At 58.2% G+C, this 461,373-nt stretch carries 419 protein-coding genes, 4 tRNA genes and 2 other RNA genes (2 of these 425 cut by a window edge); 182 read left to right on the top strand and 243 right to left on the bottom strand.

Annotated features, from left to right (window positions below; translation table 11 throughout):
- The 5 genes from G6N80_RS17320 to G6N80_RS17300 form a co-directional block, all read right to left on the bottom strand.
- On the bottom strand, positions 1-132 hold the beginning of the coding sequence (locus G6N80_RS17320; RefSeq protein WP_246251430.1) for a GNAT family N-acetyltransferase. It extends 333 nt beyond the left edge of the window; the window shows 132 of its 465 coding nt (coding positions 1-132); the start codon lies at positions 130-132; its stop codon lies beyond the left edge, outside the window.
- Positions 133-154: 22 nt separating this feature from the next.
- On the bottom strand, positions 155-985 hold the full coding sequence (gene panB / locus G6N80_RS17315; protein ID WP_165135593.1) for a 3-methyl-2-oxobutanoate hydroxymethyltransferase: 831 nt from the start codon (positions 983-985) through the stop codon (positions 155-157).
- Complete coding sequence (gene panC, locus G6N80_RS17310) at positions 985-1,857, bottom strand: pantoate--beta-alanine ligase (protein WP_062554248.1); 873 nt, start codon at positions 1,855-1,857, stop codon at positions 985-987. The genes panB and panC overlap by 1 nt, the downstream gene beginning before the upstream one ends.
- Positions 1,858-1,970: 113 nt before the next feature.
- Positions 1,971-3,332, bottom strand: a complete 1,362-nt coding sequence (locus G6N80_RS17305; RefSeq protein WP_165135590.1) for an extensin-like domain-containing protein — start codon at positions 3,330-3,332, stop codon at positions 1,971-1,973.
- A gap of 277 nt (positions 3,333-3,609) precedes the next feature.
- Positions 3,610-5,421 carry a methyl-accepting chemotaxis protein gene (locus G6N80_RS17300; protein ID WP_062554246.1) on the bottom strand — a complete coding sequence of 604 codons (1,812 nt, stop codon included), beginning with the start codon at positions 5,419-5,421 and terminating at the stop codon, positions 3,610-3,612.
- A gap of 305 nt (positions 5,422-5,726) precedes the next feature.
- Here G6N80_RS17300 and G6N80_RS17295 point away from each other — a divergent pair, with 305 nt between their 5' ends.
- Complete coding sequence (locus tag G6N80_RS17295) at positions 5,727-6,059, top strand: acyl-CoA thioesterase (protein ID WP_165137155.1); 333 nt, start codon at positions 5,727-5,729, stop codon at positions 6,057-6,059.
- Between the two features lie 12 nt (positions 6,060-6,071).
- Here G6N80_RS17295 and G6N80_RS17290 read toward each other — a convergent pair whose 3' ends face one another.
- Together G6N80_RS17290 and G6N80_RS17285 are read right to left on the bottom strand one after the other, a co-directional pair.
- Positions 6,072-7,259 carry a DUF1501 domain-containing protein gene (locus G6N80_RS17290; RefSeq protein WP_165135587.1) on the bottom strand — a complete coding sequence of 396 codons (1,188 nt, stop codon included), beginning with the start codon at positions 7,257-7,259 and terminating at the stop codon, positions 6,072-6,074.
- On the bottom strand, positions 7,256-8,704 hold the full coding sequence (locus tag G6N80_RS17285; protein WP_165135584.1) for a DUF1800 domain-containing protein: 1,449 nt from the start codon (positions 8,702-8,704) through the stop codon (positions 7,256-7,258). Before G6N80_RS17285 ends, G6N80_RS17290 begins: the two co-directional genes overlap by 4 nt.
- Before the next feature lie 275 nt (positions 8,705-8,979).
- Between G6N80_RS17285 and G6N80_RS17280 the strand changes: the two genes are divergently transcribed.
- Positions 8,980-10,986 (top strand): putative bifunctional diguanylate cyclase/phosphodiesterase, encoded by a 2,007-nt coding sequence (locus G6N80_RS17280; RefSeq protein WP_062554243.1) that lies wholly within the window; start codon positions 8,980-8,982, stop codon positions 10,984-10,986.
- A gap of 13 nt (positions 10,987-10,999) precedes the next feature.
- Here the strand turns inward: G6N80_RS17280 and G6N80_RS17275 are convergent, their stop codons facing one another.
- Positions 11,000-11,605 carry a class I SAM-dependent methyltransferase gene (locus G6N80_RS17275; protein ID WP_062554242.1) on the bottom strand — a complete coding sequence of 202 codons (606 nt, stop codon included), beginning with the start codon at positions 11,603-11,605 and terminating at the stop codon, positions 11,000-11,002.
- Between the two features lie 196 nt (positions 11,606-11,801).
- Here G6N80_RS17275 and uvrB point away from each other — a divergent pair, with 196 nt between their 5' ends.
- A complete protein-coding gene (gene uvrB, locus G6N80_RS17270; protein WP_165135582.1) occupies positions 11,802-14,864 on the top strand; it encodes an excinuclease ABC subunit UvrB in 3,063 nt (1,020 codons plus the stop codon).
- Between the two features lie 54 nt (positions 14,865-14,918).
- On the opposite strand, the gene G6N80_RS17265 is transcribed toward uvrB, so the two are convergent.
- Positions 14,919-16,091 (bottom strand): hypothetical protein, encoded by a 1,173-nt coding sequence (locus G6N80_RS17265; RefSeq protein ID WP_165135579.1) that lies wholly within the window; start codon positions 16,089-16,091, stop codon positions 14,919-14,921.
- 322 nt (positions 16,092-16,413) lie between these two features.
- A complete protein-coding gene (locus tag G6N80_RS17260; RefSeq protein ID WP_165135576.1) occupies positions 16,414-16,695 on the bottom strand; it encodes a hypothetical protein in 282 nt (93 codons plus the stop codon).
- Between the two features lie 1,432 nt (positions 16,696-18,127).
- Here G6N80_RS17260 and G6N80_RS17255 point away from each other — a divergent pair.
- A complete protein-coding gene (locus G6N80_RS17255) occupies positions 18,128-18,505 on the top strand; it encodes a hypothetical protein (RefSeq protein WP_165135573.1) in 378 nt (125 codons plus the stop codon).
- An 85-nt stretch (positions 18,506-18,590) separates the two neighbouring features.
- Positions 18,591-18,794, top strand: a complete 204-nt coding sequence (locus G6N80_RS17250) for a hypothetical protein (protein ID WP_062554237.1) — start codon at positions 18,591-18,593, stop codon at positions 18,792-18,794.
- Positions 18,795-18,799: 5 nt separating this feature from the next.
- Here the strand turns inward: G6N80_RS17250 and dusA are convergent, their stop codons facing one another.
- Positions 18,800-19,834 carry a tRNA dihydrouridine(20/20a) synthase DusA gene (dusA, locus tag G6N80_RS17245; RefSeq protein WP_165135570.1) on the bottom strand — a complete coding sequence of 345 codons (1,035 nt, stop codon included), beginning with the start codon at positions 19,832-19,834 and terminating at the stop codon, positions 18,800-18,802.
- Positions 19,835-19,917: 83 nt separating this feature from the next.
- Positions 19,918-20,490 (bottom strand): helix-turn-helix domain-containing protein, encoded by a 573-nt coding sequence (locus G6N80_RS17240; RefSeq protein WP_062554235.1) that lies wholly within the window; start codon positions 20,488-20,490, stop codon positions 19,918-19,920.
- A gap of 132 nt (positions 20,491-20,622) precedes the next feature.
- On the opposite strand from G6N80_RS17240, the gene G6N80_RS17235 reads away from it, so the two are divergent.
- The 5 genes from G6N80_RS17235 (at position 20,623) to G6N80_RS17215 (ending at position 25,597) form a co-directional block, all read left to right on the top strand.
- Entirely contained in the window at positions 20,623-21,825 is a 1,203-nt protein-coding gene (locus tag G6N80_RS17235; RefSeq protein ID WP_165135567.1) for a glycine C-acetyltransferase, read from the top strand.
- Between the two features lie 21 nt (positions 21,826-21,846).
- Positions 21,847-22,875, top strand: a complete 1,029-nt coding sequence (gene tdh, locus G6N80_RS17230; protein WP_062554233.1) for an L-threonine 3-dehydrogenase — start codon at positions 21,847-21,849, stop codon at positions 22,873-22,875.
- 173 nt (positions 22,876-23,048) lie between these two features.
- Positions 23,049-23,744 carry a fumarylacetoacetate hydrolase family protein gene (locus G6N80_RS17225; protein ID WP_062554232.1) on the top strand — a complete coding sequence of 232 codons (696 nt, stop codon included), beginning with the start codon at positions 23,049-23,051 and terminating at the stop codon, positions 23,742-23,744.
- 24 nt (positions 23,745-23,768) lie between these two features.
- Positions 23,769-24,296, top strand: a complete 528-nt coding sequence (locus G6N80_RS17220) for a gamma carbonic anhydrase family protein (protein WP_062554231.1) — start codon at positions 23,769-23,771, stop codon at positions 24,294-24,296.
- A gap of 101 nt (positions 24,297-24,397) precedes the next feature.
- Positions 24,398-25,597 carry a GGDEF domain-containing protein gene (locus G6N80_RS17215; RefSeq protein WP_082547152.1) on the top strand — a complete coding sequence of 400 codons (1,200 nt, stop codon included), beginning with the start codon at positions 24,398-24,400 and terminating at the stop codon, positions 25,595-25,597.
- Here the strand turns inward: G6N80_RS17215 and G6N80_RS17210 are convergent, their stop codons facing one another.
- From G6N80_RS17210 to G6N80_RS17200, 3 genes are read right to left on the bottom strand one after another with little or no spacing between them, the layout of a single operon-like run.
- Entirely contained in the window at positions 25,598-25,996 is a 399-nt protein-coding gene (locus G6N80_RS17210; RefSeq protein WP_062554229.1) for a Fur family transcriptional regulator, read from the bottom strand.
- A complete protein-coding gene (locus tag G6N80_RS17205) occupies positions 25,993-26,820 on the bottom strand; it encodes a metal ABC transporter permease (protein WP_165135564.1) in 828 nt (275 codons plus the stop codon). Before G6N80_RS17205 ends, G6N80_RS17210 begins: the two co-directional genes overlap by 4 nt.
- Positions 26,813-27,706: an ATP-binding cassette domain-containing protein gene (locus G6N80_RS17200; protein ID WP_246251429.1), complete on the bottom strand. Its 894-nt coding sequence runs from the start codon at positions 27,704-27,706 to the stop codon at positions 26,813-26,815. The genes G6N80_RS17205 and G6N80_RS17200 overlap by 8 nt, the downstream gene beginning before the upstream one ends.
- A gap of 98 nt (positions 27,707-27,804) precedes the next feature.
- Between G6N80_RS17200 and znuA the strand changes: the two genes are divergently transcribed.
- Positions 27,805-28,806 carry a zinc ABC transporter substrate-binding protein ZnuA gene (gene znuA / locus G6N80_RS17195; RefSeq protein ID WP_165135558.1) on the top strand — a complete coding sequence of 334 codons (1,002 nt, stop codon included), beginning with the start codon at positions 27,805-27,807 and terminating at the stop codon, positions 28,804-28,806.
- 76 nt (positions 28,807-28,882) lie between these two features.
- On the top strand, positions 28,883-30,088 hold the full coding sequence (zigA, locus tag G6N80_RS17190) for a zinc metallochaperone GTPase ZigA (RefSeq protein WP_165135555.1): 1,206 nt from the start codon (positions 28,883-28,885) through the stop codon (positions 30,086-30,088).
- 52 nt (positions 30,089-30,140) lie between these two features.
- Here the strand turns inward: zigA and G6N80_RS17185 are convergent, their stop codons facing one another.
- The 3 genes from G6N80_RS17185 to gndA form a co-directional block, all read right to left on the bottom strand.
- The gene (locus G6N80_RS17185; RefSeq protein WP_062554225.1) at positions 30,141-30,470 is read right to left on the bottom strand and encodes an RcnB family protein; all 330 of its coding nucleotides are present in this window, start codon (positions 30,468-30,470) and stop codon (positions 30,141-30,143) included.
- A gap of 175 nt (positions 30,471-30,645) precedes the next feature.
- Entirely contained in the window at positions 30,646-31,689 is a 1,044-nt protein-coding gene (gene mgrA, locus G6N80_RS17180) for an L-glyceraldehyde 3-phosphate reductase (protein ID WP_165135552.1), read from the bottom strand.
- Between the two features lie 108 nt (positions 31,690-31,797).
- Complete coding sequence (gene gndA / locus G6N80_RS17175) at positions 31,798-33,228, bottom strand: NADP-dependent phosphogluconate dehydrogenase (protein WP_062554223.1); 1,431 nt, start codon at positions 33,226-33,228, stop codon at positions 31,798-31,800.
- 192 nt (positions 33,229-33,420) lie between these two features.
- On the opposite strand from gndA, the gene G6N80_RS17170 reads away from it, so the two are divergent.
- Positions 33,421-33,834, top strand: coding sequence for an SRPBCC family protein (locus tag G6N80_RS17170; protein WP_165135549.1), 414 nt, complete (start codon positions 33,421-33,423; stop codon positions 33,832-33,834).
- Here G6N80_RS17170 and G6N80_RS17165 read toward each other — a convergent pair.
- The 7 genes from G6N80_RS17165 to G6N80_RS17135 all read right to left on the bottom strand — a co-directional run bounded on the left by G6N80_RS17165 (position 33,824) and on the right by G6N80_RS17135 (position 40,269).
- Positions 33,824-34,759, bottom strand: coding sequence for a lipid A biosynthesis lauroyl acyltransferase (locus G6N80_RS17165; protein ID WP_062554222.1), 936 nt, complete (start codon positions 34,757-34,759; stop codon positions 33,824-33,826). The genes G6N80_RS17170 and G6N80_RS17165 overlap by 11 nt on opposite strands.
- Positions 34,760-34,763: 4 nt before the next feature.
- Positions 34,764-35,792: a zinc-binding dehydrogenase gene (locus G6N80_RS17160; RefSeq protein ID WP_165135546.1), complete on the bottom strand. Its 1,029-nt coding sequence runs from the start codon at positions 35,790-35,792 to the stop codon at positions 34,764-34,766.
- Positions 35,793-35,857: 65 nt separating this feature from the next.
- Entirely contained in the window at positions 35,858-37,147 is a 1,290-nt protein-coding gene (locus G6N80_RS17155; RefSeq protein ID WP_062554767.1) for a beta-ketoacyl-ACP synthase, read from the bottom strand.
- 10 nt (positions 37,148-37,157) lie between these two features.
- Positions 37,158-38,363, bottom strand: coding sequence for a beta-ketoacyl-ACP synthase (locus tag G6N80_RS17150; protein ID WP_062554220.1), 1,206 nt, complete (start codon positions 38,361-38,363; stop codon positions 37,158-37,160).
- Between the two features lie 31 nt (positions 38,364-38,394).
- Positions 38,395-38,865, bottom strand: a complete 471-nt coding sequence (locus G6N80_RS17145) for a 3-hydroxyacyl-ACP dehydratase FabZ family protein (protein ID WP_062554219.1) — start codon at positions 38,863-38,865, stop codon at positions 38,395-38,397.
- 22 nt (positions 38,866-38,887) lie between these two features.
- Positions 38,888-39,172, bottom strand: coding sequence for an acyl carrier protein (locus tag G6N80_RS17140; protein ID WP_137137101.1), 285 nt, complete (start codon positions 39,170-39,172; stop codon positions 38,888-38,890).
- Between the two features lie 137 nt (positions 39,173-39,309).
- On the bottom strand, positions 39,310-40,269 hold the full coding sequence (locus G6N80_RS17135) for a nucleoside hydrolase (protein WP_165135543.1): 960 nt from the start codon (positions 40,267-40,269) through the stop codon (positions 39,310-39,312).
- A 189-nt stretch (positions 40,270-40,458) separates the two neighbouring features.
- Between G6N80_RS17135 and G6N80_RS17130 the strand changes: the two genes are divergently transcribed.
- Entirely contained in the window at positions 40,459-41,244 is a 786-nt protein-coding gene (locus tag G6N80_RS17130) for a TSUP family transporter (protein WP_062554766.1), read from the top strand.
- A 100-nt stretch (positions 41,245-41,344) separates the two neighbouring features.
- On the opposite strand, the gene cobU is transcribed toward G6N80_RS17130, so the two are convergent.
- The gene (gene cobU / locus G6N80_RS17125; protein ID WP_062554217.1) at positions 41,345-41,872 is read right to left on the bottom strand and encodes a bifunctional adenosylcobinamide kinase/adenosylcobinamide-phosphate guanylyltransferase; all 528 of its coding nucleotides are present in this window, start codon (positions 41,870-41,872) and stop codon (positions 41,345-41,347) included.
- Positions 41,873-42,341: 469 nt separating this feature from the next.
- Between cobU and G6N80_RS17120 the strand changes: the two genes are divergently transcribed.
- Positions 42,342-43,340, top strand: a complete 999-nt coding sequence (locus G6N80_RS17120) for a glycine betaine ABC transporter substrate-binding protein (protein ID WP_062554216.1) — start codon at positions 42,342-42,344, stop codon at positions 43,338-43,340.
- Between the two features lie 78 nt (positions 43,341-43,418).
- Positions 43,419-43,769 (top strand): hypothetical protein, encoded by a 351-nt coding sequence (locus tag G6N80_RS17115; protein ID WP_062554215.1) that lies wholly within the window; start codon positions 43,419-43,421, stop codon positions 43,767-43,769.
- A gap of 55 nt (positions 43,770-43,824) precedes the next feature.
- Here G6N80_RS17115 and G6N80_RS17110 read toward each other — a convergent pair whose 3' ends face one another.
- Positions 43,825-43,947: an entericidin domain-containing protein gene (locus G6N80_RS17110; RefSeq protein WP_137137243.1), complete on the bottom strand. Its 123-nt coding sequence runs from the start codon at positions 43,945-43,947 to the stop codon at positions 43,825-43,827.
- A 252-nt stretch (positions 43,948-44,199) separates the two neighbouring features.
- Here G6N80_RS17110 and G6N80_RS17105 point away from each other — a divergent pair, with 252 nt between their 5' ends.
- Positions 44,200-44,976, top strand: coding sequence for a formyl transferase (locus G6N80_RS17105; RefSeq protein WP_165135540.1), 777 nt, complete (start codon positions 44,200-44,202; stop codon positions 44,974-44,976).
- 386 nt (positions 44,977-45,362) lie between these two features.
- On the opposite strand, the gene G6N80_RS17100 is transcribed toward G6N80_RS17105, so the two are convergent.
- Positions 45,363-46,250 (bottom strand): LysR family transcriptional regulator, encoded by an 888-nt coding sequence (locus G6N80_RS17100; RefSeq protein ID WP_165135537.1) that lies wholly within the window; start codon positions 46,248-46,250, stop codon positions 45,363-45,365.
- A 180-nt stretch (positions 46,251-46,430) separates the two neighbouring features.
- On the opposite strand from G6N80_RS17100, the gene G6N80_RS17095 reads away from it, so the two are divergent.
- Positions 46,431-46,622 carry a hypothetical protein gene (locus tag G6N80_RS17095; RefSeq protein ID WP_156379139.1) on the top strand — a complete coding sequence of 64 codons (192 nt, stop codon included), beginning with the start codon at positions 46,431-46,433 and terminating at the stop codon, positions 46,620-46,622.
- Between the two features lie 162 nt (positions 46,623-46,784).
- A complete protein-coding gene (locus tag G6N80_RS17090; RefSeq protein ID WP_062554211.1) occupies positions 46,785-47,807 on the top strand; it encodes a GlxA family transcriptional regulator in 1,023 nt (340 codons plus the stop codon).
- 64 nt (positions 47,808-47,871) lie between these two features.
- Here G6N80_RS17090 and G6N80_RS17085 read toward each other — a convergent pair whose 3' ends face one another.
- The 3 genes from G6N80_RS17085 to G6N80_RS17075 all read right to left on the bottom strand — a co-directional run bounded on the left by G6N80_RS17085 (position 47,872) and on the right by G6N80_RS17075 (position 53,978).
- Positions 47,872-48,708 carry a response regulator gene (locus G6N80_RS17085; protein ID WP_165135534.1) on the bottom strand — a complete coding sequence of 279 codons (837 nt, stop codon included), beginning with the start codon at positions 48,706-48,708 and terminating at the stop codon, positions 47,872-47,874.
- 146 nt (positions 48,709-48,854) lie between these two features.
- Complete coding sequence (locus G6N80_RS17080; RefSeq protein ID WP_165135531.1) at positions 48,855-51,368, bottom strand: GcvT family protein; 2,514 nt, start codon at positions 51,366-51,368, stop codon at positions 48,855-48,857.
- Positions 51,369-51,515: 147 nt separating this feature from the next.
- Positions 51,516-53,978, bottom strand: coding sequence for a mechanosensitive ion channel family protein (locus G6N80_RS17075; protein ID WP_165135528.1), 2,463 nt, complete (start codon positions 53,976-53,978; stop codon positions 51,516-51,518).
- Between the two features lie 237 nt (positions 53,979-54,215).
- Here G6N80_RS17075 and G6N80_RS17070 point away from each other — a divergent pair, with 237 nt between their 5' ends.
- The gene (locus G6N80_RS17070) at positions 54,216-54,467 is read left to right on the top strand and encodes a GlsB/YeaQ/YmgE family stress response membrane protein (protein WP_062554207.1); all 252 of its coding nucleotides are present in this window, start codon (positions 54,216-54,218) and stop codon (positions 54,465-54,467) included.
- A 168-nt stretch (positions 54,468-54,635) separates the two neighbouring features.
- Here G6N80_RS17070 and G6N80_RS17065 read toward each other — a convergent pair whose 3' ends face one another.
- A complete protein-coding gene (locus tag G6N80_RS17065; protein WP_165135525.1) occupies positions 54,636-55,127 on the bottom strand; it encodes a heme-degrading domain-containing protein in 492 nt (163 codons plus the stop codon).
- Positions 55,128-55,366: 239 nt separating this feature from the next.
- On the opposite strand from G6N80_RS17065, the gene G6N80_RS17060 reads away from it, so the two are divergent.
- Positions 55,367-55,442, top strand: a tRNA-Lys gene (locus G6N80_RS17060).
- 308 nt (positions 55,443-55,750) lie between these two features.
- On the opposite strand, the gene G6N80_RS17055 is transcribed toward G6N80_RS17060, so the two are convergent.
- Positions 55,751-56,014 (bottom strand): DUF6074 family protein, encoded by a 264-nt coding sequence (locus tag G6N80_RS17055; RefSeq protein WP_062554205.1) that lies wholly within the window; start codon positions 56,012-56,014, stop codon positions 55,751-55,753.
- Between the two features lie 150 nt (positions 56,015-56,164).
- Positions 56,165-56,827: a thermonuclease family protein gene (locus G6N80_RS17050; protein WP_062554204.1), complete on the bottom strand. Its 663-nt coding sequence runs from the start codon at positions 56,825-56,827 to the stop codon at positions 56,165-56,167.
- A gap of 296 nt (positions 56,828-57,123) precedes the next feature.
- On the opposite strand from G6N80_RS17050, the gene G6N80_RS17045 reads away from it, so the two are divergent.
- Genes G6N80_RS17045 through glgB form a run of 3 tightly spaced genes read left to right on the top strand, consistent with a single transcriptional unit; the run spans position 57,124 to position 65,911 of the window.
- Positions 57,124-60,384, top strand: coding sequence for an alpha-1,4-glucan--maltose-1-phosphate maltosyltransferase (locus G6N80_RS17045; RefSeq protein WP_165135522.1), 3,261 nt, complete (start codon positions 57,124-57,126; stop codon positions 60,382-60,384).
- Between the two features lie 26 nt (positions 60,385-60,410).
- The gene (treS, locus tag G6N80_RS17040) at positions 60,411-63,695 is read left to right on the top strand and encodes a maltose alpha-D-glucosyltransferase (protein WP_165137152.1); all 3,285 of its coding nucleotides are present in this window, start codon (positions 60,411-60,413) and stop codon (positions 63,693-63,695) included.
- Positions 63,692-65,911 carry a 1,4-alpha-glucan branching protein GlgB gene (gene glgB, locus G6N80_RS17035; protein ID WP_165135519.1) on the top strand — a complete coding sequence of 740 codons (2,220 nt, stop codon included), beginning with the start codon at positions 63,692-63,694 and terminating at the stop codon, positions 65,909-65,911. The genes treS and glgB overlap by 4 nt, the downstream gene beginning before the upstream one ends.
- Before the next feature lie 58 nt (positions 65,912-65,969).
- Here the strand turns inward: glgB and G6N80_RS17030 are convergent, their stop codons facing one another.
- A complete protein-coding gene (locus tag G6N80_RS17030) occupies positions 65,970-66,266 on the bottom strand; it encodes a DUF6894 family protein (protein ID WP_165135516.1) in 297 nt (98 codons plus the stop codon).
- Positions 66,267-66,560: 294 nt separating this feature from the next.
- Here G6N80_RS17030 and G6N80_RS17025 point away from each other — a divergent pair, with 294 nt between their 5' ends.
- Entirely contained in the window at positions 66,561-66,812 is a 252-nt protein-coding gene (locus G6N80_RS17025) for a CrpP-related protein (RefSeq protein ID WP_156379136.1), read from the top strand.
- A gap of 322 nt (positions 66,813-67,134) precedes the next feature.
- Here the strand turns inward: G6N80_RS17025 and tig are convergent, their stop codons facing one another.
- Together tig and G6N80_RS17015 are read right to left on the bottom strand one after the other, a co-directional pair.
- The gene (gene tig / locus G6N80_RS17020) at positions 67,135-68,631 is read right to left on the bottom strand and encodes a trigger factor (protein ID WP_165135513.1); all 1,497 of its coding nucleotides are present in this window, start codon (positions 68,629-68,631) and stop codon (positions 67,135-67,137) included.
- A 159-nt stretch (positions 68,632-68,790) separates the two neighbouring features.
- Positions 68,791-68,875: transfer RNA gene (locus G6N80_RS17015), tRNA-Leu, on the bottom strand.
- A 608-nt stretch (positions 68,876-69,483) separates the two neighbouring features.
- Here G6N80_RS17015 and G6N80_RS17010 point away from each other — a divergent pair.
- Both G6N80_RS17010 and G6N80_RS17005 read left to right on the top strand, forming a co-directional pair.
- Positions 69,484-69,630: a DUF1127 domain-containing protein gene (locus G6N80_RS17010; RefSeq protein WP_082547150.1), complete on the top strand. Its 147-nt coding sequence runs from the start codon at positions 69,484-69,486 to the stop codon at positions 69,628-69,630.
- Between the two features lie 271 nt (positions 69,631-69,901).
- The gene (locus tag G6N80_RS17005; RefSeq protein ID WP_082547149.1) at positions 69,902-70,045 is read left to right on the top strand and encodes a DUF1127 domain-containing protein; all 144 of its coding nucleotides are present in this window, start codon (positions 69,902-69,904) and stop codon (positions 70,043-70,045) included.
- 142 nt (positions 70,046-70,187) lie between these two features.
- On the opposite strand, the gene G6N80_RS17000 is transcribed toward G6N80_RS17005, so the two are convergent.
- From G6N80_RS17000 to G6N80_RS16970, 7 genes are all read right to left on the bottom strand, one after another.
- Positions 70,188-70,415 carry a hypothetical protein gene (locus G6N80_RS17000; protein ID WP_165135510.1) on the bottom strand — a complete coding sequence of 76 codons (228 nt, stop codon included), beginning with the start codon at positions 70,413-70,415 and terminating at the stop codon, positions 70,188-70,190.
- 185 nt (positions 70,416-70,600) lie between these two features.
- A complete protein-coding gene (locus tag G6N80_RS16995) occupies positions 70,601-71,545 on the bottom strand; it encodes an NAD(P)H-dependent flavin oxidoreductase (protein WP_062554199.1) in 945 nt (314 codons plus the stop codon).
- A gap of 118 nt (positions 71,546-71,663) precedes the next feature.
- Complete coding sequence (locus G6N80_RS16990) at positions 71,664-72,029, bottom strand: nuclear transport factor 2 family protein (protein WP_062554198.1); 366 nt, start codon at positions 72,027-72,029, stop codon at positions 71,664-71,666.
- A 194-nt stretch (positions 72,030-72,223) separates the two neighbouring features.
- Positions 72,224-72,442 (bottom strand): hypothetical protein, encoded by a 219-nt coding sequence (locus tag G6N80_RS16985; protein WP_062554197.1) that lies wholly within the window; start codon positions 72,440-72,442, stop codon positions 72,224-72,226.
- Positions 72,443-72,818: 376 nt separating this feature from the next.
- Positions 72,819-73,754 (bottom strand): PhzF family phenazine biosynthesis protein, encoded by a 936-nt coding sequence (locus G6N80_RS16980; RefSeq protein WP_062554196.1) that lies wholly within the window; start codon positions 73,752-73,754, stop codon positions 72,819-72,821.
- A gap of 78 nt (positions 73,755-73,832) precedes the next feature.
- Positions 73,833-74,576 (bottom strand): NUDIX hydrolase, encoded by a 744-nt coding sequence (locus tag G6N80_RS16975; RefSeq protein ID WP_165135507.1) that lies wholly within the window; start codon positions 74,574-74,576, stop codon positions 73,833-73,835.
- Positions 74,577-74,651: 75 nt separating this feature from the next.
- Positions 74,652-75,878, bottom strand: a complete 1,227-nt coding sequence (locus G6N80_RS16970) for an aminotransferase-like domain-containing protein (protein WP_062554194.1) — start codon at positions 75,876-75,878, stop codon at positions 74,652-74,654.
- Positions 75,879-76,161: 283 nt separating this feature from the next.
- Here G6N80_RS16970 and G6N80_RS16965 point away from each other — a divergent pair, with 283 nt between their 5' ends.
- The gene (locus G6N80_RS16965; RefSeq protein ID WP_165135504.1) at positions 76,162-77,391 is read left to right on the top strand and encodes a GGDEF domain-containing protein; all 1,230 of its coding nucleotides are present in this window, start codon (positions 76,162-76,164) and stop codon (positions 77,389-77,391) included.
- Positions 77,392-77,684: 293 nt separating this feature from the next.
- Here G6N80_RS16965 and ilvC read toward each other — a convergent pair whose 3' ends face one another.
- Entirely contained in the window at positions 77,685-78,704 is a 1,020-nt protein-coding gene (ilvC, locus tag G6N80_RS16960) for a ketol-acid reductoisomerase (protein ID WP_062554192.1), read from the bottom strand.
- 41 nt (positions 78,705-78,745) lie between these two features.
- Positions 78,746-79,384: a TetR/AcrR family transcriptional regulator C-terminal domain-containing protein gene (locus G6N80_RS16955; RefSeq protein WP_156379177.1), complete on the bottom strand. Its 639-nt coding sequence runs from the start codon at positions 79,382-79,384 to the stop codon at positions 78,746-78,748.
- 242 nt (positions 79,385-79,626) lie between these two features.
- Here G6N80_RS16955 and G6N80_RS16950 point away from each other — a divergent pair, with 242 nt between their 5' ends.
- Positions 79,627-79,995 carry a DUF4087 domain-containing protein gene (locus G6N80_RS16950; protein ID WP_165135501.1) on the top strand — a complete coding sequence of 123 codons (369 nt, stop codon included), beginning with the start codon at positions 79,627-79,629 and terminating at the stop codon, positions 79,993-79,995.
- Here the strand turns inward: G6N80_RS16950 and G6N80_RS16945 are convergent, their stop codons facing one another.
- Positions 79,996-80,406 (bottom strand): winged helix-turn-helix transcriptional regulator, encoded by a 411-nt coding sequence (locus tag G6N80_RS16945; protein WP_376748621.1) that lies wholly within the window; start codon positions 80,404-80,406, stop codon positions 79,996-79,998.
- A 135-nt stretch (positions 80,407-80,541) separates the two neighbouring features.
- Here G6N80_RS16945 and G6N80_RS16940 point away from each other — a divergent pair, with 135 nt between their 5' ends.
- Positions 80,542-81,423, top strand: a complete 882-nt coding sequence (locus G6N80_RS16940) for an SDR family oxidoreductase (RefSeq protein WP_165135498.1) — start codon at positions 80,542-80,544, stop codon at positions 81,421-81,423.
- Between the two features lie 80 nt (positions 81,424-81,503).
- Here the strand turns inward: G6N80_RS16940 and G6N80_RS16935 are convergent, their stop codons facing one another.
- Complete coding sequence (locus G6N80_RS16935; protein ID WP_165135495.1) at positions 81,504-82,256, bottom strand: pyridoxine 5'-phosphate synthase; 753 nt, start codon at positions 82,254-82,256, stop codon at positions 81,504-81,506.
- A 244-nt stretch (positions 82,257-82,500) separates the two neighbouring features.
- Here G6N80_RS16935 and G6N80_RS16930 point away from each other — a divergent pair, with 244 nt between their 5' ends.
- Together G6N80_RS16930 and G6N80_RS16925 are read left to right on the top strand one after the other, a co-directional pair.
- Positions 82,501-83,181, top strand: a complete 681-nt coding sequence (locus tag G6N80_RS16930) for a MerR family transcriptional regulator (protein WP_165135492.1) — start codon at positions 82,501-82,503, stop codon at positions 83,179-83,181.
- A gap of 103 nt (positions 83,182-83,284) precedes the next feature.
- Complete coding sequence (locus G6N80_RS16925; protein WP_165135489.1) at positions 83,285-83,794, top strand: DUF4405 domain-containing protein; 510 nt, start codon at positions 83,285-83,287, stop codon at positions 83,792-83,794.
- A 128-nt stretch (positions 83,795-83,922) separates the two neighbouring features.
- Here G6N80_RS16925 and G6N80_RS16920 read toward each other — a convergent pair whose 3' ends face one another.
- The 4 genes from G6N80_RS16920 to nthA are packed head-to-tail and all read right to left on the bottom strand — an operon-like array spanning position 83,923 to position 86,702.
- Positions 83,923-85,047, bottom strand: a complete 1,125-nt coding sequence (locus G6N80_RS16920; protein WP_062554186.1) for an ATP-dependent DNA helicase — start codon at positions 85,045-85,047, stop codon at positions 83,923-83,925.
- A 44-nt stretch (positions 85,048-85,091) separates the two neighbouring features.
- Entirely contained in the window at positions 85,092-85,481 is a 390-nt protein-coding gene (locus G6N80_RS16915; RefSeq protein ID WP_165135486.1) for a nitrile hydratase accessory protein, read from the bottom strand.
- On the bottom strand, positions 85,468-86,127 hold the full coding sequence (gene nthB / locus G6N80_RS16910) for a nitrile hydratase subunit beta (protein ID WP_165135483.1): 660 nt from the start codon (positions 86,125-86,127) through the stop codon (positions 85,468-85,470). The genes G6N80_RS16915 and nthB overlap by 14 nt, the downstream gene beginning before the upstream one ends.
- On the bottom strand, positions 86,124-86,702 hold the full coding sequence (gene nthA, locus G6N80_RS16905) for a nitrile hydratase subunit alpha (RefSeq protein ID WP_165137150.1): 579 nt from the start codon (positions 86,700-86,702) through the stop codon (positions 86,124-86,126). Before nthA ends, nthB begins: the two co-directional genes overlap by 4 nt.
- Before the next feature lie 237 nt (positions 86,703-86,939).
- On the opposite strand from nthA, the gene G6N80_RS16900 reads away from it, so the two are divergent.
- Positions 86,940-87,785: an aldo/keto reductase gene (locus G6N80_RS16900; protein ID WP_165135480.1), complete on the top strand. Its 846-nt coding sequence runs from the start codon at positions 86,940-86,942 to the stop codon at positions 87,783-87,785.
- Positions 87,786-87,844: 59 nt separating this feature from the next.
- On the opposite strand, the gene G6N80_RS16895 is transcribed toward G6N80_RS16900, so the two are convergent.
- The 3 genes from G6N80_RS16895 to G6N80_RS16885 form a co-directional block, all read right to left on the bottom strand.
- On the bottom strand, positions 87,845-89,788 hold the full coding sequence (locus G6N80_RS16895; RefSeq protein WP_165135477.1) for a methyl-accepting chemotaxis protein: 1,944 nt from the start codon (positions 89,786-89,788) through the stop codon (positions 87,845-87,847).
- 249 nt (positions 89,789-90,037) lie between these two features.
- Positions 90,038-90,610: an acetolactate synthase small subunit gene (ilvN, locus tag G6N80_RS16890; RefSeq protein ID WP_062554181.1), complete on the bottom strand. Its 573-nt coding sequence runs from the start codon at positions 90,608-90,610 to the stop codon at positions 90,038-90,040.
- A 33-nt stretch (positions 90,611-90,643) separates the two neighbouring features.
- Positions 90,644-92,401 carry an acetolactate synthase 3 large subunit gene (locus G6N80_RS16885; RefSeq protein WP_062554180.1) on the bottom strand — a complete coding sequence of 586 codons (1,758 nt, stop codon included), beginning with the start codon at positions 92,399-92,401 and terminating at the stop codon, positions 90,644-90,646.
- Between the two features lie 492 nt (positions 92,402-92,893).
- On the opposite strand from G6N80_RS16885, the gene G6N80_RS16880 reads away from it, so the two are divergent.
- Positions 92,894-94,996 carry an ATP-binding protein gene (locus G6N80_RS16880; RefSeq protein ID WP_165135474.1) on the top strand — a complete coding sequence of 701 codons (2,103 nt, stop codon included), beginning with the start codon at positions 92,894-92,896 and terminating at the stop codon, positions 94,994-94,996.
- Here the strand turns inward: G6N80_RS16880 and miaA are convergent.
- On the bottom strand, positions 94,981-95,901 hold the full coding sequence (gene miaA, locus G6N80_RS16875) for a tRNA (adenosine(37)-N6)-dimethylallyltransferase MiaA (RefSeq protein ID WP_165137147.1): 921 nt from the start codon (positions 95,899-95,901) through the stop codon (positions 94,981-94,983). The two genes, G6N80_RS16880 and miaA, sit on opposite strands and share 16 nt — an antisense overlap.
- Here miaA and serB point away from each other — a divergent pair.
- Positions 95,900-96,790, top strand: coding sequence for a phosphoserine phosphatase SerB (serB, locus tag G6N80_RS16870; RefSeq protein ID WP_165135471.1), 891 nt, complete (start codon positions 95,900-95,902; stop codon positions 96,788-96,790). The two genes, miaA and serB, sit on opposite strands and share 2 nt — an antisense overlap.
- Positions 96,787-97,374: a GNAT family N-acetyltransferase gene (locus tag G6N80_RS16865; RefSeq protein WP_246251428.1), complete on the top strand. Its 588-nt coding sequence runs from the start codon at positions 96,787-96,789 to the stop codon at positions 97,372-97,374. The genes serB and G6N80_RS16865 overlap by 4 nt, the downstream gene beginning before the upstream one ends.
- A gap of 9 nt (positions 97,375-97,383) precedes the next feature.
- Here the strand turns inward: G6N80_RS16865 and G6N80_RS16860 are convergent, their stop codons facing one another.
- From G6N80_RS16860 to G6N80_RS16840, 5 genes are all read right to left on the bottom strand, one after another.
- Positions 97,384-98,898 carry a DegQ family serine endoprotease gene (locus G6N80_RS16860; RefSeq protein ID WP_062554175.1) on the bottom strand — a complete coding sequence of 505 codons (1,515 nt, stop codon included), beginning with the start codon at positions 98,896-98,898 and terminating at the stop codon, positions 97,384-97,386.
- Positions 98,899-99,115: 217 nt separating this feature from the next.
- Complete coding sequence (gene hflC, locus G6N80_RS16855) at positions 99,116-100,048, bottom strand: protease modulator HflC (protein WP_062554174.1); 933 nt, start codon at positions 100,046-100,048, stop codon at positions 99,116-99,118.
- Positions 100,045-101,163: an FtsH protease activity modulator HflK gene (gene hflK / locus G6N80_RS16850; protein ID WP_062554760.1), complete on the bottom strand. Its 1,119-nt coding sequence runs from the start codon at positions 101,161-101,163 to the stop codon at positions 100,045-100,047. Before hflK ends, hflC begins: the two co-directional genes overlap by 4 nt.
- Before the next feature lie 145 nt (positions 101,164-101,308).
- The gene (locus G6N80_RS16845; protein ID WP_062554173.1) at positions 101,309-101,848 is read right to left on the bottom strand and encodes a dihydrofolate reductase; all 540 of its coding nucleotides are present in this window, start codon (positions 101,846-101,848) and stop codon (positions 101,309-101,311) included.
- Positions 101,848-102,642: a thymidylate synthase gene (locus tag G6N80_RS16840; protein ID WP_062554172.1), complete on the bottom strand. Its 795-nt coding sequence runs from the start codon at positions 102,640-102,642 to the stop codon at positions 101,848-101,850. The genes G6N80_RS16845 and G6N80_RS16840 overlap by 1 nt, the downstream gene beginning before the upstream one ends.
- Positions 102,643-102,757: 115 nt before the next feature.
- On the opposite strand from G6N80_RS16840, the gene ssrA reads away from it, so the two are divergent.
- The 4 genes from ssrA to G6N80_RS16820 all read left to right on the top strand — a co-directional run bounded on the left by ssrA (position 102,758) and on the right by G6N80_RS16820 (position 104,444).
- Positions 102,758-103,135, top strand: a transfer-messenger RNA (tmRNA) gene (ssrA, locus tag G6N80_RS16835).
- A 132-nt stretch (positions 103,136-103,267) separates the two neighbouring features.
- On the top strand, positions 103,268-103,780 hold the full coding sequence (locus G6N80_RS16830) for an SspB family protein (protein WP_062554171.1): 513 nt from the start codon (positions 103,268-103,270) through the stop codon (positions 103,778-103,780).
- 21 nt (positions 103,781-103,801) lie between these two features.
- Entirely contained in the window at positions 103,802-103,996 is a 195-nt protein-coding gene (locus tag G6N80_RS16825) for a DUF4169 family protein (protein WP_062554759.1), read from the top strand.
- Positions 103,997-104,228: 232 nt separating this feature from the next.
- A complete protein-coding gene (locus tag G6N80_RS16820) occupies positions 104,229-104,444 on the top strand; it encodes a ribbon-helix-helix domain-containing protein (RefSeq protein WP_062554170.1) in 216 nt (71 codons plus the stop codon).
- A 22-nt stretch (positions 104,445-104,466) separates the two neighbouring features.
- Here G6N80_RS16820 and G6N80_RS16815 read toward each other — a convergent pair whose 3' ends face one another.
- The 4 genes from G6N80_RS16815 to G6N80_RS16800 form a co-directional block, all read right to left on the bottom strand.
- Positions 104,467-108,159: an AsmA family protein gene (locus G6N80_RS16815; RefSeq protein ID WP_165135468.1), complete on the bottom strand. Its 3,693-nt coding sequence runs from the start codon at positions 108,157-108,159 to the stop codon at positions 104,467-104,469.
- 73 nt (positions 108,160-108,232) lie between these two features.
- The gene (locus tag G6N80_RS16810) at positions 108,233-109,648 is read right to left on the bottom strand and encodes an FAD-binding oxidoreductase (protein WP_165135465.1); all 1,416 of its coding nucleotides are present in this window, start codon (positions 109,646-109,648) and stop codon (positions 108,233-108,235) included.
- 118 nt (positions 109,649-109,766) lie between these two features.
- The gene (locus tag G6N80_RS16805; protein WP_246251427.1) at positions 109,767-112,928 is read right to left on the bottom strand and encodes an efflux RND transporter permease subunit; all 3,162 of its coding nucleotides are present in this window, start codon (positions 112,926-112,928) and stop codon (positions 109,767-109,769) included.
- Positions 112,925-114,172, bottom strand: a complete 1,248-nt coding sequence (locus tag G6N80_RS16800) for an efflux RND transporter periplasmic adaptor subunit (RefSeq protein WP_165135462.1) — start codon at positions 114,170-114,172, stop codon at positions 112,925-112,927. Before G6N80_RS16800 ends, G6N80_RS16805 begins: the two co-directional genes overlap by 4 nt.
- 237 nt (positions 114,173-114,409) lie before the next feature.
- Between G6N80_RS16800 and G6N80_RS16795 the strand changes: the two genes are divergently transcribed.
- Together G6N80_RS16795 and G6N80_RS16790 are read left to right on the top strand one after the other, a co-directional pair.
- Complete coding sequence (locus G6N80_RS16795; protein WP_165135459.1) at positions 114,410-116,893, top strand: ATP-dependent helicase; 2,484 nt, start codon at positions 114,410-114,412, stop codon at positions 116,891-116,893.
- Positions 116,894-116,910: 17 nt separating this feature from the next.
- Positions 116,911-118,056, top strand: coding sequence for an amidohydrolase (locus G6N80_RS16790; RefSeq protein WP_165135456.1), 1,146 nt, complete (start codon positions 116,911-116,913; stop codon positions 118,054-118,056).
- 46 nt (positions 118,057-118,102) lie between these two features.
- Here G6N80_RS16790 and G6N80_RS16785 read toward each other — a convergent pair whose 3' ends face one another.
- Together G6N80_RS16785 and G6N80_RS16780 are read right to left on the bottom strand one after the other, a co-directional pair.
- Positions 118,103-119,491, bottom strand: a complete 1,389-nt coding sequence (locus tag G6N80_RS16785; protein WP_246251426.1) for a DUF2778 domain-containing protein — start codon at positions 119,489-119,491, stop codon at positions 118,103-118,105.
- 282 nt (positions 119,492-119,773) lie between these two features.
- Positions 119,774-121,000: a YeeE/YedE family protein gene (locus G6N80_RS16780; protein ID WP_062554162.1), complete on the bottom strand. Its 1,227-nt coding sequence runs from the start codon at positions 120,998-121,000 to the stop codon at positions 119,774-119,776.
- A 190-nt stretch (positions 121,001-121,190) separates the two neighbouring features.
- On the opposite strand from G6N80_RS16780, the gene pncA reads away from it, so the two are divergent.
- From pncA to G6N80_RS16765, 3 genes are all read left to right on the top strand, one after another.
- Positions 121,191-121,817: a bifunctional nicotinamidase/pyrazinamidase gene (gene pncA / locus G6N80_RS16775; protein ID WP_062554161.1), complete on the top strand. Its 627-nt coding sequence runs from the start codon at positions 121,191-121,193 to the stop codon at positions 121,815-121,817.
- A 73-nt stretch (positions 121,818-121,890) separates the two neighbouring features.
- A complete protein-coding gene (locus G6N80_RS16770; protein WP_062554160.1) occupies positions 121,891-122,601 on the top strand; it encodes an AzlC family ABC transporter permease in 711 nt (236 codons plus the stop codon).
- Positions 122,598-122,906 (top strand): AzlD family protein, encoded by a 309-nt coding sequence (locus G6N80_RS16765; RefSeq protein ID WP_062554159.1) that lies wholly within the window; start codon positions 122,598-122,600, stop codon positions 122,904-122,906. The genes G6N80_RS16770 and G6N80_RS16765 overlap by 4 nt, the downstream gene beginning before the upstream one ends.
- 6 nt (positions 122,907-122,912) lie before the next feature.
- Here the strand turns inward: G6N80_RS16765 and G6N80_RS16760 are convergent, their stop codons facing one another.
- A complete protein-coding gene (locus G6N80_RS16760) occupies positions 122,913-124,742 on the bottom strand; it encodes an aminopeptidase P family protein (protein WP_165135450.1) in 1,830 nt (609 codons plus the stop codon).
- A 277-nt stretch (positions 124,743-125,019) separates the two neighbouring features.
- Between G6N80_RS16760 and G6N80_RS16755 the strand changes: the two genes are divergently transcribed.
- On the top strand, positions 125,020-125,193 hold the full coding sequence (locus G6N80_RS16755; protein WP_062554157.1) for a hypothetical protein: 174 nt from the start codon (positions 125,020-125,022) through the stop codon (positions 125,191-125,193).
- Between the two features lie 29 nt (positions 125,194-125,222).
- Here G6N80_RS16755 and G6N80_RS16750 read toward each other — a convergent pair whose 3' ends face one another.
- Together G6N80_RS16750 and G6N80_RS16745 are read right to left on the bottom strand one after the other, a co-directional pair.
- Entirely contained in the window at positions 125,223-126,110 is an 888-nt protein-coding gene (locus tag G6N80_RS16750) for a 50S ribosomal protein L11 methyltransferase (RefSeq protein WP_062554758.1), read from the bottom strand.
- Between the two features lie 78 nt (positions 126,111-126,188).
- Positions 126,189-126,788, bottom strand: coding sequence for an SCO family protein (locus tag G6N80_RS16745; protein ID WP_062554156.1), 600 nt, complete (start codon positions 126,786-126,788; stop codon positions 126,189-126,191).
- Positions 126,789-127,280: 492 nt separating this feature from the next.
- On the opposite strand from G6N80_RS16745, the gene G6N80_RS16740 reads away from it, so the two are divergent.
- Entirely contained in the window at positions 127,281-129,230 is a 1,950-nt protein-coding gene (locus tag G6N80_RS16740) for a methyl-accepting chemotaxis protein (protein ID WP_246251425.1), read from the top strand.
- 3 nt (positions 129,231-129,233) lie between these two features.
- Positions 129,234-129,698 carry a chemotaxis protein CheW gene (locus G6N80_RS16735; RefSeq protein ID WP_062554154.1) on the top strand — a complete coding sequence of 155 codons (465 nt, stop codon included), beginning with the start codon at positions 129,234-129,236 and terminating at the stop codon, positions 129,696-129,698.
- 71 nt (positions 129,699-129,769) lie between these two features.
- On the opposite strand, the gene G6N80_RS16730 is transcribed toward G6N80_RS16735, so the two are convergent.
- The gene (locus G6N80_RS16730) at positions 129,770-130,291 is read right to left on the bottom strand and encodes a CreA family protein (RefSeq protein ID WP_082547145.1); all 522 of its coding nucleotides are present in this window, start codon (positions 130,289-130,291) and stop codon (positions 129,770-129,772) included.
- A gap of 293 nt (positions 130,292-130,584) precedes the next feature.
- On the opposite strand from G6N80_RS16730, the gene G6N80_RS16725 reads away from it, so the two are divergent.
- Positions 130,585-131,121, top strand: coding sequence for a GNAT family N-acetyltransferase (locus G6N80_RS16725; RefSeq protein ID WP_165135444.1), 537 nt, complete (start codon positions 130,585-130,587; stop codon positions 131,119-131,121).
- 58 nt (positions 131,122-131,179) lie between these two features.
- On the opposite strand, the gene ligA is transcribed toward G6N80_RS16725, so the two are convergent.
- Entirely contained in the window at positions 131,180-133,336 is a 2,157-nt protein-coding gene (ligA, locus tag G6N80_RS16720; RefSeq protein ID WP_165135441.1) for an NAD-dependent DNA ligase LigA, read from the bottom strand.
- Between the two features lie 300 nt (positions 133,337-133,636).
- On the opposite strand from ligA, the gene G6N80_RS16715 reads away from it, so the two are divergent.
- On the top strand, positions 133,637-134,200 hold the full coding sequence (locus tag G6N80_RS16715) for a cytochrome b (protein WP_165135438.1): 564 nt from the start codon (positions 133,637-133,639) through the stop codon (positions 134,198-134,200).
- Between the two features lie 8 nt (positions 134,201-134,208).
- Here the strand turns inward: G6N80_RS16715 and recN are convergent, their stop codons facing one another.
- The 7 genes from recN to G6N80_RS16680 form a co-directional block, all read right to left on the bottom strand.
- Positions 134,209-135,876, bottom strand: coding sequence for a DNA repair protein RecN (gene recN / locus G6N80_RS16710; RefSeq protein ID WP_062554150.1), 1,668 nt, complete (start codon positions 135,874-135,876; stop codon positions 134,209-134,211).
- Between the two features lie 40 nt (positions 135,877-135,916).
- On the bottom strand, positions 135,917-136,759 hold the full coding sequence (locus G6N80_RS16705) for an outer membrane protein assembly factor BamD (protein WP_062554149.1): 843 nt from the start codon (positions 136,757-136,759) through the stop codon (positions 135,917-135,919).
- A gap of 206 nt (positions 136,760-136,965) precedes the next feature.
- On the bottom strand, positions 136,966-137,919 hold the full coding sequence (lpxC, locus tag G6N80_RS16700) for a UDP-3-O-acyl-N-acetylglucosamine deacetylase (protein ID WP_062554148.1): 954 nt from the start codon (positions 137,917-137,919) through the stop codon (positions 136,966-136,968).
- 256 nt (positions 137,920-138,175) lie between these two features.
- Complete coding sequence (ftsZ, locus tag G6N80_RS16695; protein WP_062554147.1) at positions 138,176-140,026, bottom strand: cell division protein FtsZ; 1,851 nt, start codon at positions 140,024-140,026, stop codon at positions 138,176-138,178.
- 86 nt (positions 140,027-140,112) lie between these two features.
- The gene (ftsA, locus tag G6N80_RS16690; protein ID WP_062554146.1) at positions 140,113-141,444 is read right to left on the bottom strand and encodes a cell division protein FtsA; all 1,332 of its coding nucleotides are present in this window, start codon (positions 141,442-141,444) and stop codon (positions 140,113-140,115) included.
- Positions 141,441-142,361 (bottom strand): cell division protein FtsQ/DivIB, encoded by a 921-nt coding sequence (locus G6N80_RS16685; RefSeq protein ID WP_246718966.1) that lies wholly within the window; start codon positions 142,359-142,361, stop codon positions 141,441-141,443. Before G6N80_RS16685 ends, ftsA begins: the two co-directional genes overlap by 4 nt.
- Complete coding sequence (locus G6N80_RS16680) at positions 142,358-143,284, bottom strand: D-alanine--D-alanine ligase (RefSeq protein WP_062554756.1); 927 nt, start codon at positions 143,282-143,284, stop codon at positions 142,358-142,360. The genes G6N80_RS16685 and G6N80_RS16680 overlap by 4 nt, the downstream gene beginning before the upstream one ends.
- Positions 143,285-143,563: 279 nt before the next feature.
- Here G6N80_RS16680 and G6N80_RS16675 point away from each other — a divergent pair, with 279 nt between their 5' ends.
- On the top strand, positions 143,564-144,868 hold the full coding sequence (locus tag G6N80_RS16675) for an MFS transporter (protein ID WP_062554144.1): 1,305 nt from the start codon (positions 143,564-143,566) through the stop codon (positions 144,866-144,868).
- Positions 144,869-144,942: 74 nt separating this feature from the next.
- Here G6N80_RS16675 and murB read toward each other — a convergent pair whose 3' ends face one another.
- From murB to G6N80_RS16595, 16 genes are all read right to left on the bottom strand, one after another.
- Positions 144,943-145,917, bottom strand: a complete 975-nt coding sequence (gene murB, locus G6N80_RS16670; protein WP_165135432.1) for a UDP-N-acetylmuramate dehydrogenase — start codon at positions 145,915-145,917, stop codon at positions 144,943-144,945.
- A complete protein-coding gene (gene murC, locus G6N80_RS16665; RefSeq protein WP_165135429.1) occupies positions 145,917-147,329 on the bottom strand; it encodes a UDP-N-acetylmuramate--L-alanine ligase in 1,413 nt (470 codons plus the stop codon). Before murC ends, murB begins: the two co-directional genes overlap by 1 nt.
- Complete coding sequence (gene murG / locus G6N80_RS16660; protein ID WP_165135426.1) at positions 147,326-148,450, bottom strand: undecaprenyldiphospho-muramoylpentapeptide beta-N-acetylglucosaminyltransferase; 1,125 nt, start codon at positions 148,448-148,450, stop codon at positions 147,326-147,328. The genes murC and murG overlap by 4 nt, the downstream gene beginning before the upstream one ends.
- A gap of 5 nt (positions 148,451-148,455) precedes the next feature.
- Positions 148,456-149,610 carry a putative lipid II flippase FtsW gene (ftsW, locus tag G6N80_RS16655; protein WP_062554140.1) on the bottom strand — a complete coding sequence of 385 codons (1,155 nt, stop codon included), beginning with the start codon at positions 149,608-149,610 and terminating at the stop codon, positions 148,456-148,458.
- A 1-nt stretch (position 149,611) separates the two neighbouring features.
- Positions 149,612-151,018, bottom strand: a complete 1,407-nt coding sequence (gene murD, locus G6N80_RS16650) for a UDP-N-acetylmuramoyl-L-alanine--D-glutamate ligase (protein WP_165135423.1) — start codon at positions 151,016-151,018, stop codon at positions 149,612-149,614.
- A gap of 5 nt (positions 151,019-151,023) precedes the next feature.
- A complete protein-coding gene (gene mraY, locus G6N80_RS16645; protein ID WP_062554138.1) occupies positions 151,024-152,124 on the bottom strand; it encodes a phospho-N-acetylmuramoyl-pentapeptide-transferase in 1,101 nt (366 codons plus the stop codon).
- A gap of 27 nt (positions 152,125-152,151) precedes the next feature.
- Positions 152,152-153,579, bottom strand: coding sequence for a UDP-N-acetylmuramoylalanyl-D-glutamyl-2,6-diaminopimelate--D-alanyl-D-alanine ligase (locus tag G6N80_RS16640; protein WP_165135420.1), 1,428 nt, complete (start codon positions 153,577-153,579; stop codon positions 152,152-152,154).
- Positions 153,576-155,030 carry a UDP-N-acetylmuramoyl-L-alanyl-D-glutamate--2,6-diaminopimelate ligase gene (locus tag G6N80_RS16635; RefSeq protein WP_165135417.1) on the bottom strand — a complete coding sequence of 485 codons (1,455 nt, stop codon included), beginning with the start codon at positions 155,028-155,030 and terminating at the stop codon, positions 153,576-153,578. Before G6N80_RS16635 ends, G6N80_RS16640 begins: the two co-directional genes overlap by 4 nt.
- Before the next feature lie 64 nt (positions 155,031-155,094).
- Positions 155,095-156,834 carry a peptidoglycan D,D-transpeptidase FtsI family protein gene (locus G6N80_RS16630; protein ID WP_062554135.1) on the bottom strand — a complete coding sequence of 580 codons (1,740 nt, stop codon included), beginning with the start codon at positions 156,832-156,834 and terminating at the stop codon, positions 155,095-155,097.
- The gene (gene ftsL / locus G6N80_RS16625) at positions 156,834-157,307 is read right to left on the bottom strand and encodes a cell division protein FtsL (protein WP_062554134.1); all 474 of its coding nucleotides are present in this window, start codon (positions 157,305-157,307) and stop codon (positions 156,834-156,836) included. The genes G6N80_RS16630 and ftsL overlap by 1 nt, the downstream gene beginning before the upstream one ends.
- Positions 157,308-157,309: 2 nt before the next feature.
- Positions 157,310-158,335: a 16S rRNA (cytosine(1402)-N(4))-methyltransferase RsmH gene (rsmH, locus tag G6N80_RS16620; RefSeq protein WP_062554133.1), complete on the bottom strand. Its 1,026-nt coding sequence runs from the start codon at positions 158,333-158,335 to the stop codon at positions 157,310-157,312.
- Between the two features lie 14 nt (positions 158,336-158,349).
- The gene (gene mraZ, locus G6N80_RS16615; RefSeq protein WP_062554755.1) at positions 158,350-158,790 is read right to left on the bottom strand and encodes a division/cell wall cluster transcriptional repressor MraZ; all 441 of its coding nucleotides are present in this window, start codon (positions 158,788-158,790) and stop codon (positions 158,350-158,352) included.
- Between the two features lie 496 nt (positions 158,791-159,286).
- Positions 159,287-159,713, bottom strand: an RNA gene (gene rnpB / locus G6N80_RS16610) — RNase P RNA component class A.
- Between the two features lie 43 nt (positions 159,714-159,756).
- Entirely contained in the window at positions 159,757-160,947 is a 1,191-nt protein-coding gene (locus tag G6N80_RS16605) for an FAD-dependent oxidoreductase (RefSeq protein ID WP_165135414.1), read from the bottom strand.
- A 17-nt stretch (positions 160,948-160,964) separates the two neighbouring features.
- Positions 160,965-161,738: an N-acetylmuramoyl-L-alanine amidase gene (locus tag G6N80_RS16600; protein ID WP_165135411.1), complete on the bottom strand. Its 774-nt coding sequence runs from the start codon at positions 161,736-161,738 to the stop codon at positions 160,965-160,967.
- Positions 161,735-162,475, bottom strand: a complete 741-nt coding sequence (locus tag G6N80_RS16595; protein ID WP_062554130.1) for a J domain-containing protein — start codon at positions 162,473-162,475, stop codon at positions 161,735-161,737. The genes G6N80_RS16600 and G6N80_RS16595 overlap by 4 nt, the downstream gene beginning before the upstream one ends.
- A gap of 336 nt (positions 162,476-162,811) precedes the next feature.
- Between G6N80_RS16595 and G6N80_RS16590 the strand changes: the two genes are divergently transcribed.
- The 3 genes from G6N80_RS16590 to G6N80_RS16580 all read left to right on the top strand — a co-directional run bounded on the left by G6N80_RS16590 (position 162,812) and on the right by G6N80_RS16580 (position 165,949).
- Positions 162,812-164,023 carry a pyrophosphate--fructose-6-phosphate 1-phosphotransferase gene (locus G6N80_RS16590; protein ID WP_165135408.1) on the top strand — a complete coding sequence of 404 codons (1,212 nt, stop codon included), beginning with the start codon at positions 162,812-162,814 and terminating at the stop codon, positions 164,021-164,023.
- A gap of 66 nt (positions 164,024-164,089) precedes the next feature.
- Complete coding sequence (locus tag G6N80_RS16585; protein WP_062554128.1) at positions 164,090-164,719, top strand: hypothetical protein; 630 nt, start codon at positions 164,090-164,092, stop codon at positions 164,717-164,719.
- Positions 164,720-164,896: 177 nt separating this feature from the next.
- Positions 164,897-165,949, top strand: coding sequence for a transglycosylase SLT domain-containing protein (locus G6N80_RS16580; protein ID WP_246251424.1), 1,053 nt, complete (start codon positions 164,897-164,899; stop codon positions 165,947-165,949).
- A 78-nt stretch (positions 165,950-166,027) separates the two neighbouring features.
- On the opposite strand, the gene G6N80_RS16575 is transcribed toward G6N80_RS16580, so the two are convergent.
- Complete coding sequence (locus G6N80_RS16575) at positions 166,028-167,341, bottom strand: serine hydrolase domain-containing protein (RefSeq protein WP_246251423.1); 1,314 nt, start codon at positions 167,339-167,341, stop codon at positions 166,028-166,030.
- A gap of 139 nt (positions 167,342-167,480) precedes the next feature.
- On the opposite strand from G6N80_RS16575, the gene G6N80_RS16570 reads away from it, so the two are divergent.
- From G6N80_RS16570 to G6N80_RS16555, 4 genes are all read left to right on the top strand, one after another.
- Positions 167,481-168,728, top strand: a complete 1,248-nt coding sequence (locus G6N80_RS16570; RefSeq protein WP_165135402.1) for a BtaA family protein — start codon at positions 167,481-167,483, stop codon at positions 168,726-168,728.
- Positions 168,729-168,775: 47 nt separating this feature from the next.
- Positions 168,776-169,411 carry a class I SAM-dependent methyltransferase gene (locus tag G6N80_RS16565; protein WP_165137137.1) on the top strand — a complete coding sequence of 212 codons (636 nt, stop codon included), beginning with the start codon at positions 168,776-168,778 and terminating at the stop codon, positions 169,409-169,411.
- Positions 169,412-169,523: 112 nt separating this feature from the next.
- Positions 169,524-170,306: a glycoside hydrolase family 25 protein gene (locus tag G6N80_RS16560; RefSeq protein ID WP_165135399.1), complete on the top strand. Its 783-nt coding sequence runs from the start codon at positions 169,524-169,526 to the stop codon at positions 170,304-170,306.
- 165 nt (positions 170,307-170,471) lie between these two features.
- The gene (locus G6N80_RS16555) at positions 170,472-171,626 is read left to right on the top strand and encodes a lytic murein transglycosylase (protein ID WP_246251507.1); all 1,155 of its coding nucleotides are present in this window, start codon (positions 170,472-170,474) and stop codon (positions 171,624-171,626) included.
- A 535-nt stretch (positions 171,627-172,161) separates the two neighbouring features.
- Here the strand turns inward: G6N80_RS16555 and metF are convergent.
- The 4 genes from metF to ettA form a co-directional block, all read right to left on the bottom strand.
- Positions 172,162-173,061, bottom strand: a complete 900-nt coding sequence (metF, locus tag G6N80_RS16550; protein WP_062554123.1) for a methylenetetrahydrofolate reductase [NAD(P)H] — start codon at positions 173,059-173,061, stop codon at positions 172,162-172,164.
- Positions 173,058-174,077, bottom strand: coding sequence for an ArsR/SmtB family transcription factor (locus tag G6N80_RS16545; protein ID WP_082547143.1), 1,020 nt, complete (start codon positions 174,075-174,077; stop codon positions 173,058-173,060). The genes metF and G6N80_RS16545 overlap by 4 nt, the downstream gene beginning before the upstream one ends.
- Positions 174,078-174,205: 128 nt before the next feature.
- Positions 174,206-176,494: a methyl-accepting chemotaxis protein gene (locus G6N80_RS16540; RefSeq protein WP_082547142.1), complete on the bottom strand. Its 2,289-nt coding sequence runs from the start codon at positions 176,492-176,494 to the stop codon at positions 174,206-174,208.
- 248 nt (positions 176,495-176,742) lie between these two features.
- Positions 176,743-178,392, bottom strand: coding sequence for an energy-dependent translational throttle protein EttA (ettA, locus tag G6N80_RS16535; protein ID WP_062554122.1), 1,650 nt, complete (start codon positions 178,390-178,392; stop codon positions 176,743-176,745).
- A gap of 218 nt (positions 178,393-178,610) precedes the next feature.
- Here ettA and G6N80_RS16530 point away from each other — a divergent pair, with 218 nt between their 5' ends.
- From G6N80_RS16530 to G6N80_RS16520, 3 genes are all read left to right on the top strand, one after another.
- Entirely contained in the window at positions 178,611-179,582 is a 972-nt protein-coding gene (locus G6N80_RS16530) for an alpha/beta hydrolase (RefSeq protein ID WP_165135393.1), read from the top strand.
- An 80-nt stretch (positions 179,583-179,662) separates the two neighbouring features.
- Entirely contained in the window at positions 179,663-180,868 is a 1,206-nt protein-coding gene (gene caiB, locus G6N80_RS16525; RefSeq protein WP_165135390.1) for a succinate--glutarate CoA-transferase, read from the top strand.
- The gene (locus G6N80_RS16520) at positions 180,865-182,514 is read left to right on the top strand and encodes a thiamine pyrophosphate-binding protein (RefSeq protein ID WP_062554119.1); all 1,650 of its coding nucleotides are present in this window, start codon (positions 180,865-180,867) and stop codon (positions 182,512-182,514) included. The genes caiB and G6N80_RS16520 overlap by 4 nt, the downstream gene beginning before the upstream one ends.
- Before the next feature lie 45 nt (positions 182,515-182,559).
- On the opposite strand, the gene G6N80_RS16515 is transcribed toward G6N80_RS16520, so the two are convergent.
- Positions 182,560-182,958, bottom strand: coding sequence for a RidA family protein (locus tag G6N80_RS16515; protein WP_165135387.1), 399 nt, complete (start codon positions 182,956-182,958; stop codon positions 182,560-182,562).
- Between the two features lie 111 nt (positions 182,959-183,069).
- Here G6N80_RS16515 and G6N80_RS16510 point away from each other — a divergent pair, with 111 nt between their 5' ends.
- Complete coding sequence (locus G6N80_RS16510) at positions 183,070-183,666, top strand: TetR/AcrR family transcriptional regulator (RefSeq protein WP_062554117.1); 597 nt, start codon at positions 183,070-183,072, stop codon at positions 183,664-183,666.
- A 66-nt stretch (positions 183,667-183,732) separates the two neighbouring features.
- On the opposite strand, the gene G6N80_RS16505 is transcribed toward G6N80_RS16510, so the two are convergent.
- From G6N80_RS16505 to G6N80_RS16495, 3 genes are all read right to left on the bottom strand, one after another.
- Positions 183,733-184,074 (bottom strand): RidA family protein, encoded by a 342-nt coding sequence (locus G6N80_RS16505; protein WP_062554116.1) that lies wholly within the window; start codon positions 184,072-184,074, stop codon positions 183,733-183,735.
- Positions 184,075-184,121: 47 nt separating this feature from the next.
- A complete protein-coding gene (locus G6N80_RS16500) occupies positions 184,122-184,460 on the bottom strand; it encodes a protein tyrosine phosphatase family protein (protein WP_062554115.1) in 339 nt (112 codons plus the stop codon).
- Positions 184,461-184,536: 76 nt separating this feature from the next.
- The gene (locus tag G6N80_RS16495) at positions 184,537-185,376 is read right to left on the bottom strand and encodes a DUF4432 family protein (RefSeq protein ID WP_165135384.1); all 840 of its coding nucleotides are present in this window, start codon (positions 185,374-185,376) and stop codon (positions 184,537-184,539) included.
- Positions 185,377-185,564: 188 nt separating this feature from the next.
- Here G6N80_RS16495 and G6N80_RS16490 point away from each other — a divergent pair, with 188 nt between their 5' ends.
- Positions 185,565-186,974 (top strand): L,D-transpeptidase family protein, encoded by a 1,410-nt coding sequence (locus tag G6N80_RS16490; RefSeq protein ID WP_425503892.1) that lies wholly within the window; start codon positions 185,565-185,567, stop codon positions 186,972-186,974.
- A gap of 66 nt (positions 186,975-187,040) precedes the next feature.
- On the opposite strand, the gene G6N80_RS16485 is transcribed toward G6N80_RS16490, so the two are convergent.
- The 6 genes from G6N80_RS16485 to G6N80_RS16460 all read right to left on the bottom strand — a co-directional run bounded on the left by G6N80_RS16485 (position 187,041) and on the right by G6N80_RS16460 (position 194,493).
- Positions 187,041-187,757 carry a ParA family protein gene (locus G6N80_RS16485; RefSeq protein ID WP_165135381.1) on the bottom strand — a complete coding sequence of 239 codons (717 nt, stop codon included), beginning with the start codon at positions 187,755-187,757 and terminating at the stop codon, positions 187,041-187,043.
- Between the two features lie 218 nt (positions 187,758-187,975).
- Complete coding sequence (locus G6N80_RS16480) at positions 187,976-189,121, bottom strand: iron-containing alcohol dehydrogenase (protein WP_062554113.1); 1,146 nt, start codon at positions 189,119-189,121, stop codon at positions 187,976-187,978.
- Positions 189,122-189,127: 6 nt separating this feature from the next.
- Positions 189,128-190,507: an aldehyde dehydrogenase family protein gene (locus tag G6N80_RS16475; RefSeq protein ID WP_165135378.1), complete on the bottom strand. Its 1,380-nt coding sequence runs from the start codon at positions 190,505-190,507 to the stop codon at positions 189,128-189,130.
- Between the two features lie 92 nt (positions 190,508-190,599).
- Positions 190,600-191,970, bottom strand: a complete 1,371-nt coding sequence (locus G6N80_RS16470) for a glutamine synthetase family protein (protein ID WP_165135375.1) — start codon at positions 191,968-191,970, stop codon at positions 190,600-190,602.
- A gap of 72 nt (positions 191,971-192,042) precedes the next feature.
- Positions 192,043-193,617 carry an amino acid permease gene (locus G6N80_RS16465; protein ID WP_165135372.1) on the bottom strand — a complete coding sequence of 525 codons (1,575 nt, stop codon included), beginning with the start codon at positions 193,615-193,617 and terminating at the stop codon, positions 192,043-192,045.
- Between the two features lie 102 nt (positions 193,618-193,719).
- The gene (locus tag G6N80_RS16460; RefSeq protein WP_165135369.1) at positions 193,720-194,493 is read right to left on the bottom strand and encodes an N-formylglutamate amidohydrolase; all 774 of its coding nucleotides are present in this window, start codon (positions 194,491-194,493) and stop codon (positions 193,720-193,722) included.
- Positions 194,494-194,666: 173 nt separating this feature from the next.
- Here G6N80_RS16460 and G6N80_RS16455 point away from each other — a divergent pair, with 173 nt between their 5' ends.
- The 7 genes from G6N80_RS16455 (at position 194,667) to G6N80_RS16425 (ending at position 201,995) form a co-directional block, all read left to right on the top strand.
- Entirely contained in the window at positions 194,667-195,554 is an 888-nt protein-coding gene (locus G6N80_RS16455) for a MurR/RpiR family transcriptional regulator (RefSeq protein WP_062554108.1), read from the top strand.
- Positions 195,555-195,693: 139 nt separating this feature from the next.
- Positions 195,694-196,797, top strand: coding sequence for an ABC transporter substrate-binding protein (locus G6N80_RS16450; protein ID WP_210300710.1), 1,104 nt, complete (start codon positions 195,694-195,696; stop codon positions 196,795-196,797).
- 115 nt (positions 196,798-196,912) lie between these two features.
- The gene (locus tag G6N80_RS16445) at positions 196,913-197,803 is read left to right on the top strand and encodes an ABC transporter permease (protein WP_062554106.1); all 891 of its coding nucleotides are present in this window, start codon (positions 196,913-196,915) and stop codon (positions 197,801-197,803) included.
- Complete coding sequence (locus tag G6N80_RS16440; RefSeq protein WP_062554105.1) at positions 197,800-198,582, top strand: ABC transporter permease; 783 nt, start codon at positions 197,800-197,802, stop codon at positions 198,580-198,582. The genes G6N80_RS16445 and G6N80_RS16440 overlap by 4 nt, the downstream gene beginning before the upstream one ends.
- A gap of 13 nt (positions 198,583-198,595) precedes the next feature.
- Entirely contained in the window at positions 198,596-199,654 is a 1,059-nt protein-coding gene (locus G6N80_RS16435; protein WP_165135366.1) for an ABC transporter ATP-binding protein, read from the top strand.
- Positions 199,651-200,514 carry a protein phosphatase 2C domain-containing protein gene (locus G6N80_RS16430; protein WP_165135363.1) on the top strand — a complete coding sequence of 288 codons (864 nt, stop codon included), beginning with the start codon at positions 199,651-199,653 and terminating at the stop codon, positions 200,512-200,514. The genes G6N80_RS16435 and G6N80_RS16430 overlap by 4 nt, the downstream gene beginning before the upstream one ends.
- Before the next feature lie 605 nt (positions 200,515-201,119).
- On the top strand, positions 201,120-201,995 hold the full coding sequence (locus G6N80_RS16425; protein WP_165135360.1) for a hypothetical protein: 876 nt from the start codon (positions 201,120-201,122) through the stop codon (positions 201,993-201,995).
- Between the two features lie 177 nt (positions 201,996-202,172).
- Here the strand turns inward: G6N80_RS16425 and metH are convergent, their stop codons facing one another.
- Positions 202,173-205,940, bottom strand: coding sequence for a methionine synthase (gene metH, locus G6N80_RS16420; protein WP_165135357.1), 3,768 nt, complete (start codon positions 205,938-205,940; stop codon positions 202,173-202,175).
- A gap of 160 nt (positions 205,941-206,100) precedes the next feature.
- Between metH and G6N80_RS16415 the strand changes: the two genes are divergently transcribed.
- The gene (locus tag G6N80_RS16415; protein ID WP_165135354.1) at positions 206,101-207,348 is read left to right on the top strand and encodes an AGE family epimerase/isomerase; all 1,248 of its coding nucleotides are present in this window, start codon (positions 206,101-206,103) and stop codon (positions 207,346-207,348) included.
- Between the two features lie 46 nt (positions 207,349-207,394).
- Here G6N80_RS16415 and G6N80_RS16410 read toward each other — a convergent pair whose 3' ends face one another.
- The 3 genes from G6N80_RS16410 to G6N80_RS16400 form a co-directional block, all read right to left on the bottom strand.
- Positions 207,395-208,018 carry a DUF2799 domain-containing protein gene (locus G6N80_RS16410; protein WP_062554100.1) on the bottom strand — a complete coding sequence of 208 codons (624 nt, stop codon included), beginning with the start codon at positions 208,016-208,018 and terminating at the stop codon, positions 207,395-207,397.
- A 133-nt stretch (positions 208,019-208,151) separates the two neighbouring features.
- On the bottom strand, positions 208,152-211,040 hold the full coding sequence (locus tag G6N80_RS16405) for a hybrid sensor histidine kinase/response regulator (protein WP_165135351.1): 2,889 nt from the start codon (positions 211,038-211,040) through the stop codon (positions 208,152-208,154).
- 161 nt (positions 211,041-211,201) lie between these two features.
- A complete protein-coding gene (locus tag G6N80_RS16400) occupies positions 211,202-211,414 on the bottom strand; it encodes a hypothetical protein (protein ID WP_062554098.1) in 213 nt (70 codons plus the stop codon).
- Positions 211,415-211,829: 415 nt separating this feature from the next.
- Between G6N80_RS16400 and G6N80_RS16395 the strand changes: the two genes are divergently transcribed.
- Positions 211,830-212,060 carry a hypothetical protein gene (locus G6N80_RS16395; protein ID WP_062554097.1) on the top strand — a complete coding sequence of 77 codons (231 nt, stop codon included), beginning with the start codon at positions 211,830-211,832 and terminating at the stop codon, positions 212,058-212,060.
- Positions 212,061-212,179: 119 nt separating this feature from the next.
- Here the strand turns inward: G6N80_RS16395 and G6N80_RS16390 are convergent, their stop codons facing one another.
- Positions 212,180-212,974, bottom strand: a complete 795-nt coding sequence (locus G6N80_RS16390) for a polysaccharide deacetylase family protein (protein ID WP_165135348.1) — start codon at positions 212,972-212,974, stop codon at positions 212,180-212,182.
- A gap of 358 nt (positions 212,975-213,332) precedes the next feature.
- Here G6N80_RS16390 and G6N80_RS16385 point away from each other — a divergent pair, with 358 nt between their 5' ends.
- Entirely contained in the window at positions 213,333-213,536 is a 204-nt protein-coding gene (locus tag G6N80_RS16385) for a hypothetical protein (protein WP_062554095.1), read from the top strand.
- Between the two features lie 110 nt (positions 213,537-213,646).
- On the opposite strand, the gene G6N80_RS16380 is transcribed toward G6N80_RS16385, so the two are convergent.
- On the bottom strand, positions 213,647-214,402 hold the full coding sequence (locus G6N80_RS16380; protein ID WP_062554094.1) for an SIMPL domain-containing protein: 756 nt from the start codon (positions 214,400-214,402) through the stop codon (positions 213,647-213,649).
- 254 nt (positions 214,403-214,656) lie between these two features.
- On the opposite strand from G6N80_RS16380, the gene G6N80_RS16375 reads away from it, so the two are divergent.
- Positions 214,657-214,732 (top strand) — tRNA-Ile (locus tag G6N80_RS16375).
- Between the two features lie 192 nt (positions 214,733-214,924).
- Here G6N80_RS16375 and G6N80_RS16370 read toward each other — a convergent pair.
- The 6 genes from G6N80_RS16370 to G6N80_RS16345 form a co-directional block, all read right to left on the bottom strand.
- Positions 214,925-215,851 carry a DUF2971 domain-containing protein gene (locus tag G6N80_RS16370; RefSeq protein WP_165135345.1) on the bottom strand — a complete coding sequence of 309 codons (927 nt, stop codon included), beginning with the start codon at positions 215,849-215,851 and terminating at the stop codon, positions 214,925-214,927.
- 71 nt (positions 215,852-215,922) lie between these two features.
- Complete coding sequence (locus tag G6N80_RS16365; RefSeq protein WP_165135342.1) at positions 215,923-216,468, bottom strand: formyltransferase family protein; 546 nt, start codon at positions 216,466-216,468, stop codon at positions 215,923-215,925.
- Positions 216,465-217,286: a GNAT family N-acetyltransferase gene (locus G6N80_RS16360; RefSeq protein ID WP_246251422.1), complete on the bottom strand. Its 822-nt coding sequence runs from the start codon at positions 217,284-217,286 to the stop codon at positions 216,465-216,467. Before G6N80_RS16360 ends, G6N80_RS16365 begins: the two co-directional genes overlap by 4 nt.
- A gap of 339 nt (positions 217,287-217,625) precedes the next feature.
- Positions 217,626-218,924: an MFS transporter gene (locus tag G6N80_RS16355; RefSeq protein ID WP_062554049.1), complete on the bottom strand. Its 1,299-nt coding sequence runs from the start codon at positions 218,922-218,924 to the stop codon at positions 217,626-217,628.
- Positions 218,915-219,484, bottom strand: coding sequence for a 2OG-Fe(II) oxygenase (locus G6N80_RS16350; RefSeq protein WP_165135339.1), 570 nt, complete (start codon positions 219,482-219,484; stop codon positions 218,915-218,917). Before G6N80_RS16350 ends, G6N80_RS16355 begins: the two co-directional genes overlap by 10 nt.
- Positions 219,485-219,734: 250 nt before the next feature.
- Entirely contained in the window at positions 219,735-220,577 is an 843-nt protein-coding gene (locus G6N80_RS16345; protein WP_165135336.1) for a 2OG-Fe(II) oxygenase, read from the bottom strand.
- Between the two features lie 212 nt (positions 220,578-220,789).
- Between G6N80_RS16345 and G6N80_RS16340 the strand changes: the two genes are divergently transcribed.
- Complete coding sequence (locus G6N80_RS16340; RefSeq protein WP_165135333.1) at positions 220,790-221,668, top strand: LysR family transcriptional regulator; 879 nt, start codon at positions 220,790-220,792, stop codon at positions 221,666-221,668.
- A 217-nt stretch (positions 221,669-221,885) separates the two neighbouring features.
- Here the strand turns inward: G6N80_RS16340 and G6N80_RS16335 are convergent, their stop codons facing one another.
- From G6N80_RS16335 to G6N80_RS16310, 6 genes are all read right to left on the bottom strand, one after another.
- Entirely contained in the window at positions 221,886-222,272 is a 387-nt protein-coding gene (locus tag G6N80_RS16335) for a hypothetical protein (RefSeq protein ID WP_062554046.1), read from the bottom strand.
- 105 nt (positions 222,273-222,377) lie between these two features.
- On the bottom strand, positions 222,378-222,800 hold the full coding sequence (locus tag G6N80_RS16330) for a secondary thiamine-phosphate synthase enzyme YjbQ (RefSeq protein ID WP_062554045.1): 423 nt from the start codon (positions 222,798-222,800) through the stop codon (positions 222,378-222,380).
- A gap of 13 nt (positions 222,801-222,813) precedes the next feature.
- Positions 222,814-223,857: a DUF930 domain-containing protein gene (locus tag G6N80_RS16325; RefSeq protein WP_165135330.1), complete on the bottom strand. Its 1,044-nt coding sequence runs from the start codon at positions 223,855-223,857 to the stop codon at positions 222,814-222,816.
- Between the two features lie 125 nt (positions 223,858-223,982).
- Entirely contained in the window at positions 223,983-226,034 is a 2,052-nt protein-coding gene (gene rpoD, locus G6N80_RS16320) for an RNA polymerase sigma factor RpoD (RefSeq protein ID WP_062554043.1), read from the bottom strand.
- 395 nt (positions 226,035-226,429) lie between these two features.
- Positions 226,430-228,466 carry a DNA primase gene (dnaG, locus tag G6N80_RS16315; RefSeq protein ID WP_165135327.1) on the bottom strand — a complete coding sequence of 679 codons (2,037 nt, stop codon included), beginning with the start codon at positions 228,464-228,466 and terminating at the stop codon, positions 226,430-226,432.
- Between the two features lie 444 nt (positions 228,467-228,910).
- The gene (locus G6N80_RS16310) at positions 228,911-229,360 is read right to left on the bottom strand and encodes a GatB/YqeY domain-containing protein (RefSeq protein ID WP_156379170.1); all 450 of its coding nucleotides are present in this window, start codon (positions 229,358-229,360) and stop codon (positions 228,911-228,913) included.
- Positions 229,361-229,682: 322 nt separating this feature from the next.
- Here G6N80_RS16310 and carA point away from each other — a divergent pair, with 322 nt between their 5' ends.
- A complete protein-coding gene (gene carA / locus G6N80_RS16305; RefSeq protein WP_165135324.1) occupies positions 229,683-230,888 on the top strand; it encodes a glutamine-hydrolyzing carbamoyl-phosphate synthase small subunit in 1,206 nt (401 codons plus the stop codon).
- A gap of 70 nt (positions 230,889-230,958) precedes the next feature.
- Here carA and G6N80_RS16300 read toward each other — a convergent pair whose 3' ends face one another.
- Together G6N80_RS16300 and G6N80_RS16295 are read right to left on the bottom strand one after the other, a co-directional pair.
- Positions 230,959-232,347 (bottom strand): MATE family efflux transporter, encoded by a 1,389-nt coding sequence (locus G6N80_RS16300; protein ID WP_425503891.1) that lies wholly within the window; start codon positions 232,345-232,347, stop codon positions 230,959-230,961.
- 129 nt (positions 232,348-232,476) lie between these two features.
- On the bottom strand, positions 232,477-233,010 hold the full coding sequence (locus G6N80_RS16295; RefSeq protein WP_165135302.1) for a DUF2306 domain-containing protein: 534 nt from the start codon (positions 233,008-233,010) through the stop codon (positions 232,477-232,479).
- Between G6N80_RS16295 and G6N80_RS16290 the strand changes: the two genes are divergently transcribed.
- Positions 233,009-233,965, top strand: coding sequence for a LytTR family DNA-binding domain-containing protein (locus G6N80_RS16290; protein ID WP_210300708.1), 957 nt, complete (start codon positions 233,009-233,011; stop codon positions 233,963-233,965). The two genes, G6N80_RS16295 and G6N80_RS16290, sit on opposite strands and share 2 nt — an antisense overlap.
- Here the strand turns inward: G6N80_RS16290 and ypfJ are convergent.
- From ypfJ to G6N80_RS16275, 3 genes are all read right to left on the bottom strand, one after another.
- On the bottom strand, positions 233,960-234,868 hold the full coding sequence (ypfJ, locus tag G6N80_RS16285; RefSeq protein ID WP_062554036.1) for a KPN_02809 family neutral zinc metallopeptidase: 909 nt from the start codon (positions 234,866-234,868) through the stop codon (positions 233,960-233,962). The two genes, G6N80_RS16290 and ypfJ, sit on opposite strands and share 6 nt — an antisense overlap.
- Before the next feature lie 189 nt (positions 234,869-235,057).
- Positions 235,058-236,161, bottom strand: a complete 1,104-nt coding sequence (locus G6N80_RS16280) for a phosphatase PAP2 family protein (protein ID WP_062554035.1) — start codon at positions 236,159-236,161, stop codon at positions 235,058-235,060.
- Between the two features lie 118 nt (positions 236,162-236,279).
- On the bottom strand, positions 236,280-237,224 hold the full coding sequence (locus G6N80_RS16275) for a phosphatase PAP2 family protein (RefSeq protein WP_062554034.1): 945 nt from the start codon (positions 237,222-237,224) through the stop codon (positions 236,280-236,282).
- Between the two features lie 253 nt (positions 237,225-237,477).
- On the opposite strand from G6N80_RS16275, the gene carB reads away from it, so the two are divergent.
- Positions 237,478-240,960 (top strand): carbamoyl-phosphate synthase large subunit, encoded by a 3,483-nt coding sequence (gene carB / locus G6N80_RS16270; RefSeq protein WP_062554033.1) that lies wholly within the window; start codon positions 237,478-237,480, stop codon positions 240,958-240,960.
- A gap of 365 nt (positions 240,961-241,325) precedes the next feature.
- Here carB and G6N80_RS16265 read toward each other — a convergent pair whose 3' ends face one another.
- The 4 genes from G6N80_RS16265 to G6N80_RS16250 all read right to left on the bottom strand — a co-directional run bounded on the left by G6N80_RS16265 (position 241,326) and on the right by G6N80_RS16250 (position 246,502).
- A complete protein-coding gene (locus G6N80_RS16265; RefSeq protein WP_165135299.1) occupies positions 241,326-242,360 on the bottom strand; it encodes an alpha/beta hydrolase in 1,035 nt (344 codons plus the stop codon).
- A gap of 125 nt (positions 242,361-242,485) precedes the next feature.
- Positions 242,486-243,946 (bottom strand): UdgX family uracil-DNA binding protein, encoded by a 1,461-nt coding sequence (locus G6N80_RS16260; RefSeq protein ID WP_165135296.1) that lies wholly within the window; start codon positions 243,944-243,946, stop codon positions 242,486-242,488.
- Positions 243,946-245,178: a putative DNA modification/repair radical SAM protein gene (locus tag G6N80_RS16255; RefSeq protein WP_165135293.1), complete on the bottom strand. Its 1,233-nt coding sequence runs from the start codon at positions 245,176-245,178 to the stop codon at positions 243,946-243,948. The genes G6N80_RS16260 and G6N80_RS16255 overlap by 1 nt, the downstream gene beginning before the upstream one ends.
- A gap of 91 nt (positions 245,179-245,269) precedes the next feature.
- Positions 245,270-246,502, bottom strand: a complete 1,233-nt coding sequence (locus tag G6N80_RS16250) for a pilus assembly protein TadG-related protein (RefSeq protein WP_206531704.1) — start codon at positions 246,500-246,502, stop codon at positions 245,270-245,272.
- A gap of 365 nt (positions 246,503-246,867) precedes the next feature.
- Between G6N80_RS16250 and greA the strand changes: the two genes are divergently transcribed.
- The 3 genes from greA to G6N80_RS16235 are packed head-to-tail and all read left to right on the top strand — an operon-like array spanning position 246,868 to position 249,237.
- Entirely contained in the window at positions 246,868-247,344 is a 477-nt protein-coding gene (gene greA / locus G6N80_RS16245; RefSeq protein WP_062554028.1) for a transcription elongation factor GreA, read from the top strand.
- A gap of 19 nt (positions 247,345-247,363) precedes the next feature.
- Entirely contained in the window at positions 247,364-248,422 is a 1,059-nt protein-coding gene (locus G6N80_RS16240) for a glycosyltransferase family 4 protein (protein WP_165135287.1), read from the top strand.
- Positions 248,423-248,427: 5 nt separating this feature from the next.
- Positions 248,428-249,237 (top strand): glycosyltransferase family 25 protein, encoded by an 810-nt coding sequence (locus tag G6N80_RS16235; RefSeq protein WP_165135284.1) that lies wholly within the window; start codon positions 248,428-248,430, stop codon positions 249,235-249,237.
- A gap of 2 nt (positions 249,238-249,239) precedes the next feature.
- Here the strand turns inward: G6N80_RS16235 and G6N80_RS16230 are convergent, their stop codons facing one another.
- Complete coding sequence (locus G6N80_RS16230) at positions 249,240-249,707, bottom strand: Lrp/AsnC family transcriptional regulator (RefSeq protein ID WP_062554025.1); 468 nt, start codon at positions 249,705-249,707, stop codon at positions 249,240-249,242.
- Between the two features lie 250 nt (positions 249,708-249,957).
- On the opposite strand from G6N80_RS16230, the gene trxB reads away from it, so the two are divergent.
- The 4 genes from trxB to G6N80_RS16210 all read left to right on the top strand — a co-directional run bounded on the left by trxB (position 249,958) and on the right by G6N80_RS16210 (position 253,809).
- A complete protein-coding gene (gene trxB / locus G6N80_RS16225; RefSeq protein ID WP_165135281.1) occupies positions 249,958-250,932 on the top strand; it encodes a thioredoxin-disulfide reductase in 975 nt (324 codons plus the stop codon).
- A gap of 8 nt (positions 250,933-250,940) precedes the next feature.
- Positions 250,941-251,837, top strand: coding sequence for a LysR family transcriptional regulator VtlR (locus G6N80_RS16220; protein WP_062554743.1), 897 nt, complete (start codon positions 250,941-250,943; stop codon positions 251,835-251,837).
- A 519-nt stretch (positions 251,838-252,356) separates the two neighbouring features.
- Complete coding sequence (locus tag G6N80_RS16215; protein ID WP_062554022.1) at positions 252,357-252,653, top strand: ArsR/SmtB family transcription factor; 297 nt, start codon at positions 252,357-252,359, stop codon at positions 252,651-252,653.
- Between the two features lie 34 nt (positions 252,654-252,687).
- On the top strand, positions 252,688-253,809 hold the full coding sequence (locus G6N80_RS16210) for an alkene reductase (protein ID WP_165135278.1): 1,122 nt from the start codon (positions 252,688-252,690) through the stop codon (positions 253,807-253,809).
- Between the two features lie 49 nt (positions 253,810-253,858).
- Here G6N80_RS16210 and G6N80_RS16205 read toward each other — a convergent pair whose 3' ends face one another.
- The gene (locus G6N80_RS16205; protein ID WP_062554020.1) at positions 253,859-254,122 is read right to left on the bottom strand and encodes a DUF2188 domain-containing protein; all 264 of its coding nucleotides are present in this window, start codon (positions 254,120-254,122) and stop codon (positions 253,859-253,861) included.
- Positions 254,123-254,352: 230 nt separating this feature from the next.
- Here G6N80_RS16205 and G6N80_RS16200 point away from each other — a divergent pair, with 230 nt between their 5' ends.
- Both G6N80_RS16200 and G6N80_RS16195 read left to right on the top strand, forming a co-directional pair.
- Positions 254,353-255,426 carry a calcium:cation antiporter gene (locus tag G6N80_RS16200; RefSeq protein WP_425503932.1) on the top strand — a complete coding sequence of 358 codons (1,074 nt, stop codon included), beginning with the start codon at positions 254,353-254,355 and terminating at the stop codon, positions 255,424-255,426.
- Positions 255,427-255,654: 228 nt separating this feature from the next.
- Complete coding sequence (locus G6N80_RS16195) at positions 255,655-256,845, top strand: PQQ-dependent sugar dehydrogenase (RefSeq protein ID WP_244484730.1); 1,191 nt, start codon at positions 255,655-255,657, stop codon at positions 256,843-256,845.
- A gap of 60 nt (positions 256,846-256,905) precedes the next feature.
- On the opposite strand, the gene G6N80_RS16190 is transcribed toward G6N80_RS16195, so the two are convergent.
- A complete protein-coding gene (locus tag G6N80_RS16190) occupies positions 256,906-258,108 on the bottom strand; it encodes a pyridoxal phosphate-dependent aminotransferase (RefSeq protein ID WP_165135271.1) in 1,203 nt (400 codons plus the stop codon).
- A gap of 312 nt (positions 258,109-258,420) precedes the next feature.
- Here G6N80_RS16190 and G6N80_RS16185 point away from each other — a divergent pair, with 312 nt between their 5' ends.
- The 3 genes from G6N80_RS16185 to G6N80_RS16175 all read left to right on the top strand — a co-directional run bounded on the left by G6N80_RS16185 (position 258,421) and on the right by G6N80_RS16175 (position 260,717).
- A complete protein-coding gene (locus G6N80_RS16185; RefSeq protein ID WP_062554016.1) occupies positions 258,421-258,756 on the top strand; it encodes a hypothetical protein in 336 nt (111 codons plus the stop codon).
- Positions 258,757-259,174: 418 nt separating this feature from the next.
- Positions 259,175-260,086: a DMT family transporter gene (locus G6N80_RS16180; protein ID WP_165135268.1), complete on the top strand. Its 912-nt coding sequence runs from the start codon at positions 259,175-259,177 to the stop codon at positions 260,084-260,086.
- Between the two features lie 415 nt (positions 260,087-260,501).
- A complete protein-coding gene (locus G6N80_RS16175) occupies positions 260,502-260,717 on the top strand; it encodes a cold-shock protein (RefSeq protein ID WP_006725577.1) in 216 nt (71 codons plus the stop codon).
- A 103-nt stretch (positions 260,718-260,820) separates the two neighbouring features.
- Here the strand turns inward: G6N80_RS16175 and G6N80_RS16170 are convergent, their stop codons facing one another.
- Both G6N80_RS16170 and G6N80_RS16165 read right to left on the bottom strand, forming a co-directional pair.
- Positions 260,821-261,468, bottom strand: coding sequence for an MBL fold metallo-hydrolase (locus G6N80_RS16170; protein WP_165135265.1), 648 nt, complete (start codon positions 261,466-261,468; stop codon positions 260,821-260,823).
- Between the two features lie 70 nt (positions 261,469-261,538).
- Positions 261,539-261,730 (bottom strand): hypothetical protein, encoded by a 192-nt coding sequence (locus G6N80_RS16165; RefSeq protein ID WP_062554012.1) that lies wholly within the window; start codon positions 261,728-261,730, stop codon positions 261,539-261,541.
- A 329-nt stretch (positions 261,731-262,059) separates the two neighbouring features.
- Between G6N80_RS16165 and G6N80_RS16160 the strand changes: the two genes are divergently transcribed.
- From G6N80_RS16160 to G6N80_RS16150, 3 genes are all read left to right on the top strand, one after another.
- Entirely contained in the window at positions 262,060-262,527 is a 468-nt protein-coding gene (locus G6N80_RS16160) for a MarR family winged helix-turn-helix transcriptional regulator (RefSeq protein WP_082547129.1), read from the top strand.
- Between the two features lie 2 nt (positions 262,528-262,529).
- Positions 262,530-263,234, top strand: coding sequence for a response regulator (locus tag G6N80_RS16155; RefSeq protein WP_165135262.1), 705 nt, complete (start codon positions 262,530-262,532; stop codon positions 263,232-263,234).
- 100 nt (positions 263,235-263,334) lie between these two features.
- Entirely contained in the window at positions 263,335-264,687 is a 1,353-nt protein-coding gene (locus G6N80_RS16150; RefSeq protein WP_062554741.1) for an ATP-binding protein, read from the top strand.
- 13 nt (positions 264,688-264,700) lie between these two features.
- Here the strand turns inward: G6N80_RS16150 and G6N80_RS16145 are convergent, their stop codons facing one another.
- The 4 genes from G6N80_RS16145 to G6N80_RS16130 form a co-directional block, all read right to left on the bottom strand.
- Complete coding sequence (locus tag G6N80_RS16145) at positions 264,701-265,039, bottom strand: tRNA-binding protein (RefSeq protein ID WP_062554010.1); 339 nt, start codon at positions 265,037-265,039, stop codon at positions 264,701-264,703.
- 3 nt (positions 265,040-265,042) lie between these two features.
- The gene (proC, locus tag G6N80_RS16140; RefSeq protein ID WP_062554740.1) at positions 265,043-265,861 is read right to left on the bottom strand and encodes a pyrroline-5-carboxylate reductase; all 819 of its coding nucleotides are present in this window, start codon (positions 265,859-265,861) and stop codon (positions 265,043-265,045) included.
- Complete coding sequence (locus tag G6N80_RS16135; protein ID WP_062554009.1) at positions 265,861-266,361, bottom strand: type III secretion system chaperone family protein; 501 nt, start codon at positions 266,359-266,361, stop codon at positions 265,861-265,863. The genes proC and G6N80_RS16135 overlap by 1 nt, the downstream gene beginning before the upstream one ends.
- A gap of 416 nt (positions 266,362-266,777) precedes the next feature.
- Entirely contained in the window at positions 266,778-267,035 is a 258-nt protein-coding gene (locus G6N80_RS16130) for an accessory factor UbiK family protein (RefSeq protein WP_062554008.1), read from the bottom strand.
- Between the two features lie 223 nt (positions 267,036-267,258).
- Here G6N80_RS16130 and lgt point away from each other — a divergent pair, with 223 nt between their 5' ends.
- From lgt to G6N80_RS16100, 6 genes are all read left to right on the top strand, one after another.
- Positions 267,259-268,101 (top strand): prolipoprotein diacylglyceryl transferase, encoded by an 843-nt coding sequence (gene lgt / locus G6N80_RS16125; protein ID WP_062554007.1) that lies wholly within the window; start codon positions 267,259-267,261, stop codon positions 268,099-268,101.
- 18 nt (positions 268,102-268,119) lie between these two features.
- Positions 268,120-269,223: a class I SAM-dependent methyltransferase gene (locus G6N80_RS16120; protein ID WP_062554006.1), complete on the top strand. Its 1,104-nt coding sequence runs from the start codon at positions 268,120-268,122 to the stop codon at positions 269,221-269,223.
- Positions 269,224-269,448: 225 nt separating this feature from the next.
- On the top strand, positions 269,449-270,240 hold the full coding sequence (gene pgeF, locus G6N80_RS16115; RefSeq protein WP_165135259.1) for a peptidoglycan editing factor PgeF: 792 nt from the start codon (positions 269,449-269,451) through the stop codon (positions 270,238-270,240).
- Between the two features lies 1 nt (position 270,241).
- On the top strand, positions 270,242-271,396 hold the full coding sequence (locus G6N80_RS16110; protein WP_165135256.1) for a M24 family metallopeptidase: 1,155 nt from the start codon (positions 270,242-270,244) through the stop codon (positions 271,394-271,396).
- Between the two features lie 70 nt (positions 271,397-271,466).
- The gene (locus G6N80_RS16105; RefSeq protein ID WP_165135253.1) at positions 271,467-272,210 is read left to right on the top strand and encodes a hypothetical protein; all 744 of its coding nucleotides are present in this window, start codon (positions 271,467-271,469) and stop codon (positions 272,208-272,210) included.
- Between the two features lie 136 nt (positions 272,211-272,346).
- A complete protein-coding gene (locus tag G6N80_RS16100; protein WP_062554002.1) occupies positions 272,347-273,279 on the top strand; it encodes a ribose-phosphate pyrophosphokinase in 933 nt (310 codons plus the stop codon).
- A gap of 74 nt (positions 273,280-273,353) precedes the next feature.
- On the opposite strand, the gene G6N80_RS16095 is transcribed toward G6N80_RS16100, so the two are convergent.
- Entirely contained in the window at positions 273,354-275,426 is a 2,073-nt protein-coding gene (locus G6N80_RS16095) for a putative bifunctional diguanylate cyclase/phosphodiesterase (protein WP_165135250.1), read from the bottom strand.
- A 275-nt stretch (positions 275,427-275,701) separates the two neighbouring features.
- Between G6N80_RS16095 and G6N80_RS16090 the strand changes: the two genes are divergently transcribed.
- From G6N80_RS16090 to pth, 4 genes are all read left to right on the top strand, one after another.
- On the top strand, positions 275,702-276,304 hold the full coding sequence (locus G6N80_RS16090) for a 50S ribosomal protein L25/general stress protein Ctc (protein WP_062554000.1): 603 nt from the start codon (positions 275,702-275,704) through the stop codon (positions 276,302-276,304).
- A 255-nt stretch (positions 276,305-276,559) separates the two neighbouring features.
- Positions 276,560-278,935, top strand: coding sequence for an EAL domain-containing protein (locus tag G6N80_RS16085; RefSeq protein ID WP_062553999.1), 2,376 nt, complete (start codon positions 276,560-276,562; stop codon positions 278,933-278,935).
- A gap of 36 nt (positions 278,936-278,971) precedes the next feature.
- Positions 278,972-279,700, top strand: a complete 729-nt coding sequence (locus G6N80_RS16080; protein ID WP_244484703.1) for a substrate-binding periplasmic protein — start codon at positions 278,972-278,974, stop codon at positions 279,698-279,700.
- A gap of 109 nt (positions 279,701-279,809) precedes the next feature.
- A complete protein-coding gene (pth, locus tag G6N80_RS16075; protein WP_062553997.1) occupies positions 279,810-280,541 on the top strand; it encodes an aminoacyl-tRNA hydrolase in 732 nt (243 codons plus the stop codon).
- A 4-nt stretch (positions 280,542-280,545) separates the two neighbouring features.
- On the opposite strand, the gene clpS is transcribed toward pth, so the two are convergent.
- Complete coding sequence (gene clpS / locus G6N80_RS16070; protein WP_062553996.1) at positions 280,546-280,854, bottom strand: ATP-dependent Clp protease adapter ClpS; 309 nt, start codon at positions 280,852-280,854, stop codon at positions 280,546-280,548.
- Between the two features lie 248 nt (positions 280,855-281,102).
- Between clpS and ychF the strand changes: the two genes are divergently transcribed.
- A complete protein-coding gene (gene ychF, locus G6N80_RS16065; protein ID WP_165137125.1) occupies positions 281,103-282,206 on the top strand; it encodes a redox-regulated ATPase YchF in 1,104 nt (367 codons plus the stop codon).
- 84 nt (positions 282,207-282,290) lie between these two features.
- Here ychF and G6N80_RS16060 read toward each other — a convergent pair whose 3' ends face one another.
- On the bottom strand, positions 282,291-282,899 hold the full coding sequence (locus tag G6N80_RS16060; RefSeq protein WP_165135247.1) for a LysE/ArgO family amino acid transporter: 609 nt from the start codon (positions 282,897-282,899) through the stop codon (positions 282,291-282,293).
- Between the two features lie 93 nt (positions 282,900-282,992).
- Between G6N80_RS16060 and G6N80_RS16055 the strand changes: the two genes are divergently transcribed.
- Positions 282,993-283,898, top strand: a complete 906-nt coding sequence (locus tag G6N80_RS16055; RefSeq protein WP_165135244.1) for a LysR family transcriptional regulator ArgP — start codon at positions 282,993-282,995, stop codon at positions 283,896-283,898.
- 2 nt (positions 283,899-283,900) lie between these two features.
- On the opposite strand, the gene G6N80_RS16050 is transcribed toward G6N80_RS16055, so the two are convergent.
- Positions 283,901-284,980 carry a hypothetical protein gene (locus tag G6N80_RS16050; protein ID WP_165135241.1) on the bottom strand — a complete coding sequence of 360 codons (1,080 nt, stop codon included), beginning with the start codon at positions 284,978-284,980 and terminating at the stop codon, positions 283,901-283,903.
- Positions 284,981-285,306: 326 nt separating this feature from the next.
- On the opposite strand from G6N80_RS16050, the gene G6N80_RS16045 reads away from it, so the two are divergent.
- Both G6N80_RS16045 and G6N80_RS16040 read left to right on the top strand, forming a co-directional pair.
- On the top strand, positions 285,307-285,777 hold the full coding sequence (locus tag G6N80_RS16045) for a MaoC family dehydratase (protein WP_062554738.1): 471 nt from the start codon (positions 285,307-285,309) through the stop codon (positions 285,775-285,777).
- Positions 285,774-286,241 carry a MaoC family dehydratase gene (locus G6N80_RS16040; RefSeq protein WP_165135238.1) on the top strand — a complete coding sequence of 156 codons (468 nt, stop codon included), beginning with the start codon at positions 285,774-285,776 and terminating at the stop codon, positions 286,239-286,241. The genes G6N80_RS16045 and G6N80_RS16040 overlap by 4 nt, the downstream gene beginning before the upstream one ends.
- Before the next feature lie 11 nt (positions 286,242-286,252).
- Here the strand turns inward: G6N80_RS16040 and G6N80_RS16035 are convergent, their stop codons facing one another.
- From G6N80_RS16035 to G6N80_RS15990, 10 genes are all read right to left on the bottom strand, one after another.
- Positions 286,253-286,867, bottom strand: coding sequence for a LysE family translocator (locus G6N80_RS16035; RefSeq protein ID WP_165135235.1), 615 nt, complete (start codon positions 286,865-286,867; stop codon positions 286,253-286,255).
- A 56-nt stretch (positions 286,868-286,923) separates the two neighbouring features.
- Entirely contained in the window at positions 286,924-287,466 is a 543-nt protein-coding gene (locus G6N80_RS16030; protein ID WP_165135232.1) for an adenine phosphoribosyltransferase, read from the bottom strand.
- An 89-nt stretch (positions 287,467-287,555) separates the two neighbouring features.
- Positions 287,556-288,434 (bottom strand): cytochrome c1, encoded by an 879-nt coding sequence (locus tag G6N80_RS16025; protein WP_062553989.1) that lies wholly within the window; start codon positions 288,432-288,434, stop codon positions 287,556-287,558.
- Positions 288,435-288,456: 22 nt separating this feature from the next.
- Positions 288,457-289,728, bottom strand: a complete 1,272-nt coding sequence (locus G6N80_RS16020) for a cytochrome b (protein WP_062553988.1) — start codon at positions 289,726-289,728, stop codon at positions 288,457-288,459.
- Positions 289,729-289,739: 11 nt separating this feature from the next.
- Positions 289,740-290,318 (bottom strand): ubiquinol-cytochrome c reductase iron-sulfur subunit, encoded by a 579-nt coding sequence (gene petA, locus G6N80_RS16015; protein ID WP_062554737.1) that lies wholly within the window; start codon positions 290,316-290,318, stop codon positions 289,740-289,742.
- A gap of 392 nt (positions 290,319-290,710) precedes the next feature.
- The gene (locus G6N80_RS16010; protein ID WP_165135229.1) at positions 290,711-292,579 is read right to left on the bottom strand and encodes an ABC transporter ATP-binding protein; all 1,869 of its coding nucleotides are present in this window, start codon (positions 292,577-292,579) and stop codon (positions 290,711-290,713) included.
- 105 nt (positions 292,580-292,684) lie between these two features.
- The gene (locus G6N80_RS16005) at positions 292,685-293,722 is read right to left on the bottom strand and encodes an ABC transporter ATP-binding protein (protein ID WP_165135226.1); all 1,038 of its coding nucleotides are present in this window, start codon (positions 293,720-293,722) and stop codon (positions 292,685-292,687) included.
- Positions 293,719-295,284, bottom strand: a complete 1,566-nt coding sequence (locus G6N80_RS16000; RefSeq protein ID WP_425503930.1) for an ABC transporter permease — start codon at positions 295,282-295,284, stop codon at positions 293,719-293,721. Before G6N80_RS16000 ends, G6N80_RS16005 begins: the two co-directional genes overlap by 4 nt.
- Before the next feature lie 153 nt (positions 295,285-295,437).
- On the bottom strand, positions 295,438-296,445 hold the full coding sequence (locus G6N80_RS15995; protein WP_165135223.1) for an iron ABC transporter substrate-binding protein: 1,008 nt from the start codon (positions 296,443-296,445) through the stop codon (positions 295,438-295,440).
- 198 nt (positions 296,446-296,643) lie between these two features.
- Positions 296,644-298,503 carry an ABC transporter ATP-binding protein gene (locus G6N80_RS15990; RefSeq protein WP_165135220.1) on the bottom strand — a complete coding sequence of 620 codons (1,860 nt, stop codon included), beginning with the start codon at positions 298,501-298,503 and terminating at the stop codon, positions 296,644-296,646.
- Positions 298,504-298,903: 400 nt separating this feature from the next.
- On the opposite strand from G6N80_RS15990, the gene G6N80_RS15985 reads away from it, so the two are divergent.
- Both G6N80_RS15985 and G6N80_RS15980 read left to right on the top strand, forming a co-directional pair.
- The gene (locus G6N80_RS15985; protein ID WP_165135217.1) at positions 298,904-299,368 is read left to right on the top strand and encodes a tRNA (cytidine(34)-2'-O)-methyltransferase; all 465 of its coding nucleotides are present in this window, start codon (positions 298,904-298,906) and stop codon (positions 299,366-299,368) included.
- A 153-nt stretch (positions 299,369-299,521) separates the two neighbouring features.
- Positions 299,522-300,799 (top strand): hypothetical protein, encoded by a 1,278-nt coding sequence (locus G6N80_RS15980; RefSeq protein WP_165135214.1) that lies wholly within the window; start codon positions 299,522-299,524, stop codon positions 300,797-300,799.
- 143 nt (positions 300,800-300,942) lie between these two features.
- On the opposite strand, the gene G6N80_RS15975 is transcribed toward G6N80_RS15980, so the two are convergent.
- Both G6N80_RS15975 and G6N80_RS15970 read right to left on the bottom strand, forming a co-directional pair.
- Complete coding sequence (locus G6N80_RS15975; RefSeq protein WP_165135211.1) at positions 300,943-301,899, bottom strand: flagellin N-terminal helical domain-containing protein; 957 nt, start codon at positions 301,897-301,899, stop codon at positions 300,943-300,945.
- Between the two features lie 123 nt (positions 301,900-302,022).
- A complete protein-coding gene (locus G6N80_RS15970; protein WP_062553981.1) occupies positions 302,023-302,280 on the bottom strand; it encodes a hypothetical protein in 258 nt (85 codons plus the stop codon).
- A gap of 148 nt (positions 302,281-302,428) precedes the next feature.
- Between G6N80_RS15970 and hemF the strand changes: the two genes are divergently transcribed.
- The 3 genes from hemF to G6N80_RS15955 all read left to right on the top strand — a co-directional run bounded on the left by hemF (position 302,429) and on the right by G6N80_RS15955 (position 304,107).
- On the top strand, positions 302,429-303,343 hold the full coding sequence (gene hemF / locus G6N80_RS15965) for an oxygen-dependent coproporphyrinogen oxidase (protein WP_165135208.1): 915 nt from the start codon (positions 302,429-302,431) through the stop codon (positions 303,341-303,343).
- A gap of 93 nt (positions 303,344-303,436) precedes the next feature.
- A complete protein-coding gene (locus G6N80_RS15960; protein WP_062553979.1) occupies positions 303,437-303,709 on the top strand; it encodes a hypothetical protein in 273 nt (90 codons plus the stop codon).
- 197 nt (positions 303,710-303,906) lie between these two features.
- Positions 303,907-304,107 carry a DUF1059 domain-containing protein gene (locus tag G6N80_RS15955; protein WP_062553978.1) on the top strand — a complete coding sequence of 67 codons (201 nt, stop codon included), beginning with the start codon at positions 303,907-303,909 and terminating at the stop codon, positions 304,105-304,107.
- Positions 304,108-304,113: 6 nt separating this feature from the next.
- On the opposite strand, the gene G6N80_RS15950 is transcribed toward G6N80_RS15955, so the two are convergent.
- The 3 genes from G6N80_RS15950 to G6N80_RS15940 are packed head-to-tail and all read right to left on the bottom strand — an operon-like array spanning position 304,114 to position 306,643.
- Entirely contained in the window at positions 304,114-305,379 is a 1,266-nt protein-coding gene (locus tag G6N80_RS15950) for a CCA tRNA nucleotidyltransferase (protein WP_062553977.1), read from the bottom strand.
- Entirely contained in the window at positions 305,376-306,023 is a 648-nt protein-coding gene (locus G6N80_RS15945) for a CoA pyrophosphatase (RefSeq protein WP_062553976.1), read from the bottom strand. The genes G6N80_RS15950 and G6N80_RS15945 overlap by 4 nt, the downstream gene beginning before the upstream one ends.
- Positions 306,020-306,643: a DUF1285 domain-containing protein gene (locus G6N80_RS15940; protein WP_062553975.1), complete on the bottom strand. Its 624-nt coding sequence runs from the start codon at positions 306,641-306,643 to the stop codon at positions 306,020-306,022. Before G6N80_RS15940 ends, G6N80_RS15945 begins: the two co-directional genes overlap by 4 nt.
- Positions 306,644-306,817: 174 nt before the next feature.
- On the opposite strand from G6N80_RS15940, the gene G6N80_RS15935 reads away from it, so the two are divergent.
- From G6N80_RS15935 to G6N80_RS15915, 5 genes are read left to right on the top strand one after another with little or no spacing between them, the layout of a single operon-like run.
- Positions 306,818-307,831 carry an AAA family ATPase gene (locus G6N80_RS15935; protein WP_062553974.1) on the top strand — a complete coding sequence of 338 codons (1,014 nt, stop codon included), beginning with the start codon at positions 306,818-306,820 and terminating at the stop codon, positions 307,829-307,831.
- Between the two features lie 42 nt (positions 307,832-307,873).
- A complete protein-coding gene (locus G6N80_RS15930; RefSeq protein WP_062553973.1) occupies positions 307,874-308,788 on the top strand; it encodes a DUF58 domain-containing protein in 915 nt (304 codons plus the stop codon).
- On the top strand, positions 308,788-311,595 hold the full coding sequence (locus G6N80_RS15925) for a DUF4159 domain-containing protein (protein WP_165135205.1): 2,808 nt from the start codon (positions 308,788-308,790) through the stop codon (positions 311,593-311,595). Before G6N80_RS15930 ends, G6N80_RS15925 begins: the two co-directional genes overlap by 1 nt.
- Positions 311,596-311,604: 9 nt before the next feature.
- The gene (locus G6N80_RS15920) at positions 311,605-313,677 is read left to right on the top strand and encodes a hypothetical protein (RefSeq protein WP_165135202.1); all 2,073 of its coding nucleotides are present in this window, start codon (positions 311,605-311,607) and stop codon (positions 313,675-313,677) included.
- Complete coding sequence (locus tag G6N80_RS15915) at positions 313,678-314,097, top strand: GNAT family N-acetyltransferase (RefSeq protein WP_165135199.1); 420 nt, start codon at positions 313,678-313,680, stop codon at positions 314,095-314,097.
- A gap of 5 nt (positions 314,098-314,102) precedes the next feature.
- Here the strand turns inward: G6N80_RS15915 and G6N80_RS15910 are convergent, their stop codons facing one another.
- Positions 314,103-314,636, bottom strand: a complete 534-nt coding sequence (locus G6N80_RS15910; RefSeq protein WP_062554735.1) for a GNAT family N-acetyltransferase — start codon at positions 314,634-314,636, stop codon at positions 314,103-314,105.
- Positions 314,637-314,880: 244 nt separating this feature from the next.
- Here G6N80_RS15910 and G6N80_RS15905 point away from each other — a divergent pair, with 244 nt between their 5' ends.
- Positions 314,881-315,864, top strand: coding sequence for a glutathione S-transferase family protein (locus G6N80_RS15905; protein ID WP_062553969.1), 984 nt, complete (start codon positions 314,881-314,883; stop codon positions 315,862-315,864).
- Positions 315,865-315,866: 2 nt separating this feature from the next.
- Here G6N80_RS15905 and G6N80_RS15900 read toward each other — a convergent pair whose 3' ends face one another.
- A complete protein-coding gene (locus G6N80_RS15900) occupies positions 315,867-316,355 on the bottom strand; it encodes an NUDIX domain-containing protein (RefSeq protein WP_165135196.1) in 489 nt (162 codons plus the stop codon).
- 41 nt (positions 316,356-316,396) lie between these two features.
- Here G6N80_RS15900 and G6N80_RS15895 point away from each other — a divergent pair, with 41 nt between their 5' ends.
- The 3 genes from G6N80_RS15895 (at position 316,397) to G6N80_RS15885 (ending at position 318,737) form a co-directional block, all read left to right on the top strand.
- Positions 316,397-317,350: a metallophosphoesterase family protein gene (locus G6N80_RS15895; RefSeq protein WP_062553968.1), complete on the top strand. Its 954-nt coding sequence runs from the start codon at positions 316,397-316,399 to the stop codon at positions 317,348-317,350.
- A 77-nt stretch (positions 317,351-317,427) separates the two neighbouring features.
- Positions 317,428-317,901 carry a hypothetical protein gene (locus G6N80_RS15890; RefSeq protein ID WP_156379125.1) on the top strand — a complete coding sequence of 158 codons (474 nt, stop codon included), beginning with the start codon at positions 317,428-317,430 and terminating at the stop codon, positions 317,899-317,901.
- Entirely contained in the window at positions 317,901-318,737 is an 837-nt protein-coding gene (locus tag G6N80_RS15885; protein ID WP_165135193.1) for an anti-sigma factor family protein, read from the top strand. The genes G6N80_RS15890 and G6N80_RS15885 overlap by 1 nt, the downstream gene beginning before the upstream one ends.
- 53 nt (positions 318,738-318,790) lie before the next feature.
- Here G6N80_RS15885 and leuA read toward each other — a convergent pair whose 3' ends face one another.
- Positions 318,791-320,542, bottom strand: coding sequence for a 2-isopropylmalate synthase (gene leuA / locus G6N80_RS15880; RefSeq protein WP_165135190.1), 1,752 nt, complete (start codon positions 320,540-320,542; stop codon positions 318,791-318,793).
- Between the two features lie 335 nt (positions 320,543-320,877).
- Positions 320,878-322,062, bottom strand: coding sequence for a benzoate/H(+) symporter BenE family transporter (locus G6N80_RS15875; RefSeq protein WP_062553964.1), 1,185 nt, complete (start codon positions 322,060-322,062; stop codon positions 320,878-320,880).
- A 252-nt stretch (positions 322,063-322,314) separates the two neighbouring features.
- On the opposite strand from G6N80_RS15875, the gene G6N80_RS15870 reads away from it, so the two are divergent.
- Entirely contained in the window at positions 322,315-323,412 is a 1,098-nt protein-coding gene (locus tag G6N80_RS15870) for a carboxynorspermidine decarboxylase (RefSeq protein WP_165135187.1), read from the top strand.
- Positions 323,413-323,462: 50 nt separating this feature from the next.
- Positions 323,463-324,701 carry a saccharopine dehydrogenase family protein gene (locus G6N80_RS15865; protein WP_165135184.1) on the top strand — a complete coding sequence of 413 codons (1,239 nt, stop codon included), beginning with the start codon at positions 323,463-323,465 and terminating at the stop codon, positions 324,699-324,701.
- 67 nt (positions 324,702-324,768) lie between these two features.
- Here G6N80_RS15865 and G6N80_RS15860 read toward each other — a convergent pair whose 3' ends face one another.
- From G6N80_RS15860 to G6N80_RS15835, 6 genes are all read right to left on the bottom strand, one after another.
- On the bottom strand, positions 324,769-325,653 hold the full coding sequence (locus tag G6N80_RS15860) for a MerR family transcriptional regulator (RefSeq protein ID WP_062553962.1): 885 nt from the start codon (positions 325,651-325,653) through the stop codon (positions 324,769-324,771).
- A 171-nt stretch (positions 325,654-325,824) separates the two neighbouring features.
- A complete protein-coding gene (gene rpsU, locus G6N80_RS15855) occupies positions 325,825-326,061 on the bottom strand; it encodes a 30S ribosomal protein S21 (protein ID WP_062553961.1) in 237 nt (78 codons plus the stop codon).
- A gap of 26 nt (positions 326,062-326,087) precedes the next feature.
- Positions 326,088-326,375, bottom strand: a complete 288-nt coding sequence (locus tag G6N80_RS15850; protein ID WP_062554732.1) for a hypothetical protein — start codon at positions 326,373-326,375, stop codon at positions 326,088-326,090.
- A 209-nt stretch (positions 326,376-326,584) separates the two neighbouring features.
- On the bottom strand, positions 326,585-326,794 hold the full coding sequence (locus G6N80_RS15845) for a cold-shock protein (RefSeq protein WP_062553960.1): 210 nt from the start codon (positions 326,792-326,794) through the stop codon (positions 326,585-326,587).
- A gap of 338 nt (positions 326,795-327,132) precedes the next feature.
- Positions 327,133-329,004 carry a methyl-accepting chemotaxis protein gene (locus tag G6N80_RS15840; protein ID WP_165135181.1) on the bottom strand — a complete coding sequence of 624 codons (1,872 nt, stop codon included), beginning with the start codon at positions 329,002-329,004 and terminating at the stop codon, positions 327,133-327,135.
- A 456-nt stretch (positions 329,005-329,460) separates the two neighbouring features.
- A complete protein-coding gene (locus G6N80_RS15835; protein WP_165135178.1) occupies positions 329,461-330,048 on the bottom strand; it encodes an ATP-dependent Clp protease proteolytic subunit in 588 nt (195 codons plus the stop codon).
- Between the two features lie 190 nt (positions 330,049-330,238).
- Between G6N80_RS15835 and G6N80_RS15830 the strand changes: the two genes are divergently transcribed.
- Together G6N80_RS15830 and G6N80_RS15825 are read left to right on the top strand one after the other, a co-directional pair.
- A complete protein-coding gene (locus G6N80_RS15830) occupies positions 330,239-330,829 on the top strand; it encodes a HupE/UreJ family protein (protein ID WP_062553957.1) in 591 nt (196 codons plus the stop codon).
- A 108-nt stretch (positions 330,830-330,937) separates the two neighbouring features.
- Entirely contained in the window at positions 330,938-331,762 is an 825-nt protein-coding gene (locus G6N80_RS15825) for a DUF2076 domain-containing protein (protein ID WP_165135175.1), read from the top strand.
- 54 nt (positions 331,763-331,816) lie between these two features.
- Here the strand turns inward: G6N80_RS15825 and queF are convergent, their stop codons facing one another.
- The gene (queF, locus tag G6N80_RS15820; RefSeq protein WP_165135172.1) at positions 331,817-332,281 is read right to left on the bottom strand and encodes a preQ(1) synthase; all 465 of its coding nucleotides are present in this window, start codon (positions 332,279-332,281) and stop codon (positions 331,817-331,819) included.
- A 4-nt stretch (positions 332,282-332,285) separates the two neighbouring features.
- Entirely contained in the window at positions 332,286-333,194 is a 909-nt protein-coding gene (locus G6N80_RS15815) for a cation diffusion facilitator family transporter (RefSeq protein WP_062554731.1), read from the bottom strand.
- A 259-nt stretch (positions 333,195-333,453) separates the two neighbouring features.
- Between G6N80_RS15815 and G6N80_RS15810 the strand changes: the two genes are divergently transcribed.
- Complete coding sequence (locus G6N80_RS15810; protein WP_165135169.1) at positions 333,454-334,020, top strand: dual specificity protein phosphatase family protein; 567 nt, start codon at positions 333,454-333,456, stop codon at positions 334,018-334,020.
- Positions 334,021-334,081: 61 nt separating this feature from the next.
- Here the strand turns inward: G6N80_RS15810 and G6N80_RS15805 are convergent, their stop codons facing one another.
- Both G6N80_RS15805 and G6N80_RS15800 read right to left on the bottom strand, forming a co-directional pair.
- Positions 334,082-336,271: an anthranilate synthase gene (locus G6N80_RS15805; RefSeq protein WP_165135166.1), complete on the bottom strand. Its 2,190-nt coding sequence runs from the start codon at positions 336,269-336,271 to the stop codon at positions 334,082-334,084.
- A complete protein-coding gene (locus tag G6N80_RS15800) occupies positions 336,255-336,542 on the bottom strand; it encodes a hypothetical protein (RefSeq protein WP_165135163.1) in 288 nt (95 codons plus the stop codon). The genes G6N80_RS15805 and G6N80_RS15800 overlap by 17 nt, the downstream gene beginning before the upstream one ends.
- 62 nt (positions 336,543-336,604) lie before the next feature.
- Between G6N80_RS15800 and G6N80_RS15795 the strand changes: the two genes are divergently transcribed.
- On the top strand, positions 336,605-337,495 hold the full coding sequence (locus tag G6N80_RS15795; RefSeq protein WP_246251421.1) for an extensin-like domain-containing protein: 891 nt from the start codon (positions 336,605-336,607) through the stop codon (positions 337,493-337,495).
- A 20-nt stretch (positions 337,496-337,515) separates the two neighbouring features.
- Here G6N80_RS15795 and G6N80_RS15790 read toward each other — a convergent pair whose 3' ends face one another.
- Positions 337,516-338,661, bottom strand: a complete 1,146-nt coding sequence (locus tag G6N80_RS15790; protein WP_062553951.1) for a GGDEF domain-containing protein — start codon at positions 338,659-338,661, stop codon at positions 337,516-337,518.
- 224 nt (positions 338,662-338,885) lie between these two features.
- Positions 338,886-340,598 (bottom strand): formate--tetrahydrofolate ligase, encoded by a 1,713-nt coding sequence (locus tag G6N80_RS15785; RefSeq protein WP_165135160.1) that lies wholly within the window; start codon positions 340,596-340,598, stop codon positions 338,886-338,888.
- 460 nt (positions 340,599-341,058) lie between these two features.
- Between G6N80_RS15785 and G6N80_RS15780 the strand changes: the two genes are divergently transcribed.
- Together G6N80_RS15780 and G6N80_RS15775 are read left to right on the top strand one after the other, a co-directional pair.
- Complete coding sequence (locus tag G6N80_RS15780; RefSeq protein WP_062553949.1) at positions 341,059-341,784, top strand: helix-turn-helix transcriptional regulator; 726 nt, start codon at positions 341,059-341,061, stop codon at positions 341,782-341,784.
- Between the two features lie 41 nt (positions 341,785-341,825).
- Positions 341,826-342,293: a PAS domain-containing protein gene (locus tag G6N80_RS15775; protein WP_062553948.1), complete on the top strand. Its 468-nt coding sequence runs from the start codon at positions 341,826-341,828 to the stop codon at positions 342,291-342,293.
- A 69-nt stretch (positions 342,294-342,362) separates the two neighbouring features.
- Here the strand turns inward: G6N80_RS15775 and G6N80_RS15770 are convergent, their stop codons facing one another.
- The 3 genes from G6N80_RS15770 to G6N80_RS15760 form a co-directional block, all read right to left on the bottom strand.
- On the bottom strand, positions 342,363-343,523 hold the full coding sequence (locus tag G6N80_RS15770) for a DUF2333 family protein (protein ID WP_165135157.1): 1,161 nt from the start codon (positions 343,521-343,523) through the stop codon (positions 342,363-342,365).
- Between the two features lie 38 nt (positions 343,524-343,561).
- Positions 343,562-344,341 carry a hypothetical protein gene (locus tag G6N80_RS15765; RefSeq protein WP_165135154.1) on the bottom strand — a complete coding sequence of 260 codons (780 nt, stop codon included), beginning with the start codon at positions 344,339-344,341 and terminating at the stop codon, positions 343,562-343,564.
- A gap of 92 nt (positions 344,342-344,433) precedes the next feature.
- Complete coding sequence (locus G6N80_RS15760; RefSeq protein ID WP_062554728.1) at positions 344,434-344,886, bottom strand: pseudoazurin; 453 nt, start codon at positions 344,884-344,886, stop codon at positions 344,434-344,436.
- A gap of 210 nt (positions 344,887-345,096) precedes the next feature.
- Here G6N80_RS15760 and G6N80_RS15755 point away from each other — a divergent pair, with 210 nt between their 5' ends.
- The 6 genes from G6N80_RS15755 (at position 345,097) to aptA (ending at position 350,853) form a co-directional block, all read left to right on the top strand.
- Positions 345,097-346,047, top strand: a complete 951-nt coding sequence (locus G6N80_RS15755) for a choline ABC transporter substrate-binding protein (RefSeq protein ID WP_165135151.1) — start codon at positions 345,097-345,099, stop codon at positions 346,045-346,047.
- 170 nt (positions 346,048-346,217) lie between these two features.
- The gene (gene choW, locus G6N80_RS15750) at positions 346,218-347,063 is read left to right on the top strand and encodes a choline ABC transporter permease subunit (protein ID WP_165135148.1); all 846 of its coding nucleotides are present in this window, start codon (positions 346,218-346,220) and stop codon (positions 347,061-347,063) included.
- Positions 347,060-348,118: a choline ABC transporter ATP-binding protein gene (gene choV / locus G6N80_RS15745; protein WP_062553944.1), complete on the top strand. Its 1,059-nt coding sequence runs from the start codon at positions 347,060-347,062 to the stop codon at positions 348,116-348,118. Before choW ends, choV begins: the two co-directional genes overlap by 4 nt.
- A complete protein-coding gene (locus G6N80_RS15740) occupies positions 348,115-348,609 on the top strand; it encodes a HugZ family pyridoxamine 5'-phosphate oxidase (RefSeq protein ID WP_165135145.1) in 495 nt (164 codons plus the stop codon). Before choV ends, G6N80_RS15740 begins: the two co-directional genes overlap by 4 nt.
- A 360-nt stretch (positions 348,610-348,969) precedes the next feature.
- The gene (locus tag G6N80_RS15735) at positions 348,970-349,281 is read left to right on the top strand and encodes an ArsR/SmtB family transcription factor (RefSeq protein ID WP_062553942.1); all 312 of its coding nucleotides are present in this window, start codon (positions 348,970-348,972) and stop codon (positions 349,279-349,281) included.
- Between the two features lie 243 nt (positions 349,282-349,524).
- On the top strand, positions 349,525-350,853 hold the full coding sequence (gene aptA, locus G6N80_RS15730) for an omega-aminotransferase AptA (RefSeq protein ID WP_062553941.1): 1,329 nt from the start codon (positions 349,525-349,527) through the stop codon (positions 350,851-350,853).
- A gap of 42 nt (positions 350,854-350,895) precedes the next feature.
- On the opposite strand, the gene G6N80_RS15725 is transcribed toward aptA, so the two are convergent.
- Positions 350,896-351,888 (bottom strand): magnesium transporter CorA family protein, encoded by a 993-nt coding sequence (locus G6N80_RS15725; protein WP_062553940.1) that lies wholly within the window; start codon positions 351,886-351,888, stop codon positions 350,896-350,898.
- A 145-nt stretch (positions 351,889-352,033) separates the two neighbouring features.
- On the opposite strand from G6N80_RS15725, the gene G6N80_RS15720 reads away from it, so the two are divergent.
- From G6N80_RS15720 to ade, 3 genes are all read left to right on the top strand, one after another.
- A complete protein-coding gene (locus tag G6N80_RS15720) occupies positions 352,034-352,402 on the top strand; it encodes a hypothetical protein (RefSeq protein ID WP_165135142.1) in 369 nt (122 codons plus the stop codon).
- Positions 352,403-352,707: 305 nt separating this feature from the next.
- Positions 352,708-353,814 carry a branched-chain amino acid ABC transporter substrate-binding protein gene (locus G6N80_RS15715; RefSeq protein ID WP_165135139.1) on the top strand — a complete coding sequence of 369 codons (1,107 nt, stop codon included), beginning with the start codon at positions 352,708-352,710 and terminating at the stop codon, positions 353,812-353,814.
- Positions 353,815-353,926: 112 nt separating this feature from the next.
- The gene (gene ade, locus G6N80_RS15710; RefSeq protein WP_165135136.1) at positions 353,927-355,618 is read left to right on the top strand and encodes an adenine deaminase; all 1,692 of its coding nucleotides are present in this window, start codon (positions 353,927-353,929) and stop codon (positions 355,616-355,618) included.
- Between the two features lie 2 nt (positions 355,619-355,620).
- On the opposite strand, the gene G6N80_RS15705 is transcribed toward ade, so the two are convergent.
- Together G6N80_RS15705 and G6N80_RS15700 are read right to left on the bottom strand one after the other, a co-directional pair.
- Entirely contained in the window at positions 355,621-357,420 is a 1,800-nt protein-coding gene (locus G6N80_RS15705) for a M23 family metallopeptidase (protein ID WP_165135133.1), read from the bottom strand.
- Between the two features lie 97 nt (positions 357,421-357,517).
- Entirely contained in the window at positions 357,518-357,655 is a 138-nt protein-coding gene (locus tag G6N80_RS15700; protein ID WP_156379123.1) for a hypothetical protein, read from the bottom strand.
- Between the two features lie 214 nt (positions 357,656-357,869).
- On the opposite strand from G6N80_RS15700, the gene G6N80_RS15695 reads away from it, so the two are divergent.
- Positions 357,870-358,787, top strand: coding sequence for an AraC family transcriptional regulator (locus G6N80_RS15695; protein WP_062553935.1), 918 nt, complete (start codon positions 357,870-357,872; stop codon positions 358,785-358,787).
- Positions 358,788-358,897: 110 nt separating this feature from the next.
- On the opposite strand, the gene bglA is transcribed toward G6N80_RS15695, so the two are convergent.
- Positions 358,898-360,547 (bottom strand): beta-galactosidase BglA, encoded by a 1,650-nt coding sequence (gene bglA, locus G6N80_RS15690; RefSeq protein WP_165135130.1) that lies wholly within the window; start codon positions 360,545-360,547, stop codon positions 358,898-358,900.
- Between the two features lie 181 nt (positions 360,548-360,728).
- On the opposite strand from bglA, the gene G6N80_RS15685 reads away from it, so the two are divergent.
- The 3 genes from G6N80_RS15685 to G6N80_RS15675 all read left to right on the top strand — a co-directional run bounded on the left by G6N80_RS15685 (position 360,729) and on the right by G6N80_RS15675 (position 364,232).
- Entirely contained in the window at positions 360,729-361,640 is a 912-nt protein-coding gene (locus G6N80_RS15685; protein ID WP_062553933.1) for a sugar kinase, read from the top strand.
- 107 nt (positions 361,641-361,747) lie between these two features.
- Positions 361,748-362,797: a glycosyltransferase family 4 protein gene (locus G6N80_RS15680; protein WP_165135127.1), complete on the top strand. Its 1,050-nt coding sequence runs from the start codon at positions 361,748-361,750 to the stop codon at positions 362,795-362,797.
- A gap of 172 nt (positions 362,798-362,969) precedes the next feature.
- Positions 362,970-364,232: an APC family permease gene (locus G6N80_RS15675; protein ID WP_165135124.1), complete on the top strand. Its 1,263-nt coding sequence runs from the start codon at positions 362,970-362,972 to the stop codon at positions 364,230-364,232.
- 40 nt (positions 364,233-364,272) lie between these two features.
- On the opposite strand, the gene der is transcribed toward G6N80_RS15675, so the two are convergent.
- The 3 genes from der to G6N80_RS15660 all read right to left on the bottom strand — a co-directional run bounded on the left by der (position 364,273) and on the right by G6N80_RS15660 (position 367,223).
- Positions 364,273-365,709, bottom strand: a complete 1,437-nt coding sequence (gene der / locus G6N80_RS15670) for a ribosome biogenesis GTPase Der (RefSeq protein WP_165135121.1) — start codon at positions 365,707-365,709, stop codon at positions 364,273-364,275.
- A gap of 33 nt (positions 365,710-365,742) precedes the next feature.
- The gene (locus tag G6N80_RS15665; protein ID WP_062553929.1) at positions 365,743-366,423 is read right to left on the bottom strand and encodes a tetratricopeptide repeat protein; all 681 of its coding nucleotides are present in this window, start codon (positions 366,421-366,423) and stop codon (positions 365,743-365,745) included.
- A 314-nt stretch (positions 366,424-366,737) separates the two neighbouring features.
- On the bottom strand, positions 366,738-367,223 hold the full coding sequence (locus G6N80_RS15660; protein ID WP_165135118.1) for a type II toxin-antitoxin system PemK/MazF family toxin: 486 nt from the start codon (positions 367,221-367,223) through the stop codon (positions 366,738-366,740).
- A gap of 199 nt (positions 367,224-367,422) precedes the next feature.
- On the opposite strand from G6N80_RS15660, the gene G6N80_RS15655 reads away from it, so the two are divergent.
- Entirely contained in the window at positions 367,423-368,319 is an 897-nt protein-coding gene (locus G6N80_RS15655; RefSeq protein ID WP_425503890.1) for a polysaccharide deacetylase family protein, read from the top strand.
- A 42-nt stretch (positions 368,320-368,361) separates the two neighbouring features.
- Here G6N80_RS15655 and sbmA read toward each other — a convergent pair whose 3' ends face one another.
- The 4 genes from sbmA to G6N80_RS15635 form a co-directional block, all read right to left on the bottom strand.
- On the bottom strand, positions 368,362-369,639 hold the full coding sequence (sbmA, locus tag G6N80_RS15650) for a peptide antibiotic transporter SbmA (protein ID WP_062553927.1): 1,278 nt from the start codon (positions 369,637-369,639) through the stop codon (positions 368,362-368,364).
- A gap of 131 nt (positions 369,640-369,770) precedes the next feature.
- Positions 369,771-370,955, bottom strand: coding sequence for a YbfB/YjiJ family MFS transporter (locus G6N80_RS15645; RefSeq protein ID WP_246251420.1), 1,185 nt, complete (start codon positions 370,953-370,955; stop codon positions 369,771-369,773).
- A gap of 105 nt (positions 370,956-371,060) precedes the next feature.
- Positions 371,061-371,816 (bottom strand): type I methionyl aminopeptidase, encoded by a 756-nt coding sequence (gene map, locus G6N80_RS15640; protein WP_062553925.1) that lies wholly within the window; start codon positions 371,814-371,816, stop codon positions 371,061-371,063.
- 20 nt (positions 371,817-371,836) lie between these two features.
- Positions 371,837-372,901, bottom strand: coding sequence for an LLM class flavin-dependent oxidoreductase (locus G6N80_RS15635; RefSeq protein ID WP_062554727.1), 1,065 nt, complete (start codon positions 372,899-372,901; stop codon positions 371,837-371,839).
- Between the two features lie 359 nt (positions 372,902-373,260).
- Between G6N80_RS15635 and G6N80_RS15630 the strand changes: the two genes are divergently transcribed.
- Entirely contained in the window at positions 373,261-373,758 is a 498-nt protein-coding gene (locus tag G6N80_RS15630) for an invasion associated locus B family protein (RefSeq protein WP_062554726.1), read from the top strand.
- A gap of 127 nt (positions 373,759-373,885) precedes the next feature.
- On the opposite strand, the gene G6N80_RS15625 is transcribed toward G6N80_RS15630, so the two are convergent.
- Positions 373,886-374,512 carry a hypothetical protein gene (locus G6N80_RS15625; protein ID WP_062553924.1) on the bottom strand — a complete coding sequence of 209 codons (627 nt, stop codon included), beginning with the start codon at positions 374,510-374,512 and terminating at the stop codon, positions 373,886-373,888.
- A 140-nt stretch (positions 374,513-374,652) separates the two neighbouring features.
- On the opposite strand from G6N80_RS15625, the gene G6N80_RS15620 reads away from it, so the two are divergent.
- From G6N80_RS15620 to xdhC, 5 genes are all read left to right on the top strand, one after another.
- Entirely contained in the window at positions 374,653-375,429 is a 777-nt protein-coding gene (locus tag G6N80_RS15620; protein WP_062553923.1) for a 3-hydroxybutyrate dehydrogenase, read from the top strand.
- Positions 375,430-375,450: 21 nt separating this feature from the next.
- Positions 375,451-376,923 (top strand): xanthine dehydrogenase small subunit, encoded by a 1,473-nt coding sequence (xdhA, locus tag G6N80_RS15615; RefSeq protein ID WP_165135112.1) that lies wholly within the window; start codon positions 375,451-375,453, stop codon positions 376,921-376,923.
- Between the two features lie 299 nt (positions 376,924-377,222).
- Positions 377,223-379,559, top strand: coding sequence for a xanthine dehydrogenase molybdopterin binding subunit (xdhB, locus tag G6N80_RS15605; protein ID WP_165135109.1), 2,337 nt, complete (start codon positions 377,223-377,225; stop codon positions 379,557-379,559).
- 10 nt (positions 379,560-379,569) lie between these two features.
- On the top strand, positions 379,570-379,947 hold the full coding sequence (locus G6N80_RS15600; RefSeq protein WP_165135106.1) for an endonuclease domain-containing protein: 378 nt from the start codon (positions 379,570-379,572) through the stop codon (positions 379,945-379,947).
- 257 nt (positions 379,948-380,204) lie between these two features.
- Positions 380,205-381,014, top strand: a complete 810-nt coding sequence (gene xdhC, locus G6N80_RS15595) for a xanthine dehydrogenase accessory protein XdhC (protein WP_165135103.1) — start codon at positions 380,205-380,207, stop codon at positions 381,012-381,014.
- Here the strand turns inward: xdhC and G6N80_RS15590 are convergent.
- Positions 381,009-381,230 carry a hypothetical protein gene (locus G6N80_RS15590; RefSeq protein ID WP_165135100.1) on the bottom strand — a complete coding sequence of 74 codons (222 nt, stop codon included), beginning with the start codon at positions 381,228-381,230 and terminating at the stop codon, positions 381,009-381,011. The two genes, xdhC and G6N80_RS15590, sit on opposite strands and share 6 nt — an antisense overlap.
- Positions 381,231-381,357: 127 nt before the next feature.
- Between G6N80_RS15590 and G6N80_RS15585 the strand changes: the two genes are divergently transcribed.
- The 4 genes from G6N80_RS15585 (at position 381,358) to G6N80_RS15570 (ending at position 386,222) form a co-directional block, all read left to right on the top strand.
- Positions 381,358-382,314, top strand: coding sequence for a LysR substrate-binding domain-containing protein (locus G6N80_RS15585; protein ID WP_165135097.1), 957 nt, complete (start codon positions 381,358-381,360; stop codon positions 382,312-382,314).
- A gap of 113 nt (positions 382,315-382,427) precedes the next feature.
- Positions 382,428-383,672: a urate hydroxylase PuuD gene (puuD, locus tag G6N80_RS15580; protein WP_165135094.1), complete on the top strand. Its 1,245-nt coding sequence runs from the start codon at positions 382,428-382,430 to the stop codon at positions 383,670-383,672.
- A 1-nt stretch (position 383,673) separates the two neighbouring features.
- A complete protein-coding gene (gene guaD / locus G6N80_RS15575; RefSeq protein WP_165135091.1) occupies positions 383,674-384,981 on the top strand; it encodes a guanine deaminase in 1,308 nt (435 codons plus the stop codon).
- A gap of 95 nt (positions 384,982-385,076) precedes the next feature.
- Complete coding sequence (locus G6N80_RS15570; protein WP_165135088.1) at positions 385,077-386,222, top strand: alpha-hydroxy acid oxidase; 1,146 nt, start codon at positions 385,077-385,079, stop codon at positions 386,220-386,222.
- A gap of 67 nt (positions 386,223-386,289) precedes the next feature.
- Here G6N80_RS15570 and G6N80_RS15565 read toward each other — a convergent pair whose 3' ends face one another.
- From G6N80_RS15565 to G6N80_RS15520, 10 genes are all read right to left on the bottom strand, one after another.
- Entirely contained in the window at positions 386,290-386,964 is a 675-nt protein-coding gene (locus G6N80_RS15565; protein ID WP_165135085.1) for a hypothetical protein, read from the bottom strand.
- A 128-nt stretch (positions 386,965-387,092) separates the two neighbouring features.
- Positions 387,093-387,839 carry a metallophosphoesterase family protein gene (locus tag G6N80_RS15560; protein ID WP_165135082.1) on the bottom strand — a complete coding sequence of 249 codons (747 nt, stop codon included), beginning with the start codon at positions 387,837-387,839 and terminating at the stop codon, positions 387,093-387,095.
- A gap of 1 nt (position 387,840) precedes the next feature.
- Positions 387,841-388,197, bottom strand: a complete 357-nt coding sequence (gene uraH, locus G6N80_RS15555; protein ID WP_062553912.1) for a hydroxyisourate hydrolase — start codon at positions 388,195-388,197, stop codon at positions 387,841-387,843.
- Complete coding sequence (locus tag G6N80_RS15550; RefSeq protein ID WP_165135079.1) at positions 388,194-388,694, bottom strand: ureidoglycolate lyase; 501 nt, start codon at positions 388,692-388,694, stop codon at positions 388,194-388,196. Before G6N80_RS15550 ends, uraH begins: the two co-directional genes overlap by 4 nt.
- 6 nt (positions 388,695-388,700) lie before the next feature.
- Complete coding sequence (locus G6N80_RS15545; RefSeq protein ID WP_062553910.1) at positions 388,701-389,069, bottom strand: HepT-like ribonuclease domain-containing protein; 369 nt, start codon at positions 389,067-389,069, stop codon at positions 388,701-388,703.
- Complete coding sequence (locus G6N80_RS15540; protein WP_165135076.1) at positions 389,066-389,356, bottom strand: nucleotidyltransferase family protein; 291 nt, start codon at positions 389,354-389,356, stop codon at positions 389,066-389,068. The genes G6N80_RS15545 and G6N80_RS15540 overlap by 4 nt, the downstream gene beginning before the upstream one ends.
- 33 nt (positions 389,357-389,389) lie before the next feature.
- Positions 389,390-389,890 (bottom strand): 2-oxo-4-hydroxy-4-carboxy-5-ureidoimidazoline decarboxylase, encoded by a 501-nt coding sequence (gene uraD, locus G6N80_RS15535; protein ID WP_062554725.1) that lies wholly within the window; start codon positions 389,888-389,890, stop codon positions 389,390-389,392.
- Entirely contained in the window at positions 389,890-390,813 is a 924-nt protein-coding gene (gene puuE / locus G6N80_RS15530; RefSeq protein ID WP_165135073.1) for an allantoinase PuuE, read from the bottom strand. Before puuE ends, uraD begins: the two co-directional genes overlap by 1 nt.
- Positions 390,814-390,913: 100 nt before the next feature.
- Positions 390,914-391,621 carry a DUF1045 domain-containing protein gene (locus G6N80_RS15525; protein ID WP_165135070.1) on the bottom strand — a complete coding sequence of 236 codons (708 nt, stop codon included), beginning with the start codon at positions 391,619-391,621 and terminating at the stop codon, positions 390,914-390,916.
- An 84-nt stretch (positions 391,622-391,705) separates the two neighbouring features.
- Entirely contained in the window at positions 391,706-392,893 is a 1,188-nt protein-coding gene (locus G6N80_RS15520) for an NAD(P)/FAD-dependent oxidoreductase (RefSeq protein ID WP_425503929.1), read from the bottom strand.
- A gap of 13 nt (positions 392,894-392,906) precedes the next feature.
- On the opposite strand from G6N80_RS15520, the gene mnmC2 reads away from it, so the two are divergent.
- Positions 392,907-393,632 (top strand): tRNA (5-methylaminomethyl-2-thiouridine)(34)-methyltransferase MnmC2, encoded by a 726-nt coding sequence (gene mnmC2, locus G6N80_RS15515; protein WP_165135064.1) that lies wholly within the window; start codon positions 392,907-392,909, stop codon positions 393,630-393,632.
- Here the strand turns inward: mnmC2 and G6N80_RS15510 are convergent, their stop codons facing one another.
- Positions 393,633-397,280 (bottom strand): response regulator, encoded by a 3,648-nt coding sequence (locus G6N80_RS15510; RefSeq protein WP_165135061.1) that lies wholly within the window; start codon positions 397,278-397,280, stop codon positions 393,633-393,635. It abuts the gene before it with no gap.
- A gap of 371 nt (positions 397,281-397,651) precedes the next feature.
- Between G6N80_RS15510 and G6N80_RS15505 the strand changes: the two genes are divergently transcribed.
- A complete protein-coding gene (locus G6N80_RS15505) occupies positions 397,652-397,990 on the top strand; it encodes a hypothetical protein (RefSeq protein WP_062553903.1) in 339 nt (112 codons plus the stop codon).
- A 318-nt stretch (positions 397,991-398,308) separates the two neighbouring features.
- Positions 398,309-399,997, top strand: a complete 1,689-nt coding sequence (locus G6N80_RS15500) for a DEAD/DEAH box helicase (RefSeq protein WP_062554724.1) — start codon at positions 398,309-398,311, stop codon at positions 399,995-399,997.
- A 62-nt stretch (positions 399,998-400,059) separates the two neighbouring features.
- Here the strand turns inward: G6N80_RS15500 and G6N80_RS15495 are convergent, their stop codons facing one another.
- A complete protein-coding gene (locus tag G6N80_RS15495) occupies positions 400,060-400,941 on the bottom strand; it encodes a DMT family transporter (RefSeq protein WP_165135058.1) in 882 nt (293 codons plus the stop codon).
- Positions 400,942-401,237: 296 nt separating this feature from the next.
- Between G6N80_RS15495 and G6N80_RS15490 the strand changes: the two genes are divergently transcribed.
- The 5 genes from G6N80_RS15490 to G6N80_RS15470 all read left to right on the top strand — a co-directional run bounded on the left by G6N80_RS15490 (position 401,238) and on the right by G6N80_RS15470 (position 405,242).
- On the top strand, positions 401,238-402,650 hold the full coding sequence (locus tag G6N80_RS15490; protein ID WP_062553901.1) for a circularly permuted type 2 ATP-grasp protein: 1,413 nt from the start codon (positions 401,238-401,240) through the stop codon (positions 402,648-402,650).
- A 6-nt stretch (positions 402,651-402,656) separates the two neighbouring features.
- Complete coding sequence (locus G6N80_RS15485; RefSeq protein ID WP_062553900.1) at positions 402,657-403,598, top strand: alpha-E domain-containing protein; 942 nt, start codon at positions 402,657-402,659, stop codon at positions 403,596-403,598.
- Between the two features lie 36 nt (positions 403,599-403,634).
- A complete protein-coding gene (locus tag G6N80_RS15480) occupies positions 403,635-404,501 on the top strand; it encodes a transglutaminase family protein (protein ID WP_062553899.1) in 867 nt (288 codons plus the stop codon).
- An 84-nt stretch (positions 404,502-404,585) separates the two neighbouring features.
- Entirely contained in the window at positions 404,586-405,047 is a 462-nt protein-coding gene (locus G6N80_RS15475) for a hypothetical protein (RefSeq protein WP_165135055.1), read from the top strand.
- A 118-nt stretch (positions 405,048-405,165) separates the two neighbouring features.
- Positions 405,166-405,242 (top strand) — tRNA-Arg (locus G6N80_RS15470).
- Positions 405,243-405,316: 74 nt separating this feature from the next.
- Here the strand turns inward: G6N80_RS15470 and G6N80_RS15465 are convergent.
- The 3 genes from G6N80_RS15465 to arsC all read right to left on the bottom strand — a co-directional run bounded on the left by G6N80_RS15465 (position 405,317) and on the right by arsC (position 407,316).
- A complete protein-coding gene (locus G6N80_RS15465; RefSeq protein WP_062553778.1) occupies positions 405,317-405,631 on the bottom strand; it encodes a hypothetical protein in 315 nt (104 codons plus the stop codon).
- A gap of 85 nt (positions 405,632-405,716) precedes the next feature.
- On the bottom strand, positions 405,717-406,901 hold the full coding sequence (arsK, locus tag G6N80_RS15460; RefSeq protein ID WP_246251419.1) for an arsenite efflux MFS transporter ArsK: 1,185 nt from the start codon (positions 406,899-406,901) through the stop codon (positions 405,717-405,719).
- A complete protein-coding gene (gene arsC / locus G6N80_RS15455; RefSeq protein ID WP_165135049.1) occupies positions 406,894-407,316 on the bottom strand; it encodes an arsenate reductase (glutaredoxin) in 423 nt (140 codons plus the stop codon). Before arsC ends, arsK begins: the two co-directional genes overlap by 8 nt.
- A gap of 214 nt (positions 407,317-407,530) precedes the next feature.
- On the opposite strand from arsC, the gene G6N80_RS15450 reads away from it, so the two are divergent.
- From G6N80_RS15450 to G6N80_RS15430, 5 genes are all read left to right on the top strand, one after another.
- Positions 407,531-409,258 carry an ArnT family glycosyltransferase gene (locus G6N80_RS15450; RefSeq protein WP_165135046.1) on the top strand — a complete coding sequence of 576 codons (1,728 nt, stop codon included), beginning with the start codon at positions 407,531-407,533 and terminating at the stop codon, positions 409,256-409,258.
- Positions 409,259-409,474: 216 nt separating this feature from the next.
- On the top strand, positions 409,475-410,302 hold the full coding sequence (locus G6N80_RS15445) for an AraC family transcriptional regulator (protein ID WP_062553774.1): 828 nt from the start codon (positions 409,475-409,477) through the stop codon (positions 410,300-410,302).
- A gap of 75 nt (positions 410,303-410,377) precedes the next feature.
- Entirely contained in the window at positions 410,378-410,530 is a 153-nt protein-coding gene (locus G6N80_RS23580) for a DUF2256 domain-containing protein (protein ID WP_082547109.1), read from the top strand.
- Entirely contained in the window at positions 410,527-411,522 is a 996-nt protein-coding gene (locus G6N80_RS15435; protein ID WP_165135043.1) for an NAD(P)/FAD-dependent oxidoreductase, read from the top strand. Before G6N80_RS23580 ends, G6N80_RS15435 begins: the two co-directional genes overlap by 4 nt.
- The gene (locus G6N80_RS15430; RefSeq protein WP_165135040.1) at positions 411,522-411,956 is read left to right on the top strand and encodes a DUF3429 domain-containing protein; all 435 of its coding nucleotides are present in this window, start codon (positions 411,522-411,524) and stop codon (positions 411,954-411,956) included. Before G6N80_RS15435 ends, G6N80_RS15430 begins: the two co-directional genes overlap by 1 nt.
- Positions 411,957-412,133: 177 nt before the next feature.
- Here G6N80_RS15430 and G6N80_RS15425 read toward each other — a convergent pair whose 3' ends face one another.
- The 5 genes from G6N80_RS15425 to G6N80_RS15405 all read right to left on the bottom strand — a co-directional run bounded on the left by G6N80_RS15425 (position 412,134) and on the right by G6N80_RS15405 (position 415,856).
- A complete protein-coding gene (locus G6N80_RS15425; protein ID WP_165137113.1) occupies positions 412,134-412,823 on the bottom strand; it encodes an SDR family NAD(P)-dependent oxidoreductase in 690 nt (229 codons plus the stop codon).
- Positions 412,824-412,897: 74 nt separating this feature from the next.
- Positions 412,898-414,445, bottom strand: coding sequence for a cryptochrome/photolyase family protein (locus tag G6N80_RS15420; RefSeq protein WP_165135037.1), 1,548 nt, complete (start codon positions 414,443-414,445; stop codon positions 412,898-412,900).
- A gap of 72 nt (positions 414,446-414,517) precedes the next feature.
- The gene (locus G6N80_RS15415; RefSeq protein WP_062553770.1) at positions 414,518-414,748 is read right to left on the bottom strand and encodes a hypothetical protein; all 231 of its coding nucleotides are present in this window, start codon (positions 414,746-414,748) and stop codon (positions 414,518-414,520) included.
- Between the two features lie 3 nt (positions 414,749-414,751).
- Positions 414,752-415,093, bottom strand: coding sequence for a DUF2325 domain-containing protein (locus G6N80_RS15410; protein WP_062553783.1), 342 nt, complete (start codon positions 415,091-415,093; stop codon positions 414,752-414,754).
- A 331-nt stretch (positions 415,094-415,424) separates the two neighbouring features.
- Entirely contained in the window at positions 415,425-415,856 is a 432-nt protein-coding gene (locus tag G6N80_RS15405) for a hypothetical protein (RefSeq protein ID WP_165135033.1), read from the bottom strand.
- A gap of 233 nt (positions 415,857-416,089) precedes the next feature.
- Here G6N80_RS15405 and G6N80_RS15400 point away from each other — a divergent pair, with 233 nt between their 5' ends.
- The 3 genes from G6N80_RS15400 (at position 416,090) to G6N80_RS15390 (ending at position 419,289) form a co-directional block, all read left to right on the top strand.
- Positions 416,090-417,451, top strand: a complete 1,362-nt coding sequence (locus G6N80_RS15400; protein WP_165135030.1) for an NAD(P)-dependent oxidoreductase — start codon at positions 416,090-416,092, stop codon at positions 417,449-417,451.
- Between the two features lie 15 nt (positions 417,452-417,466).
- Positions 417,467-418,780: an NAD-dependent dihydropyrimidine dehydrogenase subunit PreA gene (gene preA / locus G6N80_RS15395; protein ID WP_062553767.1), complete on the top strand. Its 1,314-nt coding sequence runs from the start codon at positions 417,467-417,469 to the stop codon at positions 418,778-418,780.
- 320 nt (positions 418,781-419,100) lie between these two features.
- Complete coding sequence (locus tag G6N80_RS15390; protein ID WP_165135027.1) at positions 419,101-419,289, top strand: type II toxin-antitoxin system VapB family antitoxin; 189 nt, start codon at positions 419,101-419,103, stop codon at positions 419,287-419,289.
- A gap of 10 nt (positions 419,290-419,299) precedes the next feature.
- Here the strand turns inward: G6N80_RS15390 and G6N80_RS15385 are convergent, their stop codons facing one another.
- Positions 419,300-419,932: a TetR family transcriptional regulator C-terminal domain-containing protein gene (locus G6N80_RS15385; protein ID WP_165135024.1), complete on the bottom strand. Its 633-nt coding sequence runs from the start codon at positions 419,930-419,932 to the stop codon at positions 419,300-419,302.
- Positions 419,933-419,985: 53 nt separating this feature from the next.
- Positions 419,986-420,183 (bottom strand): hypothetical protein, encoded by a 198-nt coding sequence (locus tag G6N80_RS15380; protein ID WP_156379101.1) that lies wholly within the window; start codon positions 420,181-420,183, stop codon positions 419,986-419,988.
- A 40-nt stretch (positions 420,184-420,223) separates the two neighbouring features.
- Here G6N80_RS15380 and G6N80_RS15375 point away from each other — a divergent pair, with 40 nt between their 5' ends.
- Together G6N80_RS15375 and hydA are read left to right on the top strand one after the other, a co-directional pair.
- A complete protein-coding gene (locus tag G6N80_RS15375) occupies positions 420,224-421,477 on the top strand; it encodes a Zn-dependent hydrolase (protein WP_062553764.1) in 1,254 nt (417 codons plus the stop codon).
- A 31-nt stretch (positions 421,478-421,508) separates the two neighbouring features.
- Positions 421,509-422,963 carry a dihydropyrimidinase gene (hydA, locus tag G6N80_RS15370; protein ID WP_062553763.1) on the top strand — a complete coding sequence of 485 codons (1,455 nt, stop codon included), beginning with the start codon at positions 421,509-421,511 and terminating at the stop codon, positions 422,961-422,963.
- Between the two features lie 560 nt (positions 422,964-423,523).
- On the opposite strand, the gene G6N80_RS15365 is transcribed toward hydA, so the two are convergent.
- Positions 423,524-423,937, bottom strand: coding sequence for a cupin domain-containing protein (locus tag G6N80_RS15365; RefSeq protein ID WP_062553762.1), 414 nt, complete (start codon positions 423,935-423,937; stop codon positions 423,524-423,526).
- Positions 423,938-424,073: 136 nt separating this feature from the next.
- On the opposite strand from G6N80_RS15365, the gene G6N80_RS15360 reads away from it, so the two are divergent.
- The 7 genes from G6N80_RS15360 (at position 424,074) to G6N80_RS15330 (ending at position 433,306) form a co-directional block, all read left to right on the top strand.
- Positions 424,074-424,868, top strand: a complete 795-nt coding sequence (locus G6N80_RS15360; RefSeq protein ID WP_062553761.1) for an ABC transporter ATP-binding protein — start codon at positions 424,074-424,076, stop codon at positions 424,866-424,868.
- Complete coding sequence (locus G6N80_RS15355) at positions 424,855-425,745, top strand: ABC transporter permease (RefSeq protein ID WP_062553760.1); 891 nt, start codon at positions 424,855-424,857, stop codon at positions 425,743-425,745. The genes G6N80_RS15360 and G6N80_RS15355 overlap by 14 nt, the downstream gene beginning before the upstream one ends.
- Positions 425,742-426,608 (top strand): ABC transporter permease, encoded by an 867-nt coding sequence (locus G6N80_RS15350; protein WP_165135021.1) that lies wholly within the window; start codon positions 425,742-425,744, stop codon positions 426,606-426,608. Before G6N80_RS15355 ends, G6N80_RS15350 begins: the two co-directional genes overlap by 4 nt.
- Positions 426,609-426,633: 25 nt before the next feature.
- Positions 426,634-427,626 carry an ABC transporter substrate-binding protein gene (locus G6N80_RS15345; protein ID WP_062553758.1) on the top strand — a complete coding sequence of 331 codons (993 nt, stop codon included), beginning with the start codon at positions 426,634-426,636 and terminating at the stop codon, positions 427,624-427,626.
- Positions 427,627-427,945: 319 nt separating this feature from the next.
- On the top strand, positions 427,946-429,148 hold the full coding sequence (locus G6N80_RS15340) for an efflux RND transporter periplasmic adaptor subunit (protein ID WP_425503889.1): 1,203 nt from the start codon (positions 427,946-427,948) through the stop codon (positions 429,146-429,148).
- A 14-nt stretch (positions 429,149-429,162) separates the two neighbouring features.
- On the top strand, positions 429,163-432,498 hold the full coding sequence (locus G6N80_RS15335) for an efflux RND transporter permease subunit (RefSeq protein ID WP_165135015.1): 3,336 nt from the start codon (positions 429,163-429,165) through the stop codon (positions 432,496-432,498).
- A gap of 121 nt (positions 432,499-432,619) precedes the next feature.
- A complete protein-coding gene (locus G6N80_RS15330) occupies positions 432,620-433,306 on the top strand; it encodes a Crp/Fnr family transcriptional regulator (protein ID WP_165135012.1) in 687 nt (228 codons plus the stop codon).
- Here the strand turns inward: G6N80_RS15330 and aidB are convergent, their stop codons facing one another.
- The 16 genes from aidB to G6N80_RS15250 form a co-directional block, all read right to left on the bottom strand.
- Positions 433,307-434,134 (bottom strand): AidB family quorum-quenching N-acyl homoserine lactonase, encoded by an 828-nt coding sequence (gene aidB / locus G6N80_RS15325; RefSeq protein ID WP_082547107.1) that lies wholly within the window; start codon positions 434,132-434,134, stop codon positions 433,307-433,309.
- The gene (gene ureG, locus G6N80_RS15320; protein WP_062553754.1) at positions 434,131-434,748 is read right to left on the bottom strand and encodes an urease accessory protein UreG; all 618 of its coding nucleotides are present in this window, start codon (positions 434,746-434,748) and stop codon (positions 434,131-434,133) included. The genes aidB and ureG overlap by 4 nt, the downstream gene beginning before the upstream one ends.
- Positions 434,749-434,808: 60 nt before the next feature.
- Positions 434,809-435,480, bottom strand: coding sequence for an urease accessory protein UreF (locus G6N80_RS15315; protein ID WP_062553753.1), 672 nt, complete (start codon positions 435,478-435,480; stop codon positions 434,809-434,811).
- Positions 435,480-435,992 (bottom strand): urease accessory protein UreE, encoded by a 513-nt coding sequence (gene ureE / locus G6N80_RS15310; protein ID WP_062553752.1) that lies wholly within the window; start codon positions 435,990-435,992, stop codon positions 435,480-435,482. Before ureE ends, G6N80_RS15315 begins: the two co-directional genes overlap by 1 nt.
- Positions 435,993-436,136: 144 nt before the next feature.
- On the bottom strand, positions 436,137-437,849 hold the full coding sequence (gene ureC / locus G6N80_RS15305; RefSeq protein WP_062553751.1) for an urease subunit alpha: 1,713 nt from the start codon (positions 437,847-437,849) through the stop codon (positions 436,137-436,139).
- 67 nt (positions 437,850-437,916) lie between these two features.
- Positions 437,917-438,336, bottom strand: a complete 420-nt coding sequence (locus tag G6N80_RS15300; protein ID WP_156379100.1) for a lysozyme inhibitor LprI family protein — start codon at positions 438,334-438,336, stop codon at positions 437,917-437,919.
- Between the two features lie 28 nt (positions 438,337-438,364).
- The gene (locus tag G6N80_RS15295) at positions 438,365-438,670 is read right to left on the bottom strand and encodes an urease subunit beta (protein ID WP_062553750.1); all 306 of its coding nucleotides are present in this window, start codon (positions 438,668-438,670) and stop codon (positions 438,365-438,367) included.
- 10 nt (positions 438,671-438,680) lie between these two features.
- Positions 438,681-438,983 (bottom strand): urease subunit gamma, encoded by a 303-nt coding sequence (locus G6N80_RS15290; protein WP_062553749.1) that lies wholly within the window; start codon positions 438,981-438,983, stop codon positions 438,681-438,683.
- Positions 438,984-439,004: 21 nt separating this feature from the next.
- Positions 439,005-439,832, bottom strand: a complete 828-nt coding sequence (locus G6N80_RS15285; protein ID WP_062553748.1) for an urease accessory protein UreD — start codon at positions 439,830-439,832, stop codon at positions 439,005-439,007.
- Positions 439,766-440,971 carry a CE1 family esterase gene (locus G6N80_RS15280; RefSeq protein WP_165135009.1) on the bottom strand — a complete coding sequence of 402 codons (1,206 nt, stop codon included), beginning with the start codon at positions 440,969-440,971 and terminating at the stop codon, positions 439,766-439,768. Before G6N80_RS15280 ends, G6N80_RS15285 begins: the two co-directional genes overlap by 67 nt.
- A gap of 131 nt (positions 440,972-441,102) precedes the next feature.
- Positions 441,103-441,798, bottom strand: coding sequence for an urea ABC transporter ATP-binding subunit UrtE (gene urtE, locus G6N80_RS15275; RefSeq protein WP_062553780.1), 696 nt, complete (start codon positions 441,796-441,798; stop codon positions 441,103-441,105).
- A gap of 5 nt (positions 441,799-441,803) precedes the next feature.
- Positions 441,804-442,562 carry an urea ABC transporter ATP-binding protein UrtD gene (urtD, locus tag G6N80_RS15270; RefSeq protein WP_062553746.1) on the bottom strand — a complete coding sequence of 253 codons (759 nt, stop codon included), beginning with the start codon at positions 442,560-442,562 and terminating at the stop codon, positions 441,804-441,806.
- Between the two features lie 5 nt (positions 442,563-442,567).
- Positions 442,568-443,734 carry an urea ABC transporter permease subunit UrtC gene (urtC, locus tag G6N80_RS15265; RefSeq protein ID WP_062553745.1) on the bottom strand — a complete coding sequence of 389 codons (1,167 nt, stop codon included), beginning with the start codon at positions 443,732-443,734 and terminating at the stop codon, positions 442,568-442,570.
- Positions 443,731-445,344, bottom strand: a complete 1,614-nt coding sequence (urtB, locus tag G6N80_RS15260; RefSeq protein WP_246251500.1) for an urea ABC transporter permease subunit UrtB — start codon at positions 445,342-445,344, stop codon at positions 443,731-443,733. The genes urtC and urtB overlap by 4 nt, the downstream gene beginning before the upstream one ends.
- 289 nt (positions 445,345-445,633) lie before the next feature.
- Positions 445,634-446,923: an urea ABC transporter substrate-binding protein gene (gene urtA / locus G6N80_RS15255; RefSeq protein WP_062553743.1), complete on the bottom strand. Its 1,290-nt coding sequence runs from the start codon at positions 446,921-446,923 to the stop codon at positions 445,634-445,636.
- Between the two features lie 175 nt (positions 446,924-447,098).
- Complete coding sequence (locus G6N80_RS15250) at positions 447,099-448,964, bottom strand: hypothetical protein (RefSeq protein ID WP_165135003.1); 1,866 nt, start codon at positions 448,962-448,964, stop codon at positions 447,099-447,101.
- 465 nt (positions 448,965-449,429) lie between these two features.
- Between G6N80_RS15250 and G6N80_RS15245 the strand changes: the two genes are divergently transcribed.
- Both G6N80_RS15245 and G6N80_RS15240 read left to right on the top strand, forming a co-directional pair.
- Positions 449,430-452,813, top strand: a complete 3,384-nt coding sequence (locus G6N80_RS15245; protein WP_062553741.1) for a hybrid sensor histidine kinase/response regulator — start codon at positions 449,430-449,432, stop codon at positions 452,811-452,813.
- A complete protein-coding gene (locus G6N80_RS15240) occupies positions 452,806-453,729 on the top strand; it encodes a response regulator transcription factor (RefSeq protein ID WP_165135000.1) in 924 nt (307 codons plus the stop codon). The genes G6N80_RS15245 and G6N80_RS15240 overlap by 8 nt, the downstream gene beginning before the upstream one ends.
- A 45-nt stretch (positions 453,730-453,774) precedes the next feature.
- On the opposite strand, the gene G6N80_RS15235 is transcribed toward G6N80_RS15240, so the two are convergent.
- Positions 453,775-454,386, bottom strand: coding sequence for a hypothetical protein (locus G6N80_RS15235; RefSeq protein ID WP_246251418.1), 612 nt, complete (start codon positions 454,384-454,386; stop codon positions 453,775-453,777).
- Positions 454,387-454,640: 254 nt separating this feature from the next.
- Positions 454,641-455,756 carry a branched-chain amino acid ABC transporter substrate-binding protein gene (locus G6N80_RS15230; RefSeq protein WP_165134997.1) on the bottom strand — a complete coding sequence of 372 codons (1,116 nt, stop codon included), beginning with the start codon at positions 455,754-455,756 and terminating at the stop codon, positions 454,641-454,643.
- Positions 455,757-456,533: 777 nt separating this feature from the next.
- Between G6N80_RS15230 and G6N80_RS15225 the strand changes: the two genes are divergently transcribed.
- Positions 456,534-457,067, top strand: coding sequence for a chemotaxis protein CheD (locus tag G6N80_RS15225; protein ID WP_165134994.1), 534 nt, complete (start codon positions 456,534-456,536; stop codon positions 457,065-457,067).
- 199 nt (positions 457,068-457,266) lie between these two features.
- On the top strand, positions 457,267-457,812 hold the full coding sequence (locus G6N80_RS15220) for an AAA family ATPase (protein WP_062554860.1): 546 nt from the start codon (positions 457,267-457,269) through the stop codon (positions 457,810-457,812).
- A gap of 295 nt (positions 457,813-458,107) precedes the next feature.
- Here the strand turns inward: G6N80_RS15220 and G6N80_RS15215 are convergent, their stop codons facing one another.
- The 5 genes from G6N80_RS15215 to livM form a co-directional block, all read right to left on the bottom strand.
- Positions 458,108-459,223 (bottom strand): branched-chain amino acid ABC transporter substrate-binding protein, encoded by a 1,116-nt coding sequence (locus G6N80_RS15215; RefSeq protein WP_165134991.1) that lies wholly within the window; start codon positions 459,221-459,223, stop codon positions 458,108-458,110.
- 108 nt (positions 459,224-459,331) lie between these two features.
- Positions 459,332-459,685 (bottom strand): DUF6867 family protein, encoded by a 354-nt coding sequence (locus tag G6N80_RS15210; RefSeq protein ID WP_062555513.1) that lies wholly within the window; start codon positions 459,683-459,685, stop codon positions 459,332-459,334.
- Positions 459,686-459,710: 25 nt separating this feature from the next.
- Positions 459,711-460,439 (bottom strand): ABC transporter ATP-binding protein, encoded by a 729-nt coding sequence (locus tag G6N80_RS15205; RefSeq protein WP_062555514.1) that lies wholly within the window; start codon positions 460,437-460,439, stop codon positions 459,711-459,713.
- The gene (locus G6N80_RS15200; protein ID WP_165134988.1) at positions 460,439-461,308 is read right to left on the bottom strand and encodes an ABC transporter ATP-binding protein; all 870 of its coding nucleotides are present in this window, start codon (positions 461,306-461,308) and stop codon (positions 460,439-460,441) included. The genes G6N80_RS15205 and G6N80_RS15200 overlap by 1 nt, the downstream gene beginning before the upstream one ends.
- A protein-coding gene (gene livM / locus G6N80_RS15195; protein WP_376781753.1) for a high-affinity branched-chain amino acid ABC transporter permease LivM crosses the window boundary here: on the bottom strand, positions 461,308-461,373 show its final stretch. The gene runs 1,287 nt beyond the window's last position; the window shows 66 of its 1,353 coding nt (coding positions 1,288-1,353); its start codon lies beyond the right edge, outside the window — the gene reads right to left on this strand; its stop codon occupies positions 461,308-461,310. Before livM ends, G6N80_RS15200 begins: the two co-directional genes overlap by 1 nt.

The raw sequence follows: 461,373 nt of genomic DNA, 5'->3' as shown, positions 1-461,373 counted from the left end.
GGCCTCCTCAAGAGAATCGGCAACGCTCGCCACCATCCGCACCTGATCCGGTCGAAGACGCAGGTCGAGAAGCTTCGGCACAAGGTGAGCCGTGACTGGACAAAGCTGGATGATGGGCGGCTCAAACGGCACGGGTAGCGAACTCCTCTCTGAGTTAATCCGGTTTGCGCCGGGGCTGGAATGTGTGTTCCTCCGCCGGAAAGCTACCCTCCCGCACGTCGCGTGCATAGTCCGCCGCAGATTGCGAGACCAGAGCGCCGAGTTCAGCATAGCGTTTGACGAAGCGTGGCTTGAACGCATCGAACAGACCCAGCATGTCGTCACAGACCAGCACCTGCCCATCGCAAGCGGCGGAGGCGCCGATACCAATTGTCGGGATGGCCAGCGACTGTGAAATCTCTCGGGCAACCGGTTCGACAGTCCCTTCAATCACCACCGCAAATGCACCCGCTTGGGCAACCGCAGCAGCGTCGGCGGCGATCTTTGTCGCCTCTTCATCGCTATGGCCCAGCGCACGAAAGCCGCCGGATGTATTCACCATCTGCGGCATCAAGCCCACATGTGCCAGCACAGGCACGCCTCTGGTCGAGAGAAAATGAATGGTTTCGGCCATCTCCGCGCCGCCCTCGAGCTTGATACCATCGCAGCCAGTTTCCTGCAGAATGCGAACGGCGTTGCGATAGGCCTGCTCCTTCGATTCCTGGTAGCTGCCAAAGGGCATATCGACGATCACGCAGGCTTGGGCTGCACCGCGCATCACGGCCCGCCCGTGCGCGATCATCATGTCGAGCGTCACCGAGACGGTCGTCTCCATGCCGTACAGCACCATTCCGAGTGAATCGCCGACCAGCAAGAGATCACAGTGCGGATCCAGCATGCGCGCCATAGGCGTGGTGTAGGCGGTCAGCGAAACAATTTTCTGCTGGCCTTTCATCGCGCGAATGGCAGTGATCGTCTTGCGTCGAACCTTTGTCGGTGCGCTCATCAATGGGTATCCTCTGCACGAGAAACGGGAGCAATGACCCGGTTGTCCAATAGCCGTGTCGTTCCAAAGCGAACGAAGAGAGCAACGACCACCGCCTCATCGCTCAGGTCCGTCACGCGCTGCAGCGTGGTCGCATGGCGCACGGCCACCACATCCGGCTCGGCCAATGGTTCGCGCTTCAGGAATGCCGTGAGCTCCGCCTCCAGCGCCACGGGATCCTTCAGACCCTCGCGAACAAGCCGCTCGGCAAGGTCGAGCGCCCGCGGTACGATGACCGCTGCCTTCCGTTCGTCCTCGGTGAGATAGACGTTGCGCGACGAGCAGGCCAGTCCGTCAGGCTCGCGAACAGTGGCAACGGCAACCACCCGCACCGGCTGCGCCAGATCCTCGACCATGCGCCGAATGATCTGCACCTGCTGATAATCCTTCTCGCCGAAATAGGCGACATCCGGCTGAACAAGATTGAACAGCTTCGTCACGACGGTTGCCACGCCTGCGAAATGACCGGGCCGAACCTCACCCTCCAGCTGGCTGCCAATGGTCGGCACATCCACCACGGTCAGCATGGGGCTCGGATACATCTCGCTGACGTCAGGAGCAAAAAGAATATCGACACCAGCCGCTTCCAGCATCGCGCTGTCGCGGGCCAGATCACGGGGGTACTTGTCCAGATCCTCGTTCTTGCCAAATTGCAGCGGGTTCACGAAAATGGAAACGACGGTAGCACCGTTCTCGGCCTGAGAGCGCTCCACGAGCGTCATGTGCCCGACATGCAAATATCCCATGGTGGGAACGAAGCCGATCCTCCTGCCGTCGCCACGCAGAGCGCGGACAGCGGCCCGCAATTCCTCACGAGTCTTGATGATCTGCAAATTCCACTCCCGTCCTCACCCGTTGGCGGCCGGAACATGGCCGTCCGCCTTTGTTGCAGCGCGTTTATCGCAGGCGCCGCCGGAGTGAAAGATATATCAGCCGGGAATTCAGATCAGTCGCAGTATCGATTGCCGGAAGCACGACTGCGCAGATCGAAGTGGAAGTGGTTCCAGTGTTCGGCATTGCTGCCCGGACCGAGAACCGTGTTGAAATACTTGCAGCTATCGTCACGAACGGCCTTCAGCAGCGCTCCCTCGCGGAACGAGAACAGGCCCTTCTTTCGAACATCGATTTCGTGGCCGTTCTTCAATACGAACTTGCCGACATCGATGGCATTGCCGCGCGCATGCTCGGACATCGGGTTGTAGCGTTGGCGACTGTTGTTCATGCGACGGCAGGAATATCCGCCCATGGGCTCGATCTTGCCGATGCCGCTCCAGTAGCGAACGCGCGAGGATGGCACGAGCTCGTTCTTCACCCATTGGGCAAAGGCAAGCGTCGTCTGGCAATTGAGGGTCACGGCCGGTTTGACCTGCACGCCTCCGGAGAGGCCATAGAGCTCAACCGGATAGTCGATGCCGCAACTCGGGCCATCGGAAATTTGCGGCTTGTCCCGGTAAAGCACACCCATGCGCTTCAACTGGGCGCGGCAGCTCGCTTCGGATGCCGGCATGGGAGAGGCGTCGGTGCGGGAGGATTGCTGTGCGATTGTCGGGTTGCGCGGCATCAGCATCGCTACCTGCTGCGGCTCCGGCTCGATCCTGCTCGGGGCGACGACTGGACGGGAATCGCTCCAGCGGGGTGGAGTTGCGGCGAGATCGCCCCGCACCGGCTGTTGCACCCGCTTTGGCGCGAGCGAATTCTGCTGCGGCTGGTTTTGGAGATAGAGATCCTGCGCCGGTTGCACAGGCGCGCTTGTTGCATAGGGTTGCGCGCTTCGCTGGGTGGGCCTGTTGCGCTGGACAGGCGCATCGGTGCCGATGCCGTCCACGACAGGCTGCGAGGCATTGCCTTCCGCAATATCGTTATTCTGCTCCTCGGCAAGGCCAACCACATGCGGAGCAGGCTGTCCGCCGCCGACGCCAAGCGCCGCATCCATATTGACGCCATTGGCATCATAGGTCAGCGTGCCAAGGGTCTTTGGAGGCTCACCCATCTGACGGGGCTGTGTCATCGCCTCGTCGCTGTCAATCATGGGAAGACGCGCCTGACGCGTCGTTGCTGCGGGTGGCATGGGCTGCGCGGCGGATTCGTAGACAGTACCCACCTGCCCCACAGGCTGCTGGGCTGGCGCGGCATAGGCGTCCATGGAAGGCACCTGTTGAACCGGAACCCGTCCCGGCGGAATGGCGCTGACCCGCGTGCCACGGTCAATAGGTGCAGGCGGCACCAGCCCGTCTGCGGTGCAACCCACCAGCATCGTGGAGATCATCAGGAAGGCCACGGCCCTTCGGGTGTTCAAAGCATACGCCATACAAGCTGCTCACATTGGGAAACCGGGCCGTCGTCCTGAACGTGCAACGATCATCCAGGGCCATCGCGTGCCACCCTTGCCGGAATGCCACACCTCAAAATTCTAGGCACACAGGGTAAACAAAGACTTTCGAGATCGGGGTCTTTTCAGGGCAATATTGTAGCAACGACTGATGGAACCGCCTCAGACCTGAACGATCGTGTTTGGAAATCGCTCAAATGCCAAACGCCCGCTGCGGTTTCGCAACGGGCGTTCGTTTGGTCTCGATACTCGCTTATCAGGCGGCGCGGTGCATGCGCATGTCCTGTTGGCCAAGACGGAACCCGGAGAGCAGGCTCTGCAACTGGCGGCTCTGTTCTTCCAGCGTCTGGCTGGAGGCCGTAGTTTCCTCCACCATGGCAGCATTCTGCTGGGTCATCTGGTCCATATGGCTGACGGAGGTATTGATTTCCTGCAGACCCGTGGCCTGTTCGCGGGACGCTGTCGCAATTCCTTCGACCTGCGCATTCACCTGTTCGACAAGCTTGACGATCTCGACGAGAGCGTCGCCCGTGGTGCGAACCAGCGAGACGCCCGCCTCGACCTCATGGGCCGAATTCTGGATCAACTGCTTGATCTCCTTGGCGGCATTGGCAGAGCGCTGGGCAAGTTCGCGCACTTCCTGCGCCACCACCGCAAAGCCGCGACCTGCCTCACCCGCACGGGCCGCTTCCACACCGGCGTTGAGCGCCAGGAGGTTGGTTTGGAAAGCGATCTCGTCGATCACGCCGATGATCTGGCCGATACGGTTCGAGGAGTCCTCGATACGGCCCATGGCGGTGATCGCCTCGCTGACGATTTCGCCGGAGCGGCCGGCACTCTTCTTGGTTTCCGCCACCATGGCGCGGGCCTCCACGGCGCGCTCCGAAGCTGTCTTTACTGTCGAGGTAATTTCTTCCAGCGCCGCAGCCGTCTGTTCCAGGGCAGCAGCCTGTTGTTCCGTGCGGCGGGAAAGATTGTTGGTCGCATCGGAGATGTTGGCGGAACTGCTGTGGACAACGTGACCCGTTTCCGAAATCTGCTGTATGGTCGAGCGCAGCGAACTCACAGCAAGATTGAAGTCGTTGCGAAGCTTCGTGTAGTCCGCCCCGAGATCGTCAAGCGCGATGGAAAGATCGCCACGCGCAAGGGCTTCAAGTCCGTGCCCCAGCGCGCCCATGGCCCGCTGCTGGCCCTCGGCCGCCGCACGGATCTGGTGCGCAGACTGCTCCCGGTCCTGAGCAATGGCGCGCTGCTGTTCCGCATCGCGTGCCTGGAGTTCGGTGCGTTCATTGACCGCCGTGCGCAGAACTTCGATGGAATGCGCCATCTCGTTCAACTCGCGAGAAGCTGTGCCAATCTCGACAGCCACATTGGCTTCACCCTGTGCCATGCGGCCCAGAACCTGACGCATCGCGTTGATGGGCTTCGTAATGCCGCGCACGATGACATAGGCAGCTGCAGCCAGCACAAGCAGACCGACGCCGCAGACGATGCTGAAACGGATAGCCTTCTTCAGGAACAGCGCCTGCAGGTCGTCGACATAGACGCCCGTGCCGACAATCCAGCCCCAGGGCTCGAAACCGACGACATGCGAATACTTGCCGACCGGCTTGTCGGCGCCCGGCTTCGGCCAGTCGTAATCGACGTAACCTTGACCACCGGCCTTCACGGTCTTGACGAACTCGACGAAAAGAAATTTGCCGTTCGGGTCCTTGTTCTGCGTCAGGTCCGCACCGTTCAGTTCCGGCTTGATCGGGTGCAGGACCATGCGCGGATGCATGTCGTTGATCCAGAAATAGCCTGAACCATTGTCGTAGCGCATCGCGCCGATCACCCGCTTTGCCTCGGCCTGGGCCTGCTCGCGTGTCAGTTTGCCGCTCTTCTCCTGGTCGTAGGCAGCCTTCAGCAAGCTGATCGCATTCGCGTTCATCGCGGCAAGAGCCGATTTGCGTTCGGCCTCGACTGCTGAGTAACTTTGCATCAGACTGATGGCCATGGCAGAAATCAGGATAACCACTGCAAGTCCAACCAGCATGAATAGCCGCGTCGATAGACCGAATTTCTTCATGGAAGTACCCCATCTAAAAAAAATTTTACTCAAATTAGAAGCAGCTTATTACGGTTCGGTAAATTCCGAGCAAGACTCTTGTCATTCATCAAATCGCTACGGTTAAACGCTTCAATACTCTGACATTTTCCCCACTGGTATATTGCAGCGCAACACGTTCTGAGAGATTGTGAGTGCGGCACTCAAGCAGAATTCTGTATTTTATTGCACGCTACTTGCACATTCAGCATGAAGGGGACGACCGAGTGAGCGACACAAACGAAAATGTGAAGCCGGATGGCGAACTGACCTTGCGGACCCTTGCCATGCCCGGAGACGCCAACCCGGCGGGCGATATTTTCGGTGGCTGGGTCATGGCACAGATGGACTTGGCGGCCGGCATCCGGGCCGGTGAGCGCGCCCGTGGCAGGGTCGTAACCGCTGCAGTGAAGGAGATGGCCTTTCAGCGACCGGTCAAGATCGGCGACACACTCAGCATCTACACCTCGATTGAACGGATCGGACGAACGTCGATCACGCTGCATGTGGAAGCCTGGGCTATCCGATCACGGCACGGCATCACGGAAAAGGTAACGGAAGCAACCTTCATCATGGTTGCCATCGACGAAGCCGGACAGCCGGTTGCTGTGCCTGCCTGACAGGCGACATTATCAATTCGTCTTTACGAAAAGACTGCTGGGGTCGAAGCCGAGGCCAGGGAATACTTTCGCATTCAGGTTGGCAGCCGTGATCTCGAACTGCTGGAAAAGGAGTGCCGCCAGCAGTTCGCGAATGTCACGCGTGGGGGCCAGATCCCGCCCCTCGAACAATTGTCCTTCGGCCAGTCCCGGCCAATCGGCAAGAACGCGCCCTCCGGCAATCGCCCCTCCGGCAAGGAGGGCCGCGCTTGCTGTACCGTGATCCGTGCCGCCCATTGAATTCAAACGAAGCGTGCGACCGAACTCGGTTATGGCCACCACTGCGGTTTGTTGCCAGGCAGCCTCACCCATACCGGCCTGAAGGTGCAGAATTGCCTCGGTCAGAAGGCGCACTGCTTCTGCGAAACTCCGCTTCTGTTCCTGATGCGTATCCCAGCCGGCAAGAGAGAAGCTGGCGACACGATAATCCTCCGCCAGTAGCGAGCCGGCAAGTTTCGCCAGGTCTGCAATGCCTGTCATGCGCGCCTGCGGATTCACGATTGGCGGCAGCGGATCAAGATCGGACATGCCAGCACCCGCCTTGCCAAAAACTGGGTCAGTTTGAAACAGTGCCTGCAGACTGTTGATTTCGTCCTGAGCCAAGGGGAAATCGCTTTGTGTCGCCCAGACGTCGGTCTTGTTACCGCCCGTCATGATCAGTTCGACGCTGGTGGTTATGTCGACCGCTGCGCGCGAAGCCGTGCGAGGTATCAACGCAAGTGCTCGGTTCAACCAGCCGGTCCGTGATCCGCTTCCGATGGGATTTCCCGTTTCGATCACGTCTTGTGCCTCGAAATGGCTGGAGCGACCTCGATATGGACTGGCAATGGCATGCGCGAAGGACAGATGACCCGCTCTCCACAACGACATCAGACCAGAAGCCGCAGGGTGAAGACCAAAAAAGCCGTCGAGGTCGATCAATCCGCTCGCTGGCGTGAGGGCAAGGTCTGGACGCAGGACGCCGAGATTGGCATCGCCATAGGGCTGGACGAGGTCGACCCCATCCATGCCGCCGCGCAGCAGTATCACGACAAGGCGACGGTCGCCCGATGTCGCGGCTAGGCTGACATTCGGCAATAGGGATGAAGCCGCAGCAGCACCGAGTGATGCCAGAAAGCCGCGGCGTTTGAGCCGGAATTCGCGATTGGCCGCCATCGTCATCTCCGATTGAACTGCGGTGACGCCAGCACCATGGTCAGCCCATGCACTTTGCTGGGCGCTGCTGAAACAAGTTCCCGCGTTTGAGCACTGGCGAGATCGGCAAGCACCGTGTCGAGAAGCGCCAGCGGCGCCACATCGGATGCCAGAAGTCGCACCGCCATCCGCGCCCAGGCGACACGTTCGGCCAGATGACCCGGCATCAGCCAGCTCGCCGCATCGTCCGGAAAACCGGCCGGGCTTGGCGGCTCCCAGACAGGCTGCCCCATGCGACGCAGAGACTGGAGCGTCAGCAATCGCGCCACGCCCGGTTTTCGCCGTGGCGGCACCTTGCCATCCGGTGGCGGCACATCGTCACCGTCGCGATCATCATCAGCATTGACGAGTGCGTCGAACTCACCACCCTTCACGTCAAACGCGCGCAGGGCCGAGACCACGAATTCGAAAGGCGCCATGACTTTGCTGGCCTCCGGCGCGAAGGCTGCCGGATGCTCGAGCATTGCGCGATAGACCTCCGTCAGATTGCCGCCAGTCGCCTGCCAGCGCCCGATCATCCCGCTCAGCATGTCCGGATTGACCTCTTCGCTGATGAAGTGGCGAACGAGCTTGTTGCAGATGTGGCGGGCAGTTGCCGGGTGATTGGCGAGATCCGCCAGCATCTCCAGGTGATCAGACCCGTTGCGTGCACGGTCGCTATAGGATTTGCCGAGCAGGACATGGGCACCGGGCTCCGCCCGGCCTGGACGATTGCTGACTTCAAGGCTGCGGAGATCGAGGGACAGGCCGGTCAGGATCAACGCAGCGCCGTTGACATCGGCAGCGGTAAACTCCGCCTGATCTCCCAGAGAGTGCACTTCCAGTAGTTCCTGCGCCAGGCTCTGGTTCAGTGTCCCCCCGCTTCTCTCGGCGACCGGAGACTGCGGCCCGACGGAGGATGCCTGGTCAAGATAGATGAGCATGGCCGGATGCAGCACCGCCGCCTTCAGCAGGTCTCCAAAGTTGCCAGCGAGATTAGGCCGTATTGCCTCTGCCTCGAACAGCGGCGCAAGAAGTCGCATCTCGTAGGTCTTCGTCGCATTGATGGCGAAATGATTGACCCAGAAACTGGCCAGCCGTTCGAAGAACCCGTTTTCGGAGTAAACCGCCTGCGCGACACGCGACAGGGCATCCCGGCGCAGCAAGCGCTCCGCCTCCCGCTGCGTCTCCTGCCGGAGACCGGGATTGGGTCTGCCATCCTGCGCGGCGCGCGCCTCGACCGTTCGAACGGAGACAAGCCGACCCAGCGTTTCCCGACGCCCGAGGGCGCCCTCGCGTGGAAAACGCGGCACCGACTTCGACCCCTTCTGGAGCTGGAGCATCAGCGCATTGATGTCAGATGGAGGCGTCTCTCGCGGTTTCAGTCCATAGCAGAACCGTCTCGCGGCGATGGTCGAAAAGGAGGCGGCCATCCATAATCCTTGTAAAAATATGATTCTGAATCATCTTACATAGTCGAACATGTAACGGTGTTTGGAGTTGGGCAATACGACCATTTTCGGACACTTCGAGCACCAGGATATCGGTCCGGTAATAATCGATTAGCTTTCATTCGAACTTGTCCTGAAATCAGACATCCAAAATGGGCCACAGCCTCAGTCTTACAAGGGTTTGCCGCCCGCTTTTAAGAATATCTTATTGAGCATCTATTAGAAAACACGGTGATGTGAATATTCGGGTGTAGGCGATGCCGCGGAAGTCAGCAATCGAACAAAAGCCGTGTGACAGCCTGAATGCCGATGTGCGTCAGCTACAGGCACAAACTGTCTGGGCGCGCAGTGTGTCGACCGTGCTGACGAATGCGGGCATTTCTGCTTCGGCCTATGCGCTCATCTTCTTTCGGCAGGATACAGGGCAGGAAGGTATCTACTGGCTCGGGCTGATCTATCTGTCCCTGCTCTTCCGGTTCGGGATCTCGCGCTACATCAAGCATTTCGATCTGAACAGGAAAAATCCGGAAGCGAGCCTGTCGCTCATTACGCTGGGCTCCTGCTCGTCGGGCCTCGCCTGGGGCTCCCTCCCGTTTATTCTTCCCAATTTCAACGCCTTCAGCCTGGATGCGGGCCTGTATCTGATGATGCTTGGCATCTCGATCGGCTCTGTGCTGCTCGGGGTGGGCTATCGCTGGGTGTCCGTTGCCTTCTCCACGCCGATCCACCTCGCTGTCATCGTGTCGGTGGTCTCCACTGGCGGCATTTCGGGGATCATCGTCGCCCTGAACGTCGTCGTCCTCACCATCATCCTGCACAGAAGCTGTCAGAACAGCGAGAGATCGTTTCTCGAAAGCATTACCCGAAAGCTGGAAGCAACAGCGCTTGCGACATCTCTGACGGCAGCCCATTCGGAAATGCTGCAGGCCAACGCGCGACTGGAACTGCTCGCCAGCTGCGATCCGTTGACGGGACTTGCCAATCGCAGTGCCTTCAACTCGACGCTGGCAAACGCGATCCAGGAAGCCCGCGATACCGAAGGCAAGATCGGCTTGCTCGTCGTCGATCTCGACCGCTTCAAGCACGTGAACGATACGATGGGCCACAAGGCCGGGGATAGCTTGCTGACGGAGTTCGCCCAGCGCCTGCGCAATTCGCTACCGCCGGGCAACACGTTCATCGCGCGGCTGGGCGGCGACGAATTCGCCATAATCGTCACCGGTAACGATGCAGTTCTGGAAGCAACCCGCTCCGCAGACATCATTCTGCGTCAAGTCCGCAAACCATTCCTCCTCAGCGGTCAGAACTGTTCCGTCGGAACTTCGGTGGGGTTGGCGGTCTATCCCGATCACGCGACGCAGGCGGATGAATTATTCGTATCTGCCGATATGGCGCTCTATCGCTCCAAGGAGCAGGGACGCGGACGCTGGCGCAAGTTCGATCCGAAGCTGCGCATTGCAGCGGAGCGGCAGCGGCAGATCGAAGCCGATATTCTGGAGGCAATCGAGCAGCACAAGATCGAGGCATGGTTCCAGCCGCAGGTGTGTCTGCAGCGGGACATCATTCTCGGGTTTGAGGCGCTCGTGCGCTGGCACCACCCGACCCTCGGCTTCATTGCGCCGCCGGAAATCGTACAGGCCGCCTATTCGATCCAGGCATCCGACCGGCTGACCGGCGCCATTGCCGATGCGGCCTGCGCGATGCTCAAGCGTCTGCCAGAACTTGGCCTGCCCGAAGCAACCGTTGCAATCAACGTTTCGCCGCGCGAATTCGCCCTCTATTCCGTATCCGAGATGCTGGATGCCAAGGTGAAGCAGCACGGCATCAAGCCTAGCCTGCTCGAGATCGAGATCACGGAGGAAGCACTGCTCGATACCGTCATCGCCGGAGAGCAGTTGAAACAGCTGGAGAGATCAGGCTTTGCGCTGGCCGTCGATGATTTCGGTGCCGGACACTCCTCGTTGACACGCCTCATCGACCTGAAGGTTGATCGCCTCAAGATCGATCGCGGCATCACAACCGGCATTGCCGCCTCACCGCGCAACCAGGCCATCATTTCGGCCCTGATCCGGCTTGGCGAAGCGCTGTCCATGACCATTCTCGCCGAGGGCGTGGAAACGGAAGAGGAATCGAGAACCCTTCGCTCGCTCGGCTGCCAGATCGGCCAGGGATACCTCTTCTCGCGTCCGATGAATGCCCGCGCGCTGGAGGAATGGCTGCGCCATCCACGTGCACGCAGCCTTCCCAAGGCAGCCGTCGCCTGAAAGTAACTCCGCTCTACAACCGTTTCAGACAGTAGGAAAAGTGGGCGTCCGGCTCGACGGTCAGATATTCGAACTGCCAGCCATACTCGACGCAGAACTTGTTGACCGCCTGCACAACGCCATAGACCACCGGCTTGATGACATTGCCTGTACAGAAATCATGGCCGCAGATCCGCCCGTCACGCTTGACCTTCTGGTCGCAGAGAACAAGCTCGTTCCAGGTATTCGCATAGGAATGGTCGGTATCGATATAGACCCAGTCGAAGAAATGATCGGCAAATTCCGGCAGCATCTCGGTCGAGCCGCCAAGGTGCAGCAGCACCTGCTGTTGCCTGATCTCGCTGGCAAACATGCTGCTGACGCGCTCATAGCCTTCGTTGTAGCGCGTCAGATCCCAGGGATCGATCAGGTGCAGCTGAGCCGGACGGTTGTGATCCATGATCTCGCGCGAATAATCGCCAAAGGCGACGCCGATCTCCGCGACAATACCGCCATGGGGAAGCCGGTGAAGAAGCTCCGTACGGTTGGGAAGCAGACGGCAGTTTTCGGTGTGATGCAATGAAAGCATCGTGCGCGGCGTGCTGTTCTTCAGCTCGATGCGCTTCTCAAGGGAAAGCATGGGAAATGTGAACTCCGGAACGGGGAAGATTTGGCAATTCAGTATTTGCGTATAGCATCAAGTAACGCTGACCTCATATAGAGCGGCCCGATCAAAGATCAACGCGCCCGCTTGCGTCGCTACGGCTGTGAGCTGTTCCTAATTTGTTTCGCTGCCGCCCTTCCAATTTGGCAGGACTCTCGCCATATTCGCGAGCATGTCGAAAGCTCCGAAAAAATCCCCGCCCCAGAATTCCAGCAACGGTTTCGAGGAAGCGCCGCAGGCCGCTTTCGAAGGCGCCCCCCTGTCGGGCTCTTTGTCGGGCTCCGTGTCGGACTGGGTGAAACAGCTGGAAGCGGAAGCGGAGGCCTCTTCCGTCGAAACGCAGCGCGAAATCGCGTCCAAGGCGGGCAAGCACCGCAAGAAGATCGAGATTGCCGCGCGTGAGCAGGCCATCCGCGAGGCGAAGGAAGAAGAAGCCGCCCGAGCGAAGGAAGAGGCAGCCAGAGCGAAGCGCAGTGGCCAAGCGGCCGTGAGCACAAACAAAAAAACAACTTCACAGAAAACCTCCCGAGGCGTGTCCATCGGCGCGTCGTCCGATCCGAAAACGCGCGCCGCCGCCGGTCTCAATCCGGTCGCGGGCATGGATATGTCGCTGGAGGAGGCGCAAAGCCTAGCACCCGGGGCTGTGACCGCCACGGTCGATGCGCTGTCGAAGCTCATTGAAAGCGGCAATCCGCTGTTCAAGGATGGCAAGCTGTGGACGCCGCACCGTCCGGCCCGTCCGGCCAAGTCTGAAGGTGGCATTCCCATCCGCATGGCGTCGGAATATCAGCCGGCGGGCGACCAGCCCACGGCGATTGCCGATCTGGTGGATGGCCTGAACAGCGGCGAGCGAAGCCAGGTTCTGCTCGGCGTTACCGGCTCGGGCAAAACCTTCACGATGGCGAAGGTCATCGAGGCCACGCAGCGCCCTGCCGTCATTCTCGCGCCGAACAAGACGCTGGCAGCGCAGCTCTATTCGGAATTCAAGAACTTCTTTCCGGATAACGCGGTGGAGTATTTCGTCTCCTACTACGACTACTACCAGCCGGAAGCCTATGTGCCGCGCTCCGATACCTTCATCGAGAAGGAAAGCTCGATCAACGAGCAGATTGACCGCATGCGCCACGCCGCCACGCGCGCCATTCTGGAGCGTGACGACTGCATCATCATCGCCTCGGTCTCCTGCATTTACGGTATTGGTTCGGTGGAAACCTACACCGCCATGACCTTCCAGATGGAAGTCGGCGACCGTATCGACCAGCGGCAATTGCTGGCGGATCTCGTGGCCCAGCAATATAAGCGGCAGGACATCAATTTCGTGCGCGGTTCCTTCCGCGTGCGCGGCGATACAATCGAAATCTTCCCGGCCCACCTGGAAGATGCCGCCTGGCGCATCTCGCTTTTCGGAGACGAGATCGACTCGATCACCGAATTCGATCCGCTGACGGGCCACAAGACTGGCGACCTGAAGTCGGTGAAGATCTACGCCAATTCGCACTATGTCACCCCGCGCCCCACGCTGAACGGAGCGATCAAGGCTATCAAGGAAGAGCTGAAGCATCGTCTGGCGGAGCTGGAAAAGGCGGGACGCCTGCTGGAAGCGCAGCGACTGGAGCAGCGCACCCGCTACGATGTCGAGATGATGGAAGCCACGGGCTCCTGCAACGGCATCGAAAACTATTCGCGCTATCTCACGGGCCGCAGACCCGGCGAGCCGCCACCGACGCTGTTCGAATATATTCCGGATAACGCCCTGATCTTCATCGACGAAAGCCACGTCACCATCCCGCAGATCGGCGGCATGTATCGCGGCGACTTCCGCCGCAAGGCGACGCTGGCGGAATATGGCTTCCGCCTGCCCTCCTGCATGGATAACCGCCCGCTGCGCTTCGAGGAATGGGATGCCATGCGCCCGCAAACGGTGGCCGTGTCCGCCACGCCGGGAAATTGGGAAATGGAAGCGGCGGGCGGCGTGTTTGCCGAACAGGTCATCCGTCCGACAGGCCTCATTGATCCGCCGGTCGAGGTGCGCAGCGCCCGCTCCCAGGTGGACGATGTTCTGGGCGAGATCAAGGAAACCTCTCTCAAGGGTTACCGCACGCTGGTCACGGTTCTCACCAAGCGCATGGCGGAAGACCTCACCGAATATCTGCACGAACAGGGCGTGCGCGTGCGCTACATGCACTCGGATATCGATACGCTGGAACGCATCGAAATCATCCGCGATCTGCGCCTCGGCGCCTTCGATGTGCTGGTGGGCATCAACCTGCTGCGCGAGGGTCTGGACATACCAGAATGCGGCTTCGTCGCCATTCTCGATGCGGATAAGGAAGGCTTCCTGCGTTCGGAAACCTCGCTCATCCAGACCATTGGCCGCGCGGCCCGTAACGTGGATGGCAAGGTCATCCTCTATGCGGATAATGTCACCGGCTCCATGAAGCGCGCGATGGAAGAAACCAGCCGCCGCCGCGAAAAACAGATGGCCTATAACACCGAGCACGGCATCACGCCGGAATCGGTCAAGGCGCGTATTTCGGATATCCTCGATAGCGTCTACGAGCGCGATCACGTGCGTGCCGATATCTCCGGTACCGCAGGCAAGGGCTTTGCCGACGGCGGGCATCTGGTGGGCAACAATCTGCAGGCTCACCTCAATGCGCTGGAAAAGAGCATGCGCGATGCCGCCGCAGACCTCGACTTCGAAAAGGCCGCCCGCCTGCGCGACGAAATCAAGCGTCTCAAGGCCGTCGAACTGGCCTCCATGGACGATCCGATCGCCAAGGACGAGGCCAAGGCGCAGGAAGGCGTCAGACGCAGCGCAGAAGCCACGCGCCAATCCTTGGCACCGGAAGCAAGCAGCAGCTACTTCGCCAAGCCCTCCCTCGACGACATGGGGCCCGGCACCGATACGGCCAAACCGCTGTTCCGCAAAAACACTCTGGACGAAATGACGGTTGGCCGAACCGAAAAGCCCGTGCCCGGCAAACTGCCGGAGAAGCCGAGGCATGACAGAAGCCACGAGTCGATCTCCCCCCTTGAGGGGGAGATGTCCGGCAGGACAGAGGGGGGTAAGCCCCGCCACGCTCCACTTCTCGAAGGCCAGCCGGAACGTCTGAATTCAGACGACCCCCGCCCCCTCGTACGCGGCAAAGTCGGCGTCGGCTCCTACGAAGATCCGGGCGAACAAAAGCGCAAAAGCCGCACCAAGGGCAAGACCGGCAGACCGGGGCGGTGAAGCGCGCGATTGAGCAAATGACAACGTAGCGGTAATCTTTCAGAAAATGATTGCTTACTGTTTAGGTATATATGTTTCTTTAGCAGGTTCTTTACTGGCCGACGAGGTCACCAGCATCGGTTTCAGAAAATCGATATAAGAATTTTGAATAAAGAATCCTACCAAAACGCCTAAAATGGCCGCAACTACGATGGTTACGTTATTAGTTTTGGCCGCGCTTCTCTCCTTTATCGTAGATATAATATTTTTGTATGACCGAAGGGGAATGTCCTTCAATTCCTGTATGACACCTTCGTTTTTTACGGCCAAAAAAGATTCACCAAAGAGCTGCTCAATACTCTTAGATACGTCTCGACGATGTTGATCAAGACTTTGAATTGATGAATCTAATTGGTCAATATGTATCAAAGATCTATAAGCGTCAAATTTTACTCGCGAAAAAAATCCTGATACTCTGGGATTCTTGTCTTCATTTTCTAATTTAGTATCAATTTTATTAACAATACCTCTAAATGAGTCAAACATAATATTCCTTCTATTTATCAAATAATAATACAAAGAAATATCTTTTCTTATTCTATAAATAATGAAATCTTCGATCATTTCCTTGTTTACTGAAGTAGGCACATAAATGTCTATTCGATCATATCCGTACTGCTCACTGTAAATCAATTTCTCTACAGGTTCATCGTCAGAATGAACAAAAAAATCTCCATGGAACGGAGATGGACCCAACATACTAAACTGAATTTCAGCCGAGGTCCAATTGCGTCTGATATGTTTCCATATCATGCTAACTGCTATGGAAGGACTCTCCTCGAGGAGCTCTGGTTTTACGATTGCAATGGGCATCCCTTCATAATGAAAGAGTGTTACCTTAAAGTTTTCACTCCGAAGCGGCCCCCTCCAACCAGACAGCAATTCAACCTGGAGCCGATGAGGGATCATAATATTAAAGCTCAGAACACTATCACCTAGTGATGGATAAAGATAATAAAGATCCCCTATATCTCCCGCGGAATTCCCATCCAGGAACTGCAAACTTATCTCATCCTGAAATTCCGTAAATTTAACATCTTTGATCAAATTATCTCTACTGATGTAGTCTTGAACAAGACTTACATAATTAGGGAACCCTTTCGCACCTAGGTCAACCTTACACTGAAAATGAAAACAACCTACACCAAAAGAAGCTATTAGACGATCGGTGGCACCATCTTTGGCCATTAGAAATTCCCTTGAAAGTTTACCTAAGGTCGAAATATCAACTATTTCCCTAAGCATTTCCTAATTACGCGTAAACTCAGCATCATATATTTAAAGATCAATTTTAAATCGGAACCAAGAAAAATGGGTGGTTTTTCATTCAAACTGGCGATTCCGAGCAATTTTCCACACCAGCGAACTTCCACCCAACCTTCACCAAATCAACGACTTAGCGTTTTTCTATACACCACCCCAAAACCTGTTTTTCAATTTCCCGTTCCGCATTGCTAATACGAGCAGGCGTGCTGGCGATGCTGGGGCAGCGCTGTCGTACCCCCACTCCTCACTCTTCCCTCACCCCCAGCGCCACCACATCCACCGGCTGCACCCGCCCGTCCTCGATCACCCCACCGCGCGGCAGGTTAGCAGGCCAAATCCTTCTCGCGCCGTCGAAGCCACGACCGGCCACACGCCAGCGCCTTGCGCGTCCCTCGCGCCATCGCAGCAGCAGATGCAGAAGCCCCAGCACGAAGACCGGGGGCACGAGCAGCCATAGCGCCTTGATGATATCCGGCGAGGCGCGGAAGGTGGCGAGCAGGTCGGCAGCGAGATTGTAGTTGTCCATGGCTCAGGCGCCTCCCGGTCTACGCCCTTGATGCGCAGAGCGCGGGCAGCAAGGTGAGCAGGAACACACCCGCACGCCGCATCGCATCACACGCATCGTTTCAAACGGGGGAAGGCGCGCCAAAGACCAGTTTGCACAGGAGCGCCCAGCGATGCCGCATCGAAGATGAGGCAGCGGGAAACACCAAACCGGCCGCACCGGTCCCGCAATCGTTTCCGATTGGGGGCTGATGGAGCCGTGGCCTCTGGCGGCCGGGGAGTTAGAAAATCGCACGTAAACGACCGCCCTGACCTTTGGGTGCAAGCACCTTGGACATACGTCAGGGCCTCCCCAGCCATGGAGGGTGGAGAGCTTTATAGGGCAAGCTCAAGCACTCAGCCACCAACCAGTGACTGAGAGGGCATCTCATATCGCGGATGCCAGCCGTTACGTGAGGGGTTTCTATGCCCCGGAACCGGCCCGTTACTTCCGGTTCCGCAGCCAGCCTATGCCGCCGATGTTGCAGCTGCAATTACAAGATGTGGGGGATTTATTCCGTGCATGCGCATGCAAGCAGGCGCTTGACCTTTCGAAGCAAGTTCGGGCGATGCCGATATGGTGCGGACACCGCATACCCCCCTCTGTCCTGCCGGACATCTCCCCCTTGAAGCGGGGGAGATCGATTCGTGGTTAGCCCTTTGCTCCAGATCTTGCCCTATCGTGCTTAGCAAACCCCATCGACGGGAGATGGTGTACGAGCATCAGCCGTTCTGCCGATCTCCCCCGCTTCAAGGGGGAGATGTCCGGCAGGACAGAGGGGGGTTAAGCCCCGGATAAAGACTGTGCGTCGAGCACTCAAGTCCGATCCGACCCACCGACGTTCGAAAAAATCGTCGCCGTCTCCAATATTTTTTCACCCCTCACTCCGCCACCCTATTCCACTCATGTTTCACTCATACCGTTCCGCAACGGTTACACCAGCAGGCGTGCTGGCGATGCGGGACCGGCGCGGGTGTGAAGGGGTAGACGCAAAACCTTCACCTCCGGGTTCGCGGAAAATGGTCTCCCTCTGGCGACACGGGGGAAATGGCAGGGCTTCGGATCTAACCCTCCATTTCATCTCCGAACTGGCGCGTCAGGCGTGCCTGTGTGGCACACATGGGGAATGGTGTCGGGAAAGTCTGTCGGGTCAAGTCCGCCGGACCACCGGGAGCCGATAGGTTTCAACAAACCTTTCCGGCAGCCATTTCAGGCAGAGAGACCGAAGTCGCGGGCATAAACCGCTGAACGGGGCGCTGATAGGTGTCACCTTCTACTACCATATCGAGGCAGCTTTCAGTGCCCCGACCGAATACCCCGTATCCCGACAAGATACGGCCCGAACTGACCCTCACACCACGGGCAGGTTCTGCCGCGTGAACGAGCATGCGCGTCTTCAAAACAGGGAGCGACGATGGACGCTACAGTCAATAATTCCGACACGGATCAGAAAGAGCACACCATACGCAAGATCAGCGAGGCACTTGCCATGCCGCTTCTGAATTGCCGCAACCGTGAATGCCGCCGCAGGCTGGCGTGTTGCGGTCCGGAAAATGCCCTCCTACCGGTTTGCTGGTCCAGCATGCCGCGCAGCATGGGCGAACCATCTCTTGCATTTGGCGAAGGCGTTTTGGCACTGCACAACGCCTTCCTCCTGAAGCAGAAACAACCGGAATATCCGGCCAGGATTGATCCCGTTCAAATGGCGGTGGCGGAGAGCACTATTCGTGCCCTCATTCCTCGTCGGCAGTGGAAGCAGCTTCGACGCTGGTTCATTTCGCTCGGGCGTTGATCACGAATTGCTGATTGTTAAACGGCCATCAACCGGTTTTTGCGATACATCTTCCTAAGACAGCAGATACGCAGAAGGACTGAGAATGATCGGCTTCATCAACACGCACAACCAGCCCGTTTTCATCAATCCGGCGCAGGTGCTCTACGTGACCGTTTATGAAGCCGATGTCTCGATCATCGCCCTTGCCATGGCGGGTCAGGGCGGCAAGCCGCTTTCGCTCTATGTACGCGGCAGCGCCGATCAGGTTCAGCGCCGCATTGCCGGACAATTGCACGAGGATGTCTGAGCCGATCAACCGGCCAGTCGCTCTCCATCGGCCGTTGATCCCTTGGGACCGGCGGAGAGATCAACCGCTGCAAAAGCGGTGGCGATAAGCTCCGGGTCAGCACCCGGCTTTGTCGCCTCGGAAGACAGGATCTGGCGGAACCGTCGCGCACCGGCAAAGCCCTGGAACAGGCCCACCATATGCCGGGTGACATGGTGCAGACGCCCGCCGGAGGCGATCACCTCGTCCGCATAGGCCATCATCGTATCGCGAAGCGCCAGCCAGTCGAACTCCCGCTCCGGCTCTCCGTAGACTGCCGCATCGACACCCGTCAGCAACCCGGCATTCTGATAGGCAGCGCGGCCAAGCATCACGCCATCGACATGTTTCAGGTGCTCGCCCGCCTGATTCAAATCCTGAATTCCGCCGTTTATCCCGATGAAAACATTGGGATGTTCGCGTTTCATGGCATAAACCAGAGCGTAATCCAGCGGCGGAATTTCCCGGTTCTCCTTCGGGCTCAGCCCTTGCAGCCAGGCCTTGCGGGCGTGGATCCAGACGGCATCGCTGCCCGCCGCAATAACCTTGGCGAGGAAATCCGGCAGCACCGTTTCCGGCTCCTGATCGTCCACCCCGATGCGGCATTTCACCGTCACCGGCAGGTTCGTCACCGTCTTCATCGCCGCCACGCATTCGGCCACAAGGTCCGGCGTCTTCATAAGGCAGGCGCCAAAGGTGCCACTCTGCACCCGGTCGGACGGACAGCCGACATTGAGATTGATCTCGTCGTAAGCGAAGTCCGCCGCGATCTCCACCGCCTTCGCCAGCTTGGCCGGGTCGGAACCTCCCAGCTGCAGCGTCACCGGATGTTCTGCAGCATGGTGCGACAGCAGCCTCTCGCGCGGACCGTGGATGATCGCATCCGCCACCACCATCTCGGTAAACAACACCGCATGGCTCGACAATTGCCGGTGCAGATAGCGGCAATGTCGATCGGTCCAGTCGATCATCGGGGCGACTGCGAACAGCCTATGGCGGTTCAGATACTTGTCTTTCAACATGGGAGAAATTTCGTTCCAGCTCTCTTGGGCGCGCTACCCTCTACCACAGGATGCCGGAGGAAAGAACCCGCAGCATGACCCGCCTATTTATACAGAACCACCAGCAGTCCGCGCACGGTTTCGGTGCCTGCATTGGCAATGGCATGCGCCACGTCAGCGGGATAATGCGCGGTTTCACCCTCCTTGAGGACGACACTCACCGCGCCGCTCTGCACCTGGAATTCGCCATCCAGAGACGTGAAATGCTCGAAGGTGCCAAGCGTATGCGGATCACTTTCCAGCCTGCCGCCCGGCTGGATTTCCACCTCATACCATTCGGTCTGGCCCGCCAGTCTCGGCGGACCGAGTATCTTGAGCTGACAAAGCCCGTCAGCGCTTTGAATACGCGGCGTCAGGGTTCCGGTGGTAATCTCGATCTGCACTGTCTGTCTCTGGGAGGACGTCCCGCCGATCAATTCGGCAACATCGATCTCCAGCGCCTGCGTCAGGCTCCAGACGACGGCGAAGGTGGGATTTGCCTCGCCCCGCTCTATCTGGCTGAGCATGGATTTGGAAACGCCCGAGCGCAGCGCAAGCTGTTCCAGCGTCAGCCCCTTTCGCTTGCGCTCCTTCTGTACGGCAGGACCAATCTTGGGCGTTCGTTTCGACAAGGGCATCCTCGCATATCTTGAACCAGAATTCCTTTATATCGGAATTCGTTCACTATCAAAAGCGTCAATTTAAGTGGATCACTCTTGACAAACGATCCAATATAGTGAATTTTTCCGACATAACGGAATGGAGGATCCATGTCGCTCAAACTGGAAGATCACATCAGGCAGGTTCTGACGCAGATTGAGGCGGATGGCCTCTACAAGCGCGAACGCAACATCACCAGTCCACAGAGCGGCTCGATCACGATTTCGGCCGCTGGTGGTGACCGTCGCGTGGTCAATCTCTGCGCCAACAATTATCTCGGGCTGGCCGACCACCCTGAAATCATTGCTGCAGCAAAGCATGGGCTGGATGCATTCGGCTTTGGCATGGCGTCCGTCCGGTTCATCTGCGGCACGCAGACGCTCCACCGTGAACTCGAGCACACCATCGCCCGCTATCTGGGCAAGGATGACGCAATTCTCTTTGCCGCCTGTTTCGATGCCAATGGCGGTGTCTTCGAGCCGCTGCTCGAAGCCGAGGACGCGATCATCTCCGATAGCCTCAACCACGCCTCGATCATCGATGGCGTGCGTCTGTGCAAGGCCAAGCGCTTTCGCTTTACCAATGGCGACATGAACGAACTGGAAGATCGCTTGAAAGAGGCGGATCTGGCAGGCTCACGCTTCAAGCTGATTGTCACCGACGGCGTGTTTTCCATGGATGGCTATATCGCCAACCTGCCCGCCATCTGCGAACTGGCAGAACGCTACAACGCACTCGTGATGGTGGATGATTGCCATGCCACCGGCCATCTGGGTGAAGCAGGACGAGGAACGCCCACCCTCACCGGCGTTGGTCAGAAGGTGGATATTCTGACCGGCACGCTGGGCAAGAGCCTCGGCGGCGCCATGGGCGGCTATGTGGCCGCATCGCAGCCGATCATCGATCTCTTGCGCCAGCGCGCCCGCCCCTATCTCTTCTCCAACAGCCTTGCACCTGCCGTTGCCGCAGGTTCCATCAAGGCGATCGAGATTGCAGAACAGGCCGATGATCGGCGGATAACGCTGGCAGCCCATACGAAGCGTTTTCGCGAAGGCATGCAGGCAGCCGGGTTTGAACTGTTGCAGGGCGAAACCCCCATCATTCCCGTCATGCTGCACGAAGCACGGCTGGCGCAGGACATGGCGCGCGCACTGGATGAGCGTGGGGTGTTCGTCGCGGGTTTCTTCTTCCCGGTCGTGCCAAAGGGCAAAGCCCGCATTCGCACGCAGATGTCTGCCGCGCTGACGACACAAGACATCGATTTCGCCATCGCCGCCTTTACCGATGCCGGCAAGTCGCTCGGCATCATCTGATTTGTTTCTGGGAGATTACTCGTGAAAGCTCTTGTCAAAGCGCACGCTCAGCCGGGTCTCTGGCTGGAAGAGCGGCCAGTGCCCGAAATCGGACCGGACGATGTACTGGTCAAGATCCGCAAGACCGGCATCTGCGGCACCGACATCCACATCTATGCCTGGGACGAATGGGCGCAGAGAACAGTTCCGGTACCCATGGTGGTCGGCCATGAATATGCAGGCGAAATCGTTCAGGTCGGCTCGAATGTCCGCAATCTGCAGATCGGGCAGCGCGTATCGGGCGAAGGCCATGTCATCGGCATGAAAAGCCGCGCCGCGCGCGGTGGTCGTTATCACCTCGACCCGGAAACCAAGGGCATCGGCGTCAACATCCCCGGGGCTTTTGCCGAATATCTGGCACTGCCCGCCTTCAACGTCGTGCCGCTGCCCGATAGCGTCGATGATGAACTGGGCGCGATTCTCGATCCGCTCGGCAATGCAGTCCACACCGCCCTCTCCTTCGATCTCGTCGGCGAAGATGTGCTGATCACCGGCGCCGGGCCGATCGGCATCATGGCGGCGGCCATTGCCCGCCATGTTGGCGCTCGGCACGTGGTCATCACCGACATCAACCCCACACGCCTTGCGCTCGCGGGTGAGGTCGCGGATGTTGTCCCGGTCGATGTCAGCAAGGAAGATCTGCACGACGTAAAGGCCCGCCTAGGCATGAAGGAGGGCTTCGACATCGGGCTGGAAATGAGCGGCGCTCCGCCCGCTTTCGCGCAGATGGTCGATCATCTGGTCATGGGCGGCAAGATTGCCATGCTGGGCATTCCGGCACGCCCTGCGCCCGTCGACTGGACCAATGTCGTCTTCAAGATGCTGACCATCAAGGGCATCTACGGCCGCGAAATGTTCGAAACCTGGCACAAGATGCTTGCCATGCTGGAAAGTGGGCTGGATGTCCGCAAGGTCATCACGCACCGGATGTCCGCCAGCGAGTTCAAGACCGGCTTCGATATCATGCAGGGCGGCAATAGCGGCAAGATCGTTCTGGACTGGACGACCTGACGACGAACCCTCTCCTCCCGACTGATCGGTCGCGAAAGCGCAAATGCGTTCGCGACCGCATCCTGAAGTTCGCCGATGCAGGATTCTGCATCCTCGCATGCAGAATCAATTTCAGATCTCTGAAAAATGTCCTAAGCAAAACAGCACTGTAAAAGGCATTGAGGAGAGACACCATGACCGACGCGACCACAACCGTCATTCCGGCACCGCCGCTGACACTGCTACCGGTCAAGGGCTCCTCAGCCACCTTCCCAGTCCGCCGCGTATATTGCGTTGGCCGCAACTATGCCGACCATGCCATAGAAATGGGCCACGATCCTTCCCGTGAGCCACCGTTCTTCTTCCAGAAGAACCCGCAAAACCTCGTAACGGACGGACGTTTTCCCTATCCTCCCCTCTCGGAGGATGTTCACTTCGAAGTGGAACTCGTCATGGCGCTGAAAGCCGGCGGCGACAACATCGCGCTGTCGGACGCGCTGGACTGTGTCTGGGGTTACGGCGTGGGAATCGACTTCACCCGTCGCGATTTGCAGGCCGCCATCAAGAAGGCGGGTCGCCCCTGGGAAGCGGCAAAGGCGTTTGAAGCATCGGCTCCGGTTTCCGCACTCGTTCCCGTCGAAACGACTGGTCACCCGCATACAGGCGCCATCTGGCTCGATGTGAATGGAGAGCGCAAGCAAACCGGCGACATGGCGCAGATGATCTGGAAGCTGCCGGAAATCATCGTTGAACTATCGAAGCTCTTTACGCTGGCGGCAGGCGATATCATCATGACAGGAACCCCTGCAGGTGTTGGCCCGATCGTCAGAGGCGACCACATCGCCTGTGCCGCGGAAGGTGTCGCAGAGTTTTCTGTGACCGTCATCTGATCAAAGTCTGGGAGGACATCTGTCATGCCGATATATGCGCTGGGCGAATTCGAACCGAAGCTACCTGCATCCGATCGCTACTGGATCGCGCCCGGCGCGCATGTGATGGGCAAGGTCGATCTCGCAGAAGATGTCGGCATCTGGTTCGGTGCGGTCCTGCGCGGCGACAATGAATGGATCACGATCGGTGCTCGCACCAACATTCAGGAAAATACCGTGATCCACACAGACTGGGGTTCGCCGACAACAATCGGTGAAGACTGCACGATCGGCCATTCCGCCATCATTCACGGCTGCATTATCGGCAACAATTCGCTGATCGGGATGGGCGCCACAATCCTCAACGGTGCAAAGATCGGCAACAACTGCCTTGTCGGTGCCAATGCGCTTGTGACGGAGGGCAAGGAGTTTCCCGATAATTCGCTGATCGTCGGCTCGCCAGCCAAGGCTATCCGTACACTGGATGAGGCATCAGCGGCGAAGCTCAAAGCTTCGGCACTCAACTATACAGAGAACTGGAAGCGCTTTGCATCTGAACTAAAGGAGATTTAGCAATAGACGTCTGATTAAAATCATAAGAACAAAATTTACTTTTCCCGCTTAGCTTCGCCTCAAGCATAGGACCGCCGCTTGACGCGGACAGGTGGGAATCGATGATCGATACACGCTTTCAATTGGACGACAAACGTCCACTCAGATCGTTGGTGGATGAGGCGTTAGCCCAGGCCCCGCGCAAAATGCGTTTCCCCAAGGCGCTATCCCATTCCTACGGTGCCTATTCCGCCGAGATGAGATCCCGAAAGTCGCTGCCTGCCGCAGCCATCTGTCTTGCGCTCTTCAACTGCGGCCTGATTCTTGACTATAAATTCGCGTCCGGTCTGATCTGGCAGTTCTTCGGGATCCGTTTCTTTTGCACGACCCTGCCAATTCTTTTCGTGATCTGGGTCAGCAACCGGTTTCTGAACCATGTCTTCCGGGACTGGTCGATCGCAGCGAGCCTCGTCTGGGGCGCGGTCATGCTGAACGTTCTGGTCGAAATGCGCGGTTCGACGGCTGCTCACCTTGCGTTCAGCATCGGGCTCTATCTCATCGTCATCAATATCGTATTTCACCTCAGGCCGCGGGTGGCGACGACCCTGTCGGTCGGCGTGTGTCTGACCACCGTCCTGATGACATGGCAAAGAATGGTCAAGTTCGACGACCAGACAATCCTCGCCATAACGTTCCTGATCGCGGCCACGATCATTACCCTGCTTGCCAACTTCCGACATGATGCAACCATGCGGCACCTGTATCTGCTCATTCTGCGCGAACAGATCCGTACGCAGGACATGGAACAGGCAAACCAGGAACTGAGCGAAATTTCCTATACGGACGCTCTCACGGGTGTTTCAAATCGCCGCCGCTTCGACCTCGAGTTCGAACTCGCCTGCCGGAATGCGCGCGAACAGTACGGCGTCCTCGGATTGCTTCTAATCGATGTGGACCACTTCAAACGGTACAACGACACGCACGGCCATCCGGCTGGCGATGCGTGCCTGAAAGAAGTGGCCACACGAATTTCGGAGCAAACCCGCCGGGAACAGGATATCATCGCCCGCATCGGCGGCGAGGAATTTGCGATCATTCTGCGGGATACCAGTCCGGACGGTGCCGATCGCGTTGCATCCCGAATTCACGCGGCAATGCAGGCGCAGTGGCCTCAAGATCTGCCGCCCGTGACAGTCAGCATCGGCTTGGCCATCATGACGGGACCCTCAGCGACGTCCATCATGCAAGCAGCTGATACAGCGCTCTACGAGGCCAAGGAGCGCGGACGCAACCGTACCATCACCACGGCGCTCGCTGCCTGATCAATTGTTGCAGGCAGCGCAGAGCCCGCGTATCTCGATGGTGGTTTTCGAAGGTTTGAACCCCTTGCCGCGCGTCCACTGGTTCAGTTGATCATCGATTACATGATCATGAAACTCACTGACATGACCGCAGCTCTCGCAGATCGCGAAAGCCACTGTACCATGCGAGCAGCATGTATGTTCGCGATGCGCGCAGGCCACGAAGGAATTCAAGCTTTCCAGCCGATGCACCAGGCCAAATTCCAGCAGCTTTTCCAGCGCCCTGTAGACCTGCAACGGCGCCCGAAACCCATGATCTCGCAGCTTGTCGAGAATGGTATAGGCGCTCAGAGGCCCCTCGGATCGGGTCAGCACATCGAGCACCAAAGTCTGGTTCTTGGTGAGATTGACCGTACTCATCGGCGTCCTCCTGAAATGAGATCAGTCTGCGCTTCCCGACGACCGGGTCGCGGCAGCAGGCTGATGATGAAAAGAAGCAGGGCCGCAACAACGATAGATGGCCCCGAAGGCGTATCCTGATAAAGCGAACCGAACAGGCCGAGCACGACCGATACCGCACCAAAGATGGAGGCGAGAACCGCCATGCGTTCGGGGCTGCCGGCGAACTGGCGCGCCGTTGCGGCGGGAATGATGAGCAGCGCGGTGATCAACATGATGCCGACGATCTTCATTGCGATTGCAATGACCAGCGCCATCAGCAGCATGAAGCAAATCCGGGCCCGCTCCGGGTGCAGCCCCTCAGCCTCAGCCAGTTCATGGCTGACTGTAGAAGCGACCAGAGGCCGCCAGAGAAACACCAGGCTGACCAGCACCAGAGTACCACCGCCCCAGATCAACGCGATATCCATCCAGGTCACCGCGAGGATATCACCGAATAGATAACCGATCAGATCAATCCGGACCCAGGTCATGAACGCCACCATCACAAGGCCAATGGCGAGCGTCGAGTGAGACAGGATGCCAAGCAGCGAATCCGCTGAAAGTGCATGCACCCTCTGCAACAAAAGCAGCAGAAGAGAGACGGCTACAGCAACAGCGAATACGCTGATCAATAGATTGGCTTCCAGCAACAGGGAGAGCGCCACGCCCAGCAGCGCCGAATGTGCCATCGTATCGCCGAAGTAGGCCATACGCCGCCAGACAACGAGACAGCCCAAAGGTCCAGTTGTCAGCGCGAGACCCACTCCGGCCAGTAGAGCGCGAATGAAGAAATCGTCAAGCATGGCGATCCCCCACCAGGCCGGGCACATGGACGTGCTTGTGGTGGTGACTATGTTCATGACCGTGATGATGATCATGGCCGTCGTGATGATGTCCATCCTCGGGGTGGCAGTGGTCGGTGATGGTACCATCCCGATGCTGGACGCGCCCATCGGGCAGGTGTGTATGGTCATGTTGGTGATTGTAGAAGGCAATGCCGGGGCGGGACGCGCCGAACAATCGACGATAGTCCTCGCTCTGGCTGACGGCAGCAGGCGTTCCACGGCAACAGACATGGCCATTCAGGCATACAACCGTATCGGTGGCTGCCATCACCACATGCAGATCGTGCGAGATCATGAGGATGCCACAACCGGTCTTGTCCCTGATCTCGCCAATCAACTGGTAAAGCGCCGTCTCCCCGGCAAAATCCACGCCCTGAACGGGCTCATCCAACACCAGCAAGTCAGGATCTCGGGCAATCGCACGGGCAAGAAGCGCACGTTGAAATTCACCGCCGGACAGGTGCTGTACTTCCGCCTTCACAAGATGCGGGATCGAAACCGCATCCAGCGCCGCATCCAGCCTGTCCTTGCTCAGTGGCCCCGTAAGCCTCATCAGCCGTTCGACGGTTAAAGGCATAGTCCGATCTATGGCTAGCTTTTGGGGAACGTAGCCCACCTTGAGGCCCGCAGACCGCTGCACCTGCCCCTCGTCCGCCTTCAGAACGCCAATGGCAAGCTTTGCGGTTGTGGATTTGCCCGCTCCGTTCGGGCCGATCAATGTAACGATCTCGCCTTTACGAAGCGTGAGATCGATGCCGCGCACGAGCCACCGCCCTTGTCGGCGGATGCCCGCATTCGACATGGTCACGAGAATTCGATCGGAGGTGTCCGGCTCAGCCAGCATGAAAAATCCTGTTCTGGTGTTGCCCTCTGCTATTGCACACGTTATAGGGTAACACAATTCATGTAATAACATTACGTGACACATTCAAGGAGCCAGACATGAAGACTTCCCTCGCCGCCCTCTTTGCAACCGCTTCGGTTTTCGCCGCAAGTAGTGCTTTGGCAGCACCGGAGGTCGTGGTTTCCGTCAAGCCAATCCATTCTCTCGTCGCGGCGGTAATGGAAGGCGTTGCCGTGCCGAAGCTGATTGTGGAAGGTGCTGCCTCGCCGCATACCTTTACGATGAAGCCTTCGAACGCCCGTTCGCTTGAAAAGGCTGATGTGATTTTCTGGGTCGGAGAAAACCTCGAAACCTTCCTGGAGAAGCCGCTGGATGCTCTGGGCAAGAAGGCAACGGTCGTCGCGCTGTCGGAAGCTCCAGGCGTCGCAAAACTGAAGCTGCGCGAGGGCGGTACATTCGAGAGCCACGATCACTCGGACGAGGGTCACGATGACCATGCCGGCCATGATCATGCCAAGCACGACCATGACAAGCACGATCACGCTACAGAGGCCGGGCATGACGATCACGATCATGAAGGTTTCGACATGCATCTGTGGCTGGATCCCTCAAACGCCAAGGCGATGGTGAAGGATATTCAGGCGCGCTTGATCAAGGCCGATCCGGAGCACGTTGCGATCTACAATCGCAATGCTGTGGAACTTGAGAAAAAAATCGACGCCTTGGATCAGGAGATCCGCAGTGCGCTGGCGCCAGTGAAAGCCAAGCCGCTTTTGGTCTTCCACGACGCCTATCAGTATTTCGAGCATCACTATGACATCAATGTCGTGGGCTCGATCACTGTCAGCCCGGAAACCGTACCGGGCGCGGAACGGCTGAGCGAGATCCACAAGAAGCTGGCGTCGCTGAATGCCGTCTGCGTCTTCGCGGAGCCGCAGTTTCAGCCAAAGTTGATTGATGTCGTAACCGCAGGCACGAAGGCCAAGAGTGGCACTCTGGACCCTGAAGGCGCAACACTGAAGGAAGGGCCAGAGCTCTACTTCAGCCTCATGCGCAGCATGGCCAAATCCCTTGTCGATTGCCTGGGAAAAGACGCCTAACGATAGAGAGGGCGCTAACTGATGCGCCCTTTTTTGGAACTCAATATGTAATGTTATAACAAATAGGAATTCTGCGATGGATAATAGACTCCCCGTTACCGTCCTTTCCGGTTTTCTGGGCGCAGGCAAAACCACCCTTTTGAATCACATCCTCGCCAATCGCGATGGTCTTCGCGTTGCGCTGATTGTGAACGACATGAGCGAGGTGAATATCGACGCCAGTCTCGTACGCGAAGGTGAGGCCAATCTATCGCGCACGGAGGAACAACTGGTAGAAATGACCAATGGCTGCATCTGTTGTACGCTGCGCGACGACCTTCTGACCGAGGTGCGTCAACTGGCCGAGCAAAAGCGTTTTGACTACCTGCTGATCGAATCGACCGGCATTGCAGAACCGCTACCCGTCGCCGCTACATTTGAATTTCGCGATGAAGACGGCAACAGTCTTTCAGACGTCGCACGGCTGGACACGATGGTGACAGTGGTCGACGCGGCAAATCTGCTGAAAGATTATGGCTCCTCCGATTTTCTCGCAGACCGGGGAGAAACCGCAGGTGATGGCGACGATCGCACCCTGGTGGACCTTCTGGTAGAGCAGATCGAGTTCGCCGACGTCGTCATCCTCAACAAGGTATCTGCCGCGACGCCGGACGAGGTCGATGCCGCCTGCAAAATCATCAGCGGACTGAACCCTGTCGCAAAAATCATCGAGACCGATTTCGGTATGGTGGAGCCAAAGCAGATTCTGGGTACCGGACTGTTTGAATTCGGCAAGGCGGAAACCCATCCACTCTGGTTCAAGGAATTGCATGGTTTCAAGGACCATGTGCCGGAGACCGAAGAATACGGCATCCGCTCATTCGTCTACCGTCAACGCCGCCCCTTTGATCCAGAAAAACTGCACCGCTTCATCAGCAAGTCCTGGCCGGGTGTCATCAGGGCGAAAGGCTTCTTCTGGCTGGCGACAAGACCCTACCATGTTGGCGAGCTTTCACAGGCGGGAGCGATCATCAGGACGCAGAAACTCGGCCTCTGGTGGGATGCTGTGCCTCGTGAACAATGGCCGCAGGACAATGGTTTCCGCGATGGCCTTGCCCGCTATCTCGATCCAGTCTGGGGGGATCGTCGCCAGGAACTGGTGTTCATCGGTGCCGACCCGATGGACGAAGCCTGGATCCGGGCGGAACTGGACGCCTGCCTGCTGAAGGACAAGAGCTTCCAGCCAGACCGCTGGCGCGACCTGCCAGATCCATTCGCGAGTTGGTCTCCCAAGGCTGCGTAAGCGAAAGGCCGAGGCCGCCGCAGGATGATGCGGCGGCCCAGGTTTCCACGGGTCAGCGACCAGCAATGATGTTGGCAATAATGCCGCTGGTGACACCGATCAGCAGAAACTCATTGTTCACGCGAACCCAGTGATAGCCACGCGGGGGCGCCGAAAGACGATAGCGGCGGTAATCGCGGATTTCCGCCAGACGCGCCCGCTCAGCTCGCGAGAGCTTTTGTCCGCGATGCCAACGCTGTTTCTTGACGATCGTCCGCTTCTCGATCACGGTTCGCTCAACGGTTCTGGTGCGATCCGGACCGTGTCCGCGATGATCCTGAGCCTGTGCCATCGGTGCTGCCAGAATGGTGGCGGCGGTCAACAAGGTTACGATCGTTTTCATCTCAGCGTCCTTTCGTATGTTCGATGAAGCGAAAGTACGGCCGCAAAGATGAATGCGATATGAACTCATATATTACAAATAAGTAATGAAAACATGAACTTGCATTAACAAAACAGGTCGAGTTTATCGGGGCGTGCGACCCGAACAGGATCGGATCGCACAGCCAACAGTTCAATTACCGCGAAGGCCCTTCGCGCTCTGCCGATGCAGCCCAAAGGTTGATGTCGGCATCCTTCGCGAAGACCTCGATTTCGGAAAGTTCCGCCTCGGAGAAATCCGGCTTCTCGAGCGCCTTCACGCAATCTTCCACCTGCTCGGGACGGCTGGCGCCAATCAGCGCAGAGGTCACGCGGCCACCACGCAGCACCCAGGCAATTGCCATCTGCGCAAGTGTCTGCCCACGCTTTTCAGCAATGGCATTCAGCCCGCGCAGGTTCTCGATGTTGCGGTCATTGAGGAAAGCAGGCCGCAAGGATTTGCCCTGCGCGGCACGGCTGTCATCTGGAATACCGCCGAGATACTTGGACGTCAGCATGCCCTGCGCCAGAGGCGAGAACACGATGGAGCCAATGCCGAGATCGTCCAGCGTATTCAGAAGGCCATCTTCTTCCACCCAGCGATTGATGATGGAATAGCTGGGCTGGTGAATGAGACAAGGTGTGCCCAGATCCTTCAAGATTGCCGCAGCCTCCTGCGTCCGCTTCGAATTGTACGAGGAGATGCCGACATAGAGCGCCCTGCCCGACCGCACGATATGGTCCAGAGCACCGCATGTTTCTTCCAACGGCGTATCCGGGTCAAACCGGTGGGAATAGAAGATATCGACGTAATCGAGACCCATGCGCTTCAGCGACTGATCGCAGGAGGCGATGAGGTATTTTCGGCTTCCCCACTCGCCGTATGGACCCGGCCACATGTTGTAGCCTGCCTTGGACGAGATGATGAGTTCGTCACGATAGCCTGCGAAATCCGCTCTCAGGATCTCTCCGAACGCCGTTTCAGCGCTACCTGGCAGCGGGCCGTAATTGTTGGCGAGATCAAAGTGTGTGATGCCAAGATCGAACGCCTTGCGGCAGATATCACGCTTGCGCTGGTGCGGTGTGTCATCGCCGAAATTGTGCCACAGCCCGAGTGAAAGCGCCGGAAGCTTGAGGCCGGAGCGGCCACAGCGATTGTATTTCATACGGGAATAACGATCTTCAGCCGGTTGCCAGGCCATGATTTCTCCTCCGAATTGCAATTGGAAATGCGCGTAAAAGGCGGTTGGCGTTGATGCCAGAAAGAAAAACGGCAGGGCGCATCCTCTCCGCACCCTGCCATTCTTGTGTTACGCGTTGAGACCGCTGCCCCATGGACCGTGATGCTTGTCTACGCCGTCAACGCGATCGAAGCCGTGGGCACCGAAGAAGTCACGCTGCGCCTGAATGAGGTTGGCCGTGCCTCGGCCGCGACGGTAGCTATCGAAATAGGCAAGAGCCGAAGACAGCGCCGGCACTGGCAGACCAGACATGACCGCCGTGGAAACCACACGGCGAAGCGCGCCATCGGTTTCCTGTACCAGCTTCGAGAACGCAGGCGTTACGATGAGGTTTGCCGTGTCCGGATCCTTCGTGAAGGCGGACGTGATTTCGTCCAGGAACTGCGAGCGGATGATGCAGCCAGCGCGCCAGATGCGGGCAATCGTCGGCATCGGCAGGTTCCAACCATACTCCTTCGATGCCGCCGCCATGACGGCAAAGCCCTGCGCATAGGCACCGATCTTGGCGGCCAGCAGCGCATTTTCGAGATCATCCAGGAACGAAAGGCCGTCCGTGCTCGGCATGGCAACCGTCTGCGGCAGACCCAGGATTTTCTCAGCCGCCTCGCGCTCCACCTTCTGGCTGGAGAGAATGCGGCCAGCAACAGCAGCCTCAATGCCGGTTGCAGCAACGCCCAGATTCTGTGCCTCGATGACGGACCACTTGCCCGTACCCTTCTGGCCAGCGGCATCAAGGATCATGTCGACCATGGGCTTACCCGTCACCGGGTCGGTTGCGGCCAGAACCTTCTCGGTGATCTCGATCAGATAGGAATTCAGGCGCCCTTCATTCCAGCGACCGAAGACCTGACCGATCTCACTGGCCGAGAGCTTCATCCCGTCGCGCAGAATGCCGTAGATTTCGGCGATCATCTGCATGTCGGCATATTCGATACCGTTGTGGATCGTCTTGACGAAATGCCCTGCTCCGTCATTGCCGAGCCAGGCCACGCAAGGGTCGCCGTTGAACTTGGCCGAGATGGATGTCAGCACCTTCTCGACACGCTTCCAGCTATCCTCAGTGCCACCCACCATGATGGAAGGACCATGGCGTGCGCCCTCTTCCCCGCCGGAAACACCCATGCCGATGAAGGTCAGCGGGCTATCCTTGAGAGAGTCGAAACGACGGATGGTGTCGCGGAAATTGGCATTCCCTGCGTCGATCATGATGTCGCCAGCATCAAGATAGGGCTTCAGAAGCTCCATCTGCTGATCGACCGGCTCACCAGCCTTGATCATGATGATGATCGGGCGCGGCGGGCGGATGGCAGCAACGAATTCTTCTAACGTCTCGCAAGGAATGATCTGCCCCTGCAGGGCTCCGGCTTCGGCAAAGAACTTTTTCGTGGCCTCCGGGCTACGGTTGAAAACGGCAATCTTGTTGCCTTTTTCCGCGATGTTCAAAGCCAGGTTTGAACCCATAACGCCAAGACCAATAAGGCCGATTTCTGCCTGTTCCACGGACGAACCTCCATAAAGATTGGATGGGTGTTGTGGCACTCAGTTAGGTAATCGGCAAGGCAAAAGCCATGGCAAATCGATTAAATTTTCAGATACGAATGAACATGCATGGATCGTTTTAGCCTCGCACGGTGAACACTTGCCTTCATGAGGAAACGCACCATAAATCAGTGGGAGGAAGGAGAACAGATGATGCCGGTGCTTGAAGCAAAGGCGATCCATACATCCATCGAGCGAGACTGGAAGCGGGTCTATGACTTCGCTTGCAAGCCTGAGAACATGGCGCGGTGGGCATCGGGCCTTGGCAGCGGCCTACAGAATGCGGGAGACCATTGGTTGGTGGATGGTGGCCCGCTCGGTGAAATCAAGGTTCGCTTCTCCCCTCAGAATGAGCATGGGATAGTCGATCACTGGGTTGAGATGCCGTCCGGCATGATCGTCTACAATGCCTTTCGTATCGTACAGAACGGCGACGGTGCAGAGGCCATATTCCTGGTCACGAGACTGCCCGGCATGTCGGAGGAACAATTCGAACAGGATTCCCGCCATGTCGAGACCGATCTCGGCAATCTGAAGCGGATCATGGAAGCAGAGATCAGCGCTTGATGCTGTGCTTTATGTTCCAGCGATCGTGATACCAAAGCCACTGCTCCGGATGCTCCCGAACCCAGCTCTCCACCTTGTCGTTTAGGAGCTGGCCCGTGGCCTGAACATCGACGGCCCCTGTAGCCGTGCGTGGGATCTCGATCCGCGGTTCGATCTCCAGACGGTAGCGATTATCCGCCAAACGGATGCAGCGAGCGGGGTAGACCTCGCAATCGAACTGACGAACGAGCTTCGCCAACAGCGGGTTTGTCTGCACCGGATTGCCGAAGAAGCGTGTCATCAGGCCCTTCTGGAACTTCTGGTCCACCAGCACACCGATGCCCTTGCCCGCCTCCAATTGGCGCGCGAGCGCAAAGGAGGAACCCGCATGGGACGGCACAAGCTTGCCCATGCGCGCCGAGCGGAAGTTGAATACCTTTTCCGCAATGTATGGATTGTTCGGCGGACGGAACATCACCGTCACATTCAGGCCGAAGGCGGCACCTGCCACGGGAAGCAGTTCGAAATTGCCGGTATGCGCCGTAAAGACAATGAACGGGCGCGGATTGTCCCGAAGATCCAGAAACAGCGGAATACCCGATACCTCGATCCGTCCCGGCTTTTCCGCTGCCGGATCGAAGTCAAACAATCGATCGAGGAAGACGTACTCGGCTGCGAGCCTGCCCATATGGCCCCAGCTCGCCAGCGCGATATCAAGTCGCTCTTCCTCGGATTTTTCGGGAAAAGCATTGGCAAGGTTCACCAGCATCAGCTTATGGCGACCGGTCATCGGACCGATCTTGCGAACCAGCCAATCGGCAAAGCGAATGGCAGGATCCGCAGGCAGAAGCTTCAGCAGATTGAGAAAGCCGAACGTGATCTGCGCCAGAAACCACTGACGAAACTTCCGTGCGGCCAACACAATCCGGGTGATGAACATCTTCACCGGATCAATCCATCCGCAACACGATTTTCCCGAAGATCTGACGGCCTTCCATGCGCTCCAGCGCCTTGTCGATCTCGTCGAACGTCACTTCGGTATCAATCACCGGATGCACGATACCCCGCGCCATCTTCTGCATGGCGTTGGCCATGTTTTCCATGCGGCATCCAAAGGAGCCCAGTAGCTTCAGCTGTTGCTGGAACAGCATCATCAGATTGATATCGGTCGAAACACCGGATGTGGAACCGCAGGTCACCAGACGACCACCGCGCTTCATGCACAGCATGGAACCGGCCCAGGTGTCCTTGCCGACGTGTTCGAACACCACGTCCACGCCCTTCTTCTTCGTGATCTTGCGCACCACGCCTTCGAAACGGTCTGTACGATAGTTGATCACGTGATCGGCACCGAGCGCCTTGGCCTTCTCGATCTTGTCGTCGGAGCCAACCGTGGTGATCACCGTGCAGCCCATTTTCTTGGCCAGCTGGATTGCGGCGCTACCAATGCCAGATCCGCCAGCGTGAACGAGGATCGTCTCGCCCGGCTCCAGCTTGGCATTGTCGAACAGCATGTGCTCCACAGTACCGAAGGTCACAGGCGCAAGAGCCGCCGCGACAGCATCAACGCCCGGAGGCGCCGGGACCAGCTGGCGGGCCGGGATATTGATCTTTTCCTGGGCAAAGCCATCCAGATGGAAGCCGTGCACGCCCTGGACATGTTCACACAGGTTATCGCGACCCTCGCGGCACGGCTTGCAGAGGCCGCAAGTGCGCGCACCATAGACAGATACCAGCTGACCCGGCAGAACGTTGGAAACACCCGGACCGATAGATTCGACCACGCCGGAAGCTTCCGCACCGATGGTAAGCGGCATCTTGCGCTTGGCAAATGCCATGCCGCGCCAGCCCCAGACATCGATATGGTTCAGCGCAACCGCCTTGACCCGAAGCGTCACTTCACCCGGCGCCGGAGCGTCCGGCTCAGGGATGTCGGTTGCTTCAAGACGGCGATCATCGATCAGTTGCAAAGCGCGCATGAGATATTCCTTCGCCAGAAGGCGTCAAAACTGTTTGGGCAGAATAGCCTGAGTTGAACCGGCTTTTAGGCTGGCTCAGCCGTCATGACAAGACTTGCGTTCTGACCACCGAAGCCAAACGAATTGGAAAGCACGGCAGAAACCTGCTGATCGCGCTTCGTGTTCGGCACCACATCCAGAACGATGGCCGGATCCGGGTTCACATGGTTGATGGTCGGCGGCAGCGTTCCCGTCAGCATGGTCTGGATCGAGAACACGGCTTCCACCGCACCGGCAGCCGTCAGCGTATGGCCGATCATCGATTTGTTGGACGAACAAGGAATGCCGTCCTTCAAACGATCGCCGAACACCGCCAGCATCGCGCCGTATTCCATCTTGTCGTTTTCCGGCGTCGAAGTGCCGTGCGCATTGATGTACCCGATGCCGCTTTCATCCATGCCAGCATCTTCCAACGCAGCGCGGATTGTCGCGATGGCCGGCCCACCATCCGGTGAAGACCGTGTACGGTGGAAGTGATCGGCCTTTTCGCCGCAACCCTTCAGGATACCCAGAACCTTTGCGCCGCGCGCGACGGCGGATTCCAGCGATTCCAGAACAAGCGTTGCCGCACCTTCCGCGATGACGAAGCCATCACGATCCTTGCTGAACGGCTTGGACGCCTTTTCCGGCGGGTCGTTCTGCGTGGACAGGGCGGACAGCAGCGAAAAGCGAATCAAGGCTTCTGCACTCACAGATCCGTCAGTCGCAACCGTCAGCGCACGATCAGTCCGACCCTGGCGAATGGCTTCGACGCCAAGCTGGATCGCAGTTGCACCGGATGCACAGGCTGTGGACAGCGTGACCGGTAGACCGCGCGTGCCGAACATGTCGGAAAGGCGCTCTGAGATAGAACCGAATTGAACGGCCTCGAGAAAGGCCGGATCTGGCCGTTCACGCATGGCCGCCAGAAAACGATCATAGGCATCAGCTTCCGCCTGCGGCGGCGGCGCACGATCGGCAAGCTCGAAACGCGCATTCCATTCCGGCTCTACCGGTGGCGCTGCCAGAAAGAGCGGACCGTTGAAATCACCGGACAGGCCAGCCTGCGCCAGCGCTTCACGCGTCGTTTCGCGCGCAAAGGCAAACGACCGCTCAACAGCGTTTTCCCGCGGGATCTGGATGAAATCCACAGTACCGCTGATGCGGGTGGAGAGCCCCTCGGTCGGGAAGCGCTCGATCTTGTGGATGCCGGATTTACCGGAGGTCAGTGCAGACCAGTTATCCTGCAGCCCCTGACCCAGCGAGGTGATGACACCCATGCCGGTTACGGCGATAATGGGACGGCCCAGGTGATCCTTGAATGCTTTCGTGCTCATCATCGATTCCTCAACCGTTCGCCGAAAGGACGGCAAGTCCCTCGCCCCGGATATAACCGACCGTGGTCACCACAGCCTTTGCCGCGGCTCCCTGCATCTTCGTTTCGTGATCCGGATCGAAGGCCGGAATGGTGGCCTTGCCATCCAGCGCGAGTGCCGCAAGCGCCAGGCCAAGCGGGAACTGCGCTTCCATGGCATGTCCTGTCACGCCGCCAAACCCGCGAATGGCCGCGCCATTGAACGACGCCTCAAGCACTGATTTTTCGCGTGCGGCAAGATCGCTCATTCCAGTCGATCCAGAGAAAACGACCACGTCATCACCGAGCTTGGGCGCAACCTCCGCCGCAAGCCGTTGCAGCCGCTTTTCGAGACCACCATCGTCTCGCGATCCACGGTCAGCATCGATGGCATCGACAACCGCGTAGATATGCGCGCCACGCGCTTCAGCATACTGGCGGGATTCCAGAACGAGGAATGCGCCGACAGAGCCCATGATCATGCCGCCACCTTCGCTGCCATCTCGAGTCCAGAGCGGCTTCCATTCACCGGTCTGATGAGCGCGAATGCCTTCGACAAGCAGAATGATGTCGGCGCGCTCGGCCACGAAGGCACCGCCCACCAGCGAATGGGTGGACTGGCCGGACTTGATGCGATGATAGGCCGTTTCGACGGCGGAAATGCCCGCCGCCTCTTCGCCCATGAAGGTGCGGGATGAACCGGTGACCTTGTGGACGATGGAGATATTGCCAGCCAGAAGGTTGGAAAGCTGGGCAAGGAACAGCGTCGGACGAAGCTCGGTTGTCAGCTTCTCATTCAAAAGACGCTCGCGGTCGTTGCGCTTCAGCGCCTCATCAACGATCAGGCTGTCGACCTTGATATCACGCTCGCCGCCGCCGGCAGCCACGATCATATCCATCGTGCCGCAAGCTTCCGCGTTTTCCTTCAGACCTGCATCTTCCAGCGCAAGACCGGCGGCGAACACACCGAGACGCTGCCAGTTTTCCATCTGACGCTGATCACCGCGCTTGGGGATCTGCTGCGACCAGTCGATTTCCGGCATAGGGTGAACAGGATAAGGCTTGAAGCGCTCGCTATCCACCCGCGGCGGAAGAACTTCCGCGCCGGTCAGCAGGGCCACATGCGGCTCCTTGCCGACACCACGGCAGGTGACGATACCGACGCCGGTAATCACAACGTCATTGGCTGACTTGCTCATCTCAGGTTCAACCTTTCAGATGCGCATGCCCTTATTGGGCGGCAAGCGCACTCAACAGCCCAACTTCAGCGGCGCGCTTGCGCACGATGTCCGCAAGAGGCACTTCCTCAAATGGCATGGTGCGCAGCTTGAGCTGTGCATCGCAGACCTTCTTGCCGGCAGACGAAATCTTCGCCTTGGTCACGGCGTAGCCAGACCCTTCATGCTCCAGAAACGCCTCGATATCGAGAACCGCCTCAGGCTCAACGAATGTCCGCATCTTTGCGCCATCAACAGACATCAGGAATGGCATCGCTGCAAAATTGGAAGCGGCAAGAATCATGAAGCCGCTGGCCTGCGCCATGGTTTCAATCAGAAGAACGCCGGGCACGAGCGGCATTCCAGGAAAATGCCCCTCGAATACGGGGCTTTTCGCCGGAACGACGGACCGTGCCTTGAGCGTTTTGGATGACAAATCGACCGCTTCAACGCGGTCGATCATCTGGAAATATTCAAGAAGCATACGCTCCCTCAGCCAGGGCTTTTCAGCCCTTTGCTGCCCTCAGTTCGTCAATCTTGGCGCAGAGGTTTTTCAGCACGAAATACTCTTCCGTGGAAACCTTGCCTTCGTTGACTTCCTGCGTCCACTGCTCGAGCGGGATCTTGATGCCGAATTCCTTGTCGATCGCAAAAACGATATCGAGGAAGTCCAGGCTGTCGATGCCCAGATCGTCGATCGTGTGGCTTTCCGGCGTAATGGTTTCGCGGTCGATCTCGCTGGTTTCAGCGATGATGTCAGCGACTTTATCGAATGTAGCGGTCACGCTCATATCCTCTGAATTCTGTCAGTCAGGGTTCCACATAGGGAAAACCGACTGCAATGCCAATGGCCTGCTGAGTGCGGAGCAATATTTTGCACCGACACTGTTGCCTAAACATCAAATTGCACGGGTAATGAGGCAGCACCTCAGCCCGCAATGCCTTCCACCAAAGCCGCACGAATGACTTCGAGCACGGAATCCGGCTTTATACCTGTCGCAACTGTCTGGCTCGGCAGGTTATCCCACGCACTCGGCGGAAAACCACGCCCGTCCGGCTTCTGGATCGTCTGGCCATCGGCAATGCCGCCGCAGACAACCCGAATCGCACCTGTACGCGTCTCGAACAGATCCGGACGGACAAGATAGACGGCGGCACAACTATCGTGCACCACCATACCATCGCCGACACGACCTTTGTAGAACTCGATATAGAGCTGCGAGATATCCGACAGAAGCTTGACGTCCGAGCGACCGCTCTCAACCATCTTCGCCAGATAACCGCTCGTCATCACGGTCTTCATTGTGACATCGAGCCCGATCACGACCACCGGCCAATTTGCTGTCATCACCACATCTGCCGCTTCCGGATCGCCATGGATATTGGCTTCCGCCGCAGGCGAAACATTGCCGTTCACGTCAAAGGCGCCGCCCATGATGATGACCTGCTTGACCAACTGGGTAATGTCCGGGTCAGCCTCCAAGGCAAGAGCCAGATTGGTCATGCGTCCAACGGCGATGAGTGTAACCTCTTTCGGATGGGCGCGGACGGTATCGATGATGAACTGGTAGGCAGGGCGAGGATCGGCCTGGCGCGAAACGGCTTCCAGGACTGCAACATCACCGATTCCGTTATGTCCGTGAATGGCCGTCGGCCAATAGCTGCCGCCGCGTGCAGGATCGAATGTCTCGCCAGCCCCCTTGGCAACCGGAGCCGCGATATCCCAGGCTTCTGTCAGATAGAGCGCGTTCCGTGTCGTCAGTTCGATCGGCGCATTGCCAAAAACAGTCGTGACGCCAATCAGATCGATCTGAGGATGACGCGCCAGAAAAAGCAGCGCCATTGCATCGTCAATACCGGGATCCGTGTCGAAAATGACCTTGTTCATTTGATAATTCCTGAATTCGAATTTGCCAGCACAATAGCGTCGGCTGGTATCGGCGCAAGCATGTCATCTTGCAGACCTTCGCCTTTTACCGGCATTGTCCGCCGCAATTCCGTGAATGGACGATCTTGCGCCTGTGCTGATTGAATGACAGAAGGCGGCAACGCCCGCCTCAATCACCGAGCCATTCCCGTGCACGACATCGCCACTCACCTGCTGCTGTTCCTGTTTCTTGCCGCAATCGTCGCAGGATTCGTTGATTCGATTGCAGGGGGCGGCGGACTGATTACCGTTCCCTGCCTGCTTCTGGCAGGGCTGCCGCCTCTGGAGGCACTGGCGACGAACAAGGTGCAGGGGCCCTTTGGCGCGGCTTCGGCAACCATAGCTTATGCACGGAAGGGACATGTGAAGCTGTCGACACAGTTACCGATGGCGCTGATCGCATTTGCGGCCGGCGGCATCGGTGCACTCATCGCCTCGCATGTGCCGGGCAAGTTTCTGGGCGCAGCCATTCCGTTTCTTCTCGTCGGGATCGCGCTGTTCTTCGCGTTCAAGCCCAATCTCTCCGATCAGGATAGCACCCGCCGGATTTCACCCGCCGTCTTTGCCGTGACTGCTGTCCCCCTCGTCGCGCTTTACGATGGCGTATTCGGGCCGGGCGCAGGCTCGTTCTACATGCTGGGCTTCGTACTTCTCGCAGGTTTTGGAATGTTGAAAGCAACAGCCCATACCAAGCTGCTGAACCTCGGCTCAAACCTCGGTTCACTCGCAGTCTTCGCGATCAATGGAGCGATTCTCTGGAAGGTTGGTCTGCTGATGGGCGTCGGACAATTGATCGGCGCACAGATCGGCTCCAGTCTGGCAATGAGAAGCGGCGCAAAAATCATCAAGCCGCTGCTGGTCATCTCCTGCGTCGCACTCGCCACTAAATTGCTGGCAGATCCTACCCATCCAATCCGTGTCTGGCTGGGCATCTAAAGCATGGCGCGCAAAAGTAAGCAGCGGCTTTGCGGCAACGAAATGCGATAAAACAAAGACTTAAAGCGTGAGGAGCGAATCTGAAAGATCGCGACGCGCTTTAGCCCTTCATTTTCAGCGGAAGTCCGGCGGCGATGAAAAAGACGTCATCGGCCTTGGCAGCCAGCATCTGATGCAGGCGACCGGCATGATCCCGAAACTGTCGCGCCATGCGGTTGTCCGGCACAATGCCGAGACCCACCTCGTTCGAAACGAAAATGAAATGGCCTGCTCCAGCAGCGAGACTATCGATTAGGCGTGCACTTTCGAGTGAAACATCACGCTCGGCCATCATCAGATTGGTCACCCATAGGGTCAGGCAATCGACGAGAATCACGCGGTCGTCGGACTGTATGCCAGCGAGCGTTTCCACGAGGGCCATCGGCTCTTCATGCGTCGTCCAGTGCTCCCCGCGCTGTTCACGATGCAGCGCCACCCTTTCGCGCATCTCGTCATCATAGATTTGCGATGTCGCGAGATAGTGGCGATCAAGTCCAGACTGGAGAGCGACGTTTTCTGCGAAGCGGGATTTTCCGGAGCGGGCGCCACCAAGAACAAAAGTCACGCGGAACCGCGTCGATTCGGTCATTTATGTGTACCTAGAACGAAAACACCCGCGATTGGCTTACGAAAGCGGCACATTCGTAGCGAAAGAGGTTGCCGCCGGGCTCATCGTAGCCGATATCGCAGGTGTATTTGGAGATATGCTAGCACAACAAGCATGTTGTTCAAGGGGGCTTCACCATCGAGCCGCACCGAAGATTTGTTTGGCTCCGGTACGCACTACCTGCCGGAGCCTGAGCGGAAACGACCGCGTCAACTGCATAGCGTGCAAATCGTTACCGGCTGGTTATCAGCCAAAACAAACTTCCATCTTCATGGCCCAATCAGCCAAATGGTGCATCAGGATTTTGTGAGGCTTTATAAAAGAATTTATCAATTCGAGGTGAGACTTAGCCCAATTTGCTTTTGGTCAAGGCTGAATCAGGGCATTGTACAACCGCGATGGATAAACTCGACATTCTGCGATGAGCAGCAACAGAGGGAGTGATCAGGCAATGTGGTATGGTGCAACCGGCGCAAGCGCGCTCTTGGCCTACTTTGCATTTGCCGCTTCCGCTCAGGCTTCCGCGTGCGGCCGCGTCTCGATTGCGGAAATGAACTGGAATTCGGCTGCCATTGCCGCACAGGTCGACAAGCTCATTCTTGAAGCGGGTTACGGCTGCGATGTCGAACTTGTCGCAGGCGACACCATCCCGACGGTCAGAACCATGATCAACCAAGGCACTCCGGACATTGCTCCGGAACTCTGGGTCAATTCCGTCAATGCAGAACTTAACGAAGCCTATGCATCCGGCAAACTTGTGCAGGGGGCAGAGATCCTGGCCGATGGAGCCGTGGAAGGGTGGTGGATCCCGAAATATGTCGCGGATGAACATCCGAACCTGCGAACCATTGCTGATGCGCTGGCCAAGCCCGAGCTCTTTGCAGAAAACAGCGAAAGCCGACAGGGCGTTGTCCACAGTTGCCCTCCCGACTGGAGCTGCAGCATCACGACGCAGAACCTGTTTCGGGCAACGGGTGCGGAAAGCAAGGGTTTTTCCCTGAAGCCGGCAGGCTCAGCAGAGGAGTTTAACGCGGGTCTTTCCAGAGCTTTGAATGAGAAGCGCGGCTGGCTGGGTTATTATTGGGCGCCAACGGCTATTCTGGGCGAGCACCCCATGGTCAAGCTTTCGTTCGGCGTTCCCTTCGACCAGCTTGAGTGGGATGAGTGCACGTCCCGGGCCGGATGCGCCAATCCCAAGATCAATTCCTATCCCGTGTCCCAGGCCTTCACTATCATATCAAAGGGTCTGTCGGACCGCGCCCCTGACGTTACGGATTATCTGCGCAATCGCAAATGGGGCAACGCGACGATCAGCTCGTTGATGGCTTGGCAGGCTGAAAACAACGCCAGCAACCGTGATGCCGCCCTGCACTTCCTTCGCCAGAACCTCGATATCTGGACCAGATGGGTTCCGGTTTCAGTTTCGGACAGGATAAAGCCAACCCTATAGGAGCGATATGTTGAGGCCGTGGATCGTTCGCCGTATCCTTCGCTTCGATTCGGCAAAGAATGCAGACGGAACATATTCATGAGCACTGTGGCGCCCATTGGGAACCGTGAAAATGTGGCAGATGCACTGGCATCCATGACACAGGATAATGAGAACTGGCTGAAGTTGATGATGGAAAACCCATCCTCGGACGACGTTCTGCTCGACGGTCTGCATCTTTATCTCGACCGGGCCGCGGCAGGGCGTTTCCTCAACACTCTGAAGCTTCAAAAAACGGGAGAGTGGATCGGGGGAACGGCACCCGCCCGGATCCAGATAAGGTTGAGCGAGGCTGCGAAATCGAGCCAGCATCCCGCCTTTACGGCGTTCCGTGAGGGTTACAATAAGTCCGGCGGTTTGCAGCGTGCCTACCCGGCTGCCAAAATCTGATCTTCGAAAGAATATGCGCGGGAGAAGTCTTTCTGCCTCTCCCGCGGCTCAAAGTTTAGCGAGCGGCGCGCTCTACCTTGCGACCGGCGTCCTGCGTGGCGTTCACGGTATTGGCGGCATCCTGGCCAACGCCGCGGATCGTGTTGCCGCAGGATGCGAGCGAAGCGGCGGTTGCCATGAGAGCAGCGATAACCGTAACTGTCTTGAGCGTCATTTTGAAAGTCTCCGAATTGAACGACACAGAACCGGAAATTTTGTTTTCCGGCGCAGTAACGCGCGGAATGTGAAAAGGTTCACGGTGAAGTGAAACAGTTTTCAGAAGCCCGTCAGATATTCCGGAAGCCATCCTTTCGTCGTTAACGATATGTTTGACGGATAGCACCATCGTCGCTTGCACATCCCTTCGACATTCACATGAGCGGAAGATCTGATGACGGCGCCGAACCCTGCGAGACTCGTTGTATTGACTGCGGGCGGCCTCAATCCGCAGGTCATGATCAACGCTCTCCACGCCCACTTTCCCAACCTGACCGTGATTCAAGAGAATTACGAGAGCAAGACCGATGTCCTGAAGCGACGTGCGCGGCGGCTGGGCTGGCTGCAGGCAGTTGGGCAATTGGGTACCATGATCGTATCCCGCCTGGGCAAGCGCATCACACAGAAACGGACCGAAGAAATCATCGAGCAATACGGCCTGATATCCCAGCCGTTATCGACCGTGCCTGTAACACGTGTCTCATCCCTCAACGATCCGGATGCGCACGCCGCCATCCTCCGCGCAAAGCCTGATCTCCTCTTTTCGATCTCTTGTCGGCTCCTGTCTCGCAACACGCTGGCGGCCATTCCCTGCCCCATCGTCAATTTCCACGCCGGAATAAACCCGAACTATCGCGGGCAGATGGGAGGGTACTGGGCACGCGTGGAGAATGACGAAAACAATTTCGGAGCGACCCTCCATTATGTGGATGCAGGAACGGATACCGGCGATACGCTCGCCGAGGTTCGGGTAAGACCGGCAGCAGACGATACGATCTCGACCTACCCCTTGCTGCTCACCGCCGCCAGTATCGTTCCTACGGTACAAACATTGACCTCGGTCCTTGATGGCACCGCGAAGCCTTACGCGCCATCCGGTCCTTCCCGCCTGCGTTTTCCGCCGCCCCTGTGGACATATCTTTTCAATGGCGTGACCAAATCAATCTGGTAAGACTCTCAAACTCGCAAAATTTTGCAGCCGGTTGTCAAACTTGATCCAGGTCAGTCTCAGGCAGGTTGCAGGGAGTATAGGGATAGTCAGGCAGAACGCCTATCCACGCTGTCGAACACCGCATGATGTGGGGTGACGACATATATTTGAGGCTTTTAGAAATGCATTATGACTGGACTGGAAATGACCATCGTCGGCGTGTGCTGTTTCGCCTCGGCTGGGCCTTTGTATCCGTTACCGCCGTCTTTTCCGTGGCGATTTTTCACTACACGTGACGGACAGGTCCGCAGCATAGTCAAGCTCTCGTGATGGAATAACGACGTCCGGAGCATTTTCGGTCGCTAAAGTCGAGAATGCTCCGAAATGTCATCCTCATGTAGAGAGCGTCAGGCGTTCAACTGGGCATAAGACTCGCGGATAGAATCTGCCACCGCTTTGGCCGGAATGGAGAGGTCCGGCGCCACGACCATTCTGACATCGAATGACATCAGTTCTGGAAGCCCCTCCTTTGGCCCCAGGATAGCCATCTCATCCGAGACATAGGACCGAGCCATCGGAGCAATCGCAAGATCGGAAACGATGGCGGCACGTTGGGCCATCGTATTCGCGCTCAAATAGGCAATCCGATACGGGCGCTTCATATCTTCGAGCCTGTTCAGCGCCTCCTGCCTCCAGAGGCAACCATCTTCCCAGATCGATAGTGGCAATGGGTCACGCATATGTGCCGTTCCGCACTTTGCCCCGACCCAGACAAGCTTGTCCTCGAATACAACCTCCCCTTCAGTCGGCAGAGGACGCCAGACGCTGTTCATCAACACGAGATCGAAGCGCTGCTCCTCCATCTGGCGACGAAGCCGCACACTCCCATCGACCGTGACATCGACCATGATGCCAGGGAATTTCGAGGCAAAGTTCTTCAAAATGCCCGGCAGCAAACGCTCCGCAATGTCGTCCGGCGCGCCAAGCCGGACCACGCCGGAAAGCTCCGGCATGATGAAGCGAGATACTGCCTCATTGGAGAGAGCGATCAGCCGCCGCGCATAGGTCAGCAAGACCTCGCCCTGAGGCGTCAGCGCAACGGACCGCGCATCCCTCAGAAAAAGCGTAGTCCCCAGTTGGTCTTCCAGCTTCTTGATCTGCATCGAGACTGCAGAAGGCGTTCGCAGCACAACTTCAGCCGCAGTCGAAAAATTTCCGGTATCCGCAATCGCGACAAACGTTCTCATCACATCGTTATCGAGAAGCGGCAGGGATGCACGGAACGGCCCGTTCATTATGATAACTTTCAGAAATTCTGATATTAATAATGATATCATTTCAAGCGGCTGATAGTCAATTCGATCATTTCTGGGGCCAACATCACGATTTTTGATGGGTTGGATGAAAACAATCAAATTGTAGAAAGCATTTAATAAGCGCATCCTTCCATTGCATAGCCGGAAAGGAGCATGATCATGGCTTTCGCAGGTTCACACTCAGCATCATCATTGATAACCGCAAACCGCGTAAGCGGTAGTTTTCTGGCGTCGGTCATAGGCAAGGCCTCGGAATTGATCGCGGCCCATAGAAAGCGCAAGGCGCTTGCCATTCTTGAAGCGCTGCCAATGGACGTCCGCAAGGATATTGGCTGGCAAACGGGCAACTGAGACAGAGTTTAATCGGAATGCCTTTCAAATATGCAGGAGGATGAGGCTGTCTTTCATGCGACATCTTGCATGTCGCAAATGAATGTATCAATGTCGGATTGAGCACATTCAAGGCAGCCTCTTTCACGCGAGGAATAGACGCCTTGCCACGGAGCCCCTGCAATGACCATCAAGCCACCGGTCAAAAAACGTACGCTGGTTTTCTTCCTGATCCCGGAATTTACACTTCTTCCGTTTTCTGCGGCGGTCGAAACCCTTCGGATTGCCAACAGGATGTTGGGATATAAAGCCTATGACTGGCGCCTGACCTCCGCTGATGGACAAAAGGTCTACTCCTCGAGCGGAATTGCATTGGAAGTCGATTCTTCGCTGGCCGACGAGCGACGCAACCTGAGCGGCGAGCAGCGACCGAGCATGGTGTTGATCTGTTCCGGCATCAATGTCGAGAGCTTCAACAATAAATCCGTCTTCGCTTTCCTGCGAGAAACCTACAATCGGGGCGTTTCCGTTGGCAGCCTCTGTACGGGCGCCCATGTGCTGGCGCAGGCCGGTCTGTTGAACGGCAAGCGATGCGCCATCCATTGGGAAAATCTACCCGGCTTTGCGGAAGCCTTTCCCCAGGCCGAAGTCTATGCCGATCTCTATGAGGTCGATGGCAATCTCTACACCTGCGCAGGCGGAACGGCCTCGCTGGATATGATGCTGAACCTGATTGGCCAGGACTTCGGCGAGACGCTGGTCAACCGGGTTTGCGAACAACAACTGACGGATCGCGTCAGAAACCCGCACGACCGTCAGCGGCTTCCCTTGCGCGCGCGACTGGGTGTGCAAAACAACAAGGTTCTGCAGATCATCGAACTGATGGAGAGCAATCTTTCGGAACCATTGTCGCTCATTGATATCGCCGACAGTGTTGACCTTTCACGCCGGCAGATCGAGCGCCTGTTCAGCCAGGAAATGGGACGTTCCCCTGCCCGCTACTATCTGGAAATCCGCCTCGACCGCGCAAGGCATCTTCTGGTTCAATCCTCGATGCCCATCGTGGAAGTGGCCGTGGCCTGCGGATTCGTGTCAGCATCGCATTTTTCGAAATGCTACCGTGAGGTCTATAACCGCTCGCCGCAGCAGGAACGCGCGGAACGCAAGCTGGTGTCGAATACGCCGCGAACACTTGTTCCGGCTTGAGACGACATGAGAATGGCCGCACCTGCCGGTACGGCCATCTCATAAAACTCACCCTACTGAAATTTCAGGCGGCGCTGCGGCGCGCGGCAGCCTGGTGGGACTTGATCTGCAAAAGCGTGTCGAGGTTCTGGTTTACGCGGCAATAGAATTCTTCGTCGATGAACGGCCTCAACATGAAGTCGTTGCCGCCAGCCTTCAGGAAGCGGGCCGATAGCAGGCGGTCCGTCGAGGACGACACGCCGATGATGCGCAATTCGTGGGAGCCACGGACGGAGCGGATGCGCCGGGCCAGTTCGAACCCATCGATGTCGGGCATGTTATAGTCTGTCACAACCAGACCGATATCCGGGTTCTTCTTCAGAATATCGATGGCCTTGGATCCGCTTTCGGCAACACTGACGCGGAAATTGTAACGCTTGAGGCGGGTCGAGAGGAGTGCGCGCGCTGTCGGACTGTCATCCACGATCAGCACATGGTGACGATGGTTCGTCAGGAAGCGGCAAACGGATTCAACAAGCATTTCGACCGCGAAGACATTGTCTTTCAGAATGTAGTCGACGATGTCCTTCGCCAGCAGTTTCTCACGTGTGTGCTCCTGGAAGGTGCCGGTGAAGACAATGGTTGGGATGTTGAGATCGACGAGATAGTTCAGCGCCTCGCCGTTTTCGGCGCCTGGCAGATTGATGTTGGATATCGCGAGGGTAACAGGCACATCCGACAACTCGTTTGCCATCATGAGGTCTTCATAGGTCCGGCAGATCTCCGCTTCGATCCCGAAGATTTCCTTCAGACGCTGACGGATCATGGACGTGAAGACGTTCGAGTCCTCGGCAACAATGATTCGAGCATCCGGAAACTGCTCGCCCGTATACTGCATCCCGGATACGCCCAGATAAGTCATTGTTTGCCCCCTAGCTCCTTGACTATGAGTAGGCTAAAGCATCGGGACTTGAAGAAACATTAAGCGCGCAAGACCAGCGGCGATGAATTCAACAAAAAAGCGGCCTTTGAGGGCCGCTTTCCCGAATATGGTCAATCAATTCTTGATCAGGCGCGCAAGACGGCATTATCCGGATCAAACGGGCTCTCACCAACGACTGCCGCCTCATAGACTGTGCCAAGAATCTTCACTTTCAGCTGGGTACCCAGGTCAGAGTGAGACGGCTTCAGCATGGCAAGTGCGAGCGATTTTCCGACGCGCCAGCCGTAGCCACCGCTGGTCACGCGCCCTACCAGTTCGCCAGACTGATCGTAGATCGCCTCGGAGCCGCGCGCATCGACATCCGTCGTGCCCTTCACCTCCAGAGTGCTGAATACCCACTTCACGCCGTTTTCCTTGTAGGCGACGACAGCGTCCCGGCCTATGAAGCTCTTCTCTGGCTTGATGAAGCGGTCAAGCCCGGATTCATACGCATTGTATTCGATGGAAAGCTCGCGCCCCATGTTGCGATAGGACTTCTCGACCGCCATGGAAACCATGGCACGAATACCGAACGGCTTGATGCCGAATTCGGCACCGGCCTCCATGAGTTTGTCAAAGATGTAGGCCTGCATCTCGATGGGATGATGCAATTCCCAACCCAATTCACCGACAAAGTTCACGCGCAGCGCATGTGCCGTCGCAACGCCAACGGAGATCTGCTTGCCTGTGAGCCAAGGGAAATCCTTGTTCTCGAGGCTGGTGCGGGTCAGCTTCTTCAACAACTGGCGGGATTTCGGGCCTGCCAGAACCAGAACGCCATATTTCTGCGTGATCGGCTGAAGAACGACAGAGCCATCATGCGGAGCAAGTCGGTGCAACAGATCGTGGTCATGCGCCTCCAGGCCGCCGGCAGATACCATGTAGAAGCGTCCTGGTGCCCATTCATAGATCGTGAACTCGGCACGAACTCCGCCCGCAGGCGTCAGGATGTGCGCGAGCGTGATGCGGCCCCGCTTCTTTGGAATGGCGTTGGCGAAGATGCTTTCGAGCCAGTTGCGAGCGCCCGGCCCTGAGACCTCGATCTTGGCGAAGGGCGACATATCCAGCACACCGACATTCGTGGTGACATTCTTCACCTCGTTGCCCACATGCTCCCAATAGTTCGACCGGCGGAAGGACCACTTTTCGACGTACCGACCGTCTTCGAGCGGGGCTGCGTAATTGTGGTTGGTGATGACATCCGCGCCGACACCCTTCTCGCTCTCCGGCAGTTCATAACCTTCCGGAGCATACCAGTTTGCGCGTTCCCAGCCGTAGAGCGAACCGAAGACGCCCCCCAGCTTCTTGAGCCGATCGTAGATCGGTGTCGTCTTCAGCGGACGGGCGGCGGCACGCTCCTCATCCGGATAGTGCATGGTGAAGACGTTGGCATAGGCCTCTTCGTTCTTAGCGATAAGATAGCCTTCCGTCGCATAGGGACCGAAACGGCGCGGGTCCACGCCCATGAGATCCACGGTCGGCTCGCCATCCACGATCCACTCGGCCAACTGCCAGCCAGCACCGCCTGCCGCCGTGATACCGAAGGAGTGGCCTTCGTTCAGCCAGAAATTCTTGAGGCCCGGAGCCGGCCCGACAATCGGATTGCCATCAGGCGTGTAGGCGATGGCGCCGTTATAGACCTTCTTGATGCCCACTTCGCCGAAGGCCGGCACACGGGCAATTGCCGTTTCGATGTGCGGCATCAGGCGGTCGAGATCTTCCTGAAACAGTTCGTATTCGCTCTGGTCGGAAGGACCATCGACATAACAGACCGGAGCACCCACCTCGTAAGGTCCGAGGATGAGGCCACCCGCCTCCTCGCGCATATACCAGGCGGAATCGGATTCGCGCAAAACCCCCATTTCCGGCAGGCCTTGCTTGCGCCGCTCCTGGATGGCCGGATGCGGTTCTGTGACAATGTACTGGTGCTCGACCGGAATGACCGGAATGTTGATGCCGACCATCTCACCCGTCTTGCAAGCAAACGAGCCGGTGCAGGAGATGATGTGCTCGGCGGTGATTTCACCCTTGTCGGTCGTCACCTTCCACAGGCCATCCGCCTGCTGCTCGATACCCGTGACGGTCGTGTTGCGGTAGATCGTGGCACCGCGATCACGCGCGCCCTTGGCAAGTGCCTGTGTCAGATCTGCTGGCTGGATGTAGCCGTCGTCCGGATGCTGGATTGCACCGAGCAACCCCTCGGTCTCACAGAGCGGCCAGACTTCCTTCACCTGTTCCGGTGTCAGAATGTTGACCTTGACCCCGATCGTTTCGGCGATGCCCGCATAATACATGTACTCGTCCCAGCGATCCTTTGTCCGGGCGAGACGAATGTTGGAGACTTTCGCAAAACCGACATTCATGCCGGTCTCTTCCTGCAGCTCCTCGTAGAAACGGACCGAATACTTGTGCAGCTGGCCGACCGAATAGGACAGGTTGAACAGAGGCAGCAGACCGGCGGCGTGCCAGGTGGAGCCGGACGTCAGCTCCTTCCGCTCGATGAGAACGACATCGCTCCAGCCCTTCTTTGCCAGATGATAGAGCGTCGAAACGCCGACAACGCCGCCACCGACGACGACTGCCCTCGCATGTGTTTTCATCGAAAAACCCCTCTGATGAGACCCGGACACAAAGCGTATTCTCCGGGCCAAATTGCATGGGCCGACTATGCAATCTGAGGCGCGTCGCCAAACGCCTGTTTACGACATGCGTACGGCTTGCCGCGACGCCTTCAAACTTTCCATTTGTCAGCTTGCAGACGCATCCCCGGCTTCTCGATCGTGCACATCCTTGGGGTCGTACTGCTTTTCTTTTTCCGAGGCTGGCGCTCGCATCGTGTAGAGCGTGCCATGAACGTTGATGTCCTGCTTGGCGTAGGGAATTTCGATCCCCTCGTCTTCGAAGCGTCGCAGGATTTCGGCACGCAGCGCGTTCCTGATATTCATACCATCGCTGATATCAGCGACATGGAAACGCAATTCGAAGTCAAGCGACGAAGCCCCGAAGCGCAAGAACTCCACGTGTGGCTCAGGATTGCGCAGGATCTGCGGTACGGCTCCGGCAAGTTCCAGCAACAGTTCAATGACACGTCGCGGATCCGTTCCATAGGCAACGCCGACGGGAATTTCGGAACGCTGCATGCGGTTGCGGTGCGTCCAGTTACCCACGGCCGCATTAATGAGATCGGAGTTCGGCACGATGATCGATTGCTTACGGAACGTCTCGATCTCGGTTGCGCGAACCGATATGCGCTTTACGATACCTTCGGTCGTGCCGGTAATGATGTGGTCGCCGACCTTGAAGGGGCGTTCGACCAAGAGAATGAGGCCTGACACGAAGTTCGAGACAATGTTCTGGAGACCGAAACCGATACCAACCGAAAGCGCAGAGGCAACAAGCGCAAGGCTCGACAGATCGATCCCGGCGGCGGACACGCCGATCACCACGGCCAGGCCCATGCCGAGATAACCGATACCCGTTTTGACGGAGTTGCGAACCCCGGCATCGACCTGGCTTCGCGCCATCACGTTCCGGTCGATCCAGCGCTGCGCGAACCGCGTCACCAGATAGCCAGCCATGAACAGCAGGACACCGACAAGAATTCCGATCAGTGAGATATTGATGTTGCCGATCGAAATCTGCGTCAACAGACGGATGGCGGCGGCCTTGATGTCCTGTGTCTGGAAACCCCAGGTCAATAGAATGACGGGGACAACGAGAATGACCGAAAAGGCATAGATGCTGAGCCCCGCCACCAGCCCGATCTGGTCGAGCATGATCTCATTGCTCTTGAAACGCGCAGCGACATACTTGCCGACAGAGGTGCTGGCAAAAGCGCCCTGCTTGCCCACAGCCTTGCCCGACAGGATGCCGATGTATCCCGTAGCGACCAATGCGCCTGTGAGCACGATCTGTGTGGAGAAGAAGCGCGCCAGCCCGACATAGCCGGAAAGCGCCGCCAGAAGAAGCGCGATGCCGAGCGCCCTCAGAGCGAGCGGAAACCCTCTGGGCCACGAGCGACCGGGGGCATCGGGATCCTTGTCCTCGGCCAACACCGGCTTGAGGAATGACATCGCCAGCAGGATGACGCCGATGAGGACCGACGCAATCAGGCTCTTGGCGATGGACAGCACGACCGGCGAGTTCAACACTTCGCTGACTTCGGTCAATGCGAAATCAAGCCCATTGATCAAAGCCATCGCGAGGATCAGCCAGAACAGGACTTTGGCACCCCTGTTCGATACACGAATAAGCCGCCAGTGCGGATGTTCTGGCCCCAGTACGAGATAGCTCAGGCGGGCAACGAAGACGACCACCCAGATGAAGCCGAGGAACGTGCCGACCAGAGGACGAATATCAGGCCGGAGAACGCCGAAACTGTCCATGAAGAAGAATGTCGACAGCATGAAAGCCGTCAGCGAAAAAGTCTGCAGGACAAGTGACCAGAAGGCAAAGGACAGGCGCGTGATATAGGGCGGATTATCGATCGCCGGATCGCGCTTGACCATCTTTCCGAGCATGCGGTAGCCGCCTGCGAGGAAGAAAAGCGCGGCACCGATCGACAGGAAGACGGCGCTTAACAGCTGCAGCTTCTTGAACTTCCAGGCGAAGCTCAGCCAGCTCGCCATCGTTTCCCGAAACGTTTCGACCTCATGCCAGAAGGTCGAGCCCGCATCGGCCAGCATACCCCAGGAGAGATCCGTATGCTTAAGCAGCGCATCGGAAAACAGCCTGCGGCGCTGCTCGGTAATCTTGGCAGAGAGTTCCTTTGCGCCATTCGAGATCTGCCCGAGTTCGCTGGAGAAAGCGGTCAGTTCCCCCCTCTCCGCCGCAAGCCGGTTGCGCTCCTCAGTGACAACCGCCGCTTCCGGTGGTTGCCCTTCCTGCGGCGGCTCTCCCAGTTCCTTCACACGCGCATTGATTTGATCAAGCCGCTGCTTGAGACCGCCCAGATGTTCGCTGAGCCGCGTGACAAGATCATCCGCCTGAGCCTTCAGCTCGGCAAGCTGCATGTCATCGACGCCCTGCGCGTTGGAACGCGCCGAAATCGATGCCAGCACTTTCTTCGCTTCGGTGATCGTCGCCTGGGTCTTGGATTGTGGTGCAGCATTCGTGCCAGCAGCGGCCGCGGGTGCTGCTTCGGGCGCGCTTTGTGCCCAGGAGCCGGACGGGCTGCCGACAAGCGCTAGGGTCACTAACGCTACGGCCACGAGGCCCCGGAAAGCGTTTCTGCAAGATCTCTCATTCAGCCGCAATGGTGCAAACCTCGAAAAACAGGATGGCGGAAGCGTTACTGCTCATCGGTAGGAACAGGAACTCGTCTGATTCGCAATGGACCGCTCACAAAGCCAAAGCAACGGGCAGAACTAAGGCACAGACAAACCAGGGAACAAATTCAATCACAAGCCGTTGACCGGCCATCGAACATCGAAATGAGGGTAAGGTCCATGGAAAACGCAGGTATCGGCTGGCTCGCAGCGATCATCATCGGCGGCATCGCCGGTTGGTTGGCAGAACAGTTCATGAAGAGCAATATGGGCGTTCTGATGAACATCCTGCTCGGTATCGTCGGCGCAATTGTTGCCAACGCAATCCTCGGCTTATTCGGCGTCGTGCTTGGTGGCTGGATCGGTTACTTGATCGCAGGCTTCATTGGCGCCTGCATTCTCATCGCCGTTGGCCGTGCCATCAGGCGATAGGCAGCGGCTTGATACTGATCTGACTTGAAGGCCGGGCACAATGTCCGGCCTTTTCCATTGGTGGCTAAAGCATGTCGCGCAAAAGTGTGCAGCGGTTTTGCGACAACGACATGCGATGAAGCAAAGCGATAAAGCGCCAGGTGCGACCCTGAAAGAGCGCGACGCGCTTTAGGGCAATTTCGGGATATCGTCCCAAACGCCACGTTCCAGAGCGAGACCCTCGACTGCGAGATTATGGTCTTCCCGTTGCGGCAATCCTGAAATGGTCACCGCGCCGATACAGCCTACCCCCGATACCCTGATGGGAATGCAGCCACCATGAGGCGCAAAATTTGCAACAGGCAGGCCCCACTTGCTTTCAAGTGTTGCTTGCTGCTGCGCCAGATCAAGTCCGATCGCATAGCTTGAACGGTGAAATCTCAAAACAAGATTGCGCTTGCGGCGGATCCAGTGCTCGAAGTCCGGCTTACCGCCCGGCAGGCTGGTGAAGAAGGCCTGCATCCCGTTGATGTGAACATCAATGGCCAGGACATGAGACCGTGCCGAGGCAATGTCCCGCAACCGCGACCCCAGCGACCAGGCGCGCGCGAGATCGAAGCGGTCAAACTCCAGCAGTTTTTCCTGACTGGCGATAATCTCGAGATCGTTTTGTGTCGTCATATGCATGCTCTCCTGTTGCAACGAACAGTAAGGCAGCCACAGACAATTTTCGATGGGATGAAATTGCATTTTTTCTTCGGGTCAAGAATCCCGGATTCTCAGGCGTTTTGACGATCTCCCTCCATTTTTCTGCAAGCTGCATCCAACTTTTTTCAAAAGGGCGCTAGACAAGGTCAAAAGACCTCTTTATACGCCCCCTCACACCAGCGGCGCACACAACACCAAGCGCTGACGGGGATGGGTGATTAGCTCAGTTGGTAGAGCAGCTGACTCTTAATCAGCGGGTCGTAGGTTCGAGCCCTACATCACCCACCAAACATTTCAAACACTTACGCTGATAGTGAATTGCACGGTTTCCAACGGATTGGAAACGGTCGGCAATTTGCGTCGGCGCTCGCTCTACGAAGAACACACAGTCGCTTCATAGGTCTGGCTTATTTTTCCATATCCCGTTTGACACGCAGCTTACATGCATGCTCGACCCGTTGTGGATTACAGGAAGAGCCTGATGTGTCTCGGAGTCAACGTTATTGCTACTGCTGAAAACAAAAGGCGCATGGCAGCCTGATAGGTCTGCTTTCATGCGCTTTCGTCGATGCTCAAAGAGCAGCGTGTATTGAGGCTTAAGCGCGGGCGTCCACTGCGGCCTGGTCAACCTCTTCCAGGAACAGGCGCTGCAACTCCGTCTGCACAGCATTCATGAAAAGACCCGCTTGATGGGAAACCTCTTCCGCAGAGGTGCCGAGCCGCGAGAGACGGGCAGAGAAATCGGCCATCTGGCTGCGCCAGTAGCGATTGGCTTCCTCGCCATGAAGGTTCAGCAGAACCTGAGCACAACGCCGTATATCCGCCATCCGCCGGTCGGCGGGAAAATGTGCAAGCGTCATGACCTCTCCTGTACGCGAAACGCCCGAATCAACTGAATTACCTGCACACAATCGCCTGAAGTGGTTCTCAAATTCTAAACACGGTCACCTCATTTGAAGTGATGTATCGCTGCGGGACGCTTAGCCGCGCCGAGTTGACCTCACGTTACGTCAACACCAGGGCTTGGAGGTTTCCGTTACGCGATGCACAACCCCTTCCCTCACGAGTTGTTGACCGATCGATGAACCGTTGCGCATGACGACACGCAATTGTCGTCCGGCGCCATCTTCGTTCTTGTTCGGCCAGTCCGTCAGTTCGAACGGCCCGGCATTCAAGAGGTCACGCAGCCGAACCTTGGCAGCGAAACCCTTGGAGCGCTCCTGCGGGCAAGCCGCATCTTCCGTGCGCGGCGCCGACACATCCGCCAGCCGGATCTGCTGCTTGCGGAACCAGAAGGTGGCGCCATCGACAACGCAGTTATCAAGGCCGGAGGTGCCACAAAAATAGAAGGTTCCGCTGAAGCTTTTGCCGACCAGATCGGCCGGCACGACCTTTGCCAGTTCGCCTGCTGGCTTTACGGTCGGCGCTGGAATATTGGCTGGCGGGATCGGTCCACTGGCATCCTTGCCAGATGAGTTCGCAGGCGCACTTGCAGGCTTCAAGTTCCAGGACGCCGGAAGCCAGCGCCGGACCGTCTGCATGTTTTCGGAGACGGCGATCCCGCCACCGACCACCGCCAGCGCCGCGACCCAAGGCCACAAGGCACCACGCGCTTTGGAGCCGGTACTGGATTTGCGACGCTTGCGGCGTGCCTTGCCTGATGCAGCGGCCATGGTTTGCACCTCACAACTTGAATCATGTGCCTCGGACCATAGCGAAACAGGTCTCACGGTTTCGTTAAGGGCGTCTTTACCCTGTTCCCGGCCGTGGCCGAAACCGCAATCGGAACTGCGCCATCCACAGCTTGTTCGGCGGCCAATGATGGATCGAGTGAAAGGGCGCACGCCCAAGACCCGCCATCCAGTGCGGCCTGAGGCGTGCACTGATGTTGCTGTCCGTTGCCAAAAATCCCAAGGAACAAGCCGGAAGCCGCAACGTTAGGCCCCCAGTCAATACGGTAGGCGGCACCATGCAATTGAATACGGCATCCTCTTCCCAGTCTCTTCAGGCTCAGACTGAAACCTCGGCACACAAGGGTCCTTCGAGGATTTACTATGTCCACCCCTTGGCGCTCCACGGTCTGGATCAGTGGCGGGAAATATTCGCTCATGCCGCCGAGCTGGGATTTGATACCGTACTTTCGGCACCGCTCTCCCAACGAGCCCAGAGCGGCAGTGTTTTTGTATCCAGTGACCTGGACGCTGCTGACGGCCTACTGGGGCTGCCAACGGATCTGAAGCAGGCAGTGAGCGAACTGACAAGCATGGCGCGCGCGGAAGGCCTGCGTTTCATGATGGATATCGTGCCAGACCGTATCGCTGCCCCGTCCAGCGAGGCTGCCCCCGTCTCGGATCCACGCCTGTCTCCGCTGACAGCCGGCGGACAATCGATCTCCTCACTGGCAGCAGACGCGCAGGAACAGCACATTCGGCGCTGGGAAGATCGGATTGGTGCCCTCGTGGAAAGCGGAATCTCAGGATTCCGCTGCCTCGGCCTGAACCGCCTCCCTCTATCGGTATGGAACCGACTGACGGTGGCTGGCGAAAACGCCGATTTTCTCGCATGGACGCCCGGAACTGATTTTGCACTGCGTCAGCAGCTTGCGGACGAAAAGTTTGCGGGCTGCTTTTCATCGTTCGCATGGTGGGATCTTCAAGAGCGCTGGTTTCTTGAGGAGTATGCCCTTCAGCGGACCCTCGGTGCTCAGATTGCCTTTCCCGAGGCACCCTATGGCAAACGCGTAGCGCACGGCATCGATAGTGTCGAAATCCGCCTGCGCCGCGCGAGGCTTCGTCTTTCGCTTGCTGAGACCATTGGCCAAGGACTGATGATCCCCATGGGTTTCGAATTCGGAGACCCCGTGCCTCTGGATCCGACCTATGGTTCAGGTCAAGGTTTGCGGCGGCTCAAAGCGGCTTCCAGTTATGACTTGCGAAGCGACATTCGTGATGCAAATCAGATGCTTGAACAGCGGAAACCAGCTCCAGCACCCTACCTGCATCTCGTTTCAACCGGCAAAAGCCAGACGCTGGCCCTCCTCCAGTCGGATCAGGAAGATCTTCGCGTCTCGAGCCGCGTCAGCGTCATGCTGGCGAACACCGATTTCCGCCGCCCGGCAAAGGCACCGCTTGGCGCCGTGCAAGAAGCAGCTTCAGGCTTCCTGCCGCTCCGAGACGCAAGCAATTCAACCATTGAGGCGACGCAGTTGAAACTGCTGAAGCCCGCTGAGCTTCGCATTCTGGAAGGACACACATCGCAATCGATAAAGGGGGTCCTGAACGTTGCGGATGCTGCTGAGGCAGCGCAAAGCCCCCGCCTTGCGATCGAAAACATCACGCCGACGGTGGATGGAGGACGGTTCCCCATCAAGCGTATTGCGGGCGAGACCATCACCGTCGAAGCCGATCTCTTCGGCGATGGGCATGACCCGATCTCTGCTGCGCTTTTCTGGCGTGCCGCTGATGAAGACGGATGGACAGAGGTTCCCATGCGCCTCGTCCTCAACGACCGTTGGCAGGCAGAGTTCGCCCCGCAGCGCATGGGCCGGCATGAATTCGCGGTTGAGACTTGGAGAAACCCGTTTCAGATCTTCCGGTATGAGTTCGGCAAAAAGCACGAAGCGCGGCTGGATCTGAAGCTCGAAATTCAGGAGGGAATACTTCTGGTGAAATCGGCCCGGGACCACGCGGAGGGTAGCTTGCGGCAGGATCTGGAAGATGTGGCAGCCAAGCTGAACGAAGGGAGTGAACAGGTCCGGACTTCCATTCTACTGGCACCTGACACTGCTGAACTGATGGCAAAGGCAGATAGCCGGCCTCACCGTATTCGCTCTGTGCCGATGCCTGTAGAGGTGGAACGGAAAGGCGCAGCGTTCGCGAGCTGGTATCAGATCTTCCCCCGCTCACAGAGTGGAGATCCCAATCGCCACGGCACATTCGACGACGTGATCAAGCGTCTGCCTGCCATCCGGGACATGGGCTTCGACGTTCTTTATTTTCCGCCCATTCACCCGATTGGAAAGACCAACCGCAAAGGGCGGAATAACTCGCTGATCGCGGGACCGAACGACCCCGGCAGCCCTTACGGCATCGGCTCGGAGGCTGGTGGTCATGATGCGATCCACCCGGAACTCGGTACCTTCGAGGACTTTCGCCGGTTGGTGGAGGAAGCCAAGCGTCATGGTCTGGAAATCGCGCTTGATCTGGCCATTCAGGCCTCCCCCGACCACCCTTGGCTGAAGGAGCATCCAGGCTGGTTCGACTGGCGGCCGGACGGCACCGTGCGCTATGCCGAGAACCCGCCGAAGAAATACGAGGACATCGTCAATGTCGATTTCTACGCAAAGGACGCGGTGCCGGGCCTGTGGATCGAACTGCGCGATGTCGTGCAGAAGTGGGTTGATCAGGGCGTCAAGCTGTTCCGCGTCGATAACCCACACACAAAGCCCTTTCCCTTCTGGGAATGGCTGATCGCCGATATTCGCAACCGGCACCCAGACGTCATCTTCCTGTCGGAGGCGTTTACGCGCCCCAAGGTCATGTACCGGCTGGCGAAGGTCGGCTTCTCACAGTCCTACACCTACTTCACCTGGCGCAACACGAAGTGGGAGCTGGAGACCTACATGCGCGAGATTACGACGGAAGCGCCAAAGGATTTCTTCCGCCCCCACTTCTTCGTCAACACGCATGATATCAATCCGGACTTTCTGCAGAACGCCCCGCGTCCGGCCTATCTCATCCGTGCGGCGCTGGCTGCGACTCTCTCCGGTCTCTGGGGCGTCTATAACGGGTTCGAGCTTTGCGAAGGCCGCCCCGACGTAAAACGCAAGGAGTATGCGGATTCGGAGAAATACGAGATCCGCGCCTGGGATTACGATCGACCCGGCAACATTAAAGGCGAGATCGCACTGCTGAACCGCATCCGTCGCGAAAACCCGGCTCTGCATTCCCATCTCGGCCTGCGCCAGCTGATCGCGTTCAACGACAACATCATCTTCTATGAGAAGTCGAACCCGTCCCGAGACAACGTCCTGCTGATTGGGGTGAGCCTCGATCCACACCATGCGCAGGAGGCAGATGTAGAGATACCGCTTTGGGCATGGAACCTACCGGACCATGGCACGCTTAACCTGGAAGATCTGATCGGCGGTCAGAAATTTTCGCTGACCGGTAAATGGCAACGTCTGCGGCTGGAGCCGCATCTGCCCTTCTCGATCTGGCGCGTGCGATAGGAACAGGGAGCGTAACCGTGGACATGATGCAGACCCCCCATGGACAGCAGTCCGACCAGAACCTGCTCTGGTACAAGGATTCCATTATCTATCAATTGCACGTCAAATCCTTCTACGACAGCAATGGCGACGGGATCGGGGATTTTCGCGGCCTGACCGAAAAGATCGATCACATCGCATCACTCGGCGCGACAGCGATCTGGCTCCTGCCCTTTTTCCCCTCACCGCGTCGCGACGATGGTTATGACATTGCCGATTACGGAGAAGTCAGCCCGGACTACGGCACGATGGATGACTTCCGCGAATTCGTGGCAGCGGCTCACAGCCGCAATATTCGCGTCATCATAGAGCTTGTCATCAACCATACGTCAGATCAGCACCCGTGGTTCCAGCGCGCGCGAAATGCGCCGGAGGGTTCGCCGGAACGCGATTTCTACGTCTGGTCAGATACGGATCAGAAGTTTCCCGAAACCCGCATCATCTTCCTTGATACCGAGAAATCCAACTGGACCTGGGATCCCGTGGCGGGCGCCTACTACTGGCATCGGTTCTACTCGCATCAGCCGGATCTGAACTTCGACAATCCGCAGGTTCTGGAAGAGCTGCTGAATGTCATGCGCTTCTGGTTGGAAACCGGCATCGACGGTTTCCGTCTTGATGCGATTCCCTATCTCGTTGAACGCGAAGGCACGATCAACGAGAACCTGCCCGAGACGCACGACATCCTGAAGAAGATCCGCGCTGCACTCGATGCGACGCATCCGGGAAAGATGTTGCTGGCGGAGGCGAACCAGTGGCCGGAGGATACGAGCGAATATTTCGGTGAGGGTGACGAGTGCCACATGGCGTTTCACTTCCCGCTGATGCCGCGCATGTATATGGCGATCGCGAAGGAAGACCGCTTTCCGATCACCGATATCATGCGGCAGACTCCAGAAATCCCGGAAAACTGCCAATGGGCCATCTTCCTGCGCAACCATGATGAGTTGACGCTCGAAATGGTGACGGACGAGGAGCGCGACTATCTCTGGAATACGTATGCGGCAGACCGCCGCGCCCGCATCAATCTCGGCATTCGCCGCCGTCTTGCTCCCCTGATGGAGCGGGACCGGCGCCGCGTCGAACTGATGAACGGGTTGCTGCTCTCCATGCCGGGAACGCCAGTGCTCTACTATGGCGATGAGATCGGCATGGGCGACAATATCTATCTCGGCGATCGTGATGGCGTGCGCACGCCGATGCAGTGGTCACCGGATCGAAATGGTGGCTTCTCGCGCGCGGACCCGGCACGGCTTGTGCTCCCCCCGGTCATGGACCCGCTTTACGGCTACGAAGCGCTGAACGTCGAAGCGCAGAGCGTGGACCAGCATTCGCTGTTGAACTGGACCCGCCGCATGTTGGCTCTGCGCGGTCGCCATCCGGCTTTCGGTCGTGGTTCCTTGCGCTTCCTTACCCCCGGCAATCGCAAGATCCTTGCCTATCTGCGCGAATACAATGGCGAGACAATTCTCTGCGTCGCCAATCTTTCTCGCCTTCCGCAGGCCGTGGAACTGGATCTGGCCGAATTCGAGGGGCGAGTACCCATTGAACTCACGGGTATGTCGCCCTTCCCGCCCATCGGTCAGCTGACATATCTTCTGACGCTCCCGCCGTTTTCCTTCTACTGGTTCCAGTTGGTAGCAGAAGCAGACGGTCCTGCCTGGCGTACAGAGCCGCCGCAGCAGATGCCAGACCTTCAAACGCTGGTTATCCGCCGCGACCTGACGGAACTGGTTGACGAGCCCCGGCTTTCGGAAAGCCTCTCGCGCTCGATTCTGCCGGAATATCTGGCAAAGCGCCGCTGGTTTGGCTCGAAGGGCGAGAGGCTGAAGCAGGCGCGTCTCGTTGCCGCGACGCCTATGGGCACCACACACAATATTCTGCTGGGAGAATTGGAAGCCGAACTGGAAGGTCACACGGAGACCTATCTGGTTCCGCTCACGCCTGTCTGGGACGATCTTCAGCCATCAGCACTGTCACAGCAGCTTGCACTGGCGCGCATACGTCAGGGGCGGCGCGTCGGTTTCCTGACGGATGGTTTCAGCGTCGAAGCAATGGCGCGAGGCGTCCTTCGTGGCTTGTGCGAGCGCTCCACAATCTCGGGAAGAACTGGAACGCTGGAATTCATCGGCACGGATCAACTCGATTGCATGAGCATTTCGGACGATCTGCCCGTGCGATGGCTGTCGGCCGAGCAATCCAACAGCAGCCTCATCATCGCAGACATGGCCATGCTGAAGCTTATCCGACACATATCGCCCGGCATCCACCCGGAAGCGGAGATGACCCGATACCTGACACAGGTCGGTTACAAGAACACCGCGCCGCTGCTGGGAGAAGTTGTTCGCACCTCGCCGGATGGCGAACGTTTCACGCTGATGATCGTGCAAGGCGCCATCCGCAATCAGGGCGACGCCTGGACATGGATGCTGACCAACCTTCGCCGCGTCCTGGACGACATTGCCATAAGCCAGCCGGACGCGGATGCGCAGGCGGATCTCACGCGTCCTTTGATCAATTTTACCGCGACACTAGGCCAGCGTCTGGGGGAGCTTCACGCCGCTCTGGCACAGGACACAGACGACGAAAACTTCGTTCCTCTGCCCGCGCTCGAGGAAAACTGCGACATCTGGCGCGACAGCGCAGTCGGCCAGATCGAGAGGGCGCTTGCCATTCTCGAAGAGGACGTAGACCAATTGGAGCCCGACGTCGCTGCCATGGTACGCCCTCTCTTGGCTGAACGGCAGCATCTGCTGGATCTGGCACATCAACTTTCGCGCTCGGCCGAAGGTGCCATGATGATTCGCAATCACGGTGACTTCCACCTGGGTCAGGTTCTCGTTGCCGAGGATGATGCCTACATCATCGACTTCGAGGGCGAACCGGCCCGAAGCCTCGCGCATCGCCGCGCAAAGACGATTCCCTTGCGTGACGTGGGAGGCCTGCTGCGCTCGCTCAGCTATCTCGCGGCGACGGCGGAACTGGAAACCGAAGCCGTGGCCGAGACCCACACGCCAGAGCGCGGCGAAGTTATCCGCCGCTTTGTGGAAGAAGCCGAGCAGCGCTTCCTGGATCAGTATCTGCAGGCAATCGGCAATTCGAAGAACCTCCAGTTCGATCCGGTGAAGCGCCAGCAGATGCTTGATCTCTACCTCCTGGAGAAGGCGGCATACGAGATCGCCTACGAGGCCCGCAACCGCCCCAAATGGTTGCCCATCCCGCTCCGCGGCTTCGCGGCCATCGTTGAAAGATTGTCAGAAAGATCAGCATGAACATCGAACGCTCCGAATTGACAGCCGGTCTTGACCCCTATGCCGTCGAGGCCTTGATAGCCGGACAACATGGCGACCCGTTTTCCATTCTCGGGCCGCATGATGGGTCCGGTGCACGGATCGTTCGCACCTTTTTCCCGGGCGCCGAGGGCGTGGATCTGGTGGAAACGGCCGGCGGTCGCGTGCTGGCCAGGATGCACCTCATCCATCCCGCGGGTCTCTTCGCAGGTTCGGTTCCTGTCGGGGCCGCCTATGCGCTCAATATACATTGGCCAGAGGCCGATCAGACAATAGAAGATCCCTACGCCTTTCCTCTGCTGCTGGGTGAGCTTGATCTCCATCTCATCTCTCAGGGGACTCATTACGCCTTGGGCCGCACTCTCGGGGCGGTCGCTATGGAAGTGGATGGCATATCCGGCGTTCGCTTCTCGGTCTGGGCGCCCAATGCGAGACGGGTATCCGTTGTAGGCGACTTCAACTCCTGGGATGGCCGACGCAACCCCATGCGCCTGCGCCGTGAGGCAGGCATCTGGGAGCTGTTCATACCGAGGATTGGCCCCGGTGATCGCTACAAGTTCGAGATTGTCGATCAAAATGGCAATCTCCTTCCGCAGAAGGCCGACCCGGTTGCACGCGCCAGCGAAGCGGCGCCCGCAACCGCATCCATCGTGGCCTCCAGCACGCCGTTCCAGTGGTCGGACGACAACTGGATGCGAACCGCAGCTGAGCGCCGTTCTGGCGAAGGGGCAATGTCTGTCTACGAAGTCCATCTTGGTTCGTGGGTACGTATCCCGGAAGAAGGCAACCGCTGGCTCGACTGGATAGAACTCAGCCAGAGACTGGTGCCCTATGTGGCAGACCTTGGTTTCACACACATTGAACTGCTGCCAATCATGGAGCATCCCTTCGGCGGATCATGGGGCTACCAGCCACTCGGTCTTTTCGCTCCGACCGGGCGATACGGTACGCCCGAAGATCTCGCCTATTTCGTCGACCGCTGCCACGCTCATGGTATCGGTGTCATTCTGGATTGGGTACCTGCGCACTTTCCCACGGATGTCTGGGGTTTGGCACGCTTCGACGGAACCGCGCTCTATGAGCATGAAGATCCTCGGGAAGGCTTCCACAAGGACTGGAATACGCTGATCTACAATCTCGGGCGCAATGAGGTGAAGGGCTTCCTGATTGCCAGCGCCATGGAGTGGCTGGAGCACTTCCACATCGATGCCCTGCGCGTCGATGCCGTCGCCTCGATGTTGTATCGGGATTACTCGCGAGACGCCGGGGAATGGATTCCGAACAAATACGGCGGACGGGAGAACCTTGAATCGGTCGAGTTCTTCAAGCATCTCAACAGCATCATCCACCAACGATGCCCACATGCCTTCACAGTCGCCGAGGAATCAACCGCTTGGCCAGGTGTAACCCGGCCGGTGGAAGAAGGAGGCCTTGGCTTCGATTTCAAGTGGAACATGGGCTGGATGCACGACACGCTCCATTACATGCAGAACGAGCCGATCTACCGCAAATACCACCACGGCATGATGACCTTCGGCATGGTCTACGCCTACTCGGAGCGCTTCATGCTGCCGATCTCGCACGATGAGGTGGTGCATGGAAAAGGGTCTCTACTCGAAAAGATGCCGGGTGATGAATGGCAGAAACTGGCAAACCTGCGGGCCTATCTCAGCTTCATGTGGGCGCATCCAGGTAAGAAGTTGCTGTTCATGGGCAGTGAAATCGGCCAGAAAACCGAATGGAATCATGATGGCTCCGTAGTCTGGGATCTTCTGGATGATCCGCAGCACGCCGGGATTCAGCGCCTCGTCAGGGACCTCAACACGATCTACCGCGACAACCCGGCTCTCCAATTCGGCGATCTGCATTCGGAGGGTTTTGACTGGATCGTTGGAGATGATGCCGAGAACTCGATTCTCGCAATGCTACGGAAAGACGGGAGCGATGACGGCAAAGTGCTGGCTATCTCAAACTTTACGCCCGTTCCACGCAGTTCTTACCGGGTCGGCGTACCCGCTGCAGGGTGCTGGAGAGAAATCCTCAACAGTGATGCCGCCGTCTACGGCGGCAGCAATCATGGTAATATTGAGGTCTGGAGCGAGCCTATGCCCAGCCACGGCCATCAACAATCGCTGCTTTTGACAATTCCACCGCTGGCTACAATATTCCTAAAACTTCAGCAGGAAGTACCAGCCTAACCATAGTCTCTGGCATCTGCGGCCGCTAATTCAGATCACGACAACGACGGCAGCAAAGTTACTTGCTGTCGTCGCTTTTTTTGTTATCCGCTTCGGCAAATGACGGCGCAGACACGTCTTCGCACAGCCATTCGGCGTTAAAGCGCAAACTGCTTTCGAGGACGGACGAACCACTTTCCTCACGCACGACGAGCGACAGATGGAAATGACTTCTGTCGCGAATTTCGTCACGCGCAACATCGACGAGGATGCGCGACGCCTCTCTGACCGCCGCGCGGCAGGACGGAAGCTCCAGTTCAACGTCTTCCGTCTCCTGGCCCGCCTCATCGCGAAATCTGAAGCAAAATCGAGTCATGTTCGTGCCTTTATCTCCATAAGACCAAATCACCAGACCGCTCGATTGTTCCGCATTTCAGCAAATGGCGCGGGAACATGAACTCATTGATTCGTCTAGGCTTTGTCTAACGAATGACAAAGCTTGATCTTGATAAATCACACTTGTGATTGGTTAACAGGTTCCATAGAAGCACGCACTGCGACGCCGATGTGTCTGCCCGATTCGGTCTCGGACTGGGCAGCAGGCGTCTGGAAGGAATGGGAGAGCCAGTGAGCATCCATACGGATGCTCGGCGCTCTGTAGGATACGCGAATGAATCTCGAATCAATCCTCGACTGTCAGGAACGCGGCTCACGGGCTCGCATCCTCGGGTCTCACCAGTCAGAAAACCCCTACAAATCCAATCGAAATCCCGGTGAACAGGGCGAAGAGACTACTCTTCTTCAAGAAGCCTGGGAGTTCGGTTGGTTGATCGAAGACTGTATGCGCCGGATTGGGACAGGCTTTTACCTTTCCTTAAGAAACCAGTCAGCTTTGGCTGCGGGAAAGTTAATCGATACTTGAGAAGCGTCAAACCGAGACGCTATCAAGGCGAAGCCGACATGACGTCGGTCAGGGGCTCGCGGACCCCCTACTCATCATGAGTTGGTGAGCCCCGTTCTTCGGTCCGCACTTTCTTCCAATTTATTCGAATAAGATCAGCTCGCATAGGCGCGAATGTGCCGACATTGACCTCACCGGTGGCTGCATGCGCGGTTGCTGGCAGAACCAACTGCAGGCTTCTGCGACAAGTACTGCCACATTGATCGTGAGCGAGAACCCAAAACGAAAAATCCCCGGCGTTGCCACCGGGGACTGTTCAAATTCTAAACCTGCGAGGCGCGGATTACTCTGCGTCGCCTTCGGCAGCCTTCTTCTTGGCCGCGGCCTTCTTCTTCGGAGCCGGAGCTTCTTCGCCCTCAGCGCCTTCAGAAGCTTCAGCCTTGGCAGCCTTCTTCTTCGGAGCAGCCTTCTTCTTGTCGGCCTTGGAAGCGCCTTCAGCGTCTTCTTCGTCGTCAGCCAGAAGCTCTTCCTTGGAAACGGTCTTGTCCGTTACGTCGATCTCGCTCAAGAGCTGGTCGATCACCTTTTCTTCGAAGATCGGAGCGCGGAGCGAAGCAGCTGCACCCGGCGTGTTGCGGAAGTAATCGAGGATTTCGCGCTGCTGGCCAGGGAACTGCTGAAGCTGTGCGTAAAGCGCGCGCTGCATTTCCTCTTCGGTCACTTCAACGCCAGCCTTTTCGCCCAGTTCGGAGAGAACCAGACCCAGACGGACGCGGCGCTCGGCAAGCTTGCGATATTCTTCACGAGCTTCCTCTTCCGTCGTGTCTTCGTCGGCGAAGGTCTTGCCCGACTGAGCCAGATCGGTGTTGATCTGACGCCAGATGTTTTCGAACTCGGCATCAACCAGCGAAGCAGGTGTTTCGAACTTGTACTGCTCGTCCAGCTGGTCGAGGATCTGACGCTTGACCTTCTGGCGCGTTACGTTGCCGTACTGGCCTTCGATCTGGCCCCGAACGATTTCCTTGAGCTTTTCGAGGGATTCGACACCCAGCTTGGAAGCCAGTTCATCGTTAAGTTCGATGGCGGACGGAGCAGCAACTTCCTTCACGGTGATGTCGAAGGTTGCTTCCTTGCCAGCAAGGTTGGCAGCCGGGTATTCCGACGGGAAGGTAACCGAAATTGTCTTTTCATCGCCGGCCTTGACGCCTACGAGCTGGTCTTCGAAGCCCGGGATGAACCGGTTGGAACCGAGAACCAGATCGGCATCTTCGGCAGCGCCACCGTCGAATGCGACGCCGTCGACCTTGCCGAGGTAGTTCATGGTTACGCGATCGCCGTTCTCAGCAGCACCGTCCTTCTTTTCAAAGGAGCGAGCGCTTTCGGCAATCTTCTCGATCTGTTCGTTGACTTCGTCTTCCGAAACTTCGACCACTTCGCGCGTGACCTTGATACCCTTGGTCGGCTGAAGTTCGATCGGCGGAATGACTTCGTAGGAAAGCGTGAATTCCAGGTCGGCCTGAGCGGAGAGGATCTTCTCGGCTTCTGCCTCGTCCTCAGTCATCTTGATGCTTGGCTGGGTCGCAGACTTTTCGCCGCGCTCAGAAAGAATCGCGCTGGGACGGTCGCGAACGATCTCGTTGACCAGCTCGGCCATGATCGACTTGCCGTACATCTTCTTCAGGTGAGCAACCGGCACCTTGCCCGGACGGAAGCCGTTGATACGAACCTTGTCCTTGGCATCAGCCAGGCGCTCGTTCATCTGCTGTTCCATGTCCTTGGCCGGGATCACGACCTTGATTTCGCGCTTCAGCCCTTCAGCGAGCGTTTCGATAACCTGCATTGTCATACCTTCATATTCATGCGGCGGTGCTCACACTGCCGTGGTTTCATGAGCACGACGCCGGTCTCGCCGGTCGTGGCTTTTATGCAATCTCGTTGCGCTGGGGTCTCATGCGCCGGCAAGCCAACGAGCTTCCGGCGACAGACTGCGCGATCTTTTTGGTGCGGGTAGAGAGACTTGAACTCCCACGCCTTGCGGCACCAGAACCTAAATCTGGCGTGTCTACCAATTTCACCATACCCGCGCCCCAAAACCGCGTCGAAAATCCTCGCAGAGGCCTTCCGGAGCGCGCGTCTCTATAACAACCGTTTTTCTGCCACGCAAAGGAAAAATGACAGAGATCGTGGTGATCGCGCCAAACCCCCAGATTTCGACGGTTTCCATCTCCTCGAGTATCAGGAAGCCCGCATTCCCGGGAATTCACTCTGCCATGCATCTGAGGCATGCCTTCTATACGCATATCGCACTGCACAATCCATCAGCCTCCGCGTATAAGATTGTTCAACAACGGGCCTTGAGCCCAAGTGCTTCGACTGATCGCTTCTCCTCCTCCCATGCGATCGTCGAAATGGCCTGGCGACCTCCTCCTCCCATTCGCCGGCCAACCCCAATGACGCCCGCCGGTCCTCCTCCCCCGGCGGGCGTTATGCGTTTCAGAGCATCCAAACTGCACCCGCTCAGGCAATTTGCCCACCTTTTCGCCATAAATCCTAACAAATTTGTCGGAGACATGCGTTTTGCGCATAGGTGACATACTGAGCGAGCGCTGTTCTTATTCGCACTGCAGCATATACTGCACTTAATCGATTGAGAGGCGATCAACCGCCTCACCCAAGCACGAAGGATAAGACCATGAACATCGCACGCTCGCTGAACAACTGGCGCAAGTATCGTCAGACCGTAACCGAACTCGGCCGCATGTCGGACCGCGAACTGACTGACCTCGGCATTGGCCGCTCGGACATCCGTCGCGTTGCCCGCAACGCTGTTGGTATCTAAGATTTCCGGCCGATCCGGCCACAGCGTTCTGGCATTAGCCACGCTACAAATAGCCTCCCGGAAGGGGGGCTTTTTTTATGGGCAGAGCGCAGCGCCGTCCGTCATTTCACTGCTCATTAAAACAGCGTAGATGCAAAATTCAGCATTGCAGTGCACAAACGCATAGCAGTCGCCTGCTTTTTGCACTGCAATGTACGAATGAGAGAATGTATAAGAGATCCATAGCCAAGGCGAACAGCGCCAGGCCAAACCAAAGCTAAGGATCACGACAATGAACCCGATTCGCCTCGCAAAGAGCTGGATCAGCTACCGCCGCACAATGAACGAACTGAGCGGCCTTTCTTCTCAGGCTCTCTCTGACATCGGTCTGACACGGTACGATATCCGCAACGTCGCTTCGCGCTCGTTCCGTTAATTGGAATACGCCCTTCGGCATGATGCCGTTGGAGCTTGATATTGCTGATGATGCATGGCCCCCTGGCACACGCTCTGGGGGCTTTTTGCTGCCCGGTTGATGGGCTTGAGAGGCGATGAGGGACCCTCACCGCCTTCGGACATTATTGACCGGCAATTTCCGTTCGATCGACCAGCTTCAGCGTGTGGTCCGGCTGAACGACAAAAGTCTCGGCATATTTCTCCCCGCCTTCGCGGACCGTTTGCGCAACCGTTGTACCAACCATATTGATGCTGAGGCGACCTTCGCTCGCATGGCTGAGATCGGCGGCAAAGGCCAGCGTGCTGACACCGATGACGAACGCGAAACCGGCAGCGATAATCTTCTTCATGATCCGTTACTCCTTTCGAAGTCGGGGCACCCTGAACGGCCCCCGGCAGGCAGCGCAAATGCGTTTGCCTGCTACTGATCTGGTTCGATCACGACGGCAAAACAACGGCAGACACGTTCACCTTTGCGTGCTTTGCCAGGTTGCGCTTCAGTGAGCGCGTGGCGATGGCCTTTTGTTTAAAAAGTCTATCTCCGCCGCAAAAACGGATCCTCACAAGCGCTGGCCATTGATGCCTCGTATTCGGAAATCAGACGGCTGCACAGTTCGGACACGGATGGAATATCATCGATTGAGGCAACACCCTGCCCCGCAGACCAGACATTTTTCCAGGCCTTGGCTTCGTTTGCCATGTCCATGGGGCCATGCGACACGAGATTGCTTGGATCGAGACCAGCTGCAACTATGCTCTGGCGCAGGAAATTGGCGTTCACGCCGGAAATTGCATCCGTGTAGATGATATCGCCAGCTGCGGCATTCCGGGTCATGACCTTCTGGTCGTCGCTGACCATCGATTCTTTGGTCACCAGGAAGCGCGTCCCGAGGTAAGCGAGATCTGCACCCATCAGGCGAGCAGCAGCAATCTGCGCACCGGTGCTCATGGCGCCAGAAAGCAGGATGGTGCCGGAAAAGAACGAGCGGATCTCGGGGATCAATGCGAATGGGCTCATCGTGCCCGCGTGCCCGCCCGCCCCTGCACAGACAGCGATAATGCCATCGACACCGGCTTCCGCAGCTTTTTCCGCATGCCTGCGATTGATCACGTCATGAAACACAAGCCCGCCATAGGAGTGGACGGCATTGACGACATCCGGCACCGCGCCGAGCGATGTGATGACCACGGGAACTTTGTGCTCCACCACAGCGCGCAGATCGGCTTCGATCCGCGGATTTGAGCGATGGACAATGAGGTTGACACCAAACGGAGCCGCATGCGGCGCATCAGCAAGTCTGGTCCGGATCTCGTCAAGCCAGGCGACGAACCCTTCGGTCGTGCGCTGGTTCAGCGCGGGAAACGTTCCCAGCAGTCCGGCCTTGCAGGTTTCAACAACAAGATCGGGACCCGAAGCCAGAAACATGGGTGCGGCGACGGCGGGCAAACGTAGGTCGCGAAGTTGCGCAGGAATTGGCATCGGTCCTCCCAAGATCGATTTTTTCGATGCGCATGTTATAAACCGCAGTTTACGTAAACGGCAATAGGGAGGCGACGCTGCCTGTCTTCGCGGGCACATTGCGAACTGCAAAGGCTGATCAGACCAGTCTACGCTCACCCATCTTGAACCAGGCTTTGGCAATCTTGCCGTCCTGAACTTCGTAGATGCAGATGACCTCGACCTGACCCTTGCCCTCGGGGAAATTGCGGGTCACCAATTCATGGTCGACGACAGTATTCCCCATCACCATGCGCGACAGGAGTTCACCGTGCAGGTCCGGCTCCAGGAAGCGCTCGATGTGCCGCTTGCGGATGTCTGCTTGCCCCACGCACAAAGTGTCATTCGGAAACGCAAGATAGTGGCAGTCATCTGACCACCAGCGCATGAACTCATCGATATCTTTGCGGTTATAGGCATTGAGTTGCGACGAAATAACCTCTTCTGCACCCGGAATAGATGGCATGCCTGCTCCTCAATCTTCTGAAACGAAGAGTCATCTTCGTTTCCAGTTTTAAAGGTCAGGAATAGTCTGGGATGGTGGCAGGGTCTACTCTGTCACGATGCAGAGTCACCTCCGCGTGGTCGTATCGGCAAAATTTTCAAGACAAAAAAATAGCCCGCTGCTGGTACAGCGAGCCAACATTTGACACCGGCGCCTCAGTGGCCGCGCGCTGCGGCCACCATTTCACGAAGCTGGTCTTCACTGCGAACACCCTGCCGATAAAGCTCGATGGTGATTGCTGCGAGACGATTGGTCTCCTCCTGATCATCGAGCGGGCAAATCTCGGCTTTCAAACGCTCGAAAACCTGCTGGCACTTCGCCAGATCCTCCGAGTTCAAAGGCTCCTGATTCCGCCTCGTTTCACTCCTGATCATTAACTTCTCCTGCACTGCATGTGATAAGACCACTGTGGCGGCACGCACGGGCTCGCCTACAACATTCCTGTTCAGTGATCTTTGATATGGATCGCCTTTGGCGAACAAACCCGCAGCGAAATGCGGGCACGACGACTCGTGACGCAAAACTGGCTAAATGATCGAAATCATCGACGAGATCGCCCTTGCACGTACTCCGACAGGTATGCGTGGCTGAAAACAGCACGAGAGCGGGCGGACGCGCTGCGCATTGGACCTGTGGCTGTACTTTTCATTAACCTTCTCCCGCTCGGTCCGCCACAACGGTCTTCGCTAGATTAGGTTCCGAAAAAACTTAGGCCTTATCCGATTTTGGCAACGCGCCGTTGAAACCGCGCTACAGGAACAGTTCACCCGAAGCGATCCTGACCGCTTGTCCGCCGATCCTGGCCCGGAATATCTCGGCATCCTTGATGTCAATGTGCAGGTGAATATAGGAAGGTCGGCCCATCTCGACGCCCTGCTCGATCAGGATCGGATGGTTCCCATCGGGCAATGCATCGAAATGGTGGATCGCGCCGGCCATGGCAGCGACAGCACCGCCTGTCGCAGGATCTTCGGGAATTCCCATGTCTGGGGAAAACATACGTGCGTGGAATTTGGCAGCATGGTGTACGCCAGCCCGGCAATAGACGTAGGCAGAGGTCAAGCGCCCTTCCACAAAGGGGGCCGCGCGCTCCCAAAGACCCGCATCGAATTCCAGCGACTGAACCGCAGCGAGATTATGGACGGGCATCATGAGGAAGGGAACGCCTGCACTCCAGACCGACGGAACATGATTCTCGAAACCCAGATCGGATAGCTTCAGGCCAAGCGCGTCCGCCAATCCCTGGCGATCAAGATTGAGGTCGATCGGCGCGGGCTTTCTCGGAAGGTCGAACTCAGCAAATCCTGCCTGGCCTTCGGAAAGGCTGACGGCGCAACGAACCGGTCCGACCGCCTCTTCCAGCATGAACACCGTATCGAGCGTGGGTGCAGAATCAGAGCGGTTCATCTCAGTCAGCGCAATGGCAGTACCCACTGTCGGATGTCCAGCGAAAGGCAACTCACGCCCTGGAGTGAAGATTCTCAGCTTTGCAGCATGGGCGGGATTGTCTGCCTTGTGAACGAATACCGTCTCCGACAGGTTCATTTCACCCGCAACCGCCTGCATCTTTTCGGTCGACCAATCATCGCCCCCGAAAACGACCGCCAGAGGATTTCCAGCAAGACGCTGGTCGGTGAAGACATCGTACACTACGTAACGCAAAACCAAGATGAAGCCTCCTGACATCCGCAAACCCAACGGGCTGCTCGCTGCAAGTTGGTCGACAAACTGTCCGAAACCTCCGCTGTGTTCAACCCGTGAACGTTATCTTCCAGAGAAAACAGATTGAACCGCGACACGCGTGAGATCGTCCATGGAATTGGCAAGCGAAGACCAGGAGTCCGATTTGACGGCATAGACCGCATCAATCTCGGACAAGGTTTCGTTATTCATATGAACAGTCACACGATCCAGGATCTCTGCATCGCTCCAGGGCAAGTAAACCGCCCTGAAGACGATGCAACGCCCGTTCGAATAGGCTGCAGACAATTGACCTAGACCCCTCGCCTTCGATACATCAAGGCCCGTTTCTTCCCTAAGCTCGCGGTTCATGCTGCCCATGACGTCGCAATACCCATCAACAACATCCGAGGGATCAAGCGATCCGGCAGCGAAACAGATGCGCCCGGCATTCGCCGTGTGCGCCGCCATGCGGATGAGGATCGCGGAGCCATCTGTGGATACAGGAATTGCCGCGCCGAACAGCAACCGGATCTTTGCGCGGTCTTGCTGGCGACGCCACCAGAGCAGCGTCGAGAAGCGCGTCATCCTGGCTGTCGTCAGAAGCCGGTCATCCCGCTGGGTGATGGTCTCCTGCAGCAGGATGGGACCGTCGAACAAGTGGTGATTGGCTTGCTTCTCCAACGCCCACTGCGCCTCTATATCGGCGCGGTGTGCCTCCCAAAGAGAATGCGGCCCCTCTTCCACGATTACATCGACCGCTGAAATCGGGAAAGCCTGGAGAGGCGGCGAAGGGAAATCGATCGAGCTCGGATTTGAATCAGTCATCCGCAAGAGATAGCAGCATAAAAAGCGGCCCCGCAATCACTCGCGAGGCCGTTAAAAGCAATCATCCGGTAACGGTCAAGCCGCCTTGACTTCCGCACTCCGGATCAGGCGACCCAAACGCTGGATACCTTCCTCGATCATCTGCTCATTGGCGCATGAGAAGGACAGGCGCAGCGTGTTTTCGCCAGAACGATCCGCAAAGAACGCCTGTCCCGGAACGAAGGCCACCTTTTCGGTTTCGATCGACCGCGCCAGCAGCTGAGCACCATCGAGGCCCTTGGGAAGGGTTACCCAGATGAACATTCCGCCCTCGGGTTTGGTCCAGCTTGTGCCCGCAGGCATATACTTCTCCAGCGCGGCCAGCATGGCATCGCGGCGCGCACTGTAAGCCGCGCCGATCTTCGCGACCTGATCGTCGAAGATGCGTTCCGCAACAGTCGCAATCGCAATCTGATTGATCGTCGACGAATGGAGATCGGCAGCCTGCTTCATCAGGACGAGCTTGCGGATAACGCTCATGTTCGCCACAACGAAACCGACGCGAAGGCCTGGAGCCAAGGTCTTGGAAAAGCTGCCGGAATAGATTGTCCGTGTGTTTTCAATACTTCCCTTGCGCGCGATCTCGATGGCCAGCAGCGGAGAAACCGGCTCACCATTGTAACGCAGCGACTGGTAGGCACCGTCCTCAATCACGGCAATATCCAGTTCGTCCGCCAGATCCAGAACCTTCTCACGTCCCTGGCGGTCGACAGTTTCGCCGGTGGGATTTGCAAAATCCGCCGAGAGGTAGGCAAACTTGACCGCGCCCCCGTTCTTGGCAGCCTGTTCGCGATAGGTATCGGGCGTGCGGTTGCCATTCGGGTTCAACTGATCGTAATGCGGCTCATAGGCGTTGAACGCCTGCAAGGCACCCAGATAGGTCGGCCAGGTGACGAGAGCTGTATCCTTCGGTGACAGAAAGAGCTTGCCAAGATAATCGAGCGCCTGCTGCGAACCGGAGGTGATGAAAACGTTGTCGACCGTGCATTCGATGCCGATCTTCTTCATCTGGCCGACAAGCCATTCCCGCAGCGGCTTATAGCCTTCACTGACCGAGTACTGAAGCGCTGCATTCACCTGCGCGCTGGAGAAGATTTCGGCATAAGCATCCTTGAAGGCTGCATCGGGGAATAACGCCGGATCGGGAATGCCCCCGGCGAACGAGATGATGTCCGGTCGCTCGAGAAGCTTGAGCAGTTCACGGATTTCAGAAGCGCGCATACGCGTGGAGCGTGTCGCAAAAATATGATCCCAATCGAGCACCGATGTTTCCTCTTATTTCGTTTCGTTGTCGAATTTTGTACAACATATTCGATAGGTCAGCAACACTGACCTATCGAATATTCGTCGATCCTTGAACATCCTGCATAAGGCATTGTTTACTCGTCCTTTTCTCCTCCTTGGACGAGCTCCTGACCTCCGCATTCACCCTGTTCCCTAGCAGAAAATCTTGGGCCGTGTGAAGATCCTCGTCGGCGAGAGGCGCTAATGCTTTCTTGAGAGAAAACGCATAAGAATCATGAGTAATCAATGATATGCGATGCTCATGAAACCCATCTGGCCTAACCTTTTCCAGATCACACTTTATAACGGACCGGGAGCCCAGCAGCTTATCCGGCGTATGCTGGATGATTTGTTCCTGCCTTGGCCCCATATCATTGCGGGACTGGCGATCATCATTTGTGCCGCCTATTCGGCGTGGCTGGGCGGAGACCGTTTCGCGACGGAAGCAATAGCGATCATGATCGTGCACATGAGCTACCGGATCGCAATTCATAGGCACTATCTCAGTTACGGCTATGCCGACAGGGAGCGTTACTGGACACGGCTTTTCTTTGCATCCGCCTTGATCTCCGGCCTTGCCTGGGGCACCTCGCTCTCGCTGCTCATCGTCTCGGCACCGAATGAGGTCAAATATCTGACGTTGACGGTTGCCTGCGTCATCATCCAGTCGGCGACCGCGCGTGCATTCATGGCCCCTTTACCACTCATCCTTCAGACGCTGTTGCTGGTGATAATGGTGGTCTCTACGTCCGTCTGGAATGGGGACTGGATCGTTGCACCGGCTGCCGTTCTTTTCATTGCATTCCAGGCCGGTCACATGCGCCATCTGATTGCAATGCGGTTCCGCGAATGGCAGGCACAGAAGGACAAGGATCATCTCGTGGCGCGGCTGGCGAAGGCCAATGACGACTTGTCCGAAGCGAATGAAGCACTGCGGAAAGCAGCGTTGACAGACGGGTTGACGGGTTTGGCGAACCGTCGCGCCTTTGATCTGCATCTGGAACTTCATTGCTCGCCCGAGGCTGGCACGTCAGAACCTGTCTCGCTGATTTTCTTCGATGTCGACCGTTTCAAATCGTTCAACGATACTCACGGCCATCAGGCAGGCGACCATTGCCTGGAACTCATCGGTCACTGCGCACGATCCGTGCTAACGAGCACCTGGCAAATGGCGGCCCGCTATGGCGGTGAAGAATTTGCATTGATCCTGCCGATGACGGGCGCTGACGAGGCACGCCGTATTGCCGAAGCACTGCGTGAGAAAGTCTCACACCTACCGATCCCGGTCGGCGCAGAAGAAACACACGTCACCATCAGCCTTGGCGTCGCAACCGCGGACAAGTTAACCGCCGCGACGCCTTCGGCCCTTCTCACGCATGCGGACCTCGCTCTCTACCGCGCGAAGCAGCGTGGGCGAAACCGGGTGGAAGTAGTCGAAACCGCGTCAGAAACAGAAATACATGACGCATTGCGATATCTGAGAACGACCTGAGACCTGCCCCGAATTCCTGCGTCCGCTAGAAAATCCGCTAAAAGCAAAAACCGGACGATTGGATCGCCCGGTTCAGACTGCTGATAACTCTGCCATTTAACTGCAACGTCATCCTCGGCCTTGTGCCGAGGATCTGCTGACGTCCAATAACATCAGGCGGTCGTAGACGCTCGGGACAAGCCCGAGCATGACGGAGGTTTAGTTGACGGCCTCGTCGACCAGCTTGTGTCTGCCGATCCCCGCAACGCCGTTAGGCGCGCAAACAAATGATGCCGGGGATCGGCAGTTTTCTCTTAGTTGACGGCCTTGTCGACCAGCTTGTTCTTGCCGATCCATGGCATCATGGCGCGCAGCTTTGTGCCAACTTCTTCGATCTGGTGGCTGTCGTTCATGCGGCGGATGCCCTTGAAGCGCGCTGCACCCGAACGGTATTCCTGCATCCAGTCGGAGGTGAACTTGCCGGTCTGGATGTCGTGCAGAACGCGCTTCATTTCAGCCTTCGTTTCAGCCGTGATGATGCGCGGGCCGGTCACGTACTCGCCCCATTCTGCCGTGTTGGAGATGGAGTAGTTCATGTTGGCAATACCGCCTTCGTAGATCAGGTCTACGATGAGCTTTACTTCGTGCAGGCACTCGAAATAGGCCATTTCCGGGGCATAACCGGCTTCAACCAGGGTTTCAAAACCAGCGCGGATCAGTTCGACGAGACCGCCGCACAGAACGACCTGTTCGCCGAAGAGGTCGGTTTCGCACTCTTCCTTGAAGTTGGTCTCGATGATGCCCGAACGGCCACCGCCAACGCCGCAGGCGTAGGAGAGAGCGAGTTCAAGCGCGTTGCCGGAAGCGTTCTGGTGAACGGCAACCAGGCACGGCACGCCGCCGCCCTTCTGGTATTCGCCGCGAACCGTATGGCCGGGGCCCTTCGGAGCGATCATGACAACGTCAACCGAGCTCTTCGGCTCGATGAGGCCAAAGTGAACGTTCAGGCCGTGCGCAAAAGCGATTGCAGCGCCGTCGCGAATGTTGCCAGCGATGTCGGCCTTGTAGATGTCGGCCTGCAGTTCGTCCGGCGTCGCCATCATCAGAAGGTCGGCCCAGGCGGCAGCTTCTGCAACGGTCATGACCTTGAAGCCATCGGCTTCTGCCTTCTTGATGGTCGGCGAACCGGCCTTCAGGGCGATGACCACGTTCTTGGCGCCGGAATCCTTGAGGTTCAGCGCGTGTGCGCGACCCTGCGAACCGTAGCCGACGATGACAACATTCTTCGACTTGATGAGGTTAAGATCAGCATCCCGATCGTAATAAACGCGCATCTTATGGTCCTTCCCTATGCGGTTTGTGTTCTGACTATTGTTCAAGCGTCCGAATGCGCACGACCGGCGCCTTCGGTATTCTGTGACGCGCCATGTAACGACAAGAAGGCATGAACAGCCTTCTCTGCCTGGCGCGCATTGTCTTTCAGGCCATTTTCGCCCAGCAGCATGCGCACATGCAGATCCGAAACGATGAGGCCGTAGAGTGTGTGGTAGGCGCTGTCGGCATCTGGAAAGCGCAAGAGACCGGCACGACGGCCTGCTTCCATGAGGCCGATGGCACGGCGGTCGATCTGTCGACGGCCATGCTCGATCAAGAGGCGACCCAGTTTCGACCCCTCGCGGCTGGCCTGTCCGATCGCAAGTCGATTGAGCGCGAGCGAAACCTCACCGGAAAGAACTTCCAGCAGGTCCCGGCCAAACGTCTCCAGGTGTTCGCGGAGCAGGTCGGCAGTCAGGCGACCACCACTGCGTTCGAATGTGCGAACCTTGCTTGCCTGATAAGCGATCATCGCCGCCAGAAGACCGTCCCGATCACCAAACCATTTGTAGAGGCTTTCCTTCGAGCAGTTGGCGGCACGGGCCAGACCTGATGTCGTCAGCGCTTTCTCGCCGCCATCGACCAAAAGTTTGAGCGCCTGTTCCAGAACAGCGTTCTGGCGCGGCGAAAACTCCGGCATGTCAGACAGTTCAGCGGTCACGGTTTGCTCACTCCTCGTAGTACCGTACGGTACGGTTCCGTCGTTTAATGTGGTTCCTGTCCGCGGTCAAGAGGGCTGCGTGTCGAGGCCGAGTTTTTTGTTTCATCAGAGTGGCGGAGGCATTGCGTGGCAATATCAACCGGCAGTCATGTGGCCGAATACATATGCTGCGGATACCGGACTTGTTGTAATCTGAAGGACGAATCCACAAGGAGATCGTCATGAAAAAACGCGCTTCAATTGCGCTCGCAATCACATTTTTGATGGCCACCGCAGCCACCGCCGCAGAAAACCGCTGCGGCTGGATCGTCAATCCAACGCCTGGCAATTACTGGCTCGACGACAAGGAAGGCTCCTGGATGATCATGGCGCAGGGCTCGGATGTCGAAGCAAAAGGCGCTGAAAACATGCCCGATTTCTCGGCGGGCCAGTTCGTCCGTACCAACGGCTATTACGGTTACGCCTGCACCTGCATGTCTGTCGATGTTGACCGGGCTGAAAAACGCATTACGCAGATCCACTCGGTCAAGCAATTGGCGTTGGCCAAGTGCAAGGGCGATAAGTCTCTGCCAAAACCGAACGTCGATTAATCAGACACCGCCTTCTGTGGCATCGAAACGGGCACGCGCCTCCCGGACTTCTCCGTGGTTGCGCTCTGCCCACATCAACACCTGCGAAAGTGCGCCGAACAGAGAATAGCCAAGCGGAGTCATGCTATACTCCACGCTTGGCGGTTTGGTTGGGAACACCGTCCTGTCGATATAGCCGTCCCGCTGAAGTTCACGCAGTGTCTGGGTGAGCATGCGTTGGGAAATATCCGGCACCAGGCGTCGCAATGCTCCAAACCGGTATGGCCGCTCTGACAGAGCGTGAAGAATGAGCGTCGACCATTTGCCGCTGATTTGGTTCATGACATCGCGGATCGGACAATTGGTGGCATCCCAATCCAGTTGCCCACCTGTAAGCAAACTGATCCCAAAGCCGGTGGTACGCTGATCCAAGATAGTTCCCTTTCTGTAACCTTCTCCCGAAAAACTGCCTTCTTTACACAGCTCCGTCAATTCCTATTCTATAGCTACTCTCAAAATGAGAGCTTCAAAAGGGCTCAACAGACGCCCCAAGCGGTAGGAATTCCAATGACGAAAGTTCTCGTAACCGGCGCTTCAGGACAACTTGGTCGAGGCGTCATCGCTGAACTCTTGAAGCAGGCGAAGCTTGAGCCTTCGCAGATTGTCGCAGGCAGTCGCGATCCCGCCAGTCTTGCTGACGCGCAAGCAAAGGGCATTGAGACCCGCCGGGTAGACTTCGATGACGCTAATGGCATGGAAGAAGCATTCGCCGGTATTGATCGTCTGCTCATCATCTCCAGCGGTGAACTGGCGGTACCCAGCAAGCGGGTTCAGCAGCATAAGGCGGCTGTCGCCGCGGCTGCCAAGGCAGGCGTCGGCCACGTCATCTATACCTCGATGCCAAATCCGGACAACTCGCTCATCAGCTTTGCCCCTGACCATTTGAACACCGAGCAAGCAATCAAAGCCAGCGACCTGAGCTACACGATCCTGCGCAATTCCTGGTACACAGAGAATTATTTCATGAACCTGCCGCAGAACCTTGCGACCGGAACATGGTATACGTCGCAGGGCGGCGGAAAACTTGCCAACATCACGCGTGGCGATTGCGCAGCAGCAGCGGCAGCAGCCTTGGCTTCACCGCCTGAAGGAAACGTGACCCTCACGCTGACCGGCCCGGAGTCACTGACTGCCGAAGCCGTCGCCGGCATCGTTGCGAAGGCAACCGGCAAGCCTCTGGCAGTCGTGCAACTCACCGACGAGCAACTGTCTGGCGGCATGCGTGGCGCAGGGCTGCCCGACTTTCTGATCGAGATGCTGGTATCGACGGAAGCCAACATCAGAGCCGGAAATTTTGATCTGGTAACGGATCATTTCGAACAGCTTACCGGCCGCAAGCCGCAAACGGTCGCCGACTTCTTCGAAAAGAACAAGGCAGCCCTCGGCTGACTCCTGCAAACCGGTAGGTGCGTGGTGCCGGATGAGGATGCCCACTCCTCTTCCGGCCCACGTCGCCGATATCGGTGCTTTCAGATGTGTTCGCCGCAAGCTCTTCTAAATCGGCGAACGGTCTCAGCCATTCCATATTCCAGCGCATCCGCCGTCAATCCGTGGCCGATAGACACTTCAGCCAGATGCGGAATTCTCCCGACGAGCGCCGGCAGGTTCTCCACCGTCAGGTCATGTCCTGCATTGACGCCCAGCCCCTCGGCCAGAGCGGCGTCTGCAGTCCGCCCCAGAAGTTCAAGCTGGCGCTCACCCTCCCCGGCATTGTCGAAACAGCCGCCATAAGGGCCAGTATAGAGTTCGATCCGATCCGTACCGGTTGCTTTCGCAAGCTTCACGGCCTCTGCGTCACCGTCACCATCCGCAAAAACCGAAACCCGCATCCCGCCTGCCTTCAGCCGTGCGATTACCGACTTCAGCATCTCGCTTTGCGTCCGAAAGTTAAATCCATGATCTGATGTCGCCTGAGACGGATCATCGGGAACAAGTGTCACTTGCTCCGGCTGTGTTTTCTCGCAGAGTTGGAGAAAGTCCTCGCTCGGATAACCCTCCATATTGAACTCGGTCTGGGGAAACTCGTCGTCGATCAATGCCCTCAGCACCGGCAGATCGGTGAAGCGAATATGTCTCTTATCAGGTCTGGGATGCACCGTCAGACCGTAGGCGCCAGCCTGCAAGGCAATTCTGCCCAGATGGGCAACACTGGGCCACGGCAGATCGCGACGATTACGAAGCATCGCGACGGCATTGAGATTGACGGAAAGCTTTGCGGGCATTGTCGTATCCTTGCGGTGAGAGCGATTTTCTAACCCAAACCCGCAATCACTCGCAATGCCTCCGACACAACAGGCACACGCTAAAAACTGAACATTCTATCATTTCTTGTGATGATAGATTGGTAGTATCGCAATTTGTCGAAAATGCTAAGTTGTATTCATAGTAACAGTAAAGTGGGTACGAGGAGTATTGTTTATAATTATCTCGCAACTGCGAGATCATTCGCATGAGGAGGCGGAATTCGTGCGAAATACTATCTTTGATACACAAGCAGGAACAGCATCACTGGGAGGAAATGGGAACTACGACTTTCTACCGACACTGACGGATGCAACAGTAGCGGCAGATGCACCATTGGCGATTGCCGAAATGGCGGATCTTTTCGGCGTAACGCACAGGACTTTGCACTTCTATGAAGAGAAGGGCCTGATCAGCCCTCACCGGCTTGGTGCCATGCGGGTCTACGGCACGGATTGCATCCGGCGGATGTCAATCATCTCTGCCTGCCGTGAAATGGGACTGTCGCTGGCATCAATTCAGGAGCTGATGTTGCAGATTACCGATGCGCAGACGCAACAGGAAGCAGACCTTCTGTTCAAGACGGCTCTTGAAACGCGAAAGCGCGAACTGGCAAGCGAACTGTCCACCCTCCACCGACAACTCCAGCAGATCAGGACGTTTACGGATGGTGTAAGCCACGGAATTCCTCGAAAGGACGAATGCTTGCCGGCATTGACCGATCAGGAACGTGACTGCCTTATGTTGCTGACGGAGGGGTACAAGGGCGCCCCGCTGGCGGAACGTCTCGGAATATCCGGCACCCAACTGATCGACCTGGAGGAGCAATTGATAGCGAAGCTCGAGGTTGCCAATCGCTATCAGGCGGCAGCGAAGGCGTTGATACTCGGTATATTGACCCATTGAGGAACGAGATCAGGCGGTATCTTTAGAATCTTTCAAAAATGTAACGTGACGAATCCGAGGTGTGAACGTACCGATGGAAGCAGTTTCAACGGGGGTTTCATTCATGGTTTCTTTGCTGTCGCGATACGCAACGCCGTTCATCACCGGGCTGTTTCTGGTTTCACTGGTTTCTGGCATCGCTCTCTTTTTTCATTGGGGTCCGGTCGGCTTCCACGGCATTCATGAATGGCTCAGCATGGTCCTGATTGCGCCGTTTCTCCTGCATTTGTGGAAAAACTGGCGACCGATGACGAGCTATTTCAAGCGCGCACCCATGGCGATTGCGTTGGGCGTTTCGGTGCTCGCCTGCATCCCGTTCCTCGTACCCTCCGGCTCCGCAAGCGGCGAAGCGGGCGGCAATCCAATCAGCGGCATCGTCAGGCTGTTGAGCAGCGCAAAGCCTGCCCAGATCTCGGCCATGGCTGGCAAGCCTGAAGAGGAAGTGATCGCCATGCTCAAGCAGGCAGGCTTCACAGCCGCAGCACCAGATCTGCAGCTATCGGCGATTGCGCAGCAATCCGGCAAGAGCGACCGTGATCTGGTGGCTACGCTCTCGAAAATGAAATCCAAATAAGTCCGCTAATGCATGTCGCGCTCAACCGGATTCGGTTGAGCGCGACATGCATCATTTCAGAGTCTTACTGCATCGTCCGCGCGTTCAATCGAACGCGCCGCGCTGTAGCCAGTCGTCCGTTGAAGAGTTCAACGGACGATGGTGATCGTTTCAGCGGCGCGGGTAATGGCCGTATAGAGCCAACGCTCACGCGTATCGCGGAATGCCCAGCTTTCGTCAAAAAGCACGACATTGTTCCACTGAGAGCCCTGCGCCTTATGCACCGTCAGCGCATAGCCGAAATCAAAATCATCGTACCGCTTCTTGGTGGTCCAGGGGATTTCCCCCTCCTCCTCGAAGGCCTGCTTGAGAAGTTTGATCTTGGCGGCGCCACGATCCATATCGTCATCTTCCGGGCGGATCATCAGGTTGATACCTGGCTTCACCGTCTCGCGCGACGAGCTCATCACCTGCCACAGCGAGCCATTGAGCAGACCCTTGGCCGGATCATTGCGCAGGCACACGAGCTTGTCGCCGGATTGCGGATAGGGAAGATTGAAGCCCTTCAACTCGCGAAGGCGTTGGTTATAGCGACGCCGCGTCTTGTTCGTGCCCACCAGTACCTGGTCGGCCTCCAGCACCAGTGACTGATTGACATCGTGACGGGAAATGACCTGCGCTGTGCCGTAATCCCCGTGCATGATCTCGCGACCCTCACGGACCTGCATGGCAAGCTGAATGATCGGGTTATCACGCGCCTGCCGATGGATATCCGTCAGCAGATAATCCGGCTCCTGTTCCGTGAAGAAACCGCCCCCCGTCACCGGCGGCAACTGGCCGGGATCCCCCAGAACCAGGATCGGAGTTCCGAAGCTCATCAGGTCGCGACCGAGTTGCTCATCCACCATCGAACATTCGTCGATGACAATGAGCGCCGCCTTGGCCAGCGGACTCTGACGATTGATGGAAAACATGGGCGCGATTGAAGTCTTGCCCGTCTCTTCGTCTTCGACGGCCTCTTCCCCGCGCGGTCGATAGATCAACGAGTGGATCGTTCTGGCATTCGACGCACCGCGGGAACGCAAAACCTGCGCTGCCTTGCCCGTGAAAGCCGCAAACAGCACTTCGCCATCTACGTTTTCAGCGAAGTGCCTGGCAAGCGTCGTCTTGCCCGTCCCGGCATAACCGAACAGACGAAAGACCTGGCTGCGGCCTTCTTTCAACCATTTGGAGACCGCCTTGAGGGCCTCGTCTTGCTGAGGTGCGAATTGCATGCCTCTCTTTCCGGGATTCGGAACAGAATAGCAACCTCAATTCCTCACGAAGCGGCTGCAGCCCCTCGCATCGGATCATTCGTCAGTTCAATGGGCTTGCCATGTGGCGTGGCTTCGGCTGCTCTTTGCCAACTGTGCTGAAGCGCAAGCAGCGTCGCCGAAGACGCAACATTCTTCTCGGACAGCAGATGACAGAGCGCGGCAACCCAGGCTTCGAAGTAATCCGATCCGTCGGCTGCGCGACCCGGACGATGAACCTCACGCGACAGGCTGTCGGCCCATTCCTGCCAGCTGAACACACCCTTCTGATGAAGGTGAACGGTCATGGCAAAGGCCTGCGCCTGCCAGGGTTCTGAAAACACCGGATCGCCTTCTCGTGATCGCGGAAGACCAATCGACTGCGTCAGCGGGCTTTGGGTTTCATACAGACTCAAGATAGCTCTCCCAGGCATCGACCGAAATCGTCAGGCCGGGTTCTGAACCCCTTCCCCAGATCTCCTGCCCATCAAAGACGACGGTATACACCCATTGCGGGTTCTCGCCCTTTCCGTGAGCATTGTCATCGGGAAACACGAAAGATCCCTGCACCGCCTCAACCATGCCGACCTTGTCTCGAGCATAGCGTGGCAGGCGCGTGTGATGGGCAGGATGCTCATTGATGGTTCGAACCCGCTGGCCGACTGAAAACAGCGGAGCGCTTTCAACCGACCTGTCGCAAGGGCCACCCTTTGCCAGCACCGCGGCAACCTTGTCGACGGTCAGGATACGCTTGGGTTGCGCCGCCTGCATTTTCGAATGCCCCTCCGCGATCTCGGAACCGGTTACGAAACCATGCCGTTCAAGCAGCACTTCCAACGCCCGGATCCAGATTTCGTAGTAGCTGGCAGAGAGATAGTTCGCGGGGGGAATGCATTCGCGCGCATGGCGGCTCTCATCGATGGACCACGCGCCGAAAGCACCACAGGACAGCGTGATCCCCAGAGCCCGCTTCTCCCATTCCGCATGAAAATACGGCTCATCGGTTTCAGGCGAGACTGGGCCGAACCCCATCTGGCCACCAAGATCGTGAGGGCCGTTCATTTCTGCCTCGCGGAGGGTGAAAGGGCCAATCCCGTTCCGATCATGGAATCGCGCGTCACGAGCTGCATGAGTTGTTCGACATCCATGTCGTCAGTGCCCACTGGACGCTGGGGAATGACCAGATAGCGAAGTTCGGCAGTGGAATCCCAGACCCTTATTTTCGTCGTCTCAGGAAGCACGACGTCGAACTCCGCAAGCACACCGCGCGGGTCCATCACGGCGCGAGACCGATAGGCCGGCGCCTTGTACCAGACCGGCGGCAGGCCGAGGACGGACCACGGGTAACAGGAACACAGGGTGCAGACGACAAGGTTGTGCGTATCGCCAGTGTTGAACACAGCTCGCATGTGCTCGCCCTGCCGTCCCGTGAAACCAAGGCTTGCAATCGCCGCAGTCGCATCGCGCTTCAACCAGTCTGCGAAGTCTGCGTCCACCCAGGCGCGGGCTACCACCTGCGCACCATTACGTGGTCCGACCTTCGTCTCGTAGGTCTCGACGATGGCGTCGATTGCAGCGGGATCGATCAGCCCCTTCTCGGTCAGCACGGTCTCGAGAGCCCGGACGCGCGCCTCCATGTCCGAGTAATGATTGTCGTGGTGATGATGGCTGTGGTGATGATCGTGATCATGATCGTCTGAACTCTCTGTCGTCACCGGCAGACCCCTTTCGAAGCAGATGCAGCTGTACGGCAGATCATACGCAAGATCCTGCTCACATGCCAATTTGCACAATTGATAGAATTGCGCTTGATTTTGATGGGTGAAGCACGACCATAGCCTCACGAGATGGCTTAAAAAATTTCAGGGTTTTCCATGCGCGATGATTTGCCGACCGTCAGCTTTCCGAACACAATCACGGTTCCTGCCTTGGGGATTGGAACCTGGAAGATGGGCGAGGACCCTGACAAGGTACCGGACGAGGTGAACAGTATTCGGGCTGCGCTTGAATCCGGCTGGAGCGTTGTCGATACTGCTGAGATGTATGGCGAAGGCGGTGCAGAACTGGTCGTGGGCGCGGCTTTGCGCGGATGTCGCGACAAGGCATTCGTCGTCAGCAAGGTCTATCCCTGGAACGCCAGCACGCGAGGTGTTCAGGATGCCTGCGCTCGCAGCCTCGAACGGTTGGCCATCGACAAGATAGACCTCTACCTCCTCCACTGGCGGGGTGACGTGCCTCTGACAGAAACGGTTGCGGGCATGGAAATCCTGCGTCAGCAAGGCATGATTGGTGCCTGGGGCGTATCGAACTTCGATGTCGATGACATGGAAGAGCTGTTTTCCATTCCGGGCGGAGAAAACTGCGCTGCGAACCAGGTTCTCTATAACGCTGCTCGTCGCGGCATAGAATTCGATCTCCTGCCATGGTGCCAGGAGCGCGGCCTACCCATGATGGCCTATTCTCCGCTCGGACAGGGCGATCTGCTACACCACCAGGAAATCATCCGCCTGTCGAAAGCCTATCAGGCAACACCTGCGCAAATCGCGCTCGCCTTTGTGCTGGAGCGTGATGGCGTGCTCGCAATTCCAAAGACGAGCAGGCCGGATCGTATTCATGAACTGAGCGAAGCCGTCGATCTGGAAATCTCCGACGAGGACTGGGCAGAACTGGATCGGGCATTGCCTCCGCCTGCCGCCAAGAAACCGCTTGAAATGATCTGATCGAAAAAGAAAACGGCGGGAAACAATCCCGCCGCCATCTTGATCTTGTTCGGGAAGGATCAAAACTCTTCCCAGCTCTCCGCCGTGGCAGCACGGCCAGAGAAGGCGGCCGCCACTTTTCGCCCAAGGCTGCGCGCCGAAGAAACCACCGGCTGCGGTGCAGCCGATCGTGTTGCGGGAGCCGCCACGACGACACTCTGGACCGGACTGCGACCGGAATTCGAGAGACGGAACTGCGCCAGCAATTGTGCAAGCGATGTGGACTCCTTAGCCAGGGAGTGGCTTGCAGCGTTGGTTTCTTCCACCATTGCCGCATTTTTCTGGGTGTCCTGATCCATCTGGTTCACAGCCGTGTTGATCTGCTGAAGACCGGAGGACTGTTCCTGCGCCGCCTCGACAATGGCGCTCACATGGCCGTTGATTTCGACAACTTCGGAGGAAATCTTGGTCAGCGCCTCACCGGTCTGCCCTACCAGAGCAACGCCAGACTGCACATGCTCGTTGGACGTGGTGATGAGACCCTTGATATCCTTTGCGGCACTGGCCGAACGTTGTGCAAGTTCCCGCACCTCCTGCGCCACGACGGCAAAGCCCTTGCCTGCCTCGCCCGCCCGTGCCGCTTCGACGCCAGCATTGAGCGCCAGCAGATTGGTTTGAAACGCAATCTCGTCGATGACACTGATGATGCTGGAAATCTCGGAAGAGGATTTCTCGATCTGCTGCATGGCAATGACGGCGCGACGAACCACCTCGCCGGAACGTTCTGCCTCTGCCTTGGTGTGCGCGACCAGCGAACCGGCTTCCTGCGCCCGACGCGTTGAGTCCTTCACGGCAGTCGTAATCTGCTCCAGCGCCGCAGCTGTCTCTTCGACGGAAGCCGCCTGCTGCTCCGTCCGCTTTGCCAGATCGTCCGCCGAAGCACGGATCTCGTTGGCACCGCCATCAATCACGCGCGCATTCTCTGCCACACGCATCAGCGCGTCCTCAAGCTTGGCGGCTGAATCATTATAGCTGAGGCGAATGCCATCAAGGCTCGAGACGAAAGCGTGGTCGATCCGGTGGGAAACATCACCTTCAGACAAGCGGGTCAGTGCTGCGGCAAGATGGTCGACCGCAAACTGGACGTCTGCCGCCTCCTGTGCCTTCTGGGCCTCCCGCGCCAGTCGCTCCTGCTCGGAAAGACTGCGATTGGCCGCAGCTTCCGTTTCCAGTCGCAGGCGCTCGACGGCATTGTCACGGAACACGGAAACCGCCTTGGCCATGGCGCCGATCTCATCTTTGCGATCAATGCCATCGACAGGTTCGGAAACCTCACCGCCAGCCAGGCTGACCATGCGGCGTTGAAGACCTGAAATCGGTCTGTTGATACCGCGCGTCGCCACGATTTGCGCACCCACAAGCCCCAGGCCGAAAAGAAGCGCCAAACCGGCAAGCGTCATGAGGATCGTGCTGTCTGCCTGCTGTTTCAGCCCGTTACTCTCATTGCGCAGCGCTATGAGATTGACGTTGTTCCAGGTCCGCAGATCATCCCGCCACTGCTTCACCTTTGCATCCGACTGGGCGAGCAAAGCCATGGCTGAGGGACGCTGCCCTCTATCCAGCGCGGCAAACGCCTTGTCGAGAATTGCGAAGATCTCAACGGCTCGCTGTTTGAAAGCATTGATCTCCGAAGCATCTTCCGGTGTCAGCTGTGCTGCTTCATCCAGGCGCTCAAAGAGCGTTTTCTTGGCGTCTTCGTAGGTCGCGCGGAATTCTTCCCGATTGGCGGTCTCGTCTGCAAAGGCATACTGGTAGCCGGTATAGGGCGCATTCAGCAGCGACGTGACCGAACGGAACATATCGCTGGATGCGACCGTATCCTTCGTCACAAACGAATAGAACATATTCGCGGTATGACGATATTCGTAGGATACGTAGGCTGCCCCGGCAATTCCAATGGCAGCCATCGGAATGAGAACAGTATAGATTTTCGATTTGATCGATGCGTTCTTGAAGAAAGACATGGTCCCTCATGCTGGCCAAATTCAGACGTCGGCGGCATGAGCATCATGATCGAGCGCGCACCAAGGATGCTGCGGGATGTCATTCCCGCAGGTAACGATGGAGTTTTTTCCAAGCACCAATCATCTTTATAAGCAAAACCTAAACAGATGATTATATGTCGTGTTGGAAGACTCGACGCTTTACCTAGGCGCGATTCTCGACCCGGCAAGCAATGAGCCTGACGGGTCGAAAACATATTTAGCAAAATGTTACATTCCCTGCGGACCGCGATTCATCGCAGCGATCCCGGTACGGCAAATCTCGATGAGGCCAAATGGCTTCATGATGGCGACGAACTGATCGATTTTCGAAGACTTACCCGTGATCTCGAAGATGAAATGAGAAACGGTGGCATCGACGACCTTGGCGTGGAAAGCATCTGCAAGGCGCAGCGCTTCCGCACGCTCTTCGCCTTCGCCTGCAACTTTCACCAGCGCGACTTCGCGTTCGATCGGACGCTCCTGCCCCAACTGCGTTGCACGCACGGTCAGATCAACGACGCGGTGAACCGGCACGATCCGATCCAGTTGCGACTTGATCTGCTCCAGAACGCCCGGCGTTCCGCTGGTCACGATCGTAATGCGGGACAGGTGAGCCTCATGCTCCGTTTCGGAAACCGTAAGACTTTCAATGTTATAGCCACGCCCGGAGAAAAGGCCGATCACGCGGGCCAGAACCCCCGGCTCGTTGCTGACGAGAACCGAAAGCGTATGCCGCTCCTGCTTCGCCGTTTCCTGTTGAATGAAGTAGGCCGAACCGGTGGGTTGAAGATGTGCGTTCATGATGATGTTCCCTGATCCTGTTCCTGGCAGCCCTTAAACGAGCTGCCGCCCCTTCGCGTCAATGGCGGTCGCAACGGCCTCGTCGGTCGCTTCGTCCGGCAACAACATCTCGTTGTGGGCCTTGCCCGACGGAATCATCGGGAAGCAGTTTGCGAGATTGGCAACGCGGCAATCGAAGATGACCGGCCGCTTGACCTCGATCATCTCGGCAATCTTGTCATCCAGCTCGCCGGGATTGTCGCAATACATACCGACGGCCCCATAGGCTTCGGCCAGTTTTACGAAGTCCGGCATGGCTTCAGTGTAAGAGTTGGACAGACGGTTGCCGTGCAACAACTGCTGCCACTGGCGGACCATGCCCATGTACTGGTTGTTCAGGATAAAGATCTTGACCGGCAGATTGTACTGAATGGCGCAGGACATTTCCTGAATGCACATCTGGATCGAGGCATCGCCTGCGATGTCGATGACAAGCGCTTCCGGATGCGCGACCTGTGCGCCAATCGCTGCCGGCAGGCCATAACCCATCGTTCCCAGACCGCCAGAGGTCAACCAGTGGTTCGGCGCTTCGAAACCGAAGAACTGCGCCGCCCACATCTGATGCTGGCCGACTTCCGTCGTGATGAATGTTTCACGTCCCTTCGATGCCTCATACAGCCGCTGAATGGCGTATTGCGGCATGATGACGTCATTGGAATTCTTGTAGGCGAAGGACTTGCGGGCCCGCCAGCGGTTGATCTGGTCCATCCACTCCGCCGTCTGTGCCTTTTCCGGCTTATTGGGCAGGGCACGCCAGACGCGGACCATATCTTCCAGAATACGGCCAACGTCGCCAACAATCGGAATATCGACGCGAACATTCTTGTTGATCGATGATGGATCGATATCGATATGAACCTTGCGGGAGTTCGGCGAGAAGGCATTCAGGCGACCCGTAATACGGTCGTCGAAACGGGCACCGATGCAGACCATGACGTCGCAATCGTGCATGGCCATGTTCGCTTCATAGGAACCATGCATGCCCAGCATGCCCAGCCAGTTTTCGCCGGATGCCGGATAGGCGCCAAGCCCCATCAGCGTGGATGTGATCGGGAAGCCGCTCAGTTCAACCAGTTCCCGCAGCAGACGGGTCGCTTCCGGACCGGAATTGATGACGCCACCGCCGGTGTAGAGGATCGGGCGACGGGCGCTGGCCATCAGTTCGACAGCGGCACGGATCGCATTCAGATCGCCCTGAACCTTCGGCTGATAGCTCTTTTCGACGGCATCATTCGTCTTCGGCGTATAGGTGCCCGTGGCGAACTGGATATCCTTCGGAATATCGACCACGACCGGGCCCGGACGCCCAGACTGGGCAATGCGAAACGCTTCGTGAATGATGCCCGCCAGCTCATTTACGTCCTTCACCAGCCAGTTGTGCTTGGTGCAGGGGCGCGTGATACCAACCGTATCGCACTCCTGAAACGCATCGGAACCGATCAGCGTGGTGGGAACCTGGCCGGTCAGGCAGACCAGCGGGATCGAATCCATCAGCGCGTCCTGCAGCGGAGTGACCGCATTGGTCGCACCGGGACCGGAGGTAACCAGCATGACGCCGACCTTGCCCGTCGAGCGGGCATAGCCTTCGGCAGCATGACCGGCGCCCTGCTCATGACGGACGAGAATGTGCTGAATGTCGTCCTGCTGAAAGATCTCGTCATAGATCGGAAGCACTGCGCCGCCGGGATAGCCGAAAATGTGCTCGACGCCATTATCTTTCAGGGCCTTCAGAACGATCTCCGCCCCTGTCATTCTATTCTCTGTACCCGTCATGTCCAAATCCGTTTCTGCTGTTTTCGAAGCGGCCGCAGGGCCTGATTGAAGGCATAAAAAAAGGCCCCTTGAGGAGCCTTCGGTAGCGCATGGGTGCTTTCGCCGGATGGTTACACCATCCTGCCCATGCGCCTTCCCACCACGATAAGTGCGTTTGATACGATCATGGGCGAAACTGTTAGCCATAAAATTTCGCAACGTCAATGCAATTGAGCAAGAAATGGCCGCTCGACCAGCCGTTTTCGCCGCATTTCTCGCCAGCTTGACCGACGCGTTCGAACCGTGCGCAATGAGGCACTTCCACCTTCCTTGTCCGCGATCGTACCGACCATGATGATGTTCGAAAACGAAGCGTGTGTCACAGAGCGGAAAGGAGTTGTTAAGGCCGGATCACTATGGTCATGGAAATTAAGCATTATTCCATCCGAGGATGATGATATCCGGTCATAGCCTGATGACAGAGGCCATTCGTTGCGTAATCACGACCTTCAAAAATCGGCATCGGCTGGAGAGCAGGAACGGCGAGACGGGATGCACCCCGGCAACCGACTGCTGGGTCGCGTCGTTGCCTGCACGGGGTCGCGCGCAACAATCTCGGCAGTGACCGAAGGTGGCTCGACGGAACTCTCCGAACTCTGGTCTGTAGGCCGTTTGATTTCCATCAGCGTCGGAACGAACCGCGTCGTTGCCCTTACCTGCTCCATGGCAACAGCCGGGAACCATTGGGGCGAAACGCGCGACAACGAATTCCATGTCGAGGTCGAATTGCTCGGGGAAGTGCGCGTCGGACCTGATGGACGCGAGGAATTCAGCGGCGGCATTTCCGCCTATCCCTATCTCGGGGCCATCGCCCATCGAATTCGCTCCGCCGACCTGGTTCGCATCTATGATACCGGCAAGGCAGATACCTGCGTGGTCGGAAAGCTGACCCAGGACGAAAGCATCGACGCAGCAATCCACATCCCGTCCATGCTTTCCAAGCACTTCGCCATCGTTGGCTCCACCGGCGTTGGCAAGTCCACGGCAGTCTCTCTGCTTCTGCACAAGGCGATTGAAATCGACCCCAAGCTGCGTGTTCTCATTCTCGATCCTCACAACGAGTTCGCCGCTGCCTTTCCAGACCATGCCGTGGTCATCGATACGGACAATCTGGACCTGCCCTTCTGGCTGATGCGTCTGGACGAATTCTCCGAGATTGTATTCCGCGGGCGCCCGGCCGTAGCCGAAGAAATGGACATCCTGCGAGACCTGATTCCGGAGGCCAAGAAAGCCTTTCGTGGCAGCGAATCTTCGCTGATGCGCCGGCAGACCGAACGAAGCTCGGTCACCGCAGACACGCCCGTTCCCTACCGTATGGCTGACCTGCTGGCGCTTATTGACGAGCGCATCGGCCGTCTGGAGGGTCGAAGCGAGAAGCCCGCGCTCCGTTCGCTGAAGATGCGTATCATGGCGGCGATCAATGATCCCCGCTATCACTTCATGTTCTCCAACAATACGATCAATGACACGATCATGGAGACAATTGCGCATATCTTCCGGATTCCGGGAGACGATCGTCCGATTTCCACGTTCCAGCTGTCCGGCATCCCTTCGGAAGTCGTGAATTCGGTCGCCTCCATCCTGTGCCGTATGGCCTTCGAGTTGGCGCTGTGGAGCGACGGCGCCATTCACATGCTGGTGGTTTGTGAAGAAGCGCATCGTTACGTTCCGGCAGACAGGGACCTGGGTTTTTTCCCGACCCGTCAGGCAATTGCGCGCATTGCCAAGGAAGGCCGCAAATACGGCGTTTCGCTGGGCGTCATCACCCAGCGCCCCGGCGAACTGGACCAGACGATCCTGTCTCAATGCTCGACCATCTTTGCGATGCGGCTGGCGAATGATCGTGACCAGGACATCATCCGTTCGGCGATCCCGAACTCGTCTGTGTCAAACACCAGCTTCATTTCCTCCATCGGCAACGGTGAAGCGATCGCCTTTGGTGAGGCCATCACGGTTCCAATGCGCATGCGCTTTACTCGTCTGAGCGAAGATATGCTGCCGAAGGCAAACGGCGTCTCCGACAAGGGAAGCGAGATTACACCGGACAATGTCGATCTGCGGACGATCGTCACACGCATGCGTGCAATCAGCGGTCCCGATATCTCCGCCTTCCAGAAAAGTGTCAGCGCTTCCGATCAGAGGGAGGGCATGCGCCAGGATGCCCCGGCCGCAGAGCCGGAAGTGGAAAGTTGGGAGCGGGAACTGAAGGCGCAGGTCGAGCGCCGCTATTCAAGCCCGCCTCCGGCGCCTCCCTACACTCCCGGTGCAGAACGCGTGACACCCGTCGAGCCTCGGTTGGAATCCTATCGGCCGGATATGCTTCCCGGCGCCCGCAATGAGCCACCTGCTCCGGCTGACTCGCGGATCCTGCGACGCGAGCCTTCGCCGGAGCCCGCGCCGACTTATCCAGCGCAGCCGCGTTCCTACGGAAACGAAGATGTGCAGGCCGTTCGCAATACGCTTCTGCGCCGCGAAGGGTCTCTGCGGGACTCGCTTCTCAGAAAACCGCTGAGCAGCCTCTACGACAAGGATTGAGCCGGGTCGTAGGGGTCAAATCGCTCCCAGCTTTCATCCATCTGATTGCGGAACCACGTCATTTGGCGCTTGGCGTATTGTCGCGTGAGGGCAGAGCCTCGCTCGACAACCATTTCGCGCGTCATGTCTCCACGCAAATGCGCAGCAATTTCCGCAACGCCAATCGCTTTCATTGCTGTCGCATCCGAAGGAGGATCGAGCGTAAGAAGTCGCTCGACTTCCTCGATCGCGCCTGTCGCCAGCATGATGTCAAACCGCCGGTTGATACGATCATGCAAAAGATCACGGTTCGGAAGAACGACGAGCTTCCGACTTCTGGCGGGATCGACGATAACCGGCCCTGACTGTTGCTGGAAATGGGCAATGGACTTGCCCGTCGCTCTGAACACCTCCAGTGCCCGCACGATCCGGTGTCCGTCAGTCAAGTTGAGGCGCTCGGCAAGTGCGGGATCACAGGCACGGAGTTCCGCATGCAGAGCTTCCGACCCATCGTCGAGCAGACGCTGACGTAAACCCTCCCGGATCTCGGCTGGAATTTCCGGCATGTCGGAGAGACCGCCCGTCAGCGCCTTGAAGTAAAGCCCGGTTCCACCGACGAAGACTGGCAGACAGCCTTCCGCGCGTAATTCGGATAGCAAAGCCTGCACATCTCTCAGCCAGTCGCCAGTCGAATAACTGCGAACAGCTGGAACATGACCGTAGAGATGGTGCGGGATTTCCTCCATCTCCTCTTCGGAAGGACGCGCAGTCAGGACGCGCAGCGTATCGTAGACCTGCATACTGTCTGCGTTGATCACGACACCGTTGTGTTGACGGGCAAGCGATAGCGCAAGCGCCGACTTGCCGCCCGCCGTTGGCCCGGTTATCAGGATGGCCTCGATATCTTGCCGAAGGTTGTTCATCATGGCTCTCGTTGCCACGCTCATTGCCCATCCGTCAAACCCTGTTCTTGATGCCAAGGCGGGAGAACGCGCAGCCGAAGCCGTCAATGCTGCCGGTCTATACTGGCTGGCCGATGGCATTGCCTGCGATGTGGCGCTTCGCAACGAAGCTGATGCGGCGGTAAGCGAGCAGCAGTTGCGCCACGCCCTATCCGACCTTCCGATCGATGTCGTCGTTCAGCATGTCGAGACACGCCGGAAGAAGATCCTCATCGCCGACATGGATTCCACCATGATTGGTCAGGAATGTATCGATGAGCTTGCCGATGTCGTTGGGCTGAAGGAGCAGGTATCCGCCATCACCGCCCGTGCCATGAACGGCGAAATCGCGTTCGAACCGGCACTCCGGGAACGGGTGGCGCTGCTGAAAGGTCTCCCGATCACGGTCGTGGATGATGTCATTGCCAAGCGCATCACGCTCACCTCCGGCGGGCCGGAACTCATCGCCACCATGCGCGCCAAAGGTTTCTACACGGCACTCGTATCGGGCGGTTTCACCGTCTTCACCAGTCGTATCGCGGATATGCTGGGCTTTCACGAAAACCGCGCGAACCTTCTGCTGGAGAAGGATGGCATCCTTACCGGGGAAGTCGCCGAACCGATTCTCGGCAAGCAGGCCAAGGTCGACGCGCTGAACGACATCGCTGAGAAGCTTGGGATCTCCCCGGATGAGGCGATGGCAGTCGGTGACGGCGCGAATGATCTCGGCATGCTGGGTCTCGCCGGGTCCGGCGTTGCGCTCCACGCAAAACCCACGGTATCTGCGCAGGCGAAGATGCGCATAGACCATTCGGACCTGACAGCGCTTCTCTACATTCAGGGCTATCGCAGAAGCGATTTCGTCACACCATGATGGCCGGTGGAGCACCGCGGATCATTCTGGAGACGGAACGACTGGTTCTGCGCAGCTGGCTTGAGCGGGACCGCGATCTCTTTCGGGAGATCAATGCAGATCCGAAGGTGATGGAGTTCTTTCCCTTCCGCCGCAATCATGCCGAAGCCGATGCGCTGTTTGATCGCGTCAACGCGATGATCAAGGAAGATGGCCTCGGCTTCTATGCTGTCGAATTGAAGGAGACGGGCGAAGCCATGGGCTTCTGCGGTCTGGCTCCGGCCAACATGCCCGGCATCTTTCCCTCGGAGACGATCGAGATCGGTTGGCGCCTTGCCACCCGCTTCTGGGGCCACGGCTACGTCACCGAAGCGGCGGCCGCACTCATCAGCCACGGTTTTGGCGCCATGCAACTGGCGGCAATCGTTTCCTTCGCGGTCGAGAGCAATCACCGGTCAACGGCTGTGATGAAGCGCATCGGCATGAGGCGCTGCCCGGAAATGGATTTCGACCATCCGCGCGTGCCGGATACACACCCGCATCTCAAGCGGCATGTCACCTACGCAATCATCAATGAAACGGTCTTGCCTGGACTGAAGGATTGAAGTCCCGCTCTATTCGAGCGGGATTGCGACAAAACGCAGTTGGCCATCCGGTCCCGCAATCATCATATGCGCATTACGGCGCCCCTCACCCTTCAGCTCGTTGATCCGGTTGATGACATCATCCGGCGATGACGTGAAGCTCTGGCCGACTTCGACGATGACTTCGCCGACCTTCAGGCCCTTTTCCGCTGCAGGTGAACCGGCCTGCACGGCGGTGATAACAACGCCTTCGACGCTGTCGGCAATGCCGAAGTTCTTTTGACGTTCGTCTGTCAGATCGGAAAGAGTGAGCCCGAGGACGGAAACAGTATCCTGTGGCGGCTGGGGCGCCTGGTTCTGGCCGTCCTTTTTCTGGTCTTTCTCGGCAAGGGCAGGTGCATCGTCACCCGTCTCGGCCTCGGCCCCATCCTCAAGCCGGCCAAGGGTGACCTTGACTGTCTGTTCCTTGCCATCACGCATGATGATGACGTCCACAGCCTTGCCGACAGGGCTTTCGGCGACCGCGAGCGGTAGATCGCGCATTTCCTTCACCTGCTTGCCATCGAAAGTTATGATCACATCGCCAGCCTTGATAGTTCCGTTGTCAACCGGACCACCCTTGATCACGCCGGAAACGAGCGCGCCGCGCGCTTCCTTCAGGCCCAGGCTTTCGGACACTTCATCTGTCACAGGTTGGATGCGCACGCCGAGCCAGCCACGACGCGTTTCACCGAACTCGATCAGCTGCTGCACGATATTTTGCGCAAGTTCTGTCGGAACGGCGAAGCCGATCCCGATCGAGCCACCGCTTGGGGAAATGATGGCTGTGTTGATGCCGATCACCTCGCCATACATGTTGAACAGCGGGCCACCGGAATTACCCTTGTTGATGGCAGCATCGGTCTGGATGAAGTTGTCGTAGGGTCCGGCATTGATGTTACGGCCCCGCGCCGAGATGATGCCGATGGTCACCGAACCGCCGAGCCCGAACGGATTGCCGATGGCCATGACCCAGTCGCCAATGCGCATTTTCTTGGAATCGCCGAACTTCACCGCCTTGAGAGGCGCCTTTGGTTCAACCTTCAGAACAGACAGGTCCGTCTTGGTATCCGTGCCGACGAGCTTTGCCTTGAGCTTCGTGCCGTTCGGGAAGATGACCTCGATATCGTCGGCACCCTCGATGACGTGATTGTTGGTGACGACATAGCCGGACGGATCGATCACGAAACCGGAGCCCAGCGAGTTGACCTTGCGGTTTCCCTGACCCTTTTCCTGACCGTCGAAGAAATCGTCAAAGAATTCCTGGAACGGCGAGCCCTTCGGCGATTGCGGGCTGGCGCCCTCACCCTTGACGCTCTGCGAGGTCGAAATGTTGACGACAGCATCGAGCAGCCCTTCCGCCAGATCCGCCACGGAGGCAGGTCCGGTCTGCGGCATCGCAACCTTTGGCGCTGTCGTCGGTGCGTTAGGCACCTGCGCGAAAGCTGGCACGACTGGCCCAGTGATTGGCCCACTGGCCAGGGCCACAGCCAGAACGGATGCCATCGAATACCTCAAGGACAGTTGGAAGGTCTTCACAGTCAGGCTCCTCGTTCCGGAATGCTTTAGCAATGCGTCATTTAAGCGAGACGCTTCATGAAAGATAAGGCGGAATAACGACGGGGGAAATTATCTTTTCGTGAGCCCACAGCGAAGTTACTGAACTTAAGCAAGCGACCACGAAAATGCAGAGGGCGGCTCGAAAGCCGCCCTCGCTATTGAATTACTGCTGTGCAGGCTGCGCCGGTGCCGCAGGCGGCACGCTTCCTGCGGTCGCGCCGGAGCTTTGGTTGAAGTACTTGAAGAACTGCGAGTCCGGGCTGAGAACCATCGTCGTTCCCTTGTCGCTCAGAGCAGCCGTATAGGCACGCATGGAGCGATAGAACTCGAAGAAGCCAGGATCGCGAGCGAAGGCTTCGCCAAAGATCCGGTTACGCTGCGCATCACCCTCACCGCGAATGATTTCCGCATCACGCTGGGCTTCCGACACAAGTTCGACCACCTGACGATCCGCGATGGCGCGACGGCGCTGGCCCTGTTCGTTACCACGGGCGCGGATCAGCTCCGCTTCGGCAAGACGTTCTGCCTTCATGCGCTGATAGGTCTGCTGCGAGACTTCACGCGTCAGATCCGTACGACGGATGCGAACATCGCGAATGTTCAAGCCGAGGCTTTCCGCAGCGGCCTGCAGATCGGCCCGGACCTCCTGCATCATCGCGGAACGTTCGTCGGAAAGCGCGGCGCTGAAGTTCCGCAAACCGTAGACACGGCGCAGAGCAGCATCGAGACGCGTACGTAGACGCGATTCGGCGGCGTTACGGTCACCGGATACGGTACCACGGAAGCGGCCAGCATCGGAGATCTGGTAGACCACGAAGGCATCGACTTCGTAGAAGGCACCACCGCGAACCTGAACGCGGATGTTGTCGATATCGAAGCGCAGCGCGCGGTTTTCGATATACTGCACGCGATCAGCATCCATGAAAGCGAAGGGCAGCTTGAAGTACAGGCCCGGTTGCGACTTCACCGACTGGATCTGACCGAAACGCACGACGATAGCCTGCTCGCGCTCGTTCACGACAAAGACGGATGAATAGGCAAGGAAAAGCACGAGGCCAAGTCCAATCAGGACGGCTGGGAGACGACTGGAGTTCATGGACGGCCTCCCTGGTTCGTGTTGGTCGTACCCGCATTCGGACGGATCATTTCATTGAGCGGCAAGTAGGGAACAACGCCCTGCTTGTCGTCCAGAATGATCTTGTTCGAGTTCTTCAGCACGTTTTCCATGGTCTCCAGGAAGATGCGCTCACGCGTCACATCCGGAGCAACCTTGTAGGCGTCGTAGATGGATACGAAGCGCTGTGCTTCACCGGTCGCCTCATTCACGACGCGATCCTTATAGGCTGAAGCCTCTTCGCGAACCTGTGCCGCCTGACCGCGTGCCTGACCAAGCTTCTGGTTGGCATACTGGTTGGCTTCTTCAACGAAACGATCTTCGTCCTGCTCGGCGCGCTGCACTTCTTCGAAGGCATCGGCAACCTCGCGCGGCGGCGCTGCATCTTCGATCGGCACCGCATTGATCGCAATACCGGAACCATAGGTATCCATGGTGCCCTGAATGATATCGCGAACCTCGGTGGAGATCTGTTCGCGCGCATTACGGAACACATCCTGTGCCGGGCGACGGCCAACGACTTCACGCATGGCGCTTTCAGCAACCTGCTGCAGCGTTGCGTTCGGGCTTTCAAGGTTGAAGAGATAGGCGCGCGGATCGGTGACCGTAAACAGCACCGAGAACTGCACGTTCACGATGTTCTGGTCGCCGGACAGCATCAGGCCTTCGGTAGAATTCGCGTTGCCACGCCCACCGATATTCTGCTGCTGCTCGGTAACCTTCACGATCTCGACCGTTTCCACGGGCCAGAAATGCCAGTGAAGGCCCGGACCTGAAACTTCGTCCTTCGGCTTTCCGAAGCGAAGCTCTACGCCGCGCTCATCCGGCTGAACCGTGTAGACCGATTGGAATGCCACAAATGCCAGAATGACGAGGAGAACGATTGCCAGCGCTCCACCGTTGAACCCGCCGGGCACTGCTCCGCGCAACCGGTCTTGGCTGCGACGAATAATGTCCTCCAGGTCCGGCGGTCCGCCGTTACCCCCTCCATTACCGCCGCCACCACCTCGGGGGCGATTGGGGCCTTGCCCCCAAGGCCCCTGATTATTGCCGCCGCCCCCCCAGGGACCGCCGCCATTCTGATTGCTCCAAGGCATCAAAACCTCTTTGTTCGTGAAACTCCCACCCTCGATCAACCGCGCCGGAACTTGCGGCAGCCGGGTCTTGCCCCGTTATAGGTATGCGCAACACCGCTTTCAACGCGCCAAGGGGTCACTTCGCAGTGTTTGGTAACGAAATGTTTCAAATGGCCGCAGCCCGACGTCGATAAACGGCAAAAACCGTTGGAAAATTGTCCTTCTCGCCTGCCGGAACCGGTTCTCTTTCCACACATTCGAATATGTGGTCATCAACCACTGGAAAGTACGTGTCGCCATCTTCGATCACCGCATCCACATGAGTGAGATACAGGCGATCGGCGAGCGGCAGGGCCTGCGCATAGATCTCGCCACCACCGATCACCGCTATTTCGCGGGCATTTGTCTCGACGGCAATCGCTTGCGCCCGCTGCAAAGCCTTGGCGAGCGAATCGACCGTTTCGACACCGTCCGCCGCATACGCAGGATCCCGTGTCACAACCACATGCGGACGCCCAGGCAACGGTCGTCCGCCGAAGCTCTCGAAGGTCTTGCGACCGACGATGACCGGATTTCCCAGCGTCATCGCCTTGAAGCGCTTTAGGTCGGTCGACAACTTCCACGGCATATCGCCGTTGCGACCAATCACCCTGTTGGTCGACACCGCCGCAATGAGAACGACCGGCCTTTTTGCGTCATCATCCATTACACGGCCACCTTGGCCTTGATATGCGGATGCGCCTCATAGCCGACCAGGTTGAAATCCTCGAACGTGAAGCCGAAGAGATCGGTCACGTCTGGATTGATCTCCATGCGCGGCAGCGGCTTTGGCTCGCGCTGCATCTGAATTTCTGCCTGCTCGAAATGGTTGGAATAGATGTGGGCATCACCCAGCGTATGGATGAACTCACCCGGCTTGTAGCCCGTAACCTGCGCCACCATCATCGTCAGAAGCGCGTAGGATGCGATGTTGAATGGAACGCCGAGGAAGATATCCGCAGAACGCTGATAAAGCTGACAGGAGAGCCGGTCCCCGGATACGTAGAACTGGAAAAGGCAATGACAGGGCGGAAGCGCCATGTCGTCCACCTGGGCAGGATTCCAGGCAGAAACGATGTGACGGCGTGAGTTCGGGTTCTTCCTGATCGCATCGACGAGATTGGCGATCTGGTCCACGTGCCCGCCATCCGGCTTTGGCCAGGAACGCCATTGATAGCCGTAGACCGGACCCAGATTACCCTGCTCATCTGCCCATTCGTCCCAGATCGAAACACCGTTTTCCTTCAGATAGGCAATGTTCGTATCGCCCTTCAGGAACCACAGCAATTCGTGGATAATGGAACGCAGATGCAGTTTCTTTGTCGTGACGATCGGAAACCCATCCGCAAGATCGAAACGCATCTGATAGCCGAAAACGGAGCGCGTGCCAGTTCCGGTCCGGTCTCCACGGTCGGTTCCGGTTTCCATGACATGGCGAAGAAGGTCGAGATACTGTTTCATGACAGGCCTGTAGATTCTGCTGGAGCGCAATTATAGGCCCGAAGGCCGCAAACGATAGTGCTCGCGGGTCTTATCCACGCTGCTTTGCCAATTGTATGAAGGGAATGCACAATCTCCCCTTTTCATCGCGCAGAGAAACACCTATATCAGCTTCGCCGGGGCTTGCTCCGGCTATGGCGATAAATGGTCGGTGTAATAAACCTATTGGACCCGGGGGCGGTACCCGGCGCCTCCACCAAAAACCGGTCGGCAAGTGAGTATGTCTCAGACCGGCTTTTGATGGGGGCGAAATAGGATCGACAAGGGCGTAAAGATCGTACTTTTGCTCGGCATGATACCGCCGTTATCGGGTCACAAGTGTAGTTGCAAACGACAACAACGCTAAGGGTTACGCTCTCGCTGCCTAATGGCGGTGCGGGAAACCCGCTCCAAGTCCTCTAGGTTAGCCCCTTGAGGCGGGGTCCGAAGGCACCTGGCAACAGAAGCCTTCACCTTCCCGCTTCACGTGTTTTTCGCTATCTTCGTCATGACTCGTCTCACCGGGGCTTCCGCACGGAAACTTGCTGGCTTATAACGGGCAGACAAATCGCAAGAAAAACATCGAACTGATTGGAAGACAATGACGATGGGTCAGGATCATATCCGTTACGACATTCTGGCACAGGACGCCCTTCGCGGCGTTATTCGCAAGGTTTTGTCAGAAGTGGCTGCTACCAGCCGCCTGCCGGGCGACCATCATTTTTTCATCACGTTCCTCACCGGCGCCCCGGGTGTGCGGATTTCGACTCATTTGAAGGACAAGTATCCGGAACAGATGACAATCGTCATCCAGCACCAGTTCTGGGATCTCAAGGTGTCCGATACGCATTTCGAAATCGGTCTTTCGTTCTCGGATACGCCCGAGCGGCTCTACATTCCATTCAACGCGATACGCGGTTTCTACGACCCATCCGTGAATTTCGAACTCGAATTCGAAGTCCCGCTTGCAGATGAGGAAGAGGCTTCCGCAGAGATCACCGCCTATCCCGCGGATGCTGTGGCCAAGCCTGCCTCTGAGGAAGAAGCGAAGTCCGATGACGACAAGAAGCCCGGTTCGGGTTCCGTTGTCTCGCTGGATTCCTTCCGCAAGAAGCACTGATTGCTGTGTGCAGGTGCTGCCATGTGCGCTGACATCATCAACCTGAAATCGGCCCGCAAGGCCAAGGCCCGCTCCGAAAAGGAGCGGCAGGCAGAGCAGAACCGCATCACATTTGGCAGAACCAAGCAGGAAAAGTCTCTGACCAAAGCCTTGAACGAGAAAGCGTCAAAGCAACTCGATCAAGGCAAGCTGGAAAAGAATGACGAGGCTGACTGAATGTCGGCCTCCGGTTTGTTGAAAAGGGCTTTCGCCTATTTTCCGTCATGCTCGGGCTTGTCCCGAGCATCTACAAACGTTTCATTTTGTTGGACTTCAGCAGATTCTCGGCACAAGGCCGAGAATGACGTCGCTGGTGGTAGGCCAGATTGTCAGTAGTCTGGAGGCTGACTAAATGTCGGGCATTGTTCATTTCCTCTGGGAACCCCTGTGAAGGCCGGAAATCGCCCGCATGATCCGCAAGCATTCCGCCACGCTCCATGGACACCGCACAAGCTTCACGCTTGAGGATGTGTTCTGGGACGAACTGAAGCTTATCGCAGAAACGCGCCAGATTAGCCTCGCGGGCCTGATTGCTGAAATCGATGATAATCGCGAGGCAGAGAGCAATCTGTCTTCCGCGCTCAGGGTCTATGTCCTGCAATGGATCAAGTCCCAGAGGCTCTAACAAGCTCCCACAGCCTTTGGCGTCAGTAGGGTGCGACCCCGGGCAAACCGTTGTTTGGGCGGAATTGATCGCCGGTCGGGGGAATCGTCAGGGTGGGCGTCGTATCCTCAGCGGCAGGCTGGCGCTGGTCGTTCGCCTTTTCCTGCTCACGCTGTCTCTGCGCTTCTGCCGCCCGCTCTTTCGCTTCCTGCTCGGCGCGGGCACGCGCCTCGGCCTCCGCCTTTTCCCGTTGCGCTTTGCGCTCTATCTCAAGCGACTGATAGAGGGACACTTCCCTGCGCAAGCGCTGCTTTTCAAGAACGCTGGCCTGAAGCGTCTCGACCCGCCTGCGCTCACGCTCGAAAGCGCGAAGCGAAAGATAGTTGGTTAGCCCACCCACTTCCAGCTCACGCGTGGGCGCGTCCCACGGACCGGAAAACTGAAGCCCAACACTCGCCTCGCCGCCTGCAATCGCGTTCTCGCCAAGCGCATACGTGACAACAAGCCTTCCGTCCAAAGTCTGGTCGGGAAGATTGAACCGCGCCTCCCCGGACAAGGCGGCCGGTCCGGCCTGTGCGGCAATGCTTTGAAACCGCAATTGGCCGGAACTCATCGTGAAGGGCAGCATCACGGCTCCGATTCGGGTTGGCCCTGCATAAAGCAGCGCCTCGGCTATCGGGCGAACCTTGCTCTCGGTCACATCGCCCTGAATGCGGTCGGCGGCACTGAGGAGAGAACTCACCGGATCCTGTGCCAGATCCGGCAAGACACCATCAGCAAGCCGCAACGAGCCCGATCCGCTGAGCGCCGTCACAAGGCCTGCCGGTGTCTTGGCCGTGGCTTCCGCGGCCAGTTCGAAGCTGAGCTTCCCCGTCGCGACAGGATGGTTGGCGCGCAGCCACATCAGAGGCGCCAGATCTGCATCCTTGAGCGCAAGACGCGATTGCAGCAGACCGATGCCATCGCTGTTCGACAGCGCCAAGCGGCCGGAAATCGTGCCGCCAAGCCATTTGCCGCGCAACTCCTCCAGCGTCATCCCGCCACTGCGATTGACGAAACGCATCGCCACATTTTGCGCAGGCTGGGTGCCCGGCGATACGAGAATCTCGTTTACGGACACATCGAGATTGAGGTCAGCCTGCCGGAACATTGGCGCTGCCAATGGCTTGGTGGACAGCTCACCCGTTTCAGCATCCTGCAGCGGTCCGTAAACCGCTTCGGCAAGCCACAATAGGTCCATGGCACCCAGGTTGAGCTTGCCGCTGATCGTCGGGATCGGAGCAGCACGATCAAAAAGGAGGTCGCCGTCCAGCGTATTGCCAGCGACAGTACCGGAGAGTTCACCAAGACGAACAGCCTTCGCATCCAACGTCATCTTTGATCGCAGATCGACGGGCAGGCCAGTCCCAAGCTGCGGCAGGCCGAAACCGCCGGCAAGCAGGGTCGGCTCGAGATCAGAACTCTTGAGGCTTACGGAATAGCTGCCATTGCCGAAACTGTCCGGCGCAAGGTTCATTCCGCCTTCAGCCACCAACTCGGTCAGATCCGTTCGGTAACCGAACCGAACCTGTATCGGCTGGGAAAGCTTGCCACTGGCGCTGACATCAATGACGCCGTTGTAGTCTCCGTCAAACGGGAAAGTGGCAATGCCAATCTGGTCGAGAAGCGTGAGCGATTCGGTGTTCGCCAGTCTGGCCGAGGCTTGAAATTCGGTTTCCTGCGTCAGGTCAAAGAGATGCAGGGCCTTAATGTCAGAGGAGATCAGCGTGCCGTTCGAACTGCCGCTTACCTTAAGGACAGCTTCATCACCCAGCGTGATGTCCGCCGTCAGCTTCGTATCGGCATACCGGTCAGCACTACGCGCCATGCGTTCCAGCACTGGGTGTCGCGGCAGGCGCTCTCTGAGCATCGCCAGAAAACCTGCTGCGTCCGGCGCCGTGAGACTGACAGTGCCCTGCCCCGTATATTCGAAGATCGAGCCTTCTCCACTCCCCTTTGCCAGAATGCTGGCGCCTGCCAGATCGGCAATGGCCAGTTGCGGCACGGTCAATTTTCCGTCGCCAAACTCGAAGCGCGTTTCAAATCCCTGCGCGCCCACGCCGAAAGCCGTCAGCCTGTCAGCCTTCAGATGCGCTGACAGCTTGTGGTCCAGCACATCGTCACCGGCGTCATTGCCGGTCATCAGCGAGGCCAGTGCCCGCAAGGCATCGAGATCGATTTCATTGCCTGCAAGATCCACCGCAAGCTGCGGCACCGCTGCCGCCTCTGTGGCGGAGGTCCGGCGAACTTGCCCCTTCAGCGTCGCGCCACCGACTGCGACTTCAAGATTGTTGAAGACCTGCACGCTGGTGGTCAAATCCACATCGGCGGAGAACCCGGCTGCCTTGAGACGCCGGATTGCCGGATCTACCTTGCCGGTCAACCAGTCGGAAAGGCCGGAAGGCTGGTTGGAGGCAAGAACCATCTTGCCCTTGAAACCGGCACTATCCCTGAGGGTCAGCCGGCCATCGAGTTCCACCTGAGTCCGGCCCGGAAGCGTGGCGACTGCATTTTCGATTTGCCATCCCGTCTGGGAGGGGCGAATGTCCAGACGGATATCCCGCAGGGTCGTCCCCTCCGTCACGATTGCCGGAAGGCTGATCGTTGCCCGTCCTGGCACCTGCGGCACGGGGATATTGGCAGCCATTTCAATCAGGGCATGAAGGCGTCTTTGGGCAGAAACATGCGGATCGCGGGCCGTCTTCCCTTTGGCCAGCATATCGCCCGCCAGCTTCTCCACATCCACCTGCTGGCCGTCCGCCGTCAGCAGGAATTCCGGTCTATCCCCGGTATCCAGCGTCGCCTCGCCGGTAATGACATAGGGGTTATCGACGGCACCGGCTTCAACACGGTATTCGGGGATCCGGATGCGCTCGTTCGTCAGCTCGAACTTGCCCTTGGTGCGTGGCGGCGGAACGCGCTTCTCCGCAACCGCCACGCCGTTGGCGACCGGCTGATCCTGAAACACGAGATTGAAGGCGCCCTTATAGGCTGGCTTCGCATCGGCCACGCCGAGCATACCGTCGAGTTGAACCTCCACCGGCTGGATATCCGGCCAGAGCCGGAGTTTGAGAGACACTTGACCGGCCTGTGCGTCTGGCTCGCCGCTGCTCAGCGAAAATCTTGCTTCATATCCGTCCAGCGTTCCGTTGCCTTCGGCACGCCACGGTCCCGCAAGCGAGCTTGCAGACAGGTCTGCTGTGAGCTTGCTGAGAGTTCTGTTGCGACCGGTCGCCTCGTCAATGAACTGGATCTCGGCGCCCGTGATGTGCACATCTTCCAGCACGACGTTACGCGCGGGAATAGCCGGACGGCTGCCGCGCATCCAGTCCAGCTTGCCGTCCTTCAAAAGGCGGATACGGGCCTTGGGGTTCACCAGCCGCATATCGAAAACACGCGCCTCGCCGGAGAGGAAGGGCGCCAGTTCCATATCCATGGAAAACTCCGCCACCTGGATCAGCGGCGTTCCATCAAGGTCCTGCCCCACGCGCACATCGCGCATCGTGACCGAAGGAAAAGGCAAAAGCCGGGCATCGACGCTACCATGCACGGTAACCTTCTTGCCAAGTATGCGGCTGGCCTGTTCTTCGAAGCTGAGCCGGAAACTGCTCCAGTCCACGAATAGCGGAGCGAACAGCGCGGCGAACAACGCGATGACCACCAGACCGCCAAACAGCAGGAAAAGACGTCCCAGCAACCGGACCACTCCTTGATTTCGGAGGTCTATTTAAAATTCTACAAGCTCCGGCACAAGCCGTACAAGGGTCGCATCAGGCGCTTTCCCGCAGGATCTTGCCAGGATTGAAGATATTCTTCGGATCGACCGCCCGCTTGATTGTCCGCATCAGGCCAAGCGCAGGTCCCGCCTCCTCTTCAAGAAAACTCATCTTGCCCTGCCCAATGCCGTGCTCGCCCGTACACGTTCCGCCGCAGGCCAGAGCGCGGCGGTTCAACCGCTCGACAAAGGCTTCGACGCGCGCAACATCCGCTGGATCCTTGTCGTTGAACAATATCGACAGATGGAAGTTGCCATCTCCGGCATGACCGACGATGGGGGCAAGGAAGTCATTCTCTACGATATCCGCATGGGTCGCAGCCACACAATCCGCCAGTTGCGAGATCGGCACGCATACATCCGTTGCTAGTATGGTAAGGTCGGGACGCAGCGCGCGCGCTGCCCAATACGCATCGTGCCGCGCCTTCCAAAGCTTGGCGCGCTCCTGCGCATCTGCCGTCCAGCGAAAACTCTCGCCACCGCATTCCTCGGCAATCATGGAAAACTGCTCGGATTGCAGGGTCACTGTCTGGTCCGTGCCATGAAACTCAAGAAAGAGAGTTGGCTTTTCTTCGTAGGAAAGACCGGAATAGGCATTGCAGGCGCGGATCTGGACCTCATCAAGCAGTTCGATGCGCGCAACGGGGATGCCCATCTGAATGGTCATGATCACGGCATCGCAGGCCGCCTTGACGCTTGGAAAAGCGCACACACCGCCGCCGATCTTTTCCGGTATTCCCTGAAGTCGAAGCGTAATGGAGGTGAAGACGCCGAGCGTTCCCTCCGAGCCCACGAAGAGCCGGGTCAGATCGTAACCTGCGGAAGACTTCTTGGCGCGGCTGCCGGTAGCAATCTCCCCGCCATCTGCCGTCACGACAGTCATGGCCAGCACATTGTCCTTCATGGTGCCATAGCGCACGGCATTCGTACCGGAAGCCCTCGTGGCCGTCATGCCACCGATAGAGGCGTTCGCACCGGGGTCGATCGGGAAAAAGAGGCCCGTATCGCGAAGATAGACGTTCAACTGCTCACGCGTCACCCCCGGCTCGACGGTCACATCCAGATCTTCCGGCGAAACGCGCAGGATACGATTCATGCGCGAGAAATCGATGGATATGCCGCCCGAAGGTGCATTGACCTGCCCTTCCAGCGACGAACCGGTGCCGAACGGAATGATCGGCACACCATGCTCGGAGCACGCTCTGACCACCGCTTTCACGTCATCGGAATTCTCGACGAACACCACAGCATCCGGCAATTGCCGGGTCAGATAGGTGGTCGTGTGGGTATGCTGCTCGCGAAAGGCCTGCCCGGTCTGAAGCTTGTCGCCAAGCGCCCCCCGCAACGCCTCGATGACAGCCGCGACTGCGGCCTCGTTTCGCACACCGGGGCGTACATCCCTCAAGACCATGATCTTCTCCATTGAATGCCGAGCGGTAGAACCTGACATCTTTGGTAGGAGAGGATCATTGTTTTGTCTATCAGTTTCGGCTCACTAATGCCCTTCTCCGTGCAACGATCGGATGGGATCACTCCGCTGCCAGAAGCGGCCTTTCCTTCTCCTCATTGGCTGCCGGACGCGACGCGGTGACCAACTCCTCATGCAGCCTTTGCTCTTCATGCGCATGCGGCTTGGCAAAGCGTGCGATCAGGAGATAGGCAAGCGGCGTAATGAACAGGGTGACGATCGTTGCGAGACCCAGTCCGCCAACGATGACCCAGCCGAGTGCAATACGCGCTTCCGCACCCGCCCCCTGAGCAAACACCAGCGGCACGCCGCCGAGAATCGTCGCAATCATCGTCATCATGACTGGACGCAGGCGAAGGCGGCAGGCCTTTTCGATGGCGTCTCGAACGGCCATACCCTGATCTCGCAGCTGATTGGCAAACTCCACGATCAGGATGCCGTTCTTGGCCATGACCCCGACAAGCAAAACAAGTCCGATCTGGCTGTAGACGTTGAGAGTTGATCCCGTCAGCACTAGCGCGAAGATGGCGCAGGCAAGACCAAGCGGCACCGTGGCCATGATGATGATGGACGACAGCACGCTTTCGAACTGTGCGGCCAAGACCAGGAAGATGATGGCAATCGCAAAGCCGAAGGTAATGGCCATGCCGCTCGAATTCTCACCCAGCGTCTTGGCTTCCGCCAGCGGCATCAGCCGCGCACCCGGAGGCAGAAGCGGTTGCGCCAGTGCCTGCGCTTGCTGAAGCGCCTGACCAAGCGAAACGCCATCGCCGAGACCGGCAGAAATCGAAACCGCGGCCAGTTGCTGCTCGCGGTTCAGGCGTGGCGCGACCGCCCCTTCCTTGAGGCTGACGACAGTAGACATTGGCACGACCTTGCCGTCATTGGTGCGCAGGAAGATGTTCTGCAGATCGGTCGGATCATCGATCGGCTGCATCGTGGAGGTCAGCTTGACCGGATAGGCCTCTCCGTTGACGAAGACATCAACAATGGAACGTCCCTCCAGTAGAGCCTGCATGGCGGTCGACAGGCCAGTGATGTCGATGCCCAGATCAGAGGCACGCTCGCGGTCGATGGAGACCGAAAGCTGCGCCTGCGTCGGTTCGTTGTCGAGACGCGGCGTCTGGAAATCCGAGTTCTTTTCCATCGCCTGAACGAGCTTGATGGCGGCATCCGTAAGCTTCGCGTGCTCATTGCCCACCAGCGCGAACTGCAGGCCATTCCCCGCCCCGCGAATACGCAGACTGTTGGACTGGATCGCGAAACCACGCACCGCCGGAACTTTTGCCGCAGCTGCATTCACATCCGCAACGATCTGGTTCTGGGTGCGCGTGCGTTCGCCCCAGGGCGCCAGCGTCATCACCATGAAACCGCTATTGGTGGAATTGCCCATGCCGGAAATGGAGAAGATGTTCCGGATCTCACCGGAGTCGACCAACGGCTGGAGATTTTCCTCGACGCGGCGGATCTGGTCCTGCGTGTACTCGAGGCTCACACCCTGCGGCGTGGTCAGGCGCATTGCGACGAGGGAGCGATCTTCCAGCGGCGTCAGCTCGTTCTTGACCAGACCGAAAGCGACGAAGGCCGCCGCGCCGAACATGACCGCCACTGCGATGATGACGATCGGCGCATTGAGCGTAAACCGCAGCCACTTCTCATAGGTGTTCGCAAAGAGATTACCAAAGCCGGCGAGAAGCCCCTTCGGCTCGCTCATCGGCTTGGTCAGCATGCGAGAGGCCAGCATGGGGCACAGCGTGAGGGCGGTGATCGACGAAAGCCCCACGGCGAATGCCAGCACGAAACCGAACTCGCGGAACAGGCCACCCAATTGTCCGGGCAGGAAGGAAAGCGGAATGAACACAGCCGCCAGCGTTGCCGTAGTGGCGAGAACCGCAAAGAAAACTTCCTGCGTACCCAGCACCGCCGCAGCGCGCGGCCCCATGCCTTCCGAGCGTCGGCGCACGATGTTCTCGAGCACGACGATCGCGTCGTCCACCACGAGACCCGTTGCCAGCACGATGGCCAGCAGGGTGAGGATGTTGATGGAGAAGCCGACGAGGTAAATCGCCGTCAGCGTTCCGATCAGCGCAACAGGCATGGTCAGCGCCGGAATGAGCGTCGCGCGCCAGTCGCGCAGGAAGAGATAGAGAACGACGACCACGATGAGCGCAGAAAGCCCCAGCGCCAGTTCCACCTCATGCAGCGCACCGCGAATGAACACGGCGTCATCCGAGGTTATGATGATCCGCGTTCCTTCCGGAAGCACCTTCTGCAGCTCGGCGACCGCCGCTGCAACGCCCGTCGAGATGTTGAGCGTGTTGGATTGCGCCTGACGGATGATACCGAGACCGACGCCCTGCACGCCGTTGGACCGAAGCGTCGTGGTTCCGTCATCGGCGCCGAGATTGACGCTTGCAACATCACGAAGGCGGATATTGTCCTTGATCAGTACGTTCTCGAAGTCGCGCGGCGTCTCCAGGTTTGCCGTTGCGCGCACCACGATATCCTGCGTTCGGCTTGTGAGCGAACCGGCCGGAACATCGAGCGCTGCACTGGAAAGCGCAGTGGAGACATCGGCGACCGTGAGGCCACGGCTGGCGAGAGCCGCCTGATTGAGATCGACACGGAAGATCTTTTCCTGATCGCCGTAAAGCTCGACATCCGCAACACCCTCCACCGCTGCCAGCCGGTCAACCACCTGCTTGTCGACAAGCAGAGTCAGGTCTTCCATCGAAAGCTTTGAAGACGTTACGGCAAGCCGCATGATCGGCTGTGAATCGGAGTCCGCCTTGACGATGCGCGGCTCGTCCACTGTATCAGGCAACTGATAGGAAACGCGGCCAATCGCATCGCGCACATCGCTTGCGGCAACGGCAAGATCAACCGTGTCGTTGAACTCCATGGTCACGCGGCTGGCACCGAACTGCGATTCGGAAGACAGGGCCTTCAACCCGCTAACGCGGGCGACAGCGCCCTCTATGACCTGTGTCAATTCCTGGTCAACGGTCTGGGGCGAAGCACCTTCGTAATCGGTCCGAACAGTAATGACCGGCTGATCAACATCAGGGAGTTCGCGAACTTCCACGCCGACGAAGGCGGCCAGACCGGCCACGACCAGAAGCGTATTGATAACTGCCGCCAGGATAGGGCGGCGAACGAACAGAGCCGTGAAGGTGGATTTTGCATCCTCTGCCTTCATGTCGTGCTGATCCTTGCTGCTCATCGGGTCGCTGCCTCCGCCACGCGCTGGGGCTCGCCCTGAATGCGAACCGGCTGGCCTTCACGAACACGCTGCAATCCTTCTGTCACGATCCGGTCATCCGGCTTCAGGGCTGCCTGTACCAGAACCGTATCCGGATTGCGCTGGATGACACTGACGCGAACCTTCTGCGCCTTGCTATCGGCTACCTTCCAGACGAAGGCACCTTCGGCATCCCATTGAACCGACAGGGGGTCCACGGCCGGATAGCTTTCACCGGCGAACCGCATCGCCACCTGGAAGGACATGCCTGCACGCAGCAGATCCGTTGGATTATCGATACGGCCACGAATGCGGACGGTACGGCTTGCAGCATCCACGCGGTTGTCCACGGAATCGATCACGCCCTTGAACACCTGTCCCGGACGGCTGACCGAGGTTGCTTCGAAGGAAGCACCCGTTTCGATCTGGGTGATGAAGCGTTCCGGCGCGTAAAAGTCGACGAGGATCTCGGAGCGATCGTCCAGCGTCACGATACTTGTCTGCGTCGTAACGTTGTCACCGACATTCGCCGGGACGATTCCTGCCACACCATCGATCGGCGCGGTGATTTCCCGCCGCTTGAGGTTCAACCGCGCCGTGCTCAGCGCCAGCTTGGCGGCCTCTTCGGCAATCTGCGCATCCAGCGCATCAAGACGGGTCACGCTTTGGAGGTTCTTGTAAGACGCAGCCTTCTCGACCGCACTCCTCAGCGCTACCTGCGCCTTGTCCCGCTCGATCAACTGCTCGTCATCATCGAGGCGGGCGAGAACCTGACCCTTGGTAACCTTCTGACCTGCCCTGACGAGAATTTCGTCAATCGTGCCGGTCGCCTGCGGCATCACCACGACGGACTGGATGGCAACACCGCTGCCAATGGCTGTCAGCCGATCATTGATCGTGGCTGTCACGACTGGGCGAACGGCAACGAGCGTGGCCCGTTGACCTCCGCCTTGGCCTCCCGCTTGACCTCCCCCTTGGCCTCCACTCTGGCCAGCGCCCTGACCCTGCCCTGCCCCTTGGGCAGCACCCTGGCCGTTTCGCGCGGGGTTATCAGATTGAGCCGTTTTCTGCGCGTCTATCGCTGCCGGCTGGATGAGACCCACCAGACGCGCGGGCACACCCATTCCAACGAGACTTCTTGCCGCATCGGCGCTGACAAAGATCCACAGACAGAGCCCCGCGAACAGCACGACAATACTGAGGAGCAATTGCTTCCAGATGCGCATTCAGTCACTCCGGTTGAATTGAAGACGTTATCAAGTATCGCGTTCTACGGTTGGTTAGACAACGCTGGATTACCAATCTTGCCAAATTGTAACCTGACGGAAACTCACGGAATCGTGAGCCGAAAGCCACAGGATACGAATATGCATATTGATGCCATTTCTCATCTGGCGCACCACTGGAATAAAACCAGAACGTAGCCTATGGCCTTGTGCTTCCGGAATCATTAGATTGCGCTGATGACGAACAGTTTCGATGACATTCCGTTCTTCGATGAAGAACCGGATCACGGCTCCCGCCGTTCCAAGCCCCCTGCTCCCTCCACGGCAGCGCCCGGCAGCGGCCTGGGCATTGCGGCGCGTGCCATGGCCGCACGCGACCAGAGCCGCCCGGCCCCTGACTATCTTGGCGGCCTGAACCCGGAGCAGCGGGAAGCAGTCGAATCGCTGGATGGACCCGTTCTGGTGCTGGCCGGCGCGGGCACGGGCAAGACGCGCGTCCTCACCACGCGCATCGCCCATATCCTTGCGACCAATCGTGCCTTTCCAAGCCAGATCCTGGCCGTGACCTTCACGAACAAGGCTGCGCGCGAAATGAAGGAGCGCATCGGCGTTCTCGTCGGCGGTGCGGTCGAAGGCATGCCGTGGCTTGGCACTTTCCACTCGATCGGCGTGAAGCTTCTACGGCGTCATGCAGAGCTTGTCGGCCTTCGCAGCGACTTCACCATTCTGGATACGGACGATGTTATCCGTCTGATTAAACAGTTAATTCAAGCAGAAGGCCTGGATGACAAGCGCTGGCCTGCGCGCCAGTTCGCAGGCATGATCGACGGCTGGAAAAACAAGGGGCTGACGCCGAAGGATATTCCCGAAGGCGATGCGCGCGCCTTTGCCAACGGCAAGGGTCGCGAACTTTATGCCGCCTATCAGGCGCGACTGAAGACACTGAATGCCTGCGATTTCGGTGACCTCCTGCTGCACCCGATCGATCTATTCCGCCGCAATCCGGATGTGCTGAAGGACTACCATCAACGCTTCCGCTACATTCTGGTGGACGAGTATCAGGATACCAACACCGCCCAATATATGTGGCTGCGGCTTCTGGCACAGCGCCCGAAGGATGTGCCGCAAAACGTCTGTTGCGTCGGTGACGACGACCAGTCCATCTACGGTTGGCGTGGCGCTGAAGTGGATAACATCCTGCGTTTCGAGAAGGATTTTCCCGGCGCGAAGGTCATTCGCCTTGAACGGAACTATCGCTCTACCGAGCATATTCTCGGCGCCGCAGGACACCTGATTGCGAACAATGAAGGTCGCCTCGGCAAGACGCTTTTCACGGAACGCACTAATCCCGATGACGAAAAGGTGATCGTCCACGCGGCCTGGGACTCGGAAGAAGAAGCCCGTGCCGTGGGCGAAGAGATAGAGCAGCTTCAGCGCAACAAGCACAAGCTGAACGACATGGCCATTCTCGTTCGCGCTTCCTTCCAGATGCGCGAGTTCGAAGATCGATTCGTGACCCTCGGCCTTAACTACCGGGTCATCGGCGGTCCGCGCTTTTACGAGCGCCTCGAAATTCGCGATGCGATGGCCTATTTCCGCCTCACCTGCCAACCGGCGGACGATCTGGCCTTCGAGCGGATCGTCAACACGCCAAAGCGTGGGCTGGGCGATACGACCGTCCGCACCCTGCATGATTATGCCCGTGCCCGCGACATTCCCATGCTGGCCGCCGCGGCAGACTTGATCGAGACCGACGAATTGAAGCCCAAGGCGCGCAAGGCGCTTTTCGATGTGATTCAAAGTTTCAGGAGATGGTCGGAACTGCTTGAAACCACTCCCCATACGGAGCTGGCCGAGCAGATTCTGGAGGAATCCGGCTACACCGATATGTGGAAGAACGACAAATCGGCGGAAGCGCCGGGTCGTCTGGAAAACCTGAAGGAACTCGTACGCTCCATGGAAGCGTTCGAGAGCATGCGCGGCTTCCTGGAGCATGTCTCACTCGTCATGGATGCCGAGCAAAACGAGGATATGGATGCCGTTTCCATCATGACGCTGCATTCGGCAAAAGGTCTGGAATTCGAAACCGTTTTCCTGCCCGGCTGGGAGGAAGGTCTTTTCCCGCACCAGCGCGCATTGGATGAAGGCGGTCGGGCAGGCCTCGAGGAAGAGCGTCGCCTCGCCTATGTCGGAATCACCCGTGCCAAGCGGCGCTGCCACATCTGGTTCGTTTCGAACCGGCGCATCCACGGCCTCTGGCAGTCCACCATGCCGTCGCGCTTCCTTGATGAATTGCCGCCGATGCATGTGGATGTTGCCGAATCGGAATCGAGCTATGGCGGTTATGGTCGCGGCGGCTACGGACAGTCGCGCTTCGACAAGGCGGATCCCTTCGCCAATTCCTATTCAACTCCCGGCTGGAAGCGCGCTCAGGCCAACAAGAGCGAAGCCACCCGCGACAACTGGGGCAGCCGTTCCGGCCATGCTGTCGAGCGGATCGGTTACGGCGAAAGCGGACCACGCGGCAGGACCATTGACGGTGAATTGGTCGCCAAGTCGGTAGCCGATACGCCGTCGAAGTTCCGGGTGGGCGACCGCGTCTTCCACATCAAGTTCGGTAACGGCAATATCTCGAACATTGAAGGCAACAAGCTGACGATCGATTTCGACAAGGCCGGCCAGAAGCGCGTGCTTGATGGCTTCGTCGACAAAGCGACGTAAGTCCGCAAGAGGCAGATGTGAGCACTTCAGATACCGACCTGACCGACCTGATCATGTGGAGACGCCACCTCCACACCATGCCGGAAGTTTCTGGTGAAGAGCACCAGACTGCGGCAGAGGTCGTGCGCTTTCTGCAGGCTTCGTCGCCGGATGAGATCGTGACGGGTCTCGGCGGCACGGGCGTTGCGGCGGTGTTCAACGGTCGAGAGCCGGGGCCAACAGTCCTGTTTCGTGCGGAACTCGATGCCCTGCCGATTGCTGAAGTGACCGAAGTTGCACACAGGTCGAAGATCACTGGCAAAGGCCACATGTGCGGCCACGATGGGCATATGGCGATGGTGGCCGGTCTGTCGCGAGCCTTCAGGCGCGAGCGCCCGGCATCGGGCCGCGTCATACTGCTTTTTCAACCCGCTGAAGAAACCGGCGCGGGTGCTGCGGCCGTAATAGCAGATCCCGCATTCAAGGCACTCAAGCCCGACTTTGCGTTTTCGCTGCACAATATTCCCGGTCTGCCTCTTGGACACAGCTGGATCAAATCAGGCCCGGTCAATTGCGCCTCCTGCGGGCTGCGGATCGCGCTAACAGGCAAGACCGCGCATGCCTCTTCGCCAGAGAGTGGCACCTCTCCGGCTCCTGCCATCGCAGAACTTATTCCTGCCCTAACGGCTCTGCGAAAAGGCCATATCGAAACCGAGGATCTGGTGCTGACCACGGTCACCCACGTTGCAGTGGGTGAACCGACATTTGGCGTGGCACCGGGTGACGCTGAACTCTGGGTAACGCTGCGCACCGTCAGCGATGACGGTATGTCCGAATTGCGCGAGGCAGCGGAAGGTCTCGCTCGAAACCTGGCCGAGAAACATCAGCTAGGCGTCTCTTTCAGCTATCACGACGAGTTTCGCCATTGCCGTAACAATGAACAGGCGGTGGACATCATTCGCCGCGCCATGGACAAGGAAGATCTGCCGCATTCGACCGGTCAGATGTTCAAGTTTTCCGAGGATTTTGGCCGTTTCGGAGACGCTGCGAAATCGGCCATGTTCTTCATCGGCGCCGGAGAAAATCAGCCCGCTCTTCATAACCCGGACTATGATTTTCCCGACGCCCTGATCCCGATCGGCGGACGCATATTCTTGCGCATCGCGAAAGAACTGCTGGGATAGAGGCCTGCGTGTCGGCACTTCAGCCCCGACACGATCATGGCATCAATCAGGTATCCCCCTTCAGATAGTCCACAAGCGTCCGACGACCGCCGTTATCCGGCGCATTGTCTGATGCGGAGGCCGTGCTGGCAGGCGCGGAGCCACCGCCACGCAGGTTCAGTTTCCGCAGCGCAGCCGCCGGGATCGTACCATTATGACGATCGACAATGATCATGTGCGTAACTTCGCCACGCTGGAAGGCGCGCAGGAACTTGTCGTAATTCGCAAATGCCACGCAGCCATGCGAGTCACCGCGCGTCCGCAGCATATAGCTATGCGCCAGCAGGCCGGTTCGACCGAGCGGATTGACGCCATCGGTCGGCGTGAGGCGAATGGCAGCGACACCGTGGAAAAGCTTTTCGCGCATCGACAGGCGATAGGTGCCCGGAGGTGTCGGACCACGCATCTTCACATGCGTATATTTCGGGTTGTCACGCATTTCACCAATGCCGGAATGGGCTTCCAGACGCTCACCGCTCGGCATGTGCACAACACCGTTGGTGATGTCGTAGACCGCAACCTTCATGCTGTTGCCGCCGCGATCCGGCCACGGAACGCTCTTGGCAGGCGCTTCCTTCATCGGGTTCTCAGGACGGGCAAAGGCCAGCGCCTTGGGAGCTTCCTCTTCCTCCTCTTCAACCGCGGCAATGGCGGGCTTCTGAACTGGCTTTGGCTGTGCGGATGGCGCAATCGCCATGGCCAGCGCATTGGCTGCCGGACGGCGGATCGGAAGAGGACCGGCCATCGGCAGGCCATCATCCACGGATGGCGCCATGGCTTCTGCCACAGCAAGCTCGGCAGGGCTTTGCAGATCGGCAACTTCAACCTGCCCCTCGTCTACATTGCCCTTTGGCAGTGCATCCCAGGCAGTCTCGGTCGGCGGCGCGATGATAACGGTCTCGTCAAGCGCAGCCACAAGGGCGGTCTTCACGTCGCCGCTCTTCGGCCGCTTGGCGGCAAGGCTGGCGAATTGCTTGTCCATCTCGGCTTGGGCGAGAGCTGCCGCAACACCGGATTTAACGGCCTGATCGGCGGGAACCTGTGCATTCAGATAGGCCAGATGCGCACCGTCAAGCCGCGCGGTTTTTTCGGTCGTTCCACCGTTCAGGCGGGAGAACTTCGCGATTTTCAGAACCCGCTCCGCTTCGGAGATGGGGGCAGCGAGAATCGGCTTCAAATTCAGTGAAGCCTTCAGCTGGTGAGAATAATCGGAAGGTTTGATGCTACCCATGCTGTGAACGGTCGCAAGCGCGCCCATCATCCAGCCACCAATGGCAAGGCCGAAACCGAGTGCAACCGTACCCTTGATGAGACCATAGGCGGGAGACGCCTGCTTCGTCTGGCGGCGTCGCGAAGATGTTTTGACGGTCCGAGCCGTCTCGAAAGCCACTGCCATGATACGCATCACCCCTTACTCAGTCGAACAGCCGAAGCGAACAAACCTGCTCCGGACAGAAGAGCCCGCCTGCAATCGACGTGAGCTTGGGAGTACCCACGAACATGAGACGTTCGCGGATAAGAATGACAAAGTATGGTAACCAATGTGTTTACAAGGCCCCCTGAAAGTTCAGCAAGCCATTATAAACCGATACCGCCGGAAGTTTAACCGAAATGCGGCGAACCGACGGCAAGCCGTCAAAATGCCGCATATCAGCAATTTTTAGGTGTATTAATCTGATCAACCGTCGCTTTTCAGGATGACGGAACGCTCGAAGAAAAACCACGGGCGCAGGCGCACACCAATCACGTTTCCGGCAAAAGCAGCCACCGCCCAGAGATAGCCGTGGAGGCTGCCGGAGGCGATTCCCGAAAAATAGGCCCCGATATTGCAGCCATAGGCGATCCGCGCGCCGTACCCGAGCAGCAATCCGCCAACCACGGCAGCAAGGATCGAGCGCAGTGGAATATCAAGCGAGGGCGCAAACCGGCCTGCGAGGGCCGCGGCAAGCATAGCCCCTGCGATGATGCCGAAATCCATGACAGAGGTGATATCCGCAAACACGCTCTGAGAAAGGGCTTTCGCATTGCCGGGCATCTGCCAATAGGCCCACTGGGTGGGGTCTATACCAATCAGTTGCGCTCCCTTCGCGCCCCAAAGGGCAAATGCGGAGGTAATCCCCCACGGACGTCCAGCAATCGCGAGGGTGGCGAAGTTGAGAATGACGAGCGCGACGGCACCTGCCACAAGCGGCCATGGACCCCGCAAGTACCGCTCGAAACCCTGCCGTGGTGGCGCGGGCTCTTCCTCAAGTCGACCACGGCGCTTTTTTTCGAGGATCACCGTAAGGCCTGCAATGGCGGCGAAGATAACAAGGGACACAGCTATCCCGCCAGCAGCACCGAACGTCTGCCAGAGCGCAGTTGGCGGCACGGATGGTAGAGCGAGCCACCAGTCGAAATGAATGGTTCCGAGCAGCGAGCCGATGATGAAGAACAGAAGCGTCACCAGCATGCGCGCGTTTCCACCACCCGCAGTAAACAATGTGCCAGATGCGCACCCACCGCCAAGCTGCATGCCCACGCCGAACATGAAAGCCCCGACGATGACACCGATCCCGGCAGGCGACACATTTCCCTTCACCTCATGGCCAAACAAGGTGCCGGATGCGAGAAACGGAAAGAATAGAAGAACGGCAAGTGCCAGCAGCAGCATCTGAACGCGCAATCCACGCCCGCGACCCTCTGCGATGAAGACGCGCCAAGCCGAGGTGAAACCGAAGGCGGCGTGGTAAAGCGAAACGCCAAGGGCACCGCCGATCAGAAACAGCGCGCCCTGAGCAGGACCGTATACGGCACCGAGCGCGAGGGTTCCGACAACAAGTACAACCAGCGAAGCAAGCCCGGCTGTTCCCAATGGCGGCACGCTCGACGTCCCCGGCACTGGGGAAGTTGAGGCAAGTGACATCTTGAATCTCCTGAATGATCCGACCTAGCTAGAGCGCAGCCTTCGAGCCGACGAGGTATCAGATTGCGAGTTCGCGTCTGCTTGCGGAATTATTTTGCATTGGTTCTAATATAGGGAACCCTAGCAACAAACTTGATCGAGCCTCGGCAAATTGGCATCTTGCGGCAAAGCAAATCACGGGAGACACATCATGCGGGCCTTGTTGCTGATCGATATTCAGAACGGTTTCTGCCCCGGTGGAAATCTCCCCGTCCCGGACGGCGACGCGATCGTGCCTATCGCAAATCGCCTGATCGACGAAGGGCCCTATGATGTGATCGTCGCCTCGCAAGACTGGCATCCGGACAATCACGGCAGTTTCGCATCACAACATCCGGGCAAGAAGCCGTTCGACATGGGAGAGCTTTCCGGACAGCCACAGGTCATGTGGCCGGATCACTGCGTTCAGGGTACTGCCGACGCAGAGTTTCATCCGGATCTTGATCTGGAGCATATCGATTACATTCAGCAAAAGGGTGAGAACCCGGCAGTCGATAGCTACTCGGCATTTCGCGACAATGATCAGGCCGCAATCACCGGCCTTGCGGGCTACCTTCGGGCGCAGCAGGTGACGGAGCTTGATCTGTGCGGACTGGCGACGGATTACTGCGTAAAGTTCTCCGCGCTGGACGCAAGAGAGATGCTGCCGGAGATCAAGGTGCGTTTCATCGAAGATGCGAGCCGCGGTATCGATCCGCAAGGCGTGAAAGCCGCTATCGAAGAAATGCGCGCCGCGGGTGTATCCATATGCAGAAGCACTGATATTCTGGCAGACTGAGCTGCATTTCGGGATCCAGAGGCTTGCCGCCCTATCGCAATAAGCTTAATTGCCTCGCGCATAGAGGTATTCCATGCGCACCCTTCCCTTCTGGCACGGCATCAGGGCCGGCCTTATCGTTGCAATGTCAACGACCCCCTTCGGATTGCTGTTTGGCGCAATTGCGGTAGACGGCGGCGTCAGTCCGCTTGAAGCGACATTGATGAGCGGCATCATATTCGGCGGCGCGAGCCAATTGGTCGGTGTGCAGATGTTCGGCAGCCATGTGCCTGCGTGGCTGATCGTGCTTTCCGTCTTCGCGGTCAATTTCCGTCACATCCTGTATTCGGCGGCCATGACGCCGTTGGTCAAGGACTTTGGTCCCCTTCAGAAAGCTGCGGCCTTCTTCTTCCTCACGGACCCGCAATTTGCCGAAGCCGCCAAGCGTGTGGACCGCGTCGGCAAGCTGGAAACCGCGTGGTACTTCGGCGCAGCCTTCATCATCTACGTCGTCTGGGTGGGAAGTTCAGCACTTGGTGCAGTGTTCGGGCAGTTGATCGGCAACCCGAAAGCCTGGGCCTTCGATGCATTGTTGCCGATCTATTTTCTTGGCCTGGTGATGGGGTTTCGCAAACGCCCGCTCTTCGGCGCTGTCGTTCCCGTCAGTGCTGCAGCCTCGATCATCGGAATGCACACGGTCGGCTCCCCATGGCATGTCAGCATCGGGGCCGTGGCTGGCATTATCGCAGCGCTGATGCTGCACAAACCGCAGTCCTCTGCAAAAGATGAAGGCGCAAAGCCATGAGCCTCGATCTCAGAACCGCCCTCATCATCCTCGCCGCAGGCATCGCGACCTATCTCACACGGATCGGGGGCTTCTGGCTGCTGAGCAATGTGAAAAACCTGCCTCCACGGCTGGAGACAGCGTTGAACGCCGTACCGGCAGCGGTTTTGACGACGCTTGTTGCGCCCGCCTTCTTCGATGGCGGAATTGAACTCAAGATCGCAATGATCGTCGCGCTGCTGGTCGGCCTGCGCCACAACGGCATCCCCCTCATCCTGGCCGGATGGGGAGCTGCCATGGTGTTGCGGCATTTCGTGATGACCTGAGAAGTCTCAGATTGGTTGAGTTGCCTGCTTCAGCCAATCAAGCACATGCGCCTCGGAAATCAGCGGCGACAACTTCTCGAACACTGTCGCGTGGTAGGCATTCAGCCAGTCGCGCTCTTCGGAGGTCAGGAGATCCGGCAGAACCAGACGCCGGTCGATGGGGCACCAAGTCAGGGTCTCGAAGCGCATCATGGGGATGTCACCGCCTTTGATCGTCTCCGGTTCGCTGACATAGATCAGGTTTTCGATACGAATACCGAAAGCTCCCGGACGATAGTATCCGGGTTCGTTGGAGAGGATCATGCCCGGCAGGAACTCCTGTGTAGAGAGCCGTGCAATGCGTTGCGGCCCTTCATGCACGGAGAGATAAGAGCCGACACCGTGGCCTGTGCCATGGCCATAATCCGCGCCAGCCTTCCAGAGAGCAATACGTGCCAGCGGGTCCAGATCACAGCCGCGCGTACCCTTCGGGAAGCGTGCGGTCGAAATTCCGATCATGCCCTTCAGCACCAGCGTGAAGAAGCGTTTCTGTTCTTCCGGCACCGCGCCGATCGCAACCGTGCGGGTAATATCGGTCGTGCCGTTGACGTACTGCGCCCCGGAATCGATGAGGAAAAGCTCACCGGACGAAAGCTTGCGGTTGGTTTCCGTTGTCACCCGATAGTGAATGATCGCGCCGTTTGGTCCCGCCCCGGAAATCGTATCGAACGAAATATCCTTCAGCGGGTTCTGGAAATCCTGCCCGACGCTGGCGCGGAACCCTTCCAGCCGCGTCACGACATCGATCTCCGTCATGCTTCCCGGCTGCTGGCTATCGAGCCAATGCAGGAAGCGCACCATGGCAGCGCCATCCTGAACATGAGCTTCCGCCGATCCGCGCAGTTCGACTGCGTTCTTGACCGCGCGCGGCAGACGCGCCGGATCGATCACTTCGAGTGCGATACCGCCTGCTGCCTCGATGGCCCGCTTCAACGCAAATGGCGTCGCTTCCGGGTCGATCAGTATTTTGCCGCCATTGGCGCCATACGCTGTCACGCGCTCGACAACCGATGCCGGAGCATGGACTGACGCCAAGGTTTCGACATGGCTTTTTGCTTCACCGACGAGCTTTGATGCATCGATAAAGATCTCGGCCTTGCCGTCTGCCGTGATGACCGCCCGCGCCAGCGGATGCGGCGTGTGCGGCACATCCTGGCCCCGCACGTTGAAGATCCAGGCCACGGACGAAGGATCACCGATCAGAACAGCAGAGGCTCCCTTCTCTTTCACCCAGGCAGCAATCTCTGAAATCTTGTCAGTTGCAGGCTTGCCCGCATGGCTTTCCTGCTGAACGCTGACGGTACCCTGAGGCTCTGCCGGGCGATCAGCCCAGATTGCATCGACAGGATTGGTATTCACGAGGATCAGCGAGCCACCGCACTCGTCCAGCGCCTTTTCCAACCGCTTGGCGTCGCTGCCGCCATGCAGCCACGGATCGATGCCGAGCCGCAGTCCTTTTGAGCCATGGTCGGCGAGCCAGAGATGCGGTGGCTTCGCAACAAGATCACCAGCAGTGAATGTATCGGGATGCACCTGCTGCGCGAGCTGTGTCGTGTAGCGACCATCAACAAAGACGACTGCCTTGTCCCGGAGAATGAGAGCGACACCAGCGGATCCCGTAAAGCCGGTGAGCCAGGCAAGCCGCTCAGCGCATGCCGGAACATATTCGCCCTGAAACTCGTCGGCACGCGGCACCAGAAAGCCATCGATACCAAGAGCATCGAAACGCTCGCGAAGCGCGGCAACGCGCGCCGGACCTGTTTGCGGGGAGGACGTGGTTTCAAAGGACTGGAACATGGGCATGTCTTTCAGTTGAGCGCCTGCGATTGGAAGTCCGCCTGAAGCGCGATTCCAACCCGAGTGGTTCGATCCCGACATTTGCATCCGTTCGCAGCCCCCTCAAGAGGAAATGTCAGGATCACGAAAACCACCGCGCCATGTTTGGTAGCAGTTCGACATATGCAACAGGCGCAATCCACTCATGTTGCAGTGCACCTAACGCTCGGCGCATCGATCGCCTACATTAAAGCCATCGAAGGGCGCAGCGGCGCCCACCAGCCTAGGAGGCTAGACAATGGCAAATTCATTCCTGCACAATGCTTTCAACCGGATCGTGGAAGCCCGCGAGCGTCAAGCCCGCCGCTACGTCAACAGCGCCCTCTTGCGGCTGGACGATACGAGCCTCGCGGCACTGGGCAAGTCGCGCGAAGAGCTTCGCCGCGAAGGTGCTTCCAACTTCCCGCTCTGAAGCCGACATAGACTTGAATATGCGAGGCGCTAGCTCCGCGCCTCGTGGCGCAGATGGATGGTCACCCAGCCATTACGCCAGATCGTCTTCACATGGGCGAGACCGGCACCGCTGTAGGCGGCGATGACCTTCCAGCGCTGTGATGCAAGGATGCCGGAGAGAATGACATCTCCACCCGGCGACAGATGTGTCACCAACTGCGGTGCCATCTTGATCAACGGTCTGGCGAGAATGTTCGCGATGATGAGGTCGAACGGTCCGTGTCTACGGAACGCTGCGGAATAGAAGCCCGGCGCCGTCTCGAAACTCATGCCTGCCGAAATCCCGTTCAGCTTGGCATTTTCGCGCGCGACACGCGTTGCAATTGGATCGATGTCGGTTGCGAGTACCGGAATCTTGCGCAGCTTGTATACGGCGATTGCCAGCACGCCGCTACCGGTTCCCAGATCCAGCGCGTTGCGCGGCGGATGAGCGCGAACCACGCTTTCAATAACCTCGAGGCAGCCAGCAGTCGTGCCGTGATGGCCGGTGCCGAAAGCCTGGCCCGCATCGATTTCGATGGCCAGATCGCCGGATCGCACCTTGTCGCGATCATGGGAGCCATGAACAAGAAAGCGGCCCGCCCGCACAGGCTTCAGTCCCTCGAGCGACTTGGCAATCCAGTCGATATCCGGCAGCACTTCGCGCTCGATTTCAAGCGTGGGATAACCCTCCGCGATCGTCTCCGCAAAACGTGCGCGTACCTCGTCCTCATCGGCCAGCATCATGTAGATCGATGCTTCCCAGCGGTCTGCCTTTTCGTCGATCTCGGTCGTGCCGATGGCGTAATCCTCTTCGCCGAAGCACAGCGAAAGCAGTTCAAGGATATCCTCGGATTCCCGCTCGGTGACGGTAACGAAAAGACGAAGTTCACTCACGGAAAGCTCTTTCTGACCCGGACAAATCAAGCGGAACCAATGGCACGAAAGCCCCCGCAGCGGCAAGCCGCAGATCCCTTAGCCCTTGATGAGATTTTCCAGCTTTTTTATCGCCGTGTCAGGGTTCTCTCCGTAAGCAATCGTTCCGGAGAACCGCCCGCCATTGTTGAGCAGGAAAACGGACGCCGTATGGTCCATCGTGTATTCGCCGTCCGGTTGCTTCTCGTCTACCGGCACCTTGCGCGCATAGACGCGGAAACCCTTGATGACCTCGGCAACCTTGCTGGGGTCACCGGAAATGCCCACAACACGGTCGGTGACATTTGAGATATAGTCTTTCAGCAGCGCAGGCGGATCGCGCTCGGGATCGACCGTGACGAAATAGGCGTTGATCTTGTCACCCTTCGGATCAACCTTGTGCAGCCAGCCATTCAGCTCGAACAAGGTTGTGGGACAGACCTCCGGACAATGCGTAAATCCGAAAAAGAGTGCTGTCGGCTTTTGCTGGAATGCCTTCTCGGTGATCGGCTGGCCATTCTGCGCCACCAACTGAAACGGCACGCCAAACGGCCCCTCGGTGATCTGCTGTTTCGAGCGGGTCACGTCGTAGGTGAGCCAGCCAAGAATGCCCGCCATGACAGCGACAGCAACCCAAAGGACGATCCGCACAGTTCTCAACGATTGATCCTCGCATTCCAAAACCAGATATGCGTTTAGAACCTTGTGGGTGGAACTGCAATTGTTTGAAGCATGTGGAGCCTGAGCGCGCGCATATGCCTCACGCAGATGTGCTTACATGCACCAAGCCGCGAGACTTTCCGACATCGCCAGAAACAGCGCGGAGCCGTTGGCAATCCAGCCCGCAAAGCCCAGACCCAGCGCAGCCGTAAACACAAGCAAAATCAACGCAGTCAAACTGCGACGATACAGTGAACGTGAGTATATTTCAGGTCTATCCGGCCACATACCACAGTCTTTGCCACTCATTTTCAGTGGAACGTGATTAGCGAATGCTTAACGTGTTATTGCTCATTCTCTAACTCGCGGAGGGGTAGTCGCAGAACTGCCGCACGCGTGAAAGTTAGCATTCGTTAGTTATACCAGATTTGTCCTTCAAAGCCACCTTGGCTCTCAAACAAAATGCGGTCCCCTATGGCGAAGAATGCAGGCATGTTTTCGATGACTGTCAATCAGCGGCTGCTGACCCTTGGCTTTGCCGCCCTCCTGGGCATGGCATCAATGCTGGCGGCCGGATGGTATCAGAAGCACCAGGTTGAGCAGAATTTGCACAGTGCGGCCGAGGTCCGCAAGGTTGTGGCCACGATTGCGGATCTTCGTTCCGCTTCGCTGGAACTTGCCCTGACGGCGATGGACTCCATCATTGACCGCGAAGAAGGCAAAATGCAGCCGGAACGCACCGAAACAATCAGGAAGACGACTGCCGAGCTTGCCGCAGCGGCGCCTGTTGTCACGGGCTTTGCGGCGACCGTCGGGAAGCAGGACATTGCGCGCGATTACGCCCCTGATGTCGCAAAGCTTACAAGCCTGATTGGCCGCGACCTGCCAGCCTTGATAGAGTCGCGCGCCGACGCAGATGCTTTTGGAAAGATTGACGATCTCATCGACGAGACCGGCGACCATGTCACCAAAATTCTGGATTCGCTTTCCACGGAAGGCGACCAGTTGGCCAATGCTCGCATGGCCGAAGTGCAGACCCTGTCGGACAACATCTTCTACTTCCAACTGATGGTGGCCGCACTTGCATTCGTCACGGTCGCATTCCTGCAGTTGCTACACACCGGGGCCATTCGCAGAAGCCTGGCAAACCTGTCGTCCAGTATGCAGCGCATTGCCGATGGCGACTGCTCGACGCCAGTCTCCGGCACCGAGGGCAAGGACGAAATCGCCTCCATGGCACGCAGCACGGAGCGCTTCAGACGCGCGGCTCTTGAGAAACGCAATCTCGAGCAGGAGGCCGCCGAAACGAGCGCTCGCACCGATCGCGAAACCCGTGAGCGAATTGCCGCACAACAGGCTGATGCCGAAACCATTCGGGAGGCGACAATGGCGATTGCCTCCGCCCTTTCCCGTCTCACCGCTGGCGACCTGCAGGTATCGCTGGAGAAGCCATTCCGGCCTGATCTGGAGCCCATCCGGGAAGATCTGAACCGACTGAGTGAAAAGCTCCGGCTGGTCATGCAGGAAATCAACCAGAGCTCTTCCTCCATCCAGGCCAATGCGCAGCAGATGCGCTCCGCCGCGGACGACTTGGCGAAACGCACCGAGCAGCAGGCTGCCTCTCTTGAGCAAACCTCCGCGGCGCTGGAACAGATTACCCGCACCGTGCGCACGGCGACCGACCGGGCGGAGGGTGCAAGCCAGATGGTCAGCAATTCGAAGGACTTTGCGGAAAGCTCCTCCAAGGTCGTGAGTGACGCGATGGCAGCCATGGAGCGCATCGAGGCGGCGACTGGCGAAATCGGCAAGATCATCAACGTGGTCGAAGAGATCGCCTTCCAGACGAACCTTCTGGCGCTCAATGCCGGTGTCGAGGCCGCACGCGCTGGCGAAGCCGGCAAGGGCTTCGCCGTGGTAGCGCAAGAAGTACGTGAACTGGCAGGACGCGCCTCTGGTGCCGCCAAGGACATCAAGGCACTCGTGACGCGATCCAACACCGAAGTACAAACGGGAGTTGACCTCGTCAGGGCAACTGGCGAGGCTTTGCATAGAATCGGCGACGATGTTCTGCAAATTAACGAGCACGTTAGTGCAATCGTAACCTCGGCGCGCGAACAATTCGTTGGGCTTTCGGAAATCAATTCCGCAATCGGCCAGATGGACCAGACGACGCAACAGAACGCGGCCATGGTGGAGGAAACCAATGCATCAAGCCACACCCTGGCCAATGATGCGGAAACCCTCGCCAGGCTTATGCGGCAGTTCCGCGTCAATGGTAGTGGCCCCGTTGCCGTGCAGGATCATGCAGCGCCTGCCGCCGCGGTTCATCGTCCGTCTCCTGCTCGCACCCTGATGAACAGGGTTGCGAGCGCCATCACCAGCAACAGTTCTGCCGCGAAAAAAATCGCGACGGAATCCAACGAGAAATGGGAAGAGTTCTAAACCATGTCGAACGCTATCAAGCAGTCCGGAGCCTATCTCGAGATCGTCTCATTCCATCTGGGCGATCAGGAATTCTGCATCGACATCATGGCAATTCGTGAAATTCGCGGCTGGGCGCCGGTCACTCCGATGCCGCACACGCCGCCTTATGTTCTCGGCCTCATCAACCTGCGCGGTGCGGTGATCCCGGTCATCGACATGGCGTGCCGCCTGGGCATGAAAATGACCGAGCCATCGGAACGCGCTGCCATCATCGTCACCGATATCGCCGGCAAGCTCGTCGGCCTGCTGGTCGAGCAGGTGTCCGACATGATGACCATCAAGAGCGAAGATCTGCAGCCTGCGCCGGAAATCATTCCGGAAGCACAACGCGCCTTCTGCCGCGGCATCGTAGCGCTGGAAAAGACCATGGTCTGCTTCCTCAACCTCGACACCGTGATTGCAGACGAACTCGCTCAGGCTGCCTGAGCCAGTTCACAACCGGCTGCGTGATGGCACCGATACCCTGGTCGAAAGACCGGGGTTTTCGGCGTTCGGCATCACTTGGGAGGACCGTTCTTCCAGACAACGTTCTGGTTGAAGAGCGGAACGGTGGAAATTGCCATCTTGGCAGAGCCGTCCACGATCTGGCGTGAATGGATGAGGTATACCAGCGTGTTGTTCGGCTTGTCATAAATTCGGTTGACGACAAGCTTCTTCCAGATCAGCGACATGCCCTGCTTGAAGACCTCCTCGCCCTCCTTGGAAAGCTCGATATCATCGATCTCGATTGGGCCGGTCTGGCGGCAGGCTATGGAGTTGTTCGAGGGATCTTCAAACCAGTTGCCGTTCTTCAACCGATCCAGCACGCCGCGGTCGAAATAGGTAACGTGGCAGGTCACGCCCCTCACCTTGGGATCAGTCATGGCATCGACAATGATGTCATTGCCCATCCAGTCCACACCCACCTCACCGACCACTTCGGCACGTGCAGGCGTAACTGAAAGGGCCATTGCGAGCGCAGCAACGGCAAGAGACGCAATAGCCACAGTCTGCTTCAGAAACTTCGGATAGGAAAACATGGATTGCGCACCCTCAAGTAAATTTGAAAATGGTTATCTTCGCCGCAAGACATAAGAACTAGCCAGCACCTTACAAGAGATAACCAGAACTCACATTGACCCGGCGCAACCTTTTGGGCATTCTACAATCATGATCAAGTTCGCGACGCCTGTGACCACAATGCTTACCATCCGCCCAGCAGGGCGTGTGGCCGGCTTGGTGCGTTAAGAACCTTGTCCTGCCCGCATCCCCTGCCAATCACGAGGCGGGGATGATGCTTAGTCTCTGCTTCGACACATCGAAGAGAGAAATCATGGGTGACAGCCAATCAATCCCGATCAACACAAATGCACGCTGGCCTCAGGGCCTCAATATTCGTGCCCGCTATGCTGCCGACGCAGCAGATATTGCTGCATTGCATAACCTGCCCGGCTACCGCTTTGGGACGTTGCGCACGCCCTATCACACTCAGGAAGAAATACGAAAAGGCATTGAGAGCCAAGCAGGTAACTTCACTTCACTGGTTGCCGTCATGGACGGCCTGATCATTGGCGATATCGGAATGACGCGTTTCGCCGGGCGGCGATCACATGTAGCGAACTTTGGCATGGGCGTGCATGATGACTATCGAGCCCGTGGCATTGGTTCGGCCCTGATTGGGGAAATCCTTGCCATTGCGGATAACTGGTACAACATCAAACGTTTGGAACTGTCCGTCTACACCGACAACGAAGCAGCGATCAGGCTTTACCGAAAGGCCGGTTTTGAGGTGGAGGGAACCCATAGAGACTATGCATTTCGCGATGGTCAATATGTAGCTGCCCATACAATGGCACGAATCAGAAGCTGAACAACCTGCGCCGGGTGGGGTGATAGCCAACACCCGCGTCACACGCTGCCATAGTCAGCTACCCACCAATCAGCGCCAGCCACTCGTCCTCGTCCATAACGGTCACGCCCAGTTCACGCGCCTTGTCAAGTTTCGAGCCAGCTCCCGGACCGGCGACGAGGTAATCCGTTTTCTTGGAAACAGAGCCCGCAACCTTGGCGCCGAGACCTTCGGCCCGTGCCTTCGCCTCATCGCGCGTAAACTTCTCCAGCGAACCGGTGAAGACGACCGTCTTGCCTGCCACCGGACTGTTGGTGGCGGCAACAGGCTCCATCGCCTGCGGCTTCACCTCTTCAAGCAGCCGGGAGATGACCTCGATATTGCGCGGCTCCTTGAAGAATTCGACGATTGCGCGCGCCATGACCTCGCCGATACCCTCGATGGCGTTGAGATCATTCCAGGCCTCGCCGCTCAGGCTGGACGCTTCCCTCATGGCCGCCTCGAAGGCTTCATAGCTGCCATAGGAGCGCGCCAGGAGCTTCGCTGTCGTTTCACCCACATGACGAATGCCAAGGGCGAAAATGAAGCGGTTGAGCGCAATCTCCCGGCGGTTATCGATGGCCTCGTAGAGCTTGCGCACACTGACCTTGCCAAAGCCTTCGATATTCTCCAGCTTCGTGAGTGAAGCCTCCTGACGCTGCTTCAGCGTGAAAATGTCGGGCGCTGTGCGAATCTGGAGCGAAGGATCTTCCGCCTCGAAGAAGAAATCGATCTGCTTCGATCCCAGGCCTTCGATATCGTAAGCGTTTCGAGACACGAAATGCTTCAAATGCTCCACCGCCTGCGCACGGCAGACGAAGCCGCCAGTGCAGCGCGTAACGGAGTCCAACCTGCCCGTCTTTTCATTCCGCTCGCGCACAGCGTGGCTGCCGCAAACCGGGCACTTCTTCGGAAATTCGTAAGATACGGCATCCGAGGGACGCTTCTCCAACACAACGTCCAGCACCTGCGGAATGACATCCCCTGCCCGCTGCACGATGACCGTATCGCCGATGCGGATATCGTGACCTTCCGGGCGGATGCGATCACCCGCATTGCCGATCCCCTTGATGTAATCCTCGTTATGCAGTGTCGCGTTCGTGACCACCACGCCACCGACGGTTATCGGCGTCAGCCGCGCAACCGGCGTCAACGCACCCGTGCGGCCGACCTGAATATCGATGTTTTCCACTGTGGTGAAAGCCTGCTCGGCCGGGAACTTGTGTGCGGTCGCCCAACGTGGCGAGCGCGACCGGAAGCCTAGCCGTTCCTGCAGCGCCAGCTCATCCACCTTGTAGACCACGCCATCGATATCGTAATCCAGATCCGGGCGCTGAAGGCCGATGTCCCGGTAATGATCGAGGATATCGGATACCTTCGTCAGCCGCTTCATCAACGGATTGACCGGAAAACCCCATTCCCGGAATGTCTCGACCATGCCCATCTGCGTCGTGGCGGGCATCTCGGACATCTCACCCCAGGCATAGGCGAAGAAGCGCAGCTTTCGGCTGGCGGTTACTTTCGGATCCAACTGACGAAGCGAACCAGATGCGGTGTTTCGCGGGTTCACATAGGTCTGCTTGCCTTCCGCCTCCATCTGCTGGTTCAGCGCGAAGAAATCGCTTTTGGCCATGTAGACCTCGCCGCGCACTTCAACGACAGCCGGAACGCCCGCCGGCAATTGCTGCGGAATCTCCTTGATGGTGCGAATATTGGCTGTCACGTTTTCACCGGTCGTACCGTCACCACGCGTGGCAGCGCTTACCATCCGTCCATTTTCATAGCGGATCGACATGGAAAGCCCGTCGATCTTTGGCTCTGCCGTGAACGCAATCGAATCGTCCGGGAAACGCCCCAGGAAGCGATAGACCGAGCCAATGAAGTCCTGCACATCCTCATCGGAAAATGTGTTGTCCAGAGACAGCATCGGCCGTGAATGCGTGATCTGCGCGAAGGTTGGCAGCGGTGCAGAGCCAACGCGTTTCGATGGACTGTCTGCACGAACAAGCTTCGGAAAGCGCGCCTCAATCGCGTCATTGCGGCGCTTCAGCGCATCGTAATCCGCGTCAGAGATCTCGGGCGCATCTCCACCGTGGTAGAGAAGATCGTGGCGCGCAATTTCAGCCGCCAGAAAGGCCAGTTCGGCAGCGGCCTGCTCTTCGTCCAAGCTTTCGACAGATATCTGTTCCGCAGCCATATCAAACTCCCTGCAAACCGCTGAACCGTACTTAAAGCATGTCGCGCAAAAGTGTGCAGCGGTTTTGCGATAACGACATGCGATAAAACAAAGAGTTAAAGCCTCAGGAGCGAATCTGAAAGATCGCGACACGCTTAGCGCAATCGGCACGAATGAAAAATGCCGAAGAGGTTTCCGCTCGACGGACCCACAGTCTTTGCCGCGCAGGCATTCACGCAAGTGTGGCCTGAACCATCTGGACAATTGTGCATCGCAGCAGCAATAGAGGATAAATAAAGTCAACTTTATTGGAGATAGGACATGGCGCTTGGCTGGCGTGATACGGGCTTGCACTATGGAAAAATAACGCGCGCGCTCCACTGGGCCATGGCACTGCTGTTTCTGTGGCAATTCTTCGGCATGGGCTTGCGGCTTCTTCTGGGTCGAACACCGCTCGTCAGCTTTTTCGTCGGAACTCATGCCTCGATCGGCACGCTCCTGATGACGCTCGCCCTGATCCGCGCGCTCTGGGGCCTATCCAACTTGCGAAATCGCCCGGCCCATGAGGGTGGGCTGGTGGGAACAGCGGCGCGCCTTGGGCATCTTGGGCTTTATACCCTGATGCTGATAGTTCCGCTTCTTGCGCTGCTTCGCGCCTATGGCTCGCAGCGCGGTGCGGCCATTTTCGGCGTACCTGTTATTCCGGGCGCCCCTGAGAAGATCAACTGGCTGGTGAATGCAGGCAATGCCGCACATGGCCTTCTGGCATGGTGTCTTCTGGCCATGGTGGTCGGGCACATCGGCATGGTCATCATTCACCGCACGATTTGGAAGGATAACGTGCTGAACCGCATGGCAGGCAGACCGCTTGTCGCGGCGGAGTAAGCTGAGAATCAGCCGCTGGCCAGCAAACGGGCAGCGGCGGCCCTTGCCTCATCGGTCACTGTTGCGCCGGAGAGCATGCGCGCAATTTCTTCGGCACGGTGTTCCGGCGTCATGGTGGCCACGCGTGTTGCGATCTTGTCTGATCCTTCGACTGGACCCTTGGAGATCAGAAGATGCGTTGCTGCTCTTGCGGCAACCTGCGGCGCATGCGTGACGGACAGCACCTGCACCTTGTCCGAAAGCCGCTTCAACCGCTGGCCGATCGCATCAGCCACAGCACCGCCGACGCCGGTATCGATTTCATCGAACACGAGCGTCGGAGCTGAACCACGATCCGCCAAGGCCACCTTGAGCGCCAGCAGGAAGCGGGAAAGTTCGCCGCCGGACGCCACCTTCATGATCGGCCCTGGCCGCGTGCCGGGGTTCGTCTGCACGTGGAACTCGACAGTATCAATGCCCTCGGCGCTGGCATTGTCCGCATCCGGCGTAACATTCACCATGAAGCGCGCCCGCTCCAGCTTCAATGCCGGAAGCTCTGCCATCACCGCATCCGCCAAAGCATTGGCACCGTTGACGCGCTTGGATGAAAGGGAAGTAGCCGCGCGGTCATAGTCGGCCTTGGCGCTCGCCGCAGCCTTCTCCAGCGCGCCAAGCCTCTCCTCACCCGCATCCAGTTCGGCGAGATCAGCGACCATCTTGGCGGCCAGCGCGGGCAGTTCTGCCACCGCAACGGAATATTTCCGGCTCGCAGCGCGGAGCGAAAACAGACGTTCCTCGACGCGCTCCAGCTCACGCGGATCAAATTCCGTACGCCGAAGCGCAGCCTCGGCTTCCATCTGCGCGTTCGAAAGATTATCGAGCGCGGCATCGAGCAGTTGAACCGTATCTTCCAGCAGGCCGGGCGCCTCATGGCTCTTGCGTTCCAGACGGCGCACCAGCGAAGCAATCAACGGAACCGGCGAAGCATTACCGTTCAGAAACTCGCAGGCCTCCGCAATATCGCCTGCAATACGCTCGGACTTCTGCATGCGGGCGCGATGCTCCGCAAGCTCATCCTCTTCGCCATCGCGGGGGCTTAAGCCCTCAAGCTCCTCGACCGAGGCTCTGAGATAGTCGGCCTCACGCGCAGCAGCTTCCACGCGGGCACGGTGCGTTTTCAGCGCCCGTTCCGCATCGCGCCAGGATTTGTAGAGCCCACCAAGCTGCGCTACCTCTTCCGTCAGGCCGGTAAACGCGTCGAGCAGGGTGCGGTGGGCATTGATGTCGACAAGGGCGCGGTCGTCATGCTGCCCGTGAATTTCGACGAGGTACTGGCCAAGCTGGCGCATCAGTTGGACACTAACCGGCTGGTCATTGATGGATGCCTTGGTGCGACCGTCCGCTGACTGGACGCGGCGGAAAATCAGATCGCCGTCATCGTCGAGCCCATTTTCACGCAGAAGAAGCCGCACGGGATGATGGCCGGGAACATCGAAAACAGCCGTCACCTGCCCCTTGTCCAGCCCATGCCGCACAAGGCCGCCATCGCCCCTGCCGCCCAGCGCCAGGGAAAGGCTGTCGAGTAGAATGGATTTGCCCGCACCCGTTTCGCCCGTCAGGACCGAAAGCCCTTTTTCGAAGGACAGGTCAAGCCGCTCGATCAAGACGATATCGCGGATCGACAACTGGATGAGCATGACGTTCCTATTTCACTGGATGAGCAGGGACGCTGGGCAATCAGACGCCAATCAGCTTTGCGCCAGCGCGAGAAATCCATGAACCGCGGTTTTCGCGAGGCTCCAGACCACCGCCCTTCAACAACTTGAAGGAGTCCGCGTACCACTGGCTATCAGGATAGTTCTGACCGAGGACGGCGGCCGCCGTCTGAGCCTCTTCCTGGACGCCCATTGCGTAATAGGCCTCAACGAGACGGGCCAGCGCCTCTTCAACCTGGTTGGTACGGCCGTAGTTCTCGACTACGTTGCGGAAACGCTGGATTGCCGCAAGATACTCCTTGCGCTCCAGATAGTAGCGGCCGACCTGCATTTCCTTGCCGGCCAGCTGGTCGCGCGCGAACCGCATCTTGGCCTGCGCATCTTCAACATATTCCGACTTCGGATAGTTATCGACAACCTTCTGCATGGCTTCGATCGTGTTACGCGCAGCCTTCTGGTCCTGCGTCACATCTGCAATCTGCTTCGAATAGGACAGGCCCACGAGATACTGCACATAAGCGCTGTCCTGCGAGCTGGGGTACTGCCTCAGGTAGCGGTTACCCGTGGCCACGGCTTCATCATACTGCGCAAGGCGGTACTTGGAGAAAGTACTCATCACGAGCGCCTTGCGGCCCCATTCCGTGAAAGGGTTCTGCCGATCGATCGAGTCGAACTTGCGGCTGGCTTCCGCAATATTGCCCGCCTTCATATTGGCAAGGCCCTGATTGTAAAGCTGCTCCGGAGGATCCGTCGCAAGCCCGAGCTTGGTAATATCGATGTCAGGATCTGACTGGCATGACGTGACCAGCGCAGACGTGCCGACCAACAATAGAGACACCAGCGCTACTCGTGCAGTGTTTCTCATTCCAACAGACATAGACTCAGTCATTCGACAGTTCCCGATTGCCACGCGATATTACATCGACCGCCCGAATTGGCGTTCTAGCCATATAAGAAGCAAGAGAGCAACGCAATGATGTGGCTTTGACGCAATTTTGTGGCACGCTTGCCCAAGTTCCCAAAAGAAAAGCCGCCTTGTGCGGGCGGCCAATCAGTTTTTGCAGTGTCAACTCAACCGACCGATGGAGCGAGCTCCTGAACCTTGACCGGCACGAATTCGCGTGCACGAACCCGCTGACTGCGGCTTGGGGCTTCAACCACCTCATAGGCGGTGGGATCGCTCATCAGCGCCTTCAGTGCATTGGCATTCATCTTGTGTCCGCCACGATAGGAACGGTAGCAGCCGATGAACTGCGCACCGGCAAGCGCCAGATCGCCCACGGCATCCAAGGTCTTGTGGCGAACGAACTCGTCAGCGAATCGCAGACCTTCCACGTTCACCACCGTATTGTCGTCTGAAATGACCACCGAGTTCTCCAGCGAAGAACCCAGCGCAAACCCGGCAGCCCAAAGGCGCTCGACATCACGCATGAAGCCGAAGGTGCGAGCGCGCGAGAGTTCATCACGGAACACATTCGCAGTCAGATCACCCTTCCAGGACTGGCGACCGATCAGCGGCGATTCGAAATCGATTTCCACTTCGAAGCGTGTGCCATCATAGGGACGAAACTCGGACCACGAAGCCCCTGATTCAATGCGCACCGGCTTCAGAACGCGAATGTAACGGCGCTTTTCGCCGAGATTGACCATTCCAGCGCTCTCGATCGCTTCGATGAAGGGAAAGGAAGAGCCATCCATGATCGGCATTTCAGCGCCCTCGACTTCAACGATGACGTTGTCGAGCCCAAGAGCATAAAAGGCCGCCATGACATGTTCGATCGTCGCAACAGACCGTGGCAGCGAGGTGCCGAGCACCGTGCACAGATCCGTATTCCCGACGTTGGAAGACACCGCCCTGTATTCAACACTTGAACCATCGGCAAAACTGCGGCTGAAAATGATGCCAGTCCCTGGATCTGCAGGCTGGAACGTGATCGAGACCGGGCTTCCGGAATGAACACCGATTCCCGAAAGCGTTACCGGCGATGCGATCGTTGTTTGAAAACCCAAAAATCCAACAGTCATTCGTTTTGCCTTCATGTCTCCCGTCAATGCGGGAGTTATGTTCTTGGGGGTTAGACTCAAATCCACCTGACTCAGAACCCATTTATGATCCTGTAGATACGGCGGTCTCCTCCACAATCCAAATCACTGTTCATTTCGGATTGTAACGAAAACCCCCGCTCGAAATCGTCTCAACCGATTCTCGCAACCCTCTAGACCGCAAAGAAAAACCCGGACTTGCGATCCGGGTTCTCATTGTTTTGCGATTCTCTTTGTTTCAGGTGGATTGACGGCGCAGGAAGGCCGGAATTTCCAGCTGGTCGTCATCCTGATGATGTGATGACGGAACGGCACGACCGTGATCGTCCAGGTTGCCGCGACGTGGTGCGTACAGGCTTGCTTCTGGCGAAAGCGCACGACGCTGCTGCGAAGCGGCGGATGGTGCTGCCGTCATGTCGGAAGCAACCTGCTCCTCTTCATCACGGCGACCCAGCGAATTCGTGATGCGCTTGAGAAGGCCCATCGGTCCACGCTCTTCCTGCGGAGCTGCCACAGGCTGCGTGCGCTGTTCCATTTCAGCCTTCACCACCGGTGGGAAATCTTCCACCTTTGGCATGCGAACCTGATCAACGGTCTGACGAACGATGGGAGCGATAGGCTCGATCGGTGGAGGCGCCATACGCGGTGCAGGTGCGGCGGCCATCGGCTGCGGAGCAGGCTGCGCCGAGAAGCTCGGAGCCTGCGGTGCTGCCGTGAAGGACGGAGCTGGAGCTGCGGCATAGGAAGGTGCTGGCGCCGATGGCTGCATCGGAAGCGGAGCCGGACGCTGGGCAACGGGCTCGACCGGAGCAGCAGCCTGGAACAGGCGGCTCTGCGGACGGAACTCGTCAGCGGCTGGCGCAGCAGCAACCGGTGCAGGCTGCGGTGCTGGCGCCTGCTGGACAGGTGCTGCAGCCACTGGTGCCGGGATCGAAAGTTCGCGTTCCATCTGGGCTTCTGCCTGACGGATCGTTTCCGCAACCGGATCAACCGGAGCAGGACGGGGGGCCTGCATCATCGCAGGCTGAACTGCGGCCGGAGCCGAAGCAACGGCCGCGGAAGGACGGATAATCGGCTTCTGCGCAGCGCGCATGTCGGCTCCACGGAGATCGTTTGCGTTGTGCGCACGATCAATGCCGGTTGCCACGACGGAAACGCGGATGACGCCCTCCAGAGCTTCGTCGAAGGTCGCACCCAGGATGATGTTGGCATCCGGATCGACTTCTTCGCGAATGCGGCTTGCCGCTTCGTCGACTTCGAACAGCGTCAGGTCGCGACCACCGGTGATGGAGATCAGCAGGCCCTGCGCGCCCTTCATGGAGGTCTCATCCAGCAGCGGGTTGGCAATGGCCGCTTCGGCAGCCTGCATTGCACGACCTTCGCCGGAAGCCTCGCCGGTGCCCATCATTGCGCGGCCCATTTCGCGCATCACGGAGCGAACGTCCGCGAAGTCGAGGTTGATGAGACCTTCCTTGACCATCAGGTCGGTGATGCAGGCAACGCCGGAGTAGAGAACCTGGTCCGCCATGGCGAATGCATCGGCAAACGTGGTCTTGTCATTGGCGATACGGAAGAGGTTCTGGTTCGGGATGATGATCAGCGTATCGACGGACTTCTGAAGCTCCTGGATACCCTGCTCTGCCAACCGCATGCGACGGCCACCTTCAAAGTGGAAAGGCTTGGTCACGACGCCAACGGTCAGGATACCCTTGCTGCGGGCAGCCTGGGCAACCACCGGCGCAGCGCCCGTACCCGTACCGCCGCCCATGCCGGCCGTCACGAAGCACATATGCGTGCTGGACAGGTGATCCATGATTTCGTCGAGGCATTCTTCAGCGGCAGCGCGACCGACTTCCGGCTGCGAACCCGCGCCAAGACCTTCGGTGACCTGAACCCCCATCTGGATGATTCGCTCGGCCTTCGACATCATGAGGGCCTGCGCATCCGTGTTGGCAACGACGAAATCGACGCCTTCCAGGCCTGCGGTGATCATGTTGTTGACGGCGTTACCGCCGCCTCCGCCAACGCCGAAGACGGTGATCCGAGGCTTCAGCTCGGTAATGTCCGGCTTTTGCAGCTTGATGGTCATATGAACCGTTCCTTTTTTCTCTGGCCGCCTCGCCAAGCGCGCCGATCTCTTTCATTACGCTGACACCCTTGCCTGAAACTAGAGCGTCAAAAACTCTCCTTGAGCCACTGCCCCATGCGGGCAAAACGGCCACCACCGCCGCCGAGCGTGGACAAAAGCCCACCCTGCTCGGAATGCGTTTCCATGTCTGCGACCTGCGGATAGATCAGAAGGCCGACCGCAGTCGAAAAGGCCGGACCCTTGGCGGCCGTCGGCAAACCGGAGACCCCCATGGGGCGACCAATGCGGACATTACGGGCAAGAATACGGCGGGCCGTGTCCGGCAGGCCGGTCAACTGGCTGGCACCGCCTGTCAGAACCACACGCTTTCCGACGATCGGGCTGAAACCCGATTTCTGAATACGATCGCGAATCAGTTCCAGCGTCTCTTCAAGGCGAGCCCGGACGATTCGGGTCACCAGAGCGCGCGGAACCTGTGTCGGCTGATCGCGATCATCTTCGCCAATCGGCGGAACGGAAATCAGGTCACGCTCATCGGCTGCGGTGGCAATGGCGGAGCCATGAACCACTTTCAGGCGTTCTGCATCTTCGATTCGGGTGGAAAGCCCCCGCGCCAGATCGGTGGTCACATGATGACCGCCAATGCTGATGGCATCAGTATGAACCAGCTTGCCCTCGGCGAAGACGGAGATGGTCGTCGTTCCACCGCCCATGTCGATGGCGGCGCAGCCAAGCTCGACCTCGTCATCCACCAACGCCGCAAGGCCGCTGGCATAAGGCGTTGCGACGATGCCTTCGACCGAGAGATGAGCGCGGTTGACGCACAACTCGATGTTCTTGAGTGCCGCCCGCTCCGCGGTCACCACATGCATGTCGACGCCGAGAAGATCTCCATACATGGAAAGCGGGTCGCGAATCCCCTGCTCTCCATCGAGAGAAAAGCCTGTCGGCAGCGAATGAAGAACGGCACGATCCTGTCGGCGAGACTGTTGGCTGGCAGCGACAAGTACCTTGCGAAGGTCGGAAGCCTCAACTTCCTGCCCGCCAAGATCAATGCTGGCCGTGTAGACATCGCTGGTCAGGCGACCTGCAGACATGTTGACGATCAGGCTGTCGACGGTCAGGCCCGCCATGCGCTCAGCTGCATCGACAGCAAGACGCACGACGCTTTCGACGGCATCGATATCGGCAATCACGCCGGACTTAACGCCACGCGAACGCTGGTGACCGATCCCGATGATTTCGACATTGTGCGTGCGATTCGGCAGAATCTGGCTCTCCTTGCGGGGCGTCAGACGGCCGATCATGCACACGATCTTGCTGGAACCGATATCGAGTACGGAAACGACATGCGACCGCTTCGAAGACAGAGGCTTCAAGCGGGGCAGACCCAAACCGGAAGAACCGAACAAACTCACGTCTGACCTCCAGCTTTCTTTAATGCTTTCGCGCGTGCGGCCAGAGCCTGTTCACGCCGTTCCTGTGCGCCTTCGGTCAGGCGGATTGTCGTGCGATCCGGCAAGCGAAGGTCGATGGCGGCGATATCCCGCTCAAGCACACCTTCAGCAGCCTCGTATTTCGCCAGAGAGGCGAGCGCTTCTTCGACGCCCTCTTCGGGCAGCTTGATGATGACGCCGTTGTTCAGGTGCAAATCCCAGCGGCGACCGGCAACACGCACATAAGCGCGCACGCGGGAGCGAAGATCCTGCCAGCCTGCCATTTCCGTCTGAAACGAAGCAGCAGCCTTTTCAGCACCACGACCGACGAAGAGCGGAAGGGAAGCAAACTTGCTGTCGCGAAGCGGTGCGATCACGCTGCCATTCTTCTCGATCAGCGATAGCTCGGAACCGTTCTGCCAGATGCCGAATGCCTCACGTTCCTTGAGCGTCACCTCAATGGTCTTCGGATAGACTTTACGCACCTCGGCGTACTGAACCCAGGGCAGCTTGGTCAGCTTCTGGCGTGCGCCTTCGACATCCAGCGCGACGAGCGAGGTCGTGCCATCCAGCCCGAGCAGTTGCAGGATGTCGATTTCCGAGGTTTCGCTGTTACCCGAGACGCGCACATTCTCGATGGCAAAGCCCACAGCCGCCGTTGTGCTCTGCGCGAAATCGTCGGTGTGGCCGCCGAGCGACATGCCATAAAGACCGACCATGCCGAAGAAGGCGAAAACGGAAACCGTACCGGTGTGGCGAGGAATATGAACGCGGCCCGTCGCAAGGCTCACGCAGAAGCGCACCACGCGCCGAAGCGGGCGCGGCAACACAAGACGCTCATCACTGGGCTTGCCAGCACCGTAGCGCAGATCTTCACCGGTATTGGATTTACCGTTCAGCGAGAACACGAAGCATCCTCCACCATCCAACGGACGAGTTCACCAAAGCTGCGACCGCCGTGAGCGGCCATTTCAGGCACCAGGGAGGTGGGCGTCATGCCAGGCTGGGTGTTGATTTCCAGCCAGATGAGCTCGCCATCTTCAGTCTTGGTATCGTCGAAACGGAAATCGGAGCGACTCACGCCGCGGCATCCCATCGCCTGATGCGCCTTGACCGCCAGTGTTTGAACCTTTTGGTAAATATTTGGTGAAATTTGCGCGGGAATGACATGCTTTGAGCCGCCATCCGCATATTTCGAGTCGTAATCGTAAAAGGCGCCAGAAACAGGCACGATTTCGGTGACCCCAAGCGCCACGCCATCCATCACCCCGCAGGTCAGCTCGCGCCCCGCAATGTAGCGCTCAACCATCACGCGGTCGCCGTAGCGCCAGTCGGAAGATCCGATGACCTGCGGCGGATGCGACTGACCTTCCTTGACGATGACAACGCCAAAGGACGATCCTTCGCAGACCGGCTTTACCACATAAGGCGGCTCCATCGGATGCTCGTTGCCAATATCGAAGCGGTTGAGATCCAGTCCGGCAGCAACAGGAATACCGGCGGCGGCTGCAACGGTCTTGGCGCGCGCCTTGTCCATGGCAAGCGCCGAAGCAAGCACGCCGGAATGGGTGTAGGGAATTTGCAGGTATTCGAGTACACCCTGAATGGAGCCATCTTCGCCATAGGGCCCATGCAGCGCGTTGAAAGCGACATCCGGGCGCAGGTCAGCCAGCACAGCGGCAATGTCGCGCCCGACATCCACGCGCGTCACACGAAAGCCTTCGCCTTCCAGAGCAGTCGCGCAAGCATTTCCCGAGGACAAGCTGACCGGGCGCTCGGCGGACAATCCACCCATAAGAACAGCCACATGCTTGCCACTCATTGAACACTCCTTGAAGACCGGGCCTGTTAGACCCCATTCCTTGCGCCAAACTGGTGCGAGAACCTGATTCCCGCGCGTCTTCATTAGTGCCGTAACATGGTTAATGAATCGTTTACTTTCGTTAACCCGCCATTGAAAAGCGTTGCGGATCAACGCCTACGCGGACATTGATAAAGAGTCGGAAAATATTGCTTCAGGCCTTTTCCTCTAAGGAAAATTACCCTAAACGAGGCCCGCGCCTTTTATTAAGGTTGCCTTATTAAGAAATCGGACAAGAAAATGACCCATGCGATGCACACTGCGTCGCCGGCCGCCGAGCCGTTGAAACCCGCTGCACTGAATTCCCCTGCACGTGTTCTGACGGCCAGCCTGGTCGGAACGACGATCGAATTCTTCGACTTCTATGTTTATGCCACGGCTGCGGTCCTGGTGTTCCCTGCGCTGTTCTTCCCAAACAGCGACCCTATGACGGCGCTTCTTGCGTCCTTCGCGACATTCTCGATTGCCTTCTTCGCCCGCCCGTTTGGCGCCGTCGTCTTTGGTCACTTTGGCGATCGCGTCGGTCGCAAGACGACACTGGTGGCAGCACTTCTGACGATGGGCATCTCGACGGTTATCATCGGATTGCTCCCGTCCTATGAGCAGATCGGCGTCATCGCGCCTCTTCTGCTGGCTCTTTGCCGGTTCGGGCAAGGCTTTGGTCTTGGCGGCGAATGGGGCGGCGCGGTCCTGCTCGCCACGGAAAATGCCCCACCCGGCAAACGCTCATGGTATGGCATGTTCCCGCAACTCGGTGCGCCGGTCGGCCTCTTTCTGTCTTCCGGTATCTTCTGGCTTTTGCTGCATGTGATTTCGCAGGAAGCGCTGTTGAGCTGGGGCTGGCGCGTGCCGTTCCTCTCTTCAATCATTCTGATCGCGATAGGTCTCTGGGTTCGCCTGTCGATCACTGAAACGCCAGCGTTCCAGAAGGCGATCGATAGCCACGAGCGGGTGGAAGTCCCGGTGGCGGAACTGTTCCGAAACCACAAGCGCAGCCTCGTGCTCGGCACCTTCGTGGCGCTGGCAACCTTCGTGCTGTTCTACATTGGTTCGGCCTATCTTCTGTCCTACAACGTCAAGGTTCTGAAGATCTCCTTCATCGATGCGCTGGAAGTGCAGCTTCTTGGATCGGTTGTCTTCGGCCTCTTCATTCCCATCGCTGGCAAGCTGGCAGACCGCGTTGGTCGCCGGGAACTGTTGATCGTGGTGACGATCCTCATCGGCCTGTTCTCGTTCCTCCTGCCGACGCTGATGACAAGCGGAGAGACAGCCATCTTCATCTTCTCTGCTTCATCCATGGCGCTGATGGGTTTGACCTACGGCCTCATCGGTACGGCCCTTGCAGCCCCCTTCCCAACGGCTGTGCGTTACACGGGCTCCTCCATCACCTTCAACTTCGCGGGCATCTTCGGCGCCTCGCTTGCGCCTTACATCGCCACGTGGCTGCAGACGAACTACGGCATGTTCTATGTCGGGCTGTATTTGGGTGTAGCGGCGGTTATCACGCTGATCTGCATTCTTCTCTCTGGCAAGAACGAAGTCTGAACCGAAGCAGAATCGAAAGCATAAAAAAGCCCGCGAAATCGCTGATTTCGCGGGCTTTTCTTACGATATGAGATTTATTCCGTGGTCACACCCTGGAATGGACGGACCTCGCGACCCGGCATGAAGATGCCGAGGCGCTTGATTTCCCACTCGAGCTTGACACCCGAAGTTTCATAAACGCGCTGGCGTACCAGTTCGCCAAGATATTCAAGGTCATAGCCAGATGCATGACCTATATTGATCATGAAATTGCAGTGCAGCGAGGACATCTGCGCACCGCCCACCATCAAACCGCGGCATCCCGCTTCATCGATCAATTCCCAGGCCGAATGTCCGGGCGGATTCTTGAACGTTGAGCCACCGGTCTTTTCCTTGACCGGCTGGACCGTTTCACGGTGATGGCGAACCGCATCCATCTCGGAGCGGATCTTGGCGCGATCATCGGCATAGCCTTCAAAAAGCGCGTGGGTGAAAATGAGGCCCGCGCCTGCGGAAGAATGACGGTAGCTGTAACCCATGTCGGCATTCGTCAAAACGTGCTTGTTGCCCTTTCGGTCAACGGCATGAACTTCAACGACACGTGCAGAGGTTTCCCCGCCGTTGGCGCCGGCATTCATGCGCAGCGCACCGCCGATGGAACCGGGAATCCCGTAGTAGAATGCAAAACCGCCGATACCATTATCCATGGCCATCGCAGCGATGTATTTGTCGGGGCAGATGGCACCGGCAAGAATACGATTTTCGCCCGCAAGCTCCAGCTGACCGAAACCCTTTGCGGAAAGACGCAGCACAACACCCGGAATTCCACCGTCGCGCACAAGAAGGTTGGAGCCTACGCCCATCACCGTCAGCGGCACATCTTCCGGCAGAAGCTTCAGGAAGGTGATGAGATCTTCCTCGTCATGCGGCTGGAACATGAGCTCGGCCAATCCACCGGCCTGAAACCAGGTAACCCGGTCCATCGGTGCATCGGGCGTCAGCCTGCCTCTCAATTCATTGACCCCAGACCCCAGCGAGGCCAGCAGCTTTTCCCCATTCACCTGCTTCATCAAGATTGTCCCGAAATGCTTTCCAGTTCCCTGGGCAGCGAGGCTGCCCATTGCGTAATGTTCCCAGCCCCCAGAAGAACCACGAAATCACCTGGTTTTGCAATGCCGGAAATGATGCCCGGCAATGCGCTGGGCGCAGACATGTAGCGCGCATCACGGTGACCGCCCGCCTTGATGCGGGAAACCAGGGCTTCCGAGTTGATACCGTCGATTTCCTCTTCGCCAGCCGCATAGACCGGAGCAAGGATGATACTGTCGGCATCGTTGAAGCAGGTGACGAAATCTTCGAACAGGCTGTGAAGCCGTGTGTAACGGTGCGGCTGGTGAACCGCGATGATTCGGCCCTGGCAGCTTTCGCGTGCGGCCCGGAGCACAGCCTTGATTTCCACCGGGTGGTGGCCGTAATCGTCGAAGACGGAAACGCCATTCCACGTGCCCGTCAGCGTGAAGCGACGCTTCACGCCACCGAAGGAGGCGAGACCCTTGCGAATGTCTTCTTCCGAAATGCCAAGCCGGTTGGCGACAGCAATCGCCGCCGTGGCATTCGAAATATTGTGGCGCCCCGGCATCGGGAGGCTGAGATCCTTGAACTGGAACACGCGACCGGTGCGGCGGCGGCGGATCTCCACGTCGAAGATTGCCCGTGTCCCATCCATGCGAATGTTGGAAAAGCGAGCATCGGCCTGCGGGTTTTCGCCGTAGGTCACAATCTTGCGATCCTCGATCTTGCCGACCAGTTGCTGCACTTCCGGGTGATCGATGCAAAGCACGCCGAAGCCATAGAACGGAACATTCTCCACGAACTGACGGAATGCCGCCCGCACAGCGTCGAAATTGCCGTAATGGTCCAGATGTTCCGGGTCAATGTTCGTGACCACCGCCACATCGGCAGGCAGTTTGAGGAAGGTTCCGTCCGACTCATCGGCCTCAACCACCATCCATTCGCCCTCGCCCATGCGGGCATTGGTGCCGTAGGCGTTGATGATGCCGCCGTTGATGACGGTAGGATCCAGCCCGCCCGCTTCCAGAAGCGTCGCAACCATTGAGGTGGTCGTCGTCTTGCCATGCGTGCCGCCGATGGCGATTGCATTGCGGAAGCGCATCAACTCGGCCAGCATTTCGGCGCGGCGAACGATCGGCAGGGACTTCTCACGCGCAGCGATCAGTTCCGGATTGTTCTTCTTGATCGCGGTCGAAACGACAACGACTTCCGCGTCGCCGAGGTTCTCCGCCTGATGGCCGACGAATACCGGAATGCCTTTTTCGCGCAGGCGTTGGACATTGGCGCTATCCGACTGGTCGGAACCCTGAACGCGATGGCCAAGGTTATGCAGCACCTCGGCAATGCCGCTCATGCCGATACCGCCAATGCCGATGAAGTGGACGAGGCCGATCGCCTTCGGCATCTTCATGCTGCGACTCCTTTGAATGAAGAAACTTGCTGTTTTGCGGCAATAGCGATCACCAGATCGGCAAGCAAGGCCGCAGCGTTCGGGTGCCCCACCTTTCTGGCCGAGGACGCCATCTGCGCCATGCGTTCCGGCTCGTTCATTGCGCCGGAAATGATCTTGGAAAGCTTTTCCGGAGAAAGCTCCGCTTGTGGCACGACCTTGGCGCCGCCGACCTTCACCAGCGCGGCAGCATTGGCTGCCTGATCGTGGTCTAGCGCATAGGGGTAAGGCACCAGGAGAGCGGGCCTGCCGATAACGGCAAGCTCGGACACAGTCGACGCGCCGGATCGGCTGATCACGAGATGGGCTGCGGCAATACGCTCCGCCATGTCACCAAAGAATGGCGAGACGTCGGCGTTCATCTGCAGCTTGGCAAGGCAGCTATCGACCTGCGACCGGTCATCGGGACGCGCCTGTTGCGTCAACCGCACGCGGGCCCGCTCGCTCTCGTTCAGCAATGCCAGCGCGGTTGGAATGGCCCCGGAGAAGAACTGTGCGCCCTGGCTGCCGCCAAACACCACGAGGTTGAACGGGTCGTTGCCGATAGACGGCTGGTAAGGTCTGTTCGCCGCCGCAAGCACAGCGGGGCGCACAGGGTTGCCGGTGATTACCGTCTTGGCGGCGTGCTTTCCACCATCATCAGGCAGGAAGCCGCCGGCAATGGCCTGTACGCGATTGGCCAGAGCCTTGTTAGCGCGGCCCATGACTGCATTCTGCTCATGAATGAGCGAAGGAATACCCATGCCGGTCGACGCCAGAAGCGGCGGGATTGTGGGATAACCACCAAATCCGACCACAGCGGATGGACGGATGCCCGCCATCAGCTTGCGGGCTGCTCTTAAGCCTTTCCACAAGGTCAACATGGATTTTGCGATTGAGATCGGGTTCTTCGAACCCAAGGTCGCGGACGGCACAACGTGGATCTCGTCGGCAGGAAAGGAACCTGCAAAGCGCTCGGCGCGCTTGTCCGTCACGAGATGAACAGACCACCCGCGCGACTTCAACTCGTGCCCCAGCGCCTCCGCCGGAAACAAATGGCCGCCGGTACCACCGGCGGCGAGGAGGATAACACCTTTGCTCATTCATCTCACTCCGCAGGCACGCCGTGGGAAACCCTGAAGAGGCTTCGCTCCTGCGCCCGTTTTTCCGGACGATGACGGGTCAGCGCCAGAATGAACCCAGCCGTGATGCAGATCGCGATCATGGAAGACCCACCATAGGATATCAGCGGCAGCGTCATGCCCTTTGCCGGCATAAGCTCCAGATTGACGCCGATGTTGATCATCGACTGGATACCGATCTGAAGAACGAGACCCGCGACTGCAAAGCGATTGAAATCGTTCTTTTCACGATAGGCGTGGCTCAAGCCGCGAATGACGATGAAGGCGAAAATCGCCACCATGGCCATGCAGAACACGATACCGAATTCTTCCGCCGCGACGGAGAAAATGAAGTCCGTATGGCTGTCCGGCAGGATGCGCTTGACGATGCCTTCACCCGGACCCTGACCAAACCAGTCGCCGCGAATGATCGCCTCGCGCGCGGTATCAACCTGGAATGTATCCCCCTCACCCGTCATGAAGCGGTCGATACGCCCTGCAACGTGAGGGAAGATGTAATAGGCGCCGACGATTCCCCCTGCACCAAGACCACCAAGGAGGATGATCCACAGCCACGGCATGCCGGCCATGAAGAACATTCCGCCCCAGACCGCGCTGACAAGGATCGTCTGGCCAAGGTCGGGCTGCGCCACAAGAAGCGCGCCAACAATGCCAAAGAGAATGATCGCGAAGAAGTTGCCGGGCACTTCCGGTTGGCGCGCGTGCTCGGCAAACAGCCAGGCACAGACCACGACGAATGCAGGCTTCAGAAATTCCGATGGCTGGATCGAAAGGCTACCAATGGCGAACCAGCGGCGCGAGCCCTTGATTTCCGTTCCGAAGAACAGCGCAAGAACCATCATCGCGATCGACATGATCAGGAGAATGATAGCAGCCCGGCGTACCTGTCTCGGCGTCAGGAAGGAAAGCCCGATCATCACCAGGATAGAAGGAGCAAGGAAGATGGCATGACGTTCCACGAAGTGGAAGCTCGGCAGCCCGATACGCTCCGCCACCGGCGGTGACGCCGCAAAGGACAACATGAAGCCGATGCCCATCAACAGAATGAAGGTCGCCAGAAAAAAGCGATCGATCGTCCAGAACCAGTCTGCCAGTGCCCCTCGATCGGCGCGACTTACCATCTTACTGTCCTTTTTCCGGCTCGATGAGCATTGTCACGCCATCGAGTGCTGCCACCAGAGATACGAACCGGTCGCCTCTGACTTCGAAATTCCTGAACTGGTCAAAGCTCGCGCAGGCCGGAGACAACATCACGACACTCGTCCCGCCATCTGCCTGGGCATCCTTCGCTGCATGTTCAACCGCGCGTTCCAACGTCCCGGAGATCTCGTAAGGGACCGCTTCACCCAGCGTTGACGCAAACTCCGGAGCCGCCTCTCCAATCAGATAGGCTTTCACAATACGCGGGAAGAGTGGCGCGAGGCTTGCGATGCCGCCGGATTTGGGAAGTCCCCCAGCAATCCAGAAGATGCGGTCGTAGCTGGAAAGGGCTGGCGCAGCCGCATCGGCATTCGTTGCCTTCGAATCGTTGACGAAGGTCACGGAGCCCTTGCGGCCAACAGGCTGCATGCGGTGCTTCAGGCCAGGAAAGCTGCGAAGCCCTGCTTGGATCTCCTCGATCGACACGCCGACGGCAAGGCAGGCTCCGATGGCCGCTGCCGCGTTCTGCGCATTGTGCGATCCCTTGAGGGTATCGATGCCCTGAAGATCCGCGATCGGCTCCGATTTGCCGGCTTGCGCGTGAACGATCCCGCCATCTGCGAAATAGAACCCGTCGGCCAGCACCGTGCGGCGGGAAATGCGATTGACCCGGACACCCGCCCGCTCGATGCGATCCGCAATCAGCGTGCAGTAACTGTCATCGACACCGACGATCGCCATCTGGCTTCCGGCAACCAGTCGCTCCTTTACATCCGCGTAATGCTGCATGGTCCCGTGACGATCCAGATGATCCGGCGTCAGGTTAAGCAGGATGCCCGCACTGGGGTTGATCGTCGGTGCAAGATCGATCTGATAGGACGAGCACTCGACCACATAGAAGCGCCCAGCCTTGGGCGGATCGAGCGTCAGCACAGCCGTACCGATGTTGCCGCCAAGTTGCGTATCCCGTCCACTGGACTTCAGAATATGCGCAATCAGAGCCGTTGTGGTGGATTTGCCGTTTGTGCCTGTAATGGCGATGAACGGGCAATCGGGCGCATGAGCGCGGCGTTCCCGCACGAAAAGCTCGACATCACCAATGATCTCGACACCCGCCGAGCGGGCCAGATCCACGCTCCAGTGCGGCTTGGGATGCGTCAACGGCACGCCGGGAGACAAAACGAAAGCCGCTTGCGCTGCCCAGTCGATCTCTCGAAGATCGCCGGTGTTAACACCGGCCTGCTGCGCCTTCGCAACGCTGTCTGGATTATCATCCCATGCAATCACATCTGCGCCACCGGCAATCAAGGCCTGCGCCGTTGCGAGACCCGAACCGCCGAGGCCGAAAAGCGCGACCTTGCGCCCGGCAAATGTTGTGACAGCGATCATGGTGATTACCGCAGCTTGAGCGTGGAGAGGCCAAGCATGGCGAGACCCACGGCAATGATCCAGAACCGGATGACGACCTGGCTTTCCGTCCAGCCCAGCTTTTCGAAATGGTGATGGATTGGTGCCATGAGAAACACGCGGCGTCCCGTCAGCTTGAAGAAGCCGACCTGGATGATGACAGACAGCGTTTCCATCACGAAGAGGCCACCGATGATCGCCATGACGATCTCGTGCTTTGTGGCAACCGCCACGGAACCGATGAGGCCGCCCAGCGCGAGTGAACCGGTATCGCCCATGAAGATAGCGGCAGGCGGAGCGTTGAACCAGAGAAACCCTAGTCCCGCCCCGATGACAGCGCCCAGGATCACCGCCAGTTCTCCCGTTCCGGGCACGAAGTTGATCTGCAGGTAATCTGCAAAGACGGCATTACCGGCCAGATAGGCGATGATGCCGAAAGAGGCGGCGGCAATCATGACAGGCACGATCGCAAGACCATCGAGACCATCCGTCAGGTTCACGGCGTTACCTGCAGCAACAATCACGAAACCGCCGAACACGACGAAGAAGACGCCGAGATTCAAGAGAACGTTCTTGAAGAACGGGAACGTGACCGAGGTGCCGAGCACGGAGCCGTTCGGCGCATTGGCGATGGAGACGCGCATCATGAAGTAGACCGCAATCCCGGCGATCAGGAATTCGATGCCCAGACGCGCCTTGCCAGAGAACCCTTTATCCGTCTGCTTCGTGACCTTGAGATAGTCATCGTAAAAGCCGATGGCGCCAAAACCGAGCGTGACCAGCAGGGTGGCGACGACGTAGATGTTGGAAAGGTCTGCCCAGAGCAAAGAGCCGCCGACGATACCTGTCAGGATCATCAGGCCGCCCATGGTGGGGGTCCCAGCCTTCTTGAAATGCGTTTGCGGGCCGTCGGCGCGGATGGGCTGCCCCTTCCCCTGCCGGATGCGGAGCGACGCAATCATGCGCGGCCCGAACAGGAAGACGATGAGCGCTGAGGTGAAGAGCGCGGCACCTGTCCGGAACGTGATGTAGCGAAACAGGTTGAAGATCTGAAAGCTGCTCGCAAGCTCTACAAGCCAAATCAGCATGGGAAGTCTTTCTTCTGGAAGGTCAAATCAGCGCCCCGTGTCAGACAAGGGCGGATAGTTGTCAATAAGCGCCGCGACGATCTTGCCGAAGCCGATGCCGAGAGAGGATTTCACCATCAGCACGTCGCCCGGTATCACATTGCGAACGGCAAACTCCACCAGTTCCGGCGTCGTCGCGCGATATTCCACCTGAACGCTGTCCGGAAGCGCATCGCGGAGCGCCGCCATTTCCGCCCCCGCCAGCCACACATGCTCAATCCCGGCGGCCAGAAGTGGTCCGGCAAGTTCCTCATGCACCTTCTGCGAAAAGGCGCCCATTTCCAGCATGTCGCCCAGAACCGCAATGCGGCGGCCCGCACCCTGCGGTGGCGTTGCAGCCAGAAGCGCGATTGCTGCCCGCATGGAGGCGGGATTGGCGTTGTAGCTCTCATCGATCAGGGTGAGATGTCCGCCGGTCATCGACAGGCGATGCCGTTCGCCCCTGCCCTTGACGGGGCGAAGATCCGCCAGCGCAGCACGTGCTGCGTCAACATCGGCGCCCAGCAACGAGACGACCGCCAGTGCCGCCAGCGCATTTTCCGCGATGTGGCGACCCGGAGCCCCGATATGCACTTCCACCGTTTCGCCATCCAGCACCGCCCAGATGGTGGACCCTTCGGCGGAGCCTTCGAAATCCGCAAGACGGTAATCGGCTTTGGCATGTTGTCCGAAGGTCAGAATGTTCGGAAGCGCCAGTTCCTGGGCAATCCGCTCCAGATAAGCGAACTGCTTGTTATCCCGGTTGAGGAGAACAGCGCCACCCGGCTCCACGCCTTCGAAGATCTCGGCCTTCGCGGAGGCAATCTCTTCCAGGCTGTTGAAATGCCCGAGATGGGCCGCCGCAATCGTCGTGATGATCGCGACATGTGGGCGCACCATCTTCACAAGTGGACGAATTTCGTTCGGGTGGTTCATACCGATTTCAAAGACACCATAATCGGTATCGGCAGGCATGCGCGCCAGCGTCAGCGGTACGCCCCAGTGATTGTTGAAGGAAGCGACAGCCGTATGCACCTTGCCAGACGGTGCAAGCAGAGTGCGCAACATTTCCTTGGTCGTTGTCTTGCCCACGGAGCCGGTGACACCGACGATCTTGGCGTCGGTACGCGCGCGCGCGGCAACAGCCAGACGACCGAGTGCTGCGAGCACATCATCCACAACGATCATCGGCGTCGTAATCCGGCCCATGGCCGGAAGCTTGGCTTCCGCAACGACCAGAAGCGCCGCACCGTTTGCCATGGCCGTCGTTGCATAATCGTGTCCGTCGACGCGGTCGCCCTTGATCGCGAAAAATGCCTCACCCGGAGCAATGGTGCGGCTATCGATGGAGATGCCGGTTATCCCGGCAGGAAGCGAACCGATGGGCCGCCCCCCCATCGCAGCAATCATATCTGCCGTTGTCCATAGCCAGCTCACTGCGTCACACCCTCCAAAGCTTTTCGCACCTCGACATGGTCGGAGAACGGCAGCACCGTGGTGCCAACCGTCTGGCCCTCCTCATGGCCCTTACCTGCCACGATCAGCGTATCACCAGCATCCATCAGCGAAACCGCATGACGAATGGCCTGCGCCCGATCGCCGATTTCGGTGGCGGATGGTGCGGCAGCCATGATTTCGGAACGGATGGTCGCCGGATCTTCCGATCGTGGATTATCGTCGGTAACGATCACGATATCCGCCAGACGCGCCGCGATCTCTCCCATGATCGGACGCTTGCCCTTGTCGCGATCACCGCCACATCCGAAGACGACGATCACGCGTCCGGTCGTGAACGGACGAACGGATGTCAAAACGTTTTCCAGCGCTTCCGGCTTGTGGGCATAGTCGACATAGGCCGGTGAGCCCTGCCGTGTCTGGCCCACCAGCTCCAACCGGCCAGAGGCACCAACGAGGCGCTCCAGCGCCGCCATGGCGACCTTCGGCGCAACGCCTGTGGCAATCGCCAATCCAGCCGAAACCAGAGCGTTCGCGATCTGGAAATCCCCGGCCAGCGGAATGTGCACTTCGTGGATCTGACCATCGACATGCACTTCCGCCAACTGCTTGTGCCGAAAATGCTCGACCCGCTTGAGGCTGAGGAAATTGCCGCCACGCCCGACCGTCAGCACGTCGTGGCCCGCAGCCTTGGCAACCTCGATAGCCTTGGCCGACCATGGATCATCCGCGAAGATGACCGCGGGACTGCCCTTCGGAAGCAATGTATCAAACAGCCGCATCTTGGCGGCCATATAGTCTTCCATCGTCGGATGGTAATCCATGTGGTCGCGGCCAAGATTGGTAAAGGCTGCGGCGGCCAAGCGCACACCATCCAGGCGGCTCTGGTCGAGGCCGTGACTGGAAGCCTCCATGGCTGCGTGCGTTACACCCTCGCGCGCCAGTTCGGCCAGCAGCGCATGCAGGGCAACCGGGTCAGGCGTGGTGAGCGAGCCATATTCATTGCGCGTGGGAGAAATGACACCCGTCGTGCCGATCTGCGCGGCAGCAAGGCCGGCGTGCGCCCAGATCTGCCGCGTGAACGACGCTACGGAGGTTTTACCCGCCGTTCCCGTCACGGCAACGATCGTGCCCGGCTGCGCGTCATGAAAACGGGCAGCAGCCAGTGCCAGAACCCTGCGGACATTCCCGACACGAATGACCGGTATGCTGACATTGAGCTCTTCGGACGAGATGATTGCAGACGCACCCCGTGTCACGGCGTCCGCGGCGAATGCTGCACCATTTGCCTTGTTGCCGGGAATGGCAACGAACAGCATGCCCGGTTCGATCTTGCGGCTATCGGCAGAAATGCCGCTAATTGCGAGATCGCGAACGCCGTCCGGCTGTGCGGCAATCTCCGGAATGATCCCGGAGAAGTAATCAAGTTTCATCGGTACCCTCTCTGCGAAGCGGCCTGTCCCGTAGCCGCGAATCGACGGGCCCATTCATTATGGCCTAATAGGACACAAGCATGGCGGAACCGTTTTCTCCAAATCTTGGTTTTACACCGAGAACAGCGGCGGAGCGGCTGATGATCTCCTTGACCATGGGCGCGGCACTGTTACCGGCCAGAACGGCTCGGTCTGTCTCGCTGCGCGGATCGTCGATGAAGGTCAAAACCACATATTGCGGCTTGTAGATGGGGAACGCGGCTAGGAAGGCGTTGAAGTTGTGGTCGTGGTTATAGCGCCCGTTGATGACCTTGTCGGCCGTCCCCGTCTTGCCACCCACATCAAAGCCTTCCACCAGGGCGTTCTTGCCAGAACCCTGCGTTCCATTCCAGCCGAACAGCCAGCGCATGTTATCGCTTGTTGTCTTCTTGATAACAGTCGAAGCCACTTCGTTCGCCTGCTCCACGGAACGCGGCAGGAATGTCGGCTGGATGAGGCGACCGCCGTTTACCAGCACGGCTCCGGCAACCGCGGTCTGAAGTGGCGTCGTCGACACACCGTGACCGAAGGAAATCGTGATCGAGTTGATCTTCTTCCATGCTTTCGGCTGCGACGGCGTCGCAACTTCAGGAAGCTCCGTTTGCATGCGCGACAAGAGGCCCAGCCGTGTCAGGAATTCCTTGTGTCCCTCAATGCCGACGGCATCCGCCATTTTCGCGGTACCGATGTTGGACGAATACTGGAACACTTCCGGCATGGTGAGAAAACGTCCCTTGCCGTGGAAATCCTTGATCGTGAAGCCACCTATGCGGATTGGATAACGCGCATCGAAACTGTCGTTCATCGAGAACTTGCCTGAATCGAGCGCCATGGCCAGCGAGAAGGATTTGAACGTGGAGCCCATCTCGAACGTGCCGTTCGACATGCGGTTCAGCCAGCCTTCCTCACCACCTGCTGCCGGATCGTTCGGATCGAAATCCGGTGCGGACGCCATGGCGAGAATCTCACCCGTATTGGCATCCAGCACAACGCCGCCCGCCCCCTTGGCGCGGAACTTCTGGATGGCCGACATCAGCACTTCGCGCAGGATTGCCTGAACGCGAACATCGATCGAAAGCTTGACGGGTTCCAGCGGCTGATCGCTCGTCATGCCCACGGCTGCGAGATCGGCAAGGCCCTGACTGTCGATATATCGTTCCATGCCTGCAACGCCGCGGTTGTCGATGTTGACGTAGCCGACGATATGGGCAGCCGTGGCGCCTCCCGGATAGAACCGGCGCTTCTCGGGCCGGAAACCGATGCCGGGAATGCCGAGTGCCAGAATTTCGCTCTGCTGCTTGGGTGTAAGCTGGCGACGAAGCCACTGGAAGCGGGATTTGGACGAGAGCTTGTGGTAGATCTGCTTGGCATCGATGTCCGGCAGAACCGTGCGCAGTTTCTCGATGACTTCATCCGGATCAACGATCTTGTGCGGCTCCGCAAACAGCGAAACCGTGCGAATGTCGGTGGCCAGCACTTCACCGTTCCGGTCCAGAATGTCCGGGCGCGATGCCATCAGCCGGTCGGCAGGCATGATGCTCGACGTCGCTTCCGGCTCCTTCATGGCATAAAAGACCAGCCGTCCGCCAATCACACAGTAGAAGCCGAGGAAGCAGGCGATGATGATGCCGACGCGATTGCGGGCCTGCGCGGATTTTCGCTTGCGGCTGCCCTCGAAACTGGCGCCGCCAAAGGCGGGTCTCTTGGCGCCTGCGGAAAAATGAGCCCGGCTCTTCAGAACCATTACGCGCGAAAGGAAAGCCATCAGTGGTTCACCGATCCGGTTGCAATAGAATCAACGCTTGGAGTCTTGCCACGCGCAAGCGGCACGGGGATCTTCGATTTCGGCGGCTTGGCCTTGGCTGCATCAACACCCTTCAAGGCGGCAGCAACTTCAGGGTCCACCTGCGCGATCAGTTCTTCGATCGTCGTCTCAGGCTGCGGCAACTGCGATTTTGGCATCGGCAGTTCCTTAGGCATCGCAAGCTGGGTCGGCTGCGTCGGCTCCAGTTCCAATTCCGCCTGATACTGACCGATCAGGCGATGAAGCCGGTTCGGCTGCGTCAGCAAGGCCCAGTCAGCTTTCAGCAGATCAATTGTATCGTGTTCCAGCCGGATTTCCGTCTCCAGCCGACGCACTTCTTCCAGTTTGAGATCTGCCCTGTGCTTGATGCTGTAGGTCACGACGGCGGTAGCCGTCATGACGCCGATCAGCACGAGATCGAAGCTCCTCAGCATATTCAGGCTCCCATCTTTTCCAGGCTGGTCAGTTCAGGCAGATCGAAAATCGAGAAATCCACGGCGCGAGCCGGACTTGCAGTTCTGAAGGCTGCACGTAGCTTGGCGGACCTTGCGCGAGGGTTGACGGATGCTTCCGCCTCGGTCGCAGACAGCATTCCTTTGCCAACCGGCTCGAAAATCGAGGGCTTGTCCTCAACCATCGGCAGATGGCGTGACCCGCTCGCCTTGCCGGACCGATCCGTCAGAAAGCGTTTCACTAGACGGTCTTCCAGCGAATGGAAACTGACGACCACCAGTCGGCCGCCCGGCTTTAAAGCCTGCTCCGCCGCAAACAATGCCTGCGCAAGCTCACCCAGTTCATCGTTCACGAAGATGCGCAGCGCCTGAAATACCCGCGTTGCAGGATGGATCTTGTCCTTGGCCTTGCGTGGGTTGACGCTCTCGATGAGGTTGGCAAGATCGCGCGTCGTGGCAAAAGGTTCGCTCGCACGGCGCTTTTCGATGGCGCGCGCGATGCGCCCCGCCTGCTTTTCCTCACCCAGAAATCCAAAAATGCGCGCCATGTCGCCAGCCTTGGCGCGGTTTACGACATCAGCGGCTGAAACGCCGGAAGCAGACATGCGCATGTCCAGAGGGCCGTTGCGCTGAAACGAAAAGCCGCGATCCGCCTCATCAATCTGCATCGAAGACACGCCGATATCGAGAACGATACCGTCCAGACCACCATCAGGAGCGTGGGATGCGAGTTCTGAAAAGCGCGAGGAAATGAGTTTCAGGCGACCGCCAAATTCAGCAACCATTGGCTGACCGCTTGCGATCGCATTGGGGTCGCGATCGAGCGCAATGACATTGGCGCCGGTGGAGAGAATGGCGCGGGTATAGCCACCCGCGCCGAACGTACCGTCAAGGATCACCTTGCCCGGAGCCGGAGCCAAGGTCTCCAGCACCTCGTTCAGCATAACCGGAATGTGACGTACCAGTCCGCCATCGGCCTCGGAGTTACCCTCGCCAAGATTCGCCGCCATTCCAATCCCCTGTTCTAGGCAGGCCGCACCGGAAGACGAGCGCGACCCTCTCTGGCCACCACCTGCGCCTCGTGAAACGCCTGGGGCTGCCATAGCTGAAAATGATCCGAGCGACCCACGAAGGTGACTTCCGTCGTGATTCCGGTGAAGTCGCGAATGAAATCCGTGACCGCCAACCGGCCCTCCGCATCGAGCCGCATGTAGACGCCGCCGCCGTGCACCAGCAGCGACATCATGTTGGCCTCCGGCGAGAATGGATCCGCCTGGGCGATCTGCCGCTCGTACCGCTCGAGCAGGTCCGGACCGCCGACGCTGATCGCCGGAAAAACCAGGTCCTGGAGACAATAAAGCTCCTGGACGTTCCGCTGCGTCAAAACGGCACGAAACATCGCAGGGACGGAAACACGCCCCTTCGAGTCGATCCGGTTCGTCGCATTGGACAAGAAGCGGTTCATAACGCCAAACATCCGCCTCCAAGAGATGCGGGCGGCCATGACCACCCGCGTCAAACCCACAAAGGCACACAACCCGGCCGTTCAGACGGAACGTGTTCCGCCCGTTTCTTCCCGTGGGAAGCGATCCGAGCCTGTCCGATTGAGCGGGGGTAAAGTGCCCCTTCGCAGTGTGGATTTGGGATACCATGGGACCATATGGGCGTCAATGGGAAGCGACCCCACCGAGGGATCGCGGCATTAATAATTTATAACCCGTTAAGTTTAACAAAGGGTTAGCGAGGGCACTTTCCGAGTCCGTGACAGAACACGGAAAATCACACTCCCGTGAGCTGACAAACAACTGAAATCATTGGTTTTTGCAGGCCCTGCCAAGACTCTTGGATCTGGCTGCCAACAACCAGAAAGGGAAATGGCGGAGAACCATCTATCGTTAACGGGGCAGCCGGGATCCCGCGAATCCGAAACCACCCAGAGGTAGCATTCCACCAAAGAAGAAATCGCCAGTTGGCCTGTAAGCCGGGTTCTGTATGGCCCCGGTTTCCCGGAACGTGGCAGCCATTCATCTGGGACAGCGTTTGCACGCTGCCTCACGCAACCCACCCGGATGACTGGCCCGGAAACAGGCTGTAGCACCGCAAGCGGCACCCGCGTCATCCCTATTCGGTCTTGCTCCCGGTGGGGTTTACCTTGCCGGTCCTGTTGCCAGTCCCGCGGTGGGCTCTTACCCCACCCTTTCACCCTTACCCCGCCGCCTCTGATGCTCGCTTGAGCACAAGAGAAAGCGGGGCGGTTTGCTTTCTGTGGCACTATCCCTGGGGTCGCCCCCGCCGGACGTTATCCGGCACCGTATTTCCGTGGAGCCCGGACTTTCCTCACCCTACCGCCTTTCGGCATTGGTAAAGCGCGGCTGCCCGGCCAACTGGCAGCGCCTGCTTAAACGGTTTCCAGTCGCAGGGCTACTGCAAATCACGCGAAATGCGCCGCAAACGAAACGGGGTAGCCCTCGCCTTCCAGCGAGCCGTTCTTGATCAATTGCGCCCCCAGCCGTCCAATCTCATCGGAACTTTTGGCGGCCGAACCACACCCGCCCGTGACAACTGCGATTGCGGGATCTTCCGTAAAGTCGATGAAGGGATAGGCGGTCGCCGTCTTCGCTACCACGCAGGCGCCCGTGGAGATGCGATCAACGTCGATCTGCGGCACCAGCGGCCGTATGATCCGGGCATGGTGATCCCGCGCAACCTCACGCCCGCCGCTCCTGAACCACTGCTGCAACTCCTGAAGCGATCCCAGCTTCAGATCATCAGGATCGCCACCGATCTTGAGGTAGATCTTGCCGTCCGGATATCGCACAGGCGGCAGCAGATAGATGTGGTCAGCCGTGTCGCGTGGCTCGTAGATCAGCGAAGGCATACCGGAAAAGGCAGGTAATTCGCTTTCGGGTATTTCGAAAAAAGTGACCGTTCGACCATAAACCGACATCTGAACCTGTTGTGGCAACAGACTCTCGACAATGGAAAATCCGCCAGCGGCAAGCAGCACCCGCTCTGCCCGGTACACCGAACCCTCGCGAGTTTGCACCGAGATCAGATTGCCATCACGTCGGATGGAACCGACCGTCTCGGCAATCAGGGTAGCCCCCTGTTTCCGGCAGATCTCGGATTGCGCCGATACCAGTGCGCGGGGATTGACGTAACCGGCACTGCGCGCTTCAAAGACACCTTCGCTACCCGACTCGAAGCCGAAATAGCCGAAGCGAGAGATAAGTCCCGGATCATCCAGAAGTTCGGGCTGAACCCCTAGTTGCTCGGCAGCGCTGAGAATTCCCTCAATGTAGCTGTGACCGCTGGCCCGCTCGGGACCGACCATCAGGCAACCGGCTTCGTGATAGAACCGGATACCGCTCTCCTGCTCAATTCGCGCGTAGCGGGCAATGGAGCGGTTCGCGAGACGAGCCCAGACCGGGTCTGGATCAATGGTTCGCGTTATGCGCGCCTCGTCGTAATGGCTGCCGAAGACACCGTCATGGTTTCCGGCGTCCTTCGGCTCGTCCGGGCCGATCAGTGCGACGCCATCGGTTGTTTGTGAAAGATGGCGGGCCGCTGCGGAACCCATCATTCCACGACCCACAACAATGTACTTGAACAAATTCGACATGTGCCTGCGGAGGAAGGTCAGACCTCATCCGTCCCTTGAAAACGCGGCAGCTCGGTCAGCAACCGATGCAAAGTTTCAATAGTCGACATATCGGCAATGCCGTCCACGCAGGCAGGCCGGAAATGCCGTTGGAATGCCTCAACGACGCCTTCTGTTTTCTCGCAGAATTCGCCCGTGATTTCGATGCCGTATCCATAGAGTGCCAGCATGCCCTGCAACGCCTCGATCGGCTGCCCGCTTTCACCCTTCTGGAAGAAACGGCCGCTGCGAATGGGAGAAGGCTCTACCCAATGGCCGACGCCCTGCCGGTGCAATTCTCGCCACGGAAACCGCTCGCCCGGATCGACCTTTCGGCGCGGCGCAACATCCGAATGGGCCAGCACCCGCTCCGGTCGGACGCGCCACCGGGCGATACAGTCCCGGCAGAGGCGAATGACGGCCTCGATCTGCTCGCTGGAATAATCCGGCAAACCGCCAGGATGGCCCGCATTTGCGATCTCGATGCCGATGGACCGCGAATTGATATCCGTTTCGCCAGCCCAGACACTTTTACCCGCATGCCAGGCACGACGACTTTCCGGCACCAGTTGCACGATGCGACCATCCGGCCAGACGAAATAATGGCTGGAAACCTCGCTCTGGATATTCTTCAGCCAGGACAATGCCTGACCGTGGTCAGGCATACCTGTGTAATGAAGGATGATCATGTCTGGCGCATCGCAGCCTTTGCGTTCGCCATGGTTCGGCGACGGCTCCACGCGCGCGCCGACGAAATCTGCCTCGAGTTTCATGCTGCCTTGCGTTCTTTCGCAATCGCCGCATAGGCCGCGTTCAATGCCGCCATGCGCTCATTCGCTGCCGCATGCAATTCTGCGGGTACGCCGCGTGCAATCAATTTGTCCGGGTGATGTTCGGCAACGAGCCTGCGATATTGCTTGCGGATTTCGGAAAAATCCTGATCCGGCGACACGCCAAGGATGAGATACGGGTTGCCGCCATCCATGGTTATATGCCGCGCCATGATGCGTCGGAAGTGATCTTCGTCGATCTGGAAGATTTCCGCTATGCGCGCGAGAAATGCCAGTTCGGCCTCATGCACCATCCCATCCGCCTTGGCGATATGGAAAAGGCCATCGATGACGTTCTCCAGCATGGGGCAGTTGCAATCACCGGAACCGCAGAGATTTGCGAGCTTCTCGGCATAGGCTTCGTAGCCGGCGACGTCCTGGCGCGCCAGATTGTAAAGCCGGGCAACGTTCTTTGCCTCTTCTTCTGGAAAGTCGAAAATCTGCTTGAAGGCCTCGACTTCCGAGGCAACAACCGCACCATCAGCCTTGGCCATCTTGGCAGAGAGCGCGATGATTGCGATGGAGAATGACACGCGCCTGCGTGTTTCCGGATCACCTTCGAACAAGGTTCGGACGGCCTCCACCATGCGCGAAAGCGTATTCGTGGCGGCGTCACCAACTGCGTGCAGCAGTCGGTCCCACAAAGAGGTCAGTTGAAGGCATGCGAAATCGAAAATCATGACTCACCAGACCAAATTTAACCCGCGATGGCAAGCGAAGACGAAGGCAATGGCATTAAACTTTATCCATCCTACGTCGGCCCGACGCGGATGGATCTTCCCGGAAACAAGGACCCATCTCACCAGCAATCTCCGCAAGGACTTGTCCACAGACGAAGACCGCATCCGATAAGCGTTGACATCTCCGGCGCCCATTGAACCGATTGAATTGTGTCGGCATCATGTTTACGCCGCGAAATCACGGATTTTCTTGAGAAATTCACTTTACAGCCGCAGTCTCGTGTCGCATCCATTCGCCAGATTTGAGACAGGCGCTTGAGGCGCGAAGGAGGATCGATGGCCAAACAGAAAGTAGCAATGCTGACAGCAGGCGGACTGGCACCGTGCCTTTCATCGGCAGTCGGCGGTCTCATTGAGCGCTATTCCGATATCGCGCCAGAGATCGAGTTGATTGCCTACCGCTCGGGCTATCAGGGATTGCTGCTTGGCGATCGAATCGAAATCAACCAGGACATGCGTGAAAAGGCGCATCTGCTTCACCGCTATGGCGGTTCCCCCATTGGCAACAGCCGCGTCAAGCTGACCAATGCTGCGGACTGCGTGAAGCGGGGCCTTGTCAAGGAAGGCGAGAACCCGCTGAAGGTTGCAGCTGACAGGCTCGCCGCCGATGGGGTGACGATCCTGCATACGATCGGTGGCGACGACACCAACACCACCGCCGCCGACCTTGCCGCCTATCTCGGCGCACACGGCTACAACCTGACTGTGGTCGGCCTGCCGAAGACGGTTGATAATGATGTCGTTCCCATCAAGCAGTCGCTGGGAGCCTGGACTGCGGCCGAAGTTGGCGCACACTTCTTCGACCATGTCAGCAATGAACAAAGTGCTGCGCCGCGCACGCTGGTGATTCACGAGGTCATGGGCCGTCACTGTGGCTGGCTGACCGCGGCTACCGCCCGTGCCTACATCCAGGACACGAAGAACAATGAATATGTCGAAGGCTTCATGATGAACACCCAGATGAAGAACATCGACGGGCTCTACCTGCCCGAGATGGCCTTCGATCTGGATGCGGAGGCGGCCCGCCTTCGCGCCATCATGGACCGCTGCGGCTTTGTGACGCTCTTCGTTTCGGAAGGCGCTGGCCTCGACACCATCGTTGCCGAAAGAGAAGCGGCGGGCGAAACCGTCAAGCGCGACGCCTTCGGGCACGTCAAGATCGATACCATCAATGTCGGAAACTGGTTCCAGAAGCATTTCGCAACCCTTCTGGGTGCGGAACGTTCGATGGTTCAGAAATCGGGTTACTATGCGCGCTCGGCACCGGCCAACTACGAAGACCTGCGATTGATCCAGAGCATGGTCGATCTTGGCGTGGAAAGTGCGTTGAACGGCGTGTCCGGCGTGACCGGTCACGATGAAGATCAGAATGGGAAATTGCGCACAATCGAATTCCCGCGTATCAAGGGTGGCAAGCATTTCGATCTGTCTGCCGGTTGGTTCAAGGACGTCATGGACTTCATTGGACAGCCCTACCGGTCAGCCTGATCAGGACTATGATTCAGCAGCGATGATCTCAGGCATGGGAAGTCATGAGGTCGGGGAGGACTTGAGATGAGTTTAGAGACGACGCTGATGACAGCAGCATTGGCCCTGCTCGCTTTTCTGCTACCATCCGTCGCGGCTAACCTTCTGAGAGATCAATGCATTGCGCGCGGGAAACTGCGCGCAATCCTGTTTTTACCGGGCCTCTGGATCGGCTATCTGCTGGCGGCTGCGGTGGCAATCGCTGCTTTCAACATGTGCCGCATTTATCTGCCTGCAATGCAGGGCTCATTTGCCTGGATCGGCATTGCCTTCCTGATGCTCTTTGTCTTCAGGTCACAGATCAATCGGTTCCGCGTCAGGATTGCCGACAACGATAACCTCCCGAACCAGAACACGGCTTCGGCGTCTTTCCGGCTTGGCTGGCAGGCATTTCGCCCATCCCTGATCATCGCCCTCTGGGCCGTCCTGCTTCAACTCAGTGATTCTTTAACCAATTCAGCAATTTTGAGCCAGGAAATTGCCCTTCCGCTTGCGGTTGCGGCCCTTGTTGCGCCCCTCATCCAGCTCGCTCTGGCAGAGCGATCAGCACGCAAGCTGCGGGCATTTCGCAAGGTTTATCAAGCCTCGCACAAGCCTCGCACGCGATTTATTGCAAGCCGCGCAGTGACTGCCGGCTATCGCAAGATTGCCGCTTGAGCGCTTGGAGCTTGCCGCAATTGTGAACATGCGTTAATGGATTGCGTGGCGGTCAAAGACCGGCGGGCTGGAAACAATCATCTTCATGAAAGTGAGACGATGGCGATAACCCGATTGATCGGTAAGAAAGCGGTTGTTGCGGCAGCGGTTTGCGGAGCAGTTTCTGGTTGCTCCAGTGTGCAGACAGCATCCAATGCACCGGCCAAGACAGACGTTGCTGCGGCCCAGCCGCAAGTCGCTCAAGTCTCAGCATCCCCGACAAATGGTCAGGCCGCTCCTTCAGGCGCACAAGCTTCCGTTACCGCCATGACAACCAATGCAGGCGCCGCGCAAAAGGGCGGCCGCGTCGGCACCGATCAGATGGCAGCGATGCAGCAGCAGGGACCGGTCGCCGTTCCAGTTGGCATGACCACGCAGGTTGCGGAAAAGGGTGGCCGTGTTCACCAGATCGCTCTGCCAACCGGTGCATCCGCCATCAAGGCTCAAAACGACTCCGTCATCGCATCGCTTGCTGAAAAGCAGCAGCCCTTCCCTGCTGCAGCACATCCGCAGGCTCTCGCGGTTGCGCCAACGTCGATCGACAAGAATGGTGGCCTCCAGGCCATCAATATGGCGACGGCTGAGCGAAGTGCATCTGCACCCGTCTCGTCGCCCGCAGCTCTCACAGCCTCCGCACAAACGGCCCAGGTCGTTCCTGCAGCACTTCCGCCCGAAATGACCGCGGCCTACACGGCAATCCCAACGCCGCGTCCGCGACTGACGACGTCGACACCGTCTAACATGGTGGCATTCGCCGGCCCGGTTCGTCCGGGCTCCGGGATGGCAGGTGACTTCTTCCCGCCAGCGCCCGGTGCGCCGATCCCGCCGACGGCAGAAGCAAGCACGCCAACGCTCAATGCTCTCATCCGTCGTTATGCCGGTCTGTACGGCGTGCCGGAATCGCTTGTTCACCGCGTTGTTCACCGTGAAAGCAAGTATGACCCGCGCGCCTACAACAAGCGCGGCTATTGGGGCCTGATGCAGATCAAGTATTCCACCGCGAAGTCCATGGGCTATGCCGGGACGCCGGATGGTTTGCTCGATGCGGAAACCAACCTGAAATACGCCATCAAATATCTTCGCGGTGCCTGGCTGGTGTCTGAAAACGACTCCGACGACGCGATCAAGATGTATGCGCGCGGCTATTACTACGATGCCAAGCGCAAGGACATGCTGGACGTTATCCAGTAATCCTCGAGACAGATCGCAGTCTACGGCTTCTACCGGCAACCGCTCAATCGAACGGTTGCCGAATTGCTTTTATGGACTTCAACGCAGAGCCAGAACGGCTGCCACCAGCGCGTTGGGGCTATAGTCGAGCTTTCTGGGGGTCAGCCCCATGCGCAGGATCACGGTGCTCGTGGCGGGAATGACGGTAATCGTCTGTCCGTCATGTCCCTGGAGACGGAACCAGCCTGCAGGGATAGAGGTTCCATCCGGCGCTTTCGGAAGCCAAGTCTGTGCCTGTGAATACCGCCCATCCGAAGCGTTGTTTGGCTTTGCCATCAGCGCGGTGAAACCTTCCGGCAGGATCCGGCTACCGTTCCAGACTCCATCCTGCGCCAGCAGCAGACCAAACCGCGCCCAGTCACGCGCCGTGGCATAGAGATAGGATCCGCCAACGAAGGTCCCTGCGGCATCCACCTCCATAACCGCACTGCTCATGCCAATCGGGTCGAACAGCGCCTTCTGGGGAAAGCGAAGTGCCTTGGCCGTATCGCCCAGATGGTCCATCCAAAGCCGCGACAACAGCACCGGAGAGCCGGTGGAATACGTGAACACTGTACCCGGTGGCGCTGCTGCGGGACGTTGCGTCATGAACGACACCATGTCCGACTCCAGATAGAGCATCCGCGTCACGTCGGAAACATTGCCGTAATTCTCGTTGAAGGCCAGGCCATCTTCCATGGAAAGAAGATCGGCAACACGGATACTTGCGCGGGTATCGTTCTTCCACTGCGCAAAGAGAGCGGCATCATCGAGCTTCATGGCGCCCTGCCCCATGGCGATGCCCACAAGTGCTGCATTCACGGTCTTGGTCATGGACCATCCGAGAAGCGGGGTCTGGGGGCTGAACCCCTTCGCATAGCGCTCCCCGACAAGACGGCCGTCCCGGATCACGACGATCGCCCGCGCGCCCGGACCAGCGAGATCTTCGCGAGCAAGAACATCCTGCACTGCGGGGTCAAGTTGCACCGCGCCACCTTGCGGCCACAGGAGAGACGAGTCCGGCGCGGGCTTTGGCGCTTCCGCAATCACCGGCAGCGGAACGACCTTCGCGCCCGCAGGGAGAACGCGGCAACCGAGGCCGGCATGATATTCCGCAGTAGTCCTGGCAATGCCACCTGTCAGCGAAGTCGTGACTGTCTGACGTTCCCGGTCGACAGTCGCGCTCATCAGTTTGAGAAGCGGGTGGCCGGGCGCTTGAACATCATCGGCAAGCACCAGATCCGCATCACGGTTGGCGATGAAGACGTTCGAGCAGATGATCTTGGCTGCGTATCCGGCACCGACGCGCAGAAGTTCCGGCGGACGGGCGTAAAGCCACGCATACCCGCCCACCAGCAGCAAGACGATAGCCAAACAGGTCCACTTCAGTATTCGCTTCAAGAATATCACAACAAACTCCCAATCGTCTTTTGATGGCCTTTTAGCATCGTCATGAAACTGTAGCAGCCCCCGTCTACAGCCATGTGAATTCCACATGAGGCGGGATTCGCAAATGGCAGAACTGGTACCGGATGCCGGTTTCCTGAAAAACGGGAAGCTGAAAAACGCATTGCTTCAACACAAGGCGCTTTCCCGAAACGGATTGTCGGAACGCCTCTTTGGCCTGCTTTTCTCCGGGCTCGTCTACCCGCAGATCTGGGAAGACCCGGATGTGGATATGGCCGGTATGGAATTGTCGCCGGGCCACTCCATCGTCTGCATCGGCTCCGGCGGCTGCAACATGCTTGCCTACCTGTCACGCCACCCGAGTTCGATCGATGTCGTCGATCTCAACCCACACCATATCGCATTGAACCGGCTGAAGCTTGCGGCCTTCCGCTCTCTCCCCGGCCACTCAGACGTCGTTCGCTTCCTTGCCATGGAAAATGTCTCGGGCAATGTCGAAGCCTTCGACAGGGTTATCGCACAGAACCTTGACGCGACCAGCCGCACCTACTGGCAAAAACGCCGTTGGAACGGCCAGCGTCGCATCGAAGTGTTCGAGCGCAACATCTACCGGACAGGGCTTCTCGGTCGCTTTATCGCTGTTGGCCATCTGCTTGCACGGCTGCACTGCGTGCAGTTGACGGAACTGGCAAACGCCAAATCGCTGCGCGAGCAGCGTCATGTCTTTGATACCCGGATCGCGCCGCTCTTTGACAAGCCGCTGATCAAGTGGCTCACCAGCCGCAAGAGTTCACTCTTCGGCCTTGGCATTCCGCCGCAGCAATATGATGAACTGGCAAGCATTGCGACGGATGGTTCCATTGCGCCGGTGCTGCGCCAGCGGCTGGAAAAGCTCGCCTGTCATTTCCCGCTGAAAGACAACTATTTCGCCTGGCAGGCCTTCATGCGGCGCTATCCAACTGGCGATGAAGGATCATTGCCAACCTATCTGAAGGCCGAGAACCATGCCGCGATCCGCGAGAATGTGGACCGTGTGCAGGTGCACCACGCCACCTTCACGGAGCTTCTGGCGTCGAAGCCTGCAGACTCAGTGGACCGCTATGTCCTTCTGGATGCGCAGGACTGGATGACTGATCAACAATTGAACGATCTGTGGACGGAGATCTCGCGCACGGCAACCGGCGGCGCACGCGTGATTTTTCGAACAGCGGCAGAAAAGAGCATCATTGAAGGCCGCCTTTCTCCGGCGTTACGCGCACAATGGACCTATCTGGAAGAGAGGTCTCACGCGCTGAACCTTCAGGATCGTTCCGCGATCTATGGCGGCTTCCATATCTATGTGAGGTCCGCGTGACACCTCTGGAAAACCTCTCGCAGCCGCTGGGCGATCATGCGCAACGCATGGATCGCATGTATCGCTATCAGCGGCACATCTATGACCTGACACGCAAATACTATCTGCTCGGCCGCGACAGGGCGATCGAACAGCTTCAGATCCCCTCAAACGGCAGCCTCTTGGAGGTCGGTTGCGGAACGGGCCGCAATCTCGTTCTCGCGGACAGACATTATCCGCAAGCCCGCCTCTTCGGCCTCGATATATCGGCGGAGATGCTGGCCTCGACCACGAAGGCTTTCATACATCTGGGAAACAAACCACACCTGCGGATCGCAGACGCGGCTCGCTTTTCCGCAGCGGAATTCGGCGAAGATGCAGGCTTTGATCGCATCCTGATCTCCTATGCGTTTTCGATGATTCCCGAATGGGAGACCTCGATTGAAGCGTCTCTCGCAGCGCTCAAGCCAGGCGGATCGCTTCACATCATCGATTTCGGCCAGCAGGAGCATCTTCCGGCCTGGTTCCGCAAGGCGCTTCAGGCATGGCTGAAACGTTTCCATGTCACGCCCCGTGCCAATCTGGCTGAGGCGGTCGAGGAAAGACTGAGCCGCTTCGGCGCGGACATGATGGTGGAAGGCTTGTATCAGGGCTATGCTTGGCACATCATCGTTCGGCGCCGCGTTTGCGATAAACCCGCTTGAGCGCCCTCTTGCGCTCATGAAAAATTTACGACGTTATGGTTAATTAGGAATGACTGTTCTGTCTTGCGCGGCAAGCCGGACGAAATCCTGAGCGCGAACCAGACGGAACCCCATGTCTCGCATTTTGCTTTCCCTTGCGGCCACGGCTCTTCTTCTTTCCGGCTGCACATCCGCCAGCTTCGATCTGATAGAGACGACGGCGATCCGCAAGCCGAAGTTTCAGGATCTGGACCCGCAGGATTTCGGCAGCAACCATCCGGACCGCCATCAGGTCCATGGCATCGACGTCTCCAAGTGGAATGGCAATGTCGATTGGCAGACTGCGAAACGGTCGGGCGTATCCTTCGCGTTTATCAAGGCAACCGAAGGCAAGGACATGATCGATCCGGCCTTCGAGGCAAGCTGGAAGGGCGCGTCCACGGCCGGCATACCGCACGCGCCCTATCACTTCTACTACTTCTGCTCCACGCCGGATGAGCAGGCGGACTGGTTCATCCAGAATGTGCCGAAGCGCGCTTCGCTTCTGCCACCCGTCATCGACGTTGAGTGGAACCCTGCCTCGCCAACCTGCAAGACGCGCCCCGATCCGGAGACTGTTCGCAAGGTCATGCAGCGTTTCATGGATCGGCTGGAAGCGCATTACGGCAAGAAGCCCATTATCTACACATCCGTCGATTTCCACCGCGACAATCTGGTCGGGCATTTCCAGAATTATCATTTCTGGGTCCGCTCCGTTGCCGCCCATCCGCAGAAGATCTACGACTCACGGCGTTGGTCCTTCTGGCAATACACCTCGACAGGTGTCGTACCGGGGGTTCCGGGCAAGACGGATATAAATGTCTTTTCGGGCTCCGAGAAGAACTGGCATGCCTGGGTGGCATCCGTTTCGAAATAAGGGCTTGAACTGCAACCGGTGACCTGTTGTAACGCGGTCAAATTGCGCTCTGCCCTTGTTTGGTCACAAATATTACCGACATGGCGGGGACTGTCCGTACGAGGTTTCCCAATGTCTTTTCCCCTGTTTCGCCGTGCTGCATTCGCTGCTTCACTTACCGCTCTCATGGGCACCACTGCGCTGGCGCAGGAGGCAAAGCCTGCGGTTGCCTGCGGCGGCGATCTGGCTGCCTTCCTGAAGGACGTTAAGGCTGAGGCGATCGCCAAGGGCGTGCCCGCAGAAGCCGCCGACAAGGCTCTCGCCGGTGCCCAGATCGACCCGAAGGTTCTTGCGCGCGATCGTGCCCAAGGCGTCTTCCGTCAGACCTTTTTGGAATTCTCACAGCGCACCGTCAGCCAGGCACGCCTCGATATCGGGCGTCAGAAACTCAAGCAGATGGCACCGGTCTTTGATCGCGTCGAGAAGGAATTCGGCGTAGCGCCGGGTGTTGTCACTGCATTCTGGGCCATGGAAACAGACTTTGGCGCCGTTCAGGGCGACTTCAACACGCGCAATGCTCTCGTCACCCTCTCTCACGACTGCCGTCGTCCCGAGATCTTCCGCAAGCAGTTGATCGCCCTCATCGAGATGGTGCAGCACGGCGATCTTGACCCGACGACCAACACCGGCGCCTGGGCAGGTGAGATCGGTCAGGTGCAGATGCTGCCGGACGACATCATCCATTATGGAGTCGATGGAGACGGCGATGGTCATATCAACGTCAAGACCAGTTCCGCCGATGCCGTGCTGACAGCTGCTGCCTTCATCAAGGGCATGGGCTTCAAGGCTGGCGAACCCTGGCTGCAGGAAGTTGAACTGCCCGAAAATCTGCCTTGGGAAAAGTCCGGCCTCGGAAATGAAATCCCGGCCTCAGAATGGTTCGCGCTTGGCGTCAAGCCGCGTGATGGGAATACGAAGTTTGGCAATCTGCCGACGGCGCTTGTCCTGCCGCAGGGGCGCAAAGGACCGGCTTTCCTTGCCTATCCCAATTTCGGCATCTACCTGAAATGGAACCAGTCGTTCATCTACACGACGTCGGCTGCCTATTTCGCCACGCGCCTCTCGGGCGCCCCAACCTATGTCAAGGGCAACCCGGAACCCGGCATGGATGATGCGACGATGAAGGCACTGCAGACCAAGCTTCAGGCCCGTGGTCATGACGTCGGCAAGATCGACGGCATTCTCGGATCCGGCACGCGCGTCGCCGTTCAAAAGGAGCAACAACGTCTGGGCTTACCCGCTGATGGCTGGCCGACTCAGTCCCTGCTTGACGCACTTTGAAATCAGTCGGGCCGCTGAATGTTCTGTCGTCAGCGGCCCTGATTTTCATTGAACTTCTGCTCTTGCAGCGCAATAAAAGTCACGAAATATGACGATTTTTAACAGTGTCGACGCGAGCATTAACGCTTTGCACACCAAAATCGCTAACGAATTTTATAGAGCAAAATCAAATTGCTGATACGTTTAATCAGGGCCTTAACCTGTCGTTCACGCCGCATTGCAGCACATTATTTACTTTGAAACTCAACGCAAATGCCTCATCTTTGACTCGTTAAACCAAGGAGGCAGACATGGGACGCACCTATTCCTTCAATGCCCTTCTCGTCGGTGCAGCGTTCGTATTTGTGGCGTCGATGCTATTCATGTGAACTGTCGGCAGGCTGTTGCGGTTCTGCCTTATTGGATATCGAAGCGGGCCCAAAGGCCCATGACGACCTGAAACTGGTAACTGATCGACATTGGTTCCTGCGTGCAAAGCAGCGCATTCACGGAAAGTGAAGGCCCGGCAGCAGCCGCGCCTCACCTATAACAAGGCTCAGGCCGCCGCCCCGGTCTGGGCCTTTTCCTTTGGCAATCGTCCAAGATTGGTCAGGACTGCGGAAACCAGCGGTGCGCGGTTCATCGTATAGAGGTGAAACTCGTCCAGACCACGTCGCATCAGATCCTGGATCTGTTCAGCAGCCACCTCTGCGGCCACCTTGGCGCGCTCTTCCGGCTTGTCGTCCAGACCCTCGAACCGAGCATCGAGGAAGGCCGGAATACCGGCACCACAGCGGCTAGCAAAGCGCTTGAGCTGCGTCAGGTTCTGGATCGGCATGATACCGGGTACGACCGGGATCAAAATCCCTGCCTTGCGTACCTGCTCCATGTAGCGCTCGAAAACGTCATTATCGAAGAAGAACTGCGTCAGCGCGCGATCTGCACCTGCGTCCGCCTTCCGCTTCAGCATCTCGATATCGGCGTTCACGTCCCGGCTTTCCGGGTGCTTTTCCGGATAGGCAGAGACGGAGATTTCGAAACCACCTTCCGCCTTCAGGGCCGCGACAAGCGCTGCCGCATTCTCATAACCATGCGGATGCGGCACATAGGCGGTGCCCACGCCGCTGGACGGATCGCCGCGCAAGGCAACGATATGCTTCACGCCCATCGCCCGAAGCTCATTGATGACGTCATGCGTCTCATCACGATCTGCATCGACACAGGTCAGATGCGAAGCTGTCGGCAGGTTCGTTTTCGAGATGAGGCGTTCGACCGTGGCGAAGGTGGGCCTTTTGGTAGTTCCGCCTGCCCCATAGGTCACGGATACAAACTCCGGCTCGAAGAGCGCCAGTTGATCCACAGTCTGCCAAAGCTGCTCCTCCATTTCCGGCGATTTCGGCGGAAAGAATTCGTAAGACAGGCGAAAGTCATGCGCGGGGCGGACCGGATGTGTCATTGGGCGGCTTCCGATTTCAGTATGTCATAGGTGTTGGAAGAAGCGGCTGGTTCTGCGCCGCTCCGGGCACGCGCGAGCCAGATCGTCACTGTCAGTGCAGGCGTGCCTTTGGTCGCGACAGGCTTGAGGTCCAGAATGTCTTCGACGACGAGACCCGCTTTTTCCAGCCATTCCTGAACCGTCTGGTGCGAGAAACCGAGCCGAACGTGGGCATGATCTTCGCGCAGATAATCCAGCGTATGCGGTGCCAGATCCACGATCAGCAGACGACCGTCACTCCGCAGCACGCGTGCTGCCTCCGTCACGGCCTTTTCGGGTTGATCCAGGAAGTGCAGAACCTGATGGACGGTAACGAGGTCGAAGTCGCCCGCTTCCGCTGGCAGGTTGAAAATATCGCCGTGCCGAACCGAGGCCTTCAGAATACCCGCCCGATCGAGATTGGCGCGGGCAACAGCCAGCATGTCGCGGCTGGCATCAATTCCGACGGCACGCCGATAATGTGCATGAAGCTGCTGGAGTACCCAGCCGGTGCCTGTGCCGAGATCGAGCAGAGAATCGATCTGCGCGTCACCAATCAAGTGCGCCAGCGCTTTTTCCACCTGCTCGTCACTCACGTGCAGGCGACGCAACTCATCCCATTCGGCAGCGTTACGGCTGAAATAGGCCTGTGCTCTCGCGGCTCTCTCCCGCTTTACGTCCGAAAGCCGCTCGCCATCGCGCACCAGAACCGGATCCGACAGATCGACGGCCCCCAGCAGTTGACGAACCACAGCTGCCGCCTCCCCTTCGTGGCTCAACCGGAAAAACGCCCATGCGCCTTCCTGGTAGCGCTCGATAAGCCCCTCTTCCGACAGCAGCTTCAGATGGCGCGAAATGCGTGGTTGCGACTGCCCGAGAATATCGGTCATATCGCTGACCGTCAGATCCCCTGCCGACAGCAGGACGAGCAGACGAAAGCGGGTGGTTTCACCCGTCGTCTTCAGCACGTCCACCAGCTTTTCGAGACCCAAGGTCATTACGCATCCACCACAATCAAGATATAAAGATATCTTTATGTGACATTGCAGAGGATGACAAGCCTAATTTTCCAAACGGGCATGGGCGGACCCTTCCATCCGCCCATGTTCGCTGCTTCCGTCAAAGATCAGAATTCTTCCCAATGCTGTGAGGCGGTTGCTGGCGATCCCATTGCCGAAACGGCGGCGCCACTTCGGATTGCCGATGCCGAAGGCTGCCGCATGGTCTTCGCGACCTGACGCAAGGCAGAACCTGATGACGTACCCGGACCCGCCTGAACCAGCTGGAAGCGCGCGATCAACTCATGCAATTTATGGCTTTCACCCGCAAGGCCTGCGCCAGCGGCGTTCATTTCCTCCACCATCGCTGCGTTTTGCTGCGTTGCCTGATCCATATGGTTGACCGCGGTGTTGACCTCAGCCAGACCGCTTGACTGTTCATGCGCAGCGGTCGCAATCGCGTCCATGTGGGTGTTGATCGTCAGCACCAACTCCTCAATCGCTGTCAGGCCCTGGCCTGTATCGCTGACAAGTTTCACACCCTCGGAGACAGCAGCGGTAGAGTTGGCGATGAGTCCCTTGATTTCCTTTGCCGCATTCGCGGAACGCTGGGCCAGCTCTCGAACTTCCTGCGCAACAACCGCAAAGCCCTTCCCGGCCTCACCGGCTCGCGCCGCTTCGACGCCTGCATTCAGGGCAAGCAGGTTGGTCTGGAATGCGATCTCGTCAATAACGCTGATGATCTGGTTGATTTGACGCGAGGCCTGCTCGATACGCTCCATCGCTGTCACGGCATTGCGCACCACGCTTCCTGACTTCTCCGCCTGATTTCGGGCGTGGCGGACAACCTCGCGCGCCTCAATGGTGCGGTGCGATGTCGAGGTGACGTTTGCCGTGATTTGTTCAAGGGCCGCTGCCGTCTCCTCAAGCGAAGCGGCCTGCTGCTCCGTACGACGCGCCAGATTGTCGGAGGCGTCCGAAATCTCGCGAGACCCTCCTGCAACGACAGTGACGGTCGAACCGACTGCCTTGAGCGTTTCACGCAACTGAGCCACGGAGGAGTTGAAGTCGGCACGCAGGCTTTCAAACTGTGACGCAAGAGGCTGATGAATATCGCACAGCATATCGCCACCGGCCAGTCGGCGAAGGCTCGCGGCCAGTGCGCCAGTCGCCTGGCGAAGCCGCTCGTCTGCCTCCCGTTCGGCCTCCGCCTGCAATGTCGCCCGTTCGGCTTCCATGCGAGCACGGTTTCCGTCGGCTTCCGCTTCCAGCTCGGCATTGCGCAGAGCCGCCTGGCGGAACACTTCGACCGAATGCGCCATGGTGCCGATTTCGTCGCGACGGTCCGTGTAGGGAATGGCTGCTGCGGTGTTACCTTCGGCCAGTACCGTCATCGACTTACTGATCCCGAGGATCGAAGACGACAGACTGCGGGTAATCAGAACGCCAAGAGCAATGACCAGAACGACGAACGCTGCAACGCCCGAGATGATGGCAACCATCGAGAACCAGGCGGCATTCAACCGCGCATCGGCACCCTTGATGAGGTTCTGACCGTTTTCACGAAGAAAGCCGGCGATGACTTGAGTTCGCTTGCCGGTAGCTTCGGTAAAAGCATCATAAACCTCGGGCTTGCCCTTATAGTCTTCCAGGCTTGCCATGGCCGCATATATGTCTGTTAAAACCTTGCCATCGGGCGATGCGAAGAAGGCATCGACACGCTCCTGGATAGGCTTGGACACGAAAGCGCGGAAGTCAGGGTCGAAGTTGCGGATCTGATTGGAACCCTCATCGAAAAGAGCCTGTTCAACCTTACTGAAACTGCGCTTCTGAATGTAGATTTGCCCCATACGTCCAGACAGAAGCTGACCTTCGTTGACCTTCATCCAGGCATGATAGCCGCGAATATCACGCGCAAGTGCTACGTCGTCGGTGAGACCACCGGCACGAGATGCCATGGCCATTCCAGCCTGTACAACCGGCTTTGCATATCGCAGCGGCATAAGCGGGTCTGTATCACCCGCATCCTGCTTCTGGCGATATTCCGACATTCTTGAATAGGCTGTCTCAAGATTTGACCGCAGCCTCAGCGTCAGCTCATCATTGTAGCCCAAGGCCTTCAAACGATCGAGTTGCTCGATCATGTTGTTGTATGTGGCATCCGATACGGTCCGGGTTTTCGGGCGTTCTGATGGCGGGAGCATGCTCTCCAAGGGAACCGTCAGCATCAACTCGCCGCCTGCATAGGCGAGCTCAGCCATGATCCGGGCTCGCTGAAGACGCTCATACTCTTGATAGCTCTTGAAGCCAACCATCATGCCCAATCCCACGACAGCAGCAAGCGGTACCAGCGCCAATGTAACGAGCGCCTTTCGAAATGGAAGCTTCCTTAATGACAGCAACAGTACATCCCCCATCTAAGTGTTCCTGCTTCCAGAACGGAAAGCTGAATACGTGTAATTTAGGGATATACAATTCTAAGATTGATATTTATTTAAAGCAAAAAATAACAAATTCAGCATTACTGTATATTATAATAAATAGACATATAAAAACTAATCCACGAAAAACAATAAAAGCCGCTATTCGATCATGAATAGCGGCCTTTAAAGAATTATCATCCATGATTATCGAGCGACGTTAAGTTCGCTCGACTAAGTCAAGACTAACGCGTCAGACGCTTGTAGGTCACGCGCTTCGGATTGACCGAGTCTGCACCCAGGCGACGGATCTTGTCCTGCTCGTAATCCTCGAAGTTGCCTTCGAACCATTCCACATGGCTATCGCCCTCGAATGCGAGAATATGGGTCGCAAGACGGTCGAGGAACATGCGATCGTGGCTGATGATGACAGCGCAGCCCGCGAAGTTTTCAAGCGCGTCTTCCAGCGCACCCAGCGTTTCGGTGTCGAGGTCGTTGGTCGGTTCGTCGAGCAGAAGAACGTTGCCACCAGCCTTCAGCATCTTGGCGAGGTGAACGCGGTTGCGCTGACCACCGGAAAGGTTGCCGACCTTCTGCTGCTGATCGCCGCCCTTGAAGTTGAAGGCGCCGCAATAGGCTCGGCTGTTCATCTCGTATTTGCCGAGCTTGATGATGTCGTTGCCGCCCGAGATTTCTTCCCAGACATTCTTGGAACCATCAAGCGAGTCGCGGCTCTGGTCGACATAGCCGAGATGCACCGTCTCGCCGATACGGATATCGCCGGAATCCGGTGTTTCCTGACCGGTGATGATGCGGAACAGCGTCGACTTACCGGCACCGTTCGGACCGATGACACCCACGATGCCGCCCGGCGGCAGCTTGAACGACAGGTTTTCGAACAGAACGCGACCGTCGTACGATTTCGAGATGTTTTCCGCCTCGATAACCACCTGACCAAGACGCTCGCCAACAGGAATGATGATCTGGGCTTCGCCGGGACGACGATTTTCCGCTGCTGCCACCAGTTCGTCATAGGCACGGATACGGGCCTTGGACTTTGCCTGACGCGCCTTTGGAGACGATGCAATCCACTCCTGTTCGCGGGAAAGGGCCTTCTGGCGGCTGCCTTCCTCGCGCTCTTCCTGTGCAAGCCGCTTTGCCTTGGCATTGAGGTAGGCGGAATAGTTGCCTTCGTACGGGATGCCGCGACCACGGTCGAGCTCGAGAATCCAGCCAGTGACATTATCGAGGAAGTAGCGGTCGTGGGTAACCATCAGGATGGCGCCCGGATACTCGCGCAGGTGCTTTTCGAGCCAGGCGATCGTCTCGGCGTCCAGGTGGTTGGTCGGTTCGTCAAGGAGCAGCAGGTCTGGCTTGCGCAGCAGGAGCTGGCAGAGCGCAACGCGGCGCTTTTCACCACCGGAGAGGTTATCGACCGATGCATCGCCCGGAGGGCAACGCAGGGCGTCCATGGCCATTTCCACTTGGCTTTCGAGATCCCAGAGATTCTGGCTGTCGATGATGTCCTGAAGCTTCGCGCCCTCTTCCGCCGTTTCGTCGGAATAGTTCATCATCAGTTCGTTATAGCGGTTGAGGATCGCCGTCTTGTCGGCAACGCCTTCCATCACATTCTCGAACACGGTCTTGGTCGGGTCGAGCTGCGGCTCCTGCGGCAGGTAGCCAAGAGTGGCGCCGTCGGCAAGCCAAGCTTCGCCCGTCCACTCCTTGTCGAGACCGGCCATGATCTTGAGAACCGTGGACTTACCCGCGCCGTTGGGGCCGAGGATACCAATCTTGGCGTCCGGATAGAAAGAGAGATGAATGTTCTCAAGTATCTTCTTGTTGCCGTAGGCCTTGTTGAGGCCAGCCATGTGATAAATGAATTGACGTGCCATAGGGACAATCGCTCCGGCGCCAGTGTGGGAAAAGTGCCCGCTATGTAAGCGAAATGGGCCTTAGGGGCAACAGCCAAAGGCACAGCGACGCAGGTGCCCCAAACTGCTCTCCACGAAAGGCTTGGACGATTGGTGCGAAACATGCCCGTTGCCTTCCGAACGCACTCCCGTCACAACTGGCTTCACAGTCAGGAAGACGGCGAGGAGATAGCACGTTCATGTTCGAATCGATCGAGCGGCTGAAAAGCGGAACTAGCGCAGATCTGGCGCTCCGGCATCAACAGGCTGTTGGCGAACCCAAAGGCGTGATTCAAATTTGCCACGGACTGGCCGAACATTCAGGACGCTACGAGCAATTTGCGCGCGCCATGGCGCAACAGGGTTTTGCTGTTTATGCGCATGATCATCGCGGGCATGGGCATACCAAGGCCGCCGATGCTCCTGTCGGCCGTTTCGCGAAGGAGGATGGCATTGGGAAGGTCATTGCCGATGTGACCGCCGTTACCGATCACGCCAAAGCCGCCTATCCTGATCTACCCATCTTTCTCTTCGGCCACTCCATGGGCGGGCTCATTGCCCTGAATACGGCAGTAAGCCACCCTCGCACCTATTCCGGGATTGCCATCTGGAATACCAACTTCGCCGTTGGCGCAATGGGGAGGCTGGCGCAAGTGGTTCTCAAGACCGAACGCGCGCTGAAGGGCTCGGATGTCCCCAGCCTGATCTTGCCCAAGCTCACCTTCGAGACCTGGGGCAAATCCATGCCCGATTCTAAAACTCAGGCAGACTGGCTGAGCCGGGATCGTTCCGAAGTAGAAGCCTACGAAGCCGATCCGCTTTGCGGTTTCGATGTCAGCATATCCATGTGGCTTGATGTGTTCGAGCTGACCTTCCGTGGCACGGAGGCGAGCCTTCTATCCAGACTGCCAAAAGCCCTGCCCTTCCACTTGGTCGGAGGCGGACAGGATCCCGCAACGGAAAAGGCAAAAGCCATCGACTGGCTCTCCCACCGTCTCGCACGGGCTGGCTTCACGAATGTCCACAAGCGCATCTATCCACTGATGCGTCACGAGACGCTGAAGGAAATCGGCCGCGAAGAGGCTATGCAGGAGTTTAGCGACTGGATGTCTGCGACGCTTTCTCGACCGACCGCGCCTATTCAAGCTCTTTCGACTGGAATGATGTCATGATTTTTAATCAAGTGTCGTTTGCGCGTGACGCCGCTATGAATGGATGAAACATCAGCCAAGGCGGAGCTTGTCGTCCCATCATGATTGCCTCACCTCCCCACGCCGCCCCTCTGCACGGCATTCGCGTCATTGAACTCGCTCGCGTTCTGGCAGGCCCCTGGGCAGGCCAGATGCTGGCTGATCTGGGTGCAGATGTCATCAAGGTCGAGAACCCGAACGGCGGCGATGATACACGGGCCTGGGGGCCTCCTTTTGTGGAAAGCGTGAATGGCGACAACCTCTCTGCCGCCTATTACCACTCCACCAATCGCGGCAAACGCTCAGTGGCGGTCGATTTCAGCACGCCGGAAGGTCAGGAAATCGTTCGGGACCTGGTGAAGGATGCCGATGTCATCATCGAGAATTTCAAGCTCGGCGGCCTGAAGAAATACGGCCTGGATTATGAGAGCCTGAAGGCCATCAACCCGAAGCTCGTCTACTGCTCCATAACAGGCTTCGGTCAGAACGGCCCTTATGCCGCCCTCGCGGGTTACGACTACATTGTTCAGGGCATGTCCGGCTTCATGTCCATCACCGGTACGCCCGATGGCGAACCCATGAAGGCAGGCGTTGCCATTGCCGATATCTTCACCGGCATCTATGCGGTTACGGCCATCCAGGCGGCCCTCATCCATGCGCTGAAGACCGGTCAGGGCCAGCATGTCGACATGGCACTTCTGGATGTCATGTCCGCGGTCCTCGCCAACCAGAACATGAACTACCTCATTTCGGGCAAGGCGCCCGTGCGGCTGGGCAATGCCCACCCGAATATCAGCCCCTATGAAGTGATTCCGACTGCTGACGGCCATCTCATTCTCGCTGTTGGCAATGACGGCCAGTTCGCGCGGCTCTGCAAAATCTTGGGGCTCGAAGACATGAGCGCAGACGCGCGCTTTGCCACCAACAAGGCACGCGTGGCAAACCGCGAGGCGGTTCGTGCCGCCGTCATCGCCAAAACGGATACATGGACGAAAGCGGACCTGCTGGCCGCCTGCGGGGAGAATGCCGTACCCGCCGGTCCGATCAATTCGATCGACGAAATGTTCGACGATCCGCAGATCAAGGCGCGCGACTTGAAGATCGATCTCGCTGCGCAGGATGGTACGGTCATTCCCGGCGTGCGTACGCCGATCATTCTGTCCGAAACGCCATTGACCTATCACAGACCAAGCCCTGCACTGGGCGAACACACAGATGAAGTCCTCGCAGAGCTTGAGGCAAAGAAACAGGAGAGGAAACAGGCATGAAGACCGGCGGCCAACTTATTGTCGATGCGCTGAAGGCCAATGGCGTCAAACGGGTTTCCTGCGTTCCCGGCGAAAGCTACCTCGCCGTTCTCGACGCTCTCTATGACAGCGGCGTCGAGGTGATGATCTGCCGTCAGGAAGGCGGCGCGGCAATGATGGCCGATAGCTGGGGCCGCCTGACAGGCGAGCCGGGCATCTGCATGGTCACACGCGGCCCGGGCGCCACCAATGCCTCTGCTGGCCTTCACGTCGCGATGCAGGATTCAATTCCGATGATCCTGTTCATCGGGCAGGTTCAGCGCGACGCGCGTGAACGCGAAGCCTTCCAGGAAGTGGAATATCGCCGCGCCTTCACCGAATTCGCCAAATGGGTTGGCGAGATCGACGATGCACGCCGTATCCCGGAATTTGTAACCCGCGCCTTCGCTGTCGCCACGTCTGGTCGCCCCGGCCCTGTAGTGCTTACCCTGCCGGAAGACATGCTGCGCGATGTCGTCGACGCGCCGGAAGCCAGACCCTACACACCGGTGGAAAGCCACCCGGGCGAATCGCAGGTCAAGGCGTTCGGGGAAATGCTGCGCGAGGCCAAGCGCCCGATGTTCATCATCGGTGGCACGCGCTGGAATGAACAGGCGGTCGTCGATTTCCGGGCTTTCGCTGAGAGGTTCCGCGTGCCCGTCGGCTGCTCCTTCCGCCGCCAGATGCTGTTCGATCACACGCATAGCTCTTACGCGGGCGATGTTGGCATCGGCATCAACCCGGCACTGGCGAAGGAGATCAAGGAGTCAGACCTGATCGTGCTGCTCGGTAGCCGCATGTCGGAAATGCCCTCCTCCGGCTATACGCTGCTGGACATCCCCTACCCGTCGCAGAAGATCGTGCACGTCTTCCCTGACCCGGAAGAGCTTGGCCGCATCTATCGCCCCGATCTTGCCATCGTTGCAGCGCCTGCCGAATTCGTGGCGGCCATCAAGGATCTGGAAGCGCCCGCACAGCCTGCCTGGGCTGAGCGTACCGCCACCATGCATGATGCCTATCTGCGCTGGTCCACACCGCCGGAAACCGGCCCGGGCGATGTGCAGATGGGCCCGATCATGAACTGGATCGAGGCCAATGTGCCAAAGACGGCTGTCTTCACCAATGGCGCCGGCAACTACGCAACCTGGCTGCATCGCTTCCACCGTTTCCAGGCTTACAACACGCAATCGGCCCCGACCTCCGGTTCCATGGGCTATGGCCTGCCTGCCGCCGTGGCGGCCAAGGCGCTGTTCCCGGAACGCGAAGTCATCTGCTTTGCGGGTGATGGCTGCTTCATGATGCACGGCCAGGAATTCATCACCGCGGTGCGCTATGGTCTGCCGATCATCACCGTGCTGGTCAACAACGGCACCTATGGCACCATCCGCATGCATCAGGAACGCGATTACCCGGGCCGTGTCAGCGGCACTGATCTCGTCAACCCGGATTTCGTCGCTTTTGCGCAAGCCTATGGTGGCCATGGCGAGCGGGTCTCGAAGACCGATGAATTCGGTCCGGCCTTCGAACGGGCACGCGCTAGCGGCAAGCCCGCCATCATCGAAGTCATGCTGTCGCCCGAAGCCATCACGCCGACTCGCACGCTGACGCAGATCAGAAACAAAGCCTGACGTGTCAGTGGCTGCGGCACTTGCGAATGCCGCAGCCCGACAGGCTCAGTTGTCGCCCGGAATGCGGGCGATGACCTTGATCTCGAAATCAAAGCCTGCCAGCCAGTTCACGCCAACGGCAGTCCAGTTTGGATAGGGCTTTGTCGGAAATACTTCCTGCTTGACGGACATGATGGTCGGAAACTGGTTTTCAGGGTCCGTATGAAATGTCGTGACATCCACAATATCGTCAATGCTGCAACCGCCTGCCTTCAAGACCGCCGAGAGATTGGCGAAGGCCTGACGGACCTGTGCTTCGAAATCTGGCTCCGGTGAACCATCAGCGAGGCTTCCAACCTGTCCGGAGACAAACAGCAGATCGCCGGACCGGATGGCGGCGGAATACCCATGCTTTTCATACAGTGCATGCCGTTCTGCCGGAAAAACAGCTTCACGTCGACTCATCTCATACTCCTTGCGATTTTCAAGCGCCTCAAATACGCTTCGTATGTGAGAAGATAATTACATACGCGACGTATGTCAATTCAGATACGCAGCGTAGGTGAGAGAGGGTGGATGTCAGCAACACGCGTTGAGAAAGCCGAACAAAACCGGAAAAAGCTGCTTGCGTCAGCGCGGAAGGCCTTTGCGGAAAAGGGCTATGCCGAGGCTTCCATGGATGAATTAACCGCCGAAGCAGGCCTTACACGCGGCGCTCTCTACCACAGCTTCGGCGACAAACGGGGGCTTCTGGCCGCCGTCGTGGATCAGATCGATTCAGAAATGGCCGCCAAAGCGAAGATACGTGCATCATCCGCGCAAAATGATTGGGATGCGATGCTTCTGGAGGCGAAGGCTTACATCGAGATGGCTCTGGAACCAGAGGTTCAGCAGATCGTGCTGCGTGATGGACCGGCTGTATTAGGTGATCCGTCTCGTTGGCCAAGCCAGAGCAGTTGTCTGGCAGAAACGCTTCGCACGGTTGAGAGCTTGATCGCGAAAGGAATCCTGCGGCCGGTCGATCCGGAAGCAGCTTCTCGCCTGCTCAGCGGCGCAGCTTTCAACGCCGCCATGTGGGTCGCAGCCAAGGAAAATCCGCAGGCTTCGCTGTCGCAGGCAATCGAGGCATTCAAAGCTCTCGCGGAAGGACTTCTGCTTGATAGGCAGTCCTGAATTACGAAAAAGCCCGGCGGATCAAGCCGATCCACCGGGCTTTTGAATCAATATGTCAGGCGCTGATTACAGCGCAGCCGTGACGATGAACTCGACCTTGTAGTCCGGCGTGGCAAGAGCTGCTTCGCTCGTTGCGCGGGCTGGCGGGTTCGCCGGATCGATCCAGCTTTCCCAGACGGCGTTCATTTCACCGAAGGTGGACATATCCGACAGATAGATGATCGTCTGAAGAATCTTGGACTTGTCCGAACCGGCAGCGGCCAGCAGGCGGTCAACTTCAGCCAGAGCCGACTTGGACTGTTCGGTAACGCTTGCGCCTTCACCAACCTGACCAGCCAGGTATACCGTGTTGCCGTGAACGACGGCGCCGCTCATGCGCTTGCCGGGTTCGATACGCTTGATGCTCATAATATGCTCCTCAATGGATTGAGCTTGCAGAAGGTCGTAAACAGAAATCAGCCGCGCAGATGCAGGCTCTTCTCGTAGATGGCAGTCGAGCGCGCGCCGGAGCGGCAATAACCCAGCATGGGGCGCGGAAACTCATCCAGCGCATCCACCATGCCCTTTACCGCCTCCGCATCGACACCCATCCGACCGACCGGCACATGCGCGATGTCGAGGCCAAGCTCCTTGGCGCGCGCCGCAATCTCGGCAAAGGAAGGCTGCCCCGGCTCTTCTTCATCCGGGCGATTGCAGACGATGGATTTGAAACCCAGAGCCTTGATCTGGTCGAGATCGCTGGGAAGAATCTGCCCTGTGACGGAATACTCGTCGTTGATCTGGCGGATATCCATGGTTCAGCCTCCGGCTTGGAAAATGTTGGGCTTTCAATTACGACGCAGGCTCGCCCCCGTCAATCGCGGTACCAGTTCAAACGAAACTGAAGCGAAGCGCGTAGTCTGCGCTTTCACCCGGCTTCAGCATCTCCAGTTCTCCTGAGCGGGCCAATTCTTCGCGGCTTGCCAGACGATGCGACACGGGCTCGATGCCCAGCACATGCGCCGGTTGCTTCTGATTTCTCCACACCTGCAGATAGGGAAGCGTGCTGGTCAGAAACTTCACACGCAGCGTCACGCCGCCAAGGCTGGCAATCGGGCCGAGCGACACCTCTGCCCAATCCTCACCTTCAGCACGGGCTGGTACGCAGAACACCCCGCCCGGATCGCCCCCGAAATTCCATGGAAAGCCACCGCCCTCCAGCATTTGGCCATTGAGCCTTACATTGTCATCGAAGAGCCAGGCCCCGATGTTCATATGGTACATATGCACCTTGGCTATGGGCTTCTCGCCAACATTGGTCACCTTGTCAGAAAGGCAGACCTCCCCCGTCGCGCCATTCATCCGCCAGTGACGGTCGAGAACGACAGAGCCGCCATCGGCGGTTTGAACCGGAATGCGCGCCGTGCACTCCGCCTCGTCTCCCTGCGCATCCCAGAACAGGATTTCAGCCGGATGGGAGGAGAAGGATCCGTGCAACGGATAGCGCTTACCCGAAGCATCGCCATCGATCGGAACAGGGTGGCGGATATGATCAGGCCCGCAGGTGAACAGAAACCCTTCGAGCGAATGGTCGATGCGTGCATCTCCATCGTCGGGAATGGCGCGTCCGGGTGCAATATCGGTATTGGCGACAATACAGCTGCCGATATCCATGACGCTTGTCGGATCGAGATGGATGATCGGCCCACGGCCCGCAGAAAATTGCTTCACATTCGCCTCCCAGACCTGTGATTTGTTCACAGGCTAATAAAATGTTCACGTTAAGCTCGTGTTCACCCTGAATTTTTATCTTTTCCACACTTGCGTCAAAATCGGCCTGTCTGACAAAAGTCGGTAAGGTGGGGTGGAACGCGACGGCGGATTCGCCGTTTCCATTCGTGTTCTCTAACGGTGATATCGTGAAGCGCTTATTTGTGACAAGCCTTGGCATTGCAGCCCTCGTCAGTGTGCAGGTGGCATCCCCTGCCCTTGCGCAAACACGCTACGTGCGTTCGCCCTCCAACGTCGTGCTGGTCGCTCCCGATGGCGCCATTCTGGATTACACGCCAGATAGCCGCGATGTCGTGATCAGCCGAGACAATATGGGTCGCCGTGTCTATCTTGATCACTGGGGCAATCTCGTTGCCACCGAAATGCGCAACGATACCTACGGCGGCAATCGCTATGGTCCATCCGCCGGCGGCTATGGCCGGCAGGACCCCTACGCTCCGCGCTACAATGATCGTTACGGCCAGAGTGCGCGCGGTGGCGGCTATCAGGATTACCGCCAGTACCGACCGGGTGAGCCCGGAGAGGTGACAGGTTCCATTCCGCGTGATGCATCCATTGATCGCCTGCCGCTGGATGCCGATGGCGCGATCATGGACGATGGCCAGGAAGACGCCAGCATAGAGCCGCAGCGCGCGCTTCCGCAGCCTAACATTGCCCCGTCGAGCAACAAGCCCATCATCGCCGTGACCAAGAAGCCGCAGGCGGAGATTGCTGCCCTTCAGGTGTTCCTTGACCGGCAGGGCATTTCTCCCGGCGTTATAGACGGTCATCTGGGCGACAACGTCAACAAGGCTGTCGCCGCCTGGCAGGAAATGACCGGCGAGACGCTCGATCCGAACAATTCCGAAGACATCATGCAGCGCCTGACCTATGAGGGCGGGCTCCCAATCGTGGACTACACGATTACCGCAGCCGATGCGGCGGGCCCTTATGTTGCGTCCATCCCGGATGATTATGCCCACAAGGCGCAGCTTCCAGCCATGTCCTTTACATCCGTGACAGAGGCGCTCGCGGAACGCTTTCACATGGATGAGGAATACCTGAAGTCGCTGAACCCGGGTGTCGATTTTTCCGTGCCCGGCTCGATCATCAAGGTCATCAATTCGGGTCAGCCGAAAACCGGCGAAGTGGTGCGTGTCGTTGCCAACAAGGCCAAGAAGCAGGTCTTCGCCTATGGTGCGGACGGCCGCCTGATCGCAGCCTATCCTGCAACCATCGGTTCGTCCGACACGCCTTCCCCGAGTGGCACCCACACGGTAGAGCGCATTGCGCTGAATCCGGGCTATACCTACAACCCGAAGATCAACTTCAAGCAGGGCAATAACGACAAGATCCTGCAGATCCCGCCGGGTCCGAACGGGCCCGTCGGCACGGTGTGGATTGCACTTTCCAAGCCCACCTACGGCATTCACGGAACGCCGGAACCCTCCAAGATCGGTAAGACCAACAGCCACGGCTGTATCCGCCTGACCAACTGGGACGCAACCGAACTGGCCAAAATGGTCAAGCAGGGAACCGTGGTGGAGTTCGTGGATTGATCTGCTTACCTGCGGACATGCAAAGGGGCGCCGCGGCGCCCCTCATCTTTTCGGCCATTGTCTCATTCAAGCGGCTGAACGATTGAAGTTCAGCACACGCCCCACGCCGGAGCGAACGATGCGCATGGGCATCAGGCGCTTCACCTCATCGGCCAGAGCGCGAATATTGTCGCGGGCCTTGTCGAGGTTTGAAACCTTGGCCGCATCCAGCGAATAGAGCGTGCCGCCTACTTCGAACAATTCGCGGAAGGCCGTGCGTTCGCCAATCGGCGTATTCAGCACGTTCACACCGCGCTGAGCCAGCAGGCCCTTGATCGCGAGAAGCGAGCGCGTCGTGACCATGGGCGTGACGCGGGTCAGCACCACGGAATGGGCGACGGCATGGCCTGCCTTTTCCTTCATCAGCGCCAGGAGGTCGAGGATCTGTGCCGCGCCCTTGGCATCCATGGCAGAACCCTGGACAGGAATGAAAACGTGATCAGAGAGACCGAGCGCAGTCGTCACCAAAGCGTCGCGCGCGCCGGCAAGATCGATAACGAAGTAATCCGTCTGTCCCGCCATCTCGCGCAGATGACACTGCAGAGACGCAACAGATACTTCCGTAATGATGGAGATGTTTCGGACAGCGCCTGACAACTCATGCCACTGGCTGATCCAACGCTGAGGATCCGCATCGATCAACGTTACACGATAGCCCTGATGAGCGAGTTCGGTGGCCAGTAGCAGTGCTGCGGTGGTTTTGCCTGCCCCACCCTTGGCATTCGCGAAAGAAATCACGGGCATAAATCGGCATCCTCGTCTGTAATCGAGCCGCATCGCTCAAACGAGCACCGGAACATGTGCTCTTGATGCAAAGTTTCTCTAAACAGGGTTAACGATGTGTAAATTCACAATCCGTTAAATTTACCTAACAGAACTTAGGATTGGGCACGCCGGAGAATACGCGCAAAAAGAGGCCCGACGATAGGCCGGACCTCCACAGGTTTGATAATCGTCAAATCTCAGAAGCAGTCGCGGAAAAGCTGCTTGGTATTTTCCAAAGTCAGCGTTACCGGATTGCCGCCGCAGGACGGGTCCTCAATGGCCATGGCGGCGAGCTCATCGATTCGGTCCGGCTGAATTCCCATGGCCGTCAGGTTTTCCGGCACGTGAAGTTCGCTGCGCAGCTTCAGAACGTAATCGTAGAAGCCGTCAAATCCGCCCGCGATCCCGAGGTAAGCCGCGGCACGCTCGATCTTCTCCTCGATCTTCGAACGGTTGAACTTCAGCACGGGCGGCATCACGACAGCATTCGTCATGCCGTGATGCGTATTGTAAACGGCACCGATCGGGTGGGATAGCGCGTGGATGGCACCCAAACCCTTCTGGAACGCAACGGCACCCATAGCGGCCGCCGCCATCATGTTGGTGCGGGCTTCAATATCCGTGCCTTCGTGGAAAGCGCGCGGCAGAAACTCCTTCACCAGCCGCATGCCCTCCAGCGCAATACCCTGGCTCATGGGATGGAAGAAGGGTGAGCAATAGGCTTCCAGGCAATGGGCAAAAGCATCCATGCCGGTTCCAGCCGTAATTGCCTTCGGCATGCCGACCGTCAGTTCAGGATCGCTGATCACGACACCCGGAAGGAACTTCGGGTGGAAGATGATCTTCTTGACGTGCGTGACCGAGTTGGTGATGACCGAAGCGCGGCCCACTTCCGAACCGGTACCCGCAGTCGTCGGAACCGCAACGATAGGCGCAATGCCTTCCACCTTGGCGCGTGTCCACCAATCACCAATATCCTCGAAGTCCCACACCGGGCGATCCTGCCCAACCATGAAGGCCACGCATTTTCCGAGATCGAGGCCGGAGCCGCCGCCGAAAGCAACGACACCATCATGCCCGCCAGCGCGGAAAGCCTTGATGCCCGCCTCAAGGTTCTTCTCATTCGGATTGGGATCGACGTCCGCGAAGATGGCGCGGCCAAGGCCCGCCTCTTCCAGCACGTCCAGCGCCCCTTGGGTGATCGCCATATTGGCAAGACCACGGTCGGTGATCAGCAGCGGCTTCTTCATGCCCAGCGATTTGCAGGCGTCCGCCAGTTCCTTGATGCGGCCACGGCCAAGCTTGACGGCGGTCGGATAGCTCCAGTTTGCGGTGATGTTCATGGCGTCTCAGGCTTTCTTGAGGTGATAGGACTTCGGACGGGTCAGGTTGTGGAAACCGAGAACGGAGAGCGAGCCGCCCCGTCCGGTTTCCTTCACGCCCGTCCAGACCAGTGCCGGATCGAGATAATCGCAACGGTTCATGAAGACCGTGCCGGTTTCGAGTTCGGTGCCGATGCGGGAAGCGCGTTCCTCATCCTTGGTCCAGAGCGAAACGGTGAGCCCGTATTTGCAATCATTCATCAGGTCGAGCGCCTCGGCATCGCTCTTCACCTTCATGATGCCAACGGCGGGACCGAATGTTTCCTCGCGCATGAATTCCATGGAGTGGTCCACATTCACCAGGATCTGCGGCATCAGATAGGCACCGCCATCATCCTGCGGGAACAGCTTCGGATCGACCAGCGCCTTGGCACCCTTGGCAACCGCATCCGCCACCTGCTGGCGTACGGTTTTGGCAAAGCGCACATTGGCCATTGGCCCGAGCGAGGTTTCCTTGTCCAGCGGATTTCCCAGCTTGTAGTTGGAAACCCAGGCCACGGACTTCTCGACAAAGGCGTCGTAGAGGCTCTCATGCACGTAGATGCGCTCGATGCCGCAGCAGCACTGGCCGGAATTGAAGGTCGCGCCATCCATCAATGTATCGACGGCAGCGTCCAGATCCGCGTCTTCCATGACATAGCCCGGATCCTTTCCGCCCAGCTCCAGCCCCATGCCGGTAAAGGTTCCGGCAGCGGCTTTCTCCACAGCACGGCCACCTGCGACAGAGCCGGTGAAATTGATGAAGTTGAACGAACCGGCGGCAATCAGCTTTTCGCTTGTTGCGTGGTCGAGGAACAGGTTCTGAAACACGTCAGCCGGCACGCCTGCTTCCACGAAGGCGCGCACCATGCGCTCACCAACCAGCAGTGTCTGAGCCGCATGCTTGATGATGACCGTATTGCCAGCCATCAGCGCCGGAGCGACCGTGTTGATTGCCGTCATGTAGGGGTAGTTCCACGGCGCGATGACGAAGACAACGCCATGCGGCTCGCGCTCTATGCGGCGCGTAAAGGCGGCGCTCCTCTCGATCTCGATCGGCGCCAGCGCCTCTGCGGCCACGCTTGCGACATAGTTCGAGCGCTCGTTGAAACCCTTGAACTCGCCGCCATAGCGAATGGGGCGACCCATCTGCCATGCCAGTTCCGGCACGACCTCGTCCACCATCTCGTTCAGGCGCGCGACGCCCTTCATCACCAGTTGAACGCGATCCTCCAGCGGGCGCTTGGCCCAGTCCTTCTGCGCCCGGCGCGAGCGGGCGACCGCTTCGCCGGCAGCTTCCAGAGAACTGGCAGGACGTTCGGCATAGACCGAACCATCTACCGGCGAGATACATTGGATCATTGTCATGATCGTTTTCCTGTTACCCTTCAAAGAATGACAGCGGCACCGCCGCTGCCATGATGACCTAGCTGTTTATACGGCCAGACAGACCGTGGGCCTTACGCCCGTTCGAAACCGCGCGCCACTTCCCAATCCGTGATGCGGCGGTCATATTCTTCCTGCTCCCATTCGGCTGCGCGCACATAATGGTCGATGACGTCGTCACCGAATGCCTCCCGCAACATGGCAGAATTGCGCAACAGCTCGGTGGCATGGCGCAATGTGCGCGGAATTTCCCGCACGCCCTTGCCGCCATAGGCATCTCCGACGAAGGCAGGCTCAAGCTCCATACCGTTCTTGATACCCTCAATACCTGCCGCGAGCAAAGCTGCCATGGCGAGATAGGGGTTCAGATCCGAGCCACCAACCCGGCATTCAATGCGGATGCCCTTGGTATCTTCACCGCAAAGCCGAAAGCCTGCCGTCCGGTTATCCTTGCTCCACACGATCTTGGTCGGCGCGAACGTTCCAGCCACGAACCGCTTGTAGGAATTGATGTAGGGCGCGAGGAAATAGGTGATCTCTGACGCGTGGGCCAGCAGACCAGCGATATAGTTCTTCATCAGCCGCGAAATGCCATGTTCGGCGTCCTTGTCGTAGAACAAGGGCGTCTTGCCGTCGGCGCTCCAGAGCGACTGGTGAATGTGCGAGGAAGAACCGGCCGCCGAATAGTTCCACTTGGCGAGGAAGGTTGCAGCCTTGCCCTTGGTCCAGGCAATCTCCTTGACGCCGTTCTTGATGATGACGTGACGATCCGCCATGGTCAGCGCCTCGGCATAGCGCACATTGATTTCTTCCTGACCGGCGGACGCCTCTCCCTTGGAGTTCTCGACCGGCACCCCCGCCCCCTGCAGACCGGTGCGAATGGCGCGCATGACCTCTTCTTCCTTGGTCGTCTGGAAGATGTGGTAATCCTCGTTGTAGCCGCTGGCGAGCTTCAGGTTGCGATAGCCGCTCTCGCGGGCCGATTCGAAGCTTTGGTCGAACAGGAAGAATTCCAGCTCGGTCGCCATGAAGGCCGTGAAACCCATGTCTTCCAGCCGCTTGACCTGCTTTTTCAGGATGGCGCGCGGCGAGTGCGGCACTTCTTCGTGAGTATGATGGTCCAGCACATCGCACAGCACCAGCGCGGTGCCTTCCAGCCACGGAATCTTCCGCAGCGTCGCAAGATCGGGCTTCATGGTGTAATCGCCATAGCCTTTTTCCCAACTGGTGGATTTGTAGCCGGAAACGGTTTCCATCTCCATGTCGGTCGCCAGCAGATAGTTGCAGCTGTGCGTTTCCTTCCAGGCGCTTTCGACGAAATATTCTGCCTGGAAGCGCTTGCCCATCAGGCGGCCCTGCATGTCCACCTGCGCAGCGACGACGGTGTCGATCCGTCCGGCGGCAACATCAATCTTCAGGTCGTCGAAAGTATAGGTCGAGCTCATTTTTCTTTATCCGTTCTCGAATGGAAAACCGCCGCACCTCCCGTGCGGCGGCGATGATTGTTCAAAACCGTTTCACGCCTCGCCGACGGCCGCCTCCGCAGCAGCGATCTGCTCCTTGCGCTTGGCAATGGCATCGCCGATCGGCGGGCCTTGGAAGCGGCGGTTCTCGAAGCCGAACCAGACGATGGCGGTCAGAACCAGGAAGCCGAGCGTGATTTCAAGCGCCCAGTCATTTGGCGGCTGCACCCCGATATAGAAAATGATGGCCATCGAAACCACCGCGAGAATGGCCACGAGCTTGTACGCGCCTACCCCCATGTTCCAGGGGCCCATCACCGGCCATTTTGACGTGCCGATAGCGGCAAATCCCAGTGCGATGGGTAGGACGAAGGACAGGAATATGAAGATGACCGTGCAGGAGACGACGATGGAATAGGCAGGCGTCCCGGCAATGGTGATGGCAGACGTGAACCAGACGAACAGAACCGCCAGGACTGCACCTGTCCAGATCGCAGCAACCGGTGTTCGGTACTTGCTGCTGACCTTCGCGAGAGCGGATGAGGCCGGAAGTCCCTTGTCACGCGAAAAGGCATAGATCATGCGTGAAACGGAGGTTACCGTCGCCAGCCCGCAAAGAAGCTGTGCGAGGAAGATCAGGACGTAAAGGATAGTCTTCACCGTGCCATTCACCTGGGCATCCATGGCCCAGAAGAAGACATTCCAGCCCTGTTTGGCGGCGTCATCCATGTTCGGCAGCATCAGCACGAAGGCGCAGAGCATGATGTAGCCGAAGACGGTAGACCAGATGACGGATGACACCATGCCCTTCGGCACGGACACGGCAGCCTTCACGGTTTCCTCAGATGTGTGGGCCGACGCGTCATAACCTGTGATCGTGTAGATCGGCAGCAGAAGGCCCAGCAGAAATGCCATGCCACCAGACACCGCCGTTGGCCAGACGGCAGCGCCCGTCATGGTGCCATCGGCTGCCATCGTCGGCTGGCCGGTATAATTGCCGAATGTGAAGAGGCGCGCAAAGTCGTAGGATGGTGCGCTGGCAAGGCAAACAACGGTCAAAACCACTGCGGTTGCCAGGATCAGGTAGCCGGAGAAATCCGTCAGCTTTGCGGTGAGACCGATACCGAAATGGTTGATCAGGGCCTGAAGCGCGGTGATGACGGCCACAAACAGCACGCGGTGCGTCAGCGTGTCTTCAATGCCGAATGTGGAGCCGAAGGCCCCGAAGAAGAAATAGAAAGTGCCGACGTTGATCGCGCCGAGAACGGTGACAAGACCGAGCAGGTTGAGCCAGGCCGAGAGCCAGCCGGTGAACCGGTTACCCAGAATGGAGCCCCAATGATAGAGGCCGCCTGCGGTAGGATAGGCAGAGCTGATCTGGGCAAGACCGAGCGCAAAGATGCCAGAGATCAGGCAACCCAAGGGCCAGCCTATACCGATGGAGGCGCCGCCGGCGCCCGCTGTCGCCTGCCCCAGCGAATTGATGCCGCCGGAAAGAATGCAGATAATGGAAAAGGAAATCGCAAAATTGGAAAAGGAGCTCATGCGCCGTTCTAGTTCCTGCGCATAGCCCATGGAGTGCAGGATCTGCACGTCCTCTTTCTTGTCATTCTCCGTGTAATTTGACATGACGTTCCCCTGTTATCGAATGGCCGCCTGAACGGCCTCGAATTCTCTCCCGCTCCCTTCTGGTTGCGGGCACGCCAACAACTGTCTCCCCGGGTCTTCTTTTTATTCCGGCTGCTGCAGGCTTTCCCGCAACAGGCCGATCAGAAAATCAGCCACGACCCCTTGGCCGACTTCGTCTTCTATCAAATCGTTACGCACTTCGATCATCACGTTCAGAAGCCCGTTCGGTAGGGCATGAAGCTCCAGCGTATGGGTCACACCGTCCGCCGGACCATAAGGCTCATTGCGCTCCACGCGGTAGAGCGATGTATCGGCAGCAGCGGCAAGCATGCGGTCAGCCAGACGGCTATCGGTATCGTGCAGGATCCCGATCTCAACCTCGCGCGGCTTGCCGAAATAGACAGGTGTGAACGAATGCACGGTCACCAGAACAGCAGGTTGGCCACGGCTCGCGCGCGCCTCGAGCTCATCGCGGATGCGGTTCTGGAAAGGAAAATAGAGGGCCTGCGTCCGGGCCACCTTCTCCTGCTCGCTCAGGTTCTCGTTGCCAGGGATACGAAAGACCTCGCTGACATCGCGCATGGCGGCAGGCGATTCCGGAGGACGATTGCAATCATAGACGAGCCGGGAAAAGCGCTGGTAAATCAGCGTGGCATCCAGACTTTTGGACATCAGCCGGGAGACTGCCAATGCACCCGGATCCCATGCGATGTGCGATGACAGCGCATCGTCCGAAAGCCCCAACGTGCCAACGGCCTCCGGCAGGCGCAAGGAAGCATGCTCGCAAACCAGCACAACGGCGCTACGCCCATCGGCATTTTCCACGGCGACCGGTTGCCCGTCGCGTTCAGTCAGGAAGTCCGTTTGCGCCAACATTGCTTTTATCCAGCATCATGCCTTGAGGGTGTGGCGAAGAGAATTCTTCATCATCTTGTCATCGTCAACGATTTTTTGAAAATTTCTTTTCAGTCGCCGGATTGACTCTTGGGCTGTCACAAATGTTAACTGGCGCTAAACCGGCATAAGACCGGAAGGGGAATTGAAGACCAGTGACATCTCCATCGCACACCGTGCTGGAGGTAATCCGTCAGCGCTATGACGGGTTAACCCCGGCTGAAAAACGGCTCGCAGACAGCCTGCTGGAGAACTATCCCGTTTCCGGGCTGGGCAGCATTACTGCGACTGCCGACAATGCCGGTGTCTCGACGCCCACAGTCGCGCGCATGGTGCAGAAACTGGGCTACAAGGGCTATCCGGAATTTCAGGCGCACCTGCACGTCGAACTTGAAGCCACCATTTCAAACCCGATCACCAAGCATGATCGCTGGGCATCCGGTGCTCCGACGGCACATATCCTGAACCGCTTTGCGGAGGCCATCACCGACAATCTGCGCGAAACCTTGTCGACCATGGATGTCGCGACTTTCGATGCCGCAGCCGCCCTGTTGAGGGACGACAAGCGATCGGTCTATTTCGTCGGCGGGCGCATTACCGGCGCGCTGGCCGAATACTTCTTCACGCACATGCAGGTCATCCGGCCTCGCGCCACCCTCATCTCCACCAATCGCAGTTCCTGGCCGCAATATCTGCTCAACATGAGCGAAGGTGACGTCATCGTTATTTTCGACATACGTCGCTATGAGCAGGAGTTGGCGACGCTTGCAGAAACGGCTGCGGCCAATGGTGTGGTTATTATCCTCTTCACAGACGTCTGGGCATCGCCAGTGGCTCGTCATGCGCAACATGTTTTCAAAGTGCGCATCGAGGCCCCATCGGCCTGGGATTCGTCCGTGGTGACACTCTTCACTGTCGAGGCTCTGATCGAAGCCGTTCAGAGTGCGACGTGGGAAAAGACGAGAGAGCGTATGAACTCTCTCGAAACGCTTTTTGAACGCAGTCGGCTGTTTCGGCGGACTGCCCCTAGCAGGGAGCGTTAGTACAAGAAAAACAAGGGGAAAGCTGCCGAATAACAACAAGCATTTCCGCGGCAGACTACATTTTGAAAGTGTCACATGCCATTCATGAAGTGGCACTACGAGTTGCGCCCACACGAACCAGACAACGGAGGACATCGTGATGACCAAGACCAAAAGACTGCTGTCACTGACCACGGCAATCATGGTTGCATCAAGCAGCCTGGCACTCGCAGAACCAAGCGCAGAGCTGATCGCCGCCGCCAAGAAGGAAGGCATGCTGACCACCATCGCCCTGCCCCATGACTGGTGCGGCTATGGCGAAGTTATCGCTGCCTTCAAGAAGAAGTATCCGGAAATCAAGGTCAACGAACTGAACCCGGATGCCGGTTCGGCCGATGAAGTTGAAGCCATCAAGGCAAACAAGGACAACAAGGGCCCGCAGGCCCCTGACGTTGTCGACGTTGGCCTGGCCTTCGGCCCGCAGATGAAGGCTGAAGGCCTTCTGCAGCCCTACAAGGTATCGACCTGGAACGAGATCCCGGACAACGTAAAGGACGCTGACGGTTACTGGTACGGCGACTATTACGGCGTCATGGCGATGCTGGTGAACAAGGATCTGGTCAAGAATTCCCCGAAGGACTGGTCTGACCTTCTGAAGAAGGACTATGCTGGCCAGGTGGCTCTGGCGGGTGACCCACGTGCTTCCAACCAGGCAATCCTGGCAGTGCTTGCAGCGGGCATGGCAACCGGTGCCAAGGCTGGCAAGGAAGCTGGCGAAGCAGGTCTGAAGTACTTCGCCGAGATGAACAAGGCTGGCAACTTCGTCCCGGTCATCGGCAAGTCGGGAACCCTTGCGCAGGGTGCAACGCCGATCGTCGTCATGTGGGACTACAACGCGCTTTCCGCCAAGGCGACACTTGCCGGCAACCCGCCGGTTGACGTCATCGTTCCGGAAAAGGGCGTTCTCGCCGGTGTCTACGTGCAGGGCATCTCCGCCTACGCTCCGCATCCGAACGCTGCAAAGCTGTGGATGGAACACCTGTACTCCGACGAAGGCCAGATCGGCTGGTTGAAGGGCTACTGCCACCCGATCCGCTTCAACGCCATGGCGAAGGCAAACAAGATTCCGAAGGATCTGCTTGACAAGCTGCCTCCGGCAGCTGCCTACGAAAAGGCTTACTTCCCGACCCTCAAGGAAGTTGACGACAACAAGGCCGCAGTCACCGCTGGCTGGGACAAGGTCGTTGGCGCAAACGTGAAGTAACAGGCTTCAAGTGCAGCTGCCCCGGTTGCAATGATCGGGGCAGCACCGCAAAACTATCGGACTGACATCCACCAGAACCAATAACGTTGAAACACAACGAGCGGGAACGAGGGGAATGACCACACAGTTACAACCGGCGGCCAAGGCCCCGGTGAAGCGGCTTCGATTGCCCCTGCATTGGCTTGGCGTGCTGCCCTTTGCCGCCTTCGTCGTGCTGTTCATGGTACTGCCAACACTGAAGATCGTGGTCGGAGCCTTCCAGCGACCGGACGGCAGCATCAGCCTCGACAATATTGCCAACCTGTTCACACCCTCCATCATGGCCGCCTACGGCATCTCGATACGCATCAGCGTCGCCTCGGCCTTCTTCGGCTGCCTCATCGGGTTTTTCGTCGCTGCTGCCGTTGTGCTCGGAGGACTTCCACGCTGGATCCGCGGCCCGCTGCTGACGTTTTCGGGCGTCGCGTCGAACTTCGCAGGCGTCCCCCTGGCATTCGCCTTTCTCGCCACATTGGGCCCTCTCGGCATCATCACCGTCTTTCTGCAGCAGCAGTTCGGCATAAATCTGCGTGCGCTCGGCTTCAATCTCCTCTCCTTCTGGGGTCTGACGCTCACTTATCTCTTTTTCCAGATTCCTTTGATGATCCTCATCATCACGCCAGCGCTCGATGGCCTGAAAAAGGAATGGCGGGAAGCAGCCTCCATTCTGGGCGCCACGAATGCGCAGTACTGGCGCATGGTTGCCCTGCCTATCCTGACACCCGCCATTCTGGGCACCTTTGCGCTTCTCTTTGCCAATGCCTTCGGCGCCGTCGCGACAGCCATCGCGCTGACGGGCTCGTCGCTCAGCATCGTGCCGATCCTCTTGTTCGCGCAGATCCGCGGTGACGTTCTGGGCGACCCTCATCTGGGCTATGCTCTTGCTTTCGGTATGATCGTCGTCACCGGCGTTGCCAATACGGTCTACATCGTGTTGCGTGCACGCAGCGAAAGGTGGATGAAATGAAGCGTCTCTGGGCCTGGGCCGCACTGATCGTCGGCCTTCTTTATTTCATCCTGCCGCTCATCGGCATGACGAATTTCTCGCTGAAGATGCGGCGCGGCGAATACTCGTTCGATGCCTATATGAAGGTGTTCGGCGACGACCGTTTCCGGGAGACCTTCACCTACTCGGTCACGCTCGCGCTCTTCACCATTCTGGTCGGTGTATTGCTGGTCGTGCCGACAGCCTATTGGGTTCGCCTGAAACTGCCCTTCCTGCGTCCGTATATCGAGTTCGTCACCCTCCTGCCGCTGGTCATCCCGGCCATTGTCATCGTTTTCGGCTATATCCGGCTGTACAACACGTCGAGCTGGCTGCCGCTGACAGGCAGCGCCTTCGGCACGGATCTGCTTCTGGTCTGTGGCTACACCACCCTTGCGCTTCCCTACATGTATAGAGCCGTCGACACCGGTCTGCGCACCATCGATGTAACGACCTTGACGGAAGCAGCCCAGAGCCTGGGTGCCGGCTGGATTACCATCATCGGCCGCATCATCCTGCCGAACGTGCTGGTCGCGGTGCTTTCCGGCGCCTTCCTGACCTTTGCCATCGTCATCGGTGAATTTACAATGGCTGCGCTTCTGAACCGTCCGGCCTTCGGTCCATACATGCAGTTGCTCGGCGCAAACCGGGCCTATGAGCCCGCAGCACTCGCCGTCATCGCCTTCGTCATCACCTGGGGCTGCCTTGGCTTGATCCAGTTGGTCTCCCGCCTGCAAAAATCCACGCAGCGCCCGGTCTGAGGAATTCTAGTACATGAGCTTTTTGACACTCTCCCATATCAAGAAGGCATTTGGACCGGTTCAGGTCGTCCATGACTTCAACATGTCGATTGAAAAAGGCGAATTCGTCTCCTTCCTCGGGCCATCCGGCTGCGGCAAGACGACAATCCTGCGCATGATTGCGGGCTTCGAGACCCCCTCGGATGGATCGATCGTCATCAACGGAAAAGACCAGACGAGCCTGAAACCGAACCAGCGGAATATCGGCATGGTGTTTCAGGCCTATGCACTGTTTCCGAACATGAACGTTTTCGACAACGTCGCTTTCGGACTCAAGGTCGCGGGCAAACCGAAGGCTGAGATCAAGGCCCGCGTTGAAGAAATGCTGAAGCTCATTCATCTGGAGCATCTGGCGGACCGCTATCCCTACCAAATGTCCGGCGGTCAGCAACAGCGTGTGGCGCTTGCCCGTGCGCTTGCCCCTGCCCCGCAGGTTCTGCTGCTTGATGAGCCGCTTTCTGCGCTTGACGCGAAGATCCGTGTCTCGCTGCGCGAGGAAATCCGCCAGATCCAGCGCCAGCTGGGTATCACGACAGTTTTCGTCACCCATGATCAGGAAGAAGCGCTGTCGATCTCGGATCGTATCGTTGTCATGAACGCCGGCAAAGCGGACCAGATCGGCACGCCCTCTGAAATTTACAGCAAACCGACAACCCGCTTCGTCGCAAACTTCGTCGGCACCCTGAACGTCGTGGAAGCGCAGGTGCGCGAGCCTGCATCGGGCGTCGTCTCCATCGCAGACCACGTCCTGGTCCTGCCGAAACCGCTCGATGGCAAGAAGGCAGGAGACAAGGTCTCGCTCGCTTTCCGCCCCGAAGCAGCGAGCCTTGCACCGACGAGTTCGAGCGGCACTCTCAAGGGAACAGTCATCTCCTCGCACTTCCTCGGTTCCGTTGTGCGCACGAAAGTCGATGTGCAGGGCAGCACCATCGCATTCGATGCCTTCAACGACCCCAACAATCCGCCGCCCATTTCGGGCCAGCCAGTAGCCATTCAGCTCAATCCTGAAGGCCTGATGTTGCTCGCGGAATGATCCGTCTCGAGATCGTCGAAACCCTCTCGGATCCGGGCAAGGCCGATCGCGCGAACGAGGATCGCTTCGGCTTTAACGAAGCGTGCGCCTTTGTCGTGGACGGAGCGACCGGATTGGGCGACAGGCAATTCATGCCGGGCTTCGGTTCCGACGCGGCCTGGATTGCACAGTTCGCCGCTGAGCGGCTTGCCCGCCAGTTGAACGCGACTGCCGATGTCGTTCAGGTCATACGCGGAATCTCGACACAGGCGCGGGATACCTTCCTGCAGACTGCAGGCCAGCAGCCGCGCTATGCCTGGCCGCTCGCTGCGTTGGCAGCTCTGCATGTGTCCGATACGGGCTTGGAGTTCATCGGCCTTGGAGACAGTGTCGTGTATCTCCTGCATGAGAATGGCGAGGCCGAAACATTCACCGCACTGCCGCATGCTTTTGCCAACGAACAGGCGGCAGCCCGCCTTCATATCGAGCGCGTCGGTGGCATCGGTGTCTCGGGCAGTGCTGTCAACGATCCGCAGACACTGGAGAAATTGCGCCGCGGGCGCGAACGACAGAATACCCCGGAAGGCACCGTCTGGTCGCTCGGTCTCGTTCCCGAAACTGCCGATCACCTCGTGCGAACAAAAATCCACTCAAACGGAAGCGCGACAGCACTCGTTTGCTCCGATGGACTTGCAGACCTCGTCAGCCTTTACGGGCGTTACGATGCGGCTTCACTGGTGAGACGTGCTGCGGCGGAAGGCCTCGCACCGCTTTTTGCAGAGCTGCGCCATATGGAACGCGAAGTCGATCCCGATGGCCTTACCTATCCGCGTTACAAGCAGTCGGACGATACGACGGCCATCCTTTTGACGATCGGCTGATTCCAAGCAGGTCTGCCACTCCATCAGGCGCAAACAAAATCTCCGGAGGATAGGCGAGAAAGCCCGCCATCATTATTATTTCATTACAGAAAAAATTACGTATACATAAATTTATAGTTAAATTTCACAATTGTTTCCCTTAAATATTTTCTGTATTAAAGGCGCCATTACTACCCGAAGTCACACGGCAATATGGACTAAGCGAGGTAACCGCAAGGAATATTGCGCTTGCCAAAGCTCAACGTCGCGACCCTTTCGGCAGCGCCTCAGGTTTTAATATTCAACAATGCGCCCTGAATCATTTGAATGCGGAAACGCAGAGCAAAACATTCCGCTCGATAGTTTTTTTTCACGAAATTGAAATCGCCTCAATAATCAAAAGACCAGATAAAAATAAATATAAAATATTAATAATTACGTATTTTATTAATATGAAAAAATATTATTAAATAAAATACCGTATAGACGCTGAGATTTTTCTTAAATTGCCATTGAAATTTTCCATAAAAGAGTCTAAATGGCGAGAAAAATACCATATTTCGCATTTGGCACATACAATAAGATCATTAAATACTTACCTCTATTGGCAAAAAGGAGAGCTTGCCATGAAAATAGGTAATCAGACCAATCCATTAGCAAACGACAGAATACCGACTGGCGGCGACAGCAAAGGCGCCATGCCAACGACGGGTGATGGCGGTTCGCCACGAAAGGTATCACCTGGCGAAGGGAAACCGATCCTGGTTTCATCCTTGCCGGGTATTCCAAACTCGGGCGCGGCGCAGCCAACCGGCGGTGGTCCAACGCCACAACCGGCCGGAAATGGTTCTCCCACGATGCCGACAGGCGGCGATAACCCGATCCCGGTTTCATCCCTTCCGGGTATTCCAAACTCGGGCGCGGCGCAGCCAACCGGCGGTGGTCCAACGCCACAGCCGGCCGGAAATGGTTCTCCCACGATGCCGACAGGCGGCGATAACCCGATCCCGGTTTCATCCCTTCCGGGTATTCCAAACTCGGGCGCGGCGCAGCCAACCGGCGGTGGTCCAACGCCACAGCCGGCCGGAAATGGTTCTCCCACGATGCCGACAGGCGGCGACAACCCGATCCCGGTTTCATCCCTGCCCGGCATTCCAAACTCGGGCGCAGCGCAGCCAACCGGCGGCGGCCCAGTGCCGCAACCGGCCGGAAATGGTTCGCCAACAATGCCGACAGAGGGCGGCGGAACGGGTCAAATGCCGGGTGATCCGGCGCCGGGCAACCAAAGAGAAACAGACAGATGGGGCAATCCGGCGGGCGGTACGCCTGTTCCAGGCATTGAAGGCGGAGTGGTTATCCGAACCCCAGACGGTCTCAACCAGCTTTGGATCAAGGGCGAATATCAGATGAGTTATCCCTCAGACGGCTTTATGTCTCAACCTACACCGGGAAATCCCAGCAAGGCCAATCCCGGCCCGGGCGACGGCATGGATCTGGCCTGACAAAAGATATTACTGTCCTATGCACATCCGACCCGCAGCTTTACCGCTGCGGGTTTTTGTCTGTTCAGGAAGAGGATGGCCCACGCCGCAGCGCAGCTGGGCACAGGATTAGTCAAAGGTCTGAATCTTGCGGGATTTCGCCGACTCCTACAGGGTCATGAGCTTGCTTGAAAGGTTTCAAGCCGCCTCTTCCGTCTCCTGTCGAGTGGGAACGTAGTTCAGCACAGGCCCAAGCCAGCGTTCAACGTCTGCGATCTCCATGCCCTTCCGGCGCGCATAGTCTTCCACCTGATCGCGCTCCACCTTGGCAACGCCAAAGTAATAGCTGTCAGGATGACCGATGTAGAGGCCGGAGACGGAAGAGCCGGGCCACATGGCATAGCTTTCCGTCAGTGTCACACCGGTTGTCTTTTCCGCATCCAGCAGATCGAACAAGGTCCGCTTTTCGGTATGATCCGGCTGGGCTGGATAGCCGGGTGCCGGGCGGATTCCGGCATAGGCTTCGGCGACGAGCTCCTCATTTGAGAATTGCTCGTCCTTGGCATAACCCCAATACTCGCGGCGCACCTGCTCATGCATGCGTTCGGCAAAGGCTTCCGCAAAACGGTCGGCGAGTGCCTTCACCATGATGGAGGAGTAATCGTCGTTCGCCCGCTCGAAGCGTTCGGCAATCGCCACTTCCTCGATGCCCGCTGTCACAACGAAGCCGCCGACATAGTCCGCTTTGCCGCTATCCTTCGGTGCCACGAAATCCGCAAGTGCCACGTTAGGCCGCCCGTCCCGCTTTGACAATTGCTGGCGAAGCGTGAAGAAGGTTGCCAGTTCCTCGCGGCGCGCTTCGTCTGTGAAGAGCTGGATATCGTCACCCACGGCGTTCGCCGGCCAGAAACCGATGACGGCCCGCGGACGGAACCACTTCTCCTCCACGATCTTGGCAAGCATGGCCTGCGCATCCGCGTAGAGTTGGCGGGCTGCTTCACCCTGCTTCTCATCCTCCAGAATTGCCGGGAAGCGCCCCTTCAGTTCCCACGTCTGGAAGAAGGGTGTCCAGTCGATATAGCGCACGAGGTCTTCCAGCGAATAATCGTCAAACACCTTCGTGCCGAGGAAGCTCGGACGAGTGGGCTGATAAGCTGCCCAATCCACCTGCTGGGCGTTTGCCCGCGCCCGCGCAATGGGAAGCCGCGTCTTCTCGGCTTCGGCACGTGCATGGGCGGCCGCCACTTTGGCATATTCGGTGCGAATGTTCTCGACATAGTCTTCGCGACCGCCTTCTGCCAGCAGACTGGAGACGACACCCACCGCACGGCTCGCATCCGTTACGTAAACCGCCTGCCCTGCCTGATAATTCGGATGGATCTTCACCGCCGTATGCACGCGGCTGGTCGTGGCCCCTCCGATCAGAAGCGGGATATCGAAGCCCTGCTTCTGCATCTCGGCAGCCACATGCACCATCTCGTCCAGCGAAGGCGTGATGAGACCGGACAGACCGATGACATCCACCTTCTGCTCTTTCGCCACCTCGAGGATCTTCGTCGCGGGAACCATGACGCCGAGGTCGATGATCTCGTAATTGTTGCAGGCGAGAACGACGCCGACGATGTTCTTGCCAATGTCGTGAACGTCGCCCTTGACGGTCGCCATCAGCACCTTGCCCGCCGCCTGACGCTCATCGCCGCCATTCTGGCGCTTTTCCTCTTCCATGTAGGGAAGCAGAACGGCAACCGCCTGCTTCATCACGCGGGCAGATTTCACCACCTGCGGCAGGAACATCTTGCCAGCGCCGAACAGATCGCCCACGACGTTCATGCCCGCCATCAGCGGACCTTCGATCACGTGCAGCGGGCGATCAGCCTGAAGACGCGCCTCTTCGGTATCGGCTTCGATATACTCGGTTATGCCGTTGACCAGCGCGTGTTCCAGGCGCTTCGCCACCGGCCATTCCCGCCAGGCAAGATCCTGTGCCTTTGCTTCCTTGGCACCCGTGCCGCGGAAGCGTTCGGCGATTTCCAGCAGGCGCTCGGTCGAGTCAGCGCGACGGTTCAGCACAACGTCTTCGCAGGCCTCGCGCAGTTCGGGATCAATGTTCTCATAGATCGCCAACTGGCCGGCATTGACGATGCCCATGTCCATGCCCGCCTGAATGGCGTGATATAGGAACACGGCATGCATGGCTTCGCGCACCGGCTCGTTGCCACGGAACGAGAAGGACAGGTTGGATACACCGCCGGAGATGTGCACCAGCGGCATTTCCTTGCGGATCGTGCGCGTCGCCTCGATGAAATCGACACCGTAGTTATTGTGCTCTTCGATCCCGGTTGCGACCGCGAACACGTTGGGATCGAAAATGATGTCTTCCGGCGGGAAGCCCACCTCTTCCGTCAGGATCTTATAGGCGCGACGGCAGATTTCCACCTTGCGATCGTAGGTGTCCGCCTGCCCCGTTTCGTCAAAGGCCATCACGACAACAGCGGCACCGAAGGCACGAATGAGCCGAGCCTGCTTGACGAAATTCTCTTCGCCTTCCTTCAGCGAAATGGAATTGACGATTGCCTTACCCTGAACGCACTTCAGGCCGCCTTCGATAATCTCGAACTTGGAACTGTCGATCATCACCGGCACGCGGGCGATATCCGGTTCGGCAGCGATGAGGTTCAGAAACTCCACCATGGCGCGGCCGGAATCGATCAGGCCTTCGTCCATGTTGATGTCGATGATCTGCGCGCCATTTTCGACCTGATCGCGAGCAACGGCGAGAGCCGCCGTGTAATCCGCATTGGTGATCAGCTTGCGGAATTTGGCCGAACCAGTCACGTTGGTGCGCTCGCCAACGTTGACGAAAGGAATGTCCTTGGTCAGCGTGAAGGGTTCCAGGCCGGACAGCGACATGAAGGAGCGGTGATCAGGCACCTGGCGCGGCTTGAATTCGGCTACGGCCTCAGCAATCGCGCGAATATGGTCCGGCGTCGAACCGCAGCAGCCGCCAACGACATTGACCAGACCTTCCTTGGCGAATTCGCGAACCTGCTTCGCCATAGCCTCCGGCGACTGGTCGTACTGGCCGAACTCGTTGGGCAGGCCGGCATTCGGATAGGCGCAGATGAAGGTATCCGCGACAGCGGAAACTTCCTGCAAATGCGGACGCATGGCGTCGGCACCGAGCGCGCAGTTGAAGCCGACGGTGAACGGACGCGCATGGCTGACGGAATTCCAGAACGCCGTTGGCGTCTGACCGGACAGCGTGCGACCCGAAAGATCGGTAATCGTGCCGGAAATCATCACCGGCAGGCGGATGCCCTTGGCGATAAAGCGCTCTTCGCAAGCGAAGATCGCGGCCTTGGCGTTCAGCGTATCAAAGATCGTCTCGATCAGAATGATATCGGCACCGCCATCGATCAGTCCGTCGATCTGCTCGGCATAGGCTAAGCGCAAATCATCAAACGTCACGGCACGATAGCCGGGATTGTTCACATCCGGCGAGATGGAGGCGGTGCGGTTCGTCGGGCCGATGGCGCCTGCCACAAAGCGGCGCTTGCCGTCTTCGCGCGTAGCCCGCTCGATGGCGCGGCGGACGACCTGCGCACCTTCCTTGTTGAGATCGTAGACCGCGCCTTCCATCTGGTAATCGGCCTGAGCAATGCGGGTCGAGGAAAAGGTATTCGTCTCGATGATGTCTGCGCCAGCCTTGGCATAGCGATAGTGAATGTCTTCGATGGCCTGTGGTTGGGTCAGGATGAGCAGGTCGTTGTTGCCCTGCTGATGACAGGCACAACCGATAAAGCGATCCCCCCGGAAATGGTCTTCATCGAAGCCCAGCCCCTGGATCTGCGTTCCCATGGCGCCGTCGAGAATGAGAATACGCTCGCGCGCGGCTTTTGCCAGCGCTTCGAAAATCTCGTTGCCATCTCGTGACGCACCTTCGGGACCAAACAGCTGATCAAACACGGGCATCTCCTCAAACCACCTTATTCCTTACTCGCTTAATCACATAAAGATATCTTTATGTCAATCTAAGCGACTGATATCGCAGACACGAGCATGACAGTTTCCTGCCTAAAGGATATACGCATTTTCTGTTCAAAGTTCCAAACCCCGGAGATCGTCCATGAGTGCAGCCGGCCACAACCCAACGAACTGGGCTCAGCGTCCTTATCATCGCACATGGCTGATGGCGCAGGCGGAAGGCCTGATGGACTTCTTCCAGTACCGGGCCATCAATCCAAAGGGCGGCTTCTACGATCTCGATCCGACAGGAGTACCGCTCGACACCAATAATCCGGCACGCGGCATCCACGCCAGCGCCCGCATGGTTCATTGCTTTGCCATCGCCGATCTTCTGGGTCGCCCGGGTGCAGCGGATGTCGTGGATCACGGCATGCGCTATCTCTGGGAGAAGCACCGCGACCAGAAACATGGCGGCTATTTCTGGCAGGCTAATGACGAAGGTGCGGCGGATGCCTCAAAGCAGGGCTATGGCCATGCTTTCGTTTTGCTCGCTGCCTCATCCGCGAAGGTTATAGGCCACCCGCTGGCGGAAAGAATGCTGGCAGACATTACCGAAATTCTGGAAACGAAATTCTGGGAAGAGCAACACGGCGCCATCGCTGAAGAGTTTTCTGAAGATTGGCAGCCGGTTCCGGGCTACCGCGGCCAGAATTCCAACATGCATCTGACGGAAAGCCTGATGGCGGCGTTCGAGGCGACCGGCGAGCGGCACTATCTGCAGAAGGCAGAGCGCATAGCAGATCTTCTCATCAACCGTCGCGCCCGTGAGGAAGGCTTTCGCGTCGCTGAACATTTCTCGGAAGACTGGGTTGTCGACCGCAATTACTACCACCCCAACGAAATGTTCCGCCCGGCAGGCACCACGCCCGGCCACTGGCTGGAATGGGCGCGGTTGCTGCTGCAACTCTACGCGCTGGGCGGCAAGGCGCAAAGCTGGATGCCGCAGGCGGCTGAAGCGCTGTTTGAACGCTCCATGACGCTGGGCTGGGACACCGCAAAGGGCGGCTTCTTCTATACGCTGGACTGGCAGGATAATCCCGACAAGCGGTCCAAGCTCTGGTGGCCAATGTGCGAAGCCGCTGGAGCCGCGCACTTTCTCAACCATCATGTGCCGAACAGCTTCCACGAGGAAAGCTATCGCAAGATCTGGTCAACGATCGCCGCCCATTTCATTGATCGTGAAAACGGCGGCTGGTTCGAAGAGACGACGGAGGACCTGAAGCCGGCGAATACGCTGTTCCCCGGCAAGGGCGATATCTATCACGCATTCCAGGCTTGTCTCATTCCGCTGTTCCCGGCGACAGGCAGCCTGACCAAGGTGATCGCCGAAAACGGAGCCACCCTCTGAAAGAGAAAAGCCTCCGCTATTTTCCAGCGGAGGCTCCGTTCAGGAATCAATAGCGCCGGACCGGCGGTCGCATGTCGCCTTGTGGGTTCATGCGGAAAGCAGCGAGATCCCGCTCTGCGTTGGACAGATCGTAGCTCAGATCATCCGCCTCGCGACGCAGACGGCGGATTTCGAAGTCGTTATCGTCGATGCGCATCTGAATTGCACGACGATCCTGATCCTTCGCATTCTTGAGTTCGCGGTAGCGCTGATCGGTATCCTGTTCGCGCGAACTGATGCTGGACCTGATGGAATTCATGCGCTCACGCACTTCATGAACCCGCTTGCCCAGAGTATATCCACGCATGAAACCCGGCTCCAGATCCGGCGGGCACACATTGTTGTACCCGTCGCCTGCCTCTCCACGCTGAGCGCCACTCAGCGGCGTGCAGTAGCGCTTGATCCCTTCCTGAAATCCCTGATACCAGGTCGTCTGGTCTGGAACGACCTTGACGCGTTCGCATGATTTGACGTGATCCGCAAAGCGGCTTTGCGGATTATAGCCAGCGGCCCCATCCGTATCGCCAATGACTTTCCAATTGGCTGCGACGCATTCTTCCTTTGACAAGGAATAACATGACGGCAAAAGGCACATTGCCCCCAATGCGCTGAGCAACAGCAGTTTACGCATTCCCCTCGACCCCCAAGGTATGATGTTGTCGAGGAAGAATAAGCAAATAAACCGTTAACGCGCTAGTCTTTGAGCCTGCCGATTATGAGCCTTCGTTGATTTTCCACCGTCACGACAAGTGGCGACGGAGGATCTATCGGTTGCGCCCGACCATGTCCCGAATGCGTGCGGCCAGGAAATCATAATCATAGGGCTTGGTGATGAGGCTCGCCTGGTCCAGACCTTCCGAGCCGGGCACATGCAGATCGCCTGTTGCAAAGATGACGGGCAAGTTCGGATGCCCTTCTCTGAGCTTGCGGATGAGTTGCAGTCCGTTCATGTCCGGCAGATGCACATCGGTCACCAGAATGTCGATCGCGGCACCATCAATGGCTTCCATGGCTTCCTTGCCATTTCCAGCCTCGACAACGACCATGCCGAAATCCTGCAGATAATCCGCCGTGGATATGCGGATCAGCGCTTCATCTTCACAAAGCAGCACGCGGATGGATGACGTACGAGCGGGCGTCTGCTGAGGCGCTTTTGTGCCCTCGGAACTGGACTGGCGTTCCTTGGCCTTGTCCAGCAGCATCCGGATCTTGCGGGCGAGTGTCTCGCGTCCATAGGGCTTGCTGAGCAGATTGACGCCGGGGTCAAGCCGACCACCATGAACGATCGAATTTTCTGTGTAGCCAGAGGTAAACAGAACCTCGATATCCGGACGGCGCTCCTTTGCCTTTCGCGCAAGCTCACTGCTTTTCAGGCGGCCCGGCATGACTACATCGGTGAACAGAAGATCGATCGAAACTCCGCTCTCGATGATAGCCAGCCCGCTGTCTGCATCCCGCGCTTTCAGGACGGTATATCCGAGATCGACCAGCATGGAGATGGTGATGTCGCGAACGGCATCGTCATCCTCGACAACCAACACCGTCTCGTTGCCACCTGCAATGTCACCTGCCGTCTCCTCCGCCAGCATATCCTCTGCCTGCATGGAACGTGGCAGATAGATGCGCACCGTCGTTCCGCTGCCTTCCTCGCTGTAGATGTTGATATGCCCGCCGGACTGCTTCACGAAGCCATAGACCATGGAAAGGCCGAGCCCCGTGCCCTTGCCTTCAGGCTTGGTCGTAAAGAACGGGTCGAATGCGCGCGCAAGAACATCAGCCGGCATGCCGCAGCCCGTGTCGCTGACAGCGAGCATCACATACTGACCCGCTTCGACATCGAACGCGTTCTGAGCGTAACGATCATCCAGATAGGCATTGCCGAGTTCGATGGTCAGGCGACCGCGCCCGTCCATGGCATCACGCGCATTGATAGCCAGGTTCAGCAATGCGTTTTCGACATTGGATGGATCGACGAGCGTATTCCATAAACCGCCGCTGACAATCGTGTCGATCTCGATCGCCTCGCCAAGACTACGGCGCACGAGGTGGTCCATCTCCCGCACAAGCCGTCCGAGATTGACGACCTTCGGCGCAAGCGGCTGCCGGCGACCGAAGGACAGCAGCTGCGATGCGAGCCTTGCGCCGCGCGAGGCGGCCGCGAGAGCGTTGTTGAGCCGACGTTCCGTCTGATCGCTTTCGGGGAGTTCACGCCCCAGAAGCTGCAGGTTGCCGGTAATGACCTGCAGCAGATTGTTGAAATCATGCGCAATCCCGCCGGCCAGGTTCCCGATCGCCTCCATCTTCTGGCTCTGACGCAAAACCTCCTGCGTTTTCAGCAGCTCGGCGGTGCGTTCTTCGACGCGGCCTTCGAGGGTCGTCGCCAAGGTTTCGAGACGAGTTTCGGTCTTTTTCTGGTCCTCGATGTCTGTACTCGTGCCAACCCAGCGCACGATGACGCCATCCACGTTGCGGATAGCAACAGCACGCGAAAGGAACCACCGATAATTGCCTTCATGGCATCTGACCCGCGCTTCAGCCTGGAACTGCTCGCCGCTGGCAACTGACGCAGACCAGACATCGCGGACCCGCTGCAAATCATCCGGATGCAAGGCCCCTGCCAGCAGGTCCGACGGCGGAGGATCGGCAGAATCGATCCCGATATATTGCGCCATCTGCAGATTGCACCAGTCGAGCATACCCGCCGGTATGGCTGTCCAGACGTGGTTCGGCACGGCTTCAGCCAGCGTGCGGAAACGATCTTCGCTTTCTCTGGCGGCATCCTGTGCGCGGCGTACTTCGGTGACCTCGTGCCCCTGCACGAAGATGCCGGTGACAGCCCCGGAACTGTCCCGTAGCGGCTCGTAGATGAAGTCCAGGAAAATCTCTTCGGCAGAAGTTGCGGCACCCCGCTGCAACAGCACGCGGGCGCCAGACGCACTGTATCCCTGCCCCGTTGAGTAGACCTGATCCAGAAGCTCGTAAAACCCTTGACCATCGATATCCGGCAGAGCGTCGCGAACACTCTTGCCGATCAGATCATCACGTCCCACCAGCGTCGTATAGGCTGCATTGGCTATTTCGAAGACATGTTGCGGGCCTCGCAGAATGGCCATGAAGCCCGGCGCCTGCTCGAAAAGGCTTCGCAGATATTCTCGCTCCTTGCCAAGCGCCAGGTTTTCGCCAGACACGGCATCGGCACGGCGCATCACGCCGGTCTGCACATCAAACCCGGTCGTCGATTGGCGCAACAAATGTAATTCGGTCACGTCGACCGTATGCTGAAGAATAAACCGGACGCTTCCGTCCTCCCCGAGAATTGGGGTATGCGTCGCGCTCCAGAAAAGCTCGACCATTGAGCCATCCGGTCCCGCGATCGGATAGGGAATGAGCGGAAGATGATCGACCTGGCGCGTTTTCAGCACCTTGGCGAAGGATTGCCGAAGCATTCGTCCGCTGGCGCTTTCGGGATCACTGGGAAACGCATCGAATATGTTGCGACCGAGCAGCTTTTCGCGCGATTGCATGGTCGTAGCAAGGTAAGCATCGTTCATGCCGACGATGACAATATCGGGATCGACGATGACATAGGGGTTGGGAGAGTGATTGAAGAGCTCTTCGATATCCTCTCCGGACAGCCCGGCCCGTCGAAACATGTAATACCCCTGCGCCCCGCATTTCTAATTTCTCAGTTTATAGAGCGGTCAGGCAATTATACAAGAATTTTGATATAGATAGTGGCGAGCGGGTCACAGCACCGCGACTGCAGCAAATTTCGTCCAACCAGCCCATGAGGCGGCGCAACAACCGCTCAGGATCAATTGAAAACTGGAAAGCTATCCGCCAGTTGCGATGCAGCAGATGTATCGCGCTGATACGAGTGACGCATCCTGTCGGCACGCGTCTCTGGCGCCTCTTCCCGTGTCAGGGGAAACAATCCGTCTGCGTAGGTTCCCGTTGCAGCTTGGAGATCCTCCACCTGCATCGCGTCCGCCTGCCTCATCAAAACCTGCAGGAACTTCCTCATCATGTCGCCCTCCCGTCTTCTTCGTCTCGAAAACGGCCAATGCGCCCTTCAGTTCCAACCGGATTGGCCACCAGTCGTCACCGGACCTGTGCCATTCCTGTCCCGAAATCGACCCCGCCGAATTCGCAAAATTCCGTTCGGCAACGATGCTGGAACATCTGTGAACATTTTGGCAACCTACAGTCGCCCGGTACAAGTCCTCCACAGGATGTCCACAATAGACACCGAGAGTAAAAGTCTCGTGAAGGCTCTGGAATCAAATTGGTTTATCGGCGGAATTTGCCCGACCTGTAGACAAATGCCGCTGACGGTGGCTGTGGACGGTTTAAAACACCGGCGAGTGCTGAATTTCAGAGGCCTGATTCATTTTTGTCGCAATCGTGCGTCATCGTCGATTCGACTAAAGGAGGACGGAGACATGGAACACGAACTGACCCTGAAAGAACTGGCGGCGGATCCTTTGATCCTGATGGTCATGCGTGCAGATGGCGTCGCGGAAGATTCGCTTCAGGATCTGATGAAGCAGGTCGCAGAAAGTGAAATCAGCCGACTGCAGCTCCAGATGCACAAGACGCGCGCCGATGAGTTCTACGCCCGGCTTGACGAAAGCCTCGCACATACCGCGAAATCGCTGCGTCGAAACGCTTGAGGCGACACCCGGTCCTGTCATCGAAGCGCAAAAATCCCGGTTTGAGACATTCCGTCTTCCCGGCGCTACTTACCACGCGCGCGACACGGCTGAAGGACGTAGAAATCTCATCATTTATCTTACCGGGTCGTCCCGGCATCGCCCTCGCCGTCCACCTCGGATAATTTCACGAAGACTGTTCCCTTGCGCTTTAGCGCCATAAGGCCCCGAACCACCCCTGCCCCAGCCTCATGCGTCGGCTGGTTGATATGGGCGATCACGACATCGCCATCCCTTGCGCCAGCGATCTTGCGCTCCGTCATTACTGCTCCAAGCAGCGAGCCGCCATCGCCGTTCAGGGAGTAGCCGGCAATCTTGTATCCCATCTGCCGGATCTGATGGATAGCGCTTTCGTCATATTTGGCGGTCGCGCCACGAAACCAGCGTGGCGATGAGAATCCCGCGGCTGTTACCGCCGCGGCACCAGCGGCCACCTCCCGCTCGACGGCGGCGCTGCTGCCGGCCGCGGGAATGCCATAGATCTTGACTGGCACGTCCACGGCCGGAATATGATTTTCGCCGTGGTTCTCAATGTCGAACAGGTCGGGATGCGCACGCAGGATCGCAATGGCGTCCGCGTTGTTTCGAAGCCACCGCGCCGTGACGAACAGTGTCGCCGGAATGCGTTCGTCGACGAGAGTGGATAGAATGCGGGCATCGGCCTGCCCCATGCATGCGTCAAACGTCAGCGCCACACGCGGTGCGGTGCCGGACGGCGCACCGCCGAGCTTCAACTTCGGTTCCAACAACGCACGCGCTGCGGCGGAATGTGGTGCTACATTGGCCGCAGGCCCATTGACAGCAACCTGTGTTTCCCCGGCAGCCAGAGCGGGCGCAGCAAGACACACCAAACCAAGCAGAGCGAACGTGCGCATATCCGATTTCCAACCAGTTCCATTTCGGCTTGATCGTCCGCTATAAGACAGTGGCGAAATTTGGTTGTCATCTCATTTTTTCATGTATCACTTCGGAACAAATATGATAAATCGGGAAGTCTTCGTATACCAAAAGCAAGGACAGAATGGCCGCTTGGCCAATCGTTGCTTTGAAAGGCGCGGCATTTCGGACTAGTCTGTCGCAACATGTTTCATTTTGGATCATGTTGATAATTTCAAGATATAAGGTTGCAAATTTGCAATGTGCACGGCAGGGAACTTGGAAGATCAACGCACATTGAACTATGCTGAATCACAAGCATCGGTACCAGGTGGTACAGGTTGTGGAGTTGTTGCAATGAAATTCGATTATCCGGCGCCCGAGGGTGTCCTCATGCCCTATGAGCTGGCAATGTTGCAGCGCCTGTTTAATCGTGCGCTGCGCAAGCAGGGTTACGCCAAGACTGACGTTGAGGCGAAAATGCTGGCCACGACGATGATGGATCTCTACCGCCGCGGCCTCAGAGATGAACGCAAACTCCGCATCATGTTCGCAATTTAGTATCTCGCCCAACGATCCAGCGGGCGTTGCGAGCGCTTGGCTCGCCCTCCGACTGCGATGAGCTGCATTCAAGCAACCCCGGTTTCAAACCGGGATCGCTTGGCACATGATCAGGGCCGGATATCGAACCGCATTTCGACGGTCACCGTATAAGTCGTTTCACCTCCCGCCACAGGCACGGAATCGGCCTCTTTCGCCATCGCCATCCGCATCATTGGAGCGGGCGCAACCGGCTGCAGATTGGTTTCGGAAATAGTGGCGACAGGCCCTAGCATCACTCCGGCGGCCTCGGCCAAGGTCTTCGCCTTTTCCATTGCATCTTCGACGGCCTTGCGCCGCGCATTCTGATAGGCAGCTTTCGGCTCATGGTTGGTGAAGGTGATCTGTCCGCCCTGATTGACGCCGAGTTTCACGGATTGATCGATCAGCCCGCCCAGCTTCGACAATTCGCGCACACGAACAGTCAGGGAATTCGTGACCTGATACCCGATAATGACCGGTTGTTGATTGGTGTTTTGTGGCGTGGGCTGCCGATCACTGTAGCGTGGGAATATCGAAAAATCGCCGGTCTGAATATCCCGATCCGCTACCCCGTTCGCCTTCAGCGCGTCGAGCACCGATCGCACCGCCTCATTGTTCTGGGCAAGCGCAGCTTGAGCCGTTTCCGCCATGCGCGTGACCGAAAGATTGACGATGGCCATGTCTGGCGCGATGCTGGCAGTTCCCTCGCCTGAAACGGTGATCGCCCTTGGTTGCGGTGGTGGAGGCGGCGCCTGCGCAAACGAAACGGCAGGCAGCACAAGGCTTGCCATCAGCGCGAGGCTAGCTGCTTTTGCAGGGACAGATGGACGAAGACGGAAGGACATGAATTTCTCCGTTTATGATTTCAAGTCTGCCGAAACATTGTAATGCCCGGCTCGAACATTGATGCGACCTGACCGCTGCCGCGCACAGAGGATAGGCTCCTTGCACCGAAAGCTGTGGAACAGGAGTGATAGCTGCACTGCGATTGTGTAGCCATTACGGCAGCGCTTGCTGACAACCATTTTTTGCGTTACAGCCCGTTTCCTGACGACGAGCGAACCATTGCGCTCTTCGCTGTGCCTTCCACATAAGGCACGGGCCTGTAGCTCAATGGTTAGAGCCGGCGGCTCATAACCGCTTGGTTGGGGGTTCGAGTCCCTCCGGGCCCACCATTACTCTCTGTAGCTTGACGCGGAAATCCGGAATTTTGACTGTAGCTTGACGCCGAAATCCGGAATTTTGACACTAGGTTCCGGAAAAATGAAAATTAGCTTCGCTATCAAGTTGGCCTTTTTCCAAACGTTGCAATTAGCGTGTAAGACCATCACGTCGCCTTAAGCGTGGACAGCCTTGCAGGCCATATCTTACTCACGCAGCGGTATCTCAGTTAACTCAATACCATTCTTTGGCCACCATCCTAACTTTGTAAAAGTCGCCTCTACGCGATCGCGCATCTCGATCATCTCATCAACCGTTGTTGGGCCAATCATGACCTTATCAACCAATGCGCTGAGATTTCCACGGGACAAAGCTGCTAAGGAAAGGCGATAGACTACCTCCTCCTGACCTTTAATGACTTCAACACTTTTCGACAGCAGCGGATCACATCGAACATCTTCCACCCAAAGGGCGCGCCACTCATCCTCCTCACGAAAGCCTGGGTGTTTATTCGATAGCTGAGCGAGTCCGAGCATAAGGAATACTTCGGCCCTGAGTGTCTGGCGATCAAATGTCCGCAATTGCGCCTGATGAGCCTCAACGTTTTTGGCAACTTCCACCATACGCTCACTCACTTCAGATGCTTCCATGTAAGCCATGGCGGTCAATCGCACGTGACTGGTGAGATCATCCGCGATCGCCTTGCTATCCAATATCAAAGCGACTTTGCCGTATGCGCGCCACATCGAAAGGCGACCGTAGCGGTCGCGCGTGGGATCATGGAATGTGAATGAGCTGGAATAAGTATTGGTAGTGAAAAGTTGCTCGTTCCGCTTGGCAAAGGTATCGACGTATGCGGACAATTCAGGATCAACGTGGCTCAACGCCTTCTTCAAATATAGCCCACCCGGCAGCTTTAAAGCCTCCTGAAGACGAGAAACTCCCCATTCAATTTCCCGGTAATCATTCATTTTCTGAGTTGTGCGCAGCCAAATTTCACCCTTTTCAAGAATGCTCACCAACACCGGCAAATTCGTGTAATGCGCCAGCAAGCCACCTGCTTGATTAAGTTGTTCTATTTTCCTTCTGCCGAATGGATAGAAAACAGACTTCAGATCTAAGTTTTGTGTCATTGAAGCGAATCCCAACTACCTCGTCTTTGGTAATAGTGTCAGGCATACTTGCGATTGAAATCGCAAACAATCTAAAGCTCCTGCTCCTCCGCTGGGATGAAGCCGTAGACTGCCAGATGGTCAGTGGCTTTGAGCAGTAGCTCCAGCCCCATAGGGCCGAGCGCCCTCCTCCACAGGTCGGCCGGTGTTTCGCCCTTTCCGATGAAGCACCAATCCTGGAAGGCAATCGGCCCGCCATCCATGGCGTCGGTCAGATGATAGACCGTGCCGCCCGTGATGCGATCTCCTGCCGCAACAGCATCAGCCACCGCATGTCTGCCCGGATGGAGCGGTAGCAGTGACGGGTGATAGCCGATGCAATAGCGGGCCTGTTCTCTGATATGAGCGGGCACGAAGACGAAGGCGTGGGCGCAGAGGATGAGATCAGCCGCCTGCCCTGCCAGCGCATCCAGCCCGCACCCGCCGTAACAATAGGCAGGAACATCCGTTTCCATCGCAAGCTGCCATAGCCGGTCTTGTTGACTGGGCACGGCGACGAAAGCAATCTCGTGAACTGGCCGCAGCGCCTTGAAGACTTCGGCCGCCAGCCACTTCTGGCCAATGATACCGATCCTCATGACGCGTCCTCCGCACCTTCCACATAGCGAAAGCCCTGGATTGCGCGCAGATGCCCGCCATATCCTGTCTTCATGCCACGGCCGAGCGCGCTCTTCTGTTTGCCCGGACCATAGAGAACGGCAGAGACTTGGGCCCAGTTGCTGTCCCGACGCAGCGCCGCCGCCAAGCCCGGATGCGAGGTATGGAAGAGCGTCAGAAGCGGCTTGCCATAGCGGTTGTTTCCCCGCCTCCATTCTGCACAAACGGCATTGAGGAATCGAACGCCGACACCTGCACCCTGCCATTCCGGCATGACCACAAGGCGGCAGGCTCTGGCTTCAGCTAGTCCCGGCCTTGTGGAGAAAGCCACATGCGCCACCGGCTCGCCCTCCACGAAGCCGACATAGCAAGTGGCAGCGATCATGTGCGGCAGTTTCAGATAGTGATGCGGCTCAAAATGCGGCCACCATCGCCAGTTGGTTTCGCGAATCTCCAGCTGGATTTTTGGTCGTCGCCGAAGATACCTCCCGGTGAACGCACCCGTTGCCATGTCATAGATCCAGTCCGGATCGAGCCAGTCGATGATGTCATAATGGCAGGAAAGCAGAACCGCCCTGCCACCCGTTCTCCGCCATGCCTTGCCAAAGGCCAGCGCACCAATGCGGGCGATCTGCCGGTCGACCACGCTGGTGAACTCATCGATGACAACTTCGGAAGGCTGTTCGCAGATGATCCGGGCAAGCTCTGCCCGAAACTTCTCGCCATTGGACAGCACATGGAAGGGCCGCAGCCAGGCGGGCACAGAGCCCAGCCCGACTGCCGCAAGCGCCGCCGTCACATCATCAAAGGCACGCTTCGGCGCGATAGCCTCAATGATCGGCTGATCGTCAGGCCAAGCCGCCTGATACCGCCGATCGCTAGAGAATACCTGCGTGCCAGTGCGGTGGCTTCAGCCTTGCTCTTCACCTTGGCCTCGGAACCGGATGCTGCCGAAAACAGGAGCCAGTACAACGAAACGACTCCGCTGCAACCAAAGGCCTGCCTTTAAGGCGAAAGTCGTGCCGCCGTGATCAAGGGCGAAAATGGTCGAGCTCGCGCAGCAGTTCGACATGCATCAGAACCAGATCAGAGATCGCCACGTTCAACGGCCATGATTGTGCGGCTGTCGAAAGCGTCTTCAATCTTCTGAAGCCGGAGCGATTACGGCGCGGGTCTTACTTCCGTGAGAGACTGAAGCGTCCAACTCAATGAGACGCGGTCTGGGTACGGCCGACAGAAATACCCAGTAGCCGACGACCGAGAAGGCCGCGAGCGAACCTAGGGCAATCTGATAGGATTGCGTCACTCCGAACGTCGGTGACATTGCGGAAACGAGCAAACCAAATCCCCACTGCCAGATAAAAACTCCGACAAACAACAACAAATTGAAAAATGCTATCGCACGCCCTGCTTCTGCTGGCTTGGATTGCTGGCCCACGAGTGGATGAGTGACCGATAACGGCCACGCGGTAACGCAATAGAGGGCGAACATGTACCAATCGGCCTTGTCACCCATGATCGTGATGACAATCAAAATCGTGATGCTCGCCGGCGTCCATCTGCGCAACAGGCGCTCGGCGTCCTGGGCAGACGTGTTGAACTTCGGAGAAAGGTAGCCCATGAGTAAAAATGTCACGAGCATGATGATGTTGATGAACAGAAGTTCCAGCGATGCCCCGCGAGCATCTTCCCCCCTCAACTGCGTCAACCAGGGACCAATCCATAAGGTCTGCACAGCCACAAGGATTGCATAGTTGAAGAACCCAAGGGCACCAATCTTCCAAGTATAGGAAGTGGACATGATATTTTTATAGCCGAGGAAGAAGCTTCGGATACCTGTTGTCCCTTGGGGATTATGCTTCGGCGCCTTCACCGCAACCAGCAGGGCAACCGCCGCGAACAAAATGCCCAGTGCCACGAACAGAGACGGCCAGCCGAATGAGGTTGCAAGGCTTTCGGATGGTAGCGTGCCGAGTACAAGACCGAGCGCACCCGCCATCAACATCCATGAATTAAGGCGTTGTTGCTGTGCGGCGGCCGTCCAGAGGCGGGCTGCCGTGAGCGGCGCAATAAGACAGGCGCTGACACCGATACCACTGAGCAATCGAGCGCCGAAAAGTCCGTTGAATGAACTCGAATTGGCAAATAGTAAGCAGGACAGCGCGGCAACACTCAATGAAACCACGAGAACCAGCCGGACACCGAACCGATCCAGTAGTGCGCCCATAGGCAGCTGCATGATCGCAAAAGACACGAAATAAGATCCGGCAAGCAAACCTAGCTGGGCCGAAGATAAAGAAAACTCTGCAGTGAACATGGCCGCCAGCGCCGCTGTCACCCCCCGTAACTGGGATGACAGCAAATATCCGGCAGCAAAGACCACGAGGACAAAAATACCCAGCTGGCCGTTGGCCCGGTCTTGTTCTTTCAGCTCCATACCGTCAAAGGCTCCTTCGCGCCTCGATAGCCAAGGAAACCAGATATGGTCAGTCGATCCACGCCTTCGCCGGGCAAAACTGCGTGGAGTTTTCGGGCATTGAAGAGGATCAAGTCGCCGTTTTCGGGTTTGGCCGAATAATCGCAAGGTCCGAGGTGTTCGAGCGGAATTGCATAATCGCCACCCCGCCGCTCCAGGAACTCGGCATCCGATATCTCGTCGTTCCACATCCCTATTTCGCCACCCTTCTCTGGCACATCAATATAGATGTTGATCGCAAATTGGCTGATCAGGGATTCAGCTTCAGGAGTATTGGGTGCATGTCGTCCGAACATGTCATGATGCGCTTTGAGTGGAATTCCAGGCTTCATGCAGCGTGAAAGTCCGACAAACATTTTTTTCCCGAAGAGCGTTTGAAGCGTGCACCCCTGCGCCCAGGTTTCGTCCATCGCACAACGAAAGGTGTCCATCGGGCAAGGATAAGGCGCACAGGCGGCTCGCAGGAGATTGATATTATCCATCGCCGTATCGAAATAGTGTTCGATGATTTCCTGCTTCATGCCGGTCTCGAAATACGACATGCCGATACGGCCGACCTTCGGTGCGTTCAGATAGTCGTTATACCCCGTGGACTTGAGCCCCTTGGTGATATGCTTGCAGGCATCGCGCGAAATGAAGTCAGGAATCCGGAGAACCTGAATTTCATTCCGGATCAACGCCCCCACGTCTTCAGCGGTCAGCCTGGAAGAGACACGGACCGGGTCTGTAGCGGATGCGGGAGCAGTCTTGTGAATAGCCACGTTCATGGGTTCAGCTCCAATATGTGAGCGGGCATTCTTCCCCGCGATATCCGATGAAGAATGAGACCGCCATACGCGACGATCCGCGCGGAGATGCGACGGCGTGGATCTTGCGGGAGTCGAAAATCAAAAGATCGCCCCGACCCGGCTTGATGACCACATCGGGCGGCGGAAGGTCTTCTATGGCAATGCCGTATTTGCCTTTGCGACGTTCATTGAACTCTTGAGTGGTCATGTTCTTGTGCCACATCAGAAGCTCACCGCCGATGTCTGGCACCTGGAAGTAGATGTTTGCGGCAAATTGCGCAGTAAGCGACTCTGCTTCCTCAATGCCGGGAGCATCTTCAGAAAAAATGTCATGATGAGCGAGGAAGGTCGTATCGGGTTCGACCATGCGCGAAAGGCCGACGAACATTTTCCGCCCAAATATCGTTTGGAGATTAGCACCTGCGGGCCAGATTTCGTCCAGCAGCGCGCGCAGCGTATCCAACGGAGAACCGAAGGGTTCACATGCCTTGCGAAAATCGTTTTGGTGGTCACTGGCAACAGTGAAGTATTTGTCGATGAGTTCTTGTTTCATTTCGGTTTCGTAGAAGGCCATGCCGATTTTACGAACTTCCGAAACGTTTATATAAGGCTGAAAGCCAAGGCTCGTCTGCCCCTTGCTGATAAGGTCACAAGAAGGGCCGTTGGCAAACCCCTTCACCTTGACGACGCGCACTTCACCCTTGGCCAGAGCTGTAATATGATCCTTGTTAAGACTATATTTGGTAGTCTCAATAACGTAATCTCTATTGTATGTTTCTTGAAACTCATGACAGTTTTCTTTTTTCACTGCCTGCAAATTACTCATATGCCCTCCACATAAAATATTTTTATTATAATAAAAATTCTGATAACAATATTATAGGACGCTCACGGTAAACCCTCGGAGGTTTCCGTCCTCGATGTTCCGACTTTTTGCTTTTATTGATGAGCGCAACTCTTAGTATAGATAGAAACTCTTGAAAATCGCTCCGGAGGCAACTCTGTTTGGCGTCTGCGTCACGAATGTAGAAAGCAAAGATGCTTACACTAGAAATGCGTCTCTTTATTCGCCTTTTCGAACTAGGAACTTTCGCAGCCGTTTCCGACGAAGAAGGCATTAGTCCCTCTGCTGTGTCCCGAGTAATGACGCGGCTTGAAACTCGGCTGGGCGTAAAGCTGGTTCACCGCTCCACGCGAAGACTGGTGTTCACGCCAGAAGGCCATGTTCTTTTAGGCTACGCTCGTCAGATGACTATTTTGGCTGACGCAGCGGCAGCGGACATCTATCAAAAGGCCGGGCAGGTCAAAGGCCACCTGCGGGTCAACTGCGGAACCGCTTTTGCGCACTACAAGCTGGCCCCCATACTCCCCGAATTTCTCTTGCGATTTCCGGATGTGACGATTGATGTGGCGGTTTCGGACCAGCGGATCGATCCGATGGAAGAGCAAATCGACGTCACAATTCGAGTCGGTTCCTTACAAGATAGCGATCTGGTTGTTGCGCGCCTGGGAACCGTGAAAAGGATCATCGCCGCAAGTCCGGGCTACCTCGAACGCAGAGGCTTCCCGAGAACTCCAGCCGATCTGAAGAACCATAATTGCCTGCTGCTTACAGGATTTGCAGGGCAAGCCTTGTGGCCGATGATCAGCGACGGGGTCGTAGAAAAAGTGGCAGTCAGCGGATCGGTTTCATCGGATAGCGCAGACACATTGCTCAAAATGGCGATAGCTGGTGTTGGAATAATCAGGTTAGGAGATTTTCTAGGCGAGCCCGCACTGGCTGACGGTCGCTTGATCAAGCTTCTGGAGGGGCAACACGATCCGGATCCAAAACCCCTTTCCGCACTCATGTTGCCAGGACGCCAAAACATTCCGCGAGTGCGGGCCTTCGTCGATTTCCTGAAGGAACATGTTTAGGCGCTTTTTTGATATATTGATTGAACTAAGCAAATACAAATATTGCGGCTACATCGAAATAATTTTCGATCTACCTTCATAGACTTACTTAATATTGTTGTACTTGTCCCAACAGACCGGCTTCTGATCCACCTTATCGCGACAGGCGCAATGCCGTCGACATAGGGCCGGAGCCCTCGCTATCGACGGCAAGAACAGATCAAAACAAGCCCGTTGTTCAGCGGCTCACGACCGGGCAACCACGCTCGTTGGCGAAAATGATGCGGTTCGGACCACCGCGATCATAGCCGTTGACGACAACGACACGACGATTGACATCAACCACATGCGCGCGGCGAAGGCCCATGCGGGATGCCTTTTCCTCAGCCATCCAGGAAGCACAGCCCCGGTCGCGATCACGATCGCGGCCCCAGTCACGGCCACGATCACGCCCCCAATCACGATCCGGGCCACGGTCCCAGCGCGGTCCCTCATCACGACGACCATCGAAGAACTGGACCTGGATCCGTAGATCGTCAGAGGCTGACGCACTGGCAAGCGGTGCCAAGGTTGCCGTTGCCATCACGGCTGCAGCAAGAACGGTCTTGGTGATGATCATTTTCATGGGCGGGGTCTCCGGCTAATTCTTGGCCTCTACGGCGATGGTGGAGAAATAGCACCAAACTTCTGAACAGGTTCCGAATTTCGCATTCAGAAAGCATTCATCTGCTCATGAAGACACATGCAAGACCACCTCGCGTTGATGAGGCCTGTCACGGTGTTCGAAGAGGTAGATCCCCTGCCATGTGCCAAGGACCAGACGACCAGCCATGACTGGGATTCCGATCGATACTTGCGTCAGCGCAGATTTCACATGTGCTGGCATATCGTCCGGCCCTTCAGTCGTATGGATCATCCAGCGCATCGAGGCGTCGTCGCTCGGTGGAACCAGCCGTTGAAAGAAATGCTTCAAATCAGTCTGGACGTCTGGGTCGGCATTCTCCTGAATGATCAGCGAACAGGACGTATGCCGGACAAAAACCGTCAACAGGCCTTCCATTGTGCCGGCCTGCTGCACAAAGGCGCTCGCCTTCTCGGTAAACTCGTAAAGCCCCTGGCCCCGCGTGGGGATCCTCAGCGTCGTCTGCGGCATGCTTGCGCCTTTCTCAATGAACCGGGAAGCGGCGTGCCGCCCATTGGCTGCGAGGCACCTTCTCCCCCACGGCGAACTGGAAGCTCGTCACGCGCGTTGCATCGCCATCCACTTCGCATCGATAGTGAATATCGTACCAGACGCCGGACGCACGAAAAGCTGCGAGATCGACCTGCATCACATTGCCGGACTGGAGACGGATATTCGGCAGGTATTCCGGGTCGAACCGTTCTTTGCTGTGTTTCAACTGCTCACGCAATTCCGTGGCACACAGCTGTGATGCGCGCTGCTCCCGCGGCACACCAGCCATTGCCATCATCGCCACCATTTCGCCGTTGGCAGAGGCGGAATAGAGTTTCCTGGCCTCCCGCAGGGTAGCCTTCGTCTGAGCTGCCGGTGGCTTGCGTTCAGTATCGGCGGGTTTCTCAGGCTTTGCCATCGGCAGGGGAACAACAGAGGCAAGAGCCTCTCCCTGCCCCGCGTTGGCCGGTGTGCCGACTTCCGGCAAGGCGATCTCCGGCTGGGCTTCAGCGGGCTTCTCAACCTGTTCGGCGGTCTGGGCATCCGCGGACGGCGGAGGCTCCTGCGGCGCTTCAACGGGTTTGGCTTCAGCCTGTGTTTCCTGCGGCACAGGTGGCGCAGGCTCTGGCTTGGCTGCCTCGGCGCCATCACCATCCAGGGCCTTTTCCGGACCACTATCCTTTTCGCCGAACTGAAATGCAGGTCGAAGCACAGGTGTCTGCATGGCAGCCTCAGGCTTTTCGGGATCCGGCTTGTCCTGCGGTGGCGGTGGAGGTGGCGGCGGTGGCGGCGGTTCTTCCGCCTTCGGCGCCGGAGGTTGCTCAGGCGGCTTTTCCGGCTCAGGTTCAGGCGGCGGAACGATCTCGACTGACACTGTCTCTTCCGTCGGCTGCGGCGGATCGGAGTGAGGCAGACCGATCAGAATGACCCCAAGAACCACGACGTGAATGGCAACAGACGCCACGGCGCCCAGCGGGTAACCGGGTTTTGGAGAGGCCTCTTGAATTGGCGACTGATGGTCAGGTTCATCCTGCATGCATCCACATGTAGGCGGATAGGCGTAGACAATCGAGAGCCTAGCGCATCAAAAGCGAGTGCACCAACAAAAAACCCGGCGGAAGGTCGGTTCCGCCGGGTCGTAATCTTTAAGACAAGATCGGTTTAGCTATCCAGGAAGCTGCGCAGTTTGCGCGAGCGGCTGGGGTGCTTCAGCTTGCGAAGGGCCTTCGCCTCGATCTGGCGGATACGCTCGCGTGTAACCGAGAACTGCTGTCCGACTTCTTCCAGCGTATGGTCCGTGTTCATACCGATGCCAAAGCGCATGCGCAGAACACGCTCTTCACGCGGCGTCAGCGACGCCAGAACGCGTGTCGTGGTCTCGCGCAGGTTTGCCTGAATGGCAGCATCGATCGGCAGAAGCGCGTTCTTGTCCTCGATGAAGTCTCCGAGGTGGCTATCTTCTTCGTCGCCCACGGGGGTTTCGAGAGAGATCGGCTCCTTGGCGATCTTCAGAACCTTGCGCACCTTCTCCAGCGGCATGGCCAGCTTTTCTGCCAGCTCTTCCGGTGTCGGCTCGCGACCGATTTCGTGCAGCATCTGGCGCGAGGTACGAACGATCTTGTTGATCGTTTCGATCATGTGAACCGGAATACGGATCGTGCGTGCCTGGTCGGCAATCGAACGCGTAATGGCCTGACGAATCCACCAGGTTGCATAGGTGGAGAACTTGTAGCCACGACGATATTCGAACTTGTCGACCGCCTTCATCAAGCCGATATTGCCTTCCTGAATAAGATCCAGGAACTGCAAGCCACGGTTTGTATACTTCTTGGCGATGGAGATGACGAGACGCAGGTTTGCCTCGACCATTTCCTTCTTGGCAATGCGCGCCTCGCGCTCGCCCTTCTGCACCATATGCACGATACGGCGGAATTCCGTGACCGAAATACCGGTTTCCGTCGCCAGATTCTGGATTTCCTGACGGATGTCGCGGATCGTCTGGTTTTCCGACTTGGCGAATTCCTTCCAGCCGCGCGCAGCGAGGTTGGCGATGGACTTCATCCAGTGCGGATCCAGCTCGGCACCCTGATACTGCTCGAGGAAGCTCTCGCGCTTCACGCCATAGGACTCTGCAAGACGCAGCAGGCGACCTTCGTTCTGAACGAGGCGCTTGTTGATGTCGTAAAGCTGCTCGACAAGGCTATCGATACGGTTCTGGTTGAGCGACAGCGACTTGACCGCCGTGATCAGTTGATCCTTCAGTTCCTTGTAGCGACGCTCCTGGCCGGACGAAAGCGTGCCCGTGCAGGACAGGCGGGCTTCCACCTGCTGGTCCTGCAGCTTGCGCAGCTTCTTGTAGGTATCGGCAATCAGGTCGAGCGTTTCCATGACCTGCGGGCGAAGTTCCGCTTCCATGGCGGCAAGGGAAAGGCTCGATTCATCATCGTCCTCTTCCTCTTCTTCCGGCATGGGCATATCGCCGCCGACATTGGTGATGTCGTCGTCATTGGCCGGAGAACGCGACCGGCGCGTCTTTTCCTTTTCCTCGGCAGCCTTGCGGTCGGCCTCGATCTTTTCCGGGCTCTGGAACTGCGGCGCAGCCTTGGCTTCCGGACCGGAATAGGTGGTTTCAAGATCGATGATTTCGCGAAGCAGCGTCGTGCCTTCGTTCAGCTCGTCACGCCAGATGATGAGCGCCTGGAAGGTCAGCGGGCTTTCGCACAGACCCGCGATCATGGTTTCGCGGCCGGCCTCGATGCGCTTGGCGATGGCAATTTCGCCCTCGCGCGACAGAAGCTCGACAGACCCCATTTCACGCAGATACATGCGCACCGGATCATCGGTACGGTCTGTCGGCTCGCGCTTCTTGGTCGCAGCAACAGCCGTGCCGGTCGTGGTGGTCAGTTCGCCACCTTCGCTTTCGGCCTCATCGTCGCTGCTGTCTTCCTCGGCTTCCTTTTCCTCGGCGTCATCGTCTTCCACAACGTTGATGCCCATGTCGGAAAGCATCGCCATCGTGTCTTCGATCTGCTCAGAGGTCACTTCTTCCGAAGGAAGCACCGCGTTCAGCTCGTCCATGGTCACATAGCCGCGCTTCTTCGCGAGCTTGATCATTTTCTTGACCGCGTCATCCGAAAGGTCGAGAAGCGGACCGTCGCTTGCGCCGTCGCGTTCGTTTTCAGCTTCTTCGTTTTCTTTGACTTTTGTTGCCATGTATTTCGTCTTTCCTTGGACGTCATTCGCAGCGCTTCAGCTAAGCCGCCACAACACCGTCAAGACAGCGTCGCGAATCGCACCAGAACACGTACCGGGTGGACAATTAATTCCCGATTAACCAAGGCGGAATTGAGCCACAAAACAAAAGCTGGTTATCGCGAGGGCGAAGGACCATGCTCGTGTGTCGGTGTGCTTCACTCCGCCTATGAATGTCTAGGACGGTGATTCCCACAAATTTCCCTCCCGTCAAGCCTTTAAAGGGCCAACACAGTGATTAAAGTGGAAAAATGCCTAACCACCGTGCTTCCTCACACCACATCACGGTTGTCGCTTAAGTGGTGATGATTTTCCGTATGGCAAGATGCCCGAACGTACCAAGAACCGATCAGGCCTCAATTTCCATGGCTGACCGCTGCACCTTTCACGCGGCCTGACATGACCCCGAATCCGTCGATAATGGCTTCCTGATTTTCCATGCGCGTAATCTCGAGCTGAACTTCCGAGAGCGCCCGCAACAAAGGCTCGATATTGTTTTCATCACCGGCTTCCGTTGCGATCGCAATTTCCCGCTCCAGCCCCATCTTTTCGAAACGCAGAGCCTTGGTCCGTTTGTGCAGCGAAAGCGCCTGCCGATATCCTTCGCGCGCATCTTCAATGGCAGCCTGTTCGGTTGCAATCCAGAGGCGCGCATTGCGCACCTGCTGATCCAGCGCCGCCACCAGTTGCTCGAAACCCTGGGCGCCCAGTTTTTCCAGAAGGTAGTCCCGCGACAGATGCGGACCAGCCGTCGCCGCAACCGGCAGCATGGCCGACCAGAAACGCTGGAGATCGCGATTCTCGAAGTCGATGGCGGCGATCTCGTCATATTCCTCCAGCAGCAATTGCGGGTGGTTGACAATGGTGATCGCCAGGACAACCTCGCGCAGTGCCGGAAGCTCCTGATACCCGCGAACGACACCCGTGCGCGCCAAACGATCCGATACGCTCATGCTGCGGCTCGAACCTGCCGCCTGCCCCTTGTTGCCGAAGCCTCCGGCAGCACCACCACCTGGCCGTCGGCCCTGCCCCCGTTGCGCCTGCCCGCCAAAGGCCTGTCCTCCAAACCCTTGCCCAGCGCCATATTGGGGGCGAAAAAGTGCATTCAGCCGCTCGCGAACATCCTGCTGGTAAAGACGGCGCACGCTTTCGTCTGCAATCACCGAGACGATCTGCTTCAGGCGTGCCTCGAGCTCGGCCTTCTTTTCCGGTGTCTCGAAACCGCCACCCGCCGTCTCGCGCGACCAGATCATCTCCGAAAGCGGCTTGGCCTGTGCCATGACGCGGTCGAACGGCTCCCGCCCCTCGTGACGCACGAGATCATCGGGATCCTTGCCATCGGGCAGAAGCGCAAAACGCACCGAGCGGCCGGGTTTCAAGTGCGGAAGCGCCAGATCGGCGGCGCGATGAGCAGCGCGGACACCGGCACCGTCGCCATCGAAGCAGAGAACAGGCTCCGATGTCATGCGCCAGAGCAGCTCGAGCTGGTTTTCCGTCAGCGCGGTGCCAAGAGGAGCCACGGCATTTTCAACGCCTGCCTGATGCAGCGCGATGACATCCATATAGCCTTCGACAGCGATGATCGTTCCCTGCTCCGCCTGCCCGCGGGCACCGATCTGCGACGCTCTGCGGGCCCGCGTGAAGTTGTAGAGCACATTGCCCTTGTGGAAGAGCTCGGTCTCATTGGAGTTCAGATATTTCGCAGGCGCATCCGGCGACATGGCCCGCCCGCCGAAGGCGATCACCTTTTCGCGGGACGAAAGAATGGGAAACATGACGCGGTCGCGGAACCGGTCGTAGGAAACGGCGATACCCTCGCCATGAACAACCAGGCCGCAAGCCTCGATCTGCTCCTTCGGAATGCCTTTGCTCGCCAGATGCTCCTTCAGCGCGTTGCGGCTGTCGGGAGCATAGCCAAGTCGGAACGTATCTATGGTCTTCGCACTCAGGCCACGGTCGCGCAGATAGGCCCTAGCCTTGGCTCCCACCGCGCTTTGAAGCTGATCCTGGAAAAAGCGGGTTGCCATTTCCATGACATCGATGAGGGTGGCGCGCTCCTTCTCACGCTTTTCCGCCTGCACATCCGGCTGCGGCATGGCGATTCCAGCCAGATCGGCGATGGTCTGCACCGATTCGACGAAGCTCATGCCCTCGATTTCCTGCAGAAACCGGAAATGGTCGCCGGAAACACCGCAACCGAAACAGTGATAGCGCCCCTTGCGATCCTCGCAGTGGAAGCTCGGGCTCTTTTCACCATGAAATGGGCAGCAGGCCCAGAAATCACCACGAGAGACATTGGTCTTCTTGCGATCCCACGTGACGCGGCGCGCAATCACCGTCGAGATCGGCACCCGGTCGCGTATCTCGTCTAGGAAAGTGTTGGAAAAGCGCATTGGACCCTCAAGCTTATTCAACCATGTAGTACGTGCCCGGCCAATGCGCCATCATCATCGACAGCAGCCCCCACTATCCACAGCTCCAAACAAGATAACCTCTCACTTCTCGCCCGGCTTGTGACCAAACTAAGGCGCATGCTGCGGAGCAAAAATTATAATTTTGTAATTTGATTGTTGGCGGCTGCAGGCGTTTTCTACTCATGCCTTCTCGACGTCCCACTCTCCATCGGGAAGGCTGACAGTAAAGGCGCAGATGCAGCCCCCCGCTCGCGCCTTCAGCAACCGCTCTTCCCTGGGGCGGTTGCGAATGTCCAGGCGTAGAGAGGCAGGGCCATCCCTAAGCCCTGCCTCGCTTGGCCTTCATAGAACGACCTCCAAACGAAAAGGCTGGATCCTTGTCCCCGGACCCAGCCTTTTCGCGGTTCTGAAGGTAGAAAGGGCTTACTTCAAAAGTTCTTTGACCAGCCCGGATGCCTTTGCAAAATCCATCTGTCCGGCATAGCGCTCTTTCAGGACACCGATAACCTTGCCCATGTCACGCAGACCCTGAGCCCCAATCTCTGCAATCACCGCCTCGCAGGCAGCGCGCACGGCCTCGTCAGACATCTGTTCGGGCATGAAGGAACGAATGATTTCGATTTCCTCACGCTCCTGCGCAGCAAGTTCGGCGCGACCGCCCTCGTCATAGATCTTGGCCGATTCTTCGCGCTGCTTGATCATCTTCTGCAGGATCTGCAAGATCTCATCGTCAGTTACCGGGTCCTTGCCTACGCCACGATGGGCGATGTCGCGATCCTTGACTGCGGTCTGGATCAGGCGGACGGTGGAAAGGCGGCGACTGTCCTTGGCCTTCAAGGCTTCCTTCATCGCATTGGAAAGTGTGTCGCGCATCATCTTCTTCTTATCTCCTTGTAAAGGCGTCCGCGCATTTCGTTTTGCTGAAGCACGACGCCTTTGGTGGGCGATCTCTTAAACCACCCGGCGATGCGGATCAATTCGGAGGTTGGAATACTTGCATCTACCCTGTTCAAATGACAGATTACCTTGAGAACTCGGATTGACCATCGCAAACACTTTCACTATTTTCCCGCACCTGCACGAGAATTGTATCCAAAGCCAGGCGCGACCTTCCGCGCGCCATTTTTCGCGACCATAGATGGCCCTATGGCTCTGCCGCGCTGAGTGGCCGGGCAACGGGCGGAGACAAACTGTTATGACCAACACTGCACCCTGGACCTCTCGCAAGCCAACGGCCGTCCTTGTCCTCGCGGATGGTACGGTAATCGAAGGCGTCGGTATTGGCGCCACGGGCAAGGTGACGGCAGAAGTCTGCTTCAACACTGCGCTCACCGGCTATCAGGAAATCCTGACAGACCCGTCCTATCTCGGACAGATCGTCACCTTCACCTTTCCGCACATCGGCAATATCGGCACCAACGACGAAGACGTGGAAGACCTGACGCCAGCAGCACGCCGCGGCGCAGTGGGTACCATCTTCAAGGCGGATATCACCGAGCCATCGAACTACCGTGCGGCGAAGCACCTGAACGACTGGCTGGCAAGCCGCGGCATCATCGGCCTTTCGGGTATCGACACCCGTGCGCTGACTGCCTGGATCCGCGAGCATGGCGCACCGAACGCGGTTATCGCCCACGACCCGAACGGCGTGTTCGACATCGAAGCGCTGAAGGCGGAAGCCCGCGCGTGGAGCGGTCTGGTGGATCTCGACCTCGCCAAGGAAGCCACATCAGGTCAGTCTTCGCACTGGACCGAAAAGCCATGGGTCTGGAATGAAGGCTATGACAACCTCAAGGCAGACGACGCGAAGTATCACATCGTCTGCGTCGACTATGGTGTGAAGCGCAACATTCTGCGCCTCTTCACCGGCTTGGATTGCAAGGTAACCGTCGTTCCTGCCAACACGTCTGCTGAAGACATCATGGCGCTGAACCCGGATGGCGTATTCCTGTCAAACGGTCCGGGCGATCCGGCGGCAACTGGCAAGTATGCGGTGCCGGTCATCCAGCAGATCATCAAGACGGAAACACCGACATTCGGCATTTGCCTTGGCCACCAGATGCTGGGTCTGGCGCTTGGCGCGAAGACCGAGAAAATGCATCAGGGGCACCATGGCGCCAACCATCCGGTCAAGGATCACACCACCGGCAAGGTCGAGATCGTTTCCATGAACCACGGCTTCGCAATCGACTCGAAGTCGCTGCCGGAAGGTGTGGAAGAGACTCACATTTCGCTGTTCGATGGCAGCAATTGCGGTCTGCGCCTCGCAGGCAAGCCCGTCTTCTCGGTCCAGCATCACCCGGAAGCATCGCCCGGCCCGCAGGACAGCCACTACCTGTTCCGCCGCTTCATCAACCTGGTGCGTGAGCGCAAGGGTGAGGCTGCACTGGCCGAGCGCTGATCCACATCAGACGTCTTGGAATAAAAAAATGGCCCGCTTCGTGCGGGCCATTTGCGTAAGACAAAGCCTTTCAGCCCCGTTCCCTGACAAGAAGCCAGAAACGCACGCACAGCATGACGGCTGCTGCTGTAAGACCAGTCACAAACCCGATCCAGACGCCCGGCCCGCGCCATTCCAGAGGGAAAGCAAAGACCCAGGCAAATACGAAACCGATGGGCCAATAGGCGATCAGCGCGAGCACCATCGGCACCTGCGTATCCTTCAAGCCGCGCAGAAGCCCCGCAGCAACTGCCTGCAGCCCATCGAACAACTGAAATGCGCCTGCCAGCATGATGAGCGGCACCGCAAGCTCCAACACGCGCTGGGCATCCGGCAGGCTCGTATCCAGGAACAGCCGGCCAAGGGAAGCCGGAGCCACCGCAAACAGCGTACTTCCAACGATAGAAAAGCCCAGGCCCACCACCAGCACAGCCACCGCCGCGCGCTTGACGCCAAGATGGTCTCCGCGACCATAGGCAAGACCCACACGCACAGTGGCAACTTGCGCCAGTCCAAGCGGCACCATGAAGGCGATTGACGCCAGTTGCAGGGCAATGCCGTGCGCCGCCAGTTCCAGCTTTCCAAGCATACCCATCAGCAGCGATGCAGCCGTGAAGAGGCCCGCCTCAGCAAGAATGGTGAAGCCAATGGGCAAACCCACCGCAAAGATCTCCCGAAAGGCACTCCAGTCCGGACGCCAGAAGCGCACGAAAATCTCGTAGGCACGCATTTCCTCGCGGCTCTGGATATAGGCCACCAGCAACGCAAACCCCAAAAGGTTGGCGCTCAGCGAGGCAATCGCGGCACCATTGAGCCCGAGCTTCGGCATGCCGAGATTGCCGAAGATGAGGCCGTAATCGACTACCGCATTGAAGGCGAACATGCCAAGCGTGACGTAAAGCACGATACCCGCGCGCTGCAAGGCACTGGCAAAGGAGCGCAGCACCATCACCAGCAGCGCCGGAAACATGCCCCACTGGAGAATGCGAAGATAGGATTGCGCCAATTCAGCAACGTCAGGCGCCTGCCCCAGAGTCAGCAGAATCTCCTTGGAGAAGAACAGGATCGGCGCCGTGACGATGCCATAGGCTATCACCACCCACATTCCCATTCGCACCGAACGGCGCGCCTGCTTCTGGTCCCCTCGCCCGACAGCCTGCGCTACAAGCGGAATCACAGCATTGGAAAAACCGCTGCCGAAAATAAAGACAACGAAGAACATCTGGCTGGCAAGCACCACGGCCGCCAGTTCGGTCGTCCCCAGCCAGCCGACCATCACCACATCCGTCGTATTGATCGCCATCTGCGCCAGTTGCGCGCCGACAAACGGAACGCCAAGCCCGATGGTCGACTTTACATGGGAGCCCCACGAGTTATCAGACATCGATGAGGACTGCGCTGACGCAAGAACGGTGGACATGACCATGCTCCGGAAACGAAAAAAGGCCGCTGCACGAAAAATGGGCAGTCGGCCATGAACGGACTTAGATCACGCCCTCCAGAGTAGCAACCCTTTTGCCTAATAAAGCAGAAGAATTGAATGGAGCCATCAACTGGAGTGATGGGTTGCCCGGATCGGATCGACAGCCGCAACAGCTCGAATTTTCCGATTCTGTTGTAGGTAGAAAGCCAGCAAGGGAACAGCGACCACGAAGATCAGCAAGGCCAATTGCGTGGACGAACTATCCCGGACGACGACAGCATGCATCATTCGATGAGGAACGAGCGTGAACCCGCCGGCCACGACGATGCCCCAGAAATAAAGCTGACGAACGGTAGCGGTATGCGCGCGGATGTTTCCCGCACGCGCAGTCCGGTAAACGCGCCAGCTGCTGACAATCACCATGATCGATAACAGGTGGATTGGAGAAAAGCCCCAGATCATATCAAGGCTATGGATAAAGAAACTGGAGCCCGCCGTAGCGAGCATCAGAAACAGCCAGATCTTGCCGAACAGCCTGTGAAGCGAAGTTCCTCGTCCCTTCCAGATGAGAAGGAAAGCACCAAGCACCGCGGCGGGCAAAACAGCGGCAACGTGGATTTGGACGGCGAGAGGCGCTTCAAGAAGAGGGGCAAGCATCATGACGGCGGGTTCTCCGGTTGAATTCGTCCCCGAGATTGGCGAAAACCTGGGTGCAGCCAACCGGATTGGCGTCAATGTGAGGGTAAAGTTCGTGAGAAGCGTCTATTTGCAATTCACGCTTCGCGAATTGCAGAGGTTTTTCGGCTCGTCGCGATTCTGGGCGACGATCGTGATTGTCAGTATCGTGTTCACGGTTGTCGGGCCGTTCGGCACCGGCGCATCGATGCCCTTCCTTCGCCGCCTCGCCTTCTGGCTTTTCCTGCAGGTAATAGCTTTTTCCATCGCAAGCTTCGTCATCGTACTGGCACTCGCGGTCTTGAGTCGTGGCGGCAGACATCGACTCCCCATCATGATGATCGGCGCGATCATCGCAGCCTTGCCCATTGGCCTTGCGGTGGAAGTTTTGCAGGCGGGGTTTACGGGGCAGTCCATGTCTGTCGGGAGCACGTTCGAACAGATCAAGATTTCGCTCCTGCTCAGCCCCCTGCTCTGCGCCCTGACCTATCTGACGATGAGCCCGCCAGCATCTGAGAGGCAAGCGGATGAGCCGATGGATTGGCGGCACGAGAGCAAACCGCCCGCTGTCTCTCAGCCGGAGCCGTCGTCGCAATCCAGTGCAGAGGAACTTGCCGATCCGCCAATCCTGTCGCGGCTGAAACCCCAACACCGTGGCAGGTTGCTGAGGCTCGCTGTGCAGGACCACTACACTGAGGTGGTAACATCACGCGGCAAGGAACTGGTCCTGCTTCGCTTCAGCGACGCGCTGAACGAAACCGCGCCGGTTTCGGGCCAGCGCATTCACCGCTCGCATTGGGTGGCAGACGACCATATCGCCCACCTGAAACGCGCAAACGGAAGACTTGTGGCTGTGACGAAGGCTGGCGAAGAACTCCCCGTCAGTAGACCCAATGAGGCAAAGATCCGTCTCAAATTTTCTGACAGTCAACCTTCATAGCTGCTGGTAGCTCGGCGTGAACGTATCGCAGGCCTGCATGTTGCCGCTCGTAAAGCCCTTGCGGAACCATTTGACTCGCTGCGCCGAAGTTCCGTGGTTGAAGCTGTCCGGAACAACATAACCCTGCGAGCGGCGCTGCAAGGTGTCGTCCCCGATCTTCTGCGCGGCGTTGAGCGCCTCCTCAAGATCGCCCGTTTCCAGAATACCCTTCTGGTCGGTGTACTTGCCCCAGACGCCCGCAAAGCAATCAGCCTGAAGTTCCACGCGCACAGACATGCGGTTGGCATCCGCCTCGCTCATGGACTTGCGCATCTGGTTGAATTTGGGGAGGACACCGATCAGGTTCTGGACGTGATGACCCACTTCATGAGCAATGACATAGGCTTCGGCAAAATCGCCCGATGCGCCAAATTGGCCCGATAGCTGCTGGAAAAACGCTGTGTCGAGGTAAACCTTTCGGTCGCCGGGGCAATAGAACGGGCCACTGGCCGAGGATGCAAGCCCGCAAGCCGAATCTACCCGCCCCGAAAACAGGACTAGCTTTGGCTCCTCATACTGGCCACCACGCTGCTGGAAAATTTGCGTCCAGGTATCTTCGGTTTCCGCCAGAACAGTCGAAACGAACGCTTTCATTTCATCGTTCTGCGGGGCGCGCTGAACCTGCTGCTGACCGGATGAACCACCGCCAAGATCGATATCGCCGCCAGATAGAAGCGTGAGCGGATTGATGCCGAGAATGAAGCAGACGATCACGATGAAGATCAGCCCGCCGATCCCGATGCCACCGCCGCGACCGCCGCCACCGATTGGAATCCGAAAGCCCGGACCGGAACGGAAACCGCCGCCGCCATCCGCACGGCGATCTTCGATATTGTCCGATTGCCGTCTGCCACGCCATTCCATCGCTGCACCCTCTGCCGTTGCTGCATTCCGCGTGCACGATAATGGCGAATCTCAACCATCGTTCCATGACACGAGAGCGGGAACGCCCCGCCCCGCTCTGTTTCAGCATTTAACGTCTATTGCGACGAGTAGCAAAACCTCATGCTCTGGACGAGCTTGGTGCACTGAGATTAGCGACACTCTTGTAAATCAGCTCTTGATGAGCGCAGGCCACCTGATAGCTGGCATGCTCTGGCCCTGAAGACGCGGCATCCGCTTCAACATCAGATGCGCCAGCACCATGACCCCCGCGGCAACATAGCCATCCAGAGCGTAGTGCCAACCGAGGTAGACCGAACTTGCCATTGTGAGAAGGCAGGCAGCGAATGCTACCGCCCCCCACCGTCTGGAATGCTCCCAGACGAAGAGTGCATTCATGACGATGAGTCCCACATGGATGCTTGGGAAGGCGGATATTCCGCTACCGAAACCGCTCAATCCCTTCTCATGCAGAAACCAGAGGTAAGACTGGAATATCGAGGCTGAAAACGGGGATTGATCCTGTGACAGTGCGAGAAGCAGCGGGCGGAACCGTTCAACATCCTGAGTCACGGCGCCATAAAAGGCAGGTCCAGCAGACATCAAGCTTCCTGCAACAATGTTTCCAAGAAAGATCCAGCAAAAGAGAAAGGACGCGATGTAGCGCCCGCGCAGATGATCCGCCTTCGGGGAGGTCACCACGAAGAACAGCCCACCGAAGCACAGCAGGTACCACAGGACGCTGTACCCATGCCCGATGACGGGTAACGCCTCGGATGCAAATGGCAGCGACCAGAGTAGTCTCCACGGATCCGTTCCACCATGAAGCCAGCGATCCAGATCTGCCAGAAGTGGATCATGCGGGAAGCCACCGTTCAAGGCAGGTAAAAGCGTCTTGAACCAGGTGAATGCGCCGAGAAAGATTGAGATCGAGATGAGCAGAATCAGACCTGCCAGGAAGCGGGCGATACGGTCATGCGAAAGCATCCGCATGTAGGCCAGTTTGCGTCGGCGACCCGCCCGCATAATGACCGGAATCAGTTCTGTTGCTAACAGGACACTGGACATGAAAAGGAGGAATATCTGGGGAGCTCGCTCAAGATATTGAAGCAGCGACAGAATATTACCGTGCTCCAGAATAACCGTGCCTGTGAGGGCAAGAAGACAATAGCACAGGATGGCGGCATGAAGGGGCGCATCACGGAGAAGGCAGTCTGCCAATGAACGAAGGACGCCCTGGCCAAACTCCTTAGATGAGAAAATTAGTGTATTCATGGTTGAAAAGGCCTCCGAATTTGGCCCACCATGACAACCCATAATTTAAAATTTCTTGCTGGCTGAGAATTTTACCCAACTTCACACAACTTAGCCGGAAGTTTTGCAACCGTCCTCATCAGTGGATGCTGGAGACCGGCAACGGACCCTTAAAGATAGATCGAGTGTGGGCGCGCGTGAGTTGGCTGCCACAGATCATGCTGACGACAGCTATCACGAGCCCGGCCACGCCAACGCCCGCAATCACATCGACGAGATAGTGATTGGCATGGGAAACCGCGGATATCGCCATCATGCTGTTCCAGACAGCGAAAGGATACCGCAGCCACTTAACATCCCACATGGCCCAGGCACAGAGCGCTGCAACCGCGGCATGCACGGAAGGAAATGTCAGGATACCGGCCAGCCGATTGATCGAAAACACGAAATCGGGATCACTTCTCACCGCATTGAACTGCTGGAGGAAGTAAAAACCGAATTCGGCATTGATGTGGGAAAGCTGCTCCTGTGATACGCCATAGACCACGTAGGTGCCGAGAGCCGGATACCAGATGGAGATCAAGCTCGCCACGAAGCAGATCAGGCCATAGCTGGCAACCATTGCATAGGCGCGCGGACCTCTTCCAAACATCACCAGCAGCAGCGGAATACCCAACAACTGAAAGCTGAAGCTGAAATAGGCTGCGGCAAGGCTCATCGCCAACAGCCTGCGTTCATCGATGAACCGGATGAAGGCATGCCAGTCGAAATGCAGCGCCGCATCCATTCGCACAAGGGCTTCGTCCGCCAAGGGCATATTGACCTTTATGGCGAGATAGGTCGCGATAGCCGCCGGAACCGTCAGGATGAAGCCATATGCAACACATTCCAGCGCCATCCGCAGCGGGGGCATGTTCCGCAGGCTGGCATAGAGGATGCCGGAGCCAAAGACGACGATGATCAGGCCATAAAGATTTAGCAGTGGTTCAAAATCGATCTTCATCGACAGGAGCCGGGCGAGGCCGAACACCAGCACATGAGAAACGAGAACGAGCGAAATGAGCAGAAAACGCGGCTTGTTCACTCTCGTGGCGCCTCGGCATTTGTTATCTTCGTTTACCCAGATAAGCCCACGCCAGTAAATAAACGGACAATGTGGTGGAGAACCTGCTCCTTGCCAGTAGAGACAACTGCGGAAACTAAATTTTGGGGGTTCCTTCCGCGCGAACATTTCCCTATAAGCCGCTTCTAGCCTGAAAAGACCCATCCATTGCGCCCGGCCGGTGAAGCCTCACCCTGGCCGGTTTTTCGCGCAACATGTTTATGGAATTGAGCCCATGCCGAAGCGCCAAGATATTAAGTCAATCCTCATCATCGGAGCAGGACCGATTGTCATCGGTCAGGCCTGCGAGTTCGACTATTCAGGCACTCAGGCCTGCAAGGCGCTGAAGGAAGAAGGCTACCGGGTCATTCTGGTCAACTCCAACCCGGCAACGATCATGACCGATCCGGGCTTGGCGGACGCGACTTATGTCGAGCCCATCACGCCGGAAGTTGTAGCCAAGATCATCGCCAAGGAACGTCCCGACGCGCTGCTGCCGACAATGGGCGGACAAACCGCGCTCAACACCGCACTTTCCCTGAAGCGAATGGGTGTTCTGGATCGCTATAATGTCGAAATGATCGGCGCGAAGCCGGAGGCCATCGACAAGGCCGAAGACCGCGCTCTCTTCCGTGAGGCGATGGCGAAGATCGGGCTGGAAACGCCCCGCTCCATGCTGGCGAACGCGACAGAAATCAAGGATGCCGACCGCAAGAAGCACGAGGCAGAGCGTACCAAGCTGCGCGAAACACTGTCCGGTGATGCGCTGGACAAGGCGCTGGACGAACTGGAAAACAAGTGGAACCTTGGCGAGACGGACCGCAAGCAGCGCTACATGAGCCATGCCATGGCTATCGCCGCCCAGGCGCTGGATGTCGTGGGCCTGCCTGCCATCATCCGTCCCTCCTTCACCATGGGCGGCACCGGCGGTGGCATTGCGTACAATCGCTCTGAATTCTTCGAGATCATCAATTCCGGTCTGGACGCCTCTCCGACCACGGAAGTGCTGATCGAGGAATCGGTTCTCGGCTGGAAGGAATATGAGATGGAAGTCATCCGCGACCGAGCGGATAACTGCATCATCATCTGCTCCATCGAAAACATTGATCCGATGGGCGTTCACACGGGTGACTCTATCACTGTCGCACCGGCGCTGACCCTGACGGACAAGGAATACCAGATCATGCGTAACGCATCGATCGCGGTACTGCGCGAAATCGGCGTGGAAACCGGCGGCTCGAACGTTCAGTTCGCCGTGAACCCCAAGGATGGCCGCCTGGTCGTCATCGAAATGAACCCGCGCGTGTCTCGCTCCTCCGCGCTCGCTTCCAAGGCAACCGGCTTCCCGATTGCCAAGGTCGCGGCCAAGCTCGCCATCGGCTACACGCTGGATGAGCTGGAGAACGATATCACCGGTGGCGCCACACCCGCCTCCTTCGAACCATCCATCGACTACGTCGTCACCAAGATCCCGCGCTTTGCTTTCGAGAAGTTCCCGGGTGCAGAACCGACGCTCACCACCGCCATGAAGTCGGTCGGTGAAGTCATGGCCATTGGCCGCACCTTTGCCGAATCTCTGCAGAAGGCCCTGCGCGGCCTTGAAACCGGCCTGACGGGCCTCGACGAAATTGAAATTCCGGGCCTGGGCCAGGGTGATGACAAGAACGCCATCCGCGCCGCCATCGGTACCCCGACGCCGGACCGCCTGCGCATGGTGGTTCAGGCGCTTCGTCTCGGCATGTCTGAAGCGGAAGTTCACGAAGGCTGCAAGATCGACCCGTGGTTCATCGCACAGTTCAAGGCTATTGTGGACATGGAAGCGCGCGTGCGTGAACACGGCCTGCCGCAGGACGCTGACAACCTGCGCATGCTGAAGGCCATGGGCTTCTCCGATGCCCGCCTCGCCTCGCTCACATCGACCAAGCCGAAGGATGTCGCGGTCCTGCGCAATAGCCTGAACGTACGTCCGGTCTTCAAGCGCATCGATACGTGCGCTGCCGAATTTGCTTCGCCGACCGCCTACATGTATTCGACCTACGAGACACCGTTCGTCGGCGTCGCCCGCTCGGAAGCTGAAATATCCGACGCCAAGAAGGTCGTGATCCTCGGCGGCGGTCCAAACCGTATCGGCCAGGGCATCGAGTTCGATTACTGCTGCTGCCATGCGGCCTTCGCGCTGAAGGATGCAGGCTTCGAAGCCATCATGATCAACTGCAACCCGGAAACCGTTTCCACTGACTACGATACCTCCGATCGCCTTTACTTCGAGCCGCTGACAGCCGAAGACGTGATCGAGATTCTTCGTGCAGAGCAGGAAAAGGGTGAGGTCGTCGGCGTCATCGTGCAGTTTGGTGGCCAGACACCGCTGAAGCTGGCCGAAGCTCTTGAAAAGAACGGCATCCCGATCCTGGGTACAGCGCCGGACATGATCGACCTTGCGGAAGATCGCGACCGCTTCCAAAAGCTCCTGATGAAGCTGGATCTCGCCCAGCCGAACAACGGCATTGCCTATTCGGTTGAACAGGCGCGTCTCGTCGCGTCCGAAATCGGCTTCCCGCTGGTCGTTCGTCCGTCCTACGTTCTGGGTGGCCGCGCCATGCAGATCATCCACAACGAGACCATGCTCCAGGCCTATCTTCTGGACACGGTGCCGGAACTGGTGCCGGAAGACATCAAGCAGCGCTATCCGAACGACAAGACGGGCCAGATCAACACGCTTCTCGGCAAGAACCCGCTGCTGTTCGACAGCTATCTGACCAACGCCATCGAAGTAGACGTGGATGCGCTGTGCGACGGTGAAAACGTATTCGTCTCCGGCATCATGGAGCATATCGAGGAAGCCGGTATTCACTCCGGCGACAGCGCCTGCTCGCTGCCATCGCGCTCCTTCTCGCCGGAACTGCTGGACGAACTGGAGCGCCAGACGACCGCTCTTGCAAAGGCGCTGAATGTCGGCGGTCTGATGAACGTTCAGTACGCGATCAAGGACGGCACGATCTACGTTCTGGAAGTCAACCCACGCGCCTCGCGTACCGTGCCCTTCGTCGCCAAGACCATCGGCGCGCCGATCGCCAAGATCGCCGCCCGCATCATGGCCGGTGAAAAGCTGGATGCGGCCATTGGCGCCTACGGTTCAAAGCCGGATCCGCGCAACCTGAAGCACATTGCCGTCAAGGAAGCCGTGTTTCCGTTTGCCCGCTTCCCGGGTGTCGATACGCTGCTCGGTCCGGAAATGCGTTCGACCGGCGAAGTCATCGGCCTCGACCGCAGCTTCCCGCTCGCTTTCGCCAAGAGCCAGCTGGGTGCTGGCGTGGAACTCCCGCGTGAAGGCTCCGTCTTCGTCTCGGTCCGCGATGACGACAAGACACGCGTCCTGCCTGCCATCAAACTGCTGGTCGAAATCGGCTTCAAGGTTCTGGCAACCGGCGGCACGCAGCGCTTCCTCGCTGAGAACGGCATTGAAGCCGTGAAGGTGAACAAGGTCCTGGAAGGTCGTCCGCATATCGAGGATGCGATCCGCAACCGTCAGGTCCAACTGGTCATCAATACGACCGATAGCAACAAGGCGATTTCCGACTCCAAGTCACTTCGTCGTGCAGCCCTGATGCAGAAGGTGCCCTATTACACCACCATGGCTGGCGCCATGGCCGCCGCGGAAGCAATCGAGGCCCTGAAGAAGGGCCAGCTGGAAGTCGCGCCGCTTCAGAGCTACTTCTGAAATTGAAAATCAGGAGCCCGGAGAGCGTAGGGTGAGGACCTCATCATATTTTTGAAATGGCGCGATGACCGGCAAAGATATGCAAGGAGAAGCACGCATGGATGGGTTCCAGACCCATTCAAGTGCTTCGACACAGCAGATCGAAGCCGTTCACGCGTTCTTCGAATGTGGTCGATCCGGCGAGCTACTTCGTTGAAAAGCCTCGCCGATACTTCGGTATCGCCTACGTTTTTCGCCTCGTTTCTCATCCGGATCGCCTCACACCATTTCAACAAGATGATGGGGTCCTCACCCTAGTCATCGCCTCTCCGGGCTCCTTCCTCTTGCGCTAAACCGAACCCGGCAAGCAGTCATGTGCCTGAAGCTCAGGAGGTTCTTGCATCCGCGTACTGAGCGGTCTGTTTGATATCCCATTCGGATTGGAATGCTGGCCGCGGCTTGTCCTGCAGGTATAGCTCGCCATTGATCAGCTTGCGTGTTGGCAAAGCACGCCGATCAATCGCCCCCTCGAGTGTCATTGCCAGATCTCGCGCGAAAACACGATCGCCGAAATGCCAGGAATGCGTCCAGCTTGATCCGTCGCTGACAGCAGGCGGCTTGAGCCCGCTGAAATAGTCGGAACAATTGACATTCACAGCCTTGGAAGACGCGCCCTCAGGTAAACCGACGCGGCCAGTGCGTGGCGCCGTGCCAAGCCGCTTGGCATTGGAAACCGCCAAAGCCGCATCGTATGGCGAGGAGTAATTTGTCAGCCGCATGATGCGCCGGAACATCGGATTACTCCAGTCGCTGGTCTCGGTCAGACTTCCCGCAGAAACGTCCGCGCCGATGAAGGCGACCTGGCCGATACGCCAATCGCGTTTGAAGAGTTCGCCCTTTTTTTCCGCCTGCACGAAGGCTTCCATGGTGACATAAGCGCCAGCAGAATGCGCCAGAACATGAATGTTCGTTTTGCATCCGGCCTTCTGGCCCTCGGACAATAATGTGATGCCCTTCGTTACGAGCGAAAGGGCAACCTCGGCACCATCGGCACGGTCCTCCAGATAGTTGAGAACCTGATTGGCGCTTGGCCAGTCGAAGGAGATGATTTCCCCGCGCCAACCTTCCGCCCGAAGATTGTTTCGCAGACGTCGCATGCGGGTGAGGACTGCCTCGATCGTATTGTTATAGCCGTGGACAAAGATCAGGACATCGCCTTTCGGACTGATCGAGAGCGGGTTCTGATCACCATCTGCGAGACCCTGAACTTCTCGCATCCACTCTCCCGGCGATCCGATTACATCCTTCGGTCCGTACCCGAATTGATCGGCGGCAACCTTCAAGTACCGTACAGGTCCCGGATCGCTGCCAAATGAGCCCGCAGTCAACTTTCGGGCAGTCATCACATAATCATAATGCATTTTAGCCCCCTCAAACATAAGTTGAATTAACAAACTTATAATTGCATAAGGGCAAAGACTTGCAAGACCGGGCGCAAGTAAACGATTGCAGCATCCGAAAGCAGCCTCAACCTGGCCCAGGACTTCTATTGACGCTCCATCAGCCGCCGGACCGACGCCATGTCCGACTTGAACTTTTCCAGTTCCGCCGCCTTTCTGGCCTCATCTGGAATGCGCAGCAGATAGGATGGATGGACAGTCACAAACAGCGTGCAGCCGCTGCTCATGGCAATGGGGATGCCGCGCACATCCTGAAGCTTTTCCTTGTGATCGGTCAGAGCGTAATAGGCCGTTGCCCCCATGGCCACCACCAGAGACGGTTTGATCAGTTCCACTTCTTTCGTCAGCCACCACCGGCAGGCCTGTATCTCCCCCTGGTTCGGCTTCTGGTGAATACGGCGCTTGCCCCGCGGTTCGTATTTGAAATGCTTCACCGCGTTGGTGACGTAAAATTCCTTCCGGTCCAGCCCGACCTCATTCACCACCGTATCGAAAACCTTGCCAGCAGGACCAACAAAGGGACGGCCAGCCAGATCCTCCTGATCCCCCGGCTGTTCACCGACGAACATAACCCTGGCCGATTGTGAACCTTCGCCGAACACGGTTTGGGTTGCCCGGCAATGCAGTTCGCATCGGGTACAGTGACGGGCATCCTGACGCAGAGCCTCCAGTGTCCCCTCTGGAAATGATGGCTCCTCCATCCCACCGGCCGCCATCCGGTCCTGAAGCCGCTGGTGAAACGCTGGCGGTTGGGAGGCGGCACGCTCGGCCATCTCGCGCACCTTGGCTTCGGCATTGGCAATGAGGTCGGGAATAAGGTCCGCCTCCGGCAGGTTCTTCCAGTATTTCTTCGGCATTTCTGCCGTCATTGCCTTCACCTTCAACCGCGCGGGATTGAAGATATTGGCATAATAGATCCGCCAGAGTTCATCCGCGTCGTCGCGGATTTCCGGCTTCTCGGCGGGTTCGTCGGAGACGGTCAGTTCCTCGCCATCCCAGGCAGCCGACCCCTTGGGCGTCGCGATGACCCAATCCATATCGAAGAAGCGACGCTTGAAGAACGGCGCCATCCGCGCCACGATGTGATGATCAGGCTCGAACCAGGCAAAGAAGGCCCGCCGCCGCTCCATCGGATCGCGAGACGGAACCTCCTTGAAGCGCACGAAGGCCTTCATCTTGTGGCTGTCGCGGCGAACGGATTTTTCCAGCTTGCGCGCAGCAATGACATCCGGGTCTGAAACGATACCGATCAGATGACGCTCGGATCGAATGCGCCAGAGCAACCGATACAGCAAGGCAAAACGGTCCGGATCCGAATGACAGATGACCGTCTGCGCCAGATCGAGAAACGCCGGTGGTACGCTGGGCGAAGCCGCTGTTGGCGACGGAACCGGCAATTCGCTCTCGCCGAAACCCAGACCGCTCTCGACCGATGAGCCGCTTTCCCACACCACATCGGCGGGGCTCACATTACACATCAGGAGAACACGCGCCGCATCGCGCCATTCCATAAAGTCGCCGCATCCATTGAGACGGATCTTCAGCATCAGAACAGCGTCAATTGCTCAGGCTGCGGCGAGAACATCTGTCGCAAATCACTGCGATCAATCATCCGGTGCGGCGTCCAGCCATCCGCCACGATGAAGGGCTGCACCTTGCGCAAGGATACGCCGAGACGACCGAGATCTTCGATCCGGAGTCGACGGAAACGCCGCGACGACAGGATGGATCTGACCGTCTTGGTACCAAAGCCCGGCACCCTAAGAAGCATCTCCTTCGCCGCCTTGTTGACATCGACCGGAAAGCGATCCCGATGCGCAAGCGCCCAGGCCAGCTTCGGATCCAGTTCCAGATCGAGGTTTCCGTCTGCGGTTGCAGATGTAATTTCACCGATATCAAAGCCATAGAAACGATAAAGCCAGTCCGCTTGGTAAAGACGATGCTCTCGCACGAGCGGCGGCTTGATGAGCGGCAACTTGGAGGATGCATCCGGTATCGGACTAAACGCCGAATAATAGACCCGTTTCAGGCCATAACTTCCGTACAGCCGTGCGCTCGTGCCGAGAATGGTCGCATCATTGGCACCATCCGCGCCAACAATCATCTGCGTGCTCTGCCCGGCCGGAACGAACTTCTTCCGGCGCTTGGTCTTCAGAGTCGGCTCGGATGCATCCTCGATCTTCAAGCGAAGATCACCCATGGCGCGACGGATACCCTCGGGCTTCTTTTCCGGTGCGAACTGGCTGATGCCTTTGTCCGTGGGTAGTTCGATATTGATCGACAAACGGTCGGCATAAAGCCCAGCCTCCTCGATCAACGCCGCAGACGCTTCCGGGATTGTCTTCAGGTGAATATAGCCGCGAAAATTGTGAACCGTGCGCAAATCCCGCGCAATCTTGACCATTTCCTCCATCGTATGGTCAGACGAGCGGATAATGCCGGAAGAAAGAAACAAGCCCTCGATATAATTCCGGCGGTAGAACTCCATGGTCAGCCAGACCACCTCTTCCGGCGTAAAGCGCGCCCGCTCCACATTCGAGGACGACCGGTTGATACAATAGGCGCAATCGTAAATGCAGAAGTTCGTCAGCAGTATTTTGAGAAGCGAGATACAGCGGCCATCGGGCGCATAGGCGTGGCAGATGCCGGACCCTTCTGTCGACCCCAATCCTCCAGACGAGGTTGAATCACGCCGCGTCGTGCCGCTGGATGCGCAGGACGCGTCATACTTTGCTGCATCGGAGAGGATGGCCAGACGTTCTTTCAGCGACTTCTTCATCACTGATGTTCACTAAACGTTCCGCATCCATCTGTCAATGCTGCCGGCAGGAAACCACCCAGGCTCGTCGCGCTTGACCTTGTGCCCCCGCTTAGCGGACGAGCCGCACCTTTCCCGTGACCTGAGCGTAGATCTTGTCCAGCGCGGTGCCGATTGCCAAACCGTTATCGGCCATGAAATGGTTTTCCGGCTTGGTTGCACAAGCCTCTATCACGGGAGGGATACGCTTGAACGCTTCCTGAACGCCGACGTCTTCTGACGGCGGGTAGTAGGTTTGAACGGTGAATACCTCTACCCCATCACCGCGGAGCGCGGTGCATTCGTCCGCGTAAAAGGGACCAAAACCTCGTCCCGCCAGACCTCCATCTCTCACCGAACTGTCCAACCCGTCTGTCAGAAAAATGAAATAGGTCTTACGTTTCGCCGCCGATGAGCCATCTCCAATATTGGAGATCTTCGGTCGTACAAGCCGCAGCCCGTATTCGAGGAAAGACCAACCATCATCCGTCGCCTTTCCCGGTCCAATGATGACACCTGGTGGATAAGTGGGCTCCACTTCCAGCGCAGCGCCCACCGTGGCGAGTTGGTCCGCATTGCTGGAATTCTCGAGCAGGGCGTTGAATGTGGTTCCGACTGTATAGACGCTGTAGGTTTGCAGTCCCGTTTGGCCGGAAGCTTTTGCTCGAGCGGCAAAGGCAGCCATCGCGCTGCGGATGAAATCCATTTTCAGCTTGATGCCAAGTTCCTTCGCGACTTGAACCCCATCCTTGTAACCCGCCTTTCGCGCCAGACTGTCATGGCAAGCAAACTGACAACCACCCGAAACGGCCTTCCATCGGACCATATCCAAGTCAGTACCGGGAACAGTCATGGAATTGGAGACATCCACCAGAAATACAATCTGGGAATAAGCAGTTGACCCGACAGATGCTTCCGCCGCAAACGAAATCTCTTTCGTCGGCATGTTCCACAGGGCACCAAAGTATAAAGGAACGTTTATCCTGCCTGTAACCCTGACGGTACGATTGGTGGCAGTCGGAGCGGTGACCGCAAGATTGCTGACTGTATATCCGGCCCCCAGATTTCCCGCGACATGGGAATTGGCCAAAGAAAGCAGCGCCTGTTCGCCAGACAAACCTTTATTGTAGGCCTGCGAAGCAGCAAGAGCAGCCGCATCCGCACTTTCCTGAGCCCGCTTCAGCTCAAGCGTCATCACGCTATAGTCAACGGCAAATCCAGCACTCAAAAGGATTATAGGAATCAATAAAGCGGTCAGGATGGCGAAATTTCCGCCTTCGCAGAACAATATATTCTTCAACATCATCAATCACCTTTTGAAATAAGAGTGATGATGTATTTTTAATATTAATCTGGAGTAAAAACATACTTTTTGCTGATGTTGCTATATCCAGATCACAACGTTGTTATATTTTACTATAATTATATATTTATAAGCATAGCAGAAAGGGCAGTCTGCCTCTGCAACACAGATGCAGCTACGAGCGGCTTCTCCGAAGTTCTCCCCTGTTCGACCGCAGAAAAAGCCCTATCTCGAATTTGCTGGCTTTCCGCTTTGCGATTCTGCTATGTTCGAAGGCAGAAGAGTTTTCACATGGTTCCGGGGTCCCCTCCGGGACCTGTTTCTTTTTGTGTCTGCCAGTTGTGGGCATAAGACTGAGGAAATGAGAAATGGTTGAAAAGGTACCGATGACGCCGTCTGGCTTCACCAAGCTGCAGGAAGAGCTGCGCTGGCGCCAGCAGGAGGAGCGTCCCCGCATTATCGAAGCCATTGCGGAGGCACGCGCCCACGGCGATCTTTCGGAAAACGCTGAATATCATGCCGCCAAGGAAGCGCAGAGCCACAACGAGGGCCGCATTACGGAACTCGAAGACCTGACGGCGCGCGCGGAAGTCATTGACCTGACGAAAATGTCGGGTTCGAAAATCAAGTTTGGCGCCAAGGTCAAACTCGTTGATGAAGACTCTGACGAAGAGAAGACCTACCAGATCGTTGGCGATCAGGAAGCTGACGTCAAGGAAGGTCGCATCTCCATTTCTTCGCCTATCGCCCGCGCCCTGATCGGCAAGGAAGTGGGTGATTCGATTGAGGTCAACGCGCCGGGTGGCTCGAAGGCTTACGAGATCCTGTCCGTTTCCTGGGGCTGATAGAAGGCGCAAAGCACTCGTGCCCTCATCTCTTTCTCAGATCGAGATCATTGCCCCGCACTTCAAGCGAAGATTGTCGGGCGTCACCTCGACCGTCATCCAGCTTGTCCCGGTCCAGAATGCACTCGGCCAGAAGGTCATCACCTTCGGGCCGGGACTTCCCTCGTCGTTGCCCTCCATGACGGCATGGCAAGTGCCTCAGCTTTGGAAGCCGCCGTCAGGCCAGACCTGCCGCGTTTGGCACGCGCGCCGGAACATCGAAATGCTGCCCGGCATCATCCTGCGGGATATATTTCGAATGCCGCTCAGACTTCTGTTCACTTCGGCCTCGCAACGGCATCATAGCGGCTGGACGAAGTGGTTGATCTCGCGCATGGATGGCGTCATTGCCGTCTGCCAGAAAACAGCCTCATACCTTGAGCGCGAGAGCACGGTGATCCTTCACGGCATTGATCTCGAGCGGTTTTCTCCGGCTGCGGACAAGGCTACTGCCAAGTCTGCTGTCGGCCTTGATCCCGGTTTTCGCTACATCGGCTGCTTCGGTCGCGTCCGACATCAGAAGGGGACCGATCTCTTCGTCGATGCCTTGGCTCGCCTTCTGCCGTCTCACCCGGGCTGGAAAGGCGTGATTGCCGGCCGCGCCACTGCCAAGCACCTGGCTTTCGAGGAAGAGCTGAAGCAAAAGGTCAATGCTGCCGGGCTTTCAGACCGTATCCTGTTCGTCGGGGAACACACGAATATTCCCGACTGGTATCGCGCTCTGGACCTGTTCGTTGCACCGCAACGCTGGGAAGGCTTCGGCCTGACCCCGCTGGAAGCCATGGCAAGCGCTGTGCCCGTGATTGCATCCGATGTCGGCGCATTTCCGGAACTTGTCGTAGAGGGCCAGACCGGCCATATCGTCGGCCGCGGCTCCGTCGAAAATTTCGTGACGGCTCTTTGTCCTTACCTCGAAGACGATGAACGGCTGGCGCGGGCAAGCCACAATGCCCTTGCCCATGCGCGCAAGAATTTCTCCGTGGAAGGAGAAGCGCGGGCAATCGGCGAAGTCTATGCTCGCCTCTTGGCGCGCGGTTGACCCTTATGCAGGTCTTCGTCATCAATCTGGATCGCGCCACAGACCGCATGCAGCGCATGCGGACGCTGCTGGACGGCCTTGGTCTCGCCTGGGCCCGAATTCCCGCCGTGGACGGCAAGGCGCTGGAACCCGAAGCCTTGCGCACCTGGTCGGCAGCACGAGACGACGGAAGCCTGATCCTGACACCCGGCGAAGTGGGCATTCTGCTAAGCCAGAGACAGGCCTGGCAAAATACGGTTGAGCAAGACAAGCCGTGTGTCGTGCTGGAAGATGATGTCCATATCGCCGACAGCGCGCGTCACTGGCTGGCGCATACGGATTGGCTGCCGGCGGATGCGGATATCGTCAAATTCGAAACCACCTTGCGCCCTGTCTCGGTTGATCGGCAGGCCATCAACGTGGGTTCCGGGCTACGGCTGGCGCGATTGAGATCAGGCCATCTGGGTCTGGCGGGTTACATCATCACGCCAAAAGCCGCACTGCGACTGCTGAAAGCCATCGGACAAAGCGCGCATGCGGTTGATCATCTGGTCTTCGATCCGGTTTCGCCGCTGTTTGACGAACTGGTGATCTATCAGACGCTTCCTGCCCTCTGCATCCAGGATCAGTTCCTGCCGAGCCATCAGGTGGGCCTTGGCGGAGAAATCGAGCGGGCCTGGGCAGTGGAGAAAAAGAAGCAGAAGCGAACGCTTCTTCAGAAACTCGGCCGCGAAGTTCAACGCCTCGCATCGCAGGCTGCGTTTGCGTGGCGCGGCAATCGGTTCAACCCGTCGAGCCGACTACGTAATCTCCGGGTTCCGTTTCATCGGCCCTGAGATCAGATCTCGACCAGCCCCAGTTTCTTGACCTGCCGGATCGTCAGCATCGTGCGAACCGTGTCCACGTGCTCGTTGGCCGCCAGAACCTCGATGACGAAATCCTGAAACTTCGTCAAATTTTCAGCAGTGCAACGCAGCAGAAAATCGCTGTCGCCAGACACCATCCATGCTTCGCGCACGATGGGCCAGCTTTCCGCCAGAGCAGCAAAGGCCTTCAGATTGGCTTCCGATTGATGCTTCAGACCGATAAGGCAAAAGGCCACCAGATCGTATCCGAGCTTCGGCCCGTTCAGGATGGCGGCATAACCTTCAATGATCCCCATCTCCTCCAGCTTGCGAACGCGTCGCAGGCAAGGAGGCGCAGAAATGCCAACGCGTTCGGCCAGTTCCACATTGGTCATGCGGCCATCACGCTGCAATTCACGCAAGATCTTGATGTCAGTGGTGTCGAGTTCGACTCGCAGCACGCGAAATTCCTCTGATATGTTTTCCAGTGGTATTAGCCATTGCAGCCCCGAACGCAAGAAATTCACGCCAATGTGCACTGAAAGAAGCGCCTAATATTGTGCAGAACGCAAAGCTGGCCTGCCTGTAATGCAAGGCTGCCCTTGAACTGGAACATGGTTCAATCATAAATGGGGGCGAGTTAACATAATCGATGGATTGCTTCTGCGCGAACAGCGCTCGCTCCCCTGCAATCCCTGAAGGATAGAAATCATGTCTGCCCGTCATACGCAGGTCCTGATCATCGGCTCCGGCCCCGCAGGATACACTGCCGCCATCTACGCCGCTCGCGCCATGCTGAAGCCCGTTCTCATCGCCGGCATGGAACAGGGTGGCCAGTTGATGATCACCACCGATGTGGAAAATTATCCTGGCTTTGCCGACCCCATCCAGGGTCCATGGCTGATGGAACAGATGCTCAAGCAGGCGCACCATGTCGGCACGGAAATTGTGAACGATCTGGTGACGAAGGTTGAGCTGTCGCAGCGCCCATTCGTTGTCAGCACCGATTCAGGCCAGACCTGGACGGCCGACACGCTGGTGATCGCAACCGGTGCCAAGGCGAAGTGGCTGGGCATCGAGAGCGAACAGCATTTCCAGGGCTTTGGCGTCTCGGCCTGCGCAACCTGCGACGGCTTCTTCTATCGCAACCGGGATGTCATCGTGGTCGGAGGCGGAAATTCCGCCGTCGAAGAGGCACTGTACCTGTCCAACATCGCGAAGTCTGTCACCGTCGTTCACCGCCGGGATAGCTTCCGCTCGGAAAAGATCCTGCAGGAGCGCCTGTTCCAGCGTCCCAATGTCAATGTTCTCTGGAACTCGGAGATTGCGGAAATCATTGGCGAGCCCGCCAAGCCGCCCATGCCGCCATCCGTCACCGGTGCCCGGATCCGCGATACCAGAACCGGAGCGATAACCGAGATGCCGATCCATGGTGTTTTCGTCGCCATCGGCCACGCTCCGGCAACGGAACTGTTCAAGGATCAGTTGAAGCTCAAATCCAACGGCTATCTCTGGACAGCGCCGGACTCGACAGCGACCAGCATTCCCGGCGTCTTTGCCGCGGGCGACGTGACTGACGACACCTTCCGCCAAGCCATTACCGCCGCCGGCATGGGCTGCATGGCAGCTCTTGAAGCAGAGCGGTTCCTTGCCGGCATCCAACCTATGGCTCAAGCTGCGGAGTAAATATGGGCGTGCCACTCGACTGGGATAAATTGCGCATCTTCCACGCGGCAGCGGAGGCGGGTTCTTTCACGCATGCGGCGGATAAATTGCACCTATCCCAGTCGGCCATCAGCCGTCAGGTCAGCGCGCTGGAGCAGGATGTCGGCGTCAAGCTCTTCCATCGCCATGCGCGCGGCCTGATCCTGACCGAACAGGGTGAATTGCTGTACCGGACAGCACACGATGTCTTGCTCAAGCTGGAATCCGTCAAGGTTCAGCTGACCGAGACAACGGAAAAGCCGAGCGGCAAATTACGTGTCACCACAACCGTCGGCCTTGGCCAAGGCTGGCTGACCGACAAGGTGCAGGAGTTTCTGCAGCTTTACCCGGAAATGTCGATCCAGCTCATCCTCGATAACGAGGAGCTGGATGTGAACATGCGCCACGCCGATTGCGCCATCCGTCTGCGTCAGCCGCAGCAATCGGATCTTATCCAGCGCAAGCTCTTCACCGTGCACATGCATGTCTATGCGGCTCCCTCCTACATCAATCGTTTTGGAGAGCCGCAGACCATCGAGGATCTGGATACGCACCGCATCATCACATTTGGTGAACCGGCGCCCAACTACCTGCTGGACGTGAACTGGCTCGAATATGCCGGGCGCTCGTCTGACAATCCTCGACTGCCGCATCTGCAGATCAACAGTCAAACATCGATCAAGCGCGCGTGCCTGCTCGGCATCGGTATCGCGGTCCTGCCGGATTACATCGTCGGTCGCGACCCGGGCCTCATCCAGCTTGCCATCAACGCGGATATCCCGTCATTCGATACCTATTTCTGCTATCCGGACGAGATGAAGAACGCTGCCAAGCTGAAGGTCTTCAGGGACTTCATCGTTGCCAAAGCCCGCAACTGGAACTTCTGACAACCGAAGAACAGCACCTCGCAGGCCGCCAGTTTTTAGAAAGCTGATACAGCATTGCACTATCAGCATGGCTGCCCTGCACAGAAAAGCATTGTTCCCTGCTCAAGAAAGAACCATATCGCACACAGCTGATGCACATGGCGGCTTTTCCTCCCAGTTCCGCCGCAGCAGCTGTTCCCCTCTGGAGGTTTATTGACCTTCACACTTACAAGGGCCCTGGAGCGATCCGGCGGCCCTCTTTTTTTAAGCTTCCATTGCCCTTGTTGAACAAAATTCTTGCCCCGGACGATCCCTGCCCCTTGTTGTGGACGAGGACAGCTTCCATATTCGGGATAGCTGTCCCGGCGGCCTCCTGTCGCCCCTCAGCTGTTCCCCTCTGGAGGTTTGGTAAACCTTCATCCTCACGGGCCCGAAGAAATTCGAGGCCCTTTTTTTTGCCAACCTCCTTTAAATCGTAAAATAACGATCTACATATCGCTCAGAAACGATTTATCCGGTCAGAAAACAGGAGGGCTAGGAATGGACAAGACAGAAATTCTGAAAGCGCTCTCCCACCCTGCCCGTGTCGAGTTTCTGGAATGGATGCGCGAACCGGAGGCACATTTCTCCTCCCAGGCTCATCCCTTGGATATGGGCATCTGCGCCAAACAGTTTGAAATGCGCTGCGGCCTGTCCCAATCCACCGTATCCGCCCATCTGGCCATGCTCGAGAAAGCCGGCCTCGTGAAAACGAACAAGGTGGGCCAGTGGACCTTTTATCATCGTGATGAGGACAGAATTCGGTCCTTCATCGATCACCTGAAGACCTCGCTCTGAGGCAACCTCCCCTTTTCAATCTATGAGGATTATCATGCCTACACTGTTCGACAGCGTGAAGTTTGGCGATATTGAGCTTCGCAATCGCATCGTCATGGCGCCCCTGACCCGCAATCGCTCCCCGAAGGCGGTCCCGAACGACCTGAATGTTGTCTATTACGAACAACGTGCGACCGCTGGCCTGATCGTATCGGAAGGAACTGCCATTACGCATCAGGGTCAGGGTTACGCCGATGTCCCGGGGCTCTACAAGCCGGAAGCCCTTGCTGGCTGGAAGAAGGTCACCGATGCCGTCCACTCGCGTGGTGGCAAGATTGTTGCGCAGCTCTGGCATGTCGGCCGCATTTCCCACGTCTCGCTGCAGCCAAACGGTGCGGCACCCGTTGCACCCTCTGCAATCACTGCGAAGTCGAAGACCTACATTCTCAACGAGGACGGCAGCGGCGGTTTTGCGGAAACCTCGCAACCCCGTGCGCTGGAACTCTCCGAACTGCCGGGTATCGTGGATGATTTCCGCAAGGCAGCACGCAACGCGGTCGATGCCGGTTTCGACGGCGTCGAAATTCACGCAGCCAATGGCTACCTGCTCGATCAGTTCATGAAGGATGGCGCCAACCAGCGCACCGATGCCTATGGCGGCCCCATCGAGAACCGTATACGGCTGACCCTTGAGGTGGTCGATGCCGTGGCATCTGAAATCGGCGCGGGCAAGACCGGCATTCGTCTGTCTCCGACAACGCCCGCCAACGACATCAGCGACAGTGATCCCCAGGCCGTGTTCAATGCCGTCGTCAAGGAACTGGCCAAGCGCGATCTGTCGTTTATCCATGTGATTGAAGGCGCAACAGGCGGCCCGCGTGACCACCAGTACGCAGGCACATCGTTCGACTACGCCTCCTTCAAGGCAGCCTATATCGAAGCTGGCGGCAAGGGTGCCTGGATGGTCAACAACGGCTATGACGCCGAGACTGCCGCCAAGGCAATCGAGACCGGCCATGCGGATCTCGTCTCCTTCGGCAAGCCGTTCATCGCCAATCCGGACCTCGTCCGCCGCATCAAGGACGGCGCTGCCTGGAACGATGTGAACCCGCAGACGCTGTATGGCGGTGGCGCCGAGGGCTACACCGATTACCCAACGCTGGAAGCGGCCGAATAAGACGCTTCAGGGAGGCCCGCTCCGGCGGGCCTCACCATCGCTCAAAGCATCAATGCGTTGGGCGAGCTTCGACAGAATCTTCAACTTCCGCCTCCGGCCTGTCTCCGCCATCGCTATGCTCCACGTGCCAGATGCCCTTGGCATCCTGCCAGCTGATCTCCTCTGAATCCCCGCCGACCTGCTGCTCGGCCGCGACAATCTTGGCAGCCTGCAAGGCATCGGAATGCGTGGCAAAGGTCTCGGAATAGACGTCACCCTGGCGATACGCCCAGCCACCGTCATGCTGCACCACCTGATAGACGACTTTGGTCATGGTTTCCTCCTGATCGAGTGTATTTTGTGTTGCACCTGCCGGAAATCGAAAAGCAGCACGTCCGGTTCCGGAAGAATGCGACAGGCAGAAAATTTATGCTGTGGGAGCAGGCTGAGTAAACGCTAGTCTGCTCGCTTGATGGTTCTGCGAACTGCCATAGATATTGCTCCCATCACGCCGGAGCACATCTCAGCATGCCATCTCTTCTCAGCCGCGAAAAGTTTCTTGTTCTGGCAGCACTGGTGGCAGTGTCAGGCTTCTTCGTGGAGCACTTAATTCTCGAGATGGGCAAGCTGGCGGCCGTGATCGCCGCAGTCGCGCTGATCGGCGTCATCGTGCTTGCCTCCACCCGCGTGGCCCATGCAGCGGAAATTCTGGCGCACAAGGTGGGCGATCCCTACGGCACGATGATCCTGACGCTCTCGGCGGTCGCCGTCGAGGTCATCATCCTGGCAATCCTGATGAACAATTCCGCATCGCCGACCCTGGTGCGAGATACGATCTACGCGGCCGTGATGCTGGACATCAACGGAATTCTGGGCCTCGCCGCGTTGCTTGGTGGGCTGCGCCACGGCGAACAACCCTATAACGATAATTCCGGCAAGACCTATGGTGTGATGATTCTGACCGCCATGGGCATTTCGATGATCGTGCCCGAATTCATCCCGGCAGATCGCTGGCACTACTATTCCGCCTTCACCATCTGCGCCATGATTGCGCTCTATGCCCTCTTTCTGCGTATGCAGGTGGGTCCGCACAGCTATTTCTTCAGCTACAGCTATCCACGACAAACGAAGCCGAAACCAGCGACAGGCGACGCGTCACACTCTGAGCCGGAAGAGCCGTCTCAATCTTCCGCCTCCGCCATCGGTGTCATCCTTGCAGGGGTCATTATTATTGGCGTGCTTGCCGAATTCATGTCTGCCTTCCTTGATCTCGGCCTGAAAGGCAGTGGCGCGCCGCCTGCCTTGATGGCGGTCATCGTGGCTTCGATATCGGCAGCACCCGAGATTCTAACCGCCTTGCGCGCAGCACTCAGAAACCGCATGCAGGCCACCGTCAACATCGCCATGGGTGCGTCACTCTCAACGGTGATCCTGACGGTGCCAGTCATGGAGGGCATTGCCCTCTACAGTGGTCAGCCCTTTGTCATGGCAATGACGCCCGTACAAACGGTCATGGTCACCATCACGCTGATTGCCGCAGCGATCAACCTCAATGACGGCGAAACAAACGCCATCGAAGGCATGACGCATTTCGTCCTTTTCGCCACCTTCGTCATGCTGACGGTTCTGGGACTTTGAGAGTGAGTTGAAGATGTTACAGTAAGGTCCGGAATCCGATCCGGAACAACCTGAATCAGAACATGAAGAAATGTTTCCGATAAAACAAACTTGAAGGCCTCGTGTAGAGCAAAAGGCGAGACCCGACCCTAGATCAGATCAAACGTCGCGGAAGCGGCAGTCCATTGAATGATTTGGGAGAACATGATGAACCGCTTCAACGTCCTGGCCGCTGCCACCTTCCTCGGCATGGCGGCACTCGCGCCGATGTCCGCGCAGGCACAGACCGCAACGGCGAAACCTGCGGAGACCAAACCGGCCAATGCGCCGGACCAGAAGCCAGCCTTCGCCGGTCAGACGCGCGCACCGCAGCCCGCACAGATGGTGAAGGTCAAAAAGGAAGTGGTGGCGCAGGGTCTGCCACATCTCTGGGCCATGGAGTTTCTGCCGGACGGCCGGATGCTGGTAACCGCAAAGCAGGGCAAGATGCACATCATCTCGAAGGACGGTAAGCCTGGTCCGGCCATTGATGGCGTCCCGAAAGTTCTGGCAAGCGGTCAGGGCGGCTTGCTGGATGTCGCGCTTGCGCCAGATTTCGCCTCATCCGGCATGATCTTCTTCTCGTTCTCCGAAGAGCGGGAAGATGGCAATGGCACATCCGTCGCCTCCGCCAAACTCGTACCCGACGCAAATGGCGGCGCGAAACTGGAAAACGTCAACGTCATTTTCCGCCAGACGCCAAGCTATGACGGCAACAAGCATTTTGGCTCTCGCCTCGCCTTCGGGGCCAAAAACGAACTCTATGTGACGGTCGGTGAGCGCTCGGACCCGGAACCTCGCGTTCAGGCGCAGGAACTGTCCAGCGGTCTCGGCAAGATTTTCCGCATCACGATGGATGGTAAACCATTCGATGGCAATCCGTTCGTGAACCAGAAGGACGCGCTGCCGGAAATCTGGTCGCTTGGTCACCGTAATCTTCAGTCCGCCACCGTCGATGACAAGGGCCGCCTCTGGACTGTCGAGCACGGTCCTCGTGGCGGAGATGAGTTGAACCTGCCGGAAGCAGGCAAGAACTATGGATGGCCGGAAGTGACCTATGGCGTCGAATACAGCGGAAGCCCGGTCGGCAAAGGCGTGACGCAAATGGCGAAGACCGAGCAGCCGGTCTATTATTGGGATCCGGTCATCGCACCCTCCGGCATGGCTTTCTACAACGGCAATGCCATTCCTGAATGGAAAGGCGCCTTCCTTGTCGGCGGACTCGTGAGCCAGGGCGTCGTCGTCCTTCACATGGACGGGGACAAGGTGAGATCCGAGGAGCGCGTGCCGCTGGACGCGCGCATTCGTGACGTCAAGGTTGGCCCCGATGGCGCCGTCTACGCCGTCACAGAACAGCGGGGCGGCGGCGCATCAACCATCATCAAGCTGACGAAGGCTTGACCTAAACCAAGAAAGGGCCCGCCGACGAGGCGAGCCCTTTCTGTCTTGAGACAACAAGGCTTACTTGCAGTTATTGCAGAAACGCTGGATGCGGCGGCAGGCTTCTTCCAGCAGATCCTCAGACGTTGCGTAGGAGATACGGAAGTTGGGGCCAAGACCGAAGGCAGAGCCGTGGACAACTGCTACGCCTTCTGTTTCCAGAAGTTCGGTCACAAAATCTTCGTCCGTCTCCAGAACCTTGCCCGAAGGCGCCGTCTTGCCGATCAGGCCTGCGCAGGACGGATAGACGTAGAAGGCACCTTCCGGCGTCGGGCAGGAAATGCCCTGGGCCTGGTTCAGCATCGATACGACGAGATCGCGGCGCGCTTCGAAGATCTTCTTGTTCTGAGCGACGAAATCCTGCGGACCGTTCAGCGCCTCGACAGCCGCCCACTGGGCGATGGACGCCGCACCGGAGGTCTGCTGGCCCTGGATCATGTCCATGGCCTTGATCAGCTCCAGCGGACCAGCCGCATAGCCGATACGCCAGCCGGTCATCGCGTAGGCCTTGGAAACACCGTTCATGGTAAGCGTGCGGTCATAGAGCTTCGGCTCCACTTCCACCGGCGTCACGAACTTGAAGTCACCGAAGGTCAGGTGCTCGTACATGTCGTCCGTCAGGATCCAGACATGCGGATGCTTGACCAGAACATCGGTCAGGGCCTTGAGCTCGTCATGGCTGTAGGCAGCGCCCGACGGGTTGGAGGGCGAATTGAAGACGAACCACTTGGTCTTCGACGTGATCGCCTTGTCAAGATCTTCCGCCTTCAGCTTGAAATTGTCTTCCTGCTTCGTCTTCACGAAAACCGGAGTACCGCCGCAGATCGACACCATCTCCGGGTAGGAAACCCAGTAGGGAGCGGGAATGATGACTTCATCGCCCGGGTTCAAGGTTGCCATGAAGGCGTTGAAAAGAATCTGCTTTCCGCCAGTACCGACGATCGTCTGGGCAGCGGTGTAGTCGAGACCGTTTTCACGCTTGAACTTGGCGGCAATCGCCTCGCGCAGCTGCGGAATACCGGAAACCGGCGTATACTTCGTCTCACCGCGATTGATGGCGTCGATGGCGGCTTTCTTGACATTATCCGGCGTATCGAAATCCGGCTCACCTGCGCCGAGACCGATGACATCGCGGCCTTTCGCTTTCAGCTCGCGCGCTTTCTGGGAAACGGCGATAGTGGCGGACGGCTTCACGCGGGAAAGTGCATCGGCAAGAAAGGCCATGATGGATAGATCCTAAGACTGTTGAAACGGCAGACCAGCTCGGTTTTGCCGGATGTTTCTATGAATAATGTTCGTGCGCGTTTCAAGCAGAAACGGCAATTTTCAAAATCTGATCGAATGCTGAAACGGCCGCGAGGCATGAGCTGGAACAGCGATATCACGGCCGGGTTTGAGTGCCTACAAAAACCGCGTTAACCAATGTCTTGATTTTGCCACAATAAATGCCGGTACCTGCCTCAATCCGGTCTTTGTGGCGTCTCTTTCGCACGGCTTTTTCTCAAATCAGGACAAGCGCAGTGAAGGGAAGAGAAAATGTTTCTGGATGATGAGGAAGCGACAGTTCGCATTCGTATCCGGCAAAGCTTCTCGACGCTTTGGGTCGCCGCAACAGCGCTTCTTGCTTGTGTGGTGATGATGCTCGCCATGATTGGCAATGCCCGCGCCGCCGACATGCGCAGCATAAGCGAGATCGTCACGCCCCAACTATTGCTTGGCGAAACCGTTGGCTTCGATACGCGTACGATTTTTTCGGCCCTGATCGTGGTTTTTTCCGTCGCTGCGGCGGGACTGTGGCTCCGGATCTTCCGGATGCCTGTCTCCGGCACATCTCTGGATCGGTTCGACGAGCAGACCAGCAAGCCACGCTAGCCCGCCCTCTCTCGCTTGAACCTTATCCGCACTCCTGCTAAAGCCCGGCACAACACAGGGCGCGCCGCAGACTAGGGTGAGGACTCAATCATCTTGTTGAAATGGTGTGAGGCGATCCGGATGAGATACAAGGCGAAAAACTTGAGGCGATGTTTATGCATCGGCGAGGCTTTTCAACGACGTAGATCGCCGGATCGACCACATCCAAAGGACACGCGAACGGCTTCAATCTGCTTTGTCGAGGCTCTCGAATGGGTTTGGGACCCATCCGTCGAGCCTCTCCTCGCATATTCTTGCCGTTCATCGTGCCATTTCAATAACATGATTGGGTCCTCACCCTAACGAAGCGGCATCCATATTCCCGGTCTTATCTGATCGGCGAATATACCGGCGCCTGACCTCCAGGTATCAGGCCGCAATGACACGCGTACAGGCAAATCTCGTTCTTCTTCTCGCCGCAGCCATTTGGGGCGGCGGCTTTGTGGCCCAGGCAACGGCCATGGATGCGATCGGCCCGTTCTGGTTCGTGGGCCTGCGCTTCGCGATCGCCGCCCTCGCCTGCCTTCCGTTCGCGCTGCTTGAGCACCGCAAACTCGGCAAACCTGCGCAAAGGCGCGATTTCGGCGCCTTCGTACTGGTCGGGCTCGCGCTGTTCGGAGGCGCGATAACCCAGCAGATCGGATTGCAGACGACGACCGTCACAAACTCCAGCTTCCTGACCGGGCTATATGTCGTCTTCGTCCCCGTCATCTCGATCATTCTGTTTCGCAAGGCCCCTCACTGGATCATCTGGCCGGTCGCGCTGATGGCACTTGCGGGGATCTTCCTTTTGAGCGGCGGCACACTGGCTCATATGACCGTTGGCGATCTCTGGAGCATCGTCTGCGCTGCCTTCTGGGCCATGCAGATCGTCCTTGCCGGCCACTTCATCGCACGCTCACCGCGTCCGCTTGGGCTGTCAGCAACGCAATTTGCAACCTGCTCCGTTCTGGCTCTGGCAATGGCAATCGCACTTGAGCCGATTTCGCTTGCCGCCATCGAAGGCGCTTTGATCGAAATCCTGTATGTCGGACTGATATCCTCCGGCCTCGCCTTCGTGCTTCAGGTCATCGGGCAGCGCTATACCACGGCACCCCAGGCGGCCATCTTCCTGTCCTCCGAAGCCCTGTTCGGCTCGTTTTTCGGCGCCCTTTTCCTGGGGGAAAAACTGCCTGCCCTCGGTTATGTCGGCTGTGCCCTCATCTTCGCGGCCATGCTGATCGTGGAAGTTGTGCCAGAACTGCTGAAACGGCGACGGAACGGCAAAAGCATCGGTGCGGACTTCACTTAAGCCGAATCGCGTTGCACCTTTTTGGCACGAAATCGATCACCGGATACAGTTCCGATACACAATCTCATCTTGTGGTTGCGGCAATTTCGCTGATTTTTCAGCATGAAGAGCAATAGTTCATGTGTTGCTAATTAGTTGCACAAAAGTTTTTCTTGCCAAGTAGCGATTTACACAGCACTCTGTGCATGTTCGGGCAATTTACGAGCATGGGAAGAGCTATAATAAGCGCTCCGGAAGCGCCAAAACTTCCGGGTAGGAGATATGAGGCGTTTCAGCAATGATTCTTACTCGTATTTTCTGCGGTAACACGGGCCCCTTTCCTCCATTTTCGAAATGCCTGCCGCCAAGCCCCTCGTGGGCAATATCGTGATGCTGTCCGCCGCTGAACACGGACAGAGGAAAAAGGACCTGATGCATGGCCGAGACTGGCACTGTAAAATTCTTCAATACGGACAAGGGCTTTGGTTTTATCAAGCCAGATAACGGCGGCGCCGATATCTTCGTCCACATCTCTGCTGTACAGGCTTCTGGCCTGTCCGGACTTACCGAAAACCAAAAAGTAAGCTTCGACACGGAACCGGATCGTCGCGGCAAGGGCCCGAAGGCAGTCAACCTGCAGATTTCTGGCTGATATCCGCTACGGATCTCACGAGTTGAAGCCCGGCAGGAATGCCGGGTTTTTTTATGCCCCCGTTAGGAGAATATCCGGCGCCCATCGAAGCGCCGGAAGGTTATCAAATTCCCTGAAGGAATGGATTGCTGCGGCGTTCGTCGCCAATTCGGCTGCCGGGCCCGTGACCGCAGATGAAGCCGAAATCATCGCCCAGAGGCAGAACCTTATCGCGGATCGATGCCAGTAGCTGATCGTGGTTGCCGCCCGGAAGATCGGTACGGCCAATCGAACCGTTGAACAGCACATCTCCCATGATGATGAAGCGCATGTCCTTGTTGACAAAAATGACATGGCCTGGCGAATGTCCCGGGCAGTGCAGCACATTGAAGGTGTGCGTGCCGAACGTGACGACGTCACCGTCCTGCAGGTAGCGGTCAGAAACCAGGTTGCGGGCTGGCGTCTTGTAGCCAAACTCCCGGCCTCGTGCCGCAAGCCCATCCAGAAGATACTGGTCGTCTTTGTGGGGGCCGATAACGGGAGCCCCGGTCATTTCTCTCAACTCGTCGGCACCACCTGCATGGTCGATATGACCATGCGTGATCCAGATTTCCTTGATGGTGATGCCTTCCCGGCGGGCAGTCTCGGCAATGCGGTCCGCATCACCGCCGGGGTCGACGACGACGCCTTCCTTCGTTTCAGTATCGAAGATGATCGTGCAATTCTGCTGGAAGGGAGTGACGGGAATAATCCCTGCCTGGAGCTGTCCCATGATACCTCACTGAAGGATGCTGACGAAAGGTTCCCTATAACGCCCTTCGCCCTGCCCTGCAGCGAAAAAATCACTCGGAGACGAAGTAGCTGCCTTCAGCGGAAACGGAAGGAGCAAAGGCGGCCGCGCCAATGAGGAGAGAAGCAACCGCGATCTTCAAAGCGAATACGGCCACGAAAACGGGGCGAAGCGGGTGATGTGTTGTTTCGGTCATGCTGCGGTCTTCCAATTGTTCCGCCATATCGCTGGTGAGCAGAGCCATCGTTTTTCTCCTTATTCCGGCCAAAAAACGGCACAGCGCAGAGAAAGGTTCCGCCAATCATGCAACTGAGAATATTATGTTGCATGAATTCAACACGTGCCTTGAGCGGAGCTGGCGTACGCTTTGTCCTTGCCAGTGGCAGGCCGCTGACAATCCGGCGAGGCACGCACAATCCTGTTGATTCCGGAGGCACTTCGCGCTTTATCAGGCGCGACGAAACCAGAAAGACAACCGTGGCGCGGCAAACGCTGCCATTGGTTTGCCGAAGAGGAAACATAAACGTGCCATCGGGTTCGACAGGGAAAGCCGCTGCAAAGGTTCACCCGCCAATGCCTGCCGTCGACGAGGCGCAGATCGATTTCGAGACGATAGAGTTGTTCTTCTTCGCCTATCGGGATTTCGTATCCGATCCCGACGCTATTCTCTCCAAGATCGGCATGGGACGCGCCCACCACCGCGTGGTCTACTTCGTCTGCCGCCAGCCAGGCATGATGGTGACCGATCTTCTTGATACCTTGCAGATCACCAAGCAGAGCCTCGCCCGTGTTCTCAAGCAGTTGATCGATAACGGCTATATCCGCCAGATGGCAGGCGCCAAGGATCGCCGCCAGCGGCGGCTTTATCCCACATTGGCGGGGCGCGAACTGGCGCTGGCGCTTTCTGAACCGCAATCCCGCCGCATAGCGCGCGCATTGGAAGAGTTGACGCCAGAGCAGCGTGGTGGTGTGCTGGCGTTTCTGAAGGCTATGCGCGGTCGCGAAGAAGGCGTAGAGCCGGTTGAAACCGAGGTCGAGTGAATATGGCGAATGCTGCAGTGTCACCATCCGATGACGCCGCCCACCTGCTGGTGGTCGATGATGACCGGCGTATTCGCGATCTCCTGCATCGCTACCTGATGGAACAGGGCTTTCGCGTCACGGTCGCAGGCGATGCTGCCGAAGCCAGACGCAGGCTCGAAGGAATAGAGTTCGATCTCATGATTCTTGATGTCATGATGCCGGGTGAAACAGGCATCTCGCTCACCCAGTCCATGCGCGAAAAGCGGGCAATTCCCATCATTCTGCTGACCGCGCGGGCCGAAGCGGAATCGCGTATCGCAGGACTGGAGGCCGGAGCCGACGACTACCTGCCGAAGCCGTTTGATCCACGCGAACTTGTCCTGCGCATCAACAATATCCTGCGGCGCAATTCCAATCCCGAGGTTCCGAAGATCGATCAGATCATGTTCGGCCCCTTCACCTTCTCCATTGCCCGCAAGGAACTTCGCCGCGCTGCCGAGACAATTCGCCTGACGGACCGCGAACAGGAAATCATGCTTCTGTTTGCTCTGCGCGCCGGAGATACGATTCCGCGCCATGAACTGATCGGCGACGATGCCGAGGTAGGAGAGCGAACGATAGACGTGCAGATCAACCGACTGCGCCGGAAGATCGAGGATGATCCGGCCAACCCGGTCTACCTTCAGACCGTTCGCGGCATAGGCTACCGCCTGAGCATTGACTGATCTTCGTCCACCACTCAACCGCTCTCTCGATCAGCTGAAGCGGCTCTCCGCCACCCTCTCCCACGCGACCGGCAGCCTGAAACAGCGGGTGGAGCCTGTGATGGACCGGCTCAAGCCACCGGGCTGGACGAAAGCAACGCGGTGGCTGAAGCGCCGCATGCCAACCGGCCTCTACACCCGGTCCGTGCTGATCGTCATCATTCCGATGCTCCTGCTGCAGAGCGTTGTATCCGCCGTCTTCATGGAACGGCACTGGCGAAACGTGACAGAGCGGCTGTCGCAGGCCGTAACGCGTGATATCGCGGCAATCATCGAGATCATCAAGACCTATCCGCCCGCAAATGGCGACTATACGGAGATAACCCGTATTGCCCGTGACCAGCTATCGCTGAACATATCGGTTCTGCCCGATACCCAGCTGCCGCCGCCGCGCCCGAAGCCGTTCTTTTCGATCCTGGATGATATTCTCGCGGACCAGATCAATCAGCAGATCCGCCTGCCCTACTGGATCGATACGGTCGGCGACAGCCGTCTGGTGGAAATCCGTATCCAGCTGGATGACAAGGTTTTGCGCGTCTTTACCATTCGCAACCAGACCTACGCCTCCAACACGCATATCTTCCTGGTCTGGATGTTCGGTACATCGCTTCTCTTGATCGGCATTTCAATCCTGTTCCTGCGCGGCCAGATCCGCCCCATCCTCATGCTGGCGGATGCCGCCGAAAGCTTTGGCAAGGGCCAGCGCAATGATGGCTTTGTGCCTCGCGGAGCCGATGAAATTCGCCGCGCGGGCATTGCCTTCAACCAGATGCGCGAGCGCATCGAGCGGCAGATCGAACAGCGCACCGCCATGCTGACAGGCATCAGCCATGACCTTCGAACGATCCTCACCCGATTCAAGCTGCAACTGGCGCTGGCTGGCAATAATCCGGACCTGCATGGCATGGAAGCGGATGTAGAGGACATGCAGAGCATGCTGGAAGGCTATCTCGCCTTTGCGCGTGGCGAAGCCGAGGAAGATTTTGGCGAACTTCGCCTCAGCGAACTTCTGGAGAAGATCAGGGTCGACTTCGATCTGCACGGCAAGGAGATGGACTATACCATCGACGGCGAGGATCTCCTGTCCGTGCGTCCCAATGCCTTCATGCGTCTCGTCGGCAACCTTGCATCCAACAGCCAGCGCTATGCGAACCGCCTGACGGTCGAAGCCCGGCACAGCGCCAAATGGCTGACATTGATTTTCGATGATGATGGTCCGGGCATTCCGGAAGCCTCACGCGAGGATGTGTTCAAACCGTTCTACAGGTTGGATGAGGCACGCAATCTGAACGCTTCCGGCACGGGTCTCGGGCTTGCCATTGCCAGAGACATTGCCCGTGGCCATGGCGGGAACGTCACCTTGTCCGATAGCCCTCTCGGCGGCCTGCGCGCTGTGGTGCGCGTGCCAGCCTGAAGACTGGACAAGATCACATCATCTTCTTGCCGTTCGGCACGCCGCGCTCGACGCTGGCCAGAACGATTGCGCCATTCTCATCGGCAAAACCCAGCGTCAGCACTTCGGAACGCACCGGCCCGATCTGACGCGGCGGGAAGTTGACGACGCCCAGAACCTGCCGCCCCAGCAGGGTCTCCGGCGTATAATGTACGGTGATCTGCGCGGATGAGCGCTTCACGCCGATCTCCGGGCCAAAGTCGATCCGAAGCTTGTAGGCGGGCTTGCGCGCTTCCGGAAAGTCCTCGACCTCGATAATGGTGCCGACACGGATGTCGACTTTTTCGAAGTCGTCGAAGGTGATCTCGGCCAAGTTTCAGCTTCCCAGTTCCTGCGCACGCGTGCGTGCCGCTTCAATTGCCTTGTCGAACAGCGGCTGCATGGCATCGTCCGCCATCAGCACGGAGAGTGCTGCAGCCGTCGTCCCGCCGGGAGACGTCACGTTCTTGCGAAGCTGCGCAGCCTCCTCCGTCGATTGATGCAGCAGTTCCCCAGCGCCCGCTACGGTTTCGCGCGCAAGACGCATGGCAAGATCTGCGGGAAGGCCAAGCTTGCGGCCTGCTTCCGCCATGCATTCCACGAGGTAGAACACGTAAGCCGGACCGCTGCCGGAAACCGCTGTGACGGAATCAATATCCGCTTCGGTTGCGACCCACTCGACAGGACCGCTGACCTTCAGAAGGTCATGCACGGATTGCCTTTGCTCGGCGGAAACCCTGGCATTGGCGAAAGCACCTGTCACGCCACGACCGACCATCGCAGGCGTGTTGGGCATGGCGCGAACCATGCCAGCATCTCCCAGAGCATTTTCGATCGATTTAAGCGTCTTGCCCGCAGCAACCGATACCACCACGGTTTCGGACCCCACCAGGCCCTTCAGCGGCGGCAGCACTGCATCCATGACCTGCGGCTTGACCGCTATGAACAGAATGGACGCGGAGATACCGTGAGGTGCTTGCGTTGCATGGCGCACGCCGGCCTCAGCCAGTCTGCCCTTCGTCGCCTCGGAGGGCGACGGATCGATCACCAGAACGTTCTCCGGTGGAACGCCGTTCTTCAACCAGCCAAACAGCATGGCGCCACCCATGTTGCCAGCGCCAACCAGCACAATCGGATTTTGGGCAGAAACAGGCATCAGCATTCACCAACAGTCTCGAACAACACGGCCTCCATGGCCGATTTTGCATCGAGTCCGGACCAAACGACGAACTGGAACGCCTGATAATAAGTTTCGCAGGTCTCCAGGGCGTTGGAAAGCAGAACTTCAACCTGCTGGTTCGTCGGCTCCGCGCCGCCTGCCAGAAGCAGAGACTGGCGGAAAATGACCACGTCTTCCTGCCGCCAGAGATCGAAGTGACCCATCAGCACCTGACCGTTGACCTGCGACAAAAGCCGAATGACCTCGTTCACGCGAATTTCGGGCACTTTCAGATCGAAGGCACAGGCCAGATGCAGCGCTTCGAACTCCTCCATCCAGGAAAAGGAAACGTGGTAATCCGTCCAGTGACCCTCTACGGTCATGGCGATTTCGTCTTCGCCGGAACGCTCGAACGTCCAGTCGTTCGAGGCGGCGACGAACTCGATCATGTCGACCGGGTTCGAGTGACGTTCCGTCTGGATCTCAATTAGGCTCATGCGGCACCTTCTAAACCGGAATGGAAGCGGCATTCGTGCAAGGACTACGCACCAAGAGACGCACACACAATTACCGGAAACTGATAGTCTCGATGTTCCCCGCACCGGCCACACTAGAGCGTCAGCCCTGTCTGGAGCTTGTGGTCGCTGTTTCGAATCATCATTTAAAATCAGTGTATAGGCACAGAATCCGAGTACCAGTCCCTCTTGCCACATTTTGCGGGGACGACTCAAAAAACACCCTCTCACGAGGGTTAAGATTTCATGATTAAGCGACTCTGCGACTTGCGTTTTTCCAACCTGTCCACAGGCCCGAATTTTGTTTGTACAAGCTGCGGACCGAAGCCGGTCAACACGAAAAAAGGCGCATCCCCTGTTAACAGGAACGCGCCTCCCAATGCTGGTCGAAGTGACCTTCAGCCGTTATTGGCGAGCTTGGCTTCCAATGCCTCGATCCGCGCCTTGAGGGCGTCGTTCTCGTCGCGGGCCTTGATTGCCATTTCGCGCACGACCTCGAATTCCTCGCGCTTCACCACGTCCAGCGAATTGATGAACCGCTCCATCTGTGCGTGGATCGCCGTTTCGGCTTCCTTGCGCACACTCTGCGCTGCTCCTGCCGCATCCGTCATCAGGCGGGCGAATTCATCGAGAATACGATTGCTGCCGGTCGACATGGATCTCTACTCCTTATCCGGGCCGCCGCGGCGGCAAGCCGTTGATCTTCCCAACTGAGGTAGGCGCAGACGACATCGCTTGCAAGATTTTTGGCACTCTGCGGATCGGATTCCTGTAAATGTCTGAGGATGACCAGAGCTTTGGCGAGATAAGCCTTGACCCGTTCCGGGACGAAAGTCATCTTCCGCGAAAGAAATGGCTTTCCGGCCGAGGTATTTTCATTTGTACTCAGCACCTGGTCTTCTCGCCATATTGCCCTATCCGAACATAGATCCGATCGCCTTTTCGATCGGTCCTCTTGCTGTGCATTGGTATGGCATCGCCTATGTCGTCGGCATCATGCTGGGCTGGCACTATGCCAAGCGCATGGTCGCCAGACCGGAACTTTGGCCGAACGGCACATCACCCATGACAGCGGAAAAACTGGACGATTTCCTTGTCTGGGTTGCCGGTGGCATCGTTCTGGGCGGACGGATCGGATACATTCTCTTCTATGATATGGGCGCCGTGATCGAGAACCCGGTCCGCGCGATCCAGATCTGGAATGGCGGCATGTCCTTCCACGGAGGATTGATCGGCACCACTCTGGCGATGATCTTCTTTGCCAGACGCAACGCCATCCCGGTCTGGAGCCTGTTCGATACGGTCGCGACCGTCGCGCCCTTCGGTCTGTTCTTTGGCCGCCTCGCGAATTTCGTCAATGGCGAACTCTGGGGTCGCATCAGCGATGTTCCCTGGGCCATGGTCTTCCCGACGGGCGGGCCTTTTGCACGCCACCCCAGCCAGCTGTACGAGGCCGTGCTCGAAGGCATCGTTCTTCTGCTCGTTCTTCGTGTCCTGACCCATCACGTAAAGGCGCTGCGAAAGCCCGGCACGGTGGCAGGTGCCTTTGTCTGCGGTTATGCGCTGTCGCGTATCTTCGTGGAATTCTTCCGGGAGCCGGATCCGCAGCTCGGTTATCTCGCGTTCGGCTGGCTGACCATGGGAATGGTGCTTTCCCTGCCCATGCTGGCGATCGGCATCTGGGCAATCCTCCGCGCACGCGGCGCGGCCCCTACACCTTGAGGCGAAGACGAGGCAAACATGACCACGCCGCTCGCAGACAAAATCAAGAACCTGATAAAGCTCAACGGCCCCATCAGCGTTACGGATTATTTCGCCCTGTGCCTTGCCGATCCGGAACACGGCTACTACCGGACGCGCGAGCCTTTCGGTCAGTCGGGCGATTTCATCACGGCTCCGGAGATCAGCCAGCTGTTCGGCGAAATGATCGGCGTTTTTCTGGTTCATGCCTGGCAGCAGCATGGCAGCCCGACGCCCGTCAATCTGGTGGAGATCGGGCCGGGACGCGGCACCATGATGCTGGACATCATGCGCGTCGTGCGGCGGCTTGCGCCGACCTTGTTTGACGAACTCCAGATCCATCTCGTGGAAACGAGCGATCGTTTGCGTGGCGTGCAGAGGGTGACGCTGGAAGCCTTTTCCGCCAAGGTTCACTGGCATCGCGGATTTGACGATGTCCCGCCAGGTTTCACGCTGATTGCCGCCAACGAACTGTTTGATGCCATTCCGATCCGCCAGTTCGTCAAGACCGGCACCGGTTTCCGGGAACGCCTTGTCGGCCTCGATGCCGATGATGAACTGGCCTTCGGCGTTGGAATGGCCACCATCGATCCGACGCTTCTCCCTCAGGGAAGTGGAGGCGAACCGGAAGGCACGGTCTATGAAATTGCCCCGGCACGGCAGGCGGTGATGCAGGCCCTGTGCGACCGGCTGACACAAAACGGCGGCACCGCAGTCATCATCGACTATGGCCACATGGCCACGTCTTTTGGCGATACGCTGCAGGCAGTTCTTCGCCACGAATATGATCATCCGCTCGCCCATCCCGGCGAAGCGGATCTGACCAGCCATGTCGATTTCGAGGATCTGGCACGGGTGGCGCGCGCCTCCAACCTGCAGATCAACGGCTGCCTGCATCAGGGCGATTTCCTCTACGGCCTTGGCCTTGCCCAACGGGCGCAGGCGCTGGCTTCAGGCAAGGCCGAGCAGGAGCAAAGAGCAATCGCGCTGGCGGCAGACCGCCTGGCTGGTGCCGGTGAAGGCAAGATGGGCGAGTTGTTCAAGGTCATGGCAGTCTCCTCCCCCAAGGTGGCGCTTGCCCCGTTCAAGCCGGTCACGCGCTGACCTTGATCTTCTGAGCTGAGCGGTTGACAGGTTTGCAGCCGCCGGGCCAAAGTCCGCACCGAACGAAGCAGTGGGCATGGCGCCTGCCGCGCAGATGGCATGCCGCAAACGTCGGCACGGACGAGCATGCCTGTGACCAACAGACTGGCGGCGCAGATCAAATCCGCCCCGGAACTCGAACCGTAAACGACACGTCAGCACCAACGTCTCACGCAGCGGGAACTTATGCAGCAACAAGCCCTATCGCCGGTCCATAGCCCAATCCTGTCCGAACTGGAGCCTTCTGGCATTCGCCACGGCTTTTTCACGAAGGTAGGCGGCGTTTCAGATGGCATCTATGCCAGTTTGAATGTCGGCCTCGGCTCGAATGATGATGCTGAGAAGGTGCTGGAAAACAGACGCCGCGTTGCTGCCTGGTTCGGCCAACCGCTGGAACGGCTGGCGACCGTGCATCAGATCCATTCGACCGATGTCATCGTCATGGATGACCGATATGACGGAACACGCCCTCAAGGCGACGCCATGGTGACAGCGACACCCGGCCTGATCATCGGCGTCCTGGCTGCCGATTGCGGCCCAATCCTGTTTGCGGATGCCAAGGCGGGGGTTATCGGTGCGGCCCATGCCGGTTGGAAAGGCGCTCTCGGCGGGATTGCGGAAAACGTGATCGGCGCGATGATTTCCTTGGGCGCAAGCCTTGAGAACATCACCGCAGCGCTTGGGCCCTCCATCGGGCCGGCCAGTTACGAAGTCGGCCCGGAGTTTGTGGAGCGCTTTGTCACGCAGGACCCGCGGTTCGAGCGGTACTTCACACCATCAGTCAAGGCGGGCCACGCCATGTTCGATCTTCCATCACTCACGACGCAGCGGTTGCTCGATGCGGGCGTCCGGGCTGAAAATCTCGCAATTGATACCTATCCCGATCAGCATCGCTTCTTTTCCTACCGCCGAACGACCCATGCCAGGGAACCGGATTACGGCAGACAGATTTCAGCCATTGCAATAATGGAGACGTGATATGGCGCTGCATTTCGACAGAAGCGAATATTCCGAGCGCCTTCAACGTCTGACAGATGTCATGGAAGCACAGAAGCTGGACGCGCTTCTACTGTTTGCACAGGAGAGCATGTACTGGCTGACCGGCTACGACACCTTCGGCTATTGTTTTTTCCAGTGCATGGTCGTGAAGGCAGACGGCTCCATTTCGCTTCTCACCCGATCTGCGGACATGCGGCAGGCCCGTCATACGTCGACGGTCGAAAACATTGTCATCTGGGTGGACCGGGTGAATGCTGATCCGACGCTGGACTTGAAGAACCTGCTCAGCGATCTCGACCTATTGGGCGCGAAGATCGGCGTCGAATACGATACGCATGGCATGACGGGCCGGGCTGCGCGGCTTCTCGATAACCAGCTTTCCACGTTTGCATCCTTGAGCGATGCATCAAATCTCGTCGGCGAACTGCGTCTCATCAAGAGCCCCACAGAGATCGCGCATATCGTTCGCGCGGCCGAACTGGCGGATGATGCTCTGGATGCCGCTCTCGAGCTGATCGCTCCGGGCGCCGATGAGGCAAAGATTCTGGCTGCCATGCAGGGCGCGGTCTTGAAGGGTGGCGGAGACTATCCCGCCAACGAATTCATCATCGGCTCTGGTTCAGACGCGCTTCTTTGTCGCTACAAGGCAGGTCGCCGCAGATTGGATGCTATCGATCAGTTGACGCTGGAATGGGCGGGCGTGTCTGCCCACTATCATGCTGCGATGATGCGCACCGTGCTGGTTGGCGAGGCAAGCAGCCGACATCGCGAACTGTATAATGCATGCCGGGAAACCATGCTCGCAATCGAGGATGTTCTGAAGCCCGGAAACACGTTCGGAACCGTATTCGACGTGCACGCTCGCATTATCGATGAGCGGGGACTGACTCGACATCGACTGAACACCTGCGGCTACTCGCTCGGCGCTCGTTTTTCGCCGTCCTGGATGGAGCAGCAGATGTTCCATGCGGGAAATGAGCAGGAGATCCTGGCCGATATGTCGCTGTTCGTGCACATGATCATCATGGATTCCGACAGCGGTGCAGCAATGTCGCTGGGCCAGACCTACCTCACCACGAATGACACACCCCGTAGCCTTTCGCGACACAGCCTGGATCTCATTGTGCGTGAATGAGACACCGGCGTTGACTTGAACCTTTCCTCGCCCCTACTCTCTTTCTCCGGGAGACGGCAGGAGGAACGGGATGCGAAAGCACCAACTGCAGGTTTGGGCACCGCTGGCGGCCGTCCTACTCTGTGGCTGCAACACGTCCGATGCGCTGACGCCGAAGGTCGACGTTGGCGGTGGATTGCATCCGACAAGCCCGGTCACGCAGGCCGAGGCGCAGCGCATGGCCGGAAGCCCCGAACCGCAGTCGAGATCCTTCCCGCCAGCTCCCTCCTATCCGGCTGGACCGCAAAATTCCCAGCAGGCGCAATCACGTGCCATGATTGAAGGCGCTTCGGCCCCAAGCCAGACCACGGTGCAGAGCGCCCCGCTTTCATCTCCATCGCCACCGCCGCCCGCTTCCTCACAAAGCGCAGCCGCCATTGCCTCCCTTCCCGCCGCCTCGGCAGCGGAGGCCGAAAGCATCCGCTTTCTTCCCATCATCGGTGCACCCGTTCAGGCGGTTACCCCCCTCTCGAAAGAGCTGGGTTCCTCGGCACGTGCGGCTGGCCTGACCATCAAGGCTGCGGCAGATTCTACCGCAGGGCATATCCTCAAGGGCTATCTTTCCGCTTTCGAGGACGGCGGCAAGGTGACGGTCGTCTACGTCTGGGATGTGCTAGACGGTACAGGTGCCCGTCTCAACCGGATCCAGGGACAGTTATCCACACCCTCGCGCGGCGGAGCGGACCCGTGGACCTCGGTTCCGGCCGAACTCATGCAATCGGTCGGCCAAACCACGATAAAAAGCTATCTTGAGTGGCGAAACAGTCGCGCCTGATCATCCTGAGTTGAGATAAATTTACCACCTCTAACGCTGGTTACATAAAAATCCGGCCTGTTGGGCCGAACAGTCTTGCATTCGAGGCACGCCTCGGTAAAAGGCCCGCATCCAGCGTCAAAATAGGCGGACCCAAATGAAGGTTTTCGCAGGCAATTCGAACCGGCATCTGGCCGACGCGATCTGTTCCTACCTCAATGTACCTCTAGGAAGAGCCAGCGTCCGGCGGTTTGCCGACCAGGAAATCTTCGTGGAGATTCAGGAAAACGTGCGTGGCGAGGACGTCTTCGTCGTCCAGTCTACATCGTTTCCCGCAAACGACCATCTGATGGAACTGCTCATCATGATCGATGCGTTCCGTCGCTCCTCCGCACGGCGCATCACCGCGGTGCTGCCCTATTTCGGCTATGCCCGCCAGGACCGCAAGGCGGGACCGCGCACGCCGATCTCGGCCAAGCTGGTCGCAAACCTGATCACGGAAGCCGGTGCTGATCGCGTTCTGACGCTCGATCTTCATGCGGGCCAGATCCAGGGCTTCTTCGATATCCCGACGGACAATCTTTACGCCGTGCCGATCCTGGCCCGTGACGTGAAGGAACACTATGACCTGAAGAACGTCATGGTCGTTTCACCGGATGTTGGCGGCGTGGTTCGCGCCCGCTCTCTCGCGAAGCGTCTCGATTGCCAGCTGGCGATTGTCGACAAGCGCCGTGAGCGTGCTGGTGAATCCGAAGTCATGAACGTCATCGGTGATGTGACCGGCAAGGACTGTTTGCTGATCGACGATATCGTTGATTCCGGCGGCACCCTTTGCAACGCCGCGGAAGCACTGCTGAAGAACGGCGCAACCAGCGTGACCGCCTACATCACACACGGCGTTCTGTCGGGCGGCGCAGTCGCTCGCGTCAGTTCCTCGAAGCTGAAGGAACTGGTGATCACAGACTCCATCCAGCCGACAACGGCCGTCCAGTCCGCTCCTAACATTCGCGTTGTCACCACAGCCGGCCTGCTGGGCGAAGCGATCAACCGAACGGCTCTTGAAGAGTCGGTCTCCAGCCTGTTCGACTGATCTAAACAAGAATAGACAGCATTGGCCGCACGGCGCTCAAAGCACCGTGCGGCCATTGTTTTTTTGGGCACTCGTCAGGCCACGTGCGGCAAGGCGTCTACATCCGCATATTCTTCAACCGGATTGACCAGGCCATCGATGCCCGAATGCGGCACAGGCTTGCCAAAGAAGAAGCCCTGCATCTGCTCGCATCCCTCTCTGCGCAGAAAATCCACGTGTTCGGCCGTCTCAACCCCTTCCGCCAGAACGGGGATATTGAGGCTGTGCGCAAGAATGACCGTAGAGCGAACGATAGCTGCAGCCAGACGATCATGGCTGACCCGATCCACAAAGGAGCGGTCAATCTTGATCTTGTCAAAAGGAAAGCTCATCAGCGTCGAGAGGGATGAATAGCCGGTGCCATAGTCGTCCATGGCGATTTTCACGCCGAGATCCTTCAACTGCCGGATGATGATCAGCGCCCTCTCCTGCTCCTCGATAAGGCCGGACTCGGTGATCTCCAGTTCAAGGCGATGCGGCGAAAGGCCCGTTTTTTCCAGAACCATCGCGACCTTAAGCGGGAAATGCGGATCGGAAAGTTGCTGAACCGCGACGTTGACCGCAATTCCATACGGCTGCTGCCAGCGAGCGGCTTCCATGCAGGCATGCTGGAGAACCCAGGCTCCGATTTCGACGATCAGCCCGGAGCGCTCCGCAATGGGAATGAATTCCGCAGGAGAGATACTGCCCCGCACCGGGTGGTTCCAGCGCAGCAGCGCTTCAAAGCCAACGAGATCGCCGCTCACCGTATCGTGCTGTGCCTGATAGAACACTTCAAGCTGCTCGTTTGCCACGGCGTGACGCAGGTCCATGGCCAGCGCATTGCGTTCGCGAACGGCTGCATCCATTGAAGGATCGTAAAAACAGACATTGTTCGGGCCGAGCGCCTTTGCGCGGTACATGGCCACATCCGCCTGCGCAACAACGGTGTCCATCAGGTTTTTTTCATCGCCCGGCTCGAAAAAGGCAATACCGACGCTGGATGACACACTGAAACGGTTCTCCTTCCAATCGACCGGTTGATTGATCTGGACGAGTAACCGATTGGCGAGTGAGCTTGCGTCGTGACGCCCGAAAGCCTTCTGGCTGATCACCACAAACTCATCACCGCCAATCCGCGCGATGAACTCCTCAAATCCCATGACGGAGCGAAGGCGCTGGCCGATGACCTGAAGAACTGCATCGCCAGCGCTATGACCGTGGACGTCATTGATTTCCTTGAACCTGTTGAGGTCGAAGGAGAGGACTGCGACCCGATGACCAGGAACGACAGGCCGACTTTCGATCTTCGAGAGCTGCTCGTGGAAGGCGGCGCGATTGGGCAGACCGGTCAGGGCATCGTGCAGGGAGAGATGGCGATAACGGGCAACTGCGGCCTGCGTTGTTTGAAGGTCCAGCACATAAGTTGCAGCCGCAAGCCCCATCAGTATCATCATGACACTCAGGACCGAGAAGCCCAGAAGCATGGACGAAACGGCGGAGCCAGAGAGCGCCGCCATCGGCTCGAGCACCAGCTGTACCGCGGCCATGGCTGTGAAATGGGTCGTCACGATCGCAAGTACCATTGCGAGCGTGCCGCCATATCGGCAAAAGCGCGTGACGGGCCGGATAATCCGGTTGACCGCGACCGCTCCAAAGAAAGCTCCGAGCACCACAGAGGCCACCACATAACGATCGTCCCAGATGATCGAGCCCGGAACGTCATAGGCCGCCATGCCGGTATAATGCATGGATGCGATGCCAAGACCGATGACGGCTCCTCCCGCCTCGCCCAGTGCGGAACGGCCACTAGCGGCCGCAATCCCGAAACCTGAAACGCAGCCGGCAATAGCAAGGAACAGAGACAAAAGCGTCAGGTCTGGCTGATATCCCGCAGCGACGCCCGGCAGATAGCCCAGCATCGCCAGGAAGTGCGTGGTCCATATCGCGCATCCACTGACGAAGCCGGTCAGCAGCACCCACACAAGCCGTTCGCTACGGCTGGATGCCTTGAACGAGCGTGCGAAAAGGCGCATGCCGAGATAGGATCCGAAAATACAGACCAGAGCAGCAGCCGCGACATAACGAAGGTCGTGATCCTGGATCAGGCAGGAGATTACATACAGCATTGAACCGACACTCATTGGCAAGTGAATGGAAACTAATCAACGAAAGTGTAAAAAGCCTTCGAGAGAAGGGTAAATGAATTATCATCTTCTAATGTGCCGATTTGGGGCCGCACGGCCAGCGCTTGCACTTGGGGGACATATCGTCTATAGCGCGGGCGTCCGCGTAGACACCCTTGGAGGCAACGCGGATGAAGCGCGTCGGATGATGCCCTTCAAATCCGGCGGGGACTGGTTCCCGGTCCGGATTCTCCAAATAACCTCGAAAAGGATATGCCATGAGCAACGCTACTTATGAGCTCAAGGCCGAGGCGCGCGATCGGGTTGGTAAGGGGTCCTCCCGCGAACTTCGCCGCAACGGTTTGATTCCTGCCGTCATCTATGGTGACAAGCAGGCTCCGATTTCCATCGCCCTGTCCACGAACGAAGTAACGAAGCGTATCCACGCTGGCGGTTTCATGACCACCGTTGCTACGATCGACGTCAACGGTCAGAAGATCTCGGTTCTCCCGAAGGACTACCAGCTGGACCCGGTTCGCGATTTCACGATGCACGTCGACTTCCTGCGCGTTTCCGCAGACAGCCGCGTTACCGTTGAAGTCCCGGTTCACTTCATCAACGAAGACAAGTCCGCCATCAAGACCGGTGGTGTGCTGAACATCGTTCGCCACGAAGTCGAACTCGTATGCCCGGCAAACGACATTCCGGAATTCCTGACGGCTGACCTCGAAGGTCTGCAGTTTGGCGATTCCATCCACATCTCCAACATCAAGCTTCCCAAGGGCGTAGAGCCGACGATCGATCGCGACTTCACCATCGCTTCCATCGTTGCTCCGGTTGCTGAAGAAGCCGCAGCAGGCGAAGGCGAAGCTTCCGAATAAGCTTCTCTGTCGACTTCTGATTGATTTTAACCCGCCGGGCGACAGCCGGGCGGGTTTTTCTATTTACCGCCGCTTAAGGCTCTTGCTTCGAAACATTTCCAAATTCGCAATACTGCACGTTAAGGTGATGTCTGTTCGTGCCATGATTGAACGGGATTCGTCCGGTTTCAGTGAAATTTAAAGAATACATGCCACGGTCTAGGAAGCTTACGTCGAGATCCGGCGACACTGCTGGAACGCGCGAGGGAGAAACTGATGACACGATCTGTCGAAAGCCGCTTCATTGCGATCATTTCTGCAGCTCTGGTCATCGTTGTTGCTCCGCTTTTCTCCCTGTTTCTTGCTTTGTCTTCCCAGCAGGCCAGCGAGAGCCAGCATGAGCGCATTCAGGTTCTGATTGGGGCCAATGCCCAGGCTCTTTCCAAACCGCTCTGGGATCTCGACATTGAGAGTATCCGCCAGATCACCGAGCAGCTTGTGGGCGAAGGTGCAATTCGCGTTGTTCAGGTCACCGATACGATAGGCAAGTTCGACGTCACGGAGAGCAATCTGCGCGACAGCAGCGAAGATCTGGAGAAGATGTCGCGACCTATCGTCTACCGGGCGCCCGACAGTATCCAGCGCATTGGCACCATCACCATTCATTATGATAGGGTTGGGCTGTTTTCGGCATTGAACCGCATGGAGATCACATTGATCTCCATATTCGCGGTCGCGATCCTCGTGGTGTTCGCAGCGGCAATCGTGGGCAACCGGCTCATGGTCATTAGGCCCCTCCTCCGCCTGACGGCGGCAGTCGAGGCGACGCGTCGCCTTGGCTCGCGCCACCACGTCGACTGGCGCTCGAAGGACGAGATGGGCCGGCTGGCGAAAAGCTTCAATGAAATGCAGATCCAGCTGGACCGTGAAGAGCGGGAACTCAAGCGCGCTCACCAGCAGACAACCGAGATCTACAATCTGACGCCCGCCATGCTCTTCTCGCTGGATGCCGACGGCATGATCTGGGCTGTCAGCGATTATTGGCTTCTTGCCACAGGCTATAGCCGTCGCCATGTCCTGGGGCGGCCCTTTGTTGATCTCATCGTTCCCGAAGACCGTCCGGTCTATCTCGACCGTAGAAGCGAGGCAGACGGTGGCAACGCCAGCCACGGCGTCACAGTCCGCTTTCAATGTGCAGATGATCGCATCATCGACGTGCTTATCATGGAAACGCTTCTCAAGTCGGCATCCGCTGAACTGCCGACCTCGCTCAGCGTCATGACGGATGTGACCGAGCTCAAACAGTCCGAGATCCGCAATCATCATCAGGCCATCACCGATCACTTGACCGGCCTTCTGAACCGCCAGGGCTTCGAGGTCGCACTCGATGAGAAGATTGCAGAGGCAGACGAGAGCAAGACCGACGTCGCCTGTCTGTTCATCGACCTCGACAGGTTCAAATCGATCAACGATACTTTGGGACATGCGGCCGGAGACCGTGTGCTGTGCGAATTCGTCGAGCGTGTGTCTCCGCTGGTCACCGCTGAGGATTGCGCCTCCCGTTTGGGCGGGGACGAATTTGCTCTTCTCATTACCGGCAAGGATGCAAAGGCAAGAGCATCGCAGATCTGTATGCAGGTCGTCGCGGCTTTCGATGCCCCCTTCGAGCTCGACAGCGCCTCGGTGCGCCTCAGCGCCAGCATCGGCCTTGCGGTCTATCCGGAGCACGCCGAAAGCGCCGCGGAACTTCTTCAGCGATCCGACATGGCAATGTACGCCCGCAAACGCGATGGCAAGAACGGCGCCAGCATCTATGATGAGGCAATACTGGATCGCACACGCCAGAGGGCCGAAATCGAGGCCGACATCGAGGCAGCGCTCGCGAACAGCTGGTTCGAGGCACATTTCCAGCCCATCGTCGATACGCGCACCCGCTCTACCATGGGCTTCGAGGCCCTGATGCGCCTGCGCCATCCCCGCAAAGGTTTGCAGTCTCCAGCCGCCATCGTCAGTGTTGCCGAAGAAACCGGCTCAATAGACAGGATTGGCAATGAGATCCTGGAGGATGCGCTCGAAAGTCTCGCAAAGGTATGCCGCATACCGGGCATGGAGCGCTGCTACGTAGCCGTGAACTTCTCGCCGCTGCAGTTCGAGCACAGCTTGCCGACGCGCATCGCAGCCCATGCGGCCCGTTTCGGACTCAGCCCCAGCCAGGTCGTGATAGAAATCACCGAAGCGGTTCTGATGCACGACAACCCGGAAATCCGCACAATCCTGGATCAGTTGCACAGTTTCGGCTGCCGTATCGCACTGGACGACTTCGGAACGGGCTATTCTTCGCTAAGCTATTTGAGCCGCTTCCCGGTCGACATCGTCAAGATCGATCAGTCCTTCGTGAAATCTCTCGGGACCGATGCAGTCGAGATCAAGCAGAAAAATCGCATGCTGATGGAAGGTATCACTGCCATCTCGCATAAGATGAACTGTATCGTGGTCGCCGAGGGAGTGGAAACGGAGGAGCAGTTCACGCAGTTGCGCGCCATCGGCGTCGATTGTGCACAGGGCTATCTCTTCTCCAAGCCCATGGCCGTGCCGGATCTCATCACAAATCTGAACACGACCGCGAATTTGCTGGAATCTCGCATTGCATAAGCGCAAACTGTATTAGCGATTCAACTGGGGGTGAGCGTGAAACGACTTCTCCTGACAGGCATACTGGCGCTGATGGCATCGTCGGCACACGCCGAGCATCTGACGTTCACCACGGAATCCTATCCCCCCTACAGCTTTATTTCGTCGACCGGTAAACCGTCAGGGGTCGGCGTCGATCTGGTGGATGCCATCATGCGCGCCAGCAGCGTCAAAGCCAGCTACACAATTGAAGTCATGCCTTGGGCCAGAGCTTTGGCGCTTGCGGAAACCTCGAAGGATCATTGCGTCTTTGCCGCAGCCCGCACCAAGGAACGCGAGAAGACCTTTCAGTGGGTCACCCCCTTCTTCTCGGATATCAACTTGCTCGTTGCGCTCAAGTCGTCGCCGGTCGACGCCCGCACAATCGAGCAGGCGCGGCGCTATACCGTCAGCACACAGCGGGGCGATTATACGCAAAGTCTGCTGAAGGATAAGGGCTTCGAGAAAATCGATGTCAGCGCAAATTTCGAGACCTCGCTGGCAAAGCTGATGGCGGGACGCATCGACCTGATCCCGATGTCGGAATCGGTCTACAACAAGCTGATCCGTGAAGGTGCGGAATTGCGCCGCCTGATGATCTTCTCGGAGCAAAAACTGGGCATTGCCTGCAATCGCGAGATCTCGCCCGACCTGATCGCTAGAATGCAGGCTGCTCTGGATACCCTGCGCTCCAGCGGGGAACAGGATCGCATCTTGCGCAAGTATGGCCTGATGCCGCCTCGTTAACTTGCGTAGCCACGTGTCTGCCCAGCAAAGGCCCGCCTGACGACATCGCTCTTGACTTTACTGCCCTTTCGGAGTGGGAAAGCGATCGAGAGCAAAGGTCCAAACCATCATGATCATCATCGCAGGCTTGGGAAATCCGGGCAGTCAATACCGCGGCAATCGCCATAACATCGGCTTCATGGCCGTTGATGCAATCCAGCGCCTGCCCGGCTTTGGCTCCTGGTCGAAGAAGTTCAAGGCCGAGATTTCCGAAGGCGAAATCAACGGGGAGAAGGTCCTGTTGATGAAGCCGCAGACCTTCATGAATCTCTCCGGAGAAGCGGTTGGTGAAGCCATGCGATTCTACAAGCTCGGTCCGCAGAACATTGTCGCGATCTACGATGAACTCGATCTTCCTCCCGGCAAGGCGCGCATCAAGACAGGTGGCGGACACGGCGGGCATAACGGTGTGAAATCGCTGGATGCCCATTGCGGCAAGGACTACAGACGCCTTCGGCTGGGCATCGGCCATCCCGGCGCCAAGGAACTGGTTCATAACCATGTTCTGGGCGACTTTGCGAAATCAGATCAGCCCTGGCTTGAGACACTGCTCGATGCGATCGCCGCCAACATCGGCCATCTTGTGAAGGGTGAAGATTCGCAACTCATGAACAAGATCGCGCTTGCCACCGGTGACCAGAGTGCGGACGCGACGACAAAACCTGCAAAGGCGCCAAAGCCCCCCAAGCCCGCCAGCCAGTCCCACATCCATCAGGCGCGCAGCAATCGTGGCCCTGCCCTTCCGGCGTCGGGCCCCATGGCAGACATGCTGAAGAAGATGTTCGGCCCGAAGGGGGAGTGAAGGTTCACTCCTCCGGTTCGGTGATGAACATGAGCGGGAACCCGGCCTCCTTTGCGAGATCCACCGCTTCCTTCGCCTTCGTCTCGGCAATATCCTTGGCACAGACGACAACGACAGCGAGCCCCATGCGGTGCGCTGTCATCATCACGCGATGTCCGGCTTCCGCGCTCATGCGGAACACTGACTTCAGCACGATCGTCACGAATTCGCGCGGCGTGTAGTCGTCGTTCAGGAGAATGACCTTGTAGAGCTTGGGTCTTTCGAGCTTTGGCTTCGCCTTTGTCGTCGGCTTGACTGTCGTATTCTCACTCATGGCCGCGTTCCCAACAGGCTCGATTGTCGCTCACAAGCGATCAGCACGGATATTGATAGATGGCAAGATGCGCGACGGGCATCAGCCCCGCGACAGACCGGATCATAATCTCTGCAAAGGTCGCGGACAAGTCGCGCAGGCCTTTCCAGACGGGATTTAAGCTTTTGCTGTGGTCGCTTGCCCTTGACCCGATGGCCTCTTTCCCCCATAGCCGAAGCCAAATCGAAATCAACGACGGGTCAACCCTTATGGGCTTTAAATGCGGCATCGTCGGCCTGCCCAATGTCGGCAAGTCGACACTCTTCAACGCGCTGACGAAAACGGCTGCTGCACAGGCCGCCAACTATCCCTTCTGCACCATTGAACCCAATACGGGTGAAGTGGCCGTGCCGGATGCACGCATGCAGAAGCTGGCTTCCATCGCGGGCTCGAAGGAAATCATCCCGACCCGCATTTCCTTCGTGGATATTGCCGGCCTGGTGCGCGGCGCCTCGAAGGGTGAAGGTCTCGGCAACAAGTTTCTCGCCAACATTCGCGAAGTGGATGCTGTGGTCCACGTTCTGCGTTGCTTCGAGGATGACGACATCACCCACGTCGAAGGCCGCATCAACCCGGTCGGTGACGCCGAAACCATCGAAACCGAACTGATGCTGGCGGATCTCGAAAGCCTTGAACGCCGCGTGGAACAGACCCGCAAGCGTGCGACCGGCAAGGACAAGGAATCGCTCGCGCAGCTTCCTGTCATGGAAGCCGTGATCAAGCTTCTCAATGAGGGCAAGCCGGCTCGCCTCTTGCTGAAGACACTGGGAACCGATGAGATTGCCGTTCTCAAGGGCCTCAACCTGCTGACCTCCCATCCGGTTCTCTATGTTTGCAACGTCGCGGAAGCAGATGCCGCCACGGGTAACGAGCATACGGAAGCGGTTGCCGCCATGGCGAAGGAACAGGGCGCAGAATGCGTCATCATTTCCGCCGCCATCGAAGCGGAAGTCGCTCAACTGCCGGAAGAGGAAGCAACCGAATTCCTCTCTGCGCTCGGCCTTGACGAAGCAGGCCTTGATCGCTTGATCCGCGCTGGCTACCACCTGCTCGATCTGATCACCTACTTCACCGTTGGCCCGAAAGAAACGCGTGCCTGGACCATTGTTCGCGGCACCAAGGCGCCACAGGCGGCAGGCGTTATCCACTCCGATTTTGAACGCGGCTTCATTCGCGCCTTCACCATTTCCTATGACGACTACATTGCCTTCAAGGGCGAAGTCGGCGCCAAGGAAGCGGGCAAGGGTCGCGATGAAGGAAAGGAATATGTCGTGAATGACGGCGACGTCATCCATTTCCGCTTCAACACCTGATCGCGATAGCTGATCAGGGCGACCTTCGCTCTTCACAGGCCGCCGCTGCGCCCGCACCGGCGGCTTTGTTGTTCGCGAAGAGGCTCAAACCTCGAAGAGCAGAGTTGCGGCAATCGTCCACATGATGAGAGCGATGCAGGTATCGAGTAAGCGCCACGCCGAGGGCTTCGCAAACAGGGGCCTCAGATAAGTCGCGCCGTAAGCGAGCGAGAAAAAGAAGACCAGTGAAGCCGTTGATGCTCCTGCTGCGAAAATCAGTTCCTCGCCCGGGAAGCGGGTTGAAAGCGTCCCTACCAGCACGACCGTATCAAGATAGACATGCGGATTGAGCCAGGTGAAGGCAAGACAGGTGGAGATCACCGTCGAGAAAGGCAGTCCTGCGCCCTGCGTGATCACGAGGCTGGAAGATCCCGTCACGGCAGAATGCAGGCTGCGCGCGCCATACCACAGTAGAAAAGCCGCCCCCGCATAGCGCATGACGGGATCAATCCATGGTGCAGACGCAAGGATTTGCTGAAAACCGCTGACGCCGAAGAAGATAAGCAATGCATCGGAAAGCGCGCAGGTCAGGGCAACGGCCAGAACATGCTCGTTTCGCAAACCCTGCCGCAGCACGAAGGCATTCTGAGCCCCGATTGCGACGATGAGGCTAAGCCCGATACTGAAACCCGTCGTGTAGGCCGTTGTGATCACAGCATTTCCTCTCACTGAATGATCTGGAATTAACCGGCCATGCGAGTTAAGTAAAATGAAGGCTTCTAACGCGGATTAAGGAAAAATAATTCGATGCTGGACTATGGCGGATTGCAGGCGGTGGCGATGGTGGTGCGCACGGGCAGCTTCGAAAAGGCTGCCCAGAAGCTGTCCGTTACACCTTCTGCGGTTTCGCAGCGGGTCAAGGCGCTGGAAGAACGCCTTGGCACGATCTTGATTGTACGTGGCCAGCCTTGCACCGCGACCAGCGAGGGCGAGTTGATCTGTCGCCATGTCGAGCAGGTCCTGATGCTGGAGCATGACCTTTCCGCCGCCCTCCCGCCCCTGCCTCCCAACCGTGACAGCGAGGACCGGGTTACGATCCCGCTAGCGGTCAATTCCGACAGTCTCGCCACCTGGTTTCTCAGCGCCGCCGCCGGCGCCAGTTTCAGTACGGGCTATCTGTTCGATGTGATTGTGGATGATCAGGATCATACGACGGACATTCTGAAAGCAGGTCGGGCTATCGGTGCAGTCACCGCACAGCCGGAACCTGTTGCGGGCTTCAAGACCTTCTCGCTCGGTGCCATGACCTATCTTGCGACCGCCTCACCCGCCTTCCGCCAGCGATATTTCAGCAATGGACTGACGAAAGAGACGCTGCAGAAGGCGCCCGGCATTGTCTTCAACCGCAAGGACAGTCTACAGGACATCTGGGTTCGCAAGGTCACCGGCCAACAGGTCGCATTTCCGAACCATTGGCTCCCGTCCAGCCATGCCTTTATCGATGCCTGTCTGCTGGGATTGGGATGGGGCATGAGCCCGCTTTATCTTTTGCACCACCATCTCGCCAATGGCACACTCGTGGATCTGGCGCCTGCACATCCGATCGACGTTCCGCTGTACTGGCAGATAAAGTCCTCCGCCGCAACGCCTCTCAAGGTCCTGACAGAGACCATCGTTGCCTATGCGCGGAGCAACATGAACCGACCGTTCTAAGTTCAAGCCACGGGCGGCAGCTTTTCGGCCATGGCGGGCGGAAACAGTTCCAGCACCCGTTGGCGCAGATAACGCCATCCCACACCCACCAGCAGCACGACGATGCCGACAACGGCAAGCGCCATGAACACGATCAGATCGCCGGTCAGTTGCTGTTCCTTCAGGATCCCGATAACGGCGACGACAAGTGCCACAAGACCCGAGGTCGCGAACGCGCGCCGGTCAATCAGAATGCCCACCAGCATCAGGCAGGAGACTACGAAAACGATCGGTAGGGCCAGATCACCCTGCCAGCTCTCCGGCGTTACTCTCAGCGCCCCCGTCTGGAGGTAGATGACAAAGGAAAGAACGGCATACAGCAAGGCAGGCGCCGTCATCAGATGAAGCCAGAAGGCAATATCGGCGCTTCTTGAAATCCGATGGCGATCGGCAAGATCAAAACGCATTGCAATGGCAAACAGCCCGCCCGCCGAGAGCAACAGAATGCAGACCAGCAGAAACGGATAGCTGGTGATGAAATGCTGAACCCCGAACACGCGCTCCAGCAGTGCAAAGACAAGCATCGTTGCCAGCGCCAGACAGGACGCGATGAAGAGCGCAACGGCAAGCGGAACCCGGTAACGCAAGGCATAGAGCCCGAGCACCGCCGGAAACGGAGCCACATAAGCGGCAAGACCCAGCGACGTATCAGCATCGACGTAATCGCCCAGAATCACCAAACCCGCAATCCACGTCACCGCCGCAGCCGAAATGGTCAGCACGACCGCAGGCAAGGCCAGACGCTGGCGCGCGACCAGTATTTCAGACAGGAGAATGATGGCCGGCGTGATGACGAAAATATTGCCGAGCCCCCAGAGGCCGGCAAACAGGATCAGGATGCCGATGCTGATAAGCACGTCATGAAAACCACGTAGAAACCGGGGGGCTTCCGTATCAGGAGGGGAGGAAAGCATACTGTCCGCCACGGAGCCAGCAGGCAAGGCAAGCGATTTCGACAAATGCCGTTCGAGATCCGCGACCTTGGCGGCATCAACAAGCCCTTTCTCGACAGCACCCTGCAGTGCGGCTCTCAGCTTGGTCATGTTTCTCCTCCCGATGCCTTGAGAGCAGAACTCCCACCGTCTTGAATAATCTCTGCGACTGGCCATTGTCCATTATCGCGAGCGACCTAGAGTCTACCTTTCGAAGGCTTGTATCAACTGTCGCACTTCTGAGACGGACCAAGAGAGAAAGCCGCAACCAGGAATGGACGCGACCGTGAATTCATTGCATACCATCGACCCCCGCAAAGCATTTCAGGAACGAGCGTGATGAGGGCCTACCTCTTGAATTGCTAAAACAGCTGTTGGAACACGTTCGATGAAACGCTATTCATCAAAGACAATCCAGTCTCATGAAGGAACCAGGCATGACGAATGGGAAGCTTCACTTTGAAGACTTCACCCCCGAGCGCGCATTTCCGCTCGGTCCGCTGACGGTGAGTGCTGAAGAGATCATCGAATTCGCTTCCGAATACGATCCGCAGCCAATGCATCTTTCCGAGGAGGCCGGCAAAGCGAGCATTCTAGGCGGTCTGGCGGCTTCCGGCTGGCATACCTCTGCCCTGCACATGCGCATGACAATCGACAGCTTTCTGCTCAACTCCACCTGTGAGGGTGCGCCGGGCGTCGACTTCATGGACTGGAAAAAGCCGGTTCTGGCAGGCGATACCCTCTCCGGACAGGCGGTGGTTCTGGAGGCCAGAACACTCCGCTCAAAGCCCGGCATCGGCTTGATCCGTATGCGAAGCGAAGTCGACAACCAGCGCGGTGAAACCGTCTGCGTACTGGAGCAGGCAATCATGTTCCGGATGCGGAATGCTCAGGAGACTGCACCATGAGAATGGCTGAACTCAACCCGGTCGGCACGCGTCTCGAAGTGGGCACCATGGAGTTTACCACAGACAGCATCATCGGCTTTGCGCGGAAGTTCGATCCTCAGCCCTTCCATCTGGATGCCGAGGCTGCCAAGGATTTCGTGTTCGGCGGCCTGTGCGCTTCCGGATGGCAGAGTGCAGCGGGCTGGATGAAAACCTTTCTGGCCTACTGGACCAAGGAATGCATCCGATTGCACAAGCAAGGCATTGCCCCGCCCAAGCTCGGCCCCTCGCCCGGCTTTCGCAAGCTCCAGTGGCTGAAGCCGGTCTATGCCGGCGACCGGATCACCTATTATACAACACTGCTCAACAGCCGCGAACTGGTTTCGCGCCCGGGCGTCTGGCTGAACTCGACCCTGAATGAAGGCGTCAACCAGAACGGCGAGACCGTTATTCGGTTCGAAAGCAGCGTGCTGGAATTCACCTGAGGAGCACGAGCTCAGCGGGCCACGATCACCGTGGCGCCGGCTCCCACCATCAAAGCGCCTGCGCCTCTGTTGAGACGGCGCAGGACCACAGGATTGCGCAGTAACCCGCGTGTGCGCAAGGCAAGCAGAATGTGCCCGCCAATCACAAGGGCCTCGACGATCAGGATTGCCGCCGCCAGCAGACTGAAATCGCCGAGCGAGAGATGCGCATCAACGACGTTTGGCAGCAGAGCGATATAGAACAGCGGCATCTTGGGGTTTCCGAGATTAAGAAACACCCCCGCCAGATAACCGCGCCATAATTCCCCGTGACCGGCCACATGCCGCGCTTCCGGTACGGCAGCGGGCGCAGTCCACAGCCGACATCCCATCCAGATCAGGTAGATTGCTCCGAGATAGCGGAGCACCACCATCGCCCACCCCATCTCTGATGCGAAGGCGGACAAGCCGAAGGCCGCAAGGGACAGGAAGATGAGGATACCTGTTACCGTACCGAGACCGTAGGCCAAACCCGATGCCGCGCCGTGATGAAGCGAACGCGCAAGGATCGTCATATTATCCGGGCCGGGACTGGCCGCGAAAATGAAGAATGCGAGCGCAAACCCAATCAGCGATGTGAATTCCATCTGCCCCTCCTGCGGACATCAATGGAACCGCAGCAGAACAGAGCGCTGCTCAGCCGTCAATGCCCGTCGAACGACACAAGCGTGCGAACCTCAACGCCAAGCGCCTCCAGCTTCTTGCGCCCGCCCAGCTCCGGCAAATCAATGACGAAACAGGCGGACACCACCTCGGCACCCAACTGACGCAGCAGCTTCACAGCGCCCTCAGCTGTGCCGCCCGTCGCGATCAGATCGTCGCAGAGAATGACCTTATCCCCCGGCTTCACCGCATCGACATGCATTTCCATCTCGTCGACGCCATATTCGAGGCTATAGGCCACGCGAACGGTTGTGTGCGGCAGCTTGCCCTTCTTGCGAATTGGAACGAAGCCTGCCGAAAGTTGATGCGCCATGGCACCGCCCAGAATGAACCCGCGCGCCTCGATACCCGCAATCTGGTCGACAGCCAGATCCGCATAGGGACGGACCAGCTCATCGACCGCGCTGCGAAACGCTGCAGCATCCCCCAGAAGCGTCGTGATATCGCGGAAGATGATCCCCGGCTTCGGATAATCGTGAATAGCGCGGATCGAGGCAGCAAGGGTCTGTTGGATATCGGCCATGGGATTCAAACGTCCAGAAGGGTGAACAGGGATGCCGCCAACAAAAAAGGCGGCCGAAGCCGCCTTTCTAGAGAATATGAGCGCTGGGCTCAATGTTCCTTGTTTGCATAAACCGACTTCTTCGTCAGGTAGACCAGGATCGTGAAGATTGCCAAGAAGACCATGACCATGAAACCGGTCCGCTTGCGCTCTTCGAGATGCGGCTCGGCAGCCCACATCAGGAACGCCGAAACGTCCTTCGCATACTGGTCGAGAGTCTGCGGTGAACCGTCGTCATAGGTCACCTGGCCATCCGAGAGCGGCGGCGCCATAGCGAGCGCGACAGCGTTGGCAAAATACGGGTTGAAATGCGTTCCCGTCGGAACGTCGACACCCTGCGGCGCTTCCTGGTAACCGGTCAGCAGCGAGTAGATATAGTCCGGACCACCTTCCTGATACTGCGTGAAGATGTCACCCACGAAGAGCGGGAAGCCACGGGTTACACCGCGCGCCTTGGCAATCAGGGAGAAGTCCGGCGGAGCTGCGCCACCATTGGCTGCTGCCGCGGCCTGCTTGTTCGGGAATGGCGACGGGAAGTGATCCGAAGGCACAGCCTTGCGGGTGAACATCTCACCATCATCATTCGGGCCGTCCTGAACTTCATATTCCGAAGCGAAGGCCTTCACCTGGGCTTCCGAGTAACCGAGGTTCTCAAGCGTTCTGAACGCCACCAGATTCATCGAGTGACAGGCAGCACAAACTTCTTTGTAGATCTTCAGGCCGCGCTGCAACTGACCCTTGTCGTATTTTCCAAACGGACCGGCAAAGGACCACTCAAGGTTCTTCGGCTTCAGGACGGGAAAGTGGCCACCCTGAATTGCGTGCTGCGTTGCTTCCGCCAGCCCGTGTCCCTCCTCGGCCTGTGCCGAAGAGATGCCAAAGGCTGCCAGTGAGGCGACCAGAGCGAGGCTCGTTACAAGCTTTTTCATTATCGTTGTCCTCTCTCTCGCTTCAGGCCTGAGCCGCCGCAGGTTTTCCCTGCTTCTCGAGAACCGCTTCGGTAATCGAGTTTGGTATTCTGCGCGGCGTTTCCAGAAGGCCGAGAAGAGGCATGATGAGAAGGAAGAAGCCGAAGTAATAGGCTGTCCCGATCTGGGAGAAGACAACGTAGAGGCCTTCCGCCGGCATGGCGCCGAGCCAGCCCAGCATGATGGAGTTGGCAACGAAGATCCAGAAGAACAGCTTGTACCAGGGACGATACACTGCGGAACGAACCTTCGACGTATCGAGCCACGGCAGGAAGAACAGCACGATGATCGCGCCGAACATCACCAGAACGCCACCGAGCTTGGAATCGATCGGGCCGACGTTGAAAGTGATCGCACGCAGCATGGCGTAGAACGGCAGGAAGTACCATTCCGGAACGATGTGTGCCGGGGTCTTCAGCGCGTCCGCCATGATGTAGTTATCCGGGTGACCCAGATAGTTCGGCATGTAGAAGACGAACCAGGCATAGACCATCAGGAACACGGACAGGCCGAGCGCATCCTTCAACGTCGCATAGGGCGTGAAGGGCACCGTATCGGTCTTGGTCTTGACTTCAACGCCCGTCGGGTTGGTCTGGCCCGTCACATGCAGCGCCCAGACGTGCAGGATGACAACGCCTGCAATCATGAACGGCAGCAGGTAATGCAGGGCGAAGAAGCGGTTCAGCGTCGGCTGGTCAACGGCAAAGCCGCCGAGCAGGAACTGCTGGATCCACTCACCCACCAGCGGGAAGGCCGTGAAGAAACCGGTGATGACCGTTGCACCCCAGAATGACATCTGGCCCCATGGCAGAACATAGCCCATGAAGGCGGTTGCCATCATCAGCAGGAAGATAACCACGCCGAGGATCCAGAGGATTTCGCGGGGCGCCTTGTAGGAGCCGTAGTACAAGCCGCGGGCAATGTGCAGATAAACCGCGATGAAGAAGAACGACGCGCCGTTGGCATGCATGTAGCGCAGCAGCCAGCCGTGGTTCACGTCGCGCATGATCTTTTCGACGGAATTGAAGGCGACGGTGACTTCCGCCGCATAATGCATGGCCAGAACCACACCGGTCAGGATCTGCACCACCAGCATCACGGCCAGCATGCCGCCGAAGGTGTAGGCGTAGTTCAGGTTGCGCGGAACAGGATAAGCGACGAAGCTGTCATACATCAGGCGCGGCAGGGGAAGCCGCGCGTCGATCCATTTTTCGACAGCCGTCGATGGTTGATAGTTGGAATGCCCACCACTCATGTCGTGTCCCCTCAGCCGATCCGGATCACAGTATCGGAAGCAAATGTAAATGTCGGAATTGCAAGGTTCTGCGGGGCTGGACCCTTGCGAATACGACCCGCCGTATCATAGTGCGAGCCGTGGCAAGGACAGAACCAGCCGCCGAAATCACCGGACTGGCCGAGCGGAACGCAACCCAGATGGGTGCAGGAGCCGACCATGACGATCCAGTTTTCCTTATCCTTGCCCGCGGAACGGTCCAGATCTGTTGCCTTGGCATCGGCCGCGAGGTTGGCGTTGCGTGCAACCGGGTCCTTGAGGTCCGCCAGAGCCACAGCCTTGGCTTCTTCAACTTCCTTCGGCGTGCGGTTACGGATGAAGATGGGCTTGCCGCGCCACTTCACCGTCAGCGACATGCCCGGCTGGACGCTGGCCACGTTCACCTCGATGGAGGCGAGCGCAAGCGTCGAAGCATCAGGCCGCATCTGATCGATAAAGGGCCATGCAACCGCAACGGCACCAACCGCACCTGCCATACCTGTTGTCAAATAAAGGAAATCACGGCGTGTGGGCTCGCCCACGGTGCCGCTATTCGTGTCGTGCTCGCTCACGTTCAACCCATCCTCTGCGCAGAAATGTACTGAATTTGCATTGCCCCTCACCCTTGCGAGTCCAATTCGGACACAAATTGGTCGCTATTCTCCCCGAAATTTGTCTAAGCGTGATCGCAGGATATGTCCAGCCTCCCCACTCAGCTATCGGCAGATTGTCGCGCCCAGATGGCGCAACGCAACACCGCTCCCCCTGGAACGATGGTCACGGCACGCCCTGCCCCGGACCTTATCAACTGTCACTAGCATGATTCGCTGGATCGGGGCTGTGCGCCAGTGAGATAGAATGTCGCACATCTTGCGAATGTCAGGTTTTACCCCCATAAAGGCTGCCCGCACACCGCACTTGATATAAATCAAGTCGGATGAGGTCTCCTAACAGAGCTTGCGCTTCAGTCCGTGCCCGGCTCAACCGCAATGAACCCGCCCGATTGCCGCGCCCATAGTTCCGAATAGAGACCGCCGCTCGCGATCAGTTCCGTATGCGTGCCCTGCTCCGCGATGCGGCCCTTATCCATCACGATCAGCCGGTCGAGAGCAGCGATGGTGGAGAGGCGATGGGCGATGGCAAGCACTGTCTTGCCCTGCATCAGCGCATCGAGATGCGCCTGAATGGCCGCTTCCACTTCCGAATCGAGCGCGGACGTCGCCTCGTCCAGAACGAGGATTGGGGCATCTTTCAGCATGACGCGCGCAATCGCAATACGCTGGCGCTGACCGCCGGACAGCTTCACGCCGCGCTCTCCCACATGCGCATCAAAGCCAGTACGGCCGCGCTGGTCCTGAAGCTTCTCGATGAAATCATAGGCTTCGGCACGCTTTGCCGCCTGCACCAGCAAAGCCTCATCCGCGTCCGGACGCCCGAACAGAATGTTGTCGCGGACGGAGCGATGCAGCAGCGACGTATCCTGCGTGACCATGCCGATCTGGGCGCGCAGGCTCTCCTGGCGGACCTTCGAGATATCCTGCCCGTCGATCAGAATGCGTCCGCCTTCGAGGTCGTAAAAGCGCAAAAGCAGATTGACCAGCGTGGACTTTCCCGCACCCGAACGCCCGACGATGCCCACCTTTTCGCCGGGGCGTATCGTCAGATTGAGATGCTCTAGCACGCCTTTCCCGCGACCATAGTGAAAGCTCACATCCTCGAAACGGATTTCCGGCTCGCGCACCACGAGCGCCGGAGCGTTTGGCGGGTCTGCGAGATCGATCGGCTGAGAAATCAGGTCGGCCGCATTCTGCACGGTACCGTAGTTTCGCATGATGCCGTTGAACTGCGTCATCAGCCGTCCCAGCAGAAAATTCAGGCGAAGCACGAGCGCCAGCGTAAAGGCCACGGCGCCGGAACTGATCCGACCATCCAGCCAGAGGTGGATGCACAGCGCGGCCATGCTGGTGATCATGACGCCGGACAGCAAAGCCATGGACGCGCGCACGCCGGTAATGAACCGCGTGAACATCAGCGTCGTGTTCTGGAAGACCTCGAAGCCCTCGCGCATGTAGCGATCATTGGCTTCGTCGCGCCCGAACAGGCGCAGCGTCTGGATATTGCTGTAGGCATCGACCATGCGTCCGCTCAGCATGGATGCGGCCTCCGCCGTCTCGCGCGAATGGAAACGGATTCGCGGCACGAAATAGCGGGCAAGCATCGAGAAAATGCCGACCCAGACCAGCACGATCACCGCAAGGCGCCAATCCAGACCGCCGACGAGCGTCAGCATCGAGACCGAATAAATGCCGACAAACCAGACACTTTCCATGAGGGAGGTCACGAGATCGCCGGTCGCCTGCCCGCCGGACCAGACCTTGGTGACGATGCGGCCCGCAAAATCATTCTGGAAAAACGAGAGCGACTGGCGCGCTACGTGCTGGTAACTCTGCCAGCGCACGAGATTGTAAAATCCCGGCGTGATGATCTGCTGGTCCACCAGTGCATTGGCCATGGCGACAAGAAACCGGACAACGGCAATCAGCACCAGCATGCCTGCCAGTTCCCAGCCATGCGCGGCCAGAAGACCGGCCCATCCGGCGGCTCGGTCCGTTCCCGCCAGAATATCGACCAGCCGGCCGACAAACCAGAAGAGCGCCGCCTCGATGGCAGCCGTCATTCCGCCCAGTACGAGCATGGCGACAAAGGGCGATTTGGCTTGGCGTATGTAGAACCAGATGAAAGCGATGGTGCCGGATGGCGGGCGCAGATTGACCTTGTGTGCGAAAGGATCCAGCCAGGTTTCGAAACGGCGCGCGATGGATGAAAATATCATGGAGCCCGATATAGGCGGATTCCATGAGGAGGCAAAGTTAAAGCCTCTTCATCTTGAGGCCAGACCATTTTGCAACTGGCTTATCTTGCAGCTGGAAAGAAAAAATCATGCCTCCAGTACGTGGGCCTTTTCCGCCACATCGAGACGCACATAGGAACCGGGTGACGGAAGCGCTACGCTGGAGGTCTTGATGCGAATAGGCGGCAGCGCCGCCCCATTCAACGCAACCGCGATGGTGGAGGTGGCGCCTGAAAATTCCACATCGACAACCTGCCCCGTGGTGTCGTCGGAGCCGCTGTCACTGGCGATACGGATCTGCTCGGGCCGAAGCATGATTTCCACCTTGCCCTTGTGGTGACCGTCAATGGACACATTGCCCAGGGCGCAATTGGCGATGCTGCCCTTGGCAATGGCCGGAAGCAGCACGGCATCGCCCATGAAAAGAGCCGTGGCACGATCCTTCGGATGAAAATAAAGCTCCTGCGGCGTACCCGCCTGCACCACCCTGCCCTCCCGCATCACCACTACGCGATCGGCGAAGGAAAGCGCCTCTTCCTGGTCATGCGTAACCAGAATGGTGGTGACACCCGCCGATTGCAGCAGACGTGACACCGTTTTGCGCATGTTCTCCCGCAGGCCGGTATCGAGTGCGGAAAAAGGCTCGTCGAGCAGCATCAGGCGCGGACGACAAGCCAGCGCACGGGCAAGCGCCACACGCTGCTGCTGACCGCCGGACAGCTGGTGCGGACGGCGCGACAGCATGCCCTGATCCAGTTCCACCATATCCAGCAGCGAAAGAATTCGCTCGTTGCGCTGCCGGTCCGCGCGGGAAATGCCGAAGCCGATATTGTCCGCAACCGTCAAATGGGGAAACAGCGCGCCATCCTGCGCGACAATGCCAATCGAGCGAAGATGTGCCGGCACGCTTGTCGCGGCATCAGCCAGCAGCTCGCCACCAACTGAAACGCGCCCGCTATCCGGCGTCTCGAAACCCGCAATCATCCGCAGAAGCGTCGTCTTGCCGGAGCCGGAGGGACCAACGACGGCGGTGCGCATGCCGGACGTGGCTTCGACACTCACCTGATCCAGCGCCTGGACCTTACCATATCGCTTGGAGACGTTTTCGATGGAAAGCACGGTCATTGTCCTGCCACCCGCTTGGACTGGAGATGAAGATAAAGCGTCATCGGCATGGAAAGCACCACCATCATCACCGCATAGGGTGCCGCGGAAACATAGTCGATCTCGCTCGTCAGTGACCAGAAGCGAGTGGCGAGCGTATCCACGCCAAGTGGCGAAAGCATCAGCGTTGCCGTCAGCTCGTTGGCGATGCCGAGAGCCGCAAGCGCTACACTGGCTGCGGCCCCCGGTGCCGCCAGCCGGAAGGTGATTTCAAAGACTGCCCGCCGTGGTGGTCGCCCAAGGGCGGTCGCCGCCCGTTCCAGCTCCACCGGCGCCTGGGCAATGCTGGCGCGCAAGCCCACCATGGCGCGCGGCAGAAACAGAAGCACATAGGCCGCCAGAAGCGTAGCGAAGGTCTGGTAAAGCGGCATGAAATAGCGAACGGTAACAGTCACCAGCGCCAAGGCCACGACGACACCCGGAAGTGAGCCGACATAATAGTGGCACGCTTCCAGAATCCGCTGCACACGACCGGGCGCCCGTACGGAGAGCCACGCCATGGGTGCGGCGAGTGCAGTCGCCAGCACTCCGCCGAACAGGGAAAGCACAAGTGTCTGAAGCAGGGCGTTGCCCAGCATATCGGCCTGCCAGATGGCAAGCCCGCCCAGCCACAGCCAGCGCCCCAGCGTGTAAAGCGGCACACCGATGGCAAGACCGGCGACGAGGATTGGCAGCAGGAGGCACGGCAGGGTCAACGGGCCGAGAGCATGAACGACGGACGGACGGGCAGTGCCGGTGCCAACTCGCGCATAGCGCTCGTTGCCGCGCAGGATTATTTCCAGCAGCAGAAGAAGCAGGCAGCAGAGCACCAGAACCCCGCCCAGCATGTTGGAGGCAGGGCTGTTATAGGAAGACTGGAACTGATCGACGATGGCGGTCGCGAAGGTATCGAAGCGGATCATCACGAACAGCCCGTATTCGGACAGCAGATGCAGCGCAATCAGCAATGAACCGCCGCAGATGGCAAGGCGAAGCTGCGGCAGGACCACATGCAGGAAAACCTTGAACGGTGACAGGCCAAGCGACGCACCGGCGTCTTCCAGCGCGGGATCCAGCCTGCGAAGCGAGGCGGCTACCGGCAGATAGAGAAATGGATAGTAGGCAAGCACCGCCACGAAGACGGCACTCCACAGGCCGCGCATGCCGGGCAGGAACGTGATCCAGGCATAGCTGTGAACGAAGGCTGGAATGGCAAGCGGCGCGACGGCAAGCCCCGAAAAGAAACGCCGAAACGGCAGATCTGTCCGCTCCGTCAACCAGGCAAGACCCACCGCTACGACAATCGAGATCGGGATGGTGACGACTTCGAGGTAGACCGTGTTGATCAGCAGTTCGCCAACGCGCGGACGAAACACCAGTTCGCGCACTGTTTCCCAGCCCACATCGAAAGTGACCAACACAATGAAACCAAGCGGCAGCAGGCTGAAAAGCGCGACACAAAGCGCCAGCAGCGTCGCCACCGGATGCGGACGGAGCGCTGGCAGAAACCGATGTCCGCCGGTGCGGCCGCTTGACCGCCTCAGCGATGAGGCACGCTGCAACAAGGGTTCGCTCACTCCGTTCAGGCCACGCTCTCAAAGCCGCGCGGGAAATGCCAAAACGACCGTGCCTTGCGGCCACGGTCGCTCAGTCTGATTAGAAGTTTGTCAGTCAGAACTCAACAGGCTAGAAGCCGATCAGAGAATACCCGCCGCCGTCATGAGTTCGACAACCTTCTTGCTGTCCAGCTTGGAGGCGTCCACCTTGGGTGCCTGCAGATCCTTGATCGGCACCAGCTTGGCATTGGCATCGCCGTTGATGGCATATTCGAAGGAGGTGCCGTTCTTCAGAATGTCCTGTCCACCCTGGCCGGTCACGAACTTCAGGAATTCCTGCGCTTCCTTCTGATGCTTGCTGGATTTCAGAACACCACCACCGGAAACGCTCAGGAACGCGCCCGGATCCTGGTTGCGGAAGTAGTGCAGGCCGACATTCTTGCTGTTCTCGCCGGTCTTGGCCTGATCACCGAACCAGTAATAGTGATAGATCACTGCACCTTCGACTTCATGCGCGTTGACGGCCTTCATGGCAACACTGTTGCCCTTGTAGGCAACGGAATTTTCCTTCATCGCCTTCAGCCACTGCCCGGTTGCCTGCTCGCCCTTCGTGGCGAGAAGAGCACCGACGATCGCCTGGAAATCGGCCCCGGCAGGAGATGCACCCCAGCGACCCTTCCACGCCGGGTCGGCGAGATCCAGCATGGACTTCGGCAGCTTGTCTTCCGTCAGCTTCGTCTTGTCATAGGCAAAGACCGTGGAGCGGCCGGCAATACCCGTCCAATTACCATTGGCAGGACGGAACTGTTCCGGAACCTGGGCGAGCGTGGCAGAATCCACCGGCGCGAAGAGACCGGCCCCATCGACCAGCGTCATGGCGGGAGAATTCTCGGTCAGGAACACATCCGCAGGAGACGCCGCCCCTTCCTGGATCAACTGGTTGGCAAACTGCATGTCGCCGCCCTGGCGCATGGTTACCTTGATGCCGGTTGCCTTGGTGAAAGCTTCGATCCACTCGCGACCGAGACTCTCATGCTGGGCATTGTAGACGACGATGCCTTCGCCATCCGCTGCATGGACGATGCCTGCGAAACCGGTGCCTGCAAGCGCAATGGCAAACAGCGTGGACAAGCGGCTGACTGACTTCATCGATAAATCTCCTTCAACGAGACCTGCGGCTCCACAGGCGTGAGGCTCTATAGATTTATTTGATTGTGACTTTCAAGTTTGAACACGTCGCCATGCAGGGAAATTGGACGATCTGCGTCAAGATATCGCCGCACCAGATAGGATACGACGATCATCGGATGATAAGTACTTTGAATTTCCCGCCTCGATTGAGGCGACCTATTCGGCCGCCTCAGTCTCTTCCTCGCTGTCCTCGTCACTCAGGAAACCGCCGGACTGCCGGTTCCACAGATCGGCATAGACGCCACCATGGCTGACCAGTTCCGCATGCGTTCCCTGCTCGATGATGCGGCCCTGATCGAGTACGATCAGGCGATCCATCTGCGTCAGCGTGGACAGCCGATGCGCAATGGCGATGACGGTCTTGTCCTCGATCAACTCGAACAGGCTTTCCTGAATGGCGGCTTCCACCTCTGAATCCAGCGCAGAAGTCGCCTCGTCCAGAATGAGAATGGGCGCATCCTTGAGGAACACGCGCGCAATCGCGATACGCTGGCGTTGGCCACCGGAGAGCTTGACACCTCGCTCGCCCACATGGGCGCTCAAGCCCGTCCTGCCCTGCTGGTCGGCGAGCGTCTGGATGAATTCCCAGGCATTGGCCCGCTTTGCGGCCTCGATAACGTCCTCATCGGTTGCCTCGGGACGACCATAGGCAATGTTGTCGCGGATCGATCGATGCAGCAAAGACGTGTCCTGCGTCACCACGCCGATGTTTGCACGCAGACTGTCCTGCGCGACATGCGAGATAGTCTGTCCATCGATCAGGATCTGCCCCTTCTCGACATCGTAGAACCGCAACAGCAGGTTCATCAGCGTCGTCTTGCCGGCACCGGAGCGACCAACAAGGCCGACCTTCTCGCCTGCACGAATGGTCAGCGAGAAGTCTTCGATCACGCCCTTCTTCTTCCCGTAGTGGAAACGAACGCCATCGTAGACGATCTCACCCTTCGGCACAGTGAGCGCCTTGGCCGCAGGCTTGTCGACGATGTCATGCGGCTTCGTCATCATGCCCATGCCGTCGTAGATCGTGCCAATGCTTTCGAAGAGCGCGGCCACTTCCCACATGATCCACTGCGACATGCCGTTGATACGCATGGACAGACCAATGGCGACAGCAATCGCGCCCACCGAGACATTGCCCTGAAGCCAGAACCAGATGCCAAGCGCGGCCACCGAGAACTGAACGATGGCATTGTTCACGTCGACCGCCATGTTGAGCAGGGAAATCTGCCGCATCTGGCGGTGAACCGTACCAAGGAATTCGTCCATGCCTTCGCGGGCATAGGTTTCCTCGCGCCCTGCATGGGAGAAGAGCTTCACCGTTGCGATGTTGGTATAGCTGTCCACGATCCGGCCCGTCATCATGGAGCGCGCATCAGCCTGTTCGCTGGAGCTTTTGCGCAGACGCGGGATGAAGAAGCGCAGAATGAGGCCGTAGATGATGATCCACACCACCAGCGGCACGCCCAGCCGCCAGTCCACTGTCGCGACCAGGGCAAGCATGGAGACGAAGAAACTGATGGCGTAGACGAAGACGTCGATGATCTTGATCGTGCCCTCGCGCACGGCAAGCGCCGTCTGCATGACCTTGGTGGACACGCGACCGGCAAATTCGTTGGCAAAGAAGGTCATGGAGTGACGCAGCAGGAAGCGGTGCATCTGCCAGCGGGCAATCATGGGGAAGTTGCCAGCCAGCACCTGGTGCATGGTCAGCGTATGCACGATGCCAAAGGCAGGCAAAGCCAGCAGCAGAAGCGCCGCCATGCCAGCCAGACGCCAGCCTTCATTAGCCAGAAATGTCGCGCGGTCGGCATTGCTCAGCCAGTCCACGATATTGCCGAGGAACTGGTAGAGAAACACTTCCAGTACCGCTATGCCCATGGAGCAGATCCCAAGCAGCATAAGCCAGGGCCAGACAGGCTTGGTGTAATACCAGCAAAACGCCAGCAGGCCCTTCGGGGGCAATGCGGGATCACCCGCCGGATAAGGGTTCACACGTTTTTCGAACCAGGAAAACATGATGTAAAGGCTCCGTCGATCGGAACGCATTGCCGCCGTCCCGTGCACTTGGTGCGGGACATGGTGAGGCAAATGCAAAATTCAATTGGCGAGGCCATGATGCGGCCACGAGATGAAATGAAACGGGAGTTTGGCGAGAACCGTTAAGCGCTCACACCAGTGCCACAAGATTGGGCCGGAGAAGGCGCATACGCACGGTCATATCCATGTAGGGCCTCCTTGTCTGGTGTGTTGGTTGTCTAGCGCTCGGGTTGCGAAGCGTGTAGCACCTCCGGGAAAAATTGGAAAGCCGCAATCTCGGAGTGCCCTCGAAAGTCCGCGATCGTGTGAATGTCGCGTGACAGGCCCTGTGGATGAGGCAAACCCAATACGTCTTCTATCCCTGACTTGGTGACCCCGCATGACCACAGCCCTGCGTATCGCGCTCTATCAGCCGGATATTCCCGGCAACACCGGCACCATTCTCCGCCTCGCAGCCTGCATGGGCATCGGCGTCGACATCATCGAGCCCGCCGGCTTCGTGCTGTCAGACAAGAACCTGAAAAGAGCCGGCATGGATTATCTTGCAAGCGTCACCATGACGCGTCACGTCAACTGGCAGCGGTTCGACGCGTGGCGGCTGAGCGAAGGCCGCAGGCTTGTGCTGGCATCGACAAAGGCTGCCGAGCGCTACACCGATTTTGTATATGCTGAAAACGACATACTGCTCTTCGGCAGGGAAAGCGCGGGCGTGCCGGATGATGTTCACAATACGGCGGATGCGAGAATCATCATACCCATGGTCGAAGGACAGCGTTCCATCAATGTGGCCATGTCCGCAGCAATGATTACCGGCGAGGCTCTGCGGCAAATCGCCTGGCGGTGAAAAGCAGCTACAGGTAGTATTGGCGAATGCGAAGGATTATGACACACTCAGTGTGCAGCGCACAATTATGATGGCGTGAGCGGGCCCGAACGTCTGCCGCACCAGTGTCACGAACATAATTTAGGAACGAACACCGCAACCGGAGACACGTCGATGTTCCCTTCAGCATTTACGCATAACATCACGCAGTTTGCCCGTACTCTCAGCCTGCCGGAGCGTTTCCAGCATTCACCGATCCGCAATCTCTCGCTGGAACATTTGCGCCGCCGCAACGCAACGCTCGACACCCTGTTCTACGACGTCAAATGCGTGACGGCAGAAGAAGCCTTCTATATCAGCAGTTGTCTCGCAGCCGAAGGCGCGATCCTGATCGTGCCGCCCACAGGCGCAGATCCCCTGCGGCTTTGCGATACCGTGGACGATTTCTTCCAGGCGGGTGGAGCAACGATCGAGACACTTGCGATCGCCGGTGTCGGCAGCTCCGCTCTCGGCTCTGCGGCGCTAGGTCGCAATATCGCAGATGCGACAGGCAAGCCGGTGGCCGTGGTCATTTCGGGTTACGGCCTCGCAGATGCGGTGACCGAAGCCATGGGCGGCTATTTCCTGTTTGGCTACATGAACTCCGTACGCCATGCCTTCGAACAGCTGGATGAATTCTTCGGCCGCCCGCAATTCGGTGTTGCCACCCGTCTGAGCACGGACAAGCTTTGCCAGGGCAGTCTCGACACCCAGACGGTACGGGCGCTGCTGGTCGACCCTCGTCTGTCGCTGAAGTTGCTCGTCGGTCACTCGAAGGGCAATCTGGTCTTGTCGGAAGCGCTTTATGATCTGGCCGAGAATGAGAAGGAACGCGCGCGCCAACTGGCGGGAGCACTCAAGATCGTGACGATCAGCGCCCGTATCGCCATGCCACCGCTGTTCCGGGATGTCATCGACATCATGGGCGAATGGGATTGGTTCGGCGAACTCAATTCGCGAAAGTCCATTCCCTCTGACCGGATCGTCCCGCAGGCACTGCATCATACGAATACGGAACTGCCGAACCACATTCCGGTAACGGCACTCCTGAGCGAACTGCTGTCTACACCGGCAATCATCCCGGTAGCGGAGCAGGTTCAAAGCCTTGCTGTTGAGAAGCCTGAAGCTCACATCCCGGCAGATGCCGCAGAGCAGCCCCTCGCAATCGACGTTGCTGCGCCGGAGATGGCAGAAGCAAGAATGGACAGTGTCCCGGAAGCGAGCAATGAGCCGCCCGAGGAAGCCGGTCAGCAACCGGATGTCATGATCGAGGCCGTCCCCTTGCCATCGCAGCCGGAAGACACGCGGGAAACCCTGCTTATAACAACAACGCCTGCTCCGGCAGAAGAGACCAAGGTTGTGGCGGCACCCCTTCCCTTCAAGCCAAAGCGCGGCTTCCGCAGAGGGAAGTAAGCGTTAGGCGGGTCACAGAGCGACAGCAGAAGAACAAATTGAAGGGGCCGGTAGAACACTCTACCGGCCCCTTCTCTCGAACCACCTCCCTCGGCATTACTAGGGACAAGGGGCATGCCGAAGGCAGGTTCAAACAAAAACATCTATTGCAGGGCGCGAAGCGTAGCCGCCATTGTTGTATTGGTAATATTGAGGCCAGTTTCCCGAAGTTTCGATTGAACTGAAAGGGCAGCAAGCCTTGCGGCATCTTGCTCCATGCCGGTGTCGATCAAACCTCGGACATCACCGCCGACAGTTTCCATGATCCGCGCAACTGTCGCCGATGCGCCGCCGACACGAGCGCCCGCGGCATTGACGCCAACGGAAGCGTCCGTCAGGCCGCGCATCATGCTGCCAACGGCGGAAAGCATACCCTCGATCTCGTCATTGCCGACGGAACGCGACACCGATATCTCCCGGGACGATGGAGGAACTGCTATCTGGGCGCCTGCTTCTAGCAGGTGATAATCATAAGGCGCACCTGATCTTGTGATGCCGGAATAGGATCGCGTCAGCAGTCCGTCGCTTGCATCCTCCTTGGCAACGAGGGTCGATTTCGCCGTATCGAAATCGATGATGTTTATCGCCACGTCACCATTCCGATCAGAGCTGACGGAGCCCACGATCGACTGGACCTTCGGCACTTTTCCTGTTTCGCTCTGAAGCCAGTTCTGGCCTTGGAACGATCCCGCCTGGGCGATGTCCAACAGTCGGCCCTTCAAGTCGGAAAGCGCCGAGTTTACACCGTCCTTATCAACGCCAGGGGTCTTGGCGAGATAGAGCTTCGACTGGATGTCGGACATGACCTCGGTCGCGGCGTCAAGCGCGACGGACGCCTTGTCGGTCAACGCCGCCGAAAGAGCCTGCGCGTCCTCGGCGCTGGAAAGAGAAATGCTGCTGGACTTCACCGTCGTTGCGATGGACCAGTAAGCTTCGCTACCTGCCGTTTCCGCGACCCCGCCAGCTGGCGCGGCCCGCTCTGACCTCACAGGCTGTGCGCGCGTCGACTCGGTCCGCCCGGAAATCGGTAAACGGGTCAAATCAGTGAGGATACTCGACATCAAAACTCCGCTGAGCAGAGCCGGCTACACGTGACCGGTTCAGTGCACCTTTTAGCGAAGAATGTTTTTGGGTTCCGTTTCGGAAACAGCTAAAGCTTTACGGAATACCGCATGATTGCAGCCTCAATCGGCACTCGGTAGTCGCCGCATCGTAAATTCGATCTCATCGCCGTCGAGCTGACGCCAGCTTTCAACCTCGGTCCAGTAAGCGGCCTTGGGGAAGGTATCGAACCATTCGCGTGCTTTCTGGCGTGCTTCCGGTCTGGAAAGACGGAAAGTTTCCCGCACGAAATGGCTCCGACCGGCTTCACCCTGTGACTGCCGGTGCCGGTCGATCCGTCGTTTCAAGCCGTCGAGCGGCGGTGATGTGAATTTCGCCATGCGCTCTTACCTCTGACAGTCAGATAGTAGCAGAAAGAGATAAAGCGAGTCGAATCGTCTGCGACACCGGTTGCGATTGCGTCCGAGCGATTGCCTGTTTAGAACCCCTCCAATTCATCACGCGCGCATCAGCGGATTCGAGGACAAAATGGAACGACCGCAGATTCCGATCGGCCTGCCCGACGACATCGAGGACAAGAAGCTGCGGGCACGTCACTGGTTCGAGCATCTGCGGGATGAAATCTGTGCATCGTTCGAAGCCCTCGAAGATGAACTGTCCGGCCCCTTGTCGGATCGCGCTCCCGGTCGCTTTCGACCGAAGGACTGGCTACGCGAAGGCGGCGCCGGTGGCGGTGGTCGCATGTCGATGATGGAAGGCCGCGTTTTCGAAAAGGTTGGTGTCCATACGTCCACGGTGCACGGCGAGTTCTCCGAGGAGTTCCGCAAGCAGATGCCGGGCGCGTCCGAGGATCCGCGTTTCTGGGCATCCGGCATCTCGCTCATCGCGCACCCGGTGAACCCGAATGTTCCTGCCGTGCATATGAACACACGCATGGTCGTCACCTCTGGCCTCTGGTTCGGCGGCGGCGCGGATCTGACCCCCGTGCTCGACCGGCGCCGGACGCAGGACGATGCTGATTCGCAGGCTTTCCATCGCGCAATGGAAGAACCTTGCCGCAGACATGCCCACGTCGCGGATTACGAAAAGTTCAAATCCTGGTGCGACGACTATTTCTTCCTCAAGCATCGCAACGAGGCCCGCGGGATTGGCGGCATCTTCTATGATTGGCTCTATCCCCGCGAAGAAGCTGGCGGTTGGGAGGCAAACTTCGCCTTCACTCAGGATGTCGGAAAGGCATTTCGCGATATTTATCCGCAGCTTGTCCGCAAGAACTTCAACATGGAATGGACCGAGCAGGACCGCGACGAGCAACTGGTTCGCCGCGGACGGTATGTGGAGTTCAATCTCCTCTACGACCGCGGAACGATCTTTGGCTTGAAGACCGGCGGCAACGTCGAGTCCATCCTGTCGTCCCTGCCCCCTTTGGTGAAATGGCCCTGACGCGCCCGTGAAGGGGTGTGACTGCAAAGTCCATTGACAAACTAGAGATCCGTATCATCCTCATCCGCATTACTACACTGGAGGAGGATCATCATGGTCGCGTCAGGCAGCGTAGCAGTCCCCCCGAACACCCCTCAGCAGACAGAGACCTCTCGTTTGCTGGCAACTCCCGAATTGATTGACCGATTGGCTGCGGAACTCAGAGCCCGCAGTGATGCAGACCTGCCCCATGCGTTCTATGTCGCGCAGGTTCGCCGGCAACTCGCATCCCAGGCGAATGAAAACATCCCCGGATCGTCGGAACCACAGCGTCGGGCGGGCTCGGCTCACCCCTCCGTTTTCCACGCCTGGGCGCTTTCGGACTAAGCATCGGGCGAAAAAGTGGAATCCGGTTTTTCGCTCAACGGATGCGTCAACAAAGAATTTAGAGCGGCGGGCCGTTGCCGATTAGTCGCCCGACGCTCTAGGCATCGCTTTCGGGAACCGGCAGGTTTCCCGCCCGTTTAGACCTCGGAGACACGTTGAGGAGCGCGTCTCCGAGCGTTGAAAACGGGAGATGTATCATGAGACAGTTTGAATGCGGGACACTGGTGCCCGGTTGTGATTGGCATACACGCGCGGATCAGGACGCGGAGATCGTCCGCCGGGCTGTTGACCACATGCGCACGGCCCATGGCGAAACCGTTATTCGCGAAACCATGGTCGAGCACATCAAGGAGCGTATCCGCGACGAACGTGCCGAGCCTGCACAACCCGCTGGCTGACAGCCGTCAGTCAGCCTGCTCAATGATTGTAGCCAGCCGGGTGGTCAATGCTGCCCGGTCGTCGACAAAATTTCGCTCGACCCACTCGGCCTCGAGTTGTCCCAGGACCTTTCCGAACTTTGGGCCCGGCGTCAGCCCCAGTTCAACGAGATCGGCACCGCTGACTGGAAATTGAGGCTTCACGAAAGCGATTGCCCGCTTCAACAGGGTGTCAAGCTTGGCCGCCTTCAGCATCTCGTCATTGTCATCAACGGCCTTGGCCCTGGCATTGACCAAGGCGAGCCGCAACCGCATGATGATCCCGGTCACGCCCTGCCGATAAAGCGCGCGATCGAGGGCGGCACCCGCCATATCGGGTGTGATTGAGGGCGCTGCGGCAAATGATTGAAGAGCCTCCGCCTCCGCGCGTGACAGGCGCAGCCTGTCCGCCATCACGCGAATACGCTCGCCGTCCGGCGGGATGATCGCCGCCAGCCGTAGCATGGGATCCGGTTGCCATTTCAGAGCCGTCTCGGTCGCAACCAGACCATGGATCGCGTCGATGCCCCATTTTTCCGTTTCAGGCAGCACCGCCGTCAGCACGCCAGAGGTGCGCATCCACAACAGGGCGCGCGAAGGATCAGGCGCTGCCAGCAGCTTTCGCAGTTCCGACCACACACGCTCGGCAGACAGACTATCCAGCTTGTCCTTGGCCCGCGCACTGGCGCGCAGGCCATCGGCATCCGGCCTCCCCGATCCGTAATAGGCGAAGAACCGGAAGAACCGCAGCACACGCAGGTAATCCTCGGCAATACGTTGATGTGCGTCTCCAATGAAGCGCAGGGTCTTCGTCTCGATATCCGGCAAGCCGTTGACGAGATCGACGACATCGCCATCGGCCGTTGCATAGAGCGCATTGATGGTAAAGTCTCGCCGCTCTGCATCCGCCTGCCAGTCGGTGCCGAAGCTCACCTTTGCGCGCCGCCCGTCGGTTTCCACATCCTGCCGAAGCGTGGTGACCTCGAAGCCCCGACCATCGATCACCAGCGTCACGGTCCCGTGGTCGATGCCGGTCGGCACAGCCTTGATGCCAGCCGCAGCAGCCCTTTCCATCACGACCTGCGGAAGATTGGTCGTGGCAAAATCCACGTCGCTGATCGGCGCGCCCATCAGGGCATTGCGGACAGCACCGCCAACCACACGACCTTCACCGCCATCAGCGTTCAACAAGGCAAACACCCGCTGGACAGCCGCATCCTGCAGCCACGCCTCATGAGCAAGGTTCACCGTCATGCATAAAGCCTTTCGTAAAGCGTGCGCAGAATGCCTGCGGTAATGCCCCAGATGTTCCATTCGCCATAGGGCATTCGGTAGAAATAATGGGTTGTACCGTTGAAATCGCGGCTGTCGCGCTGATGGTTGGCAGGGTCCATCAGGAAGGACAATGGCACCTCGAACACCTGCTCCACTTCCGTCGGGTTCAACCGAAGCTCGAAACCGCGTTCAACCACTGACAGCACAGGCGTGATGCGGAAGCCCGTCGCGGCAAAATAATCCGGCAATCGCCCCACCGGCTGAACAAAGCGTGGATCGAGACCGATTTCTTCCTCGGCCTCCCGCACTGCTGCCCTTTCAACGGAGCCATCCTCGGGATCAACGGCTCCGCCCGGAAATGCAATCTGACCCGAATGCTTGCGCAATGTCGCGGTACGTTTCGTGAAAATGATCTTCGCGCCGTCGGCGTCATCGACAACGGGTATCAGTACGGCCGCATCTTTCAGCTTGCGGGCAGAAACCTCCGCAATGATCGCAGGGTTGAGTATGTGGTCCCCATGCTCGGCGGATGCGAGATCGAGCGGGCTGCCCGACTGGTTGAGGGCACGGCGCCGGAACTCGGCAGCGGAGTAGAAGGCTGGGTTCAGCAGCAGCTCGCTCATTGGCTCAACGCATCCAGTTCATCCGCGGGCATCACCGGAAAAAGACACGCGCCGGATCGCAGCGCGAACATCTCTCTGCCATCGATCTCGACGGTCTCGCCGCGTTCGACCAGATCATACATCACGGCGCGGGAAACAAGCGCCTCCAGCCGCCCGCGCACGAGGACGTAGGGTTTGAGCTGTCGCTTTTCACCAGCAATCTCGAAACGGAGGGGATGCTCGGCATCGACAGAGACGAGGTCACCCACATTTGTGCGAAACGTGATGACCGGCAATCCTGCCTTGTCGGCCACATTCATTTCAACGGCCAGAAACGGCGCATCCTCCACGCGGATGCCGACTTTTTCCACAGGTGTGACGAGATAGGTCTTGCCGTCTTCATCCTTGCGCAAAACCGTGGAAAACAGGCGCACCAGGGCCGGTCTGCCGATCGGGGTACCGAGATAGAACCAGGTACCATCGGCACGAATTTCCATATCCAGATCACCGCAAAAAGGCGGGTTCCAACGCTCGACGGGCGGTAATCCTCGTTCACGATTGCCGGTCTGATCGGCAGCGCGTGCGATCATGGCTGCCAGTCCCGCAGCGTCGCCTGCCGCTCTTATTGTCTCGTCTGCCATAATTTCATTCACGCTTGCTGTTAATGCAGTGCTCTGTCACGAGATAGTCATTCACAACGTCCTTGTCAGCCGCTATCGCGGGAATAAGTTGAAAAGGGCGAATTCTACACTTGATCGAGACGATTCGTTCGCCCGGCATAATGCCGGGTCAGAAGAGCCAGATGGAGACCGAAAATGGGCGTCATGACTTCCACCGAAACTCCGCTGGACGAAAAGGCGATCGTCGCTGCCGCCGAGCAGGCGCTCGCCGACATCTCGACGGTTCGATCGGAAGTCTCCAAGGTCATCTTCGGCCAGGAGCACGTTGTCGAAAACACCCTTGTTGCAGTCCTCTCCGGTGGCCATGCCCTTCTGGTGGGCGTGCCAGGCCTTGCCAAGACGAAGCTGGTTACGACGCTTGGTACGGTGCTGGGGCTTGATGCCAACCGCATCCAGTTCACACCGGACCTGATGCCCTCCGATATCCTCGGCACCGAAGTAATGGATCAGGACGAGAACGGCCGCCGCTCTTTCCGTTTCGTCAAGGGTCCGGTCTTCGCGCAGCTTCTGATGGCGGACGAAATCAACCGTGCCAGCCCGCGCACCCAGTCGGCACTGCTGCAGTCCATGCAGGAATATCACATCACGGTGGCTGGCCAGCGCTATGATTTGCCCTCGCCGTTCCACGTTCTGGCAACACAGAATCCGCTGGAACAGGAAGGCACCTACCCGCTGCCGGAAGCGCAGCTCGACCGTTTCCTCCTTCAGGTGGATGTTCTCTACCCGGATCTCGCCGCCGAACGTCAGATCCTGCTCGATACCACCGGCATTGCCGAGGCACGGGCAACAAAGGTCATCGAGGCATCGCGCCTCCAGGAAATCCAGAAGCTCATCCGCCAGATGCCGGTAAGCGACAAGGTGGTGGATGCGATCCTGTCCCTCGTGCGCTCCGCCCGTCCTGGTCAGGGCAATACAATGACAGACCGTCATGTGGCCTGGGGTCCGGGTCCGCGAGCCGGTCAGGCACTGATGCTGTGCGCGCGCGCCCGTGCGCTCTATGAAGGCAGGCTAGCCCCCTCCATTGATGATGTGCACGCTCTTGCCGAACCTGTTCTCCAGCACCGCATGGCCCTGACATTTGCCGCGCGTGCCGAGGGCATGTCGGTGCGCGATGTCATCAGCGGCCTCGTCAAGCAATCGAACGCCTGATTGGCGATCCTGTAACATGCGTCATCGTTCAAAGGAGCAGGCGTGGCATCCATAGGCCAGATCGTTTCCCAGACACCCGGCAGTGAAGTTCTTGCGCGCGCCCGCCAGCGGGCAGCACTCGTGCCGGATTGCATGGTGGAGGCGAAGCGGATTGCCAATACGGTGATCTCCGGCTGGCATGGTCGCCGCAAGCGCGGCGTTGGCGAAAATTTCTGGCAGTTCCGCCCCTATACCGATGGCGAAAACCTCTCCCGCATTGACTGGCGACGGTCTGCTCGAGATGACCACGCCTATGTCCGTGACCGCGAATGGGAGGCTGCCCACACGGTCTGGCTCTGGGCCGACATGTCCCCGTCGATGATGTACAAGTCTACCTACGGCATGGTGTCCAAGGAAAGCCGCGCCCTGGTTCTGATGCTGGCGCTGGCTGAAATCCTGGCGCGGTCGGGCGAGCGCATCGGCTGCCCGGGCGTGATGGAACCTGTCTCCGCCCGCAACGCCGCAGAAAGGCTGGCAACCGCCATCATGCATGCGCCGCCGACCGAAGGCCTTCCTCGAACGGACATGATCCGCGGCGCCAGCGACATCGTTCTCATCGGTGACTTTCTGGACGATGCGGACAAGATCATGGAACGCCTCTCGCCTCTCGCAAAACGTAGCCTGCGCGGACATGTGATCGAGGTCGCCGATCCGGCGGAAGAGATTTTCCCCTATGCTGGCCGCACGGAATTCACCGATCCGGAAACGGGTGAAAAGCTGACATCCGGCCGAGCCGAAACGCTGCGGGACGACTATCAGCGCGCCTATCTCGCGCGCCGTGAAAATCTTGGCCAGTCGTTGCGCCGGATGGGCTGGAGTTTCATCTTCCATCGCACGGACCACCTGGCGTCAGAGGCGCTGGTGGCCGTTCACGGTCATCTGTCCGGCAATCCGCCACGCCTGGCAGGAGGACGCTGATGGGAGCCCTCGCCTTCGCAAGCCCATTCATCCTCATCGCACTTGTGGTGCTGCCTGCCATCTGGTGGCTGCTGCGCCTGACACCACCGAAGCCGCGTTCAGAAATATTTCCGCCGCTGGCCATTCTCGCCAAGGTTCTGAAGCGGGAGGAAACCCCCGCCCAGAGTCCCTGGTGGTTGACGCTTCTGCGGATGCTGATGGCAGCCGCACTGATCTTCGCCATTGCAAACCCCGTTCTGAACCCCCGGACCGGCTCCTTGAACAATGGGGGGCCACTTGCTCTGATCGTCGATAACAGCTGGTCCACGACCGCCGACTGGCAGCGTCGCGTGGAAACGGCTGCGATGTTGATTGACGATGCGGAGCAGGCCAACCTGCCGGTTTCCATCGTGTTCACGACGGATGCAACGCATGACGCGGTCCCTGCAAGTGCCGCCGCTGCCCGTGAGAAGCTGGCCGCAGCGCAACCCAAACCACTTCCGCCCATGAGAGAACGCGCGGCAGATGCCCTTGTCGAAGCCTTCAACGGCTCGCGTCCCGGCACTATCGCATATCTGAGCGACGGCATTGCAACGGCTGAAGACGCGGACATGGTGGCAGACCTCTCCAGTCTGTCGGCGGCAGATGTGCGCCTGATCACCGGTGAAGGCTCAAACGCGGTTGCGCTGACGCAGGCTGCGAACGATTCGGGGGCCATGAAAGTGACCGTCGAGCGCCTGTCGCGCGATAGTGCCCGCAGCCTCACCGTCAACGCACTCGATCAGCAGGGTCGTTCACTCGCAACCGCGCCCTTGAACTTCGCGGCAGGCGCTTCAACGGCCACGGCTGAAATTGCAGCGCCATTCGAATTGCGCAACGACTTCGCACGGCTTGCAATCGATGGCCTTGCTACCGCAGGATCGACCCATCTTCTGGATGATGGCTTCAAGCGTCGCCGTGTTGCCCTTCTCTCCGGCGATAGCAGCAATGAAGTGCAGCCGCTTCTTCAGCCGCTCTATTACATCAGTCGCGCCTTGCAGCCCTATGCGGACATCATTGAGCCCAAGAGCTCGGATCTGACGGCATCGCTGCCGGAGGTTCTGAACACCAATCCATCCGCCATCATCATGGCAGATATTGGCCGCTTGCCTGCAGAAACCTACGAGCCGCTGCAACGCTGGCTGTCGCGCGGTGGCGTGTTGATTCGTTTCGCCGGTCCGCGTCTCGCAGCGGCACCGGCAGACGATCCGCTGGTGCCTGTCAATCTGCGCCGCGGCGAGCGTGCGCTGGGTGGCGCTCTTTCCTGGGCGGAACCGCAGCCGCTTGCTGATTTTCCAACGATCGGGCCCTTTGCCGGGATGCCACGCGCGGGAGACGTCACCGTCAACCGTCAAGTGCTTGCCGAACCCTCGCCGGATCTGGCGGAGCGCACCTGGGCAAGCCTTGCCGATGGAACACCGCTGGTGACCACCCGTGAGGTAAACGCCGGCCGCATCGTGCTTTTCCACGTCAGTGCGGAGGCAACATGGTCAGACCTGCCTCTGTCCGGATCCTTCGTTGAAATGCTGCGCCGCCTGATGCAGGTTGCCCGTGCCGGTGGAGCGCAAACCGCTTCGCAGGGCGGAGAGGCTGCCGTGGCCCTGCCGCCCTATCGGCTGCTGAATGCTGAAGGCGTTCTGACAACTCAGATCGGCTCGGCAAAACCGCTGACGACAGCCCCGGGGAAGGTTACATCCGCATCCTTCGATCATCCGCCAGGGCTTTATGGCAATGAGGACGGCTTCAGCGCGGTCAACCTGCTGCCCCCAACAGCCAAACTCGAACCCGTCAACATGTCTGCCGAGGGCATGACCGTTGCCCGTGAGGGTCTCATTGGCCGCGAAGCCGTGTCGCTGAGGCCTGCGCTGTTCACGCTTGCGCTGATACTCCTGCTTCTCGATACGCTGATTGTCCTTGTCATGAATGGTGCCTTTTCCAAAGCGGCTCGTCGTGGCCGGATTGCGGCTGTCCTCGCAACTTTGATTGCTCTGCCCTTTGCCCTACCCGCTCCGCCCGCCCATGCAGCGGATGCGCGACCCGGTGACGAACAGGCGCTGGAGCGGCTGGATACGACCCACCTTGCCTATGTCATCACCGGCGAGCCGGAAGTAGACCGTATCTCGGAAGCGGGCCTCGAAGGTCTCACCCAGTTCCTGACATTCCGCACAGCTCTCGAACCCGGCGCGCCGGTTGGCCTCGACATCTCAAAGGATGAACTGGCCTTCTACCCGATGATCTATTGGCCGATCTCCGCAACAGCGCCTATGCCCAGCGCGGCAACAATTTCGCGGATCGATGCCTATATGCGAAACGGCGGCACGGTTCTGTTCGATACCCGCGACCAGATCTCGTCGTTCGATGGCAGCTCGACCTCAGCCAATGGCCAGCGGCTGCAGGACATTCTGGCCAACGTCGATATTCCGGCATTGGAACCAGCGCCCGCCGACCACATCCTGACGCGCGCCTTTTATCTCCTGTCCAATTTTCCGGGTCGCTACAGCGGAAGCCCCATGTGGGTGCAGGCTCGCCAGGAAGCGCGCAATCCGGATCGTCCGCTCGCCGCGTCCGGGGATGGCGTCAGCCCGATCCTGATTACGGCCAACGATCTGGCGGGTGCCTGGGCGATCGATGCAAACGGCATCCCGCTGCTGCCGACCGTGCCCTCGGACGAAATGCAGCGCGAATATGCCTATCGAACCGGCGTGAACATCATGATGTACATGCTGACCGGCAACTACAAGGCGGATCAGGTTCATGTGCCGGATCTGCTGCAGCGGCTTGGCCAGTAGGATATCGGGATGAATATTGAATTCTCACCCTTTCTGCCGTGGTCCGTTCTTGTCGTTCTTGGCGTTTTCGCACTTGTGCTGGTCGTGCTTTCGCTTTGGCGCGGCATGCGGGGCGCAACGCTTCGCGCCGTTGCGCTTGCTGTTCTTCTCCTGTCGCTGACCAATCCAACCCTGACGCAGGAAGACAGGGAGCCCCTGTCGACCATCGTTCCGGTGATTGTGGACCGCTCACAGAGCCAGCAAACGGCCGAGCGTACCCGCCAGACTGATCAGGCATTACAGGCACTGACCGACCGTCTTTCACGTTTTCCCCGCATCGAGCCGCGCATCGTTGAGGTGAAGGATGAGGATACCGACACACCCTCGACCCGTCTCTGGTCCTCGCTCAACGCAGCGATCGCGGATGTTCCGCCTGCGCGGGTGGGCGGCGCGATCTTCCTGACGGACGGACAGGTGCATGATCTGCCCGGAACAAATCAGGATCTCGGCTTTACCGCACCGATCCACGGACTGATCACCGGTCGTGCCGGAGAATATGACCGGCGCGTCCAGGTCGTAAAGGCGCCGCGCTTCGGCATTGTCGGAGAAGAGCAGGAGATGACCCTTCGCGTGGTGGACGAAGGTCCGGCACCGGGCGGGGCTGCGTCCGTCACCATCCGCATGAACGGCGAAGTGATTGGCAACCTGCAGGCAAATCCGGGCGTTCCGATCCCCTTCCGCTTCAATGTGCCGCGTGGTGGCAACAACATCATGGAGTTCTCCGTGCCGGAAGTGGCCGGAGAGGTGAGCGCCGCCAACAATCGCGCCGTCCATGTCATTGATGGCATTCGCCAGAACCTGCGCGTTCTGCTGGTATCAGGCGAACCGCATGCCGGTGAGCGCGCATGGCGCAACCTGTTGAAATCAGATGCCTCCGTCGACCTGGTGCATTTCACCATTCTTCGGCCAAGCTTCAAGCAGGATGGCACGCCGATCAACGAACTGTCCCTAATCGCCTTTCCGACGCGCGAATTGTTCATCGAGAAGATCAATGATTTCGACCTGATCATCCTCGACCGCTACCAGAACATCGGCACGACCCCCATCCTGCCGATGCTCTATTACGATTATATCGCGCAATATGTGGAAAAGGGTGGCGCCCTGCTGGTGGCAGCAGGCCCGGAATATGCCGGCGATTCGTCAATTGCGCTCACACCACTCTCTACGGTTCTACCTGCCCTGCCGAGCGGCAGCGTCCACAATGCTCCGTTCTTCCCGCGACTTTCGGATGAAGGCAAGAAGCACCCTGTGACGCGTGGACTGGATGGCGCAGCCGCAGAGCCGCCGGCCTGGGGACGCTGGTTCCGCACGGTGGATGTGGATCCGCCGCAGGGCCAGACAGTGATGCTGGGCGACGGCACCCGCCCTCTCCTCGTCCTGGATCGAAAGGGCGAAGGGCGTATTGCTACTCTCTTGTCCGATCAGGGCTGGTTATGGGCCCGAGGTTTCGAAGGCGGCGGCCCGCATGTGGCGCTCTACCGGCGCATTGCGCACTGGCTGATGAAAGAGCCGGAGCTCGAAGAGGAAGCGCTGACTGCGCGCGCCGTCGGCCGAACCCTGGAGGCGACGCGCCAGACCATCGGCGACGATCCGGGTCCAGCGACCATTCGCTATCCGTCGGGCAAGACAGAAACCGTCGCCTTCACGGCGGCAGGTCCGGGTCTCTACCGGATCGAGAAGCGGATGGATGAAACCGGCCTGTTCGAAATACGCAATGGCGACCTCTCGACGCTGGTTCATATCGGCAATGTCGATGCGCCCGAATTCCAGGCCATGATTTCCACCGGCGATGTACTTGCACCCTATTCCCAGAAAACGCGGGGTTTGATCAGCCGCGTGGCCAATGGCGACGGCGTGACGATCCCCGATCTCCTGCCTGTGCGTGGCGAGGTCAGGATCAATGATCCAAACCGGATGGTCATCCGCATGACAGATGAAACCGTGCTGAAGGGTATCGATTCGACACCGCTTTTCGCCGGTTTTGCAGGACTGGCAGCGCTTCTTCTGGCAATTTCCGCCATGTGGTGGCGCGAAGGACGATAAATGGCATTTGATCTGGTTGTTTCCGACGTCGTGACGCCGGATATGGAAGAGGCTATCCGAGGGCCTCTGGTCGCGTACAACAATGCGCGGTTCGGCGAGAGCAGCAAACGCGACCTCGGCATCTACCTCCGTTCAGAGACTGGAGAGATCACGGGCGGATTGATCGGCTGGACGGCCCGCGACTGGCTCTATGTTCAGCTGCTCTTCATACCGGATGAAAATCGCGGTCATGGCCTTGCTGGCCGACTCTTGAGCATGGCGGAGAACGAAGCGCGTGCACGAGGCTGTGTCGGGGCCTATCTCGACACCATGAACCCAGATGCGCTGCAGACCTATCTGAAATACGGCTACAGGATCATCGGCAAGAACGGCCCGATGTCCGGCGGCCAATTCATCACTTGGCTGAACAAGGTTTTCTGAGAAGCTTATTCCGCGGCGAGAGCCAGAGCCACCGGTTGCCAATCCTGCCAGGCAATTTCGCCTTTCAGACGGGCATGAACATTTTCGCCAAGTGGCACGACCAGAATGCGCGCCGGATCGGTTGGTCCCGGGAAAGTCAGCGCGTTGTAGGCAACACGCTCGAACCCGAGGGGCATGTAATAAGGAGCATCGCCGACAAGAATGACGGCCTCAGAGCCCTTACGCCGTGCGGCCTCGATTGCGATGCGAACCAGTTCACGTCCGATACCCCGGTTCTTGTGCGATGGCCGCACGGCAAGCGGCCCCAGCAGATGCCCGTCAACCCCGCCTGCTCTCACTGCGGTCATCCGCACAGAGGCAATCGTCTCGCCGTCATCGGCGCAGATGAAGGAGAGCGAGCGGTCATGCGGACCCTGTTCGCGAATACGCTGCGATGACTTGGTGAACCGACCGGGACCAAAGGCCTCGGCATTGATCAACTCGATGATTTCATCGTGGGAAGCATCTTCAGTGAGGTAGACGAGATCGTGCTTGTTCATGAGCAGCCAGACCATATAAGACAAAACAACGGCATTGTGAACGACGCCAAGGGGGCGTCCGGCAGTTCAATCAACGTCGTCGAAGTGTCAGGGTCTGGGCCATTGTCGATTTCCTCACTTGGAAAATCGCAATAACAGTAAAATTTATAGTCGTCTATCGAAAACACACTGTCTTCATTGCGGAACTCGCTTTTCATTCGAGGACTTGTATCGTTGCAACGACGACAGCGAGGAGAATGAACGCATGGGAATGCTTGTCGAAGGCCAGTGGCAGAACGTCTGGTATGATACGAAGTCGACGGGCGGGCATTTCAAGCGCGATGCCTCCCGCTTTCGCAACTGGATCACGCCGGATGGCTCTGCGGGTCCGTCCGGTCAAGGCGGCTTTAAGGCAGAAGCGGGCCGCTACCACCTTTATGTATCACTCGCCTGTCCCTGGGCGCACCGCACGCTGATTTTCCGAACCCTGAAAAACTTGGAGGACATGATCAGCGTATCCATCGTCAGCCCTCTGATGCTCGATAACGGCTGGGAATTCAAAACGGAGGATGATCCGGATGCAACGCCGGATCATCTGTTCGGCAGTCGCGCACTCTGGCAGGTCTATGTGCGCGCGCATTCGACCTATTCAGGCCGCGTAACGGTGCCGGTTCTCTGGGACAAGAAGAACGAGACGATCGTCTCTAACGAATCGGCGGAAATCATCCGCATGTTCAATTCGGCCTTTGATGCACTGACGGGCTCGACGCTCGACTTCTATCCATCATCGTTGAGAACAGAGATTGATGCGCTGAACGCCCGCATCTACGATGCGGTCAACAACGGCGTCTACAAGGCTGGATTTGCGACGACGCAGGCTGCCTATGAGGAGAATGTGACCGCGCTATTCGCCATGCTGGATGAGCTCGACCGCCGCCTAACACAACAGCGCTATCTCTTCGGCAGCCAGTTGACGGAAGCGGACTGGCGTCTTTTCACGACCCTTGTGCGGTTCGATCCGGTCTATGTCGGCCACTTCAAATGCAATATTCGCCGCATCGCTGATTATCCAGCACTCTCGGGATATCTGCGGGATTTGTATCAGCACCCCGGCATCAGGCAGACGGTCAATCTCCGCCACATCAAGCATCATTATTATCGAAGCCACAAGACGATCAATCCGACAGGTGTGGTGCCGGTTGGACCACAACTCGATCTCGACACACCCCACGGTCGGGATCATTTATGAGCCTACCAGATCTCCTGCTTTGGCCTCTCGCCTGAAAGCTCTTCCAGCCGCCGCAACGTCGCGGCGGTGACATCTACGGGCAGATGGTCGAGAGAAAAGAATCCGCTCTCGGCAATTTCCCGGTCAGGCGCTCGTGGCGCCGTCTGCCGCACATTCACCCGGTAGAGGATCACGTGGTCTCGCTTGCTGGCGCGACTGTTCTGATAGACCTGAAACAGCAGCGGCTCGCCATCGATCTCCAGATTGCCTTCCTCTCGCAACTCTTTCGCCAAGGCAGCCGCGGCGGTTTCTCCGTGTTCGACGCCCCCGCCCGGAAGATACCAACCCGGAACATAGGTATGGCGGACCAGAAAGATGCGGCCTTGCGCGTCAAAGCAAGCTGCGCGAACCCCGAGCGTCATGCCCCGCGTGAAGGCAAACAGCCGATGCAGGACGGAAACGATAACCCTCGTCCTCAATCCGCTGATTTCCTGTATTCCTTCATTGCTCATGCGGGTTGCCCCCTTGGCCTGCAAGCTCTATGTCTCGAGCAATGTACACCTTCGCGCACATTTCAGATGTTCACCTCGGCCCGCTTCCTCGCCTGACAGTGCGCGAACTGGCCTCGAAACGCATCACCGGCTTTATCAACTGGCACCGCAACAGGCGCAAGCATCTGCTTGTGAATACATTGGATCTCCTGTTGAGCGATATCCGCACGAAACAGCCGGACCATCTGATGATCACCGGCGATCTTGTCAATCTCGCAACCTCCATCGAGATCCGGCTGGCGGGCGAATGGCTGCGCAGCATCGGCGATCCACTTGATACGACGGTAGTGCCCGGTAATCACGATGCCTATGTGCCCGGCGCTCACGATCGCTCCGTGCGAGAATGGTATCCGTTCATCGCGGCGGACAATGATCCGAATGACTGGTCCGACGAGGACCACATTTTCCCGACCTATCGCCGCCGCGGACCAATCGCCATCATCGGCTGCTCTACCTCAAATGCGACCCTGCCCTTTTCCGCCAGCGGACTATTCAGCAGCCGGCAGGCCCGCGAAACCGTCAATCTCCTGCGCAAGGCGGGAGAAGAAGGTCTGTTTCGCGTCGTGATGATCCACCATCCACCCATTCGCGGCGCGGCCGCTTCCCACAAGCGCATGCTGGGCATTCGCCGTTTCAATGCAGCAATCTCCACCGGCGGCGCAGAGCTTGTCCTCCACGGCCACACGCATCTCAATACACTCTACCATTTGAAGACACATGCAGGCAGCGTGCCGGTTGTCGGCATCGCTTCAGCCTCGCAGGGGCCGGGTGGACATAAACCTCCGGCCGCCTATAATTTCTTCACATTGTCGGGCCAACCTGGTTCCTGGAACCTTGCATGTGATCGGTTCGGACTGACACAGGAAGCGGATGCCATTGCTCACGAGCAACGACGTGTTCTTTACGGAACACCGGCACCACTTCCGGAGCCACCACCTCTCGAACTAGAACTGTAGCCAGTTTGGCGAAAGCCTTGGCCTGTAGTGATAATTCGGAAACTTTGACGATTGACAGATTCGGTACCAAGGAATTCATGGACGTAAAGCCAAACAACACGGACATTCGACGGGACCTCGTTTCCCTGCTGCCCCGTTTGCGGCGTTTTGCCCTTGTTCTTGCGCAGAACGGGGCGAAGGCGGATGAGCTTGTGTCCAAGGTGTGCGGTCAGGCTCTGCTGAAGGCACCGTTCCAGGATGCGGAAGACCGGCTGGATCTGCGCCTGTTCGGCGCAATCTGCTCCCTGTGGCGAACGGAAATCCGCAAGAAGAAGGCATCCAACGAGACAGTCGTCTGCCTCCATTCCGCGGCTACCAGTTCACCACAATTGCCGATGATCCTCTCCGCGGAACTGGCTGCGGCCTTTCTGCTCTGTGCGGTCGAAGAACTGTCCTATCGCGAAGCGGCAGCGGTCATGGCAACGACGGAGGACAGCATTGCGGAGACGGTTCTGGCCGCCAGACGCGAACTTGCCATTGTCACCGAAAGCGAAGCGGAGCGCCGAGCCTGATGTCCGACAATCTGCGCCAGCCCTCGCTCGATGCCCGTTTGTCCGCCATGCTGGATGGAGAAGTGACTGAGGCGGAGAAGTCTGAACTGGATGACATTCTCGCGAATGATCCAAATGCAAAACTGACCTCGGACAAACTCAGGCAAGCCACAGAACACGGTCGAACGCTGTTCAATGAAATGCTGAAAGAGCCGGTTTCGCTCAGCCTCGTCAGAAGCATCAAGACAGCACCGGAAGGCCGTCGCGCCTTGCGTTTTCCGAAGCAGGAAACCGTTCGGCAAAAGCTCAAGCCTACCTACCGTCTCGCGATCACCTCGTCCGTCATTATGTTCGCGCTCGGCGCAGCGGCCGGCTACATGGTCGGCGCCCCGTCCCACATGATGACCTATGCGGATATCGCGGGCGATCCAAGCAAAGCCTGGCTGGATGATGTTGCGTCTCACTACCGGCTCTTTTCCCGCCAGTCGCGACATCTAGTAGAAATTCCGGCGAACGAATCCGCGCATATCGTCGAATGGTTGATGGCGACCACGGGCATTTCATTTCGCATTCCCGATCTCACTTCGGAAAAGCTCGTCTTCATGGGTGCTCGCCTGTTTTCGGCAGGCGGAAGGCCGGTGGGGGAACTGATCTACCAGAACCGGGATGGCGAGGTTATCGCCATATGCTTCACCAAATTCATTTCGCCCATGCCGGAAAAAGACATGCGCGAGAGCATTCGAGACGATATCGGAATGGTGACCTGGCAGGGCTTGCAGGCAAGCTACGTGCTGACTGGCCCCTCTTCCGATGCCGATCTGGAGGGCTTGGCGACAAAGATCGCCGGCATTATCTAACAACAGTATTCATTCGAAAAGCGCCCGGGTTAGAAGCCCGGGCGCTTTCCATATCAGCTATTCGCCAGAACGCGGTTCGCAGCGGAGACGATCGCCTCGAGCGAAGCCGTCACGATATTGGTGTTGATGCCCGCACCGAACAGTTTACCCCCATCGTACTCCATCTCGACATAGGCGATGGCGGACGCATTCGAGCCATGCTGGAGGGAGTGCTCGGAATAATCCGCCACCGACAGTTCCTTGCCGAGATAGATCGATAGAGCATTGATGAAGCCGTCGATCGGTCCAGTACCCTTGCCTTCGATCCGCTTGGTCTCGCCATTATCGGTGATTTCAGCCGCAACGATCCGGATCCCTCTCTGGTCGGTTCCGGCCGGATAGGTGTGGTGATCCACGAACTTGATGCGGCCTTCCGGCTGATCGACATACCGCTCGATAAAGCGCTCGTAGATACGCTTGGAGGGCAGCTCCTTGCCTTCTTCGTCTGTGATCCGCTGGATATCCTCGCGAAATTCGACCTGCAGATTGCGTGGCAGATTGATGCCGTAATCCTGGGAAAGGATATAAGCGATGCCACCCTTGCCTGATTGCGAGTTGATGCGAATGATCGCTTCGTAGGTACGGCCCACGTCCTGCGGATCGATCGGCAGGTAAGGCACTTCCCACACCGGCGAATTGGCCTGCTTGATCGCCTTCATCCCCTTGTTGATCGCATCCTGGTGAGAGCCTGAGAAGGCGGTATAGACCAGCTCGCCAACATAAGGATGACGCTCAGGGATCGTCATCTCGTTTGAATATTCGTAGACCGCTTTGATGCGCTCGATATCGGTGCAATCCAGCTCGGGATCGACGCCTTGCGTATACATGTTCAGCGCCAGGGCCACGACATCCACGTTGCCGGTGCGCTCGCCATTGCCGAACAGCGTGCCTTCCACGCGGTCGGCACCGGCCATCAGGCCCAGCTCCGTTGCGGCGATGCCCGTGCCGCGGTCATTGTGCGGGTGCAGGGAGATGATGACATTCTCGCGGTTGTCGATATTGCGGCACATCCACTCGATCTGGTCCGCATAGATGTTGGGCGTTGCCATCTCAACCGTGGAAGGCAGGTTGAGGATCAGCTTGTTCTCAGCCGTCGGCTTCACTTCGGCAATCACGGCATTGCAGATTTCCAGCGCCACTTCCAGCTCCGTTCCGGTGAAGCTTTCCGGCGAATATTCGAAGCGATAACCACCATTCTCGCTGCTGGAGGCCTTTGAAGACATGTCCATGATCATCTTGGCAGCATCGACGGCGATCTGCTTGATGCCATGCACATCCTTTGCGAACACGACGCGCCGCTGCAATTCGGACGTGGAATTGTAGAAATGGATGATCGGCTTGTAGGCACCTTCTAAGGATTCGAAGGTGCGGGTAATCAGTTCCGGGCGGCACTGGACCAGCACCTGCAGGGACACATCCCGAGGCACACCGCCTTCTTCCACGCACCAGCGGGCGAAATCGAAATCCGTCTGCGAGGCGGAGGGGAAACCAATCTCGATTTCCTTGAAGCCCATGTCCAACAGGAGCTTGAACATGCGCGCCTTGCGATCATGACCCATCGGGTTGACGAGCGACTGATTGCCGTCGCGCAAATCGACGGAGCACCAGATCGGCGCCTTGTCGATGACCTTGGACGGCCATGTGCGATCCGGAATATTGATCGTGGGGTACGGGCGGTACTTGCGGGATGCATCCGGCATTCCCCGGCTCTGACCCGTGGCCTGGCTCGATGTCGCGGCTTGCGTTGCGGGAGTATTGGCAGTCATTCGTCTTCTCCTTCGCGTCCAGCGTCACGCTTATGGCATCAGCCTGTTACAGCGTTGAAACACTGGATCAAGGCCTCTATCGAGGCTTTCGGTCTTCAAATCATGGATTTTGTGAAAAGGAGCTCTAGCCGGCAGGCTCTTTCGGCCGCCGGGCGCTCCTTAACGGACCCGGCAACCGCCGATAAGGCCGAGAAGAAGAAGCGAGTTTAGGGCAGCAGAAGACGCGCGGTGTGCCATCTGGCCCGCGACGCAAGAAGTCGGAAATGTGCTGCCCGTGATCTTCATGGAGAATTTGATACCGTGGGATGCGATGTTGCGCAAGATGGGTTGCGCCCTCAGTGACCATTTTGCTGAACGAAGCGTCGCAGACCCAACATAAACGCACCTGCGACGAGGCCCCAGAAGGCTCCGGAAACACCCATGAAAGCGGTACCGGACGCCGTAACCAGAAAGGTAATCGCCGCAGCCTCACGGTGATCCGCATCGCGGAAAGCAGCCTGCGCCGAGCTGGAAAAGGCGCCGACCAGCGCAAGCCCCGCCACGGCCTGCAAAAGGATCGGTGGAGCAAAAGCGACAAAGGCGATGATGGCGGAAGCCAGAAGTCCGAACAGTATATAGCCAATCCCGCCGATGATCGCCGACCAGTAGCGCCGTTTTGGATCCGGATGCGCCTCATCGCTGGCGCACATGGCCGCAGTGATAGCCGCCAGATTGACCGGAACCGCACCGAACAGCGCCGCCACCAACGAAAACACGCCTGTCGAGGCAAACAGCGGACCGGGCGCAGGCTCGTATCCATAGACTTTGAGAATGGCGATGCCGGGAATGTTTTGCGAGGCCATGGTCACGACAAACAATGGAATGGCGACGGAGACGAAGCCATGCCAGGTGAAGGTCGGCATCACCGGAACGAGCGTCGGATGAATGGAACTGCCCAGTTTTGAGAGCATGTCCGGCGGCAGGTCCACGCCGAACACAAGCACCAGCGCAAAGGCGCCGAGGGCCGCAGGCACCGCCCAGAGCCGCTTCCACATGAGAAACACCATCCAGGTTCCGACGATCGGCAGCCCAAGCCAGGGGTTGAATGCGATAGCCTTGACCGGTGCAAGGCAGAGGCTGAGCAGGATGCCGGCCAGCATGGCATTGGCAAGCGAAGCGGGTATCATGCGCATGGCCTTGCCGAGCGGCTGAAACAGGCCCGACAGGATGATGAGAACCGCACACATGACGAAGGCACCAGCCGCAGCGGAGAAGCCACCCTCGATCATGCCGACGCTGGTGAGAAGAGCCGCGCCGGGAGTGGACCAGGCGCAACTGATCGGCATACGCTTCCAGAGCGGGAAGATGATGCCGAGCAATCCCATCAAAGCTGCCAGCACGAAAAGCGCGGACGCCACCTGATCCGGCGCCGCCCCCATGGCTGTCAGCCCCTGCATGATGACGGCGAAGGAACTGATGAAGCCGACAAAGGCAACCAGCGTCCCCATGATGGTGGCCTGGATGGAAAAGTCTTTCAGCATGGCATGCAATCCGCGGCAGTGAATCCGTATCGGAAGTCACACCAGATTGCAGCGATGCGAGCAAGCTTATTGCGGGGTAATTCAGTTCTCTGAGCAGATTCTCTGAAAGCCGCCCAAAATCCAAGAATCCTTGAGGTTTGCCTGCTTTGCCTCTTGCCTTCTGCCCCCCTTTTGCATAAGCCCCCAGCCGACGCATTCGGGGCGTCCCGTTCACTTCCGCCGGAAACGGCTGGGTTCACGAAGGATGAAGCCTTGATCCAGACTCCCTATTACCTCATCGACAAGTCAAAGCTCCTGCGCAACATGGAGAAGATCGCGACCTTGCGCGAACTGTCCGGCGCCAAGGCTTTGCTGGCGCTGAAATGCTTTGCCACATGGTCCGTCTTCGACTTCATGCGCAACTACATGGACGGCACCACCTCATCCTCCTTGAATGAGGTGCGCCTTGGCCATGAGCGGTTCGGCAAGGAAACACACGCCTATTCGGTTGCCTATGCCGATTACGAGATCGACGAAGTCGTCTCTCATGCCGACAAGATCATCTTCAACACGATTGGTCAGCTGCAACGCTTCGAGAAGCAGTCTGCCGGCATCATTCGTGGCCTGCGGCTGAACCCCGGCGTGTCTTCGTCGAGCTTCGATCTGGCAGATCCCGCCCGCCCCTTCTCGCGGCTCGGCGAATGGGACCTGAGACAGGTCGAACCAGTGATGGACCTCATCACCGGCTTCATGATTCATAACAATTGCGAAAACGGCGACTTCGATCTGTTCGACAAGATGCTCGGCCAGATCGAAGAAAAGTTCGGCCCCCTGCTGAAGAAGGCCGAGTGGGTGAGCCTCGGTGGTGGCATTCATTTCACCGGCGAGAACTATCCGCTGGAAAAGTTCGCCGAGCGCCTGAAGCGCTTCTCCGGTGAGTACGGAGTACAGGTCTATCTGGAGCCCGGCGAGGCCTCCATTACAAAATCGACGACGCTGGAAGTCACCGTTCTCGACAAGCTCTACAACGGCAAGAACCTTGTCGTGGTGGATTCGTCCATCGAGGCACACTTGCTGGATCTTCTGATCTATCGCGAGAATGCCAAGGTTCATCCCAACCAGGGGCCACATCGTTACATGGTCTGCGGCAAGTCCTGCCTGGCCGGCGATATTTTCGGCGAGTTCGATTTCCCGAACGAGTTGAATGTCGGCGACCGCATTTCGATCCAGGACACCGCCGGTTACACGATGGTCAAGAAAAACTGGTTTAACGGCGTGAAAATGCCGGCAATCGCCATCCGTGAACTGGATGGCAGCCTCAGGACGGTCCGTGAATTTTCTTACACGGACTACGAAGAAAGCCTTTCCTGAAATACCTCAGGTTGGTCTCTGACGATTGGACATAGGAGTTGGTCCCTATCATGAGAAAGAACGTGCTCATCATCGGCGCGGGCGGCGTCGCGCAGGTCGTAGCGCATAAATGTGCGCAGAATAACGACGTGCTGGGCGATCTCCATATCGCATCCCGCACCAAGTCGAAGTGCGACGCGATCATCGCGAGCGTACACGAAAAGAAGGCGATGAAGCAGGCGGGCATTCTGGAAGCCCACGCGCTCAACGCCCTCGATATCGAAGCCACCAAGGCGCTGATTACCAAGCTTGGCATTCAGATCGTCATCAATGTCGGCACAGCCTTCCTGAACATGTCCGTCCTGCGGGCCTGCATGGATACGGGCGCTGCCTACATCGATACGGCCATTCACGAAGAGCCGAACAAGATCTGCGAAACGCCGCCGTGGTACGGTAACTACGAATGGAAGCGCGCCGCCGAATGCGAGGAAAAAGGCATTACCGCCATCCTCGGCGCCGGCTTCGACCCGGGCGTCGTCAATGCCTATGCCAAGCTGGCCAAGGACGAGTATCTCGACAAGGTCACCGACGTGGATATCGTCGACATCAATGCTGGCAGCCACGGCAAGTATTTCGCTACGAACTTCGATCCGGAAATCAACTTCCGTGAGTTCACCGGCGTCGTTTACTCCTGGCAGAAGGGTGAGTGGCAGGTAAACAAGATGTTCGAGATCGGCAAGGAATATGACCTGCCGGTCGTGGGCAAGCGCAAGGCCTATCTCTGCGGCCATGACGAAGTCCATTCGCTGGCCAAGAACATGGATGGCGCAGACGTGCGCTTCTGGATGGGCTTCGGCGATCACTACATCAACGTGTTCACGGTCCTGAAGTCGATCGGTCTTCTCTCCGAACAGCCGGTGAAGCTGGCCGATGGCTCCGAAGTCGTTCCCCTCAAGGTCGTCAAGGCCTGCCTGCCGGATCCGGCATCGCTCGCACCAGAGTATGAAGGCAAGACCTGCATCGGTGACTATGTGAAAGGCTTGAAGGACGGCAAGGAAAAGACCGTCTTCATCTACAACGTAGCAGACCACAAGGAAGCCTATAACGAAGTAGGCAGCCAGGGCATTTCCTACACCGCTGGCGTTCCGCCGGTCGCAGCAGCCATGCTGGTTGCCACAGGTGAGTGGGACGTCAAGAAGATGGCGAACGTGGAAGAGCTTGCTCCGAAGCCCTTCATCAACCTTCTGAACAAGATCGGCTTGCCGACTCGCATTCAGGATGAGAACGGCGATCGCGCTGTCGAATTCTGAAACGTCACGCCGTGAGCGTATTCATCGATCCGCCGGAGCAATTCGGCGGATTTTTTTCTACCCGGTTCTATGCAATACGACGGGAGAGATAGGCGGGAAAATCGCGCATATCCTGAAGCAGGATGATCCTTTCAGGCGCCACGAACGGCTGCGATACCGGACCGCCGATGACAATATCCGCATGGGCCGGAACTGTCGCATGCAGGCCGGCAAGGATTTTCTCGAACGCCCGGTACGCCAGGGAGATACTGCTGAGACAAACGCATCGGGCGCCATGGCGCTCTGCCGCATGCGCGATCTCCATGACGGAGAGATTTGGGCCAAGGTACAGCACGTTCCAGCCGGCTTGCCTGGCGAGGACTGCGGCGCAAAGCGCGCCGATTTCATGCGCTTCACCCTCCGGCGTCGTGGCGATGATGAGAGGCGCAGACGAACAGGGGGCCTCACAAAGATCGAGGCTGTCGAGCAACAGCTTCTTGATCTGCATGCTGGCAAAGTGTTCATCGGCAACCGACAACCGGCCTTCAGCCCACAACGCACCCACCAGGTTCATGAGGGGTGAAACCGTTGTGAAAATAAAGTCTTCCGTCTCCTGAACACGTCGGCGATCGGCCAGCCAGAGCGCGAAATCCGCGAACCTGCCGACACGAAGAAGTTCAACCCCGGGACGCAGCGCGTTTCGGAGCACGACATCCTGTGTCATGGATTGCAGATCCTTCGCGTCCAGTCCGACAAGCGTACTGATGCGGTAGCCAGCATCAATGCAGAGTTTGAGGGATCGAAGCCGCTCGGCATGGCGCAGGGTATAAGTATGGGGCTTCAGTTTTGCGCTGATAAAGTCGGTCAAACCATAGCGCTCTTCCCATACGCGTATCTGACGACTGGATAGGCCGGCATGCCGTGCCGTATCAGCAAGATTTAAAAGAGTTTGGTCAACATCTTCGGTCAACACGTCGAATCATCCGCCGTAATACTTTCGGCGAGTATGGAATGTTTCCCGCGATACACAACAATTAAGGTTGAAAAGATAAAACGAATAAAACCTGAGCAAGTAATAGATGTGCGCCACAAGTATTTCTGACTATGGCACACATCTTGATATCGAGCCGAGACCCGAAGTGGTTTAGCGCGGGCGCACAGCCTTCTTCGGCATGGGCAGCAGACCTTCGCGCTGCATCTGCTTCTTCACAAGCTTGCGATGGCGGCGAACGGCTTCTGCTTCTTCGCGAACACGACGCTCTGAAGGCTTCTCGTAGGAAGTCCGGGCGCGCATCTCGCGGAAGATGCCTTCACGCTGCATGCGCTTCTTGAGCACACGAAGCGCCTGTTCGACGTTGTTGTCTCTGACGATGACCTGCAAGATGGCTCCTTGGTGCAGACGTACTGCTACTTCTTGATTTTCATTGAATTGAGGTTGATCCAGCCGGACGCAGGCTTGCGCTCTTCACCGGCTTTCGGTGGTTGCTTCCCGGAAATGGACAGGGACGCGTCAATGTCATCTTCGCCGACGGTGCGGTCGAAGTTTTCCTCATTGAACCGAACACGGTAGCGCGTTGGCCCACCACTTTGAGATTCGGGCTGGACCGATATGATGCGCCCCTCGCCCTGCGCTTGGCCGGAAGGACCTGCCTTCAGAACGATGCGATCACCAGCTATGTAGCGGTTTCTCGCCACGGCACTCTCCTTCTGCATTCCATGGGCTGAACAAAAACAAAAGGCCGGGATGAACCCGACCTCATAATGCTTCCTGCTCCCAACGCCAGTACATCCGTGGTCGAAAAGAGCAGCAATCAGCCAGCAAACCCGTGCACATGATGCGCGACGAGCAGATCAGGTCTAAGATAACAGATGCCCGATCCTCAAACGGGATGGGCAATCGGAAATCAAGCAGCCTGAAGGTTGTCTGCAGAGCTCTTGCCAGAACGACGGTCCTGGACGATTTCGAAGCTTACCTTCTGGCCTTCGACCAGAGTGCGCATGCCAGCGCGCTCAACAGCCGAGATGTGGACGAAAACGTCCGCATTGCCGTTCTCAGGCTGAATGAAGCCGAAACCCTTGGTGGTGTTGAAAAACTTGACTGTGCCGATGTTCATAACGATTTCCTTTCATCAAATCGTTGTAGGACCCGCGATACCTTGCGGGCAAAGATCGAAGATTTGAGAGGAAATCTGACGAGAGCATAAAGCTCCGGGACGACGTCACAAGCAATTGTCGATAGCCTGAGGGTACGCTGTTATTGGATATATTCAACCTCAGGGGCTGTATTTATTTGCAGGCCCACACAAAAATGAAGGTAACTAGCTGAAATCAAATCTTTAAAATTTCGATTCAGTTGAACTCGACGGCGTCGCGTGACGGCTTTCTCATCAAATTCTAACCCGGCTGTCAGGCAGCCGGGCCTTCTTCTCAGCTTCATCGATCACGGAAGCACTCAGGAAGCACGGCGCAGCGAGAAGGACCCTGCGCTGGCGACGACCGGCTTTGACTGCCGCGCTATTGCGCCCTTGTCATCACGGCCTTGGTTGAGCTGGAACCTGCCAACCATGCTGCTGAGCAGGTTGGAGTCAGCGGCCAGAGAATTGCTGATCAACGTGGTTTCCTCCACCATCGATGCGTTCTTCTGGGTCATTTGATCGATGGAATTGACCGCATCGCTGATCTCCGAAAGACCGACCGCCTGCTCTCGCGACGCCGTGGTAATGGCCTCTACCTTGGCATCGATTTCCCCGACAAATGTTTCAATCTGCTGCAAGGCTCCGCCCGTCTCGACAACCAGTTGCACGCCAGCGGCAACCTCTGTTTTCGACTTCGCGATAAGGGCATTGATTTCCTTCGCCGCCGTTGCCGAGCGTTGGGCAAGGTCGCGAACCTCTTGGGCCACGACAGCAAAGCCCTTGCCGGCCTCGCCGGCACGCGCAGCTTCGACACCTGCATTCAGCGCAAGGAGATTGGTCTGGAAGGCAATCTGGTCGATCACATCAACAATCTTGCCGATCTCGCCAGATGCACCTTCGATACGTTTCATCGCGTCGATTGCATCGGCAACAACACCGCTGGACTTCGATGTGCATGTCCGCGCATCCCGCACCAGATTGCGCGTTTCAGCCGTACGCTCCACGGACGCCTTCACCGTCGAGGTTACCTCTTCAAGCGAGGCAGCCGTCTGTTCCAGCGCGGCAGCCTGTTGCTCCGTGCGCTTTGAGAGGTTGTTTGCGGCCTCGTTCATCGCCATGGCATTGTCGTTGATCTGACCGGTCTTCAGAAGAACCTGCTCAATCGTTTCCTGGAAGGTCGCGATGGAATTGTTGAAATCAGTCCTCAATGCTTCGAATTGGACGGCAAATTCCTCATCAAGCGGCTTTGAGATGTTGCACTCTGCCAGACAGCGCAGCCCGGCACCCAGGCTGTCGACGACCTGTTTCAGTTGGGCCGCCTCGGCGACACGCTGGCGCTCCTGAAGCGCCCTCGCCTCGTCGGACAGGATACGACCAGCCTCCATTTCTTCGCGAAGCCGCTTGCGCTCCAGCGCGGCCGTTCGAAACGTCTGGACCGAGCGCGCCATGTCGCCGATCTCGTCGCCTCGCTGCGCATAGGGAACGTCCTGACTGTAGTCACCAGCAGCAAGACGGCTCATATACCCGCCGATGGCGGTCAGCGGCCCGATGGCACGCATCTTCATGAACCACAGCCCCGCCAGAAAAATGACCAGCGAGAGAATACTGCCGCCGATTGCCAGGTTGCTGAACTTGGTGTCTGCATCCGCTGCGGCTGCTTCCGTGGCCTTCATCCATGTATTGGACATGTCAACGAGGCGAATGACAGCGGCCTGATGGTCACGGAAGGTCTTTTGCAAGGCATCGAAGCTTTTGTGTGCGGCCTCGACATCCGCGCCAGAGGCAAGCACGGCAAAGCTGCTGTCGAGCTGTTTCCAGAAAAGATCGCCTTTGACCAGGACTTCATTGAGAAGATATCCTTTAAGATCAGCCGGGAGGCTCGAATCCTTCCAGATTTTCCGCCGGTCCTCGTAGTCTTGCCTGAGCTTGTTGACCTTCTTGACGTTCTCGGAAAGGTCATCGCGATGGATAACGACCTCCGTTGCCAGTCCATAGGCCTCAACCAGGTAGAGAGGTGGCGGCAAGATATCCGCGACGAGATCCTTTCCATCGACGATCTGATTGAAGACTGGTCCTCCAACCTTCAACTCGCCAAGCGCAAGACGCTGCACGCCAAATGAACTAACAATACCTGTCGTTACAATAATGCCAAACAAAACGGTCATGCGAGAGATGGTCAAGGTGAACATGAAAATCCTCATCGGCGCGATGGACCTGTTATGATGCCTCCATCCCGGCATTTCTTCTGAATCCAAAAATATGCATACACTTATTAACGCAATCTATATTGCTCTAATTGACTTAAGAATAGACTACACCTCAGCGAGTACAGAAATGCACCTGCAATCAAATTTTTTGTAATCCGCGAAGTTGTTAGCGCTACCAGGATTTTTACTCAGATTTCCTGCATAGATTGTCTTTGACCGCTACAGGTAGCATGATCGGCCATCTGTCCGTGCATGATCATCGACGGGACATCCAGCAGTATGAGTGATTGCTAACTTATTGAAAGACGTATCGTACCCTAAAAGACCCGCGAATTTTTCTGAGCATTTGCCCAAAAAAATTTACTTTGCGGCAAAGAAAAAGCCGCGCCGGATGAGTTCCGGCACGGCTTATGGCAAAATGAGGTCTTGGCGTGAAGGTCAGTCGATCTCGGACTGGCTCTCGACGATGCGGTTGACGAGGCCGTAGGACACGGCATCTTCCGCGCCCAGCCAGTAATCGCGATCGATGTCCTTGGCGATCTTTTCCTCGCTCTGGCCGGTAGCCTTGGCGAAGATCTTGATCAGGCGCTGGTTCATCTTGATGATCTCGCGGGCCTGGATCTCGATATCGGAGACCATGCCGCGCGTACCGCCGGAGGGTTGATGAAGCAGGAAGCGGGTGTTTGGCAGGCAGATACGACGCTCTTTCGGCGCCGCGACATAGATCAAAGCACCGGCAGAGGCTACCCAACCCGTGCCAATCATCCAGACCTTCGGCTTGATGAACTTGATCATGTCATGAATCGAATCGCCCGATTCGACGTGACCGCCGGGGGAGTTCACATAGATGCGAATGTCTTCATCGCTCGCGGCAGCCAGCGCAACAAGCTGGGTGCAGACCTTCTGGGCCAGTTCCTGGGTAATCGGGCCATAAATGAAGATCGAACGCGACTTGAAAAGATTCGCCTCCGTTTCCTTGCCGAGTGGCAATTCCTTCGTCTTGTCGTCTTCATTCTCGTCGTTCATCGAACAGTCTCCAGAGTGAATTTGCTCTCCCCGGACATAATGTGTTCGCGCGCACAAAACAATCAGCCAGCGACGTTATGATGAATATGGCCTTCGTCATTTTACGCATAGACAACTTTTTAGGCAGTGCCTAATCTTGCGCCGAACGCAATGAAAACCGTTGCGCCGCGCATTTTGAAGGGGAACATTCATGTTCAAACGTCTTTCACTGGCCGTCGCCATGTCGACTGTGGCCGCCGTCCCGGCATTCGCACATCTGGATCCACTGGAACATGGATCGATTGCGGCGGGGCTGTCTCACCCCCTCTTTGGAGCAGACCATGTTCTGGCCATGGTGGCGGTTGGCCTCTGGGCGGCCCAGATCGCAACGGATCCGAACCGTCGACAGGCTCTGTGGCTTGTTCCCGCTGCCTTCGTGGCCATGATGGTTCTGGGCTTCGGCCTGGCGGTAGCAGGTGCGCCCCTTCCCTTCGTCGAGCCGGCAATCCTTGCCTCTGTCATGGGCCTCGGCCTTTTGGTGGCCCTGGCTGTGCGCGTGCCCGTCGCCGCATCTGCCGCTGTCGTCGGCATATTCGCGCTCTTCCATGGTTACGCGCATGGTGGTGAATTGGGGTCCGCAGCGGCACTTCAGTTCGGCCTGGGCTTTGCGGTCGCAACGGCCTTCCTGCACCTCATCGGCGTCGGGCTGGGCATGAGGACCGCACGCTTGGCTCCCGCCATCGGTCGCTTCGCAGGCGCGGCAACAGCACTTGCCGGTCTTTCGCTTGCCTTTGGCGGCTGAAGTACGGCTCTCTTACCAAGATTTAAGCTTCGGGCCTGCTGACAAGGCCCGAATTTCTCCCTACTTCCTCCTCATGGCTTTCGTGAAACGAGCCTTGAGGAGCCGACCATGTCACCTGAAGAACGCCAACTTCTGACTGAACTGTTTCAACGAGTCCGAGGCGCCACTGCTACGCCGCGTGACCCGGAAGCGGAAACGCTGATCGCGGATGCCGTTCGTCAGGAACCGGCGTCACCCTACTATCTGGCACAGGCCGTCATCGTGCAGGAGAAGGGGCTCGAAGCCGCATCCAAACGGATCTCAGAACTTGAGGCCCAAGTCCGTCAGTTGCAGGAGCAGCAGGCAGCGGCACCGCGCGAAACGGAGCAGCGTGGCGGCTTTCTCAGCTCCATCTTCGGCTCCAGCCAGCCGCCACAACCGCCCGCACAATCACGACAACAGCCATCGCCCCGTCCCTACAATGGGGCACCAAGCGGCCCGTGGGGTCAGTCGCTCGAAGTGCAGCAGCAACCGGCCTATGGACAACCGGGAGCGATGGCACCATCCGGCCCTTGGTCAACGGGCGCATCTGCACCAGCTATGCGGCCGCCATCGGCAGGCAGCAGCTTCCTGACAGGCGCGCTTGGCACGGCCGCTGGAGTTGCAGGCGGCATGCTTCTGGCCAACTCACTCAGCGGGATCTTCAGTCATCACATGAGCGGTCTTGGCCTCGCCTCTCCCGCAGCCGAAGGTTTCGGCAGCAACCCGATCGAAGAAACCACGGTCATCAACAACTACTATGGCGACGCTGCTCCGACCCAGCCCGATCCAATTCCGGCGCAGGCTGATCCGACACCGGACAATGACTTTCAGCAGGCATCCTACGACGATAGCAATGATGACTGGAGTGCCGATGATGGTGATTCCGGCGGCGACGACAGCAGCTTTGCATGACAGACAAGCCGGGCTCAGCGCCCGGCTTTATTGTTTCACCTCCGTCAACCGTCTTCACCCACGGCCGCGATAGGTCGGTACGCCCTGATCCGGCAACCAGACGCCTTCCGGTGCTGCACCGGTCTGCCAGAAAACATCGATCGGTATTCCGCCGCGTGGATACCAGTATGCGCCGATGCGCAGCCATTTCGGCTCCAGCAGATCAACGATCCGCTTGGCGATGTAGACGGAGCAATCCTCGTGGAAGGCGCCGTGATTGCGGAAAGACGTGAGGAACAGCTTCAGCGATTTCGATTCCATCAGAAAACCGTTCGGGATGTAATCAATCACGATGTGGGCGAAATCCGGCTGCCCGGTCATCGGGCACAGCGATGTGAATTCTGGCGCGGTGAAACGCACGACGAAATCCGTTCCAGCATTGTTATTGGGCACCTTCTCCAGCACCGCCTCTTCCGGGCTGGTTGGCGCGTCCACCTGACGGCCGAGCTGCGACAGCCCGCTGACATCGGTCTTGCTCATCTGACTAACCTTCTATCTGAACCTTGACACCATGTTCACGCTCGCCCTCGGGCTCCACGTGGATGGCCAATGATGCGCCGGGAATAGCCTGCTTGATCGCATCTTCCAAGCGGTCACAAATATCGTGTGCCTGACCGACTGTCATCATGGCCGGTACCACAAGATGAAAATCGATGAAGGCAGCAGCCCCGGCGCGCCGGGTCCTGAGATCATGAACGCCCAGCGCTCCGGCGGAATGGGCGGCAATCGCTTCCTTGATCGCAACCTCTTCTTCCGGCTCAACCGCCTTGTCCATCAGCGCGCCAAGAGAGGAGGTAATCAGTCTGTATCCCTGCCAGAGAATGTTGACCCCCACGATCAGCGCCAGCAGCGGATCAAGGATGGCGTAACCCGTCAGAACTGCCAGTACCAGACCGACGAAGACGCCGCCGGACGTCACCACATCCGACATGACATGATGACCGTCTGCCTTCAGGGCCGGAGAACGGTTCACTGTGCCCACGCGGATGAGAACAGTCGCCCAGACCGCATTGATGACGCCTGCGAAGCCATTGATGCCAAGACCGAGCCATGGCGCTTCCGGCAGCGCGGGCTGCATGATGCCGGCATAGGCTTCCTTCACGATCAGAAGTGCGGCAACCACGATCAGCACGCCCTCCAGAACAGCGGAGATATATTCCGCCTTGTGATGCCCGAACTGGTGGTCGTCATCAGCGGGGCGCTGCGCATACCGAATGACGAAATAGGCGACCACCGCCGCAGTCACATTGACCGATGACTCCAGCCCGTCTGAAAGAAGCGCCACTGACCCCGTAACCCACCAGGCCAGAAGCTTCAGGCCCATGACAGCTAAGGAGAGTGGAATACCCCAGAAGGCAAGGCGCTGAACGAGTGTGTGGTTTGGTTGTGACATCATCTTCTCTGCGTATGCGAATGATTTGCAATAGCCCTGAAACGGCGAAACCGCCGAGGCGTCAGCGCCCGGCGGTTTCTGTTGGAGGTCTCTATCGCTCACTTTTGCGCGGCTGTCAAAGCATCGCGGTGCAGGTCCAGTGGCAGCCTTGAGCGGAAATGTTGGTGGGCATTGCAACAGACATAAATTCGCCACAGGCCGGGTTCTCAGGTCGTAGTCGCTCCAGACAAGTCGAAATCAAGACAGGACGCATATCCCAATGGTAATCATCAGCATTGCAAAAAAAGTTACACTGGTGGTTGGCGCTGCTGTGCTTGGCCTTGGTGTCTATCTTGGCTATCTGCAACTTGTCGGAAATTTCCATGAAGTGCTTCCCGGAAAATTTTATCGCTCCGCGCAGCTTTCTCCCGAAGATCTTGGCAAATACATCGATGAATACAAGATCAAGTCAGTTATAAACCTACGCGGCGGCAACCCCAATGCAGCCTGGTATCGGGCAGAGGAAGCCATGGCAACCGAGCATGGCGCGAAGGAACTTAACTTCGAGATGTCCGCGCGCAAACCGCTGGGGCTGGATCGCACATTTCAATTGCTGGAACTGATGCGCAGTGCGGAAGGTCCGGTGCTGGTTCACTGTCGCAGCGGCGCCGATCGCACGGGCTTTGCCACCGTCCTTTACCTTCAGCAGATCGCCGGTGTGGATGAGGAGACAGCAGAATGGCAACTTTCGCCACTCTTTGGTCACCTGAACCTGCCCTTCCTCAAGGAGTATGCGATGGACGATACCTGGGAAGCCTTCGAGAAAGTCATCGGACTCCACAGCTGATCGAAACAGAAAAGGGGCGAGAAACCGCCCCTTTCCTAAGACAGTGAAGTTGAGGCAGCGATTACGCCGCCTGCTCCTTGGCCTTCCGCGCCAGATGCGCCACCACATTCTCGATCATCCGCATACCGGCGTCACCGCCCAGCGTCATGATCGATTCCGGATGGAACTGCACAGCTGCGATCGGCTCCTTGGCATGCTCGATGCCCATGATGGTGCCGTCTTCGCTTTCGGCCGTGATGATGAAATCCGGGTGCAGCGTCTTCGGGTCGGCAAAGATGGAGTGATAACGCCCGACCGTAACCTCCTTGCCGAGGCCTGAGAACACAAGTCCCGGCTCCAGCACCCGAATGCGCGATGGCTTGCCATGCATCGGCACCGCCAGATGGCGCAGTTCGCCGCCATAGGCTTCGGCCAGTGCCTGAAGCCCCAGGCACACCCCAAAGATCGGCAGACCCTTGGCACGCGCCGCCTTGATGGTGTTCTTGCAGTCGAAATCCTGCGGATTGCCCGGTCCGGGCGACAGGACGACGAGATCCGGCTTGATGCGGTCATAGATTTCGGCAGGCACCGGCGTACGCACTGTGGAGACTTCGGCGCCTGTCTGGCGGAAGTAGTTCGCCAAGGTGTGAACGAAGCTGTCTTCGTGGTCGACCAGCAGGATCTTCACACCCTTGCCAACAGCCGCGACATCGCGGCCCGCCTTGGCCGTATTGCCTGCGCGCGCATCACGGATTGCAGAAATCATGGCAGATGCCTTCAATTCGGTTTCAGCCTCTTCCTCATGCGGATCGCTGTCGTTCAGCAGCGTCGCTCCGGCGCGCACCTCCGCGATGCCATCCTTGATGCGGATGGTGCGCAGCGTAAGCCCCGTATTCATGTCGCCGTTGAAGCCCACCATGCCGATGGCGCCGCCATACCAGGCGCGCGGGCTCTTCTCATGCTTTTCGATGAACCGCATGGCCCACAGCTTCGGGGCACCCGTCACGGTCACTGCCCAGGCATGGCTGAGGAAACCGTCGAAGGCATCCATGTCCGGGCGCAGACGACCCTCGATATGGTCCACCGTATGAATGAGGCGCGAATACATTTCGATCTGGCGGCGACCAATGACCTTGACGGAACCCGGCTCACAAACGCGGCTCTTGTCGTTGCGGTCGACATCCGAGCACATGGTCAGCTCGGACTCATCCTTCTTCGAGTTGAGCAGCTTCAGGATCTGCTCACTGTCGGAAATCGCATCCTCGCCGCGGCGGATGGTTCCCGAAATCGGGCACGTCTCGATACGTCGGCCAGAGACGCGAACAAACATTTCCGGCGAAGCGCCGACCAGATATTCCTGATGGCCGAGGTTGATGAAGAAGGAATAGGGTGACGGATTGATCGCCTTCAGCCGATTGGAGATCTGCGAGGGCTTGCTGTCGCACCGCTCCATGAACTTCTGCCCCGGCACCACCTCGAACAGGTCGCCGCGGCGGAAGCTTTCCTTCGCCTTGACCACGAGTTCGGAATATTCGCCGGGACGATGATCGCCCTTGGGCGGGATGACATCCGTGGTGCGGAACGGGTCAGGCGCGATTTCCTCGCTCTTGCCTGCGGTCGTCAGGTCGCCGCGGCTGAAGTCATAGCGGTCGATCCAAGCCTTGGCGGAATAGTGGTCCACGACGAGAATCTCGTCCGGCAGGAACAGAACCATGTCGCGCTGATCGTCCGGCCGCTGTAGCGACAGCTTGATGGAATCGAACTGGAACGCAAGATCGTAGCCGAAGGCACCGAACAGGCCGATTGCGCTATCGGCATCGGAGTAGAAAAGATCAACGACTGCACGCAGTACCGTAAAGACGGTCGGCATTTTCGAGCGCTCTTCTTCCGTGAAGGCGCGCGCTGGCAGATTAACGGAGAGATCGAGACGACGCGCAGTGCGCTCACCCAGTGTCAACTCGGTCTCGCTTGCCAGACGCTGGGCGATCAGTTCCAGCAGCACTTCGCCGCGCCCGTTATAGGCCTCGATCCAGACCTGACGTCCGAAGGAGGAGATACCGAGCGGCGGATCGACGATGGCCGTGTCCCAGCGCGTGTAGCGACCCGGATACTCATAGTTCGATGAGAAGACGGCGCCGCGACGCTCATCCAGCTTGTCGACATAGCTGGAAATTGCATCGGCATAGGGTGCGGCGCGACGTTTGCGGCTGACCTTTATCCCGCCGCGGGTCTCGTAAACCTCGGACCCATCATCTTCAATAATCGTGACCATAATCCACCTTTTGAATATCCCGCGTTCTTATCCTGTCCTCGACAACTGCGAAAGCTGTTTTGCGGCGCAAGCGTTTGGCATTTGCCCGGTTTGCGAGGGGAGCCTTGGGAAACAAGAAAGCCGCCTCGGTGGTCGGGCGGCTTTGTCTTGTCTTTGAACATGACTGGTCAAGGCCGCTTAGCTGCGAACCCACCACCAGATAGCCATGATCAAAGACGTCTTCATGGCGTGATTGATAGCGACTCCAAACCTGCTTCGCAAGAGCCTCCATGAGGGGCATGCGACCAATTTGATCCTGATGCGTTGTCAGCCGTCACGTGGAGGACAATGTTCATGATGATGCGCATAGCTGCAGCCCTGTTGGCCACCATTTCGCTCACGGCGGCGAGCCTGCCGACCGAAGGCCCGCTTCCTGAAGCAAAGCCAGCTGAGGCTGAGCGTTCGTCAGACAAATCCCTGCCGGACAATACAAAATTTCCGGAGACCAAAGACATTCCGACACCTGCAGCAAAGCCACAGCCGCCGGCAGAGGCCGAAACGCCCGGCAAGCAACCATCCAGCGAACCTCAATCGCCGACAAAGCCAGGAACAGAGGCCGAGAGCAAGACCGAGACCAAGAGCAAGACACCGGAAGAGCCTGCCGTGCCAAACATCATCAAGGAAGATCCACAGGCCTATGCGGCTTGCCTGTCGGATTTGAAAGCGATGGGTGCCGAGTTCACCGAGGCCGAGTCGATCTCCGAGGAAGACGGCACCTGTGGAATTGAAAAGCCGATCAGGCTCACAAGTCCCCTTCCCGGCATCAAGCTCTCCGACCCTTCCCCCTTGCGATGCGAGGCCGCGCTGGCCCTGTCGCACTGGCTGAAGGACACGGTACAGCCGGCCCTGAAGGTTGCGTTTCCGGACAAACAAATCGTCGGTGTTCGCAATGCTGCATCCTATGCCTGCCGCAAGCGCAATCACGCCGAAACGGGCAAGATCTCGGAGCATGCGAAAGGCAACGCCATCGACGTGATCGCACTGGAATTCGACAAGGGTGACGCGATTGAAATGAAGCCGAAGACAGAAGACCCGACACTGGAGGGCGCCTTTCAGAGGACCGCGACCGCCGGGGCGTGTCTGCATTTCCGCACCGTTCTGTCACCGGGCAGCGATGCGACCCATGAGGATCACCTCCATCTCGATGTTCTCGAGAGGAAGGGCGACTACCGATATTGCCGTTGACCCTTCGGCCCTGAACGGCTTCAGGCCATAGCTTTGGATGCGCCCGACATGGCAGGATCATGCAGGAGCGCGCAGCCCCGTCCCGCACGCTTGGCGCGGTAAAGCGCTTCGTCTGCCTCCACCATGGCGCGCTCCAGATCGACTTCCATCGGATCGAACAGGGAGATGCCGATACTCACGCCAACCGACGCCTGACCTGCTGACGTGACGGTTGGAAGCGATATTGTCTGAATGATACGTGCACCAATGACGGCGGCTTCCTGCCGACTGTGACAGTCGGCAAGTACGATGAACTCGTCTCCGCCCATACGACAGATGGAAGCATTCGGCAGACAAATGGAAAGTCGTCGTGCCGCCTGCCTGAGAATTTCATCGCCCACGCCGTGCCCGAACCGGTCGTTGACCTGTTTGAAACCATCGAGATCAAGGTACAAGAGAGCCTTGGTACTTGAAGTCTGCCGCATCGACTGCGCTTTTTCCGCAAAGCCACGCCGGTTCAGTAGTCCCGTCAGCGGATCTTGCAAAGATTGGGTTCGACTCTCGATCTGACCGGCAATCGCCCGCACCGTGGTTTCGCGCTGCTGCCGCATGATCCAGATGGCAACACCGATGAAGCCTGCACCTTGCAAGAGGATAAGCGGAATGAATTCGGGGTGATGAATGCAAAACGGAATCTTGAACGAAGCATCGATCACAATGACCTGCGCCAGTGCCAGCCGCGGCGCGGCATAATTGCGTGCAATGATGCCCGCACAGGATCCCAATCCCGAAGCAACCACGATGATGAGCATGGGCGTGTCGTCACTGAAGCCGACGACAACCATGGTGGCGGCCATCATCGTCGCCCAGCCAATACCGGAGACCACAACAAGATCTGCAGCAACCGTACGCAGCCAACTGACGTTTGTTGCGCACACCCGCATAACGCCGAAGATGAGGTCGCACAATGCAATGTACAGCAGGATCGTATTCTGGAGACGGGCGTAGGCCAGCAGCGTAATGCAGAAGGAGTTCAGAGAGCCCAAGAGGGCCGGCAAGGTGGAGGATGCCAGGGTCGCACACAGTCTGTAACGAATCTCATCCGAAATGTCGGAACCCATATCGGCGATCCAGTTCAGAATCGGCACCCGGGGCTGCAACAGATTGGGGTTATGCGATAGTGGCATGCCTTCACTCCATCTATAGCACAAAGCATAGAGCTGAATTACTGAAGACACGTTAGCAAAATCGGACAAATGTCCTTCTCATACAGAACAGACAACTATCGTGAATCAAGAATTAATCCCGATAATTTGAGTAAAAACCACCGGAATTTACGTTAAGTCTATGATTGCCAATCATGTTCGAGCTTTGACATAAGGCTCCAACTTAGGTTGATTGATCCCTCACCCTAGAAAAGCCCTTCGATTTGCCCGAGTTCATTCAAGGCAATGCGCTCTGCCGAAGGCGACCGGGGCAAGCCAGGCATGGTCCGGATCTCGCCCGTGATTGCGACCACGAAGCCCGCTCCCGCCGAAAGCCTGACCTCCCTGATTGGTAGACTATGTCCCGTCGGCGCCCCAAGCAGAGACGGATCGCTGGAAAAGGAGTATTGGGTCTTGGCAATGCAGACCGGAAGTCCTCCATAGCCTTGCGCTTCAAACGCCCGCAACTGCTCAAGAACCGATGCTTCGGCAGTAACTCCATCGGCGCGGTAGATCTCCCGCGCCACGGTCTCGATCTTTGCCATCAGCGACAGATCATCGCCGTACAGGGGACGAAAGTCTGCTTCGCAGGAATTCGCCAGCGCGGTCACTTTTTCAGCAAGTTCGACAATGCCCGCAGACCCCTGCGCCCAATGACGGCAAAGCACCGCATCGACACCCTGATCATTCGCGTAATCAACAATCGCCCGAACTTCAGCATCGGTATCAGACGAAAAATGATTGATGGCCACGATAACGGGAACACCGAACTTGCGGATGTTCTCGATATGACGACCAAGATTGACGCATCCCGCCCGAAGGGCATCGACATTCTCGCGGCCAAGATCCGCCTTCGCGACCCCGCCGTTCATCTTCAAGGCACGAATGGTTGCAACCACCACGGCGGCGGCAGGCCGCAGACCTGCTTTTCTGCACTTGATGTCGAAAAATTTTTCGGCGCCGAGGTCAGCGCCGAAGCCCGCTTCGGTCACAACAAAATCTGCGAGCCTCAAGGCAGCCTTTGTCGCCACAATGGAGTTGCAGCCATGCGCAATGTTGGCAAATGGCCCGCCGTGCACGAAAGCCGGATTGTTCTCCAGCGTCTGCACGAGGTTCGGCTGCATGGCATCTTTCAACAGCACGGCCATGGCACCGTCTGCTTTCAGATCCCGCGCGAAAATGGGCGTCTTGTCGCGGCGGTAGCCAACGATTATGGCGCCCAGACGCGCTTCCAGATCCGCAAGGTCTTCGGCAAGGCAAAGGATGGCCATGACTTCCGAGGCAACAGTGATGTCAAAACCGGTTTCGCGCGGAAATCCGTTTGAGACACCGCCGAGCGAACCAACGATCTCCCGCAGTGCCCGGTCGTTCATGTCGACCACACGCCGCCAGGCGATACGCCGAAGATCAAAATCGAGAGCGTTACCCCAGTAGATATGATTGTCGATCAGCGCGGCCAGCAGATTGTGAGCCGCGGTAATGGCATGGAAATCACCCGTAAAGTGCAGGTTGATATCCTCCATCGGAACGACCTGCGCATACCCGCCCCCCGCAGCGCCGCCTTTGACTCCGAAGCAAGGACCCAGTGATGGCTCGCGCAGGCAGATCATGGCACGCTTGCCTATCCGGTTCAGTCCGTCGCCGAGACCGACAGTCGTCGTTGTTTTGCCTTCGCCGGCGGGTGTCGGATTGATGGCCGTGACCAGGATCAGCTTACCCTCGGGTCTGGCACCCAGAGAGCGCAGAAAAGACGCTGATACCTTTGCCTTGTCGTGACCGTATGGAACCAGAGATTGCGCCGGAATTCCGATCTGAGATCCAATCTCCATGATCGGCTTCATGGCAGCAGTACGCGCAATTTCGATGTCAGACGGCACGATCACACCCAGTCTCCGTTTACGATGCGTTTCAATCTGCATAGCGCATTGCATCGCTGACGCCTACCAGTGCCGGATACTTACATCCAACGCGTTTTATTCGCTTGGTGCATGGTCTGATGCAAAAGATAGAAGTTGACGCATTCCTCAGAGACGATTACTTGCGCGATCAATATTTTTCGCTCGCCTGATCAAAAATTATTGAATTTCCCGCCGCAAATCTTCTTGTGTTTACAGAATCTCGACTGGATTGTATCAGCAAGGACCATGCAATCTCAAGAAATGAGAGCAAGATTTGGACAACGGCCATCATGTCGGGCAAATACTCATTCACTTGAGGCAAATTGCACCGAATTGATACAGGTCGATTCGAAGTTAACCCGTATCGACTCAGTCGAATTGCAGTATAGATGTGAAAATACGAAAATAACGTTGGCAAGCATTTACGGTTCGGCTATCGTCGTTCCATTGCAGTTTAGCGCAGGCAAACGATCGGGAATTCATGATTACGCTTGAACGGCATTCGCTTTTGAGTCGGGAAATTTCTACGGCGGATTCACGCGCGGCGGTCGTGGCTGTTCTGGCGAAACTTGCAAAACAATTTGGCTTCAAATATTTCGCGCTGATGAGCGCGCCGGCGGCATCGGACTCTCTGCTGGAACCACTTATGGTGGAGTCGAATGTCCCTCGGTCCTATCTTCGCGACTTTGACCGTTTGAGGCTGCTCACGGCTTGCCCGCTGGTTCCGCTGTTGAAGAACATGGCTCTTCCGCTGTGCTGGAGCTATGAAGAGCAGTATGATGACGGTTGGCCTCTGGATTTTCCGGAACCGTTTCGCCGCCTTGCGAAGACCTATGGCATGACCACCGGCGTCGCCATGCCTTTCAGTTCGTCGGATGGATCCATGTTCGTCATGCGCCTCGACGGAGACCGTCCGGTTCTGACCTTGCCTCAACTCAATGAGGTTGGAATGCTGATGCTGCAGTGTTTCAGGGTCTTCGATCGCGTGCGCCGCACCGAGCCACCACCGAAAAGCATCCTGACGGCCCGCGAACTGGAGGTGCTGAAATGGACCTCACAGGGGAAGACATCGTCCGAGATCGGCGACATTCTTTCACTGTCCGACCATACCGTGAATGCTTATCTGAATAAGGCAATAAAGAAACTGGATTGTGTAAATCGAACCCAACTGGTAGCAAAAGCTATCCGCCTACGTTTAATCACCTAACAAACGGGCGTATTAGACAAGTGTCAATAAGGGTTCGACCATTGCTGTCAAAATCCGGATCCATTACTGGAAAGATCGACACGCTGCAGGACTTCGGTTTGTCGACAGACGAATTCTTTGAAATTTTTTCTACCTTCAATCTTGTCGGTTTATGGCGCCTGGACCTGGATAGTGGTCACACATTTTGCAGCGCCACCTACAGCAAACTTTACGGCATCAAGCACACCGACGGCCCCATCAACATGATGGAGATCATTGCCCGTATTCATCCGGATGATTTGAGCAGTGTCATGGAGAGCCATGAAGTTGCCTCTGCCCATCCCATGGCTTATCAGAAGATCCATCGCCTTTCATCGGACAGGATCACCTACCGATACGTCTGCTCGATCGGTCGCTTTCGCACGAAGCCCGGCACCAGCGGCGAAATCGTAGGCATTGCCTTTGAGGTGCCGCCCCATCGTTGCGACTTCCGGTATGAAACGGACAGTACCGCCGACCTGAAGCTCTGAACCGGGGTTTATGCAGCCGCATCCCTGATTCAGATGCGGCTTTCAATCCCGATCGCCCGACGGCACCCTCTATCGATCAAGAATAGCTCTGATCTCGACGAGATTGGAACGCGTGCGCAAGGTGTAGAAACCGATCGTCGCCAGATGTGATGGCATGATCAACCCATCTTCCGCGCCATTGGAAATGATCAGGGGACGAATCTTCAGGGCACCGCGGAACTGTTCCAGTGTATCGTTCCAGATCGAGCCCAGATTGCGCTCGCGAATGACCTGATTGAAGTCGGCACCGGCCGCACTCATGATGGCGTAGTAGCCATAGAGCTGGCCATAGGCGAACCAGAACCGGTCGTCAGCCCGCGTGTCGAACCATCCGCCATTGTAGTTTTCGGAACGCTCCCGCAGGATCGCGGAGGTCGCCCCCAGGTCGTTGGCGATCCGGTCTACGAACTGGACCAGATTGTCGGCACGGCCATCGAAAACGGCATTGCAGGCGGCCAGATCGCCGTTGAACTTGCGAAGACTGTCAATGGCTGCGCGATAATAGCTGGGTGTCGGCGTTTTGAATCCAAACGGCTGAAGACCGAAGTACCAGGAATATTCGTCGAACTGAAGGTTGCCGCGCGCATCCTGCAGGTTTCCGTTGATCCCGGATGTGCCGCGCACGCGACCGAGGGAATCAACCAGTTCGACTGCAGTACGGCGAACGGTCTGGTTCACGCCGCGCTGGAATGCAGCCTTGTTGTCGAGAAACGGTGTGCGATCCCAATCGAGCCCGAAGAACCCAAGCCGGTACATCAGCATGGACGAGATCCATGCGTTCTGGTTCACGTTCGTGTCGGTCAGATCGGCGGCAACTTCAACAATACCGGATTGCTGGCATTGCCGTGGCTGAACAGGTGCAGAAGACGGAGCAGCGGTCGCCGGCTGGCTGCCTGGCTGCACGGACGGAGATAGTTCCTGGCCGGCGCCGACATTGCGTGTCTGGAACGCGTAGCGATCGACGAAATTGGGATCGAAGCCGCTCCAGATCTGTGTCTGCCATACGAAATAGCCATACAGACCCACGAAGAGAACAAGAAAAGCAGCGAGCGGCAGCTTGATCAGCAGATTGCGTTGCCGATACCAGCCGTGCGCGGCCATGATGGGCCACAACAGCCATGCGCCGAAGAGCTTCACGCCTCGCATGATGGTTTCCCCTGCGCGTCGCAAAAAGGCTGAAAATGCACTCATGCCCGATGGCTCTCCTGTCGTTTTCGTTCAGGTAAGCATCAATGGCCCGCTTGTCGAGTGGTCGACAGCTTGCGTTGAAATGCTTCGTCGAGAACTGCCCTGCGGTGAGCAATGCCCCGAACCGACAAAAGCCCCCTCTCTGCTCGCTGGCGCAAGGTGTCGAAATGCGGTAGCGCGAGGCCGGACTGCACATATCGATTGGTGTCCAGCGATGTCAGGGCAAGGATATTTGCTTCCGCATCCACCAGGATCTTGTTGTAGAAAAGGTTCGCGCTTGCCGTCATGTCGATTACGCCGTCGACCAGATCCTGCAGAACGTCGATCCGGTCAACGATTGCATCAACCGGCTCACCGGCACCGACGGGAACCAGCTGAAGTTGCGTGAATCGCTTTTCCAGCTCCGCTTCCAGCAGGGTCAGTTGCCGTTGCAGGAATTCACGATGATCAATGATCAAGAGAAGAAGCCGGTGACTTTCGGCAAGCCCATCCAGCAGAATGTTCGCTGTCTCCTGATCGCTGTGCTGACGCTGCTCGAGTGGCGAGCGAAGCAACCTTTTCAGGAGACTTCTCTTGGATGGAAGCTTGTGCCCTCCGGCGTCGTGTATGGCAGCTGCCGCTCTGGCGTCGATCTGCAGTGCAAGGCGCGCAGACTGGCTTTCGATCCAGCGCCATTCCAAGAGACATATATCAACCTGTTCCAGTGCTGCAGGGTCCAGCGACTCCGCCAAGAGTTGCTTCACCACCGTCTCCAACTGCTCACGAAGAGCAGCCATCCGCCGCCCCAGGACGTCCGGCACGGCGGGCTCAGCTTTCTGCATTGGCGTTTCCATGCTTTCTCCGGCGAGCCGATATCACACCGGAGTTTTTGCAGAGAGCTTGGCCAGACACAAGACGACGATACGCGTTCAGATCAGAAACCGAGCGCCTTCAGTTCGGCATCCAGTCTGTCACGCGTCTTCTTCGCCATCTTGGCGGCCTTTACAGCCTCGAGGTTGGCAGGTTTGTCCCCGGCGACAATGAGCGCGACCATGCCCATTCCCCAGTGTGGGGTGCACTTGATGACATAGGCACCTTCCTTGTCGACCTTGAGAATCAGCTCCTGGTTCATCTTGCCCTTGGTCTCCTCGACACCTTCGGGAAGCAATTCCTTTACGGTCGCCGCATCATGCCCTTTGTCGACGGGTACGAACTTCACGGTGTCGCCCACGGCAACCTTCACCGCAGCGGGCTCGAAAACCATGGCCTCGCCATCGGTTCCCTTGTTCAGCATCTTGATTTCGTGCTCCGCGGCCTGTGCCGTTCCGGCCAACAGGGCTGCGAAAACAAGGGCTGCGGCGGCGAGACTTTTGTTGAGACTGGTCATGATCGTTTCCTGTTTCTCCGGCAGAGCAGTTCCGCCTCTGAATTTCAGGAGAACCAAATACGCTGGCGTCAAAAACTCACCTTGATCAAGATCAATCGCGCTCCACCGCGATTGTCGCAAATCCACCGCCTGTTCCGGCGCGTTTGGGCAAGCTTGCTTGCTTAGGTCAGATATTGATAATGCTGGGGAACCAAAAAACGGAGCAGTTCAATGCACGCAAAAACCTCGCTGAAACTCTCGCTGTCTGTCAGTCTCTTGATAGCGGTATCCGGTCAGGCGCTCGCCGCCGAGCCTGCAAGCTGCAGCTCCGTTCGATTTTCGGACGTCGGCTGGACGGATATAACCGCCACGACCGCAACCGCATCGGTGATCCTGGAAGCGCTCGGCTACAAGCCGCAGGTTCAGGTTCTGTCGGTTCCGGTCACCTACCAGTCGCTCAAGAACAAGGATATCGACGTTTTCCTCGGCAATTGGATGCCGACACAGGAAAACGATGTTCGCCCCTTCCTGAATGACAAATCTGTCGAGTCCTTTGGTCCCAACCTTGAAGGCGCGAAATATACCCTCGCCACCAATTCCAAGGGTGCCGAACTCGGCATCAAGGATTTCAAGGACATCGCGAAGTTCAGCAAGGAACTGGGCGGCAAGATTTACGGCATCGAGCCCGGCAATGATGGCAACCGCCTGATCCTCGACATGATCGCCAAGGATACGTTTGGCCTCAAATCCTTCGAGGTCGTGGAATCCTCCGAGCAGGGCATGCTGGCGCAGGTCGCCCGTGCCGACCGTTCAAAGGAACCCGTTGTCTTCCTCGGATGGGAGCCGCATCCGATGAACGCAAATTTCAAGCTGACTTATCTGACGGGCGGCGATGACGTGTTCGGTCCGAACCTCGGCGGCGCGACGATTTTCACCAATACGCGCGCAGGCTACACCAAGGAATGCCCCAATGCGGGCAAGTTCATCACCAATCTGAAGTTCAGCCTGTCCATGGAAAACGAAATCATGGGCGGCATCCTCAACGATGCGCTCGAGCCGCAGGCGGCGGCCAAGAAATGGCTCAAAGCGAACGGCAAGGCCGTTGAGCCTTGGCTGGCGGGTGTGACGACAGTGGATGGCAAGGACGGTCTTCCCGCAGTCAAGGCCAAGCTGGGCCTCTGATCACCCTCTAGAGATCATCCCTCTAGAGATCAGGCGGCCAGATTGGCCGCCTCACATGCTTCTGGCATTTCCGCGCTGGGTTTTCTGCCCGGCCGGCTTCATCGCCGGGTTTAGCGCCTCCCATGCGTCTTGCCCTTTCGTCGTGACGACTGCAACACGGGAAGAAGCCTTTGGAATTCCTGACTGAACACCGTATTCCCATTGGAATCTGGGCGAAGAAATGTGTCGATTGGCTGACGCAGAACGGCGCCTGGTTCTTCGACCAGCTTTCCGCCCTCCTCTCCAAAGTCATCAACGCACTTCTGTTTCTTCTGCAATGGCCGCATGCGCTGGTGATTGTGGCGCTGATGACGGGCCTCTCCTTCTATCTGCGCAGGTCAATCGGCCTTGCACTGTTTACCTGTCTTGGGCTCCTGCTGATCATCAATCAGGGCTACTGGAAGGAAACGACGGAAACGCTCGCGCTGGTTCTGGCTGCCACTGCCGTCAGTATGGCGATCGGCATTCCGCTTGGCATCGCCGCTGCACGCAGGCCATGGCTCTATGAATTCATGCGTCCGATTCTGGACCTGATGCAGACCATACCCACCTTCGTATACCTGATCCCCGCCCTCATCCTCTTCGGTCTCGGAATGGTGCCCGGGCTGATCGCCACGGTCATCTTTGCGGTCCCCGCTCCCATCCGCCTGACCCGGCTCGGGATAGTCTCCACACCAGGAGCACTGACGGAAGCAGCAATCGCCTTCGGTGCCACGCCTTCTCAGGTCTTGCGCAAGGTGGAACTTCCCTTTGCCATGCCGCAGATCATGGCTGGCCTGACCCAGACCATCATGCTGTCGCTATCCATGGTGGTGATTGCGGCTCTGGTCGGCGCCAATGGTCTCGGCGTTCCGGTCGTCAGGGCGCTCAACACTGTCAACATCGCCCGTGGCTTTGAGGCCGGACTCTGTATCGTCATTCTCGCCATCATTCTGGACCGCATGTTTCGCACCGATACCGATGGAGAAGGCGCATGAGCGACGCAATCATCTTCGGCGCTGTCGACATCATCTTCGGCGATCGCTGGCAGCAGGCGCTGTCCCTCGTCGACGCGGGAAAGACACGCGATCAGATCAGCGCGGAAACCGGTCAGGTTCTGGGGGTGGCCAACGCGTCGCTCACCATTCGTGAGGGCGAAATTCTGGTGCTGATGGGTCTGTCGGGTTCCGGGAAATCGACGCTCCTCCGGGCAGTAAACGGTCTGGCCCCGGTGGTTCGTGGCAGCGTGACCGTGATGACCGACAAGGGAAGCGTGGACCCCTACCGCTGTTCCGCCAAGGCGCTGCGGGATCTGCGCATGAACACGGTCTCCATGGTGTTCCAGCAGTTTGGCCTGCTTCCATGGCGAAGCGTTGCAGACAATGTCGGCTTTGGTCTGGAACTCGCGGGCGTCGAGGAGGCAGAACGCAAGCGCCGGGTAGCCGAACAGCTGGAGCTGGTCAATCTTGCCAAATGGGCGGGCCGTAAGGTGGGAGAGCTGTCCGGCGGCATGCAGCAACGCGTCGGTCTGGCGCGCGCCTTTGCCACAGGCGCACCGATCCTGCTGATGGACGAGCCCTTCTCGGCACTCGATCCTCTCATCCGCACCCGGCTGCAGGATGAGCTTCTGGAGTTTCAGGCGCGACTGAAAAAGACAATCCTTTTCGTCAGCCACGACCTCGATGAAGCCTTTCGCATCGGCAATCGCATTGCGATCATGGAAGGCGGCCGCATCATCCAGTGCGGCACGCCGCAGGAGATCGTCCGAGCACCCGCGGACCAGTATGTGGCCGATTTCGTTCAGAACATGAACCCGATCTCCATGCTGACGGCGGCCGACATCATGCGGCCAGGCACGCAGGGACCATCTCAGGCGCTGCCGGTCACCGGAACGACGCGGCCAGCGACACCGCTCGTCGATATTCTGGACGCGCTGGCAAGACAGCCCGGCGTGATCGGCGTCATAGACAATGGAGAAATCATCGGCTCCATCTCCGCAGACGAGGTGATCACCGGGCTTACGCGTCACCGCCGCAGGGAGGCATCTTCATGAACGACAAACCCTCCGTTCTGCGACCCACGGATGACGAGGCGCGCCAACTGGCGCGCCAGCTGATGGCTGAAGCGCCATGGGTAGCGCTTGCAGTTCTGGAGCCCGCAACGGGCTGGCCCAGCATCAGTCGGACGATCATCGCTCTGGATGAAGACGGCGTGCCCTTCATTCTCGTCTCTGCGCTCGCAGCCCATACTGGTGCGCTGAAGACAGATGGACGCTGCTCGTTTCTGGCAGGAGAACCCGGCAAGGGGGATCCGCTTGCCTATCCGCGCCTCAGCGTCCAGGCACAGGCGTTTCAGGTTACGCGTGAACATCCGGATTTTCCGAACTTGCGAGATCGCTTTCTCAACCGCCATCCCAAAGCACAACTCTACATCGATCTTCCCGATTTCTGCTTTTTTCGCCTGATGCCGCAATCAGGCTCTCTAAATGGCGGATTTGGGAAAGCTTTCCGCCTCGAAGGTCAGGATTTAGTAGGCAGAGCATAGACCGCCCGTTTGGAGGGAATCACTCAAGAAATCATGGATGATTTCTTCGGTCTAAAAAAATATTCACAAGACAAACATCTTTCTAAATTAGTTTCTCCTTCAGGTTGCAGTCTTATCACTTTTTTGGCATAATCGATAATGATTAACTATTCAGATTTAACGTTTTACCTTGTCAGTTAAGCGATTAAATAGTCGAACTACCTAAAATGTCATACTTATCAGGGCCTACCGTGAGGTGTACACCTGATACGTAGAATTTAGGGATATACAATGGGTGCCTGAAGTTGGTAATTTATAGTTACATTGTTATCTCGCATTAGGAGGTAACAACGTAACTGGGGAAGACTTGAGGGAAGAAGAATGATGTCACTGTCAGAGAATTCCGCCGCGGCTGCAAACCTGCTGTCTGCCATGGCAAATCCCAAGCGACTGATGATCCTGTGCTGCCTCGTGAAGGGGGAAGTTGCGGTCGGCGCCTTGGCAACCAAGGTTGGCTTGAGCCAGTCGGCGCTGTCTCAGCATCTCTCCAAGCTTCGCGCGCAGAAGCTGGTCAACACCCGTCGCGATGCGCAGACGATCTACTATTCGAGTTCTGCCGAGTCGGTGATGAAGGTGCTGGAGACCCTCGAGTCGCTGTACACCGAAGCTGAACCGGCAAAATCGGCTGCCTGATTTTTTTTGAGCTTCAATGACAGCGCTGACATCGGGGGATGTCGGCCTGGCGGGACGCGCACAGCGTCCCGCTTCTGTATCCAACATGAGCGCATTATTCCGAGCGCTCATTCCATAGGCGCATTCCGTCTGGTCTTGCTTGACCATTCAACAGCGATTGTTAACCTCCTCCTCCAGCCGCGACCTGTCATAGGTCAGGTCGGGAATGGCCTCCCCTGAATTGCTGGGGCCATGGAGATCCTCATGTCAAACCGCCTCACCACCGTGCCGAACGACCTGCGGGCGTTCTGGATGCCGTTTACCGCAAACCGCCAGTTCAAGAAGGCGCCTCGCCTTTTCGTCAGTGCCAAGGACATGCACTATACGACGCATGATGGCAGGCAGGTACTCGATGCGACGGCAGGTCTCTGGTGTGTGAATGCGGGCCACTGCCGTCCCAAGATCACCGAAGCGATTCGCGAGCAGGCTGGCGAACTCGACTACGCGCCGGCGTTCCAGTTGGGGCACCCGAAGGCGTTCGAGCTTGCGAATCGCCTCGTCGATATCGCACCCGAAGGTCTGGATCATGTGCTCTATACCAATTCCGGTTCCGAATCGGTTGATACGGCCCTGAAAGTTGCGATTGCCTATCATCGTGCAAAGGGGAACGGTGCCCGTTTCCGACTGATTGGCCGCGAGCGCGGCTATCATGGCGTCAACTTCGGCGGCATTTCCGTCGGTGGCATCGTCGCCAACCGCAAGATGTTCGGCACGCTGCTCACCGGTGTCGACCATATGCCGCACACGCATCTGCCGGGCAAGAATGCCTTCACCCGTGGCGAACCGGAGCATGGCGGCGATCTTGCGGCAGAACTGGAACGCATCGTGACATTGCATGACGCGTCAACTGTTGCGGCGGTGATCGTTGAACCCGTAGCCGGTTCTACCGGCGTGCTGATCCCGCCGAAGGGCTACTTGCAGAAACTGCGCGAGATCTGCACCAAGCACGGCATTCTCTTGATATTCGATGAGGTCATCACCGGCTATGGCCGCCTCGGCGCTCCCTTCGCGTCGCAATATTTCGACGTGAAGCCGGATATCATGGTGACTGCCAAGGGCCTCACCAACGGCGTCATCCCCATGGGTGCCGTCTTTGTGACGGCGGAAATCCACGACGCCTTCATGAACGGCCCGGAACATCTGATCGAATTCTTCCACGGCTATACTTATTCCGGCAATCCGATTGCCTCTGCTGCAGCACTCGCCACGCTTGATACCTACAAGGAGGAAGGCCTGCTGACCCGTGCGCAGGAGATGGCCTCCTACTGGGAGGACGGCCTGCATTCGTTGAAGGACTGCAAGAACGTCATCGATATTCGCAATATCGGACTGATTGGTGCCATTGAACTCGACCCCATTGCAGGAGAGCCGACAAAGCGCGCCTTCAACGCATTCCTCGCGGCCTATGAGGATGGCCTGTTGATCCGCACGACCGGCGATATCATCGCGATGTCGCCGCCGCTGATCATCGAGAAGCATCACATGGACGAAATCTTCGGCAAGCTGCGGACGATCCTGAACAACAATATCTGACAAGGCATGCGGGCGGAGGCAAAACCTCCGCCCGTAAAAATGTCACAACCAGCCGCGCCGCTTGAAATACAGAAATGGCAGCGCCGCAGACAGGATCATCAGCACAACCGCCCAGGGATATCCCAACTGCCACTGCAGTTCCGGCATGGCCTGGAAGTTCATGCCATAGACGGACGCAACCAGCGTTGGCGGCAGGAACACGACGGACGCGACCGTGAAGATCTTGATGATCTGGTTCTGCTCCAGATTGATCAGCCCCAACGTCGCATCCAGCAGAAAGTTGATCTTGCCGGACAGGAAGGTTGCATGATCGCCGAGCGATGTCGCATCCCGCTGCAGGAGCTTGGCCAGTTGCCGCGTTTCTTTCGTCGGCTTGCGGCTCTGCGTTTCGAGTGCTGAATGGTAGGCGACGAGCCGGGAAATGCTGACCAGGCTTTCTCGGATACTGCTGAGAAAATCACCCTTCTGGCCCAGCTGATCGATCAGCGATTGCAGGTCGCGTTCTTTCTCGCTGGATTTGGCGCTCTTTCCCCGGAACACCTCACGCGAAATGCCGTCGATCTCATTGCCCATCCGTTCCAGAACATCAGCCAGACGGTCGATGATCGCTTCGATCAGGCCCAGCATGGTTTCCTCGCCGGACGCATAGTTCTGCCCGTTACTGCGCATGGCACGACCAGCAAACATCAGAAATGGCTTTGCTTCCGCATAACGGACCGTCACCAGCTGGTTGCCTTTGAGAATGAATGTCACCGGCGTCTTCGAAGGCGCATCGCCGTCCAGATTGGTCAGCGCGGTCATGGTCATGAACTCGGCGCCGTCTTCCTGGTACAGCCGTGCGGAAAGCTCGATCTCCTCCATCTCGTCTCGTGTCGGCAGGGAAAGACCGAGCGCGGTTTCGATGAAGGATACCTCCGATGCAGAAGGCTTTAGCAGGTCGTACCATTGCGCCGGGGCTGGCTGGTCGGCAGTGCTGGCAGAAAGGTGGTCACGCAGAACAAGGCGATCTGTGTCACGCTCGTAGATACGCAGCATGGGCATGCTCCTTCACAGGCTTCATCTTGCCTGCGGGGAGCAGAAACGCTATCCGACAGGCAGGAAAAATGATGTCGATAGTCGACTGTCGGGGTCCATTTTCGGGTTCCTTGAATGAGATGAAGAACTCATCACGACCGCTCACATGCGCCCGAACTGGTCGCAGGTCAAGACGCTTTCGACCCTGACAACGGAAGGGAGTGCCGTGAAACACAGTACGCGCCTAACCTTTTTCGCCCTGCCCTTCCTTTTGCTGGGAACAGGAAGCGCAGGAGCGATCGACTGGGGCAATGCAGGCCGGAACAGTGAGACAAAGCCGGTGCCCGGCCAGGCGCTGCCGCTGCCACCAACCAATGGACCTCAATTGCCCGATGGCAGTTTCAATTGCGACACCGTGACCCGGATGTCCTGGGAGCAGAGCCGCACGGTTGAAAGCGCCGGCACCGGCCCCCGGCAGGTCAGGCGCTGTAGCCGCGACGGATTGAGCATAGAGGTAACACCGCCCTCCAATTGATCAACGCAATCAAATTCGAATTTTCTAAATCAACCAGAAAACCAGCGTCATCAGTGAAGTGTGACCAGATCCGAGCCTACGCAGCAGGCAAATGCGCATTTTCTGCGCAGAATTTGATATTTTCTTGCTTTCGTTCCCCCGAATTTCTACAGAAGGTTGCCGCCTGAAAGCCAAAAATGGCTCGGGTGAAAGACTGCACTTCCACTCGTATTGGCGCCGGAGGACCGCCCCTTCGGGACACGAGCGCCGGAAGAGCGCGGTCGTCAGATGGGCCAGACATTGGCTCGACCCAAGGAGAAGATCGCATGAACCTCAAGACCCTGCTCACAGCAACAACTGCGGCCTGCCTATTGCTGGCACCGGCCGCCCGCGCCGACATCGTGATCGGCCTCATTGCACCGGTCACAGGCCCCGTCGCAGCCTATGGCAACCAGGTAAAGAACGGCGCAGAAACCGCTGTCGCGGAGATCAACAAGAAGGGCGGCATTCTGGGAGAGAAGGTCGTCCTCAAGATCGCCGACGATGCAGGCGAGCCAAAGCAGGGCGTGTCCGCAGCCAACCAGTTGATTGGCGAAGGCATTCGCTTCGTCGTCGGCCCGGTCACATCCGGTGTTGCCATGCCTGCATCCGATGCGCTGGCAGAGAACGGCATTCTCATGGTCACGCCAACGGCTACGACACCCGCCTTGACGAACCGCGGCCTCACCACGGTTCTGCGCACGTGCGGACGCGATGACCAGCAGGCGGAAGTGGCGGCCAATTATGTGCTGAAGAGCCTGAAGGACAAGCGTATTGCCATCATCAACGACAAGGCGGCCTATGGCAAAGGTCTGGCGGACGCCTTCAAGGCAACGCTCAACAAGGGCGGCGTCAAAGAGGTTCTCAACGATGCCATTACTCCCGGCGACAAGGATTTCAGCGCGTTGACGACACGCCTGAAGGCTGAAAATGTCGACGTCATCTATTTTGGCGGCTACCACCCGGAAGGTGGTCTACTGGCCCGCCAGTTGGCCGACCTCGGCATCAAGCCGCTGATCATCGGCGGTGACGGCCTTTCCAACACGGAATACTGGAGCATTGGCAACAAGGCTGCGGCTGGCACCATGTTCACCAATGCTTCCGATGCGTCCAAGAGCCCGAACTCCAAGGCTGCTACCGAAGCGCTTGCCGCACGCCAGATCCCGGCAGAAGCCTTTACCCTGAATGCCTATGCAGCTGTGGAAGTCCTGAAGGCAGGCATCGAAAAGGCCAAGACCAAGGACGATGCGCAGGCTGTGGCAACGGCACTGAAGTCGGGTGAAAAGATCACGACAGCGATCGGCGACCTGACCTATGGCGAGACAGGAGACCTGACCTCCCAGACATTCGATCTCTTCAAGTGGGAAGACGGCAAGATTGTCGCTGCACAGTAAACCTGGCAATGGGGCGGTCTCCGCCGCCCCATTATCACCATCTATTCCCATCGTATTTGTCGTGAATCGGCTATAGTCTCCCCGCACTGCAAGATGACCAGGAGACAGCGAAATGCGCCTTGAGACCTATATCGATCAGGGAACAGGGCGGGAGCCCGCCGATATCGTTCTGAAGGGCGGCCATTTCTACGATCTCGTCACCGGCGAACTCGTGCAGTCGGATATCGCGATTTGCGGTGATCGTATCGTCGGCACCGGTGAGGCCTATCGAGGACAGACGGAAATCGATATCTCCGGCCAGATCGTGGTGCCGGGTTTCATCGATACCCATCTCCATATCGAAAGCTCGCTGGTCACGCCGCATGAATTCGATCGCTGCGTTCTGCCCTATGGCGTAACCACCGCCATTTGCGATCCGCATGAGATTGCCAATGTCATCGGCACCGAGGGCATCCAGTACTTCCTCGATTCGTCGCTTGAGACGATCATGGATATCCGTGTTCAGCTTTCCTCCTGCGTACCAGCAACACATCTGGAAACCGCAGGCGCCGATCTTCCCATCGAGCGCCTCCTGCCCTTTCGACATCATCCGAAGGTCATCGGGCTCGCGGAATTCATGAACTTTCCCGGCGTGATCCATAAGGATCCGGTCTGCATGGCAAAGCTCGAGGCGTTTCAGGGCGGCCATATCGATGGTCACGCCCCGCTCCTGTCCGGCCTTGGCCTGAACGGCTACCTGTCGGCGGGCATTCGCACCGAACACGAATGCACGACGGCCGAAGAAGCCATGGAAAAGATCCGCAAGGGCATGCACATTCTGGTGCGGGAAGGCTCGGTGTCCAAGGACCTCCACGCGCTGATGCCCATCATCACGGAACGCCTGTCGCCTCATCTGGCGCTCTGCACGGATGATCGCAACCCGCTGGATATCGCCGAGGAAGGCCATCTGGACTTCATCATCCGCACGGCCATTGCCCACGGCGTCGAACCGCTCGCCATTTACCGCGCAGCCTCCATCTCCGCCGCACGCGCCTTTGGCCTTAAGGATCGCGGGCTGATCGCACCCGGCTGGCGTGCAGACCTTGTGGTGGTCGATAACTTGGCCAACTGCAAGGCGCAGATGGTGTTCTCAGCAGGTCGACTGGTGAACGACGAATTGTTCGCGACCCGCAAGCCGGTGGAACCTGTGGGCCTGGATAGCGTGAAGGCGCGCATCGTCAAGGCAGCGGATTTCTCCGTTCCCGCACGGCAGGAGGAGCAGCCGGTCATCGGCGTCCTGCCGGGCAAGATCATCACCGAGCATCGGCGTTTCCGCCTGCCCTCGTCGGGCAATCAGAGCACGGTGGATCTCGCCAATGATATCATTCGCGTGGCTGTCATCGAGCGGCATGGCAAGAACGGCAATCACGCCAACGGTTTCGTGCAGGGCTTTGGCCTGAAGAAGGGCGCCATCGCCTCCACCGTCGGGCATGACAGCCACAACATCTGCGTTGTCGGTGTGTCCGAGGAAGACATGGCGCTTGCCGCCAACCGGCTCGGCGAGATCCGCGGCGGCTTCGTCGTGGTGGAGGATGGCAAGGTGACGGGCGAAATCGCGCTTCCGGTCGCGGGCCTCATGAGCCTTGAACCCTACGAGACGGTTCGCGACATTCTTCATGAACTGAGAAAGGCTGCCTACGCACTCGGAACAACCCTGACGGAGCCCTTCCTTCAGGTCGCCTTCCTGCCACTGCCCGTCATTCCACACCTGAAGATATCGGATAAAGGCATGGTGGACGTCGACAAGTTTGCCCTGATCGGTTGAGGCTATTGCTTGTCGCTACCCGGGGTCAGGGCGGAGACAGCCGAGTGAGCCGCAGACGTGGCGGTTGCCCGAATGGTGCTGGCAATGGTCTCCACGCGGCCAATCTGCTGGCGGAACTCTTCCAGCGCCCTGCCCCGCAAGGTCGTGCCCGCAGGCATTTCAGCCTTGGTCGGATCCTTGTAGGTATCGCCGACGCGCAGTTCGTAATAGAGATGCGGTCCGGTGGACAGCCCGGTCGAGCCCACATAGGCAATGACTTGCCCCTGTGCCACATGGTCGCCAACCCTCAGCCCCTTCGGCGTGCCTTCGATGTGGGCATAGGTCGTGGTATATCCGCCATCGTGCTGGATGCGGATATATTTCCCGTATCCGGTTTCGGAATCAATCTTCACCACAACACCGTCGCCCGCCGCAACGATCGGCGATCCCATGGGCGCGCGATAATCGACCCCGTTGTGGAATTTGCGGGTTCTGAGGATTGGGTGCACGCGCCAGCCGAAACCGTCACCCAGCTGACCGGCGGAAACGGGCTTGTGCATCAGCGTCTTTGAGACCGATCGTCCTGCATCGTCGAAAAACTCAGGCTTTCCGCTATCGGATACGTAGCGGTAGAAACGGCGGTCCCTGCCCTTGCCCTTCAGCGTCACGGAAACAAGCTCCTGCTCGCCCTGTTCTGCTGTGCGGAATACAAAATCCAGTTGCGGCACATCGGCTGTTTTCGACCAGTGAATGCCATTGGCACGCAAAAGCTGGACGATCTGCAGGCTCACCTTTACCGGCACGTTTCTGCGCGCCAGATGCTCGATCAGCTTCGGATAATCGGCTGCAGCATCCTGCAACGCGGCAACATCCTTCGGCACGGCCTGCGCAGACCCGGACCGCGCCTCTGCCGCCTGATGCGCCAGCGCTTCTGCCACCATTCGGTCATAGGGCCGGTGATCGGTTACCAGCTGGAAGTGGCCATCATCGCAGCGCGCCAGCAGACGTTCCCGACCATCCGCCGCCAGATGACGCGCAAACAGAATTTCCGAAAGATTGGGCTGTGCAGGACGCTGGCCGATGATCAGGTCGAGCTGCTCGCCCTTGCGGACAACGTCACCACCCAAACCAGAGGCCAGCTGGGCAAAATCCTGCTCGGAAACTCCGATGACGCCCTTGATATCGCGAAGCCGTTCCGGCTGGACAGGCAGGGAGACAATCCGCCTGACAAGCATCGCCTCCTGCGCAGGGGTCACGGTCACATTGGATTGGTCGGCGGGACGCACCGCCTTCGGTGCGTCCGCAGCATAACCGAGCCCGGAATGGCGCATCAATTGCCGGGCATCCAGCGCATCTTGGAGAACCAGATCGAAAGGATTGGCGCCCGTATCTGCAACCTGCGCGACAGCCGAAGCGCTGGAGGCAGCCGACCCGGATGCATTTTCATTCAAATCGAGAGAAATATCAAAGTAGGAGGTCTGCGACATCGAACCATCGCCCATCCGCTCCACGAGATCGAGCGTTTCCGGGCGACCGGTTCGGGGCATCCACAGCCGAGCCTTCTTCGGGCTGGTGACAGACTGCCTTCGTGTGCGGGCAAGCACAACGGGCTTTTTCTGCTCCGGCCCTGTGGGAGGAGCAACATCAGAAAGCGGCTCGAGAAGCGCGGTTGAGCTTAGAGTGACCAGAAGAGCGGCGGCGATGACACATCCGCTGTTGCGAATCCAGAACCGCCGCGCTTTCAGCCCAGGGATGTCCGGGGCAAACTCATCGCCAACGCAACTCTCATCGCGCACAGCAATTGCGCTTGCCCTTGCATCCATGTGGACTGATCCCGCCGCCGTTAAAAAGTTAAGCAGACGTTATAGTTCCGCGTGGCGAAAATGTGTCGGACCCCGGTCTCTGAACAGGAGATCGCGCTTATCCGTTCAGAAAGCGTCGGCGAAGCTCCTCATCCCGCCGCCGCTCGACGGATTTGCGATACCGCACCATGAACTGCTCGATACGCTCTTGAAGCCAGACAAGGGGGCTTTCGAGTAACCGCTGGAAATTTTGCATCTCCGTCTCCTTTCCTTGGAATATTTGCTGTGTGGCTGCACTCTGCTTATGCCAGACGCAGACAGGAAACCGGTAGACCGTTCCTCCGGCATGATTGCACAAAAATCCGAAAGGCCAGATTTGCAAAAATGCAGGACCGCGCATATATGGAAGAAAAGCGAGAGAGATCCGCGATTAAGTAGACGGAAATCCGGCCATATCAGAGACAAGTCATATGCATCAACTTCAAACGCTTGCCGATATCATTGCACGACACACCGAGAGTGACGGAGTTTTTGCAACCGAAATTCCTCGCCTGAGCCTTGTGCGCATGTCCAAGCGCACTGAGCCTATGCAAGGTGTCCAACACCCTTCGCTATGCCTCATAGCGCAGGGCACCAAGCAGGTGCTGCTGGCGGACGAAGTGTTCGAATATGGACCGGCACGTCACCTCATCGCCTCGGCAGACCTGCCAATCACCGGACAGGTGATCGAGGCGAGCCCGGAAGAGCCCTATCTCAGCATCAAGCTCGATCTGGATCTGTCGGTGCTGGGCGCGATGATGATTGAAATGCCGCCCGCGCCTGAAACCTTCACCACCGCGAAAACCTGTGGCAAGGCAATCTGCCTCAGTCGAACCGATCCACAACTGCTGGAGGCTGCCGTGCGCCTTCTGCGTTTGCTCGATACGCCGGATGACATTCCGTTTCTGGCTCCGCTTGCCGAGAAGGAATTATTGTACCGCCTGATGCGCGGGGACCAGGCGAAGAAGCTCCATCGCATGCTGATGCCGGAAAGCCGTTTGCAACAGGTCAATCGCGCCATTGCCTGGATCCGCCAGAATTATGCAAAGCCCTTCAGCGTAGACCGCGTGGCGCAGGAAGCGCGCATGAGCACATCTTCCCTGCATGAGCATTTCAAGGAAGTAACCGCCATGAGCCCGCTGCAATATCAGAAGCAGCTTCGGCTACAGGAAGCGCGCCGCTTGATCCTTTCGGAAGCCCTGGACGCGGCAAGTGCTGCCCACCGCGTGGGCTATGACAGCCCATCGCAGTTCAGCCGCGAATATCGTCGCCTGTTCGGAGCGCCGCCGATACAGGACGTATCCCGCCTGAAGACGGAGCCGGCCAGCTTTGCGCCGGCATCCGCCTAGAGCATCGGGCGAAAAAGTGGAATCCGGTTTTCCGCTAAACCGATGCGTCAACGAAAATTTAGAGCGGCGGGCCGTTTCCGATTAGTCGCCCGACGCTCTAATCTTATCCGTCAAAGCTTGGCACAAAACGCATCGAGTGCCTCAAGCTTTACGACCTTCTCTTCCAATGTCGGGGCAAAACCCGGCATCGCAAGCGGCGTCGCTGACGCAAACTGCGCAGGCAACAGGAAGTCCTGCACTGAGCGCGTCAGGTTGAACACGAAGAGCAACCGCTCATCGCCCTTCTCCCGCACGAAAGCGAGAAGATCGGCCTGCGTCTCGAGGAAGGTCAGGTCACCATCATAAAGGCTTGCATGCGCCTTGCGGAAGGCCAGCGTCTGCCGATAGTGGTGGAGAACGGAACTGGCATCCGCTTCCTGCGCATCCACCGCCAGTTTCGCATGTGCGGGCGGCACGGGAAGCCAGGTCTTGGCCCCCGGAGAGAAGCCGCCGTGCGGTGCCTTTGCCTCCCACACCATGGGCGTGCGGCATCCGTCACGACCCTTGAAGGCAGGCCAGAAGCGAATGCCGTAAGGGTCTCGCAGATCCTCGAAGGCCAGTTCCGCCTCTTCGAGACCAAGCTCCTCGCCCTGATACAGGCAAATCGACCCGCGAAGGCTGGAAAGAACGCTGATGGCGAGTTTCGCGATGCGCTCGCGCTCATCCGGCGTCTCCATGAAACGCGTCACGTGGCGGATCACATCATGGTTGGAGAAGGCCCAGCAGACCCATCCATCGGTCACGATTTCCTGGCACTTGGACACGACACCGCGAATATGATCCGCCGTGAAACGCGGGCTCAGCAGGTCGAATGTGTAGCACATGTGCAGCTTGTCATTGCCGCTGGTGTAGATCGAGAGCGTCGATAGCGAGCGATCGCCATCGCCGACTTCGCCCACGGTGGTGCGGCAATCATACTCATCGAGTAGCGAGCGCAGCTTTTTCAGGAACTCGATGTTTTCCGGCTGGCTCTTGTCGTAGAGATGGTTCTGCATCGAATAGGGGTTGGTATCGGTCTCCAGACCCGTCGAATCGGGATCGTAGACCATGGGCGGGTTGTTCCGCAGCTGCTTGTCGTGGAAGTAATAGTTCACGGTATCCAGCCGGAAACCATGCACGCCCCGGTCCAGCCAGAACTTGACCGTCGCCAGAACCGCCTTCTGCACATCGGGATTGTGGAAGTTGAGATCCGGCTGCGAAATCAGGAAGTTGTGCATGTAATACTGCTTGCGCACACCGTCCCATTCCCAGCCGGGGCCGCCGAAAATCGACAGCCAGTTGTTGGGCGCCGTGCCATCCGGCTTCGGGTCGGCCCAGATATACCAGTCCGCGCGCGGATTGGTTCGGCTCGCCCGGCTCTCGATGAACCATGGGTGTTGGTCCGAGGTATGCGAGATGACCTGGTCGATGACCACCTTCAGCCCCAGCTTTTCGCATTCGGCCATCATCTCGTCGAAATCGGCCAGCGTGCCGAACATCGGGTCGACATTGCAGTAATCGGAAACGTCATAGCCCATATCGGCCATGGGCGAGGTGAAGAAGGGCGACAGCCAGATCGCATCCACGCCAAGCGAGGCGATGTAAGGCAGGCGTTGCGTTATCCCTTTGATATCGCCGATGCCATCACCGGTCGTATCCTGGAAGGACCGTGGATAGACCTGATAGATAACTGCGCCGCGCCACCAGTCGGGATCGCCCTTGCGTGCCGTCACTGTCGTCATGCCTGCTCGACTCCTTCAATCGTTTCATACATCCGGTAAACTAATCAGAGTACGCGAAAAGACAAAGGCAAAGCGGTGGATGTTTGGCATCAATTTCAAAATCCGCATAAAAGCAGCCCCAGCCGACTTGTCATACAGCTTCGCCCGTCCTATTCCCGGATGAACGGGTGGAGACGGCAAGATGACGAAGCGGGTTCTTTCGATCGGCGAGTGCATGGTGGAACTCTCGCAGGCGGGCCAGGGCCTGCTGCGCAAGGGCTTTGCAGGGGATACGTTCAATACTGCCTGGTATCTGCGTGCCGTGCTTTCGCAAAACTGGCAGGTAGATTACCTGACGGCGCTCGGCGACGACCCGCTGTCCGAGGAACTGCTGGCCTTCATGCAAAAGGCCGGGATAGGTACAGGTCTCATTCGTCGCATTCCGGGCAAGACACCCGGTCTCTACCTCATTTCACTGAAGGATGGCGAACGCACCTTCAGCTACTGGCGTGATACATCCGCTGCAAGACAGCTTGCCGATGATGCTGACCATCTGCGCAAGGCGATCGAAAGCGCCGACGTGCTCTATTTCTCCGGAATCACACTCGCAATCCTCACGCCGCATGCGGCAGACACGCTTCTGTCTGAACTGCGCCGCGCGAAGGCAGTGGGCAAGCATGTGATCTTCGACCCCAATATCCGGCCTCGTCTGTGGAACGACAGGCAGCGCATGCTGGACACGATCACGGCCGGTGCCGCAGCCTCCACGATCGTGCTGCCCAGCTTCGATGACGAGGAAACGCATTTCGGCGATGCCAACGTGGCCGAAACGATTGAACGCTATCAGGCGGCGGGCGTGCAGCGCGTTGTCGTCAAGAACGGTTCGCAGGGAGCCACGGTCGCAGAAGGCTCTCAGCGCACTTTCGTGCCTGCCGTGCCTCCGGAGAAGCTGGTGGATACCACCAGTGCCGGCGATAGCTTCAACGGCGGTTTCATCGGCAGACTGCTGGATGGAACACCGCCAGCGGAAGCGGCGGCCCATGGCGCGGCGGTCGCCTCCGTGGTCATTGCCCATCACGGCGCCCTCATCGAGCCCGCACTTCTCCCCTCCTGAGACTTATGACATCACCCTGTAACAGAACGCACCGATAGAAGCATCTGTCAGGCCATATCGACACGAGTCGAACGCGGCAATTGGTCTGCTGGATCAGGGGATGCGCCATGACCAAGATCACCATCGTCACCGATGCATGGTACCCGCAGATCAACGGCGTGGTTCGCTCCATCGAAAACACGAACCGCGAACTGGCACGAATGGGCGTCGAGGTCTCCATGATCACGCCGCAGGGATTTTCCAGCATACCCTGCCCCACCTATCCGGAAATCCGGCTGTCCGTCGCGACCTATGCATCTGTTGCCCGGGCGATTGAAGCCTTCGGGCCATGTTCGGTTCACATCGCCACCGAAGGGCCGCTGGGTCTGCTTGCCAGACGCTGGTGCCTGAAGAACAACATGCCCTTTTCCACCAGCTATCACACCCGTTTCCCGGAATATGTCGCAGCCCGTTTCCCTATTCCAATCCGCTGGTTGCGCGCCTTCGTTCGCTGGTTTCACAATGCGGGCAACGGCTGCATGGTTGCAACGGCAAGCCTGGAAGGGGAACTCTCCAAACTGGGCCTTCGCAATCTGCGCCGCTGGAGCCGGGGCATCGATCAATCGCTGTTCCGGCCAATGCCGCAGGAAGCCGAGCCCTTCGGCCTTCCGCGCCCCATTTTCATGACGGTCAGCCGCCTCGCCGTTGAAAAGAACATCTCCGCCTTCCTAAACCTTGATCTGCCGGGTTCGAAAGTGGTGGTGGGGGACGGGCCGGAACGCATCAATCTTGAGCGACAATTTCCCGATGTTCATTTCACCGGCATGAAAACAGGCGAGGATCTGGCGCGGGCCTATGCGCAGGCCGATGTCTTCGTCTTCCCCTCCTTGACCGATACCTTCGGCAATACAATTCTGGAGGCACTGGCCAGCGGCGTGCCAGTGGCAGCCTATCCGGTGACTGGGCCGATCGATATCATCGAGGATGGCAGCGGCGCTGGCGCTCTCCATGAAGACTTGCACGCTGCCTGCCTTGCCGCCTTGTCCTGCTCTCGCGAAGATGCACGCCGTCTTGCGGAACGCTATTCATGGCAGGCAGCCACCCGGCAGTTTCTGGAAAACGTGCTGTCCGCCTGCCGTGCGGACAAGCTGCAGCACCTTTCGCAGGACTCGCTTTAGAAAATCCGGACCGGAGGCGAGCGCCACCAGCCTGCTATCAGCCGCGCTGAAGACCTGACGAGTAATTCTGAAACAGCCCTGTTTTTGCTGGAGGAACGGTTGCCGAACCGGGAGTTTGGCATATCGTCGCCCGTACATCGGAACATGGATCATCAGGAAAGAGCTTGCCAACATGGCGCTGAAACAATCGCTGACCACCCTCAAAGGCGCCGGCCTCATGCTCAACATCGTGATCGGAGCCGGGCTGCTGGCGCTGCCGGGAATGGTTGTGCGCGAGGCGGGTCTCCAGGCGATCTGGGCATGGGGACTGTGTGCGCTTGTGAGTGTGCCCCTGCTGCTTGTCTTCATCATCATGGGCATGCGCTTTCCTGATGCGGGGGGAATCACGCACTTCGCAAAGCTCGCCTTTGGCCGGAAGGCCTATGCGATGGCTTCAGTCATCCTGCTCGGCACCTTCCCGTTCGGCATGCCGGCGATTGCCCTGACGGGAGGTCACTATCTGGCGGAAGCCTTTGGCGGAACGCCCACGCTCTACGCAGCGGGCCTGATTGTCGCCGCAGCAGCATCTCATATTCTGTCCACCGAAATGGCCGCACGGCTATCTGCTGCCATTGCATCCATTGTGCTGGTCAGCCTGCTGGGCCTGATGGTCGTCGGCCTTGCCACGGTCGACTGGTCGGCGGGCACCCGTCATGTCGCCAGCATCGCTGAGCTTGACGGACGAATCGTTCTTGCGCCCTTCATGATGATCTTCTTCGCCTTTACCGGCTGGGAACTGGCGGCGGGCCTTTCGGAAGAGTTCAAAAACCCGGCCCGTGATTTCCCCCGGGCCATGTTCCTATCGTTTGTCGCCGCCTGTATTCTCTATTTCGGCATGGCACTGACAGCGCAGAGCATTGTCATAACCGGCTCCTACGAAGCTGCCTTCTCCTCCATCCTTGCCCATGCGGTTGGCGAAAAAGGGCGCATCGTCGTGGGCTTGCTGGCGGCAACCATCATCTATGCGAACCTGCTGGGGTGCATCTGGGCCGTTTCGCGCATGGTCTATGCGCTCAGTCGCGAAGGGCTGCTGCCGATACGGTTGCAGACGACGGCGAAGGGCGTTCCGCTATCCTCCGTTCTCATCATCTGCCTGTTACTTCTCTGTGTCGTGGGCGCAGATGCCGCTGGTCTCATCCATCTCGGGCTGATGCTCGAACTCGCCGCACAGAATTTCCTGCTGCTCTATGGCTTGAGCGGTCTGGCTTTGCTGAAGTTATCGCGCCGCGTCTTTGATCGCCTCGCGGCGCTGCTGACAGTCGGCCTCGTTCTCGTTTTGATGGTTGTGCAGGGGCAGTCGCTCTTCTACCCGCTCGGGCTGGCGCTGGCCGGAATCGTTCTGGAACGGCTCAACTCCGGTCGCCCGATCTTGCGCCAGACGATGCCTGCGGAGTGAGGGCCGAACGCCCTCACGACAATAGCGCGGTTTAGAGCATTCAACGCTTCTTGCGCTTGTGCTCGTACGGATTTTCCGCCGACTTGAAGTGGATGCGGATCGGTACACCCGGCATCTGGAAGTCGGCGCGCAAACCGTTGATCAGATAGCGGACATAGGATTCCGGCAGGGCATCCGAACGGGTGCAGGAAATCATGAAGGCAGGCGGACGAGCCTTGACCTGCGTCATGTATTTCAGGCGAATGCGGCGGCCCGAAACAGCCGGTGGCGGATGCTGGATCTGGGAGCTTTCCAGCCAGCGGTTCAGCCTGGCGGTGGAAATACGCTTGTTCCAGACCATGTCCGTGTCGATGATGTTCTGCATCAACTTGTCGAGGCCGTAGCCGGTCTGTCCTGAAATCGGCACGGCGCGAATACCGCGCGCCTGTGGAAGCAGACGCTCTGTCTTTTCGCGCAGGTCCGTCAGGAACACCTGCGGATCTTCGACGAGATCCCACTTGTTAAACGCCAGCACCGCGGCACGGCCTTCACGCAGCACCAGATCGACAATCTGCAGATCCTGCTTCTCGAAGGGGATCGTTGCATCGAAGACAATGACGACGGTTTCGGCAAAACGAATGGCGCGCAGCGCATCGGCAACCGAAAGCTTTTCCAGCTTTTCCTGAACACGCGCCTTGCGACGCATGCCCGCCGTGTCGAACATCTTGATCGTGCGGCCACGCCAGTCCCATTCAACGGAAATGGAATCGCGCGTAATGCCCGCTTCCGGTCCCGTCAGAAGACGATCTTCACCCAGGAAGCGATTGATCAGCGTGGATTTTCCGGCATTGGGACGCCCGACGATCGCCACGCGCAGCGGCTTTGTATCGTCATAGGCCGGCTCGAATTCCTCGTCCTCAGCACCCTCGCCTGCAAAGCTTCCGGCGGAGACATCGACATCCGTCTCGGCCTCGTCATCCTCTTCCTCGCCAAACGCCTTCTCCGGTCCGAGCGCTTCGACGATCGCATCGCGCAGATCGATCATGCCCTGCCCGTGCTCTGCCGAAATCGGCACAGGTTCGCCAAGGCCCAGCGTATAGGCATCGTAGAAACCGCTGTCCGAACCGCGTGCTTCCGACTTGTTGGCAACCAGCACGACCGGCTTGCCACGCCGACGCAGCATTTCGCCCAAAGTCTTGTCAAGCGGCGTCAGGCCCGTCTTGGCGTCGACCACGAACAGAGAAAGATCCGCCTCATCGATTGCCGCTTCGGTCTGGGCGCGCATGCGGCCTTCCAGCGTATCGGGTCCAGCCTCTTCGAGACCGGCCGTATCGATGATGCGGAAGCGCAGATCCACAAGCTTTGCGTCACCCGGGCGACGGTCACGGGTCACACCGGGCGTATCGTCCACAAGCGCCAGCTTCTTGCCAACCAGACGATTGAACAAGGTGGATTTTCCAACATTGGGACGCCCGACAATGGCGACGGTAAAGCTCATTTCAGGTTCCCTTTCCGGGCCTTCTCAAGTCTATCAGGATTTCGCGGCCGGTGGCGCGGAGGATACCAGAGTATCCAGGAGAATCTGGGCACGGTTCGCGATGTTGCGCGGCGCCTGGGCGTCGTTCGCAATATCTTCGAACCACTGCTTGGCCTTTGCCGTATCGCCAGCCTTCATGGCAGCAAGACCCAGCACTTCGCGCGCGGAATTGCGCAGCGCGTGGTTGCCCGTTGCCATGGGTTCAACCTCGGCGGCCACCTGCGCATAGGTGCTGGTATCCACCATCAGATAGGCGGCGCGCATCTTGGCGATATCACGCAGCACGGCAGGAATGGCGCTATCGGCTGCCACCTGCTGGAACGCCTTTACCGCACCAGCCGCATCACCCTTCTGGGAAAGAAGCGTGGCGGCGCGCATGCGGGCCAGAACCGGATAGGCGCCGGAGCCGTCTTTCTCGAGCTTTTCGAGAGCGGCAATCGCTTCGTCCGTCTTGTTCTGCTTGGCAAGGTTCAAGGCCGCCAGAAACTGGTCGCCATATTGCGATGCATTGTTCGAATGCCAATATTCATAGCCGCGATAGCCCGCGGTGCCGAGAACGATCAACGCAGCGCCCGCAATGATGAAGGGACGATAAGCGCGCCAGACCCTGCTGATCTGCTCCGAGCGCAGTTCCTCATTCACCTCGCGAATAAAGCTGTCGTTTTCGTGTGCCATACCTTGCTCCGGCCGAAATCGGCCCATTATCTCGAAAGCCTGCCTTCTAACCTATTTTTCACAGGATGTAAGGGGGTGAGTTGCGACGCTTGGCTCCGCAGATCGAACACGAGAACCGTTTGCGAAATTGCCTCGGATTAGTTCCAGACTTGGAAAAGCCAAATAGATAAACCCCGCCTCGGAAGACGGGGTGCCAATTATCTCTGCTTGGTATCGCTTGATAATCCGCCACGCAAGGTGGACTTGAGGCGTTCTCTGATAGACCAGCAACGCAGACATTCAACATATGAACCAATACACCCAAAGCGTCAATATCATAAGTCAAGAGCGTTCCGCATCGCCGCACGAACCTTTTCCATCTCGGCAGGTTCGATCACGATATCGAGATACTTCCGTCTTCCAGTTACAGCATCGCGACCCGTATACGGTAGCGTCAATCGCGAAAGTCCCACAGTTGCCAACATATCCGCCTTCGCCCATTTGGCTTGCCCGTTAAAGGGTGGTGGCGGATCAACCGGCAGTTCCACTTTGCATTGATATCTTATGTTTTTATGAGGCGGGGTCTGGCTCAGTGGCACAACGGTACACAGATCAGCTCTGTTTGGCAGTCTGGGCGACACCACGATCGCCAACCGCTCCTTGACCATTTCCGGTGGCATGAAACCTGTTCTATAGTCACAGATGACAATTGAACCCAGTTTAGGATGGAATTTAAGAGCCAAATTTATTACCTGCAACTCATGGATGAAACGAATATTCAATAAATTCTTTAGGTAGATCTGAATACGAATGTCCGTCAACCGGACAATCCATCCTCAATCATTTCAGTCTATGAAGCACTACGAACTCTCCCCGACTTTGCCGCATTCCGAATGCAGGAAAGCGGGCCGATTCTTGCCACAGGTCCCCACAGTGCGTTTTCTTGCCTCTGCCCTTTTTTCATTCCTTGTCGCATTTCCGGGCAACATTCTTGCACAGGACAAACCAAGACAGCTGGTGATGATCTCGTTTGATGGCGCCGGAAACAATGCGCTGTGGGAGCGCAGCCGCACACTTGGCAAACGGGTCAACGCGCACTTCACCTATTTCCTCTCCTGCACGCTCGTCATTGATCGCGCCCGCGCCAAAACATATCAGGGGCCTGGACAGAGGCCCGGCAAATCCAACATCGGGTTTGCCCAGACGAAGGAAGAAGCGCTTACCAGGCTGGACCATGTCTGGAACGCCCGGCAGGAAGGCCACGAGATTGCAAGCCATACCTGCGGTCACTTCGATGGACGCGAATGGAGCAAGGCCGATTGGCAGCAGGAAATGCGCAGCTTCCGCTCGCTGCTAGGGTCTGCCTGGGTCGATCTGGGTGCGCCGGACAAGGAGCCCGCAGGCTGGCGGGATTTCGTGAAGAACGGCATCAAGGGCTTTCGCGCGCCCTATCTGTCCACAAGTGACGCCTTGACAGAGGCCGAACGCGACGAAGGTTTCACCTATGATGGCAGCGGCATAAGCAAAGGTCCGATGCTGCCGACACGCGAAAACGGCGTGCTGATGTTCGGGTTGCCTCTCATTCCCGAAGGGCCGGAGCGGCGTAACATCATCGCAATGGATTATAACCTCTTCATCCGCCATTCGGCAGGCGTGGAAAATCCTAGTCGCTCGGCGGAGTTCGAGGAACGCAGCTATGCGGCCTTTCGTACCGCTTTCGATCGGCAATATGCAGGCGACCGTATTCCGTTGCAGCTTGGCTTTCACTTCGTGGAAATGAATGGCGGCGCCTATTGGCGGGCGATGGAAAGGCTGGCAACCGAAGTCTGCCAGATGCAGGATGTTGCCTGCGTAACCTATGGCGAGGCCATACGGGCGCTTGGCACGCGAAACGCGCAGAACCCTTCTACCCTCTGAAAGAATGAGGCCACCCGGTTTCCCGCGTGGCCCCTGCTTTCTTCAGGTCGGCTTGTTTGCCGCCATCTCGCCATCGCTATCTTCGCGGGCGAGATAACGCTGGTCGATTTCCGGCAAAGGCTCGCCATCGATGGCCGCCTCGAAGGCCTTCAGGCGCTTGTGGATGGAGAGAAGCTCGATGATCGTGGTCCAGGAATTCACGAGATACTGGAACGAGTTACTGACCTGCCCGAAGGCAGTCGCGATCTGCTGGTAGATACCATAGGTGATCTTGCCCGCCACGATCGTCGGCACCAGCATGATCAGCAGGAAGATGCCGTCTGCCTGCACATAGAAATAGCGGAACACGTTGAAATAGAGATAGTGCCAGTACAGACGGAAATAGTTCTTGCGCACATTGCCGAACAGTTCCTTCACCGTCGGTGGCTGAGCTCGAGAACCGTCATCTTCGCCGTAGACCAGCTCTTTTCGGTAAGCCGCTTCCACGCGCTGGTTCCGGAAGTTCAAGCCGGGCAGCTTAATGCCGACAACAGCCAGGAGCACGGTGCCGAAGGCGGGCCAGAATATGGCAAGCCACAAGAGCGGATGCGCGATTTCGCCAATGACGGGCAGTTCGGTCACGTAGCTTGAAAGCGCATAAAGGATCGGCAGAAACACGATCAGCGTCATCACCGAATTGATCAGGTTGATGCCGAGGCCTTCCAGCGTTGCGGAAAAGCGCATCGTGTCTTCCTGCACACGCTGCGAGGCGCCTTCGATATGACGGAGCTTTTCCCAGTTGGCCATGTAGAAATCGTTCATGGCCGTACGCCAGCGGAAGATGTAGTGGCTGGTGAAGAAGTCAGTCAGAATGGAGACGCCCATGGAAAGGAAGGCGATCTTCGCAAAAATAATCTGCAGATTGTAGAAATCCCAGACCGTGATGCCGGGCTTCTGTGACAGGGCGTTCTGCAGCAGATCGCCGAAAGGCCGACGGAAGTTGTTGATGACAACGGTGACCTGAACGCCAAAATAGGTCACGGCAATGATCAGCAGGCTTCCCCAGATCGACCACCATTTCCACGGATGATCCTTGGCGATCACCGTCCAGGTCGCGCCGAACAGAAAAAGGCACAGCGCAAAATAGGCGTAGAACCAGACGTTTGGTGGAAACGCGAAATAGCTGAGATCATACGGTTCAGGCGTTCCGTCCGGCACGGCAAAGCCAAGCCTTGCGCCCAGGCCATCCACGAAGAAGTACCAGGCAAGGACGCACACGAGCGACCAGATGATTCCGGAAGCGAAGTAGAATTTCGGTTTGGGAAAAAACGAGTGAAACACGGAAGCGAGTTTCCTTGTGCTCAGCCGCAAGCGGCCGCATGGATTGATTTGGGCGCGAAACTAGGACAGTTCATGCAGCGCAGCAATGGCGCAGCGCCTAAGTTACGCATTTGTAAGGCATCTACGAAAGTTCATATCTTCCGCAGAGGCTCGAAGGTTCGCACGACCGGCAAAGCCAGGACGAAGGAAACCAATAGCACAAGGACGGCGATGACCGAGGCGAGCGTGAAACTGCCGCTCCATTGCGTTGCCCATCCGGCCACCAGAGGCCCGAAGATCTGGCCAACTCCGAAGGCCGCCGTCATCAGGGCCAGTACTTTTCGCGCGCTGGCGGGGGCAAGTGCGCGAACCACCTGCAGACCGTGCGACGTGACGGTCATGAAGGTAACGCCCAGCGACAGCCCACCAACAAGTGTGCCGACAATCGGCGGCAGATAGACGGATGCCAATACGCCAAAGGCTTCCAACAAAAGACAGGCGAGATAGCTTCGAACGAGGCCGAACCGATTGACGAAGGGCTGCCAGATGAACAGCGAAACGGCAGCGGTGATGCCCGTCACAAACCATGATCCGGCTTCCACGACTGGCCCGGCATTGGCCATGCGTGCGATGGCGACCAGAAAGGTTGCCGTCACCACATAACCGAAACCGAAGAGACCGTAGGATGCGGTCATCAATACGAGCGGCCGCGTCCAGCGTATCGGCGGCTCCGCCTCTGCGCTGCGGGTCGTGACCGGCTGCGGCAGCAGTCTCGCCACGAAGAACAGAACCAGCATTACGACCGCAGCACCGGCAAGCCAGTTCACACGCCAGCCATCACTTGGACCGGCGGATTGGATGTTGATGATCAGCGCCAGCACAGATGAGGCCGCGATACCAGCGCCCACTCCACCGAAATGCAGCGCCCCGACGCTCGCCCGTCCGGCACCATGCGCCAGAACGATGGACGAGGTGAAAATCATGGCGAATGCGCTGGCCAGTCCTGCGCAAAACCGGATCAGGATGAACGCTGGCAACCAAGTGGTCGTTGCCATGGCAACCAGCAGCAGCGCTGTTGCCAGTAGTCCGCCAAGCGCAAGCTTCCGCTCAAAACCCGTCGCCCAGCCTTGCGAGGCCAGCAGCGCGCCGCAGAGATAGCCGGCAAAATTTCCCGCTGCTATGAGACCGGCATCCGCGGCAGACAGGGGAATGCCGCTCATCATGCCCGGCAGGACCGGCGTGTAGAAAAATCGGCCGAAGCCCATGGCGGCGGCCATGACCAGACCACCGGCAAGACCGATCATCAGCGGGGAAGAGGAACTTTGTATTTTGATCATGCGCCCCTATGGCAGGCGCTGAAGCAGATCACAATCAAAGATCGGAAATGGCTGATATCACGCTTCTTGATAATTGGCACAGCAAGAACCAGGCAGCGGCACAGCCTATTCCGCCAGCGTGAGAATGAGCGGGCCATTCCGCGTCACCACGATCGTATGCTCGAACTGCACAGTCGGAGCGCGCGGATCTCCGTACAGCGTCCACGGGTCGCCATTGCCGCCGTCTTCGGCCCAGGTTGCGCCCAGCGACAGAAACGGCTCGACCGTGAACACAAGCCCCTCCTCCATGGTCCGCGTCTCGTCCGGATCAGGCCATGTCGGAAGCTCTGAGGGTTCCTCATGCAGCGAACGGCCAACGCCATGGCTGGCAAGATTGGTGATCAGCGTATAGCGGTTTTTCTTGGCAAAGGTCCCGATGGCGTTGCCGATGCCTGCCATGGGCTTGCCGGTCTTCACCTGCTGCAAACCTGTCCAGAGCGCCCGACGTCCATCGCGCACCAGCTTTTCGATTTCACGCTTCACCGGCGGCACGGCAAAGGAAGATCCTGTATCGCCGAAAAACCCGTCTTTCACGGCAGAGACATCGATATTCACGAGATCGCCCGCCTGAATGACGCGGTCTCCGGGAATGCCGTGTGCAACCTCTTCATTGACGCTGATGCAGGTGGCGCCTGGAAACTGGTAGCAGAATTCCGGTGCCGATTGCGCTCCGTTCTCTTCCAGCAGCCTGCGGCCAATATCGTCGAGTTCCTTCGTGGTGATACCGGGCTCCAGCGATTTGCCCATCAGGTCGACGGCCCGGGCGCACAACCGCCCGATCGCCTTCAACTTGTCCAATTCGTCTTCGCTGGAAACAATCATCACATCATCCATCAACCGCGTCAGGCGGCGGGTTTCGCCCCTTCCGGTTGCGAGGTCAATTCTTTTCTGACCAGAGGCGCAACCTTCGTGCCGAAGAGTTCGATGCCCCGCATGATCTGGTCATGCGGCATCAGGCCGATTGCCATCTGCAGCAGGAAGCGGTCATTGCCGAACACGCGATGCGCGGCCACAATCTTCTCTGCCACCAGTTCGGGATCGCCAACAAACAGATTGCCCGGCGCAGACCGCGCACGGTCGAACTGGGCGCGGTTGGTAGGCGGCCAGCCGCGCTCCCGGCCGATGCGATCCATGACTGCCGCCTGCGGCCCGTAGAACTGATCGGCTGCAGCTTCCGTCGTATCGGCAATGAAGCCATGAACATTGATGCTGGTCTTCAGCTTTGTCGGATCCTGACCGGCGCGGCGGGCTGCCTCGCGATACAATTCGAAAAAGGGCGCAAAGCGCGCATACTCGCCGCCGATAATCGCAACCGCCAGCGGCAGCCCCATGGCGCCAGCCCGCGCCACGCTTTGCGGCGTACCACCGACAGCGATCCAGATCGGCAGCTTCTCCTGAAGGGGGCGTGGATAGACACCGCGATTATTGATCGGCGCCCGCAACTCGCCGGACCAGTTGACGATCTCCTGATCGCGAAGCGTCAGGAGCATGTCCAGCTTTTCGGAAAACAAATGGTCGTAGTCGTTGAGGTCGTAGCCGAACAGCGGATAGGATTCGATGAAAGATCCACGGCCAGCCATGATTTCGGCGCGTCCGCCAGACAGAAGGTCCACCGTCGCAAACTGCTGGAACACGCGGATCGGATCATCGGAGCTCAGCACGGAAACAGCACTCGTCAGCCGGATGGTCTTTGTCTTGACCGCCGCCGCAGCCAGAACCGTGGACGGTGACGAGACGGCATAATCCGGCCTGTGATGTTCGCCAAGGCCAAAGACATCGAGCCCTACCTGATCGGCAAGCTCGATCTCCTCCAGCAGGTGCTTCAGCCGCAGTGCCGCATCCGGTCCGCGTTTTCCGGTCGCCGCATTGGGATCGACATCCGCAAAGGTATAAAGGCCGAGTTCCATGATCATCATCCGTGTTTCAACATTAGCTTGTAGATAGAAACTGGCACGGCTCCTGCAAAGCAGAAAGTCTCGAAACAATCCGTCAAGAATTTCGATACGCAACAGCCAAAACGATTCCGCAATCAGCCGGTTAGGGAGCCTTCCGGAATCATGATTGCAGGAACCTCGCGCGCTACTTCAACCCGACAACAACTCCAATCTGAGCACATGTCATCAACCCTTTGTGAGCGGAGTGTCTCAAGGGTTGATCCCTCCCTTAACCTTTCGATAACTCTGCCCCGGTTCAATCACACGCTGTCACGCCCACGCAGAGCATGCTCGTCTGGGCTGTTTTTCACATTTCTGATCAGGAGAGTTCGATGTCCATAAAGACATGCGCCCTAGCCATTTCCATCGCCTTGCTATCCACCTCGGCCTTTGCAGCCCAACCGAACCGGATCAAGCAATTCGATGCCTGGGGCGTCTATTCTTATGGCGCTGGCACAGCCAAGAACTGCTACGTGCTCTCCGTGCCGGTGCAGCAGCAACCGGCAAGCGTCAGTCATGGGGACAATTTCTTTCTGGTCGCGCCGCAGACCGGGCAATCCGGACTGATGCCGCAGGCCATCATGGGCTACAGCCTCAAGGAAGGCTCGAAGCTCACCGTTACCATTGGCGGCGATACCTTCACGATGATTCCGAAGGAGAACGCAGCCTGGGTCCGCGATCCGCAGCGAGAGCCGGAGCTTGTTGCGGCCATGCGTGGCGGCAGCGACATGACCGTCAAAGCCATATCCGCACGCGGCACCGATACCAGCTACACCTACTCGCTGAAGGGTGTTTCCGCCGCCCTCAGCGCGGTGAGCAACTGCCGCTAATGCATGTCGCGCTCAACCGGATTCGGTTGAGCGGAACGAGCATGCATCAAGTCAAGGTCTTACAGCGTCGTTCGCGCGTTCAATCGAACGTGCCGCGCTGTAGCAGAAGGCGAAACCAGGCCTGAACTCAGGCCGATTCGGCAAACCGGGCAGCGGCATCGCCGGTGCTCGGAGAATTCTGCCGCTCGACCTGCCGCTGGACGAAAGAACCGATGAAGGCGCCCAGCGTCAACTTTGCCAGATCGAGAAATTGCGCGGCAAAGAGAGCCAGGAACGAAAAGACAAGCGTCAGGAAAATCGTTGCCAGCGGCAGCCCGGTCAGTCCCAGCTGCGTGAATGTTCCGGTAAAGCGCGTGAGGCTGCTCAATCGCACATACTGGTCAATCGCATCCGATTTACCCTCCGCCACCAATGGTGCCAACAACTCGTAATCGTTCTTGGGGATTACTGGCGCTGCCGCTGCGCCGGAAGCGACCGTCAGCTTGTAGCCGACAAAGGCCGCAATGCAGGCAATGAAAAAGAGAATGATGAAAACGAGATTGGGGATGAGCAGCCGGTAGATCGGATCATCACTCTCCGATACCGCCCCCATGACGGGCCCTGGAATAAAGATCTGCGCAGTAAATAGAGCAACAATCGAAAACACACAGAACAGGGAGATGGCATAAGGCACGCGGGACATGTGCAAGAGATGCGCACTGCCGAGGGTCGCGGCTGCCGCGGAGGTCGTTGGCGTGTCGTTTGGCATCATCATGAGTGTCTCTCCTGAAATTGTAACGTGATTGCAATCAGGAAGACCATACTACATATACGCGAGACATTGCCAGCCGTGCCGCTTTAGGCATACCTTCCTCTCATGCACTGCAACAGAGCCGTGAGACAGGGAGAATGAGCATGGCCAGAAGCGTCGTCGTAACCGGATCCACCAGCGGCATCGGGCTTGGAATTGCCCGTGCGTTCGCAGCCGAAGGCGCCAACGTGATCATCAACGGTTTCGGCAAAGCGGAAGAAATCGAGGCCGCTCGCGCGGAGCTTGATTCGCTCTCTACAGGCCGCGTTCTCTATCATGGCGCGGACATGACGAAACCGGATGAAATTGCCGACCTTATTGCCACGGCCGCGCGCGAATTCGGAACGGTGGATGTGCTGGTCAACAATGCCGGCATCCAGCATGTCTCGAAAATCGAGGATTTTCCGGTCGAGAAGTGGGATCAGCTGATTGCGATCCTGCTGTCTTCCGCCTTCCACACCATGCGCCACACAATTCCACTGATGAAAAAGGCGGGCAAGGGGCGCATCATCAACGTGGCTTCCGCGCACGGACTTGTTGCATCCCCGTTCAAATCTGCTTATGTGGCAGCCAAGCACGGCGTTTTGGGTCTCACCAAAACCGCCGCACTGGAATTGGCCGAAACCGGCATTACAGTGAACGCCATCTGCCCCGGCTACGTGCTGACGCCCCTCGTGGAGAAACAGATCCCCGACACGGCGCGCGAACGTGGTATCTCGGAAGAGGCGGTCAAGACGGACGTCATGCTCCGTTTGCAGGCGACGAAGGAATTCGTCTCCATCGAGGAAGTGGCACAAACCGCCCTCTTCCTCGCCAGCGACGCAGCACGGCAGATTACCGGCACACACATCACTATCGACGGCGGCTGGACCGCCCAATAAACCGTTCACAAGGGAACAGGCATGACATCAGCCATCCGTTTTATTCTCAATGGCGACGATGTTTCGTTAGGCGATTTTGCTCCGACGGAAACGCTTCTGGATTATCTGAGGCTGAGACGAAGGCTGACTGGCAGCAAGGAAGGCTGCGCGGAAGGCGATTGCGGAGCCTGCACTGTGCTTGTCGGTCGCTTGATCGGCGGCGCGCTGCGCTATGAAAGCGTCAATGCCTGCATCCGCTTTGTCGGCTCCCTCCACGGCACCCATGTGGTGACGGTGGAGCATCTGGCGGGAAAGAACGGCGAGCTTCACCCGGTGCAGCAGGCCATGGTGGATTGCCACGGTTCGCAATGCGGCTTCTGCACGCCGGGTTTCGTCATGTCGCTCTACGGCCTGTGGATGACGACCGAAAACCCGACGCGGGCGGAAATCGAAACGGCGCTGCAAGGCAATCTCTGTCGCTGCACGGGCTATGAGCCAATTGTCAAGGCCGCCGAGCAAGTGGCGACGCAACGCCCAAGCGCCCTGTTCGACCCGATCGAGCGCGACCGCGCCGAGATCATGGCCAAGCTCTGGACCATACGCTCGTCCAGCGACACCATCCGCATTTCAAAGGGTGAAAATCAGGCCATCATTCCTGGCACACTCTCCGATCTGGCAGAGGTGCTGGCCGAGCATCCGAGCGCGACCATCGTTGCGGGCGCCACCGATGTCGGCCTGTGGGTGACGAAGCAGATGCGGCCCATCAATCCGGTCGTCTTCATCAATCACCTGACCGATCTGCAAACCATTACGGAAGATGAAACCAGCATCGTCATTGGCGCGGGCGTCACCTATACCCAAGCCTTCGAAGTGCTGGAAAGCCATTATCCAGCGCTTGGTCGCCTCATTGATCGCATCGGCGGCCAGCAGGTTCGCAATATGGGCACCATCGGCGGCAACATCGCCAACGGCTCACCCATTGGGGATACGCCTCCGGCACTGATCGCTCTCGGCACCGAACTCACACTGCGCTCCGCCACCGGTTCGCGTTCCATGCCGCTTGAGCAGTATTTCATCGAATACGGCAAGCAGGACCGTCAACCCGGCGAGTGTGTTGAGAAATTCACGGTTCCGCTGCCCGATGAGGAAGCATATTACGCCGTCTACAAAATCTCGAAACGCCGCGATGAGGATATCTCGGCACTCTGCGGCGCCTTCTACCTGAAGCTGGATGGCGAGGGCTGCGTGGAAACCTGTCGCATCGCCTTCGGCGGCATGGCGGGTACACCCAAGCGCGCCAACCATGTCGAAAACGGTCTGGCAGGTCGCCCCTGGACCTGGAACACGGTCGCTTCGGTACGCGATCTTTTCGATGAAGATTACACGCCGCTGACGGACTGGCGCGCTACAGCCGAGTATCGCGCGCTGACTGCCAAGAACCTGCTGACGCGCTTCTTCCTGGAAACCGCTGGCCAGCCGCAGGAACTGTCTCGCTTCGAGCCCGAGGAGGCTTGAGGGATGAGTTCTTTCTCGAGTTCAGTGGTCTTGAATGACCCCCCTCTGTCCTGCCGGACATCTCCCCCTCAAGGGGGGAGATCGGCAAGGCGCAAACTCATCGGAAGCCATTCAGGTCGCAACCACCGCACCCACATCGGGATGCAGACGTGTTGGGAGCGTGCCGCAAGTCAATCTCCCCCCTTGAGGGGGAGATGTCCGGCAGGACAGAGGGGGGTAAAGCTTCCCTCATCGCCAGACAGCACAGAGAGATATCATCAGCCACAGAAAATCTGCCACATCATCGAAGGAGCCCGTTAATGGATACCACCACCTTCGAAGCCAAAAACACCATTAATGGTCCGATGCACACCTCGCTCAGGCATGATTCCGCCCACAAGCATGTGACCGGCACCGCCGAATACATCGATGACATTCCGGAACCCGCTGGCACGCTGCATGCAGCACTTGGCATGTCGGATCGGGCTCATGCCGAAATCCTGTCTCTCGACCTCACCGCCGTCCGCGCCGCACCCGGCGTTGTGGATGTGATTACCGCTGCCGATATTCCCGGCATCAACGATGTCGCCTCAACCGGCCAGCATGACGAGCCGTTGCTCGCGACGGACAAGGTCGAATTCCACGGCCAGCCGATTTTTGTGGTCATCGGCGAAACGCGCGAGCAGGCCCGCCGGGCTGCCCGTCTCGCAAAAATCGAATACCGGGATCTGCCCCACTGGACGGATATCGATAGCGCACTGGCCAATGATGCACCGCTGGTCGTCAAGCCCATGACGCTGAAGCGCGGCGAACCGGAAACGGAAATCGAAAAGGCACCGCTGCGCGTTCAGGGCCATATGTATATTGGCGGTCAGGAGCATTTCTATCTGGAAGGCCAGATCGCCATGGCCATTCCGGGTGAAGACGAGGATATCCTCGTCTGGTCCTCCACCCAGCACCCCAGCGAAGTGCAGCATATGGTTGCCCATGTTCTGGGCTGCGCCAACAATGCGGTGGAAGTGAAGACACGCCGCATGGGCGGTGGCTTCGGCGGCAAGGAAACGCAGGGCAATCTGTTTGCATGCCTGGCAGCGGTGGCAGCCAAGAAGCTGAACCGCGCCGTAAAATTCCGGCCCGACCGCGATGAAGACATGGCCGTAACAGGCAAACGCCACGACTTCCACGTCAATTACGATCTCGCCTTCGATGAGGAAGGCCGCATTCACGCTGTCGATGCCACCTATGCGGCTCGCTGCGGCTTCTCGGCGGATCTCTCCGGCCCCGTGACGGATCGCGCGCTGTTCCATGCGGATTCGAGCTATTTCTATCCGCATGTGCACCTCACTTCTAAGCCGCTGAAAACCCACACCTGCTCCAACACCGCCTTTCGTGGTTTTGGTGGGCCGCAGGGAATGGTGGGCGGCGAACGCTTCATCGAGGAAATCGCCTATGCAGTGGGCAAGGACCCGCTCGATATCCGCAAGCTGAACTTCTACGGCCAGCCGGGATCGGGCCGCACGCTAACGCCCTATCATCAGGAGGTGGAAGACAACATCATCCTGAAGCTGGTGGAAGAACTGGAGGCCTCCAGTGATTACCGCGCTCGCCGTCAGGCCATCATCGAGTTCAACGAAAACAGCCCGGTCATCCGCAAGGGTATCGCGCTGACGCCCGTGAAATTCGGCATCTCTTTCACCATGACCGCCTATAATCAGGCCGGTGCGCTGGTGCATATCTATCAGGATGGCTCCATTCACCTGAACCACGGCGGCACGGAAATGGGCCAGGGCCTTTACACCAAGGTGGCGCAGGTGGTGGCCGACACCTTCAATGTCGATATCGACCGGGTGAAGATCACCGCCACGACCACTGGCAAGGTGCCGAACACGTCTGCCACGGCCGCCTCGTCCGGCTCGGATCTGAACGGCATGGCTGCTTATGATGCAGCCCGCCAGATCAAGGAACGGCTCATCGATTTCGCCTGCCGTCAATGGAAGGTGGAGAAGGATCAGGTAGAGTTCCTTGCCAATCGCGTGCGTGTGGGCGAGGACGAGGTACCGTTCGACACGCTGGTGCGTGCCGCCTATTATGATCGCGTTCAGCTTTCCGCCGCAGGCTTCTACAAGACGCCCAAGATCCACTGGGATCGTGCAGCGGGCAAGGGCCGCCCCTTCTACTACTTCGCCTATGGCGCGGCTTGCTCGGAAGTCTCCATCGATACGTTGACGGGCGAATATCTGGTGGATCGCACCGATATTCTGCACGATGTCGGCAAGTCGCTGAACCCGGCGATCGATATCGGCCAGGTGGAAGGTGCATTCGTGCAGGGCATGGGCTGGCTGACGACGGAAGAACTCTGGTGGGATACGAAGGGTCGGCTTCGCACACACGCGCCGTCCACCTACAAGATCCCGCTGGCATCCGACCGTCCGAAGATCTTCAACGTCAAGCTGGCGGAATGGTCTGAAAACAAGGAGGCCACCATTGGTCGCTCCAAGGCGGTCGGTGAGCCTCCCTTCATGCTGGGCATTTCTGTGCTTGAAGCGCTCTCGATGGCCGTTGCCTCCATTGCCGATTACACCGTCTGCCCGCGCCTCGATGCCCCCGCAACGCCAGAACGCGTGCTGATGGCCGTGGAGCGGCTGAAGGCGATGTGACAGGCTGACAATGCCGCATTTCGAAGTCCCGGTTCGCAATCGTCAAAATGCGCGGCGCATGCGTCGCGCGTTGACGGAACCGGAACTGAAATTCTGGAATGCAGTGCGTGCGCACCGGCTGATGGGCTTAAGCTTTCGGCGGCAGATGCCGATTGGCGGCTACATCGCGGACTTCGCATGCGCCGAACACAGGCTGATTATCGAGATCGATGGAGCCACACATTCATTGGACAAGCAGATTGAGCGGGATTACCACCGGGACGCCGCGCTGATTGCACTCGGCTGGCGGGTCATCCGCTTAACCAATGATGAAGTGCTCAATCGAATGGACGATGTTTGCACGCATATACTTAAGGTTATCGGAATTGAACGCTTTGAAGAAGTATAGCGTCCACGTCGGAGCTTTACCCCCCTCTGTCCTGCCGGACATCTCCCCCTCAAGGGGGGAGATCGGCAGAATGGCTACCCGCTCGCTCCTGAAGCCAGACGAGGCAGAAGTGTTAACATCGCTGAGCACCGAGAGGATCAGATATGATTGGGAGGGCGCCCCGAATCGATCTCCCCCCTTGAGGGGGAGATGTCCGGCAGGACAGAGGGGGGTGCGCACCTTCACGCATTCTTCGCAATGATTATGGGTCGGATCAAATGACCTCTCTCACCACCTTCCTCAGCCGTAACCCGCGCGTCATCCTCGTGACCGTTGCCAGCGCGAAGGGATCGACGCCGCGGGAACAGGGCGCGTTCATGCTGGTGTCTGCTGCGGAATGCTTTGGGACCATCGGTGGCGGGCAGCTGGAATTCATGGCAATCGACAATGCGCGCGCTTGTCTCGACGGCAGCGGCCAGACGCAGATGGACGTGCCTCTCGGACCGGAGATCGGCCAATGCTGCGGCGGGCGAACCCTGCTCACCTTCAATCACGTGACGCCGCAACTGGCAGCAGACCTTGAGTCACGCCTTGCCGCAGAGTCAGCAGCCAACCCCGGAGTCATGCTCTTCGGCGCGGGACATGTGGGAAAAGCACTGGCAGCAGCTCTCACGCCCCTGCCCTTGCAGGTGACGGTGGTGGAAACAAGAGCGGAAGAACTGCTCGGCCTGCCGGACACAGTGACCGCGCGGCATGTGGCCATGCCGGAAGCCCTGATAAAAGATCTACCAGCAGCCAGCGCCGTGATCATCCTCACCCATGATCACGCGCTGGATTTCCTCATCGCGAAGGAAGCCCTTGCCCGCAATGATCTGGCCTATGTTGGCATGATCGGCTCATCCACCAAGAGGGCGACCTTCAAGAGCTGGCTGGCGAAGGAAGCGGAGGGCGCAATCTCCAGCGAGAAGCTGGTTCTTCCCATCGGCGGCACGACGGTCCGCGACAAGCGCCCGGCGGTGATTGCGGCGCTGGTGGCTGCGGAACTGCTGGAGACCTATGCGCGCCGTACCACCAGCCGCGGCCTATAAAGGCGGCAACCTGCGCTCGACGAGCCGCTTCCAGAAATCCTCGCGTGGTGGATCGGAATGACGATCTCCTCCACTGATCGCGAGATCCTGCTGTAGCTCGTCAGGCACCGGTTCCATCTCCTTTGAGCGCAAACGCAACAGCCTGCCCATGAGACGCGTGTACCAAATCCGGAACGCAGTTTTGCGCCGGGCAGAACCGAAGGTCCAGACCGCCATGATGGCCTCCAACACTAGATTTTTTCATGTCTGGCTCGACAAATGAGCCCATATCCGGTGACATACCACCCGTTTCCTGCGCTCTACCAATTCGAAATGCCTGCGAACCCAGAAAGAGAGCTTATGCATGAAAATGTCTCGGAAGCTCCCGCTCAACGGTCTTCGAGCCTTTGAAGCGGTGGCGCGTCTGAAGAGCTTCACAAAGGCGGGCGAAGAACTGGGCATGACCCAGACCGCCGTGAGCTACCAGATCAAACTGCTGGAAGATCATCTGGACCGCGCGGTTTTCCTGCGCGAGGCACGCAGCATCTCGCTGACTGCCACCGGTGAACTTCTGATCCCGAAAGTGACGGAAGCGTTTTCACTCCTGTCCGATGCAATCGCCGACGCAAAGCAAGAGGCAGAAGGCGTTCTGGAAATCCGGTCTACACCAACCTTTGCCTCCCATTGGCTGGCCCGCCATATCGGGTCGTTCCAGCTTTCACATCCCGGTCTTGCGGTTCGCATCCTGCGTGCAGAGAAACCGGTCGATTTTAGAACTGAAAATGCCGACGTCGTCATCTGGAGAGCTGAGCAGCAGCCAGCGGATGTGGAAGCGCACGAGCTGTTCCGACTGAACTATGCGCCCATGCTGAGCCCGAAGCTGGCCGAAACAATCGGTGGCGTGACAACGCCGATGGATCTGCTGAAACTGCCGCTGATTGGTGGGAGCAATAAATGGTGGGGAATCTGGTTTCGATCGAACGGGATAGACATTCCCCTACCCGGCACTATTACGATCGATGCGGACGGCGCACTCGATCTGGAAGGCAGTGCCGCAATCGCCGGTCACGGCGTGGCCTTGTTAAGCCCGTTTCTTCATGGCGAGGAACTGGAAGCCGGACGCCTGATCATGCCCTTTGACGTGTTCAAGAAGGACGACCACAGCTACTGGCTCATCTATCCCAAAAACCGTCGCAGAATGGCAAAGATCCAGGCCTTTCGAGACTGGTTGCCGAAGAAGCTGGCAGACGACCTGAGATTATTGCCGATGGAGCTTTCACCAAACGCGAGCATCCTGCCACCGGATATCGGCAACCCGTAGCCGCCGCGCATGCAAACAAGGCTGAATATCTGCTGCAATGCACCCTTTCTGCTTTTCTTCGTTTAAGAATTTTCGCAAAGTGTCATGTCGGGGAATGAATCGGGAAAACCGAAATGTATGAATATGCCATAGCCTGGGAATGGCTGAGCTTCGCCGTGCGCTGGCTGCACGTGATCACTGCAATCGCATGGATCGGCTCGTCCTTCTATTTCATCGCGCTGGATCTGGGGCTGGTGAAGCGCCCTCACCTGCCGCCGGGTGCCTATGGCGAAGAATGGCAGGTGCATGGCGGCGGCTTCTATCACATCCAGAAATATCTGGTCGCGCCCGCGCAGATGCCGGAGCACCTGACCTGGTTCAAATGGGAAAGCTATGTCACCTGGCTTTCCGGTTTCGCGCTGCTCTGCGTGGTCTATTATGGCGGCGCCGATCTCTTCCTCATCAATCACGATGTGCTGCCGCTGAGCTCCTGGCAGGCCATTCTGCTGTCGCTGGCCTCGCTCTCCATCGGCTGGATCATCTACGATCAGCTTTGCAAGTCCCCCATCGGCGAGAATACCTGGGGCCTGATGGCGATCCTCTACGTGGTGCTGGTCGCCATGGCCTGGGGCTATACGCAGATCTTTACCGGTCGCGCTGCCTTCCTGCATCTTGGTGCCTTCACCGCCACCATCATGTCCGCCAACGTCTTCTTCATCATCATCCCGAACCAGAAGATCGTGGTGGCGGATCTGATCGCAGGCCGCACACCAGACCCGAAATATGGCCGCATTGCCAAGCAGCGTTCCCTGCACAACAATTATCTCACGCTGCCTGTCATCTTCTTCATGCTGTCGAACCACTATCCGCTGGCGTTTGGCACCCAGTTCAGCTGGGTTATCGCAGCACTTGTCTTCCTGATGGGCGTTACCATCCGCCACTGGTTCAACACCACGCACGCCCGCAAGGGAAAGCCCACCTGGACATGGCTCGTGACCGTGCTGTTGTTCATCCTCATCATGTGGCTCTCCACCGTGCCGAAAGTGCTGACGGGAGAAAAGCAGGCGGCCGTACTTTCACCCATGCAGCAGCAATTCGTGGCCGATGCGCATTTCGGTAAGGCGAAGGAAATCGTCCAAGGTCGCTGTTCCATGTGCCATGCGGCAGAACCGGTCTGGGAAGGCATTCGCTTTGCGCCCAAGGATGTGAAGTTCGAAACCGATGCCGAGATCGCCCGTCATGCGCATGAGATCTACATTCAGGCAGGCCGCAGCCATGCCATGCCGCCGGGCAATATCACCGAAATTTCGCCGGATGAGCGCAAGCTTCTGACGGCCTGGTATGAAAGCGCCGTCAAGGGTGCCGGAGCGACACAATAACATGACCTCACTTCTTCTTCGCGGCCGCCTGCTCTCCTTCCATCGCGCACCGGAAAGCCTGACCGACACTGCAAGCTATCTATATGAAGAGGATGGCGGTCTGCTGGTGCAGGACGGGCGCATCGCGAAGATGGGCAGCTATACGCAGGTAAAGGCTGCCGCACCGGAAGGCGTGGAGGAAGTGGACCATCGCCCGCACCTCATTCTGCCGGGCCTGATTGATACCCATGTTCATTTCCCGCAGATGCAGGTCATTGCCTCCTACGCGGCCAACCTGCTGGAATGGCTGAATACTTACACTTTCCCGGAAGAATGCCGCTTCGTCGAAAGCGCCCACGCGGCCCGCATTGCCACGCATTTTTACGACGAATTCCTGCGGCAGGGCACCACGACCGCCGTCGCCTATTGCTCTGTTCACAAGGCATCTGCTGACGCCTTCTTCAGTGAGGCCACGAAGCGCAACATGCTGATGGTGGGCGGCAAGGTGATGATGGATCGCCACGCCCCTCAAGGTTTGCTGGATACGCCGCAGCTCGGCTATGATGAAACGCGTGCCGTGATCGAAGAATGGCACGGCAAGGGTCGAAATCACGTCGCCATCACGCCACGCTTTGCCATTACCTCGACACCAGAGCAGATGAGCGCCGCGCAGGCACTGGCGAAGGAATTTCCGGATCTGCATATCCAGACACATCTTTCGGAAAACCACGACGAAATCCGCTTTACCTGCGAGCTTTATCCGGACGCGACCGATTACACCGACATCTATGCCCGTTACGGCCTGCTGGGCAAGAAGACGCTGCTCGGCCACGCCATCCATCTCTCGGAACGCGAGGCGGATGTGCTGTCGGAAACCGGCTCCGTTGCGGTGCATTGCCCGACCTCGAACCTCTTCCTCGGCTCAGGTCTCTTTCCGCTGAAAGCCATCCGGCGTCGCGAGAAGCCCGTGCGCGTCGGCGTGGCAACCGATATCGGCGGCGGCTCAAGCTATTCGATGTTCAAGACCATGGATGAGGCCTACAAGATCCAGCAATTGCTGGGCGAGCGGCTGAACCCGCTGGAAAGCTTCCACCTGATGACGCGAGGCAACGCGGAAGCGCTTTCGCTTGTAGACCGCATCGGCACGCTGGATGAAGGCACCGATGCCGATTTGGTGGTCCTGAACGCCTCCGCGACACCGGCCATGCGGCTGCGCATGGAAACGGTCAACACTCTGCCGGAAGAGCTTTTCCTGCTGCAAACACTGGGTGACGACCGTTCCGTCGTGGAAACCTACGTGGCCGGAAAGCCGATGAAGCCTCTGGATTAGGTGAGCAGCAAAGGCTTCCCAAATCATACTTTTTGCTTCCTTCGGGCGACACCTATGCTAGTTGTTGAACAACGACCCGGAGGAACTTTAGAGTAATGACTGCCCCGCTGACGATTGCCGACCTGAAGTCGCTTGCCCGCCGCCGCGTTCCGAAAATGTTCTTTGAATACGCGGATAGCGGCTCCTGGACGGAAGGCACCTATCGGGCGAACGAAGACGACTTCGCAGCCATCAAACTGCGCCAGCGCGTCATGGTCGACATGACCAACCGGTCGCTGAAGAGCACCATGATCGGTCATGACGTCGCCATGCCGGTTGCTCTGGCCCCGACCGGCTTCACCGGCATGCAGCACGCGGATGGCGAAATGCTGGCAGCAAAGGCCGCTGAAGAATTCGGCGTTCCCTTCACGCTGTCCACCATGAGCATCTGCTCGATCGAGGATGTCGCGTCAGTCACAACAAAGCCGTTCTGGTTTCAGCTCTACGTGATGCGCGACCGCGATTTCGTCCAGAACCTGATTGATCGCGCAAAGCGTGCCGGCTGCTCGGCACTGGTGGTGACTGCCGACCTGCAGATTCTCGGTCAGCGCCACAAGGATATTCACAACGGCCTCTCAGCGCCGCCGAAGTTCACGCCCAAGCATGTGTGGCAGATGGCGACCCGCCCGCAATGGTGCCTCGGCATGCTGGGCACGAAACGCCGCACCTTCGGCAACATTGTCGGCCACGCGAAGAATGTATCGGACCTTTCGTCGCTCGGCTCCTGGACAGCAGAACAATTCGATCCGCGTCTTTCCTGGAAAGACATTGAATGGATCAAGCAGCAGTGGGGCGGCAAGCTCATCATCAAGGGTGTTCTGGATGAAGAAGACGCTCGCGCGGCAGCCGATACCGGGGCCGACGCGGTGATCGTTTCCAACCACGGCGGACGCCAGCTGGACGGCGCTCCCTCCTCCATCAGCATGCTGCCGAAGATCGTCGACGCCGTAGGAGACCGTATCGAAGTGCATGTCGATGGCGGTATTCGCTCTGGCCAGGATATCCTGAAGGCCGTCGCACTTGGTGCGCGCGGCACCTATATCGGCCGTCCCTTCCTCTATGGCCTCGGCGCCATGGGCAAGGAGGGTGTGGACCTGGCCCTGAGCATCCTACGCAAGGAACTGGATGTCACCATGGCGCTTTGCGGCAAGCGTGACATCCAGACTGTGGATCGCAGCATATTGGCTCACAATCCATATTAAGCGTCTGACATATTGCGCTCCGGACCCAAGGGAATCCGGAACGCGGAGGTCACCTTGCCTGATCCGGTTATTTGCTTGCCGGGTCAGGCACGCGTGCATCCTCGATCACGTACTTGATGAGACCCTTCTCCCGGATCTGGCGGAAGAGGATGTAATGCTCCGGGAAAGCTCCGCCAGTTGCGGCATCCTTTTGACCGACCCATGACGATGCGACATCCGGCCCTGCCACATCGGCGGTGAAGACGTTACCATCATGCGCCCCGACAAGCGTATAGGGCGTCGCGCTCGGCATGCGTGCCACGAAGGTCGCGGCCAGATCGCTCTGCATGTAACCGGACAGTTGCAGCATCGTGTCCGGCGAATGTGGAAACGGCACACCATTGTTGGACGTGCTGTTGTGCCAGTAACAAAGCGGCATCAGGTAGCAACTGCCGCCTGTCGGCACCGAGCCATCGCTGTTCGGTGTCATGTGACCGCCCACACTGAAATTCGGATGCGACGAAGAGCCGGTCGGCAGAGGTAAGGTGGCATAGCAGTGATCATTGGAATTGGTGCCAATTCCGTTGTTGATCAGCAGTTGTTTCCACGTCACGCCATTGATCTTCGGGTCCGGCGTACTTCCCACGACGTTGTAGAGATCACCTGTGTAGATGACCACTGTAGCGGATGTGGATTCGATAATGACGCCCGAGTGACGTTGCGCAAAATCCGCAAGCGCCTGAGCAACTGAAATATCTTCCATGGAAAAATCCCCATATAAAAACCGCAGGATCACGACCTGCGGTTTTAAAAATATCGGGACACACCCAGGCGCACAACGCGGTGACCTTTGCGCTGGTCACCGCTGCGTTTGCGCAAACCACTATTCCCTCACGAAAGCCAACCGGTGGCGAGTGCCGCCGCCCATTCCGGACGACCGTTGGCCTCAGCAATCGCGGCCTGTCGATGATGATCATACGGCACAAGCCGGAACGTAATATTCCATAGACCGTCACGCCGCTCGCAGATTGCGTAGGAGGCAAGTGGTGAACCGGTTTCCACCCGATGCTGCACTGGCTCCGCGTCGGAGTAGGCGGGACAGCCGACGCTGCCTGGATTGACGATCAGCCGTCCGTCAGAAAGCATTACGGCGCGCGGCATGTGCGTATGACCACACAGGATCAGCGACTGGGAAATACCCTCAGCCAAGGCCTCGATATCCGTACGCGCTTTTTGATGAACGTACCCATCTCTACTGACGGTCTGGAGCCAATAGACATCATCCGCCTGCGGTGTGGCATGGCAGAGTAAGACTTCGTTCTTCCACACCAGCGATGCCGGCAGACTGCGCAGCCAATCCAGATGTTCGGCCGTCAATTGCGCAAATGCTGCCGCATCAGAATGCCCCATGTCACTGACTGCCTGCTCGACCAGGTACCGATCATGATTGCCGCGGACCGTCGGTAGATCAAGGGAGAGCAGAAGGTCAGCGGTCTTTCCGGCATCGAGCGGCCCTGAAAGACAATCACCGAGATTGACGATGGCGTTCGTGGGAATGCCTTGCTGACCGATATCGGTCAGCACCGCCTCCAGCGCCGCACAGTTCCCGTGGATGTCGGCGATGGCGGCAAAGCGCATGTCAACTGCCTCGATAGGTTGAATAGCCGTAGGGCGAGATCAGCAGTGGCACATGGTAATGGCCGCTTTCGTCCGCGATTCCGAAGCGTATGGGAATGACATCCAGAAATGCGGGCTCGGCAAGGATGGCTCCGGACCGGCGCAGATAGTCACCGGCATGGAATAGGAGTTCATACGTTCCCTTGCGGAACGTCTCGCCGATCAGGATCGGCCCGCCATCCACCCGCCCATCGGCGTTGGTCACCACAGACTTCAAATGCCGGCGTGTCTCGCCCTCCAGGTGAAAGAGATCGATTGACAGACCTTCAGCGGGTTTACCGAGTGCTGTATCGAGAACATGGGTGGTCAATCCGGTCATAAACTGGGCTCGCTGATGCTGTAGGGCTGAGGATAAAAGAATTCTTCCAGATTGTTGTCCGGTCCGTCCCGGTCCACGACCAGAAAATCGGAAACCGTGCCGATCGTCATCAGCGGATGATGCCAGACATTGCGGCGATAGTTCACGCCCTGGTCGCCCCGCGCCAGAAACACCTGTGGTTCGCCGGGCTGGCCGCCTTCATCTTCCGACACAACCACCAGATAAGGCCTGCCGTTCAGCGGCGAAAAACTCTGGCTGCCGAACGGGTGGCGCTCCATCATCGTCAGCGCATAGGGAAACGGCCGAGGCTGGCCCCGGAAGATGTTGATGATGACACGCGCATCTTCACCTGAAACCTCCGCTTCCGCGAGCGCATGAAACCGCTCGGTATTGCCGCCATTGATAAACTTCATACGGGCGGGATCGGCCTCGATCACCTGACCGAACGGCGCAAATGCGGCTTGAGTGAGCGGCTGGATCGGCAGGATTTTGGACATCTGTAGTTATTCACCTTGGGCATGGATATGGCGCAGAGCCCGAAGCTGGGCAAGGAGTTGCGGCAAGTCTTCGCGTACTGTCTTCCAGACGACCTCGAACTCCAATTCGAAATAGTCGTGCGCGACGAGGTTACGCATGGCCTTTATCTTCATCCACGGAATTTCAGGATGATCATCGCCGATATGCGGATTTAATCTCAGGACCTTGGCAACACTTTCTCCCAGGATCACCAGAGCCATAGAGACTGCCATCTGTGTCTTGATATCGCGAATGACGTCGATCTTTTCAGAATTTGAGACGAACGCAATTGCGTTTTCAGCGGCTTCTTCCATCTGTTCGATGTGATCAAGCAACCTGCCGCGGTCGAAACTCATAAGGCAACAGCCTCGGCCAGAACGCGATCCCTGACCCTCGGGCGAAGCCCCTTGCTGGTTGCAAGATCAACGCGCATTTGCAGCAAGTTCTCCAACTCGTGCTGAAGACCGCCAAGATCGAAAAGCGTGGTGTCCTCCAGTGTATCGACCAGAATATCCAGATCGCTGTCGTCGCGATCCTCACCGCGCGCAACAGAGCCGAATATGCGGGGGTTCGCCAGCCGGTGGCGCGCGACGAGCGCCCGGATCGCCTCCCTGTTTTTCTCCAGCACTTCTGATGGGCGCATGTTCAACTCCTGTCGGGCTATCCTACCCCATCCTCATGCGGAAGGCAGCATGCTTTCAAGGCGCAGGAGTGCGATACGCTCCACCTGCCCGCATGCGGTCAAAAACTCTTCGTCCCTGCTGTTATTCACCCGCGTCTCGAAAGCGGACAGGATATCGTGCCTGTTCAACCCCTTGACCGCAATGATGAAGGGGAAACCGAATTTCTGCGTATATGCATCGTTCAACTCGGTGAATCGGGCATGCTCTTCCGGCGAAAGGCGATCCAGCCCTGCGCCTGCCTGCTCCTTCCGACTGTCTTCGGTGAGTTCCCCCGCAATCGCAAGCCTGCCCGCGAGATCCGGGTGCGCGCGCAGCACGCCTAGCCGCTCTTCCTCGGATGCTACGCGAAAGACCGCCACCAGCGCTGCATGAACCCGCTGGGCATTGAGTGCCTCACCGCGCACCAGATCGTCGTCATAGGCGCGTTCTGCAATAAAGGGCGAATGTTCGAAAACGCCGCCAAAGCGGTCGACAAAGTCTTCCCGTGTCATGATCAGATCGTGTCCGGCTTGTGGTGCTCGTGCCAATGGCGGGCAATCTCGATCCGCTTCGGAATCCAGACCTTCTTGTGTTCGAGCACATATTCCATGAAGCGCCTGAGCGCGGCGATACGGCCCGGACGGCCAACGAGGCGGCAGTGCAGACCGACGGACATCATCTTGGGCGCGCCGTCCTTGCCTTCCTGATAGAGCGCGTCGAACGTGTCCTTCAGGTAAGTATAGAACTGGTCGCCCGAATTGAAACCCTGCGGTGTAGCAAACCGCATGTCATTGGCATCCAGCGTGTAGGGAATGATGAGGAAAGGCTTGGCATCCACGCCCTTCACCCAGAAGGGCAGATCGTCCGCATAACTGTCGGAGGAATAGAGGAAACCGCCCTCCTCCTGCACCAGTCGCAATGTGTTGATGGATGGCTTGCCCTGATACATGCCATAGGGGCGCTCACCAGCGACCTCCGTATGCAGGCGCACCGCATCGAGGATATGCTGCCGCTCAAGCTCCTCCGGGTAATCCTTGTATTCATGCCAGCGATAGCCGTGGCTCGCGATTTCCCAGCCCGCCTCGTTCATGGCTGCCACGGCATCCGGGTTGCGCATCATCGCAAGCGTCACGCCATAGACCGTGCAGGGAATGTTCAGCTCCGTGAACAGGCGGTGCAGACGCCAGAAGCCAGCGCGCGAACCATATTCATAGATGCTTTCCATATTGAGATTGCGCTGCCCGGGCCATGCCGCCGCGCCGACGATTTCCGACAGCAGGTTTTCCGATGCAGGATCACCATCGAGAATGCAACTTTCGCCACCCTCCTCGTAATTGATCACAAACTGGACCGCGATACGCGCACCACCCGGCCATTTCGGGTCCGGAATATTGCGACCGTAACCAATGAGATCACGCGGATAGGGTTCTGCCACCATCGAAAATCACCTTCTCAAACAGGCTTTCGACGGTAGCACTCGTTCATCAAATGTCGAGTGTTTCTAATGCATTGCACAAGACATTTTCACGAAACGCGGCTCAAGCGATCCGCCTCGCGGAGACACTGCCCAGCGGATGAAGCGAGTGTACCAGGAACGGCGCACCCGGCTCTGTCTCGACAAACAGCGCAAGATTGACCAACATCTGCGGCCGCTGGAGAATGGGGTCGAAATAGCGCTTCAGCACCTGCTCGAAGACCGGCATTTCCGTCGACCCCACGGGACCTGTCAGCGTCATGTGAAAACGGAACTCGTCCATCACATGGGGATGGCCAAACCGGTGCAGATTGGAAAACTGCGAGGCCGACAGGCGCTCCGTATCGACCCGCTCCAGTTCCGCTTCCGAAAGCGGAGCCCGGAACGCATCAAAATGCATCACGACGCTCGAGGCCAGATGGTTGAGATCCGGGCATGGGCGCTCCGGCGCAAGCGCAAAACGGTTTCCAAGCCGCACGACTTCGAGACGTGGCAGGGGTATCGGCTGATGCTGACCTGTAAAATGCAGAAGATGCCGAAGCAGCATCGGTTCGGTCATGCCGTCTGCAAGCCGGAAGGGCGGCTTCAGCGTCGCGTGAAAGCCATAGCGGCGCGGCACCGCCGTGTTGAAGGCAATCTCGTGCAGGCCGAGTTCCCGGATGAATGGCAATTCCATGGCCTCACCGGAGAACGCATTTCGCCCAAGCCATTGCGATGCGGCAATGGTCAGTGGATCTGCCGCCGTGGGCGTAAAATTGATGGCATACCGCATCTGCTAACCTCCAAGGTCCCCCGACCTCGCCGAGCAGCAGATAGGTGATTCAGATGACAGCGTGACGACACGGATATGTCGATTTCACTCCGCGGATGCAACTTTCAGATGATGCTCCAGCACGTAACTACCCGGAACCAACATCGGCTGCCCCGCCATGCCGGAAAGGACCGCATCCGCCAGACGATGGGCGATCCCGAACGAGACCTTGAAACCGCCCGTCAGTGCGAAAACATTGGGCGCATCGGGATGCGGGCCAATCATCGGATCGCGATCCACCGCCCGTGGCCGCAAGCCGGCCCACCGCTCTACCAACGGCGCCTCGGCAATCGCAGGACACAGACCCCGCGCCTTTTCGACAAGCGCATCCAGCCGATGATCCGTGTCGAACGGCGCATCGAACTCTTCCTCGCTCGTACTGCCGATTGCAACCGTGCCATTCTCGTGCGGCACCACATAGACCCCGTTGAGATAAATGATCGGAGCGTCTGCCGGAACATCCGCCTTCAGCAAGGCTGCCTGTCCTTTCACGCCACGCCCCAACGGCTTGCGAAGCACCGGCCCCAGCCTATCCAGCAGCCCAAAGGAACCGACGCCTGCCGCAACCACTGCCTGACCGAACCGGATGTCTTCGCCATTCGACAGGATGGCCCGACCAGGGAGAAGCCTGGCAACGGCCTCACCATCCAGCCGGCTTACGGTCGGCAACTGGTCGCAAGCAGCCACGAGTGCGGCGACCAGACTGCGCGGCGATACACGTCCTGCCAGACCGTCATCGATCAACCCGGCACCACACGCGTCTGGAGAAAGCCAAGTGGGATCGGCAGGTGTATCCAGCACCCGCCAGTCGAAACGCCTCTCCCCGCTCTGCCATCGAAGAACTGCATCCTCGCCATTACGTTCTGCAATGGTGCGCAGATGCGGCTTGGGCAGCGGAATCAACCGCCCGCACCGGCTATAGCCGCAGGAAAGGCCTGTTTCAGCCTCCAGCCGCGCTACCTCTTCTTCGAGTTGGACGAGCGCATCGAACTGAAACTGTTTCTTCTCGTTCCAGCGGTCGGGCGTGTGCGCCATCAGGGCGCCAAGCAGGCCGCCGCTCGCACCCGCGGCGGGCGCCTGTGCATCGACGAGCAGGGTCTTTAATCCAGCGTGGCCAGCCTTCAGCACAAGCCATAGACCCATGACACCTGCACCGATGACCAGAAGATCGACGGCGCGCCTTGCCGATACGGATTGACCGCCGGAGGGCAGCACATTATCCGCATGGGTCAGAAAAGGATGAACCATGACGGCTCCCGGACAGACTGAAAACGAGGCGACACCGCTGGAATGGCGCGAGGGCGATATGCCCTATTCCACCCAGTTTGGCGATCACTTTTATTGCCAGACCGATGGCAGGCTCGAATGCAGCCACGTGTTCCTGGCTGGAAACGGTCTGCCGCAGCGCTGGCAGAGGCCGGGTGAATTTCGCATCGGCGAACTCGGCTTCGGAACGGGCCTGAACTTTTGCGAAACATGGCGCCAGTGGGAGCAGACAGCACCCTTCGACGCAAGCCTGCATTTCACCTCATTCGAGCTGCTGCCGATGGCCGCAAACGAAATAGACCGCGCACTTGCCCATTGGCCGGAGGTGGATGCAGAGCGCAAGGCACTCGCTGCCCTCTGGCCGGAGCGGCCCGAAGGCATCGTATCGCTTAACCTGAACGATCGGGTTCGCCTGACTGTCGTTTGCGGCGCAGCGGAGTTATGTGTTCCGCATTGGGATGGCGCGTTCGATGCGTGGTTTCTGGATGGGTTCGCACCCTCGCGCAATCCGGCCATGTGGTCGCTGGAGCTCATGACGGCAGTCTGCAAGAAAACCGTCCTGGACGGTACATTCGCCACTTATGCAGCGGCAGGCTTCGTGCGGAGAAATTTGCAGGCGGCAGGCTTTGTCGTGGAACGACGGCCGGGCTTTGCGGGCAAGCGAGAAATGCTGTGTGGTATCAGGCCTTCAGACGATCCAGCATGATCAGACCTGAAAAGCGCCGTCGGCTTCCGCATCCGGTGAATACCACTCACTGATCTTGGCGATCAGGATTTCCGGGCTGATCGGCTTGGAGAGATAGTCATCCATTCCCGCTGCCAGACAGAGATCACGGTCGCTTTCCAGCGCGTGGGCCGTTACGCCGATGATCGGGGTATGGCCACCTTCCGACCGCTCGATCTCCCGGATACGGCGGGTTGCCTGATGTCCGTTCATGAGCGGCATCGAGACATCCATCAGGATGAGGCGCGGTCTTTCTTGCATCCAGGCGGCAACGGCCTGTTCTCCATTTTCCTCCATGCGGAAGCGCACGCCCATGGATTGCAGGATCTGGGTGAAAACGATCTGGTTCACCTCATTGTCTTCCGCGACCAGAACTTCAAGTCCGCCGGGCGGTGGACGAACGACGCCACCCCGGAGCATCGGAGCCTCTCGCGCAGCACTGGCAACAGGCTTGACGGGCCTCGTCGAAACTTGCTTGGCAGCTTCCGAAGCGTCCCTGTCTCGCCTGCCATTTCGCACCACATCGACGAGCGTGGAGTGCAGCAACTGCCCGCGCGCCGGCTTCATGAGATGCGCCTGAACATTCAGGCCTTCATTGCCCACCTCCGCATGCGCCGTATCCATGGAAGTCAGGAAAATGATCGGCAGATCGGCCAGCCGCGCATCTTTGCGGATGGCTGCCGCAACGGCAAGCCCGTTCATGTCGGGCATCTGGTAGTCGAGGATGAGGGCATCGACCCGTACGCCAAACTGGTCGGCCGCCTTCAGAACGGCAAGCCCTTCCTCACCGCTGGCGGCGGCAACGCCATCGAAGCCCCAGGATGCAAGTTGTTCGGAGAGAATCTGCCGGTTGATGGGATTGTCGTCGATAACGAGAATCTTTGCGTTCTGCACGCTGGCTGGCGTGGTGAGCGAGACCCCGCTTCCCGGGGCCGCATCGAAGGGCAGAACGGCAGAAAAGATCGAGCCCTGCCCGATCTTGCTCTCTACGCGGATCGTACCGCCGAAGATTTCCACCAGACCCGCTGTGATTGATAGCCCCAGACCGGTCCCTTCGTGGCGACGCGTCGAGGAGCCGTCAACCTGGGAAAACTTCTCGAAAATCCGGTCCAGTTCCTCGTTCGGAATGCCGATACCGGTATCTTCTATTTTGAGGTGAAGCGATACCCGGTCGTCTTCACTGCGCTCGGCATGGACATCCACCAGCACATGCCCCTGCTCCGTGAACTTGATCGCATTGCCCAGCAGATTGGTGACGATTTGCCGGAAGCGCCCTGCATCGCCAAGAACCCGTGTACCGCCGCCGCTCGCCTTGACGATGAGCTCGATGTCCTTTTCCGCCGCCGAGGAGGACAGGAGCGTCGCGACATCCTCCACGGCGTCGACGACATCGAACGGCACTTTCCGCAGCGTCATCTGCCCTGCGTCGATCTTGGAGAAATCCAGAATGTCGTTGATGATCGTCATCAGCGCCTTGCCTGATTTGACGATGATTTCGGTGAAGGTTTTCTGCTTGGTGTCGAGATTGGATTTTGAGAGCAGTTCTGCCATGCCAAGGACGCCATTCATCGGCGTGCGGATCTCATGGCTCATATTGGCGAGGAACTCCGATTTCGCCTTGTCAGCGGCTTCCGCCCGCGCCAGCAGACGCTGAAGCTCCCGCTCGCGGTGGCGGATCTCGGTGACATCGGTGTAAACGGCAAGATATTGCTGCTCGCCGCTCTTCTTCATTTCAAGGTCGATGTAGCGATCGCCCCCAATACACATGGAGACTTTCGCGCTTGCCCCGCCAACAGGCCCCTGCGCCCACTCCAGCAGTCTATGGACCACCTTGTCCGCGTCAGGAATATTGCCTCGCTCGATCAGTCGCTGATACAGCGGTCGCCATTGCTTGCCCACCTGGAGATCTTCCTCGGGAAGATCCAGAAGGCGGTGGACCGCATCATTGCAGAAGGCAATGTCCTCGCCATGCATGATGAGAATGCCTTGCGACATCGCACCGGTTGCATCGCGCATCATCTCCGCATGGCTGTCGAGCGCCTCTCTGGCCTCCAGCGCTTCCTGCTCCCGACGACGGATCGCTGTAATATCGACGCAGGTAAAAAGGATCTTGTCGCCACCCACATGCATCCGGTCCACGAGAATGCGGCGGCCACTCGGATTCGAAAGCTCGAATTGCGGGATGGGTCCCGGGCGACACAGCATCTCGATCCGCTGGCGGATCAGGGTATCGAGATCGACATTTTCGTGGTCATACATCCCGCGGGCAAAATTGAACCGCAGGAAATCCTCATACTGCTCCCCGGTCCAGTTTCGATATTCGTCGCCATCCGCTCTCCAGAACTCGTTGAGCGTCTGGTTCACATATTCAAGCCGCATCGTGCTGTCGAGAATGGCCAGGCCAACGGGCAGAGCTTCGAGGATGGCCTTCAACTGCTCATGCATGGCCTCGGCGCGCCGTTGCGCATCTCTGGCAAGAGAAACGTCCGTTATGGAACCGACGATGTAAGGTTCACCCGACGGCGAAGAAATCCGGCCAAGTCTGGTGATGGCCGCCATGACGTGTCCGTCCTGGAAGATGACATCTTCATCCTTTTCGATACTGCCGCCATTTTGCAGCAGCCTTTCATTTTCCTCGCGATATCGATCGGCAGAATCCGGAAACATTTCCTGCTCCGTCTTTCCGATGAACCTTTGACGGTCACCCCCCAGCATTTCCTCATAGATGCGGTTGACATAGAGAATGCGGTGACGGCTATCGCGCAGGAATACGGCAACTGGCAGATCCTCAAATGCCGCACGGAAAATCTGGCCTTCCTCCACCTCGCGAGCAAGGCGCATTTCCTGTACCTTTTGGTCGGTTACGTCCTGCCGCAACATGACCATCCAGCCATTGTTCAACCGCTTGTTCACGCTGCGAAGCCAACGGCCATCCGGCATCGGCTCCACGGCATGCCATTCCGGCCTGCGCAGAACCTCAAGACGGGTCTCGACAGCCTCACCACCCATCAAGCTGGCTTCCGTGCCATAGTCGTTTGCCGCCTCACCGGCGCGGAATGCATCTGCAACGATGTCGCAAAGCCTGCGTCCGATGGACAATGGCGTATTGAGCGCCTCAAAGTGCACGCGCATATGCTCATTGAAAAAGACGAGCGTCTCGTTCTGGTCATAGATCGCGATTCCGGCGTCGAGAAGATCGAGAGACGGTCCGAGGACGGCCAGATCCGTCAGGCCGTCAGACGGGGCACAGCCATCCGGCACCAACGGCTGCTCTGGCTCTGCATGCGGCAGATAGAGAACAAACAGAAAGGCGCTGTCGTCATGGGACAGGAAGCGTTCAATCTGGATGTCATAGAGCGGACGGCCGCAATCTTCCCGTTCGGTTGCCACTTCTTCGGTCCCGAAGACAAGGGCCCGCCTCTGCTTGTCCTCAAGCTCTGCGGTCTCGGTGAGCCCGCGGATATCCTCGGCGCGACGGCCCTTGAACAGGGGAAGCGGAATGCCGCAGAAGCTCGCATAGGCGGCGTTGACCGCCACATAGCGCAGGCTGCTATCCTTGATGAAGGCAGGCGTCGTCAGATCGCCGATCCGGCGGCAAGCCTTCTCCAGTAAAGCGCTGTCGTTCTCCAACTCGTCCCCCAAGAACCACGCTGAACTCTGGATCACTGATTCGCATGGTGCGCTGTTTCTAAAGAATTGACACGGGTATAGTTAACCAACGCTTGATATAACGGGGCATAAGCCACCGAAATTCTGCATCTGAACCGGCGTTTGGAGCAGAGACGTATCGAATCCGTCTCCATAGCCATTCACAGATTTGCCGCGTATTTGCCGAAGTCATGCCATATTGCCAGCACCGCGAGCAGATTTGAGCCGTCAGAACAATTTCACGTTTCGTCTGGCTGAACGCCTGTTCAGACTTCTCTTCAGCGCTTTCCATCAAACTGCCGCCTTTATATTTCACTCTCGGAATGTGCCCAGAAGGGTGAAAGGAAAGATCCATGTTCGCATTGAGCAAAGTCATTACGTGCAGTCTGGCGGTTGCGACCGTGACAAGCGCGCTGGCGGTCACGGCGCCTGCGGCAGAAGCCCGGGACGATTTCGCGGCTGGCCTTGCCGGTGGCCTCGTTGGCGGCCTGATTGGCGGTGCCATTGCCTCGCAGCCTCGCGGTCCGGTTTATGAAGGCCCGGTCTATATCGATCCGCCGCCACCACCGCCGCCACGCCGCGTTTACTACGAGCGTACCTATTATCGCCCGGCCCCGGCGCCCCGCTGCCATTACGAATGGCGCGAGAATGATTGGGGCGAGGCTTTCCGGGTGCGGGTGTGCCCGTACTGAGGAGCGCGATCGCTTCGTAAGATGATGATAATTGCCAGAGCCCGCGCCAATATGGCCGCGGGCTCTTGACTTTTTGTGTGCAAAGCAGCACATGCAGCCCAGCTTTCACCTTCCGGCCGCCGCGTGAGCAGGCCCTGCGACGAAAATGGCTCGCGAAGAAGGCAAGCGCCACGAGTATTGGCCTTATTTGGCCAGCGCTGGAAAGCAGTTTCCACACACAAGTTCCCAATTCACGCGGGGTTCTTGACGCCAGATGAAACCGGTTCGGCATGGTGCCTGACCGGGCATCCTCGTTTGGCGCCCCGAAAGGTATTCGACTTGACGAATTTCCATGAGCTTGGTCTTTCCAAGCAGATCGTAGCCACCCTCTCCCAGCTGGGCTACGAAACGGCGACCCCGATCCAGGAGCAGGCGATCCCGCTTCTTCTTCAGAGCCGCGACATGATTGGCCTTGCCCAGACGGGCACAGGCAAGACGGCAGCATTTGGTCTGCCGCTCATCGAAATGCTGTTGAAGGACGCAAAGCGCCCCGACAACCGCACCACCCGCACCCTCATCCTTGCCCCGACCCGCGAACTGGTGAACCAGATCGCTGCAAATCTGAAGGCCTATGTGCGCGGCACACCACTCAAGATCAACTCCGTCGTTGGCGGCGCTTCGATCAACAAGCAGCAGCAGATGCTGGAAAAGGGCACCGACATCCTGGTCGCCACACCCGGCCGTCTGCTCGACCTCGTCAGCCGTCGCGCCATCGGTTTGACGACCGTGCGCTATCTCGTGCTTGACGAAGCGGACCAGATGCTGGACCTCGGCTTCATCCATGATCTGCGCAAGATTTCCAAGATGGTGCCGAACAAGCGCCAGACGCTGCTGTTCTCGGCGACCATGCCGAAGGCGATTGCCGATCTGGCCGGTGACTACCTCAAGGATCCGGTCAAGGTCGAGGTTACCCCTCCGGGCAAGGCTGCCGACAAGGTAGAGCAGTATGTCCATTTCGTGGCCGGCAAGAACGACAAGACCGTACTTCTGAAGAACGCCCTCCTGGCGAATCCGGATGGCCGTTCCATGGTCTTCCTGCGCACCAAGCATGGCGCGGAAAAGCTTTCCAAGCATCTTGCCGATCAGCAGTTTGCCGTGGCATCGATCCATGGCAACAAGAGCCAGGGCCAGCGCGAACGCGCACTGAAGGCCTTCCGCGACGGTGAGATCAAGGTGCTCGTGGCAACCGACGTGGCAGCCCGCGGCATTGACATTCCCGGCGTGACGCACGTCTTCAACTATGATCTGCCGGAAGTGCCGGATGCCTATGTTCACCGCATTGGCCGTACCGCCCGTGCAGGCCGTGATGGCATCGCCATTGCGTTCTGCGCCCCGGATGAAACGCGCCTGCTGCGCGACATCGAGCGCCTGATGAACATCGAGATCACCGTTGCATCGGGTCAGCGTCCAGCTGAAATGCGCAGCCCCGCGCGCCCGACCAAGGCTCGCAATGGCGGCAATCGCGAAGGTGGAAACCGTGAAGGCGGAAACCGCGACGGTGGCAATCGTGAAGGTGGCCAGCGTTCGGCAAACCGCAATCGCGGCGAAGCCCGTCCGGCACGCCGGCCCATCTTCGCTGATGGCGAGGCAGCACTGGAGCGCGGCGAAGGCCGTAGCAACAACCGTCCGACCCGTCAGCGCAACGAAGACTTCCGCGGCCAGCGTCGTGGTGAAGAAGCGCCGCGTTTCGAAGCAGACAATGATCTGGCCGCAACGTCAGACTTCGGACAGGGCCGCAAGAAGCAGTTCGGCGGTCCGCAGGGCGAAGGTCGCCCGCATCGCGCCGAGGGCCGTCCACAGGGCCATGGCAAGCGTGACCATGCAAGCCACGGCGCACACGAACCGGGTGCAAAGCGCCCGCACCGTGGTGGTCAGGGACGCCCAGGCCAGGCCAAGACCGGCGGCAATGGTGGCCCGGTAAAGTTTGGCGGCGGCGAAGGCCAGCAGAAGCGTCGCGATCGCGCCTGATCAATCACACATATCTTGATCTCAGAAACCCGCTCTCGGCAACGAGGGCGGGTTTTGCCGTCTCAGGCGTTCGGCTTGCGATTGACCAGATAAACCCCGGTCACCACAATCACCGTTCCAATCACCATTGGCACGGTCAGAGCCTCTCCGAACAGCACAGCGGCTTCAATGGCCACCAGCGGCGGCATCATGTAAATCAAGGATGCCGCGCGCGAGACCTGTCCGCGCCGGATGAGGTAGAGCAACAGGCCCACCGCTCCCATGGAGATGCCGAGCACCGACCAGGCCATCGCCGCGATCGCAGGAACGGTCCAGTCGAAACGGCCCGTTTCCAATCCATGGGCCAAGGGCGCCGTCACCGCAAAGGCACCCAGATATTGCAGTGTCGCGATCGCGCGAAGATCTCCGTCTCCCAGAAAGCGCTTCTGATAAAGCGTGCCGAGCGTGACGGAAAGCATGGCGATGAGGTTGATCAGCACCGGAACCGCAAGTCCGGTCAGGCCGCGCTGCAGAACCCCGGCAAACTGAGGCGACACGGCGATTGCGATGCCGGCAAAGCCAAGCGTGAGACCGGCAACCTGTATACGGCTGATCCTCTCGCGCAAAAGCAGGAAGGCGCACGCCGCTGTCAGCAACGGCTGAAGCCCGGCAATAACGCCCGAGAGACCGGCCGGAACACCCTGCCCGATCGCCCACCAGAGCCCTGACAGATAGAGGCCATGTAGCAGGATGCCGGACAAAAACGCATGGAGGCCCTGCTTCAGCGTGCGTGGCCATTGTGCTTTCGAGACCAGGACGAAGCCGGCAAAGACAACCGCTGCGAGCGCATGGCGCGCACTGAGGAATGTCAACGGATCGGCATGGGCCGCTGCAATCTTGGCAACGATCCAACCTGTCGACCAGAGGACCACGAAGATGGCAGGAGCCAGACGGTCAAGCATCATTTTAGCCTTGAATCAAATGCTGATAGATTGTGCAGATGCTGCTTAAACCTCATGCAGGAACAAGGCAAAGCAGAAGTGTTGAACAATCGCGGAAACGGGAAAGATAGCAAAAGCAGTGCGTTTGCATGAGCGTTAGGCCATCTTGGCGCACAAACTTCGAGCAATCTGGCGCGCCTTTGCGCTTTATATCAAGCCATCAGACAGCATTGCCTAATTAATTTGTTTTTCGATGACGCATGGTTCTTGCAATGCTGTTTGCGTTGTACTCTTATGGTCCAAAATCGGGGAACGCACCATTGGCATTTGATGAAATGTTGACTGCGGAAGACCTTCCGCGCCCACCATACAAGACTTACCAGGAGTGGTATGCCGCACAGGATCCTGCGCATCTGATCCAGAAGTCGCAGGACGCGGAATCGATCTTCCGAAAGACGGGCATTACATTCGCAGTCTACGGACATGCCGATTCCTCTGAAAAGCTCATTCCCTTCGATATCATTCCCCGCATCATCTCAGCGCGCGAGTGGCGCAAGCTGGCCCAGGGCATCGAGCAGCGGGTTCTGGCGCTCAACGCCTTTCTGGACGACATCTACCACAAGCAGGAAATCATCCGCGCAGGGCGCATCCCGCGCGAACTGATCGAGAAGAACGAAGCCTTCCTTCCGGAAATGATCGGCTTCAAGCCGCCGGGCGGGGTCTACACCCACATCGTCGGCACCGATATCGTGCGCACCGGCGAAGACCAGTTCTATGTGCTGGAAGACAATGCCCGCACGCCCTCCGGCGTCTCCTACATGCTGGAGAACCGGGAAACCATGATGCAGATGTTCCCGGAACTTTTTGCCATGAACAAGGTGCAGCGGGTGGAGGACTACCCCTATCTGCTTCGGCAATCGCTGGCATCGCTCGCCCCTCCCGGCTGCAAGGGCAAGCCGCGCGTGGCGGTTCTGACGCCCGGCATCTATAATTCCGCCTATTACGAGCATTCCTTCCTGGCCGATACAATGGGCGTCGAACTGGTCGAAGGATCGGACCTGCGCGTCATCGACGGCAAGGTGAAGATGCGCACCACCCGCGGCTATGAAGCCATCGATGTGCTCTACCGCCGCGTCGATGACGACTTCCTCGATCCGCTGACCTTCCGGCCCGACTCTGCGCTTGGCATTCCCGGCATCATGGATGTCTACCGTTCCGGCAACATCACCATTGCCAATGCGCCGGGAACCGGCATTTCGGACGACAAGGCGATCTACTCCTACATGCCGGAAATCGTCGAGTTCTATACCGGACGCAAGCCACTGCTCGAAAACGTGCCGACCTGGCGCTGTTCCGAGCCCGACAGCCTGAAATATGTTCTGGAGCATCTGGAAGAGCTGGTCGTGAAGGAAGTTCACGGCTCCGGCGGCTATGGCATGCTGGTCGGGCCGACAGCCTCCAAGAAGGAGCGGGCTGATTTTGCCGAGAAGCTCAGTGCCCGCCCCTCCAACTATATTGCCCAGCCAACGCTCTCGCTGTCTACCGTGCCGATCCTCGTCAACAAGGGCATCGCGCCCCGCCATGTGGATCTGCGCCCCTACGTTCTGGTATCCGACAAGGAGGTCAAGATCATTCCGGGCGGGCTGACCCGCGTCGCCCTGAAGAAGGGATCCCTGGTGGTCAATTCCAGCCAGGGCGGCGGCACCAAAGATACGTGGGTTCTAGAGGACTGAGCGAACATGCTGGGAAGAACTGCGAACGGCCTCTACTGGATGTTCCGATATATCGAGCGCGCCGAAAACATCGCGCGTCTCGTCGATGCGGGTCTGCGCGTCTCGCTGACGCGGACGGGCTCGACGGATGAGGATTGGGATGGCGTGCTGCAAAGCGCAGGCGTGCGCGACGAATATGTGGAACTGCACGGCAAGGTGACCACAGCCAACGCAATCGACTACCTGCTGCGTGAAAAGACGAACCCTTCCAGCGTCATGTCCTGCATCGATTCCGGCCGCAACAATGCGCGCATGGTACGCACCGCGCTCACCCGTGAAACCTGGGAAGCGACCAACGAATGCTGGATCGAACTCAAGCAGCTCTTGGAAAAGCGGGTGAAGCCTGCGGATCTGCCGGCGGTGATCGATACGATCAAGCGGCGTGCGGGCCTGATCCGCGGCGCCTTCCACGGCTCGATGCTGCGCAACGATCTGTATAACTTCTCGCGCATCGGCACCTTCATCGAGCGTGCGGACAACACCAGCCGCATTCTGGACGTGAAGTATTACGTGCTGCTGCCGGCCGTCAGCCAGGTGGGCTCCTCGCTCGACAATTTCCAGTGGGAATCCATCCTGCGGTCTGTTTCGGCGCACCGGTCCTACGGCTGGGTCTATGATGCGGAGTATCGCCCCTCCAACATCGCCGACTTCCTCATTCTCAATCGCCGCATGCCAAGGTCGCTCGCCTATTGCTACGAAAAGATCGTCAGCAATCTGCGCTATCTGGCGGAGGATTACGGCGAGCGTCACTCCGCGCATGATACGGCGGACAGTATCCGCACGATGCTGAAACGCGGCGAGATCGGCGATGTGATGGATCAGGGCCTGCACGAATTCCTTGAGGATTTCATCAGCCGCAACAACCAGCTCAGCGTCGAAATTTCAGAAGGCTACCGCTTTTACCGTTGAGCGGGGCATGGGCACACCGGGGGACGGATTGGCCATATGCGTTTAAAGATTTCTCATACGACCGAATATCTCTACGAAGAGCCGGTTGCCTATGCACTCCAGCGTCTTCGGCTGCACCCGCAGTCGAGCCATGTACAAACGGTGCTTAACTGGTCACTGAGTGTCGAGGGCGCCAAGGTGGAAGCCGGTTATAACGACCAGTTCGGCAACCGGGTGGATCTTGTCTCGATCGAAGGTGGTGAACACACCATTCGCATCACCGCCACAGGCGAAGTGGAGACGATTGACCGCGCTGGCGTGCTCGGTCCGCATCACGGCTTCGTGCCGCTGTGGCTCTATCTGCGCGAGACGGAACGCACCAAGCCGGGCACGCTCGTCAAGGAACTGGCCCGCAGTGTGACTGGCGACAGCGAGCTTGCGCAGATGCATGCCCTGATGGAATTGATCCACGCCAATGTGGAATACAAACCCGGCTCCACCTCGTCCGAAACGACGGCTGAACAGGCGCTGGAAGCGAAGGCGGGCGTCTGTCAGGACCATGCCCATATCTTTGTTTCGGCTGCGCGCTTCCTGAAGCTTCCGGCGCGTTATGTCTCCGGCTACCTGATGATGGAAGACCGGATCGAACAAACTGCGACACATGCCTGGGCGGAGGTGCACATCCCGGGTCTCGGATGGGTGGGCTTTGATGCGGCCAACAAGATCTGCCCGGACGAGCGCTATGTCCGCATTGCCTCCGGCCTCTGCTATAGCGACGCAGCCCCGGTTTCCGGCATGCGCATTGGTTCCGCAGGCGAGGACCTGACGGTGACACTGAGTGTCGAAGGCCCAGGCCAGAGCCAGTCGCAAAGCCAGACAAGTGATCAGGGCGGCACGCAGTCCCAAAGCCAAAGTCAGGCTTGATCAAAGCCGACGACCGAAATGGTTGCGGCGCGCAAGCTCCGCACCAACTGTCTGCTGCAGAATATCTCTCCGAAAGGGGAGCCGATGCTGTTCGGAAAATCTGTCTTCCAGTCTATTCTGACCCGGCTTGACGATGAGGATGCGCAGGAGGCAGACGCCCAGCCGCAGGCCAATTTTCGTGTGTCTGGCCTGCCGATGGGTTTCGTCACGGAAACCTGGGAGAGGCCTGAGCCCTCGCCGACAGAGAGCCTGTATCGCCTCTATGGCCTTGATGAAGAACAGACGCTCTCCAAGGTTGAAGAGCCGCCTCCCCCTCCGCCTGTCATGCCGCCGCATCTTGCCCGTTTGTCGGACACGGAAATTGCCGAGGATCTTGCCCTCAAACCGCAGGATACCCCGGAAAAGCTGATGGCGCGACGCCGTGCTTTCGCCAAGTTCAATCATCCCGATCGCGTGCATCCCGATTTCCGCCCGCAGGCGACACGCCGGATGACAGTCGCGAACATGTTGGTCGACCAGGCTCTTCGCCTGCATCCGCATCGATGACGAATGAACATTATGGGTGAGATACCACTTTTTTGCAGCCCGGGCGATTGAAGCGGCCCCTGACCTTTGTTATGAACCTCCCACCGGCACAGTCGTCCGCACAGAACGATTCTGAAAAGCACCCGTAGCTCAGCTGGATAGAGTGTTGGATTCCGATTCCAAAGGTCACAGGTTCGAATCCTGTCGGGTGCGCCACTTCCGTTGAAGAAAGTCAGAAGCAAACAGGCACGAGCCCACAGTGCTGTCGCGCACTTGCGCAACTGTGTCCGTCATTTGACGATGAAGACAACCTTCCGGACCGGGTAGGCGTAAGGCTCATTGCCTTGATAGACGAAGCCATAGCGGGCAAGGCAATTGCGCATGGGGGCCGCGCCGAAGGCTCCCCTGTTCATCGGCTGCGCATGGTAGGTTCCGTAGAGTTCCACCTTGCACCAGGCCTGCGCGCTATCATAGTTCGCCATCAGGTGCGGATCCCCGGCAACGGGCACCGCGCCGTAGAGGTGGACATCAGACCGTGCTTCCGCCACGGCCGCCGTGCCAGCCAGAGCCAGAGCCGCAGTCACTGCGAATTTGACAAGCATCATATCATCTCCCGTTGTCTGTTCGCCAGAAACGAGAGGAAAGCAGGATGGTTCCTGTCACATCCGCAATGAGGGCAGATGCGATGCATCAGCGCCGGGCAATAGCCAGAAAGGCTGCGACACTGATCAGGCCCCAGAAGCCAAGCAGCAGAAGCGAGATCGTTGTTCCCGCATTTGCTAAAAGATAGGCGAGCGCAAAGGGAGCGCAGGCCGATGATACGAGGCGGGCGGAGGTGACCTTGCCCTGCAACGCGCCATAACCGGCGCTGCCGAACAGATAGAGCGGCAAGGTGCCGGCCGTTATGCTGAAGAGGCCGTTTCCAAACCCGAAGATACAGGCAAAGATGATTGCCGAAGTGATGGATGGCGCACCCAAAAGCAGTGCGACTGGCGCAATCGCCATTAGAACCGCGGAAATGATCGCGAGCGCCAATGGCGAAAGATCGCGACCGAACAGCATGTTGATCAGGCGGCTGGCCACTTGCGACGGCCCAAACAGGCTACCGGCGATGACCGCGATACCGCCGAGACCAAGTCCTGTCAGCAATGGCACCATATGCACGAGGATCGCAGAACTCAGGAGCGCTTGCGTGGAAAGGGCGAAGGCCATCAACAAAAACCCCTGACGCCGCCGGTCGGGCGCAAGCAGTCCGGAGAGTTCGGCCCTGGGTCCGGCCGAGATGTTCTGCTGACGGCGCGACCGGTTCAACTGGCCTGCAAGCCAGAGATGGGCCGGAAAACAGATTGCGAGATTCAAGACGGCAAAGAGCCGATAGATCTCCTGCCAGGTCATCCAGCCATGCAGGGCCGAGGTGAAGGGCCAGAACAGGGTTGAGGCGAAGCCAGCGATCAATGTGAGATAGGTAATGCTGCGCGTGGCGGCGGCAGGCTGCAATTGCACCAGCAAGGCAAAGGCTGCTCCGTACTGCACGAGATTGGCAGCCACTTCGAGCATAAGCAGGCAGATCGCGAAGGACCCTATGCCGGAAGACAATGAGCAGATGATGAGGGCAAGACTGGCAACAACGCTGCCAAAACACATGACCTTGCCCGCACCGAATAGATCGAAAGCCTTGCCGATCCATGGTGCAGCCAGTCCGCCCGCCAGCAGGGCACAGGACAGAAGAGCAAAGATCCACTCGGTCGAATGACCGAAATCGCGCGCGATGGCTGGCGCCAGAATGCTGAACGAATAGTAGAGCGTTCCGTAGCCGATGATCTGGGTTATGCCGAGAAGGATTACGGCAGCAACCGGCAAGCGGAGGTCAGACAACCCTTTTGCCTTCAGAATCCAGCACCTGTTCACCATCCTCCTTGCGGAACTCGCCTTGAGGCGCCGCGGGCAGGATGTCCAGCACCAGTTCCGAGGGGCGGCACAGCCTTGTGCCCAGTGGTGTCACGACAAAGGGCCTGTTGATGAGAATGGGGGTATCGATCATGGCTGCCAGCAATGCATCGTCGCTCAGACCCGGATCATCGAGCCCCATATCCAGATGGGGTGTGCCCTTCTCACGAATGGCATCGCGAACGGACAGCCCCGCGTCCGATATCATCTGCCGCAATCCGTCTACCGAAGGAGGATTATTGAGATAGGCGACGATTGTCGGCTCGATGCCGTGATGACGGATCAGCGCAAGCGTATTGCGGGACGTCCCACAGGCGGGATTATGGTAGATGGTGACATCCATGGCGGGTCTGGACTCTATGCTGTTCGGCGGGACGCGACGAACATTGCCTATTCTGGAGTAGGACTCAAGGCCTGTACCGCGAACACTCGGTCCGAACGATCTCCTGTTGATCAGGGGGGTGCCTCGTCAATCTGCCCGAAACATTCTGCCCAAGTATAGTGAGTTTGACATAATCGCCCTGTAGGCAGACGCCGGATGGGGGTTACCGGCAGCCATGCGTATCGATTCCGGCGTTGAAACATGGAGGGTAGCGGGAGACGCGAGCGCGCTTCACCCCGCTCCCGAACCGGCGCCCGGACGCGCCATGCACAGGCCTGCCGAATGGCGTCGCCATGTCCTCAACCTCATCCTCATAGGCCTTGTGGGCCTTTTCCTGTTCGCTCCTGGCATCAGCCTCATGCCTTTGACGGATCGCGATGAGGCGCTCTATGTCCAGGCCAGCCGGCAGATGCTGGAAACCGGCAACTGGGTTGATATCCGCTTCCAGCAGGAGCCCCGCTACAAGAAGCCGGTCGGCATCTATTGGCTTCAAGGCCTGTCGGCGAAGGTGTTTGGCGAAGGGGCTGCCAGCCCGTTGTGGATCTATCGCCTGCCCTCCCTTGTCGGCGCCCTTCTCACGGCCTTTTTCACCTATGCCATTGCGGCGCGAATGGGTGGATCGAAGGCAGGCCTTATCGCCGGGCTTCTTGCCGCAAGTACCGTAGAACTCGCCTTCGAAGCTCGCATCGGCAAAACGGATGCCATGCTCTGCGCAATGATCGTCGCGTCGCAGTTCGGGCTCGCCTGCGCCTATCTCGACCCGCAGCGCAGGCAGGTGCTGTGGCGCAACGGGCTGTTCTGGATAGCCCTTGGCCTGGGCACACTGATCAAAGGCCCGGTTGCGCCAATGATTGCAGGCCTCACCATCATCGGATTAACGGCGACCGAGCGAAATCTGTCGCTGATCCGCGCGCTCTCGCCCGTGCGCGGCGTTCTGGTCTATCTGCTGGTGGTCCTTCCCTGGCTCGCTGCAATCGGCTGGATTTCGAAGGGTGCCTTCTTTGCCCAGTCCATCGGTCACGATATGCTGGGCAAGGTCGCGACAGGGCAGGAAGGGCATGGCGCACCACCCGGCACCTATCTCCTCGTTGGCCTTGGCACCTTCTGGCCTCTCTCCATCTTTGCCTCGCTCGCCATTCTCTGGGGCTGGACACGACGAACACGACCTGAAGTGCGCTTCCTTTTCTTCTGGGCGGCTCCCGCCTGGTTGCTCTTCGAATTGGTCGCAACGAAACTGCCGAACTATATCCTGCCCATGATGCCCGCCCTGGCCGTATTGACCGGGCTTGCCCTGGCAGACAAAGGCCTGCGGACCGAAAGCCGCTGGTTCCGGTTCACCTATTCTGGCATCGCCGCCCTCGGTATCCTGCTTGCAATCGCCCTGAACGCGGTTTTCTATATTTCGGAACACAGGTTATCCCGGCTCGGGATCACGCTTGGCTGTGCACTTGTCCTGATGTCCGTCGCGGCCTGGCGTCTGCTGGTGGCGAACAAAATGCGGGAGGGGATCGCCGCCTCCATTCTTGCTGCCGGTCTGGCCTACATTTTGGCATTCGCCATCATCCTGCCGGGTGCTGAACGTCTGTGGCTGACAGATCGTATCGCCGATGCAGCACAGAAGATGATCAACTGCCCGGCACCCACCATCCTCAGCGTTGGTTACGAGGAGCCCAGCCTCGTCTTTCGGCTGGGTACGGGCATGCAACGCCTGGCTGCCGATGATGCCGCGGCAGCCTTTCACCGAGCATCATGCGCTTTTGCAGCAGTGCGGGTCGAGGAGAGCGCAAGTTTCCAGAAGAGCCTGCTTGCTCTCGGAGAGGTGGCGACCCCTCTCCAGATCGTCGAAGGGCGAAATCTGAACGGCTTCAACCTGCGCCAAATGCAGGTTTATCTGAAGCGCTAACATAGCCGCCGCCCCGGATAAGGCTCAATAGAAATAAAATTGAAGATTGTGTTCAATAGAACTCGTTTGAAACATGAGCAGTTCTGGCTCACCAATTTCATGAGAATTTTCAGGCTTAGATGCCGTCGTCGGTAAGTGAGGACGATCAGCATCCAACAGGCACACGAATAAATACTATGATTTCATTCACCCACCGGTCGAGCGGGAGAGGATATAATGAATATATCTCGCACAATTTTCAAGGAAATCTCCCAGCTGCGCTGTCAGCGTCATTGGCCGGAAGTAGAGAGGTTCGATGCCCGTATTGCACGAACGAGCTTCGCAACCCATGCCCATGAAGGGTTTGTCATCGGGATTGTCCTTACCGGTGTGCAGTCTTTCATCCATAAAGGGATCGATCATGCCGTCCCGGCTGGTTCGATCACCTTCCTCAATCCGGGTGAACTGAGTTCGGCGGGAGCCTTGCAGGGGCACAGCGTCCAGTATCAGACCCTCCATGTGCCGGCCCAGGCGATGGAAAGCATAGCGCCTGCGGGCTTCCGGTTTCCAACGCCCGTTCTCTACAATCATTCGATTGCGCGGCGGCTGAGCGAACAACTGGCCATTCTGGATGCAACCCGGGAAAAGGCTGTATGGCACGCTCGCCTGACGGAATTCCTCCATCAATGCACGGGGCTTTTCATTTCTCGCGAAACACCTGAACCTGAGATTGAGGATGCTCGGATCACCGCGATCCGCAGCTATATTGAAGACAATCTGGTATCCTCCCTGGAACTGGAAGCCCTCTCGCAGCAGATCGAACTCAGCAAATTCCACTTTCTGCGCCTGTTCCGCGCACATGTCGGGGTAACACCGCATGTCTATATTCAGGCACGCCGGACGGCTCGGGCGAAGATGCTGCTGCGGCAGCATTCTCCGGCCCAGGTCGCAGCGCTTTGTGGTTTCGTGGACCAGAGCCATCTGACCCGCTGGATACGATCCTGCTATGGCACGACCCCGAGTGTCTATCACAAGCAGTTTCGCAGTCTCAGCAAGCTCGCCTGAATCCTGATCCGCTGTCAGCCTCACGCCGTAATCACCTCTGTGTGACAGCAAGACGGGTGACAAGCGAGACAGGCCGTGGCCAAGCAGATCAAAAAACAGAACCTGCCCACCAAGGTTTGCCAAACCTGTGGACGCCCCTTTTCCTGGCGCAAAAAGTGGGAGCGAGACTGGGATAATGTAAAATATTGTTCTGACCGCTGCCGAACCTCGAAAGGAAGCGCGTCATGACAAGGCCTCGTATCGCTATCATTGGCGCAGGACTGGCCGGCGTTACACTGGCACGAAGGCTCGATCAGCATGCCGAAGTTCTGGTTTTGGAGAAAAGCCGCGGCACCGGTGGGCGCATGGCGACGCGCCACAAGGATGGCGTGAGTTTCGATCACGGAGCGCAGTATTTCACCATTCGGGATGCCGGTTTTCACGCGCTTGTCGAACCGGCCCTTGAAGAGGGCGTCATCGAGACCTGGAGCACGCCGGTTCACCACTTGACGGCAACGGGCGCGTTGGAACAACGCGAAGACCGCTCGCCGCGTTTTGTTGCAGTGCCAGGCATGTCCAGATTGGTGAAATGGCTGGCTCGACCACTGAAAGTTCAATTCGAAACGCGGGCAATCGCACTCGAAGGCAAGGTCGGCGACTGGAAACTCGATTGCGATCACGGCAGCGTGGAGGGCAGGTTTGATTGGGTGGTTTCGACCGCCCCTGCCCCGCAAACCGCCTCCCTGCTGCCGCTTGATCCTGCCGATCAGGAGGCACTGGAAGGTGTCCGCATGAACGGGTGCTTTACCCTGATGCTCCAGATGAAACCGGACATCGATCTCCCGTTTGCGGCAGCCCAGGTTTCCCATCCGATCCTTGGCTGGATCGCCCACAACAACACCAAGCCGGGCCGCGAGACGGGCAATCATCTTGTCGTGCATGCCAACAATCGCTGGTCGGATGCCAATCTGGAAGAGCCGCCGGAACAGGTACAGGCACGGATGATTGGCGCCCTGGAAGCACTATTGCCTGTGGTGAGAAACGCTTTGATCGCGTCTCCGGTCCTCCACCGCTGGCGTTATGCCAATGTGGAAACGCCGCTGGGGAAACCGTTCCTGCTGGATATGGACCGCCATCTTGCGGCCTGCGGGGACTGGTGCCTCGGCAACCGCGTCGAAGCGGCATTCCAGAGCGCCAATGCTCTGGCGGATGCACTCCTGTTGCAAATGGAAACTGCCTGATGTCGACGAAGCGCCTTACCCAGAGCCTGACCTTCAGCGGCGCCCTACCCTTCTACCTGCTGCTGATCCCCGGCTTCATCGCCCCGGATATTCGTTTCCATGCTTTTCTGACCTATGGCGCAATCATCGCCTCCTTCATGGCTGGCACCCTCTGGGGTTTGACGCAGCGAGACCGCGATCCGCCCGTGCTTCCGATTGTGGCAAGCAATATTCTGGCTCTGGCCACATGGACGTCATTGCTCATTCCGTCGCAGCTTGTCGCGATCGGGCTTCAACTCATGATCTTCGTAGGCTTGCTGGAAGTAGACCGCCGGATTGATGCCGAGGGGCGCGAGGCACCCTGGTACTTTGCCATGCGCATGCGCATTACCGCGGCGGTCGCAATTGCCTATGTCATTCAGATCATTGTTCTGGTGAACTTATGGTCGATCTAGTTTATTGACGAGGGGCTTTTCAGCTGTCTTCCCGTCATGCTCGGGCCTGTCCCGAGCATCTACAACGGATTGGTTTTATTGGACGTCCGTAGATTCTCGGCACAAGGCCGAGAATGACGGCGCGATTGATACATGTCGCGCTCAACCGGATTGCAGGAGCGTGTGACAACCTGAAGATCACCACTCGATCCTTGATCCGTCATAAGCAAAAAACTGGCCGGATTGCTGCGGAGCAAGTCCGTTCAGCACCGTCAGCAGGTTTGTCGCCGCAACCGCAGGCTCCGTCCGCTCGTGCCCGCCGGAATACTTCTCGGAGAGTGAAGTGGCGACAGTGCCCGGATGCAGGGGCACGATGACCGCTTCCGGATTGGTGCGCGCCAGTTCGATGGAGGCCGTGCGCAATATCTGGTTCAAGGCTGCCTTGGAGGCGCGATAGGAAATCCAGCCGCCCAGATTGTTATCACCAATGGAGCCGACGCGGGCAGACAGGAAGCCCATCAGGCCCCGCTCTTTTTTCGGCAGAAGCGGCGTGAAGTACTTCGTCACGAGAGCCGTACCAACGGCATTGAGCGCAAACTGGCGCATCATAGCGTCTGCCGAAATCTGCCGGAGCGACTTTTCAGGACCAACGCCATCGATGGTCAAGCCGCCCGTCGCGCAGAAGATCAGATGAAACGGCCCTTCCAGCGCAGCGACTGCCGCTGCAACGCTTTCCTCGTTGGTGACGTCGAGACCGGTGCCGCTACGCGAAAGCGCAACCACTTCGCCGCAGGCAACATCCCCCTTCAACACGGTCGACAGGGCACTGCCAATGCCGCCGCTCGCACCAATAACCAGCGCGCGATAGCCTTGCGGAAGCGAAGTCATGGACAACATGCGAAGGTCTCCTCAAATGATCTATCCTGCTTTACGCAGACAGAAGAGATCCGGTTTTCCAAAGCTCACACCTTCTCGCCCGCTTCCAGTTTTTTAAGGAAGCCTTGCGCGCTTTTGCGGTAGGTGCCGCGCTGTTCGTCGCTCATTCGCCGCCATGTGGCATAGGGCTGCGCCAGCCGCCGATTGCCGGAAAGCTTCTCGCCATTGCGATCGAGAAAGTCCCAATAGAGGGCATTGAACGGACACGCGCCCTCGCCAACTTTCTTCTTCACGTCGTAGCGGCAGTGCTGGCAATAGTCCGACATCTTGGAGATATAATTGCCGCTGGCCGCATAGGGCTTCGAGCCCAGAATTCCGCCATCGGCAAACTGCGTCATACCAATCACATTGGGTGCCTCCACCCACTCATAGGCATCGGCATAGACTTCCAGATACCATTCATGCACCTGAAATGGATCGATGCCAGCCAGCAGCGCGAAATTGCCGGTGATCATCAGGCGTTGAATGTGGTGCGCATAGGCGTGATCGATGGTCTCGTCAATCACCGTCGAAAGACACTTCATATCCGTCTCGCCCGTCCAGAAGAAACCGGGCAACGGGCGTTTCGCCTCCAGGAAATTCAGCTCCGTATAGCCCGGCATTTTCAGCCAGTAGACGCCACGCACATACTCCCGCCAGCCGATGATCTGCCGAATGAAGCCTTCCACCGCATTCAAGGGTGCCCGACAGGCGCGATACTCCTCCTCCGCCGCGCGGCAAACGGCAAGTGGATCGAGAAAGCCGATATTGATATAGAAGGAGATGAGCGAGTGATTGAGAAAGGGATCGCCGACCAGCATGGCATCCTGCGTCTCCCCGAACTGCGGCAGAAAGTCCCGAATAAAGCTCTCCAGAACCGTTTCTGCTTGCGCGCGAGTGACCGCAAAGCCAAAGCGATCCAGCCTGCCGATATGATCGCCGAAGCGTTCCTCAACGAGCGCGATCACCTCCTGTGATAGCGCGTCCGGCTTGTAGCTCTTGTGCTTGGGGCGCAGAAGGTCCGGGCTGGCAGGCTTCCTGTTTTCGGCATCGTAATTCCAGCGCCCGCCCGCCGGGTGATCGCCTTCCATCAGAAGCCCGGTCTTGCGGCGCATCTCGCGATAGAAGAACTCCATGGTGAGTTCCTTGCGACCGGATGCCCAGTCGCGAAACTCCTTGTGGGAACAAAGGAAACGGTCGTCGGCGCGAATATCGACGGGCAGGCCCAGCAATTGCCACCAACCTTTCATATCCTCAAGCACGCGCCATTCGCCGGGCTCCGTCACGATCACGCAATCGGGCGAAAGCTCGGTCACGGCAGCGCGCAGCTCTTCCCGGAAAGAACCCTTGTTGCCCTCGTCATCAAGGCGGCGATAGCGGACAGTGAAACCTTGCTGGCGCAGCTCTTCCGCAAAATGCCGCATGGCCGAAAAGATGAAAGCGATTTTCAGCTTGTGATGGCGTACATAGGTCGCTTCCGCCATTACCTCGCACATCAGGATCACATCCTGCGCCGGATCGGCATCGCGAAGACTGGCGAGGTTTGGCGACAACTGATCGCCCAGAATGAAGATGAGATGTCTGATGGATGGCATGAACCGGACTTCGCAACGGGGAAACTTGTCCTCGTTACGAAGCTCGGCGGTCGATAGATTACCGCTCTTGCGTCACGCCTTCCGGCTTTTCAAAGGAATTACCCGGCCTGTCTCTTCCGGCGCAGTGCTATTCGGCAAACGTGTCCGTCCGATGGGAAAGCGCAGGATCTTGTCGGTTTCTTCCAACTCATCCGGGCGGCGCGTCAGAAGTTCATAAAGCTCCGGCACCAGACCGTCGCCATTCTGCTGGGCAAGCTTGTGAAGGCCGATGAAGAAAGTGCCATCGCGGCTATCGTGATTCATGGCTTATGCGTTCCGTTCTTTCATGGTCTGCAATGCCCGCTCCAGGCTCGATTTCGAGCCGTTTCTCAAAGGAATGAAAGCCTTGCTGAACTTCTTGCAGCCGGTCTTCACCCGCAGGCATGCATCGTGGCTGATACAGTCGATCGGGCAGAAAACGCAGTCCACGGAGGGCAAGAGCGTATCGATGCGCGAAACGGCCTCTCTCAAACCGCCGTCATGATGAATGAGTTCCGCGCCATAGCTCTCGGCGATCTCGCGCAAATGGGCCACCTGGCAATCCCTGCCGCCGACATAGAGAAAGCTTTTCACGCCGGACGCATCGTCGATCTTCTCAATCGTCTGCAACTGAGCGGTCTTGGCCGAAGCCTTGCCCCCTTGCTTGCCTGCCGGCTTGCGCTTGTCCTTCTTGGCCACGGCTCGTCTTCCCTCGTCTCTAGCATGGCGCGCAAAAGTGTGGAGCGGTTTTGCGATAACGACATGCGACAATAAAAAGAGCTAAAGCGTCAGGAGCGAATCTGAAAGATCGCTACTCGCTTTAGGTGCTTGCCCTTGGTGGACACTGCGAGGCGGACCATAGATAACATGACAAAAGGAGTAAAGATTAAACTTGATAGAAAGGATCATATTTTCGCACGGGCCTGTGAGTGCAATCGGCAGACCCGTGGCTGACGGCTTTTCAGTCCCGGTGACGAGAGGTGATCCGGGCTTCGATGGCCGGCGCACAGTCACCGCGCAACCGCTTCAACATGCTGAGCGGGGTGCGGACCCTTACCAGCGCCTGCACGAAGGCGGATGATTCCGGCTGTGCAAAGACGACCGCCATCTTGTTGTCCTTCAACTGCCGCTTGGCGCAGGTGATGAAGATCTCCTTTTCGCCAAGGCACAGGTAAAACTGCTCCGGCAGGAATTCCAGAAGGTGCCCGTGCAGCAACGCGCCTTCCGTCGAAAGCTTGGTTATGCGCACCTGCATGGTCGAGAAGTTCTTCATGCCCTTGGACGAATAGACCGCACGCACCAGAAGGTTCGTTTCGCGATAGTTGAGATCGATCCGCCCAAGCGTCTGATAATGTTCGGCAAGATAGTGCCGCGATTTCTGTGTTCCGGTCAAAGGCAGCACTCCATCAGCAATCACGTTAATGAAGCATTAGGCATAACCTTGAGCCATCGATCCGACAACGCCGATTGAGCCTCGGAAAAGCGGTGCTGCAAGCCTCGCGCAAGCGTCTCCGCCCTGAGCTTGCGTTCTGCCAATTTCCCAAAATTTGACCGATTGATAAATTTTTTGGCCGTGCTAGGCTCCTCTTCAGTTGCGTAACAAATTCCATAAAAGAGGGAAGCAACATGCACAGACTGGGAAGCGGTATCGCGGGAGGCCGTCTGGCGCCCGCGGAGTACGAACATAATTTTTCAGACCTTCATCCGCGCTTTGACAAGCACGAGGCACTGGTAGCATCCGACCGGTGCTATTTCTGCCATGACGCGCCGTGCATGACGGCCTGTCCCACCGAAATCGATATTCCGCTGTTCATCCGGCAGATATCGACAGCCAATCCGCTGGGCGCTGCCCGCACCATCTTCTCCCAGAACATTCTGGGCGGCATGTGCGCGCGCGTCTGTCCCACCGAAACGCTGTGCGAACAGGCCTGCGTGCGCAACACCGCAGAGGATCGTCCGGTCGATATCGGCCGCCTGCAACGTTACGCCACCGATATTGCGATGGAACAGAACCGCCAGTTCTTCCATCGCGCGGCGGAAACGGGCCGCACCATTGCGGTTGTCGGTGCCGGTCCGGCCGGTCTCGCCTGCGCGCACCGTCTGGCGATGAACGGCCACTCGGTCGTTGTCTTCGATGCGCGTGAAAAGGCGGGCGGCCTCAACGAATATGGCATTGCCACCTACAAGGCCCCGGATAATTTCGCCCAGAAGGAAGTGGATTATCTTCTGGCCATCGGCGGCATCGAGATTCGCAACGGCATGGCTCTGGGTCGCGATTTCTCCCTGCAGGATCTGGCCGCCGATTATGACGCCGTCTTCATTGGTATCGGCCTTGCCGGCGTCAACGGCCTCGGCATCGAAGGCGAAGAACTTTCGGGCGTCGATGATGCGGTGGATTTCATCGCCTATCTGCGTCAGGCAGACAACAAGGCGGATGTGCCAATCGGCCGTCGCGTTGTGGTTCTCGGCGGCGGCATGACCGCAGTCGATGCTGCCGTTCAGGCCAAGTTGCTGGGTGCCGAAGAAGTCACCATCTGCTATCGCCGCGGCAAGGAGCATATGAACGCTTCCGAATATGAGCAGGATCTCGCTGCATCCAGGGGCGTTTCCATCCGTCACTGGCTGGCGCCGAAGCGCATTCTTGGCAAGGATGGCGCAGTGGCCGGGATCGAGCTGGAATATACCGCTCTTCGCGATGGCCATCTTGTCGGCACCGGCGAGACGGGCGTGATTGCCGCCGACCAGATCTTCAAGGCCATCGGTCAGTCCTTGAAGGCCAGCGGCCTGGGTGCGCTATCCATGGAAAAAGGCCGCATCGTGGTAGACGATCAGTGTCGCACCTCCATGGAACGGGTCTATGCCGGCGGTGATTGCGTCAACCGGGGGGAAGATCTCACCGTTTCCGCCGTGGCGCATGGGCGCGATGCCGCCGACGCCATTCATCTTGCCTTCGCTTCCGCCGGTCAGCCGGCTGTGGCCGTCGCTTGAACCGGGAGATGAACCATGGCTGATCTTCGCAACAACTTCGTCGGCATCAAATCGCCGAACCCCTTCTGGCTGGCCTCCGCGCCGCCGACTGACAAGGCCTATAACGTCGAGCGTGCCTTCAAGGCAGGCTGGGGCGGCGTGGTGTGGAAAACACTCGGCTCCGAAGGACCGCCGGTCGTCAACGTCAACGGCCCACGCTATGGCGCAATCTGGGGTGCCGACCGCCGCCTGCTGGGTCTCAACAACATCGAGCTCATTACCGACCGGCCTCTCCAGATCAACCTGCAGGAAATGAAGCAGGTGAAGATGAACTGGCCGGATCGCGCCCTCATCGCCTCCATCATGGTGCCTTGCGTCGAGGAAGAGTGGAAGGCCATTCTGCCGCTGGTGGAAGAAACAGGCGCTGACGGCATAGAGCTCAACTTCGGCTGTCCGCACGGCATGTCCGAGCGCGGCATGGGTTCCGCCGTCGGCCAGGTGCCGGAATATATCGAAATGGTCGTTCGCTGGTGCAAGCAGTATAGTCGCATGCCGGTGATTACGAAGCTGACGCCGAACATCACGGATATCCGCAACCCGGCCCGCGCCGCAAAACGCGGCGGCACGGATGCCGTCTCCTTGATCAACACGATCAACTCCATCGTCTCGGTCGATCTGGATAACTTCGCACCCATGCCAACCGTCGGCGGCAAGGGCAGCCACGGCGGCTATTGCGGGCCAGCCGTCAAGCCCATCGCGCTCAACATGGTTTCAGAAATCGCCCGCGATCCGGAAACCTATGGCCTGCCGATCTCCGGCATTGGCGGCGTGACGACATGGCGCGATGCGGCAGAATTCCTGGTCCTGGGTGCCGGCAACGTGCAGGTCTGCACCGCCGCAATGACCTATGGGTTCAAGATCGTTCAGGAAATGATCTCTGGCTTGTCCGACTGGATGGACGAGAAGGGCCACCGCTCGCTGGATGATATCACCGGACGCGCCGTGCCGAACGTGACCGACTGGAAATACCTCAACCTCAATTATGTGGCCAAGGCCCATATCGATCAGGATGCCTGCATCAAATGCGGCCGCTGCCACATCGCCTGCGAGGATACCTCGCACCAGGCCATCACCAGCATGGTCAATGGCGTGCGCCACTTTGAGGTGATGGAAGACGAATGCGTGGGCTGCAACCTCTGCGTCAACGTCTGTCCGGTCGAAAACTGCATCACCATGGTGGGGCTGGAACCGGGAACGCTCGACCAGCGCACCGGCAAGATCGTCGATCCGAACTACGCCAACTGGACCACGCACCCCAACAACCCGATGGCACAGGTTGCCGCGGAGTAAGCGGATTAGGGGATAGAGATTGGGCGGGGCGCGAAAGTGCCCTGTTCTTGATGACAAAGGGTTCACTCAATCTTCCGTCATGCTCGGGCTTGTCCCGAGCATCTACAAACGCTTGATTGTATTGGACCTCAGTAGATTCTCGGCACAAGGCTGAGAATGACGTCGCGGCTGGAAAGCCAGATTGGAAGCAGTCTGGTGGTACGGGAACGCCCTGCTCTTGGATCAAAGTACGTTCAGGCTGCTGGCACGGCTAAGACATGGTGTTTGGCATAGAACCCCGCACCAAATGGTTCTATATTTGATGCAACTGGAGCCATCCCATGCGACCCACCATCAACCTCGACGATGACCTTCTAGAACGCGCCCGCGCCCTGACGGGGACGAAAGAGACGGACGCGCTGGTGCGACAGGCCCTTGAAACACTGATCCGTGTCGCTTCCGGCAAACGCCTTATCGCGCTTGGTGGCACAATGCCGGATGCTGAGGTCCTACCCAGCAATATGAGTTAATCAACTCATCCTACCTGATCCCCAACCCCCGCATGAACAGGTCTTCCAGAAAACGGGCGGCATCCTCGAAACGGCCATCGCCTGATTTGTCGCCTAGTACCGCCTGCACCTGCACATCAAAATCCGCGTAGTGCTGCGTGGTGGACCAGATCGAGAAAATCAGGTGATAGGGGTCGCATTTGGCAATCTTGCCCGCCTTGATCCAGGCGCGGATCACCTCCGCCTTCTCATCCACCAGCTCCTTCAGCGGACCCTTCAATCCATCCTCGATATGCTGCGCGCCTTGAATGATCTCATTGGCGAAGAGGCGGCTTTCGCGCGGGTAATCGCGAGACATTTCCAGCTTGCGACGGATGTAGGAACGAATCTCCGTTTCCGGATTGCCCTCCGAATTGAAGGCCTGCAGCGGCTCCAGCCAGGTAAAGAGCATGTGGTCCAAAAGCGCCCTGTGGATGGCCTCCTTGGTCCTGAAATAATAGAGCAGGTTCGGCTTCGACATGCCTGCCGCTTCCGCAATCTGGTCAATGGTCGCACCGCGAAAGCCATAGGCGGAAAACACGTCCAGCGCAGCCTGGAGGATCTTTTCCTCCTTCTCTTCCTGAATGCGTGTGCGCCGCTGTGTCTTCGCCGCTCGTGGAATCATCTGCCTTCCCGGTCCCCTCTCACCCGCACGACCCTATCGCAAGTGCACAAATTTTACACCGCCAGAATGACTGCCGGAAACTTGTTCATTTTTTCATCGCCAATGCGATTTTGCGCTTGAGTGCGGCGGTGGAAATTGTAAGCTTTTACCAATCGGTCAAATATCAATGACCCACTCGGCAAAGGCAAGCCACTGGCTCGCCGAATGTCAAAAGAAGGTGGGCGATGACCATTAGGGAACAGCAGCCGCATCGCACGATCCAACGGCTGAAACAGATGAAGGAATGAACGTATGGTGGCGGCACCAGGCGAAAACCTGCGCGTGAACGGCGACAGGCTTTGGGACATGTTGATGGATATGGCCAAGATCGGCCCCGGCATTGCGGGCGGCAATAACCGCCAGACGCTGACCGATGCCGATGGCGAAGGTCGCCATCTGTTCAAGTCTTGGTGTGAGGCAGCGGGCCTGACCATGGGCGTGGACAAGATGGGCACGATGTTTGCTACCCGCCCAGGCACCGATCCGGATGCCCTGCCCGTCTATATCGGCAGCCACCTCGATACACAGCCGACCGGCGGCAAATATGACGGTGTGCTGGGCGTTCTCGCAGGTCTCGAAGTCGTTCGCACCATGAACGACCTCGGCATCAAGACGAAGCACCCGATCGTCGTCACCAATTGGGCGAATGAGGAAGGTGCGCGCTTTGCGCCCGCCATGCTGGCTTCTGGCGTGTTTGCGGGCGTGCATTCACTTGACTATGCCTATGGGCGCAAAGACCCGGAAGGCAAGACCTATGGCGACGAGCTGAAGCGCATCGGCTGGCAGGGTGAGGAAGAAGTGGGCGCGCGCAAGATGCACGCCTATTTCGAATATCACATCGAGCAAGGCCCGATTCTGGAGGCGGAAAACAAGCAGATCGGCGTCGTCACCCACTGCCAGGGTCTGTGGTGGCTGGAATTCACGCTGACCGGCAAGGAAGCGCATACGGGTTCAACGCCCATGACCATGCGCGTCAATGCGGGCCTTGCCTTTGGCCGCATCATGGAAATGGTGCAGGAGGTTGCCATGTCCGAACAGCCCGGCGCAGTTGCCGGTGTTGGCCAGACCTTCTTCACGCCCAATTCCCGCAACGTGCTGCCGGGCAAGGTGGTCTTCACCGTCGACCTGCGCACGCCCTCACAGGAAAAGCTGGACCGCATGCGGGCCAAGATCGAGGCGGAAGCCGCGAAAATCTGCGAGGCGCTTGGCGTTGGCTGCTCGGTGGAAGCGGTCGGCCATTTCGACCCCGTCACCTTCGACCCGGTTCTGGTGGAGCGGGTTCGCAACGCAGCCGAAAAGCTGGGTTACAGCCACATGAACCTCATTTCCGGCGCAGGGCACGATGCCTGCTGGGCCGCCAAGGTGGCACCTTCCACCATGGTCATGTGCCCCTGCGTCGGCGGCCTCAGCCACAATGAGGCGGAAGAGATTTCCAAGGAATGGGCTGCCGCAGGCTGCGACGTCCTGTTCCACGCGGTGGTGGAGACGGCGGAGATCGTCGCCTGAGCAACGAAGAATAGATCGAGGGATGAGACCAATGACCACAGTCATCAAGGGCGGAACCATTGTCACGGCAGACCTGACCTACAAGGCTGACGTGAAGGTGGATGGGGGCAGGATCGTCGAGATCGGCCCCAACCTTTCCGGCGATACGGTTCTGGATGCGGACGGCTGTTATGTCATGCCCGGCGGCATCGACCCGCATGTGCATCTGGAAATGCCCTTCATGGGCACCTATTCCGCCGATGACTTCGAAAGCGGCACCCGCGCGGGTCTGGCGGGTGGCACCACCATGGTGGTGGATTTCTGTCTGCCAGCGCCGGATCAATCGCTTCTTGAAGCCTTGCAGATGTGGGACAACAAGACCTCCCGCGCCACGGCAGACTATTCCTTCCACATGGCGATCACCGGCTGGAACGAGCGCATCTTCAACGAGATGAAGGTTATCGTTCAGGAAAAGGGCATCAACACCTTCAAGCACTTCATGGCCTACAAGGGTGCCTTGATGGTGAATGATGACGAGATGTTCGCCTCCTTCCAGCGTTGCGCGGAACTCGGCGCCCTGCCGCTGGTGCATGCGGAAAACGGCGATGTCGTTGCCTCCATGACCGCCAAACTTCTGGCGGAAGGCAATGACGGACCGGAAGGCCATGCCTATTCCAGACCGCCGGAAGTGGAAGGCGAAGCGACCAACCGCGCCATCATGCTGGCCGATATGGCGGGCGTTCCGCTCTACGTGGTTCATACCTCTTGCGAACAGGCGCACGAAGCCATTCGCCGCGCCCGCCAGAAAGGCATGCGCGTTTATGGCGAGCCGCTCATCCAGCATCTGACGCTGGATGAAAGCGAATATTTCAACAAGGATTGGGACCATGCCGCGCGCCGCGTCATGTCGCCGCCATTCCGCAACAAGCAGCATCAGGACAGCCTCTGGGCTGGCCTGCAATCCGGCTCGCTCTCCTGCGTGGCGACAGACCATTGCGCCTTCACGACGGAGCAGAAGCGCTTCGGCGTCGGCAATTTCGCAAAGATCCCGAACGGCACCGGCGGCCTGGAAGATCGCATGCCGATGCTGTGGACCTATGGCGTCATGACCGGTCGCCTGACCATGAACGAGTTCGTGGCGGTCACCTCCACCAACATTGCCAAGATCCTCAACATGTACCCGAAAAAGGGCGCGGTTCTGGTAGGCGCGGATGCCGATCTGGTTGTGTGGGACCCGAAGCGCTCCAAGACGATCTCGGCCAAGAGCCAGCAATCCTCCATCGATTATAACGTCTTCGAGGGCAAGGAAGTCACCGGCCTGCCGCGCTTCACGCTGACCCGCGGCTACGTTGCCATCGAGGAAGATCAGGTGAAGACGCGCGAGGGTCACGGTCAGTTCGTCAAGCGCGAGCCCTTTACCGCCGTCAACAAGGCGCTTTCCACCTGGAAGGAACTGGTTGCACCCCGCAAGGTGGAACGCACCGGCATTCCGGCCACGGGGGTTTGAGACGGCGAATGTTGGTAATGCGGGCGCTCCAAACGCTGACAGGAGGCAAGGCCGTTTCGGCATCCTCCCACCTCCCCTCGAGGGGGAGGCCGGCGCAACGCGCCGAGTGGGGTGATACCAGAACCATATTGGCCCCCGCGGACATTACCCCCCTCTGTCCTGCCGGACATCTCCCCCTCAAGGAGGGAGATCGGCGGAACGCAACCGCGCAAATTCATCAGAAAATTAGAAGCTTGCGGACTTTCACTGCCGGTTCGCCATCCTCACACCTCCCCTTGAGGGGGAGGTCGGCGCAGCGCGCCGGGTGGGGTGACACCAGAACCATATCGGCTCTGGCGGACACTACCCCCCTCTGTCCTGCCGGACATCTCCCCCTCAAGGGGGGAGATCGACTTGGAGCACCATCCACATTTCCGTTAAGCGCCGCCGGATTGGTATCTGCTTCTCCATATGATCGAGGGAGCGAGACAGAGGCCGTTCTGCCGATCTCCCCCCTTGAGGGGGAGATGCCTGGCAAGGCAGAGGGGGGTAAATCCATAACCTCCGGCAGAGAGCAGATCTCAAACCTTCACCAATCCATCCAGCTCCGGCAAAAGCACCACGCTCTCCTGCTCGTTGGGGTCCGTGCGGGCTATGATCGCTGTCGCCGGTTCATCGGACGTATTGGCGGGCAGATGAGGAACGCCTGCCGGAATGTAGAAAAGCTCGCCCGCGCTCACCACCACATGATGTTCCAGATTGTCGCCGTACCAGGTGTCGGCCTTGCCGGAGAGCATGTAGATCGCGGTCTCGTGGTTCTCATGCAGATGGGCCTTGGCCCGCGCGCCGGGCGGCATGGTCAGAATATGCATGCAGATAGCCTTGGAGCCAACGGTTTCGGCCGCAATGCCCGCAAAATAGCTCAGCCCCTGCTTGCCGTCATAGGTGCTGCCCGGCTTTACCAAACGACAGGTGGGTTTCGATGATCCATCCATGTTTTCAATCCTTTATCCCTCTGGCCTCAACCCGTCTGGCATCCCGCAGCGATGCAAGGCCGCCCAGACGTTTTCAAGCGAAGATAACAGATAAAATGCAACTGACCATTTCTCTCTCTGGCGGCGAGGCACGCCTATGACCTCCGCCGCCGCACCTGTTGTAACCGCCCGCGATCTTGGCCTGACATTCCAGACGAATGACGGCCCGGTGAACGCGCTGACCGGCGTGAACCTCGATATCAAGAAGGGCGATTTCGTCTCGTTCATCGGCCCGTCCGGCTGCGGAAAAACGACGTTCCTGCGCGTCATTGCCGACCTCGAGAAGCACACGAGCGGATCAATCGAAATCAATGGAATGACTCCGGAAAATGCCCGTCTGGCGCGGGCCTATGGCTATGTCTTCCAGGCGGCGGCCCTTTACCCCTGGCGCACCATCGAGAAGAACATCGCGCTTCCGCTGGAAATCATGGGTTACAGCAGCGCCGAGCAAAGGCAGCGTGTCGAGCGAACGCTGGATCTCGTGAACCTCTCCGGTTTCGGCAAGAAATATCCCTGGCAATTGTCCGGCGGAATGCAGCAGCGCGCCTCCATCGCCCGTGCGCTGGCCTTCGATGCCGACCTGCTTCTGATGGACGAACCCTTCGGCGCGCTGGACGAAATTGTCCGCGACCATCTGAACGAACAGCTGCTGAAACTCTGGGACCGCACGAACAAGACGATCTGTTTCGTCACCCACTCGATTCCGGAGGCCGTCTATCTCTCCACCAAGATCGTTGTCATGAGCCCTCGTCCGGGCCGCGTGACGGATGTGATTGAATCGCCGCTGCCACGCGAACGCCCGCTGGATATTCGCGATACGCCGGAGTTTCTCGAAGTCGCCCATCGCGTCCGCGAAGGGTTGAAGGCGGGGCATAGCTATGACGAGCACTAAGCCCTCTCTCTTCCGGGACCGCGTGCTGCCAGTGCTGACGGTGATCGCCGTCATCCTCGTCATCTGGCATGTGGCCGTCGTCTACCTGAATGCGCCTTTCGTGCGCGATCAGGCCGCGCGTGCCGGAACCGTTGTCACGCTCGGTGAAATCATTCCGCAGACCTTCAACCAGGAGCGGCCCATCCTGCCCGCGCCGCACCAGATCATTGCGGAGCTGTGGGACACGACCATTGCCAAACCCATCACCTCGAAGCGCAGCCTTGTCTACCATGCCTGGGTAACACTATCGGCAACGCTGATGGGCTTCGGCATGGGCACGGTGCTCGGAATTCTGCTGGCGGTGGGCATCGTCCATAACCGGGCGATGGACAAGTCGCTGATGCCCTGGGTCATCGCCTCCCAGACGATCCCGATCCTCGCCATCGCGCCGATGATCATTGTGGTCCTGAACTCCATCGGCATATCGGGACTTCTGCCCAAGGCTTTGATTTCGACCTATCTTTCCTTCTTCCCCATCGTCGTCGGCATGGTGAAGGGTCTGCGCAGCCCGGATGTCCTGCTGCTGGATCTGATGCACACCTATAATGCCAGCCGCGCGCAGACCTTCTGGAAATTGCGCTGGCCCGCGGCCCTGCCCTATCTCTTCACTTCCTTGAAGGTTGCGATTGCCATCTCACTGGTCGGCGCAATCGTCGGTGAACTGCCCACGGGTGCTGTGGCAGGCCTTGGTGCGCGCCTTCTGTCCGGCTCCTATTACGGCCAGACGATCCAGATCTGGGCGGCCCTCTTCATGGCGGCAGCGCTTGCAGCTGTGCTGGTCTCCATCATCGGCCTTGCCCATACGCAAGTGCTGAAGCGCATGGGAGCCAAGCCATGAACGGATATATTCTTGCCGCGCTTGCCATCTGGATCGGCGCCTGGACCCTGAACGAGTGGCTTGTGCGCCAGCGCCCCGCGTCTGCGCAGGCAAAGCAGGCCGTCGGGATCATCGTTCCCGTCATCTTCGGCGCCACCTTGCTGGCAGTCTGGGAATGTCTGGTGTATGGCTTCCAGATCCCGCCTATCCTTCTTCCGGCCCCCAGCGCCATTTGGGTGAAGCTCATAAATTCGGTCCCGGTCCTCTGGGCAGATTTCCAGCAGACCTTCCTCAAATCCGTCATCACCGGCTATATCGCAGGCTGCGGACTGGGCTTTGCCGTTGCGCTTCTGATCGACCGCTCGCCCTTTCTGCAAAAGGGTCTCCTGCCCATCGGCAATTTCGTATCGGCGCTGCCGGTCGTCGGCATCGCGCCAATCATGGTCATGTGGTTCGGCTTCGACTGGCCGTCGAAAGTGGCGGTGGTCGTGATCATGACCTTCTTCCCCATGCTGGTGAACACGGTGCAGGGTCTTGCTTCCGCCAGCCATATGGAGCGGGATCTGATGCGCACCTATGCGGCAAACTGGGGACAGACGCTGATCAAGCTTCGCCTTCCGGCCGCATGGCCGTTTATTTTCAATGCACTGAAAATCAACTCCACGTTGGCGCTGATCGGCGCTATCGTAGCGGAGTTTTTCGGAACGCCCATTGTCGGCATGGGCTTCCGCATCTCCACGGAAGTGGGCCGCGCAAATATCGATATGGTCTGGGCCGAAATCGCGGTGGCCGCGGTGGCTGGCTCGGTCTTCTACGGTCTGGTGGCACTGGCAGAACGCTGGGTCACCTTCTGGCATCCGTCCGTCCGTGGGGGACGGGCGTAACAACCAAAAGAAAAAGGGAACTGACATGACGCTGAAAATTGCATCGCTGTTGCTGGGAGCAGCCGTTTCGCTCACCGCCCTTCAGGCACACGCCGCCGACAAGGTAACTCTGCAGCTGAAGTGGGTCACGCAGGCCCAGTTCGCCGGTTACTACGTGGCCAAGGAAAAGGGCTTCTACAAGGAAGAAGGTCTCGACGTCGATATCAAGCCGGGCGGCCCGGACATTGCTCCACCGCAGGTTCTGGCCGGTGGCGGCGCTGACGTCATCGTCGACTGGATGCCGTCCGCACTCGCAACGCGCGAAAAGGGCGTGCCCCTTGTCAACATCGCGCAGCCTTTCAAGAAATCCGGCATGATGCTGACCTGCCTGAAGGAAACCGGCATCACCAAGCCCGCCGACTTCAAGGGCAAGACGCTCGGCGTCTGGTTCTTCGGCAACGAATATCCCTTCCTGTCCTGGATGAACACGCTGAAGATCAAGACCGATGGCTCGGCGGAAGGCGTGAAGGTGCTGAAGCAGGGCTTCAACGTCGACCCGCTGCTGCAAAAGCAGGCCGCCTGTATCTCCACCATGACCTACAACGAATACTGGCAGGTCATCGATGCGGGCATCAAGCCGGACCAGCTGGTGACCTTCAAGTATGAAGACGAAGGCGTGGCCACGCTGGAAGACGGCCTTTACGTTCTGGAAGACAAGCTGAAGGACCCGGCCTTCAAGGAAAAGATGGTCAAGTTCGTCCGCGCTTCTATGAAGGGCTGGAAATATGCCGAGAAGAACCCGGATGAAGCAGCCGGTATCGTTCTCGATAATGACGCCTCCGGTGCCCAGACCGAGAAGCATCAGAAGCGCATGATGGGCGAAGTGGCCAAGCTGACCGCTGGCTCCAACGGCGCGCTGGATGAGGCGGACTATAAGCGTACCGTCAAGACGCTGCTGGGTGGCGGATCCGACCCGGTTATCACCAAGGAACCGACAGGCGCCTATACGCTGGACATTACCAAGGCAGCGCTGAAGTAAACCCGCGTTGAAAAACTTTCAGGCGCGCGGCAGTTATGCTGCGCGTCTTTTAATTCATCAATAATGTCGAACTGTTCTATTCACGCATGCTGATTGATCCGACACGTCGTAGCGGATAAGGTCGCTCACGTTTTGTTGTAGGGTGACCTTGCGCGGCTTTCTCTGCGTAACCACCTGAGAACAGGTTCTGGTAGGGAATTGGGGAGACCCGCGCGGGCGCTGCATGAGTGGGATGCGGCGAGAGCAAATCGGTCACGATCGTTTCGTATCCGACCTTATCGACTTGGCAGCAGCATGGTTTAGAAATGGGTCGGACGGGATGATGAACTCTCGCAAACTAACGGGTGCACTCTTTTTCGCTGCTATGGCATCGACGGCAATTGGTTTGCCCGCTGCCGCGCAGGAACAGAAACCCGCTCAGGAACAGGCTGGCCAGGCAAACCTGCCCGCTATCGTCGTGACGAAAGTTGCGGAAAGAAACCTCAAGGACAGCGTCGTTGCCAGCGGCACAATTCGTCCGGTCGAGGAAGTATTCGTCCAGCCTCTGGTGGACGGCTTGTCGATCAAGTCTCTCAAGGTCGATGTGGGGGATGAGGTCACCGCTGGTCAGGTTGTGGCAGAGCTCAATAGCGATTCTCTTCTGCTGCAGAAGAGCCAGCTTCAGGCCAATCGCGCCAAGGCCGAGGCCGGACTGGCGCAATACCGGGCGCAGGTGATCGAGGCTCAGGCAAACGCCGATGATGCCGTTCGCCAGCGCGACCGGACCCAGAACCTCAGCCGCAACGGAACGGCCTCCACCGCACAGGTGGAACAGACGGCAGCCTCCGCAGCGGCGGCCCTTGCCCGGTTGAACGCGGCCAAACAGGCCGTCAGCGTTGGCGAGGCCGACATCAAGGTCGTCCAGGCGCAGATCGACGACATCGATCTCAAGCTGGAACGCACGGACGTCAAGGCTCCGGTTGCCGGCGTCATTTCCAAAAAGGATGCCAAGGTCGGTGCCATCGCTGCAGGCAGCGGAACGCCGCTTTTCACCATGATCCGCGACGGCGACATTGAACTTGTTGCCGATGTACCGGAAAGCGAGATCGGACGGCTGAAAGCTGGCATGTCGGCAAAGGTCACCGTCGCAGGCACCACGAAATCGCTCGATGCGAAAATTCGGCTGGTTTCGCCCGTGGTCGATCAGACGAGCCGTCTCGGCGCAGTCCACATTGTGGTGAGTGATGAAACTGCGGCAAAGGCCGGCATGTATGCGAACGCAGAGATCATCATCACCGAAACACGTGGCCTCGCCCTGCCCCAGTCTGCCGTCACCACAGATCGCAAAGGCTCGTTCGCCCGTCTCGTGGAAGGCAACGTGGTCAAGCAGGTGAAGCTTGAAATCGGCATCCAGGATGCAGGCTTCGTGCAGATCCTCAGCGGCTTGAAGGCTGGCGACCAGGTGGTTGCCAAGGCTGGTGCTTTTGTTCGCGATGGCGATCAGATCAAGCCGGTTCCATCTGCCAACATCGCCTCGAACTGACAGGAACTCTTAGAATGAATTTCTCTGCCTGGTCGATCCGAAATCCGATTGCGCCGCTACTGGCCTTCGCGCTGTTGATGTTCATGGGCATCCAGTCCTTCAACAAGCTGCCGATCACGCGCTTCCCCAATATTGACGTACCCGTCGTTTCCATTTCCGTCACGCAGAGCGGCGCTTCGCCGAGCGAACTGGAAATGCAGGTGACGAAGGAGATCGAGGACGCCGTTGCCTCCATCAGCGGGGTGGATGAAATCACCTCCACCGTGACGGATGGCTTGTCGACGACCGCGGTTCTCTTCCGTATTGAAAAGCCGACGCAGGAAGCCGTTCAGGACACCAAGGATGCGATTGATCGCATTCGCTCCAACCTGCCCGCTTCCGTCGAGGAACCGATCGTTTCCAAGGTCGAGGTTGAAGGTCAGGCGATCCAGACCTTCTCCGTCACCTCCGCGAACATGACGCTGGAAGAACTGTCCTGGTTCGTGGACGATACCGTCAAGCGCGCACTTCAGGGCCAGCCCGGCATTGGCCGCATCGACCGCTACGGCGGCGCGGACCGGGAAGTTCGCATCGCGCTGGAACCGGCAAAACTGAATTCCTACGGCATCACCGCGTCGGAGGTTAACAGCCAGCTGCGCAGCGTCAACGTCGATCTCGGCTCCGGTCGCGGACAGGTTGGCGGCAGCGAGCAGGCTATTCGAACACTTGGCGATGCCCGCCGTGTTTCTGACCTTGCCAACACGACGATTGCTCTCTCGAACGGGCGCTTCGTGAAGCTGTCCGACCTCGCCACAATCACCGATACCTATGAGGAGCCAAAGTCCTTCTCACGGTTCAATGGCGAACCGAGCGTAACCTTTGCGGTATTCCGCTCCAAGGGATCAAGCGAAGTCACCGTGTCGCGCACGGTTGCCGAGCAGCTGGATACGATCCGCAAGGCCCATCCGGATGTCTCCATCAAGATGGTGGATGACAGCGTCTATTTCACCTACGGCAACTATGAATCGGCGATCCACACCCTCATCGAGGGCGCGATTCTCGCCGTCATCGTGGTCATGCTGTTCCTGCGCAACTGGCGCGCGACGCTGATCTCCGCGGTTGCCCTGCCGCTCTCTGCCATCCCCACCTTCTGGGTGATGGATATGATGGGCTTTTCGCTGAACCTCGTTTCGTTCCTCGCCCTGACGCTGGCGACCGGTATTCTCGTCGATGATGCGATCGTGGAGGTCGAGAACATTGCCCGCCACATCAAGATGGGCAAGACACCCTATCGCGCAGCGCTCGAAGCGGCAGATGAAATCGGCCTTGCCGTTATCGCAACGAGCTTCACCATCATCGCCGTCTTCGTGCCGGTCTCGTTCATGCCCGGCATTCCGGGGCAGTACTTCATCCAATTCGGTCTGACGGTCGCCTTCTCGGTGTTCTTCTCGCTGCTTGTAGCACGCCTCATCACACCGCTGATGGCCGCCTATCTGATGCGGGCCGAAGATGCGATGGACGACCACCACGACAATGATGGTCGCCTGATGAAGGCCTATACCAGCCTGGTCACCGGCACGACGCGGCGCTGGTACATGCGCTATGCCACACTGGTGGGCGCCATTGCCTTTCTGATCGGCTCGATCATGCTGCTGATGCAGGTTCCGGGCAGCTTCATGCCGCCGGAAGACAGCTCACGCATCACCCTGTCGCTGGAACTGCCACCCAACGCGACGCTGGATGAAACCGCGGAAACGACGACCAAGATCTATGAGGCCATCAAGCCTCTGGAAGGCGTGGAAAGCGTGTTCGTGCTCGGCGGCGCCTCGCCCAAGGGCGATCTTGAACTGCGCCGCGCCACCGTGAACGTCATTCTGGGCAAGATAGACCATTCGCTGGTCAAGACGCTCGTCAACAAGGGCCTCGGCAATCTGCCACTGATCGGCTCCTACATTCCGAAGGTGGAGGACAAGGGCCGTACCAAACCGCAGTGGGAAATCGAGAAAGAGCTGTTCCAGAAGGTTCGCTCCATTCCTGACGTCCGCATCACAAAGCTGAACGATCGTGGAGAACGCGAGCTTTCGTTCAACTTCCTCGCCAGCAGCAGCGAGCAGCTGGATGATGCGGTGGCGAAGCTCGAAACCAACCTGCGTGCTTCACCGATCCTTGCCAATGTCTCGTCGGAAGGTGCACTTCCACGCCCGGAACTGCAGATCCGCCCCCGCAAGGATGAAGCCGCTCGTCTTGGCATCACGCCGCAGCAGATTTCGGAAACCGTTCGCGTTGCCACCATTGGTGATGTCGATGCGGCACTGGCCAAGATCTCGCTCGACAATCGTCTCATCCCGATCCGCGTGCAGGCATCGCTCGATGTCCGCCGCGACTTGCAGGCCATTCGCAACCTCAAGGTCAAGACCGCGAGTGGGGCGACCGTTCCGCTGTCCACCGTTGCCGATGTGGATTATTCGGAAGGTCCAAGCTCCATCAAGCGTAACAACCGCAACCGCGTCGTCTCCATCGGCTCGGATGTTCCGCAAGGCACGGCGCTCGATACGGCAACGGCTGAGTTCCGTCGTGTCGTTGACCAGACGCAACTGCCCGAAGGCGTTCGACTGGCTGAAAGCGGTGACGCAAAGATCCAGGCAGAAATGGTGGCAGGCTTCGGCAATGCCATGCTGCTGGGGCTGCTGCTGGTTCTGGTCGTGCTCATCCTCCTCTTCAAGGATGTCATCCAGCCGTTTACGATCCTGTTCTCGCTGCCATTGGCAATCGGGGGCGTGGCGGTCGGCCTGATCGTGACGAACAACTCGCTTTCGATGCCGGTGCTGATCGGTATCCTGATGCTGATGGGCATCGTCACGAAGAACGCCATCCTGCTTGTCGATTTCGCAATCGAGATGCGCCGTCACGGCATGGAGCGTGTTCATGCCATGGTGGAAGCGGGCCGCAAGCGTGCACGACCCATCATCATGACCTCTATCGCCATGTCGGCAGGCATGCTGCCCTCGGCGCTGGGCGTGGGTGAAGGTGGTTCCTTCCGCGCCCCCATGGCGATTGCGGTCATCGGCGGCATCATCGTTTCAACGGTGCTCAGCCTCGTGGTTGTCCCTGCCTTCTTCCTCATCATGGACGACCTTTCCATGCTGTTGGGCCGGATCTTTGGCCGATTCGTCGGCAAGAAGGAAAAGGAAGATCCCGTTTTGAGCGAAGAGGAACTCAGCCGTGCCGCCCGCGAAACGCAGGCCAAGCTCTCCGAACTCCAGACGAAGCTCGATGCCATGCAGCCATCACCTCGTCAGGACAACGAGAAAGGACATGGGGCACCCGCAGGCAATAATGTGCTGAGACTGCCCCCACTGGCTGCCGAATAGCTTTCGGAACAAACACGACTGCAGAGGCCCGATTGACATCGATCAATTCGGGCCTCTTTTCGTTGTGGTAATGGCTGAACCATTCAACACATTGGACCGCAGGTTGATGGGAAACGCGACGATGCTGGAAAAGAGCAACAAAGCCACGACACGCGAGCGCAGTCTTCTGGCAAAAACAGCATTCATGCGATCGCTTTCAGCAAATGCTCTGGCAACCTTGCTGGACAGTGCGCAGATCGTATCGCTCGGCGCGCGCGCATCCATCTTCCGCGAGGGAGAAAATGCGCAGGCCTTCTATTGCCTGCTGACCGGCTATGTCCGCCTGTATCGAATGGGCAAGGACGGACGGCAGGCGGATTTCCGCATTTGCGGCCCTGGCGATATCTTCGCAGAATGCCTGGTGCCACAGGATGCCCGCTATCCCTACAGCGCGCAGGCCGCCGAAAACGTCTGCATCGCAAGGCTTGATTGTCGCGAAGTCCGCCAACTGGCCGAGCGTGATGCGACCGTTTCCACGGCGCTGATCATGACCCTGTCTGAACATCTCAAGGCGACCACGGACATTCTTGTGAATGATCGTCTGCACACCGCCCCGCAGCGCGTGGCGGACTATCTGCTGGATCGATGCCCGGTCGATGCCGGCTCCGCATCCATCCGCCTTCCCTTCCAGAAAAACCTGCTGGCCGGAATGCTGGGCCTCGCCCCTGAAGCGCTCTCCCGCGCCTTCTCGGCTCTGCGCCGCGCCGGTGTCAGTGTTCGCGGTCGCGTCATCCAGATCAGCGACGTGAAAGCGCTGAGGGAAATCTGATCACGGATCAACCAGACGGAACGCGTCGCCACGACGCTCCACCGTCTGAATGCCAGGTGTGTGGCAGCCCACCACATGCCAGCCCTTGTCCGCGGCCTGCTCCATCATGAATCTGCGGCTGAGCGCGGCCTGTTCAGGATCGAGATCGAATACCATGCCGATACGCGGATCCTGCGGCTGAAGGCCCGCCATATGCAGAGCATCCGCGAAGATCAGCAGTGCGCCTTGCTCCTCGCCGATCAGATAACCCGTATGGCCCGGTGTATGCCCGGGCAGCAGGATGGACCGTATGCCCGGCATGATCTCGCCTTCCGGCCGGGTCGAAAGCCTGTCGCCATAAGCAGCAAGCAGTGAGGCCGCCAGTGCGAACCCGCTGCGGCGCGCTTCCGGCACACGTTCCCTGGCTGCCTCGTCCGTAAAGAACGCCAGATCTTTTTCCGGCACGATGATTTCGGCCTTCGGAAAATATGGCTGCCCTTCATCCAGAAGACCGGGCACATGGTCTCCATGCAGATGGGTGACCAGAACACGCCGCACGTCGTCCCGGCCAATCCCGATATCTGCCAGCGCCTGCCGCGCCTTGCCAAACCTTTCGCCCCATGCGGTACCGCAACCGGCATCAACAAGGGTCACGCCATCCGGCCCACGCAAGACGAAGCAGTTCACCACCATCTCGAAGTTTTGGTCCGGTATATTCTTGCGCGCAGCATCCAGAGCCGCCTGCCCATCGAGATGGATGATCTGCTGGACCGACGCCTGAAGCGCACCGTCACGCAGAAGGATAATCTCATAGTCGCCGAAGCGGCCCGTCAACGCAGGTGCACTCACGCCGCCAGCCCGCCATGCGTTTCAAGGAAGCGCACGATATGATCCACCCCCTCGCCGCGCTTCAGGTCGGTAAAGACAAAGGGCTTCGCCTCGCGCATGCGGTTCGCGTCGCGGTCCATCACATCGAGATCGGCACCCACGTAAGGGGCCAGATCCTTCTTGTTGATGACCAGCAAATCGGAACGGGTAATCCCCGGACCGCCTTTTCGCGGGATCTCTTCACCCTGGCAGGTCGAGATCACATAGATGGTGATATCCGCCAGATCCGGTGAGAAAGTCGCGGCCAGATTGTCGCCGCCTGACTCGATGAACACGACATCGAGATCCGGGAAGCGCTCGTTCAAACCGGCAATCGCCTGCAGGTTGATCGTTGCATCCTCGCGAATGGCGGTATGCGGGCAGCCGCCGGTCTCCACACCCACGATCCGGTCTGAGGACAAGGCCTGCATGCGCACCAGCGCCTCTGCATCTTCCTTCGTGTAGATGTCATTGGTGACCACAGCCACCGAATAGCTCTCACGCATGGCCTTGCAGAGCTTTTCCGTCAGTGCCGTCTTGCCGGACCCCACAGGTCCACCGATGCCGACGCGAAGAGGTCCGTTGGATGATTTCATGATCTGAGCCCTCAAATCTGCAAACAGAATAACGTACGGATCGACCCGCACAAGACATGGTCAGGATCGGAAGAGGCGCGACACCTGCGCCTCATGCCGGATGGAAGCGATATCCGCCTGCACAGTGGCAGAACCGAGATCGTCCAGCTCTGCTACCGCTGCATGCTCGGCCACCTTACCCGCAGACGCCTCCAAAGCCGACAGGATGCGAAGACCATCCTGCTGGCCCGCGACGCCCAAGCGAATGCCTGCGGATACACCTTGCGAAAGGCCAGCGTGCAGGAAGGCAGCAATCGCCTGTTCAGCCGAAATGCCATGCGCGCCCGCGACGGCGCCGACCGAGACCGGATACGGGCACTCCACCGGCAGCCGTTCGAACACCGGCGACGGCCAGGCCGTTGCCGCCATCAGGAAGGCTTTGCCAAGCGAGAGCGTTTCCATATGTCGCTCTGCGGAACCGGCCAGCGCCAGCGCCAGCTCCGCCAGTTCGCTCAATGCATCCGGAGTGTCGCAACACCGCGCCGCAAGCGACACGAAGACGGCATCGTTCCACAGCATGCCGTGTCTGAGCGACGTAGAAAGCCAGGCCTCCAGTCCGGCGGCATCCGTGACAAACCGGTCATGGACCGCCCGCTCCAACCCGCTGGAATAGGCAAAGCCACCCACCGGAAAGGCGGGCGAAAGCCATGCCATCAGCCGCATCAGGGCTTGTGTACTGGCCGCGGCAGTCATCAGTCGTGATGATGCCCGTGGTGATGGTCATGCGAGTGATCATGAGAGTGGCCATGGCTGTGACCATGCGAATGGCCGCCGTGACTGTGATAGGCCCCGCGCGCAGGCTGGAATGGCTCTTCCACATCCACCACCGCAGCACCGAGACCCTCCAGCATCGCACGGATCACATGATCGCGCAGGATCAGGATACGACCTTCCTCGATCTGCGCCGAAAGATGCCGGTTGCCCAGGTGCCAGGCGAGTTCGATGAGGTGAAGCGTATCACGCGCCTTCACCTCGAACAGCTTTTCCGCCGCCGCCTTCACCTCTACCGTATCGCCATTATCGAGCACCAGCCGGTCGCCATCGTGAAACAGCACGGCTTCCTTCAGGTCGAGCATCACCATGTCACCATTGGAGAGGTGCAACAGCTTGCGCCGCAAATGGCGCAGATCGTGCGGAAGCGTCACCGTATCGATCGGCGGATCGCTGACTTCCCCTGCGGGACGGTAGGAATGGACATGCTGCATGGTGTTGCCTTTACCAAAAAAACTCAACTGACAGGAGAGATGTCCTTCACCCCCCTCTGTCCTGCCGGACATCCCCCTCAAGGGGAGATGTCCGGCAGGACAGAGGGGGGTAAAATCGCTGTCACGAACGTAGCTCGAACACTATCAAAACAGGAAATACCGCTGTGCCATGGGCAGAACCGTTGCCGGTTCGCAGGTCAAAAGCTCGCCATCGGCCCGCACTTCATAGGTTTCCGGGTCCACCTCGATGTGCGGCGTCAGATCGTTGAGAATCATCGACTTCTTGGAAATGCCGCCGCGCGTATTCTTCACCGCCACCAGCTGCTTGGCGACGCCGAGACGATTGGCAAGGCCATCGTCCAGAGCTGCCTGGGACACGAAGGTGACCGATGAGTTTGTCCGCGCCTTGCCGTAAGCGCCGAACATGGGGCGGTAATGCACCGGCTGCGGTGTCGGGATCGAAGCATTCGGATCGCCCATCGGGGCCGCCGCAATCACGCCGCCCATCAGCACCATATCCGGCTTCACACCGAAGAAGGCCGGGTTCCAGATCACGAGATCGGCGCGCTTGCCCACTTCAATGGAACCGATTTCGTGGCTCACGCCATGCGCAATCGCCGGATTGATCGTGTATTTCGCCACGTAACGGCGAACACGCAGATTGTCGTTGTCACCGGTTTCGCCCGGCAGGCTGCCGCGCTGGCGCTTCATCTTGTCTGCCGTCTGCCAGGTGCGGATGATGACCTCTCCCACGCGGCCCATGGCCTGACTGTCCGACGAGATGATCGAAAACGCACCGATATCATGCAGAATATCTTCCGCCGCGATGGTTTCCTTGCGGATACGGCTTTCGGCAAAGGCGATGTCTTCCGGAATGGACGGCGACAGGTGATGGCAGACCATCAGCATGTCCAGGTGTTCGGCCAGCGTGTTGACCGTATAGGGCCGCGTCGGATTGGTCGAGGACGGGATGACGTTCAGTTCGCCGCAGATCTTGATGATATCCGGCGCATGGCCACCGCCCGCCCCTTCCGTATGGAAAGCATGGATGGTGCGGCCCTTGATGGCACCAACCGTATCTTCCACGAAGCCGCTCTCGTTCAGCGTATCGGTATGGATCATCACCTGCACATCGTATTGATCGGCAACCGAAAGGCAGCAATCGATAGCGCCGGGGGTCGTGCCCCAATCCTCGTGCAGCTTGAGAGAGGTCGCGCCGCCCAGCACCATCTCCTCCAGCGCGCGCGGCAGAGAGGCATTGCCCTTGCCGGCGAAGGCGAGGTTCATGGGGAAGGCGTCGGCTGCCTCGATCATCCGGGCAATATGCCATGGACCCGGCGTACAGGTGGTGGCGAGCGTGCCATGGGCAGGCCCGGTGCCGCCGCCCAGCATGCAGGTGAGGCCGCTCATCAGGGCTTCCTCGATCTGCTGTGGGCAGATGAAATGGATGTGAGCATCCATGCCACCGGCGGTGATAATCTTGCCCTCGCCAGCAATCGCCTCGGTGCCGGGGCCGACGATGATATTGACGCCCGGCTGCGTATCCGGATTGCCGGCCTTGCCGATGGCAACGATGCGGCCGTCCTTGAGGCCGATATCGGCTTTGACGATGCCGGTATGATCCACGATCACGACATTGGTGATCACGGTGTCGACAGCACCTTCGGCACGGCTGACCTGGCTCTGGCCCATGCCATCACGGATGACCTTGCCGCCGCCGAACTTCACCTCCTCGCCATAGGTGGTGAAATCCTTCTCCACCTCGATGAAAAGCTCCGTATCGGCAAGGCGCACCTTGTCGCCCACGGTCGGGCCGAACATGCTGGCATAGGCAGCGCGGGAAATCTTGTAAGGCATGGGCTATCTTGCTCCATCATGCACGGACATGACGACGCCCCTCGCGCCTGATCATGCCCCTTGGTTTTTATTGACCGATTGGTTCGGCGAGTTCTTTGAGCTCTTGCGTCCGGCTCTTCGTCAGGCGTGTCTGGCAATTGATGTAGAACATTGTTTCCAGCGTGCCGCCGCGCGCCTGAAAGCCTTCCGCATCGCACTGGCCATCCCGATAGGTTATCCAGGCCCGCTGCCCTTTCAGAAGAGCGGCTTCCGCGCCGCGCTGATCGGCATCAAGCTGCTTGTCCCAATCGGCCATGGCCTTGCGCGTCAGCTTCCACTGATTGTTCAGCGCCTTGTCGGCAGCGTCATATTCTTCCTGGGCGCAGGCGTTCATTTCCATCTGCGTATTCTTGTTTTCGCAGTCGAAATTCGGCTTTTCTTCCGCAGAGGAAGGCCCATCCTGCAAGAGAACACATCCGCACAGCATGAGGCCAAGAAACAGTTTCATCGAACGCTTCGCTTTCTGCATGGCGCGTTCACAAAGCGCCCATGATCTTCTGCCGGAAACCGTAAACCTCGCGCTTGCCGGAGAGAGGAATGAGGGTCACCTCACGCGTCTGGCCCGGTTCGAAACGCACCGCCGTTCCTGCCGGAATATCCAGCCGCATGCCGCGCGCCTTGTCGCGGTCAAAGGAAAGTCCGGCATTGGTCTCGAAGAAATGATAGTGGCTGCCCACCTGCACCGGACGGTCGCCCGTATTGGACACTTCGATGGTCACTGTCGGCTGACCGCTGTTCAGCTCGATGTCGCCACTTGCGGAAATGATTTCGCCTGGGATCATGGTTTTGCCCTCACCGGATTGGTTCGTGAACGGTCACCAGCTTGGTGCCGTCCGGGAAGGTTGCTTCCACCTGCACGTCGTGGATCATTTCCGCGATCCCCTCCATCACCTGGTCGCGGGTAATGACATGCGCGCCCGCTTCCATCAGGTCGGGCACGGCACGGCCGTCGCGGGCACCTTCAACCACGAAATCGGTAATCAGGGCAATGGCTTCCGGGTAGTTCAGCTTCACGCCGCGTTCCAGCCTGCGGCGGGCCACCATGGCGGCCATGGATATCAGAAGCTTGTCTTTTTCTCTTGGGCTGAGGTTCATGGGTTCCCCGATTATTGTCTCTCAGATGTTCCAGACTTTCGGCACGTTTGCGTCTTTTCGCAAGAGCGAAATCACCGGAACCAGAATTTTTCGCAGCGCAAAACCGTGTGATGCTGCAGCGCGGATAATCAGCTTGTCTTTCCAGAGGCTTGCGCCAGCATATCCATCCTGCAGCAGAGGTTGAAGACGCGGCAGAAACGCCTCGCATTGCGGCCCGGAATAGAAAACGGTAGCAAAAGCCACCTTGCCGGAAAGCACCGAAGGCTGCTCTCCCAGACGGGCGATCTGCCCCTCCATCCGCACTTCCTCCGCATGGATGAGACGACCCGCACGGCGCACGCGCCAGCGATCCCGAAAGAAACCGTTTTCCGCGCTCTCGCCCATGGCGGTTCGGCCGAGAATGACTGCCTCCACAGCCAGAAATTCAGCTGTCTCGGCCAGATCCACATGCAGTTCACGGGTCAGCGAGGCGCGATCGAAGAGAATGCTTTCCTGCGGCAGCCACGCCACGCGGCTGCCTTCGCCTGCCTCGATCTCGCTCTTCAGAAGCGCCGTATCGGCGGAGGCTTTATAGATCTTCTCGTTCGCCTGCGTGGTCACGGTCACATCCGTGCCGGGACCGGCGCGCAGCGACCATTCCAGCCGGTCGCCGCCGGTCAAACCGCCGGAACTGTTGATGAGAATGGCTTCGAGGGAGGAATCGAACGTGTCCGGCAGGCGGATCTTCCCGCAGCCTTCCTGATAGAGTTCGGCGAGCCGTGTTCGGCCCGCCAACTGCTTGGTTACAAGGCGCCCTTTGCCCCGAGCCCGCTGCGGCGCGGCTGGTCGTTCGGCTGGCTGTTGCTGCACGTCATCCCCTCGGTATTCATCGTGGATGCCTCGTCGCCCGCACAACCGACCGCCTGGACCTTTGCCTTGGCGGAGGATGGCCGTGCCGTGGCCACGACATCCGTACTGTCGGCCTTGCGGAAGAAATCCCACATGCGATAGGCCGGATCGACATTCGGATCGAAACTCGGCTTCTTCACTGCCGAGACCTTCACGACACCTGCCGCCTGTCCCTCGCTGGCAGCAGCGATGACGTTCGCCTTCGCATTTGGCTTCGGCCAGTCATGGCTGCCGTTTTCGAATTCATAGGTCGCGATGCGCGCCCCGTTCTGGCAGGTATCGTAGAGGCTGTAGGTCACCCCCTCGATCGTATCCGGCTTGGCATTGGCCTTGCAGCCGTCCAGTTCCATCCAGCGCTGGAGCGCGGTCTTGAAACTGTATTGCCAATAGGGCTTGCCGCCCCCGGCATAGGGGTTCTGCTCATCCTTGATCCCGGCAAACGCCATGATCGAAATCGGCTTGGCGGGCTGGCAGGTGGAAGGATCCGCTGCCCATTTGCCCTCTCGATTTTCGACCGGCAGGCCGACGCGCAGCGAATTGACGAAACCGGCACCGGCAAAATCATTCGCCCCCGAGCAGAGATAGGCCGACAACATGCGACCGCCACCAGAATAGCCAGACGCGAAAATCTGCGCCGGATCGACGCAATAGCTCTGCTTCACCTTTTCGACAGCAGCCTTGATGAAGGCCACCTCATCCAACCCGCCTTCGCGAAAAGTCACGCCCGGCACATTCCACGCATGGGTATTCGGCATGTTTCCCGACAGACTGCCCTGCGGCGCAAACACCAGGAAGCCGTTCTTCGCCGCAACCTTGTCCCAGGAACTGCGCAGCATCTGCCCCCGCGGATTGCTGTTGCTGCCGTGAAAATCGAAAACGACGGAAACCTTGTCCTGGCCCGTGTAACTGTCGGGAACAAACACGACGCCGGAGCGCTGAGTGCCGCCGACATCGACCGATACATCATGATAGCCCGGTTCAACCGGCGTACCACAGCCAGCCGCCTGAGCGGCCATGCCTGGCCCTAAGAAAAAGGCGCCCGCTGCGGTCATGCAGCCAAGAGCGCGGAGGATTGAACCAGAGCGAATTCCAAATGCCATCAAGCGCCTCGTAAAGGAGAGTGCGTGGAAAGGGGATATGCGTTGGATGAAAACCGCGCTCTGACTAACATATTAGAAGATACTATTAAACCCTCTCCATGACCGGCAGCCATGCAAAATATGAGCATCTATCACACTGTGAGATGCCGTCTGGCCTCCGGTGTGTCGAGCGTTTCTGCGGCACCTTCATGAACGATTTCACCCCGATCCATGATGTAGACATGATCCGCCAGTTCCCGGCAGAAGTCGAGATACTGTTCGACCAGAAGAATGGCCATACCTGTGGAATCTCGCAAATATCGGATTGCACGGCCGATATCCTTGATGATCGAAGGTTGAATTCCCTCCGTCGGCTCGTCCAGAACCAGCACTTTCGGTCTTGTGACCATGGCGCGACCGATCGCCAGTTGTTGCTGCTGCCCGCCGGACAGATCGCCGCCGCGACGTGACAGCATTGAGTTCAGCACGGGAAACAGGCTGAAGATGTCGTCCGGGATATTGCGATCTTTGCGCGCCAGCGGCGCAAAGCCCGTTTCCAGATTCTCCTGTACCGTCAGAAGCGGAAAGATCTCCCGCCCCTGCGGCACATAGCCGATGCCCTGTTTGGCGCGGCGGAAGGGGGCTAGGCCGTTCAGGCTTTCGCCATTGAAGGAAATCGTACCTGCGCTCACCGCATGCTGGCCGGTGATGGCGCGCAAAAGCGAGCTCTTGCCCACACCGTTTCGCCCCAGCACGCAGGTTATCTTACCCATGGGCGCTTCGATGGAAACGCCACGCAGTGCCTGCGCCGCGCCGTAGTGAAGATTGACGTTGTTGACTGTCAGCATGGTGATCACCGCCCCAGATAGTTTTCAATGACCTTCGGATCGTTCGACACGAAATCGATCGACCCTTCAGCCAGCACGGAGCCTTCGGCAAGGCAGGTCACCTTGACGCCGAGATCCCGGATGAAGCCCATGTCGTGCTCCACCACCACCACCGAACGGCTCTTGGCAATCTCACGCAGCAGAATGGCTGTTTCGGCGGTTTCCGCATCAGTCATGCCCGCCACCGGCTCATCCACCAGCAGAAGCTTCGGCTCCTGCGCCAGCAGCATGCCAATCTCCAGCCACTGCTTTTGGCCGTGGGAAAGGTTGGCCGCTAGCTCGTCGCGCCGATGCGTCAGCCGGATGGTGCCGAGAATTTCCTCGATGCGATCACGGTCCTCGCCCGAGAGGCGATAGAACAGGGTCGAAAAGACGCCGCGCTTGCGGTTGAGCGCCAGTTCCAGATTGTCCCACACGGTATGGCTCTCAAACACCGTTGGCTTCTGGAACTTCCGACCAATGCCGAGCTGGGCAATATCGGCCTCGTCTCGCTTGGTGAGATCCACCTTTTCCTCGAACAGAACAGTGCCGCTGTCAGGCCGGGTCTTGCCTGTGATGATGTCCATCATCGTTGTCTTGCCCGCGCCGTTCGGGCCGATGATGGCGCGAAGCTCACCCGGCTCGACTACGAAGGAAAGTGAATTCAGCGCCCGGAATCCATCGAAGGATACGGAAACACCATCGAGATAGAGCAGCGACTTCGGCTTGGAGTCCTTGATTTCCATGGGTCTTACTCCGCGGCCTGGATCTGTGTTGAAGGCGTATCGTCATTCTGGGCCTGGGCACGCGCCGCAGCCTTCACCGCCTTGCGATTGGCAAGTGCTGCCTGAACGGTCCCGACAATTCCCTTGGGCATGAACAGCGTGACGAAGATGAAGAGTGCGCCCAGCGCATAGAGCCAGAATTCAGGAAAGGCGCCGGTGAAGAAGCTCTTGCCGCCATTGACCAGCACCGCACCGATGATCGGACCGATGAGAGTTCCGCGACCGCCAACCGCTGTCCAGACCACGACTTCGATGGAATTGGCCGGTGCGAATTCGCCCGGATTGATGATGCCGACCTGCGGCACGAAAAGGGCGCCCGCAATACCCGCCATCATGGCCGAGGTGACGAAGGTGAAGAGCTTGATGTTCTCCACCCGGAAACCCAGGAAGCGAACGCGGCTTTCCGCATCACGCACACCCACCAGCACCTTGCCGAACTTCGAGCGGGTAATGGCCGAGGCCAGCACGAGGCAGAGCGAGAGCATGATGGCCGACAGCGCGAACAGTACGGCGCGGGTTCCATCCGCCTGAACTGAGAATCCGAGGATATCCTTGTAATCCGTCAGACCGTTATTGCCGCCAAAGCCCATGTCATTGCGGAAGAAGGCGAGCATCAGCGCATAGGTCATGGCCTGGGTAATGATGGACAGATAGACGCCGTTGACGCGGGAGCGGAAGGCGAACCAGCCGAAGACGAAGGCGAGCAACCCTGGCACCACCAGCACCATCGCACAAGCAAACCAGAACATGTCGAAGCCATGCCAGAACCACGGCAACTGCTTCCAGTTCAGAAACACCATGAAATCGGGCAGGACGGGATCGCCATAGACGCCACGGCTACCGATCTGGCGCATCAGATACATGCCCATGGCATAGCCGCCGAGGGCGAAGAAAGCGCCGTGGCCCAAGGACAGAATGCCGCAATAGCCCCAGACGAGATCCAGTGCCAGCGCCAGAAGCGCATAGCAGAGATACTTGCCCATCAGCGACATCACATAGGTTGGGATATGCAATGCATTGTCGGGCGAAAGAAGCAGATTGCTGGCTGGCACCAGAAGGGCCACGGCAAGAATGATGGAAACGGTGACGACGATGCGGCCTTCCAGAGCACGCAGGATAAAGCTGGAAATCATGCTTCCACCGCCCTTCCCTTGAGCGCGAACAGGCCGCGCGGTCTCTTCTGGATGAAGAGGATGATGAGAACAAGCACGAGGATCTTGCCAAGCACGGCACCGGTCCACGGCTCGAGGAACTTGTTGAGGATGCCGAGCGACAGCGCGCCAACCAGCGTGCCCCAGAGATTGCCCACGCCGCCGAACACCACGACCATGAAGCTATCGATGATGTAGGACTGGCCGAGATTGGGCGAAACGTTGTCGATCTGGGAAAGCGCCACGCCAGCAATGCCCGCGATCCCTGAGCCGAGCGCGAAGGTGAAGGCATCGACCCAGGGTGTGCGAATACCCATGGAAGAGGCCATGCGGCGGTTCTGGGTCACGGCCCGCATCTGGAGACCGAAGGCGGAGCGCTTCATCACGATCAGCAGGCCGATGAAGATCGAGAGGGAGAAGGCGACGATCCACATGCGGTTCCAGGTGATCTGCAGGCCACCCAGCGCGAAGGCACCGGACATCCAGGACGGATTGCCGACTTCCTGGTTCGTCGGGCCAAAGATGGAGCGTACCAACTGCTGGAGGATCAGCGATACGCCCCAGGTCGCCAGCAGGGTTTCCAGCGGACGCCCGTAGAGAAAGCGGATGACACCACGCTCGATGACGAGACCGACACCAGCTGTCACAAGGAAAGCGACCGGCAGAGCAATGGCCAGCGACCAGTCGAACAGATGCGGCGCGTGGGTGCGGATCAATTCCTGCACCATGAAGGTGGAATAGGCGCCCAGCATGACCATTTCGCCATGCGCCATGTTGATGATGCCCATGACGCCAAAGGTGATGGCCAACCCGATGGCCGCGAGCAGCAGCACGGAGCCGAGCGACATGCCGTACCAGACATTCTGGGCGACTTCCCAAAGCTTCAGCGAATTTTCGATCTTGGTGATCGCCTTGTCGAGATCACCCTTCAGGGCGGGATCGATCGAAGACGAAACCGACATCAGGATGCTGATGCCATCGCGCCCACCGAGATTGGCAATCGTATCGATCGCCTGCTTCTTCTGGTCGATTGCGCGGTCGGAAATCAGCACGGAGGCCGCACGCGCCTCTTCCATGCGCACCTTGACGGCCGCATCGGTTTCCTTGGCAAGTGCTGCCTCGACCAGCTCAAGATTTTCCGCGCTGGGAGACTTCAGAACCGCATCGGCGGCTGCCATACGCACTGCCTTGTCGGGGCTCAGCAGTGTCAGACCGCCAAGTGCCGAGCGAATGACGCGGCGCAGGTTGTTGTTGATCTTCAGCTTGCTCAGCTGCGCCTTCGGCACCTCACCGGCGGCAGCACCCGTGACTGGATCGATCAGGGCGACATTGGTCCCGGCTGCTTTGGTGATGAATACGGCGCTATCGGATTTGCGGGCGTAAAGCTCGCCTTCGGCAAAGGCTTCCAGGGCCGGCACGATGCGCGGATCGCCGGTCGCAGCCAGCTGGCCGATCAGCTCTTCCGCCTGCTTGAAATCCGCCTTGCCCAGTGCATTGAACAGGGCCTTGGGGTCAGCGCCGGATTGCGCGAAGGATGACGCGGCAAGCGAAACGATCAGGAATAGGGTCGATAGGAAAAGTCGAAGCATAATTGTCGCCCCTTGTGACTTACCCCCCTCTGCCCTGCCGGGCATCTCCCCCTCAAGGGGGAAGATCGACTCGCGGCTTTTCGCTTTGGTCCTCGTTAGCAAACCGATTGTGGCAGCCAACAACATTGAAAGAAGGCGAAGGTTAGCTTCTTGCCAATCTCCCCCCTTGAGGGGGAGATGTCCGGCAGGACAGAGGGGGGTAAGCGTGATCCGGTAAATGTAACTTGCGAGAGCGAAGCCCTCCCCTATGTGGGGAGGGGAGGGAAGGGCTCTTGCCCCTGATAGCTAGGCCTTAGCTGCCCTTGCCGCCGCACTTGCCGGTGGCAACGTTGAAGTTGCCGCAGGACATCGGCTTGCGCCAATCGGAGATCAGGTCCTTGGAGTCCGGCAGGTAATCCGACCATTCGTCACCGACGACGGATGGCGTCTGCTGCACGATTTCGAACTGGCCATTCGCCTGGATTTCACCGATCAGAACCGGCTTGGTGATGTGGTGGTTCGGCATGACAGTAGAAGTACCGCCAGACAGGTTCGGCACGGAAACGCCGATGATGCTATCCAGAACCTTGTCGGTTTCGGTCGTGCCGGCAGCCTCGACAGCCTTAACCCAGGCGTTGAAGCCGATATAGGCAGCTTCCATCGGGTCGTTCGTCACGCGCTTCTCGTTCTTGGTGAAAGCGTGCCATGTCTTGATGAACTCGGCATTGACCGGAGCGTCGACAGACTGGAAGTAGTTCCAGGCAGCGAGGTGGCCGACGAGTGGCTTGGTATCGATCCCGGCCAGCTCTTCTTCACCGACGGAGAAGGCCACGACCGGAATGTCTTCAGCCTTGATGCCCTGGTTTGCCAGTTCCTTGTAGAACGGCACGTTTGCATCGCCATTGATGGTGGAAACAACAGCCGTCTTCTTGCCTGCAGAGCCGAAGGCCTTGATCTTGGAGACTTCCGTCTGCCAGTCGGAGAAGCCGAATGGCGTGTAGTTGACCATGATATCGGCTTCCTTGACGCCCTTCGACATCAGGTAGGCTTTCAGGATCTTGTTCGTGGTCTGCGGATAAACGTAGTCCGTGCCTTCCAGAACCCAGCGCTGAACGCCTTCGTTCTTCATCAGGTAGTCGACAGCCGGAATGGCCTGCTGGTTCGGAGCGGCACCGGTGTAAAAGATATTGCGCGAGGATTCTTCACCCTCGTACTGGACGGGGTAGAAGAGAATGGAGTTCAGCTCTTCGAAGACCGGCAGAACGGACTTGCGCGAAGACGAGGTCCAGCAACCGAAGACGGCAGCGACCTTATCCTTGGAGATCAGTTGGCGAGCCTTTTCGGCAAACAGCGGCCAGTCGGAAGCCGGATCGACAACGACGGCTTCGAGCTTCTTGCCCAGAACGCCGCCCTTCTTGTTCTGCTCTTCGACGAGCATCAGCATGGCGTCTTTCAGCGTGGTTTCCGAAATCGCCATCGTGCCGGAGAGCGAGTGGAGAACGCCGATCTTGATCGTATCTTCGGCAGCAAATGCGCCGTGGAATGCGGTGGTGGACATGATGGCGGCGATGAGCGCGCCGCCCAGCTTGGCTTTCAATGTCATGGCAGAACCCCTCTTTTTTGTTTTGAGTGCGACAGCCGGTTAAAGCCTGTTAACCGTTGCTGACCGGACTATGGGTCGCTGCACTGCAAAACCACATACGTAAAATGACGTATGCGAGGGGGTGAAATGGGGAAGCTCGCGCCAGCGACGCAATGCGTCGTCGATCAAGGAAGCCTTACAGACTGGGTCGGAACATGAAGCTGACTTCCTTGCCGATCAGCGGCCGAAGGCGATCATTGACCTGCCCTTCCAGCTTGCCAAGAACTTTCACGCCCTTCGCCATCTCGAGAAGACCAAGCACGAGACCGGCCAGAGCACCCACGGTCCCGGCAACGCGACCAACCATTGAGAGACCGTATTTGAGACCATTCGTCACGATGTTCGTGTAGTTGGGAATTGAGGCTGCGAAAGGTGCCGTTATTCTTGGTACAATGCTGCTGAATTGCAGCGCAACTTCAGCCATACCTACGGTGCCACTGGTCAGCATGGCGGCTCCGCTGATGATCTGGAAGGCCGCTTCCGGCTTTTCTCCGCTTTTCAAAGCACGATGCGCGCTGAAGAAGGCAAGTCCAGCCATGGCAAAGCTGCCCACCCCGCCGATGATCTTTCCACCGGCTTCCAGCGTCTTCGGATCAATGAATTTCGAAATGGATGCTCCCCAGGTACCGGTGCCCGTACCGAACATGCTGAAGGCCTTGCCCCTGCTATCGAGATTTTTTGCAAGCCCTTCCGTGGTCATGCCAATGATCTGCACACCGTTTGCAACAGCAGCCGCGATATCGTGGGGCTTGGGCTTCGGGCCATTGCCAATAGCACGCGCGGTCAGAACACTTGCAAGAGTGAGGGTCTGCACGCCATGCATGAGACCCGCCTTGTAGATGTCATTGGGAATGCCCAATGGCGCAGGTTTGGCGTTGACGGACTTCATGACTGACGCCAGCGCATCGTCCATCTTCATACCGGTTCGTAGCAGGGTAATGACGCCATTCACATTCCGGGCGATGTCCTGAGCGTAGTTGAGTTTGATGGACAGCTGGCTGACATTCTTGTCGTTCAAGGTCTGCGCCATGAATTGCAGCGCCATGGCCTCCGCAGCGGGCGTCAGCGTATCGGAATTCCCGTTGGCATCGACATTGAACATGCTGAGATCGCCGCCCGTGCCATCGCCAACCATGTATTTCTGCGTCAGTTGCGACAACGTCAGGCTGGCTGCGCCCGCATATTTGTCCCGAACGTCTGGCGGTAGAATTTTCGTCAGGAACGACGCTTCGCTGCTATAGGCCGCAAAGGCTTCTTCAATCGTCTTGCCGCTGGCCAAGGCACGATCAATCGCCTTGCCACCCGCAATGTCGGCGAAATAGGCATCCGTGAACTTGCTCAGCAACATGTCATTTTCGGGTTTCTGAAGAAACGCCTGCGCGCCGCGGGAAAATGCGCTGTCTGCGGCGGCCAGAACGCCGGGATCGTTCAATACGATGTCAAGCCGCGCCTTGAGGTCCGCATCCGCTTCATCGCCTTTCGGAACACTGTCGCCATACTGGTTCAGATAGGCAGTCAGGTGCTGCCTTCCCTCTATGAGATCGACCATATAGGCCGCCTTCTGGTCATCCGTCAGCTTGTCGAGATTCTTGAAGGTCTCTGGCGTGATGAAACTGCGATCGACGTCCTTCACGCCTTCCTTGATCAGCTCGAACTGTTTGTCGTTGAGGCCTTTCTCGGCTTCGGCGTATCCGGGCGTCGCGGTCATGGACTGTGCCACCATCGCATAGCCTTTGTCTGCTTCCGTGATGGGCGGCAACTGCACCTGGGCGACATAGGGCGAGGCATCCGGAACAGATCCGGCATAATGCGAATATTCCCGATTTCGGTTCATGACGCCGCGCACGATGTCATCATTGCTCGGTGGTCCCCGCTTCACGCCAGGCCCCTCGGGACCCTTCCAGGATTTTGGCAGCGAAACGTAGCGACTGTCTGCCGAGTGCGGACTCGACGATGAAGCAGCGGTCGAATTGCTGCTTGCACCGGCCGCAGTCGCCGTCATTAGCCTCTGCGGGGCGATCTGCCGAGCTTTACCTTGAGGACGTGCGGTTGAGGCTTGCCCTGCGGGACGACGCGGCGTGGATGATACTTCACCCTTCGTTTCCGCCTTGTCAGATCCAACTGTCGCCAAAGTCGACGTCGCACTGGATGAACGTGGGGGATTGGATCGAACCGTCATATCAACCTCAAGCGTCAGTTGCTGGAGGCATAGTCACGTTAAACGACAGTAATCTTGCAAGGATGCGAACTATTTATGAATTATATGTTATTAATTCAAAATACATTAAAGTATATTCCGCATCGAGACCTGGTGAAGATAGTATGAGCTGGCCTGCCTGACATATCGGACAAGCCGTCAATCCATGGAGTGCATGCAACTGCATCCCGCAGGTTCATCTTGCAAAATCCTGCTGAAAATCCGAGAGTGCCCAAAATCTAAACATGCACAAACAGACGGCATTCCTGAATGGCAGCGCGGCAACGCATTATCCCCATCCGCCGAGATTACAACCGTTGGGTCGCGAACCAGACGCTGGAAGATTATGCCCTGCGTTTCACCGCCAAGAGCGCGCGTCGGTTTTCATCCAGCCGGATTTCGCAAACGGCGATAGGCGCCATTTCATTTCTTGCGCTGGAAGCAATCGGGGGAGCCATCACGCTCTCCTACGGCACAACGAATGCCTTTTTTGCGATTCTGGTGGCTGCGGTGCTCATGCTCGCGGTTGGTCTGCCAATCAGCCGCTACGCCATTCGCCATGGCGTCGATATCGACCTTTTGACGCGCGGCGCAAGCTTCGGCTATATCGGCTCGACCATCACCTCGCTGATCTATGCGAGTTTCACCTTCATGCTGTTTGCCATCGAGGCATCCATCATGACGGGGGCGCTTAACCTTGCCTTCGGCATTCCGCTCTGGCTCGGCTATATCATCAGTTCGGTCGTCGTCATCCCCCTCGTCATTTATGGCGTGCAACTCATCTCGCGCTTCCAGCTGGCGACCCAACCCTTCTGGATTGTGCTGAACGTCCTGCCTTTTGTTTTCATCGCCTTCATGGATTGGGAGAAGATCGAGCTGTGGCGGGCCTTTGCGGGCATCGGCCATTCGAATACCGGCTTTGGCGGACCCGCCCCCTTCGATCTTCTGGAATTCGGCGCAGCCTCCGCCGTCATCCTTGCACTCATGCCCCAGATTGGCGAACAGGTGGATTTCCTGCGCTTTCTGCCCGCAGAGGGACAGAAGAAATGGCGCCATCGGCTGGCCGTGTTTCTGGCCGGTCCGGGCTGGGTGGTCCTTGGTGTACCAAAGCTTCTGGCGGGAAGCTTTCTGGCGGTTCTGACCCTGTCGACCGCGGTTCCCGCACACGAGGCCGCCGATCCGGCCCATATGTATCTTGCGGCCTTCGGCTACATGATCCCGAACGAGACAGCCGCCCTTCTCCTGATGGCCGCTTTCGTCGTGGTGTCGCAGTTGAAGATCAACGTTATGAACGCCTATGCTGGCTCTCTGGCCTGGTCCAATTTCTTCTCCCGCCTCACCCACAGCCACCCGGGCCGAGTCGTCTGGCTGGTGTTCAACGTCGCCATCGCGCTGCTGCTGATGGAACTCGGCATCTACCGGCTGCTGGAGGCGACGCTCGGCATCTTCTCCATCATCGCCATGTCATGGCTCTGCACCATCTCTGCTGATCTGGCCATCAACAAGCCGCTCGGCCTGTCTCCGCCGGGTATCGAATTCAAGCGCGCCCATCTTTACGATCTGAACCCGGTCGGGCTCGGCGCCATGCTCGGTTCGGCTGGCATCGCCCTTGCCGCCCATTTCGGCCTGTTCGGAAACATTGCGGCCTCCCTCTCCACCTACCTCACGCTCTCGGCCTTCCTTCTCTCGCCCCTGATCGCCTGGGGTACGAAAGGTCGCTACTATCTCGCGCGAAAGCCTCGCCACGCCTGGAAAAACGCGACCTCCATCACCTGCTCGATCTGCGAACATCCCTTCGAGCCTGAGGACATGGCCTGGTGTCCTGCCTATGCGGCCCCCATCTGCTCGCTCTGTTGCTCACTGGACAGCCGATGTCACGACATGTGCAAGCCGAAAGCCCAGATGAAAGCGCAGATCGGCAGCGTGGCGCGCACCATGTTGTCGGACCGTATCGTCGAACGACTGATGACGCGTCTGGGGCGCTACGCACTCACCTCCATCCTGTCGATCTCGGCCATGGGTGCCATTCTCTTCATGATCGCCTATCAGGTGGGCGAGGCAACACCTGCCAATGCCGAAGTGATCTACGGCACCACGCTGATCGTCTTCTTCGTCTTCGCTATCATCGCCGGCATCGTCTCCTGGTTCTATGTTCTGGCCCATGACAGCCGCGTCGTGGCGGAGGAGGAAAGCTCGCGACAGAATACGCTGCTGCTCAAGGAAATCGCGGCCCACCGCAAGACGGATGCCGCGCTCCAGCAGGCAAAGGAAGTGGCAGAGGCCGCCAACCGCGCCAAGAGCCGCTACGTCGTGGGCCTCAGTCACGAGCTTCGCACGCCGCTCAACGCCGTATTGGGCTACGCACAGCTTCTCGAACGGGACGAGACCATTCCCGCACCGCGCCAGTCCGCAATCAAGGTCATCCGCCGCTCCGCCGATCACCTCTCCGGCCTGATCGACGGACTGCTCGATATATCGAAGATCGAAGCGGGCCGGCTGCAGGTCTATTCCAACGAAATCAATATCCAGGATTTTCTCGATCAGATCGTCGACATGTTCCGCCCGCAGGCGCAGGCGAAGGGCCTGAACTTCGAGCACGACCGCACCCCGGCCCTGCCCACCTATGTGCGCACCGACGAAAAGCGCCTGCGCCAGATTCTGGTAAACCTGCTCTCGAACGCCATAAAGTTCACCGATCGTGGAACGGTGCGTTTCAACATCACCTATCGCAGCCAGGTTGCCACCTTCACTGTCGAGGATACCGGCCGCGGCATCGCGGAAAAGGATCTCGCCCGCATCTACGAACCCTTCCAGCGCGGTGAGGCAGAAAGTATCCGGCCAATGCCGGGGCTTGGTCTCGGCCTCACCATTACCCGGCTTCTCACCAACACCATGGGCGGCGAGATTTCCGTTACCAGCGAAAAGGATGTCGGCTCCAGTTTCCGGGTCCGCCTTCTGCTCTCGGCGGTCAACCGCCCGACAATCATGCCCGCACCGGAGAAGAAGATCATCGGCTACACGGGTCCGCGCCGCACCGTCGTGGTGGTCGATGACAATGAGGATCATCGCGACCTGATGCGAGAAGTGCTGAAGCCGCTCGATTTCGTGGTCCTGACCGCCGGTGGCGCACCCGAATGCCTGACCCTGATTGCGGCTGCGAAACCCGACCTCTTCCTGGTGGACATCCTCATGCCGGGCATGAACGGCTGGCAACTGGTGGAACGCCTGCGCGAGGACGGTCAGACCGCGCCGATCATCATGCTCTCGGCCAATATCGGCGATGGCGCCTCCAGCATCCGCAAGGGGGATGGCCACAGTGACGCCATCTCAAAGCCGGTGGATATCCGCCAGCTTTCCGACAAGCTGGCCCAGCATCTTGGCCTGACCTGGATCTATGAGGGCGAAGCGCTACAGGAACGGGAAGGCCCCGCCCCGGTTAAAAGCCCAGGCGCAAGCCATATAGACGACCTCATCCAACTGGCGGAAATAGGCTATATTCGGGGGCTTGAAACGAAGCTTGGCGATCTCGCAGCCTCACCCGAGCACCGCGCCTTTACGGAAGCGGCCCGGCACTATATTCAAAGTTTCGATATGGCCGGACTGATGACGTTCCTGAGACAGTTCCGCGAGGAAAGGATGCCGCAGGATGGCTGAAAACGCCGCACCCAGAGAAATTGTTCTTCTGGTGGATGACAGTCCGGATGCGCTCGGCTTTCTGACGGAAGCACTCGAACAGTCAGGCTTCTCGGTGCTGATTGCAACGTCTGGCCAATTCGCCATCAGCATTGTCGACCGCATCACCCCGGATCTCATTCTGCTCGATGCCGTGATGCCCGGCATGGATGGGTTCGAAACCTGCCGCAGGCTGAAGGCCAATCCCGCCTTTTCACAGGTGCCGGTCATCTTCATGACAGGGCTGACCGAGACCGAGCATGTGGTCAACGCGCTGGAAAGCGGCGGTGTCGATTACCTCACCAAACCCATCAACATCGATGAACTGCGCGCCCGCATCCGCGTTCATTTGTCCAATGCCCGCTCAGCCCAGAGTGCGCGCGTGGCGCTGGATGCGGCAGGTCGCCATCTTCTGGCAGTGCGCGGCAACGGCGCTCTGCATTGGTCGACACCACAAGCGACGCGGCTCATCAATACAGCCTTCGGTCAGGATGACGGTCTGGACCAGGCTACACGGAAAATCTCGACCTGGATGACCGATCGCGACAGACCGGGCTTTCCACGCGAGGTGACCTTCGCCGTCGATGCGCAAGCCGCGACCACCCTGCAGTTTTCGTTCCTCGGCGCCATCGGCCCGGACGAGTATCTCATTCGTGTGAGTGCACTCAGCAACCGCGCCGAAGATGACGTTCTGCGCCAGCACTTCCCCGTGACCCAGCGCGAAGCGGAAGTGCTGCTCTGGATTGCCAAGGGAAAGTCCAACAAGGACATTGGCGATATTCTCGGCCTCTCCGCCCGCACCGTCAACAAGCACCTGGAACAGATCTACGTAAAGCTGGGTGTTGAGAATCGCGCATCGGCAGCCGTCAAGGCCGCCAATGTGCTGCATGAAATGTGATCGCTGCTACGATGACCGCACGGCCAGACCGGATCAGCGATCCGATCAGCCCCTGGGTGCTCGCGTAGGTGCTCGTGGCTGCGAGGCAGTCGGACCGCCAGCCTGTTGATTTGCCGCTACATTCGCCGGCTGGCCCCAGACGGATATCGGTTGATTGTCTTTCGTCAGCACCTTGGAATCGTAAATGGCAAGCGAGGTTTGCTGCTGGGCCATGTCCGCGCATTGCTGGATGATACCGCCGATATAGCGCATGCAACTGGTCGCATCGCCGGGCACGGACCCTGTGGCCCAATCTTTCACGATTCCGTCTTGTCCAACGAGAAAATACGACAGGCGGTTGTTGCTCGTGACGGAAGAGCTGGAGACCAGACCGCCAAAGTCTGCCCCGCGCTCGGTCCGTGCTGCAGAGGCAATGTGGCGATAGATCATCTGGCCATTTGAAAGCGGTGTGGCGCCGATCATCGGGCCAAAGGTCGCGCGGTCGTCTCCGGCCAGCCTGTCCATCGGCGAAGTTCCGAGGCTGGCAACCTGAGCATAGGGTTTTCCGAGCGCATAGCTGGTGAAAGACCGGTTGGCCATGCCCTCGGCCTTTTCCGTCACCTGCGAGCACCCGGCCAAGACAACCAGCAAAACAAAAGCGGCAAGCCTGAAACGCATGATAAGACCCTTCATCCGTTAAAGCATGCCGCGCAAAAGTGTGCAGCGGTTTTGCGACAACGACATGCGATAAAATAAAGAGAGAAAGCATCAGGAGCAAATCCGAAAGATCGCGACACGCTCGTCTCCGACAAATCTTGCGCAAAGTGCCAACAACTTTCAAGCTTTTGCAGCCTTAGCCAACATTTACACAACAAAAAAGGGCCGGCGCATGCCGACCCTTTCCCATGGACGGATGAACCGCCGATGATGTCTTACATCTGGAAGTAGGAATACTTGCCGTCCGGGCCCTTCTTCCACTCGTACATGACATAGTCAGGACGCGTGATGTCACCCTTCTTGTCGAAACCGATATCGCCGATCACCGTCTTGAACGGGCCCTTCGACTTCATTGTCTCGGCAACCTTCTGCGGATCGTTCGTCTTCGCAGCCTTGGCAGCGTCGGCGATGATCTGAAGTGCTGCATAGGAATACAGCGTGTAGGCTTCCGGCTCGAAGCCAGCCTTGCGGAACTTCTCGACGAGGTCCTTTGCATTCGGGTTCGTGCGCGGATCCGGCGGGAACGTCATCAGCGTGCCGTTGACTGCGTCACCTGCAATCGAGGCAAGCTCGTTCGAGGTGATGCCATCGCCCGACATCAGAGGAGCCTTCAGGCCCTGGTCCGCCATCTGGCGCATCAGGAGACCAGCTTCGGTGTGCAGACCACCGTAGTAAACGACGCCAACGCCCGCTGCCTTCATCTTCGAGACGAGTGCAGAGAAGTCCTTGTCGCCAACCGTGATGCCTTCGTAGATGGCTTCCTTCACGCCCAGCTTGTTCATGGCCTTCTTGGTCTCGTCGGCAAGACCCTGACCATAGGTCGTCTTGTCGTGAACGACCGCGACCTTCGCGCTCTTGAACTTCTCGGCAATGTACTTGCCAGCCACTTCGCCCTGCTGGTCGTCACGGCCGCAGGTGCGGAAGGTGTTCCACAGGCCGCGCTCGGTGAACTTCGGGTTGGTGGAGGCAGGCGTTACCTGCAGGATGCCGTTTTCGGCATAGACTTCAGCCGTCGGAATGGAAACCGCCGAATTGAAGTGACCCACCACGAACTTCACGCCATCGGCCACGAACTTGTTGGCAACCGAAACGCCCTGCTTCGGGTCGGACACGTCATCACCGAGAACGATCTTGATCTTCTCGCCGTTGATGCCGCCAGCAGCGTTGATGTCTGCCGCAGCCTGTTCAGCGCCCTTCTGCAACTGCGCGCCAAAGGCAGCATTCGGGCCTGTCAGCGGACCGCCAACGCCCACCAAAATGTCGGCCCACGCAGAGCCGCCGAAGGCGACAACTGCAGTCAGCGCGACTGCCGAAAGAAGAGACTTCTTCATTCTTGTACTCCCAGTTTTATTTAGCGGGTCGAATAAAAAACCTTCGCAAGCCCCACTTTCCTTGCGCAGGTAACAGTTTCCCCGGCGCGCACTCTGGAGCGGAAAGCAATGCCATGTCAATTCTTACTCTTGCTAGAGAGTTAATTTAGCGATTCCCGCATAGGATGCATCAGTATGATTGATGCATTCGTTTCAAAAATTCTGCAGCTCGATTCCGCAAAGACAACGACAACAAACTAGGCAAGATGATGAAATTACGCGCAGGCTGCATATGAAAACATAGATTTTTCATGATCTTGCAGAGCGCAATCCGCCAATGACCGCCAGCCTTGAGACGATCCATCCGAGAATCAGAACACATTCACAATGATTATAATTGAGCTGATTCACAGCTTAATTTGAACGCTGTTGAAAACCATTGAACGGGCGTTGAATGAAACGGAAATGACCCCGGCAGCGCCATCTGATTCATCGTGAGGAATTCAGCCTGTCGTTGATCGCATTCCGCTACCAAAATAGAGTCATACTTAGGTATAAACAGAAACTACAGATTGAGGGCGAACGACACGACGACAACCGTCCGCCGGAGCCCGTTCCGGCTCGTGGAAGAGCTTTAATTTTCGTTGACCATGCTCTGAAAATTGCAACCACACAGATCATGAAACCTTAAGTTATCATGGCGATTTAACGCTCTACCACGTAGAATGGAGCGCGGTAAGTCAGGCGAGCACCGCGTTATCCGGAGCGAGTGGCCCAAGGGATCCGAGAGGCATAACAGTGTTTGCGCAGGATGATGGTGGCTACAAAATCGTGCATGTCCTCAGCGGACAATACGCCGTCTCTTCCACGGAGGGCACCTATTTCAGCACCGTTCTGGGCTCATGTGTTTGCGCATGCATCTATGATCCGGTCGCGGGGATCGGCGGCATCAACCATTTCGTCCTGCCGATCGGCGGTGAGCGCGCGCCTCAAGAGCAAAGGTATCGCTATGGAGACGTGGCCATGCCGGGACTTCTCAGCAACCTCTGCCGCAGAGGGGCTCAGCGGGAAAGGTTGATGGTCAAGCTTTTCGGCGGGCGCGCACGCAATGACGGTTCCTACGAACCAGGCGTGCTGAATGCGGACTTCGCGCTGGCCTTTGTGAACGCCAACGGATTGAAACTCATCGAATCGAGCCTTGGCGGCCAAGTGGCGCGCTGGGTCAATTTTCATCCAGCCAGCGGACGCACCAAAGTACGCGAAACACGCGATTCGCCCGCATTCTCGGCCTCGCGCCGCACGGTGATCAGCCTGTCGCGAAAATCCGCCTGAGGCCTTCTGGCCAGCAATCACAGGGAAGCACAGTGAGGAATTGCCCGGGCGGTTCGACTTCGATCGATCCCACGGCTCCATTGCGATCCCAGTGTGCGAATCGGCGCGCGAAACCGGAGCAATCTGAAAATTGCGTCTGAATATCAGGCGCCTGCTGTTCCGCAGCAATAGACCTCGTGCCGAAGGAGAACCCGTCCAGATGCCGCACTTTCACGTCATTTCAGGCTGCTCAGGCGGCGGTAAGTCCTCACTGCTTGCAGAACTGGGGCAACGCGGCCATTCCATTGTCCCTGAACCCGGAAGACGGATCGTAGCGAAAGAACAAGCTGGCGACGGAGCAGCATTGCCCTGGTCAAATCCCGCCGCATTCGCACGCCGGGCAATCGCACTTTCGCTCAGAGATCTAGAGGAGAACCGATCGGCTGAGAGTGTCGTTTTCTTCGACCGCGGATTGATCGACGCCGCATGCGCCTTGCTGCACACGTCACCCGGCAAAAATGAAGAAGATCGCGTTCTGGCCCTGTGTGCGCAGCACCGATATCAGCCGGTGGTTTTCATGACACCACCTTGGCCGGAGATCTACGTCAATGACGCTCAGCGAAAACATGATCTGTATGCTGCTGTGGCGGAATATGAACGCTTGTGTGCGTTTTATCCGAAACTTGGCTACAGACTGATCGAACTGCCGCGCAACGGCATAGCCTTCCGAGCGGATTTCGTGGAGGCCCATATCGGAAAAACCTGAGCTTTACACCGATGGTCGCAAGTTGAGCGCGCCGGACGGGAACAAATGTCTGAAGGCACCGTGGTTCGGCTATCAAGAGCCACAGCTGTTGACCAACCTTCATTCCACATGCCGCTATGCTTGGCCTTGAACCAACAGGCCCGAGCATCGACACCCGCCTGATTTTGTTGGATCGCAGTCGGTTCTCGGCGCAAGGCCGAGAATGACGTCGCGTATGATGGGCAAGATTGTCCGCAGTCTGAGGGCCGGCGCATGCCGACCCTTTCCCATGGACGGATGAACCGCCGATGATGTCTTACATCTGGAAGTAGGAATACTTGCCGTCCGGGCCCTTCTTCCACTCGTACATGACATAGTCAGGACGCGTGATGTCACCCTTCTTGTCGAAACCGATATCGCCGATCACCGTCTTGAACGGGCCCTTCGACTTCATTGTCTCGGCAACCTTCTGCGGATCGTTCGTCTTCGCAGCCTTGGCAGCGTCGGCGATGATCTGAAGTGCTGCATAGGAATACAGCGTGTAGGCTTCCGGCTCGAAGCCAGCCTTGCGGAACTTCTCGACGAGGTCCTTTGCATTCGGGTTCGTGCGCGGATCCGGCGGGAACGTCATCAGCGTGCCGTTGACTGCGTCACCTGCAATCGAGGCAAGCTCGTTCGAGGTGATGCCATCGCCCGACATCAGAGGAGCCTTCAGGCCCTGGTCCGCCATCTGGCGCATCAGGAGACCGGCTTCCGTGTGCAGGCCGCCATAGTAAACGACGCCAACGCCCGCTGCCTTCATCTTCGAGACGAGTGCAGAGAAGTCCTTGTCGCCAACCGTGATGCCTTCGTAGATGGCTTCCTTCACGCCCAGCTTGTTCATGGCCTTCTTGGTCTCGTCGGCAAGACCCTGACCATAGGTCGTCTTGTCGTGAACGACCGCGACCTTCGCGCTCTTGAACTTCTCGGCAATGTACTTGCCAGCCACTTCGCCCTGCTGGTCGTCACGGCCGCAGGTGCGGAACGTGTTCCACAGGCCGCGCTCGGTATACTTCGGGTTTGTGGAAGAAGGCGTTACCTGCAGGATGCCGTTTTCGGCATAGACTTCAGCTGCCGGGATGGAGACCGACGAATTGAAGTGGCCCACCACGAACTTCACGCCATCGGCCACGAACTTGTTGGCAACCGAAACGCCCTGCTTCGGGTCGGACACGTCATCACCGAGAACGATCTTGATCTTCTCGCCGTTGATGCCGCCAGCAGCGTTGATGTCCGCCGCAGCCTGTTCAGCACCCTTCTGGATCTGTGCACCGAAAGCGGCATTGGGACCGGTCAGAGGGGCACCCACACCGACCACGACGTCGGCCCAGGCAGAGCCGCCCATCGCCACGATGGCAGAAAAAGCAATTCCAGATAGAAGAGGATACTTCATGAGTTTCTCCCAAAATATGCGTTGAATAAAACAGTTGCGGCGCGAGGCCTGAGCCTCGCGCCGCAAAATCAATGCGCACTACAACTATGAGTAGAAACTAGTTCGCCGTCAAGTCTTGGAACGCCAGGAGAACGGTGAACTTTTTTCATAGAGCCAGTAATAATTTTGACTCATCTGCTCGGTGCGACGGTGGCGGAACCCGGCAAAGGCAAACACCAGAAGGATAGCGACATCCAGCAAGTAGAAGCCAAGGCTGAGGAACGGCCCCTGAAAGAGCGAGAAATGCAGGAAGCGCATCATCACGCCCAACAGGAACGTATAGGCGATCACCAGCGGCGGGTTGCCCCAACCATCGGCTACGGCACGACCCGTGCGCCAGGCAGTCCAGAAACCGATGAGCAGAACCACGAAGCGAAGCGCATAGCGGGCGCCGGTATCGCTTTCAAAGAAAAGACCTTGCATTGTCAAACCCTCCTTGCCACGGCGCTCAATGACGTCCGCCTTCGAGATAGGCGGCACGAACTTCCGGATTGGCAAGCAATTCCTTGCCGGAGCCGCTCATCGTGACCCGACCGTTTACCATCACGTAGGCGCGGTGCGACAGTTTCAATGCCGCAAACGCATTCTGTTCCACCAGGAAGACGGTCAGACCTTCCTTCTCGTTGAGGACTTTGATGGCTTCGAAGATCTGCTTGACGATAAGTGGTGCCAACCCGAGAGAAGGCTCATCCAGCAGCAGAAGCTTGGGGCGTGCCATCAGGGCACGACCAATGGAGAGCATCTGCTGCTCGCCACCGGACAATGTGCCACCACGCTGGCTCTGACGCTCCCGCAGGCGGGGGAACAGCGCGAAAATCTTTTCCACGTCCTCATGGAAGTATTTCAGATTGTCGAGCCCTGCGCCCATCTGCAGGTTTTCATAGACAGTCATGCGCGGGAAGATGCGGCGACCTTCCGGCGATTGCGCAATGCGCAGCCGCGCGATTTCATGCGTCGGCATGCGGGTGATATCGCGACCGTCGAATTCCACGCTTCCGTGACGGGCCTGCGGGCTACCGCAGATCGTCATCATCAGCGTTGACTTGCCAGCACCGTTGGCACCGATCAGGCTGACGATTTCGCCCTTTTTTACATCGATATCAACACCGGCCAGCGCACGAATGTTGCCGTAATAGGTCTCGACGCCGGAGACCTTCAGAAGAGGTTCGCCAGACATCAGTGCGCACTCCCGTCGAGTTCTTCATGAATGACTTCTTCCACCTCGTCGTCCTCGACGCCGAGATAGGCGGCAATCACCTTCGGATCATTCTTGACGTGATCCGGTGTGCCGTCAGAAATCTTCTGACCATATTCCAGCACCACGACATGGTCGGAAATTTCCATGACCACCGACATGTCGTGCTCGATCAGCAGGATCGAGGTACCCGTTTCATCACGGATGCCATTGAGAAGGGCATTAAGCGCGAGTGACTCCTTGGGGTTCAAGCCGGCAGCTGGCTCATCCAGGCAGAGCAGCTCAGGCCCTGTGCACATGGCGCGCGCGATTTCCAGACGGCGCTGGGCGCCGTAGGAAAGATCGCCTGCCGGATCATCCGCACGATCGATGAGATCCGCCCGCTCGAGCCATTGACGCGCCGTTTCGATCGCGGCTTCCGCCTCGCGCTTGTAGGAGCCAAGCCCGAGCAGACCCATGACCGTATAGCCGGACGCCTTCATCAGCTTGTTGTGTTGCGCCACAAGCAGGTTTTCCAGAACGGTCAGTCCACCGAAGAGGCGAATGTTCTGGAAGGTACGTGCGACCTTGGCCTGCTTGGTGATCTCGAAATCCGACAGCCTTTCCAGCAGATACTGGCCACCGGCACGCTGGGTCATGGTGATCATGCCCATTGTTGGCTTGTAGAAGCCGGTAATGCAGTTGAAGACGGTCGTCTTTCCCGCGCCGTTCGGGCCGATCAGCGCGGTGATATCGCCGCGCTTGACCTGAAAGGACAGGTCGTTGATCGCCATCAACCCGCCAAAGCGCATCGAGAGATGTTCGACATTCAGGATGGTGTCTTTGTTCATCGTCTGAGTTCCGGAGGTCATCAGCCATGCCCCTCCTTGGTGAAGCTTCCGGAAACGGCCTTGCGCTCCTTGAGGAAGGCCGTCGG

The sequence above is a fragment of the Rhizobium rhizoryzae genome (assembly GCF_011046895.1).
In the GTDB taxonomy this organism is placed as follows: Bacteria; Pseudomonadota; Alphaproteobacteria; order Rhizobiales; family Rhizobiaceae; genus Neorhizobium; species Neorhizobium rhizoryzae.
The sequence above is the reverse complement of the archived record's forward strand: the minus strand, read 5'-3'. Positions and strand labels throughout refer to the sequence as shown.

Coding starts and splice junctions, on each gene's coding strand:
- G6N80_RS16505 (WP_062554116.1), bottom strand. CDS start 184,074: ATGAGCATCAAGCGTATCGAACCCGGCAAGCGCATGAGCGGCGCCGTC.
- G6N80_RS16760 (WP_165135450.1), bottom strand. CDS start 124,742: ATGTTCCAGTCCTTTGAAACCACGTCCTCCCCGCAAACAGGTCCGGCG.
- preA (WP_062553767.1), top strand. CDS start 417,467: ATGGCTGATCTTCGCAACAACTTCGTCGGCATCAAATCGCCGAACCCC.
- G6N80_RS16395 (WP_062554097.1), top strand. CDS start 211,830: ATGGAACACGAACTGACCCTGAAAGAACTGGCGGCGGATCCTTTGATC.
- ilvC (WP_062554192.1), bottom strand. CDS start 78,704: ATGCGCGTTTATTACGATCGGGATGCTGATCTTAACCTCATCAAGTCG.
- G6N80_RS16350 (WP_165135339.1), bottom strand. CDS start 219,484: ATGAAGCAGGAAATCATCGAACACTATTTCGATACGGCGATGGATAAT.
- G6N80_RS16765 (WP_062554159.1), top strand. CDS start 122,598: ATGAGCCTCGATCTCAGAACCGCCCTCATCATCCTCGCCGCAGGCATC.
- G6N80_RS17095 (WP_156379139.1), top strand. CDS start 46,431: ATGGCTTTCGCAGGTTCACACTCAGCATCATCATTGATAACCGCAAAC.
- treS (WP_165137152.1), top strand. CDS start 60,411: ATGCAGACCCCCCATGGACAGCAGTCCGACCAGAACCTGCTCTGGTAC.
- cobU (WP_062554217.1), bottom strand. CDS start 41,872: ATGACCGAATCGACGCGGTTCCGCGTGACTTTTGTTCTTGGTGGCGCC.
- G6N80_RS16435 (WP_165135366.1), top strand. CDS start 198,596: ATGAGCTTTTTGACACTCTCCCATATCAAGAAGGCATTTGGACCGGTT.
- uvrB (WP_165135582.1), top strand. CDS start 11,802: ATGTCGAAAGCTCCGAAAAAATCCCCGCCCCAGAATTCCAGCAACGGT.
- G6N80_RS15465 (WP_062553778.1), bottom strand. CDS start 405,631: ATGATGCTTGTCAAATTCGCAGTGACTGCGGCTCTGGCTCTGGCTGGC.
- G6N80_RS16605 (WP_165135414.1), bottom strand. CDS start 160,947: ATGTCGAATTTGTTCAAGTACATTGTTGTGGGTCGTGGAATGATGGGT.
- G6N80_RS15975 (WP_165135211.1), bottom strand. CDS start 301,899: ATGTCGAGTATCCTCACTGATTTGACCCGTTTACCGATTTCCGGGCGG.
- ade (WP_165135136.1), top strand. CDS start 353,927: ATGCGCCTTGAGACCTATATCGATCAGGGAACAGGGCGGGAGCCCGCC.
- uraH (WP_062553912.1), bottom strand. CDS start 388,197: ATGACCGGATTGACCACCCATGTTCTCGATACAGCACTCGGTAAACCC.
- G6N80_RS16995 (WP_062554199.1), bottom strand. CDS start 71,545: ATGCCAATTCCTGCGCAACTTCGCGACCTACGTTTGCCCGCCGTCGCC.
- G6N80_RS16340 (WP_165135333.1), top strand. CDS start 220,790: ATGCTTACACTAGAAATGCGTCTCTTTATTCGCCTTTTCGAACTAGGA.
- carB (WP_062554033.1), top strand. CDS start 237,478: ATGCCGAAGCGCCAAGATATTAAGTCAATCCTCATCATCGGAGCAGGA.
- nthA (WP_165137150.1), bottom strand. CDS start 86,702: ATGGAGGCGCGCGTCCGGGCTCTCGAGACCGTGCTGACCGAGAAGGGG.
- G6N80_RS16190 (WP_165135271.1), bottom strand. CDS start 258,108: ATGGCCTTTCTTGCCGATGCACTTTCCCGCGTGAAGCCGTCCGCCACT.
- ureG (WP_062553754.1), bottom strand. CDS start 434,748: ATGAAATCATCCAACGGACCTCTTCGCGTCGGCATCGGTGGACCTGTG.
- G6N80_RS17090 (WP_062554211.1), top strand. CDS start 46,785: ATGACCATCAAGCCACCGGTCAAAAAACGTACGCTGGTTTTCTTCCTG.
- G6N80_RS15655 (WP_425503890.1), top strand. CDS start 367,423: ATGATCTCGTTTGATGGCGCCGGAAACAATGCGCTGTGGGAGCGCAGC.
- mraY (WP_062554138.1), bottom strand. CDS start 152,124: ATGCTGATTTGGCTTGTAGAGCTTGCGAGCAGCTTTCAGATCTTCAAC.
- G6N80_RS17135 (WP_165135543.1), bottom strand. CDS start 40,269: ATGAACAAGGTCATTTTCGACACGGATCCCGGTATTGACGATGCAATG.
- G6N80_RS16780 (WP_062554162.1), bottom strand. CDS start 121,000: ATGTCACTTGCCTCAACTTCCCCAGTGCCGGGGACGTCGAGCGTGCCG.
- G6N80_RS16560 (WP_165135399.1), top strand. CDS start 169,524: ATGTCTCGCATTTTGCTTTCCCTTGCGGCCACGGCTCTTCTTCTTTCC.
- G6N80_RS17050 (WP_062554204.1), bottom strand. CDS start 56,827: ATGGCCGCTGCATCAGGCAAGGCACGCCGCAAGCGTCGCAAATCCAGT.
- G6N80_RS15505 (WP_062553903.1), top strand. CDS start 397,652: ATGTTCGCATTGAGCAAAGTCATTACGTGCAGTCTGGCGGTTGCGACC.
- mnmC2 (WP_165135064.1), top strand. CDS start 392,907: ATGACGGCTCCCGGACAGACTGAAAACGAGGCGACACCGCTGGAATGG.
- mgrA (WP_165135552.1), bottom strand. CDS start 31,689: ATGGCCTGGCAACCGGCTGAAGATCGTTATTCCCGTATGAAATACAAT.
- G6N80_RS16250 (WP_206531704.1), bottom strand. CDS start 246,502: ATGATGTTGAAGAATATATTGTTCTGCGAAGGCGGAAATTTCGCCATC.
- nthB (WP_165135483.1), bottom strand. CDS start 86,127: ATGAACGGCCCTCACGATCTTGGTGGCCAGATGGGGTTCGGCCCAGTC.
- G6N80_RS16035 (WP_165135235.1), bottom strand. CDS start 286,867: ATGGAATTCACATCGCTGATTGGGTTTGCGCTCGCATTCTTCATTTTC.
- puuD (WP_165135094.1), top strand. CDS start 382,428: ATGTATGAATATGCCATAGCCTGGGAATGGCTGAGCTTCGCCGTGCGC.
- hemF (WP_165135208.1), top strand. CDS start 302,429: ATGGAACGACCGCAGATTCCGATCGGCCTGCCCGACGACATCGAGGAC.
- G6N80_RS16895 (WP_165135477.1), bottom strand. CDS start 89,788: ATGTCTTTCTTCAAGAACGCATCGATCAAATCGAAAATCTATACTGTT.
- G6N80_RS16100 (WP_062554002.1), top strand. CDS start 272,347: ATGAAGGTTTTCGCAGGCAATTCGAACCGGCATCTGGCCGACGCGATC.
- G6N80_RS15350 (WP_165135021.1), top strand. CDS start 425,742: ATGAACGGATATATTCTTGCCGCGCTTGCCATCTGGATCGGCGCCTGG.
- G6N80_RS16355 (WP_062554049.1), bottom strand. CDS start 218,924: ATGGAGCTGAAAGAACAAGACCGGGCCAACGGCCAGCTGGGTATTTTT.
- G6N80_RS17210 (WP_062554229.1), bottom strand. CDS start 25,996: ATGAGTACGGTCAATCTCACCAAGAACCAGACTTTGGTGCTCGATGTG.
- G6N80_RS15720 (WP_165135142.1), top strand. CDS start 352,034: ATGCGCCCGAACTGGTCGCAGGTCAAGACGCTTTCGACCCTGACAACG.
- G6N80_RS16680 (WP_062554756.1), bottom strand. CDS start 143,284: ATGAGTGGCAAGCATGTGGCTGTTCTTATGGGTGGATTGTCCGCCGAG.
- G6N80_RS16135 (WP_062554009.1), bottom strand. CDS start 266,361: ATGAGCCTAATTGAGATCCAGACGGAACGTCACTCGAACCCGGTCGAC.
- G6N80_RS17085 (WP_165135534.1), bottom strand. CDS start 48,708: ATGACTTATCTGGGCGTATCCGGGATGCAGTATACGGGCGAGCAGTTT.
- G6N80_RS15560 (WP_165135082.1), bottom strand. CDS start 387,839: ATGCGCTTTGCCGCCATCGCCGACATCCACGGGAACTGTGCGGCGCTG.
- G6N80_RS15990 (WP_165135220.1), bottom strand. CDS start 298,503: ATGTTTTCCTGGTTCGAAAAACGTGTGAACCCTTATCCGGCGGGTGAT.
- G6N80_RS17215 (WP_082547152.1), top strand. CDS start 24,398: ATGATCGATACACGCTTTCAATTGGACGACAAACGTCCACTCAGATCG.
- G6N80_RS16050 (WP_165135241.1), bottom strand. CDS start 284,980: ATGACCAAGCTGAGAGCCGCACTGCAGGGTGCTGTCGAGAAAGGGCTT.
- G6N80_RS16325 (WP_165135330.1), bottom strand. CDS start 223,857: ATGCAGGATGAACCTGACCATCAGTCGCCAATTCAAGAGGCCTCTCCA.
- G6N80_RS17200 (WP_246251429.1), bottom strand. CDS start 27,706: ATGCTGGCTGAGCCGGACACCTCCGATCGAATTCTCGTGACCATGTCG.
- G6N80_RS16430 (WP_165135363.1), top strand. CDS start 199,651: ATGATCCGTCTCGAGATCGTCGAAACCCTCTCGGATCCGGGCAAGGCC.
- G6N80_RS17255 (WP_165135573.1), top strand. CDS start 18,128: ATGGACGCTACAGTCAATAATTCCGACACGGATCAGAAAGAGCACACC.
- G6N80_RS17070 (WP_062554207.1), top strand. CDS start 54,216: ATGGAAAACGCAGGTATCGGCTGGCTCGCAGCGATCATCATCGGCGGC.
- G6N80_RS16805 (WP_246251427.1), bottom strand. CDS start 112,928: ATGAGCAGCAAGGATCAGCACGACATGAAGGCAGAGGATGCAAAATCC.
- G6N80_RS15390 (WP_165135027.1), top strand. CDS start 419,101: ATGCGACCCACCATCAACCTCGACGATGACCTTCTAGAACGCGCCCGC.
- mraZ (WP_062554755.1), bottom strand. CDS start 158,790: ATGAACCGCTTCTTGTCCAATGCGACGAACCGGATCGACTCGAAGGGG.
- G6N80_RS17280 (WP_062554243.1), top strand. CDS start 8,980: ATGCCGCGGAAGTCAGCAATCGAACAAAAGCCGTGTGACAGCCTGAAT.
- G6N80_RS15645 (WP_246251420.1), bottom strand. CDS start 370,955: ATGATCAAAATACAAAGTTCCTCTTCCCCGCTGATGATCGGTCTTGCC.
- murD (WP_165135423.1), bottom strand. CDS start 151,018: ATGATCGCTGTCACAACATTTGCCGGGCGCAAGGTCGCGCTTTTCGGC.
- ettA (WP_062554122.1), bottom strand. CDS start 178,392: ATGGCACGTCAATTCATTTATCACATGGCTGGCCTCAACAAGGCCTAC.
- G6N80_RS16180 (WP_165135268.1), top strand. CDS start 259,175: ATGACACGCGTACAGGCAAATCTCGTTCTTCTTCTCGCCGCAGCCATT.
- G6N80_RS16280 (WP_062554035.1), bottom strand. CDS start 236,161: ATGAATACACTAATTTTCTCATCTAAGGAGTTTGGCCAGGGCGTCCTT.
- G6N80_RS15900 (WP_165135196.1), bottom strand. CDS start 316,355: ATGAGCAATGAAGGAATACAGGAAATCAGCGGATTGAGGACGAGGGTT.
- ureC (WP_062553751.1), bottom strand. CDS start 437,849: ATGCCTTACAAGATTTCCCGCGCTGCCTATGCCAGCATGTTCGGCCCG.
- G6N80_RS15475 (WP_165135055.1), top strand. CDS start 404,586: ATGCTGTTCGGAAAATCTGTCTTCCAGTCTATTCTGACCCGGCTTGAC.
- G6N80_RS16755 (WP_062554157.1), top strand. CDS start 125,020: ATGGCAAATTCATTCCTGCACAATGCTTTCAACCGGATCGTGGAAGCC.
- G6N80_RS15200 (WP_165134988.1), bottom strand. CDS start 461,308: ATGACCTCCGGAACTCAGACGATGAACAAAGACACCATCCTGAATGTC.
- ftsW (WP_062554140.1), bottom strand. CDS start 149,610: ATGGTAAGTCGCGCCGATCGAGGGGCACTGGCAGACTGGTTCTGGACG.
- map (WP_062553925.1), bottom strand. CDS start 371,816: ATGATTGTTTCCAGCGAAGACGAATTGGACAAGTTGAAGGCGATCGGG.
- G6N80_RS16185 (WP_062554016.1), top strand. CDS start 258,421: ATGTTTCTGGATGATGAGGAAGCGACAGTTCGCATTCGTATCCGGCAA.
- G6N80_RS17220 (WP_062554231.1), top strand. CDS start 23,769: ATGCCGATATATGCGCTGGGCGAATTCGAACCGAAGCTACCTGCATCC.
- G6N80_RS15380 (WP_156379101.1), bottom strand. CDS start 420,183: ATGCGGCTGCTGTTCCCTAATGGTCATCGCCCACCTTCTTTTGACATT.
- G6N80_RS16465 (WP_165135372.1), bottom strand. CDS start 193,617: ATGTCAAATTACACGGAGAATGACAAGAAAGAGGACGTGCAGATCCTG.
- greA (WP_062554028.1), top strand. CDS start 246,868: ATGGTTGAAAAGGTACCGATGACGCCGTCTGGCTTCACCAAGCTGCAG.
- G6N80_RS16335 (WP_062554046.1), bottom strand. CDS start 222,272: ATGAAAATGATCATCACCAAGACCGTTCTTGCTGCAGCCGTGATGGCA.
- serB (WP_165135471.1), top strand. CDS start 95,900: ATGGCTCTCGTTGCCACGCTCATTGCCCATCCGTCAAACCCTGTTCTT.
- G6N80_RS16795 (WP_165135459.1), top strand. CDS start 114,410: ATGACGAACAGTTTCGATGACATTCCGTTCTTCGATGAAGAACCGGAT.
- G6N80_RS15480 (WP_062553899.1), top strand. CDS start 403,635: ATGCGTTTAAAGATTTCTCATACGACCGAATATCTCTACGAAGAGCCG.
- G6N80_RS15940 (WP_062553975.1), bottom strand. CDS start 306,643: ATGGCAGACGAGACAATAAGAGCGGCAGGCGACGCTGCGGGACTGGCA.
- G6N80_RS16540 (WP_082547142.1), bottom strand. CDS start 176,494: ATGGGGGATGTACTGTTGCTGTCATTAAGGAAGCTTCCATTTCGAAAG.
- G6N80_RS15935 (WP_062553974.1), top strand. CDS start 306,818: ATGGGCGTCATGACTTCCACCGAAACTCCGCTGGACGAAAAGGCGATC.
- G6N80_RS16440 (WP_062554105.1), top strand. CDS start 197,800: ATGAAGCGTCTCTGGGCCTGGGCCGCACTGATCGTCGGCCTTCTTTAT.
- G6N80_RS16450 (WP_210300710.1), top strand. CDS start 195,694: ATGACCAAGACCAAAAGACTGCTGTCACTGACCACGGCAATCATGGTT.
- G6N80_RS15825 (WP_165135175.1), top strand. CDS start 330,938: ATGTCACCTGAAGAACGCCAACTTCTGACTGAACTGTTTCAACGAGTC.
- murG (WP_165135426.1), bottom strand. CDS start 148,450: ATGAGCAAAGGTGTTATCCTCCTCGCCGCCGGTGGTACCGGCGGCCAT.
- guaD (WP_165135091.1), top strand. CDS start 383,674: ATGACCTCACTTCTTCTTCGCGGCCGCCTGCTCTCCTTCCATCGCGCA.
- G6N80_RS16235 (WP_165135284.1), top strand. CDS start 248,428: ATGCAGGTCTTCGTCATCAATCTGGATCGCGCCACAGACCGCATGCAG.
- G6N80_RS16410 (WP_062554100.1), bottom strand. CDS start 208,018: ATGCGTAAACTGCTGTTGCTCAGCGCATTGGGGGCAATGTGCCTTTTG.
- proC (WP_062554740.1), bottom strand. CDS start 265,861: ATGCCTGTTTCTGCCCAAAATCCGATTGTGCTGGTTGGCGCTGGCAAC.
- G6N80_RS15630 (WP_062554726.1), top strand. CDS start 373,261: ATGTCCATAAAGACATGCGCCCTAGCCATTTCCATCGCCTTGCTATCC.
- G6N80_RS15785 (WP_165135160.1), bottom strand. CDS start 340,598: ATGCAGATTGAAACGCATCGTAAACGGAGACTGGGTGTGATCGTGCCG.
- G6N80_RS17205 (WP_165135564.1), bottom strand. CDS start 26,820: ATGCTTGACGATTTCTTCATTCGCGCTCTACTGGCCGGAGTGGGTCTC.
- G6N80_RS15925 (WP_165135205.1), top strand. CDS start 308,788: ATGGGAGCCCTCGCCTTCGCAAGCCCATTCATCCTCATCGCACTTGTG.
- G6N80_RS15415 (WP_062553770.1), bottom strand. CDS start 414,748: ATGAATCACGATAGCCGCGATGGCACTTTCTTCATCGGCCTTCACAAG.
- G6N80_RS16195 (WP_244484730.1), top strand. CDS start 255,655: ATGGCGGCACTCGCGCCGATGTCCGCGCAGGCACAGACCGCAACGGCG.
- choV (WP_062553944.1), top strand. CDS start 347,060: ATGAGCGACGCAATCATCTTCGGCGCTGTCGACATCATCTTCGGCGAT.
- G6N80_RS16470 (WP_165135375.1), bottom strand. CDS start 191,970: ATGAGCTCGACCTATACTTTCGACGACCTGAAGATTGATGTTGCCGCC.
- G6N80_RS15365 (WP_062553762.1), bottom strand. CDS start 423,937: ATGGATGGATCATCGAAACCCACCTGTCGTTTGGTAAAGCCGGGCAGC.
- G6N80_RS15680 (WP_165135127.1), top strand. CDS start 361,748: ATGACCAAGATCACCATCGTCACCGATGCATGGTACCCGCAGATCAAC.
- G6N80_RS16120 (WP_062554006.1), top strand. CDS start 268,120: ATGACCACGCCGCTCGCAGACAAAATCAAGAACCTGATAAAGCTCAAC.
- G6N80_RS15585 (WP_165135097.1), top strand. CDS start 381,358: ATGAAAATGTCTCGGAAGCTCCCGCTCAACGGTCTTCGAGCCTTTGAA.
- ilvN (WP_062554181.1), bottom strand. CDS start 90,610: ATGAACGCACATCTTCAACCCACCGGTTCGGCCTACTTCATTCAACAG.
- G6N80_RS17005 (WP_082547149.1), top strand. CDS start 69,902: ATGAACCCGATTCGCCTCGCAAAGAGCTGGATCAGCTACCGCCGCACA.
- G6N80_RS17185 (WP_062554225.1), bottom strand. CDS start 30,470: ATGAAAACGATCGTAACCTTGTTGACCGCCGCCACCATTCTGGCAGCA.
- G6N80_RS15915 (WP_165135199.1), top strand. CDS start 313,678: ATGGCATTTGATCTGGTTGTTTCCGACGTCGTGACGCCGGATATGGAA.
- G6N80_RS15355 (WP_062553760.1), top strand. CDS start 424,855: ATGACGAGCACTAAGCCCTCTCTCTTCCGGGACCGCGTGCTGCCAGTG.
- G6N80_RS15905 (WP_062553969.1), top strand. CDS start 314,881: ATGGGAATGCTTGTCGAAGGCCAGTGGCAGAACGTCTGGTATGATACG.
- G6N80_RS16025 (WP_062553989.1), bottom strand. CDS start 288,434: ATGAAAAAGCTTGTAACGAGCCTCGCTCTGGTCGCCTCACTGGCAGCC.
- murC (WP_165135429.1), bottom strand. CDS start 147,329: ATGAAGATGCCGAAGGCGATCGGCCTCGTCCACTTCATCGGCATTGGC.
- G6N80_RS16405 (WP_165135351.1), bottom strand. CDS start 211,040: ATGTTTCGACGGGCCGGGCTGTCCGGAGAGGATATCGAAGAGCTCTTC.
- G6N80_RS17290 (WP_165135587.1), bottom strand. CDS start 7,259: ATGACGATGGCGGCCAATCGCGAATTCCGGCTCAAACGCCGCGGCTTT.
- G6N80_RS16390 (WP_165135348.1), bottom strand. CDS start 212,974: ATGCGCACGTTCGCTCTGCTTGGTTTGGTGTGTCTTGCTGCGCCCGCT.
- G6N80_RS17045 (WP_165135522.1), top strand. CDS start 57,124: ATGCAATTGAATACGGCATCCTCTTCCCAGTCTCTTCAGGCTCAGACT.
- G6N80_RS15360 (WP_062553761.1), top strand. CDS start 424,074: ATGACCTCCGCCGCCGCACCTGTTGTAACCGCCCGCGATCTTGGCCTG.
- G6N80_RS15840 (WP_165135181.1), bottom strand. CDS start 329,004: ATGTTCACCTTGACCATCTCTCGCATGACCGTTTTGTTTGGCATTATT.
- clpS (WP_062553996.1), bottom strand. CDS start 280,854: ATGAGTGAGAATACGACAGTCAAGCCGACGACAAAGGCGAAGCCAAAG.
- G6N80_RS16510 (WP_062554117.1), top strand. CDS start 183,070: ATGTCAGCAACACGCGTTGAGAAAGCCGAACAAAACCGGAAAAAGCTG.
- G6N80_RS15980 (WP_165135214.1), top strand. CDS start 299,522: ATGTTCCCTTCAGCATTTACGCATAACATCACGCAGTTTGCCCGTACT.
- G6N80_RS16370 (WP_165135345.1), bottom strand. CDS start 215,851: ATGACACAAAACTTAGATCTGAAGTCTGTTTTCTATCCATTCGGCAGA.
- G6N80_RS15715 (WP_165135139.1), top strand. CDS start 352,708: ATGAACCTCAAGACCCTGCTCACAGCAACAACTGCGGCCTGCCTATTG.
- G6N80_RS15800 (WP_165135163.1), bottom strand. CDS start 336,542: ATGGAGGCTCTTGCGAAGCAGGTTTGGAGTCGCTATCAATCACGCCAT.
- G6N80_RS15995 (WP_165135223.1), bottom strand. CDS start 296,445: ATGAAGTCAGTCAGCCGCTTGTCCACGCTGTTTGCCATTGCGCTTGCA.
- G6N80_RS17160 (WP_165135546.1), bottom strand. CDS start 35,792: ATGCGCGCTTTGCAACTGATCGATGATCGCCGTCTTGAAGCAACCGAC.
- G6N80_RS15300 (WP_156379100.1), bottom strand. CDS start 438,336: ATGAAACTGTTTCTTGGCCTCATGCTGTGCGGATGTGTTCTCTTGCAG.
- G6N80_RS16105 (WP_165135253.1), top strand. CDS start 271,467: ATGCGAAAGCACCAACTGCAGGTTTGGGCACCGCTGGCGGCCGTCCTA.
- G6N80_RS15620 (WP_062553923.1), top strand. CDS start 374,653: ATGGCCAGAAGCGTCGTCGTAACCGGATCCACCAGCGGCATCGGGCTT.
- urtE (WP_062553780.1), bottom strand. CDS start 441,798: ATGCTGACAGTCAACAACGTCAATCTTCACTACGGCGCGGCGCAGGCA.
- G6N80_RS15495 (WP_165135058.1), bottom strand. CDS start 400,941: ATGATGCTTGACCGTCTGGCTCCTGCCATCTTCGTGGTCCTCTGGTCG.
- G6N80_RS15960 (WP_062553979.1), top strand. CDS start 303,437: ATGGTCGCGTCAGGCAGCGTAGCAGTCCCCCCGAACACCCCTCAGCAG.
- G6N80_RS15770 (WP_165135157.1), bottom strand. CDS start 343,523: ATGAGTGCATTTTCAGCCTTTTTGCGACGCGCAGGGGAAACCATCATG.
- G6N80_RS16555 (WP_246251507.1), top strand. CDS start 170,472: ATGGGCACCACTGCGCTGGCGCAGGAGGCAAAGCCTGCGGTTGCCTGC.
- G6N80_RS16990 (WP_062554198.1), bottom strand. CDS start 72,029: ATGCCATCTATTCCGGGTGCAGAAGAGGTTATTTCGTCGCAACTCAAT.
- G6N80_RS15345 (WP_062553758.1), top strand. CDS start 426,634: ATGACGCTGAAAATTGCATCGCTGTTGCTGGGAGCAGCCGTTTCGCTC.
- G6N80_RS16845 (WP_062554173.1), bottom strand. CDS start 101,848: ATGGATGATGACGCAAAAAGGCCGGTCGTTCTCATTGCGGCGGTGTCG.
- G6N80_RS15210 (WP_062555513.1), bottom strand. CDS start 459,685: ATGCAAGGTCTTTTCTTTGAAAGCGATACCGGCGCCCGCTATGCGCTT.
- recN (WP_062554150.1), bottom strand. CDS start 135,876: ATGCTCATCCAGTTGTCGATCCGCGATATCGTCTTGATCGAGCGGCTT.
- G6N80_RS16920 (WP_062554186.1), bottom strand. CDS start 85,047: ATGCAATTCGCACCTCAGCAAGACGAGGCCCTCAAGGCGGTCTCCAAA.
- urtA (WP_062553743.1), bottom strand. CDS start 446,923: ATGACATTGAAAGCCAAGCTGGGCGGCGCGCTCATCGCCGCCATCATG.
- G6N80_RS15540 (WP_165135076.1), bottom strand. CDS start 389,356: ATGCGCCCATCAGAAGTGCTGGAGAAAAACAGGGAGGCGATCCGGGCG.
- G6N80_RS16530 (WP_165135393.1), top strand. CDS start 178,611: ATGTTCGAATCGATCGAGCGGCTGAAAAGCGGAACTAGCGCAGATCTG.
- G6N80_RS16980 (WP_062554196.1), bottom strand. CDS start 73,754: ATGTCAGGAGGCTTCATCTTGGTTTTGCGTTACGTAGTGTACGATGTC.
- G6N80_RS16295 (WP_165135302.1), bottom strand. CDS start 233,010: ATGATGCTTGCCCCTCTTCTTGAAGCGCCTCTCGCCGTCCAAATCCAC.
- G6N80_RS16675 (WP_062554144.1), top strand. CDS start 143,564: ATGACCCATGCGATGCACACTGCGTCGCCGGCCGCCGAGCCGTTGAAA.
- G6N80_RS15765 (WP_165135154.1), bottom strand. CDS start 344,341: ATGCAGAAAGCTGAGCCCGCCGTGCCGGACGTCCTGGGGCGGCGGATG.
- G6N80_RS16705 (WP_062554149.1), bottom strand. CDS start 136,759: ATGAGAAACACTGCACGAGTAGCGCTGGTGTCTCTATTGTTGGTCGGC.
- G6N80_RS16715 (WP_165135438.1), top strand. CDS start 133,637: ATGGCGCTTGGCTGGCGTGATACGGGCTTGCACTATGGAAAAATAACG.
- G6N80_RS16210 (WP_165135278.1), top strand. CDS start 252,688: ATGCCTACACTGTTCGACAGCGTGAAGTTTGGCGATATTGAGCTTCGC.
- G6N80_RS16445 (WP_062554106.1), top strand. CDS start 196,913: ATGACCACACAGTTACAACCGGCGGCCAAGGCCCCGGTGAAGCGGCTT.
- G6N80_RS15955 (WP_062553978.1), top strand. CDS start 303,907: ATGAGACAGTTTGAATGCGGGACACTGGTGCCCGGTTGTGATTGGCAT.
- lpxC (WP_062554148.1), bottom strand. CDS start 137,919: ATGACTGTTGGATTTTTGGGTTTTCAAACAACGATCGCATCGCCGGTA.
- G6N80_RS15725 (WP_062553940.1), bottom strand. CDS start 351,888: ATGCTGCGTATCTACGAGCGTGACACAGATCGCCTTGTTCTGCGTGAC.
- G6N80_RS16515 (WP_165135387.1), bottom strand. CDS start 182,958: ATGAGTCGACGTGAAGCTGTTTTTCCGGCAGAACGGCATGCACTGTAT.
- G6N80_RS15790 (WP_062553951.1), bottom strand. CDS start 338,661: ATGCCACTATCGCATAACCCCAATCTGTTGCAGCCCCGGGTGCCGATT.
- G6N80_RS16825 (WP_062554759.1), top strand. CDS start 103,802: ATGTGCGCTGACATCATCAACCTGAAATCGGCCCGCAAGGCCAAGGCC.
- G6N80_RS16635 (WP_165135417.1), bottom strand. CDS start 155,030: ATGAAACTTGATTACTTCTCCGGGATCATTCCGGAGATTGCCGCACAG.
- G6N80_RS17300 (WP_062554246.1), bottom strand. CDS start 5,421: ATGAAGAAATTCGGTCTATCGACGCGGCTATTCATGCTGGTTGGACTT.
- pgeF (WP_165135259.1), top strand. CDS start 269,449: ATGCAGCAACAAGCCCTATCGCCGGTCCATAGCCCAATCCTGTCCGAA.
- G6N80_RS15920 (WP_165135202.1), top strand. CDS start 311,605: ATGAATATTGAATTCTCACCCTTTCTGCCGTGGTCCGTTCTTGTCGTT.
- G6N80_RS16730 (WP_082547145.1), bottom strand. CDS start 130,291: ATGTTTTCCTATCCGAAGTTTCTGAAGCAGACTGTGGCTATTGCGTCT.
- xdhC (WP_165135103.1), top strand. CDS start 380,205: ATGACCTCTCTCACCACCTTCCTCAGCCGTAACCCGCGCGTCATCCTC.
- G6N80_RS16160 (WP_082547129.1), top strand. CDS start 262,060: ATGCCTGCCGTCGACGAGGCGCAGATCGATTTCGAGACGATAGAGTTG.
- dusA (WP_165135570.1), bottom strand. CDS start 19,834: ATGTTGAAAGACAAGTATCTGAACCGCCATAGGCTGTTCGCAGTCGCC.
- G6N80_RS17145 (WP_062554219.1), bottom strand. CDS start 38,865: ATGCTTCTTGAATATTTCCAGATGATCGACCGCGTTGAAGCGGTCGAT.
- G6N80_RS16205 (WP_062554020.1), bottom strand. CDS start 254,122: ATGACCAAAGTCGTCTATCAGGTGGTGCAGCATGACGGTGGCTGGGCG.
- G6N80_RS15910 (WP_062554735.1), bottom strand. CDS start 314,636: ATGAACAAGCACGATCTCGTCTACCTCACTGAAGATGCTTCCCACGAT.
- G6N80_RS15205 (WP_062555514.1), bottom strand. CDS start 460,439: ATGTCTGGCGAACCTCTTCTGAAGGTCTCCGGCGTCGAGACCTATTAC.
- G6N80_RS16565 (WP_165137137.1), top strand. CDS start 168,776: ATGGATCGCATGTATCGCTATCAGCGGCACATCTATGACCTGACACGC.
- G6N80_RS15815 (WP_062554731.1), bottom strand. CDS start 333,194: ATGTCACAACCAAACCACACACTCGTTCAGCGCCTTGCCTTCTGGGGT.
- rpoD (WP_062554043.1), bottom strand. CDS start 226,034: ATGGCAACAAAAGTCAAAGAAAACGAAGAAGCTGAAAACGAACGCGAC.
- G6N80_RS16735 (WP_062554154.1), top strand. CDS start 129,234: ATGTCGAACGCTATCAAGCAGTCCGGAGCCTATCTCGAGATCGTCTCA.
- G6N80_RS15705 (WP_165135133.1), bottom strand. CDS start 357,420: ATGGATGCAAGGGCAAGCGCAATTGCTGTGCGCGATGAGAGTTGCGTT.
- G6N80_RS16010 (WP_165135229.1), bottom strand. CDS start 292,579: ATGATATTTTCATCCATCGCGCGCCGTTTCGAAACCTGGCTGGATCCT.
- G6N80_RS16165 (WP_062554012.1), bottom strand. CDS start 261,730: ATGGCTCTGCTCACCAGCGATATGGCGGAACAATTGGAAGACCGCAGC.
- G6N80_RS16170 (WP_165135265.1), bottom strand. CDS start 261,468: ATGGGACAGCTCCAGGCAGGGATTATTCCCGTCACTCCCTTCCAGCAG.
- G6N80_RS16040 (WP_165135238.1), top strand. CDS start 285,774: ATGAGAATGGCTGAACTCAACCCGGTCGGCACGCGTCTCGAAGTGGGC.
- G6N80_RS16055 (WP_165135244.1), top strand. CDS start 282,993: ATGCTGGACTATGGCGGATTGCAGGCGGTGGCGATGGTGGTGCGCACG.
- G6N80_RS16600 (WP_165135411.1), bottom strand. CDS start 161,738: ATGAAACTCGAGGCAGATTTCGTCGGCGCGCGCGTGGAGCCGTCGCCG.
- G6N80_RS17265 (WP_165135579.1), bottom strand. CDS start 16,091: ATGGCCAAAGATGGTGCCACCGATCGTCTAATAGCTTCTTTTGGTGTA.
- G6N80_RS17305 (WP_165135590.1), bottom strand. CDS start 3,332: ATGGCGTATGCTTTGAACACCCGAAGGGCCGTGGCCTTCCTGATGATC.
- G6N80_RS15835 (WP_165135178.1), bottom strand. CDS start 330,048: ATGAACGACGAGAATGAAGACGACAAGACGAAGGAATTGCCACTCGGC.
- G6N80_RS17275 (WP_062554242.1), bottom strand. CDS start 11,605: ATGCTTTCCCTTGAGAAGCGCATCGAGCTGAAGAACAGCACGCCGCGC.
- G6N80_RS16265 (WP_165135299.1), bottom strand. CDS start 242,360: ATGCATTATGATTATGTGATGACTGCCCGAAAGTTGACTGCGGGCTCA.
- xdhB (WP_165135109.1), top strand. CDS start 377,223: ATGGATACCACCACCTTCGAAGCCAAAAACACCATTAATGGTCCGATG.
- G6N80_RS15985 (WP_165135217.1), top strand. CDS start 298,904: ATGACCACAGCCCTGCGTATCGCGCTCTATCAGCCGGATATTCCCGGC.
- G6N80_RS15545 (WP_062553910.1), bottom strand. CDS start 389,069: ATGAGTTTCGACCGCGGCAGGTTGCTTGATCACATCGAACAGATGGAA.
- G6N80_RS15810 (WP_165135169.1), top strand. CDS start 333,454: ATGGTAATCATCAGCATTGCAAAAAAAGTTACACTGGTGGTTGGCGCT.
- G6N80_RS16595 (WP_062554130.1), bottom strand. CDS start 162,475: ATGATTTTCGATTTCGCATGCCTTCAACTGACCTCTTTGTGGGACCGA.
- G6N80_RS15220 (WP_062554860.1), top strand. CDS start 457,267: ATGCCGCACTTTCACGTCATTTCAGGCTGCTCAGGCGGCGGTAAGTCC.
- G6N80_RS17120 (WP_062554216.1), top strand. CDS start 42,342: ATGTGGTATGGTGCAACCGGCGCAAGCGCGCTCTTGGCCTACTTTGCA.
- G6N80_RS15445 (WP_062553774.1), top strand. CDS start 409,475: ATGAATATATCTCGCACAATTTTCAAGGAAATCTCCCAGCTGCGCTGT.
- murB (WP_165135432.1), bottom strand. CDS start 145,917: ATGAAGCAGGTGAATGGGGAAAAGCTGCTGGCCTCGCTGGGGTCTGGG.
- ftsL (WP_062554134.1), bottom strand. CDS start 157,307: ATGCTGAGGAGCTTCGATCTCGTGCTGATCGGCGTCATGACGGCTACC.
- G6N80_RS15675 (WP_165135124.1), top strand. CDS start 362,970: ATGGCGCTGAAACAATCGCTGACCACCCTCAAAGGCGCCGGCCTCATG.
- G6N80_RS16480 (WP_062554113.1), bottom strand. CDS start 189,121: ATGAACATCACCGCAAACTGGAGCTATCCGACCGCCGTCAAGCTTGGC.
- G6N80_RS17235 (WP_165135567.1), top strand. CDS start 20,623: ATGTCGCTCAAACTGGAAGATCACATCAGGCAGGTTCTGACGCAGATT.
- G6N80_RS17225 (WP_062554232.1), top strand. CDS start 23,049: ATGACCGACGCGACCACAACCGTCATTCCGGCACCGCCGCTGACACTG.
- G6N80_RS17055 (WP_062554205.1), bottom strand. CDS start 56,014: ATGACGCTTGCACATTTTCCCGCCGACCGGCGGATGGCGGATATACGG.
- G6N80_RS15420 (WP_165135037.1), bottom strand. CDS start 414,445: ATGCCATCCATCAGACATCTCATCTTCATTCTGGGCGATCAGTTGTCG.
- G6N80_RS15780 (WP_062553949.1), top strand. CDS start 341,059: ATGATTACGCTTGAACGGCATTCGCTTTTGAGTCGGGAAATTTCTACG.
- urtC (WP_062553745.1), bottom strand. CDS start 443,734: ATGATTTCCAGCTTTATCCTGCGTGCTCTGGAAGGCCGCATCGTCGTC.
- G6N80_RS16940 (WP_165135498.1), top strand. CDS start 80,542: ATGACGAAAGTTCTCGTAACCGGCGCTTCAGGACAACTTGGTCGAGGC.
- glgB (WP_165135519.1), top strand. CDS start 63,692: ATGAACATCGAACGCTCCGAATTGACAGCCGGTCTTGACCCCTATGCC.
- urtD (WP_062553746.1), bottom strand. CDS start 442,562: ATGGAAATCAAGGACTCCAAGCCGAAGTCGCTGCTCTATCTCGATGGT.
- G6N80_RS15550 (WP_165135079.1), bottom strand. CDS start 388,694: ATGTCCAAAATCCTGCCGATCCAGCCGCTCACTCAAGCCGCATTTGCG.
- G6N80_RS16330 (WP_062554045.1), bottom strand. CDS start 222,800: ATGCCGCAGACGACGCTGAGGATCCCCACGCGGGGCCAGGGGCTTTAC.
- G6N80_RS15400 (WP_165135030.1), top strand. CDS start 416,090: ATGCACAGACTGGGAAGCGGTATCGCGGGAGGCCGTCTGGCGCCCGCG.
- G6N80_RS15245 (WP_062553741.1), top strand. CDS start 449,430: ATGGCAGCGCGGCAACGCATTATCCCCATCCGCCGAGATTACAACCGT.
- G6N80_RS16820 (WP_062554170.1), top strand. CDS start 104,229: ATGATCCGCAAGCATTCCGCCACGCTCCATGGACACCGCACAAGCTTC.
- G6N80_RS15890 (WP_156379125.1), top strand. CDS start 317,428: ATGGACGTAAAGCCAAACAACACGGACATTCGACGGGACCTCGTTTCC.
- G6N80_RS17110 (WP_137137243.1), bottom strand. CDS start 43,947: ATGGCAACCGCCGCTTCGCTCGCATCCTGCGGCAACACGATCCGCGGC.
- G6N80_RS16415 (WP_165135354.1), top strand. CDS start 206,101: ATGAGTGCAGCCGGCCACAACCCAACGAACTGGGCTCAGCGTCCTTAT.
- ychF (WP_165137125.1), top strand. CDS start 281,103: ATGGGCTTTAAATGCGGCATCGTCGGCCTGCCCAATGTCGGCAAGTCG.
- G6N80_RS16545 (WP_082547143.1), bottom strand. CDS start 174,077: ATGACCTTGGGTCTCGAAAAGCTGGTGGACGTGCTGAAGACGACGGGT.
- G6N80_RS15290 (WP_062553749.1), bottom strand. CDS start 438,983: ATGAACCTCAGCCCAAGAGAAAAAGACAAGCTTCTGATATCCATGGCC.
- xdhA (WP_165135112.1), top strand. CDS start 375,451: ATGACATCAGCCATCCGTTTTATTCTCAATGGCGACGATGTTTCGTTA.
- G6N80_RS15590 (WP_165135100.1), bottom strand. CDS start 381,230: ATGGCGGTCTGGACCTTCGGTTCTGCCCGGCGCAAAACTGCGTTCCGG.
- trxB (WP_165135281.1), top strand. CDS start 249,958: ATGTCTGCCCGTCATACGCAGGTCCTGATCATCGGCTCCGGCCCCGCA.
- hflC (WP_062554174.1), bottom strand. CDS start 100,048: ATGAACTCCAGTCGTCTCCCAGCCGTCCTGATTGGACTTGGCCTCGTG.
- G6N80_RS15450 (WP_165135046.1), top strand. CDS start 407,531: ATGCGTATCGATTCCGGCGTTGAAACATGGAGGGTAGCGGGAGACGCG.
- G6N80_RS15235 (WP_246251418.1), bottom strand. CDS start 454,386: ATGCGTTTCAGGCTTGCCGCTTTTGTTTTGCTGGTTGTCTTGGCCGGG.
- G6N80_RS16045 (WP_062554738.1), top strand. CDS start 285,307: ATGACGAATGGGAAGCTTCACTTTGAAGACTTCACCCCCGAGCGCGCA.
- G6N80_RS17240 (WP_062554235.1), bottom strand. CDS start 20,490: ATGCCCTTGTCGAAACGAACGCCCAAGATTGGTCCTGCCGTACAGAAG.
- G6N80_RS16400 (WP_062554098.1), bottom strand. CDS start 211,414: ATGATGAGGAAGTTCCTGCAGGTTTTGATGAGGCAGGCGGACGCGATG.
- G6N80_RS16950 (WP_165135501.1), top strand. CDS start 79,627: ATGAAAAAACGCGCTTCAATTGCGCTCGCAATCACATTTTTGATGGCC.
- G6N80_RS15895 (WP_062553968.1), top strand. CDS start 316,397: ATGTACACCTTCGCGCACATTTCAGATGTTCACCTCGGCCCGCTTCCT.
- G6N80_RS17250 (WP_062554237.1), top strand. CDS start 18,591: ATGATCGGCTTCATCAACACGCACAACCAGCCCGTTTTCATCAATCCG.
- G6N80_RS16485 (WP_165135381.1), bottom strand. CDS start 187,757: ATGCCCGTGATTTCTTTCGCGAATGCCAAGGGTGGGGCAGGCAAAACC.
- G6N80_RS17105 (WP_165135540.1), top strand. CDS start 44,200: ATGACGGCGCCGAACCCTGCGAGACTCGTTGTATTGACTGCGGGCGGC.
- G6N80_RS15845 (WP_062553960.1), bottom strand. CDS start 326,794: ATGAACATCGGCACAGTCAAGTTTTTCAACACCACCAAGGGTTTCGGC.
- G6N80_RS16785 (WP_246251426.1), bottom strand. CDS start 119,491: ATGGCAGTGGCTTTCGAGACGGCTCGGACCGTCAAAACATCTTCGCGA.
- G6N80_RS15885 (WP_165135193.1), top strand. CDS start 317,901: ATGTCCGACAATCTGCGCCAGCCCTCGCTCGATGCCCGTTTGTCCGCC.
- G6N80_RS15875 (WP_062553964.1), bottom strand. CDS start 322,062: ATGCTGAAAGACTTTTCCATCCAGGCCACCATCATGGGGACGCTGGTT.
- G6N80_RS15830 (WP_062553957.1), top strand. CDS start 330,239: ATGTTCAAACGTCTTTCACTGGCCGTCGCCATGTCGACTGTGGCCGCC.
- G6N80_RS15240 (WP_165135000.1), top strand. CDS start 452,806: ATGGCTGAAAACGCCGCACCCAGAGAAATTGTTCTTCTGGTGGATGAC.
- G6N80_RS15425 (WP_165137113.1), bottom strand. CDS start 412,823: ATGACTTCGCTTCCGCAAGGCTATCGCGCGCTGGTTATTGGTGCGAGC.
- G6N80_RS17030 (WP_165135516.1), bottom strand. CDS start 66,266: ATGACTCGATTTTGCTTCAGATTTCGCGATGAGGCGGGCCAGGAGACG.
- G6N80_RS15485 (WP_062553900.1), top strand. CDS start 402,657: ATGCTGGGAAGAACTGCGAACGGCCTCTACTGGATGTTCCGATATATC.
- G6N80_RS16475 (WP_165135378.1), bottom strand. CDS start 190,507: ATGACAATGATCCAATGTATCTCGCCGGTAGATGGTTCGGTCTATGCC.
- G6N80_RS15865 (WP_165135184.1), top strand. CDS start 323,463: ATGAGAAAGAACGTGCTCATCATCGGCGCGGGCGGCGTCGCGCAGGTC.
- G6N80_RS16365 (WP_165135342.1), bottom strand. CDS start 216,468: ATGAGGATCGGTATCATTGGCCAGAAGTGGCTGGCGGCCGAAGTCTTC.
- G6N80_RS15970 (WP_062553981.1), bottom strand. CDS start 302,280: ATGGCGAAATTCACATCACCGCCGCTCGACGGCTTGAAACGACGGATC.
- G6N80_RS17115 (WP_062554215.1), top strand. CDS start 43,419: ATGAGCACTGTGGCGCCCATTGGGAACCGTGAAAATGTGGCAGATGCA.
- G6N80_RS16020 (WP_062553988.1), bottom strand. CDS start 289,728: ATGAGTGGTGGGCATTCCAACTATCAACCATCGACGGCTGTCGAAAAA.
- metF (WP_062554123.1), bottom strand. CDS start 173,061: ATGACACATCCGGTCCGCCCCGCGCATGACTTTCGCCTGTCTTACGAA.
- G6N80_RS16255 (WP_165135293.1), bottom strand. CDS start 245,178: ATGAAGAAGTCGCTGAAAGAACGTCTGGCCATCCTCTCCGATGCAGCA.
- G6N80_RS16085 (WP_062553999.1), top strand. CDS start 276,560: ATGACACGATCTGTCGAAAGCCGCTTCATTGCGATCATTTCTGCAGCT.
- G6N80_RS16175 (WP_006725577.1), top strand. CDS start 260,502: ATGGCCGAGACTGGCACTGTAAAATTCTTCAATACGGACAAGGGCTTT.
- G6N80_RS16290 (WP_210300708.1), top strand. CDS start 233,009: ATGACGGCGGGTTCTCCGGTTGAATTCGTCCCCGAGATTGGCGAAAAC.
- G6N80_RS16770 (WP_062554160.1), top strand. CDS start 121,891: ATGCGCACCCTTCCCTTCTGGCACGGCATCAGGGCCGGCCTTATCGTT.
- G6N80_RS16110 (WP_165135256.1), top strand. CDS start 270,242: ATGGCGCTGCATTTCGACAGAAGCGAATATTCCGAGCGCCTTCAACGT.
- G6N80_RS15280 (WP_165135009.1), bottom strand. CDS start 440,971: ATGGCATTTGGAATTCGCTCTGGTTCAATCCTCCGCGCTCTTGGCTGC.
- G6N80_RS15795 (WP_246251421.1), top strand. CDS start 336,605: ATGATGATGCGCATAGCTGCAGCCCTGTTGGCCACCATTTCGCTCACG.
- G6N80_RS17260 (WP_165135576.1), bottom strand. CDS start 16,695: ATGGACAACTACAATCTCGCTGCCGACCTGCTCGCCACCTTCCGCGCC.
- bglA (WP_165135130.1), bottom strand. CDS start 360,547: ATGACGACAGTGACGGCACGCAAGGGCGATCCCGACTGGTGGCGCGGC.
- G6N80_RS15695 (WP_062553935.1), top strand. CDS start 357,870: ATGCATCAACTTCAAACGCTTGCCGATATCATTGCACGACACACCGAG.
- G6N80_RS16810 (WP_165135465.1), bottom strand. CDS start 109,648: ATGGTCTTGAGGGATGTACGCCCCGGTGTGCGAAACGAGGCCGCAGTC.
- G6N80_RS16155 (WP_165135262.1), top strand. CDS start 262,530: ATGGCGAATGCTGCAGTGTCACCATCCGATGACGCCGCCCACCTGCTG.
- carA (WP_165135324.1), top strand. CDS start 229,683: ATGACCAACACTGCACCCTGGACCTCTCGCAAGCCAACGGCCGTCCTT.
- G6N80_RS16090 (WP_062554000.1), top strand. CDS start 275,702: ATGAGCAACGCTACTTATGAGCTCAAGGCCGAGGCGCGCGATCGGGTT.
- G6N80_RS15340 (WP_425503889.1), top strand. CDS start 427,946: ATGATGAACTCTCGCAAACTAACGGGTGCACTCTTTTTCGCTGCTATG.
- G6N80_RS16725 (WP_165135444.1), top strand. CDS start 130,585: ATGGGTGACAGCCAATCAATCCCGATCAACACAAATGCACGCTGGCCT.
- G6N80_RS15950 (WP_062553977.1), bottom strand. CDS start 305,379: ATGACGGTGAACCTTGCTCATGAGGCGTGGCTGCAGGATGCGGCTGTC.
- G6N80_RS15625 (WP_062553924.1), bottom strand. CDS start 374,512: ATGATGATGCCAAACGACACGCCAACGACCTCCGCGGCAGCCGCGACC.
- G6N80_RS16005 (WP_165135226.1), bottom strand. CDS start 293,722: ATGACCGTGCTTTCCATCGAAAACGTCTCCAAGCGATATGGTAAGGTC.
- G6N80_RS15735 (WP_062553942.1), top strand. CDS start 348,970: ATGATGTCACTGTCAGAGAATTCCGCCGCGGCTGCAAACCTGCTGTCT.
- aptA (WP_062553941.1), top strand. CDS start 349,525: ATGTCAAACCGCCTCACCACCGTGCCGAACGACCTGCGGGCGTTCTGG.
- G6N80_RS15805 (WP_165135166.1), bottom strand. CDS start 336,271: ATGGTCACGATTATTGAAGATGATGGGTCCGAGGTTTACGAGACCCGC.
- G6N80_RS16965 (WP_165135504.1), top strand. CDS start 76,162: ATGAAACCCATCTGGCCTAACCTTTTCCAGATCACACTTTATAACGGA.
- G6N80_RS16520 (WP_062554119.1), top strand. CDS start 180,865: ATGAAGACCGGCGGCCAACTTATTGTCGATGCGCTGAAGGCCAATGGC.
- ftsZ (WP_062554147.1), bottom strand. CDS start 140,026: ATGACCATCAAGCTGCAAAAGCCGGACATTACCGAGCTGAAGCCTCGG.
- G6N80_RS15740 (WP_165135145.1), top strand. CDS start 348,115: ATGAACGACAAACCCTCCGTTCTGCGACCCACGGATGACGAGGCGCGC.
- G6N80_RS16975 (WP_165135507.1), bottom strand. CDS start 74,576: ATGACTGATTCAAATCCGAGCTCGATCGATTTCCCTTCGCCGCCTCTC.
- G6N80_RS16300 (WP_425503891.1), bottom strand. CDS start 232,347: ATGTCCACCGTTCTTGCGTCAGCGCAGTCCTCATCGATGTCTGATAAC.
- G6N80_RS15385 (WP_165135024.1), bottom strand. CDS start 419,932: ATGATTCCACGAGCGGCGAAGACACAGCGGCGCACACGCATTCAGGAA.
- G6N80_RS15755 (WP_165135151.1), top strand. CDS start 345,097: ATGCACGCAAAAACCTCGCTGAAACTCTCGCTGTCTGTCAGTCTCTTG.
- G6N80_RS16630 (WP_062554135.1), bottom strand. CDS start 156,834: ATGGCTTTCCTTTCGCGCGTAATGGTTCTGAAGAGCCGGGCTCATTTT.
- G6N80_RS15315 (WP_062553753.1), bottom strand. CDS start 435,480: ATGACTGCCGCGGCCAGTACACAAGCCCTGATGCGGCTGATGGCATGG.
- G6N80_RS16570 (WP_165135402.1), top strand. CDS start 167,481: ATGGCAGAACTGGTACCGGATGCCGGTTTCCTGAAAAACGGGAAGCTG.
- caiB (WP_165135390.1), top strand. CDS start 179,663: ATGATTGCCTCACCTCCCCACGCCGCCCCTCTGCACGGCATTCGCGTC.
- G6N80_RS16215 (WP_062554022.1), top strand. CDS start 252,357: ATGGACAAGACAGAAATTCTGAAAGCGCTCTCCCACCCTGCCCGTGTC.
- G6N80_RS16260 (WP_165135296.1), bottom strand. CDS start 243,946: ATGCTGAAGATCCGTCTCAATGGATGCGGCGACTTTATGGAATGGCGC.
- G6N80_RS15435 (WP_165135043.1), top strand. CDS start 410,527: ATGACAAGGCCTCGTATCGCTATCATTGGCGCAGGACTGGCCGGCGTT.
- G6N80_RS16030 (WP_165135232.1), bottom strand. CDS start 287,466: ATGGCCGATATCCAACAGACCCTTGCTGCCTCGATCCGCGCTATTCAC.
- G6N80_RS15945 (WP_062553976.1), bottom strand. CDS start 306,023: ATGAGCGAGCTGCTGCTGAACCCAGCCTTCTACTCCGCTGCCGAGTTC.
- G6N80_RS17000 (WP_165135510.1), bottom strand. CDS start 70,415: ATGAAGAAGATTATCGCTGCCGGTTTCGCGTTCGTCATCGGTGTCAGC.
- panB (WP_165135593.1), bottom strand. CDS start 985: ATGAGCGCACCGACAAAGGTTCGACGCAAGACGATCACTGCCATTCGC.
- G6N80_RS15375 (WP_062553764.1), top strand. CDS start 420,224: ATGGTGGCGGCACCAGGCGAAAACCTGCGCGTGAACGGCGACAGGCTT.
- G6N80_RS16425 (WP_165135360.1), top strand. CDS start 201,120: ATGAAAATAGGTAATCAGACCAATCCATTAGCAAACGACAGAATACCG.
- G6N80_RS16460 (WP_165135369.1), bottom strand. CDS start 194,493: ATGTTGGCGCAAACGGACTTCCTGACTGAACGCGACGGGCAACCGGTC.
- G6N80_RS15570 (WP_165135088.1), top strand. CDS start 385,077: ATGACTGCCCCGCTGACGATTGCCGACCTGAAGTCGCTTGCCCGCCGC.
- G6N80_RS17100 (WP_165135537.1), bottom strand. CDS start 46,250: ATGAACGGGCCGTTCCGTGCATCCCTGCCGCTTCTCGATAACGATGTG.
- G6N80_RS16740 (WP_246251425.1), top strand. CDS start 127,281: ATGTTTTCGATGACTGTCAATCAGCGGCTGCTGACCCTTGGCTTTGCC.
- G6N80_RS16385 (WP_062554095.1), top strand. CDS start 213,333: ATGAAATTCGATTATCCGGCGCCCGAGGGTGTCCTCATGCCCTATGAG.
- G6N80_RS15250 (WP_165135003.1), bottom strand. CDS start 448,964: ATGACGGCGACTGCGGCCGGTGCAAGCAGCAATTCGACCGCTGCTTCA.
- pncA (WP_062554161.1), top strand. CDS start 121,191: ATGCGGGCCTTGTTGCTGATCGATATTCAGAACGGTTTCTGCCCCGGT.
- der (WP_165135121.1), bottom strand. CDS start 365,709: ATGAGCTTTACCGTCGCCATTGTCGGGCGTCCCAATGTTGGAAAATCC.
- G6N80_RS16860 (WP_062554175.1), bottom strand. CDS start 98,898: ATGGCATCCGTTCTGGCTGTGGCCCTGGCCAGTGGGCCAATCACTGGG.
- ureE (WP_062553752.1), bottom strand. CDS start 435,992: ATGCAGCATGTCCATTCCTACCGTCCCGCAGGGGAAGTCAGCGATCCG.
- G6N80_RS15565 (WP_165135085.1), bottom strand. CDS start 386,964: ATGGAAGATATTTCAGTTGCTCAGGCGCTTGCGGATTTTGCGCAACGT.
- G6N80_RS17065 (WP_165135525.1), bottom strand. CDS start 55,127: ATGACGACACAAAACGATCTCGAGATTATCGCCAGTCAGGAAAAACTG.
- G6N80_RS15430 (WP_165135040.1), top strand. CDS start 411,522: ATGTCGACGAAGCGCCTTACCCAGAGCCTGACCTTCAGCGGCGCCCTA.
- hydA (WP_062553763.1), top strand. CDS start 421,509: ATGACCACAGTCATCAAGGGCGGAACCATTGTCACGGCAGACCTGACC.
- G6N80_RS16925 (WP_165135489.1), top strand. CDS start 83,285: ATGGTTTCTTTGCTGTCGCGATACGCAACGCCGTTCATCACCGGGCTG.
- G6N80_RS15760 (WP_062554728.1), bottom strand. CDS start 344,886: ATGACCAGTCTCAACAAAAGTCTCGCCGCCGCAGCCCTTGTTTTCGCA.
- G6N80_RS17155 (WP_062554767.1), bottom strand. CDS start 37,147: ATGAGCACGAAAGCATTCAAGGATCACCTGGGCCGTCCCATTATCGCC.
- G6N80_RS16310 (WP_156379170.1), bottom strand. CDS start 229,360: ATGCGCGACACACTTTCCAATGCGATGAAGGAAGCCTTGAAGGCCAAG.
- G6N80_RS16955 (WP_156379177.1), bottom strand. CDS start 79,384: ATGCCGGAGTTTTCGCCGCGCCAGAACGCTGTTCTGGAACAGGCGCTC.
- G6N80_RS15330 (WP_165135012.1), top strand. CDS start 432,620: ATGCTGGAAAAGAGCAACAAAGCCACGACACGCGAGCGCAGTCTTCTG.
- G6N80_RS15685 (WP_062553933.1), top strand. CDS start 360,729: ATGACGAAGCGGGTTCTTTCGATCGGCGAGTGCATGGTGGAACTCTCG.
- G6N80_RS16900 (WP_165135480.1), top strand. CDS start 86,940: ATGCGCGATGATTTGCCGACCGTCAGCTTTCCGAACACAATCACGGTT.
- G6N80_RS15600 (WP_165135106.1), top strand. CDS start 379,570: ATGCCGCATTTCGAAGTCCCGGTTCGCAATCGTCAAAATGCGCGGCGC.
- G6N80_RS15295 (WP_062553750.1), bottom strand. CDS start 438,670: ATGATCCCAGGCGAAATCATTTCCGCAAGTGGCGACATCGAGCTGAAC.
- G6N80_RS16345 (WP_165135336.1), bottom strand. CDS start 220,577: ATGAGTAATTTGCAGGCAGTGAAAAAAGAAAACTGTCATGAGTTTCAA.
- znuA (WP_165135558.1), top strand. CDS start 27,805: ATGAAGACTTCCCTCGCCGCCCTCTTTGCAACCGCTTCGGTTTTCGCC.
- G6N80_RS17140 (WP_137137101.1), bottom strand. CDS start 39,172: ATGAGCGTGACCGCTACATTCGATAAAGTCGCTGACATCATCGCTGAA.
- G6N80_RS15665 (WP_062553929.1), bottom strand. CDS start 366,423: ATGGCACACGAAAACGACAGCTTTATTCGCGAGGTGAATGAGGAACTG.
- G6N80_RS16500 (WP_062554115.1), bottom strand. CDS start 184,460: ATGGATATCCGCCAGATCAACGACGAGTATTCCGTCACAGGGCAGATT.
- G6N80_RS16095 (WP_165135250.1), bottom strand. CDS start 275,426: ATGCTGTATGTAATCTCCTGCCTGATCCAGGATCACGACCTTCGTTAT.
- G6N80_RS17080 (WP_165135531.1), bottom strand. CDS start 51,368: ATGAAAACACATGCGAGGGCAGTCGTCGTCGGTGGCGGCGTTGTCGGC.
- G6N80_RS16150 (WP_062554741.1), top strand. CDS start 263,335: ATGGACCGGCTCAAGCCACCGGGCTGGACGAAAGCAACGCGGTGGCTG.
- G6N80_RS17025 (WP_156379136.1), top strand. CDS start 66,561: ATGAATCTCGAATCAATCCTCGACTGTCAGGAACGCGGCTCACGGGCT.
- hflK (WP_062554760.1), bottom strand. CDS start 101,163: ATGCCTTGGAGCAATCAGAATGGCGGCGGTCCCTGGGGGGGCGGCGGC.
- G6N80_RS16865 (WP_246251428.1), top strand. CDS start 96,787: ATGATGGCCGGTGGAGCACCGCGGATCATTCTGGAGACGGAACGACTG.
- G6N80_RS15635 (WP_062554727.1), bottom strand. CDS start 372,901: ATGGAACTCGGCCTTTATACCTTTGCGGATGTCGATCCCAATGCGGCG.
- rsmH (WP_062554133.1), bottom strand. CDS start 158,335: ATGGCGGCGAATCTTGGCGAGGGTAACTCCGAGGCCGATGGCGGACTG.
- arsC (WP_165135049.1), bottom strand. CDS start 407,316: ATGGATGTCACCATCTACCATAATCCCGCCTGTGGGACGTCCCGCAAT.
- pth (WP_062553997.1), top strand. CDS start 279,810: ATGATCATCATCGCAGGCTTGGGAAATCCGGGCAGTCAATACCGCGGC.
- queF (WP_165135172.1), bottom strand. CDS start 332,281: ATGAGCAAGACCGATGTCAGCGGGCTGTCGCAGCTCGGCCGTCAGGTG.
- G6N80_RS16130 (WP_062554008.1), bottom strand. CDS start 267,035: ATGTCGACCGGCAGCAATCGTATTCTCGATGAATTCGCCCGCCTGATG.
- G6N80_RS16830 (WP_062554171.1), top strand. CDS start 103,268: ATGGGTCAGGATCATATCCGTTACGACATTCTGGCACAGGACGCCCTT.
- tig (WP_165135513.1), bottom strand. CDS start 68,631: ATGCAGGTTATCGAAACGCTCGCTGAAGGGCTGAAGCGCGAAATCAAG.
- ligA (WP_165135441.1), bottom strand. CDS start 133,336: ATGGCTGCGGAACAGATATCTGTCGAAAGCTTGGACGAAGAGCAGGCC.
- G6N80_RS16585 (WP_062554128.1), top strand. CDS start 164,090: ATGAGTTTAGAGACGACGCTGATGACAGCAGCATTGGCCCTGCTCGCT.
- G6N80_RS17285 (WP_165135584.1), bottom strand. CDS start 8,704: ATGGCCGCCTCCTTTTCGACCATCGCCGCGAGACGGTTCTGCTATGGA.
- dnaG (WP_165135327.1), bottom strand. CDS start 228,466: ATGCGCTTTTCCAACACTTTCCTAGACGAGATACGCGACCGGGTGCCG.
- G6N80_RS16800 (WP_165135462.1), bottom strand. CDS start 114,172: ATGCGCATCTGGAAGCAATTGCTCCTCAGTATTGTCGTGCTGTTCGCG.
- G6N80_RS16840 (WP_062554172.1), bottom strand. CDS start 102,642: ATGAAACAGTATCTCGACCTTCTTCGCCATGTCATGGAAACCGGAACC.
- ypfJ (WP_062554036.1), bottom strand. CDS start 234,868: ATGGAATGGCGTGGCAGACGGCAATCGGACAATATCGAAGATCGCCGT.
- G6N80_RS15700 (WP_156379123.1), bottom strand. CDS start 357,655: ATGCAAAATTTCCAGCGGTTACTCGAAAGCCCCCTTGTCTGGCTTCAA.
- G6N80_RS16985 (WP_062554197.1), bottom strand. CDS start 72,442: ATGATCAGGAGTGAAACGAGGCGGAATCAGGAGCCTTTGAACTCGGAG.
- G6N80_RS17170 (WP_165135549.1), top strand. CDS start 33,421: ATGCCGGTGCTTGAAGCAAAGGCGATCCATACATCCATCGAGCGAGAC.
- zigA (WP_165135555.1), top strand. CDS start 28,883: ATGGATAATAGACTCCCCGTTACCGTCCTTTCCGGTTTTCTGGGCGCA.
- leuA (WP_165135190.1), bottom strand. CDS start 320,542: ATGACTGCCAATACTCCCGCAACGCAAGCCGCGACATCGAGCCAGGCC.
- G6N80_RS15525 (WP_165135070.1), bottom strand. CDS start 391,621: ATGCGGTATGCCATCAATTTTACGCCCACGGCGGCAGATCCACTGACC.
- G6N80_RS15230 (WP_165134997.1), bottom strand. CDS start 455,756: ATGAAGAAGTCTCTTCTTTCGGCAGTCGCGCTGACTGCAGTTGTCGCC.
- puuE (WP_165135073.1), bottom strand. CDS start 390,813: ATGGTGGCAGAACCCTATCCGCGTGATCTCATTGGTTACGGTCGCAAT.
- miaA (WP_165137147.1), bottom strand. CDS start 95,901: ATGATGAACAACCTTCGGCAAGATATCGAGGCCATCCTGATAACCGGG.
- G6N80_RS16885 (WP_062554180.1), bottom strand. CDS start 92,401: ATGACAGGGGCGGAGATCGTTCTGAAGGCCCTGAAAGATAATGGCGTC.
- G6N80_RS17010 (WP_082547150.1), top strand. CDS start 69,484: ATGAACATCGCACGCTCGCTGAACAACTGGCGCAAGTATCGTCAGACC.
- G6N80_RS16590 (WP_165135408.1), top strand. CDS start 162,812: ATGGCCAAACAGAAAGTAGCAATGCTGACAGCAGGCGGACTGGCACCG.
- G6N80_RS16380 (WP_062554094.1), bottom strand. CDS start 214,402: ATGTCCTTCCGTCTTCGTCCATCTGTCCCTGCAAAAGCAGCTAGCCTC.
- G6N80_RS17150 (WP_062554220.1), bottom strand. CDS start 38,363: ATGAGCAAGTCAGCCAATGACGTTGTGATTACCGGCGTCGGTATCGTC.
- G6N80_RS15335 (WP_165135015.1), top strand. CDS start 429,163: ATGAATTTCTCTGCCTGGTCGATCCGAAATCCGATTGCGCCGCTACTG.
- G6N80_RS15215 (WP_165134991.1), bottom strand. CDS start 459,223: ATGAAGTATCCTCTTCTATCTGGAATTGCTTTTTCTGCCATCGTGGCG.
- G6N80_RS16935 (WP_165135495.1), bottom strand. CDS start 82,256: ATGCCCGCAAAGCTTTCCGTCAATCTCAATGCCGTCGCGATGCTTCGT.
- G6N80_RS17295 (WP_165137155.1), top strand. CDS start 5,727: ATGCCCGGAGACGCCAACCCGGCGGGCGATATTTTCGGTGGCTGGGTC.